Annotated in this window: 391 protein-coding genes, 2 pseudogenes and 2 riboswitches (2 of these 395 cut by a window edge); of the genes and pseudogenes, 233 read left to right on the top strand and 160 right to left on the bottom strand. The window is 64.4% G+C overall.

Features of this window, described 5'->3' with window-relative positions:
* From pheT to AC56LY_RS10155, 5 genes are all read left to right on the top strand, one after another.
* Window positions 1-2,337, top strand: the 3' portion of a protein-coding gene (gene pheT, locus AC56LY_RS10175) for a phenylalanine--tRNA ligase subunit beta (RefSeq protein WP_499578930.1). It extends 90 nt beyond the left edge of the window; only the last 2,337 of its 2,427 coding nucleotides appear in the window; its start codon lies beyond the left edge, outside the window; it ends in the stop codon at window positions 2,335-2,337.
* A 152-nt stretch (window positions 2,338-2,489) separates the two neighbouring features.
* Window positions 2,490-2,858, top strand: coding sequence for an integration host factor subunit alpha (locus AC56LY_RS10170; protein WP_499582010.1), 369 nt, complete (start codon window positions 2,490-2,492; stop codon window positions 2,856-2,858).
* 7 nt (window positions 2,859-2,865) lie between these two features.
* On the top strand, window positions 2,866-3,273 hold the full coding sequence (locus AC56LY_RS10165; protein ID WP_499582008.1) for a MerR family transcriptional regulator: 408 nt from the start codon (window positions 2,866-2,868) through the stop codon (window positions 3,271-3,273).
* A gap of 247 nt (window positions 3,274-3,520) precedes the next feature.
* Window positions 3,521-4,153 carry a response regulator gene (locus AC56LY_RS10160; RefSeq protein ID WP_091873377.1) on the top strand — a complete coding sequence of 211 codons (633 nt, stop codon included), beginning with the start codon at window positions 3,521-3,523 and terminating at the stop codon, window positions 4,151-4,153.
* Window positions 4,154-4,354: 201 nt separating this feature from the next.
* Window positions 4,355-5,845 (top strand): CHASE3 domain-containing protein, encoded by a 1,491-nt coding sequence (locus AC56LY_RS10155; RefSeq protein WP_499578928.1) that lies wholly within the window; start codon window positions 4,355-4,357, stop codon window positions 5,843-5,845.
* A gap of 16 nt (window positions 5,846-5,861) precedes the next feature.
* On the opposite strand, the gene AC56LY_RS10150 is transcribed toward AC56LY_RS10155, so the two are convergent.
* Window positions 5,862-6,665, bottom strand: coding sequence for a Crp/Fnr family transcriptional regulator (locus AC56LY_RS10150; protein WP_482899143.1), 804 nt, complete (start codon window positions 6,663-6,665; stop codon window positions 5,862-5,864).
* Between the two features lie 289 nt (window positions 6,666-6,954).
* On the opposite strand from AC56LY_RS10150, the gene AC56LY_RS10145 reads away from it, so the two are divergent.
* The 9 genes from AC56LY_RS10145 to AC56LY_RS10105 all read left to right on the top strand — a co-directional run bounded on the left by AC56LY_RS10145 (window position 6,955) and on the right by AC56LY_RS10105 (window position 18,974).
* Window positions 6,955-7,662: a response regulator transcription factor gene (locus AC56LY_RS10145; protein WP_499578924.1), complete on the top strand. Its 708-nt coding sequence runs from the start codon at window positions 6,955-6,957 to the stop codon at window positions 7,660-7,662.
* 13 nt (window positions 7,663-7,675) lie between these two features.
* Window positions 7,676-9,013 (top strand): sensor histidine kinase, encoded by a 1,338-nt coding sequence (locus AC56LY_RS10140; protein ID WP_499578920.1) that lies wholly within the window; start codon window positions 7,676-7,678, stop codon window positions 9,011-9,013.
* A gap of 126 nt (window positions 9,014-9,139) precedes the next feature.
* Window positions 9,140-9,556 (top strand): type IV pilin protein, encoded by a 417-nt coding sequence (locus tag AC56LY_RS10135; protein WP_499578916.1) that lies wholly within the window; start codon window positions 9,140-9,142, stop codon window positions 9,554-9,556.
* Window positions 9,553-10,176, top strand: a complete 624-nt coding sequence (locus tag AC56LY_RS10130; RefSeq protein ID WP_499578913.1) for a prepilin-type N-terminal cleavage/methylation domain-containing protein — start codon at window positions 9,553-9,555, stop codon at window positions 10,174-10,176. Before AC56LY_RS10135 ends, AC56LY_RS10130 begins: the two co-directional genes overlap by 4 nt.
* Window positions 10,173-10,637, top strand: coding sequence for a prepilin-type N-terminal cleavage/methylation domain-containing protein (locus AC56LY_RS10125; RefSeq protein WP_499578912.1), 465 nt, complete (start codon window positions 10,173-10,175; stop codon window positions 10,635-10,637). The genes AC56LY_RS10130 and AC56LY_RS10125 overlap by 4 nt, the downstream gene beginning before the upstream one ends.
* Window positions 10,634-11,806 carry a PilW family protein gene (locus tag AC56LY_RS10120; protein WP_499578909.1) on the top strand — a complete coding sequence of 391 codons (1,173 nt, stop codon included), beginning with the start codon at window positions 10,634-10,636 and terminating at the stop codon, window positions 11,804-11,806. Before AC56LY_RS10125 ends, AC56LY_RS10120 begins: the two co-directional genes overlap by 4 nt.
* On the top strand, window positions 11,803-12,405 hold the full coding sequence (locus tag AC56LY_RS10115; protein ID WP_499578905.1) for a pilus assembly PilX family protein: 603 nt from the start codon (window positions 11,803-11,805) through the stop codon (window positions 12,403-12,405). The genes AC56LY_RS10120 and AC56LY_RS10115 overlap by 4 nt, the downstream gene beginning before the upstream one ends.
* Before the next feature lie 35 nt (window positions 12,406-12,440).
* The gene (locus tag AC56LY_RS10110) at window positions 12,441-17,177 is read left to right on the top strand and encodes a pilus assembly protein (RefSeq protein WP_499578902.1); all 4,737 of its coding nucleotides are present in this window, start codon (window positions 12,441-12,443) and stop codon (window positions 17,175-17,177) included.
* A 120-nt stretch (window positions 17,178-17,297) separates the two neighbouring features.
* Window positions 17,298-18,974, top strand: a complete 1,677-nt coding sequence (locus AC56LY_RS10105; protein WP_499578898.1) for a peptide chain release factor 3 — start codon at window positions 17,298-17,300, stop codon at window positions 18,972-18,974.
* 72 nt (window positions 18,975-19,046) lie between these two features.
* Here the strand turns inward: AC56LY_RS10105 and AC56LY_RS10100 are convergent, their stop codons facing one another.
* Window positions 19,047-20,015 carry a DUF3108 domain-containing protein gene (locus AC56LY_RS10100; RefSeq protein ID WP_499578894.1) on the bottom strand — a complete coding sequence of 323 codons (969 nt, stop codon included), beginning with the start codon at window positions 20,013-20,015 and terminating at the stop codon, window positions 19,047-19,049.
* Window positions 20,016-20,272: 257 nt separating this feature from the next.
* Here AC56LY_RS10100 and AC56LY_RS10095 point away from each other — a divergent pair, with 257 nt between their 5' ends.
* Window positions 20,273-21,979 carry a methyl-accepting chemotaxis protein gene (locus AC56LY_RS10095; protein WP_499578891.1) on the top strand — a complete coding sequence of 569 codons (1,707 nt, stop codon included), beginning with the start codon at window positions 20,273-20,275 and terminating at the stop codon, window positions 21,977-21,979.
* Window positions 21,980-22,004: 25 nt separating this feature from the next.
* Here AC56LY_RS10095 and gcvP read toward each other — a convergent pair whose 3' ends face one another.
* The 3 genes from gcvP to gcvT all read right to left on the bottom strand — a co-directional run bounded on the left by gcvP (window position 22,005) and on the right by gcvT (window position 26,540).
* Window positions 22,005-24,887: an aminomethyl-transferring glycine dehydrogenase gene (gene gcvP, locus AC56LY_RS10090; RefSeq protein ID WP_499578887.1), complete on the bottom strand. Its 2,883-nt coding sequence runs from the start codon at window positions 24,885-24,887 to the stop codon at window positions 22,005-22,007.
* A gap of 95 nt (window positions 24,888-24,982) precedes the next feature.
* Window positions 24,983-25,363, bottom strand: a complete 381-nt coding sequence (gene gcvH, locus AC56LY_RS10085) for a glycine cleavage system protein GcvH (RefSeq protein WP_499578883.1) — start codon at window positions 25,361-25,363, stop codon at window positions 24,983-24,985.
* Between the two features lie 58 nt (window positions 25,364-25,421).
* Window positions 25,422-26,540 (bottom strand): glycine cleavage system aminomethyltransferase GcvT, encoded by a 1,119-nt coding sequence (gene gcvT / locus AC56LY_RS10080; RefSeq protein ID WP_499578880.1) that lies wholly within the window; start codon window positions 26,538-26,540, stop codon window positions 25,422-25,424.
* 46 nt (window positions 26,541-26,586) lie between these two features.
* A riboswitch (glycine riboswitch) is annotated at window positions 26,587-26,683 on the bottom strand.
* 17 nt (window positions 26,684-26,700) lie between these two features.
* Window positions 26,701-26,785, bottom strand: a riboswitch (glycine riboswitch).
* A 405-nt stretch (window positions 26,786-27,190) separates the two neighbouring features.
* Between gcvT and AC56LY_RS10075 the strand changes: the two genes are divergently transcribed.
* A complete protein-coding gene (locus tag AC56LY_RS10075; RefSeq protein ID WP_499578876.1) occupies window positions 27,191-27,751 on the top strand; it encodes an ATP-dependent Clp protease proteolytic subunit in 561 nt (186 codons plus the stop codon).
* Window positions 27,752-27,801: 50 nt separating this feature from the next.
* On the opposite strand, the gene AC56LY_RS10070 is transcribed toward AC56LY_RS10075, so the two are convergent.
* Window positions 27,802-28,104: a hypothetical protein gene (locus tag AC56LY_RS10070; RefSeq protein WP_499578873.1), complete on the bottom strand. Its 303-nt coding sequence runs from the start codon at window positions 28,102-28,104 to the stop codon at window positions 27,802-27,804.
* A gap of 259 nt (window positions 28,105-28,363) precedes the next feature.
* On the opposite strand from AC56LY_RS10070, the gene AC56LY_RS10065 reads away from it, so the two are divergent.
* From AC56LY_RS10065 to AC56LY_RS10035, 7 genes are all read left to right on the top strand, one after another.
* Window positions 28,364-30,775 carry a DUF1631 family protein gene (locus AC56LY_RS10065; RefSeq protein ID WP_499578871.1) on the top strand — a complete coding sequence of 804 codons (2,412 nt, stop codon included), beginning with the start codon at window positions 28,364-28,366 and terminating at the stop codon, window positions 30,773-30,775.
* A gap of 91 nt (window positions 30,776-30,866) precedes the next feature.
* Window positions 30,867-34,373: a chromosome segregation protein SMC gene (smc, locus tag AC56LY_RS10060; RefSeq protein WP_499578868.1), complete on the top strand. Its 3,507-nt coding sequence runs from the start codon at window positions 30,867-30,869 to the stop codon at window positions 34,371-34,373.
* A 176-nt stretch (window positions 34,374-34,549) separates the two neighbouring features.
* Complete coding sequence (locus AC56LY_RS10055; protein ID WP_499578866.1) at window positions 34,550-35,926, top strand: cell division protein ZipA C-terminal FtsZ-binding domain-containing protein; 1,377 nt, start codon at window positions 34,550-34,552, stop codon at window positions 35,924-35,926.
* Between the two features lie 10 nt (window positions 35,927-35,936).
* Complete coding sequence (gene ligA, locus AC56LY_RS10050) at window positions 35,937-38,294, top strand: NAD-dependent DNA ligase LigA (protein WP_499578863.1); 2,358 nt, start codon at window positions 35,937-35,939, stop codon at window positions 38,292-38,294.
* Window positions 38,295-38,303: 9 nt separating this feature from the next.
* The gene (galU, locus tag AC56LY_RS10045; RefSeq protein ID WP_499578860.1) at window positions 38,304-39,197 is read left to right on the top strand and encodes a UTP--glucose-1-phosphate uridylyltransferase GalU; all 894 of its coding nucleotides are present in this window, start codon (window positions 38,304-38,306) and stop codon (window positions 39,195-39,197) included.
* Complete coding sequence (gene def / locus AC56LY_RS10040) at window positions 39,194-39,730, top strand: peptide deformylase (RefSeq protein WP_499578856.1); 537 nt, start codon at window positions 39,194-39,196, stop codon at window positions 39,728-39,730. Before galU ends, def begins: the two co-directional genes overlap by 4 nt.
* On the top strand, window positions 39,730-40,215 hold the full coding sequence (locus AC56LY_RS10035; protein WP_499578853.1) for a hypothetical protein: 486 nt from the start codon (window positions 39,730-39,732) through the stop codon (window positions 40,213-40,215). The genes def and AC56LY_RS10035 overlap by 1 nt, the downstream gene beginning before the upstream one ends.
* A gap of 184 nt (window positions 40,216-40,399) precedes the next feature.
* On the opposite strand, the gene AC56LY_RS10030 is transcribed toward AC56LY_RS10035, so the two are convergent.
* Window positions 40,400-42,196 (bottom strand): DUF885 domain-containing protein, encoded by a 1,797-nt coding sequence (locus AC56LY_RS10030; protein WP_499578851.1) that lies wholly within the window; start codon window positions 42,194-42,196, stop codon window positions 40,400-40,402.
* A gap of 318 nt (window positions 42,197-42,514) precedes the next feature.
* Between AC56LY_RS10030 and AC56LY_RS10025 the strand changes: the two genes are divergently transcribed.
* From AC56LY_RS10025 to AC56LY_RS10005, 5 genes are all read left to right on the top strand, one after another.
* Window positions 42,515-42,898, top strand: a complete 384-nt coding sequence (locus AC56LY_RS10025; RefSeq protein ID WP_183553022.1) for a hypothetical protein — start codon at window positions 42,515-42,517, stop codon at window positions 42,896-42,898.
* On the top strand, window positions 42,898-44,364 hold the full coding sequence (locus AC56LY_RS10020; RefSeq protein WP_499578847.1) for an ATPase domain-containing protein: 1,467 nt from the start codon (window positions 42,898-42,900) through the stop codon (window positions 44,362-44,364). Before AC56LY_RS10025 ends, AC56LY_RS10020 begins: the two co-directional genes overlap by 1 nt.
* A gap of 9 nt (window positions 44,365-44,373) precedes the next feature.
* Window positions 44,374-45,669 (top strand): hybrid sensor histidine kinase/response regulator, encoded by a 1,296-nt coding sequence (locus AC56LY_RS10015; RefSeq protein WP_499578842.1) that lies wholly within the window; start codon window positions 44,374-44,376, stop codon window positions 45,667-45,669.
* A 106-nt stretch (window positions 45,670-45,775) separates the two neighbouring features.
* Window positions 45,776-46,309: a TetR/AcrR family transcriptional regulator gene (locus AC56LY_RS10010; RefSeq protein WP_499578839.1), complete on the top strand. Its 534-nt coding sequence runs from the start codon at window positions 45,776-45,778 to the stop codon at window positions 46,307-46,309.
* Window positions 46,299-47,459, top strand: coding sequence for an MFS transporter (locus tag AC56LY_RS10005; RefSeq protein ID WP_499578837.1), 1,161 nt, complete (start codon window positions 46,299-46,301; stop codon window positions 47,457-47,459). Before AC56LY_RS10010 ends, AC56LY_RS10005 begins: the two co-directional genes overlap by 11 nt.
* Here AC56LY_RS10005 and AC56LY_RS10000 read toward each other — a convergent pair.
* The 3 genes from AC56LY_RS10000 to AC56LY_RS09990 all read right to left on the bottom strand — a co-directional run bounded on the left by AC56LY_RS10000 (window position 47,456) and on the right by AC56LY_RS09990 (window position 50,898).
* Window positions 47,456-47,917: a VOC family protein gene (locus AC56LY_RS10000; protein WP_499578835.1), complete on the bottom strand. Its 462-nt coding sequence runs from the start codon at window positions 47,915-47,917 to the stop codon at window positions 47,456-47,458. The two genes, AC56LY_RS10005 and AC56LY_RS10000, sit on opposite strands and share 4 nt — an antisense overlap.
* A gap of 235 nt (window positions 47,918-48,152) precedes the next feature.
* Complete coding sequence (locus AC56LY_RS09995; protein WP_499578833.1) at window positions 48,153-49,349, bottom strand: pyridoxal phosphate-dependent aminotransferase; 1,197 nt, start codon at window positions 49,347-49,349, stop codon at window positions 48,153-48,155.
* Window positions 49,350-49,395: 46 nt separating this feature from the next.
* Window positions 49,396-50,898, bottom strand: coding sequence for a peptide MFS transporter (locus tag AC56LY_RS09990; protein ID WP_499578830.1), 1,503 nt, complete (start codon window positions 50,896-50,898; stop codon window positions 49,396-49,398).
* A 239-nt stretch (window positions 50,899-51,137) separates the two neighbouring features.
* On the opposite strand from AC56LY_RS09990, the gene AC56LY_RS09985 reads away from it, so the two are divergent.
* A complete protein-coding gene (locus AC56LY_RS09985; RefSeq protein ID WP_499578829.1) occupies window positions 51,138-53,558 on the top strand; it encodes a glycoside hydrolase family 31 protein in 2,421 nt (806 codons plus the stop codon).
* 85 nt (window positions 53,559-53,643) lie between these two features.
* Window positions 53,644-54,723, top strand: a complete 1,080-nt coding sequence (locus tag AC56LY_RS09980; protein ID WP_499556703.1) for a catalase family protein — start codon at window positions 53,644-53,646, stop codon at window positions 54,721-54,723.
* A gap of 11 nt (window positions 54,724-54,734) precedes the next feature.
* Here the strand turns inward: AC56LY_RS09980 and AC56LY_RS09975 are convergent, their stop codons facing one another.
* The 3 genes from AC56LY_RS09975 to xth form a co-directional block, all read right to left on the bottom strand.
* Complete coding sequence (locus AC56LY_RS09975) at window positions 54,735-55,361, bottom strand: LysE family translocator (RefSeq protein ID WP_499578826.1); 627 nt, start codon at window positions 55,359-55,361, stop codon at window positions 54,735-54,737.
* Between the two features lie 86 nt (window positions 55,362-55,447).
* A complete protein-coding gene (locus AC56LY_RS09970) occupies window positions 55,448-56,023 on the bottom strand; it encodes an MliC family protein (RefSeq protein WP_499578825.1) in 576 nt (191 codons plus the stop codon).
* Window positions 56,024-56,081: 58 nt separating this feature from the next.
* Window positions 56,082-56,888, bottom strand: coding sequence for an exodeoxyribonuclease III (gene xth, locus AC56LY_RS09965; RefSeq protein ID WP_499578822.1), 807 nt, complete (start codon window positions 56,886-56,888; stop codon window positions 56,082-56,084).
* Window positions 56,889-57,072: 184 nt separating this feature from the next.
* Between xth and AC56LY_RS09960 the strand changes: the two genes are divergently transcribed.
* The 6 genes from AC56LY_RS09960 (at window position 57,073) to AC56LY_RS09935 (ending at window position 62,941) form a co-directional block, all read left to right on the top strand.
* Complete coding sequence (locus tag AC56LY_RS09960) at window positions 57,073-57,903, top strand: transporter substrate-binding domain-containing protein (RefSeq protein WP_499578818.1); 831 nt, start codon at window positions 57,073-57,075, stop codon at window positions 57,901-57,903.
* Between the two features lie 2 nt (window positions 57,904-57,905).
* Window positions 57,906-58,604 (top strand): amino acid ABC transporter permease, encoded by a 699-nt coding sequence (locus tag AC56LY_RS09955; protein WP_499578814.1) that lies wholly within the window; start codon window positions 57,906-57,908, stop codon window positions 58,602-58,604.
* Window positions 58,605-58,620: 16 nt separating this feature from the next.
* On the top strand, window positions 58,621-59,313 hold the full coding sequence (locus AC56LY_RS09950; RefSeq protein ID WP_499578811.1) for an amino acid ABC transporter permease: 693 nt from the start codon (window positions 58,621-58,623) through the stop codon (window positions 59,311-59,313).
* A gap of 20 nt (window positions 59,314-59,333) precedes the next feature.
* A complete protein-coding gene (locus AC56LY_RS09945; RefSeq protein WP_499578809.1) occupies window positions 59,334-60,062 on the top strand; it encodes an amino acid ABC transporter ATP-binding protein in 729 nt (242 codons plus the stop codon).
* Between the two features lie 179 nt (window positions 60,063-60,241).
* Window positions 60,242-61,891 carry a hybrid sensor histidine kinase/response regulator gene (locus AC56LY_RS09940; RefSeq protein WP_499578806.1) on the top strand — a complete coding sequence of 550 codons (1,650 nt, stop codon included), beginning with the start codon at window positions 60,242-60,244 and terminating at the stop codon, window positions 61,889-61,891.
* 69 nt (window positions 61,892-61,960) lie between these two features.
* Window positions 61,961-62,941, top strand: coding sequence for an aldo/keto reductase (locus AC56LY_RS09935; protein ID WP_499578805.1), 981 nt, complete (start codon window positions 61,961-61,963; stop codon window positions 62,939-62,941).
* A 353-nt stretch (window positions 62,942-63,294) separates the two neighbouring features.
* Here AC56LY_RS09935 and AC56LY_RS09930 read toward each other — a convergent pair whose 3' ends face one another.
* From AC56LY_RS09930 to map, 3 genes and pseudogenes are all read right to left on the bottom strand, one after another.
* On the bottom strand, window positions 63,295-64,041 hold the full coding sequence (locus tag AC56LY_RS09930; protein WP_499578804.1) for a pseudouridine synthase: 747 nt from the start codon (window positions 64,039-64,041) through the stop codon (window positions 63,295-63,297).
* A gap of 28 nt (window positions 64,042-64,069) precedes the next feature.
* The gene (locus AC56LY_RS09925; protein ID WP_499578802.1) at window positions 64,070-66,652 is read right to left on the bottom strand and encodes a [protein-PII] uridylyltransferase; all 2,583 of its coding nucleotides are present in this window, start codon (window positions 66,650-66,652) and stop codon (window positions 64,070-64,072) included.
* 10 nt (window positions 66,653-66,662) lie between these two features.
* Window positions 66,663-67,553, bottom strand: a pseudogene (map, locus tag AC56LY_RS09920) (type I methionyl aminopeptidase); the annotation flags it as partial.
* 283 nt (window positions 67,554-67,836) lie between these two features.
* Here map and rpsB point away from each other — a divergent pair.
* The 17 genes from rpsB (at window position 67,837) to AC56LY_RS09835 (ending at window position 84,950) form a co-directional block, all read left to right on the top strand.
* Window positions 67,837-68,589, top strand: a complete 753-nt coding sequence (gene rpsB / locus AC56LY_RS09915; RefSeq protein WP_183552980.1) for a 30S ribosomal protein S2 — start codon at window positions 67,837-67,839, stop codon at window positions 68,587-68,589.
* Window positions 68,590-68,728: 139 nt separating this feature from the next.
* Window positions 68,729-69,637, top strand: coding sequence for a translation elongation factor Ts (gene tsf / locus AC56LY_RS09910; protein ID WP_499578800.1), 909 nt, complete (start codon window positions 68,729-68,731; stop codon window positions 69,635-69,637).
* Window positions 69,638-70,013: 376 nt separating this feature from the next.
* The gene (gene pyrH / locus AC56LY_RS09905; RefSeq protein WP_183552976.1) at window positions 70,014-70,730 is read left to right on the top strand and encodes a UMP kinase; all 717 of its coding nucleotides are present in this window, start codon (window positions 70,014-70,016) and stop codon (window positions 70,728-70,730) included.
* 25 nt (window positions 70,731-70,755) lie between these two features.
* Window positions 70,756-71,316 carry a ribosome recycling factor gene (gene frr / locus AC56LY_RS09900; RefSeq protein ID WP_183552974.1) on the top strand — a complete coding sequence of 187 codons (561 nt, stop codon included), beginning with the start codon at window positions 70,756-70,758 and terminating at the stop codon, window positions 71,314-71,316.
* A gap of 188 nt (window positions 71,317-71,504) precedes the next feature.
* Window positions 71,505-72,257 (top strand): polyprenyl diphosphate synthase, encoded by a 753-nt coding sequence (gene uppS, locus AC56LY_RS09895; protein WP_258835091.1) that lies wholly within the window; start codon window positions 71,505-71,507, stop codon window positions 72,255-72,257.
* A complete protein-coding gene (locus AC56LY_RS09890; protein WP_183552972.1) occupies window positions 72,258-73,088 on the top strand; it encodes a phosphatidate cytidylyltransferase in 831 nt (276 codons plus the stop codon).
* 12 nt (window positions 73,089-73,100) lie between these two features.
* The gene (gene ispC, locus AC56LY_RS09885) at window positions 73,101-74,273 is read left to right on the top strand and encodes a 1-deoxy-D-xylulose-5-phosphate reductoisomerase (protein WP_499578796.1); all 1,173 of its coding nucleotides are present in this window, start codon (window positions 73,101-73,103) and stop codon (window positions 74,271-74,273) included.
* 17 nt (window positions 74,274-74,290) lie between these two features.
* Entirely contained in the window at window positions 74,291-75,628 is a 1,338-nt protein-coding gene (gene rseP, locus AC56LY_RS09880) for an RIP metalloprotease RseP (RefSeq protein WP_499578792.1), read from the top strand.
* Between the two features lie 81 nt (window positions 75,629-75,709).
* On the top strand, window positions 75,710-78,058 hold the full coding sequence (gene bamA / locus AC56LY_RS09875; protein WP_499578791.1) for an outer membrane protein assembly factor BamA: 2,349 nt from the start codon (window positions 75,710-75,712) through the stop codon (window positions 78,056-78,058).
* A gap of 40 nt (window positions 78,059-78,098) precedes the next feature.
* Window positions 78,099-78,644, top strand: coding sequence for an OmpH/Skp family outer membrane protein (locus AC56LY_RS09870; RefSeq protein ID WP_258834504.1), 546 nt, complete (start codon window positions 78,099-78,101; stop codon window positions 78,642-78,644).
* A 57-nt stretch (window positions 78,645-78,701) separates the two neighbouring features.
* Window positions 78,702-79,754: a UDP-3-O-(3-hydroxymyristoyl)glucosamine N-acyltransferase gene (gene lpxD / locus AC56LY_RS09865; protein WP_499578787.1), complete on the top strand. Its 1,053-nt coding sequence runs from the start codon at window positions 78,702-78,704 to the stop codon at window positions 79,752-79,754.
* Entirely contained in the window at window positions 79,751-80,263 is a 513-nt protein-coding gene (gene fabZ, locus AC56LY_RS09860) for a 3-hydroxyacyl-ACP dehydratase FabZ (RefSeq protein ID WP_183552960.1), read from the top strand. Before lpxD ends, fabZ begins: the two co-directional genes overlap by 4 nt.
* 9 nt (window positions 80,264-80,272) lie before the next feature.
* Window positions 80,273-81,061 carry an acyl-ACP--UDP-N-acetylglucosamine O-acyltransferase gene (gene lpxA, locus AC56LY_RS09855; RefSeq protein ID WP_499578784.1) on the top strand — a complete coding sequence of 263 codons (789 nt, stop codon included), beginning with the start codon at window positions 80,273-80,275 and terminating at the stop codon, window positions 81,059-81,061.
* Window positions 81,045-82,247, top strand: coding sequence for a lipid-A-disaccharide synthase (gene lpxB / locus AC56LY_RS09850; RefSeq protein ID WP_499578781.1), 1,203 nt, complete (start codon window positions 81,045-81,047; stop codon window positions 82,245-82,247). Before lpxA ends, lpxB begins: the two co-directional genes overlap by 17 nt.
* Window positions 82,244-82,912, top strand: a complete 669-nt coding sequence (gene rnhB / locus AC56LY_RS09845; RefSeq protein WP_499578779.1) for a ribonuclease HII — start codon at window positions 82,244-82,246, stop codon at window positions 82,910-82,912. The genes lpxB and rnhB overlap by 4 nt, the downstream gene beginning before the upstream one ends.
* Window positions 82,909-83,703: a TrmH family RNA methyltransferase gene (locus AC56LY_RS09840; RefSeq protein ID WP_499578777.1), complete on the top strand. Its 795-nt coding sequence runs from the start codon at window positions 82,909-82,911 to the stop codon at window positions 83,701-83,703. Before rnhB ends, AC56LY_RS09840 begins: the two co-directional genes overlap by 4 nt.
* Before the next feature lie 50 nt (window positions 83,704-83,753).
* Window positions 83,754-84,950, top strand: a complete 1,197-nt coding sequence (locus AC56LY_RS09835) for an EAL domain-containing response regulator (RefSeq protein ID WP_499578774.1) — start codon at window positions 83,754-83,756, stop codon at window positions 84,948-84,950.
* A 547-nt stretch (window positions 84,951-85,497) separates the two neighbouring features.
* Here AC56LY_RS09835 and ppsR read toward each other — a convergent pair.
* On the bottom strand, window positions 85,498-86,355 hold the full coding sequence (gene ppsR / locus AC56LY_RS09830; protein WP_183552950.1) for a posphoenolpyruvate synthetase regulatory kinase/phosphorylase PpsR: 858 nt from the start codon (window positions 86,353-86,355) through the stop codon (window positions 85,498-85,500).
* 197 nt (window positions 86,356-86,552) lie between these two features.
* On the opposite strand from ppsR, the gene ppsA reads away from it, so the two are divergent.
* From ppsA to AC56LY_RS09815, 3 genes are all read left to right on the top strand, one after another.
* Window positions 86,553-88,985 (top strand): phosphoenolpyruvate synthase, encoded by a 2,433-nt coding sequence (gene ppsA / locus AC56LY_RS09825; protein ID WP_183552948.1) that lies wholly within the window; start codon window positions 86,553-86,555, stop codon window positions 88,983-88,985.
* Between the two features lie 90 nt (window positions 88,986-89,075).
* Entirely contained in the window at window positions 89,076-89,498 is a 423-nt protein-coding gene (locus AC56LY_RS09820) for an NfeD family protein (RefSeq protein WP_499578773.1), read from the top strand.
* A gap of 52 nt (window positions 89,499-89,550) precedes the next feature.
* Window positions 89,551-90,471, top strand: a complete 921-nt coding sequence (locus tag AC56LY_RS09815; RefSeq protein WP_499578771.1) for an SPFH domain-containing protein — start codon at window positions 89,551-89,553, stop codon at window positions 90,469-90,471.
* A 7-nt stretch (window positions 90,472-90,478) separates the two neighbouring features.
* On the opposite strand, the gene AC56LY_RS09810 is transcribed toward AC56LY_RS09815, so the two are convergent.
* Entirely contained in the window at window positions 90,479-92,662 is a 2,184-nt protein-coding gene (locus tag AC56LY_RS09810; RefSeq protein WP_499578768.1) for a TonB-dependent receptor, read from the bottom strand.
* Between the two features lie 120 nt (window positions 92,663-92,782).
* On the opposite strand from AC56LY_RS09810, the gene AC56LY_RS09805 reads away from it, so the two are divergent.
* The 3 genes from AC56LY_RS09805 to AC56LY_RS09795 all read left to right on the top strand — a co-directional run bounded on the left by AC56LY_RS09805 (window position 92,783) and on the right by AC56LY_RS09795 (window position 95,698).
* Window positions 92,783-93,961 (top strand): PepSY-associated TM helix domain-containing protein, encoded by a 1,179-nt coding sequence (locus AC56LY_RS09805; RefSeq protein WP_499578765.1) that lies wholly within the window; start codon window positions 92,783-92,785, stop codon window positions 93,959-93,961.
* A complete protein-coding gene (locus AC56LY_RS09800) occupies window positions 93,958-94,149 on the top strand; it encodes a hypothetical protein (protein WP_499578762.1) in 192 nt (63 codons plus the stop codon). Before AC56LY_RS09805 ends, AC56LY_RS09800 begins: the two co-directional genes overlap by 4 nt.
* 94 nt (window positions 94,150-94,243) lie before the next feature.
* The gene (locus AC56LY_RS09795) at window positions 94,244-95,698 is read left to right on the top strand and encodes a Ppx/GppA phosphatase family protein (protein ID WP_499578760.1); all 1,455 of its coding nucleotides are present in this window, start codon (window positions 94,244-94,246) and stop codon (window positions 95,696-95,698) included.
* Here AC56LY_RS09795 and AC56LY_RS09790 read toward each other — a convergent pair.
* Together AC56LY_RS09790 and ppk1 are read right to left on the bottom strand one after the other, a co-directional pair.
* A complete protein-coding gene (locus AC56LY_RS09790; protein ID WP_183552934.1) occupies window positions 95,695-96,162 on the bottom strand; it encodes a SixA phosphatase family protein in 468 nt (155 codons plus the stop codon). The two genes, AC56LY_RS09795 and AC56LY_RS09790, sit on opposite strands and share 4 nt — an antisense overlap.
* Entirely contained in the window at window positions 96,134-98,284 is a 2,151-nt protein-coding gene (gene ppk1 / locus AC56LY_RS09785; RefSeq protein WP_499578757.1) for a polyphosphate kinase 1, read from the bottom strand. Before ppk1 ends, AC56LY_RS09790 begins: the two co-directional genes overlap by 29 nt.
* A 156-nt stretch (window positions 98,285-98,440) precedes the next feature.
* On the opposite strand from ppk1, the gene lepB reads away from it, so the two are divergent.
* Together lepB and AC56LY_RS09775 are read left to right on the top strand one after the other, a co-directional pair.
* Window positions 98,441-99,112, top strand: a complete 672-nt coding sequence (gene lepB / locus AC56LY_RS09780; protein WP_499578755.1) for a signal peptidase I — start codon at window positions 98,441-98,443, stop codon at window positions 99,110-99,112.
* A gap of 123 nt (window positions 99,113-99,235) precedes the next feature.
* Window positions 99,236-100,429 carry a multidrug effflux MFS transporter gene (locus AC56LY_RS09775; protein WP_499578752.1) on the top strand — a complete coding sequence of 398 codons (1,194 nt, stop codon included), beginning with the start codon at window positions 99,236-99,238 and terminating at the stop codon, window positions 100,427-100,429.
* A gap of 234 nt (window positions 100,430-100,663) precedes the next feature.
* Here the strand turns inward: AC56LY_RS09775 and smpB are convergent, their stop codons facing one another.
* Complete coding sequence (gene smpB / locus AC56LY_RS09770; protein ID WP_343028481.1) at window positions 100,664-101,113, bottom strand: SsrA-binding protein SmpB; 450 nt, start codon at window positions 101,111-101,113, stop codon at window positions 100,664-100,666.
* A gap of 96 nt (window positions 101,114-101,209) precedes the next feature.
* Here smpB and AC56LY_RS09765 point away from each other — a divergent pair, with 96 nt between their 5' ends.
* Together AC56LY_RS09765 and AC56LY_RS09760 are read left to right on the top strand one after the other, a co-directional pair.
* Window positions 101,210-101,641, top strand: coding sequence for a type II toxin-antitoxin system RatA family toxin (locus AC56LY_RS09765; RefSeq protein ID WP_258834442.1), 432 nt, complete (start codon window positions 101,210-101,212; stop codon window positions 101,639-101,641).
* The gene (locus AC56LY_RS09760; RefSeq protein ID WP_499578750.1) at window positions 101,634-101,960 is read left to right on the top strand and encodes an RnfH family protein; all 327 of its coding nucleotides are present in this window, start codon (window positions 101,634-101,636) and stop codon (window positions 101,958-101,960) included. Before AC56LY_RS09765 ends, AC56LY_RS09760 begins: the two co-directional genes overlap by 8 nt.
* Here the strand turns inward: AC56LY_RS09760 and AC56LY_RS09755 are convergent.
* On the bottom strand, window positions 101,932-102,462 hold the full coding sequence (locus tag AC56LY_RS09755; protein WP_499578747.1) for a DUF4124 domain-containing protein: 531 nt from the start codon (window positions 102,460-102,462) through the stop codon (window positions 101,932-101,934). The genes AC56LY_RS09760 and AC56LY_RS09755 overlap by 29 nt on opposite strands.
* Before the next feature lie 149 nt (window positions 102,463-102,611).
* On the opposite strand from AC56LY_RS09755, the gene guaB reads away from it, so the two are divergent.
* From guaB to AC56LY_RS09730, 5 genes are all read left to right on the top strand, one after another.
* Window positions 102,612-104,072 carry an IMP dehydrogenase gene (gene guaB, locus AC56LY_RS09750; protein ID WP_499502666.1) on the top strand — a complete coding sequence of 487 codons (1,461 nt, stop codon included), beginning with the start codon at window positions 102,612-102,614 and terminating at the stop codon, window positions 104,070-104,072.
* A 100-nt stretch (window positions 104,073-104,172) separates the two neighbouring features.
* Entirely contained in the window at window positions 104,173-105,783 is a 1,611-nt protein-coding gene (guaA, locus tag AC56LY_RS09745; RefSeq protein ID WP_499578744.1) for a glutamine-hydrolyzing GMP synthase, read from the top strand.
* 1,064 nt (window positions 105,784-106,847) lie between these two features.
* Window positions 106,848-107,966, top strand: coding sequence for an NADH:flavin oxidoreductase (locus tag AC56LY_RS09740; protein ID WP_499578742.1), 1,119 nt, complete (start codon window positions 106,848-106,850; stop codon window positions 107,964-107,966).
* Between the two features lie 483 nt (window positions 107,967-108,449).
* Entirely contained in the window at window positions 108,450-108,857 is a 408-nt protein-coding gene (locus AC56LY_RS09735) for a VOC family protein (RefSeq protein ID WP_499578740.1), read from the top strand.
* A 34-nt stretch (window positions 108,858-108,891) separates the two neighbouring features.
* Window positions 108,892-109,326, top strand: a complete 435-nt coding sequence (locus AC56LY_RS09730) for a hypothetical protein (RefSeq protein WP_499578738.1) — start codon at window positions 108,892-108,894, stop codon at window positions 109,324-109,326.
* Window positions 109,327-109,396: 70 nt separating this feature from the next.
* Here the strand turns inward: AC56LY_RS09730 and AC56LY_RS09725 are convergent, their stop codons facing one another.
* Complete coding sequence (locus tag AC56LY_RS09725; protein ID WP_499578736.1) at window positions 109,397-110,125, bottom strand: SDR family NAD(P)-dependent oxidoreductase; 729 nt, start codon at window positions 110,123-110,125, stop codon at window positions 109,397-109,399.
* A gap of 100 nt (window positions 110,126-110,225) precedes the next feature.
* On the opposite strand from AC56LY_RS09725, the gene AC56LY_RS09720 reads away from it, so the two are divergent.
* The 3 genes from AC56LY_RS09720 (at window position 110,226) to AC56LY_RS09710 (ending at window position 111,320) form a co-directional block, all read left to right on the top strand.
* Window positions 110,226-110,618, top strand: a complete 393-nt coding sequence (locus AC56LY_RS09720; RefSeq protein WP_499578734.1) for a winged helix-turn-helix transcriptional regulator — start codon at window positions 110,226-110,228, stop codon at window positions 110,616-110,618.
* A gap of 145 nt (window positions 110,619-110,763) precedes the next feature.
* A complete protein-coding gene (locus AC56LY_RS09715; RefSeq protein ID WP_499578733.1) occupies window positions 110,764-111,123 on the top strand; it encodes a class I SAM-dependent methyltransferase in 360 nt (119 codons plus the stop codon).
* 80 nt (window positions 111,124-111,203) lie between these two features.
* The gene (locus tag AC56LY_RS09710) at window positions 111,204-111,320 is read left to right on the top strand and encodes a hypothetical protein (RefSeq protein WP_499578730.1); all 117 of its coding nucleotides are present in this window, start codon (window positions 111,204-111,206) and stop codon (window positions 111,318-111,320) included.
* 496 nt (window positions 111,321-111,816) lie between these two features.
* Here the strand turns inward: AC56LY_RS09710 and AC56LY_RS09705 are convergent, their stop codons facing one another.
* From AC56LY_RS09705 to AC56LY_RS09680, 6 genes are all read right to left on the bottom strand, one after another.
* Complete coding sequence (locus tag AC56LY_RS09705) at window positions 111,817-112,113, bottom strand: hypothetical protein (RefSeq protein WP_499578728.1); 297 nt, start codon at window positions 112,111-112,113, stop codon at window positions 111,817-111,819.
* Between the two features lie 220 nt (window positions 112,114-112,333).
* A complete protein-coding gene (proX, locus tag AC56LY_RS09700; RefSeq protein WP_499582006.1) occupies window positions 112,334-113,338 on the bottom strand; it encodes a glycine betaine/L-proline ABC transporter substrate-binding protein ProX in 1,005 nt (334 codons plus the stop codon).
* A gap of 57 nt (window positions 113,339-113,395) precedes the next feature.
* A complete protein-coding gene (gene proW, locus AC56LY_RS09695) occupies window positions 113,396-114,448 on the bottom strand; it encodes a glycine betaine/L-proline ABC transporter permease ProW (protein WP_499578726.1) in 1,053 nt (350 codons plus the stop codon).
* Window positions 114,445-115,680 (bottom strand): glycine betaine/L-proline ABC transporter ATP-binding protein ProV, encoded by a 1,236-nt coding sequence (gene proV / locus AC56LY_RS09690; RefSeq protein ID WP_499578724.1) that lies wholly within the window; start codon window positions 115,678-115,680, stop codon window positions 114,445-114,447. Before proV ends, proW begins: the two co-directional genes overlap by 4 nt.
* A gap of 447 nt (window positions 115,681-116,127) precedes the next feature.
* On the bottom strand, window positions 116,128-117,795 hold the full coding sequence (locus tag AC56LY_RS09685) for a sodium:solute symporter family transporter (protein ID WP_499578723.1): 1,668 nt from the start codon (window positions 117,793-117,795) through the stop codon (window positions 116,128-116,130).
* A gap of 21 nt (window positions 117,796-117,816) precedes the next feature.
* Window positions 117,817-119,709, bottom strand: coding sequence for an NPCBM/NEW2 domain-containing protein (locus AC56LY_RS09680; RefSeq protein ID WP_499578722.1), 1,893 nt, complete (start codon window positions 119,707-119,709; stop codon window positions 117,817-117,819).
* A 9-nt stretch (window positions 119,710-119,718) separates the two neighbouring features.
* Here AC56LY_RS09680 and AC56LY_RS09675 point away from each other — a divergent pair, with 9 nt between their 5' ends.
* The 6 genes from AC56LY_RS09675 (at window position 119,719) to agaR (ending at window position 125,368) form a co-directional block, all read left to right on the top strand.
* Window positions 119,719-120,024, top strand: a complete 306-nt coding sequence (locus tag AC56LY_RS09675) for a hypothetical protein (protein ID WP_499578720.1) — start codon at window positions 119,719-119,721, stop codon at window positions 120,022-120,024.
* An 82-nt stretch (window positions 120,025-120,106) separates the two neighbouring features.
* Entirely contained in the window at window positions 120,107-121,078 is a 972-nt protein-coding gene (locus AC56LY_RS09670) for an EamA family transporter (protein ID WP_499578718.1), read from the top strand.
* Window positions 121,079-121,081: 3 nt separating this feature from the next.
* On the top strand, window positions 121,082-122,392 hold the full coding sequence (locus AC56LY_RS09665) for a D-tagatose-bisphosphate aldolase, class II, non-catalytic subunit (protein WP_499578717.1): 1,311 nt from the start codon (window positions 121,082-121,084) through the stop codon (window positions 122,390-122,392).
* Window positions 122,386-123,570, top strand: coding sequence for an SIS domain-containing protein (locus AC56LY_RS09660; RefSeq protein ID WP_499578715.1), 1,185 nt, complete (start codon window positions 122,386-122,388; stop codon window positions 123,568-123,570). Before AC56LY_RS09665 ends, AC56LY_RS09660 begins: the two co-directional genes overlap by 7 nt.
* The gene (locus AC56LY_RS09655) at window positions 123,554-124,522 is read left to right on the top strand and encodes an N-acetylglucosamine kinase (RefSeq protein WP_499578712.1); all 969 of its coding nucleotides are present in this window, start codon (window positions 123,554-123,556) and stop codon (window positions 124,520-124,522) included. The genes AC56LY_RS09660 and AC56LY_RS09655 overlap by 17 nt, the downstream gene beginning before the upstream one ends.
* A gap of 78 nt (window positions 124,523-124,600) precedes the next feature.
* Window positions 124,601-125,368, top strand: coding sequence for a transcriptional repressor AgaR (gene agaR, locus AC56LY_RS09650; protein ID WP_499578711.1), 768 nt, complete (start codon window positions 124,601-124,603; stop codon window positions 125,366-125,368).
* Between the two features lie 31 nt (window positions 125,369-125,399).
* Here the strand turns inward: agaR and AC56LY_RS09645 are convergent, their stop codons facing one another.
* The 5 genes from AC56LY_RS09645 to AC56LY_RS09625 form a co-directional block, all read right to left on the bottom strand.
* Complete coding sequence (locus tag AC56LY_RS09645; protein ID WP_499578709.1) at window positions 125,400-126,809, bottom strand: DUF4832 domain-containing protein; 1,410 nt, start codon at window positions 126,807-126,809, stop codon at window positions 125,400-125,402.
* The gene (locus AC56LY_RS09640) at window positions 126,806-129,505 is read right to left on the bottom strand and encodes an alpha-galactosidase (protein ID WP_499578708.1); all 2,700 of its coding nucleotides are present in this window, start codon (window positions 129,503-129,505) and stop codon (window positions 126,806-126,808) included. Before AC56LY_RS09640 ends, AC56LY_RS09645 begins: the two co-directional genes overlap by 4 nt.
* On the bottom strand, window positions 129,502-130,599 hold the full coding sequence (locus tag AC56LY_RS09635) for an amidohydrolase family protein (RefSeq protein ID WP_499578707.1): 1,098 nt from the start codon (window positions 130,597-130,599) through the stop codon (window positions 129,502-129,504). Before AC56LY_RS09635 ends, AC56LY_RS09640 begins: the two co-directional genes overlap by 4 nt.
* Window positions 130,600-130,700: 101 nt before the next feature.
* Window positions 130,701-133,544 (bottom strand): TonB-dependent receptor, encoded by a 2,844-nt coding sequence (locus tag AC56LY_RS09630; RefSeq protein ID WP_499578705.1) that lies wholly within the window; start codon window positions 133,542-133,544, stop codon window positions 130,701-130,703.
* Between the two features lie 589 nt (window positions 133,545-134,133).
* Entirely contained in the window at window positions 134,134-134,682 is a 549-nt protein-coding gene (locus AC56LY_RS09625) for a cysteine hydrolase family protein (protein WP_499578703.1), read from the bottom strand.
* A gap of 138 nt (window positions 134,683-134,820) precedes the next feature.
* Here AC56LY_RS09625 and AC56LY_RS09620 point away from each other — a divergent pair, with 138 nt between their 5' ends.
* Window positions 134,821-135,819 (top strand): GlxA family transcriptional regulator, encoded by a 999-nt coding sequence (locus AC56LY_RS09620; RefSeq protein ID WP_499582004.1) that lies wholly within the window; start codon window positions 134,821-134,823, stop codon window positions 135,817-135,819.
* A gap of 372 nt (window positions 135,820-136,191) precedes the next feature.
* Complete coding sequence (locus tag AC56LY_RS09615) at window positions 136,192-138,390, top strand: OsmC domain/YcaO domain-containing protein (RefSeq protein ID WP_499578701.1); 2,199 nt, start codon at window positions 136,192-136,194, stop codon at window positions 138,388-138,390.
* Window positions 138,391-138,878: 488 nt separating this feature from the next.
* Here AC56LY_RS09615 and AC56LY_RS09610 read toward each other — a convergent pair whose 3' ends face one another.
* From AC56LY_RS09610 to AC56LY_RS09590, 5 genes are all read right to left on the bottom strand, one after another.
* Window positions 138,879-139,583, bottom strand: coding sequence for a phospholipase D family protein (locus AC56LY_RS09610; RefSeq protein ID WP_499578699.1), 705 nt, complete (start codon window positions 139,581-139,583; stop codon window positions 138,879-138,881).
* 24 nt (window positions 139,584-139,607) lie between these two features.
* Window positions 139,608-140,042 (bottom strand): Imm44 family immunity protein, encoded by a 435-nt coding sequence (locus AC56LY_RS09605; protein WP_499578697.1) that lies wholly within the window; start codon window positions 140,040-140,042, stop codon window positions 139,608-139,610.
* Between the two features lie 206 nt (window positions 140,043-140,248).
* Window positions 140,249-140,710 carry an RDD family protein gene (locus AC56LY_RS09600; RefSeq protein WP_499578695.1) on the bottom strand — a complete coding sequence of 154 codons (462 nt, stop codon included), beginning with the start codon at window positions 140,708-140,710 and terminating at the stop codon, window positions 140,249-140,251.
* Window positions 140,711-140,883: 173 nt separating this feature from the next.
* Window positions 140,884-141,699 carry an ethanolamine ammonia-lyase subunit EutC gene (gene eutC / locus AC56LY_RS09595; protein ID WP_499578693.1) on the bottom strand — a complete coding sequence of 272 codons (816 nt, stop codon included), beginning with the start codon at window positions 141,697-141,699 and terminating at the stop codon, window positions 140,884-140,886.
* A 10-nt stretch (window positions 141,700-141,709) separates the two neighbouring features.
* Window positions 141,710-143,101 carry an ethanolamine ammonia-lyase subunit EutB gene (locus AC56LY_RS09590; protein ID WP_499578691.1) on the bottom strand — a complete coding sequence of 464 codons (1,392 nt, stop codon included), beginning with the start codon at window positions 143,099-143,101 and terminating at the stop codon, window positions 141,710-141,712.
* A 196-nt stretch (window positions 143,102-143,297) separates the two neighbouring features.
* On the opposite strand from AC56LY_RS09590, the gene AC56LY_RS09585 reads away from it, so the two are divergent.
* Window positions 143,298-144,683, top strand: coding sequence for a TonB C-terminal domain-containing protein (locus AC56LY_RS09585; RefSeq protein ID WP_499578689.1), 1,386 nt, complete (start codon window positions 143,298-143,300; stop codon window positions 144,681-144,683).
* Window positions 144,684-144,773: 90 nt separating this feature from the next.
* Entirely contained in the window at window positions 144,774-145,097 is a 324-nt protein-coding gene (locus AC56LY_RS09580) for an H-NS histone family protein (protein WP_499578687.1), read from the top strand.
* Window positions 145,098-145,115: 18 nt separating this feature from the next.
* Here AC56LY_RS09580 and AC56LY_RS09575 read toward each other — a convergent pair whose 3' ends face one another.
* Window positions 145,116-145,778, bottom strand: coding sequence for a hypothetical protein (locus tag AC56LY_RS09575; RefSeq protein WP_499578685.1), 663 nt, complete (start codon window positions 145,776-145,778; stop codon window positions 145,116-145,118).
* A 254-nt stretch (window positions 145,779-146,032) separates the two neighbouring features.
* Here AC56LY_RS09575 and AC56LY_RS09570 point away from each other — a divergent pair, with 254 nt between their 5' ends.
* The 9 genes from AC56LY_RS09570 to AC56LY_RS09530 all read left to right on the top strand — a co-directional run bounded on the left by AC56LY_RS09570 (window position 146,033) and on the right by AC56LY_RS09530 (window position 156,442).
* Window positions 146,033-148,843 carry a TonB-dependent receptor gene (locus tag AC56LY_RS09570; protein ID WP_499578683.1) on the top strand — a complete coding sequence of 937 codons (2,811 nt, stop codon included), beginning with the start codon at window positions 146,033-146,035 and terminating at the stop codon, window positions 148,841-148,843.
* 84 nt (window positions 148,844-148,927) lie between these two features.
* A complete protein-coding gene (locus AC56LY_RS09565) occupies window positions 148,928-150,037 on the top strand; it encodes an esterase-like activity of phytase family protein (protein WP_499578680.1) in 1,110 nt (369 codons plus the stop codon).
* A gap of 110 nt (window positions 150,038-150,147) precedes the next feature.
* Window positions 150,148-150,768, top strand: coding sequence for a thermostable hemolysin (locus AC56LY_RS09560; protein WP_499578677.1), 621 nt, complete (start codon window positions 150,148-150,150; stop codon window positions 150,766-150,768).
* A complete protein-coding gene (locus AC56LY_RS09555) occupies window positions 150,749-152,215 on the top strand; it encodes an AMP-binding protein (protein WP_499578675.1) in 1,467 nt (488 codons plus the stop codon). The genes AC56LY_RS09560 and AC56LY_RS09555 overlap by 20 nt, the downstream gene beginning before the upstream one ends.
* Window positions 152,216-152,226: 11 nt before the next feature.
* Window positions 152,227-152,898, top strand: a complete 672-nt coding sequence (locus AC56LY_RS09550; RefSeq protein WP_499578674.1) for an iron-containing redox enzyme family protein — start codon at window positions 152,227-152,229, stop codon at window positions 152,896-152,898.
* Window positions 152,899-152,913: 15 nt separating this feature from the next.
* The gene (locus AC56LY_RS09545) at window positions 152,914-153,717 is read left to right on the top strand and encodes an SDR family oxidoreductase (RefSeq protein WP_499578672.1); all 804 of its coding nucleotides are present in this window, start codon (window positions 152,914-152,916) and stop codon (window positions 153,715-153,717) included.
* Window positions 153,714-154,364: a tetratricopeptide repeat protein gene (locus AC56LY_RS09540; RefSeq protein WP_499578671.1), complete on the top strand. Its 651-nt coding sequence runs from the start codon at window positions 153,714-153,716 to the stop codon at window positions 154,362-154,364. The genes AC56LY_RS09545 and AC56LY_RS09540 overlap by 4 nt, the downstream gene beginning before the upstream one ends.
* A 24-nt stretch (window positions 154,365-154,388) precedes the next feature.
* Window positions 154,389-155,054, top strand: coding sequence for a response regulator transcription factor (locus AC56LY_RS09535; protein ID WP_499578668.1), 666 nt, complete (start codon window positions 154,389-154,391; stop codon window positions 155,052-155,054).
* Window positions 155,055-155,062: 8 nt separating this feature from the next.
* Window positions 155,063-156,442: a sensor histidine kinase gene (locus AC56LY_RS09530; protein WP_499578667.1), complete on the top strand. Its 1,380-nt coding sequence runs from the start codon at window positions 155,063-155,065 to the stop codon at window positions 156,440-156,442.
* 5 nt (window positions 156,443-156,447) lie between these two features.
* Here the strand turns inward: AC56LY_RS09530 and AC56LY_RS09525 are convergent, their stop codons facing one another.
* Genes AC56LY_RS09525 through AC56LY_RS09500 form a run of 6 tightly spaced genes read right to left on the bottom strand, consistent with a single transcriptional unit; the run spans window position 156,448 to window position 163,777 of the window.
* Window positions 156,448-157,179 (bottom strand): transporter substrate-binding domain-containing protein, encoded by a 732-nt coding sequence (locus AC56LY_RS09525; protein WP_499578665.1) that lies wholly within the window; start codon window positions 157,177-157,179, stop codon window positions 156,448-156,450.
* A 9-nt stretch (window positions 157,180-157,188) separates the two neighbouring features.
* Window positions 157,189-158,103 (bottom strand): GntR family transcriptional regulator, encoded by a 915-nt coding sequence (locus tag AC56LY_RS09520; RefSeq protein WP_499578663.1) that lies wholly within the window; start codon window positions 158,101-158,103, stop codon window positions 157,189-157,191.
* Window positions 158,104-158,152: 49 nt separating this feature from the next.
* A complete protein-coding gene (gene acnA, locus AC56LY_RS09515) occupies window positions 158,153-160,792 on the bottom strand; it encodes an aconitate hydratase AcnA (RefSeq protein WP_499578660.1) in 2,640 nt (879 codons plus the stop codon).
* 4 nt (window positions 160,793-160,796) lie between these two features.
* Window positions 160,797-162,296: a tripartite tricarboxylate transporter permease gene (locus AC56LY_RS09510; protein ID WP_258834393.1), complete on the bottom strand. Its 1,500-nt coding sequence runs from the start codon at window positions 162,294-162,296 to the stop codon at window positions 160,797-160,799.
* A gap of 6 nt (window positions 162,297-162,302) precedes the next feature.
* On the bottom strand, window positions 162,303-162,800 hold the full coding sequence (locus tag AC56LY_RS09505; protein ID WP_499578656.1) for a tripartite tricarboxylate transporter TctB family protein: 498 nt from the start codon (window positions 162,798-162,800) through the stop codon (window positions 162,303-162,305).
* Window positions 162,797-163,777, bottom strand: a complete 981-nt coding sequence (locus tag AC56LY_RS09500) for a Bug family tripartite tricarboxylate transporter substrate binding protein (protein ID WP_499578654.1) — start codon at window positions 163,775-163,777, stop codon at window positions 162,797-162,799. The genes AC56LY_RS09505 and AC56LY_RS09500 overlap by 4 nt, the downstream gene beginning before the upstream one ends.
* Window positions 163,778-164,059: 282 nt before the next feature.
* Between AC56LY_RS09500 and AC56LY_RS09495 the strand changes: the two genes are divergently transcribed.
* Window positions 164,060-165,136 carry a porin gene (locus AC56LY_RS09495; protein WP_499578652.1) on the top strand — a complete coding sequence of 359 codons (1,077 nt, stop codon included), beginning with the start codon at window positions 164,060-164,062 and terminating at the stop codon, window positions 165,134-165,136.
* On the opposite strand, the gene AC56LY_RS09490 is transcribed toward AC56LY_RS09495, so the two are convergent.
* Window positions 165,108-169,643: a PDDEXK-like endonuclease domain-containing protein gene (locus AC56LY_RS09490; RefSeq protein ID WP_499578650.1), complete on the bottom strand. Its 4,536-nt coding sequence runs from the start codon at window positions 169,641-169,643 to the stop codon at window positions 165,108-165,110. The two genes, AC56LY_RS09495 and AC56LY_RS09490, sit on opposite strands and share 29 nt — an antisense overlap.
* 181 nt (window positions 169,644-169,824) lie before the next feature.
* Here AC56LY_RS09490 and AC56LY_RS09485 point away from each other — a divergent pair, with 181 nt between their 5' ends.
* Complete coding sequence (locus AC56LY_RS09485) at window positions 169,825-170,142, top strand: hypothetical protein (protein WP_499578649.1); 318 nt, start codon at window positions 169,825-169,827, stop codon at window positions 170,140-170,142.
* A gap of 96 nt (window positions 170,143-170,238) precedes the next feature.
* Window positions 170,239-171,810: a TerC family protein gene (locus AC56LY_RS09480; protein ID WP_499578647.1), complete on the top strand. Its 1,572-nt coding sequence runs from the start codon at window positions 170,239-170,241 to the stop codon at window positions 171,808-171,810.
* 3 nt (window positions 171,811-171,813) lie between these two features.
* Here AC56LY_RS09480 and AC56LY_RS09475 read toward each other — a convergent pair whose 3' ends face one another.
* The 4 genes from AC56LY_RS09475 to AC56LY_RS09460 all read right to left on the bottom strand — a co-directional run bounded on the left by AC56LY_RS09475 (window position 171,814) and on the right by AC56LY_RS09460 (window position 175,462).
* A complete protein-coding gene (locus AC56LY_RS09475) occupies window positions 171,814-172,398 on the bottom strand; it encodes a TadE/TadG family type IV pilus assembly protein (RefSeq protein WP_499578645.1) in 585 nt (194 codons plus the stop codon).
* Between the two features lie 14 nt (window positions 172,399-172,412).
* Window positions 172,413-173,897, bottom strand: coding sequence for a pilus assembly protein TadG-related protein (locus tag AC56LY_RS09470; RefSeq protein WP_499578643.1), 1,485 nt, complete (start codon window positions 173,895-173,897; stop codon window positions 172,413-172,415).
* Window positions 173,884-174,360, bottom strand: a complete 477-nt coding sequence (locus AC56LY_RS09465) for a TadE/TadG family type IV pilus assembly protein (protein WP_499578641.1) — start codon at window positions 174,358-174,360, stop codon at window positions 173,884-173,886. Before AC56LY_RS09465 ends, AC56LY_RS09470 begins: the two co-directional genes overlap by 14 nt.
* Window positions 174,361-174,460: 100 nt before the next feature.
* On the bottom strand, window positions 174,461-175,462 hold the full coding sequence (locus tag AC56LY_RS09460; protein ID WP_499578639.1) for an Lnb N-terminal periplasmic domain-containing protein: 1,002 nt from the start codon (window positions 175,460-175,462) through the stop codon (window positions 174,461-174,463).
* Between the two features lie 114 nt (window positions 175,463-175,576).
* Between AC56LY_RS09460 and AC56LY_RS09455 the strand changes: the two genes are divergently transcribed.
* A complete protein-coding gene (locus AC56LY_RS09455; RefSeq protein ID WP_499578637.1) occupies window positions 175,577-176,926 on the top strand; it encodes an MBL fold metallo-hydrolase in 1,350 nt (449 codons plus the stop codon).
* A 6-nt stretch (window positions 176,927-176,932) separates the two neighbouring features.
* On the opposite strand, the gene AC56LY_RS09450 is transcribed toward AC56LY_RS09455, so the two are convergent.
* The 5 genes from AC56LY_RS09450 to AC56LY_RS09430 form a co-directional block, all read right to left on the bottom strand.
* Window positions 176,933-177,694: a hypothetical protein gene (locus AC56LY_RS09450; protein ID WP_499578634.1), complete on the bottom strand. Its 762-nt coding sequence runs from the start codon at window positions 177,692-177,694 to the stop codon at window positions 176,933-176,935.
* 28 nt (window positions 177,695-177,722) lie between these two features.
* The gene (locus AC56LY_RS09445; protein ID WP_499578631.1) at window positions 177,723-178,409 is read right to left on the bottom strand and encodes a trimeric intracellular cation channel family protein; all 687 of its coding nucleotides are present in this window, start codon (window positions 178,407-178,409) and stop codon (window positions 177,723-177,725) included.
* A gap of 103 nt (window positions 178,410-178,512) precedes the next feature.
* Entirely contained in the window at window positions 178,513-179,871 is a 1,359-nt protein-coding gene (locus AC56LY_RS09440; protein ID WP_499578628.1) for a VWA domain-containing protein, read from the bottom strand.
* Between the two features lies 1 nt (window position 179,872).
* Window positions 179,873-180,496 (bottom strand): TadE/TadG family type IV pilus assembly protein, encoded by a 624-nt coding sequence (locus tag AC56LY_RS09435; RefSeq protein WP_499578625.1) that lies wholly within the window; start codon window positions 180,494-180,496, stop codon window positions 179,873-179,875.
* An 8-nt stretch (window positions 180,497-180,504) separates the two neighbouring features.
* On the bottom strand, window positions 180,505-180,969 hold the full coding sequence (locus AC56LY_RS09430) for a TadE/TadG family type IV pilus assembly protein (protein WP_499578623.1): 465 nt from the start codon (window positions 180,967-180,969) through the stop codon (window positions 180,505-180,507).
* A 123-nt stretch (window positions 180,970-181,092) separates the two neighbouring features.
* On the opposite strand from AC56LY_RS09430, the gene AC56LY_RS09425 reads away from it, so the two are divergent.
* The 14 genes from AC56LY_RS09425 (at window position 181,093) to AC56LY_RS09360 (ending at window position 195,472) form a co-directional block, all read left to right on the top strand.
* Window positions 181,093-182,802 carry a sensor histidine kinase gene (locus tag AC56LY_RS09425; protein WP_499578621.1) on the top strand — a complete coding sequence of 570 codons (1,710 nt, stop codon included), beginning with the start codon at window positions 181,093-181,095 and terminating at the stop codon, window positions 182,800-182,802.
* Between the two features lie 26 nt (window positions 182,803-182,828).
* The gene (locus AC56LY_RS09420; protein ID WP_499578619.1) at window positions 182,829-183,482 is read left to right on the top strand and encodes a response regulator; all 654 of its coding nucleotides are present in this window, start codon (window positions 182,829-182,831) and stop codon (window positions 183,480-183,482) included.
* A gap of 377 nt (window positions 183,483-183,859) precedes the next feature.
* On the top strand, window positions 183,860-184,033 hold the full coding sequence (locus AC56LY_RS09415; RefSeq protein WP_499578618.1) for a Flp family type IVb pilin: 174 nt from the start codon (window positions 183,860-183,862) through the stop codon (window positions 184,031-184,033).
* A gap of 81 nt (window positions 184,034-184,114) precedes the next feature.
* Window positions 184,115-184,690 carry an A24 family peptidase gene (locus tag AC56LY_RS09410; protein ID WP_499578617.1) on the top strand — a complete coding sequence of 192 codons (576 nt, stop codon included), beginning with the start codon at window positions 184,115-184,117 and terminating at the stop codon, window positions 184,688-184,690.
* Window positions 184,687-186,054 carry a DUF8689 domain-containing protein gene (locus tag AC56LY_RS09405; protein ID WP_499578616.1) on the top strand — a complete coding sequence of 456 codons (1,368 nt, stop codon included), beginning with the start codon at window positions 184,687-184,689 and terminating at the stop codon, window positions 186,052-186,054. The genes AC56LY_RS09410 and AC56LY_RS09405 overlap by 4 nt, the downstream gene beginning before the upstream one ends.
* Entirely contained in the window at window positions 186,047-186,889 is an 843-nt protein-coding gene (gene cpaB, locus AC56LY_RS09400) for a Flp pilus assembly protein CpaB (protein WP_499578615.1), read from the top strand. The genes AC56LY_RS09405 and cpaB overlap by 8 nt, the downstream gene beginning before the upstream one ends.
* A gap of 14 nt (window positions 186,890-186,903) precedes the next feature.
* On the top strand, window positions 186,904-188,382 hold the full coding sequence (locus AC56LY_RS09395; RefSeq protein WP_499578613.1) for a type II and III secretion system protein family protein: 1,479 nt from the start codon (window positions 186,904-186,906) through the stop codon (window positions 188,380-188,382).
* Between the two features lie 2 nt (window positions 188,383-188,384).
* Window positions 188,385-188,639: a hypothetical protein gene (locus AC56LY_RS09390; protein WP_499578611.1), complete on the top strand. Its 255-nt coding sequence runs from the start codon at window positions 188,385-188,387 to the stop codon at window positions 188,637-188,639.
* Window positions 188,640-188,647: 8 nt separating this feature from the next.
* Window positions 188,648-189,826: a CpaE/TadZ family protein gene (locus tag AC56LY_RS09385; RefSeq protein ID WP_499578609.1), complete on the top strand. Its 1,179-nt coding sequence runs from the start codon at window positions 188,648-188,650 to the stop codon at window positions 189,824-189,826.
* The gene (locus tag AC56LY_RS09380) at window positions 189,823-191,268 is read left to right on the top strand and encodes a TadA family conjugal transfer-associated ATPase (protein ID WP_499578607.1); all 1,446 of its coding nucleotides are present in this window, start codon (window positions 189,823-189,825) and stop codon (window positions 191,266-191,268) included. Before AC56LY_RS09385 ends, AC56LY_RS09380 begins: the two co-directional genes overlap by 4 nt.
* 10 nt (window positions 191,269-191,278) lie before the next feature.
* Window positions 191,279-192,253, top strand: a complete 975-nt coding sequence (locus tag AC56LY_RS09375; RefSeq protein WP_499578605.1) for a type II secretion system F family protein — start codon at window positions 191,279-191,281, stop codon at window positions 192,251-192,253.
* A 15-nt stretch (window positions 192,254-192,268) separates the two neighbouring features.
* Entirely contained in the window at window positions 192,269-193,201 is a 933-nt protein-coding gene (locus AC56LY_RS09370) for a type II secretion system F family protein (RefSeq protein WP_499578602.1), read from the top strand.
* Between the two features lie 243 nt (window positions 193,202-193,444).
* On the top strand, window positions 193,445-195,064 hold the full coding sequence (locus AC56LY_RS09365; protein ID WP_499578600.1) for a methyl-accepting chemotaxis protein: 1,620 nt from the start codon (window positions 193,445-193,447) through the stop codon (window positions 195,062-195,064).
* A 189-nt stretch (window positions 195,065-195,253) separates the two neighbouring features.
* Window positions 195,254-195,472, top strand: a complete 219-nt coding sequence (locus AC56LY_RS09360) for a hypothetical protein (RefSeq protein WP_499578598.1) — start codon at window positions 195,254-195,256, stop codon at window positions 195,470-195,472.
* 142 nt (window positions 195,473-195,614) lie between these two features.
* On the opposite strand, the pseudogene AC56LY_RS09355 reads toward AC56LY_RS09360, so the two are convergent.
* Window positions 195,615-196,294 (bottom strand): annotated as a pseudogene (locus AC56LY_RS09355) (IS1595 family transposase); the annotation flags it as partial.
* A gap of 350 nt (window positions 196,295-196,644) precedes the next feature.
* Between AC56LY_RS09355 and AC56LY_RS09350 the strand changes: the two are divergent.
* Window positions 196,645-197,790, top strand: a complete 1,146-nt coding sequence (locus AC56LY_RS09350) for a PAS domain-containing sensor histidine kinase (RefSeq protein ID WP_499578596.1) — start codon at window positions 196,645-196,647, stop codon at window positions 197,788-197,790.
* 44 nt (window positions 197,791-197,834) lie between these two features.
* Here the strand turns inward: AC56LY_RS09350 and AC56LY_RS09345 are convergent, their stop codons facing one another.
* Together AC56LY_RS09345 and AC56LY_RS09340 are read right to left on the bottom strand one after the other, a co-directional pair.
* A complete protein-coding gene (locus tag AC56LY_RS09345) occupies window positions 197,835-198,476 on the bottom strand; it encodes a VTT domain-containing protein (RefSeq protein WP_499578595.1) in 642 nt (213 codons plus the stop codon).
* An 84-nt stretch (window positions 198,477-198,560) separates the two neighbouring features.
* Window positions 198,561-199,619, bottom strand: coding sequence for an AI-2E family transporter (locus tag AC56LY_RS09340; RefSeq protein ID WP_499578593.1), 1,059 nt, complete (start codon window positions 199,617-199,619; stop codon window positions 198,561-198,563).
* 258 nt (window positions 199,620-199,877) lie between these two features.
* On the opposite strand from AC56LY_RS09340, the gene AC56LY_RS09335 reads away from it, so the two are divergent.
* The 4 genes from AC56LY_RS09335 (at window position 199,878) to AC56LY_RS09320 (ending at window position 204,397) form a co-directional block, all read left to right on the top strand.
* Window positions 199,878-200,735 carry a hypothetical protein gene (locus AC56LY_RS09335; protein WP_499578591.1) on the top strand — a complete coding sequence of 286 codons (858 nt, stop codon included), beginning with the start codon at window positions 199,878-199,880 and terminating at the stop codon, window positions 200,733-200,735.
* Between the two features lie 86 nt (window positions 200,736-200,821).
* A complete protein-coding gene (locus tag AC56LY_RS09330) occupies window positions 200,822-202,105 on the top strand; it encodes a paraquat-inducible protein A (RefSeq protein ID WP_499578588.1) in 1,284 nt (427 codons plus the stop codon).
* Window positions 202,098-203,768, top strand: coding sequence for a PqiB family protein (locus AC56LY_RS09325; RefSeq protein WP_499578586.1), 1,671 nt, complete (start codon window positions 202,098-202,100; stop codon window positions 203,766-203,768). Before AC56LY_RS09330 ends, AC56LY_RS09325 begins: the two co-directional genes overlap by 8 nt.
* Window positions 203,765-204,397, top strand: a complete 633-nt coding sequence (locus AC56LY_RS09320) for a PqiC family protein (protein ID WP_499578584.1) — start codon at window positions 203,765-203,767, stop codon at window positions 204,395-204,397. The genes AC56LY_RS09325 and AC56LY_RS09320 overlap by 4 nt, the downstream gene beginning before the upstream one ends.
* Before the next feature lie 39 nt (window positions 204,398-204,436).
* Here AC56LY_RS09320 and AC56LY_RS09315 read toward each other — a convergent pair whose 3' ends face one another.
* Window positions 204,437-205,570, bottom strand: coding sequence for a PQQ-dependent sugar dehydrogenase (locus tag AC56LY_RS09315; protein WP_499578583.1), 1,134 nt, complete (start codon window positions 205,568-205,570; stop codon window positions 204,437-204,439).
* Window positions 205,571-205,769: 199 nt separating this feature from the next.
* Window positions 205,770-208,094 (bottom strand): putative bifunctional diguanylate cyclase/phosphodiesterase, encoded by a 2,325-nt coding sequence (locus tag AC56LY_RS09310; protein ID WP_499578581.1) that lies wholly within the window; start codon window positions 208,092-208,094, stop codon window positions 205,770-205,772.
* Window positions 208,095-208,361: 267 nt separating this feature from the next.
* On the opposite strand from AC56LY_RS09310, the gene AC56LY_RS09305 reads away from it, so the two are divergent.
* On the top strand, window positions 208,362-209,966 hold the full coding sequence (locus AC56LY_RS09305) for a methyl-accepting chemotaxis protein (RefSeq protein ID WP_499578579.1): 1,605 nt from the start codon (window positions 208,362-208,364) through the stop codon (window positions 209,964-209,966).
* Window positions 209,967-210,018: 52 nt separating this feature from the next.
* Here AC56LY_RS09305 and AC56LY_RS09300 read toward each other — a convergent pair whose 3' ends face one another.
* Window positions 210,019-211,086, bottom strand: a complete 1,068-nt coding sequence (locus AC56LY_RS09300; RefSeq protein ID WP_499578578.1) for an SDR family oxidoreductase — start codon at window positions 211,084-211,086, stop codon at window positions 210,019-210,021.
* 120 nt (window positions 211,087-211,206) lie between these two features.
* Here AC56LY_RS09300 and AC56LY_RS09295 point away from each other — a divergent pair, with 120 nt between their 5' ends.
* Window positions 211,207-211,740: a hypothetical protein gene (locus tag AC56LY_RS09295; protein ID WP_499578576.1), complete on the top strand. Its 534-nt coding sequence runs from the start codon at window positions 211,207-211,209 to the stop codon at window positions 211,738-211,740.
* Window positions 211,741-211,793: 53 nt separating this feature from the next.
* Here the strand turns inward: AC56LY_RS09295 and AC56LY_RS09290 are convergent, their stop codons facing one another.
* The 3 genes from AC56LY_RS09290 to AC56LY_RS09280 form a co-directional block, all read right to left on the bottom strand.
* Window positions 211,794-213,995 (bottom strand): TonB-dependent siderophore receptor, encoded by a 2,202-nt coding sequence (locus tag AC56LY_RS09290; RefSeq protein ID WP_499578572.1) that lies wholly within the window; start codon window positions 213,993-213,995, stop codon window positions 211,794-211,796.
* 266 nt (window positions 213,996-214,261) lie between these two features.
* Window positions 214,262-215,437 (bottom strand): alpha/beta fold hydrolase, encoded by a 1,176-nt coding sequence (locus AC56LY_RS09285; protein ID WP_499578570.1) that lies wholly within the window; start codon window positions 215,435-215,437, stop codon window positions 214,262-214,264.
* Window positions 215,438-215,501: 64 nt separating this feature from the next.
* A complete protein-coding gene (locus tag AC56LY_RS09280) occupies window positions 215,502-216,659 on the bottom strand; it encodes an acetyltransferase domain-containing protein (protein WP_499578568.1) in 1,158 nt (385 codons plus the stop codon).
* A 102-nt stretch (window positions 216,660-216,761) separates the two neighbouring features.
* Here AC56LY_RS09280 and AC56LY_RS09275 point away from each other — a divergent pair, with 102 nt between their 5' ends.
* Window positions 216,762-217,712, top strand: coding sequence for a 2-hydroxyacid dehydrogenase (locus AC56LY_RS09275; protein ID WP_499578566.1), 951 nt, complete (start codon window positions 216,762-216,764; stop codon window positions 217,710-217,712).
* A gap of 70 nt (window positions 217,713-217,782) precedes the next feature.
* The gene (locus AC56LY_RS09270; protein WP_499578565.1) at window positions 217,783-218,418 is read left to right on the top strand and encodes a class I SAM-dependent rRNA methyltransferase; all 636 of its coding nucleotides are present in this window, start codon (window positions 217,783-217,785) and stop codon (window positions 218,416-218,418) included.
* A 12-nt stretch (window positions 218,419-218,430) separates the two neighbouring features.
* Here the strand turns inward: AC56LY_RS09270 and AC56LY_RS09265 are convergent, their stop codons facing one another.
* Window positions 218,431-219,159 carry a siderophore-interacting protein gene (locus AC56LY_RS09265; protein WP_499578563.1) on the bottom strand — a complete coding sequence of 243 codons (729 nt, stop codon included), beginning with the start codon at window positions 219,157-219,159 and terminating at the stop codon, window positions 218,431-218,433.
* 37 nt (window positions 219,160-219,196) lie between these two features.
* On the opposite strand from AC56LY_RS09265, the gene AC56LY_RS09260 reads away from it, so the two are divergent.
* Entirely contained in the window at window positions 219,197-219,673 is a 477-nt protein-coding gene (locus tag AC56LY_RS09260; RefSeq protein WP_499578562.1) for a MarR family winged helix-turn-helix transcriptional regulator, read from the top strand.
* Between the two features lie 28 nt (window positions 219,674-219,701).
* Here the strand turns inward: AC56LY_RS09260 and zwf are convergent, their stop codons facing one another.
* The 5 genes from zwf to AC56LY_RS09235 form a co-directional block, all read right to left on the bottom strand.
* Window positions 219,702-221,168: a glucose-6-phosphate dehydrogenase gene (zwf, locus tag AC56LY_RS09255; protein ID WP_258834341.1), complete on the bottom strand. Its 1,467-nt coding sequence runs from the start codon at window positions 221,166-221,168 to the stop codon at window positions 219,702-219,704.
* Window positions 221,169-221,331: 163 nt separating this feature from the next.
* Window positions 221,332-224,277, bottom strand: a complete 2,946-nt coding sequence (locus AC56LY_RS09250) for a TonB-dependent receptor (protein ID WP_499578560.1) — start codon at window positions 224,275-224,277, stop codon at window positions 221,332-221,334.
* Between the two features lie 157 nt (window positions 224,278-224,434).
* Window positions 224,435-226,276: a glycoside hydrolase family 28 protein gene (locus AC56LY_RS09245; RefSeq protein ID WP_499578559.1), complete on the bottom strand. Its 1,842-nt coding sequence runs from the start codon at window positions 226,274-226,276 to the stop codon at window positions 224,435-224,437.
* A gap of 2 nt (window positions 226,277-226,278) precedes the next feature.
* A complete protein-coding gene (locus AC56LY_RS09240) occupies window positions 226,279-227,499 on the bottom strand; it encodes a DUF4861 family protein (protein WP_499578557.1) in 1,221 nt (406 codons plus the stop codon).
* 15 nt (window positions 227,500-227,514) lie between these two features.
* Complete coding sequence (locus AC56LY_RS09235; RefSeq protein WP_499578554.1) at window positions 227,515-228,912, bottom strand: glycoside hydrolase family 88/105 protein; 1,398 nt, start codon at window positions 228,910-228,912, stop codon at window positions 227,515-227,517.
* Window positions 228,913-229,111: 199 nt separating this feature from the next.
* Between AC56LY_RS09235 and AC56LY_RS09230 the strand changes: the two genes are divergently transcribed.
* The 17 genes from AC56LY_RS09230 (at window position 229,112) to AC56LY_RS09150 (ending at window position 246,001) form a co-directional block, all read left to right on the top strand.
* Complete coding sequence (locus AC56LY_RS09230; protein WP_499578552.1) at window positions 229,112-229,936, top strand: NAD-dependent epimerase/dehydratase family protein; 825 nt, start codon at window positions 229,112-229,114, stop codon at window positions 229,934-229,936.
* 17 nt (window positions 229,937-229,953) lie between these two features.
* The gene (locus AC56LY_RS09225; protein WP_499578550.1) at window positions 229,954-230,829 is read left to right on the top strand and encodes an aldose 1-epimerase; all 876 of its coding nucleotides are present in this window, start codon (window positions 229,954-229,956) and stop codon (window positions 230,827-230,829) included.
* 177 nt (window positions 230,830-231,006) lie between these two features.
* Window positions 231,007-232,014, top strand: coding sequence for a hypothetical protein (locus AC56LY_RS09220; protein WP_499578549.1), 1,008 nt, complete (start codon window positions 231,007-231,009; stop codon window positions 232,012-232,014).
* A 56-nt stretch (window positions 232,015-232,070) separates the two neighbouring features.
* Window positions 232,071-232,922 carry a lysozyme inhibitor LprI family protein gene (locus tag AC56LY_RS09215; RefSeq protein ID WP_499578547.1) on the top strand — a complete coding sequence of 284 codons (852 nt, stop codon included), beginning with the start codon at window positions 232,071-232,073 and terminating at the stop codon, window positions 232,920-232,922.
* Between the two features lie 158 nt (window positions 232,923-233,080).
* A complete protein-coding gene (locus AC56LY_RS09210) occupies window positions 233,081-233,395 on the top strand; it encodes a hypothetical protein (protein WP_499578545.1) in 315 nt (104 codons plus the stop codon).
* A 153-nt stretch (window positions 233,396-233,548) separates the two neighbouring features.
* Complete coding sequence (locus tag AC56LY_RS09205; protein WP_499578543.1) at window positions 233,549-233,902, top strand: hypothetical protein; 354 nt, start codon at window positions 233,549-233,551, stop codon at window positions 233,900-233,902.
* A 195-nt stretch (window positions 233,903-234,097) separates the two neighbouring features.
* Window positions 234,098-234,394 carry a DUF7660 family protein gene (locus AC56LY_RS09200; RefSeq protein WP_499578541.1) on the top strand — a complete coding sequence of 99 codons (297 nt, stop codon included), beginning with the start codon at window positions 234,098-234,100 and terminating at the stop codon, window positions 234,392-234,394.
* A gap of 165 nt (window positions 234,395-234,559) precedes the next feature.
* On the top strand, window positions 234,560-234,925 hold the full coding sequence (locus tag AC56LY_RS09195) for an SMI1/KNR4 family protein (protein WP_499578538.1): 366 nt from the start codon (window positions 234,560-234,562) through the stop codon (window positions 234,923-234,925).
* A complete protein-coding gene (locus tag AC56LY_RS09190) occupies window positions 234,856-235,077 on the top strand; it encodes an SMI1/KNR4 family protein (protein ID WP_499582002.1) in 222 nt (73 codons plus the stop codon). The genes AC56LY_RS09195 and AC56LY_RS09190 overlap by 70 nt, the downstream gene beginning before the upstream one ends.
* A 208-nt stretch (window positions 235,078-235,285) precedes the next feature.
* Window positions 235,286-235,501 (top strand): hypothetical protein, encoded by a 216-nt coding sequence (locus AC56LY_RS09185; protein WP_499578535.1) that lies wholly within the window; start codon window positions 235,286-235,288, stop codon window positions 235,499-235,501.
* A gap of 158 nt (window positions 235,502-235,659) precedes the next feature.
* Window positions 235,660-235,989, top strand: coding sequence for a hypothetical protein (locus AC56LY_RS09180; protein ID WP_499578533.1), 330 nt, complete (start codon window positions 235,660-235,662; stop codon window positions 235,987-235,989).
* A gap of 81 nt (window positions 235,990-236,070) precedes the next feature.
* Window positions 236,071-238,059, top strand: coding sequence for a TonB-dependent receptor (locus AC56LY_RS09175; protein ID WP_499578531.1), 1,989 nt, complete (start codon window positions 236,071-236,073; stop codon window positions 238,057-238,059).
* A gap of 280 nt (window positions 238,060-238,339) precedes the next feature.
* Window positions 238,340-239,578 (top strand): porin, encoded by a 1,239-nt coding sequence (locus tag AC56LY_RS09170; RefSeq protein WP_499578529.1) that lies wholly within the window; start codon window positions 238,340-238,342, stop codon window positions 239,576-239,578.
* A 10-nt stretch (window positions 239,579-239,588) separates the two neighbouring features.
* Window positions 239,589-239,996, top strand: a complete 408-nt coding sequence (locus tag AC56LY_RS09165; protein ID WP_499578528.1) for a hypothetical protein — start codon at window positions 239,589-239,591, stop codon at window positions 239,994-239,996.
* A gap of 57 nt (window positions 239,997-240,053) precedes the next feature.
* Window positions 240,054-241,628: a methyl-accepting chemotaxis protein gene (locus AC56LY_RS09160; protein WP_499578526.1), complete on the top strand. Its 1,575-nt coding sequence runs from the start codon at window positions 240,054-240,056 to the stop codon at window positions 241,626-241,628.
* Window positions 241,629-241,987: 359 nt separating this feature from the next.
* Complete coding sequence (gene garD, locus AC56LY_RS09155) at window positions 241,988-243,529, top strand: galactarate dehydratase (RefSeq protein ID WP_499578524.1); 1,542 nt, start codon at window positions 241,988-241,990, stop codon at window positions 243,527-243,529.
* A gap of 3 nt (window positions 243,530-243,532) precedes the next feature.
* A complete protein-coding gene (locus AC56LY_RS09150; RefSeq protein WP_499578522.1) occupies window positions 243,533-246,001 on the top strand; it encodes an alpha/beta fold hydrolase in 2,469 nt (822 codons plus the stop codon).
* Window positions 246,002-246,388: 387 nt separating this feature from the next.
* Here the strand turns inward: AC56LY_RS09150 and AC56LY_RS09145 are convergent, their stop codons facing one another.
* From AC56LY_RS09145 to AC56LY_RS09125, 5 genes are all read right to left on the bottom strand, one after another.
* The gene (locus AC56LY_RS09145; RefSeq protein ID WP_499578520.1) at window positions 246,389-247,447 is read right to left on the bottom strand and encodes a hypothetical protein; all 1,059 of its coding nucleotides are present in this window, start codon (window positions 247,445-247,447) and stop codon (window positions 246,389-246,391) included.
* A gap of 343 nt (window positions 247,448-247,790) precedes the next feature.
* Complete coding sequence (locus AC56LY_RS09140) at window positions 247,791-250,601, bottom strand: TonB-dependent receptor plug domain-containing protein (protein ID WP_499578518.1); 2,811 nt, start codon at window positions 250,599-250,601, stop codon at window positions 247,791-247,793.
* A gap of 306 nt (window positions 250,602-250,907) precedes the next feature.
* Window positions 250,908-251,606, bottom strand: coding sequence for a FadR/GntR family transcriptional regulator (locus AC56LY_RS09135; RefSeq protein WP_183552730.1), 699 nt, complete (start codon window positions 251,604-251,606; stop codon window positions 250,908-250,910).
* A gap of 113 nt (window positions 251,607-251,719) precedes the next feature.
* Window positions 251,720-254,872: a pectinesterase family protein gene (locus AC56LY_RS09130; RefSeq protein ID WP_499578516.1), complete on the bottom strand. Its 3,153-nt coding sequence runs from the start codon at window positions 254,870-254,872 to the stop codon at window positions 251,720-251,722.
* Entirely contained in the window at window positions 254,869-255,612 is a 744-nt protein-coding gene (locus tag AC56LY_RS09125; protein ID WP_499578515.1) for a rhamnogalacturonan acetylesterase, read from the bottom strand. Before AC56LY_RS09125 ends, AC56LY_RS09130 begins: the two co-directional genes overlap by 4 nt.
* A gap of 164 nt (window positions 255,613-255,776) precedes the next feature.
* Between AC56LY_RS09125 and AC56LY_RS09120 the strand changes: the two genes are divergently transcribed.
* From AC56LY_RS09120 to AC56LY_RS09100, 5 genes are all read left to right on the top strand, one after another.
* Window positions 255,777-256,505, top strand: coding sequence for a FadR/GntR family transcriptional regulator (locus AC56LY_RS09120; RefSeq protein WP_499578513.1), 729 nt, complete (start codon window positions 255,777-255,779; stop codon window positions 256,503-256,505).
* A 107-nt stretch (window positions 256,506-256,612) separates the two neighbouring features.
* Window positions 256,613-257,524, top strand: a complete 912-nt coding sequence (gene kdgD, locus AC56LY_RS09115; protein WP_499578511.1) for a 5-dehydro-4-deoxyglucarate dehydratase — start codon at window positions 256,613-256,615, stop codon at window positions 257,522-257,524.
* Between the two features lie 2 nt (window positions 257,525-257,526).
* A complete protein-coding gene (locus AC56LY_RS09110; RefSeq protein ID WP_499578509.1) occupies window positions 257,527-259,113 on the top strand; it encodes an aldehyde dehydrogenase (NADP(+)) in 1,587 nt (528 codons plus the stop codon).
* Window positions 259,114-259,185: 72 nt separating this feature from the next.
* Complete coding sequence (locus tag AC56LY_RS09105; RefSeq protein ID WP_499578507.1) at window positions 259,186-260,574, top strand: MFS transporter; 1,389 nt, start codon at window positions 259,186-259,188, stop codon at window positions 260,572-260,574.
* A 3-nt stretch (window positions 260,575-260,577) separates the two neighbouring features.
* Entirely contained in the window at window positions 260,578-261,474 is an 897-nt protein-coding gene (locus AC56LY_RS09100) for an SMP-30/gluconolactonase/LRE family protein (protein WP_499578506.1), read from the top strand.
* A gap of 62 nt (window positions 261,475-261,536) precedes the next feature.
* Here AC56LY_RS09100 and AC56LY_RS09095 read toward each other — a convergent pair whose 3' ends face one another.
* The 8 genes from AC56LY_RS09095 to AC56LY_RS09060 form a co-directional block, all read right to left on the bottom strand.
* On the bottom strand, window positions 261,537-262,715 hold the full coding sequence (locus AC56LY_RS09095) for an acyl-CoA dehydrogenase (RefSeq protein WP_183552715.1): 1,179 nt from the start codon (window positions 262,713-262,715) through the stop codon (window positions 261,537-261,539).
* Window positions 262,716-262,740: 25 nt separating this feature from the next.
* Complete coding sequence (locus tag AC56LY_RS09090) at window positions 262,741-264,381, bottom strand: electron transfer flavoprotein-ubiquinone oxidoreductase (RefSeq protein ID WP_499582000.1); 1,641 nt, start codon at window positions 264,379-264,381, stop codon at window positions 262,741-262,743.
* A 32-nt stretch (window positions 264,382-264,413) separates the two neighbouring features.
* Window positions 264,414-265,133, bottom strand: coding sequence for an ABC transporter ATP-binding protein (locus AC56LY_RS09085; protein WP_258834312.1), 720 nt, complete (start codon window positions 265,131-265,133; stop codon window positions 264,414-264,416).
* The gene (locus AC56LY_RS09080) at window positions 265,126-265,845 is read right to left on the bottom strand and encodes an ABC transporter ATP-binding protein (RefSeq protein ID WP_258834311.1); all 720 of its coding nucleotides are present in this window, start codon (window positions 265,843-265,845) and stop codon (window positions 265,126-265,128) included. Before AC56LY_RS09080 ends, AC56LY_RS09085 begins: the two co-directional genes overlap by 8 nt.
* The gene (locus tag AC56LY_RS09075) at window positions 265,832-266,785 is read right to left on the bottom strand and encodes a branched-chain amino acid ABC transporter permease (RefSeq protein WP_499578505.1); all 954 of its coding nucleotides are present in this window, start codon (window positions 266,783-266,785) and stop codon (window positions 265,832-265,834) included. Before AC56LY_RS09075 ends, AC56LY_RS09080 begins: the two co-directional genes overlap by 14 nt.
* On the bottom strand, window positions 266,782-267,654 hold the full coding sequence (locus AC56LY_RS09070; RefSeq protein WP_183552711.1) for a branched-chain amino acid ABC transporter permease: 873 nt from the start codon (window positions 267,652-267,654) through the stop codon (window positions 266,782-266,784). Before AC56LY_RS09070 ends, AC56LY_RS09075 begins: the two co-directional genes overlap by 4 nt.
* 80 nt (window positions 267,655-267,734) lie before the next feature.
* On the bottom strand, window positions 267,735-268,913 hold the full coding sequence (locus tag AC56LY_RS09065; protein ID WP_499578503.1) for an ABC transporter substrate-binding protein: 1,179 nt from the start codon (window positions 268,911-268,913) through the stop codon (window positions 267,735-267,737).
* 108 nt (window positions 268,914-269,021) lie between these two features.
* Window positions 269,022-269,906 carry an IclR family transcriptional regulator gene (locus tag AC56LY_RS09060; RefSeq protein WP_499578501.1) on the bottom strand — a complete coding sequence of 295 codons (885 nt, stop codon included), beginning with the start codon at window positions 269,904-269,906 and terminating at the stop codon, window positions 269,022-269,024.
* 311 nt (window positions 269,907-270,217) lie between these two features.
* On the opposite strand from AC56LY_RS09060, the gene AC56LY_RS09055 reads away from it, so the two are divergent.
* From AC56LY_RS09055 to AC56LY_RS09025, 7 genes are all read left to right on the top strand, one after another.
* Window positions 270,218-272,347: a 3-hydroxyacyl-CoA dehydrogenase NAD-binding domain-containing protein gene (locus tag AC56LY_RS09055; protein ID WP_499578500.1), complete on the top strand. Its 2,130-nt coding sequence runs from the start codon at window positions 270,218-270,220 to the stop codon at window positions 272,345-272,347.
* Between the two features lie 34 nt (window positions 272,348-272,381).
* Window positions 272,382-273,563, top strand: coding sequence for an acetyl-CoA C-acyltransferase (locus AC56LY_RS09050; RefSeq protein ID WP_499578499.1), 1,182 nt, complete (start codon window positions 272,382-272,384; stop codon window positions 273,561-273,563).
* A gap of 9 nt (window positions 273,564-273,572) precedes the next feature.
* The gene (locus AC56LY_RS09045; protein ID WP_499578497.1) at window positions 273,573-274,781 is read left to right on the top strand and encodes an acyl-CoA dehydrogenase family protein; all 1,209 of its coding nucleotides are present in this window, start codon (window positions 273,573-273,575) and stop codon (window positions 274,779-274,781) included.
* A gap of 11 nt (window positions 274,782-274,792) precedes the next feature.
* Entirely contained in the window at window positions 274,793-275,947 is a 1,155-nt protein-coding gene (locus AC56LY_RS09040; protein ID WP_499578496.1) for an acyl-CoA dehydrogenase family protein, read from the top strand.
* Window positions 275,944-276,765, top strand: coding sequence for an oxepin-CoA hydrolase, alternative type (locus AC56LY_RS09035; protein ID WP_499578494.1), 822 nt, complete (start codon window positions 275,944-275,946; stop codon window positions 276,763-276,765). The genes AC56LY_RS09040 and AC56LY_RS09035 overlap by 4 nt, the downstream gene beginning before the upstream one ends.
* A 43-nt stretch (window positions 276,766-276,808) precedes the next feature.
* Entirely contained in the window at window positions 276,809-278,014 is a 1,206-nt protein-coding gene (locus tag AC56LY_RS09030; protein WP_499578492.1) for a CaiB/BaiF CoA transferase family protein, read from the top strand.
* A 68-nt stretch (window positions 278,015-278,082) separates the two neighbouring features.
* A complete protein-coding gene (locus AC56LY_RS09025; protein ID WP_499578490.1) occupies window positions 278,083-278,934 on the top strand; it encodes an IclR family transcriptional regulator in 852 nt (283 codons plus the stop codon).
* A gap of 11 nt (window positions 278,935-278,945) precedes the next feature.
* Here the strand turns inward: AC56LY_RS09025 and AC56LY_RS09020 are convergent, their stop codons facing one another.
* From AC56LY_RS09020 to AC56LY_RS09000, 5 genes are all read right to left on the bottom strand, one after another.
* Complete coding sequence (locus tag AC56LY_RS09020) at window positions 278,946-279,425, bottom strand: PaaI family thioesterase (protein ID WP_499578488.1); 480 nt, start codon at window positions 279,423-279,425, stop codon at window positions 278,946-278,948.
* On the bottom strand, window positions 279,425-280,519 hold the full coding sequence (locus AC56LY_RS09015; protein WP_499578486.1) for a porin: 1,095 nt from the start codon (window positions 280,517-280,519) through the stop codon (window positions 279,425-279,427). Before AC56LY_RS09015 ends, AC56LY_RS09020 begins: the two co-directional genes overlap by 1 nt.
* Before the next feature lie 360 nt (window positions 280,520-280,879).
* On the bottom strand, window positions 280,880-281,299 hold the full coding sequence (locus AC56LY_RS09010) for a hypothetical protein (protein ID WP_183552687.1): 420 nt from the start codon (window positions 281,297-281,299) through the stop codon (window positions 280,880-280,882).
* Between the two features lie 136 nt (window positions 281,300-281,435).
* The gene (locus tag AC56LY_RS09005; RefSeq protein WP_499578485.1) at window positions 281,436-282,140 is read right to left on the bottom strand and encodes an MOSC domain-containing protein; all 705 of its coding nucleotides are present in this window, start codon (window positions 282,138-282,140) and stop codon (window positions 281,436-281,438) included.
* 10 nt (window positions 282,141-282,150) lie between these two features.
* A complete protein-coding gene (locus AC56LY_RS09000; protein WP_499578483.1) occupies window positions 282,151-283,614 on the bottom strand; it encodes a M28 family peptidase in 1,464 nt (487 codons plus the stop codon).
* Window positions 283,615-283,864: 250 nt separating this feature from the next.
* Between AC56LY_RS09000 and AC56LY_RS08995 the strand changes: the two genes are divergently transcribed.
* Genes AC56LY_RS08995 through AC56LY_RS08970 form a run of 6 tightly spaced genes read left to right on the top strand, consistent with a single transcriptional unit; the run spans window position 283,865 to window position 291,191 of the window.
* Window positions 283,865-285,442: an AAA family ATPase gene (locus AC56LY_RS08995; RefSeq protein ID WP_499578481.1), complete on the top strand. Its 1,578-nt coding sequence runs from the start codon at window positions 283,865-283,867 to the stop codon at window positions 285,440-285,442.
* A 35-nt stretch (window positions 285,443-285,477) separates the two neighbouring features.
* The gene (locus tag AC56LY_RS08990; protein WP_499578479.1) at window positions 285,478-286,398 is read left to right on the top strand and encodes a hypothetical protein; all 921 of its coding nucleotides are present in this window, start codon (window positions 285,478-285,480) and stop codon (window positions 286,396-286,398) included.
* Entirely contained in the window at window positions 286,395-288,173 is a 1,779-nt protein-coding gene (locus tag AC56LY_RS08985) for a VWA domain-containing protein (RefSeq protein ID WP_499578478.1), read from the top strand. The genes AC56LY_RS08990 and AC56LY_RS08985 overlap by 4 nt, the downstream gene beginning before the upstream one ends.
* Entirely contained in the window at window positions 288,170-288,754 is a 585-nt protein-coding gene (locus AC56LY_RS08980) for a hypothetical protein (RefSeq protein WP_499578476.1), read from the top strand. The genes AC56LY_RS08985 and AC56LY_RS08980 overlap by 4 nt, the downstream gene beginning before the upstream one ends.
* Complete coding sequence (locus AC56LY_RS08975) at window positions 288,751-290,097, top strand: AMP-binding protein (RefSeq protein ID WP_499578475.1); 1,347 nt, start codon at window positions 288,751-288,753, stop codon at window positions 290,095-290,097. The genes AC56LY_RS08980 and AC56LY_RS08975 overlap by 4 nt, the downstream gene beginning before the upstream one ends.
* Entirely contained in the window at window positions 290,094-291,191 is a 1,098-nt protein-coding gene (locus AC56LY_RS08970) for an AAA family ATPase (RefSeq protein ID WP_499578473.1), read from the top strand. The genes AC56LY_RS08975 and AC56LY_RS08970 overlap by 4 nt, the downstream gene beginning before the upstream one ends.
* On the opposite strand, the gene AC56LY_RS08965 is transcribed toward AC56LY_RS08970, so the two are convergent.
* Complete coding sequence (locus tag AC56LY_RS08965) at window positions 291,164-292,297, bottom strand: alkene reductase (protein ID WP_499578471.1); 1,134 nt, start codon at window positions 292,295-292,297, stop codon at window positions 291,164-291,166. The two genes, AC56LY_RS08970 and AC56LY_RS08965, sit on opposite strands and share 28 nt — an antisense overlap.
* 218 nt (window positions 292,298-292,515) lie before the next feature.
* Between AC56LY_RS08965 and AC56LY_RS08960 the strand changes: the two genes are divergently transcribed.
* Window positions 292,516-293,625 (top strand): sensor histidine kinase, encoded by a 1,110-nt coding sequence (locus tag AC56LY_RS08960; protein ID WP_499578470.1) that lies wholly within the window; start codon window positions 292,516-292,518, stop codon window positions 293,623-293,625.
* Entirely contained in the window at window positions 293,622-294,407 is a 786-nt protein-coding gene (locus AC56LY_RS08955) for a LytR/AlgR family response regulator transcription factor (protein WP_499578469.1), read from the top strand. Before AC56LY_RS08960 ends, AC56LY_RS08955 begins: the two co-directional genes overlap by 4 nt.
* Window positions 294,408-294,426: 19 nt before the next feature.
* On the opposite strand, the gene AC56LY_RS08950 is transcribed toward AC56LY_RS08955, so the two are convergent.
* The gene (locus AC56LY_RS08950) at window positions 294,427-294,801 is read right to left on the bottom strand and encodes a hypothetical protein (protein ID WP_499578467.1); all 375 of its coding nucleotides are present in this window, start codon (window positions 294,799-294,801) and stop codon (window positions 294,427-294,429) included.
* A 124-nt stretch (window positions 294,802-294,925) separates the two neighbouring features.
* Between AC56LY_RS08950 and AC56LY_RS08945 the strand changes: the two genes are divergently transcribed.
* Window positions 294,926-295,714, top strand: a complete 789-nt coding sequence (locus tag AC56LY_RS08945; RefSeq protein WP_499578465.1) for a ferritin-like domain-containing protein — start codon at window positions 294,926-294,928, stop codon at window positions 295,712-295,714.
* 1 nt (window position 295,715) lies between these two features.
* Window positions 295,716-298,139: a DNA polymerase II gene (locus tag AC56LY_RS08940; RefSeq protein WP_499578464.1), complete on the top strand. Its 2,424-nt coding sequence runs from the start codon at window positions 295,716-295,718 to the stop codon at window positions 298,137-298,139.
* Here AC56LY_RS08940 and AC56LY_RS08935 read toward each other — a convergent pair.
* Entirely contained in the window at window positions 298,136-299,320 is a 1,185-nt protein-coding gene (locus tag AC56LY_RS08935; RefSeq protein WP_499578463.1) for an FAD-dependent oxidoreductase, read from the bottom strand. The two genes, AC56LY_RS08940 and AC56LY_RS08935, sit on opposite strands and share 4 nt — an antisense overlap.
* A 332-nt stretch (window positions 299,321-299,652) precedes the next feature.
* Between AC56LY_RS08935 and AC56LY_RS08930 the strand changes: the two genes are divergently transcribed.
* From AC56LY_RS08930 to AC56LY_RS08910, 5 genes are all read left to right on the top strand, one after another.
* A complete protein-coding gene (locus AC56LY_RS08930; protein ID WP_499578461.1) occupies window positions 299,653-300,612 on the top strand; it encodes a chemotaxis protein in 960 nt (319 codons plus the stop codon).
* Window positions 300,613-300,662: 50 nt separating this feature from the next.
* The gene (locus AC56LY_RS08925; protein ID WP_499578459.1) at window positions 300,663-301,592 is read left to right on the top strand and encodes a LysR family transcriptional regulator; all 930 of its coding nucleotides are present in this window, start codon (window positions 300,663-300,665) and stop codon (window positions 301,590-301,592) included.
* 118 nt (window positions 301,593-301,710) lie between these two features.
* Window positions 301,711-303,177, top strand: coding sequence for an efflux transporter outer membrane subunit (locus AC56LY_RS08920; RefSeq protein WP_499578457.1), 1,467 nt, complete (start codon window positions 301,711-301,713; stop codon window positions 303,175-303,177).
* An 18-nt stretch (window positions 303,178-303,195) separates the two neighbouring features.
* The gene (locus AC56LY_RS08915) at window positions 303,196-304,362 is read left to right on the top strand and encodes an HlyD family secretion protein (protein ID WP_499578455.1); all 1,167 of its coding nucleotides are present in this window, start codon (window positions 303,196-303,198) and stop codon (window positions 304,360-304,362) included.
* Complete coding sequence (locus AC56LY_RS08910; RefSeq protein WP_499578454.1) at window positions 304,359-305,825, top strand: MFS transporter; 1,467 nt, start codon at window positions 304,359-304,361, stop codon at window positions 305,823-305,825. The genes AC56LY_RS08915 and AC56LY_RS08910 overlap by 4 nt, the downstream gene beginning before the upstream one ends.
* 31 nt (window positions 305,826-305,856) lie before the next feature.
* Here the strand turns inward: AC56LY_RS08910 and AC56LY_RS08905 are convergent, their stop codons facing one another.
* The 3 genes from AC56LY_RS08905 to AC56LY_RS08895 all read right to left on the bottom strand — a co-directional run bounded on the left by AC56LY_RS08905 (window position 305,857) and on the right by AC56LY_RS08895 (window position 308,031).
* Complete coding sequence (locus tag AC56LY_RS08905; RefSeq protein ID WP_258834285.1) at window positions 305,857-306,321, bottom strand: hypothetical protein; 465 nt, start codon at window positions 306,319-306,321, stop codon at window positions 305,857-305,859.
* Between the two features lie 115 nt (window positions 306,322-306,436).
* On the bottom strand, window positions 306,437-306,967 hold the full coding sequence (locus tag AC56LY_RS08900; protein WP_499578452.1) for a cytochrome b: 531 nt from the start codon (window positions 306,965-306,967) through the stop codon (window positions 306,437-306,439).
* Entirely contained in the window at window positions 306,964-308,031 is a 1,068-nt protein-coding gene (locus tag AC56LY_RS08895) for a catalase family peroxidase (protein ID WP_499578450.1), read from the bottom strand. The genes AC56LY_RS08900 and AC56LY_RS08895 overlap by 4 nt, the downstream gene beginning before the upstream one ends.
* Window positions 308,032-308,310: 279 nt before the next feature.
* Between AC56LY_RS08895 and AC56LY_RS08890 the strand changes: the two genes are divergently transcribed.
* The 3 genes from AC56LY_RS08890 to AC56LY_RS08880 all read left to right on the top strand — a co-directional run bounded on the left by AC56LY_RS08890 (window position 308,311) and on the right by AC56LY_RS08880 (window position 313,786).
* The gene (locus tag AC56LY_RS08890) at window positions 308,311-310,812 is read left to right on the top strand and encodes a PAS domain-containing hybrid sensor histidine kinase/response regulator family protein (RefSeq protein WP_499578448.1); all 2,502 of its coding nucleotides are present in this window, start codon (window positions 308,311-308,313) and stop codon (window positions 310,810-310,812) included.
* A 31-nt stretch (window positions 310,813-310,843) separates the two neighbouring features.
* Entirely contained in the window at window positions 310,844-312,289 is a 1,446-nt protein-coding gene (locus AC56LY_RS08885; protein WP_499578446.1) for an NAD-dependent succinate-semialdehyde dehydrogenase, read from the top strand.
* Window positions 312,290-312,442: 153 nt separating this feature from the next.
* Window positions 312,443-313,786, top strand: a complete 1,344-nt coding sequence (locus tag AC56LY_RS08880) for an ATP-binding protein (RefSeq protein ID WP_499578445.1) — start codon at window positions 312,443-312,445, stop codon at window positions 313,784-313,786.
* Window positions 313,787-313,895: 109 nt separating this feature from the next.
* Here the strand turns inward: AC56LY_RS08880 and AC56LY_RS08875 are convergent, their stop codons facing one another.
* The 7 genes from AC56LY_RS08875 to purU form a co-directional block, all read right to left on the bottom strand.
* Window positions 313,896-315,398: a tripartite tricarboxylate transporter permease gene (locus AC56LY_RS08875; RefSeq protein WP_499578443.1), complete on the bottom strand. Its 1,503-nt coding sequence runs from the start codon at window positions 315,396-315,398 to the stop codon at window positions 313,896-313,898.
* Window positions 315,399-315,404: 6 nt separating this feature from the next.
* Window positions 315,405-315,869, bottom strand: coding sequence for a tripartite tricarboxylate transporter TctB family protein (locus tag AC56LY_RS08870; protein ID WP_499578441.1), 465 nt, complete (start codon window positions 315,867-315,869; stop codon window positions 315,405-315,407).
* A 181-nt stretch (window positions 315,870-316,050) separates the two neighbouring features.
* A complete protein-coding gene (locus AC56LY_RS08865) occupies window positions 316,051-317,025 on the bottom strand; it encodes a tripartite tricarboxylate transporter substrate binding protein BugD (RefSeq protein WP_499578440.1) in 975 nt (324 codons plus the stop codon).
* 250 nt (window positions 317,026-317,275) lie between these two features.
* Window positions 317,276-319,588, bottom strand: a complete 2,313-nt coding sequence (locus AC56LY_RS08860) for a xanthine dehydrogenase family protein molybdopterin-binding subunit (RefSeq protein ID WP_499578439.1) — start codon at window positions 319,586-319,588, stop codon at window positions 317,276-317,278.
* Entirely contained in the window at window positions 319,585-320,610 is a 1,026-nt protein-coding gene (locus tag AC56LY_RS08855; RefSeq protein ID WP_499578437.1) for an FAD binding domain-containing protein, read from the bottom strand. Before AC56LY_RS08855 ends, AC56LY_RS08860 begins: the two co-directional genes overlap by 4 nt.
* A complete protein-coding gene (locus AC56LY_RS08850; RefSeq protein ID WP_499578435.1) occupies window positions 320,607-321,131 on the bottom strand; it encodes a (2Fe-2S)-binding protein in 525 nt (174 codons plus the stop codon). The genes AC56LY_RS08855 and AC56LY_RS08850 overlap by 4 nt, the downstream gene beginning before the upstream one ends.
* Before the next feature lie 105 nt (window positions 321,132-321,236).
* The gene (purU, locus tag AC56LY_RS08845) at window positions 321,237-322,130 is read right to left on the bottom strand and encodes a formyltetrahydrofolate deformylase (RefSeq protein WP_499578433.1); all 894 of its coding nucleotides are present in this window, start codon (window positions 322,128-322,130) and stop codon (window positions 321,237-321,239) included.
* Window positions 322,131-322,263: 133 nt separating this feature from the next.
* Between purU and AC56LY_RS08840 the strand changes: the two genes are divergently transcribed.
* Window positions 322,264-322,734 carry a GNAT family N-acetyltransferase gene (locus tag AC56LY_RS08840; protein WP_499578431.1) on the top strand — a complete coding sequence of 157 codons (471 nt, stop codon included), beginning with the start codon at window positions 322,264-322,266 and terminating at the stop codon, window positions 322,732-322,734.
* A 3-nt stretch (window positions 322,735-322,737) separates the two neighbouring features.
* Here AC56LY_RS08840 and AC56LY_RS08835 read toward each other — a convergent pair whose 3' ends face one another.
* The gene (locus AC56LY_RS08835) at window positions 322,738-323,196 is read right to left on the bottom strand and encodes a hypothetical protein (RefSeq protein ID WP_499578429.1); all 459 of its coding nucleotides are present in this window, start codon (window positions 323,194-323,196) and stop codon (window positions 322,738-322,740) included.
* Window positions 323,197-323,448: 252 nt separating this feature from the next.
* On the opposite strand from AC56LY_RS08835, the gene AC56LY_RS08830 reads away from it, so the two are divergent.
* Complete coding sequence (locus AC56LY_RS08830; RefSeq protein ID WP_499578428.1) at window positions 323,449-324,087, top strand: PEP-CTERM sorting domain-containing protein; 639 nt, start codon at window positions 323,449-323,451, stop codon at window positions 324,085-324,087.
* A 16-nt stretch (window positions 324,088-324,103) separates the two neighbouring features.
* Here AC56LY_RS08830 and AC56LY_RS08825 read toward each other — a convergent pair whose 3' ends face one another.
* Together AC56LY_RS08825 and AC56LY_RS08820 are read right to left on the bottom strand one after the other, a co-directional pair.
* Entirely contained in the window at window positions 324,104-324,637 is a 534-nt protein-coding gene (locus tag AC56LY_RS08825; protein ID WP_499578426.1) for an ankyrin repeat domain-containing protein, read from the bottom strand.
* Between the two features lie 58 nt (window positions 324,638-324,695).
* The gene (locus AC56LY_RS08820) at window positions 324,696-325,904 is read right to left on the bottom strand and encodes an MFS transporter (protein ID WP_499578424.1); all 1,209 of its coding nucleotides are present in this window, start codon (window positions 325,902-325,904) and stop codon (window positions 324,696-324,698) included.
* Between the two features lie 107 nt (window positions 325,905-326,011).
* Between AC56LY_RS08820 and AC56LY_RS08815 the strand changes: the two genes are divergently transcribed.
* From AC56LY_RS08815 to AC56LY_RS08785, 7 genes are all read left to right on the top strand, one after another.
* On the top strand, window positions 326,012-326,941 hold the full coding sequence (locus AC56LY_RS08815) for a LysR family transcriptional regulator (RefSeq protein ID WP_499578423.1): 930 nt from the start codon (window positions 326,012-326,014) through the stop codon (window positions 326,939-326,941).
* Between the two features lie 140 nt (window positions 326,942-327,081).
* The gene (locus AC56LY_RS08810; RefSeq protein WP_499578421.1) at window positions 327,082-327,396 is read left to right on the top strand and encodes a c-type cytochrome; all 315 of its coding nucleotides are present in this window, start codon (window positions 327,082-327,084) and stop codon (window positions 327,394-327,396) included.
* A gap of 88 nt (window positions 327,397-327,484) precedes the next feature.
* Window positions 327,485-328,216: a hypothetical protein gene (locus AC56LY_RS08805; protein ID WP_499578420.1), complete on the top strand. Its 732-nt coding sequence runs from the start codon at window positions 327,485-327,487 to the stop codon at window positions 328,214-328,216.
* 355 nt (window positions 328,217-328,571) lie between these two features.
* The gene (locus AC56LY_RS08800; RefSeq protein WP_499578418.1) at window positions 328,572-330,158 is read left to right on the top strand and encodes a flavin monoamine oxidase family protein; all 1,587 of its coding nucleotides are present in this window, start codon (window positions 328,572-328,574) and stop codon (window positions 330,156-330,158) included.
* A complete protein-coding gene (locus AC56LY_RS08795) occupies window positions 330,155-330,571 on the top strand; it encodes a c-type cytochrome (protein WP_499578417.1) in 417 nt (138 codons plus the stop codon). The genes AC56LY_RS08800 and AC56LY_RS08795 overlap by 4 nt, the downstream gene beginning before the upstream one ends.
* 38 nt (window positions 330,572-330,609) lie before the next feature.
* A complete protein-coding gene (locus AC56LY_RS08790) occupies window positions 330,610-331,119 on the top strand; it encodes a RidA family protein (RefSeq protein WP_499578415.1) in 510 nt (169 codons plus the stop codon).
* A gap of 67 nt (window positions 331,120-331,186) precedes the next feature.
* Complete coding sequence (locus tag AC56LY_RS08785) at window positions 331,187-333,664, top strand: TonB-dependent receptor plug domain-containing protein (protein WP_499578413.1); 2,478 nt, start codon at window positions 331,187-331,189, stop codon at window positions 333,662-333,664.
* A gap of 9 nt (window positions 333,665-333,673) precedes the next feature.
* Here AC56LY_RS08785 and AC56LY_RS08780 read toward each other — a convergent pair whose 3' ends face one another.
* Entirely contained in the window at window positions 333,674-334,567 is an 894-nt protein-coding gene (locus tag AC56LY_RS08780) for a rhamnan synthesis F family protein (protein ID WP_499578411.1), read from the bottom strand.
* A 241-nt stretch (window positions 334,568-334,808) separates the two neighbouring features.
* On the opposite strand from AC56LY_RS08780, the gene AC56LY_RS08775 reads away from it, so the two are divergent.
* Window positions 334,809-335,510, top strand: coding sequence for a pirin family protein (locus AC56LY_RS08775; RefSeq protein ID WP_499581998.1), 702 nt, complete (start codon window positions 334,809-334,811; stop codon window positions 335,508-335,510).
* A 9-nt stretch (window positions 335,511-335,519) separates the two neighbouring features.
* Here the strand turns inward: AC56LY_RS08775 and AC56LY_RS08770 are convergent, their stop codons facing one another.
* Window positions 335,520-336,443 carry a LysR substrate-binding domain-containing protein gene (locus AC56LY_RS08770; protein ID WP_499578409.1) on the bottom strand — a complete coding sequence of 308 codons (924 nt, stop codon included), beginning with the start codon at window positions 336,441-336,443 and terminating at the stop codon, window positions 335,520-335,522.
* Between the two features lie 175 nt (window positions 336,444-336,618).
* Between AC56LY_RS08770 and AC56LY_RS08765 the strand changes: the two genes are divergently transcribed.
* On the top strand, window positions 336,619-337,224 hold the full coding sequence (locus tag AC56LY_RS08765) for a DedA family protein (RefSeq protein ID WP_499578408.1): 606 nt from the start codon (window positions 336,619-336,621) through the stop codon (window positions 337,222-337,224).
* A gap of 28 nt (window positions 337,225-337,252) precedes the next feature.
* Here AC56LY_RS08765 and AC56LY_RS08760 read toward each other — a convergent pair whose 3' ends face one another.
* From AC56LY_RS08760 to AC56LY_RS08735, 6 genes are all read right to left on the bottom strand, one after another.
* A complete protein-coding gene (locus AC56LY_RS08760; protein ID WP_499578407.1) occupies window positions 337,253-338,167 on the bottom strand; it encodes a diguanylate cyclase domain-containing protein in 915 nt (304 codons plus the stop codon).
* Window positions 338,164-341,676, bottom strand: a complete 3,513-nt coding sequence (locus tag AC56LY_RS08755; protein ID WP_499578406.1) for a hybrid sensor histidine kinase/response regulator — start codon at window positions 341,674-341,676, stop codon at window positions 338,164-338,166. Before AC56LY_RS08755 ends, AC56LY_RS08760 begins: the two co-directional genes overlap by 4 nt.
* Window positions 341,673-344,018, bottom strand: coding sequence for a carotenoid biosynthesis protein (locus AC56LY_RS08750; protein WP_499578404.1), 2,346 nt, complete (start codon window positions 344,016-344,018; stop codon window positions 341,673-341,675). The genes AC56LY_RS08755 and AC56LY_RS08750 overlap by 4 nt, the downstream gene beginning before the upstream one ends.
* Window positions 344,019-344,077: 59 nt before the next feature.
* Complete coding sequence (locus tag AC56LY_RS08745) at window positions 344,078-346,324, bottom strand: TonB-dependent receptor (RefSeq protein ID WP_499578403.1); 2,247 nt, start codon at window positions 346,322-346,324, stop codon at window positions 344,078-344,080.
* Window positions 346,325-346,528: 204 nt separating this feature from the next.
* Window positions 346,529-347,482: a DMT family transporter gene (locus tag AC56LY_RS08740; RefSeq protein ID WP_499578401.1), complete on the bottom strand. Its 954-nt coding sequence runs from the start codon at window positions 347,480-347,482 to the stop codon at window positions 346,529-346,531.
* 47 nt (window positions 347,483-347,529) lie between these two features.
* Window positions 347,530-349,128 (bottom strand): methyl-accepting chemotaxis protein, encoded by a 1,599-nt coding sequence (locus AC56LY_RS08735; RefSeq protein WP_499578399.1) that lies wholly within the window; start codon window positions 349,126-349,128, stop codon window positions 347,530-347,532.
* Between the two features lie 299 nt (window positions 349,129-349,427).
* On the opposite strand from AC56LY_RS08735, the gene AC56LY_RS08730 reads away from it, so the two are divergent.
* On the top strand, window positions 349,428-349,757 hold the full coding sequence (locus AC56LY_RS08730; RefSeq protein WP_499578397.1) for a hypothetical protein: 330 nt from the start codon (window positions 349,428-349,430) through the stop codon (window positions 349,755-349,757).
* A 392-nt stretch (window positions 349,758-350,149) separates the two neighbouring features.
* Window positions 350,150-350,785, top strand: coding sequence for a TetR/AcrR family transcriptional regulator (locus AC56LY_RS08725; RefSeq protein ID WP_499578395.1), 636 nt, complete (start codon window positions 350,150-350,152; stop codon window positions 350,783-350,785).
* 70 nt (window positions 350,786-350,855) lie between these two features.
* Here AC56LY_RS08725 and lpdA read toward each other — a convergent pair whose 3' ends face one another.
* The 4 genes from lpdA to AC56LY_RS08705 are packed head-to-tail and all read right to left on the bottom strand — an operon-like array spanning window position 350,856 to window position 355,893.
* The gene (gene lpdA / locus AC56LY_RS08720; protein WP_499578393.1) at window positions 350,856-352,259 is read right to left on the bottom strand and encodes a dihydrolipoyl dehydrogenase; all 1,404 of its coding nucleotides are present in this window, start codon (window positions 352,257-352,259) and stop codon (window positions 350,856-350,858) included.
* Between the two features lie 3 nt (window positions 352,260-352,262).
* Complete coding sequence (locus AC56LY_RS08715) at window positions 352,263-353,609, bottom strand: dihydrolipoamide acetyltransferase family protein (protein WP_499578391.1); 1,347 nt, start codon at window positions 353,607-353,609, stop codon at window positions 352,263-352,265.
* 2 nt (window positions 353,610-353,611) lie between these two features.
* Complete coding sequence (locus AC56LY_RS08710; protein WP_229424618.1) at window positions 353,612-354,658, bottom strand: alpha-ketoacid dehydrogenase subunit beta; 1,047 nt, start codon at window positions 354,656-354,658, stop codon at window positions 353,612-353,614.
* Between the two features lie 2 nt (window positions 354,659-354,660).
* Window positions 354,661-355,893 (bottom strand): 3-methyl-2-oxobutanoate dehydrogenase (2-methylpropanoyl-transferring) subunit alpha, encoded by a 1,233-nt coding sequence (locus AC56LY_RS08705; protein WP_332532000.1) that lies wholly within the window; start codon window positions 355,891-355,893, stop codon window positions 354,661-354,663.
* A 242-nt stretch (window positions 355,894-356,135) separates the two neighbouring features.
* Between AC56LY_RS08705 and AC56LY_RS08700 the strand changes: the two genes are divergently transcribed.
* Window positions 356,136-356,693 (top strand): DinB family protein, encoded by a 558-nt coding sequence (locus AC56LY_RS08700; RefSeq protein ID WP_499578389.1) that lies wholly within the window; start codon window positions 356,136-356,138, stop codon window positions 356,691-356,693.
* 144 nt (window positions 356,694-356,837) lie between these two features.
* Here AC56LY_RS08700 and AC56LY_RS08695 read toward each other — a convergent pair whose 3' ends face one another.
* The 5 genes from AC56LY_RS08695 to AC56LY_RS08675 form a co-directional block, all read right to left on the bottom strand.
* On the bottom strand, window positions 356,838-357,506 hold the full coding sequence (locus AC56LY_RS08695; protein ID WP_499578387.1) for an outer membrane beta-barrel protein: 669 nt from the start codon (window positions 357,504-357,506) through the stop codon (window positions 356,838-356,840).
* A gap of 164 nt (window positions 357,507-357,670) precedes the next feature.
* A complete protein-coding gene (locus AC56LY_RS08690) occupies window positions 357,671-359,029 on the bottom strand; it encodes an amino acid permease (RefSeq protein WP_499578385.1) in 1,359 nt (452 codons plus the stop codon).
* Between the two features lie 322 nt (window positions 359,030-359,351).
* A complete protein-coding gene (locus tag AC56LY_RS08685; protein WP_499578383.1) occupies window positions 359,352-360,053 on the bottom strand; it encodes an MBL fold metallo-hydrolase in 702 nt (233 codons plus the stop codon).
* Between the two features lie 43 nt (window positions 360,054-360,096).
* The gene (locus AC56LY_RS08680; RefSeq protein ID WP_499578381.1) at window positions 360,097-360,915 is read right to left on the bottom strand and encodes a prolipoprotein diacylglyceryl transferase family protein; all 819 of its coding nucleotides are present in this window, start codon (window positions 360,913-360,915) and stop codon (window positions 360,097-360,099) included.
* Window positions 360,916-360,932: 17 nt separating this feature from the next.
* A complete protein-coding gene (locus tag AC56LY_RS08675; protein WP_499578379.1) occupies window positions 360,933-362,258 on the bottom strand; it encodes a hemolysin family protein in 1,326 nt (441 codons plus the stop codon).
* A 344-nt stretch (window positions 362,259-362,602) separates the two neighbouring features.
* On the opposite strand from AC56LY_RS08675, the gene AC56LY_RS08670 reads away from it, so the two are divergent.
* Complete coding sequence (locus AC56LY_RS08670; protein ID WP_499578377.1) at window positions 362,603-362,839, top strand: hypothetical protein; 237 nt, start codon at window positions 362,603-362,605, stop codon at window positions 362,837-362,839.
* Window positions 362,840-362,856: 17 nt separating this feature from the next.
* Here AC56LY_RS08670 and hmgA read toward each other — a convergent pair whose 3' ends face one another.
* Window positions 362,857-364,152 carry a homogentisate 1,2-dioxygenase gene (gene hmgA, locus AC56LY_RS08665; protein WP_499578375.1) on the bottom strand — a complete coding sequence of 432 codons (1,296 nt, stop codon included), beginning with the start codon at window positions 364,150-364,152 and terminating at the stop codon, window positions 362,857-362,859.
* Window positions 364,153-364,326: 174 nt separating this feature from the next.
* On the opposite strand from hmgA, the gene AC56LY_RS08660 reads away from it, so the two are divergent.
* The 5 genes from AC56LY_RS08660 (at window position 364,327) to AC56LY_RS08640 (ending at window position 368,627) form a co-directional block, all read left to right on the top strand.
* Window positions 364,327-365,232, top strand: a complete 906-nt coding sequence (locus AC56LY_RS08660) for a LysR family transcriptional regulator (protein ID WP_499578373.1) — start codon at window positions 364,327-364,329, stop codon at window positions 365,230-365,232.
* Between the two features lie 33 nt (window positions 365,233-365,265).
* Window positions 365,266-366,375 carry a 4-hydroxyphenylpyruvate dioxygenase gene (gene hppD, locus AC56LY_RS08655; protein WP_499578371.1) on the top strand — a complete coding sequence of 370 codons (1,110 nt, stop codon included), beginning with the start codon at window positions 365,266-365,268 and terminating at the stop codon, window positions 366,373-366,375.
* A 66-nt stretch (window positions 366,376-366,441) separates the two neighbouring features.
* The gene (locus AC56LY_RS08650; protein WP_499578370.1) at window positions 366,442-366,798 is read left to right on the top strand and encodes a CidA/LrgA family protein; all 357 of its coding nucleotides are present in this window, start codon (window positions 366,442-366,444) and stop codon (window positions 366,796-366,798) included.
* Entirely contained in the window at window positions 366,791-367,528 is a 738-nt protein-coding gene (locus tag AC56LY_RS08645) for an LrgB family protein (protein WP_499578369.1), read from the top strand. The genes AC56LY_RS08650 and AC56LY_RS08645 overlap by 8 nt, the downstream gene beginning before the upstream one ends.
* 70 nt (window positions 367,529-367,598) lie before the next feature.
* On the top strand, window positions 367,599-368,627 hold the full coding sequence (locus tag AC56LY_RS08640) for a patatin-like phospholipase family protein (RefSeq protein ID WP_499578368.1): 1,029 nt from the start codon (window positions 367,599-367,601) through the stop codon (window positions 368,625-368,627).
* Between the two features lie 73 nt (window positions 368,628-368,700).
* Here the strand turns inward: AC56LY_RS08640 and AC56LY_RS08635 are convergent, their stop codons facing one another.
* Window positions 368,701-369,303 carry a hemerythrin domain-containing protein gene (locus AC56LY_RS08635; RefSeq protein ID WP_499578367.1) on the bottom strand — a complete coding sequence of 201 codons (603 nt, stop codon included), beginning with the start codon at window positions 369,301-369,303 and terminating at the stop codon, window positions 368,701-368,703.
* 327 nt (window positions 369,304-369,630) lie between these two features.
* Here AC56LY_RS08635 and AC56LY_RS08630 point away from each other — a divergent pair, with 327 nt between their 5' ends.
* Both AC56LY_RS08630 and AC56LY_RS08625 read left to right on the top strand, forming a co-directional pair.
* On the top strand, window positions 369,631-370,635 hold the full coding sequence (locus tag AC56LY_RS08630) for a manganese catalase family protein (RefSeq protein WP_499578366.1): 1,005 nt from the start codon (window positions 369,631-369,633) through the stop codon (window positions 370,633-370,635).
* 104 nt (window positions 370,636-370,739) lie between these two features.
* Window positions 370,740-371,648: a ZIP family metal transporter gene (locus tag AC56LY_RS08625; RefSeq protein ID WP_499578364.1), complete on the top strand. Its 909-nt coding sequence runs from the start codon at window positions 370,740-370,742 to the stop codon at window positions 371,646-371,648.
* A gap of 13 nt (window positions 371,649-371,661) precedes the next feature.
* Here the strand turns inward: AC56LY_RS08625 and AC56LY_RS08620 are convergent, their stop codons facing one another.
* The 3 genes from AC56LY_RS08620 to AC56LY_RS08610 form a co-directional block, all read right to left on the bottom strand.
* Window positions 371,662-374,556, bottom strand: coding sequence for a putative bifunctional diguanylate cyclase/phosphodiesterase (locus AC56LY_RS08620; RefSeq protein WP_499578362.1), 2,895 nt, complete (start codon window positions 374,554-374,556; stop codon window positions 371,662-371,664).
* A gap of 11 nt (window positions 374,557-374,567) precedes the next feature.
* Window positions 374,568-375,407, bottom strand: a complete 840-nt coding sequence (locus AC56LY_RS08615; RefSeq protein ID WP_499578360.1) for a phosphate/phosphite/phosphonate ABC transporter substrate-binding protein — start codon at window positions 375,405-375,407, stop codon at window positions 374,568-374,570.
* Between the two features lie 342 nt (window positions 375,408-375,749).
* On the bottom strand, window positions 375,750-377,090 hold the full coding sequence (locus AC56LY_RS08610; protein ID WP_499578358.1) for an MFS transporter: 1,341 nt from the start codon (window positions 377,088-377,090) through the stop codon (window positions 375,750-375,752).
* Between the two features lie 162 nt (window positions 377,091-377,252).
* On the opposite strand from AC56LY_RS08610, the gene cyoA reads away from it, so the two are divergent.
* The 8 genes from cyoA to AC56LY_RS08570 are packed head-to-tail and all read left to right on the top strand — an operon-like array spanning window position 377,253 to window position 384,459.
* A complete protein-coding gene (gene cyoA, locus AC56LY_RS08605; protein WP_183552478.1) occupies window positions 377,253-378,260 on the top strand; it encodes a ubiquinol oxidase subunit II in 1,008 nt (335 codons plus the stop codon).
* 2 nt (window positions 378,261-378,262) lie between these two features.
* Window positions 378,263-380,272 (top strand): cytochrome o ubiquinol oxidase subunit I, encoded by a 2,010-nt coding sequence (gene cyoB, locus AC56LY_RS08600; protein WP_499578356.1) that lies wholly within the window; start codon window positions 378,263-378,265, stop codon window positions 380,270-380,272.
* Window positions 380,265-380,903, top strand: coding sequence for a cytochrome o ubiquinol oxidase subunit III (gene cyoC / locus AC56LY_RS08595; protein ID WP_499578354.1), 639 nt, complete (start codon window positions 380,265-380,267; stop codon window positions 380,901-380,903). The genes cyoB and cyoC overlap by 8 nt, the downstream gene beginning before the upstream one ends.
* Window positions 380,900-381,286 carry a cytochrome o ubiquinol oxidase subunit IV gene (gene cyoD / locus AC56LY_RS08590; protein WP_499578352.1) on the top strand — a complete coding sequence of 129 codons (387 nt, stop codon included), beginning with the start codon at window positions 380,900-380,902 and terminating at the stop codon, window positions 381,284-381,286. The genes cyoC and cyoD overlap by 4 nt, the downstream gene beginning before the upstream one ends.
* Window positions 381,287-381,294: 8 nt before the next feature.
* Window positions 381,295-382,116, top strand: a complete 822-nt coding sequence (locus AC56LY_RS08585) for an SURF1 family protein (RefSeq protein ID WP_499578350.1) — start codon at window positions 381,295-381,297, stop codon at window positions 382,114-382,116.
* A 51-nt stretch (window positions 382,117-382,167) separates the two neighbouring features.
* A complete protein-coding gene (locus AC56LY_RS08580) occupies window positions 382,168-383,517 on the top strand; it encodes an ATP-binding protein (protein ID WP_499578348.1) in 1,350 nt (449 codons plus the stop codon).
* Entirely contained in the window at window positions 383,504-384,043 is a 540-nt protein-coding gene (locus tag AC56LY_RS08575) for a response regulator transcription factor (RefSeq protein WP_343026973.1), read from the top strand. Before AC56LY_RS08580 ends, AC56LY_RS08575 begins: the two co-directional genes overlap by 14 nt.
* Before the next feature lie 2 nt (window positions 384,044-384,045).
* Window positions 384,046-384,459, top strand: coding sequence for a c-type cytochrome (locus AC56LY_RS08570; RefSeq protein WP_499578346.1), 414 nt, complete (start codon window positions 384,046-384,048; stop codon window positions 384,457-384,459).
* A 36-nt stretch (window positions 384,460-384,495) separates the two neighbouring features.
* Here the strand turns inward: AC56LY_RS08570 and AC56LY_RS08565 are convergent, their stop codons facing one another.
* The 4 genes from AC56LY_RS08565 to AC56LY_RS08550 form a co-directional block, all read right to left on the bottom strand.
* On the bottom strand, window positions 384,496-385,017 hold the full coding sequence (locus AC56LY_RS08565; protein ID WP_499578345.1) for a PEP-CTERM sorting domain-containing protein: 522 nt from the start codon (window positions 385,015-385,017) through the stop codon (window positions 384,496-384,498).
* 149 nt (window positions 385,018-385,166) lie between these two features.
* Window positions 385,167-386,756, bottom strand: coding sequence for an ATP-binding response regulator (locus AC56LY_RS08560; RefSeq protein ID WP_499578343.1), 1,590 nt, complete (start codon window positions 386,754-386,756; stop codon window positions 385,167-385,169).
* 73 nt (window positions 386,757-386,829) lie between these two features.
* Window positions 386,830-387,591 (bottom strand): ZIP family metal transporter, encoded by a 762-nt coding sequence (locus AC56LY_RS08555; protein ID WP_499578340.1) that lies wholly within the window; start codon window positions 387,589-387,591, stop codon window positions 386,830-386,832.
* 213 nt (window positions 387,592-387,804) lie between these two features.
* A complete protein-coding gene (locus AC56LY_RS08550) occupies window positions 387,805-388,305 on the bottom strand; it encodes a MarR family winged helix-turn-helix transcriptional regulator (protein ID WP_499578338.1) in 501 nt (166 codons plus the stop codon).
* 116 nt (window positions 388,306-388,421) lie between these two features.
* Here AC56LY_RS08550 and AC56LY_RS08545 point away from each other — a divergent pair, with 116 nt between their 5' ends.
* Together AC56LY_RS08545 and AC56LY_RS08540 are read left to right on the top strand one after the other, a co-directional pair.
* Complete coding sequence (locus AC56LY_RS08545) at window positions 388,422-391,262, top strand: bifunctional diguanylate cyclase/phosphodiesterase (RefSeq protein WP_499578336.1); 2,841 nt, start codon at window positions 388,422-388,424, stop codon at window positions 391,260-391,262.
* A gap of 85 nt (window positions 391,263-391,347) precedes the next feature.
* Window positions 391,348-393,849 carry a penicillin-binding protein 1A gene (locus AC56LY_RS08540; protein WP_499578334.1) on the top strand — a complete coding sequence of 834 codons (2,502 nt, stop codon included), beginning with the start codon at window positions 391,348-391,350 and terminating at the stop codon, window positions 393,847-393,849.
* Here AC56LY_RS08540 and AC56LY_RS08535 read toward each other — a convergent pair.
* Window positions 393,779-394,387: a M23 family metallopeptidase gene (locus AC56LY_RS08535; protein WP_499581996.1), complete on the bottom strand. Its 609-nt coding sequence runs from the start codon at window positions 394,385-394,387 to the stop codon at window positions 393,779-393,781. The two genes, AC56LY_RS08540 and AC56LY_RS08535, sit on opposite strands and share 71 nt — an antisense overlap.
* A gap of 129 nt (window positions 394,388-394,516) precedes the next feature.
* Here AC56LY_RS08535 and AC56LY_RS08530 point away from each other — a divergent pair, with 129 nt between their 5' ends.
* Window positions 394,517-394,981: an META domain-containing protein gene (locus tag AC56LY_RS08530; RefSeq protein ID WP_499578332.1), complete on the top strand. Its 465-nt coding sequence runs from the start codon at window positions 394,517-394,519 to the stop codon at window positions 394,979-394,981.
* Here the strand turns inward: AC56LY_RS08530 and AC56LY_RS08525 are convergent.
* Both AC56LY_RS08525 and AC56LY_RS08520 read right to left on the bottom strand, forming a co-directional pair.
* Window positions 394,971-396,761, bottom strand: coding sequence for an ATP-binding protein (locus AC56LY_RS08525; RefSeq protein ID WP_499578330.1), 1,791 nt, complete (start codon window positions 396,759-396,761; stop codon window positions 394,971-394,973). The two genes, AC56LY_RS08530 and AC56LY_RS08525, sit on opposite strands and share 11 nt — an antisense overlap.
* 151 nt (window positions 396,762-396,912) lie before the next feature.
* On the bottom strand, window positions 396,913-397,752 hold the full coding sequence (locus AC56LY_RS08520; protein WP_499578328.1) for a glucose 1-dehydrogenase: 840 nt from the start codon (window positions 397,750-397,752) through the stop codon (window positions 396,913-396,915).
* Between the two features lie 193 nt (window positions 397,753-397,945).
* Here AC56LY_RS08520 and AC56LY_RS08515 point away from each other — a divergent pair, with 193 nt between their 5' ends.
* From AC56LY_RS08515 to AC56LY_RS08505, 3 genes are read left to right on the top strand one after another with little or no spacing between them, the layout of a single operon-like run.
* Entirely contained in the window at window positions 397,946-398,266 is a 321-nt protein-coding gene (locus AC56LY_RS08515) for a thioredoxin family protein (protein ID WP_499578325.1), read from the top strand.
* Window positions 398,263-399,543, top strand: a complete 1,281-nt coding sequence (locus AC56LY_RS08510) for an MFS transporter (protein WP_499578323.1) — start codon at window positions 398,263-398,265, stop codon at window positions 399,541-399,543. The genes AC56LY_RS08515 and AC56LY_RS08510 overlap by 4 nt, the downstream gene beginning before the upstream one ends.
* Window positions 399,540-400,022, top strand: coding sequence for a GNAT family N-acetyltransferase (locus AC56LY_RS08505; RefSeq protein WP_499578322.1), 483 nt, complete (start codon window positions 399,540-399,542; stop codon window positions 400,020-400,022). Before AC56LY_RS08510 ends, AC56LY_RS08505 begins: the two co-directional genes overlap by 4 nt.
* Window positions 400,023-400,086: 64 nt before the next feature.
* Here AC56LY_RS08505 and AC56LY_RS08500 read toward each other — a convergent pair whose 3' ends face one another.
* Entirely contained in the window at window positions 400,087-400,890 is an 804-nt protein-coding gene (locus tag AC56LY_RS08500) for a DUF481 domain-containing protein (protein WP_499578320.1), read from the bottom strand.
* A gap of 199 nt (window positions 400,891-401,089) precedes the next feature.
* Between AC56LY_RS08500 and AC56LY_RS08495 the strand changes: the two genes are divergently transcribed.
* On the top strand, window positions 401,090-402,058 hold the full coding sequence (locus tag AC56LY_RS08495; protein WP_499578319.1) for an IS1595 family transposase: 969 nt from the start codon (window positions 401,090-401,092) through the stop codon (window positions 402,056-402,058).
* 32 nt (window positions 402,059-402,090) lie between these two features.
* On the opposite strand, the gene AC56LY_RS08490 is transcribed toward AC56LY_RS08495, so the two are convergent.
* Entirely contained in the window at window positions 402,091-403,383 is a 1,293-nt protein-coding gene (locus tag AC56LY_RS08490) for an NCS2 family permease (protein WP_499578317.1), read from the bottom strand.
* Window positions 403,384-403,527: 144 nt separating this feature from the next.
* Here AC56LY_RS08490 and AC56LY_RS08485 point away from each other — a divergent pair, with 144 nt between their 5' ends.
* Together AC56LY_RS08485 and AC56LY_RS08480 are read left to right on the top strand one after the other, a co-directional pair.
* On the top strand, window positions 403,528-404,745 hold the full coding sequence (locus tag AC56LY_RS08485) for a hypothetical protein (RefSeq protein ID WP_499578315.1): 1,218 nt from the start codon (window positions 403,528-403,530) through the stop codon (window positions 404,743-404,745).
* A gap of 425 nt (window positions 404,746-405,170) precedes the next feature.
* Window positions 405,171-406,349: a glycosyltransferase gene (locus tag AC56LY_RS08480; protein ID WP_499578313.1), complete on the top strand. Its 1,179-nt coding sequence runs from the start codon at window positions 405,171-405,173 to the stop codon at window positions 406,347-406,349.
* A gap of 101 nt (window positions 406,350-406,450) precedes the next feature.
* Here the strand turns inward: AC56LY_RS08480 and AC56LY_RS08475 are convergent, their stop codons facing one another.
* Together AC56LY_RS08475 and AC56LY_RS08470 are read right to left on the bottom strand one after the other, a co-directional pair.
* Window positions 406,451-408,805 carry a PAS domain-containing hybrid sensor histidine kinase/response regulator gene (locus AC56LY_RS08475; RefSeq protein WP_499578311.1) on the bottom strand — a complete coding sequence of 785 codons (2,355 nt, stop codon included), beginning with the start codon at window positions 408,803-408,805 and terminating at the stop codon, window positions 406,451-406,453.
* Window positions 408,806-408,916: 111 nt separating this feature from the next.
* Window positions 408,917-409,162, bottom strand: coding sequence for a hypothetical protein (locus tag AC56LY_RS08470; protein WP_499578309.1), 246 nt, complete (start codon window positions 409,160-409,162; stop codon window positions 408,917-408,919).
* Window positions 409,163-409,337: 175 nt separating this feature from the next.
* Here AC56LY_RS08470 and AC56LY_RS08465 point away from each other — a divergent pair, with 175 nt between their 5' ends.
* The 3 genes from AC56LY_RS08465 to AC56LY_RS08455 all read left to right on the top strand — a co-directional run bounded on the left by AC56LY_RS08465 (window position 409,338) and on the right by AC56LY_RS08455 (window position 412,402).
* Window positions 409,338-410,126, top strand: a complete 789-nt coding sequence (locus AC56LY_RS08465; protein WP_499578307.1) for a DNA/RNA non-specific endonuclease — start codon at window positions 409,338-409,340, stop codon at window positions 410,124-410,126.
* A 12-nt stretch (window positions 410,127-410,138) separates the two neighbouring features.
* Window positions 410,139-410,402, top strand: a complete 264-nt coding sequence (locus AC56LY_RS08460) for a hypothetical protein (RefSeq protein ID WP_499578305.1) — start codon at window positions 410,139-410,141, stop codon at window positions 410,400-410,402.
* Between the two features lie 266 nt (window positions 410,403-410,668).
* On the top strand, window positions 410,669-412,402 hold the full coding sequence (locus AC56LY_RS08455; RefSeq protein ID WP_499578303.1) for a hypothetical protein: 1,734 nt from the start codon (window positions 410,669-410,671) through the stop codon (window positions 412,400-412,402).
* A gap of 135 nt (window positions 412,403-412,537) precedes the next feature.
* Here AC56LY_RS08455 and AC56LY_RS08450 read toward each other — a convergent pair whose 3' ends face one another.
* Window positions 412,538-413,530: a GGDEF domain-containing protein gene (locus tag AC56LY_RS08450; protein ID WP_499578301.1), complete on the bottom strand. Its 993-nt coding sequence runs from the start codon at window positions 413,528-413,530 to the stop codon at window positions 412,538-412,540.
* Between the two features lie 197 nt (window positions 413,531-413,727).
* Window positions 413,728-414,666 (bottom strand): sensor histidine kinase, encoded by a 939-nt coding sequence (locus AC56LY_RS08445; protein ID WP_499578299.1) that lies wholly within the window; start codon window positions 414,664-414,666, stop codon window positions 413,728-413,730.
* 172 nt (window positions 414,667-414,838) lie between these two features.
* Here AC56LY_RS08445 and queE point away from each other — a divergent pair, with 172 nt between their 5' ends.
* From queE to AC56LY_RS08405, 8 genes are all read left to right on the top strand, one after another.
* Window positions 414,839-415,474, top strand: a complete 636-nt coding sequence (queE, locus tag AC56LY_RS08440; protein WP_499578297.1) for a 7-carboxy-7-deazaguanine synthase — start codon at window positions 414,839-414,841, stop codon at window positions 415,472-415,474.
* 42 nt (window positions 415,475-415,516) lie between these two features.
* Entirely contained in the window at window positions 415,517-415,963 is a 447-nt protein-coding gene (gene queD, locus AC56LY_RS08435) for a 6-carboxytetrahydropterin synthase QueD (protein ID WP_183552419.1), read from the top strand.
* Window positions 415,956-416,474 (top strand): tRNA adenosine(34) deaminase TadA, encoded by a 519-nt coding sequence (tadA, locus tag AC56LY_RS08430; RefSeq protein ID WP_499578295.1) that lies wholly within the window; start codon window positions 415,956-415,958, stop codon window positions 416,472-416,474. Before queD ends, tadA begins: the two co-directional genes overlap by 8 nt.
* Before the next feature lie 103 nt (window positions 416,475-416,577).
* On the top strand, window positions 416,578-417,495 hold the full coding sequence (gene ldcA / locus AC56LY_RS08425; protein WP_499578293.1) for a muramoyltetrapeptide carboxypeptidase: 918 nt from the start codon (window positions 416,578-416,580) through the stop codon (window positions 417,493-417,495).
* A gap of 142 nt (window positions 417,496-417,637) precedes the next feature.
* Window positions 417,638-419,239, top strand: a complete 1,602-nt coding sequence (locus AC56LY_RS08420; RefSeq protein ID WP_183552413.1) for an ABC-F family ATPase — start codon at window positions 417,638-417,640, stop codon at window positions 419,237-419,239.
* 60 nt (window positions 419,240-419,299) lie between these two features.
* On the top strand, window positions 419,300-420,433 hold the full coding sequence (gene nadA, locus AC56LY_RS08415) for a quinolinate synthase NadA (RefSeq protein WP_499578292.1): 1,134 nt from the start codon (window positions 419,300-419,302) through the stop codon (window positions 420,431-420,433).
* Complete coding sequence (nadC, locus tag AC56LY_RS08410; RefSeq protein WP_499578290.1) at window positions 420,430-421,293, top strand: carboxylating nicotinate-nucleotide diphosphorylase; 864 nt, start codon at window positions 420,430-420,432, stop codon at window positions 421,291-421,293. The genes nadA and nadC overlap by 4 nt, the downstream gene beginning before the upstream one ends.
* 28 nt (window positions 421,294-421,321) lie before the next feature.
* Entirely contained in the window at window positions 421,322-421,642 is a 321-nt protein-coding gene (locus AC56LY_RS08405) for a hypothetical protein (RefSeq protein ID WP_183552409.1), read from the top strand.
* Here the strand turns inward: AC56LY_RS08405 and AC56LY_RS08400 are convergent.
* From AC56LY_RS08400 to nadB, 3 genes are read right to left on the bottom strand one after another with little or no spacing between them, the layout of a single operon-like run.
* Entirely contained in the window at window positions 421,639-422,499 is an 861-nt protein-coding gene (locus tag AC56LY_RS08400) for an NAD-dependent protein deacetylase (protein ID WP_499578288.1), read from the bottom strand. The two genes, AC56LY_RS08405 and AC56LY_RS08400, sit on opposite strands and share 4 nt — an antisense overlap.
* A gap of 27 nt (window positions 422,500-422,526) precedes the next feature.
* Window positions 422,527-423,426, bottom strand: a complete 900-nt coding sequence (locus AC56LY_RS08395; RefSeq protein ID WP_499578286.1) for a DMT family transporter — start codon at window positions 423,424-423,426, stop codon at window positions 422,527-422,529.
* Between the two features lies 1 nt (window position 423,427).
* Window positions 423,428-425,038: an L-aspartate oxidase gene (gene nadB, locus AC56LY_RS08390; protein WP_499578284.1), complete on the bottom strand. Its 1,611-nt coding sequence runs from the start codon at window positions 425,036-425,038 to the stop codon at window positions 423,428-423,430.
* Window positions 425,039-425,211: 173 nt separating this feature from the next.
* Here nadB and AC56LY_RS08385 point away from each other — a divergent pair, with 173 nt between their 5' ends.
* The gene (locus AC56LY_RS08385; RefSeq protein ID WP_499453850.1) at window positions 425,212-425,706 is read left to right on the top strand and encodes a pyridoxamine 5'-phosphate oxidase family protein; all 495 of its coding nucleotides are present in this window, start codon (window positions 425,212-425,214) and stop codon (window positions 425,704-425,706) included.
* A gap of 105 nt (window positions 425,707-425,811) precedes the next feature.
* Complete coding sequence (gene pnuC / locus AC56LY_RS08380; protein WP_499578282.1) at window positions 425,812-426,402, top strand: nicotinamide riboside transporter PnuC; 591 nt, start codon at window positions 425,812-425,814, stop codon at window positions 426,400-426,402.
* A gap of 101 nt (window positions 426,403-426,503) precedes the next feature.
* Here the strand turns inward: pnuC and AC56LY_RS08375 are convergent, their stop codons facing one another.
* Complete coding sequence (locus AC56LY_RS08375) at window positions 426,504-426,902, bottom strand: hypothetical protein (RefSeq protein ID WP_499578280.1); 399 nt, start codon at window positions 426,900-426,902, stop codon at window positions 426,504-426,506.
* A gap of 197 nt (window positions 426,903-427,099) precedes the next feature.
* Between AC56LY_RS08375 and AC56LY_RS08370 the strand changes: the two genes are divergently transcribed.
* Window positions 427,100-428,266: a tyrosine-type recombinase/integrase gene (locus AC56LY_RS08370; RefSeq protein WP_499578278.1), complete on the top strand. Its 1,167-nt coding sequence runs from the start codon at window positions 427,100-427,102 to the stop codon at window positions 428,264-428,266.
* Window positions 428,267-428,475: 209 nt separating this feature from the next.
* Here AC56LY_RS08370 and AC56LY_RS08365 read toward each other — a convergent pair whose 3' ends face one another.
* From AC56LY_RS08365 to AC56LY_RS08355, 3 genes are all read right to left on the bottom strand, one after another.
* Entirely contained in the window at window positions 428,476-428,754 is a 279-nt protein-coding gene (locus tag AC56LY_RS08365; RefSeq protein WP_499578276.1) for a hypothetical protein, read from the bottom strand.
* Between the two features lie 305 nt (window positions 428,755-429,059).
* Window positions 429,060-429,674 (bottom strand): 2-hydroxychromene-2-carboxylate isomerase, encoded by a 615-nt coding sequence (locus tag AC56LY_RS08360; RefSeq protein WP_499578274.1) that lies wholly within the window; start codon window positions 429,672-429,674, stop codon window positions 429,060-429,062.
* 67 nt (window positions 429,675-429,741) lie between these two features.
* On the bottom strand, window positions 429,742-430,209 hold the full coding sequence (locus AC56LY_RS08355) for a hypothetical protein (protein ID WP_499578273.1): 468 nt from the start codon (window positions 430,207-430,209) through the stop codon (window positions 429,742-429,744).
* A gap of 216 nt (window positions 430,210-430,425) precedes the next feature.
* Between AC56LY_RS08355 and AC56LY_RS08350 the strand changes: the two genes are divergently transcribed.
* The 3 genes from AC56LY_RS08350 to AC56LY_RS08340 all read left to right on the top strand — a co-directional run bounded on the left by AC56LY_RS08350 (window position 430,426) and on the right by AC56LY_RS08340 (window position 432,219).
* On the top strand, window positions 430,426-431,289 hold the full coding sequence (locus AC56LY_RS08350) for a hypothetical protein (protein WP_499578271.1): 864 nt from the start codon (window positions 430,426-430,428) through the stop codon (window positions 431,287-431,289).
* Between the two features lie 108 nt (window positions 431,290-431,397).
* The gene (locus tag AC56LY_RS08345; protein ID WP_499581994.1) at window positions 431,398-431,592 is read left to right on the top strand and encodes a hypothetical protein; all 195 of its coding nucleotides are present in this window, start codon (window positions 431,398-431,400) and stop codon (window positions 431,590-431,592) included.
* 15 nt (window positions 431,593-431,607) lie between these two features.
* Window positions 431,608-432,219 (top strand): 2-hydroxychromene-2-carboxylate isomerase, encoded by a 612-nt coding sequence (locus AC56LY_RS08340; protein WP_499578269.1) that lies wholly within the window; start codon window positions 431,608-431,610, stop codon window positions 432,217-432,219.
* A 66-nt stretch (window positions 432,220-432,285) separates the two neighbouring features.
* On the opposite strand, the gene AC56LY_RS08335 is transcribed toward AC56LY_RS08340, so the two are convergent.
* Both AC56LY_RS08335 and AC56LY_RS08330 read right to left on the bottom strand, forming a co-directional pair.
* The gene (locus AC56LY_RS08335) at window positions 432,286-432,681 is read right to left on the bottom strand and encodes an OsmC family protein (protein ID WP_499578268.1); all 396 of its coding nucleotides are present in this window, start codon (window positions 432,679-432,681) and stop codon (window positions 432,286-432,288) included.
* Between the two features lie 79 nt (window positions 432,682-432,760).
* Window positions 432,761-434,551 carry an amidohydrolase gene (locus tag AC56LY_RS08330; protein ID WP_499578266.1) on the bottom strand — a complete coding sequence of 597 codons (1,791 nt, stop codon included), beginning with the start codon at window positions 434,549-434,551 and terminating at the stop codon, window positions 432,761-432,763.
* A gap of 254 nt (window positions 434,552-434,805) precedes the next feature.
* Between AC56LY_RS08330 and AC56LY_RS08325 the strand changes: the two genes are divergently transcribed.
* From AC56LY_RS08325 to AC56LY_RS08315, 3 genes are all read left to right on the top strand, one after another.
* Complete coding sequence (locus AC56LY_RS08325) at window positions 434,806-436,497, top strand: ATP-binding protein (protein WP_499578264.1); 1,692 nt, start codon at window positions 434,806-434,808, stop codon at window positions 436,495-436,497.
* Window positions 436,498-436,551: 54 nt separating this feature from the next.
* Window positions 436,552-437,184, top strand: a complete 633-nt coding sequence (locus tag AC56LY_RS08320; RefSeq protein ID WP_499578262.1) for a response regulator transcription factor — start codon at window positions 436,552-436,554, stop codon at window positions 437,182-437,184.
* A gap of 133 nt (window positions 437,185-437,317) precedes the next feature.
* Window positions 437,318-438,427, top strand: a complete 1,110-nt coding sequence (locus tag AC56LY_RS08315; RefSeq protein ID WP_499578260.1) for a porin — start codon at window positions 437,318-437,320, stop codon at window positions 438,425-438,427.
* A 20-nt stretch (window positions 438,428-438,447) separates the two neighbouring features.
* Here the strand turns inward: AC56LY_RS08315 and AC56LY_RS08310 are convergent, their stop codons facing one another.
* The 6 genes from AC56LY_RS08310 to AC56LY_RS08285 all read right to left on the bottom strand — a co-directional run bounded on the left by AC56LY_RS08310 (window position 438,448) and on the right by AC56LY_RS08285 (window position 446,012).
* Window positions 438,448-439,071, bottom strand: a complete 624-nt coding sequence (locus AC56LY_RS08310) for a response regulator transcription factor (RefSeq protein WP_499578258.1) — start codon at window positions 439,069-439,071, stop codon at window positions 438,448-438,450.
* Window positions 439,068-443,720 carry an AAA family ATPase gene (locus AC56LY_RS08305; RefSeq protein WP_499578257.1) on the bottom strand — a complete coding sequence of 1,551 codons (4,653 nt, stop codon included), beginning with the start codon at window positions 443,718-443,720 and terminating at the stop codon, window positions 439,068-439,070. Before AC56LY_RS08305 ends, AC56LY_RS08310 begins: the two co-directional genes overlap by 4 nt.
* The gene (locus AC56LY_RS08300; RefSeq protein ID WP_499578255.1) at window positions 443,717-444,121 is read right to left on the bottom strand and encodes a response regulator transcription factor; all 405 of its coding nucleotides are present in this window, start codon (window positions 444,119-444,121) and stop codon (window positions 443,717-443,719) included. The genes AC56LY_RS08305 and AC56LY_RS08300 overlap by 4 nt, the downstream gene beginning before the upstream one ends.
* 18 nt (window positions 444,122-444,139) lie before the next feature.
* Window positions 444,140-444,436, bottom strand: coding sequence for a XapX domain-containing protein (locus tag AC56LY_RS08295; RefSeq protein WP_499578253.1), 297 nt, complete (start codon window positions 444,434-444,436; stop codon window positions 444,140-444,142).
* Window positions 444,437-444,512: 76 nt separating this feature from the next.
* Window positions 444,513-445,199, bottom strand: coding sequence for a hydrolase (locus tag AC56LY_RS08290; RefSeq protein WP_499502244.1), 687 nt, complete (start codon window positions 445,197-445,199; stop codon window positions 444,513-444,515).
* Window positions 445,200-445,307: 108 nt separating this feature from the next.
* Complete coding sequence (locus AC56LY_RS08285) at window positions 445,308-446,012, bottom strand: YoaK family protein (RefSeq protein WP_499578251.1); 705 nt, start codon at window positions 446,010-446,012, stop codon at window positions 445,308-445,310.
* A gap of 208 nt (window positions 446,013-446,220) precedes the next feature.
* Here AC56LY_RS08285 and AC56LY_RS08280 point away from each other — a divergent pair, with 208 nt between their 5' ends.
* The 5 genes from AC56LY_RS08280 (at window position 446,221) to AC56LY_RS08260 (ending at window position 453,931) form a co-directional block, all read left to right on the top strand.
* Window positions 446,221-446,847: a response regulator gene (locus AC56LY_RS08280; RefSeq protein WP_499578249.1), complete on the top strand. Its 627-nt coding sequence runs from the start codon at window positions 446,221-446,223 to the stop codon at window positions 446,845-446,847.
* 27 nt (window positions 446,848-446,874) lie between these two features.
* Entirely contained in the window at window positions 446,875-448,746 is a 1,872-nt protein-coding gene (locus AC56LY_RS08275; protein ID WP_499578247.1) for an amidohydrolase, read from the top strand.
* 60 nt (window positions 448,747-448,806) lie between these two features.
* Window positions 448,807-449,640, top strand: a complete 834-nt coding sequence (locus AC56LY_RS08270; RefSeq protein ID WP_499578245.1) for an alpha/beta fold hydrolase — start codon at window positions 448,807-448,809, stop codon at window positions 449,638-449,640.
* A gap of 223 nt (window positions 449,641-449,863) precedes the next feature.
* Window positions 449,864-452,821 (top strand): sensor histidine kinase, encoded by a 2,958-nt coding sequence (locus tag AC56LY_RS08265; protein WP_499578243.1) that lies wholly within the window; start codon window positions 449,864-449,866, stop codon window positions 452,819-452,821.
* 147 nt (window positions 452,822-452,968) lie between these two features.
* Entirely contained in the window at window positions 452,969-453,931 is a 963-nt protein-coding gene (locus AC56LY_RS08260; RefSeq protein ID WP_499578241.1) for an alpha/beta fold hydrolase, read from the top strand.
* 6 nt (window positions 453,932-453,937) lie between these two features.
* Here AC56LY_RS08260 and AC56LY_RS08255 read toward each other — a convergent pair whose 3' ends face one another.
* Window positions 453,938-454,618, bottom strand: coding sequence for a TMEM175 family protein (locus AC56LY_RS08255; protein ID WP_499578240.1), 681 nt, complete (start codon window positions 454,616-454,618; stop codon window positions 453,938-453,940).
* Between the two features lie 536 nt (window positions 454,619-455,154).
* Here AC56LY_RS08255 and AC56LY_RS08250 point away from each other — a divergent pair.
* Window positions 455,155-456,165, top strand: coding sequence for a tyrosine-type recombinase/integrase (locus AC56LY_RS08250; protein ID WP_499578238.1), 1,011 nt, complete (start codon window positions 455,155-455,157; stop codon window positions 456,163-456,165).
* Window positions 456,166-456,177: 12 nt separating this feature from the next.
* On the opposite strand, the gene AC56LY_RS08245 is transcribed toward AC56LY_RS08250, so the two are convergent.
* Window positions 456,178-457,428 (bottom strand): SGNH/GDSL hydrolase family protein, encoded by a 1,251-nt coding sequence (locus tag AC56LY_RS08245; protein ID WP_499578236.1) that lies wholly within the window; start codon window positions 457,426-457,428, stop codon window positions 456,178-456,180.
* A 97-nt stretch (window positions 457,429-457,525) separates the two neighbouring features.
* On the opposite strand from AC56LY_RS08245, the gene AC56LY_RS08240 reads away from it, so the two are divergent.
* Window positions 457,526-458,473, top strand: a complete 948-nt coding sequence (locus AC56LY_RS08240; protein ID WP_499578234.1) for a LysR family transcriptional regulator — start codon at window positions 457,526-457,528, stop codon at window positions 458,471-458,473.
* A 33-nt stretch (window positions 458,474-458,506) separates the two neighbouring features.
* Here the strand turns inward: AC56LY_RS08240 and AC56LY_RS08235 are convergent, their stop codons facing one another.
* The gene (locus tag AC56LY_RS08235; protein ID WP_499578232.1) at window positions 458,507-458,920 is read right to left on the bottom strand and encodes an Rrf2 family transcriptional regulator; all 414 of its coding nucleotides are present in this window, start codon (window positions 458,918-458,920) and stop codon (window positions 458,507-458,509) included.
* 181 nt (window positions 458,921-459,101) lie between these two features.
* Between AC56LY_RS08235 and AC56LY_RS08230 the strand changes: the two genes are divergently transcribed.
* Window positions 459,102-459,482, top strand: coding sequence for a translational machinery protein (locus tag AC56LY_RS08230; protein WP_499578230.1), 381 nt, complete (start codon window positions 459,102-459,104; stop codon window positions 459,480-459,482).
* Window positions 459,483-459,596: 114 nt separating this feature from the next.
* On the opposite strand, the gene AC56LY_RS08225 is transcribed toward AC56LY_RS08230, so the two are convergent.
* Window positions 459,597-460,184 (bottom strand): CGNR zinc finger domain-containing protein, encoded by a 588-nt coding sequence (locus AC56LY_RS08225; RefSeq protein ID WP_499578228.1) that lies wholly within the window; start codon window positions 460,182-460,184, stop codon window positions 459,597-459,599.
* 129 nt (window positions 460,185-460,313) lie between these two features.
* Here AC56LY_RS08225 and AC56LY_RS08220 point away from each other — a divergent pair, with 129 nt between their 5' ends.
* Window positions 460,314-461,225 (top strand): alpha/beta fold hydrolase, encoded by a 912-nt coding sequence (locus tag AC56LY_RS08220; protein WP_499578226.1) that lies wholly within the window; start codon window positions 460,314-460,316, stop codon window positions 461,223-461,225.
* Between the two features lie 3 nt (window positions 461,226-461,228).
* Here AC56LY_RS08220 and AC56LY_RS08215 read toward each other — a convergent pair whose 3' ends face one another.
* Window positions 461,229-461,373, bottom strand: the 3' end of a protein-coding gene (locus tag AC56LY_RS08215; protein WP_499578224.1) for a DUF2721 domain-containing protein. 314 nt of this gene lie beyond the right edge of the window; only the last 145 of its 459 coding nucleotides appear in the window; the start codon falls outside the window, past its right edge; its stop codon occupies window positions 461,229-461,231.

Here is a 461,373-nt window from a genome sequence, read left to right as displayed (position 1 = left end):
GAAGTGGAAGAGGTCGAAGCGGTCGCGCCGCCGTTCTCGAACGTCGTCGTGGCCGAGGTCAAGGAAGTGGTCAAGCACCCGAACGCTGACCGCCTGAACGTATGCCAGGTCGATGTCGGCACCGGCACCTTGCTCAATATCGTGTGCGGCGCGCCGAACGTGCGCGCGGGCATGAAAGCGATCTGCGCGAAAGCCGGCGCCGTGCTGCCGCCAGGCGCCGATGGCAAGCCGTTTGAAATCAAGGTTGGCCAGCTGCGCGGCGTCGAGTCGCAGGGCATGATGTGCTCAAGCAAAGAGCTGGGCATCTCCGAAGAAAGCAATGGCTTGATGGAACTGCCGGCCGATGCGCCGGTGGGCCAGAGCATTCGCGACTACCTGGGCCTGGACGACCTGAAGTTCACGATCAAGCTCACGCCGAACAAGGCTGATTGCCTGTCCGTGCTGGGGGTGGCGCGCGAAGTGGCAGCGCTGACCGGCGCACCTTTGACGCTCGAGCCGACCCGCACGGTGGCGGTCAACAGCGATGAAATTCTGCCTGTCAAAGTATCCGCGCCGGACCTGTGCGGCCGTTTCGCCGGCCGCGTGATCCGCGGCCTGAACGCGCGCGCCGCCACGCCTGAGTGGATGAAGCGCCGCCTGGAACGCAGCGGCCAGCGCTCGGTGTCGGCCTTGGTCGACATCTCCAACTACGTGATGCTCGAAGTCGGCCGTCCATCGCATGTGTTCGACCTGGCCAAGATCCACGGCAGCCTGGACGTGCGCTGGGGCAAGACTGGCGAGTCCCTCAAGCTCCTGAATGGCAACACCGTTGCCGTCGACGAGTGGGTCGGCGTGATCGCCGATGAACAGCAGCTTGAATCGCTGGCCGGCATCATGGGTGGCGACTCGACCGCCGTGTCGCTCGACACCACCGATATCTATCTGGAAGCAGCATTCTGGTGGCCGAACGCCATCCAGGGCCGTGCCCGTCGCTTCAATTTCTCGACCGATGCTGCGCACCGCTTCGAGCGTGGCGTCGACTACGCGACCGTGCCCGAGCACCTCGAGCGCATCACGGCGCTCCTGATCGACATCTGCGGCACGCCGGACAGCAAGGTCGGCCCGATTGACGACCAGATCGTCAACCTGCCGGTGCGTACGCCGGTCGTGCTGCGCACGGCGCGCGCCGCGCAAGTGATCGGCGTGCCGCTGACCGATGCCGTGATCGCGGACATCTTCACGCGCCTGCATTTGGGCTTCGTGCAGCAAGAGGGCGTGTTCCACGTGACGGCGCCAACCTACCGCTTCGACATCGAGATCGAGGAAGACCTGATCGAAGAAGTCGCGCGCGTCTATGGCTTCGAGAACATTCCGACCCGGCCGCCCACCGCGCCGAGCGCGATGCTGATCGAGCCGGAAAACACCCGCTCGCTGTTTGCGATCCGACACCAGTTGGCCGACCTGGGCTTTCAGGAAGTGGTCAACATGAGCTTCGTGGAGAGCACGTGGGAGCAGGATTTCGCCGGTAACCTTGAGCCGATCCGCCTGCAAAACCCGATCGCGAGCCAGCTCAGCGTGATGCGTTCGTCGCTGATCGGCAGCCTGGTCGCGAACGTGCGCTACAACATCAACCGCAAGGCCGGCCGCGTGCGCGCGTTCGAAGTCGGCGGTGTGTTCAAGCGCAATGCATCGGTCATGGATGGCCCGCTGACGGTCGCCGGTTACGACCAGCCAAAGCGCGTCGCCGCGATTGCCTACGGGCCTGCGCTCGACGAGCAATGGGACGTCGCCACACGCGCCGTCGATTTCTTCGACCTGAAAGCAGATCTGGAAGCGCTGTTTGCACCACGCCAGCTGCGTTTCGCGAAGGCGGAACATCCGGCGCTGCACCCGGGCCGCTCGGCCACCGTGATGCTGGACGATCAGCAGATCGGCGTGATTGGCGAGCTGCATCCGCGCTGGTTGCAAAAATATGATCTGCCACAAGCACCGGTCGTGTTTGAAGTTGACGCCGAGGCACTGCGCGGTCGCATCGTGCCGGTGTATAGCGAGATTTCGAAGTTCCCGGGCGCCACGCGTGACCTGGCGCTGGTAGTGAAACAGGACGTGCCAGCCCAGTCCGTGATAGACGCATTCACGGCTGAAATTGCAGTAAATCCTATGGGCAAGATCGTGCAAGCCGTTGTTTTGTTTGATGAATATCGCGGAAAGGGTCTGGAAGCGGATGAAAAAAGCCTTGCTTTCCGCTTTAGCTTGCAAGATACTCAATCGACACTGCAGGACGATGCGGTCGACGCCATCATGGCGGCGGTACTCGCCACTGCTTCAACCAAACTGAACGCGAAGCTGCGTGCATAATATGCATCTCCAGGCTGACAGCACACCGGTTACATACCGGGTTGCTGTCGCTGCGGCATCGTTAGACTTACGGGCAGGGCTTCAAAATTAACAATAACGACGTTGATTCGACCGTGTTCCAGGAAGCCCTCGTGGCCGACCTGGATCGTGCAATGCTGGTGGCGCGCGTGCGCAAAGAAGCGGAACAGTCATTGCCGACACTGACCAAGGCCGAGCTGGCCGAGCTGCTCTTCGAGCAGGTCGGACTCAACAAGCGCGAAGCCAAGGACATGGTCGAGACCTTCTTCGACGAGATCCGCAATGCACTCGAGCGCGGCGAAGCCGTGAAGCTCTCCGGCTTCGGCAATTTCCAGTTGCGCGACAAGCCGCAGCGGCCCGGCCGCAATCCGAAAACCGGGGAAGAAATCCCCATTACAGCGCGCCGCGTCGTGACGTTCCACGCCAGCCAGAAACTCAAGGCCATGGTGGAAGAAGCCGGGCCGGGTAATGCAGGCTCGGGTTCAATGGCACGCGCAGCCTGAATAGATGATGAACGACCGACCGATCAAGACCGAACCGACCGTGCTGCCGCCGATTCCCGCCAAGCGTTATTTCACGATTGGGGAAGTTAGTGAGCTGTGCGGCGTCAAACCGCACGTGTTGCGCTACTGGGAGCAGGAATTTACCCAGCTCAAGCCTGTCAAGCGTCGTGGCAACCGCCGTTATTACCAGCACCACGAAGTGCTGCTGATCCGCCGTATCCGCGAACTGCTGTATGAGCAAGGCTTCACCATCAGCGGTGCACGTAACCGTCTCGACCATCGCGCCGTCGTGGTAGCCGAGCTCGACGAAGAGCGCCTGCGCGATGCGCCACCGGCAATCGACGGCGACAAGTTGCGCGCCGGCTTGCTCGATATTCTCGACCTGCTCAAGCACGGATCGCCGCCAGCGCCGTAGTGCCGGCCATCACCTCATACCATCGGCAGGTTTGCCGCACAAGATTGCGCTGGTTCGCATGCGACCCCGCAGGCAGCGGGTCGTCGCCGGGTCAAGCGCCCACGTTTGATCACTCAGGCATTCGTACCGCTGTTGAAGGCAGGCCGGGGAGTGTTAAAATGTCACTCGCGCGATGCTGAATGACACGCATCAACCGGGCGGAGCAGATCCGGCACTTTCCTGCGCAAGGAAAATTTAAGGGAAGACAATGATACGCGTTGCCATTTGTGACGATCACCAGATAGTACGAGCAGGTTTCAAGCAGATTTTTTCGTCGTCGGGCGACTTTGAAGTCGTGGCCGAAGGCGCGACGGGCCGCGAGGCTCTCGATATCGCACGCCGCGAAATTTGCGATGTGCTGTTGCTCGATATCGCCATGCCCGACCAGAGTGGCATCGATATCCTGCGCACGATCCGTCAGGGCCAGCCCAATCTGCCCGTGCTGATCCTGTCGGGGTATCCGGCACAGCAATATGCGCTGAACCTGTTCAAGATGGGTGCGAACGGTTACCTGAACAAGGAATGCGAAGCGGATGAACTCAAGACAGCCGTGCGCACCGTATTCCAGGGCCGGCGTTATGTGTCGTCGACGGTGGGTGAGTTGCTGGCGCAAAGCTTCGATCGCGACCCGAACACGGCGCTGCACACCGAGCTGTCGGATCGCGAATTCCAGGTGTTCCTGCGTCTGGCAAAGGGTGCGACCGTGTCCGATATCGGCAATGCGTTGTCGCTGTCAATCAAGACGGTATCGACCTACCGTACCCGCATTATGGAAAAAATGGGCCTGCAGTCCAATTCGGACTTGACCTATTACGCAATGAAGAACAATCTGCTCGACTAAGAGCGCGACGGTTGTTCATATCGGATTTGTCCCACAACGCGCTTCGGCGCGTTTTGTCATTGGTGCATCACAACATGCCGATGCAGGGCGTGCATGAACGTCATATGCAACAAATAGTTACGTCAGGTCATTTTGCGGCGCAGCAACGCGTCCTTGCAGGTAAAATGCGAGGCCGCGTTGTCAGCGTGAAAGGATGTCTGGATGTACTTTTCAACCACCCTGGCCACACGCCCGGCCCGTAGTCTGCCGCTTCACAAGTCGTTGCTATGCCTGGTGTGCGTGGTGCTGCTTGTGGTCAACGGCGTATTCTTGCTGCGCAATCTCGACGATTTGCGCGCCGCCAATGCATTGCAAGCGCGGACCGCGCAAGTGTCGGACGAGCTGCAGCACCTCAATCTGATTGTCACCGATGCCGAAACGAGCCTGCGCGGCTATTTCCTGTCAAACGACGACGTCTATCTCGGTCCGCTGCGCGGTGCGCCAAAGCAAATCAACGCCCAGTTGCGCTCGCTGGGTGTGCTGCTCGCAGACAATCCATCTCAAGCAAAAAACCTGGCGCAACTTCAGGCTTTGATCCAGCGCAAGCTCGCCTTGTTGCACGAATCGCTCAACGTGTTCCGGCAGGGTGGGCTGGAAGACATCGTCGCCATCGCTGCCGCGCCGGATGACCGCGCCCAAATGGACGAGATCCGCCTGCAAGTGGTGATCATGACGCGCGAACAGAATGAACTGCTCAAGTCGCGCACGGCCGGCTTCTACCAGCAGTACCGTCACGCGGCGCTGTTTGGCGTCGGGATCAACGTCGCTGCGATCGTCGTCTTGCTGCTCTTTTACAAGTTGATTCAACGGTCGTTCGTCGCCCGTCTGGATGCCGAACATGCGCTGCAGCAAACCAACGATGGTCTGGAACACATTGTGGCCGAACGCACGGCGCAGTTGTCCGTGCTGTCGCGCCATCTGATCCGTGTGTCGGAAGAAGAAAAGTCTCGGCTGGCGCGTGAACTGCATGACGAAATGGGCGCGAACCTGACGGCAATCGGCATTGACCTGGCCACGGTCATCGAGCGCTTGCGCACGAGCGAGCCGGAACTGGCAGACAAACTCGGCCGCGCGCGCCGCACGCTGGTCGATACCGTCCAACTGAAACGGCGCATTATCGAGAATCTACGCCCGAGTCTGCTCGATAATATGGGCTTGTCGGCGGCGCTGCAGAGCTATTGCGCCGACTATGCGCGGGTGACGTCGCTCGACTGCGATGCGTTGATCGATGCCGAGGTCGATGCCGCTGGTCCTACTCAGGCCATCGCGCTGTTCCGCATCACGCAAGAAGCGCTGAACAACATCGCCAAGTATGCCAAGGCGCGCAATGTCATCGTCAATCTGACACGTGAACCGTCAGGGTGGGGGCTGGAGATTACCGATGATGGTATCGGCATTCCGCAGAGCAAGCTGGCCGGCACCAAGTCGCATGGCTTACTTGGCATGCGTGAGCGTGCTTTGCTGTTGGGCGGAACGCTGGTAGTGGAGCGGGGCGTGAATGGCGTCGGAACATGTGTTCGTGCCTTGATTCCGACGGCGGCGCCGGACGGTAATGCGATGGTGCCAGGTTCGTTCGCACCGCCGGCCCTGATGCAGACAACAGGAGCCGGTAAACAAGAATCGCTGCCACAGAGGGCAGCGAATCCGGGTTGACTACCAGTTCGACAGCTTAGCGTGCGACATCCGACAGCAGGCGGTCGTATTCCGACTTGGCGACCTTGTAGCATTCGCCGGCATAGTCTTCGAGGCCAGCACGATCGAGGACCGTGATGTTGCCGCGACGGTACTGGATCAGGCCTTCGTCCTGCAGCTTACCAGCGGCGGCAGTGATGCTCTCGCGGCGCACACCCAGCATGATCGAGATCAGTTCCTGGGTCACTTTCAGTTCGTTGCTTGCGGAACGGTCCAGACGGTCCAGCAACCAGCGGCACAGCTTCTGTTCGATCGAGCTGTGACGGCCACCGACGGCGTTCTGTGCCATCTGGGCGAACAGGGCGTTGGTGTAGCGCATCAGCAGTTGTGGCAGGGCGCCGCCGCGGTTGAAGGCGTCACGCAGGTACTGGGTACGCAGGCGGTAACCGTAACCGGCGCTTTGCACCACGGCCGAGCAGGTAGCGCGCTCACCCATGAACAGCGACACGCCAACTGCGCCTTCGTGACCGACAACAGCGATCTCAGTGGTAGCGCCGTCTTCCATCACATACAGCAGCGACACGATTGCGGTTGTCGGGAAATACACGTATTCCAGTTTGCTGCCATACTCGAACAGTTCTTTACCGAATGGCATGGCGACCAGTTCGAGATGGTCGAACATTTCTTCCAGATCCTGGCGTGGCAGTGCTGCCAGCAACTCATTCTGTTGCGTGCCGCTGTAGCTGACGATCGGTTTGACCTGGGACTTCAGTGCCTCACTCGTGGCAGGGTTCTGGCTTTTTGCTTTTTGTGTGATACCAGCAAGTTGAGTGTTGTTCATGTTATGTCCTCTTAGGTCAATCGTGCGTCAGGAGCGACTCAGGAGGCGTATGGTGCTTACCTCGTCGCGATGGGTGTACTTTACGTCTACCGTCTGTTGCCGCACATAAGACATGTAGTCGCCCCGGTGTAGGTTGCAAGCATCATCACGTGTCAGTCCAGTCCTACTGGGAGAAATGCCTGTTTTGCCCCAAAAAGGCGGTATATTTTGTTATGGAAACAAAAAATATCGCATAATTCGGGGTGCCGGCAGTGATGTTCACTGACCACAAAACAGGATATTCCTACAAATGGGGCTGCGTAACGGGCTACATATAGTGCTTGTCGAGGACGATGCGGTACTCGCCGACGGCCTTGTGCGCGCACTCAACGCGCAAGACATGACTGTGCACCTGGTGCGCGATGGCCTCGCCGCCGACGCCGCCCTGCAGCGATCCGACGCTGCCTCCGGTTCTCCTCCTCCTTTCGACGTCGCCGTACTCGATATCGGCCTGCCCGGTATCGACGGCTTCGAGGTCGTGCGTCGCCTGCGCGCACGCGGCGGCGCCATCCCCGTTCTTCTGCTGACGGCGCGCGACGCTGTGGAAGACCGCGTGCGCGGCCTGGAAACCGGCGCCGACGACTATCTGGTCAAACCTTTTGCCACTGCAGAGCTGGTTGCCCGCATCCGCGCGCTGGCGCGCCGCCATGCGCCACCATCGTCGGTCCTGACCCTCGGTCGCCTGAGCCTGGACAGCGCCACGCGGCGCGCGCGCATCGGCGAGGGTGCGATCGACCTGTCGGTGCGCGAATGGGGCGTACTTGACTATCTGCTGCAGCATGCCGGGCGCGTCGTCTCCAAGCAGCAGATCATCGACGCCATCCTGCCGTGGGGCGACGACGTGACGCCCAACGCCGTGGAAGTCTACGTATCGCGTCTGCGTCTGAAGCTCGACGGCGCCGGCGTGGCGATCCGCACCATCCGCGGCTTCGGCTACCTGCTCGAAGCGGCCGCATGACCCGGGCCGGCCGATGACCAGCATCCGCCTGCGCCTGCTGAAATGGCTGCTCGGGCCGATCCTGCTCGTCAATCTCGTGCTGGCCGCGCTGGTCGCGGGCCTGGCCTGGACGCCGGCCCAGGTTGCCTTCGACGCCGGCCTGATGGATACGGCGAGCGCCATCGCCGGGCGCGTGGCCGCCGGTGGCGCCGTCTCCCTGCCACCGGTTGCCGCCGCCGCGACGGCTGAGCGCGCCTGGTTCGTGGTACGCGACGTACAAGGCCGCTACCTCGCCGGGAGCCCGCACTTTCCCGTCCTGCGCCCCGGCGCGCCGGCCTACGATGCCGAGGTCGACGGCGAGCCGGTACGCGTCGTCGCGCTGGCCGTGGCCACGCCGACGGGCTTGCGTCACGTCGGCGTGGCGCGCACGCTGCGCCAGCGCCTCGACGTGCGTGCCGCCATCGTGCGCTCGCTCGTGGTGCTGGTCTCGCTGGGAACGATCACGCTGGTCGGTGTCGTCTGGCTATCGGTCGGTAATGGCTTGCGGCCACTGGCGCGCATCCGCGCCGAGCTGGCCAGGCGAGGGCCGGGCGACCTCGCGCCCATTCCCACCGACGGCGTGCCGTTCGAGATCGCGCCGGTCGTCAGTGGCTTCAACGACCTGCTCGATAAAGTCGAGACCGGCGCGCGGGCGCAGCGCGACTTTCTGGCCGATATGGCGCACCAGCTCCGCACGCCCCTGGCGGGCGTACAGCTCCAGCTCGAATGGCTGCACGCGCGCCATGCAGGCGACGCGGAGACGCTGCATTCCCTCGGCATGATGGGCGTGGCCAACGAGCGCATGATCCGCCAGGTCAACCAGTTGCTGGCACTGGCGCGCGCGAGGGAAGGGCGGCCCGGTGATCATGCCGGTCCGCTCGACCTGGCGCTGCTGGTGCAGGAATCGATCCAGTTCTTCGTCGACAAGGCGGCGCGCAAGGGGATCGACCTGGGCTTCGAACTGGCGCCGGCGCCGGTCACGGGCGACGCCTTCCAGCTGCGCGATCTGATCGACAACCTGGTCGACAATGCGCTGCGCTACACGCTTGACGGCGGGCAGGTGACGGTCGGCTGCGGGGTGGCTGATGGCGCGACGCAGTTTTCTGTGGTCGATTCCGGCCCTGGCATTCCCGCCGCGCGGCGCGCTGCCGTGTTTGAGCGCTTCGTGCGGCTCGATGACAAGTCCACGGGCAGCGGACTGGGCTTGGCAATCGTGCGCGATATCGCACTGGCGCACGGAGCCTCGGTGCAATTGGCCGATGCCGATGCCGAGGGCGGCGGCACGCGCGTCGTCGTCCGCTTCGGTGTCAAGCAAACGAACCCGCCCCGTTAAAAAAAGGGGCGAATCTGCGCACTTGTCAGGGTTTTGTCAGCCTTTCCTCAGGGAAATGACAGGAAGCCGGGTTATCATTCCTCCTGGAAACATCAGCGACGCACTGTCGCCCCCAGGAGAATTCCCATGCAGCAGCGTCCATCCGGCTTTACTCTCGTCGAACTCATGATCGTCGTGGCGATCATCGGCATCCTTGGTGCGATCGCCATGCCGTCCTACACCAGTTATGTGACGCGCGCACGCCTGGTCGAGGCGCACAGCGCGCTGGCGTCCACGCAGCCGAAGCTGGAGCAGTTCTGGTCCAATAACCGCACCTATGACAAGTTCGCTCAGGTGCCGGCCGCCACCGCCAATTTTACCTACAAGCTTGAGGACGCTGACGCCAGCGGCTACCTGCTGACGGCCACCGGCCGGGCTGCCGCTGCCAGCTTTGTCTATACGCTGGACGAATCCGGCAAGCGTGCCACCACCGGCGCGCCGGCCGGCTGGACAAAGAGCGACAACTGCTGGGTCGACCGGAAGGATGGCTCGTGCACCCAATGACCCGTTCAGGCGGCTGCGCGCGCCATGCCGGTTTCACACTGGTTGAAACCATGGTCGTGCTGGCCATCTTTGCCATCCTGATGGCGGTGGGCGTGCCGAACATGCGCAGCTGGCTCGGCGCCACGACCAGTACCGGCGCCGCCCAGTTCTATGCCGAGGGTTACACGCTGGCGCGCGGCCTGGCGCTGGCCAACAACGCACGCAGCCGACTGGTATTTACCGAGAATGCGCAAAGCGGCCAGCGCGACTGGCAGGCCGACGTCTGTTTTCCGACTGCGGGCGACGATTGCACGGCGGCCAGCACGCGCTGGTCGGACGTCGACAAGCCGGCGGCCGCGCCCGATGGCAGCGCCGTCAAGACCAGTTCGGTGTTTCGCAGCGCAGCGTCGCTGCCACGCGCCTCGGCGCTGACCGTGACACCCGACGGCGACGCCGACACGGCTTATTTCACCGCGCTGGGCTGGATCGATACGTCCAAGCCGTCGGTGACGCGGCTTGACCTGAAGCCGGCAGGTGGCGGCGACGCCTTTCCTGCCAGCGCCGTCGTCGTGACGCTGGCCGGGGCCGTCGTGACCTGCCGGCCCAACGCGAACGCGGGCGACTCGCGCAAGTGCCCATGATGCCGCGCCGTCCACCTTCCATCTGTCAAACGGCGCGCCGTCCCGGGCACGCCGGGCAACGCGGCGTCGCGCTGCTCGAAGCGCTGATCGCGATCCTGATCCTGGCCATCGGCCTGATTGGCACGCTGGGCCTGCAAGTCAATTCGCAGGCCGCGCTGGCCGAAGCGAGCATGCGCGCCGAAGCGACCATCGCAGCGAATGAACTGATCGGCGTGATGAATAACGACCTTGACCATCTGAGCGACTACGCGGTCGCCGCAAATGCCACCCCCGGCGCGCGCTTGCAGGACTGGCATGCAGCGCTGGCAAAGCACCTGCCCAATGCCAGCGTCATCGTGGCCGTCACGCCGGCCGCGGGCACGAAGCGCACCGCAGTGGCAGTGGAAATCCGCTGGCGCCGCAACGAGACGGCGCAGCAGAACCGGCACCGGATCGTCACCTACCTGTCGAGGTCGGCATGAGCATGCGCACACATCCCGCACTGCCACGGGCAGACGGATTCTCGCTGGTCGAACTGATGGTCAGTATCGTGATCGGCTTGCTGGCCGTGATGTTCGCGACCCGCATGATGACCGATTCCGAGAGCAACAAGGATGGTGCGCTGGGCGGCTCCGAATCGATGCAGAACGGGATGATGGCGATGTTCTCGATCAGCGCCGATGCCGAACAGGCCGGTTACGGACTGAATGACCCGATTCTGGCCGGGTGCGACACCATCTTCAATGACAGCAAGGCGTTCACGATGACGTCGGCCCTGCGCGGCGCCACGACCGTCTACCCGCTGGCGGCCGCCGTGATCGTTCATGGCAACGCCGGGCCGGACCAGCTCACGCTGTACTCTGGCAGCGCGACCAGCGGCACCGCCACCGTGCGCCTGACCACGAACTACAACGGCGGCAACCAGATTGCCCTGGACCGCACGCCCTACGGCTTTGCCGTCGGCGACGTGATCGTGGCGGCGCCCGAGGATAGCGTGGGCCAATGCGCGCTGGCGCAGATCTCGACACTGAATCAGGATACGCCATCGATCGGCTTTGCCAGCACGACCGATCGCTTCAACACGGGCGATCTGGGCCGCACCTTCCCCGGCAGCGCCACCCGCGTGTTCAATCTGGGGCGCGGGACCAACCTGCCGTTCCACACCTGGCTGGTGGAGGGCGGCGTGCTGCGCCTGCGCGCGACCAACCTCGGCAGCAGCGGCGCGACGGCCCAGGCCGTGGCCGACAATATCGTCTCCCTCAAAGCCCAGTACGGCTTCGACACGCGCGCCGTGGCCGCCTTCGATCCGGAGCTGGGCATGCAGGTACGGGAGTGGTCCAACACCATGATCGACGCCGACGGCGATGGCGTGAAAGGTGGCGCGGGCGACTACCAGCGCATTGCCGCGCTGCGCATTGCCGTGGTGGCGCGCAACAAGCGCCCCGAGCGTCCGGCCAGTGGCGGCGCCTGCACCACCACGACCGAAGCGCTTGAGGTGTTCAAGACGGACCAGCCAAGCGGCATCGATGCTGTTCCGGTCACGCTCGACCTGGGTGTCAAGGACGACCCGATCGACTGGAAATGCTATCGCTACCGCGCGTTCGAGTCCGTCGTGCCGCTGCGTAACGCGAGCTGGAGGCCTACCGCATGAAGTTCCGAATCGTTTCGCGCCGCCAGCGCGGCGTTGCCTTGCCGGTCATGCTGATCATGATGCTGGTCATGCTGGTGACCAGCATCTACCTGCTGCGTTCGAGCAATACCACGACGCTGGCCGCCTCCAACCTGGCCTATGACGCCACGCTCAGCCGTGCGGTCGACCTGGGCCTGCACACGGGGTTCCAGTGGCTGCGCGAGACCGCGATCGCCAAGCGTTCCGACCTGGACGCCGACAATGCCGGCAAGGGGTACGTCGCCAGCATGAGCGATACGGCCCTGAGTCCGCGCGACAGCGCATTCTGGAAGGGGAGCGTCGAGCTTGAGGATGCCGACGGCAACAAGATCAAGTACGTGATCCACCGCCTGTGCAAGGCGACCGGTCCGTTCAATAACCCCAAGCCGAAAAACAGCTGCGTCCAGACCGCCGCCAACACCGTCAAGCTCGGCACGACGGTCGCGATCGGCGAGAGCCTGGCGTCCGATGCGCCGGCATACGCCAGTTCGCCGCAGCTGCACTATGTCATTACTGCCCGCCTCGATGGTGCGCGCGGCGGTAACGTGATCAACCAGATGGTCGTGCTGATCGGCGCCTGACGGGCCCCAGGCATCGCCGTTCGAATGGATATCGCATGAAACACACTCTTACTACCATCCTGGCGCTGCTGGCCCTGTCCCTCGGTCTGGGCGCCACGCCGGCACTGGCGGGGCCGACCTCGCTGGCGTCCATGCCATTGATGAGCCTGACCGGCAGCGGGACGGTCAAGCCGAACCTGATGCTGCTGTACGACGATTCCGGCTCGATGGCGTACACGTACACGCCCGACTACGTCAACGACAACACGACCTGCCGCGCCAGCAGCACGCTGGCCCTTGGCCTGCGCGAATGCGCGGTCGGCGACGTGCCGTATCACACGCCGCAATTCAACCGCCAGTACTACAACCCGGACATGCGCTACAAGCCGCCGGTGAAGGCCGACCAGACCTCGTACCCGGAGCAGAACCGGGCCACGACGAGCGCCTGGACCAACGTGACCACCGACGGCTTCAGCCTCGAGTACCGGGACCTGGCCGGCGCATCCTCGCAAAAGACCAATCTGGTGACGGGCTTTCCCGATCTGGAATGGTGTGACAGTACCGGCGAATGCCGCCGCAACGTGATCGGCTACACGTATCCGAACCGCACCTACACCAGCCCGAACCCCGTGACCGGCAACGCCTATTACTACCGGCTGAACGTCAACGAATACTGCAGGGACAGCAAGCTCCAGAGCTGCGTATCGACCGCCGTGAACGCCGTCGCGCCCAACACGACCTACAGCAAGCCAGCGCCGGTGCGCTGGTGCGACAGCACGAGCCTGACCAACTGCCAGGCCAAGTACGTGGGCACCTACAAATACCCGCGCTTTGGCGACCCGAACCGCCCGGTCAACTGGTACAGCACGATCACCATCAACAATTCCGGGTCCGACAGCACGCTGACGCTGACCAAGGTCACGTCGGCGAGCGTGGCCGGTCTGCAGGAAATCACCAACGGCGCCATGACCGTGACGGGCGGCACCAACACGGCCGCCGAGCAGATTGCGCTGGCGGTCGCGCTGGCCAAGTCGATCAATGCAAAGATGGGACTGGCACGGCCGTTCGATGCCTGCTTGCTGGCTGCGTCAGGCACGGTGCGTGCCTGTTCCGACGTTGGCATCACGCTCCCGGCGGCAAACATGCTGGCCGTGTTTCCCATCGCCTGCCCGCGCACGTCCGACAAGAACGGCTGCCAGGTCATCAGGGAAGGAAGCCGCACGGCCGAAGAACTGATCGTCGAATCGGGTGCCCGCGTCACGGCGCTGCTGCAGTTCAGCGGCACCGCCGGCGACGGCACGCGCAGCGTGCTGACCAATCTGAGTTTTGCCAACCAGACCTGGTTCAGTCGCGGCATCCAGCTGACGCGCAGGGGCTCGGCCGCGCAGATCGTCACGCAGCTCGTCACCGAAATCGGCACTGGCGGCACCGTCAAGGCGTACGTCGGCGGCAACGGCATCACGCCGCAGTGCGCGGCGGCGCCGTCGACGGCACTGTGCCTGGTGGGTCCGCTGTCGGCCAAAGGAACGGCTGCCACCATTGGCGCGATCAACAACCGCGCTTCGCTTGCGTTCACCGCCACAGCGGCCGTGACCGACCAGGTGCCGACGTCGGTGTCCGGCGTCGATACCGGGGTGTTTACCCGCACCGACATCGTGGCCACGCGCGATGCCTATCCTCGCACCGAGGCACGGACCGATTGCCGGGCCGAGACCTCCTGCACCTACGACGAAGAAATGACCAACTTCGCCAACTGGTATGCCTACTACAAGTCGCGCAACCAGATGATGAAGACGGCCGTGGGCCATGCCTTCCAGCCACTGGACAAGGATTACAAGGTGGGCCTCGTGGGTCTGCAGCGCGCCGCCAACCAGACCGAATACATGGGTAACGACCAGATCCTGTATCCGAAGTCGTTCACCGGGGGCGATCGCACCGCCTGGTACAAGGCGCTGTATGAAATGAACAGTGCCGGCGGCACGCCGGTGAGGCTGGCGCTGAACGAAATGGGCAATATGTTCGCCAACAAGGGGATCTTCAAGCAGGCGCAGGGCGCCGAAGTGATCGAATTTCCCTGCCAGCAGAACTTCACGTTCGTCACGACCGACGGCTACTGGAACGGCGGCAGCGTCACCGACGTCGTCAACAACGACAACAAGGACGACCCGGCGCGCTTCTGTACCGAAGACACCGGCTGCGTCGACACCAGCGCGCAAGCCAAGCCGTCGCTGGCCGACGTCGCTCTGTACTGGTACAACGGCGGTCGCAACACGATCGCCCCGGCCCCCAAGGACAATTCGCTGCGCCCCGAACTGGAGGGCGACGTCGGGGTCGTGGCCGGCACCCGTAACAAGCGCCTGCACATGCGCACCTACGGTCTGGGGCTGGGCGTGGACGGCGTCATGACGTACGAACCGAAGTACGATACCGCGCGTGAACCGGGCGGCGACCTCGACAACATCATCGACAAGGTGCGCACCGGCTGCCCGTGGACGACTGACGGTGTGTATCGCTGGCCCGACCCGGTGGTCGACAAGGTGGCGCTGTCGGACACGTACCAGTCGCGGGTGGACGACCTGTGGCACGCGGCGATTAATGGCGGCGGCAAGTACTTTGCTGCGTCCGATCCGAAGCAGGTGGTCGAAGGGCTGAACGAAGCGCTCAACGACATTCGTCAGGCGACCGGCGCCGCTGCTTCGGCAGCCACCTCGACGCCAAACATCACGCAGGACGACGCCGACATCTTCTCGTCGACGTTCACCACGGTGAAGTGGACCGGCAACCTGGCCAAGCGGGTGCTCGACCCGGTCACCGGCGAAGTCGTGAAAAAAGTGATCTGGAGCTCGTCCTGGACCGTGGGCCAGCAAGTGGGCGCGGCCAGTGACACGCGCACGATCTGGTACCGCGATCCTGCCAGTGGAGCGCGCAAGGATCTGGTGTACGCGGACATGGGCGCCGACCGCGCCTGGTTCGCCAACAAGTGCTCGCTGATGTCGCAATGCGCCAACCTGAACAGCACAAACCAGGCGATCGTCAACAATGGCGAAACCATCGTCAACTGGCTGCGCGGCCACCAGCAATACGCGAACAACGTGATCCTGCGCGGCTATTCGGCCCCGAGTGAGACCGAGGTCGAACCGGACAAGCCGGCGCAACCGGTGGTGCTGGGCGACATTGCCTCGTCCAAGCCGGCCTATCTGCGCGGCGCGCGCAAGAGCTACGTAGCCGAAGGCTACGACGCCTACAAGACGGCCCAGGCCGGGCGCAAGCCGACCGTGTTCATCGCGGCCAATGACGGCATGCTGCATGCGTTCGATGCCGTCAAGGGCACCGAGATGTGGGCCTACATGCCGCGCATCACGATGAAGAAGCTGTACCGCCAGGCCAGCGTGGGTTATGCGACCGAGCACCAGTTCACGGTCGATGGCTCACCCGAGCTGGCGGACGTGCAGATCAACGGCACCTGGCGCACGATCCTGGTCGCGGGCCTGAATGCCGGCGGCCGGGGCTACTACGCACTGGACGTCACCGATCCCGATGCACCGGCGCCGCTGTGGGAAGTCTGCGCCGATGCCACCGTCTGCGCCGGCCCGCTGCACCAGCCCGAGATGGGCTTCACGTTCGGCAATCCGCAGTTCGGCACGATCAAGGACGGCAAGGATGCCAACGGCAACGACAAGCAGCGCTGGGTGACCTTCCTGACCTCGGGCTACAACAATATTCCCGATGCGGACGGCGTGGCCGGCGGCAGCGGCAAGGGGATCCTGTTCGTGGTCGATGTCGCCACCGGCCAGCAGGTGCTGAACCTGGGCGACCGGGACATCAGCCACGCCGAGACGGGCCTGTTGACGACCGGATCGGGCGGTATCGGCTCGGGCAGCGGTGTGGCCGATCCGTCCGGCCTGGCCAAGATCACGGCGATCACCGCCAATCCCAACACCGATCCGCTGGTGACGTATCTGTACGGGGGCGACAACTTCGGCCAGATGTGGCGCTTCGATTTCACCGGCGCCAAGGTGGCGCGGCTGCGCATGGGCAGTGCCGGCGCCGGCCAGCCGATCACGTCGCGGCCCGACGTGGCGCTGTGCCAGGTCAATACGACCGGGCAGGGGGCCGATGCGTCGCCAACGCGGCGCGTCGTGACCTTCGGCACCGGCCGCATGCTCGACTACATCGACATCAAGGATGTCAGCGAGCAGAGCGTGTACGTGCTGGCCGATACCGGCACGCCGGTGGCCGATGCCAAATGGCGCGCCACCGACACGTTCTCGGAACGCCAGTTCACCGAGACCGTGCCGTACAACGCGGCAACGCCATCGGTGGCGCGCTCGAACCGCTTCACCGTCGGCGGCGCGACGGTCAATCTGGGTGCGAAGTCGGGCTGGTTCATCGACTTCGACATCAACAAGGGCGAGCGGGTCAACCTCGATCCGAAGATCGTCGCGGGCACCTTGTCGGTGGTGACGAACCTGCCGCAGTCGTCGACGGCCTGCAACGTGGGCGGCTCGAGCTACGCCTACCATCTGGATGTCTGCACCGGCCGCGCGGTGTCCGGCAATGCTGCGGGTGCCGGCACCGGTAACGGTACTGGTACCGGCGCCGAGACCGGTGACATTGCCGGCTCGCTGCTGTCGGGCGATGCGGCGGCAGTGGGCTTCATCATCGTGCGCCTGCCGTCGGGCGCGCTGAAGATGGTCACCACCACCGCCAAGGGCGACACCATCACGTCCGAGGTGACGTCGGCCACCAGCCAGGATGCCCGCCGCACCGGCTGGCGCCGCGTGCGCGACTGACGCCGCACGTTGCGCCTGCCCGGGCGCGCGCCGTATTCTGTTCACACGGCGCGTGCCCGAGACGGTAAAATCGAGGGTTTTCCGACACGGGCCGTCACAGGTCCACAACTGGGCTCGATTATGGCCAACGACACCGATATTTCCAGCGCCGACGATCTGTCCGGCGCAGGCACCGACCTTGAAGTCGCCGCCACCCGCCAGGCCGGCACGATCGCGCGTGAAGTCGCGCGCCGCCGCACCTTCGGCATCATTTCCCACCCCGACGCCGGTAAAACGACGCTGACCGAAAAGCTGCTGCTGTTCTCGGGCGCGATCCAGCTGGCCGGTACCGTCAAGGGCCGCAAGAGTGGCCGCCATGCGACGTCCGACTGGATGGACATTGAAAAGCAGCGCGGCATTTCCGTGGCCTCGTCGGTGATGCAGTTCGATTACCGCGACCACGTCATCAACCTGCTCGACACCCCGGGCCACCAGGACTTCTCGGAAGACACCTACCGCGTGCTGACGGCGGTCGACTCGGCGCTGATGGTGATCGATGCGGCCAAGGGCGTCGAATCGCAGACCATCAAGCTGCTCGAGGTGTGCCGCATGCGCGCCACGCCGATCGTCACGTTCATGAACAAGATGGACCGCGAAACACGCGATCCGCTCGAACTGCTCGACGAAGTCGAATCGGTGCTCAAGATCGAATGCGCGCCCGTGACCTGGCCAATCGGCATGGGCAAGAACTTCCGCGGTGTGTACCACCTGCTGAAGGACGAGATCATGCTGTTCAAGGCGGGCGAAGAAAAAGCCGACGGCGCCTTCGAGATCGTCAAGGGCATCGACAATCCGCGCCTGGCCCAGATGTTCCCGCTCGAGATCGAGCAGCTCAAGATGGAAGTCGAGCTGGTGCACGGCGCCTCGCACGAGTTCGACCTCGAGCGCTTCCTGTCGGGCGTGCAGACGCCGGTGTTCTTCGGCTCGGCCATCAACAACTTCGGCGTGCGCGAGATCCTGTCGGCGCTGGTCGACTGGGCGCCGTCGCCACGCGAGCGCGATGCCACGGTGCGCGCCGTCAAGCCGGACGAGCAACCGTTCTCCGGCTTCGTCTTCAAGATCCAGGCCAATATGGACCCGGCGCACCGTGACCGCATCGCGTTCCTGCGCGTGTGCTCGGGGCGTTTCGAAAAGGGCATGAAGGTCAAGCATCTGCGTCTGGGCCGTGACGTCAAGCTGTCGTCGGTGGTGACCTTCATGGCGTCAAGCCGCGAACAGGTCGAAGAGGCGTTTGCCGGCGACATCATCGGCTTGCCGAACCACGGCAATATGCAGATCGGCGACAGCTTCACCGAAGGCGAGATGCTCAGCTTCACCGGCATTCCGTACTTCGCACCGGAGCTGTTCCGCTCCGTGCGCATCCGTAATCCGCTGAAGATGAAGCAGTTGCACAAGGGGCTGCAGCAGCTGGGCGAAGAGGGCGCGGTGCAGGTGTTCAAGCCGGTGCTGGGTGGCGAACTGATCCTGGGCGCGGTCGGCGTGCTGCAGTTCGAAGTCGTTGCCAGCCGCCTGCTCAACGAGTACGGCGTCGACGCCGTGTTTGAAAGCGCCAGCATCAGCAGCGCGCGCTGGGTGTCGAGCGAAGACAAGAAGAACCTGGCCGACTTCGAGGCCTCGCTCGGTCACAACGTCGCTTACGATGCAGCCGGCAATATGGCGTACCTGGCCACGTCCGGCGTGAATTTGCGCCTGACGCAGGAACGGTGGCCGAAGCTGACCTTCCACGCGACGCGCGAGCACGCGGTCAAGCTGGCTTGACGTCACGGCTCGGCGCGGTTGGTTGAACGCGTGGACGGCGCAGCCGTCCACGCTACGTTGTCCGGGCTGCGGTTAATTCGTCTGTGCGCAGACGGTTTGGGTGCGTACTGCGCCGTCCGGGCCGGTCAGGCGTAGCTGCACCGGTAGCCAGGCTTTGGCCGGCGCCAGCCACACTTCCAGCTGCGGCGCGCCGTCGTCGGTCAGCCGCACCAGACGCACCGTGTCGAGCGTGCCAATGGCCGTGTCCAGACGTTCCGGTCCGGCATTATCGAAATACACCATCCGCGCCCCATTCACGCCGCCGATCCAGAACGCCAGCCTGCTGCGCAGCTGATCGGGGTCGGCCTGGCCAATACCACTCAATTGCAGCAGCACCGATGCGTCATCCTGGCTGCCGGGCACCAGTTGCGCGCTGCGCTTGGTGACGCCATCGACGATCTGGCCCCGTGCGCGGTCGAAGATCGTGGTCGCCCGGCCTGTTCCCATGCGCTCGCTCGTTGTGCGCGGCGAGATGCCGGCGTCGTCCAGTCCACCTTCGCTGACGAAGTCGCCCAGTATCCCGACGAGCTCCAGGCGGTAGCTGCTACCGTCGGTTTCCCACGCCAGATGCGCGCTGCCGCCATCGATCCCGTTGACGCAGTAATCGATGCGTAGCGTGTCGTGCGACGCGGTGCGGTACTGGCTTGGCCGCTGGGGCGGGCCGATGTCTTGTTGCGGCGGTGTCGCGCTGGCGGCCGATGGTGCCGGGGCAGCGGCAGCCGCTGCGGTGGAAGCCTCTTCGCTTGCGGGGGGATCCGATGGCGCGGGGGCAGGGGTTGCGGGTATCGCCTCGGGCGCCTGCATGGGCGGCGCGGCGACGGGCAACGCTGCGGTCGCTGCGGTGGCCACGCCGGCGCGGGCGAGTGTCACGGTCAGCGGCCCTGTTGCAGCAATGCGCGGTGTCGGCCGCGGATCGAGCCATACGATCGCCAGCAGGTGCAGCAGCAGCGACAGCACGAACAGAACCGGCAACAGCAGGTGGCGCGGCTGGACAACGAACATTCTCATACCCGTAGTGTAGCGTGCCCCTGACCGCAAGGTGTATCTGCGCGGCAATTGCGCGGACATTGCCCACGGCAGAGGGTGTTGCAACGTGCCCCGTGGCCCGGTGGCATTTGCGCCATCACAAACGAAGTGCGCAGTACGCGACGTACATTCGTGAATGCACTGGGGAAATGGTGCTGAGAAAACTTGAGTGAGGATGCCATGATACGACTGCCACATTCCGTGCATTCAGCCGCACTGCCGTCGGGGGCGTCATGCTGAGCCGCTTGCGTATCGGGCCCAAACTGCTGCTGGCGCCTGGCACCGTCCTCGTGCTGCTGCTGGTGCTGGCGTGCGCGGCCTATGTCGCGCTGGCGCGCCAGAACGACTCGCTTGAATCGATCGTCGGCCAGCGCGCCGCCAGCATGCGCGCCGCCGCTGGCCTGGGCACACAATCGCACAAGGCGCATGCCGACATCTACCGCTACCTGAGCTGGATGGGCGGCAGCTTTCCCTTGGTGCGCACCGAACCGCTGCGGCGCGACATCCTGGCGCAGCACGCACGCATCGCCGCTGGCCTGGCGACGCTGTCGGCAGGCCAGCTGTCCGGCGCCGAGCGGCGCCACGTCGAGCAGGCCACGCAAGCGCAGCGCCGCTATGCGCGCGCAGTGCAGGATGTAATCGAGCTGGCGCCGCTGGACGGTTCGATCAGCGCCAACGCGATGCAGAAGGCCGAAGCCGCGTTCGCGCTGGTGGAGCAGCGCCTGGCCGACCTGGGCGCGCTCGAAAACGCCTTGTCGCGCCAGGCCGCCAGCAGCGCCAAGGCAGACTTTCGCTTGATCTCGATCCTGATGCCGGCCTTGCTGGTGCTGGCAATTGCGCTGTCGCTGGCGATCACGTTCGCCGTGCGCCGTATCCTGCTGGGCGAGATCCGCGGCATCGGCCTGGCCGCCAGCAGCCTGGCCAGCGGCAACTTCACGGTCCAGCAGCGCGATTATGGCAGCGACGAAATCGCCGACACCTCGCGCCTGCTCGATGCGAGCATCCGCAATCTGAACGGCATGCTGCGCACGGTCGTGGACGCAGCGCGCACGATCGGCGCGGCGTCGCGCGACATCAAGCTCGGTAGCCTGAGTCTGGGCAGCCGCGCGATCTATCGCGCCAGTGCGCTGGCCGAGACCGAACATGCGCTGCAGGTGCTGGTAGCCGACGTGCGCCACGGCGCCGATGATGCGCGCGCCGCCAATCTTCTGGCTGCGGGCGCCGGCGACGTCGCGCAGGACGGCGACGGTGTCGCCCTGCACCTGTTGACGATGCTCGAGTCGAACCGCTGCAGCGCCCAGCAGGTGGTGGCAATCGTCGATGATCTGGAACGGGCTGCGAGCGAGACGGGTACGCTGATCCTGAATGCGGCGCTGGACGCCTCGCGTGCGCCGATGGGCGCTGTTGAGCTGGGGGCAGTGGCGACCGAGGTGCGGGCGCTGGCGCGGCGGGTGGCCGGGGCCAGTCGCGAGATCCGCGCCGTGGTGGCGCAGTCGGTGGCGCAGATCGACGGGGGCACGCAGTGGGCGCTGCAGGCCGGTAGCAGCATGCAGCGCATCGCCAGTTCGGTGCGCGATGTGGAAGACATCGTCGGCCGTCTCGGGACCGCCGGTGATGGCCAGGTAAGGCAGCTGGACGGTGTCGGTCAGGCCATCGTGCAAATGGACCAGGTCACGCGCCAGAACTGCACGCTGGTCGAAGAAGCCGCCAGCGCCGCGCGCATGCTGCAAATGCAGGCCATTGCGCTGGCGCGCACCGTGGCTGGGTTCAGGCTCGAAGAGGGCGAGGGCAGCGCGGAGGCACCGGGGGCGGCGTTACCGGTTCCACCCAATGAAAAAAGCGGCGTTCCCGGCCAACCCACGCGCGAACGGCGCGGATTGAATCGGGAACGCCGCCGTCATCCGGCATCGCACTTGCGGCTCGCATCGAGCCGCAAGTGATACCTATGCCAAGGCAGGTCAGTGATTACTCGTAATCGCTGATCGGCGCGCAGCCGCAGAACAGGTTGCGGTCGCCGTAGACGTTGTCGGCACGGCCGACCGGTGGCCAGTACTTCTTCTTGCGCAGACTCGCGACCGGGAACGCCGCCACTTCACGCGTGTAGGCGTGGGCCCAGTCGTCGCTCGTGACCACTTCGGCCGTGTGTGGCGCACCCTTGAGTGGATTGTCCATGCGGTCGTACTCGCCGCGCTCGACCTTGACGATCTCGGCGTGGATCGTGATCATCGCCTCGATGAAGCGGTCGATCTCGGCTTTCGACTCCGATTCGGTCGGCTCGATCATCAGGGTGCCCGGGACCGGGAAGCTCATGGTCGGCGCATGGAAACCGAAGTCCATCAGGCGCTTGGCCACGTCTTCGTTCGAGATGCCGGTCTTGTCCTGCAGCGGACGCAGGTCGATGATGCACTCGTGCGCCACCAGGCCGTCGTGGCCCGCGTACAGCACCGGGTAGTGCGGCGCCAGACGGCGTGCGATGTAGTTGGCATTCAGGATCGCCACTTCGGTCGCTGCCGTCAGGCCATCCGCGCCCATCATCGCGATGTACATCCACGAAATCGGCAGGATCGAGGCCGAGCCGAAGGCTGCAGCGCTGACCGCGCCGATGCCCTGTTCGTCACGGACGTAGCCGGTCGAGAGCTGGTTTGGCAGGAACTTCGCCAGGTGCGCGCCGACGCCGATCGGGCCGACGCCCGGACCGCCACCGCCGTGCGGAATGCAGAAAGTCTTGTGCAGGTTCAGGTGGCTGACGTCGCCGCCGAACGCGCCCGGCGAGGCCAGGCCCACCAATGCATTCATGTTGGCGCCGTCGACGTACACCTGGCCGCCGTGCTGGTGCACGATCTCGCACAGTTCCTTGATGCCTTCTTCGAACACGCCGTGGGTCGACGGGTAGGTGACCATGACGCAGGCCAGATTCGCGCTGTGCTGCTCGGCCTTGGCCTTCAGGTCGGTCAGGTCGACGTTGCCGTTCTCGTCGCACGCAGTGACGACGACCTTCATGCCGACCATGCTGGCCGACGCCGGGTTGGTGCCGTGGGCCGACGACGGGATCAGGCAGATATTGCGGTGGCCTTCGCCACGTGCCTGGTGGTACTTCTGGATCACGAGCAAACCGGCGTACTCGCCCTGCGAGCCGGCGTTCGGCTGCAGCGAGATCGCGGCGTAACCGGTGGCGGCGCACAGCATCGCCTCGAGCTGCGTGATCATTTCGCGGTAGCCGACGGTCTGGTCGTTTGGCGCCAGCGGGTGGATGTTCGAGAACTCGGGCCAGGTGACCGGCACCATCTCGGACGTTGCATTGAGCTTCATCGTGCACGAACCGAGCGGGATCATCGTGCGGTCCAGCGCCAGGTCCTTGTCGGCCAGTGCGCGCAGGTAGCGCAGCATTTCGTGCTCGGCGTGGTAACGGTTGAAGGTCGGGTGAGTCAGGTATTCGCTGGTGCGGGCCAGGGCCGTTGGCAGCGCATCGCTGGCGTCGGCGTCCAGTGCATCCAGGTCAACCGGTTTGCCGTCGCCGAAGATGGCCATCAGCGTGGCCAGGTCGTCGCGGGTGACGGTTTCGTCCAGCGCGATGCCCACTTGCGTAGCGTCGATCTGGCGCAGGTTGATGCCGTGCTCAGTGGCTGCGGCGTGGATCGCGCCGGCGTCCTTGACGCGCACGGTCAGCGTGTCGAAGTAGGTCTGGTTGACCAGCTCGAAGCCCAGTTGCTGCAGGCCGGCTGCCAGGATCGCCGTCTGGCGGTGCACGCGGCGGGCAATTCGCTCCAGACCCTGCGGGCCGTGGTAGACCGTGTACATGCCCGCCATCACGGCCAGCAGCACTTGCGCGGTGCAGATGTTGGACGTCGCTTTTTCACGGCGGATGTGCTGTTCGCGCGTCTGCAGCGCCAGGCGGTAGGCCTGGTTGCCCTGCGCGTCAATCGTCACGCCGACCAGGCGGCCCGACATGCTGCGCTTGAATTCGTCGCGGGTGGCCAGGTAGCCGGCGTGCGGGCCGCCGAAACCGAGCGGCACGCCGAAGCGCTGGCTGTTACCGACGACGACGTCGGCGCCCCATTCGCCCGGCGGCGTCAGCAGGGTCAGGGCCAGCAGGTCGGCGGCCACGATCACCATGCTGCCGGCGGCGTGCAGTTTCTCGACGGCGGCGCGGTAGTCGCGCACTTCGCCATTCACGCCCGGGTATTGCAGCAGCACGCCGAAGCAGGTTTCCTCGAGCGATTCGATGTCGGCCGCTGCGATGGTGCGCACTTCAACGCCGATCGGCAGCGCGCGCGTTTCGATGATTTCGCGGGTCTGCGGCAGCACGTCGTCTGCGACGTAGAACACTTTCGATGCCGACTTGCCGACGCGCTGGATCAGCGTCATGGCTTCGGCGGCGGCGGTGCCTTCGTCGAGCATCGACGAGTTGGCGATGCCCATGCCAGTCAGGTCGGTCACGGCCTGCTGGAAGTTCAGGATCGCTTCCAGGCGGCCCTGCGAAATCTCTGGCTGGTAAGGCGTGTAGGCGGTGTACCAGGCCGGGTTTTCGAAGATGTTGCGCAGGATGACCTTCGGCGTGAAGGTGCCGTAGTAGCCCTGGCCGATCAGCGATTTGAGCACCTTGTTCTTCGAGGCCAGGCCCTTGAGGGTGGCCAGTGCTTCTTCTTCGGTGCGTGGCTCGGCGAACTGGCCCAGGTCGATCTTGTCCTTGCGGCGGATATTGGCTGGCACGACGGCGTCGATCAGCGCGGCGCGGGTCTCGTAGCCGAGGGCCGACAGCATCGCTGCCTGGTCGGCGTCGGACGGGCCGATGTGGCGCGGGATGAATGAATCACGTGCTTCGAGTTGGGTGAGGCTTGGTCGGGTCATGTTGGGGGACACAGTCTGCGGCGACGTTGAAGGAGAATGGCGGGTGGTGCAGGGCGGTGCGCCGCGGCGGGGCCGGCGGCGCACCTGGAGGCGGATCAGTGGTCGGTGGTCTTGCCGTAGGCGTCAGCGTCGAGCAGATTGTCGTACGAGCCGGCGTCGCTTGGCGCGAGCTTGAACAGCCAGCTGCCGTAGGCATCCTGGTTGATCGAGTCCGGCGCGTCGGCCACTGGCTGGTTCACGGCGGTGACGGTACCGTCGACTGGCGAATAGATGTCGCTGGCGGCTTTCACCGATTCCACGACGGCGGCGTCGCTGCCGGCGGTGAAGGCCTTGCCAACCTGCGGCAGTTCGACGAACACGATGTCGCCCAGCGCGTCCTGCGCGTACTCGGTAATGCCGACGGTCAGGGTGCCGTCTTCTTCGCGGCGAACCCACTCATGGGATTCGGTGTATTTCAGGTCGGTAGGGATGTTCATGAGGACTCCGGGTAGTTGGGTGGATAGCAGTATAGGTGTTCTGGGGTCTGGGCAGCGCTCAGGCGGCCAGCACTTTGCCGTTGCGCACGAACGGCAGCTTGACGACGCTGGCAGCCAGGCGCTTGTCGCGGATGATCACGTGGACGGTGTCGCCGATGGCCACGTCCATCGGCACGCGGGCCAGGGCGATCGCCTGCTGCATGCTCGGGCTGAAGGTGCCGCTGGTGATCTCGCCTTCCAGGCCGGAGGCCGCGACCACTTTCTGGTGCGCGCGCAGGATGCCGCCTTTTTCGCGCAGGATCAGGCCGACGAACTGCGCGCCCTGGCCCTTGGCCTGCAGGGCCGCCTTGCCGATGAAGTCGCGCTCCGAGACCAGGTCGATCGTCCAGGCCAGGCCGGCGTCGAGCGGGTTCACGGAATCGTCCATGTCCTGGCCGTACAGGTTCATGCCGGCTTCCAGGCGCAGCGTGTCGCGCGCACCGAGACCGGCCGGCTTGATGCCGACGGCGACAAAGGCATTCCACAGCGCTTCGGCTTGCGACGCCGGCACGCCGATCTCGAAGCCGTCTTCACCGGTGTAGCCGGTGCGGGCGATCATTGCTTCGCCAAACGCGGTATCGGGAACGATGACGGCGTTGAACGGCTTGAGGTTTTCGGATACTGCCTGGGTGGTCGGCAGCACCTGCCACACCTTGGCGCGGGCATTCGGGCCCTGCACGGCGATCAGCGCGATCGGATCGTTGCCGTCGCGGCGCGCGGTGATCGTCACGCCGCTGTTGGTGGCGGTGTTCTGCTGATTCATCCACGCGACGTCTTTTTCGGCGGTGCCGGCGTTGACGACGATGCGGAACCATTCTTCGGACAGGAAATAGACGATCAGGTCATCAATGACGCCGCCTTCGGGATTGAGCATGCACGAGTACAGGGCCTTGCCCGGTACCTGCAGCTTGTCGACGTTATTGGCCAGGAGGCCACGCAGGAACGTGCGCACGTTGGCGCCCTTGACGTCGACGACGCACATGTGGGACACGTCGAACATGCCGGCGTCGCTGCGCACCGCGTTGTGCTCTTCGATTTGCGAACCGTAGTTGACGGGCATGTCCCAGCCGCCGAAATCGACCATCTTGGCGTTGGCGGCGCGGTGAGCGGAATTGAGCGGGGTCGCTTTGAGCGTCATGGAATCCTCAGGCAGAAATAGGGGTACAGCACGGTCGTCGTGCGCTGTCGACCCCTCTGTCCTTGGTACCTGAGAGATAGCGGCTGTGCGCCGCTTGCCCCTTCGGTGGACCGCTACCGCGGCCGCTCTCCAGAGTTGAACCGCCGCGCGTCGCGCCGCCGTCCCTTGACCGGTCCTTTTGCCTGAGAGTTTATGGGTGAGTGCCCCTTCGGCGGCAGCATGCTGCGCTCTCCCGATCAAGACTGCGGAGGATATGTCACCCTTTGCCGACTGTCAACCGCCCACCCCCACCCACAATTAGGGTCAGAGTCGAATTGTTTGACAACTTTTGACAATTGCCCATTAAATCGACTCCGACCCTAATTATTTTTGACCTTCGCGGCAATAAAAACGATGCGTTTAGAAAATTAAGTGCGGACCGGAATTAAAGGCTGATTTTGATAGCGCTAAATTAGCAAATAATAATTAGGGTCAGAGTCGAATTGTTTGACAACATTGAGGAATTGCCCATTAAATCTACTCTGACCCTGATTGTGATTTGGCGTAGAAGTGCATTGAAGCATTGCTTCGCACTATTGGTGGTCGGTGATGGAGGGCGTGCGGAGGGATTTGCTACACTTGGCTCACTTATTTTGTAGGCGGAACAGACTATGAATCAAGAGAAAGCGCTGCAGGAGAAAGAGGGGTGGTTTACGCTATCAGGCGATGTCAACAGTGATATGGTCCATCGGATGTTCGAGGCGGTGGCGAACATGACGGAAGACGGCGTCGATACTGCCCACGTGCTGCTGCAATCCAATGGCGGCTATGTCAGCGATGGGCTGTGCCTGTATAACTTCATGGCCAATTCGCCCATTAAATTTGTCATGTACAACGCCGGTGCGGTGGCCTCGATCGCCGTTGTCGTCTATCTGGCAGGGGCGCGCCGCTACGCCAGCGAGACGGCGCGGTTCATGATCCACAAGTCGCATGCGACCGCGTCGCCAGGTTCGCGACCGGATGCGCTCAATATCATTGTCGAGGGCTTGCGTGCCGATGATGCGCGCACCGAGACGATCCTGCGCAAGGAGATCGAGCTCACGCCCGAGCAATGGAGCGTGCATCAGTATGGCGACCTGCACATGACGGCGCGCGATGCCAAGCTGGCCAGGATGATTCATGAAGTAACCGACTTTGCGCCCCCGAAAGGCGCTATCCTGCGCAATATCTGACCATCGTCCGACTTGCCTGGCCACAGCGTGACTGAGCGCCTAGCATTGTTCTAGTCGCTTTGGCGCCCTGCGGTCGCGTGTTGCCCAGGTATGCCGTCCTGGACTTCGGCAGCGGAGAGCGAGCCAGGCTCATGCGATTCATTCAGACGGGTATCCGGTTGCTGGACCGGTGTGGGCTGGCGCTCCGATTGCTCCGATGCATCGGGCGTCGAATCCGATGGCTGATTCGACAAGGAGTCCGATTGAGAAGCCTCATCTTCACCGTGCGTCGGGCGTCCCGCCTCGACGTGCTGCTCTTGTATGCTGCCCTGATTGCCTGAACCTGGACCAGCGTTGTTTTTCTCGATCATCATGGTTCCTTTCCAAAGTATCGGCAGATCGTACTCCCAGTCATCGAAATGACGTGGTTCGTTTGCGGGAAGCGCCATTAAACGATGCCTGCCGCCAGACGGACATCGGACAGCGGCCTCGGCACCTGTAGACATGCTCCTTCGTACAAGGCTACTATCGACCAGAGCGAGCGCCGCGCTGGCGCCACCCCGCTGTGTTTGCTCATTGCTGACAGGCAAGAGTGTGGCAAAATAGAGGCTCGCCTTACTTCGCCGAATCGTCATGGCCACCCCATCCGTCCAGACTCACGCCGCGCGCAATGCCGCCGCCCAGCAGGCTACGCTTGCCGAGCTGGTCGCCATCGCGTGCCGTCAGGCCGGGACGGACCTGGGCGATGTGGTCCGGCGCATCGTCTCGGTCCTGCTCGACCTCACGGCAGCCGGTCCCGATCCCCGCGCCGTCATGCGTCGGGTGAAATCCGGCAACCTCCTCAAGAGCAACGATTACGCCTTCGTCCACCTGGCCACAAGCGCACTCGAAACCGCACTGGAAGCCGAAATCGCACTGCTGGCGCCCGGCGCCCCGACTGCGCAGGTGGCCCCCGTGGCGCTGAGTCTCGTGCCACTCGAGCAGATCGATCAGCAAATGGCGCTGGACGCCGTCAGCCGCCCGTTCGACCTGCAATACTCGGAGCAGCTGGCCACCCTCGGCGTGCGTCTTGGATTGCTGCTGGGGCGCGACCTCGTGCGCGCGGCCCACAACCCATTTCGGCCTGCCGTATTTTTGGGCGCGCTGCACGCCGCCTGGTGCGAATTTGAGCCCGACGCGGAGGCGCATGGCCTGCTTGCGCCACTGCTGCGCCCCGGCCTGATGATCGATCTCGGCCCACTCTACGACGCGCTGATCGAGACGCTCAAGGCCGCGCGCAAGGGCAGGGACGATGACACGCGCTTTGCCAAGACCGATGACCGCGCCGCGCGCCGCGCCGAACGGGCACGGCGCGAAGCGTCGCTGTCGGATCAGTTGCGTCAACTCTTCGACCCGGCGCTGGCCGTGCCGGAGATTCCGAATCTGCCGCAGGGCAGCGGCGGCTGGCGGCCAAGCACCGCCTCGGGTTTCGCCATCACGGCGCCTGAACCGGCACCGGATGCGGCGCCGGCTACAAGCACGCCAGCCACCCCGGGATCGGTCGTTATGGGCGCTGCAGCCCAAGCCCAATCTGCCTTCCACCCAGTTACACCGGACCACGCCATGTCGATGCCCGCCCAGGGATTTGGTCACAGCGTCAACCACGGCGGCGCAGGCGCAGGCGCAGGCGCAGCAGCCATGCCCGGCGCGCTGCCGCTGATCGACCTGCTCGGCCGTCTCGGCGCCGGCGCTGCGATTCCCGGTCTGCCGGATATCCCGCGGTTTGCCGTCAACGCCGGTGCCCCTGGCCACAGTAATGACAACAGCGTCCCGCACGGCGCCTTCTACCTCCCGCGCCTGCGCGCCAGCCTGCCGCCGGGCGCACTGTCGCGCGCCGACGCCACCACGCTCGACTTGCTGTCACGCGTGTTCGAGGGCGTGCTGCAGGACGATGGCGTCGCGCCCGAGACGCGCGAGCTGCTCGCGTTCCTGCAGGTGCCGGTGCTCAAGGCGGCGCTACGCGACCGTAGCTTCTTTTTCGAGGAAGCGCATCCCGCGCGGCGCTTGCTCGACCTGCTCTCGCAGACGGGCTGGGAGCAGCCGGCCGACCAGGATGATCCCGTCTACCGCGCCATGCGCCGCAGCGTCGAACGGGTGCGCGATGCCGAGCAGCCCGAGTTCGAGGCCGCCGTGGCCGAACTCGAAGCCGGCCTGGCCGCGCGCGACAGTGCCGAACAGGCTGCCATCGCCGGTCCGATCGCCAATGCCACGCGCCAGGAGAAGCGGGTCGCCGCCGAGCGCTCGGCCCAGCGCGCCGTCGCCCTGCGCCTGGCCGGCGAGCAGCTCGTGCCGGCGGTGGCGGGCTTTCTCGAACAGCGCTGGAGCGCCGCGCTGGCGCTGGCCTACACGATCGAAGAGAGCCGCCCCGGCGCGATCGACAATGCCACGCGCACGATGGAAGACCTGATCTGGAGCGTCAAGCCCAAGGCGACGCAAGAGCAGCGCAAGGCCCTGATCGCGCGCCTGCCTGCGCTGCTGGCAAGCCTGAACAAATGGCTCGACGCCACCCGCTGGCAGGACGCCGAGCGGCTGCAGTTCTTTGCCGAACTGGCCGAATGCCACGCGTCGATCGTGCGCGCGCCGATCGAGCTGGCGCCCGAACGTCAGCTCGAACTGGCGGTCGAGGCGGCGCAGCAGGATGCGCTGCGCCGCGTGGCCCAAGAGCAGGCGCAGGCCGACGATGAAGCGCACGCCAGCCAGGGACCGGAAGCCGACACGCTGGCGGGCCTCGAGCGCGGCATGCGCCTCGAACTGGCCGAGGGCGATCGCGTCCGCAAGGTGCGCCTCGCCTGGGTCAGTCCGCTGCGCACGCTGTACATCTTTTCCGGCGCGGCGCGTCAGGAAGCGTTCTCGTTGCCTGCCGGGCGGCTGGCGGATCTGCTGCGCGCCGGCGCGATCCGGGTCGTGCTGGCCGAAGGGGTGGTCGGCCGCATTCTCGGCGCAGCCGTTGGCAGCGAGGCGGTCAACGATGCAGGCCCGCCGGCGGACCATCGCGCCGCCGAGTAAGCCCCTGTCCGTCGCCCTCCCGGCCATGGCCGTCGCCGTCCCGGCGATGGTATGATGCTCGCTTCTTCGCTATCTACCTGACCCACGCAACGTGCGCCTCTCTTCCATCAAATTGTCGGGATTCAAATCGTTCGTCGATCCCACCAATTTTCAGGTGCCCGGCCAGCTGGTCGGCGTAGTCGGCCCCAATGGCTGCGGCAAGTCGAACATCATCGACGCCGTGCGCTGGGTGCTGGGCGAATCGAAGGCGTCCGAGCTGCGCGGCGAGTCGATGCAGGACGTGATCTTCAACGGTTCCACGCATCGTAAGCCCGCCGGGCGCTCGTCGGTCGAACTGGTATTCGACAACAACGCCGGCAAGGCCGCCGGCCAGTGGGGCCAGTACGCTGAAATCGCGGTCAAGCGCACCCTCACGCGCGACGGCACCTCCACCTATTACATCAATGGCCAGCCGGTGCGCCGGCGCGACATCCAGGATATTTTCCTGGGTACGGGCCTGGGTCCGCGCGCCTACGCCATCATCGGCCAGGGCATGATTTCGCGGATCATCGAGTCGCGCCCCGAAGAGCTGCGCGTGTTCCTCGAAGAGGCAGCTGGCGTCTCCAAATACAAGGAACGCCGGCGCGAAACCGAAAACCGCCTGTCCGACACGCGCGAGAACCTGCTGCGGGTCGAAGACATCCTGCGCGAACTGAACGCCAACCTCGAAAAACTCGAAGCCCAGGCGGCCGTCGCGCTGCGCTTCCAGCAGATGCAGTCCGACCAGGAAGAAAAGCAGAAGCTCCTCTGGCTGCTGCGCAAGAACGACGCCAACGCCGAGCAGGTCAGGTTCTTCCGCGAAGTCGAAGAGGCGCAGACCGGGCTCGAAGCCCAGACGGCGCAACTGCGCGGCGTGGAGCTCGATCTCGAACGCCTGCGCCAGGCGCACTTCGCGGCGGGCGACCGCCTGCACACGGCGCAGGGTGCGCTCTACAGCGTGAACGCGGAGATCGGCAGCCTCGAAGCGCAGATCAAGTTTGTCGTCGAATCGCGCACGCGCCTGCAAAACCAGATCGCCACGCTGAGCGCCCAGCGCGACGACTGGTCGACCCAGGCCGAAGAGCACCGCGAAGGCCAGGAAGAAGCCGAGATGCAGCTCGAGGAACTGGCCGCGCGCGCGGAAGGCGCCCAGATCGCCGTCGAAGTGCATGGCGAGCGCCTGCCCGAACTCGAGGCGGACTGGCGCGCCGGGCAGGATGCGGCCAATGCGGCGCGCGCGCGCATCATGGCGGTGCAGCAGCGCATCGAGCTGGCAGCCGCCCACGGGCGCAACGCCGGCGGCATCCTGGCCAACCTGGTCGTGCGGCGCGAGCGCCTGCAGCAAGAGCGCAATGCGCTGAACCTGCCCGACAGCGCCACGCTCGACAACCTGCGCCTGCAGCTCGAAGAAAAGCAGCTGGCGCTCGAAGAACAGACGCTGGCGCTGGACGATGCCACGTCGCGCCAGGACACGGTCGAAGCCGAGCGCCGCCAGGCCAACGGCGACGTCCAGCGCGAGAGCGCCGCCAACACGCAGCTGGAAGCGCGCCTGGCGGCGCTGCGCCAGATGCAGGATCGCGTGCAGACGAAAGGCAAGGTCCAGCCCTGGCTGCAGAAGCACGCGCTGGCCGATTTGCCGCGTCTGTGGCAGCAGCTCGATGTGGAGTCGGGTTGGGAAACGGCGCTGGAAGCCGTGCTGCGCGAACGCGCCGGCGCGCTCGATGTGTCGGACCTTGACGCGGCCAAGGCCTTTTTCAACGACCCGCCACCGGCGCGCCTGGCGCTGTACGCGCCGCAGCCAGGCGCTGCGCGTGAAGCTGCACCGCCTGGTCTGACGCCGTTCGCGAGCCTGCTGCGCATCAACGACGCCGGCGTGCGCGGTGTGCTCGACGACTGGCTGCACGGTGTGTATATCGCACAGGACGCGTCGGAAGCGTTTGACGCGCGCGCCCGCCTGCCGCATGGCGCCAGCTTCGTCACGCGCCAGGGGCACGTGATCACGCGTTCGAGCGTGCGCTTTCATGCGCCCGACGCCGAGCAGGATGGCATGCTGGCGCGCCAGCACGAGATCGACAACACCGACAAGCAGGTGCGCGCGCAGGCGCTGCTGGCGGGTGAGGCGCGTGAGCGCGCTGCCCGCGCCGACGCCGCCGTTCTCGATCTGGCGCGGCGCGTGCAGGATGCGCGTGCCCGCGTCGCGACCCTGCAGCGCGAAGTGCACACGCTGCAGATCGAGGTGCTCAAGCAAAGCGAGATCGAAGCGCGCTTCAACCAGCGCAGTGGCCAGATTGCGGCCGACCTGACCGAGATCGCGGCGCAGGAATCCGAACAGCGCCAGGCGCAGCTTGAGGCCGAGCAAACCTTCGAAGAACTCGAGATGCAACTGGCCGAACTGCAGGAAGCGAGCGAAGACGACCAGGCCGCGTTTCAGGAGCAGGCGCTGGCCCGCGCGCGCGAACACTTGCGCGACCTGGAACGCGGCGCGCAGGAAGCGCAGTTCGCCGAGCGCGCCCAGCGCAGCCGCATCGATGAATTACGCCGCACGATCGCCACCGCCGCCACGCAGGCCGAGCAGGTTGGCGCAAGCCTGGCGCAGGCGCGCCTGGAACTGGAAGCGCTCGAAAGCGGCAGTGCCCACGAGGGCCTGCAAGTGCTGCTCGACCAGCGCACGACGCAGGAGGCGGCGTTATCAAGCGCCCGCCATGAACTCGATCAGGTCGCGCAGCAGCTGCGCACGGCCGAAGAATCGCGCATGCAGACCGAGCGCAGCCTGCAGCCGCAGCGTGACCGCATCACCGAGCTGCAACTGAAGGAGCAGGCCGCGCGCCTGAACCAGGAGCAGTTCGCCGAAGCGCTTGCCGCTACCGGCGCCGACGAAGCCGAGTTGCATGCCAAGCTCGCCCCCGATCTGAAGCCGCAATACCTGCAGGGCGAAGTCACACGCCTGACCAATGCCATCGCCGGTCTGGGCGCCGTCAACCTGGCAGCGGTGGACGAACTGGCGCAGGCGAGCGAGCGCAAGCACTTCCTCGATTCGCAGAACGCCGACCTCAGTGAAGCCATCGCCACGCTGGAAGACGCGATCGGGCGCATCGACCGCGAAACGCGCGACCTGCTGCAAGACACGTTCGACCGCGTGAACGGGCATTTCTCGGAGCTGTTCCCCATCCTGTTCGGCGGCGGCAATGCGCGCCTGGTCATGACGGGCGACGAGATCCTCGACGCCGGCGTGCAGGTGATGGCCCAGCCGCCGGGCAAGAAGAACGCGACGATCCACCTGCTGTCGGGCGGAGAGAAAGCCCTGACCGCCACCGCGCTCGTGTTTTCGATGTTCCGCCTGAACCCGGCCCCATTCTGCCTGCTCGACGAAGTCGACGCGCCGCTGGACGACGCCAACACCGAGCGGTTCTGCCGCATGGTCAAGCGCATGTCCGAGCACACGCAGTTCCTCTTCATCTCGCACAACAAGATCGCGATGGAGATGGCCAGCCAGTTGATCGGCGTGACGATGCAGGAGCAGGGCGTCTCGCGGATTGTCGCGGTGGACATGGAAGCGGCCGCTGACCTCGTCGCCGCATAATCGCACGACGCGTGTCAGAATGCTAATAAATGACATTCACGCGGGGGAGTTGGTATCATTGCATGCCTTCGCGTGGGGACTGCCCGCACACGTGGCATTTCGATTGAATCACCCAGTTCGCGGCAAGACCAGGACCGTGCGTCCGGCGCGACTTTCGCTATTGAGGCACAAGCAGCATGACTGATCTCCAAATGAGCCTGATCGCAGCCGGCGGCGTGTTCGTCGTCGGTGTCGTCACTTACAACAAATGGCAGGAATACAAGGCCAGGAAAAGCGTCGAGCGCGCGTTCGCATCGGACCACGACGACGTGCTGATGCGCACCGGCGAAGGCGCGCCGGCAGCTGAACGCAGCGAGCCGATGTTCGATCTCGGCATGCCACCAGCTGTACCGGAGCACGCACCTGTTGCGACTCCTGCTGCCACTCCTGCGCCTGCGAAGGAGGGCGAGTTTACCTACACGCGCGTGAACGAGCCGACGCTCGACGCAGCGGCATTCACCGTCACCGACACCAAGCCCGAGCCGCAGCTTGACGCGCCGGTACTGGCCGACACGCCGGCGCCGTCGGTCGATGAAACCCCTGTCCCTGCAATGACGCCGATGCCTGTGCCAGCCATGCCGGCTGCACCGGCTGTACCAGCTGCGCCCATCGCGCCGCCACCTTCCCGCGCTGCCGGCTCCACCGCCGCGCAGGACGCCGTCGCCGCATCGCTCCCGGGCACCCGTCCCGGCATGCCGCCGGCCGAACTGGCCGAATGCCTGGTCGACCCGCTGATCGATTGCATGATTCCGCTGGCGCTCGAAGCGCCGGTCCGTGGCGACAAGATCCTGCCGACGCTGCACGGCCTGCGCCGCGTGGGCAACAAGCCGATCCACTACATCGGCTTTGCCGTCAGCGGCGAATGGGAACCGATCGTCCATGGCGGCGTGTACACCAAGCTGCAGGCGGGCGTCCAGATGGCCACGCGCACCACCGCGCTGAACGAACTCGAATACTCCGAACTCGTCACGCGCCTGCGCGCCGTCGGCGACGACATCGGCGCCGAGCCCCACGTGCCGGACATGATCGAAGTGATGAGCGAGGCGCGCACGCTGCACCGCTTCGTTGCCGGCCACGACGCGCAACTGAGCGTCAACCTGGCAGCCAACGGCGCGCCTTGGGCGATGTCGACGCTGATCGGCGCACTCGAGAACGCGGGCTTCGACGTGCGGCCCGACGGGCGCTTTGCAATGCCGGACCGCGACGGTGCCACCAACAGCGTGCTGTTTACGCTCTCGACCAATGTCACGCTGGGCGCCGACACCACGTCGCGCCTGACGTTGCTGCTGGACGTGCCGTGCGTGGCGCCGGCCCGTGACGCCTTCGGCCGCATGGTCGATACCGCACGCGCACTGACGCAGCGCCTGGACGCGACCATCGTCGACGATGGCAACCAGCCGCTCGAAGCCGAAGTGCTCGACGAGATCAAGGGCCAGGTAGTCGAATTCTACGCCGAGATGGACGCGGCCGACATCGCCGCCGGCTCCACCCGGGCGCTGCGCCTGTTCTGCTGAGGACCGCACCGTGACCGAGCAACCCGATGCCCCGGCCCGGATGGCCTGGCTGGTCGCGGAATTGAACCGCGCCAGCTACAACTACCACGTGCTCGACGCTCCGACGATTCCGGACGCCGAGTACGACCGCCTGTACCACGAACTGGCCGCGCTCGAGACGCTGCACCCACAAGCGATCGCGCCCGATTCACCGACCCAGCGCGTGGGCGACGCCCCGATCCCCGAATTCAACCAGGTCACGCATGCAGTACCGATGCTGTCACTGAATAACGGATTCGCCGACGACGATATCGACAACTTCGATCGCCGCGTGCGCGAGGGACTCGAAGCGCGCGACGTCGCCTATAACGCCGAACTCAAATTCGACGGTCTGGCCATCAGCCTGCGCTACGAAAACGGCCGCTTCGTGCAGGCTGCAACCCGCGGCGACGGTTACACGGGCGAAGACGTCACCGCCAATATCCGCACCGTGCGTGTGATCCCGATGCGCCTGCATGGCGACGCCGTACCGGACGTGCTTGAAGTGCGCGGTGAAGTCCTGATGTTCAAGCGTGATTTCGAGAGCCTCAACGAGCGCCAGCGCGCCGCGGGCCAGAAGGAATTTGCCAACCCGCGCAACGCCGCTGCCGGCAGCCTGCGCCAGCTCGATGCGCGCATCACCAATGCGCGCCGGCTGCGCTTTTTTGCCTATGGCGTCGGCCAGCTCGAGGGCGCGCAGGATGCGTTGCCCGCATCGCATTCGGCGATGCTCGACTGGCTCGATGCGCTTGGCCTGCCTGTGGCCAAGGAACGCCAGGTGGTGACCGGCCGCGATGGTTTGCTGGCGTTTTATCGCGACATCGGCGAGCGCCGCGCAGCGCTGCCGTACGAGATCGACGGTGTCGTCTACAAGGTCGACCGGCTGGAGGATCAGCGCACGCTGGGCTTCGTCTCGCGCGCGCCGCGCTTCGCGCTGGCGCATAAATTCCCGGCCGAAGAAGCCTTGACCACGGTCCAGGCGATCGAGGTCCAGGTCGGCCGCACCGGCGCCATCACGCCGGTGGCGCGCCTGGTGCCGGTATCGGTTGGCGGCGTCACCGTCACCAACGCCACGCTGCACAACGAAGACGAAGTACGGCGCAAGGACGTGCGCGTTGGCGACACGGTCATCGTGCGCCGCGCCGGGGACGTGATCCCCGAAGTGCTGGGCGTGGTGCTCGAACGCCGCTTGACGCCGGAACCTCCGGTGTACACCTTGCCGGCAACCTGCCCGGTGTGCGGCTCGCACGTCGTGCGCGAAGAAGGCGAGATCGTCGCGCGCTGCTCCGGTGGCTTGAGCTGCGCGGCGCAGCGCAAAGAGGCGATCCGCCACTTCGCCGGCCGGCGCATGATGGACATCGAAGGCCTGGGCGACCGCTACATCGACAGTCTGGTCGAAGCGGACCTGGTCACCGGCGTGGCCGACCTGTACAAGCTGACCCAGGACGACCTGCTCAAGATGAAGCGCCTGGCCGACGAGGCCGACGATGGGGCGCCGGAAACCGTCCGGCAGGGCAAGGTGCCCACCAAGTGGGCCGACAATCTGCTCGCGGCGATTGCTGCCAGCAAGGCGCCGCCGCTCGAACGCCTGCTGTTCGCACTGGGTATCCGCCATGTGGGCGAGTCCACCGCCAAGACTCTGGCCGAGTATCTGGGCAGCCTGGCGCTGGTGCGCCGCGCTCCGGCCGCGCTGCTGCGCGTGCTGCCCGATATCGGCGGCACAGTGGCGCAGTCGATCGCCGACTTCTTTGCTGAAGAAAAGAACCAGACTGCACTGGACGCCTTGCTCGCAGCCGGCGTGGCGCCCAAGGGCGAGCATCCGCCCAAGGCGCAGCTGCGCGAGCTGCTTGACGAGATCAAGCTGCTGGCGGCTCTGGACATCCCGAAACTGACCGAGCCGCGTGCGCGCCAGATTATCGCTGGGGGCCAGACGCTCGACGCCATCGCCGCGCGCACCGACTTCGGCATCTTCGGCTTGCCGGCCACGGTGGCGAGCGCGCTCGAAGAATGGCTGTTTGAGGCGGCCAACCGCGACCTGCTGACGACGCTGGCGGCCATGCGGCGCGAACTGCTCGACCTGGTGCCGGAAGCAGCGCTGGCGCCGGAAGGCCCGTTGACCGGCAAGACGTTCGTGCTGACCGGGACGCTGCCGACGATGAGCCGTGATGCGGCCGGCGCGCTGATCGAAGCGGCCGGTGGCAAGATCGCCGGCTCGGTATCGAAGAAGACCTCGTACGTGGTGGCCGGTGCCGAGGCGGGCAGCAAGCTGGCCAAGGCCGAAGAACTGGGCGTCGCGATCCTGGACGAAGCGGCGCTGCTGGCACTGCTCGAACAATCATCCCCAACCTGACTGAATACGATGCCCCTGATCCGCAAAGCCGTATTTCCAGTGGCCGGCCTTGGCAGCCGCTTCCTCCCCGCGACCAAGGCGCAGCCGAAGGAAATGCTGCCGATCGTCGACAAGCCGCTGATCCAGTATGCGGTCGAAGAGGCGGTCGCCGCCGGCATCACGGAGCTGATCTTCATCACGGGCCGCAACAAGCGCGCGATCGAAGACCATTTCGACACCGCCTACGAGCTCGAAGCCGAACTGGAAGCGGCTGGCAAGACGGCGCTGCTCGAGACGGTGCGCAATGTCATTCCGAAGAACGTCAACTGCATCTACATCCGCCAGTCTTCGCCCCTGGGCCTGGGCCACGCGGTGCTGTGCGCTCGCCCGGTGGTAGGCAACGATCCATTTGCCGTCCTGCTGGCCGACGACTTCATGGACACGGCCGCCGGCCACAAGCCGGTGCTGGCGCAGATGACCGATCTCTACACGTATGAACGCAGCACCATCCTGGCGGTGCAGGACGTGCCGCGCGAGCAGACGCGCCAGTATGGGATCGTCAGCGCCACGCCATATCGTCCGGGCCTGGAGCTGGTGTCTGGCATCATCGAGAAACCGCAGCCGGCCGATGCGCCGTCGACGCTGGCCGTCGTTGGCCGCTACGTGCTGTCACCATCGATCTTCGGCTACCTCGAGACGATCGGCAAGGGCGCCGGCGGCGAAATCCAGCTCACCGACGGCATCGCCGCGCTGATGCAGGCCGAACGCGTGCTGGCCTACCGCTACGCTGGCCAGCGCTACGACTGCGGCTCCAAACTCGGCTACCTGCAGGCGATGACGGCCATGGGCCTGAAGCACCCCGAAACGGCCGAAGGCTTTCGCGCGTCGCTGGCCGGGCTGCTGGCCGGAGAGGGGGCACAATGACCGTCCGAACCATCCTGCGCATGGGCGATCCGCGCCTGCTGCGCGTGGCCCCGCTGGTCACTCAATTTGATACGCCCGAGCTGCACATGCTGGTGGCGGACATGTTCGAGACCATGCATGCGGCCAAAGGCGTTGGCCTGGCTGCGCCGCAGATCGGCGTCGACCTGCAACTGGTGGTCTTCGGCTTCGCCAGCAACCAGCGCTATCCGGACGCGCCGCCGGTGCCCGAGACCGTGTTGATCAATCCCGTGCTCACGCCGATTGGCGAGGCGATGGAAGAAGGCGTTGAAGGCTGCCTGTCGATACCCGGCCTGCGCGGCAGCGTGCCACGCTACACGCGCCTGCATTACGAGGGCTTCGACCAGTTCGGCAAGCGCATTGCTGTCGACGCCGAAGGATTCCATGCGCGCGTCGTGCAGCATGAAGTGGATCACCTGCTGGGGATCCTGTACCCATCGCGTATCCGCGACTTCAACCGCTTCGGTTTCACCGACGTGATGTTCCCTGACCTTGAGACGAAAGCGGACATTTGATGCGCACCCTGTATTTGCTGGCGCTCCTGGGCGCTGCCCCGCTGGCGCATGGCGCCGACTTCTTCACGAAGATCGACCCGGCCCCAACCAGCGAGTTGTGGATCGACACGGGCTTTTACACGGCCCACTTCGACGGCGACAAGGACCTGAACAACAACAACAAGGGCCTGGCGCTCGAGTACCGCTTCAGCGGCACGCTGGCCGCCACCGGCGGGCGCTTCTATAACAGCGACCGTGCCTGGTCGAACTACGCCGGCGTGATCTGGCAGCCGTACGCGGTGGGACCGGTGCGCGTGGGTCTGGCGCTGGCGGCGTTCGACGGCTACCCGAAGACGCGCGACGGCGGCTGGTTCCCGGGCGTAATCCCCACGCTGACCTACGAGTACGAGCGCGTGGGCGTGAATGTCGGGATCATCCCGAACTACAAGGACCGCCTGTACGGCGGGATCTCGTTCCAGCTCAAGTTCAAGCTGTTCCAGCGATAAATACAAAAAGCCGGGGTCAGGTCTGACATTCGGACACGATCTCGACAGTCAGGTAGCTGTCACTGGGCAGTATCAATACGAGGCAAGATACCAGTGGAATCGGCTGAAGCTGAGGCCGTGTCCGAATGTCAGACCTGACCCCGGCTGTGTGACCCCAGCTGTGCCGCTCACCCTGCAGTAGCAATCAGCCTTCCTTCGGATACGGACTCGGTCCGCCCTCCGCGATGAACGCGTCGATCCGTTGCTGCAGCACCGGCAGCGGCACCGATCCCATATGCAGCACGGTGTCGTGGAAGTTGCGGATATCGAACTTCGGCCCCAGTGCCTTTTCGGCCCGCGCGCGTGCTTCCTGGATCGCCATCTGGCCCAGGTAATACGACAGCGCCTGGCCCGGCCACGAGATGTAGCGATCCACTTCAGTCTCGACTTCGTGCTTCGACAGCGCCGTGTTCTCCATCAGGTAGGCCTGCGCCTGTTCGCGCGTCCAGCCCTTGGCATGCACGCCCGTGTCGACCACGAGGCGTGACGCGCGCCAGGCCTGGTAGCTGAGCATCCCGAAGACTTCATACGGCGTCTCGTAGATCCCCATTTCGGCGCCCAGGCGCTCGGTGTACAGCGCCCAGCCTTCGCCATAGGCCGAGATGTACGCACGCCGGAACGGCGGCACGCCTTTCTGTTCCTGCGCCAGCGGAATCTGGAAGGCGTGACCGGGCGCCGATTCGTGCAGCGTCAGTGCCGGCAGGCTGTACAGCGGGCGCGCAGGCAGGTTGTAGGTGTTCACCCAATACATGCCCGGCCCGCCGCGGCCCGCCGTCCAGAACGGCGCCTGGTCGTCCGGTACCGGCACAATCGCAAAGCGCCGGCGCGGCAGGTGGCCGAAATACTGGTCGGCCTTGGCGTCGAAGCGCTTGGCGGTCCACGCCGCACTCTTGAGCAGCTCGGCCGGCGTCTTGGCGTAGAACTGCGGATCGGTGCGCAGGAACTGCAGGAAGGCCTGCAGGTCGCCCTTGAACCCGACCTGCTGCATGATGGCGTGCATCTCGGCGCGGATCTTGGCCATCTCGGCCAGGCCGATTGCATGGATCTGGTCGGCCGTCAGGCTGGTCGTCGTGAATTCGACGATCTTCGACTGGTAGTAGTCCTTCCCGCCTGGCATGTCCTGGGCGGCCAGCGTGGTGCGCGCCTTCGGCACGTATTCGTCGCGGAAGAACGCGAGCGTCTTCGCGTGCGCCGGCTGCACCTTGTCGGCGATGATGGCGACGGCCTGGCGGCGCAGCGCTTCCTGCTCGGCCGCGGGCATGGTCGACGGCATCTCTTTGAACGGGCCGTAGAACACGGTGTCCTGCGGCGTTTTGGCCTCGGTCACCGACAGCAGCGTGCTTTCGCGGCCGGCCAGCGTGACCTTCGGCGGTGTGAAGCCGCGCGCCAGGCCGGCGCGCATATTGCCGATCTCTTCGTCGAAGTAGGCGGGGATGCCTTCAAGCTGATCGAGGTAGTTTCGATAGGCCTGCGTGGTCTTGAGCGGGCGGCGCGCGCCGTAGGTGACGCCGGTCCAGAACGCGCTGTCGGCATTGACCGGCTGCTCGAACTCGCGAAACACCTGGGCGTCGTGCAGCGAAGCGATCTGCGCGCGGTAGACGGCGAAGTTGATCCGCTCGGCGGGCGACAGGCTGGCAGGCTTGATTGCATCGAGCTGTTTCAGGATGCCGGCCCAGTAGACGCGGCGCGCTTCCTGCGCCGGTGCATCGACCCGGGCGAAGCCGCGGCTGGCGTCCGGCGCGTCGTCATCGCGTTCGAGCTTTTCGGCGACGCGCCACGTCCATTCCCGCGTGTAGATGTCCTTGAAGCGCGCATCGGCTGGCGTGACCTGCGCGGTTTTGCCCGCTGCAGGCGCTGCCGCCACCGACGCTGCTGGCGCCATGGCCAATCCCATTACCACGAAGGCCGTCGAGATGACGGCGCTGAGCTTCTTCTTTTCCATTGAATCCCAATCCATGAGTGTGCATGATGCTCGGGAGCAGGTTCGCCCGGCGCATGCCATCTTAGCGGGGATTGTCGCGCATGCCTACTCCAGAGAGGCACCTCGCACCTGCGTAAACACGCGATATTGACTGCCTGTTCGTGTCGCTTTCCACCCATTATTTACTTCACACTTTCAAGAGAAATTGTGAAAGGCCACGATATAATGTTGCCAACTATCGCCGGGCAAGCGCGCGATGCAAGCGTACGACGACTCCGCACCGCAGCGTGCATGGACCTTTCATGATGATAACGGCCGCAATTGCTTTTCGATCCAGACATGATGACGAGTAAGGGTGATCCCGGCCGCTCTGTCGAGCACCTGTTACTCATCCAGTCCTGGCGGCGCCTTGCCGACCAGTTGGGGCCGCTCATTGGCGACAACGGTTTCTGCGCGCTGTACGGCCGGGCCCTGCGTCTTGTCGGCCCCGATTACACATGGCTGGCCACGACTGCGCCGTGCAAGACCCGCGCCGCCCAAATCGACGCGCTGGACGACATGCTCGCCAGCGTCGCACCCGACCTCGCACAAGTGGCCCACGCGGCCCTGCTCCAGACGTTTACCGACTTGCTGGCGTCGCTGATCGGGCACGCACTTGCGCGGCGCCTGCTCGACGCCGCGACGGTTGACGGAGAAGAGAAGAAAGTACAGGAGCACAAGTAATGAGCGACAAAGTATCACTTGGGAAATTGAGCACTGGTGTGCAAGGGCTCGACGTCCTGCTCGGAGGCGGGCTGAGCGAGTTTTCGTTCAACCTGATCGCCGGGCCACCAGGTTCGGGCAAGACCACGCTCGCCCACCAGATCATGTTCTCGATCGCAACGCCCGAGCGGCGCGCGCTGTTCTTCACCGTGCTGGGCGAGCCGCCGCTGAAGATGCTGCGCTACCAGCAGCAGTACAGTTTCTTCGACATGCAGAAGGTCGGCACTGCGGTGCGCTACGTGAACCTGGCCGAAGACCTGCGCGCAGGCGACTTCAGCACCGTGCTGGCGCGCGTGATGAAAGAAGTCGAAGACTTCGCGCCGAGCCTCGTGTTCGTCGATTCGTTCCGCTCGGTCGCGCAGACGGCGCGCAGCGGCAACGAAGGCGTGGCCGACCTGCAGCACTTCATTCAGGATCTCGGCACGCGCATGACGAGCTGGCAAGCGACCACGTTCCTGATCGGCGAATATGCCAACAGCGATGTCGAAGCCAGCCCGATCATGACGGTCGCCGATGGCATGATCTCGCTGACACCCGTGCATGACGACAATTCGGTGGTGCGCAAGATGCGCGTGGTGAAGATGCGCGGCCAGGCCCACATGAACGGCTCGCACACCTTCCGTATCACCAGCGACGGCATCCGCGTCTATCCACGTATGCTGCCGCCACTGGCGCAGGACCACCACGACGGCGCGCCGACCGATCGCCATCACAGGCGCATTCCAACCGGTACGCGCGACCTCGACGTGCTGCTGCATGGCGGCCTGCCGCAGGGGCATTCGCTGATGGTCACCGGGCCAAGCGGCTGTGGCAAGACCGTCCTGGCCACGCGCTTCCTGCAAGAGGGCGTGCGCCATGGCGAGAAGGGCGTGGCCCTGTCGTTCGAGAAAGGCACATCGCGCCTGCGCAATGCCGAACTGGCTGCGATGGTGGATGCGGGCGACGTGGTGGTGCTCGAAAGCCGCATGATCGACCTGACGGTCGACGAGCTGCTCGAGGCGCTCAATGAAGCGATCGACCGTACCGGCGCGCGCCGGGTGGTGGTCGATTCGCTGTCCGAGCTGTCGCTGTACCTGGCGCCGGAAGGGCGCAACCAGTTACGCGCCACCGTGTTCCAGATGCTCACGTCGCTGGCCAAGCGCAACGTCACCGTGCTGGTCACGATGGGAATGGACGATGACTTCACCCACCTGCGCTTCAGCCAGGCCGAAGTGGCCTACCTGACCGATGCGATCGTCCTGATGCGCTTTGGCGAAAGCGCCGGCCAGCTGCGCCGGTTCATTTCGGTGGTCAAGGTGCGCGGCAGCAGCCACAGTCACGATCTGCGCGAATTCCATATCGACGATGCCGGCATCCACATCGATGCGATCAGTACCGCGCACGAGGGCGTCCTGCACGGGTTGCCGACCACGCGCGGCGCCACCTGAATGACGTCCATGCCGGTGCTTCCAGGTAACGAGCCAGCCACGCCCGACGGCCACCTTGCACAGCTCGAACGCGAAAATGCGCGGCTGCGGCGCGAGCTCGATGTCAGCACCACGCTGGCCTTGAGCCTGCGCGAAGCCAACGAACATCTGGTGCTGGCGGCGGTCGACGCGCAGACGTCGCGCGACGACGCCGAAGACACCAACCGGCGCCAGAACGAATTCCTGGCCATGCTGGCGCACGAACTGCGCAACCCGCTCGTGCCGATCAGCGTATCGGCGGGCTTGCTCGAGCGCGGCCCCGTCGCGTCGTTGCCGCTGGGGCGCCTTACGGCCGTCATCCAGCGCCAGGTCGATCACATGGCGCGTTTGCTGGACGACCTGCTCGACGCCGCGCGCCTGAGCAGCGGCAAGATCACGCTGGCGATCGAGCCGCTGCGCCTGGCCGAAGTGCTCGAACACGCCGCCGAGACGATCATGCCGCGCGTGCGCGAGCGCAGTCAAAGCCTGACGATCGCCCACGACGAGCGCGATCCCGTCGTCGACGGCGACCGCGTGCGCCTGACGCAGGTCTTCACCAACTTACTCAACAACGCCTCGAAGTACACGCAGGATGGTGGCCAGGTTACGGTCAGTGCGCGCTGCGACGACGGCATCGCGGTCACGATTGCCGACAACGGTGCCGGCATGTCGGATGAGACCATCGGGCGCGCGTTCGAGCTGTTCACGCAGGGACCGCGCACGCTGGCACGCTCCGAGGGCGGACTGGGCGTGGGCCTGAACGTCGTGCGCAATCTGGTGAGCATGCATGGCGGCAGCGTGACTGCCGGCAGCGACGGCCCGGGGCAGGGCAGCACGTTCATCGTGCGTCTGCCGCAATCGTCGGCCGATGCCCCGTGTGCACCGACCGCTGCGCCAGTGCATACGGCCAGCGCCACGCGCCGCATCCTGGTCATTGAAGACAATATTGACGCCGCCGACGTGCTGCGCATGCTGCTTGAGCTCGAGGGCCACCAGGTCGAGATCGCGGCCGAGGGGCATGCCGGCCTGGCACTCGCACTCGAAGGGCGTTTCGACGCTATCGTCTGCGACATCGGCCTGCCCGGCATCGATGGCCTGGAGCTAATGACGCGCCTGCGCGCCGCGCATCCGGTCCCGCGCCCGCTGACGGTGGCGCTGTCAGGCTATGGCCAACCGAGCGACCGCGCGCGGGCGCTGGCTGCCGGCTTCGATCGTTATCTGGTCAAGCCGGTGGCGTCGGCGGCGCTGGTCGAGGCGCTGGCTGGCCCGTCGGCCGCCTCAGCGTAAGCAGCCTCAACCCTCCTTGCATCACGGCACAAGTCACGTCGGGATCATGCACGCTTGACATGTACAACGATCGTTGTACACTCGGGTCATGGACAAGAAAACTGATATGGCAGCATCCGCAGCGCAGCTGTTCGCGCGCGAAGGCTTGCGCGGCATTGGTGTCGATCACATCGGCGCCAGCGTCGGCGCCTCCACCCGTACTCTGTACAAGCACTTCGGTTCGCGTGACGGGTTGGTCATCGCAGCGCTCGAATCGCGGCATGCGGCGTTCATGGCGCTCCTGCAGCACGACGATGCATCGATCGGCAGCATTGCATCGCTGTTCGATACGCTCGAACGATGGTCGAATGAGTTCGGTGCTTCGGGTTGTTTGCTGCTGCGGGCAGGCAATGAGTACCGGGGCACCAACGATGACATCGTGGCCTTGGTGCGTGGGCAAAAAGCCGCGTTTTTCAAGGAGATTACAAGGCGCGTCAAGCACGCGCTGGGACATGACGATCCGCAGCTGTCTTCGCAAATCTGGATTCTGTTCGAGGGCGCCACGGCCATCGCCAGTCTGGACAATGCGGCGGTAATCGGCGCCGCCAGGGCTGCCGCCGCATCCCTGATGGCGCATGCAGGCAAGCACAGTGAAGCATAACGTCAACCTGCTGGCGGCGGCTTTTGCGCTCACTGCTGTCTCGTATGGGCTCGCGCGCTTTGCCTTCGGGCTGCTGCTGCCGGAGATACGCACCGAGCTATCCCTCGATATCGGCATCACGGGCTGGATTGGCAGCAGCGCGTTCGTCGCGTATTGCATTGGCGTGTGCATCACCTTCGCATTGAACCGTGCGTGCTCGCCACGGGCGATTGCCTTTGCCGCGGGATTGGCGTCGACCATCGGCATGGTCATCATCACGTTGTCCACGACCGGGGTAGTCCTGGGACTGGGTGTTGCGCTGGCCGGTCTGAGTACCGGCCTGACCTCGCCACCACTGGCGACGGCGGTATCATTGCAATTTGACGATTCATACCGGCCGAAGGCCAATGCCATCATCAATGCGGGGACCGCAGCGGGCATCGTATTTTCAGGCCTGGCGAGCCTGATTGCATTCGGTGGCTGGCGTGAACTGTATATGCTGTTTTCTGTCATCAGCTGCGCAGTCGCGGTGTGGGTGTTGTATGCCGTGCCAACGGGGCACGAATGCACCTCGAGCGCGCCATTCTCGTTTGCCATCTTCAGGCGCCCCGGCATGCTCGCGCTCTGCATGGGCAGCTTCCTGATGGGCTTGTCGAGTACTGCGATCTGGACATTCGGCGGCAGCCTGCTGCGCGATGAATTCGACTTCACGCAAAGCGACATCGCCTGGATCTGGGTGGCACTTGGTCTGGCTGGCGTCGCCGGCGCGATGACGGGCATCTTCGTGCAGCGGTTCGGCCTTGTGCGGGTTCACTGCGTGGCTCTGGCCGGGATGGCGGCGGGAATGATTGGCCTGTCCTTCACGTCGATCTCGGTGGCATTCGCCTTTATCAGCGTGGCGCTGTTCGGCGCTTCGTATATCACGTCGTCCGGCGCGTTTCTGATCCAGGGCATCCGGCTGCTTCCGGATCGCCCCGATCTGGGACTTGGTATCCCGTTTTTGATTCTCGCATCTGGCCAGAGCGCGGGATCGCCACTGTTTGGCGCATTGTTGAGCGGGTGGGGCGCCGGTGTTGCGCTCGCCGCATTTGCGGGGGTGGCGTTGCTTTCAGGTTTTATCGTTCCTCAGCAGTCTGCGGCGAAGACGCCTCCTGCACATGTCGAGGCTTAGCTTCGGTGTTCGAAAAGAGGCTGCGTCAGTTCAATCAGATTGCCCCACGGATCGCTGAAAAACGCGAAACGCAGCGCGAGTCCGGGCGCATCCCGCGGTTCGCTGAGAATCCTCACATCACGACGTCTCAGTTCACTGGTAGCGGCATCGACATCCTCGACGCGCAGGCACAGATGGTGCCATCCGGCGATCGCATGGGTGTCGATCAGCTGGTCGTGCTCGGGACGCGGTGCGCAGCCGGGACCGGCAATTAACTCGATGCAAAAACTGTCATCAGAAGCAGGTGCAAGAAAAGCCAGCGTCTTTTCACCCAGTGCCATCGTGCGGAGCAGGCGAAAATCGAGCGTCCCGGTGTACCAGGCGGCAGCGGCTTCGACGTCCGGTACGCGCAGCCCGACATGGTCGCCTCGCCATGAGGTGAATGGGCTCGTTGGGGTGGTGCCGCTGGATGCTGACATGGGTATCTTTCAAAACGTTCGCAGAAAGATCGACGGGAAGCGCGTTTCGACTGATACGTTCTGTCCAGCGATCACTCAGTGCCGACGGACGCCGCGTGTTGAGCGGTCGTCAATGGCGGAACCCAGTGTAGTAAAGGCCAGCCAGTTTGATAATGCGGGAGTTTCAGAATGGACTGATCGCCATGAAGAACATTCGCTAGTCAGCTCCCGACGATCTGTCCGTCATGCCGGGCGCTCAGCGCTGTAGCTGATGCGCCAGCCGCGCAACCGCTTCCTCGATCCGCTCATACTTGGTCGCATACGAAAAGCGCACATGCTGCGCTGGCGCCGCTACGCCGAAGTCATCCCCCGGCACGATCGCCACGTGCGCGTCATTGAGCAGCGCCATGCTCAGCGCCGCGCTGTCGCCGCGCAGCGGATGATCCAGCCCGGTAATGTCGGCGTAGACGTAGAACGCGCCGTCGGGCATCACCGGCACCCCGAACCCAAGCGCGCGCAAGGCGGGCACCAGATAGTCGCGACGGCGCTGGAATTCCTGGCGCCGTGCTTCGAAGATCACCAGCGCTTCGGGCTGGAAGCAGGCCAGGGCCGCGTGCTGGGCGATCGTCGGTGCGCAGATGAACAGGTTCTGGGCGAGCTTTTCGAACACGGGCACCAGGCTGTCGGGCACCACCAGCCAGCCCAGGCGCCAGCCGGTCATGTTGAAGTATTTCGAGAAGCTGTTCACCGTGATCACATCCGGATCCAGTGCCAGAGCGCTGACCGGCACGTGGTCGTACGACAGGCCCTGGTAGATCTCGTCGACGATGGCAAAGCCGCCCCGTGCGCGAACGGCAGCCAGCATGTCGCGCAGCTGTGCCGGCGTCATCGACGTGCCGGTGGGATTGGAGGGCGAGGCCACCAGCACGCCGCGCGTGCGCGCCGTCCAGCGCTCGTGCACATGGTGCGCGCCGAGCTGGTAGCGGTCCTCGAACGAGGCCGGCACCAGGATCGGCGTGCCGCCAAAGCTGGTCACGAAATGGCGGTTGCACGGGTACGACGGATCGGGCATGAGGACCTCGTCGCCCTGGCCGACCAGCGCGGCGCAGGCCAGCAGCAGGCCGGCCGATGCGCCGGCGGTGATGACGATACGGCGCGGGTCGATGTCCAGGCCCTGCGCCGCGGCGTAGTGGCCCGAGATGGCGGCGCGCAGTTCCGGGAGGCCAAGCGACTCGGTGTATTGGGTGACGCCTGCACGGATGGCGGCGACGGCCGCATCGGCGACGATGTCGGGCGCCGTGAAATCGGGCTCGCCGACGCTCATGCTGATGATGTCGTGGCCCGCGCGCCGTAGCAGCGCAGCGGCCTTGACCATCTCCATGACGCGAAACGGTTCGATGGCGTGCACGCGCTGTGCGACCTGCAGGTTGGTGTCGAGGGAATTGGAAGACATGATGGCCGGATCGAAAAAAATGCAATCCGGCCATCTTACAAGAACCCTAGCGGTGCGTGTGGTGCTCGGCCGTCAGACGGCGCATCAGCGGCAGTGCGGCCAGCGCGATCAGCGTGCAGGCGATGGCGGCCAGGCCCAGCTTGTTGAACAGGCTCGTATAGATCGGCAGCGTTTGTAGCGGGTCGGTCATCCCTTGCGGCACGCTGGCCATCGTGGCCACCAGGCCGCCCAGGTATTGCGAAATGCCCACCGCCACGAAGTAGGCGCCCATCATGAAGCCGCCCATCCGCGCCGGCACGTAGCGCGCGATCATCGCCAGTCCGAGGCCGCTCACCAGGAGTTCGCCCAGCGAATACAGGCCGTAGCCCGCGATCATGATCCACGACGAGGTCAGGCCATTGACCGCAAAGGCGCCGGCGAAGCCATACGTGAAGAAGCCTGCCGCGACAACGGCAAAGCCCAACGCGAACTTGGCCGCGATCGACAGGTCGCGGCCTGCATTGCTGGCACGCGTGTAGACCCAGGCCAGCACGGGGCTGAGCAGCATGATCCAGATGGCGTTGAGCGCCTGGAACTGCGCCGGCGACCAGGTAAACAGGTGGCTGCCGAACAGGCTGAAGTCCAGGTCGACATTCCGTAGGGCGAACAGCGACAGCGACGTCGACATTTGCTGGTAGAAGATGAAGAAGAACACCGTCTGCAGCGTCAGCACGAGCGCGGCGACGAGGCCCGAGCGTTCGCTGGCCTGGCTGGTGCGGATCAGGTGGATGAAGATGCCCAGCACGACCAGCCCCGCCAGATACACGAACAGGCGCGCGAGCCAGCCGTATTCGAGGATGAACGCCGATGCGATCACGGCCAGCACGCCACCGCCCAGCACCAGCGCGAGTTTGCCCCAGTTGAGCGGCAGGTTATCCGGCGGTGAGCCGATATGCTTGACCGTGCGGCGCAGCAGCCCCACGGTGATGAGGCCGACCCACAGGCCGACGCTGCAGAATGCGAACGCCACGTGCCAGCCCAGTTCACCGGCGTAGTTGGCGTTGACATAATCCTTGATCGCCGGCGTGGCCAGCATCGAGACCGTCGAGCCGACGTTGACCGCCATGTAGTAGATGGTGAAGGCGCTGTCGATCTTCGAGTCGTTGCCTTCGTAGATCTTGCGCACCAGGTTGGCGGTATTGGGTTTGAACAGGCCGTTGCCGACGACGATCACGCCCAGCGCCGAAAACGTCAGCCAGGTGTTGGTCGTCGGGATGCCCATCAGCGCGTAGCCGAGCGACAGGATGATGGCGCCGATCACCATCGAGCGGCGCGTGCCGAGCACCTTGTCGCCGATCCAGCCACCGATCGCGGGCGCGACGTAGATCAGGGCGGCGGCTGCGCCCCACACCAGCGTGGCGCGGGTGTCGTCGAACCCCAGGCGCTGCACCATGAAGTAGACGATCAGCGCCTGCATGCCGTAGTAGCCGAAGCGCTCCCACAACTCGATCAGCGCGATCGTGGCGAATGAGCGGGTCTGGCTGACCGGGCGCCCGAGTGTCGTGTCCATACAAGTCCTCTGCGACTGCACCCCGGCCAGGCCGGGGCGCAAAATCCGAGGATTCTATGCCATCTGGATGAAGCTTGCAGATCGGGTGGCATGCGCGCTGCTGCCACGTGGCCGGCGCGAGGGACCCGCCAGGCAGCGACCGGTCTTCAGGTTTCATGTAGGGCAAGGCTGTTGGTAGCAGTAGAAATCTGTCATGCTTCGGCTGCAGCCGCTCAACCAGACATCACGACATCGAAGACATGACAACCGCCACGCTCGCCCGCCTTGCCCTGTGCATCACCGCACTCCCACTGGCCACCAGCACGTTCGCGTTCGCACAGAACGCCGAGCGCCAGTTCAAGGGCGTCACGCATAACGGCAACACGCTCGAGATCGCGACGGCCGACGGGCGCTACCTGATCAAGCCGTATTCGAGCGCGATCGTCGAAACCACCTTCATCCCGAACGGCGAACAGGTCAAGCCGGCGTCGCATGCGGTGATCCTGGCCCCGGTGCACGCGCCGGCCACCTTCAAGGACGACGGCGCGCGCATCACGTATGCCACTGACGGTATCGCCGTCACGGTCGAGCGCAAGCCGTTTCGCATCGCTTACACCTACAAGGGCAAACCGCTGGTGGCCGAAAAGCACGGCTTCGGCCGCGTCGACGGCATGGACACCATCGAATTCGGTCTCGACGACGGCGAAGCGCTGTACGGCGGCGGGGCGCGTGCGCTCGGCATGAACCGGCGCGGCAACCGCCTGCGCCTGTACAACAAGGCCGATTACGGCTACGCCGAACGCTCCGAGCTGCTCAACTTCACGATTCCCGTGGCGCTGTCGTCGAAAAAATACGCGATCCACTTCGACAATCCGCAGGTCGGCTGGCTCGATTTCGACAGCCGCAAGGACGGCACGCTGCGCTATGAAGTCATCGGCGGGCGCAAGACTTACCAGGTTGTCGCGGGCGACACCTGGGACGCCGTCATGGCTGGGTACACCGACCTGACGGGCCGCCAGCCACTGCCACCGCGCTGGGCTTTTGGTAACTTCGCCAGCCGCTTCGGCTACAAGACCGAGGCCGAGACACGCGCCATCGTCGACAAGTTCGCGCAAGAGAAGATTCCGCTCGACGCCGTCGTGCTCGACCTGTACTGGTTCGGCAAGACGGTGCAGGGCACGATGGGCAATATGGACTGGGACCGCGACACGTTCCCGCACGCCGAAAAAATGATGGCCGACTTCAAGGCCAGGGGCGTCAAGACCGTCGTCATCACCGAGCCGTTCGTCCTGACCACGTCCAAGCGCTGGCAGGAAGCGGTCGACAAGAACGTGCTGGCGCTGGACGGCGCCGGCAAGCCGGCCACGTATGACTTCTACTTCGGTAACACGGGCCTGATCGACCTGTACAAACAGGAAGGGCGCGACTGGTGGTGGAACATCTACCGCGACCTGAAAAAGGGCGGCGTCACGGGCTGGTGGGGCGATCTGGGCGAGCCGGAACTGCATCCGTCGAACCTGGTGCACGGCACGGGAACGGCCGACCAGGTCCACAATATCTATGGTCACGACTGGGCGCGCCTGATCGCGGAAGGCTACCGGCGTGAATTCCCGGCCGAGCGCCCGTTCATCCTGATGCGCGCCGGTTACTCGGGTTCGCAGCGCTTTGGCATGATCCCGTGGTCGGGTGACGTCAGCCGCAGCTGGGGCGGCCTGCAGTCGCAGATGGAAATCTCGCTGCAGATGGGCATGCAGGGCCTGGCCTACATGCACTCGGACCTGGGCGGCTTTGCCGGCGCCGTGCTCGACGACGAACTGTACGTGCGCTGGCTGCAGTACGGCGTGTTCCAGCCGATCTTCCGCCCGCATGCGCAAGAGGCGGTGGCGTCCGAACCCGTGCTGCGCTCGGAGCGCACCAAGGTGCTGGCGCGCGAAGCGGTGTGGCTGCGCTACGCGATGCTCCCGTATAACTACACGATCGCCTTCGACAACCAGCAGACCGGCATGCCGCTGATGCGCCCCCTGATGTTCGTCGAAACCGATCCGGCCCAGCCGATCGAGCGCTCGTCGACCTATCTGTGGGGCCCGGATTTCCTCGTTACGCCGATCGTCAAGCCAGGTGCCACGCGCGCCGAGGTGTACTTCCCGACGACGGGCAGCGTGTGGTTCGACTTCCATACGGGCCAGGCGCACAAGGGCGGCATTCTCGAAACCGTGCGGCCGGTCGACGCCAATATCCCCGTCTACGTGCGCGCCGGCGCATTCGTGCCGATGGCGAAGGTGGTGCAGACGACGCGCGATTACACGGGCCGTCAGATCGATCTACACTACTACCACGATGCGTCGGTCAAGGCCTCCAGCGGCAAGCTGTATGACGACGATGGCGAGACGGCGGGCGCTTTCGCTGCGGGCAAGTACGAAATCGTCCGCTTTGCCAGCCGCCTGGGCGAAGCAGATGGCAAGGCGCAGCTCGAGATCGGCTTTGCCACCGAAACCGGCAAGGCGATGACCGCCGTCCCACGGGGCTTTTCGCTGAAGGTGCACAACGTGGCGACCAAACCGCGGGCGGTGACGGTGGACGGCCGCGCCGTGCGCTTCGTCTTCAACGCCCAGCAGCACCTGCTGGAAGTGCCGGTCGCGGCCAAAGCTGGCCAGTCGGCGCAGGTAGTCGTCACGCTGTAACGGCGCATGGTCGGGACGGTGGTCTGGCGAACATCGCAGGTTGTCGAAGTTCGCTACATTGGAGGCTTCATTTCAGGAGCCCCCAATGACGACCACCGCACCAGCCAATCCCCTCGTGTTTCGCAGCGAGTTCGAACACGTCGGCCTCGACGAATCCGAGACCATCCACGCGCTGCAAACTGTGTTTGCCAACATGGCCAAGAAGGTGGCGGATGCCGAAGGCCACGCCAGCCGCGCCGTGCACGCCAAGGGCCACGCCCTGGTGCGCGGCAAGCTGACCGTGCTGGACAACCTGCCGCCGCAACTGGCCCAGGGCCTGTTCGGCAAGGCCGGTACCTATGACGTGCTGCTGCGATGGTCGTCGCCACCGGCCGAGCAGCTGCCGGACGGCGTTTCCACCCACCGCGCGGTGGCGATGAAGGTGCTGAACGTGCCGGGCGAGCGCTTCGACACGGCCAAGAGCGGCAACTCGCAGGACTTCCTGATGGTGAATGGCCCGGTGTTCTCGGCGCCCGATCCGCAGGGGTTCCTCAAAAGCGTGAAGATGCTGGCGGCAACCACCAACGCATCGGAAACCGGCAAGAAGATCATCTCGGCCGTGCTGCGCACCGCCGAAAATGCACTGGAAGCGGTCGGTGGCGAGAGCGGCATGCTCAAGGCGCTGGGCGGCGAGCCGCAGCACCATCCGCTGGGCGAAACCTACTTCAGCCAGACACCATACCTGTATGGCCAGTACATGGCCAAGCTGTCGCTGGCGCCGGTCGCGCCTGAACTGCTGGCGCTCGATGGCGCATCGATCAAAACGGAAGACGACGCGCAGCGCCACGCGATCGGCTCGCACTTCGCGTCGCAAGGCGGCGAGTGGGAACTGCGCGTGCAGTTGAACGTCGACGTCGAGAAGATGCCAATCGAGGATGCCTCGGTCGAGTGGCCGCAGGAACTGAGTCCGTTCATCGCCGTGGCGCGCGTGCGCCTGGCCCCGCAAACGAGCTGGGATGCGTCGCTGGAAAAGCTGGAAGACGAAATAGCCTACGACCAGTGGAACTGCCTCGTCGAACACCGTCCGCTCGGGTCAGTCAACCGCGCGCGGCGCCAGGTGATGGCCACCTCGCGCGAATTCCGTTCGGAGTTCAACCGCTGCCCGATCCACGAGCCGTCGGCATAACGATGCTGTGACTACCGGGCCACGATCAAGCGTAGCCCCAGTCCGATGAACACCGCCCCCGCGATCCGGTCAAGCCACATGCCGGCCGTGGGGGTGCGGTTCAGCCAACCGCCGATCGTGCCGGAAAAATAGCCGAGCAGGCCAAAGATCACGGCCGCCTGCAACGTGAAGACCAGTCCCAGCATGCCGATCTGCAGATTGGCGTCGCCACGCGCCGCGACGACGAATTGCGGCAGGAACGACAGAAAAAACAGCACCACTTTCGGATTGATCGCCGCGGCCACCAGGCCTTTGGCGAACAGGCGCCGCGGCGGTTCGTTCGATAATCCTTCGGCAGAGACGCGCGCACCGCCACGGCTGCGAATCGCGCCCCAGCCCATCCAGATCAGGTACAAACCACCCGCGACCTTGAGCGCCGTGAACGCCGTCGGCGACGCCGCGATCAGCGCACTCACGCCAATGACAGCCAGCAGCGTGTGACTCAGGCAGCCGAAGGCGCAGCCAAGCCCGAAGGCCACGCCGCGCACGCGCCCCTTGGCGATGCCGGTGCTGAGCACCATCAGATTGTCGGGCCCGGGAGAGAGCGTGATCAGGATGGCGGCGGCAAGAAAGCCGAAGAGCTGTTCGGGCGAAAGCATGGTGGCGGCAAGATGAAGAAAGGGCGAACAGCATAGCGCATGTTCGCCCTTCGTCAAGCATCCCGCAGTGCGGGGTCAAGCGCTCATCACGCCTTCTTGCAGCTCAGTTCCTTGGCGTTCTCGCCCCACTTGATGGTGATCTTGCCATTCTGTTCCTTGAACTGCTCGCCGCGGTTGCCGTAGGCGACGCCGTTGTCGCTTGGCTCGCCGCGCAGCAGCACGTGTTCCTTGTTGCGCGCTGCGACCATCGACGCTGGCGTGGTTTCGAGGAAGAACGCGGTGATCTTGCTCTTGTCGCTGCAGGTGTACTTTACCGGGCCCTTGGCCTTGGTGACCTTGTAGGCGGTCTGCAGTTGCATGGCGCGGGTGCCGTAGGCATTGTTGATGCAGGTGGTCATGTCCTTGGCATCGGCGCATTGCTTGACGCCGTCCCACCACTTGGTGTGCTGTTCCTGCAGCGTCTTGCCGGCGCCGGCGTCGATTTTTTCCAGCGCTGCGCGGTACATCGCGTAGATCAGGCCTTCCGATTCGGCCGAGCCGGGATGGCCGCAGACCTTGGCTTCGGCCGAGCCGATGCCCTTGGCGCAGAAGCCTGGCATCGAGACAGCTTGCGCGCCGATCGGCAGGGCGAGGGCGGCGGCGAGAATGAGAAGTTTTTTCATGAGGATTCCTTATGGTGATGGTCGCGGCGCATCTTTGAGTGCGCCGTCGTGAATTGGGTCAGGCGGGCTTGCCCGATAATTTGTCTGAAATTTTGCTCAGGTCGAGCTCAATCCAGGTAGGCGTGTGGTCGCTGGGTTTTTCGCGCCCGCGCATGAATTTGTCGACGCCGGCCGCCTTGAGTGCCGGCGCCAGCGCAGGGCTCAGCAGCAGGTGGTCGATGCGCAGACCGGCGTCGCGGCCGAACGCGTTGCGGAAGTAATCCCAGAACGTGTAGATCGTCTCGTCCGGATGCAGCGCGCGCAGCGAATCGAGCCAGCCCTGTTCCATCAGGCGCTCAAAGGCAGCACGGGTCTCGTCGCGAAACAGTGCGTCGTCGACCCAGCGTTCGGGCTTGTAGACATCGCGCTCCGTTGGGATCACGTTGAAGTCACCGGCCAGCACGGCCGGCACGCCGGCGGCCAGCAGCTCGAGGCCGCGCAGGCGCAGGCGCTCCATCCAGGCCAGCTTGTAGTCGTATTTGGGGCCGGGCGCCGGATTCCCGTTTGGCAGGTACAGGCAGGCGATCAGGATGCCCTGGTAGGCCACCTCGAGGTAGCGGCTTTGCTCGTCGGCGTCGTCGCCCGGCAAGCCGCGCTGCACTTCCTGCGCCGGCTCGCGCGTGACGATTGCGACGCCGTTCCAGCTTTTCTGGCCATGCCACAGCGCGTGGTAGCCGGCCGCCTCGATCGCCGCGATCGGGAATTTTTCCTGCGGCGCCTTGAGTTCTTGCAGGCACACGACGTCGGGCTGGCGCTCCTCGAGATAGTGCAAGAGGGCGTCGAGCCTGCTGTTGATACTGTTGACGTTGTAGGTGGCGAGCAGCATGGGGTGTTCCGCATTTGTGACGGGTCATTATGACAATATTGCGTGGGATCGGTCGCACGCCTCACCGGGCTTGGATTGGTTCATATATGCGAAACAGTATTATCTTATGGCGAATAATTCGTTTTTCCATATAACTGTTTGTTCTATACTTCGATCATCGAATATTGTTGCTGGAGATTTTTGCATGATCAACCGCCGTTCCCTCATCCTGTGCGCCGTTGCGCTGGGTAGTTCGCTCACCATGGGCCTGGCTAAAGCCGACCAGCTGGCCGACATCAAGAAAAAAGGCCAGATCGTGTTCGGGGTGCTTGGCACCGACGAGCCGAACAGCTTCATCGACCCGAAGACGCGCCAGCTGGTGGGCTACGAGATCGACATCGCCACTGCCGTGGCCAAGAAAATTGGCGTCAAGCCGGTGTTCAAGCAGTTGGCCGTGTCGGCCCGCATCCCCGAGCTGCAGCAGGGCCACGTGGACATCCTGGCCGCCACGCTGACGCACAACAAGGAACGCGAAGCGCAGGTCGACTTCGCGCTGACACACTTCGTCACCGGTTCGAAGGTCATGGTGCGCAAGAACAGCGGCATCACGGCGCTGCCACAACTGGCGGGCAAGAAGGTCGTCACCGTTCGTGGCGGCACCCAGGAAACCAATATGAAAAAGGCCGTGCCGACGGCCAGCATCGTCACCTTCGAAAATACCCAGCAAGCGTTCCAGGCACTGCGCCAGGGCAAGGGGGCGGCCTACGTCAATGACGAGTCGTCGCTGCTGGCCGACTACGGCAAACTGGGTCCGGCTGCAAAGGACTTCGTGATTCTGCCGCAATCCATCGGCGTCGAGCCGATTGCCCTTGGTCTGCGCAAGGGTGAGGCGGGCCTCAAGACGGTCGTCGACCAGGCACTGCGCGAGCTCGAAGCCAATGGCGCGGCCGAAGACCTGTTCGTCAAGTGGTATGGCCCCGGTACGCGCGCCAATATCGCCAAGCGGATCTTCAAGATCAGCACTGACAAGATCTGACCTTGGCGCTGTTCGATCCGACCATCCTGCAATCCGGCGAGTACCACGACTGGCTGGTGCAGGGCTTCATTCTGTCGATTCAGCTGACCGTGATCAGCTTTGCCTTCGCGCTGCCGTTCGGCGCGCTGGTGGCGGTGATGCGCACCTCGACGTCCAGGCTGCTGCGCGCGGTCGGCACCACGCTCGTCGAATCGATCCGCAATGTGCCGCTGCTGGCTCACCTGCTGTTCTGGTATTTTGCCTTCCCCGAGCTGCTGCCCGAGGGCCTGCGCGAGATCCTGTACGCGAACAATCCCGAGATGGTGTGCGCCGTCATCGCGCTCACGCTCTACAGCGGCGTGCACATGGCCGAGGACATCCGCAGCGGTATCCGTGCGGTGCCCGCGACCCAGCTGGAAGCGGCCCGTTCGCTGGGCCTGGGTCGCGCCGCGGCGGTGCGCCTCGTGCTGCTGCCGCAGGCGCTGCGCGCTTCCGTGCCGCCGCTCCTGTCGCAGACGGTCAATCTGTGGAAGGACACCAGCGTGGCCACCGTGATCGGCGCGGCCGAGATGATGTACCAGGCCGCGCGCGTCGAGACGGCGAGCTTTCGCAGCCTGGAAGCGTTCACCTTCGCCACGCTGGCTTACCTGACCGTCTCGCTGCTCATTTCGGCGGCGGCCTACCTGTTCCAGCGCCGCTATCCGGTGCGCACGGCGGGCTGACCATGAAAGTGTCCCGATGCTGGAACTGATCGATACCTACTGGCTGTACTTCCTGGTCGGCCAATACCCGGACGGCCCGCTGGGCGGCCTGGTGCTGACCATCCTGCTGTCCGGCGCCGCGCTGGTGCTGGCCATGCCGCTTGGCCTGATGCTCGGCATCGCGCGCGTAAGCCACCGCCGTGCCATCAGCCTGCCAGTGGGCGCGTTCGTGCAGCTCGTGCGCGCCGTGCCGCTGCTGCTGGTGCTGTTCTGGGTGTATTTCTTCTTGCCGGCCGTGACCGGCGTGAAGACGTCACAGGCGATGACGATGCTGATCGTGCTGGTGGTGTTCGACAGCGTGTATCTGGCCGAGATCGTGGCGGCGGGTATCCGCGCGCTGCCGAAAGGGCAGCTCGAAAGCGCCCGCTCGCTGGGCCTGGGCTACGGCCAGGCGCTGCGCCACGTCGTGCTGCCGCAGACCTTGCGTCACGGCCTGCCGTCGATCGTGAACCAGCTGGTCTCGACGATCAAGGCGACCTCGCTCGGTTACATCATCGGCCTGTCGGAAGTCTCGTTCATCGCCACCCAGATCAACACGCTCGTGTTCACCCGGTCGGTGGAGGTGTACCTGATCCTGGCGCTGACTTATTTTTTGCTGTGCTTTGGCCTGTCGCGCCTGGCCTTCCTGCTCGAACGGCGCCTGCAGCGGCGGCCCGTCAGCGCACACTGAACTCCTGAAAGAAGCGAACGATGATCGTTCTCGATAACGTCAACAAGTATTACGGTGACTATCACGCGCTGGTGGGGATCACCGAGCGCGTGGAAAAAAATGAAGTGCTGGTCGTGTGCGGGCCATCGGGCTCGGGCAAGTCGACGCTGATCCGCACCCTCAACCGGCTCGAAGACATCGACGGTGGCCGCATCGCCATCGACGGGCGCGACATCCACGCCAAAGGCTTTGACGTGAACGCGCTGCGCGCCGGCATCGGCTTCGTGTTCCAGCAATTCAACCTGTTCCCGCATCTGACGGCGCTCGAGAACTGCATGCTCGCGCCGGTCCAGCTGAAGCGTGCCAGCAAGGCCGAAGCGCGCGAGCAATCGATGCTGCTGCTCGACCAGGTGGGGCTGGCCCACAAGGCCGACGCCTATCCGGACGCGCTGTCGGGCGGCCAGCAGCAGCGCGTGGCGATTGCCCGCGCGCTGGCCATGCGGCCTTCGATCATGCTGTTCGACGAGCCAACCAGCGCGCTCGATCCCGAGATGGTGGGCGAGGTGCTGCAGGTGATGCGCACGCTGGCAAAACAGGGCATGACAATGGTCTGCGTGACCCACGAGATGGGATTTGCGCGCGACGTGGCCGACCGCATCTGGTTCATGGCCGAAGGTAAAATCATCGAGAAGGGTGCGCCCGGCGACTTCTTCGCCAACCCGCAGCATCCCCGCGCCATCCAGTTTCTCGCCGATCGCAACCGCAACTAGCGGCCTGTCACGCGGGCATGCACAGTTTCGTGGACGCCATGCACATGCAGGGGAGCGGTTTGGTATTTATAATGGGTAGCCAAAAGGCAGGTCTGGGCCTGCCGATCATGCTTTCCCCTTTGCCTTTCCCTTTGCCGATTGCGGCTACCTTTTACCGTGCCACTTGAAGCTTTCCCGCGATGACGTCCAATCCCGCCAATTTCGATGAAGATGCACGCCTCGCCGTCCTCGATTCCTTCGGCATCCTCGATACGCCGCCGGAACGCTCGTTCGATGACGTGGTGCGCCTGGTCAGCCAGCTGCTCGACGCGCCGATTGCCGCCGTCAACCTGATCGCGCGCGGACGCCAGTGGTTCAAGTCGGAGATCGGCCTGGGCACGCGCGAAATGCCGCTCGATAATTCGATTTGCCGTCACGCCCTGCTGGAGCAAGAGCAGATGATCGTGCCCGACACCCAGGATGATCCCCGCTTCAGCTGCAATCCGCTCGTCACGGCCGATGGCGGCCTGCGCTTCTATGCCGGCGCCGTGCTGCGCACGCGCGACGGTGTGCCGCTCGGCACCCTGTGCGTGCTCGACAAGAAACCACGGCCGGAAGGGTTGACGGAGCAGCAGCAGTTCATGCTCACGACGATGGCGCATCAGGTCATGAGCCAGATCGAACTGCGCCGGGCGCTGACGGACCAGGAAGCGCTGAACGAAGCGCTGCGCCGTGCCGACCAGCGCAAGGACGAATTCCTGGCGATGCTGGCGCACGAGCTGCGCAACCCGCTGGCGCCGATCGTCTCGGCGGCCACGATGCTGTCGAATTTTGAGCTCCAGCCAAGCATGGTGCAGCGCGCCGCCGACATCATCGCGCGCCAGGCGGGCCACATGACCTCCCTGATCGACGACCTGCTCGACGTGTCGCGCGTCACGCGCGGCAAGGTGGAGCTCGAATTCGTCGAACTCGACCTGAAGGATGTTCTGGCCGACGCGGTCGAACAGGTACGGCCGCTGATCGAGAAGCACGGCCACCGGCTGGTGCTCGAGGCGATGCCGGCGCCGGCGCTGGTCGTGGGCGACCGCAAGCGCCTGGTGCAGGTCATGACCAATTTGCTCAGCAACTCCGCCAAGTACACGCTCGAGGGCGGGCGCATCGAGGTGCGCCTGGCCACGCGCGGCGCGCTGCTCGACCTGACGATCCGCGACGACGGCATCGGCATGTCGCCCGAGCTGATTGCCAGCGCATTCGACCTGTTCTCGCAGGGCACGCGCGGGCTGGATCGCAGCCAGGGTGGCCTGGGCATCGGCCTGGCGCTCGTGCGCAGCCTGCTCAAGCTGCATGGCGGCGAAGTGACTGCCGCCAGCGACGGGCCGGGTTGCGGCAGCACGTTCCGGGTCACGCTGCCGCTGTCGTCGCGCGCGGCCGTCGCCGCGCCGGCTATCGGGACGGATGCACCGCTGGGCAATCCGGCCGCGCTGCGCATCGGCGTGGTCGACGACAATGAAGACGCCGCCGTGACGCTGGCGCTGCTGCTCGAGACGCTGGGGCACACGGTGTCGGTTGCCCATTCGGCGCGCGCCGCGCTGGAAGCGCTGCCGGCGTTCGAGCCGGACGTGTGCCTGCTCGATATCGGCCTGCCCGAGATGAATGGGTTCGAGCTGGCACGGGCGCTGCGCGCCAGGCCCGGGACCGACCATGCGATCCTGATCGCGGTCACCGGCTACGCGCAGGAGAAAGACCGCGCCGAAGCACGCGCCGCGGGCTTTCACGACCTGTTCGCCAAACCGGTCGACCTCGAGGTGCTGGGCGCGGCGCTGGTGCAGATCGAACGGCGCCGGCGCTAGCCTGCTGTGCGACGGGGTCCGCGTGCGTCAGGCAGAATTTGTTTCTGATTCACGCACAAGGGACACACCATGACGCAACGCTACCAACCGATCACCCGCCTTGGCCTGGGCGGCACGGGCTTTGGCGACATGTACCACGCCACCAGCGACGAAGCAGCCCAGGCGACTGCCGATGCCGCATGGGACGCCGGCATCCGCTACTTCGATACCGCACCGCATTACGGCGCCGGCCTGTCCGAACACCGCTTCGGGCATGCATTGCGCCGCCGCCCGCGCGCCGACTACACGCTCTCCACCAAGGTCGGCCGCCTGCTGGCCCCATCCAGCCCGGGCGAGATCGCCGCGCCGTTCGTCGGCGCCTTGCCATTCAAGCGCGTAATCAACTACACGGCCGACGGCGCGCGCCGTTCGGTGGAAGACAGCCTGCATCGCATGGCGCTGGCGTCCATCGACATCGTCTACGTGCACGACCTGTCGCCCGACATGTTCGGCGACCAGTTCGACCACTACTACCGGATCGCATCCGGTCCGGGCGGCGCCTTCGAGGGTTTGACGAAGCTGCGCGAGGAGGGCGTCATCAAGGCCTGGGGCCTGGGCGTCAACACGGTCGAACCATGCCTGCGCGCGCTGCGCGATGCCGATCCCGATATCTTCCTGCTGGCCGGGCGCTACACGCTGATGGAAACGACGCCGCTGGCAGAGTTGTTCCCGCTTTGCGCCGAGCGCGGCGCAAAGGTCGTCATCGGCGGACCGTTCAACTCGGGCTTCCTGGCCGGCGGGCCGAATTACGATTACGGCCCGGCCGATGCGGACAAGCTGGCACAACGTGAACGCTTGCGCAAAGTAGCGGTCGACCACGGCGTCGACCTGGCCGCGGCGGCGCTGCAGTTCGGCCTGGCGCATCCGGTAGTCGCCGCGACCATCCCGGGCGCAAGCAGCCCCGAGCACCTGCGGCGCAATGCAGTGTTGATGGAGATGGCGATTCCGAAGGCGTTCTGGGAAGCGTTGCGCACCGAGTGCCTGGTGGCCGAGGACGCGCCGTTGCCATAACCTGCCTGCCGCCCAAAAGCCGGGGTCAGGTCTGACATTTGGACACGATCTCAGCCGTCGTGCAGCAAAAAGCCGGGGTCAGGTCTGACATTCGGACACGGCCTCGACAGTCGGGTAGCCGGGTTAGTCGGAAGTAGCTGTCACATTGCAATGCTAATGCTGGTCATGACACTATGGGACGTGACTAAGGCTGAGTTCGTGTCCGAATGTCAGACCTGACCCCGGCTGCTAATGCTGGTCATGACACTATGGGACATGACTAAGGCTGAGTTCGTGTCCGAATGTCAGACCTGACCCCGGCTGTGCAGCTGTGATCCGGTCGCGCAATATCGGTCAGGATCACATCTGAAGGCTTAGAAACCTTCTTCCGGCGTCAGATAACGCCATTGGCCGACCGGCAGGTCGCCCAGCTTGACGCGGCCGATCCGTACGCGCTTCAGGCCCAGCACCTTCAGCCCTACCATATCGCACATGCGCCGGATCTGGCGTTTGCGGCCTTCCATCAGCGTAAAGCTCAGTTGATCCTCGTTCTGCCAGCGCACCTTGGCCGGCAGCAGCGGTTTGCCATCCATCCACAGGCCATGTTTCAGCTTCTTGAGTTCACTGTCCGGCAGCGTGCCCGGCTTGGTGTACTGCACGCGCACCAGGTATTCCTTTTCAATGGATGTGGTCTCGCCGATCAGCTGCTTGGCGATGCGGCCATCCTGCGACAGCACCAGCAGGCCCACGGAGTCGATGTCCAGGCGGCCGCATGGCACGAGGCTGCGCAGCTGGGTCGGGTGGAACTGCTCCGTCGATGGATCCTCGGCCCAGCGGTTCTCGGGCCGGATCAGCGCCACGGCCGGCGTGTAGCCGTCCTCGGCCTGGCCGCTGACGTAGCCGACCGGTTTGTGGATCAGCACCGTGACGCGCTTGGACTGCTCGGCGGCGGCCTGGCGCTCGACCGTGATGCGCTGCGTCGGCAGCACCTTGCTGCCCAGCTCCGACACCACCTGGCCATCCACCCGCACCCAGCCGCGCGCGATCCATTCATCGGCCTCGCGGCGCGAGCACAGGCCCAGTTCGGACATTCGTTTGGAGAGGCGGAGCGGTTCGGTCATTGTCAAAGTTTTTCGGTGAAGGAGTAAATCAGATCTTGAGCGCGTCCAGCAGGTCGGTTTCGAGCTGGACCTGGATGCGCGGGTTGTTCAGGGCAGGGCCGTCGACGAGGAACACGTCTTCGACGCGCTCGCCCAGCGTCATGATCTTGGCGGTGTGCAGGTTGATGCGGTAGCGCGTCAGTACGCTCGAGACCGCATACAGCAGGCCCATACGATCGTTTGCAGCGATCGACAGCACGTGGAACTGGCCCCGTTCGTCGGGCCGCACTTCGACCGTTGGCGTGATTGGGAATGTGCGCGACATGCGCGACAGGCGTCCGCGGCACGGCGGCGGCAGCGGTTCCTGCGACACCAGCAGCGCGCTCAGCTCATGCTCGATCAGGTTGATGATGTCGCGGTAGCTGCCGGCGAAGTGTTCGTCGGCCACCATGAAGCTGTCGAGTGCATAACCATGGCGCGTGGTGTGGATCTTGGCGTCGAGGATCGAGAAATCCTTGCGGTCGAAGTAGCTGCAGATGCGCGCGAACAGGTCGGGTTGATCCTTGATGTACACGGCCACCTGCAGGCCTTCGCCGATCGGCGCCAGGCGCACCCGCACGATCGGCTTGTCGCTGTCGACCTTGTCGTGCAGGGCGCGCGTCTGCCAGGCGATGTCGGACGCGTCGTGGCGCAAAAAGTACGCGACGTCCAGCTGCTTCCACAACGCCTCGTGCGCATCGACCGGCAGGCCAAACAGGCGCAGCGTGGCCAGCGCCTCTTTCTGGCGCGCGCGCAGTTCGCGGTCAGCGGAATGCGGTTCGCCCCCCAGTACGCGCAGCGTCGTCTTGTACAGGTCTTCGAGCAGCTTGGCCTTCCACGCATTCCAGACCTTGGGGCTGGTGCCGCGGATGTCGGCCACGGTGAGCAGATACAGCGCCGTCAGGTGACGCTCGTCCTTGACCACCGCGGCAAACGCCGCGATGACATCGGGATCGGACAAGTCCTGCTTCTGCGCGACCTGCGACATCGTCAGGTGCTGCTCGACGAGGAACACCACCAGTTCGGTATCGGCTTCGGTCATGCCATGGCTGCTGCAGAACTGGCGCGCGTCGTCCATGCCGAGTTTGGAGTGGTCGCCGCCACGGCCCTTGGCGATATCGTGGAACAGTGCGGCCACGTACAGCACCCAGCGGTCGCGGAAGTCGGCGATCAGCTGGCTGCAGAACGGGTATTCGTGCGCGTGTTCGGGCATCGTGAAGCGGCGCAGGTTACGCACCACCATCATGATGTGCTGGTCGACCGTGTAAGCGTGGAACAGGTCGTGCTGCATCTGGCCGACGATCTTGCGAAACGCCGGCAGGTAGCGGCCCAGGATGCCGAATTCGTTCATGCGGCGCAGCGCATGCACCATGCCGCGCGGTGCCTGCAGCACGCGCAGGAACAGCGCCTTGTTGACCGGATCGGCGCGGTACGCGTCGTCGATCCGGGTGCGGGCATGCCACAGTGCGCGGGTGGCGCGCGCCGTCATGCCCTTGATGTCGTGGCGCTCGGTCATCACGACGAACAGTTCGAGGATCGCGGTAGGCGTCTGCTCGAACGTGTCGTCCTGCGCGATATCGATCAGGTTCCCCATCTGCAGGAAGTGGGCGCTGATCGGGAAGGCGACGGCCGGCTGCGGGAACAGCTGGGCCTCGATATTCTGCAGCAGGATCGTGTTGAGCTGCGTGACGGTCTTGGCGGCCCAGTAGTAGCGCTGCATCAGCAGCTCGCTCGGACGGCGCACGTTCGGGCCGTCGTCCGTCTCGACCAGGCCAAGTGTGTTGGCGATCGCCGTCTGCACGTCGAATACCAGCCGGTCCTCGCGCCGTTTGGTCTGCAGGTGCAGGCGGATCCGGATGTCCTTGAAGGCGCTTTCCTTTTCCATCAGCTGGCGCGCTTCCATGCGCGTGATCAGCTCGCGCGTGGCGAGCTGGCCCCAGCTGTCGGCCAGGCCCGCGGCCTTGGCCACCCACATGATCACCTGCAGGTCGCGCAGCGCGCCCGGGCTTTCCTTGACATTCGGTTCGAGCGCGAACGCCGTGTATTCGTGCTTGGCGTGGCGCAGGCGCATCTCGGCCGTCTTGGCCCGGAAGAACGCCTGCGGGTCGAGTGCCTCACGGTAGCGCTGCTGAAGCGTGTCGAACAGCGGCTCGTTGCCGGTGACCAGGCGCGCCTCGAGCAGGCTTGTTTGCACCGTGATGTCGGCCGCCGATTCAATCAGGCACTCGTCGACCGTGCGGATGCTGTGGCCGATCTCCAGACCCAGGTCCCACAGCAGCTGGACCAGGCCTTCGAGGCGCGCCTGCGTGATCGCATCCGGCGGGGCGGCCAGCAGGATCAGGAGGTCGACGTCGGAATACGGAAACAGCTCGCCGCGCCCGTAGCCGCCCACGCCCACCAGCGCGGTGCCCGCGGGCAGGCCGGCCGCCTGCCAGGCGTCGATCAGCACCGCGTCGACGACCTGGCGCAGGTTGCGCAGTAGCTTTTCGGGCATGCCGTCTTCCTGGAACGCCTGGAACACGAGCTGGCGCTCATTCTTGAGGCGCTGGCGCAGCGTGGCGCGGACGGTGTCCAGGTGTTCGGCGTGACCCATGGCCGGCTCCTTATGCCGCTGCGGCGGCAGGGGCAGGCGCAGACCAGACAAAGTCCGGCCCGAGCAGCGGCAGGGCGATCGCCGGCGGTGGCGGGCTGCCGGCCGACAGCGTCAAGACTTCGACACCGGTCTCGGTGACCAGCACCGTGTGTTCCCACTGCGCCGACAGGCTGCGGTCCTTTGTCTTGATGGTCCAGCCGTCCGGCATTTCCTTGATGTCGCGCTTGCCGGCATTGATCATCGGCTCGATCGTGAAGATCATGCCGGGTTGCAGGACTTCGAGCGTGCCCGGGCGGCCGTAGTGCAGCACTTGCGGCTCTTCGTGGAACGAGCGGCCCACGCCGTGGCCGCAGAATTCGCGCACGACGCTGTAGCCGTTCTTTTCGGCGTGCTGCTGGATCGCGTAACCGATGTCGCCCAGGTGCTTGCCCGGCTTGACGGCGGCGATGCCCAGCCACATGCACTCGAAGGTGACTTCGGACAGGCGGCGCGCCATGATCGACGGTTCGCCGACCAGGTACATGCGGCTGTTGTCGCCGTGGAAGCCTTCCTTGGTGATGGGCGTGATGTCGATGTTCAGCGCGTCGCCGCTCTTGAGCACGCGGTCGCCCGGGATGCCGTGGCAGATCACGTCGTTGAGCGAGGCGCAGATCGAGCCCGGGAACGGCGGATAGCCGGGCGGGGCGTAGTTGAGCGTGGCCGGAATCGTGCCTTGCACGTTGACCATGTATTCGTACGCCAGGCGGTCGAGCTCGCCAGTAGTGATGCCGGGCTTGATGAACGGAGTGATATAGTCCAGCACTTCCGAGCCGAGGCGGCAAGCGACGCGCATGCCGTCGATTTCTTCGAGGGTCTTGATGATGGTGGCCATAGGAGAGTCGTATCCTGCGTGGTATCGGGTGAGCGCCCGACGACCGGGGTGGCAATGGTCGGGGCAGTATGGCCGCCATTATAAGGGATGTCGCGCCGCTGCTGTAAGGCGGCGGGAGGCGCCTGCCTGGCCGGGCTGCGATTGCACGCTTGAATAATGCTGACAATTCCGCTAGAATCTCGGGTTGCTCGGATTCACATCGTGCAACGTTGTAAAAATAAAGTTTTTTAATTGATAGAAATCGCGAATGTGGCCCTAAAAGGGTGCCTGCTTGGTGACTGGCCACATTCAAGACCCAACCCTGGAGAATTACATGTCCGTTACTATGCGCGAAATGCTGGAAGCCGGTATTCACTTCGGCCACCAGACCCGTTTCTGGAATCCAAAGATGGCACCGTTCATCTTTGGTCATCGCAACAAGATCCACATCATCAACCTGGAAAAAACCATGGCGATGTATCAGGATGCGATGAAAACCATCAAGCAGATCTCCGCCAACCGCGGCACGATCCTGATGGTCGGCACCAAGCGTCAGGCTCGCGACATCATCGCAGCTGAAGCGCAGCGCGCCGGCGTCCCATACGTCGACCAGCGCTGGCTCGGCGGCATGCTGACCAACTTCAAGACCATCAAGACGTCGATCAAGCGCCTGAAGGAAATGGAAGTCCTGGTCGAAGACGGCTCGGTCGAGAAGATGTCGAAAAAAGAAGCGCTGATGTTCTCGCGCGAAATGATCAAGCTGCAAAAGTCGATCGGCGGTATCAAGGATCTGGGCGGCGTGCCAGACGCGATCTTCGTTGTTGACGTCGGCTACCACAAGGGTACGATCACCGAAGCCGGCAAGCTGGGCATCCCGGTCATCGGCATCGTCGACACCAACCACTCGCCAGAAGGCGTCACCCACATCATCCCGGGTAACGACGACTCGTCGAAAGCCATCAGCCTGTACGCACGCGGCGTTGCCGATGCGATCATCGAAGGCCGCGCCAGCGCGACCAACGAAGTGGCTGACATGGTCAAGGCAGCCGGCGGCGACGACTTCGTCGAAGTTTCCGAGCAGGCATAAGTGATGGCAGGCCATGTGCCTGCTGCCACATAGAAGGGGGCGCCGGACTGTCGAGCCCCCCTTTTTTTAAGCTAAATACTTGCAGGACGCTCAACTTGAGCGGACTGCACCCCTGGATACACATTTAGGAGAACACACTATGGCAGCTATTACTGCAGCAATGGTTGGCGAACTGCGCGCCAAGACCGATGCACCAATGATGGAATGCAAAAAAGCACTGACCGAAGCTGACGGCGACATGGGTCGTGCTGAAGAAATCCTGCGCGTCAAGCTGGGCGGCAAGGCATCGAAGGCATCGGCACGCGTGACCGCTGAAGGCGTTGTTGCTACCTATATTTCGGGCAATGTTGGCGCGCTGGTCGAAGTCAACAGCGAAACCGACTTCGTCGCGAAGAACGACGATTTCCTGGCGCTGGTGAGCCTGGCAGCACGCCTGGTCGCCGAAAACAACCCGGCTGACGTCGCTGCACTGGCAGCCCTGCCGCACGAAGGCGGTACCTTCGACGACGTGCGCACTGGCCTGATCGGCAAGATCGGCGAGAACATGACCGTGCGTCGTTTCCAGCGTTTCGAAACCACCGGCAAGCTGGCGTCGTACCTGCACGGCACCCGTATCGGCGTCATCGTCGATTTCGAAGGTGCGGACGAGCAAGTCGGCAAGGACCTGGCCATGCACATCGCTGCCATGAAGCCAGTCGCGCTGTCGTCGGAGCAGGTGCCAGCAGAAATGATCGAAAAAGAGCGTTCGGTCGCTGAACTGAAAGCCAAGGAAGATGCCGACAAGGCCGTCGCCGAAGGCAAGCAGCCACAATCGGCTGACATCGTCGCCAAGCGCGTCGACGGTTCGGTGCAGAAGTACCTGAAAGAAGTCTCGCTGCTGAACCAGGCGTTCGTCAAGAACGACAAGCAGTCGATCGAACAGATGATCAAGGCGGCAAACACCACCGTCAAGGGCTTCACCATGTACGTGGTGGGCGAGGGCATCGAGAAGAAGGTCGACGACTTCGCAGCTGAAGTCGCAGCACAGATGGCTGCCAACAAGCAGTAATCAAACAAACGGGCCGTGAGGCCCGTTTTTGTAGGGTGGGAGGCTGCGCCTCCCACGCGGTGATAGTTGGCGGCGCGGTGATGAGGCGGCGAGCGGAGCCGGTATTTATCTGGTGTCTGAACGTAAATTTTGCGCGATGGATATTGTGGCTCCGCTATCATTCCGGATGACCTTATCGCCAACGATCAACGCGTGGACGGCGCAGCCGTCCACCCTACGATTCGGATGATTGCGCAGCCAAACGCCATGCGTTGCGCGCCCCACGCCGTACCCGCTTTACAATCCCATCCGTCCCGGCACGGATGAGACCCGCCCACGAGGCGTTGGTCAGCCCCGAATTCGATCCACAGCAATATCTCAAAGGAGCCGCTTCATCATGACAAAACCAGCTTACCAACGTGTCCTTCTGAAACTGTCTGGCGAAGCACTGATGGGCGACGATCAGTTCGGCATCAACCGCGCCACCATCGAACGCATGGTGGCCGACGTGGCCGAAGTCGCCAAGCTGGGTGTGCAGATCGCGGTCGTCATCGGCGGTGGCAACATCTTCCGCGGCGTCGCCCCCGGCGCCCAGGGCATGGACCGCGCGACCGCCGACTACATGGGCATGCTGGCCACCGTCATGAATGCGCTGGCACTGGCGGACGCGATGCGTCACGTCGGCATCACCGCCCGCGTCATGTCGGCGATCGCCATCGAGCAGGTCGTCGAGCCCTACGTGCGCCCGAAAGCGCTGCAATACCTGGAAGAAGGCAAGGTCGTCGTGTTTGCCGCCGGTACCGGCAATCCGTTCTTCACGACCGATACGGCTGCCGCCCTGCGCGGCGCCGAGATCTCGGCCGAGATCGTCCTGAAAGCCACCAAGGTCGATGGCGTCTACAGCGCCGATCCTAACAAGGATCCAACCGCGACCCGCTACGAGAGCATCACGTTCGACGAAGCGATTTCGAAACACCTGCAAGTGATGGACGCCACCGCGTTCGCACTGTGCCGCGACCAGAAACTGCCGATCAAGGTGTTTTCCATCGTCAAGCCCGGCGCGCTCACGCGCGTGATCATGGGTGAAGACGAAGGTACACTGGTCCACGTCTAAATTAACTGAACAACAGGAGAGCAGCATGTCCTTAGCTGACGTCAAGAAAAACGCACAAGACCGCATGGTCAAGTCCATCGAAACCCTGCGTGCCGATCTGGCCAAGGTCCGTACCGGCCGCGCCCACACCGGCATTCTGGATCACGTCACGGTCGACTACTACGGTTCGCCAACGGCGCTGCCGATGGTCGCCAACCTGACGCTGGTCGATGCCCGCACGATCGGCGTCCAGCCATTCGAAAAGAAGATGCTGGCAGCCATCGAAAAAGCCATCCGCGATGCTGACCTGGGCCTGAACCCGTCGTCGCAGGGCGAGATGATCCGCGTGCCGACCCCGCCGCTGACCGAAGAGCGCCGCAAGGAAATGGTCAAGCTGACCAAGTCCGAAGGTGAAGACGCGAAAATTGCCGTGCGCAATATCCGTCGTGACGCTAACGAAGCGCTGAAGAAAATGGTCAAGGACAAGACCGCCTCGGAAGATGACGAGCGCCGTTCGTCGGACGAAATCCAGAAGCTGACCGACAAGGCCGTGGCCGACATCGACAAGCTGCTGGGCGAGAAAGAAAAAGAAATCCTGACGGTGTAAGCAGGTATTTCATCGGCAAGCCCTCGGGCTTTCCTGCGGACCGGCCCCGGCAACTTGCCGCGGCCGGTCCGCGTGCCTTATGATTGGCCAATTGCGCAATGCCAGGTGCAATTCTGTAGCGCAGTTTTCTGGCGCAGTTCTCCGGCGAAGTTTTATGGCGCAGTTTTATGGCGCAGTTTTATGGAAATATGATGTTCAAAAGCTCGACCACCGCCGTTCCCGCCACGTCCGCCGTGCCACGTCATATCGCCATCATCATGGATGGTAATGGCCGCTGGGCAACCAAACGCTTGCTGCCGCGCGTGGCCGGCCACGTCAAGGGCGTCGAAGCCGTACGCGGTGTGGTCGAGGCCTGCGTCGAGCGTGGCGTCGAATACCTGACGCTGTTCGCGTTCTCGTCCGAGAACTGGCGCCGCCCGGCCGACGAAGTCTCGCTGCTGATGCGCCTGTTCGTGACGGCACTCGAGCGCGAAGTCGCCAAGATGCATGCCAATAATATCCGGCTGAAAGTGGTGGGTGACCTGAGCCGTTTCGACGCCAAGCTGCAGGACATGATCGCCAACGCCGAGCGCCGCACGGCCGGCAACACGCGCCTGACGGTCACCGTGTGCGCGAACTATGGCGGGCGCTGGGATATCATGCAGGCAACCGGCAAGATGGTGAAAGCCAACCCCGGCGTCACCGAGTTCAGTGAAGACATGCTGGCGCCGCACCTGGCGATGGCGTATGCGCCTGAGCCCGACCTGTTCATCCGCACCGGCGGCGAAGAACGCATTTCGAATTTCCTGTTGTGGCAGTTGGCATATGCCGAGCTGCACTTTACCGACACCTTCTGGCCTGACTTCACGCCAAAGGCGCTGGACGAGGCGATTGGCTCCTACCAGGAGCGCGAACGGCGCTTTGGCCAGACCGGCGCCCAAGTAGCGAAGAAGACCAACTAAATGCTCAAGACCCGGATTCTCACCGCACTCGTCCTGCTGGCAGTCCTGCTGCCGGTTTTATACTCCAACAATTACACGGCGTTTGCGGTGGTGGCCTGCGTCTTTTTCGGCGCTGCGATCTGGGAATGTTTTCGCCTGTTCAATCCCGGCGCCCGTAGCGCGATCCTGATCGCAGGCGCCTGGACGCTGGCCTTTGCCTACGCGTTCTTTGTGCGCGAGCAGGGTAATCCGACCTTCTGGTTCGGTATCGGCGTGCTACTGTGGGCGCTGCGTTTCGCACCGACGCTCAAGTTCGGCCTGCCGCCGCTGTCGAGTACGCCCAACACCTTGCTGAGCTTGCTGTACGCGATCTCGCTGGTGGCCTGCTTCGTGGCTATTGTCTACCTGTTTAATTATTCGGCCGTGCTGCTGCTGTCGGTGCTGGCCATCGTCTGGGCGGCCGACATCTTCGCCTATGTCTGCGGCAAGACCTTCGGCAAGCGCAAGCTGGCGCCCAGCATCTCCCCCGGCAAATCGTGGGAGGGCGCCATCGGCGGCGGACTTGTCACGCTGGTGCTGGCTGCATGCACGGTGCTCTTCGGTGGCGAAGCCTTCGCCGGCACGTTCGCCGTGCGCGTCCAGGCGGGCCTCGGCTGGCTCGGCCTGTTCGCCGTGATTGCTCTCATCGTGGTTGCCAGCGTCGTTGGCGACCTGTTCGAATCCCAGCTCAAACGCCGCGCCGGCGCCAAGGACAGCAGCAACCTGCTGCCGGGCCACGGCGGCGTGCTGGACCGGATCGACGCACTCGTGCCGGTCCTGCCACTGGCGGCGCTGATCGCCACCTGGCTCTAGAAGGAAGTTCACATGCAACGCATTACCATCCTGGGCGCCACCGGCTCGATCGGCGCCTCGACCCTCGACGTGCTGGCGCGCCACCCGGAGCAGTATCAGGTCTACGCGCTGAGCGCCCACACGCGCGTCGAAGAACTGGCCGCCGCCTGCCGCAGCTGCCGTCCCGCACGCGCCGTGGTCGGTAGCGCCGACGCGGCCGCACGCCTGGCAGCGTTGATTGCCGACCTGCCTACCAGCGTCGAATACGGCGAGCAGGCGCTGTGCGATATCGCGTCAAACGCCGACACCGACACCGTGATGGCCGCCATCGTCGGCGCCGCCGGCCTGGCCCCGACGCTGGCCGCAGCCCGCGCCGGCAAGAAGATCCTGCTGGCGAACAAGGAAGCGCTGGTCATGTCCGGCCAGCTGTTCATGGACACCGTGCGCGAGCACAACGCCACGCTGCTGCCGATCGACAGCGAACACAATGCCATCTTCCAGTCGCTGCCCGCCGCCTTCGGCCGTGTGCCGGCGGCAGCCGGCGTGGCCAAGATCCTGCTCACCGCATCGGGCGGCCCGTTCCTGAACCGCGCCGTCGAGACCCTTGGCGACGTGACTCCGGATGAAGCCTGCAAGCACCCGAACTGGGTCATGGGCCGCAAGATCTCGGTGGACTCGGCGACCATGATGAACAAGGGCCTCGAAGTGATCGAAGCCCACTGGCTGTTCGGCGCGCCCGCCGATCAGATCGAAGTCGTGATCCACCCGCAAAGCGTGATCCACTCGATGGTGTCGTACGTCGACGGCTCGGTGCTGGCGCAACTGGGCAACCCCGACATGCGTACGCCGATCGCGCACGCACTGGCGTACCCGGACCGGATCGCGTCGGGCGTCGCCCAGCTCGACCTGACGCAGATGGCGGCGCTGCAGTTCTTCCCGCCCGATTTCACGCGCTTCCCGTGTCTGGCACTGGCCTTCGACGCGCTGCGCGCCGGCGGCACCGCCCCGGCACTGCTCAACGCCGCCAATGAAGTGGCGGTGGACGCGTTCCTCGAGCGCCGCATTGGTTTTCGCGACATCGACCGCGTCATCCGCCATGCACTCGACACCGTCGAGCACGGCCCAGCACCATCGATCGAGGCCGTGCTGGCCCAGGATGCGCGTGCCCGTGAGGCCGCGGCGCATGCGGTCGCCAGCCTGCACTGATTGACGGATACAGCCCGATGACCCTGCTTTACACCGTGCTGGCGTTCGCGCTGGCGCTCGGCCCCCTGATCGTGATCCACGAGCTGGGTCACTACCTGGTGGCGCGTGCCTGCGGCGTCAAGGTGCTGCGTTTTTCGATCGGCATGGGCCGCGTCGTCTGGTCGCGCCGCTTCGGTCGCGATCAGACCGAGTGGGCGGTGTCGCTGCTGCCGCTGGGCGGCTACGTCAAGTTCCTCGATAGCCGCGATCCCGACGCCGGTCCGATCGATAAGAGCGAGCTGTCGCGCGAATTCACGCGCCAGAATGTCTGGAAGCGCATTGCCATCGTCGCTGCCGGGCCGCTGTCGAACTTTGTGCTGGCGATCGCCCTGATGGCGGCACTCTTCATGCACGGCGTGGACGAGCCGTCGGCGCGCCTGCGCGCCGTGGCCGAATCGACGGATGCCTACCGCGCTGGCGTGCGCGGCGGTGAGACCGTGGTTGCCGTCAATGGCAGCGCCGTGCGCTCGTGGTCCGAGCTGCGCTGGCAGATCATGCACGCGGCGGTCGACAAGACCGACGCGCGCCTGGACCTGCGCAGCACCGGTGGCGGAACCTACGCCGTGGTGCTGCCCGCGTCCGTCATCGGCAAGCTCGATGTCGACAGCGACGTGATGGCCACGCTGGGCCTGGACCTGTGGCGCCCGCAGCCGCGCATCGACAAGGTGATCGCCGACGGGGCAGGGAAGCGCGCCGGCCTGCAGGCCGGTGACCTCGTGCTGCGCCTGAACGGCGCGCCGGTCGTCGACGGCATCGCCTTTATCGATGCGGTGCGCGCCGCGCCTGGCCGCGCGCTGCAGGTCGAAGTCCAGCGTGGCGGTGCGCCCGTCATGCTGTCGCTGACGCCCGAGGCGGACGCCAACGGCCGCGGCGTGATCAAGGCCATGGTGGCGCAGGCGCCCGAGATGGTGACTGTCTCGTCAGGCCCGTTCGATGCCATCGCGCGCGGTGCCGAGCGTACCTGGGAAACGTCCACGATGACGCTGAAAATGATCGGGAAGATGATTGCCGGCGAAGCGTCATTGAAAAATGTGACCGGTCCGATCACGATCGCCGATTATGCCGGACAGACCGCCCGCATTGGCCTCGTCAGCTATTTACAGTTTATTGCCTTTATTAGTATCAGCTTAGGCGTCATGAATTTGTTACCAATTCCCGTTCTGGATGGTGGCCATTTACTGTATTATTCGCTGGAAGTTTTGACCGGGCGTCCTGTTTCTGTGCGCGTCGTCGAGTTCGCACAGCGCGCCGGAATCGGCCTGCTGTTCATGCTGATGGCGCTCGCCGTCTTCAACGACCTGGGCCGGCTGCTCTAGCCGCCCGCGGTTCGCTCCCCGAGAGCCCAGTCAAATCACCAAGCAATCGTTGTCCAAATGAGTGACCCTTTGATCCAGCCAATGAAATCACAACCAGATCGTTTCGCCTTGCCGTTCATTCGCCGCAGCCTGATCGGCTCCGCCGTCGTGGCGCTGTGCGCCACGCTGTACGCAAATAATGCCATGGCCGTCAACCCGTTCGTCGTCAAGGACATCCGGGTCGAGGGCATCCAGCGTACCGAGGCAGGCACCGTGTTCAGCTACCTGCCGGTGCGCGTGGGCGAGACCTTCGACGACGTCAAGGCCTCGAGCGCGATCAAGGCGCTGTACGCGACGGGCTTCTTCAAGGACATCCGCCTCGAAGAAGAAAACGGCGTGCTGGTCGTGCTGGTCGAAGAGCGTCCGGCGATTTCCTCGGTCGACTTCACGGGCACCAAGGAATTCGAAAAAGACATGCTGGTCAAGGCGCTGTCCGAAATCGGCGTGGCCCAGACCAAGATCTTCGACAAGGCGTCGGTCGACCGCGCCGAGCAGGAACTCAAGCGCCAGTACCTGTCGCACGGCCTGTACGGCGTCAAGATCACCACCACCGTGACCCCGATCGAACGCAACCGCGTCACGATCATGTTCAACGTGGACGAGGGCGATGTCGCCAAGATCAAGGGCATCAACATCATCGGCAACAAGGCGTTCAGCGACAAAGAGCTGCGCCAGTTGCTCGAACTGCGTCCGTCGGGCTGGTTCACGTGGTACTCCAAGGCCGACCAGTATTCCAAGCAGAAGCTCACCGGCGACCTCGAGAAGATCAAGTCGTGGTACCTGAATCACGGCTACCTCGAAGCCAACGTCGAATCGACGCAAGTGTCGATCACGCCGGACAAACGCGACATCTACCTGACGCTCAACATCACCGAGGGCGAGCAGTACACCGTCTCGAGCGTCAAGCTCGAAGGCGAGATGTTCGGTCGCGAAGAAGAGCTCAAGCAGCTGATCCTGCTCCAGCCGGGCAAGACCTACGTGGGCGACCTGCAAGAGGGTACCAACAAGCTGATCTCCGATCGCCTGGGCACCTTCGGCTACGCGTTCGCCAACGTCACGGCCAACCCGGAACTGAACCGCGAAAAGCGCGAAGTGGCTTTCACGTTCTTCGTCGATCCGGGCAAGCGCGCCTACGTGCGCCACATGAACATCTCCGGCAACACGGTGACCCGCGATGAAGTCATCCGCCGCGAATTCCGCCAGTTCGAGAGCTCGTGGTACGACGCCAACCGCGTCAAGCTCTCGCGTGACCGCGTCGACCGTCTGGGCTACTTCAAGGACGTGAAAGTTGAAACGCCCGAGTCGCCAGGCACGTCCGACCAGGTCGACGTGAACATCGCTGTCGAAGAAAAACCGACCGGTAACTTCATGATCGGTGGCGCCTTCTCGCAGTCCGAGAAGTTCACGTTCACCGCGTCGATCTCGCAGGCCAACTTCGCCGGCAGCGGCAACACGGTCGGCATCGAACTCAATACCAGCAAGTACAACCGGACGATCGCGTTCTCGCAGACCAATCCGTACTTCACCGACGATGGCGTCTCGCGCGCATTCTCGCTGTACCTGCGCACGTCGCGCCCACCAGCGCTGAACGTCGGTTCGTACACGGTGCGTCAGACCGGTGGCAACATGACCTTCGGCGTGCCGTTCTCCGAGTCCGATACCGTCTACTTCGGTGCGGGTCTGGAACGCACCGAACTGGAAACCGACGAATCGTCGCCGACCATCTACCAGACGTTCGTGCGCCAGAACGGCGGCCCGGCCAGCGGTGTCGGTTCGGCCACCACCAACGCGATTCCACTGACGGTGGCATGGGGCCGCGACACGCGCGACAGCGCCGTGACCCCGAGCCGCGGCCGCTTCCAGCGCGCCAACTTCGAAGTCGATGCGATCGGCGACGCCAAGTACTACCGCCTCGTGTACGAACACCAGTGGTGGAAGCCAGTCACGCGCTGGATGACGCTGGCCCTGCGCGGCGAGTTCGACTACGGCAAGGGCATCGGCGGCAGCGCCTACCCGGTCTTCAAGAACTTCTATGCCGGCGGCATCGGTTCGGTGCGCGGCTACGAGAGCTCGTCGCTGGGCGTGGTCGACCAGCGTTACTACGATGCGATCGGCGGCTCGAAACGCATCATCGTCAACGCCGAACTGCAGTTCCCGTTCCCGGGCAGCGGCACCGACCGCAGCCTGCGCTGGTTCACCTTCGCCGACGGCGGCCAGGTGTTCCAGGAAGATGCAAAGATCCGCGTTGGCGAGTTCCGCTACTCGGCCGGTATCGGCCTGTCCTGGATTTCCCCGGTGGGCCCGCTCAAGTTGAGTTATGCTAAACCGCTGAATTCGCTGCCGGGTGACCGCCTGGAGCGCTTCCAGTTCCAGATGGGTACCGGCTTCTGACCGGCCCACTGCGTCCTGAAGAACGATTGCGAGAGACTTTATGTTGAAAAATCTGATTGCCTCGCTGCCTGACGGCTTCAAGCCCACCGTGGCGCCAGCCTTGCTGCTGGCAGCGGTGTGCGCGTCGCCACTGGCACAGGCGCAGGCGCAGGTGGCGACGGGCCGCATCGGCTTCGTCTACACCGAACGCCTGATGACCGACTCCAAGATGGCCAAGGCGGCCGACGCCAAGCTGGCCGCTGAATTCTCCAAGCGTCAGAAGGCCATGGAAGAAATGGTCGGCAAGTTCAAGGGCGCGTCGGAAAAATTCGATGCCGAAGGGAGCAGCCTGGCCGAGCTGGAACGTACACGCCGTGCGCGCGAGCTGTTCAACATGCAGAAAGACGTCGAACGCATGCAGCGCGAGTTCCAGGAAGACCTGCAGCAGCGCAAGAACGAAGAACGCGCCGCAATCGCGCAGAAGGCCTACAAGCTCGTGGAGCAGTACGCCGAAGCCGAAAAGCTCGACGCGGTGCTGGTCGAAGCGGCGTGGGTGAATCCGCGCGTGGACATCACTGACAAAATCCTCAAGCTGCTCGACAAGTAAGACTTGTCGGCAGTGTTTTCCTGCTTTACCGATTTTGACTCACACTGAAAGACCGAGATGGGCATTCGACTAGGCGATTTGGTCGAGCGCTTCGGCGGACAGCTGGTGGGCGACCCGAACCTTGAGGTTACGGCGATTGCTCCCCTGGACACGGCCGGCGCTTCGCACATCAGCTTCCTTTCCAACAGCAAGCTGCGCGCACTGGCGGCGCAAAGCGGGGCCGCGGCCCTGATTCTGTCGCCGCTGGACGACCCGACGGTGGCCGCGACCTATGAAGGCGCGCGCATCGTCACCACCAACCCTTACGCATACTTCGCCCGCGCGGCGCAGTATTTCGCTTCGCTGACGGATCACGTGCCGCCCGCAGGCGTGCACCCGAGCGCCGTCGTTGCCGACAGCGCCATGATCGATCCGAGCGCCCATATCGGGCCGCACGTGACGATCGACGAAGGCGCCGTCATCCAGGCGCAGGCCGTCATCGACGCCGGCTGCTACGTCGGGCGCAACGCCGTCATCGGCGAAGGCACGCACCTGTTCGCGAACGTGACGTTCCACGCCGGCTGCGAGATCGGCAAGCGCGGCATCCTGCATTCGGGCGCCGTGATCGGCACCGACGGCTTCGGGTTTGCCAACGAAGGCGGCGTGTACATCAAGATTCCGCAGACCGGCCGCGTGCTGATCGGCGACGACGTCGACATCGGCGCCAACACGACGATCGACCGCGGCGCACTTGAAGACACGATCATCGAAGACGGCGTCAAGCTCGACAACCAGATCCAGATCGGCCACAACACCCGCATCGGCGCGCACACCGCGATGGCCGGCTGCGTCGGCGTGGCGGGCAGCGCCAGGATCGGCAGCCGCTGCACGTTCGGTGGCGCCGCCATGGTGCTGGGCCACCTCGAGATCGCCGATAACGTGCATATCTCATCGGGTAGCATGGTATCGCGCTCGGTGCTCGAACCGGGCCAGTACACGGGCTTTTACCCGCTGGCCAAGAACGCCGAATGGGAACGCAGCGCCGCGATCGTGCGCAACCTGGGCTCGATGCGCGAAAAACTGCGCGCGCTCGAGAAAACCATCAAAACTCTCACAGAACAACAACAATGACCACGCCAGAACTCACCACCCTCGACATCAACCAGATCAAGGAATACCTGCCGCACCGCTATCCGCTGCTGCTGGTCGACCGCGTGCTGGACGTCGAACTGGGCAAGCGCATCGTCGCAATCAAGAACGTCACCATCAACGAAGAATTCTTCAACGGCCACTTCCCGCACAAGCCAGTGATGCCGGGCGTGTTGATGATCGAAGCGATGGCGCAGACTGCCGCGATCCTGTCGTTCATGACGATGGGCGTCAAGCCCGACGAGAACTCGGTCGTGTACTTCGTCGGCATCGACAATGCGCGCTTCAAGCGGCCGGTGGAGCCGGGCGACCAGCTGCGCATGGAAGTGGAAATCGTGCGCGTCTCGCGCGGCATCTGGAAGTACAAGGCCGTGGCCACGGTCGATGGCAAGGTGGCTGTTGAAGGTGACTTGATGTGCACGATCCGGGGCGCGGCCGAAGCGCCGATGAAAGGCGCCGGGGCTGCACCGGCTGCGTCCACGCCCGAGTAAGGAGACGTGATGAGCAAGATCCATCCAACCGCGATCGTCGATCCGCAGGCGCAGCTCGACAGCTCGGTCGAGGTCGGGGCCTACTCGATCGTCGGCCCGAACGTGCGCATCGATGCCGGCACCGTCATCGGGCCGCACGTCGTCATCGACGGCCATACGACGATCGGCAAGGACAACAGGTTCTTCCAGTTCTGCTCCATTGGCGCGGCGCCACAGGACAAGAAGTGGCAGGGCGAGCCGACCCGGCTGGAAGTCGGCGACCGCAACACGGTGCGTGAATTCGTCAGCTTCAACCTGGGCACGGTGCAGGATGAAGGCGTCACGCGCCTGGGCAACGACAACTGGATTTCTGCGTATGTCCACCTGGCGCACGACTGCCAGGTGGGCAGCAATACGATCTTCTCGAACAACGCGCAACTGGCGGGCCACGTGCACGTGGGCGACTGGGCGATCCTGTCCGGCTTCGTCGGCGTGCACCAGTTCTGCAAGATCGGCGCCCATGCGTTCATCGGCATGTACACGAGCCTGACGCAGGACGTGCCGCCGTACGTGCTGGTATCGGGCAATCCGGCCGGTGCGCGCGGCGTCAACCTCGAAGGCCTCAAGCGCCGCGGCTTCACGCGCGAACAGCTCGACGGTATCCGCAGCGCCTACAAGCTGCTGTACCGGAACGGACTGACGCTCGAAGAAGCCAAAGCGGCGCTGCAGGCCGAAGAAGAACGCCTGCCGGCAGCGGCAAACGATATCCGCCTGCTGCGCGATTTCCTCGGTACCGCGAGCCGTGGCATCGTTCGCTGACGGCGTGCCGTCCGCTGCAGCCCGCGACGTTTCGCTGGCCTTGGTGGCGGGCGAGGCGTCCGGCGACATGCTCGCAGCGCGCCTGCTGGCCGGGCTGCGTCCGCATCTGCCACAAGCGCGCTTCCACGGCATCGGTGGGCCGCGCATGATCGAGCAGGGCATGGTCAGCGACGTCCCGATGGACCTTCTCACTGTTCGCGGCCTGTTCGAAGTCATTCCCCGCTACCGTGAACTCAAAGGCATCCAGAGCCGCCTGCGCGATCGCCTGATCGCCGAACGGCCGGCTGCCTTCATCGGCGCCGACTATCCGGGCTTCAATCTGGGCCTGGAAGAGCAGTTGCGCGCGGCGGGGATTCCGACAGTGCACTTCATCGGGCCGCAGATCTGGGCCTGGCGCGGTGGCCGCATCAAGAAAATCCAGCGCGCCGTGTCGCACATGCTCGTGATTTTCCCGTTCGAAGAAGCGATCTACCGCGCTGCGGGTGTGCCGGTGACGTATATCGGGCATCCGCTGGCCGAGACGATTCCGCTCGTGCCCGACGTGGCGGCTGCGCGCCGCGCACTGGGGTTACCAGATGATGCGCGCGTCGTCACCGTCATGCCGGGCAGCCGGATGGGCGAACTGAAATACCTGGCCGAGCCATTCGTGCGCGCCGTGCAGCTGCTGGCGGCGCGCGATCCCGGCCTGCGCTTTGTCGTGCCGATGGTCGGCGAGCGCCAGCGGGCGTACTTTGACCAGATCGTCACCGCAGCCGGTCTGCAGGGTGTGGAGCTGATCGTGACTGCCGAAGGTTCGCACACGGCGATTGCCGCCGCCGACGCGGTGCTGGTCGCCTCGGGCACGGCCACGCTCGAAGTGGCGCTATTCAAGAAGCCGATGGTCATCGCCTACAAGGTCATGCGCGCCTCGTGGGAGATCATGCGGCACATGGGTTACCAGCCGTGGATAGGATTGCCGAACATATTGGCGCGCGAATTCGTCGTGCCCGAGCTGTTGCAGCATGCGGCCACGCCCGAAGCGCTGGCCGACGCCGTCTGGCGCCAGCTGCAAGACACTGCGGGGCGCGAGCGCCTGGCGCAGCGCTTCCTCGACATGCATCACAGCTTGCTGCGCAACAGCGCCGAAGAGAGCGCGCAGGCGGTGCTGCAGATTATCGGGCGCACTGCGCCCGCACCACGTAGATGACAAAAACCAGAATCAATCTGTATCCCGGCCTGCCCACCAGGGGCCGGCCATTTACCGCACTGGACGTCGTGTGCGGCGTCGATGAAGCGGGCCGCGGCCCGCTGGCAGGGCCCGTGTTTGCAGCGGCCGTCATCCTCGATCCGCGCCGTCCGATCGATGGCCTGCGCGATTCAAAAAAGCTGACCGCCGCGCGGCGCGACGAACTCGCGCCGCTGATCCGCGCGCAGGCGCTGGCCTGGGCGGTGGCGGAATGCTCGTGCGAAGAAATCGACAGCATCAACATCCTGCAGGCCACCATGCTGGCGATGCGGCGCGCCGTGGAGGCGCTGCAGCATGCGCCGACGATCGCGCTCATCGACGGCAATCGCTGTCCCGAGCTGACGGTGCGCGCGCACGCGATCGTCAAGGGCGACGACAAGGTCAATGCGATTTCGGCGGCGTCGATCCTGGCCAAGACGGCGCGCGACGCGGCGCTGGTGCGGCTGCATGAACAGTATCCGCAATATGGCTTCGATCAGCACAAGGGCTACGGCACCGCGCTGCACCTGGAGCGCCTGGGCGCGCACGGGCCGTCGCCGGCGCACCGGCGCTCGTTCGCACCGGTGCGCGGGATGCTGCAGACCGACCTGTTTGGTGCCATGGTTGGCGATGTGGTGAACCCATGAAGACCATCACTTCGCGCGACAACGCGTTCTACAAAGAGATCAAGGCGCTGGCCACCAGCTCGCAGGCGCGCCGCAAGGCCGGCCACAGCCTGTTAGACGGCGTGCACCTGTGCCAGACCTGGCTCGACCTGCGCGGCGCACCGCGCCACTGCGTGGTGTCCGAGGGCGCGCTAAGCAACCCCGAAGTGCAGGCCATCGTCGCACGCTGCGGCGCCGTGAACGCGCCGGTGACGGCGCTGCCCGATGCGCTGTTCAACGCCGTCAGCCAGGTCGAGCATGGCGTGCATCTGCTGTTCGTGATCGACACGCCGCAACCGGCGACTGCGCCGGCGCTGGTGATGGCCAGCGTGCTGCTCGACGGCGTGCAGGACCCGGGCAACGTGGGCTCGATCCTGCGCAGCGCCGCTGCTGCCGGCATCAAGCAGGTATATTGCAGCCCCGGCACCGCCTTCTGCTGGTCGCCGAAGGTGCTGCGCGCGGCGATGGGCGCGCACTTCGTGCTCGAGATTTTCGAGCATGTCGAGCTGCCGGACCTGGTGCGCACGGCGCAGGTGCCGGTGCTGGCCACCAGCGGCTATGCGGCCGAAGGCCTGTACACGCTGGACCTGCGGCTACCTGTGGCGTGGGTGCTGGGGCACGAAGGGCAGGGCGTCTCGACCGAGGTGCTGGACTTGGCCACGCACCGCGTCGCGGTACCGCATCTGGGGCAGGTCGAGTCGCTCAACGTCGCCGCCTGCGCCGCCGTGTGCTTCTTTGAAGGCCTGCGCCAGCAGCAGGCAGCGCAGGCATAGACGGCGCCTGCGCCATCCAGTACGCTAGCGGCTTGTAACGTGGAGTAACGATGGACATCGCGCATTTGCATTTTCTGGTGGCGCAAGCCGACCCTTCCGAACGCCGGGCGCTGGTCGCCTTGCTGGGGCAACTCGGCGCCGGCCGGGTCACTGACGTCGCCGACGGTCCGGCGGCGCTGCAGGCACTGGAAGCTGGCGCAACGCCCCGTGTCAACGTCGCGCTGATCGACCTGGAACTGCCCGGCATGGATGGCTTGGCGCTGCTGCGGCGGCTGGGCGAGATGCAATGCGCGGCGCGTCTGATCATGACCGGTGCGCAGCCTGCAGGATTGCTGTTCTCCGTCGAGACGCTGGCCGAAGCGTTTGGCATTGAGCTGCTCGGCGCCATCGCCCGCCCGGTCACCGCCGTGACGCTCAAGCCGGTGCTGGAAAACTACACGCCGCTGCCGCGTTTAGCCCAGACCCCAGCCGAGCCGCAGTTCACGTTCCAGCAAGTGGGCATCGGGCTGCAAAAGCGTCAGTTCGAGCCGTACTTCCAGCCGAAGATCGAGCTGGCGACGGGGCAGGTCAAAGGCCTGGAGGTGTTCGCACGCTGGAACCACCCGGAGCATGGCGTGCTGGGGCCAGCCTCGTTCGTCGATGCGCTGGGCGAGAGCGGCCGCATCGACTTTCTCGACTGGAGCATGATCGAGTTGTCGGTCGAGCGCCAGCGCTGGCTGCAGGACCAGGACATCGCGATCCCGATCTCGCTGAACATCGCCTCCGAGACGCTGGCCCATCCCGCGTTTGTGCGCCAGATATCGGCATGTCTGGAGCGCCACGGGGTCGCCGCCACCGACGTGACCTTCGAAATCTCGGAATCGTCCGTCCTGAACACGGACCCCGACTTCATCGAGCGCCTGGTCCGGCTGCGGATGATGGGCTTTGGCCTCGCCATCGACGACTATGGCACCGGCCGTTCAAACCTGCAACTGTTGGCGCGCATCCCGTTCACCGAGCTGAAGATCGACCGCAGCTTCGTCGACGGCGCCTCACGCCGCCTGCCGCTGAGCACGCTCCTGCGCTCCTGCCTGAGCCTGGCCCACAGCCTGGACCGCAAATCGGTCGCCGTCGGCGTCGAAACCCGCCGCGACTGGGACTTCCTGCAAGCCCTCGGCTGCACCTACGCCCAGGGCTACCACATCGCCAACCCCATGCCCGCCACGGCCTTCCCCGCCTGGCTAAGCGACTGGCGCCAATACTTCTAACCCCCACGCAATAGCCCAACAATTAGGGTCAGAGTAGAATTGTTGGGCAATTTCCTTTTTACTGAGCTCTAACAATTAGGGTCAGAGTAGAATTATTGAGCAATTTATCTCCGAATAAGCAGCCCCATCTTATTGAGGGTGTTTAATTCGAGAAAGTTGTCAAACAATTCGACTCTGACCCTAATTGTTTAGTGCCATCCCGCTTCGCTTTAATTGTCGGCCGGACTATAGTTGCCATGCTTCGACGGCCGCTTGGCCAATTATCGTCGGGCGGCACCTCCGATTTATCGCGCAAGCCCTCCCAGCTTAATTCCTGGGTTCTAATCAATTTATTTGCAATTAGGGTCAGAGTAGAATTATTAGGCAATTTCCCATTAAAAAAGCGACCTCATCTGATTGAGGTCGCTCTGTTTTCGAAAGTTGTCAAACAATTCGACTCTGACCCTAATTGGGTTTCAAGGGTTTTTGGGCAAGTAGAGCTTATCCCGGCGTGGATTCGCTGGGATGAAAAGAAATTGCTCAATAATTCGACTCTGACCCTAATTGTTCAATATTCGCGGCGGTCGGGGGCGATTTCTTGGAGGATCGTTGTGGCGATTTCTTCGATGGATTTTGTTGTTGACGAGAGCCAGCGGATGCCTTCGCGGCGCATCAGCAGTTCGGCTTCGTTGACTTCGTAGCGGCAGTTTTCGATGGAGGCGTATTTGCTGCCGGCGCGGCGTTCGTTGCGGATTTGCGAGAGGCGTTCGGGCGTGATCGTCAGGCCGAACAGCTTGGCCTTGTACGGCGGCAGGTTGCTCGGCAGGCGGCCGCGTTCGAAGTCGTCCGGGATCAATGGGTAGTTTGCGGCTTTCAGGCCGTATTGCATCGCCAGGTACAGGCTTGTTGGCGTTTTCCCTGACCGTGACACCCCGACCAGAATGACATCGGCATCGGCCAGGTTCTTGTGCGACTGGCCGTCGTCGTGCGCCAGCGAGAAGTTGATGGCTTCGATGCGGTTCTTGTATTCTTCACTGTCGACCGCGTTGTGGATGCGGCCGATCGTGTGCGTCGACTTGACGTCCAGCTCTTGCTCAAGCGGGGCGACGAAGGTCTGGAACAGGTCCATGTGCATGCCCTTGGCCGAGCGGATCACGCTCGACAGGTCGTGCTTCACCAGGGTCGAGAACACGATCGGGCGCTGGCCATGCAGCGCGAAGCTGTCGTTGATGCGGCGCGCGGCGTCGTGCGCTTTTTCGATGGAGTCGATGAAGGGCAGGCGAATCTGCCGGAAGCGCATCTCGAACTGGCTCAGGACCGCGTGACCGAACGTCTCCGCGGTGATGCCGGTGCCGTCGGAGACGAAGAACACGGTGCGGGAAGGGGCCGGCGCCAGTGCGGGCAGGGACTGGGGATCGTCGATCATGGTCTGTTTGTTAAGCTTTGCTGACAGAGTTGCATGTAAAGTGCGCTGCACATCCCCGACTTGCGGGGTAGAATGCTCGGCAACGGATTTTGCATTGTGCTGCACACGGGCCAGAATAACAAGAATACGCGAATCGCGCCCCGGCCCTGCACCGATGCACCAACAGGTTTCCATCATCAAGTAAGGTGTTTTTTATCATGACCAATCCAGCTACTGCAGCGATCCAACCGGGGCAGGCCGACCGCGTCTACGTCGCGTCGTTCGAAGACTTGCGCATGACCGACGTCGAGTCGGTCGGCGGCAAGAACGCATCCCTCGGCGAAATGATCAGCCAACTGGCCGGCGCCGGCGTGCGCGTGCCAACCGGCTTTGCCACCACCGCCGATGCGTTCCGCGACTTCCTCGATCACAGCATCGACGGCGGCGCGTCGCTGGGCGAGCGCATTGCGCGCCGCCTCGACAACCTCGACATCGACGACGTGCGCTCGCTGGCCGTCGCCGGCGCCGAGATCCGCGAGTGGATCGTCGCCACGCCATTCCAGCCGCGCCTCGAACAAGAGATCCGCAACTTCTACGAGCGCCTGTTCGCCGACTCGGAAACCGAAGTCTCGTTCGCCGTGCGTTCGTCGGCCACCGCCGAAGATTTGCCGGATGCGTCGTTCGCCGGTCAGCAGGAGTCGTTCCTGAACGTCGTCGGCATCGACAACGTGTTAGAGGCCATGAAGCACGTCTTCGCGTCGCTGTACAACGACCGCGCAATCTCGTACCGCGTGCACAAGGGCTTTACCCACGCCGAAGTCGCGCTGTCGGCGGGCGTGCAGCGCATGGTGCGCTCGGACACCGGCGCGGCCGGCGTCATGTTCACCATCGACACCGAATCGGGCTTCAAGGACGTCGTCTTCATCACCTCGAGCTACGGCCTGGGCGAGACCGTCGTGCAGGGCGCCGTGAATCCGGACGAATTCTATGTCCACAAGCCGATGCTCGAAATGGGCAAGTCGGCCGTCATCCGCCGCAATATCGGCTCCAAGCTGATCAAGATGGAATTCACCGCCGAAGCCAAGGCTGGCCGCTCAGTCAAGACTGTCGACGTACCGATCGAAATGCGCAACCGCTACTCGCTGGTCGAAGAAGAGATCATCGAGCTGGCCAAGTACGCCGTCATCATCGAAAACCACTACGGCCGTCCGATGGACATCGAGTGGGGCAAGGATGGCCGCGACGGCAAGCTGTACATCCTGCAGGCGCGTCCCGAGACCGTCAAGTCGCAGCAGAAGTCGACCGATGCGCAGCAGCGCTTCCACCTGAAGGGCACCGGCACCGTGCTGACCCACGGCCGCGCGATCGGCCAGAAGATCGGCGCCGGCCGCGTGCGCGTGATTACCGACCCGTCCGAAATGGACCGCGTCCAGCCGGGCGACGTGCTGGTGGCCGACATGACCGATCCGAACTGGGAACCGGTCATGAAGCGCGCCGCAGCGATCGTCACCAACCGTGGCGGCCGTACCTGCCACGCGGCGATCATCGCGCGTGAACTGGGCGTGCCGGCCGTCGTCGGCTGCGGCGACGCGACCGACGTCCTCAAGGACGGCACCCTGGTCACCGTCTCGTGCGCCGAAGGTGACGAAGGCATGATCTACGACGGTCTGCTGGAAACCGAAGTGACCGAGGTCGCGCGTGGCGAACTGCCACCGATCAAGACCAAGATCATGCTCAACGTCGGCAACCCGCAGCTGGCCTTCGACTTCCAGTCGGTGCCGAACAGCGGCGTGGGCCTGGCGCGCGTCGAGTTCATCATTAACAACAACATCGGCGTGCACCCGAAGGCGATCCTCGAGTACCCGAACATCGACGCCGACCTGAAAAAGGCCGTCGAATCGGTCGCCCGTGGCCACGCATCGCCACGCGCGTTCTACGTCGACAAGCTGGTCGAAGGCGTCTCGACGATCGCTGCCGCGTTCTGGCCTAAGCCGGTCATCGTGCGCCTGTCCGACTTCAAGTCGAACGAGTACAAGAAGCTGATCGGCGGTTCGCGCTACGAGCCGGACGAAGAAAACCCGATGCTGGGCTTCCGCGGCGCGGCGCGCTACCTGGCCGACGATTTCGCCGAATCGTTCGCGATGGAGTGCACGGCCATGAAGCGCGTGCGTAACGAGATGGGCTTGACCAACGTCGAGCTGATGATCCCGTTCGTGCGTACGCTCGGCCAGGCCGAGGCAGTCGTGAACCTGCTGGCCAAGAATGGCCTGGTGCGCGGCGAGAACGGCCTGCGCCTGATCATGATGTGCGAAGTGCCATCCAACGCCATCCTGGCCGAGCAGTTCCTCGAGTTCTTCGACGGCTTCTCGATCGGTTCGAACGACCTGACCCAGCTGACGCTGGGCCTGGACCGCGACTCCGGCATGGAGCTGCTGGCCAAGGACTTCGACGAGCGCGATCCGGCCGTCAAGGCCCTGCTGTCGATGGCGATCAAGGCCTGCCGCGCCAAGGGCAAGTACATCGGCATCTGCGGCCAGGGTCCATCGGACAATCCTGATTTCGCACAGTGGCTGGTGGAAGAGGGCATCGAGTCGATGTCGCTCAATCCTGACTCGGTGATCGACACCTGGCAGAAGCTGGCAAAAATGTAAGCAAGGGCGGGCACCCGGTGCTCGCGAGGCCCCCGCTATCCATTTCGGGTAGCGGGGGTTTTTTTCATTAGAATAAAAAGGAGACACACCATGGCCGACTGGACCTACTGGCTGATCGGGGCCGGCATATTGATCGTCGCGGAACTGTTCATCGGCACGTTCTACCTGTTGATGATCGCGCTGGGCCTCGTGTTCGGCGCACTGGCTGCGTGGCTGGGCGCGAGCGGCGCGTTACAGACGTTGATTGCGGCGGCGATTGGGATTGCGGCCACGCTGGTCTTGCGCCGCACGCGCTTTGCCCGCAGCGGGCGGCGCCCGGCGGCGAATGACCCGAGCATCAACCTCGACATCGGCCAGCGCGTCAGCGTGCCGCAGTGGCATGGCGGACGTGCCCGCGTGATGTACCGCGGCGCGCTGTGGGACGTCGAACTGCAACCTGGCCAGGATGCGCAGCCGGGCGAGCACGAGATCGTCGAAGTGCAGGGCAATCGCCTCATCGTGGCGCGCCAGTAGATCAGAACCGTCCCATCCAATCCGGATGTAATCCAACTCCAAAGGGAACCCCATGGAATCGACCCTCAGCTTCGTCGCACTGATCATTTTCGTCATCGCGCTGGTCTTCGTCTTCAAGACCATCAACGTCGTGCCGCAGCAGAACGCCTGGGTGGTCGAGCGCCTCGGCAAATACCACGCCACGCTGGCGCCGGGCCTGAACATCGTCGTGCCGTTCGTCGACCGCGTCGCCTACAAGCACAGCCTCAAGGAAATCCCGCTCGACGTCCCGCCGCAGGTCTGCATCACGCGCGACAACACGCAGTTGCAGGTCGACGGCATCCTGTACTTTCAAGTGACCGATGCGATGCGCGCGTCGTACGGTTCATCGAACTATCTGCAGGCGATCACGCAACTGGCCCAGACCACGCTGCGCTCGGTGATCGGCAAGATGGAGCTCGATAAAACGTTCGAAGAGCGTGACCATATCAACACCCACATCGTCAATGCGATCGATGAATCGGCCGCCAACTGGGGCGTCAAGGTGCTGCGCTACGAGATCAAGGACCTGACCCCGCCCGCCGAGATCCTGCATGCGATGCAGGCCCAGATCACGGCCGAACGCGAAAAGCGCGCGCTGATCGCCGCGTCGGAAGGCCGGCGCCAGGAGCAGATCAATATCGCCAGCGGTGAGCGCGAGGCGTCGATTGCGCGCTCGGAAGGGGAGAAGCAGGCCGCCATCAACCGCGCGATGGGCGAGGCGACGGCGATTGTCGCGCTGGCCGAAGCCAGCGCATCGGCTCTGCGCCAGGTGGGTGATGCCATCCAGTCACCGGGCGGGATGGACGCCGTCAGCCTGCGCGTGGCCGAGCATTATGTAGACGCCTTTGCCAACCTGGCCAAGACCAACAACACGCTGATCGTGCCCGCGAATATGGGCGACATCAGCACCGCCATCGCCAGCGCCCTGCAGATCGTCAAGGCGCAGCGATGAACGTGCTTTAGAAGCCGACGGTTGCCGACACCGCCACGGTGCGCGGCGCCGCCAGCACCAGGTAGCCCGAACCCGGGTAGCCGCCAGCCGAGGCCCAGTAGTTCTTGTCGGCGACGTTGTCCACGCGGGCGCGCAGCGTCAGGTCACGGTCCATGAAGCTCGTGCGGTAGGTTGCGCCCAGGTCGACGCGGGTCCATGACGGCAGCTTCTGCGTGTTGGCGCCATCGGCGTACTGGGTCGCCGTGTAGACGGTGCGGGCATTCAGTGCCAGGCCCTGCACGCCCGGCACGTCCCAGTCGGCGCCGATGTTCAGCTGCGTTTCCGGCACGCCGATCGCATCCTTGCCCTGGTTGATGCCGCCCGCCGTGACGCGTTGTTCGGCGTCGATCAGCGTCAGGCCACCCAGCACGCGCAGGCCACGCACCGGATTGCCGAACACCGACAGCTCCAGGCCGCGGTTGCGCTGCTCGCCGAACACGCCGAACACGCGGTTCTGCACATAGGCGCTTGGCTGGCTGGTCGAGAAGACGGCAGCGCTCAAACCATAGCGGCCGCTGTCGAACTTGACGCCCGCTTCACGCTGGCGCGATACGTACGGCGCGAAAACCTGGCCCTGGTTGACGATCTGGTCGCCGGAGGCAACCGCGCCGCGCTGCAAGCCTTCGCTGTAGTTGGCGTACACCGACAGATCCTTGCGCAGCTTGTAGACGACAGCGGCGAACGGCGTGTTCTCGCTGGCCTCGTAGGCCGAGTTTTCCAGGCCGGTGCCATAGTCGTAGCCGTAGTCCTTGATACGCTGGTGGCGCAGGCCCAGGTTGATCAGCACCGTGTCGTCCAGCAGCGAGAGCGTGTCGGCAATGGCCAGGCTCGACAGGATTGCCTTGGACGTCACGAGCGGATTGCCCATGTCGCCGCCCGTGAAGAACGATGACGATGGCGCTGCCACGTCACGCGGCATGTAGACGTTCGACGCAAAGCCGGTGAAGTCACTGAGGGCATAGGCGTTGCGCGACTCGCTGTGGAAGCCCGAGGCCGAGGCGCTGAGCATGTGCTTGATGAAGCCGGTACGCAGCGCGCCGCGCACGCCCACTTCGCCGGTGCGCACCTGGTCCTTGCGGATGTTGTCGAAGCGGGTCATGGTGCCGTCGCCATTGGCGTTGTTGACCGTGATCGAGGACAGGATGTTGTATTCCTGGCCGCTGCGCGCGCCCAGTGCGGCCCAGGCGACGGCGCCGCCGGCCAGGTCGACTTCGGCGCGCACGGTGCCGAAGGTGTGACGCTCTTCAGAAATGGTCCATGGCTGCGCGAAGTTACGGTCGGCGCTTGGTGCCGCGATCATCGGGGTGGTGGCGCCCAGCGTCACGCTCGGGCGTGCATTGGTCAGTTCGTGGTCCTGCGCCCCGATGTCGGCCGACAGGCGGAAGCCCCGGCCACGGTAATCGACGCCCAGCGAATACACGCTCAGTTCACGGCCTTCACGATCGACTGCGGTGTCGCCCTTGCGGTGCGCAACGTTCACGCGCACGCCCGCACGGCCTTCCGGCCCGAAGCGGCGGCCCAGGTCGATGGCGCCGTAACCCTGGCCGCCCGTCTCGGCGCCGAGCGTGACTTCGCTCAGGTCCTGATTCGGCGCGCGCTTGGGCAGCAGGTTGATCGAGCCGCCGATGCTGCCGCCGGCAGGGGCCGCGCCGTTGATGAAGCTGTGGGCGCCGCGCAGGACTTCGACGCGTTCGACCAGTTCGGTCGCGACGAACTGGCGTGGCAGCAGGCCATACAGGCCGTTGTACGCGGTATCGTCCGAGCCGACCGCGAAGCCGCGGATCATGTACAGCTCCTGGTAGTTACCGAAGCCGCGCGCCACGCGCACCGACGGGTCGTTTTGCACCACGTCGGCCACGCTGCGCGCCTGCTGGTCCTGGATCAGCGCATGCGTGTAGTTGGTGCTGTTGAACGGCGTGTCCATGATGTCGACGTTGCCCAGCAGGCCCAGACGGCCGCCGCGCGCGACCTGACCGCCAGCGTAGGCGGCCGGCAGGCCCTGGGCCGATGCGTCGGCCGACGCGCTGATGACGACGGTCGGAACGGCGCTGTCGTCCGTGGCCGGCGCGCCGTCCTGGGCGAATGCGGTACCTGCAACGAGGAGGGCGGCGGCGAATGCGGCCGGGGTCAGGGCAAAACGGCGAGTGTTCATGTGATGCAGTCTGTATGGATAGGGGGTAGCGCGCATTCTATCTCCACGTCTTGCTAATGTAAATGAGAACGATTATTATTCTGGACTCATTGAATCTTGCCATAGGCACGCGCAACCATCATGTCACCCGTCTCCCTGCGCCGCTGGGGCTGGATCCACAAGTGGAGCAGCCTGATCTGCACCATCTTCATGCTGCTGCTGTGCCTGACCGGTCTGCCGCTGATCTACCACCACGAAATCGGCCACCTGCTGGGCACCGAGGTCGAGCCGCCCGTGCTGTCCAGCCCAATGCCGCAGGGGAACGTCGACGCCGTGATCGCGTCGGCCAAGGAGCTGTACCCGACCAAGAAGCCGATGTTCATCTCGCAGGAAGCCGACGTGCCCGAGATCTGGAACGTCACGCTGGCCGATCACATGCACGACCACGATTACAAGCCGATCGCGGTCGATGCCCGTACCACGAAGGTGATTACCGAGCCGGCCTTCGAGGGCGGCGTGTTCATGTCGACGATGCTGGCGCTGCACGTCGACCTGTTCATGGGCCTGCCCGGGATGCTGTTCCTGGGCTTCATGGCCTTGCTGCTGCTGGTGGCCATCGTCAGTGGCGTCGTGCTGTATGCGCCGTTCATGCGCAAGCTCGATTTCGGCACCGTGCGCAAGGAGCGCAGCGCGCGCCTGAAGTGGCTCGACATGCACAATATGCTGGGCATCGTCACGCTGGTCTGGCTGTTTGTTGTCGGTGGCACCGGGATGATCAATACCTGGGCCGACCTGATGTACAAGTACTACCAGAAGAACGAACTGGCGCAGATCCTCAAGCAGTACGAAGGCAAGAAGCCACTGCCGCACACGGCGTCGGTGCACGACGCGATCGAGACGGCCAAGGCAGCGCTGCCGGGCATGCGCGTGGCCTTCGTCGCGTTCCCGGGCACTGACTTCAGCAGCGAGCATCACTACGGCATCTACATGAACGGCAACGAGGCGTTCAGCTCGCGCATGTACCGGCCCGTGCTGATCGATGCGAACACGGGCCAGCTGACCGACGCCCCGGTACTGCCGTGGTATCTGAAAGCCCTGCTGGTCTCGCAGCCGCTGCACTTCGGCGACTACGGCGGGCAGGCGATGAAGCTGCTGTGGGCGCTGCTGGACATCGCCACCATCATCCTTCTGGGCACGGGCCTGTACCTGTGGCTCAAGCGCGGCAAGACGGGCAACGCCACCACCAAGGTCGCGGCGCACGCGCACCCGCACCCGCACCCGATCCCGTCAACGCACACTCTCACCGGAGAACGACCATGATCCGCACACCATTACAAGTCTGGGGCGCGCCGATCGTGCTCGGCATCCTCACCACGATCGGCCTGATCTCGGCGCTGCTGGGCGACGGCATCTGGGACGCCGTCTCGGCCGTCGCCCTCGGCATCCCGTGCCTGCTGGGCTTCTGGTTCGGCATGCGCCGTACGCCGGCGCAGCGCAGCGCGCTCTAGGCGCACACCGGCCCAGGCTGTATACTCGGTCGCATGAAGATACCTGGGCGGCGCCTTGCCCGCCCAGGCATCCGGTCATCATCGAAAGGGCCTCATGTTTGCAGCAGTCGACCTCGGGTCCAACAGCTTCCGCCTTCACATCGGCGAGCCCGCCGGTGGCCGCATCCACATCGTGCGCACCGCGCGCAATCCGATCCGCCTGGCGGCCGGTCTCGATGCCGACAATATGCTCAGCGAAGCGGCAATGCGCAGCGCGATCCACTGCCTGCAAGAGTTCCGCAAGATCCTCGACGAATACCAGCTCGACGCCATGCGCGTGGTCGCCACCAACACGATGCGCGTGGCGAAGAACGCCGACCTGCTGCTGCCGCTGGCCGAGAACGCGATCGGGCATCCGATCGACATCATCTCGGGCGAAGAAGAGGGGCGCCTGATCTACATGGGCGTGGCGCGCGCGATCGAGCGTCACGACGAGCGGCGCCTGGTGATCGACATCGGTGGCGGCTCGACCGAAGTCATCGCCGGCACCGGGGGCGACATTCAATTGGTCGAATCCTTCGGCATCGGCACCCAGCCGCAAACGCTGGCCTACTTCCCGGATGGCCGCATCACGGCGCACAATTTCGACGCCGCCGTCACCGCCGCGCGCGCCCGCTTCGAAGACGCCGCCTCGCTGTACCACGCCAAGGGCTGGGATACCGCCTACGGCTCGTCGGGCACGATGCGGGCGATTTCCGAAGTCATCTCGCGCAACGCCATCGGCGACGGCACGGTTTCGCAGCACAGCCTGCAGGCGCTGCGCGCGATCCTGCTCGACCTGGGTCACGTGGATGCCTTCGTGCTCCCGGGCGTCAAGCGCGAGCGCGTGCCCGTGATGGTCGGCGGCCTGACGGTGCTGATCGGCGCGATGCAAGAGCTGAAGGTCGAGCGGCTCACCGCCATCAATGCGGGCTTGCGCCTGGGCGTGCTGTCCGATCTCGAACTGCGCGCGAACCGGCGCGACCGGCGCGACGCCGCAATCCGTGCCTGCATGGGGCGCTTCCGCGTCGACAGCGGGCGCGCACTGCGCACCGTGGGCATCGCGACGCAGCTGTTCGAACGCCTGCAGCCGCAGGGCGAGACGCACCGGCCGTACCTGGCCTGGGCCGCGATGCTGCACGAAATCGGCCTGGCGATCTCGATGAGCGGCGCGCACAAGCATGGCGCCTACATCGTCGAACACGCCGATCTGGGTGGCTTCACGACGCGCGAGCAGCGCATGCTGTCCACGCTGGTGCTGGGCCAGAAAGGCAATCTGCGCAAGATCCGTGAAACGCTGGTGGAGGCCGACCTGGCCAAGGCCGTGCTGGCGCTGCGCCTGGCGATCGTGCTGATGCACGCACGCGCCGATGACGATATCGCCGGCCTGCGCCTGCGCATGCGCTCACGCATCGACCTGGATCTGCCGGCGGAGCTGATGCGCAAGCACCCGACGCTCGCGCCATGGCTCGAGAAAGAAGTGCAGGCCTGGGGCGAGGTCGGGGTGCCGTTCCAGGTACGCCAGGTTTAACGCAGCTTGCCAATCACGTCCGGCCCGGCGACGAGGCGGATGTACGGCATGCCGTCGCTGGCCTTGTGCTCGATCCAGAACACGCCGCCCTTGCGGATGCGCCAGTCCTGCTTTTGCCCGCACAATAACAGCGACGCCACGTCACCCAGCAGCGGCTGGTGACCCACGACCAGCACCGGCTGCCGGTGCGTTGGCCAGCCGCAGGCCTCGATGATCGCTTCCGCGCTCGACGCGGTGCTCAATGCTTCCACCACCTTGTAACGCCGCCCGAGCGCGTCGGCCGTCTGCACGCAGCGCGTGGCGGGGCTGACCAGGATGCGGCAGTCGGCCGGCAGTTTGCGCTCGAGCCACGCGCCCATGCGGGCGGCGTGGCGCTGGCCTTTCGGTGTCAGCGCGCGGTGTTCGTCGGCCAGTTCAAGCGAGCCTGGCTCGGCTTCAGCGTGGCGCCAGAGGATCAGTTCCATTGTCGATTTCCTTGTTCGGGACGCTCTCGGCGCCCAGCGTGTCCATCAATGCCTGCTGCGCGCTGTAACCAACCTGCTTGCCGCGCGGCCGGCGGCGGCGGTAGCGCCCATCGCTGCCCAGTTCCCACGCATTCACGTTGTCTTTCAGGTAGGGCAGCAAGCCTTCGCGCATGATGCGGCGCTTGAGCAGCGGCGCGCGGATCGGGAATGCCACTTCGACCCGGCGGAACAGGTTGCGGTTCATCCAGTCGGCGCTGCTCAGGTACGTATCGTGTTTCAGGTCGTTGCGGAAGTAATAGATCCGCGTGTGTTCCAGGAAGCGTCCGACGATCGAGCGCACCTTGATATTCTCGGATAGCCCTTCGACGCCCGGGCGCAGCGCGCAGGCGCCGCGGATGATCAGGTCGATCTTCACGCCCACGCACGAGGCGTCGTACAGCGCCTTGATCACCGATTCGTCGGTCAGGGAATTCATCTTGGCGATGATGCGCCCTGGTTTACCCTGTTTCGCCAGCTCGGTCTCGTTGCGGATCGCGCGCACGATTTCCTTGTGCAGCGAGAACGGCGCCAGCCAGATGCTGGCCAGCTGCTTGGGCCGCGTCATGCTGGTCAGGTGGATGAACACTTCATTCGCATCCGACGTCAGGTCGTCGTCGGAGGTGAGGATGCCGAAGTCGGTGTAGAACCTGGCGGTGGTGGGGTTGTAGTTGCCGGTGCCGAGGTGCGCGTAACGGCGCAGGCCACTCGGTTCGCGGCGCAGCACGAGTGCCATCTTGGCGTGCGTTTTCAATCCGACGACGCCATACACGACCTGGGCGCCTGCCTTCTCGAGCTTCTCCGCCCAGTTGATATTGGCCTCTTCGTCGAAGCGCGCCATCAGTTCGACGATGACGGTGACTTCCTTGCCTCGCTCCGCAGCCGTGATCAGCGCCTCGACCAGTTCGGAATTACTGCCCGCCCGGTAGATGGTCTGCTTGATCGCCACCACGTTGGGATCGGCCGCCGCGCACTGGATGAAGTTGATCACCGGCTGGAACGATTCGAACGGGTGGTGCAGCAGCACGTCTTGCTTCCTCAGTGCGGCGAACATGTCGGCGCCTGACAGCTTGCCCGGATAGCCCGACACATACGACGGGAATTTCAGGTCTGGCTGGTCGTGCTGGTTGACGATTTCGAGCAGGCGCCCCAGGTTCACCGGGCCATCGACGGTGAACAGGCGGCTGCGGTCGATGTGGAACTGGTTCAGCAAAAAATCGGCCAGGTGCGCCGGGCACGAACGGCCCACCTCGAGGCGCACGGCAAAGCCATACTGGCGACCGTGCAGCTCGCTCTGGAGCGCCTGGCGCAGGTTTTTCACTTCCTCTTCATCCACCCACAGGTCGCTGTTGCGCGTGACGCGGAACTGGGAGTACGACACCACTTCGCGGCCCGTGAACAGGTCGGCCATATGCGACTGGATCACCGACGACAGCAGGCAGTACGACGTGCCCGGCTTGTCGGACAGGTCGTCCGGCAGACGGATCACGCGCGGCAGCACGCGCGGCGCCTTCATGATGGCAATACCCGAGCCGCGCCCGAACGCATCCTTGCCACTGAGTTCAACGATGAAGTTCAGGCTCTTGTTGATCACGCGCGGGAACGGGTGGGCCGGATCGAGGCCAATGGGCGTGAGCAGCGGGCGCACTTCGCGGTCGAAATACTGCTTGACCCACGCGCGCTGGGCCGCATTGCGCTCGCTGCGGTGCAGGAGGTGGATACCTTGTTCGGACAACTGCGGCAGGATCTCCTGATTGAACAGCGCGTACTGGCGCGCGATCAGGTGGCGGCACTCGGCGCTCGCGCGCTCGAGGTCGGCGGCCAGGGTCTCGGGCAGTTCGCTGTCGTTGCGGTCGATCTGGTAGGTGGCGAGCAGGCTGGCCACGCGCACTTCGAAGAACTCGTCCAGGTTGCTCGCGACGATGCACAGAAAGCGCAGTCGCTCGAGCAGCGGTACGGTGGGGTCTTCCGCCTGTGCCAGCACGCGGCGGTTGAATTCAAGCAGCGACAGCTCGCGATTCAAGTAAGCGCTGCCGTCGGAAAATTGTTTCAAGTCAGCCTCGGTGGCCTTTTTTTTCATATCCATGGTCTGCGGTCGTAGTCGTCCCGCAATCAGTCTAGTTGTCGAATATGACAGCGTGGTGACACTGCTGTCAGGATTGCGTTGTTAACGAAAGGCTAAGCATTGACCGTTGATCGACATTTACCATCCATGGCTCCACCACCCAATCAGGAGCAGTCCGTGACCAAACTCATCCGCGCCAACAAGGGCTTTCTGCTGTTTCTGCTGCTGTTCGGCGTATTTCGCACCGCGGTCGCCGACTGGAGTCCGATTCCATCCGGGTCGATGCGGCCTAATCTGCTCGAGGGCGACGTCGTGTTCATCAACCGGCTGGCATACGACCTCAAGATACCACTGACTGAACGGCAGGTGGCGCACCTTGGCGATCCGGTCCGCGGCGACGTCGTCGTGTTTTATTCGCCGCGTGACGGTACGCGCCTGATCAAGCGTGTGCTTGCGCTGCCGGGCGACCTGGTCGAGATGCGCAATGACCGCTTGAGCATCAACGGGGCAGAGGGGGGCTACGCGTTGGTCGGGACCGCACGCGAGCTGGCCGGCGGGCGCGAGGTCGACGCCGTCCGGCTTAGTGAATCCGTCGGCGGCGCACACGAGCGCGTGCAACTGCTGCCGGGCGTGCCTGCGTTGCGTGATATCGCGCCGCTCCGCATACCGCCCGGCCAGTACCTGATGCTCGGCGATAACCGCAACAACAGCGCTGATTCGCGCGTGATCGGCCTGGTGCCGCGTGCGAAGCTGCTTGGCCGCGCTGAACGCATCTTGGTCTCCGCCGATTATCAACACGACTGGATGCCCCGTTTCGGGCGCTTCGGCATGGCGCTAAACACCCGCTAAAAACAGGGTGGCGGTGAATCGAGGCGGCCGAAATCGATTACAATCGCAGCCCTCCAATGCCCGTCATCCGGCCCATGCATCGTGCATCGTGCAGCGCCGGCAGGTTTTCCGAAAGCGCCGTCCATGCAAAAACTCCTCACCGTCATCCTCGCCTGCCTCGGCATGGTCGGGGCCCTGGCCATCGATACCTATCTGCCGTCGATGCCGGCCATCGGCGCCGAATATGCAGTCGGCCCGGTCGCGGTGCAGCAGACGCTGAGCGTGTTCCTGTTCACGTTTGCCTTCATGATGCTGTTCTACGGGACGCTGTCCGATTCGTTCGGCCGCCGTCCGGTGATCCTGACCGCGCTGACGGTCTACACGCTGGCCTCGATTGGCGCGGCGTGGGCACCGAGCTTCGGCTGGCTGCTCGTGTTTCGCGCGTTGCAGGGGCTGTCGGCCGGCGCGGGCTCGGTGATCGGTCAGGCCATCGTGCAGGACCGCTTCTCGGGCGCGCAGGCGCAGCGCATGATGTCGCACATCATGATGGTGTTTGGCCTGGCGCCGGCGATCGCCCCGGTCCTGGGCGGCTGGCTGCACGTGACCTTCGGCTGGCGCTCGTCGTTCGTGTTCCTGGCGGTGTTCGGCGCGCTGCTGATCCTGGTGTGCCTGAAGTTTCTACCCGAGAGCCTGCCGCGTGAAAAGCGCCAGGTGTTCCACCCCGGGACCATCGGCCGCAACTACGTCAAGGTGCTGCGCCATCCGCAGTTCGTGCTGCTCTCGCTTGCGCTGGGCCTGGCGTTTTCCGGTCTGTCGCTGTACATCGGCTCGGCCTCGAACTTCGTGATGGTGATCCTGGGCCTGCCCGAGACGGCGTTTGCCTGGATGTTCATCCCGCTCGTCGGCGGCATGGTGGTTGGCTCGGCCTGGGGTGGCAAGCAGGCGCACAAAAGCACGCCGACCCGCATGATGTGGCTGGGCTTTGGCGTGATGGCGCTGGGTGCGGCATTCAATGTCGGCTACAACGCGTTGTTCACCGCCGCCGTGCCGTGGGCCGTGCTGCCGTTGTTCGTCTACACGTTTGGTCTGTCGGTCGCGATGCCGGCGATCCAGATCACCGCGCTGGGGCTGTTCCCGGACAACCGCGGCCTGGCCTCGTCGATGATCGGCTTCATCCAGATGATGTCGTTCGCGCTGGTCTCGGGCCTGGTGGCGCCGCTCTTGTTCCACAGCGCGCTGCACCTGGCGCTGGGCGTGGCGGCCGGGCTGGCGCTGAGTTTTGGCGCCTGGCGCCTGTCGGTGCTCATGGCGGTCAAACCCGCCGTCGTCGCAGCCTGATTGATGGTCGTGCGGCCCACGCTGTTGATCGCGCCGGTTCTGCACTTCCGGCATATCCGGCGATTGCCATGGCGGCTCGATGCGGGAAGCGCGGGTCGTGCCGATGGATGAGCCGAGCAGGTCAGGACGCAGGCGCACGAACGCCCGGTGCTGTTCCCGACCCATGACGCCGAACTGATCGCGCTGACCGGCGCCTCTGTGCTGGCACTGCCGGCACGGGACGCATAGAACGGCTTAGCGCCGGTTGGTCTTCATCGCCGCATCGACCTCGCGCTTGGCGTCGCGGTCTTTCTCGGTCGAGCGCTTGTCGTGCTGCTTCTTGCCCTTGGCCAGGCCGATCTCGCACTTCACATTGCCCTTCTTGAAGTGCAGGTTCAGCGGCACCAGCGTGTAGCCGGAACGCTCTACCTTGCCGATCAGCTTATCGATTTCGGCGCGGTGCAGCAGCAGCTTGCGCGAGCGCAGCGCCTCGGGGTGGCTGAAGCTCGACGTGGTCGTCAATGCACTGACGTGCGCACCGAACAGGTACAGCTCGTTGTCACGGACGAGCACGTAGGCTTCCTTGATCTGCACCCGCCCTTCGCGGATGGCTTTGACTTCCCAACCCTCCAGCACGAGACCTGCCTCGTAGCGGTCTTCGATGAAGTAGTCAAAAAATGCTTTTTTATTGTCAGCGATGCTCATGAAAAGGCGAAAATTCGCGTGTCGGTTAAACTACTGCTATTGCGCCAACGGTGGCGCCACTTGCAAACGACCCCCATCATAACAAACGGTTGACCAATGGCAGTAGTGCACAAATCAGTTTTCCTTGGCTATAGCGCAGAACAGATGTTCGACCTCGTTGCCAAAGTCGAAGATTATCCCAAGTTTCTTCCCTGGTGCAGTGGCGTGAACATCGTCGAACGCACGGATGACAAGCTCGTCGCGGCCCTGCAAATTAATTTTCATGGCGTCAAGCAAAGCTTCACGACATCGAACCACAACCAGCGCCCGACCCAGATGAAGATGCACCTGGTCGACGGCCCGTTCAAGCTGCTCGAGGCCACCTGGAGCTTCAAGTCGCTGCGCGCCGATGCCTGCAAGATCGAGTTCGACATGCAGTACGAATTCTCCAGCATGATCCTGGCGCAGATCGTTGGCCCCGTGTTCGGCATGATTGCCAACAGCATGGTCGATTCGTTCTGTAAGCGTGCCGAGGTCGTGTATGGCTGATGTCTTGCCTGCACTGCTCGGCATCTCGGTCTGCTATGCCAGCGACAAGGTCGAGTGGCTACGCGATCTGCAGGTAGAGCCCGGTACGACAATCGGCATCGCCATCGAGCGCAGCGGCGTGCTGGAAGCGTTCCCGGACATTAACCTGACGACGCAGCCGGTGGGCATCTACGCAAAGAAGAAGACGCTCGACACGGTGCTGCGCGAGCGCGACCGCATCGAAATCTACCGGCCGCTCGTGGCTGACCCGAAAGAGTCGCGCCGCAAGCGCGCGGCCAAGCGCGAAGGCGCTAGCGGCAGTCCTGCAGCACCTGATTGACCTGCGCGGTGCGCGCGGCCCTGTCGGCGTCCGACATATAACTCTTCTGGCCATCCTGGCCGTAGCGCGCGATGCGCGTGCCGGATGCGAGCTGCGCCTGCGTTTCGCGCGCGGCGTTGCAGCGCTCGGCCAGTTGGCGCGCGCGCTGCGCTTCTTCCTGCGCTTTCAGATTGGCCTCGTCGCGTGCTTTGGTGCGCGCGCGGTAGGCGGCTTCCTGCTCGGCAAGCGTGGGCGGGCCTTTTGGTGGCAGCGGCTTGGTGGCTGGATCGGTGGCGACTGGTTCGACTGGCGTGATGGGGGACAGCGCGGGCGCCGGCGCCAGTTCGGGGGCGGCGCGGCCCGGCGCCTTGACGATCTTGCTGGCCGGCGTGCCGGGCGGTGGCGGGCGATCGGAATACTGGCGCGTACCGCCAGGGCCGATCCAGACATACTGGGCCTGCGCGGCCGTGGCAGCAAGGAAGAGCAGGGTGGCGCCGAGGGCGCGGTACGGCATACGCGACATAGAAATTGCTCCTGAGAATTAACAGATTTCGCCATGCTTCGGCCCGGCTGTCAATCGCAAACCGTACCGCACCAACTAAATTTGGGTCAGGCCGGCGACGGAAATCACGGGTTTCTGTATAATTCGCTTTTGCGCCTATAGGAAATACTATGCGTCTCCTCCAAAAAGCACTCACCTTCGATGACGTGCTGCTCGTCCCGGCCTACTCCAACGTTCTCCCGGCCCAAACTTCCCTGCGCACCAAACTTACCCGCAATATCACGCTGAACATTCCGCTGCTGTCCGCCGCGATGGACACCGTGACCGAAGCGAACCTGGCGATCGCCATGGCGCAAGAGGGCGGCATCGGTATCATCCACAAGAATCTCCGTCCAGCCGACCAGGCGCGCGAAGTCGCGCGGGTCAAGCGCTTCGAAGCGGGCGTGCTGCGCGATCCGATCACGATCCCTCCGACCATGAAGATCCGCGAAGTGCTGGCGCTGTCGCAACAGCACGGCATCAGCGGCTTCCCGGTGGTCGAGGGCAACCAGGTGGTTGGCATCATCACCAACCGCGACCTGCGTTTCGAGGAAGACCTGGACGCCGAAGCGCGCGCCAAGATGACGCCGCGCGACAAGCTCGTCACGGTTAAGGAAGACGCGGACACCGCCGAAGCCAAGCGCCTGATGAACAAGCACCGCCTCGAGCGCGTGGTCGTCATCAACGACAACTTCGAGCTGCGCGGCCTGATCACCGTCAAGGATATCCAGAAGTCGCACGAACACCCGCTGGCCTCGAAAGATTCGCAGGGCAAGCTGCTCGTGGGCGCCGCTGTCGGCGTCGGCGAGCGCGATGAAGAGCGTATCGAACTGCTGGTCGCTGCTGGTGTGGACGTGCTGGTGGTCGACACCGCCCATGGTCACTCGCAAGGCATCCTCGACCGCGTTCGCTGGATCAAGGACCGTTACCCGCACGTGGATGTCATCGGCGGCAATATCGCCACCGCATCGGCCGCGTTGGCGCTGGTCGAAGCGGGCGCTGATGCGGTCAAGGTCGGCATCGGCCCTGGCTCGATCTGCACTACCCGCATCGTCGCCGGCGTGGGCGTGCCGCAGATCACCGCGATCTCCAATGTTTCCGAAGCACTCGAAGGCACGGGCGTGCCATGCATCGCCGACGGCGGCATTCGCTTCTCGGGCGACATCTCGAAAGCACTGGCGGCAGGCGCGCACACGGTCATGATGGGCAGCATGTTTGCCGGTACCGAAGAAGCACCGGGTGAAGTGATCCTGTACCAGGGCCGTAGCTACAAATCGTACCGCGGCATGGGCAGCCTTGGCGCGATGGCCGACGGTTCAGCCGACCGCTACTTCCAGGAAGCGTCGAGCAAGGCTGACAAGTTCGTGCCTGAAGGTATCGAAGGCCGCGTGGCCTACAAGGGCAGCGTGCTGGCGATCATCTTCCAGCTGATCGGCGGCGTGCGCCAGTCGATGGGTTACTGCGGTTGCAGCACCATCGAAGAACTGCGCTCGAAAGCTGAATTCGTCGAGATCACGTCGGCCGGCATGCGCGAATCGCACGTGCACGATGTGCAGATCACGAAAGAAGCGCCGAACTACCGTTCGGAGTAATCGACCTTCGACGCGGCCATTGATGGCCGCGTTTTCTATGGTGGGTGGCAATGCCAGCCACCATACGTTTCGCTCACCACCGACCACATTAAGCTTCCCTATGCATTCGAAAATCCTCATCCTCGATTTCGGTTCCCAGGTCACCCAGCTGATCGCCCGCCGCGTGCGCGATGCAGGCGTCTTCTCCGAAGTCTTTCCCTACGACGTCAGCGACGAGTTCGTCCGCAACTACGGCGCCTCGGGCATCATCCTGTCGGGCAGCCACAATTCGACGCTTGAAGGCGACTCGCCGCGTGCACCGCAAGCGGTGTTCGAAGCCGGCGTGCCGGTGCTCGGCATCTGTTACGGCATGCAGACCATGGCGGCCCAGCTGGGTGGCAAGGTTGAAAACGGCCTGAAGCGTGAATTCGGCTACGCCGAAGTACGCGCGCGCAGCCACACGGCGCTGCTCAATGGCATCAACGACTTCGTCACCGACGAAGGCCACGGCATGCTCAAGGTCTGGATGAGCCACGGCGACAAGGTCCTCGAAATGCCGGAAGGCTTCAAGCTGATGGGTTCCACCGACAGCTGCCCGATCGCCGCGATGGCCGACGAAGAGCGCCGTTTCTACGCGCTGCAATTCCACCCGGAAGTGACGCACACGACGCAGGGCGAAGCGATCATTGGCCGCTTCGTGCACGAGATCTGTGGTTGCAAGTCGGACTGGAACATGCCGGACTATATCGGCGAAGCCGTTGAAAAGATCCGCGCACAGGTCGGCACCGACGACGTGATCCTGGGCCTGTCGGGCGGCGTCGACTCGAGCGTGGCCGCCGCGCTGATCCACCGCGCGATCGGTGACCAGCTGACCTGCGTGTTCGTTGACCACGGCTTGCTCCGCAAGGACGAAGGCAAGATGGTCATGAGCATGTTTGAGAAAAACCTGGGCGTGAAAGTGATCCGCATCGATGCTGAAGACCAGTTCATGGGCCACCTGGCCGGCGTGAACGATCCCGAGCAGAAGCGCAAGATCATCGGCCGCGAGTTCGTCGAAGTGTTCCAGGTCGAAGCGGGCAAGCTGACCAATGCGAGATGGCTGGCGCAAGGCACGATCTACCCGGACGTGATCGAGTCGGCCGGTAAAGGTAAAAAGGGCCAGACGATCAAGAGCCACCACAATGTGGGCGGCCTGCCAGAGACGCTGAACCTGAAACTGCTGGAGCCGCTGCGCGAGTTGTTCAAGGATGAAGTCCGTAAGCTGGGCGTCGCGCTGGGCCTGCCGCATGACATGGTCTACCGTCATCCGTTCCCGGGCCCGGGCCTGGGCGTGCGCATCCTCGGCGAAGTCAAGAAAGAGTTCGCTGACCTGCTGCGTGAAGCCGATGCGATCTTCATCGAAGAGCTGCGCAACACGCCATTCGAAGTGCCGCACGTGCCGGGCATCGATGCCGGCAAGGCGCCGCTGAACTGGTATGAAGCGACCAGCCAGGCGTTTGCGGTGTTCCTGCCGGTGAAATCGGTGGGTGTGATGGGCGATGGCCGCACGTATGAATATGTGGTTGCGCTGCGCGCGGTGCAGACGCTGGACTTCATGACGGCGCAATGGGCGCATCTGCCGCATGCGTTGATGGGCAAGGTGTCGAACCGCATCATCAATGAGGTGCGGGGGATTAATCGCGTTGTCTATGATATTTCGGGGAAGCCGCCGGCGACAATCGAGTGGGAGTGAAGTTTCCGCAGGAAAATTCTTTATTGGTAGTGTGAAAAGGCTCGCTTCGGCGAGCTTTTTTGTTAACTCAATCGACTCGAGGACGGTGGCTTTGAGTGTGTTCAAAGTTGGCGCTCGAATGAACCAACGTCAGGCGGTCACTGCCAGTGCACGCATGCTAGTGCAGATTTGGGCTGAAATGCAGTCTTGGCGGAAAGCAGAGCGAAGAAGTCCAATTCTCATTCACCGCCCTCCGCACCGGCCGGGTCGATCTAGGGCTGGTAATTGCCAACGGGTGCAGCTCGAATAGTCTAGGTGCAATCCTTGCAGCGGACGTAGAGCATGGCGGCCAATTTGCCGGGATCACGCTCGCCATCGACGATAGCGCGGATGATCCGCCGGCTGGTAACGCTAGCGAATCGTAGCAATCACGTGACGCAGCTGGATGTTCATACACGTAAGCGCCTTGTGCATGTGCTGAATACAGGCGGCGGTGGAATCGGTATGCCGCTCGCGTGCACGCAGGGTACTCCGTCGGTCCTGCGATATCTCGACCAGGGCGGAAACTGGACGTAGCAGCCCGCACGCATGTAGTTGCTGCAGCCGTTGTGCGTCGTCGACATCGCTCTACTTTGCAGGGATGGCGCGTGCTCCCGGGGCAGTGGCCAGCATCACATCGAGGCCGCGCGACTCCGGCGCATAAAGGTGGCGACCCAGCAGATGTCTGTTGATTCCAGCACCACCGTCTAGGTGCCGGTTCCAACGAGGCAATCGACCATCCTTTCCAGATCACTGTAAAAGCTTGGAGCGTCTGCACTGCGTCCTCGTACAGATCTGGACTAACAGCGGCGCCATGGAGCCGCGAACCGATATTGTTGTCGGTAGCAAGTACGAAGTCGCTGCTGGCGAGCCTGACAGACGTTCGCCGCGTTGTTCTCGCTTGCCATGAATCACCATCAGCTTCCATCTCCCTACTGAGATACGTTCTAGGGCATGCAGTTTCCTTGCATATATCTAGCAACCGAAAAGTGCGTTATTGCAAACTTAGTTGCTTCTATTTACCATCAAGTCTTTCAACGGAGTCAATGATGACCAATACCGATGTCTTGTTTCGTCCATGCCGTATCGCCGGCTTGGAGCTGGCGAATCGTATCGTCATGGCACCCATGACCCGCAGCTTTGCCGTGGATGGAATCCCCGGCGCTGCGCATGCCGCTTACTATCGCCGTCGGGCGCAGGGTGGGGTAGGCCTTATCCTTTCTGAGGGTACCGTCATTGACCGGCCAGCTTCGCGGAACGACCCGGGCGTCCCGTTCTTCCATGGCGACGCAGCGCTTCAGGGTTGGAAGGGCGTGATCGATGCGGTTCATGATGGCGGTGGCATGATGGGCCCGCAGCTTTGGCACACCGGAGCGCTCAAGAGCTTTCTGACGGAGTGGGTGCCGGACTCGCCAGTCGAAAGCCCGTCTGGATTGGAGGCACCGGGCGTCGAGCGCGGCGTCGCCATGAGCGATGGCGCCATTGCCGACACGATCGCCGCCTTTGCTCGCGCAGCCAGCGACGCGAAGCGTCTCGGCTTCGACACCATTGAGCTGCACGGGGCGCACGGTTACTTGTTCGATCAGTTCTTCTGGGCCGCCACCAACCGGCGCGCTGACCGCTACGGCGGTGCCACGCTCGGCGAACGCTCCCGCTTTGCCGCAGAGGTCGTCGCGGCAGTCCGGGCGAGCGTCGGCCCCGACTTCCCGATCATCATGCGTCTGAGTCAGTGGAAAGTACAGGATTTTTCCGTGCGGCTCGCGGAGACCCCCGATCTCATGGCCGACTGGCTGATGCCTTTGGTAGAGGCCGGTGTTGACGTACTGCACTGCTCGCAGCGTCGATTCTGGGAGCCCGAGTTCCCCTACATTGATGGCGAGCACGGCTTGAATTTCGCCGGCTGGGCCAAGAAGCTCACTGGCGCGGCAACGATCAGCGTAGGATCTGTTGGCCTTGCGGACGACTTCATGGGCGCATTCAGCGGCGAAGGCTCGACTACTGCCAAACTGGACAATCTCGTGGAGCGGATGGAACGTGACGAGTTCGACCTGATCGCCGTTGGCCGCGCATTGATCGCCGATCCGGCATGGACAGAGAACGTGAGGACCGGCAACATTAGCGCCTTAAAGGGCTTTGACGCAACCGCGCTAACAGAGCTAGTGTAGGAATTTGGAGCGCTGTTCGCAATGACAAGCAAGGCATACTGAAACTCGGAACAATCAAGCTTCAGCCCCAAAGATCGGAGGCCTGGATGGCGACGCAGTTCATGATCAGGCTGCTCCGCGCGAGGCATCGTGCGTTCACCCGTGCCCCCATTTAGCGTCGATCCGACCAGACGGTGCTGGTGATGCCACTCATCTGTTGTCGAGGAGGCCGATAAGCCACCTTTCGGACCTGTCGAACGAGGCTTCCCTTGGCGGGTTGCGCCGAGCAATGGTCGGCCCGGCGCCTTGACTAGTCGGGTCGTTTGGTCCCAGTCGGCGCGAGCTGCTTGGCCTCGACCTGCTAGTAGTACTCGCAAGCGGCGTGCGGGCCCTCGCTGGCCCCCATCCGGCGGATGGGCAATCTCTTTTTTTACGAAATCGCTCAGTGTTTCAACGACAAGCCAGCAGTCTTCTCACCCTTCACCAACAACAAAAAGCACCTTTATGATCCTCAAAACTTACACGCGCATCTTCACCACGGATCTCGAGTCCACCGTGGCAACGCTAAAGGCAGTTCACGGCACGGAGCCGCATCTCCAGCTTAACTACAATCCCTTGACTCTCGTCGGTATTGGCGACGTGCTCGTGATCGCCGGAACGGACGAAGCGCTCGATCCGATCCGCGGCAGCTTGGGTCCCTGGATCGTAGATGACATTGATGACGCAAAGCGCAAGCTACTCGAGAACGGCTCATCCGTGATACGCGACATCAAAGACACCCCGACCGGACGAATGATGTACATGATGCATGCGGACGGCAGCGTGGTCGAGTACGTGCAGTGGTTGCCCGAGTTGGTCGAGCAGCACATTTTCGGACCGCTGCGCGCCCGGATGCTGTCCTCGCAGATCTGACCGGAAATAAAAACGCTATCCGCAGGTGCGTGGCATGACTGCGTTGTCGATGCATCTTGTTCACAGCCGTTCATCTGGTCAGTACGGCACGAACGAAATGCCGTATGCCAAACAACTGATCGACGCAGTACCCGCTCTGCGCTCAAAAGCCATCGGCGGCGTGTGCCAGGAAATTTCGGGAACCTTGATCGCCTATAACTCGATGCGGCTGGAAATCGCCAAAGCCGCCTTGGTCGTCAAAATCCGTACCGATCGAAGTGAGCGTCATCCGCACCTTCCATTGATGCAGTTTTCACTTCACTGGGCGGCCGCTAGCTGGTCGTACAGCAAATTGCCCGCCTCGATTGAACATCTGCGTGAAAGGCGAGTTAGCCTCCTGAATGACGAACGACCCGATCGAAAATTCGAGTGGGCCGTCAAGGTAAAACCTCAGCGCTGTGCCAGGCGCATTCTACGAAAACCTGCTTAAGTGAACGTCATCACGCATACTGGTGGCCTGTGCGCATACTGCAAGGCAGCCAAACATCAAGCCTGAAGCCTCAAGCAGTCATACCGCCATCAATCACCAGCTCGGCCCCGCCGACATAGCGGCTGTCGTCACTGGCCAAAAACAGCGCCGCGTCCGCGATTTCGTCGGGACGGCCCAGGCGTTTAAAGGGAATCTGATTTCCCATCGACGTTTTTACTTCATCGCTCGCCTTGTCGAGCATGGGCGTATCGGTTGGTCCCGGACTCAAGGTGTTTACCCGGATTCCGCGTGGCGCCAGTTCGCGCGTCCACGTGCGAGCGTAGGAGCGTACCGCCGCCTTGGTGGCGGAATACGTCCCGTAGCCGGGATTGCCGATCGATCCGGCAATCGAGCCCACGAGCACGATGGTGCTTCCCGTGCTCATCCGGCGCAGGGCGTGCTGCACGGTAAAGACCATGGCGCTGACGTTCAGGGCGAAGGCGGCATTCACGTGTTCCTGCGTCGTTTCTTCCAGGGTGGCGTACTCGGCAATGCCGGAAGAGGTGACGAGGATGTCGAGCTTTCGACCGGTCTTATCGATCGTCGCGAATAGCCGTTCCAGGTCAGCGGCGCGGGTAACGTCGCCCTGTATGGCCGTCACCCGCGCGCCGATGGCGACAGTAGCCTCGTCAAGTTGACTCTGGCGGCGACCGGTGATGAAGACCTGGGCTCCCTCCTGTACAAAGCGACGTGCGATCGCCAGTCCAATGCCGCTGCTGCCACCTGTGACCAAGGCCGTTTTTCCCTCGAGTTTTAACATGGATTTCTTTCAATATGATTGGAGATTTGGATGGTACACTTCGTATATTTAGTGTCAATTACGCACTAGATATAGCTTAGATATACGAAAGGAAACCGCCATGGCGCAAACAGTTGTGCAAACAGTCGGGCAGACACTCGACACCGTACTGGCGCAAATCAACGGCACGAAGCCGGTGCTGGAGCAAATCGCCAACAAATGGTCGGTGCTGATCTTGGCTGTGCTGTGCACGCAACCAACGCGCTTCAATGCCATCAAACGGAGCCTCGATCCCATCACGCACAAGGCGCTGACGGAGGCGCTGCGCCGATTGGAAAGGAACGGACTGGTCCACCGGGAGGTCATTGCGAGTTCGCCGGTAGCGGTTCAATATTCGATCACGCCGCTTGGGCGCAGCTTGCAGGAACCATTTACTGCGCTGATCGCGTGGGCGAAAGAACACGGGCAAACGCTGGAGGCGGCCCGTTCCGCTGCCGATGCTCGCACTCAGTAGGGCTAAGCCAAAGCTGCCCCTGCCGGGCCTTTCAGATGTCGTTAGGTATAAGGGCTCGCTTTTCCAATCCGGCCGGGCTCGCATTCCACGCCGGTTTCACCTTAGACACAGTTAATCCGATCTGCTGGGCTGCCTGGCGGGTCTGATGCTGCTTTCATCCGCGGCTGTCGATGTCGCGGCACAGGCGGCCGCCGATACCCGCTATGAACGCGTCATATCCAGCCCGGATGGCATTGGCAAGCGCTACATGGGCCGCGAGATCTCCGGCGTGATGGGGTGGGAGGGCGCGCAATGGCTCGAGCGCGAAAGCCTCGCACGCGAGGAGCGGCCGGATTTGCTTTTGCGGGAATTGGCGCTTGCGCGCGGCATGACGGTAGCTGACATCGGCGCCGGAACCGGCTACCAAACCTGGCAGTTGGCCAGACAGATCGGGCCAGGCGGACGTGTGTATGCAGTTGACGTGCAGCCGAAAATGATCGACATGCTCGACACACAGATGGCATAGCGCTGCGTGCGCAACGTGGTCCCGGCGCTGCCAGCGAAACCACCGTCAAACTGCTGCCGGCCAGTGTCGATCTGGCGATCGTGGTCGATGTCTATCACGAGCTCGCCTATCCCTCGGGAGTGCTCGACAGCATCGTCGGCGCCTTGAAGCCGGGCGGGCGCGTCGTCTTCGTCGAATATCGCGTCGACATAAGATAAGCGAGCTGCAGACACGGCATAAAGCCACGGCGCATGGCCTGAAAAGGGAACGCAGCGATCGTATCGCTGCTGATCCAGCATGCGATCGTGTTTCGGAAGCCATGAGTGCAGATTTCTTGCCGTCGCTATCGATGATAGCGGTCTGAGGACAAACGTGGCATAGGGGTATAAAGGCATAGGGGCATCGGCCATGTCTGACGCGTACTGCTCAACTGGGGGCAGGAGCAGCAATTGCGCGCGGTACATGATAGATCGTCAATCTAAAAACGATTTATACTGTTTACACTATGATGAAGGGCCACGTGAGCTTGCAATCGTCGGTTTCACTGCAGGTACTAGCCATAGAAAAGTAACTAACCAACATTACGAACGTGGAATTCAGAAAACTTTGGCGCCAACAATTGTAGTACGCATCAGCCAATCAAACAGGCGTGCAGCGACGGGGAGCACCGCCGATAACCAACTTCGCAGGACGCTGGCACTGTTCAGCGCGCTGTCAGAAATAGATGCGTTGCCGGAGATCAACCTGCGCTGGCAGCACGAACGTGCGCGATGCATCAGATACCTGGCAGCCGGTGTTCGTATAGCCTCCAGTCGGCTGTCGGTCTCGGCCCGCGAAGGTATCGAAACGGGCCGACAGTGTGACCACGCGATCCGTGCAGCGTATCGCTTCGTTGTCACCGATGCCGGACCGGGTCCGGGCCGGAACCTCACTGCCATTGGCGACATCGGCAAACTGGGCAGTCGTGCAGGTCGCATGGGCATTGAGGCTGAGGTTTGCGATGTTTGGCAAGTCCCGTTTGTCGCGCGGGCCCGCTGCAGGTGTCGCAGCCGCGGCACGTCGGCGACCAAGGTGGTCAGGCGCTGAGTTGCAGTGAACCTGGCTCGAGATTGCTCGCAGTCCGGTCTCGATCACGGGCCTTTACCGAATGTTCAGGCACGGCCAGACTGCCGCCGTTAGGGCAATCGCGGACACCGCGTCCTGGCGGAACTGCGCCGTAACCGCGGAATCGTCACGGCGCCGCTGCCGCCCGCGCCTGCGCAATCCAGCCATCAAATTCCTTCTGATGAAACTTGATCCACCCCGACACATGGCGCGCAATATCGGCCTGGGAATTCTCACCGCTACGCATCCGCGCATTCTGCGCATCGATATCGGCGATCGGCAGGCGCATCACCTGGAACAGCTTCACGGCTGCCGGGTTCTTCCCGGCCCAGGCACGGTTCACGACAAAGCGCGTCGTGTTGATGGCAAAGCCGTAGTCGCTGCCATCGGGCAGGCGTGTATCGGGCTTGCCCGGATACGCCGTCTTCGGCGCCTGCAGCCACACGACATCCTTGCCCGGAATCATGACGCCGTTGACCCAGTAAGGCGTCCAGGCGTAATACAGGATCGGCGAGCCGCGCTTGAAGCGGCCGATGGTATCGGCGATCAGTGCGGAGTAATTGCCCTGCACATGCGTGACGGTGCTGCGCAGCTTGAAGCCGTCCATATGCTGCTCGATCATCGCTTCGCAGCCCCAGCCCGGATTGCACCCGGCCATGTCCGCCTTGCCATCGCCGTCGTTGTCAAACAGCTTGGCCAGGCGCGGTTCGCGCAGTTGGCCGATATTGGTGATGCCGTATTTGTCGGCGGTGGCCTTGTCGATCAGGTAGCCCTGGGCGGCTGGCCCGGCGTACTCGCCCATGCGCAGCAGCTTGGCGTCGCCACCGGCGTTGTCATAGAAATCCTTGTGCAAGGGATCCCAGTGCACCGCCAGGAACGTGGCGTCGCCATTGGCAATGGCGATGTGGGCGGTGGGGTATTCCACTTCCTTGATCGGTTGCGGTGCGTAGCCCAGCGCTGCCAGCGCGCGGTCGACCAGCATGGTCTGGAACGTCTCTTCGGCAACCGGGCTTTGCAGCGCTTGCACCTTGATCCCCTTGCCGGGAAGGGTGTCTGCCGGCGTTTGCGCCATGGCCAGGTGGGTAGTCAGCGCCAGGGCGCCAAGCGCGATGGTGGCGATCCAGCGAAACATGCGTCGTGACTGGTGTTTGATCGTAAATTTTTTCATGCGATGCATTCGTGTTCCTTTTTATGATGGTTGCTTGCCGCGCGTCAGGCGCAGGATGAGGCCGGCCGGGCCAGTCTGGTACCAGTGGCGTACGCCACGGCGCGGCTGTCCCATCGATTGCGTCAAGCGGTCCAGCGTAATTGCCAGCAGCACGATGCCCAGGCCGCCCACGGTTGCCAGACCCATGTCCAGGCGGCCGATGCCGCGCAGGACCATCTGGCCCAGGCCGCCGACGGCAATCATCGAAGCGATCACGACCATCGACAGCGACAGCATCAGCGACTGGTTGATGCCGGCCATGATCGACGGCATCGCCAGCGGAAACTGGACGCGACTCAGCAACTGCCACGGCGAGGCGCCGTAGGCGCGCGCCGCCTCGATCAGGTCGGGCCGCACCTGGCGAATGCCGAGATTGGTCAGGCGTACCAGCGGCGGCAGGGCAAAGATGATGGTCACGATCACGCCCGGCGCGTTACCGATACCAAACAGCATCACCACCGGCACCAGATAGACAAAGGCCGGCGTGGTCTGCATGGCATCGAGCAGTGGCCGCAGGAGGTTCTGGGCGCGGTCGCTGCTGGCCAGGAAAATCCCCAGCGGCAAGCCGATCACCATGCAGAACGCGAGCGACGTCAGCACCAGCGACAGCGTGATCATGGCGTCGGACCAGATGCCCAGCATTGACACGATCAATAGCGCCACCACGGTGCCGATAGCCAGCGTCCGGGTGGTGAATTGCCAGGCCAGCACGCCGACGACGGCGATCACCGCGAGCGCTGGCGCAGCCAGCAGCAGCGCGCTGACAGTGTCGAGCGTGGCGTCGATCGGGGCGCGCACGATCTGGAAGAATGGGCGGAAATGTTCGACCACCCAGCCCAGTGCGTCGTTGATCCCGGACTGGAGCGACAGCGAGCCGTTCAGCAGCTCGGACAGCCCGACGCTCGCCTGCTCGGGCGAGGCGGCCGGCGCGGCGTCGAGCCAGGAGGTATCGCGCGGCGGCGTCGGCAGCCATGGATTGATCTGCTCAGCTTGTGGGGCGACCGGTTGGGTCGCGGTAGCGGTGCCGGGATTCATGCTTGTCCTTTCGGGTTGTCTGGTGCGGCGATGGGCGGCGTATCGCGGTCGAGGAACTTCAGCAGGGTGGTCTTGCTGATGGCCCCGCGGTACTTGCCGTCGCTCGTCACCACCGGCACGCCATACGGCATCTGCGCGACCTGGCCGAACAGGCCGGCGACTGGTTCATCGGCGTCGATGGTCGTGACATCGGGCAGGTAGGCGTGCGCCAGGCCCAGTGGGCCGACGTGACCGTCGAGCGCGCTGCGCAGCGAGTCGGCCGAGACCACGCCCAGGAATTTCTGCTGCGGGTCGACCACGTAGGCGTAGGCCCGATCCTGTTCTTCCAGCATCGACAGCGCAGCGCGCGAACCGCGCGCAGGCGACTCCGACACCACGATCTGGCTTTTACGGGCGATATCGCCGGCCTTGAACACGGCCGCGGCATCGACGCCGCGCACGAAGTTGCGCACGTACTCGTTGGCAGGCTGGCGCAGGATGTCTTCGGGCGTGCCCACTTGCACGACATGCCCGTCCTTCATGATGGCGACCCGGTCGCCGATGCGCATGGCTTCGTCGAGATCGTGCGAGATGAACACGATGGTGCGGCGCTTGATCTGCTGCAGTCGCAGCAGCTCCGATTGCATCTCGGTGCGCATGATCGGATCGAGCGCCGAAAACGCCTCGTCCATCAGCAGGATGGCGGGATCGCACGCCAGCGCGCGGGCCAGGCCCACGCGTTGCTGCATGCCGCCCGATAATTCGTCCGGATAGCTGGCGCCGTACCCGGCCAGGCCCACCTGGTCCAGCGCCTGCAAGGCCAGCGCATGGCGCTCGGCCTTCGGCGTGCCGGCCAGCTCCATGCCGAACGCCGTGTTGTCGAGCACGGTGAGTTGCGGCAGCAGCGCGAACGACTGGAACACCATGCTGATGTCCTTGCGGCGCAGCGCGCGCAACTGGGCATCGGGCAGGGTGTTGATGTCATTGCCGTCGATCAGGATGCGCCCGGCGGTTGGCTCGATCAGGCGATTGAGCATCCGCACCATGGTCGATTTGCCCGACCCGGACAAGCCCATGATGACGAAAATTTCGCCGGCTTCGATCGTGAAGCTGGCGTCGAACACGCCGATGGTGCAGGCAGTCTGGGCCAGGATATCCTGCTTGCTGGCGCCTTGGCGAACCAGGTCCAAGGCAGCTTCTGGCTTGTCGCCGAAGACTTTGAAGACCTGGTCGATGATGATTTGTTTTGCCACGGTGTGGTTCTCCCTCGATCTGTCGAATGAAATGGAATCGCCGCAGGCAACGAGGCCCGCGGCGGAGATCGCGACATGGTCGTGATGCAGACAGCGCGTGCCTGGCCTGTCGACGCGGCGACAATGCCAAAGGCGAGCCGGCGCTTGCGATGTGCGCAGTGCGTGCCGGGTGCTGTGTGCGTGTTAATGACGCTGAGTGTCGTTCAACCGCCATGCGGCGAACGTTGCTTGATGTGGGCGTATGGCCCAGAGTTCGATTCCCATGCACGGCATGGAAAACGATCGATAGCAGATGTGCTACCGGAGGTTTTGTTGTAAAAGGGCCGCAATTATAGCAGCAATAATGTCAAAGGACAATTGCTTTTTGCAGTAAAACATGGTTGCTAAACCAGTTGCAAGGGTTGGTGGACCGTCGTGCCCGGACTGGCGCGACGACGGCCCTTCAAACTACCAGCCCCCGTAAATCGCCACCAGCACGATAAAAATCACCACCGAACCAACCGCAAAGCCGCGATCCACGCGGAACATCGACCGGTCGATCACCATCTGCTTGTGGCTGCCATCGCGCTGCGCCGTCGTGCTCAACAAAACCATACCTATGACCACCATGACAAACACGATCAGCATCCGGTCAAGGAACGGGATCTCATATACACCAGCGCCGTTATTGATCGCAAAACCGATCGGCGCCAGAAATCCCAGATCCATCAATAGCGGCAAGAACTTGAGAAACACTGAAAACACCAGACCGCCAATCGTGGCAAACATGGCCGCCGCAGCGGTGGTCTTGCGCCAGTAAAAGCCCAGCAAAAACATCGCCAGGATGCCGGGCGAAACGAAGCCGGTGTATTCCTGGATGTACTGGAAGCCGCCTTTTTTGTCGATCCCCAGCAAGGGTGCGAGCAGCACGGCGATGGCCATTGCCGCCACCACCGAGATCCGGCCGATCCAGACCATGCGCTGCTCGCTGGCCCCGCGGTTGACGTGCTTGTTGTAGACGTCGAGCGTGAAGATCGTCGCCACGCTATTGGCCTTGCCGGCCAGCGACGCGACGACCGCCGCAACGAGGGCAGCGAACGCCAGGCCCTTGAGCCCGGCCGGCAGCAGGGCCAGCAGGGTAGGATAAGCCCGGTCCGGATTGAGTTCGCCACCGGGCCGCATCGCGTCGCCAAGTGTGCCGGACTTGTCGAGCGCGTAGGCCGCAATGCCGGGCAAGACCACGATCACCGGCATCAGCAGCTTGAGGAAGGCCGCGAACAGCAGGCCCTTGCGCGCCGTGTGCAGGTTGGCGCCCAGGGCGCGCTGGACGATGTACTGGTTGCAGCCCCAGTAGTTGAGGTTCACGATCAGCATGCCACCGATGATGGTCGACATGCCAGGCAGGTCCATGTAGTTGGGATCGTCGCGCGTGAGCACCATATTGAAATGCTCGCCGGCGCGCAGGTACAGCTCGCTCAGACCCCGCACCGCACCCTGACCACCGGCCAGCGCCGCCACCAGGTCGAGTGCAATCCAGGTCGTAACGAGCCCGCCGATTACCAGGCACAGCACCTGGATCACGTCGGTGTAGCCGATCACTTTCATGCCGCCCAGCGTGATCACGGTGGCAAACACGGCCAGGAACAGCATGCAGGCCAGCACGTTCAGCCCGGCGATGCTGCTGATCGCCAGCGCGCCCAGGTACAGGATGGCAGTAAGGTTGACCACCACATACAGGCCAAGCCAGAACACCGCCATCGTTGCCGCCACCGCCGGGCCGTAGCGCTGCTCGAGAAATTGCGGCATCGTATAGATGCGGTTCTTCAGGTAGATCGGCATGAAGAACACGGCAACGATGACCAGGGTTGCTGCGGACATCAGCTCATACACCGCGATCGCCATCCCGATACGAAAGCCCGCCCCGCTCATGCCGATGAACTGCTCGGCCGAGATGTTCGATGCGATCAGCGAGGCGCCGATGGCCCACCACGTGAGCGACCCTTCGGCCAGAAAGAAGTCATGGGTGGCCTTGCCGGACGAGCGTTTCTTGCTCCAGTAGATCCAGATGCCGTAGGCGGAAATGACCACGAAGTAGATGAGGAAGACGAGGGTATCGAGGCTGGTGAATGAGGTCATGATGGTGTCGTGTCCCGGCACTCAGATGCGGTCGCTGCCCGACGTTCGCGAGCCCGGCACAGCGGCACCAGCCTGCGTCAGCTGCACATCCCCCCAGGTCGCCACGACAGGCACCGCGTTGCCGGTCCTGGCGTCCCGCACCACCAGTTCAATGACTTTCACGCCGCGCACATCGGCGGTCAGTGCCTGGACTTTCGATCCGAACCGTGCCGGCGCACTTTCCGCCAGCAGTTTTCCATCGCCATACACGTAAAAGCGCACCAGCTCCTTGGTGTTTTCAGTCGAATCATCCACGCCAACCGATGCAGTCAAGCGCGCGTAGCCGGCATCGTTCTTCACTTGAAGGCGCGAATTGGACAGCACGCCAAGCCCAGACGTAAACACTTGTCCGGCCACCTGCAGGCTCTGCCCAAACGGCGTTGCATCCGGCTGCGCGCCGCCCCAGCCCGCATACTGGGGCCGCGAGCCACCGGAGCGGGTACTCGACCACGGGTCGATCATGCGATGGACGGTCGGATCGAGTTGCGGCTGGCGCGTCCCGTCGACGGCGACATTGATCGACCCGGGGATCTCCGACAGATACACACCGTGTTCCAGCTGGCGCTTGCCGTGTGCTTCGAACACGAGCGTCTCGTGCGGCGCGAGCGTGAAGGCCTTCTCGCCGGTGAAGGTCAAGGTTTCCTTCGTCCACAGATTGCGCAGCGTGACCGGGGCGCCATCCGCCAGTTTCAAGTGCATCGCCAGCAGCGTCACCGGTGCGGGCGCCGCGCCGCGGTTGAATAGTGCCACTGCCTTGCGCTGCCCGTCACCCAGCGTCTTGACGATGATCTGCGCATCGTCCGAATCGTAGGCGACGATGCCCTGGTGGCCGGCCTTGTCCTGGTTCAGACGAATCACGTCCGCATTGCCAAGCACGGCGAGTAGCGACGCCGGACCATGCTGCAAGTCATAGCTGATCAGCAAGGGCGCATTGATCATCGCCCACAGCGAAAAATGCGAGCGCACTTCGACCGGGTTGCTGGCATCGAATTCGCCATGGCCGATGTGCAGAATATCTGGATCGTTCCAGTGGCCGGGGCCTGCGTACAGCGCACGTTTGGCCGCGCTGTCGAAGTTGTGCAGCATGCTGGTCCAGCTCGGCGTGATGTCGGCGCTGGTGCGCCACAGGTTGCCGACATCCTTGCCCCAGCTGCGCACGTTCGCCATGCCCCAGGCGCAGATCGACATCACGTAATCACCTAGCGGGCGCGCCGCCTTGATTGCCGCAGCAACGGTTTCGTAGCGGGCACGCACGGCGCCGATATCCGTGCGGTTGATCGACCCGCGTTCGATCAGCGGGGCCATGCCGCGATAGCTCTGCTTCTTGACCAGGTCCGAGCCCGGTATGAAGTCGGCCAGTCCACAGGCGTCGATCTTCAGGTAGTCGAAGCCCCACTCCTTGAAGTACAGGTTGATGTCCTGCGTGACGTGGCCGTCCAGGCCCACTTCGCGTTCGGCCGTCGTGCCCTGGGGCAGATTGGGCGAATGCAGGTCGTAGGCCTGTGAGCAGGCATTGCGCCCGACATCGGTGTAGATGCCCGCCTTGAAGCCCATTGCGTGCAACTTGTCGGTAAACGGCTTGAAGCTGGTGCCGTCCGGCCCACCGGTAGCGGCAGAAGGAAAGATGCCGGTGCGGATCTGCAGGCGGCCATCGCTGGTGCGGCGTTTCATCCACCAGCCATCGTCGAGAATGACATGGTTGTACCCGAGCTTTGCAAGACCGCTGTCGGCAAGCACCTGCGCCGCGCCCATCACCTTGCCTTCGTCGACTTCCGTGCGAAACGCATTCCAGCTGTTCCAGCCCATCGGCGGCGTGCTGGCGCTGCCACTCGTATTGCCTTCCCAGCGGCCTGCCGGGGCCAGGGGATCGTCCAAAGACTTTGCATGAACCTGCGTCACCGACAAGGCCAGGGCAGCAGCCAGGCTGCCGCACACAACGGTCCAGGGTTTGGGTTCACGTGGTTCAGTCCAGCGATGGTTCATGCAAATCTCCTGACGATGAATTTGTCTGCGGGCGGAAAAAGGTCGGGCGGCACATGCATCCGTTGTCCTGATGGTAATCGAAAGTATTCGAAAATAAAAGGCGCGATTTTGCACATCAAAACACGCGAAAGCGAAAATATTTGGAAAGACTTTGCTTTTCGTTTGGCACTTCTTTACTATCGCATGGGTGGCAACGAAAACGTTTGAAACTAACGCACCTGGCGAAGAGGATTCGGATGAAAAGCACATCGAGCGATGGCGTTGAGTACGGCATGGCCGGGCTGGCAGCATGGGTGGTACTGTGAATTCGGCAGACACCCTGGAAAAGAGGACGCTGTCTGCACAGGGCACCGCTGGTGCTGGCAGGCCGCGCTGGCTCGGCTACGCGCTGGCAACGGCGCTGCTGTGGGGCGTGTGGGGCGCTTTCGCCGGCCTGCCCACCCAGAATGGCTTCCCTGAAACGCTGGTGTATGTGGTGTGGGCGCTGACGATGGTGCCGCCGGCGCTGTTCGTGCTGGCGCGCTCCGGCTGGCGCGTGCGCCGCGACCGCACTGCCGTGGGCTACGGGCTGGCCATTGGCCTGTTGGGCGCGGGTGGCCAGATGGTGCTGTTCTATGCAGTCAAGGCAGGCCCGGCTTACCTGATTTTCCCGCTGATTTCGCTCTCGCCCGTCATCACGATCGTGCTCTCGCTGCTGTTCCTGCATGAGCGAACGGGCCGCATGGGCGTCGTCGGCATCGTGCTGGCCGTGTGCGCACTGCCGCTGTTCGACTTCAACCCGGGTGGCGCGCCGCAGCAGTACGGGCTGTGGTTCGTGCTGGCGATCGGCGTGCTGGTCGCATGGGGCCTGCAGGCGTACTTCATCAAGCTGGCCAATACGCGCATGGATGCCGAAAGCATCTTCTTCTATATGACCGCGAGCGCATTGCTGTGCATTCCGGTCGCGCTGGCGATGACCGATTTCTCGCAACCGATCAATTACGGGCCATCCGGGCCGCTGCTGGCCGCTGCCACCCAGTTGCTCAATGCCATCGGCGCACTGACGCTGGTGTACGCGTTCAGGCACGGCAAGGCGCTGACAGTGTCGCCGCTGGTCAATGCCGGCGCGCCGCTGTTGACCACCGTGATCGCGATGGCGCTGGCCGGCGCGGTGCCGGGCGGCTACCGGCTGGCCGGCATCGGCCTGGCGCTGGCGGCCGCGCTGTTTCTCGCGCTGCAGGCGGACGACGTCGCGCCTGCCGAATTAACCGAAGGAGCCTGACAAATGGACTACATGTTGAATCTGGTGCGCCGGCACAAGGCCGGCGAAGCCGTTGGGATCCACGCGGTGTGCTCGGCGCATCCGATCGTGCTCGAGGCGGCGATGGAAGTGACGCTGGCGGCGGGACCGGCGCAGCCGGTGCTGATCGAAGCCACGTCGAATCAGGTGAACCAGGATGGCGGCTACACCGGCATGACCCCGAGCGTGTTCCGTGATTTCGTCTACGCCATCGCCGACCGCGTCGGCCTGGCGCGCGAACGGGTGCTGCTGGGTGGCGACCACCTGGGTCCCAATGCCTGGCAAGGCGAACACGCGGATGCGGCCATGGCAAAGGCCGAGGTGCTGATCGAACAGTATGTGACGGCGGGCTTTCGCAAGATCCACCTGGATTGCTCGATGTCGTGCGTTGGCGACCCGGTGCCGCTGCAGGATGACGTGGTGGCCGCGCGGGCTGCGCGGCTGTGCGCCGTGGCCGAGCGGGCCTGGCAGGCCGCTGGCGGCGAAGCGCCCGTGTATGTGGTGGGCACCGAAGTGCCGGTGCCCGGCGGTGCGCACGAAGACCTGGCCGAACTGAGCGTCACGACGCCCGCTGCGGCGACGCAGACGATCGCGGCGCACCGCGCTGCGTTCGCTGCTGTCGGACTGGATGCGGCGTGGCCACGCGTGGTCGGCCTGGTGGTGCAGCCGGGTGTCGAATTCGACCACCACAAGGTGATCGACTTCCGGCCCGAGCGCGCCATGGATCTAGGCCGGATGATCGAAGACGTGCCCACGCTGGTCTACGAGGCCCATTCGACCGACTACCAGACGGCGGCCAACCTGGCGGCGCTCGTTGCCGGCCATTTTGCCATTCTCAAGGTGGGCCCTGGCGCGACGTTCGCGCTGCGTGAAACGCTGTGGGCGCTGGCCGATATCGAGGCCGCGATGGCGGGCGATGGCAAGGGCTCCGGGTTCAAGGACACGGTGCTGGAGGTGATGCGTGCCGAGCCGGCGCAGTGGCAAAAGTACTACGACAACGAGCCGCGCCGCGCCCGCTTCGACCAGCAATACAGCCTGAGTGACAGGATTCGCTACTACTGGCCGCATCCGGCCATCCAGGCCGCGCAGGCGCGCCTGCTGGCCAGCCTGGAGCGCACGCCGCCGCCGCTCACGCTGCTGAGCCAGTACCTGCCGTTCCAGTATGACGCCGTGCGTGAAGGGCGGTTGAACAACCAGCCGGTCGATCTGCTCAAAGAGGGCGTGGCCAGAGTGCTGCGCCAATACATGGCGGCCTGCATGGCAGGCGCCGCAACGAAGGAGTTGGAAGCATGTTAGTCGCTGACAGGAATATTCTGGGCATTGGTACGGAGCGGCTCGATGCCGCCGGCGCCGGCTCGACCGCGCGAGAAATCGCGCAGCAACCGGCCATCTGGCCCGAGATCGAGGCACTGGTCACCGATCAGCGCAGCGCGCTCGACGCATTTCTCGGGCCCTTGCTCGCGCGGCCCGACCTGCGCATCGTGCTGACGGGCGCCGGCACCTCGGCCTTCATCGGCGAATGCCTGGCGCCGGCGTTGCTGGGTGGCGGCTGGCGCGCAGACGCCGTGCCCACCACCGACCTGGTCTCGGGCCCGCGCCAGTTCCTGCAGCCGAAGGTGCCGACGCTGCTGGTGTCGTTCGGTCGCTCGGGCAACAGTCCCGAAAGCGTGGCTGCCGTCGATCTGGCCGACGGGGTGGTGGACGAGATCTACCACCTGGTCATCACCTGCAATGCCGATGGTGCCTTGTGCCGGATGGCGCAGGGCCGCAACAATGCGTATGCAGTCCTGTTGCCGGACGCCACGCACGATCGTGGTTTCGCCATGACCACCAGTTTCACCTCGATGCTGCTGGCTGCGGCGGGCGCGTTCGGCGTGCTGGTGCCGGGCGCCACCGCCGGCCCGTCGTCTGCTGCTGCGCAGGTCCTGGCGTCGATGCTGCCGCTGCTGGACGGGTTGGTAGCCCAGAATTTTAGCCGCGTGGTCTACCTCGGCAGCAATGCGCTGCGCGGGCTGGCCCGTGAAGCGTCGCTCAAGCTGCTCGAACTGACCGACGGCCAGGTCGTCGCGCTGTTCGACTCGCCGCTGGGTTTTCGCCATGGACCGAAGACGGTCGTCAATGCCGACACGCTGGTCGTCGTGCTGTTGTCGAATGATCCCCGTGCCCGCCGCTATGACCTCGACCTGCTGCGCGAGCTGCGGAGTGATGGCCGGGCCGGCCGCGTGCTCGCGCTGAGCGGCCGCGACGAACCGGCACTGGGTGACGCCTGCATCACGCTGGACGGGGTCGGGCAAGCCCCGGACCTGGCGCTGGCACTGCCGTACATCGTGTTCTGCCAGGCCTTCGCGCTGCTGCAGTCGCTGGCGCTGGGCTTGCGTCCGGATACGCCGAGCGTGTCGGGCACCGTCAATCGCGTGGTGCAGGGCGTCACCATCTATCCACTGGCGGAGGACAGCGATGTTTCTCGGGGTTGACGGCGGCGGCACCAAGACGGCGTTCGCGCTGATCGACCGGCAGGGCCAGGTCCTGGCGCGCAATGAGCAGAGCAGCGCGTACTACCTCGAAGTCGGCATGGAGGGTGCGGCTGACGTGCTGGCGCGCGGTTGCGCCGGGTTGTTCGCGACCGCCGGCGTGACCGCGAGCGACGTCGCATTCGCGTTCTTCGGCTTGCCCGCGTACGGCGAAGACCGCGTCGTGCAACCGCAACTGGATGCGCTGCCGCGCGCCGTGCTGGGCCATGGGCGCTACCTGTGCGACAACGACATGGTGTGCAGCTGGGCCGGCTCGCTGGCCTGCGCCGACGGCATCAGCGTCATCGCCGGCACCGGCTCGATGGCCTATGGTCGCATCGGCGGGCAGGGTGCGCGTGCCGGCGGGTGGGGCGAGTTGTTCAGTGACGAAGGCTCGGCCTACTGGATCGCTCGGGCCGGACTCGCGCTGTTCTCGCGCATGAGCGACGGCCGCGCGCAGCGCGGGCCGCTGCATGGGTTGCTGCGCACCCGCCTGGCGCTGCAGGATGACCTCGACCTGTGCCAGGTCGTCTATGGTGAGCTCAAAGGAGAGCGCAGCAAGGTGGCCGCGCTGTCGCGTCTCGTCTCCGAAGCGGCGGCGCTGGGCGATGCGCAGGCAGCAGCGATCATCGAGTCGGCTGCGCTGGAGGTGGCCGCACTGGTCGACGCGGTGCGGGGCCAGCTCGGGGTCGATCCCGGCACCGAGGTCACGGTCTCGTATTCGGGCGGCCTCTTCGGTGTGGAAGGCCCGCTGCGCGCGCCGTTTGCGCGCGTGCTCGCGGCCAGCAGCGCTGGCGCCTACCGCTTGATGGCGCCGCGCCTGCCGCCCGTGCTCGGCGCCGCCGTGTATGCGGCGCACCAGGTGGGCATACCGCTGAACCCGGCAGCGCTCGACCGCCTGGCAGGCACGCAATGATGCGCCGTCAAGCAGATGGCGTGCCGGCGGTGCGCCAATCTGGTAAGCTGTTTTTTTATTAAATCTGCGTATCCAATCATGGGTCAAACCGGTCAGCGCCGCGACACCATTCTTAAAGCTCTTACCGAACAAGCCTCGGTCCAGGTCAGCGAACTCGTCAAGCAACTCAACGTGTCGGCGGTCACGATCCGCAGCGATCTGAGCGCGCTCGAGGCGCAGGGCCTGGCCATCCGCAGCCACGGCGGCGCCACGCTGGCACGCATGCCGCCGACCGAACACACGGTGTCGCAGAAAGACGCACTGAATCACGAGCAGAAAGAGCGCATCGGCGCGCTGGCTGCGCGCCTGGTCAAGCCGGGCGAGAACATCATCATCGATTCGGGCACCACAACGCTGTCGCTGGCACGCCACCTGCGCGACGTGCAGAACGTGACGGTGCTGACCAATGGCCTGAATATCGCCTGGGAGCTGGTCAACGCCGCGGGCGTCGACCTGATCCTGACTGGCGGCCTGCTGCGCAAGCAGGCGCTGTCGATCCAGGGCCTGCAGGCCGAAGCCTGCCTGCAGGCCTACAGTTTCGACAAGCTGTTCCTGGGCGTCGATGGCCTCGACCTGCAGTTCGGCGTGACGACCCACCACGAGGCGGAAGCAAGCCTGAACCACAAGATGGTCGAGCGCGCTCGAAAAGTCATCGTGCTCGCCGATTCCTCGAAGTTCGGCTTCATCAGCCTGCACCGTATCGTGCAGCTCGATCGTGTTCACACCGTCATCACCGACGGCGACATCAGCCCGCAATACCGGGATGGCCTGCGCGAGGCCGGCATCGAGCTGCTGATTGCCGATTAGGCCGGCCACGCGCCAATAGCGTGGCAGCACGTCAGAGAATGTTCAGCCTCGTCCCGGTACGAAACGCGCCCAGCGATGCATCCCATCCCTGCGCTTTTGCGGCATCATCGGCATTGGCAGGCCGCACGCTGTAGCGCACATCGCCGGCCAGGGACGCTGCGCCATCCGGCAAGGCCAGCAGCATGTCGTAGTTGCCGGTGGGCGTACCGACCGGGATCGCAATCCGTGCGGTTGCGGTGCTGGTCTGTCCTGGCAACCAGGCGCGCGGGTCGATCGACGCCAGGGCCAGCCGCACGACCCGGCCAGTGGCGCGGTGCCGGATCAGCATCTGCACACTACGTGGGTTGAAGGCCCGCGCCCAGCCGCTGTTGCGCATGGCCAGCGTTAGCTCGCCCGACTGGCCAGCCACGATCTGCGAGCTGTGCCGCAACGTCGACAACTCGAACCGGTAGCCCATGCTGCGCTTGACCTGCGCCATGCAACCCTGCGCCTGCCAGCGCTGGTGAAACAGGTCGCGGTAATAGCTGTCGTTCAGGTACGTCAGACCGAAGCGCCGCCCTTCGCGCAGGATGTCCTCGCAGCTCGTGCGTGGCGTCGGGTTGATTGCATCGGCAGGGTTGCAGGTCTCGGCGCCGAATGGCGCGGTAATCGACAGCGCCGCCACGTAGGCGCGCTCGCGCTGCCGGATCGCCGCATTCTCACTGTAGGTACCGACATCCGTGTTCGAGGCCAGGAAGCAGTCGTTGTGCACGCCGATGCGTGCCGCGGCCGAACCGTCGCGCCAGCGCGGCGCCTGCGGCGCCCACGCCATCAAGTAAGGCGGATAGCGCACTTGCAGGAAGCGGTCGGGCGGCAGGGCGGCCAGCAGCGCGTCGCGGATCTGCATGCGCCGCGCCGGCAGGGTCAGGTCGTGTGACGAGGTATGCCATTCGCCCCAGGCCCCGACAAAGCCAGCCTGCAGATACGCGATGACATCCGCATTGGCCGCCAGGACCGGCTTGAGCTGCCCGATATGTTCCAGCACGCGTTCGAGCGGTGCATCCTGCGCCGCCCGGTAAGCCGTTTCGCCTGCCGGGAAGTTGTACATGAAACGCGGGATGACTTTCAGGCCCGCGCGGCGTGCGACCGCAAAACCTTCGGTCAATTCACGCAGCAGCGTCGCGGGCAGTGCGTGGCCGGCATGCGCGTCCAGCCGCACCGGCGCGTAGACGATCCGGTAGCCGGCCGCAAACTGCGCATCGGCTTGCGCCGGCGTCCACGCCGCCAGGTTGTCGGCCGCCCAGACATACATGCCGCGCTCGGGGTTGGCGATCTCGTCGGCCGACGCCTGGAACGTTGTCTCGACGAGGCTGCCTGATGGACGGTCGGTCGACTGCCCGGCGTGGGCGTGCGCCGACAATATGACCAGTAGCACCAAAGGACGCAGGCGCTGCAGCATCATGCGTCGATCAGCAGCCGGCCGAACGCGCCTGGCACGTGGAAGTCGGGCGCCGTGGTGCGGGTCGGACTCCACGCCGAATGCACGCGGTTGTCACCGGCAGCTTCAGGGCCTTCGATGCGAAACAGGTTCAGGCGCCAGCCGTCTCCACCCTGCAGCGGTATGGCCAGCTCGGCTGTCCAGACCTTGTTGCCCGTATCGACGTGCGCCCTGGCACGGCTGCCGCCGTCGACACGCCGCTTGCCCGACACCTCGATCGCGATTTCCTGCAGTAGTCCGTTGGGCGCGACCTGCACCTCGCGATAGCTTTTCAGTCCGGCGCGCTCGGGCGCCTGCAGGAACACTTCGACGACGTCGCGCTCCCACAGCGGCCAGATGGCGCTCGCCGGGCCGGCCTGGTCGAAGGTGGTGAGCGTCTCGTACTTGCAGATGAAGCGCAGGTACAGGTGGCCCGCGCCCTGCAATAGCTGGACACGAGTCGATTGGGGGCCGGAAAGCGGCTTGCCTTGCCAGTCGTGGCGGAAGAACGTCGTGGGTGCATCGGCCCATTGCGATGCGTGGGGGAAGCCGTCCGCGCCCACGGCCTTGACGTTGCTGGCAAACGCAACGGGCAGCTGGTCGGGAAGGTCGGGCCGTGCTTCGATCAGCAGGCTGTGCGTGAAGCGCACGGGCAGCGTTGGCTTGTCGGCCGTCACCTTGCCCAATACGCTGCCGCTGAGCGAGTCCCGCACCGTCCAGGTGCCCGGGCCAAGGCCACGCAAGGCGACGACGCCATCCCAGCGATCGGCGTAGAACGCGTAGTGCAACGCGCCGGCCTGCTCCACGACGTGGGTTTCCGGCTTGTCGAACCCCAGGTCGTACAGCTCGCCCCGGTAACGGCCTTCGGCCAGGCGCCCCTTGTTGTAGAGGTTCACCCACTGTCGCCAGTGCGCCTCGCGCTCGGGTGTCAGCAGGAACGAGTCCTTGGGTTTCGGGTCCACCGGCCACGTGAACTTGGTGGCAACGACCGCGCCGATCCCGACACTGGAAGCGAAGTCCTGTCCGCCCGTGCTCAGTTCCACGTGGTCGCCCGCGTAGGCGGACCACGGGCCCATCAGCGCCTTGAGCGTCTTGCCCTTGTGGCGCACCTGCCAGCTCGACAGCGGGTCGGACGATGGCGCCTGGTCCATGTACGGCATGTTGTGGAACGCGTAGCTGGTCCCGCACGGGCAGACCTCGAGTACCGCTTCCGGATTGGCCGCATGCACCACGTCGTGCATGACCTTGTAGAAGTCCGCGACCGCCTCGACCGATTCCTCGGGGCGCTTGTGCTGATGCTTGGGGTTGAAGCACGGCGCCACACCGTTGAGGTGCTGGCCATCGACCTTGAGGCCGTCGAAGCCCCAGTCCGCAATGATCATGCGCAGCGTCGCGGCCAGGCGCGTCTGCGTCTTTTCGTAGGCGGGGCACAGGTAGAAGCAGTTCCACCAGGTCACGTCCTGGGCCGCGCCGGTCTCGTCGAGCAGCAGCAGGTCGGTATGCTCGTGCAGCTCGTCGCTGCCGGGGGCCACGGCAAGCGGCGCGATCCAGAGCCGCGCCTTCATGCCGCGTGCGTGGATGTCGGCCACCAGCGCCTTCATGTCCTCGCCGCCGCGCGGGAACTTGGCAAGGTCAGGTGTCCAGTCGCCGGTCTTGACCTGCCAGCCGTCGTCGAGCACGGCCCACTTGAAGCCCAGTTCCTGCACCTTCGGCAGCGTGGCGCGCACATAGTCGAGCGAAAAATCGCGTTCGTAGCCCCACGCGCACCACTGCGCATCGTAGGCGCTTTGCGGCGGCTCGGGGGCGGCGAGGCCCTGCGCGGCCATCAGGCGGCGGTAGCGGTCCAGTGGCACGTAGAAGTCGCCACGGTGCACGGCCATGAACGTGGGGGGCGTGGCCAGCGTGGCGCCTGGCGCCAGCGTCTGCGGGACATCGCCGCGCAGCGAGATGTCGACCGCATTGCCGACCGCCTTGACGGGGACTGACACCAGCAGCGGCTGCAGCGCCAGGTGGCCAACGGCCAGGCCGGCGTCGCGGCGCCAGACATCGGCAACCGGCGTGCCGCCGCCGTAGTCCGACGCGTTCATGCCCAAAAAGTTGCCTTGCTCGAAACCACGCTTGACGGGCTGCACCCAGTCGCGCCGGTCGGCGTGGCTGGCGCCGGAATAGGTCCAGTAGCCGCCCGCGTGGCGCGGCGCGGCGGCCAGGCGGTGCGCGCCATTCACCCAGGCGTCGATCGTCAACGGCCTGGCGCCGTTATTCACGTAGCGCACGTCCAGCAAGGCCACGCCCGGATGCTCGTCGAGCAGCGTCACGGTGACGTGCTTCTCGATGCCTTCCGCAGAGCGGCCGACGAGGTGCAGCGCCTGCCCGGCCCCAAACGGCGTCGTGGCCGGGGCCGGCTCGGCCTTCTGCAGCGTGAAGCGGCCGAGCGGCTTGCCGCCGACGACCAGGTGCTCGCTGGTGTCAAAACCCGTCAGCGCGACGGGCTGCTTGCCCAGCAGGCTGACGACACGGCAACGCAGCTGCTCGTCGAACTGCAGCGAGACGGCGGCGTCCTGCACGCGCACGTGGCCCTTGCCGGTGACGGAGGCGGAGGCGGGCGCCGCCTGGGCCAGAGGGATCTGCGTGGCCAGCGGCGCCGCGCCGAGCCACCCGAGGAATGCACGGCGCGCGGTCATGGCCGGCCTTTCCAGGCGCCGGGGAAGGCGCGCTCGGCATTCGTACGGTAAATTTTGTCCACGACGTCGCGTGGCAGTGCGAGACCCTGGACGGGCTTGTCGAGATCGGCGACCTTGAACGACTCTGCCGTATTGAAGTAACGCCAGTGCATGCGCCACACGCCTTCGGCCTCGCGGCCCAGCGCGGCGCCATCCTGGCCAGGCTCTTGCGCCATGTCGCTGCCGTAAAGGATGCGGTCCTGGTACTTGATGAAGAAGTTGCGCACCTTTTCGCGATCGCGCTGGCTCTGGTACTGCAACTGGCCGATGCGCGCCGACGCGTCCACGACGGCGTTCGGGAACCGGTCGAGGAACGCCGCCAGTTCGTCCACATTGCGCTCCAGCGACGCGAGGTGCACGCCGACGAAATGCAGTGTCGGGTGCGCCGCCACCATGCGGTCGCGCGCGGCCATCTGCGCTTCCCAGCTTGGCATCTCGGGGTGCAGGTACATATGGTATTGCGGGTGGTTCTTGAAGTAGGTGCGGTCGTTGTTGACGGTCATGCGTTTTAACGGCAGCCAGCAGTTGTGCGGCTCGCCCTGGTGGCCCAGCAGCGGGATGCCCTGGCGGGCCAGGTCGTCGAACAGCGGCGCGAAACGCGCATCGTCGATCATCACCAGCTGTTGATCGGCGCCGCGCAGGCTCATGCCGATGTTCTTCCAGACCTTCACGCCCACGGCGCCGGCCTGCATCGATGCGGCGATGCGGTGGCGCGTGGCCGCGAGCCAGGCGGGTTGGGCAGAGCCGTCGACGGAGAAGCTCGCTGCCCATGCTACGTCCTGCGGGAATTGTTTTTTCAGTGCGATGGCGACGCGCTGCTGGTCATCGAGCGGCGGGAAATCGGGGTAGTCGACGTTGATCGACAGGATCTTGAAGTTCTGGCGCCGGGCCGCTTCCATGAACGCCGGCGCCGCATTATGCAGGTGCAGGTGCGCGTCGATCTTGGCAACGCTGGCGTAGTCCGCCATCGTGTAGCTGGATTCGTCCGCGGCGTACGCGGAGAAAGGGATGGCCCCGGCAAGCAGGACGGCAAGGGAAAAGACAGAAGTTTGCATCAGGATTCCAGTTCTCGGTGTTGCGGGCCGGTGAACTGCCAGACCGGCCCGCGCTGGCGATGGGCTTTGTGGCGCCACGTGTCATGGCGCCACGTCCTTCATCAGAATCGCAGGCTTGCGCCCAGGGTCACGGAGCGCCCGTACCGGTAATAACCGTTGGGCAGGCTGACGGTGCCATTGGTCAGCCGGGGCGCCTGCTCGGCATCGGTCAGGTTGTTGCCTTCAATGCTGATGCGCAGCGACTTGTTCACATCATAGGCGAGCTGGGCCGTGAGCCATGTCACCGAGTTGGTCACTTCGTTGAAGCCGGAACCGATCACGTTGGTGGCGGTAACGAACGAATCGGTGAAGTCGGCCGTCGTGCTCATGCTCCACGGACCCCGTTCGTACAGAATGCCGAGCGATGCGGTTGCTGGCGCGATGCCCTCGAGCGGGCGTTCGACGCCGGCGACCCAGCTGCTCGACAGATTGCGCGTGTATTGCGCGCGCACGCCGAAGCCGTTGTCGAACAGGTGCTGCAGGCCGATCTCCATGCCGCGCGCCTTGGCGCTGTCGCCGTTGATCGGCCGCTGCACATTGAACAGGCGCCCGCCGGGTGCACCGATGTCCTGACCGGCCAGGTAGAGATTGGTGATCTGGTTCTTGATGTTTTTCTGGTAGACAGCAAACGTCAGCGCCGAGCTCTTGGCGTAGTACCACTCCAGCGAGATGTCGGCCTGGTGCGCCGTGTACGGCTTGAGATCGGCATTGCCGCCGTAGATCTGCGTGAAGTCACCCCACGAAATGCTGGCGGTGGTGCTGGACGGCGCCAGCTTGTCGACGGACGGGCGCGCCATCGTCTTGGCGGCACCGACCCGCAACTGCAGCTTGTCGGTCAGCGAATAGGTGAAGTTACCCGACGGCAGGGCAAAGCTGTAGGTGGCATCCTGGCGGACGACCGACGGATCGGCGTAGATCGGCGTGAAGTTGAAGGCGCCGTTCTGCACGATGTCTTCGATCTTGGCGTCCCACGCCTGGGCACCCGTCTTGGTACGCACGAAGCGCACACCAACGTCAGCGAACCAGCGGTCACCGGCCAGGTCGGCCTGCACGAATGCGGTCGAGGTTTTTTCTTCGACGCGGTAGCTTTCCAGCGGGTTGAACGCTGGCGCTGACAGGGTCGAGCTGTAGACGCCGCCGCCTGGCCGTGGCTTGCCGTCCAGGCCCGCCAGCGCCTGCGCATAGCGGTCGACGTCAAAGCCCAGGAAGCTGCGCGGGAAGTTGCCGCTCACGCCCGACAGAAAGCCTTTCGGGCTCAGGGTCTGGTTGATCACGTTGCCGCCCAGCGTGCCCACGTTGATCGCGTTTTCGCCGGCGTAGTGATCCTGGCCCGAGTTGAACGCATTGTTGATCATGTCGCGTGATTTCTTGCGGTTGGTCTGGCTCAGGCCGAACTTCAGGCTGTCGATGCTGTAGCGGTCCACCTTCCAGTCGGCATTGACGGTCGCGCCGCCGATGCGGTCGTCGATATTGTCGCCCGCCCGGCTATAAAAGTGGGTGTTGCAATCGTTGCCGCTGAACAGGCCCTGGGCCAGGCCGCTTTGCAGGTCGCGGCCATCGGCCAGCGTGGTCGTCACATCGGGCACGGCGGCGCCGGTGAGCCGGATGCGCGTGGTATTCGGTTGGTTCATGCGCAGCACGACGTAGCTGTCCTTGCCGCCGGAATCGCGCTTCGAGGTGGACAGATAGACGTCGCCGGCCACGTTCAGGTTCGGGGAAATCCGCCATTCGGCCCGGGTGCCGTACATCGCGGTATCGACGACCCGGTATTCGGTCCGGTTCAGCACTTCGGGATTCAGGCGCAGCTCGGGATCGCTGCTGTTCAAGGTCAGGTCCGTCACGACATTGTTGCTGACCTTGACGTCAGACCAGCGGCCCGGCGCGTACAGCGGATAGTACGACAGCTGGTAGCCTACCTGCGGCGAATCGAGCCGCGTCTTGAAGCCGTCGAAGATGACCTTGACGTCGCTGCTCGGCCGCCACTCCACCTTGCCCGAGAGTGCAATGCGCTCTTTTTTCTCCATGATGGAGCCGAAGCGGAACTGGCCCGGCCCAATCAGGCCTTCTTCGTTGGGGTCAAGTACGCCGTTGCCGTTCGGGTCGATGGCGCCGCCCCAGGTATTGCCGAATTCCCAGAACTGGCTCGGATCGCTCGGGATCGGGTTGCGTGACCAGCCGCCGTCATTGCCGGCGGTGTCGGTGCGCACGTCGCGTTTGGCATAGACGAGGCCAAGCAGCACGCCGAGTTTGTTGTCGAAGGTGTTGCTGTAGGTGGCTGACAGTTTTTTGCCGTTCAGGCTGCTCATATCGTTGCGGTCAGCCTCGGCGCGCACCAGGCCACGCTGGCCTTTCTGGTCGAACGGGCTGGCCGAGCGCAGATTCACCAGGCCGCCAATGGCGCCTTCGACCAACTGTGCCTGGGTGGACTTGACGACGTCGGCGCCGCTGATCACGTCGGCCGGCAGCACGTCGAACGCGAAATAGCGGCCCGCGCTGTCGGTGCCCAGCAGGCGGCCGTTGAAGGTGGTGAGCGTGTAGTCCGGGCCCAGGCCGCGAATGCTGACCCGCTGGCCCTCACCGCCGGCCGTGCGGGAAATCGAGACGCCGGTGATATGGCTGAGCGAATCGGCCACGTTGTTGTCGGGGAAGCGCCCAAGTTCCGTCGCGCTGATACTGTCCTGTACGACCGCGGCGTTGCGTTTGAGTTCCAGCGACTGCTGCAGACTGGCACGGGTGCCCGTCACAACAACTTGCTCCAGCTTGCCGGTATCTGCCGCAATGGCATCCTGGGCGCGGGCCGATGTCGCGAGCGTGGCAAGCGCGAGCAGGGTGGCAGACGTCAGCGGATTGAGCACAAAGCGTCCATGACGATTGGCGCCCGAGCGGCACTGTGAAGGAGAATTCATTAAACGCTTCCTTGTATAAGTTGTTGGAGCAGCGTGGCGAATGCTGGCAAACGGAAAGGCTGTCTAGTTGCGATCACTGCCTCCACTAGCCGGGATACGGACCAGCTGGATGACCTGCTTCTTTCTTTCGTTTTATTTCGTATTGCTAAATTTCTCAACTTACAGGTTTCGGTTGGTCGATATCGAAAGCGTTCGACACTGCTCGAACTATCACTGTGACGCCAAGTCTATAGCGAAATTCGGTTGAATACAAAGCATCTTTCGTTTTTTCGAATTTCCGTTGTGTTCACGTATTTCTCGGAAATTCTTTCATTCGAAAGTAGGCTGTATCGAGGATTTTTGTTTGGTGAAGGTGCTGCGGCGCTGCGAGCGTCAATGGTCTTGACGTGTGGTGGTCGCGGCCATTGAGGGGGAGGGGCGTGAGCTGGTGACCGGGGCGTGTCGATTATCGCCGACGCTGCTGCGACGACGAGATGGGGGCAGGGGTGAAGCAAATGGGAATGAACCGTGGCAGAACGGGGCACCGGATAAGGGATGGGCACGCCAGCAGCCCATCCCTTGCCTGCGCCCGTCAGGGACCAGCGGCTTGTCAGCCCGCCAGGTAGTCGTCGGTAGACAGTAGCGACGCATACGCATAGGCCAGTGCCGACATGAACGCGGCGTGCACCTGCGCGGCTGGCACGGTCGTGCCACCGAACTCCAGGTCGTGCGTGGCGCATGCATCGTGCACGACCGTCGTCTTGTACCCGAAATCAGACGCCGCACGGGTCGTCGCATCGATGCACATATGGCTCATGGCGCCGATGACCGTCACTGCCTCGACGCCGTCGTCGTCGAGCAGTTCTTTGAGATTGGTCTTCAGGAAGGCATTCGGAAAATTCTTGACGACGACCTGTTCGCCATTCTTTGGCACCACGGTGTCGTGAATCTGGACGGCGGCCGTTCCCGGTGTGAAGACCGGCGCGTCCGGGTCGGCGGACTCGTGCCGGATATGGATGATCAGGTCGCCCCTGGTCCGGGCATCTGCGATCACGCGGGCCGCATTGGCCAATGCAGCATGGATGCCGGTCAGGGCCAGCTTTCCGGTAGGCAGATACTCATTCTGGAGGTCGACGACGACGACAGCACGTTTGTTCATGGTGGTGTTCCTTTCATGGAGGTCAGGCGCCCGACGAAGATGTCATTTGACCTGTCGGGCAAGCCGGTGCACCGAGTATCCTTGAGATGGCGACGATCGAACATTGGCCCGAAGGCTAACTTTCGATACAATCGGGCCATGTGTCCAATTAGCCCCGTCGCCAGCCGCCGTAATGTCGCCGTGATTGCCTTCGAGGGGATCACGCCCTTTCATCTGTCGGTGCCTTGCCTCGTGTTCGGCAGCCACGTGGCCGGCTTTGATACGATGGCGTTCGACATCACGGTCTGCGCGCCGCGGGCTGGCCCGATGGCGACGTCGGCCGGATTCTCGATCGAGACCACCGCCGATCTGACGGCAGTCGACGAGGCCGACATCATCGTCATGCCTTCCTGGCACGCAGACGGCCGCAGTGCGCCGGACAATCTGCTCGACAGCCTGCGCCGCGGACATGCGCGTGGGGCCATCATTGTCGGCTTGTGCCTGGGCGCTTTCCCACTGGCCCAGGCCGGCCTGCTGGATGGGCGAACCGTGGCGACGCACTGGGCATCGGCCGAGCTGCTAGCAAAGCGCTATCCACGAGTGAACGTGGACCAGCACGTGCTGTACGTGGACGACGGCGACATACTGAGCTCGGCCGGTGTTGCTGCCGGCCTCGATTGCTGCCTGCATCTGTTGCGGCGGCTCTGTGGCGCCGAGGTCGCCAATCGGGTCGCCAAGCATATCCTGATCGCGCCGCACCGCGACGGCGGGCAGGCACAGTTCATCGAGCGGCCGGTGCCCGACGACGCAGCGGCCGGTCGCTTCGCCCAGTTGCTTGACTGGGTAGGGGCACACCTGCACGAGGAGCACAGCATCGACATGCTGGCCGAACGTGCTGCGATGAGCCGGCGCAATTTCACACGCCATTTCCGCCTTGCGACCGGCACCTCCGTCAAGCAGTGGTTACAGAACCAGAGGTTGATCCATGCCCAGCGACTTCTCGAAACAGGGGAGGCGTCGATCGAGCAGGTCGCGCACGCGTCAGGGTTCGGCACGGCGCTGTCGCTCCGGCAGCACTTCAAGGCAGTCTTGCGCACATCACCGTCCGATTACCGCAAGCGCTTTCGGGTCGGTGCTGTTGATCGCGCTGAGATCTGATACCTGACCATGGCAACGGCCAGTAAAGATGGTCTGCATATGAAGAAGAAAGGGGCAACCTGCCGGTGCTAAATGTAACTAACCAACGTGTAATTCTGCGAAATTCCAACCCCGGCGTTAGCGATGACGGTCATTTTGCCTGCAGACGAAACTACCGCCAGATCACGTCATTTCCTACAACGTGATCGGAGAGAGTGATGGCGCCGACCATCGACTATCTGGCGCCGCAATAATGCTAAAATGGCGCGCTGCGTGCGTGCGTGGCGCCGGCGATTGGCAGTTCACGTGCGAGTGTCTGAATAATAATAAAGCCCTGTTTTTACAGGGCTTTATGTTTTTGAACGATTTTGAGCGTTACTGAGGAAATCTGCGATGGAAATTAAGGTCAACTTTCTCGACAAACTTCGCCTCGAGGCGAAGTTCGATGACTTCACGGTCATTGCCGACCAACCCATTCGCTACAAGGGCGACGGATCGGCCCCGGGTCCGTTCGATTACTTCCTGGCCTCGTCGGCCCTGTGCGCGGCGTACTTCGTCAAGCTGTACTGCGATACGCGCAACATCCCGACCGAAAACATCCGCCTGTCGCAGAATAATATCGTCGACCCGGAAAACCGCTATCAGCAGATTTTCAAGATCCAGGTCGAGCTGCCTGCCGATATTTCGGACAAGGACCGCCAGGGCATCCTGCGCTCGATCGACCGTTGCACGGTCAAGAAGGTAGTGCAGGCGGGCCCTGAGTTCGTCATCGAAGAAGTCGAGAATCTCGACGCCGATGCGCAGGCGCTTCTGACGCTGCAGCCATCGACCGACTCGCGCACTTACATCACCGGCAAGGACCTGCCGCTCGAGCAGACCATCGCCAATATGTCCGGCATGCTGGCTGACTGGGGCATCAAGATCGAGATCGCGTCGTGGCGCAATATCGTGCCGAACGTGTGGTCGCTGCATATCCGCGATGCACATTCGCCGATGTGCTTCACCAACGGCAAGGGCGCGACCAAGGAAAGCGCACTGGCCTCGGCACTGGGCGAATATATCGAGCGCCTCAATTGCAATCACTTCTACGCCGGCGCGTTCTGGGGCGAAGACATCGCCAATGCGCCGTTTGTCCATTATCCGAACGAGCGCTGGTTCAAGCCAGGTCCGAACGACGCGTTGCCAGCGGAGATACTCGATGCCTACAGCCTCGAGATCTATAACCCGGACGACGAATTACGTGGCTCGCATCTGATCGACACCAATTCCGGCAATGCAGCGCGCGGCATCTGCGCGCTGCCGTACGTGCGCCAGTCGGACAATGAGGTCGTCTACTTCCCGACCAATCTGATCGAGAATCTGTACGTCAGCAATGGCATGAGCGCCGGTAACACGCTGGCCGAAGCGCAGGTGCAGTGCCTGTCCGAGATTTTCGAACGCGCCGTCAAGCGCGAGATCCTGGAAGGCGAATTGTCGCTGCCGGACGTGCCGCAAGAAGTGCTGGCGAAATACCCGGGTATCCTGGCCGGCATCGCAGCGCTGGAAGAGCAGGGTTTCCCGGTGCTGGTGAAAGACGCGTCGATGGGCGGCACGTACCCCGTCATGTGCGTGACGCTGATGAACCGCAAGACGGGCGGCGTGTTTGCCTCGTTTGGCGCGCACCCGAGTTTCGAGGTGGCGCTGGAGCGCAGCCTGACCGAACTCCTGCAAGGCCGCAGTTTCGAAGGTTTGAACGATTTGCCGCAGCCGACCTTTGCCAGCAATGCCGTCACCGAGCCGAACAACTTCGTCGAACACTTCATCGATTCGAGCGGCATCGTGTCGTGGCGCTTCTTCAGCGACAAGGCCGATTTCGATTTCGTGGAATGGGATTTTTCGAGCCAGGGCGAGCACGCCAATGCCGAAGAAGCAGCGACGCTACTGGCGATCCTGGCCGATATGGGCAAGGAAGTCTATACGGCCGTGTACGACCAGCTTGGCGCGACCGCGTGCCGCATTCTGGTGCCGGGTTACTCCGAAATCTATCCGGTCGAAGACCTGATCTGGGATAACACGAACAAGTCGCTGCTGTTTCGCAGCGATATCCTGAACCTCCATCGCCTGGACGACGACAGCCTCGAAGCGCTGATCGATCGGCTTGAAAACAGTGAGCTCGACGAGTACTCGGATATCGCCACGCTGATCGGCATCGAGTTTGACGAGAATACCGAGTGGGGCCAGCTGACCGTGCTCGAACTCAAGCTGCTGATTCACCTGGCGCTTGGCCAGCTCGAGGATGCGCATGAACTGGTCGGTGCGTTCTTGCAGTACAACGACAACACCGTCGAACGTCGCCTGTTCTATCAAGCGATGAATGTGGTGCTGGAAGTTTCGCTCGATGACGATCTGGAACTGGACGATTATGTCGTCAATTTCCGCCGCATGTATGGCGACGAGCGCATGGACGCGGTGCTTGGCTCGGTCGATGGCAGCGTGCGCTTCCATGGGTTGACGCCGACCAGCATGGCGTTGGAGGGACTCGATCGCCATCATCGCTTAATTGACAGCTACAAGAAACTGCATGCAGCGCGGGCGAGGGCAGCAGCACGCTGATCTGGTGACAGGTTGGCTCTAGTCGCAGTCTGCAACAAGTGTGATTTGCGGAAAATAGACGCCACCCGAGGTAATGCGGTTCCGGCCCACGCTTAGCTGATTTTGCGAATAGCGGCAACTAGCCCACGGGAATATCGACATAGCTGCAACCGACATCGCCTCTGGCATGGCAACTGAAGTTATGCCGCCGGCAGAGCGAGGGATTGGGATCGCGACCGGCTGCATCCGACCCTAATTATCCGGGTCGTAGCCCAAGTGCCAATTCTTTACGCACTTGGGCTAGTGACTCTGGATGTCCCATTTCTGCTTCGAACATGCCTACACAGCTCCAGTAACCTCCGCCGCAATCAGTTGACAGCGGATTTTCTGGGTTGTCGAGTTCACGTTCACAGATCTGGCAGTGCGTTAATTTCACGCGGTTCATCACGACTAAATTTGTTAGAGATCCGCTTTTAGCCGATCTCGGATGTTCGCGCACACTGATTTTTCTAGCTTAGTTGAACGTCGATCGGCCAGAGGAAGTAAGGACCAAACCGGGACTTTGCGACGTACTCGATGCCGGCCTGTTCACCCTTAGTCGTAAGATTGTACTTGTTGTCGTCCATTGCTTCGATGTATCCGGCAATGGCCGCGCGCTCGAGCACCTGCGCTGTCTTCAGGCCAAGTTTCTGTCCAAGCTTGGACGTTGTGAGCTTGCCAGCCTCCACCCCATCTTCGTCCGAGGCTGCAACTTCCGGCGCGTTCGATACCCTTTCCAACGAGATGCGCACCTCATCGCTGATACGGATGATGCGCTGCGCTTCTTCGTAGGCATCCTTATAAAGCTGGGTGTCCTCCGAACGTCGTACGAGAATCCCCATTTCATTATTGTTGACCTGGCTGAACTCATACAGGTTCAGGCTGGTGATGATGCACAGCTCTTCACTCAAGTAACATTTGGCATGGAGGTTTTTGCAGAAGCTCGTTCGCACATAAGCCAGGCTGCGCAGCCACTCGATCTCCGCGGGCTGCAACTCGCTTTTGCCGTACACAATCCGCACATCGATCTTGAGGCGGTCCTTGTCGACTAATAGCTCCTTGATTCGGTCGTTGAGCTTCAGGAATGGGCTAATCAAAATAACGCGATCTTTCGCGTCCTTGATAAGCTCCTCAAGAAAATAATTGGTCCCGCTCGTATTCAAGAATTTTGCCATGTGAATCCTTTCTAACGTCCTCGCCTAGAAGCCAGTGGCGCGTTCCAGGCAAAGCGAATCGAATCGCGAGGAACGTTCCCCAGTAAGCTGCTCTGTTAAAAGATTATCGAGGTCCTGGAGGAAGTGTTGGGACTCAAAGTCCTTTATCCTCCGCTTTTCCAGCACTGTTCGAACCTGATTCATAATTTGTTCATAGAGTGTATTTCGGCGTTCATTGTGCTTCGCTTTTATGAAGAAAGAGAGTTCCAGCATTACATCGATGTAAAGTGTTCTTGTTGAGGTCAAAAATCTCACGCGGTGTTTATATTCATGGACTGGGTCGCGGCAAATGGCCACAAGCACTAGTCGGGATAAGCCGGGCCCGTAATTGGCATCGATTAGCTCGTTAAAGTCTACAACCCGCATCACATGGTCGAGCTTTGATTCCCAGTTCATGTCGGCAATCAAATTTACGTTCATCGTAGAGTTCTGGGCAATGAAGGGATTGTGGCTTTTTTGCCGAACTCGGCCGTTTGGGTCACCTTAGCAGGTTGTCGTGCTGAAAAAGTCACAGACTGTTTCGACAGGCAGTTGTCGACCCGCAGCGAAAGTCAAGGATTCTGAAAAGCGGCCATTCAAATTGCAGCAAAGCTGCGCTACCAGGCGGCATCGGCTTGAGCGAAATATCAGGTTGCGCTGCGCGAACGCACTACCTGCGTCCGGCTGAACGAGTCGTGCCACCAGCTTTCACCTAGTGAAAAGGACATCGGCTCAAAAGGAAGGAAGCGACACAACGTGCGTACGAATGCCGTGGGTATGGAAAGCGCTAGTCCTTTATCGGTCACAACGCGCGTGCCGGTTAGAAATTTTCCAAGTGTCCTGCCAGAAATCACCTCAAAGGACACGTAGTAAATAACGTAAAAAGCGATACAAATACCCCACCACTTGATGCCATCCAGCGCTTCAAGAGCAGATATCCCGTAGGCCATGCCGTAGACGATCTGCACAGCAAGCAACCCTATCCATATAGCGATTTGATCGGCCACGAAGGTCCAAAAGCGGCGGGTGGCAGAAGCTATCTCTCCCGAGACCCGCTCCCGCTGCACAGGCGCAGTACCGGCCGGATTTGGGTTTTGTTCGACGGACAATTAAACTCTCCTAAGCAAGCGAATATTGAATTTCATTGAGTAAAGCAATGTGCCCTGTTGGCCGAGAGCGGAAATTCATCCCGGCTAGTTTAACTCAGCAGGAAACGGTCGTCTGCGCCATTCTGGATCAGCAGTCCCAGTAGTTTCCGGAACGTCGCATCCATGTCGGAAAGTCACAGCAGGAATGCCGGCCCGCCGCCGCTCAGCAGCGCGCCATCCTGCGTCGTCTCGTCCTTGAGTGCCACGCCGCTCAACTGCCGTAGTCGCGCCTGTTCGAGCAGATAATGCAGCCTGGCGGCGGCCTGGGCATAACCCAGCCCCGCCGGTCTGACGTTCGAGATGCAGTTACGGCGCTCGTCCGTCAGGCCGACGCGTGGTGCCCAAGTCATGTAGATGCCCATGCTGTCCGGTGCGCTCAGGCCCGGGCGTTCACCAATCAGCACAATGACGATCTTCGCCCCCAGCAATTCACCGACTTCATCACCCACGGCGACGCGGCCTTGCTGGACGATCGCCAGCGGCGCCAGCGTCCACGCTTCGGCGGCCAGCTGCAGATGCAGCGCTGCGAGGAAGGGCGCGGCATTCTGCGCGATCGAGTGCGAGGACAAACCATCCGCCACGACGATGGCCAGGTCGCAGCGGCGGTTGCCATCGTCACTATTGTTCAGAAGTGCGCGTGATGGCGCATCGAGCCGCCGCCCCAGATCCGGCCGCTGCAGATAGACGTTGCGATTCGCAGCCGCGCTGTGCAGCAGGAGGGCCGGGGCGGCGTGAGGCCACGCTGCCTGCAGTGCAGGCATGAGCGCGTCAGTGTCGAGAGGGAGATGCACGGCGTCGCGCGCTCGTGCATGCGCGAGCTGAAAGTCGAGCTGCGCGCCTGTCGGCTGGCTGATGCCGGCGGCGCCCAGCGCGATGCGGGCATCCGTGAATTTGCGCAAGGCCTGCCACGGTGCGGCGCCGGCAATGGAGTCGTCGGTCGAATCGGACATAAACGCAACCTCAGGATGACTGCAGCAGTGCGTGCTGGAATGCCTGCGGGACGGTCCGCCCCAATTCGGCCTGACCGGCGCCCTTGAAAATACCCAGCGCGCGCAACCACGCGTCGAACTCGGGCGCCGGCTGCAGGCCGAGCACGCGGCGCGCATACAGGGCGTCATGGAACGACGTCGTCTGATAATTGAGCATGATGTCGTCCCCGCCCGGAATGCCCATCACGAAGGTGCAGCCGGCCGTGCCCAGCATCGTCAGCAGCACGTCCATGTCGTCCTGGTCGGCTTCGGCGTGGTTGGTATAGCAGACGTCGCAGCCCATCGGCAGGCCGAGCAGCTTGGCGCAGAAGTGGTCTTCCAGGCCGGCGCGGATGATCTGCTTGCCGTCGTACAGGTATTCCGGCCCCATGAAGCCCACCACGGTGTTGACCAGCAGCGGCTCGAACGCGCGCGCCACGGCGTACGCGCGGGCTTCGCAGGTTTGCTGATCGACGCCGTGGTTGGCATTGGCCGACAGCGCGCTGCCCTGACCGGTCTCGAAATACATGACGTTGTTGCCGACCGTGCCGCGGCCCAGCGACAGGGCAGCGGCGCGGGCTTCGGCGAGCAGCGCCAGATCGATGCCGAAGCTGGCGTTGGCCGCCTGCGTGCCGGCGACCGACTGGAACACCAGATCGACCGGCGCGCCGCGCCCGATTGCCTCGATCGTATTGGTCACGTGCGTCAGCACGCAAGATTGGGTAGGAATCTCGTAGCGGCCGATGATCTCGTCCAGCATCGTGACAAGCCTGACGACCTGCGCGACATTGTCGGTGGCCGGATTGATGCCGATGACCGCATCGCCGCTGCCGTACATCAGGCCATCGAACAGGCTGGCCGCGATGCCGGACAGGTCGTCGAGCGGATGGTTCGGCTGCAGGCGCGTCGACAGCGTGCCGGCCAGGCCGATCGTGTTGCGAAAGCGCGTGATCACGCGGCACTTGCGCGCTACCAGCACCAGATCCTGGATGCGCATGATCTTCGATACCGCCGCCGCCATCTCGGGCGTGATGCCAGGGGCGACGCGCGCCAGCATGGCCCCGTCGACAGCGTCGCCCAGCAGCCACTCCCGGAAACTGCCCACGGTCAGGTGGCGGATCGGCGCGAATGCTGCGGCGTCATGGCTGTCAATGATCAGGCGCGTGACTTCATCGGTTTCGTACGGCACGACGGCGTCATTCAGAAAGGTGCTCAAGGGCAGGTCGGCCAGCGCCATCTGCGCGGCAACGCGCTCTTCGGCGCTGCCGGCGGCGATACCGGCCAGATGGTCGCCCGAGCGCGCGGGCGTGGCCTTGGCCAGCAGGTCGCGCAGATCGGCGAACAGGTAAGTCCTGGCGCCGACGAGGTGGGAAATCTGTGGCATGGACGGCGGTCCTTTGCTGTTGGTGGTCGATGCCGGGCGACTGCTCTGCACGACGGTGGCGTTACCGACGATAGTGCCACAGGTCGCCCGTGTTCAGCACGCATGGCGACGGCGTCAGCGGTGTGATAGCATCGCCGCTGATCTTGCACCATTGGCAACTTGCCACCATCACGCCGACCCCGACCGACCTGACAATGTGAGAACCCCTTCCGACACGCGTACCTTTTCCTGGCGAATGCGCCTGGCACTGCTGCTATCCCTGGCGATCCACGCTCTGCTGCTGAGCATTCCACTCGAGGGCGACGTGTTCGGGCTTCCAGGATTGCGCATGCCGTGGGAAGAACGGCGCCTGGCAGCGACGGAACTGAATGTCAGGCTGGCGCGGGCGCCAGCACCAGCGCCGGTACCGACAACACCGCCACCCGTACCCGACATGGCAGTACCAGCACCAGCACCAGCGCCGGTCGTCATGCGCCAGCCGACGCCGCCCGTTGCACCGGCACCGAGTGCGCCTGCGCCCGCAGTGCAGCCAGCACCGGTTGCCAAGACCCAGCCAGCGCCGACGCCGCACAACGACGACGCAGCCGGTGCACGCATCATCGCGCTCGATGACGACAAACGGGACACGGCAATCGCACAAGAGCGTGTGCGCCAGCAGGTTGTCCAGCGCGAGACTGCCCGTGCCGCTGCGGCAGCCGCGGCGGAACAGCAGCGGCTAGCCGAGCTGACGGCACAGGCACAGGCACAGGCGAAAGTAAACGAGCAAGCCGCCCGCGAAGCGCTGGCCAGTGCCGAAGCAGCGCAACGCGACGCCGAACGTGCCGATGCACAGCGCCTGGAAGAAGCGAACCGCAATGCGGCGGCCCAGCGTGAGCTTGCCCGCGCGGAAACCGCCCGGCAGGAACAGGCCAAACGTGACGCAGCGCGCCAGGAGCAGGCACGGCTTGAGGCCACGCGCGCCGAAGCGGCCCGGCAGGAGCAAGCGAGACTGGCGCAACAGGAAGCAGCCCGCCAGGACGTGCTCAGGCAGGAAGCATCCCGCCAGGAAGCAGCCCGCCAGGAAGCAGCCCGCCAGGACGCGCTCAGGCAGGAAGCCGCTCGCCTGGCCCAGTTGCCGCAAGCGCCAGCGGCGCCCGTGCAAACGGCGCAGGAAGCACAGCGTGAAGAACGCCTGCGCGCGATCGGCCGGCAACTGACCCAGGAAGCCGCGCAGCGTGATGCCGCCGGTGGACAGCGCCGCGGCTGGCTGATGGGCCGCGCCGATGCCAACGCCGATCTTGTGGCGTACGCCGAAGCCATGGGCCGCAAGATCGAGCTGAACATGAGCCTGGAGGCGGTGCGCGATGTCGTCAGGCAGCCGCACCGGCAGCCGCTCGTGACCGTTGCCGTGCGCAGCGACGGTTCAGTGGAGCGGGTGACGTTCGTGACGTCGAGTGGCGTGCCTGCGGTCGACGAGGCGATCCGCCAGATCATTGCCAGTCACGCGCCGTATGGACCGTTCCCGCCCGCGCTGGCGCGTCAGTACGATGTGGTCGAGATTCGCCGGACGTGGCTGTTCGATGTGGCGGTTCGTCTCCAGTAGTAACGAAGAAACACCATCCGATCGGGTCGCCAACAGGCTGCCCGGCGTGTTAGGGTGCTGTTTTCACTCACCTCAAAGCACCAGGCAACCATGCAAGACCTTTCCAAATACTCGTTGGCCAAACTTCGCGCACTTGAAGCCGAGGTCAACGATGCACTCAAAACCCATCATTACCTCAGCATCAGCAAGGCACGCGAACAGATCCTCCACATCGCCCGCAATGCTGGCTTGACCGAGAAACAGGTGCTGGCGATCAAAGCGCCAGCAGCAGCAAAACCAGGCACCCCCACCGCCGGCTACACGAACCCCGACGATCCTGCCCAGCAGTGGAGCGGTCGTGGCCGTCAACCGGCCTGGGTCAAGGCATGGCTCGCCGCCGGCAAGTCGCTCGAGGACGCCAAGACGTCGGCTTGATCCGCGCTACGGTCATCGTCAATCGCGCGCACTACGCCATTCCTGGGGATTGGCAGGCTGCTCGTGTTCATGCCCGCAGTTCGTGATTCTCTGCTTGCCGAATTTTTCGATCATGTCGATGCTCGTTGCCGGAGAGCGCTCGGTGATGCAATAGATGCCGCCAGCTGTGACAACGCGCGTGCGTCGCGCGCCGTCGCCGCCGTCATTGACGAGTTCAACGATCTTGGGCGCTTCGTACCAGCGGCCCGGTGCGACTGCCGCCGCCTCGGCAAACCCGCGGGCCATGCGGATCTGCGGGCTGTCCGGTGGCGCGACGATATACGCCTTGCTGCTCTTGCGCAGCGTGCGCTCGATGGCGCCCGCTTCGCGCAGGGCTTGCTCGACGCTGAGTCGCGCGCCCCCTTCAACAGGCGTCACGCCAGGACCAACGGCTGGCACAGCGACGTCCGGCTCGGCGGTTGGCTGTTCGATGCCCGACGCTACCGCTTGGTTAGTCCGGGTGGCTGGTGCAGCGACCGTTGCGCGCCTGCGTTCCGCGGGAACGCGGACATCGCGTGTGGCAGGCTGCGGCCTGCTGTCAGGCACCTGGACCCACTGGGTAAAGACCGCCTGTCGCTCGTCGCCGGGCGCTGGCTGGCGGCTTGCCTGCCATGCGGCCAGCAAGGCAGCGTGCAGCAGCATGGCCACGCCGATGCCCAGGACGCGATTCTCGGAAGATGACAACGATAGCGGACGTAAGTACATATTCGCCAAGTATAGTCAGCACCGTGCGTTACTTATTCGCACATTCTCACATTTCACGGACGAGTCAATCCGAGGGAAAATTTTTCTGGTGTACTTATGTCAACTGGATGGCATCATGCTGCGTTATGAAGACACATTTCAGGCGCCGCCGGTCGTGGTGCGGCTGAACCATGCAGACTCCAGGAGAACGAATGAGCCGTTTGAACCTCACGCCGGTATGTGCCGCCATCATGCTGCTGTCCTCGTATGGCGCCCCAGCCTTCGCGCAGGCCGTCACCGACTCGCCGGCCCCGGCACCCCAGGCGTCGGCCCCCCAGGCACCCGAAGCAGCTGCTGATGCAGCCCAGGCGGCGCCGGCAGCCCCGGCCGCCCCAACCGTCATCAAGGTCACGGGCCTGCGCCAGAGCCTGCGCACGGCCGAAGACATCAAGCGCGATGCAGCGCAGGTGGTCGATGCGATCAACGCCGACGACATCGGCAAGTTCCCCGACCGCCATGCGGGCGACGCGCTGCAGCGCGTGGCGGGCGTGCAGGTCGGGCGCGATCGCGGCGAGACCAGCAACGTCACCATCCGCGGCTTGCCCGACGTCGCCACGACCCTGGACGGCAACGAGATATTCACTGCCGCCGGGCGCCGCCTGGCGTACCAGGATTTGCCGGTGCAGTCGATCGGCGGCATGGAAGTCTACAAATCGGCCACCGCCAACCAGTTCGAAGGCGGCATTGCCGGCGCCGTGAATATCCGCCTGCGCGCGCCGTTCGACGCCAAGGGCTTCGTGGCCACCGGCTACGTCGAAGACCGCGTCAACCAGATCAACGGTAGCGGCAACACGGCTGACAAGCACAGCCCGGGCGGTGGCTTTTTGGTCAGCAACCGCTGGGACACCGACTTCGGCGAGATGGGCGCGCTGTTCGACGTTGCGGTCAATCGCGACAACTGGGCTTATCCGGTGCAGTACAACGACCGGCCATCGAACGTATTCTCGGTGCGCCCCGACGGCAGCGCCACGCGTCTGGGCGAATCGGCGCCATTTGCACCGCTCGCCCCTGGCGAGGTGCTGGGCCAGTTGCCGCATATCGGCGGCACCTATAACCAGGGCGCGCGCGAACGCCAGAGCGTGCACGGGGCCTTCCAGTGGAAGATCAATCCGCGCACGACGGCCACCGCGCAATACCTGGGCATGGGCTACCAGGGTCGCAACGCTGTCAACTATGCGTTCTCGAATGTCGGTTCGGCCCCGCGCCTGAGCGGCGTGACGTTGGGTCAGCAGTCCAATGGCTGCGCTACGTCGCTGGGCGTCATCTGCCCGATCCTGTCAGCGACTGCGCCAGCCGCGCAATTCGGCGGCGCCAACGACTGGGAGCCATACACCGCCACCAGCACCTGGGGCCAGAACGAACGCACCGCCACGCACTACCTGAACCTGGGCCTGAAGTACCTCGAGGGCCCGCTGTCGGTCGAGTCGCAGGTGGGCTATACGCGCTCGAAATTCGTCAACGACACGCTGATCGTCGACCAGCAGGCGCCTGGCGTCAGTGCCAATGTGTACGCGTTTGGCGCCGACGGCCATGGTGGCTTCAATGCGATCACGAAGGGCGGCAACGCCAGCGTGCTGCAAGACCCGAATGCCTATGTGCTGCGCGGGATGGTGCAGAACTGGAACGAACAGGCCGGCACCCAGCTGCAGTGGCGCTCCGACGCCGTCTACCGGATGCCGGGCGACGGCGCCTTCAAGGCGCTGCTGGGCGGCGTGCGGCTGTCGTCGCGCAAGGCGAGCTACCACGGCGCCGAAGGCCACGCCGATTTTACGGGTGCGCGGCCAACGCCGATCGGCGCCTTCGGCCCGGCGTTCCAGCAACTGGTGCCGGGGCTGGATCGCCTGGGCGGCGCCTGGAGCGCCGCGTCGGCTGACTTCCTGATTGACCGGGCCGATGCCGTGCGCAATGGCTATGGGCTGGCGAGTGGGCGCATTGCCGAAGACCCGGCGCGCGCATTCGACCAGCAGGAAAAAAACGTCACGCTGTATGCGGCGGGGCGTTGGGACCACGAGATCGCCGGCGTGGGCATCAAGAGCGAAGCCGGCGTGCGGGTCGTGCGCGTGAACCGCGACCTGCGCGGCCAGAGCCGCATTGGCGACGTGATCACCGACATCGACCAGTCGACGTCGGAAACCAATGTGCTGCCAAGCGCCACGGCCACGATCGGCTGGCGCGAGAACCTGCAGTCGCACCTGTCGGTCGGCAAGACGATCACCCGGCCCGAATTCGGTGCGCTCAATCCGTCGCTGTCCTTGATTGCGCCGACGGTCAACGTGGCGGGCAGCGGCGGCGCGGGCAACCCGCTGCTGGAGCCGACCAAGTCGACCAATCTCGACGCCACGCTCGAGTACTACTTCAAGAAAAACGGCTACGCGCAGCTCGCGTTGTTCCACCGCGATATCGACGGCTATCAGCAAAGCTTTACGCAGGATGAAACGATCGACGGCCAGCTCTATCGCGTGACGCGCCCGCAAAATTCGGGCAAGGGCCGCCTGCGCGGCGCCGAATTCGGCATCCAGAAGTTCGCCGACTTCTTGTCGGGCGCCTGGAGCGGCCTGGGTGCGCAGTTCAATGCCACCTACATCGATGGCGACAACCAGTCACGCACGGCGTTCGACAGCGACCAGTTCACGACAACGGCGCTCACCGGCGTCTCGCGCCAGAGCTACAACTTTGCGCTGCTGTACGAAGGCAGCGGCTTCACCGGCCGCCTGGCCGCCACGCGCCGGGGCGATTATGTCGAGCAGATCGCAGAAGCGCCGTTCGGTCAGGACCGCGTGGTCAAGGCCGCGACCTTCGTCGACCTGAGCATCGGTTACGAGATCAACGACAACGTGTCGCTGCAGTTTGACGCCATCAACCTGACGCGCACGAAGTATGAAAGCTCGCTGGGCCAGTACCAGCCGCGCGATATCCGCTACAACCCGACGACGTATGGCGTGAGCCTGCGCTTCAGGATGTAAGGCAGGGCAGGCTGGCGGCAGGGCCGGCGCTTGAGGGATAATGGCCGTTTGCCGGCGGGTGCGCCGGAATTTTCGCAGACCGCCATGACCTTCATTCGCCGGCTTTTCGCCATTTCTGCTGCGCTGCTGCTCACTGCCTGCTGCACGCCTTCCGCCAACCTGCGCCTGATCGGCACCGCGCAACTGGCGAGTGACATGCGCATCGGCGAAACGCGCGTCGGCGGCTTGTCCGGCATCGATTACGACAGCGTGGCCAGGCAATGGCTCATCATCAGCGACGATCGGGGCGTGCATGGCCCGACGCGTTTCTATCGCGCCCGCATCGATTACGACGCGCAACGTGTCGCCGGGGTGCAGATCACCGGCATGCAGCCGCTGGTGCAGGCCGGCGGCGCGCCGTATGCGCGGCGCGGCGAGCCCGGGCAGGTTGCCGACCTGGAGACGCTGCGCATCGATCCGCTTGAGCGCAGTCTCTGGTTTGCCGGCGAAGGCGATCGCAACGCGCGCTCGCCGATGCTGCTGGCCCGCACCGGCATGGATGGCGCGCCTCTGGGCGCGCCGCCATTTCCCCCAACGCTGCAGATCCAGCCCGATGCGCAAGCCGGTGGGCGCAGCAATGCGGGCCCGGAAGGCTTGAGCTTCAGTGCCGATGGCCAGCACCTGTGGCTGGCGATGGAAGGCGCGCTGATCCAGGACGGCCAGGCGTCGGCGCCGGGCGAGGGCGCGTTCACGCGCTTGAGTCTGCTGGACCGGCAGGGCCGCATCCTGGCGCAGTACGCGTACCGGCTCGAGCCGGTGTTGCCGCCGGGCAGCCCGGGCGGTTACAGCGAAAACGGCATTGCGGAGATCCTGGCCGTCGGGCCGCGCCGCCTGCTGGTGATCGAGCGCGCCGGCCGCCAGACGGCGCAGGATTTCACGTTCGATGTGCGCGTGTACGACGTCGACCTGCAGGGCGCCACCGCGCTCAATCCCGACGTGCCGATTGCCGCTGGCGTGCGGCCGGCCGTCAAGCGCCAGTTGCTGGGCAATGCGCAGCTGCCGGCCGGGTGGTCCGACAATTACGAGGCGTTGGCGTGGGGGCCCAGGCTGGCCAATGGCCATCGTTCGCTGGTGATCGCCTCGGATAATAATTTCAGGGACGGGCCGTCGCGCTTTCTCGTCTTCGACGCTGGTGCCGATAGCGCCTGGCGTTAAGCACCGGCCACGGGCTGTCCCGCTGACCCTCCGCACTGCCGGCGTCGATTAATCTGGCCTTAATGTTACCCCCATAAGTTTCGCCATGGGAACAACAAAAGGAGTGACCAGTGTCGACCACCATGCCATGCGCGATCCGCGCCAGCGCCACGCCACCCGCCGCAGCCGGGGCCGGGCGCACTCTTGAACTCGTGGCGCCGGACCATCCGGAACGCGCATCGCTCGAAGCCTTCATCGCCGCCGAGTTTGCCCGCGTCTACGGCGCCACCCTGCAGCATTTCTGCCATACGCTCGCCGGCCGTCGCGACAGCGCCGGGCGCTGGGTGGCGGCGCTCGGTTATTCGCTGGCGGGCGAAGGCCGGCTGTTTCTCGAACATTATCTAAACGGCCCCGTCGAGACCGATATCGGCGAGCGCACCGGCCGGCCGGTCGCACGCGGCAGCATCGTCGAAGTGGGCAACCTGGCCAGTACCGATGCGGGCGCCGCGCGCGCGCTGATTGTGGCCATGACGCACCAGCTGCATTGCCAGGGCCTGGTCTGGGTCACGTTCACCGCCACGCGCGCGCTGCTCAATTCGTTCGCGCGGCTGCGGCTGGCGCCGTCGGTACTGGCAGACGCCGATCCGGCGCGTCTGGGACAGGCGCAGGGGGCATGGGGCAGCTATTACGCGACCCATCCGCAAGTCATGTTCGGCAATATTGGATTCGGTCATGATCAACTGGCGCGCTAATCTCCCTGCAAGCGGCGCCGTGCTGGAAGGCGCGCACGGCAGCTGGAGCGCCAGCGTGCTCATCGAGCGTGTCGATGTGCTGGCGCGGATGTTGCGCGCCACGTTCCGCCCCGGCGCTGCGCTGGCGATCCTGGCCGACAACGGTCCCGAATGGATTGCCATCGACCTTGCCGTGCACGAAGCCGGCATGACGCTGGTGCCGCTGCCGTCGTTCTTCACGCCGCCCCAGTGGCAACACGCGCTGACGCTGGCAGCGGTCGATGGCCTGTTCTGCGTCGATGCGGCGCTGGCCGGCGCGCTGGGCTACCCCACGGCGGTTGCCACGCCCGGCGCCTTGTCGCTGTATGCCGGCGCCAGGCTGCCGGCCAGCGTGCCGCCCGGCGTGCAGAAAGTGACGTTCACGTCCGGCACGACCGCGCAGCCAAAGGGCGTGTGCCTGGGTTCCAGCCAGCAGTGGGAACTGGCCCAGGTGCTGGCAGACGCGCTGGCCGGCCTGAACATCCGGCGCCATCTGAATCTGCTGCCGCTGTCGGTCCTGCTTGAAAATATCGCCGGCACCTACACGGCCTTGCTGTCGGGCGCGCTCAATATCAGCTTGCCGCTGGCCATGACCGGCCTGCGTGGCGCGGCGTCGTTCGACCCGGGCGTCTGTCTTGCCGCCATCGCCGCCACGCGCGCCGAAAGCGTGATCCTGTTGCCGCAGATGCTGCAGGCGCTGGTCGGCGCCGTACGGCCGAACGATCCGCGCCTGTCCAGCCTGAAGTTCATCGCGGTCGGCGGGGCCAGAACGCCCAAGGCGCTGCTCGAGGCGGCGCAGGCCATGGGATTTCCCGTCTACGAAGGCTATGGCCTGTCGGAGTGCGGCTCGGTCGTGTCGCTGAACCTGCCGGGGCAGGCGCGGATTGGCAGCGCCGGCAAGCCGCTGCCCAACCGCAGCGTGCGCATCGCGCCGGACGGCGAGATCGAAGTCGGCGGTGGCGTCATGGCCGGCTACCTGGGCCAGGCGCCGGCGGATCGGGCGCCAGGCCAGGAAACCTGGCTGGGCACCGGCGACATCGGCCATCTCGACGCCGACGGCTACCTGCACATCGACGGGCGCAAGAACAATGTGCTGGTCACCGCTTACGGGCGCAACGTCTCGCCCGAATGGCCCGAGTCGCTGCTGCTCGGCACCGGCGTACTGGCCCAGGCGATGGTGGTGGGCGATGCCCGCGCCTACCTTGCTGCAGCGGTCGTGCCGCTGCAGGCGGACGCGCCGGACGCCGTGATCGACGCTGCCGTGGCCCGGGCCAATGAGCAATTGCCCGACTACGCACGCATCGGCGCCTGGTTCCGCACCACACCGTTTTCCGAGGCCGACGGCACCGTCACCGCCAACGGCCGCTTGCGGCGCGATACGGCGCGCACGCGCTGCGCGGCGCACATCGAACAAATTTATCAGTCCTGAAGGAGCAATGTATGCAGTTTTACGACATCCTGTGCCAGCAAACCGAACCCCAGCGCCAGCAACTGCTGGGCATACCGCTGATCCGGCAGGCGCTGACGGGCGATATCGACCTCGACCAGTACGTGGCGTTCCTGACGCAGGCCTACCATCACGTCAGGCACACGGTCCCGCTCATGATGGCGTGCGGCAGCCGTCTGAATAACGAGCAAGCCTGGTTGCGCCAGGCGATCGCCGAATACGTCGAAGAAGAGATCGGCCACGAGGAGTGGATCCTGTCCGATATCGCTGCCTGTGGCGGCGATCCGGACCTGGCGCGCCGCTCGCAACCGTCGCCGGCGACAGAATTGATGGTGGCGTATGCCTACCACGGAATCGACCGCGGCAATCCGGTGGGCTTTTTCGGCATGGTGCACGTGCTGGAAGGAACCAGCACCGCGCTGGCGACCCAGGCCGCGCAAACCATCCAGCTGCGCCTCGACCTGCCGGATGCCGCGTTCAGCTACCTGACCTCGCACGGCAGTCTCGACCTGGAGCATGTGGCGTTTTTCGTGAACCTGATGAACCAGCTCAAGAACGACGCCGACCGCGCGGCCGTGATCCATGGCGCGCGCATGATGTACCGCCTGTACGGCGACATTTTCCGCAACCTGCCGCAGCGCGCCACCAGCCTGGCCGGGGTCTAGCATGGCGCACACGACATGGCGGCTGGTACTGACCGGCGCGAGTGGCGGCATTGGCCAGGCGCTGGCCATCGCCCTGCGCCGTACTGCGCGTCGATGGTGCTGGTCGGGCGCAATGGCGCGGTGCTCGAGGCGCTGCGCGAGCGGCTCGGCCCGCACCTGGTGCGGGTCGTCGTCGGTGACGCGACGCAGGACGCCACGCTCGACGCCATCGCGGCAGCGGCGGCCGAGCTCGGAGGCGTCGATCTGCTGATCAACAATGCTGGCATCAACGCGTTCCATGCGTTTCAGAGCCAGGAGCCGGCGGCGCTGCGCAGCCTGCTCGAGGTCAACCTGCTGGCGCCGATGCTGCTCACGCAGCGCCTGCTGCCGCAGCTGCGCAAGGCGCCAAGCGCGCAGGTCATCAATGTCGGCTCACTGTTCGGCTATCTGGGCTATCCCGGTTTTGCCGGCTATTGCGCCAGCAAGTCGGGCCTGCGCGGCTTTACCCAGGCACTGCGGCGCGAGCTGGCCGATACCGGCATCGCGGTACGGCACTTCATCCCGCGCGCCACCCGCACGCCGATCAACGCCGGCGCGGTCGAGACGATGAACGCCGAGATGGGCGTGGCGCTCGACGAGCCGGCCGATGTGGCGCGCCAGTTGTGCACCTTCATCGAGGGGTCGGCATGGGAGTACAAGCCGGGGCTGAAAGAAGCGCTGCTGGCGCTCGTCAATCACCTGCTGCCGGCCTTGCCCGACCGGGCCATACGGGGTCAGTTGCCCGTCATCCGCAAACACATGCCGGCGCCTGTCCGGCACGCACAATCGAGGTCATCATGAAAATGTCGTACCGCACCATCACCACCGCCGCGTTCTGCATGGCGGCCTTCAACGTCGCCCTGGCCGCACCGGCCGACGACGCCGTCAGTACACTTCAGCAACGCTGGGAACAAGTGAAATACGGCGCACCCGCCGGTGGGCAGGAGCGCGCATTCGAGGCACTGAGCGCCGAGGCAGATACCGTGCTGGCGCGCTATCCCGACAACGCCGGTGTGCTGATCTGGCATGGCATCGTCGTGGCCAGCCATGCCGGCGCCAAGGGTGGCCTGGGCGCGCTTGGCCTGGCCAAGACGGCGAAAAAAGACTTCGAAGCCGCGCTGCAGAGCGACCCGAAGGCGTTGGCCGGTTCGGCTTACACGAGCCTCGGGAGCCTGTATTATCAGGTGCCGGGCTGGCCGATCGGCTTAGGTGACAAGGACAAGGCGCGCGAGAACTTGCAGCAGGGCCTGGCGCTGAACCCGGACGGTATCGATGCCAACTTCTTCCTCGGCGACTTTTTGTATCGTCAGGGTGACCTGGCTGGTGCCGAACGCTGCCTGCGCAAGGCGCTGCAGGCGCCGGCGCGCCCCGGGCGCAAGCTGGCCGACTCGGGACGGCGGGCCGAAGTCGAAGCGCTGCTCGCGCAAGTCGCGGCCAAGCGCAAGTGATGCAATCAGCTGGAGACGTGCAGGATGCGAATATTACTTGTCGAAGATGACGAATCGCTGGCATCGGGCCTGAAGCTGGCGCTCGGGCGGGCCTGTTACACGGTCGAACACGTGAGCGACGGCCTGGCCGCGGTCGCGGCGCTGGAACACAACGCGTTCGACCTGGCCATCCTCGACCTCGGCCTGCCACGCCTGGACGGCATCGACGTGCTGGCGCGGGTGCGACGCGCCGGCAATGCGGTGCCGGTGCTGGTGCTGTCGGCGCGCGATGCGGTGCGCGACCGGATCGTCGCGCTCGACCTGGGCGCCGACGATTACCTGATCAAGCCCTTCGATGTCGATGAATTGCTGGCGCGGGTGCGGGTACTGGAGCGGCGCCGCGCCGGCCTGTCGGTCAACCAGCTGCGCTTTGGCGACCTGGCGCTGGATCTCGCGGGCATGGCGGTCAGCTGGAAAAACGAGCCGATCGATCTCCAGCACCGCGAATTCATGCTGCTCCGGCGGCTCGTCGAACAGCCTAACAAGGTGTTTACCCGCAGCGAACTCGAAGCGTCGCTATACGGCTGGGGCGAGGGCGTGGCCAGCAATGCCATCGACGTCTACGTGCACCATGTCCGGCGCAAGACCGATCCTGACCTGATCAAGACGGTGCGCGGGCTTGGCTATCGCATCGGGAATCTTGCCGCATGAGTGGGCACATGAGCGTGCGCCGCTACTCGATCCGCCGGCGCCTGATCACGCGCACGATGGCGTGCATGCTCCTGATCCTGGGGGGCATCTCGCTGGCCGCCCACTGGTTCGCCGGTCACGAGTCCGAGGAATTCTTCAGCGCCCGCCTGGCCAGTTCGGCGCGCGTGCTCGAAACGCTGGCCGCCCACCAGCTCGAGACGGCCACCATCGGGGCCCCGATCGTGATTCCGATTCCACAGGGGCTCGGGTATTCGGGCGGTGCGACACCGTTTGGTCACCCGTACGAACACAAGATCGCGTTCCAGGTCTTCAATGCCGAAGGGCGCCTGCTGGCCCGCTCGGCGTCGGCGCCGGAAGCGCCGCTCGGCCCCCTGGCGGCAGGCTACACCAGCAAGTTGCTGGGCGAGACACTATGGCAGGTGTTCGCGCTGCAATCGGGCCATGTGTGGGTCGTCGTGGCCGAGAAGGACGAGGTGCGCGAAGAGATGGTCGAGCAGCTCGGTACGTCGGTGCTGGCGCCGGTCATCATCGGCGGCATCCTGCTGGTGCTGGCGGTCAACCTGGTGCTGGCGACGAACCTGGCGCCGCTGCGTACGCTGGCTGACGCGATCGCGCGGCGCGAGCCGGAGTCGCTCGCGCCCGTCGAACTGCCCGATCTGCCGCGCGAGCTGGCGCCGGTGGTCGATGAACTCAACAGCCTGTTGCAGCGCGTGTCAGCTGCGTTCGAGCGCGAGCAGGAGTTCATCGATGCGGCCGCGCACGAGATCCGCACGCCCATCGCAGCGGTGCAGTTGCACGTGCAGAATGCGCTGCGCGCCGCCAATCCCGCCGAGTGCGAGGCGTCGCTTGGCGAGGCGGTGGGCGCGCTCGAGCGCACGACGCAACTGGCAGAACAGCTGCTGACCTTCAGCCGCCTCGCGTCCGGCACCGACATGCAGCTGCAGCGCCAGGTGTCGCTGGCCGAAGTCTGCAGCGATGTGATGGCGCTGCAGGAACCCTTGCTCGACCGTCGCGGCCAGTCGCTCGGATTGTCGGCGCAGCACGATTGCAGCGTGCAGGGCGACCCGTACCGGCTGCAGCAGCTGCTGCGCAACCTGATCGAGAACGCATCGCGGCATGGCCTGGCGCGCGGCGACATCGACGTGGCCATCGACTGCGCCGATGGGCACTGCCGGCTGCGCGTGTCGAACGATGGCGAGCCGGTGCCGGACGAGGAAACGGAGAACGTGTTCCGTCCCTATTACCGGCTGCGGCCCGGTGGAAAGTCGGGCGCCGGCCTGGGCCTGAGCATCGTGCGCCAGATCGCCGACCAGCACGGGGCGGCGGTCACGATTGGTCGGAAAGCTGATGGTCAGGGCTGTGTGGTAACGGTGGCGTTTCCACAGTAAGCGTCTCATGGCGCCGCTGCGACCGACGCACCTTCGATGCCATGGCGCGCCAGTGCCTCGGCCACGAAACCGCTGGCTTTCATGGTCTCGATGAAGTGCGCCAGAAATGCTGCGGCATCCTCGCCCCGGCTCTTTGATGTGCCCATTGCCTGCTGGATGACCATGAAGCGTTCGCCGAGCAAACGCAGGCCGCCCAGGCGCCGCGCATCGGCTTCGAGTTGCTGGCGTACGCCGGCCGCCACGTCGGCGCCTTGCTCGATGAACGTGTCGACCACGGTTGGCGACGTTGGCGAGCGCACGATCCGCGCGCGCTCCAGCGTGCGTGTCAGGTACAGATCATACGCGCTGCCCTTGCCGACGACGACGCGGTGGCCGGCGGCGTCAACCTCGTCGTTGGCGCCCAACGGTGAATCGTTGCGCACCAGGTAGCAGCCTTCGATCAGCACGTAAGGGGCGGTGAAGGCGATATGCTCGCCACGCAGCGGATCGATGGCGAAGAAGCCAATGTCGGCCTGTTCCGCCAGCACCACGTCCACCGATTTGCCGGCAGCATCGACCACGACCAGTTCCAGTTCCACACCAAGCAGCGCCGCAAAGCGTGTGGCGAGATCGACCGAGACGCCGCGCACGGCGCCCTCGGCGTCGCGGCAGGCGAGAATCGGATTGCCCAGATTGATCGAGGCACGCAGCGTGCCGGTGGGGGTGAAGGCCGAACGGATGGAAGCGGTCAGGTTCATGGTCGGGGCTCAGGGTGATGGAAGATTGCCGGTCTGGAGGATATTCTCGATCTTTGCCATCGAGTCGAGCGTGTGCACAAGATGCTCGCGCAAAAAATTCGATGCATCCTCGTTTTTCTCCTGCGCCAGCAGGTCGAGGATGTACAGGTGCTGCCGGCAGTGTTCCGGATAACGGTCACGCTGTTTCATCGAGCGGTACGACATCAGGCGGCGCACGCGGTTGACGCGTTTGATCGTGTCGATGAAAAACGGGTTGCCCGATGCTTCGACCAGGCTTTCGTGAAAACGCACGCCCCGGATGTGCAATTCGTCCGTCGTGGCGGTATCGATGCCGCCGGCGAGCAGGTGACGTTCGGTCGCGCGGCACTGTTCGAGCACCTTGCGTTCGAGTCTGAAGCCCGGTTCCAGCAGCGCGGCCGGTTCGAGCGCCAGTCGCAGGCGGTACGACTGCTGCAGGCTGTCGGGCGTGGTCAGCATCGACGAGAACGTCCAGCCATAGCCGAATTTGCGTTCGCCCCAGCCTTCACTGACGATGCGAGCCAGCACGGCGTTGGCCTGCGCCGCCGTCAGACCATAGCGCGAGCGGATCAGCTGTTCGGGGCAGGCGAGCGGCAATTCGTGCTTGAGCAGGTCGTCGGCGATCTGGAAGTAGACGCTCGTGACGATGTCCGATTCGGCCAGGCCCAGCCCAGCCACGATATCGTCGAGTGGCGCGAGGAGTTCCTGCGCCACGAAGTAACCGCGGTTACGCTCGCGCATCAAGACGCCTTTTTCGTGCAGCAGCGCCAGAGCGCTGTTGACGGGCTGGCGCGACACGCGCAGGCGGTCGGCCAGCATCTGCGCCGGCAAATGGCTGCCGACGGGCCATGCTTCGCTCTTGATCAGGGCGATGATCTGCCTGGGAATGGAAGTGTCCACGTTCATATTCACCATCGGTTGGGGCTTGTGGCCCATGCCGGCGACATGGCCGCTGTCAGGATCGATCCTTCTGCGTGATCGTTTGCTCGAGAATGTAGGGAATGACCCCGCCCTGGCGCAGCAGCTCGGTCTCGAGCCGCGTTTCCACGGCCGCCATGGCGGTGAACGAGTCGACGCTGCCGGTGGCGCGGTGAATGCGCACGGCGATGGCAACGCGCGGCTGCAGCGTATCGGACGCGGCGTCGACCTCGATCCGGTCGCCCGGTGCGATCTGCAGCAGCGCCGGTGACCGGTCAGCCGGCAGGCGCAGCGGCAGGATGCCCATGCCGATCAGGTTCGAGCGGTGGATGCGCTCAAAGCTCGATGCCAGTACCGCACGCACGCCCAGCAGGCGCTGGCCTTTGGCGGCCCAGTCGCGCGACGAACCGGTGCCGTAGCGTTCACCGGCCACCAGCACCACCGGGTCACCCGCTTGGCGATAACGATCGGCCACCTCGAAGATCGGCGCCACGTCGCCGCTCGGAACGTGGAGCGTCTGGCCCACCGGCGCCGATGGCAACAGCAGATTGCGTAGCGACTTGCTGTAGAACGCGGCGCGCACCATCACTTCCCAGTTGCCGCGGCGCGAAGCGAACACGTTCAGGTCATCGCGGTCGTCGCCTTGCGCCACCAGAAAGTCGGCGACGAAGCTGTCTTTGGGGATCGCGCTGGCCGGTGAAATATGGTCGGTCGTGATGTCGTCGCCCAGCACCATCAGCGGATACGCCGTGTAGTGACCGAGCAGGCTGCGCTCGGTGAACGACGCGAATGGCGGACGGCGCAGGGCGGTGGACGCCGGGTCCCACGGATACAGGGCGGTTGCCGGAACCTTGAGCGCATGCCAGACCGGGTTCAGGCTGGCGCGGGCGAAGGCGCGCGGGAAGTCGTCAGCCTGCAAACCCTCGCGCACCAACGCATCGACTTCAGCGCGGCTGGGCCACAGGTCTTTCAGATAGACCGGCTGGCCAGCCTGCGTGATCTGTACCGGCTCGCGCCCGAGGTCGATCTCGGCATTGCCGGCCAGCGCGAAGGCGATCACCAGGGGCGGTGACATCAAAAAGCCCAGGTCCAGGTCGGGGTGCACGCGGCCCGGGAAATTGCGGTTGCCCGACAAGACGGCGACCGGCTTGATCTCGCCGCGCGCCTGCGCCTGCTGCACCACCTGTGGCAGTGCGCCGGAATTGCCGATGCAGGTCGTGCAGCCGTAGCCAACGATATCGAAGCCGACGAACGACAGGTCGTCGAGCAGTCCGGCCCGTTCAAGATAGGTGGCAGCGGCAGGGGAGCCGGGGCCGAGCGAGGTCTTGACCCAGGCGGGCACCTTCAGGCCCAGCGCCCGCGCGCGGCGCGCCACCAGGCCGGCAGCGACCAGCAGACTTGGATCGGATGTGTTGGTGCAGCTGGTGATGGCAGCGATGACCACCGGATGGCGCGGCATGCCAGCGCCTGCGGCCGTGACCGGGGTTGCTGGCGTGAAGCCGAGCGCCGCCAGCGCGGCTGCGGTCTCCGTATACGCCAGCAGGTCTTGCGGCCGTTTGGGGCCCGCGACGTGGATCGCGACCTGGTCCAGGTCGATCTCGATCGTCCGGGTGTAGACCGGCTGCGCGTCGGGATCGAACCACAGGCCATTGCGGCGGCAGTAGGCGTCGACCAATGCACATTGCTCTGGCGAGCGATTCGTTTGCGCGAGATAGGTCAGCGTCTGCGAATCGACCGGGAAGAAGCCCGTCGTGGCGCCGTACTCGGGCGCCATATTGGCGAGCACGGCGCGTTCGCCTGCGCTCAGTGTCGAAACACCGGGCCCGAAGAACTCGACGAACTCGCCCGACACGCCGATCTGGCGCAGGCGCTGCGTGACGGTCAGCGCCAGGTCGGTGGCCATGGCGCCGGCACCGAGTCGTCCGCTCAGGCGCACGCCGATCACATCCGGCACCCGCAACATGGTCGGCATGCCGAACATGACCGTCTGCGCTTCCAGGCCGCCGACGCCCCAGCCCAGCACCCCGATCCCGTTGATCATCGGCGTGTGGCTGTCGGTGCCGATCATCACGTCCGGCACCACCCAGCGTTCGCCGCCACGTTCTTCGGTCGTGACGACGGTGGCCAGCTGCTCGAGATTGATGGTGTGCATGATGCCGGTGCCGGGCGGGTGGATGCGCACGCCCTGCATGACGTTCGAGGCCCAGCGCAGGAAGGTATAGCGCTCGCGGTTGCGGCGCATTTCGAGTTGCAGATTGCGCTCGACTGCGTCGCGCTGGCCGAAGAATTCCACGGCCAGCGAGTGGTCCACCGAAATGTCGACGGGGAGCCCGGGATTGAGCAGCGCCGGATGCCAGCCCGCTTCATCGAGCGCGTTGCGCATGGCGGCGATGTCCACCAGCGCCGGGGTGCTGGTAGTGTCGTGCATCAGGACGCGCCCGGGCTGGAACGCGATCTCGGCCTGGCTCGTGCCGTGTTCGAGCCAGCCGAAAATGGCGTCGATACCGGCCTGGCGTTCGTCCCCGGCGCTGTTGCGCAGGATATTTTCCAGCAGCAGCCGTAGTACGACAGGCAGCTGATGCAGGCGCTCACCGAACCCGCCGGGCAGGTCGACCATGCGCAGCCGCTCGCCGGCGTGATCGAGATACGCCGGGGAAGTGGCAGCGGGTGTCGTCATGGTCTCAATCCTCGCTGGCCCGGAATTTGCGCAGGCTCTTGAACAGCAGCGGCGCCAGCAGGGCAATCACGGCGATGGCCAGCAGCGTGGCCGAACCGGGATGCTTGAAGAAGACCCAGTAGTCGCCCATGCTCACCTGCAGCGCGCGGCGGAACTGGTTCTCTGCCATCGGGCCCAGGATCAGGCCCACCACCATCGGTGCGACGGGATAATCCAGGCAGCGCATCAGGTAGCCGGTCAGGCCGAACACGACCAGCATCGTCAGCTCTGTCGTCGACGGATTGGCGGCCAGCGTGCCCATCGCGGCAAACACGAGGATGCCGCCGTACAGCCACGCTTGCGGAATCGTCAGGAGCTTGACCCACAGGCCCACCAGCGGCAGATTGAGCACCAGCAGCATCAGGTTACCGATCAGGAAACTGGCGATCAGGCCCCAGACCATTTCGGGGTTGGTGGTAAACAGCAGCGGGCCCGGCGTCAGGCCGTATTGCTGGAAGCCCGCCAGCATCATCGCGGCCGTGGCCGACGTGGGCAGGCCGAGGGCCAGCAGCGGCACCAGCGTGCCGGTGGCCGACGCGTTGTTGGCCGCTTCCGGGCCTGCCACACCTTCGATCGCGCCTTTGCCGAATTGTTCCGGGTTTTTCGAGAATTTGCGTTCCAGTGTGTACGACAGGAGCGTCGGCACTTCGGCGCCGCCGGCCGGCAGCGCGCCGATCGGGAAGCCCAGCAGCGTGCCACGCAGCCATGGCTTCCAAGACGCTTTCCAGTCGGCGCGCGACATCCACAGCGAGCCGCGCAGCGCCTGGATTTTCTCCGCCGCGCCCGTGTAGCGCGATGCGACGAACAGTGCCTCGCCCATCGCGAACAGGCCGACGGCCAGTGTGGTGACCGAGACGCCGTCCATCAGCGTTGGCGTATCGAACGTGAGGCGGGCCTGGCCGGTGAGCTTGTCGATGCCGACCAGTCCGAGGAACAGGCCAAGGCCAAGGCTCGTCAGGCCGCGCAGCACCGAGCTGCCGAAGGTGGCCGAGACCGTCACGAATGCGACGACCATCAGGCCGAAATAATCCCATGGCCCGAACTGCACGGCCAGGTCGACGATGCCTGGCGCCAGCAGCGCCAGGCAGATGGTGGCGATGGTGCCGGCAACGAACGAGCCGATGGCGGCCGTGGCCAGTGCCGGACCGGCGCGGCCGGCCAGGGCCATCTTGTGGCCTTCGATCGCGGTGGCAATCGATGCTGCTTCGCCCGGCGTGTTGATCAGGATGGCGGTGGTCGAACTGCCATACATGCCGCCGAAGTAGATGCCGGCGAACATGATGATCGAGCCGGTCGGGTCAAGCTTGAACGTGACGGGCAACAGCAGTGCAACGGTGAGCGCCGGTCCGATGCCAGGCAGGATGCCCACCAGCGTCCCGAGCAGTACGCCGACGGCGGCGAACAGCAGGTTGCCGGGCTGCATTGCCACCCAGATGCCATCGGCAAGAAGTGAAAGTGTGTCCATGAATTTTTATCCCAGCAGTTGCTCTAATGGACCCATCGGTAGCGACAGCGACAGCGCTTTCGTGAAGAACAGGTAGACGATGCTGCTCATGAGCAGGCCATACACCGGTCCCCACGACTTGAGCGAACGGCCAAAGCCGCAGGCGGTCGCGGTAAACAGGATGGCCGACGACAGGATGAACCCGCCGCCGATTGCAAGCGTGACGATTTGCAGCACCAGGCCCCCAAGTACCCAGGCCAGCGAACGCAGATTGGCCGTACCTTCGGTTTCACGCACGGCAGCCGTGCGCTTGGCGCGCATCGCCTGGACCAGATGCGCCACGCCCAGGGCGCCCAGCATCAGGGCGATCAGCTGCATCGCGGCGGATGGGCCGACGCCCGGGCCGACGCCGGACGCCACGCGCATCGCGTCGAACATGGTCAGGCTGGCGAGGCCCAGCAAGCCGACGCCCACCAGCAGCGGCGCGCGCCAGGCGGCGACTTTGCGAGGAACGCCCGGGTTCATTTGGCCAGGCCGATCGAGACCAGGATGCCCTTGACGTGCGCCTGTTCGGTTTTCATGAATGCCGCAAACTGGTCAGGTGGCAGGTAGGCCGCTTCCCAGCCACGCATCTTGAGGATCTTGCTCCACTCGGGCGACTTGATGGCCTTTTCGACCGCTGCCGAGAGCACCTGGCGCTGCTGCGGCGTGATGCCGGGGCCGGCAACGATGCCGCGCCAGTTGACGAGTTCAGCGTTGATGCCCTGTTCCTTGAGCGTCGGCACGTTCATGCCAGGGACGCGCTGGCCGGAAGCGACAGCCAGTACGCGCAGCTTGCCCGCCTTGATCATGCTCTCGAACTCGTTGTAACCCGAAACGCCAGCGGTAACGCGGCCGCCCAGCATCTCGGCCAGCGCTTCGCCGCCGCCCGAGAATGGCACGTAGTTCAGCTTGCGCACATCGCCGCCCACGGTGCGTGCGACCAGCCCGGCCAGGATGTGGTCGGCGCCGCCGGCAGAACCGCCGGCCCAGACGACACGCGACGTGTCGGCCTTGATGGCCGCGGCCAGGTCTTTCATGGTCTTGTGCGGCGAGTTGGCTGGCACCACGATGACGAGCGGATCGGCGGTGATGCGTGCGATCGGCGTCACGGTGTCGAGGCCGACTGGGGAGCGATTGGTCAGCACGGCGCCGAGCATCGTGATGCCCATCGTCATGACCTGCTTGCCGTCGCCCTTGGCGCCGTTGACGAACTGCGCCAGGCCGACGGTACCGCCTGCGCCTGGCACATTGATCACCTGAACGTTCTTGGCCGCGCCGGACGACAGCATGACTTGCTGCAGCGAGCGCGACGCCGTGTCCCAACCGCCGCCTGGACCGGCCGGGGCGATGATCTTGAGTTCCAGTGGGGCTTGCGCCATGGCTGGCGCGGTGCAGGCGAGCAGGGCGCCGATGGCGAGCGCGCGGGCGCCCGTCAGCAAAGGTTGCTTGAAGGTGTGCATGTCTTGTGTCTCCGGTGTTGGGCCCGCCACGAAGGGCGCGCGTTTTTGTCGATTGCATCTCTATATTGCATTTGGATGCGTCTTAATGCAATCAGATTCGTGCAGATTTTTCTATTTCAATGTTTTTTAGGAATCTTGTGCAGGTCTGATGCATTGTCGCCACTGCAAGTAAATTGGAGCGATAAATTCGGCACGACGTGTTGACGTTGGAACCTTCTAACTGCATTATTGGGCGCCGATATGCAAAATATCGGACGCATACCAAAAATAGTGGAGACGAGAATGAACAAGACAGTGCTCGCAGCGGCCATCGCCGCAGCGGTGAGTGGCAGCGCCATGGCCCAGACCAGTGTGCAGGTCTATGGCCTGCTCGATACCGGCATCGAATACGTGACGAATGCAAAGGAATCGGGCGGCAACTCGCTGCGCGTCTCCTCGGGCGGCTCGAACAATTCGCGCTTCGGTTTTCGCGGCAGTGAAGATCTGGGCGGGGGGCTGAAAGCCGTGTTCCAGTTCGAGTCACCGGTGCTCTCGGATACCGGGGAAATCGACGGCCCGCTGTTTCGCCGCCAGGCCAACGTCGGTCTTGAAGGCAAGTTCGGCCGCGTGATCATCGGCCGCTCGTTCACCACCGTGTACGACTTCATCAGCCCGTTCGACCCGATGGGCTACGCGCCGCGCTACTCGTGGGCGTCGACGGGTGGCGGCACGCTGGGCAGCAAGTACGGCATGACGACCGCGTTCGACAATATGGTGAAATACCAGGGCGAGTTCGGTGGCGTGAAGATCGGCGCATCGTTCGGCGCCGGCGAATCGCAGGAAAGCAATGCCGATGGCCGCAAACTCGCCGTCGCGGCCGCGCACCAGGTTGGCGGCCTGCGCTACGTGCTCACGGCAGAACGCGTGAACGGCGTGACTGGCACGGCAATCGCCCGCTCCGTCTCCAGGGTGTATCACGCAGGCCTGGCTTACGAACTGACGAAAAGCGCCGACCTCAAACTGGGCCTGCGCAATTACAGGCTCGAGCGGCCGGTTGGCAGCCAGGTACGCGCCGACACGTGGTGGGCCGGCGCGAACGTCGACCTCACGCCAATGGTCGACGTGACCGGCGTGGTCTACTACATCAACGTCAAGAACGGCGTCAACGCGAGCGACACTGAGGCCGATCCGTTGATGTTCGTGGTCCGTACCCGGTACACGCTGACCAAGCGCACCAACCTGTATGCCACCGTGTCATATGCAAAGGCAGATGGCGGCGTGCCGATCGGGGTGACGCGCGACTCCACCGAAGATGGCGGCGTGACCGGCGTGTCGGACAACCAGACCGGCATCATGCTGGGGATGCAGCATCGGTTCTGACGTCCGGATCGATACTGGTCACCGCATCACGCCCCCATTCGCGGTACTCGACCAGCAGCGGCGTGCGCGCCAGCGCCCCGAGCGGCTCGATCCCCATCGCTGCCAGGCGTGCCAGCAACTCGGCCAGGATCGTCTCGCGCTGCAGCGACCAGGTGGAGGCGAAGCAGCGCCAGAAGGTCCAGCCAGCGCGTTCGAGCACGCGCTGGCGGCCCATGTCGGCCTGCCACCGGTCCGGCCCATGGAAGTCGTCGCCATCGAGCTCGATCGCCAGGCGCCGGTCGTGCGCGCCTTCCACTACCATGTCGATGCGGTAGCCAGCGGCCGGCACCTGCGGGATGACGCGGTAGCCGCGCTCGAACAACTCGGTATACACGTCGCGCTCGAAGCCCGATTCGCACAGCTCGATCAGGCTCGTGGCTTCTTCGTTCGCTTCAAGCGGTTTGGCAAAGTGCTCGACCAGCGTGCGGCGCAAATCGAGCGTTGACAGTTCTTCGAGCTGCACCGAGCGCACGAGGTACATGCGGTCGCGCGCACGCGAGGCGGCCACGTTGAAACGCTGGTCGAACTGCACGCCTGAGAGCGCGTGGTGCTGCTTGCTGTCGGCGACCATCGACAGGAACATGATGTCGCGCTCGCTGCCCTGGAACAGGCGCGCGTCACCGCAGGCGAAGTTGCGCTTGACCAGTTCGGCCATGTCGCAGCGCGAGCGCACCATCTTGTCGATGAGCTGCGCCTGTTCGGGACCCAGCAGCGACACCACACCCAGCGTGCGGCCGGCATAGGCCGGATCGCGCAGGATGGCGTCGATCTCGGCGACGATGAATTCGGCTTCGGGGCGATTCAGCCCCTTGTTCTCGCGGTAACCGTTGGCCACGAACACGTCGATCAACGGCGGATCGAGCCGTTCGGACGCGGTCGGAATGCGCAGCGGCTGGATGAACCCCTTGTAGAACACGCGGTTGCTGTAGGCGATGATGGGCGCGACACTGCGGAAGTGCTCGCGCAGCATGACCTTCGAAGCGGCAAACACGGTCGAGGCGATATCGTACAGCGACATGTCCGCGGTGAGCACCGCTTCGAATGGCTGGCCCGCCAGAAAGCGCCGGCGCAGGTCGGTGATCTTGGCCGCCGAGACAAAGCCGGCTTCTGGCGAGACCTGGCGGTCGTCGCCGACCACGAGGAGCTGCTTGCCGCGCAGAACCGCCGGCAGCGCCCACAGGTCGGACTGGCTGGCCTCGTCGACGATGACGAGGTCGAACGCACCAAGATTGGCCGGCAGCGTTTCGGACACGCGTGCATGACTCATGATCCAGCACGGCACGGCGGCCTGCGCATTGACCATCGCTTCCTGCGCATCGCGACGGTAGCGGCCTGCGTTCACGCCCGTGCCCTTGCCCAGTTTGCGCATCGACGTGCGGTAGGTTTCCAGTGCGCTCAGGACGTTCTGGCCGGCCAGGCGGCGCGTGGCCAGCCAGGACGACTTCGACACCAGTTGTTCGTACAGGCGCGCCAGGCCCCGTTCGAGTTCGCGGCGGCGCGCGGCCAGGCGCAGCATCTCGTCGCGCGCATCGATATTGTCGAGGTAGGTTTTCAGGCGCGCCCAGGTCCAGGCATCGCGCCAGCGCACCGGGAACACGGGGTCGTCGCCGTGTGCGTCGACCGGGACGGTCGTCAAGCGGGTGGCCAGCCGCGCCGCGCCATGATGAGCGACTTGCTCGGCAAACTCGCGCACGCTGGCCAGGTCCGGTGCCAGCGCGGCGATGCGGCGCAGTTCCGCTAGCAGCGCCGCATAGTCGGCGCTGACCGTGTCGGCCGTCAGGGCCGGCGTGCCCAGTGTCTGCCCGGCGAAGTCGCGCAGACGCACGCCGACAGGGCCATCGGCGCCCGCCAGCAAGCCATGCAGTGCGGCCATGGCGCTGCGGGCCTGTTCGAGACCGGCCCGCGCCAGGTGCCGCGCCAGGTAGTCGCGCACGCGCAGCAGGTCGGCCTCGCGGCCCAGCAGGTCGTTCGTCGGCGGTTGGCTGAACACGGCGTGGGCCAGGCTCGGCAACTGCACGTCGTGCGTGGTTGCCTGGGCATGCGCGGCGCGGGCTGTGGTCAGGACCTGTTCGATGGCGCGCAGTTGCGCCACGTCGGCCACCAGGACCGGCAGCGACAGATCGGGCGCAAACGCATTCCAGCGTACGGCAAACGAGTGCAGGCGATTCTGCAGCGCGGCGTATCGCTGCACGTGCGCCCAGTCGTCGCTGGAGGCTGGTGCCAGGCCGGCCACGCGGATCGCGGCAATCTGCCCCTTGACGTCGCCGGCGCCGAACGACAGCAGGCCGAACGGCTTGCCCGTCTCGACGGCGCGGTTGATCGCTTCGATGGCTTTCGGATGGCCCAGCGCTTCGGTGGGCGCCGTGACGGGACGCTGCATGAATTCGGCGCGCGCGCGCAACAGCGCATCCATTTCGGGCAACAGCGCCTCGAACGCGCCGCGCTCGGTGACGAACTGCGACTGGCGGGATTTCAGGCGCACGGCGTGCGCCCAGTCAAAGCCCGACGCCTCGACCTCGGCTGCCGTGGCGATCGCGGCGGCCAGTGCCGTCTGCAGCGTCTGTGCGGCGGCAAACACGTCGGGCGTCGTGGCGCGTAGCGCTGGCAGCGCGCCACTGGCTTCGTCGCGCTCGATGTCGCGCATCGCCAGCAGCGTGTCATGCAGGCGGCCGATGGCCGGTGGCGAGGGCAGCGCGTCGGCTGCAGGCAGCCGCGCATTGCAATAGACCAGGTCAGCACCCAGCCGGCGCCGCGCCTCGCGCAGTTGCATGGCCTGTTCGTCGCCGAACGGCGGCACATGGTGCGGCGCCAGCGACAACGCGTCGTCGAACCAGCCGAAACGGTCGTTGCCGTCGATGACCAGTTCGGCCATCTTTTGCGCGCGCATCTCGACGCCGTCGACGCTCACCGCAGCCAGCTGCGCATGTGCGATCTCGTCGATACGGGTGTCGATGGCGGCAGTTTCGGCGTGCGCGCGGTCGAGCGCGACGCGGCACGCGGCGATCGCCTCGGTCTCGACCTGCGGATTCAGATGCGACAGCGTGTGGATGATCGCTTCGATCGACGCCTGGAACTGGCGCATGCCTTCCTTGTCGCCCGAGAGCAGGGCGACGGTAAGGGGCCGGATCGATTCGGGAATCTTCTCCTGCAGGACCTTCAGCGCCGGCTCGCCCTTGGACGTCACCAGGATGCGTTTGCCCGAGGCCAGGTAGTGACTGATGATGTTGGCGATCGTGTGCGTCTTGCCGGTGCCGGGCGGACCCTGGACCGTGACCCCGGGCGAACGTTCCAGTTGCTGGACGATGGTTTCCTGCTCGCGGTTGTACGGCAGCGGGAAATACAGTTCGCGCGGCTCGCCGGCATTGACCGCGCCGCCGGACAGGCCGCGAAACGCGATCGGTTCGTGTTCGAGCACCGCGCTGCCGGGCGGCGTGACAAGGCTCAGCGGCCCGTCCGGCAGTGCCCCGGCAACGTCCACGCGGTCTTTCAGGCGCGCGATGTCGTCGATCAGGAAGTGCGTCGCGCGCGGCCGGGCGAAGATCACCCAGCCATGCGTGACGACCAGGCGCTCGCCAGGGGGTGGTGCCTGCGTGGCGGCCATGTCGTAGCGGGCGTCGGCGCTGACCTGGCCGGCGATCAGCTTGAGGATCGGCTCGATCGTGTCCGGTGCGAAGGGCGAGATCGCGCTGTCGCCGCGCGCCGAAAGCAGGCTGCGGGCGGCGCGTCCCACGTCGCCAATCCCGGGCACGCCACAGGCCGCGAACGCATCCAGTTCCAGGTGCGCGTCGAGCTGACGGGGGCGCAGGCCGATCGCGTGCGAGGCCGGGTCGATATCGATTTCCAGTGCCTGCGTGATGAGCGGGTAATGGAAGTCGACGGGCGCCGGGGTGCGGATCTGCCACGATGACAGGCCCATGCCCCAGACCAGCTCCAGCGGGCGCGCCGCTTCTTCGGATTCGAGTCGGGCTTTCAGTGCGAACAGGTCGGCGTACAGCGTGATCACCTGGCGCCGCGGGCGCTCGCGCGCCGCCCACTCCTGCCACGGTGGCAGATAGGCAGCCAGCGCCTGCGCGGCGCGGGCGCGGCGCTGCCCATCGCGTTCTTCGACACACTGCATCGCATCAATGCCGGTGGCTTGCGCGGCATCTTCATGGCGCGCATCGGCCAGCGTGGCGTCATTGAGCGCTGGCGGATTGCCAGACGGGTCGGTACCGATCGTCAGGTATGGTGCCAGCGCCGGATCGGCCAGCAACGGCGGCGACGTGGACTCGAGCCGGTGCACGCGCAGCCACAGATCATCCTGCTCGGTCTCGACGTTGAACTCGATCCACGGCAGCGTTGACAGGTCGGCAAAGGTTTTCTTGAATTCGGTGACTTTCGCGAGCGTGAACGCGGAAGGATCTATGTCTTTGGCCTGCTCGACCAGATAGTCGAGCAGAGCGCTCATGCGCTGGGCAGATGTGTGCATCGGGGTGCTTCCCGGCGGGGCCGGTGGGTAAGGTGGCGGCCATTGTACAAGAGGGCTGTCATGCGTGCGGCGCGCACGAATGACGTGTGCGGGACATGCTAGAATGACCGCGTCGCCGACTTCTTTGTTGTCTATGAGACGAGTATTCGTCATCTGCCTTATCCTGCTGCTCCCCCTGAACATGTTTGCCCTTGCCATGGCCGCATCCGCGATGCTGCCGCCCGCGCCAGCACACCAGGTCATTGCATCCGAACCGCTTGTCCAGTTGGCATCCGCACCCGTGTTCGCCGACGCCTACCTGCCGGATAATTACGACTGCCAGGCCAGCTGCGACATCGATCCCGATGAACCGCCGGCCGGCGCCGACGTGCACGACGCCGTCAACGAAGAGCTGTCGCTGCGCCTGGCCGATGTGCGCGGCGGCGTGCTCGCACCACCCTCCCTGTCCCGTCCCAGCCAGTCCTGGCACCCCTTGTTCAAGCCACCGCGCGCGGTGTGACGCCTGCCTGTGCCGCTTTTGCGGCACGCCCCTGCTGCGCGCTCTTACGGCGTGATGCAGCTGCACGTTCACACTGATTCAAACAAGAGGTAACACATGGAATGGCTTTTCGACCCCACCATCTGGGCGGGTCTGCTCACCCTCGTTGTCCTGGAAATCGTCCTGGGCATCGACAACCTGATTTTCATCGCCATCCTGGCGGACAAACTGCCGCCGCACCAGCGCGACAAGGCGCGCCTGATCGGCCTGTCCCTGGCGATGCTGATGCGCCTTGGCCTGCTCACCATCGTGTCGTGGCTCGTCACGCTGACGACGCCGTTGTTCGCGCTCGGATCGATGGCGTTTTCCGGCCGCGACCTGATCCTGCTGCTGGGCGGCGTGTTCCTGCTGTTCAAGGCCACCGTCGAACTGCATGAACGCATGGAAGGCGTCACGCACGTGCAGACCCAGTCGCGGGTGTATGCGAGCTTTGGCGCCGTGGTCGCGCAGATCGTCGTGCTCGACGCCGTGTTCTCGCTCGACGCGGTCATCACGGCCGTGGGCATGGTCGACAACCTGTACGTGATGATGGCCGCGGTGATCATCTCGATCGGCGTCATGATCCTGGCGTCCAAGCCGCTGACGCGCTTTGTCAATGCGCATCCGACCGTTGTCGTGCTGTGCCTGAGCTTCCTTTTGATGATCGGCCTGTCGCTGGTTGCCGAAGGTCTGGGCTTTCATATCCCGAAAGGCTATCTGTACGCTGCGATCGGTTTCTCGATCCTGATCGAGGCGCTGAACCAGTTTGCACGCCGTAATTTCCTGAAGCACGAAGCGCGCGTGCCGCTGCGCGACCGTACCGCCGATTCGGTGCTGCGCCTGATGGGGGGCAAGAAGCGGGCGCACATGGATGCGGACGTCGAGACGGCGGACGAACCGGTCGCCGAACCCGAAGCATTCGGCGTGGAAGAACGCAATATGGTCAGCGGCGTGCTGGCGCTGGCCGACCGGTCGATCCGCTCGATCATGACGCCGCGCTCGGAACTCACGTGGGTCAACCTGGACGACGCGGCCGACACCATCCTGCGCCAGCTGCAGGCGTCGCCGCACAGCGGCATGCCGGTCGGTCGCGGCCAGCTGGACCAGCTGGTGGGTATTGCGCGTACCAAGGATCTGGTCAGTGCACTGATGCTGCACGGGCGCATCGACGCATCGCCCGACGGCGGCGTCGTGCGCGCGCCGATCCTGCTGCCCGATACTGCCGGCGTGCTGGGCGCGATGGAGACGCTCAAGCGCGCACATGGCCAGCTGGTGCTGGTCACCGACGAATTCGGGATCGTCCAGGGTCTGCTTACCCCCGTGGACATCCTGGAGGCGATCGCCGGCGAATTCCCGGACGAAGACGAGCAACTGGCGATCCGGCCACAAGGGCCGGATGTATGGGAAGCCGATGGCGCGGCCGATCTGCATCAGCTGCAACAGGTACTCGAGACCGATGCGCTGGTGGGCGACGAGGACTACACGTCGCTGGCTGGCTTCCTGCTGGCGCGTTTCGCGTCGATGCCTGCGCCTGGCCAGGGCATCGAACTCGATGGCTGGCGCTATGAAGTCATCGCCGTCGAGGATCGCCGCATCGCGACGGTGGCGATTTTCCGTGCCGCTGGCGCCACCTCGCCCGAGGCGCTGTAAGCGCTACATGCCACCCATTGGACGTGGCACGCCGGGTGGCATGCCCAGGGTTTCTGCCCGGGCGATCGTGGTGGCGGTGGGCAGGCTGAATGAAAACGGGACGAACGACGCCAGGGGCTGGTACGGCACCGGATCACAGACATCGCCTGTGCCTCCCGGCAAACAGATGCGGACCCTGACCAGCTGGATGCAGTTTGCCGCGTTGGGATTGGACGTGCAGTTGATCCGGTTTTGTCGCGGACTCGCGGGCAACGATGTCCCGATCGGGGCCGGATTGGCTGTTGCCGGGATGTACAGGTAATCGATCTTGACGTAATCGTCGGAGATGGGATCGGCAAACAGAAGGGGACCGCGCCCGGTGCGAAACACCGCATGGGTGCGTACGTTCAGCATCGCGCTCGCATCGTTGAAGTCACTGTTGACGGCCAGCGCCGTCGCGCGCCGGGTGACCTCCTGCAGGATATTGCAGATATAGAGCGCCCGGATGATGTCGAGAATGCCGAAGAAGAGCATGAAAAAAATCACGGCAACCACGGCAAATTCGACTGCCGCGACACCATGTTGCCGCGCTGGCGTTGTACGGGTCATGGCACGTCCATCCGTCAAGGATACAAAACGATGCGGGCGCCCAGGGACTGCTCGGTCGCCAGGCCTGCGAACTCGCCGTACAGAGAATTTTTCGTGGCAGGAACGGTCATGAAGAACTTGCCGATGCCAACCACGGTGGCATTGCTGCCAGCGACCGGACAGGAGAGCAAGGGCAGGTGCAGGACGCGGCGGTGGGCCAGGCTCTTGTTACTCGCCGACGGTGCTTTGTAAAAGGTGCCGGACGTGTAGGAGTAGGGCGTGGGCGTGTCCGCGCTGTCGGGATAGGGTGTGGACGTTGATGTGGTCGGCTTTCCCGGCGCGTACAGGGTGCTCCATTCGGTGACGCCATAGGTTGCATAGCCGGTTGCAGGTTCCGGCGAGCCCGTGCTGGCATACGATGCGTGGGTGACCGCCTTGGCGTACGACCAGAGCGGGCCGAATTCCACGGCCAGGGTGCCAGCGGGCGCCGTGTCGGGGCCGGCAACCGTCCACCTGCGTTCGGGCGTCGCCAGCAGCGCTGCCGACTGCTGCGCGGGCTTCGCGCCCATCCATAGGGCACCGCCGTTGAAGGTGAATTCCTTGATATTGATGTCGGCCGGCGCCGTGCGCGCATCGCATGCGGTGGCGCCCGTCCCGTAGCTGCCGAAGCGCGAATTGAGCTGCTGAAAGAGAGAATCGATCGGGAACGTTGCTGAGACCTTGACCGTGCCGCCGGACAGCCGTGACATGGCCATCGTCCCGGTGCAGACGAACGGTGCCAGCGTCGCTGCGTCAGTGATGGGCGTGGACTGCACAACCGGATTGACGATGAAGGTCTGGCCAGCGTCGTCGCCGGGCAGGTTCAGGTCCAGCAGGTTGTAGCCCACGCCGCGGCGAAAGCCGAATTCCTCCAGTTCACCCGCGTGGTTGCGGTGGGCCTGGTCACGCATGGCGCAGATGCCCAGCGGGGTGACCTTGATGGCAGAGCGGCCGGCGATGGCGTGCGCACTGGTGAAGGCGTCAAGGATGTCTGTGAACGTCGAGAGGAACAGGGTGGCGACGGTACCGTACCCGGTGTCCAGCTTTGCAGTATCGACTTGCAGGTACAGCAGATCTTTAGGGTGTTTGAAGGCCTCGCCGACCGCGAGCCACGGGCCGGACGGGCTGGCAGCAAATTCCATGGCCGTATTCGACCAGGTCATTGTCGCCTTGCCGTAGTGGTAAGTGAATCTGCCGTCGCTTTCCAGGAAGCGCTTCGCGGCGGTTTCCAGTGCGCCGTTAAGGCCGGCCGCGGACCCGTCAAGTTCGTGCGCTGCCGCCAACGCAGCGGTGTCGGCGACATTCTGGAGTTCCATCTTGCGGTGCGTGAGCATGGACAGATCGAGGGCCAGTGCGAGAAAGCCAAAGGTGATCATCAGGGCGGCAATGAACATCACGCTGATCGAGCCGGCTTCTTTTACGTGGTGTGGCGCGACGTGCAGACGCTGGCACGCCGGGCAAGTGTCCTTAACGATCGACATAGCGCATCGTGACTTCGCTGGACATCTTCATACCGGTAGAGCCGAGGTATTGCTCGGTCAGGTCGCCGAGAAGATCATCGTGCAACGTGATTTGTACACCGGTACGTACCCTGGTGGGCGTCGCCGCACCGCAAACGTCGCCATCGCATAGAATCGTGATGAGAATACCATCGGTGAACGGAACGATTTCGCCCAGCTCCTGTTGGACGATCCAGCGGGCGATTGCGGCAACGCGTGCTTCGTTGAAGCCACCGCCAGGGGTGCGCAGCTCGGCCTGCGTCGCGGTCGCGATATAGCGCGCCGCATCGTGCGCGGCTTTCTGCCCCACGCTGTAAAACCAGGCGGCGCGGGCGAGATACAGCGGCCCGGCGAGCAGGATCAGGAACAGGGGAAGGATCAGCGCCATCTCGACAGCGACGCTGCCTTTCGCTGATCTGCGCAATCGCTTGCAGTGCACAACCATAGTTGCCTCCCTCGTCGCATTCGACCATGGTCGATACTAGTGGAAGCCCCCGGTCCTGATTTGACTTGCGGCAACTATTGCAAGAGCCGGCGCAATGGTCTCAGCGAATGCCGGGTACGCCGACGCGGATCGCTTGCGAAAAATCGCTGCCGTCGACATCGGCCTGGCGCGCCCGCGCATTGATGTGGCCGCGCTGCTGCAGCACGGCGTACGGCACGCCCGGCGTGAGCGCATTCTGGTCGTAGGCGTATTCGGCGAAGTGGCCGGATGCCAGCAGCCGGTAGTCGAGCGGCAGGTCCGGTGCGATGCGGTGTGCCAGTTCGTACAGGATCGTCGTACAGTTGCTGGTGAGCGTGTTGTAGAACTCGGGCTGGCGGCGCAAGGCTTCTGCGCGTTCCAGGTACGCCAGCAGCACGGCGCGCAGTTGCCCGGGCGTTGCGCGCAGGCGGTACAGGTAAACCTGTTCGCCGCGCGCATTGCTGCGCGTGCGGATCAGGTCACGCTCGTCCGAGGCGATGATCACCTGTTCGAACTTGCGAAAGAAGCCGCCGATGGCGGAGAAGGTCTCGGTGCGCTCCTTGCGGATTTCGAGCGAGAACACCAGCTGCTTGCCGTCCTTGAAGCCGAACGTCACCAGCGTGTGGGCGATGTGTGGCCCCATCCAGTACGACAGGATCAGGTCGGCCGAGACGATGCCAGAGAGGTCATAGTCGCGCGTCTCCCAGCGCGGCGTGTAGTCGGTCTCGGTGCGCCAGTCGAAATTGCGCACGTTCTGCAGCACGAGGCGATCGCCGTCGACACGCGAGACGAGCATGCGCGACACGTCGTCGGCCCACATGCGTTCGTGCGATGGCGTCAGCGACCACCACCACCCCAGCAGCACGGCCAGCGCCACGGCGCCGGTGACCAGCGCTTTGGTACCGGGCCACTTGCCGGGGCCGCGCGCGATGGCGACGACGGCGGCCAGGCCGGCGAGCGACCAGAGCGTGATCGCGGCGTAGCCGCCGGGCCGCGAAAGCTGAAACCACAGCGCCAGCGCGCCCCATGCGGTGACCAGCAGCGCGCACACGGCAAGGAGGGCGCGGGGAACGGGGCGGCTCATGATCATCGGCTACTTTCGGGAACGCTGGGGTGGTGCAGTGTAGCCGTTCGGTTTGGCGACAACAAGCGCCGTCCCGGCGCGTGCCCTGTAAAATGCCGCCTCCAGGGAGAACCAATGACGACGCCAGGCTTGACCATTTCGCGCATCCTGCATGCGGGTTACGTATTCGCGTGCGAGGGCGCGACGATCGCGTTCGACACGATCTTCGAGAACCCGTTCAGCCGCAATTGCCATGCGTTTCCGGACGTCCGCTTCGATCTCGCGGCGATCCGCCGCCAGCACTTCGACGCCGTCTTCATCTCGCACTTCCATGATGACCATTGCTCGCTCGACAGCCTCGATCTGCTGGATCGCGCGACGCCCCTGTACATCTACTGCATCTTCGACGAACTGTTCGATATGGTGCGCCAGCTGGGTTTCACGCACGTGCACCTGCTCCGCCTGAATGCGCCGGTCACGGTCGGCCCGTTCACCGTCACCCCGCGCGAGGCGATGGACGTCGATGTCGACTCGATGTTCCAGGTACAGGCGGCCGGGAAGAATGTGCTCAATGTGGTCGACTCGTGGATCGATGACGACACGCTTGCCCAGCTGGTCGAACTGGGGCCGTGGGACATGGTGCTGTGGCCGTTCCAGACGATGCGCGAAATCGAGGTGCTCACGCCATCGCGCACCGTGCCCGCGCCGCCCACGCTGCCGGCCGAGTGGATCGCGCAGTTGCAGGCGCTGCAACCGCGCTACGTGGTGCCCAGTTCATGCCAGTTCGTGCAGGAGCCGTGGTCGTGGTACAACCGTGCGTTCTTCCCGATCACCTATGCGCAGTTCACGCGCGAAGTGGGCGCGGCGTTGCCGGCGGCATCGATCGTGCGGCTCGATCCAGGTACGTCCGTACGGTTGGACAGCGCGGCGCTGCAGCCGGCGTCGCCGCTGGCGCGGCTGGTGCCCATGGGCCCGCAGGATGTCGATTACGCGTATGAAGGCAATGCGGCCCCGCCATCGACAGCATCGATCGCCCTGCATTTTGCAGCCCTGAGCGACGCGCAGATGGCGCGCGTGACGGACTACTGCCGTGCGGTTCTGCCCGCCAAATACGCCGAGGTGGAAGCGGCGTCAAGCTACTTCGACGGGCCACGCTACTGGCGGTTGTCGGTGTATGACCACCTGGGTCAGGCGCAGGTGTTTGATTATCTGCTCGAAGGCGAGGTGGCCACGCCGGTGGATCAAGCGGGCCCGCTTGGCTGGGCAACGGAAGTTCCGGCGGCCAGGCTCTACGGCGCGCTGGAACAGGGTGAGTCGCTGACCACGATGTACATGCGCATCAACGATGCCCGCTTCGACGCCGATGCCGAGCGTGAGCTGCTGGACGTCGACGTCGTCGACGATCCACTGATCCGCTGCCTGTTCAGCGATACCTTCGGCGCGTATCAGGCGGCGCAGCTGCGGCGCCTGCTGGCGCGCGCGTGACCTGATTTATTTGCCGAGCAGGCGCAGCGACTGTTCCCAGTCGTCTTCCCAGTCCAGCAGAAAATCGTGGGTCTTGAAAGCGCGCCGTAACGGGCCAAGTGGCACGCGGTGGAGGTCATGCAGGCCAAGCGCCAGCGTCACCGGGTTCCACACGGCATTGCGTTTCGACTTGCGCACACTGGCCTTCACGCGCGCGCCATCGTCCCCAAATATGCCGATGGCGTTGTCGAGCGCCGCGCCAAGATCGATGCGCGCATTGGCGGCAAACGCTTCCAGCACCTGGGCCTTGTTGATGCCGAAGGCCGATTCGGTCGGCGCCTTCGGTTCCGGCGGTGGCGCGGCCGCTGCAGCGATGGCCGCCTTGGCTTCGCGCTCCAGCGTGGCCACCAGCTGCGTCAGGTCCTTCTTCTGGAACCGCAGCGCATCGAGCGGGCGCCTGAAGCCTGGCGCAGGCAGGTGCGCGACGATCTTGTAGGCGTCCTTGGTCATCGTCATCAACACGTCGTCGCTGCCGGCGATCAGGCGTGCGATGTCGTCCTGGAAGAAGATCGGCGCTGCGTAACCACCATTCGCGTCGCCAAACAACTCGGCGTGGGCCGGGTCGTAATCGAGCCAGACATACGGCGTGATGCCCAGTTCGAGCAGACGGGCCAGGGTCCAGGGCGATGCGGTCTGTTGTTCGAGCCAGGTGCAGGCTTCGAGCAGGGTGGCACGGTAGGGCAGGTCGGTGGCGCTCATGTCGGTATAGGGGGCGTGGCTGGCCCCCATTGTAGTGCATGCACTTGCCGTTCCGGGATCAGCGGCCGTCGCGGTTGTGGTCACTGGCGTCCGGCGGTTCGATCCCGCGCGCGGTCGGCAGGTGCCAGCCATAGCGGATCGCGGCCAGTCGCAGGCCGAAGCACAGTGCCGCGCCGACGCAGGCGGTCGGCGTCGTGGGCCACTGCAAGGCGTCGCCAATCACCACCACCGACGCGCCGGCCAGCGCCGCGACCGCGTAGATATCCGAACGGAACACGGCCGGTACGTTCGACAGCAGCACGTCGCGCGCGACGCCACCGCCGATACCGGTCAGCATGCCGAGTAGCGCAGCCATCACGGGTTCCAGCCCGAACACGAGCGCCTTCTGCGCGCCCGCCACACAGAACAGCGCCAGGCCCGCACCGTCGAACAGCAGCACCGGATTGCGGGCGCGGTGGATGAACGGATGCCAGAAAAAGATCGTCACGCCCGCCAGCAGCGACACGCCAAGATAGCGCCAGTCCGAAAACGCAGCAGGCGGCGTGGCGCCGATCAAGAGGTCGCGCACGATGCCGCCCGACGTGGCGGCCACGAACGACAGCACCAGCACGCCGAACAGGTCGAGATGACGACGCACGCCGGCGGTGGCGCCGGACAGCGCAAACACAAAGGTGCCCACCAGGTCGAGCGTGAGCACCAGCGTTTTCATGGCGGCCCCCATGTCGAGGGCAAGAACGGCAAACACGTGAATCCACCTTGCAAGTGCTGGTGCGCGCGGCACCGAAGGGGGCGATTCTAGCGCATGGACGCGGCTGTTCCCGGATGAACGCCGGAAAATCGGCGTTGACTTATTTGGTGATGCGCAAGATTGCCGAGGCCAGCCGTGAGAAGCAGGGCGTCAAGTCGTTTTCGGTTGCAGCGTAGCAGTACATGCCGAGCGGCTGGTCAGGCTTCCTGCAGCGTGGCAGCGCGTCGGCCGTATTGGCCATGCACTTCATAATCATTTCGCCGTTGGTACTCGTATCGGATGCAAATGCTTCTTTCAGGCCCGGGCCAAATCCGAGGGTGAAGACATAAATGCCTTCCGATCTGGTTTTTTCAGCGACGCTTTCTGCCAGGTTGCGCGATGCTCGCAGGACGTTGCGCTCCAGAAGTTCCGGGGTGCTGATGTCCGCCGTGACTGGGCGCGGTGTGCCTGTCACAACCGGAAACTCGCGATTGGACGATGCAGGGCGTGCGTTGTACCATTCAGGCAGGCTGCGCACTGCTGACTGAAGATTTCGGCTGTTAATGCTGCCTCGCCAAGTCTTGCAGCCCTCGCTCACATAATCGAGCTTACTGCTGTTGAGGTCACCCAGCCCCCCCCATTCCAAAATACGGTCCACTGACCCAGGCCGGTTGCAATCGACCTGATTCTTGAAAGTGAGATAGGAGCCAAACGACGTAGGCGCACCGTCGGAGAAAAAGACGACGACGCGCATCGTTGAGCGACTCGCCAACGGTATGGTATTGAGCTGTTCACGAGCCCTGTACATGCCTTCGAATGATGACGTTCCTCCCGTGAAGTTGTATCCCGTAATCTTGCTGTTCATCGACGTACGATTGAAGCCACGCGCCAGCGGGTTGATGGGAATGTCCGTTTCGACACCAGAGGCGAAGTGAATCAGTGCTATCCGGTCTTGCGTCACATTAAACTTGTTGAGGAAGATCTTGGCGGATGCTCTCACGGTGGCTGCGGAATCTTCCAGCGAGCCCGACGTATCGACGACCAGCGCCATATCCAGGTCATTCCGGATCGTCTGCGCCGCCGCGACCGGCGTCAGCGTCGTGAAATTCATGATCTGCATGATCGACACCGGCATCGGCGCTTCGGCGACGACATCGATCGTCGCCTGACCGCCGCTGAAGGTCACGTTGGTGCTGGTGATCCGTGGCGACGACAGCAGGTAATTATTCGGGATATTGGCAGCGAAGAAGTCGGCCGCAGCAGCGCGCGCGCTGGCGATCTGCTCCGTCTGGTTATTGCCGGTCGTGACCGCGCGCGCGCCGGCCAGCGCGGCCGAATCCACCGCCGCATTCAGACGCGCCTTGACCAGATATGCCAGACCGGCATCGATGCACAGGCCCACGACGGCAAGCAGCACGAACATCGACACGGCCACCATGATGGCGACCGCGCCGCGCTGACGGGGCAGATTCGGATTCATCTCAGAACACACTCATGGAATACAGGTCGGGCCCGAATGTGGGCAGGGTGTTGTTGTTGGTGGTGAAACCGCTGACCAGCATGTCGAAGCGATAGAACGTCTCGACCACGAAGACGACTTCACCAGGATCGAGCTTGCCGGTCATGACTGACGTCGCCGGACGCGAGGCGCTGTTGATGCTCGAACATTTGCCGGTACTGCTCCAGGCGCTGCAGCCATACACCTTGCTCTGGGGCGCGTAGCCGCTGCGGCGAAATCCTTGCAGGCGCTCGGCATCGTCCCAGCGATACTGGTCCAGCACGACACTGCGCGAGACGCCATTGGTGACTTCGCCCATCACGCGGGTGATGTACATCATGCCTAACTGATTGACGTTCAGCGGCGGGGCACTGGCCATCAGCGCATTGATCGTGTCCTGGCTGCTGTCGTCCAGATCCGCCCCGCTGCGCGACAGGATATTCGCGCCTTCGCGCGCGATGTTGGTGATGATGATATTGGCTTGCAACGCACGTGCGCCATCGATGGCGCACAGCAGCAGAACGACGAGCATCGGCATCAGCAGGGCCAGTTCGACCGCGGCAACGCCACGCTGGCGGCGCGCAGGATGAATGAGGGCAGATGGCATGGTCAGCATCAGAAATACTCGTTTCGCATGGTGGCGCCGACGGCGAAGTTGTTCTGACCGCCGGTAAAGAATGCCGAGAGCAGCGGCGTCGTTACGGGCCAGGCGCAGTCGAGCTGCAGCACCACCATCTCGCCCGCGCCGCCAAACATGGCGTTGCTGTAGCTGGTGCTCGCATAGCTCTTGCCATTGACCGACACGACGCAATTCATGCGCTCGTACATGCCCAGCGAGTTGTCGCGGATCTTCTCGATCACGGTGGCGTAACGCTGCTGGGTGCTCGTGCCGCCTTCGTTCGCGCGGCCGGTAATGGCAAAACGCGCACCTTCACGCACCGCATACTGCATGGTCAGCGTGGCGAAGAACATCATGCTCATTTCGATAATCCCCACCAGGACCAGCATGAGCACGGGCGCGATGATGGCCATCTCGACGAGTGTGGCGCCAGATTGACGGTGGAGTCTCTTAAACAACATATTCGGGCAACTGTGAGCGTGTGCGTGGTTGTATGCGATAAACTGCAGGGATTCTACAGGGCAATAATCACGCCCTGTAACCGTTTTAGCGAGGAGTTCACGCGTTTGTCGGCGCGCAACAACATGAGTTGGTACCCTGATATTCGTCGTTTGATCGCCGCTGCACGGCGCACGTCCGGCGCCGCCGCGCCATCGGCCGCTGCGCCTGAAGCAGAAGCCTGGATGGTGTTCGGGATGCGCGTGCTGCTGTCGGTATCTGCGCTGCTGACCCTGTACATCGGCCCTGGTGGCGTCGTTGCATCCAGTGCCTGGACCTGGCCGGTACTCGGCGCTTACGTGCTGCACAGCCTGACACTGCTCGTGATCGCGAGCTATCGGGCGGGTTTCTGGCATGGCCCCAATATCTACTGGATCGACATCATCTGGTACGGGCTGATCGTTCTTGCCACCGGCGGGGGCGCCAGTCCGTTCTTTTCGTTCTTTCTGTTCGCGATCCTGGCCACGTCGTTCCGCCACGGGTTCGATGCCGGCGCCAAGCTGACGCTGGGTGCGGTAGGCATCGTGACCCTGTCGGTGGTGCTGGTGCAGGGCTTCCAGTCATTTCACATCCTGCTGCTGCGCGCGACCTTCCTGCTGGCGCTGGGCTACATGATCGCGTTCTGGGGCGGCCTGTCCGTCGACCAGCGGCGCCGGCTGGCGCTGCTGCGCGACGTCAGCCGGCTATCCAACCCGCGCTTCGGCGTGCAGCACACGCTCGATTCGCTGATGGACAAGATCCTGCGCTATTACGGCGCCAGTACCTGCACCCTCTTGATGCAGGACAGCCACCAGCGCTGGATACTCAATACCGCCCACCATCCCAGGGCCGGTCGCCCGATCAGCCGCAGCCGGCCCGATGCGGCCGACGTGCAGCCGTTGCTGGCGCTGGCGTCGGGCGCGATCCTGTACCGCGGCCCCGGCGCCGGACTGCTGCGCCTGCTGCCGGGCGGCGTGTGCGCGGTGCGCCTGGCCACTGGCGAAAAAGAGTGGTGCAAGACCGACATGGATGCCTGCGGCCACGTGGCCGACCTGCTCGACACCGACGGCTTCGTCAGCGCGTCGCTGCCGCTGCGCAAGGGCAGCGGGCGCATTTTCGTGACCGGCAGCCGCCTGCGCCGTAGCGACGCGACGTTTTTGAAGCACATCGTGCAGCAGGCGTTTCCCGTCATCGAAACCATCGATCTGCTCGACCGGCTGGCGTCCGAAGCGGCCTTCCGTGAACGCCAGACCATCGCGCGCGACCTGCACGACAGCACGATTCAGCCGTATATCGGGCTGCGCCACGCGGTGGCGGCGATCCGCAACGGCGCCGGCGAAGACAGCGCGGTCGCACCTGAACTCGACCGCCTGCTGGCCATGTGCTCGGACGTGATCGGCGACATGCGCGACTTCGCCCAGCGTTTTCGCAGCGGGCGCCAGGAAGAGCCGGAACTGCTGGTGGCGCTGCGCCGCCAGTTGCGCCAGGTGCAGAATTTTTATGGCGTCGACGTGATGCTCGAGGTGCAGGGTGAGGGCCTGGCCAATGACCGCATGGCGGCCGAGGTGTTCCAGATCGTTACCGAAGGCATCAGCAATATCTGCAAGCACACGCGGGCGCGCACGGCCGGCGTCGTGATCGAGGACGACGATGGCCAATTGGCGATCGATATCTTCAACCCGGTGTCCGATGGCGCCCCGGCGCCCAGACCCTTCATGCCACGCTCGATCGCCGAGCGGGTGGCGGCGGTCGGCGGCACGCTGGGCGTCGAAGCCGATGCACGCCAGACGCTGCTGCGCATCCGCATCCCGGTCTAGCACCGACACAACGTAACGGAGAAACCATGACCATCCGCATCCTGCTCGTGGATGACCACAAGACCATGCTGTGGGGCCTTGAACGGCTGATCCAGGCCGAAGGCCCGTCATTCACGCTGGTCGGCAGCGCCAGCGATGGTGCCGAGGCCACAGCCCTGTGCGCCGCGCTGCGCCCGGACATCGTGCTGCTCGACCTCGACCTGAAAGGCAGCAGTTCCATCGACTTTTTACCGGCGCTGGTGGCCAATGGCAGCACGCGCGTCGTGATCCTGAGCGCGAACCGCGACCAGGGCACGCTGGCGGCTGCCGTGAAAGCCGGTGCGCGCGGCGTGGTCAGCAAGGAAGCGCCGACCGACGACGTGCTGCTGGCCGTGCGCAAGGTGCATGGCGGCGAGCTGTGGCTCGACCAGTCGCTGATGCAGGCGCTGCTGGGCCAGCTGGTCGCGCCGGCGCCAAAAGCCGATCCGGAAGCCGAACGCATTGGCACACTGACGGCGCGCGAGCGCGATGTGATCGGCATGATCGTGCAGGGCAAGGGCGCCCTGAACAAGGAACTGGCCGAACGCGCGTTCATCTCCGAGCGCACGCTGCGCAATCACCTCACCACCATCTACCAGAAGCTGGACGTCGCCAACCGCCTCGAGTTGTACGTCTACGCCATCAAGCACGGCCTCTCCTGAGGCATCGCCTTTTCTCGCTCCGTCTGAATGCTCCACAGGGCGACCTGGTACAAATGTACCGGGTTGCCGTGGCACAACGTACCTTTTAAAAAGGTAGTTTTGACGGATGGCAACAAAGTTGCCTCTCCGTATGATTCAACTCATGCGCTGCGTATCGTGACATGCGGTACGACGGCAAGCAAACAGGAGCGAACGGTGCACGACAGAGAAGACAACCCGGAACAGCAGTATGAAAGCAGCAGCAATCCGGCCATGTCGTATGTCGTTCTCTCGGTTCTGCTCGCAGTCGTCTGCTTCATCGCGGCAATGGCTGCATGGACGAGCGCATAAAAGCCAACCTGCTAACCCTTGATTACCGACCCTTGAAAGGATCCACCATGAACTTCATCAAAAACCTGATCAAAGAAGAAGACGGCGTCACCGCCATCGAATACGCACTGATCGCATCGCTGATCGCCGGCGTCATCATCACCGCCGTGACCCTGCTGGGTGGCAACATCAGCACCATGTTCACGAACCTGGCAGGCAAGATCAACCAGACGCCGAAGTAATTGACGTCCCGTCCGCCACAAGGTGGACCCGATCCGGCACGGGCTGTCCCGCGGCCGGATTTTTTTTACCCGGAGAATTCATTGTCAACTCTGCCACTCCTGCTGCTGTTCGCTCTGCTGGGCGCCGCCGTCTTCACCGACGTGCGCGCGCGCCGCATTCCGAATGCCGTCGTGTTTCCGGGCATGCTGGCCGCGTTCGCGCTGCATGCGCTGCTGCCGGCAGGGGCAGGGTTGTTCAGCACACCGGTCGGCGGGCTCGGACTGCTGTCGGCGCTCGGCGGCTTCGCGCTCGGCCTGGCGCTGCTGCTGCCGATGTACGCGCTGCGCCTGATGGGCGCCGGTGACGTCAAGCTGCTGGCGATGGTGGGCGCCTTTGTCGGCGCCGGCCAGATCCTCGTCGTCGGCCTGGTCACGCTGGTGGCCGGCGGCGTGCTGGCGCTGGTGTTTGCGGCCTGGCAGCGCAATCTGCGCCGCCTGGTCGCCAACGCGTATCACATGGCGCTGCACACGACCTACTCGGCGCTGGCCGGCACGGTTGCCGCGCCGACGGTGCCACCCGAAGCAGCCAGCGGCCGCCTGCCGTACGCGGTTGCGATTGCCGTTGCCACCGCAGGCTGCGTGCTGTGGCTGCGTGTGCACGGGGAGCTGCCGCTGTGAGCCAGGCCCTGCTTGCCCCCGCAAACGCGCCGGCCGACGCCAGAGCGCCGCGCACGGTCGACGAGACCGGCCTGCCATTCCTGTTCCTGGCCGAATTGCTGGGCAAGATCCTGTTCCAGCGCGGCCAGCTGCGCCTGGCCGAACTGGCCGCGCACACCAAACTCAATGTCAGCGTCATCGATCCGTTGATCGCGTTCCTGCGCAGCGAAAAACTGTGCGAAGTCGCGCGCATCGGCAACAGCGGCACCGATGCCGACCTGTGCTACATCCTCACCGAGGCTGGCCGCGCGCGTGCCCAGGCCGCGCTGGGCCGCAATGCCTATGCCGGCCCGGCGCCCGTCACGCTGGCCACCTATGTCGCCCAGGTCAAGGCGCACAGCGTGGCCAACATGCAGGTGACGCGTGGTGCGATGGCCGCCGTGTTCGATGGCGTGGTCGTCAATCCGGTCGTGCTCGACCAGATCGGCGCCGGCATGAATTCCGGCCGCGCGCTGTTCCTGCACGGCGTGGCCGGCAGTGGCAAGACGTATCTGGCCGAACGCCTGCGCGACCTGCTGGTCGGCACGATCGCCGTGCCGCACGCGCTGATGGTCGATGGCGAAGTGATTCCGTTCTTCGACAACGTGCAGCACTGCGTGACCGAAGCGGCGGTGACGGAAGCGCCTAGCCTGGACCGCGGCAGCGCGCCGGACCTGCGCTGGATCCGCGGCGTGCGCCGCCCGGCTGCGCTGGCCGGTGGCGAACTGACGCTCGACATGCTCGACCTGCGGTTCGACCCGCACACCCGCCTGTACCAGGCGCCGCCGCATCTCAAGTCGAACAATGGCATCTTCATCATCGATGACCTGGGACGCCAGCGCTGCACGCCGGAAGCATTGATGAACCGCTGGATCGTGCCGATGGACCGCAACGTCGACTACCTGACGCTGCATACGGGCCACACGTTCGAGGTGCCGTTCGACGTGATCGTCGTGTTCTCGTCGAACTTCGTGCCGCAGCGCCTGTCCGATGGCGCCTTCCTGCGCCGTCTCGGCTACAAGATCGAGGTGCCCGAAGCATCAACCGACGAGTACACGCGCCTGTTCCTCCAGGCGTGCGAGTCCGTTGGCGTGGCGTTCGACGCCGCGGCGTTCGACTACCTGCTGGCCTGTCACCGCGAGCGCGGCGTTCCGCTGCTGGCCTGCTACCCGCGCGACCTGATGCGCCAGTTGCGCGATCTGGCGCGCTATGAAGACTGCGCGCCCGAACTGTCGCGCCGCACCCTGGACTGGGCCTGGGATAACTATTTTGCCGCGGGCGCCCCGGGCCGGCCCGCCTCACAAGAACGCCGCGAACGCGGCACGACGGAGTATGAACATGCGTAATTCGAGAGCGATCCTGATCATCGGCGTGGCGCTGGTGCTGGCGCTGGGCGCCGTGGTCCTGGCGGCCAAGTGGATGGGCGAGCAGGGCCCGGCGGGCACCCGCGTGGTGGTCGCTGCCACCGAGATCGGACAGGGCGCGCGCATCCTGCCGGCCAGCCTGCAACTGACCGACTGGCCCGCCGGCTCGATGCCGCCTGGCGCCATCACCGACATGAAACTGCTCGAAGGGCGCATCGCCCGTGGCGACATCGCGCGCGGCGAACCGGTGCTCGAATCGAAACTGGCGCCGGCCGGTACGCTGGGCGGCTTGTCGGCAGTGGTGGCCAGCGGCAAGCGCGCGATGACCGTGCGCGTCAACGACGTCGTCGGCGTGGCCGGTTTTGCACTGCCTGGCAATTACGTCGACATCCTCGTGAACCTGGCGCCGACCAACAGCGATCTGGCGCAGAACGCCGGCTCGATCTCGAAGATCGTGCTCGAACGCATTCTGGTGCTGGCCGTGGCGCAGGAATCGGCCGTGGACGACACCAAGCCGCGCGTCGTCAATGCCGTGACCCTCGAACTCACACCAAATGAAGTCGAAAAGCTCGACCTGGCCCGTTCGATCGGTTCGCTGTCGCTGGTGCTGCGCAACCAGATCGAAGCGCAGCCGGCCAACACGACCGGCGCAACGCGCGAATCGGTGCTCGGCCTGCCGGCACTGTCGGCGCAGGCGCCAGCGCCGGTACGTGACCCGGCGCCACGCACTGTGCCTGTTACCCCACGTCAGCCCAGCGCGCCGCGCGACGGTGTCCTGGTGATCCGCGGCCTGGACGCCGCTTCGCAAAGCTTTTGATTGAAGAATCCGTCATGACCACATTGACTCATAAAACCCTGCTGGCCTGCGCCGTTGCATTGACGCTGGATGCCCATGCTGCCCCCGCCGCCAAGGTGGACGCCCCCGTCCCAGGCGCAGCAGCGGCTGACTGCATCGACCTGCGCGGCGGCGCCAATGGGCGGCTCCAGCTGATGCGCGGCAAATCCGTCCTCAAGCGTTTCTGCACGCCGGCCGGGGCCGTCATGGTGGGCGACCCGAAAGTGGCCAACGTCGTGGTGCCGGGTGTGAGCGAAGTCGTGATCGTTGCGCGCAGCGTCGGCAGCACCAACCTGATCGTCTCTGGCCGCGACAAGCGCTCGACCGTGATCGACCTGGACGTTGCCATCGACACATCGTCGCTGCGCGCGCAGTTCGACGCGCTGTTCCCGCGCGAGCGCGGCATCCGCATCGGCGCCAGCGGCAATGCCGTGGTGCTGTCGGGGATGGTCAGCGATGTCGGCGTGGCCAGCCAGCTGGTGGACCTGGCCACGGCGTTCCAGGAAAGCGCCGCGCCTGCCGCCGGTGGCCAGCAGGCCGACAGCGGCGCGGGCAGCCCGTCGCCGCTGTCCGTCGGCGCCCCGGCAGCAGCGTCGGCCGCAGGCTCGGTAACCGCCGCGAAAGTGCTCAACATGTTGTCGATCGCCGCGCCACAGCAGGTCATGCTGGAAGTGAAGATCGCCGAGATTTCGAAGTCGCTCGTCGACCAGCTGGGCGCCAAGGCGGGTTTTTCCAAGACCAACGGCAGCTGGACCTACGCCGCCGTATCGAGCCTGCTCAGTGGCGGCGCCGGCGCCGTTACTGCCGTGGGTAACGGCGTGAAGCAACTGACCATCGACGGCGAAAAGCGCGATGGCCTGGTCAAGATTCTGGCCGAGCCGAACGTCATGGCGATCAGCGGACAGGAGGCAAGTTTTCTTGCCGGCGGCAAGATCTTCATCCCCGTCGCGCAGAATGCGGTCGGCGGCGCGGGCCTGATCACGCTCGAAGAAAAAGAGTACGGCGTGGCGGTGAAATTCACGCCGACCGTGCTGGCGGGCGGGCGCATCAACCTGCGCGTGGCGCCGGAAGTGTCCGAGCTCAATCGCGAAGGCATCGGCATCAGCACGGGTGGTTCCAGCAACAGCGCGACCGCGATCCTGCCATCGTTTACCACGCGGCGCGCGGCGACCACGGTGCAGCTGCAGGATGGCCAGAGTTTCGCCATCGGTGGCCTGATCCGCAATAACGTGACCAGCACCATCAAGCGCTTCCCGTTCCTGGGCGACGTCCCGGTGCTCGGTACCTTATTCCGAAGCAGCGACTTCCAGAATGACCGCACCGAACTGGTGTTCATCGTGACGCCGCGCCTGGCCAAACCGATGCAGTCGCAGCCCGCGTTGCCGACTGACGAGTACGTGCAGCCGACCCGCGCCGAATTCCTGCTCGGCGGCCAGCTCGAAGGCCGCGCCGCCCCTGTCGCACAAGAGAACTGATCATGAAGACGACCATCACCGCCATCCTCGCCGCATCCTGCACGCTCCTGCTGGGCGGCTGCGCGACCGACACACCCGCTGGCACCGGCGACACCGTGCGCAACATCATGGCCAGCCAGATCATCGCGCCCCAGGGCAAGCGGTCCATGCCGGGCAGCGACGCCAGCACCGCGATCCTCGCCTACAAGAATTACCAGGGCTCGTTTGCCGCGCCCGCGCCGCAGGTCGAGATCACGGTGTTCGGCGGGAAGAAGTAGAGGCCATCATGAAAATTGCAGTCCTTTCGCGCGACGAGCGCCACCTGATCGAGCTGTCGCGCCAATTGCGGGCTCGCCCGGGCAGCGACGAAGTCGACATGATCGCCGGCACCCCGGCGCGCCTGTCGACGATGAGCGACGACGCCATTCCCGACCTGCTGGTGGTCGACCAGCCGCGCGCCGACGAGGGTGACCTCGACCAGCTCGAGCGGCTCGGCCACCTGTTCCCGCGCATGGCGTTCATCGTGCTGTCGGGCGACCTGTCGCAAGACTTTTTGCTGCGCGCCATGCGCGCCGGCGTACGCGAAGTGCTGCCGGCGGTGCCCGCCGCAGCCGACCTGGCCAAGGCCGTCGACCACATCGCCGAAAAGTTCGGTAGCCAGGGCGCGGCGCAGGGCAGGGTGCTGGCTTTCATTTCCTGCAAGGGCGGCAGCGGCGCGACCTTCCTGGCCACGAACCTTGCGTATGCGCTGTCGGCCGGCGGCACGAAACGCGTGGCGATGATCGACATGAACCTGCAGTTCGGCGACGCGTCGCTGTTCGTCTCGGACAGCAAGCCACTGGCCACGCTGTCGGATGTGGCGACCCAGATCCACCGGCTCGACCCGTCGTTTTTGTCGTCGAGCATGGTCGCCGTGACGCCCAACTTCAGCGTCCTGGCCGCGCCGTCCGATCCGGCCCATGCCAGTGACGTCAAGCCCGAGCACATCGACGCGATCATCAAGCTGGCGCGCCGCCAGTACGATTTCATCGTGCTCGACGTCGCGCGCAGCCTGGATCCGGTAACGATCCGCGCGCTGGACCATGCCGACACGATCTACCCGGTGCTGCAAACGACGCTGCCATACATCCGCGACGGCAAGCGCCTGCTCGACGTGTTCCGCAACCTGGAGTACGGCAACGACAAGGTCGAAATCGTCGTGAACCGTCACGACAATAACAGCGACATCAAGCTCAAGGACCTCGAGCAGGCGTTCGACACGACGCACCTGCGCACGATGCCGAACCACTACGACGCAGCGGCCAAGTCGGTCAACCAGGGCGTGCCGATCACGCGCCTGGCGCCCGAGAGCCCGCTGAGCGCAGCCTTGATGACGATGGCGCGCAGCCAGACGGGCGAAGCCGCGCCACAGGCGGCGGCCGGCGTGATGGCGCGTCTGTTCAAGCGCCGCAAGACTGACGTATGACCCGTGAACTGGTGAAGGATTCCAACGACATGAACATGATCCCATCCGCTTCGCTGCGCGAACGCCTCGGCGGCGCAGCCCTCAGCAGTAGCACCGGCACGACGCCAAGCGCGCCGACGCGCGTGACCACCGGCGGCCCGGCGCCGCGCGCCGCCGCCGTGCGCGGCGGGCCGATCGACAACCGCGCCTACCACCAGCTCAAGGCCCGCATCCACGAGGCGCTGCTCGACCGCATTGACCTGGAAAGCATGCAGCGCCTGAACGGTGACCAGATCCGGCAAGAGCTGCGTCTCTTGGTCGAGCGTCTGCTCGAAGAAGAGATGGTTGTCATCAACGACGCCGAGCGCAAGATGCTCACGCGCGACATCCAGAACGAGATGCTGGGCTTCGGCCCGCTCGAGCCGCTGCTGGAAGACCCGACCGTCTCGGACATCCTGGTCAACACGCACAAGCAGGTCTACGTCGAACGGCGCGGCAAGCTCGAACTGACCGACGTGACCTTCACCGATGAAGCCCACCTGATGAAGATCATCGACAAGATCGTCTCGCGCGTGGGTCGCCGCATCGACGAGTCGAGCCCGATGGTCGATGCGCGCCTGCCGGACGGCTCGCGCGTGAATGCGATCATCCCGCCGCTGGCGATCGATGGCGCGGTGATGTCGATCCGGCGCTTCTCGGCCGACCCGCTGCGCCTGGCCGACCTGGTCGCCTACGGCAGCATGACGGCCGACATGGCCGAAGTGCTGCAGGGCCTGGGCAAGGCCAAGGTCAATATCGTGATTTCGGGCGGCACGGGGTCGGGCAAGACGACGATGCTCAATGTGATTTCGGGCTTCATCAACCACAACGAGCGCATCGTGACGGTCGAAGACGCGGCCGAACTGCAGCTGCAGCAGCCGCACGTGGTGCGCCTGGAAACGCGGCCTGCGAACATCGAAGGCAAGGGCGAAGTGACCCAGCGCGCGCTGGTCAAGAATGCACTGCGTATGCGCCCCGACCGCATCATCCTGGGTGAGGTGCGCGGCGAAGAAGCGATGGACATGCTGGGCGCAATGAACACCGGTCACGAAGGCTCGATGGCGACCCTGCACGCCAACACGCCGCGCGAAGCGCTCACGCGCCTGGAAAACATGATCAGCATGGCCGCGCCGAACCTGCCACCCAAGGCCATGCGCCAGCAGATCGCGTCGGCCGTGGGTGTCGTCGTCCAGGTCTCGCGCCTGACCGACGGCAAGCGCAAGGTGCTGTCGATCACGGAAGTGACGGGCATGGAGGGCGACGTCATCACGATGCAGGAGATCTTCACGTTCCGCCAGACCGGCGTGGCCGATGACGGCACGGTGATGGGGCAGGCCACTGCCACCGGCGTGCGGCCGCACTTCGCCGAGCGCCTGCGCACGTTCGGGGTGAACCTGGCCCCGCACATCTTCGAGCCGCGCTAGGACCTCCGGCATGGATACCACCTTCCTCCTGTTCATCCTGCTGGTGTTTGCCGCTGTCATGCTGCTGGTATGGGGCGTGTACGCGGCCTGGCAGGCGAACAACAACCCGGAAGCCGAGCGCATCGCGCGCCGGCTGCGCAGCGTGATCGGGCGCGAGATGCGCGAACTCGATGTCACCATCGTCAAGGAACGGCGCCTGTCCGACAACCCGGACCTTGAACTGCTGCTGCAGCGCCTGCCCGGCGTGTACCGGCTGGACCGCATGCTGCTGCAAGCGGGCAGTGCGCAGAAGGTGGCGTCGTTGCTGACCGTGTGCGCAGCGTGTGCGTTCGGCGGGCTCGTGGCGGCGTTGCTGCTGCGCTTGCCGTTGCTGGGCATGTTGGCCTGCATGCTCGTTGCCGGCTGGCTGCCGCTGCTGCGCCTGACGCGTGCGCGCGATGCGCGCATGGTGCGTTTCGAGCGCCAGCTGCCCGAGGCGCTCGACATGATGAGCCGGGCGATGCGCGCCGGCCACGCGTTTCCGACGGCTCTGAAGCTTGTGGCCGATGAAGTGGCGGCGCCGCTGGGGGAAGAATTCAAGACCGCGTTCGACGAAGTCAATTTTGGCGTCTCGATGGCCGATGCACTGAACAATCTGGCGCAGCGCGTGCCGAGCATGGATTTGCAGTACTTCGTCGTGGCCGTGCTGATCCAGCGCGAAAGCGGCGGCAACCTGACCGAATTGCTGACGTCGATTTCGAGCATCATCCGCGATCGCCACAAGCTGGCCGGCCAGGTGCGGGTGCTGTCTGCCGAGGGCCGCATCTCGGCCTGGGTGCTGGGCCTGCTGCCGTTTGGCGCCGGCGGCATGATGGCGCTGGCCAATCCCGAGACGATGGGCGTGCTCATACACGACCCGATCGGGCGCCAGCTGAGCGGCGCCGCGCTGGGCATGATGGGCTTTGGCGTGCTGGCGATCCGCAAGATCGTGCGCATCCGGATGTAACGAAAGAACGACACGATGACCATGGCAAAAATAGTGATGCTGGCTGCAATGTTCGTGCTGGTGTTCGGCGTCGCGGTGGCGGCCCTGCTGCTGCTGACGCGTGATCCCGTCAAGGCGCGCCTGGTGGCGCTTGACGAACGCGATGTGCCGAAAACCCGGCGCGGGGACGGCTGGCGCGAGCGCCTGGCCGATTTCGCCGAGCCGCTGGCCAAGCTGTCGGTGCCCACCGAAGGGTGGGAATCGTCGCCATTGCGGCTGCGCTTCATCAACGCCGGCTGGCGCGCGCCGTCGGCCCCCGGGCTGTACCACGCCGCCAAGACGGCACTGACGATCGGCTTGCCGCTGGTGGTCTGGATCGCGCTGCCGCATCACAGCACGCGGCCGCTGGCGCTGACCTTCCTGTTTCTGGTGAGCGCGGCCAGTATTGGTTACTACCTGCCGGACTTCCTTCTCAAACGCCGCGTCGCCAACCGGCAGCGCGATATCTTCGAGGGCTTTCCCGATGCGCTCGACCTGATGACGGTGTGCGTCGAAGCGGGCCTGGCCATGGATGCGGCGCTGGCGCGCGTGGGCAACGAGATCGGCCTGAAAAGTCCGGTGCTGGCCGACGAATTGCAACTGGTGACGCTTGAACTGCGCGCCGGCAGCGCCAAGGAAAAGGCGCTGCGCAACCTGGCGCTGCGCACCGGCGTGGAAGATGTCGATGCGCTGGTCAAGATGCTGATCCAGGCCGAACGCTTCGGTACCAGTGTCGGCACGGCGCTGCGGGTGCAGTCGGAGCAGCTGCGGACACGGCGGCGGCAGCTGGTTGAAGAAAAGGCGGCGCAAATTGCAACGAAGCTGCTGTTTCCACTGATCTTCTGCATTTTCCCGGCCCTGCTGGTGGTACTGCTAGGGCCGGCAGTCATCCAGATTTTCCGTGCCATGACGCCAGTAGCAGGCAGCTGACGGAGTCCTCAACGCAGGGTAGTGACACATCGTCATATGCATGCCGAATCGACCATGTTTGAGGTTAAAAGTATATGCGCGCACTACGCGCTAATTCGTGACCATTGACCGAAGATGTTGGCCGTGTGCAACACATTGAACGTGTACATGTGCGATGATATTTCTTTTGGGCATCCTTACCGCTGGTCGTTCCAGCCACTCGCAGGGCGCCCACCTCTTCTATACCTCTCCGGATAATCGTTGATGAAAAACTTAAAAATAGGCACGCGCCTGGCGTTCAGCTACGCCGCCGTCTTGCTCTTGATGGCGATCGTGATCGTCATTACCCTCGGTCGCATGGGCGACATGAACGATGCGACCGATCGTGTGGTCAATACCAGCATGAAAAACCAGCGTAACGTGGCCGAGTGGTCCAAGATCATTGAAGTCAACACCACGCTGATGGAAATGGCCTACCGTACCGTCGAGCCAGACCAGGTCAAGATCATCACCGACCGCATCGCAGCGGGATCCGTTCGCTCTTCCGCATTGCAGGACGAAATCAAGGCTGGCTTGCGCAACCCGAAGTCGCAGGCACAGTTCCAGGAGGTCGTGACCGCCCGGGCGCCGTATCTGGACGCACGCAAGGCGCTGCTCGATGCCAAGGCCGCCGGCGACGCCGACGGTGCACGCCGCATCTTCGAAACCCGGATGAAGCCGACCAGCCTTGCCTATCTCGAATCGATCGAAAAGCTTGCAGCTGCACAGCGCAAATCGGCAGAAAAATTCGTGGCCGATGCGGCCGATGCCTATGCGACGGCGCGTATGACGCTGATCGGCCTGGGGAGCCTGGCTATTGTGCTCGGCATCATCTTCGGCATCTTCATCACCCGTTCGATCGTGCGGCCGATCCAGGATGCAGTGGACGTTGCCGACCGCGTGTCGTCGGGCGACCTGGGCAGCCAATTCACCGTCACAACGCGTGACGAGACCGGTCAGTTGATGGCAGCACTGCAAAAAATGAACGATAACCTGCTCGGGATCGTGAGCCAGGTACGCACCGGCACCGAAACGATCGCGACCGCATCGGCAGAAATCGCCGCGGGCAACCTGGACTTGTCGCGCCGTACCGAGCAGCAGGCTGGTTCGCTGGAAGAAACCGCCTCGTCGATGGAAGAACTGACGTCGACCGTGCGCCAGAACGCCGATAACGCGCGCCGCGCCAACACGATGGCGTCCGAAGCGGCCAGCATTGCCGGGCAGGGCGGCGCCGTGATTGCACAAGTGGTCGGCACGATGAGCGAAATCAATGCATCGTCGCGCAAGATCGTCGACATCATCAGCGTCATCGACAGCATCGCCTTCCAGACCAATATCCTGGCGCTCAATGCAGCCGTGGAAGCAGCGCGTGCCGGTGAACAGGGCCGTGGCTTTGCCGTCGTCGCCAGCGAAGTGCGCAACCTGGCGCATCGCTCGGCGGCTGCTGCCAAGGAAATCAAGGGCCTCATCGACGACTCGGTGCAGAAAGTCGAAGCCGGTACCGGCCTGGTCGACAATGCAGGTACGACGATGACCAATATCGTGCACAGTATTTCGCTCGTGACCGGCATCATGAGCGAGATCTCGCATGCCAGCGACGAGCAGAGCGCAGGTATTGAGCAAGTCAATGCTGCCATCACCGAGATGGACCAGGCGACGCAGCAAAATGCCGCCCTGGTGGAGCAAGCTGCCGCTGCGGCCGGCTCGATGCAGGAGCAGGCGGCGCATCTGGCCGATGTGGTCAGCGTGTTCAAGACGGACATTCGCCCAGGCGCAGCCCATCAACCCGCGCCAGCGCGCAGTCAGGAGGCGCCAACCGGACGCCTCGCGCTTGCCGGGGCCTGATACCGCCTGCGTCAGCTGAAGGGCGGTGCCGGCATTGCGCTGGCACCGCCTGATTTTCTGTTATTGATCAAATATCGCATGCAGAGATAGTTGATTTGTGAATGACGACTATCATGGATCGCAATTTGATTTCTATCTGATAGAGCGCATACTAGCTTCATACCAGATCAAACACACAGGAAGAAAATCATGACCACCTTGTCCCTCCGCCCGTCGTTCGCTGCCCAACTGTCCGCCCTGGTCAGCACCGCCTTCGATTTCGTGCGTGAAGTCAAGGCTGCTCCAACCGCTGCAGCCCGCACCACTGGCAGTGCCGATGTCTGGGCGCTGTATCGCATGACCCGCGGCGCCGATGCCGTCTCGCCAGCCGTCGCGCGCCGCCTGGCAGCGCACGCCAAGTCGAACTGATCGCGTCACACTGATTGCACGGCCGGGACGACTCCCGGCACCGATTTAACGCCCTGCCTGATGCAGGGCGTTTTTCGTCGCGGAGACAGCGTTATCTGTTGATGGCCCTGATGAATACCTGGTATTCAAGGCGCAGTCAGCGTCATCTGTTGATGACCCTGATTGCAATCCGAAGCAAGTGCTCTGGCGACCTGACCCTCGCACCATCCAGCGCCCAGCGCCAGCCCAGGTAATTCGGCAAATAGCGCGACGCCACGCCGCGAAAGCCCTGTAGCCAGGCCTTGAAACGTTGGTGATAAGCGTTGACGTTCTGCACGTGGATGGCGCGGTTGCCCAGACGCCTGACCCGCACGCCTGCGCGCAGATTGACCGCTGCATGCGCGATGTTGTGCTTGCGTGCAAACGCCCGGTAGGCGCGATGGATGTCGCTCACCAGCAGCGCTCGGGGATCGAGCCTGGGCAACAAGTCGCGCCCGAGTTGCGCTGCCGTCAGCGCACCACGACCGGTGACGGCATCGACCGTGCGTCCTTCGCGATCACGCGCGACCAGGATACAGTCAAGTTCGCGGGAGATACCGCGCCTGGTCGCATGGCCGCCATGGCGGCGCGCTGGCCGATCCAGTGTGCGCGATCCTTTTTGTGATTCGAGCAGAAATGTCTCGTCGGCCTCGACGATGCATTCAATAATGCGGGCCGGTCGAGTTTGCTCCAGTGCAGGAAGCGGTGACGCCAGCGGAAAGCGGTAGTGCGATGCACGCCAACGCGATCTGCCCCTTTGCGTACTGGCAGCGAATCCAGCAGCACTTGCGAATACGCGAGCCAGGCGCCACCGCAATTGATACAGCCTGGGAGGCTGCGTCTTGCGTCTTGCGTATCCGTGTCGCATGTCCGTGTCAAATACCGCGGCGACCGAAAAATAGTACGTTGAAACTACGGTAATTAAAGTTGCTTTATTGAAATAAAGTCTGATTGTTCATATAAAACAACGCCCGCTTCCGGTTGCATGTGGTGAGAATCCGTGCCCGTTCTCCCACACGATCGTTTGCATGCAGGTATCCCGGCACGTCAACCTCCGACAAAAATGGTAGTGCGTCTCCTACGTAGTGCAAATGTTGCAACCTCGATAATGTCGATTGAGACTTTGATAGCGGTGCTCTTTCCGCATTTGCACCATGAACAATGAAAACACGCCCCTCGAGGGCGAATTTAACGAGTTGGACAATGGCTGGCCCGAAGCGTACGCATGGGCGATCGAGCAAATGCCGTGTCCGGCATATTGTTGCTCTTCGACGGGCGCACTGGTCCACGTCAACGCTGCGGCCAGGCGGATCTGGGGCGACGCCTGTCCACTGGTGAAAGATATGCAGTGGGATGGGTTCGAGACGCTGCGTTCCCTGGATGGCCAGTTGCTCGACAAGAAATCCAGTCCGGCCGCGCTTGCCGCTGGTGGCGCCTCACCGTGCCCTACCGAACTGATCGCCGTGTGCCGGGATGGCCAGGCTCGCCGCATCGTGATTCACGCCAAGCCCGTGTTTCATGCCGGTGGCGAAGTCGTTGGCGCCTTGTGCTGCCTGACTGACATCAGCGAGCAGCGCCGCTTGCAAGAGCGGGAGCGGGATGCTGCCCATTCGCGCGAGGAATTTCTGGCCATGCTGGCGCACGAACTGCGTAATCCGTTGGCGCCAATCATGAGTATCGCCGGCCTTCTGCAGCGTGCCAACAATGACCCGGTCGTGTCAAAAATGGCCGGCGTCGTTCAGCGGCAGACGAGGCAGCTCGCACGTTTCATCGCCGACCTGCTGGACGCGTCACGCGTCGATTGCGTCCACGCGCTGCCGGTCGAGCCGCGCATCTGCACGAAACGCGAGATCGTGAACCTCTCGCTCGACGCGGTCGAAACGCTGGTCCGTTCGCGCAAGCAGCGCCTGATCGTGGAAGTCGACAACGCCGACGCCGAGCTGATGTGCGATCCGGAACGGGTGGCGCAAGCGCTTGGCAACGTCTTGTGCAATGCAAGTGCCTTCACGCCGGACGGCGAAGAGATTTGCTTGCGTGTATTTATCGAAGGCAATGTGCTGCGTGCCGAGGTGATCGACTGCGGAGCAGGCATCGCCGCCGAGGACTTGCAACATATTTTCGAGCCATTCGAGCGCCGCGCGCTGGCACCGGGGCGGGCACCCGTCGGTGCGGGGCTAGGACTGACGATCGCAAAGGGCGTGTGCGAAGCCCATGGCGGTTCGATCTACGTGCGCAGTGCGGGGCCAGGGATGGGCACTACCGTCTCGCTCGCATTGCCGGTTGCGGTCTGCGCCGCCTGAGTCCTTGCAGTCAGGCCCTGTAGCAGGTCGCAGGCGCCGCCAGATCAGGCGCGGCGGCCGCGCTGTCGTTCCAGCAGCCAGGCCACGATGCCCGGCACCAGCGACAGCACGATGATGCCCATGATGACGGCAGTCAGATTGTTGTTGACCCATTCGATATTGCCAAAGATATAGCCGGCAATCGTCAGCGATACCACCCACAAGGTTCCGCCAGCAACGTTGTACGCAAGGAAGGTGGCGTAACGCATGCTGCCCAGCGCCGCGACGAACGGCGCCAGTGTCCGGACGATCGGCACATAACGCGCCAGCACGATGGTCTTGGGGCCATGACGCTCGAAGAAGCGTTCGGTGTGCGCGATATGCTCGTCCTTGATGAGACGGAACCGGTAGCCGCGCTTGACCCGTTCACGAAACGCACTGCCAATGGCAAAGTTGACGATGTCGCCAGTGACGGCTGCAACGATCAGCAGCGGGATAAGGATTTCCAGCGACAGCATGCCTTTGGCCGCCAGCGCGCCGGTGACGAACAGCAGCGAGTCGCCGGGCAGGAAGGGCATCACCACCACGCCCGTTTCAACGAAGATCACGGCAAACAGCAGCACGTAGACGAGCAGCTGATATTCGGCAGCCAGTACGGCGAGGTGGCGGTCCAGGTGGAGGAACCAGTCGAGCAGGGTAGTAAGCATTGAGTGTCTCGTTGAATCGGGTTGCGACAACACCCCGGCCAACGTGACGCTGGCCGGGGCAAAGCGCGTATCTTACCCTTACTGTTACTCTTCCTGGAACTCGTCCGAGCGGCAGAACAGATCCCACGCTGCAATGAACAGGGCGGCAATCACCGGCCCGATCACGAAGCCGTTCAGGCCGAACAGCGCCATACCGCCCAGCGTGGAGAGCAGGATCACGTAGTCAGGCAGCTTGGTATCCTTGCCGACCAGAATCGGACGCAGGATATTGTCGACCAGACCGATGACCAGCACGCCATACGCGGCCAGCACCACGCCCTGCCAGATATCGCCCGTCACCAGGAAATAGATCGCTACCGGTCCCCACACCAGTGCCGCCCCGATGGCCGGCAGCAGCGACAGGAACGCCATCACCACGCCCCACAGCAGCGGGCCGGACACGTCGAGCATCCAGAAGATCAGGCCGCCCAATGCGCCTTGCGCGACTGCCACCAGCACATTGCCTTTGACCGTCGCGCGGATCACCGTCGTGAAGTTCTGGAACAGGCGGCTTTTGTATTCGACACTCAGTGGCACGGCGCGCTGGATGCGCGCCGCCAGGATGCGGCCGTCGCGCAGCAGGAAGAACAACAGGTACAGCATGATCGTCATGCTGACGACGAAGTCGAGCGTGTTGCGTCCGATATTGAGCGCATACGTGGCGGCTGCCTGGCTGATCTGCGCTGCAAATTCGGTGATCTTGGTCTGTAGCGACGCCAGGTTGGTCAGTTCGAACCGTTCGAGGATCGAAATGGCCCAGTTCGGCAAGGCGCGCATCAAGATCTGGAAGTAGCCGGCGAAATCGATCTGGCCGCTGCTGACCATCGTGTAGATGCCGGCGACCTGATCGACCAGTGACGCCGTGATCATTGCCAGCGGCAGCAGCACCATCAGGACGATGACCAGCAGCGAGAGCAGGGCGGCGACGGTTGGCTTGCCCTTGGTCGCACGCAGCAGCCTTGACTGCAACGGCGCGAAGATGATGGCGAACACCACGCCCCAGAACACGGCGCCGGAGTACGGCAACAGGATCCAGAGGAACGCGATTGTGACGATCGTGAGCAGGAGCAGAAAGGAATTCTGCGGAAGGGTAAATTGCTTCATTGGCTGCGTTTGTGAAAAGGTTAATGTTTCTGGATGATAAACCATGCCTTGCATAGCATCGGGTGCGTTCGTGTAATGACGCGGGGCGGATGTCACATGTATGCAACCTGCATGCCATGAAATCGCCGTGTGGCTTAATGACCACAAAGTCATTTCAATCGTGCGGGTTGGCAAACTAACATCTTGCGATAATTAATTGTTGCCGCGTCGAGACTCAGTCTGGCGGGCACTTCTATCAATTGATTATCCGGAGAATCCATGTCCCGCCCTGCACCACGCACTGCTGCCCCGTCCATCCACACCACCCTCGTTCGCGCACTCAAGGGCGCCATTCTGCTGGGCGCCGCCGCAGCAGGCATGGCGCAGGCGCAGCAGTCGCCAGCGCTCGACCGCGTCAGCATCTCGGCCGGCGCGTTCTACGCCGAGCCTGAAATTCACCTGGGCGGCGATACCCGCTACGGTCGCGTCGATACCCCGGACCAGGAGATCAGCGACGTCACGCTGCCACGCGTCAAGGGCGAAGTCCTGATCGGCGACAGCCATGGCATCTCGTTCGATTACTTCCGCTTCGACGAAGGTTATGGCGCCGACCTGAAGGGCGACACCGTGTACGAGGGTCGTCCGGTCAGTGGCGCGCTGCGCGCCGACGCCAACCTGCGCATCGAGCTGGCGCGCCTGTCGTACAAAATGTGGTTCGGCAAGGAAAAGAACGTCTTCGGCGTCGGCTTGGGCGCGGCTCACCTGCGCGCGAAGATTTCCGGTTCGGCAACGGCCAATGTCAGCTCGACCGCGCCAGTGGAAAACTACACGTGGAGCGGCTCGGCATCGGCCAGCGAAAGCGTCTGGGCCCCGACCGTCGAACTGGCATGGCGCCATGCGCTGAACGATCAGGTGCGCTTCTATGCAGAAGCCTCGGGCGTGAAGAAAAACGGCGGCAACGTCGAAGGTCATATCTACAACGGTGCGCTTGGCGTGGAATACTTCCCGCACAAGAACATCGGCCTGGTCCTGGACTACGGCATCCAGAAAATCGACCTGCACCGCAATGGCGACCGTACCGCCGATATCGACCTCAAGCTGACCGGCCCATCGGCCTACGTCAAGGTCCGCTTCTGATCGGTACTGCGCTCACGTTTGAACTGCACGTTCAGTTGCTCTCGGTCATAATACCTAGTGTGAAAGCACTGGTGTAAGGGGAGTGGGTGAAAACGGATCAACTGGTCGCGTGTCATGACTGTGGCAGCCTGTATCACTGGCGGCCGCTGGCCGCCTGCGAGCGTGCCAGCTGCAGCCGCTGCCAGCACGAGTTGTACCGCTGGCACAAGGATAGCCCGGCGCGCCAGGCCGAGGTGCTGGCTGCGCTGACGCTGGGCGCCGTGTTCGTGTTCCTGCTGGCGCAGTGGTTCCCCATCGTCACGCTCGAAATGGGCGGCATGCTCTCGGGCGCCACGCTGTACCAGGCGGTGGCCGTGCTGTGGGGCGCGGGAGACCAGGTCATTGCGGCCATGGTCTTTTTTTGCGCCATCATCTTTCCAGGCATCGAACTCGGTTCCCTGTTCTATGTGGCGCTGGGCCTGACCCGGGGCGTGCGCGTGCCCGGTTTCAATCTCGTGCTGCGCACGGTGCGGGGCGCGCGCCACTGGGCGATGACCGAAGTGCTCATGATCGGCATCCTGATCACCGTGATCAAGATGACCAGCCTGGCGCGCGTGGAGCCGCATCCGGCGCTGTTCGCCTTTGGCATACTCACGATCCTGTGCGCGCTGGTCATGCGCTACGAACCCAAAGCGCTGTGGGCCCTGGCCGATCGCCTGGCGCCGCTGCGCAAATCCGACCCGGCGCGCCAGACCACGACGATTCCCGAAGCCGATTCGGTGCTGGTCTCGTGCAGCGCCTGTGGCCTGGTGAACCACACCTGCCCGTCGCGCGACGGTACCGATCGCTGCGCCCGCTGCAGCGCGGCGCTGCATCGCCGGATTCCCAATAGCGTCGGCTGGACCTGGGCCATGCTGCTGGCTGCTACGCTGCTCTATATTCCCGCCAATATGCTGCCCGTGATGTATACCCGCTCGATCGGGGGGACGGAAGGCGACACGATCATGAGCGGTGTCGTGCTGTTCTGGAATACCGGTTCGAAGGGCCTGGCGATCATCATCTTCATTGCGAGTATCGTGGTGCCGGTGTCCAAGCTCGCCGCGCTGGCCTGGCTCAACGCCACCGCCCAGGCGCGCTCGCGCACGGCGCCGATGGCGCGCACGCGCGCGTACCGCGCCATTGAATTCGTCGGCCGCTGGTCGATGCTGGATATTTTCGTGGTTGCCCTGACCGTCGCGCTGGTGCGCTTCGATGCGCTGGTGGTGATCACGGCCGGACCGGGCGCGATCGCGTTTGGCTGCGTGGTGATCGTGACGATGGTCGCGTCCCACCAGTTCGACCCGCGCCTGATCTGGGACCCTATTGAATCGAACGGAGAACCACATGTCTGAGCAGGACAGCGCAACACCATCGGCCAACCCGCCGCCGACCCCGCCGACTCCACCGGACCCGCCCGTGGGCCCATCGGCGCCGCTGGCGGCCTCGCCCGCCATCGACCGCCCGAGCCGCTGGCTGCCATCGCTGATCTGGATGATTCCCGTGCTCGCGGCGCTGATTGGCGCCTGGCAGGTGGTCAGCTGGGTCACCAACAAGGGTTCGACCGTCTACGTGTATTTCTCCAGCGGTGAAGGGCTCGAGGCGGGCCAGACCAAGGTCAAGTACAAGGACGTCGACATCGGCCGCGTTGTCTCGGTGACGCTGGGCGAAGACGGCAACCGTGTCGTGGCCAAGATCGAGATGGCCAAGGAGGCCGACCGCTTTACCGCCATCGACTCGCGCTTCTGGGTCGTGAAGCCGCAGATCGGCGCCAGCGGCGTTTCGGGCCTGGGCACGCTGCTGTCCGGTCCGTATATTGGCGCGGCGCCCGGCGTGAAAGAAGACACGACCAACAGTTTTACGGGCCTGGAAACGGCGCCGCCGATCCCGATTGGCCTGAAAGGCCGCGAATACAAGCTGCATGGCGAGACGCTCGGTTCGGTGGCGCCCGGTTCACCCGTCTACTTCAAGCGCGTGCGCGTGGGGCAGGTGGCATCGGTGGCGCTGGACAAGGCCGGGCGTGGTATCGACATGTCGGTCTTCGTCGAGCAACCCTATATCGGCCTCGTGGGGCCGGATTCGCGCTGGTGGCATGCCAGCGGCGTCGATTTGCGCCTCGATGCGAGCGGCCTGAAACTCAATACCCAATCGCTGGCGGCGCTGGCCACCGGCGGCATCGCCTTCGAATCGGCCGACGACCGCAAGCCGGTGACGCCGGCGCCGGCCGGCACCCGCTTCCTGCTGTCCGAAGACCGCAGCGCCGCGCTGCGCCCGCCCGATGGGCCGGCCGTCACGGCCGTGGTGTACTTCGACCAGTCGCTGCGCGGACTGTCGCCGGGCGCTGTCGTCGACTTCCGTGGCGTCGCGCTGGGCGAAGTACGCGCCGTCGGCATCGAATTCGATCGCGAACGCCAGAAATTCACCATGCCGATCACGGTCGACCTGTATCCCGGCCGTCTTGGCAAAGGCTTCATGGCGGCGATGGAGCGTGAAGACGGCGGCCTGCGCGCGTTGACCGCGATGGTGGGCCGCGGCCTGCGCGCGCAGCTGCGCAACGGTAACCTGTTGACGGGCCAGCTGTATATTGCGCTGGACTTCTTCCCGAACGCGCGCAAGGCAACGATCGCTGCGCAGGGCGACCTGCTGGTGTTGCCGACAGTGCCAGGCCAGCTCGATGAGCTGCAAAGCCAGATTTCGCGCATCGCAGGCAAACTCGACAAGATCCCGTTCGACGAGATTGGCGTGAACCTGAACCTGACGCTGAAGCAGGCGAATGCGACACTGGCACGGATCGATGGCAAGGTGCTGCCTGAAATGCAGCAGACGCTCAATGCCGCCAAGGCCACGTTCGCCAGCGCCGAGAGCGTGCTGGCACAGGATGCGCCGCTGCAGTCCGACCTGCGCAAGGCGCTGCAGTCGGTGACCGACACGATGGCCAAGATCGATGCGCTGGCCGATTACCTCGAACGCAACCCGCAGTCGCTCATCCGCGGCAAACCTCAGGAGAAGAAGGAATGACGCTGTTTATCCAAGCGCGCCGCGCACTGGCTGGTGCGGCGCTGGCAGCCCCGTTGCTGCTGGCAGGCTGCTCGAGTACGCCGACCGACAAGTTCTACACGCTCAGCGGCGGCGCCGCCACGGTCGTGCCGTCGACGGCGGCCAGCGCGCCGCTGTTCTTCGAGATGCGCCCGGTGACGATTCCGGCGCAGGTGCGCCGGCCCCAGCTGATGGTGGCGGGCGAGGCTGGCAAGATCGAGCTGATGGAGCACCACCGCTGGGCCGGTCCGCTGGCCGATGAAATCACTACCGGGTTGTCACTGGGGATCGCGGCCGATCTGGGCGGTGTGGATGTGTACCGCAATCCGGCGCCTACTGGCAGCACGCTGTACCGCATCGGCGCGAACGTCCAGCGCTTCGAGTCGAAGGAGGGCAGTTACGCGCTGATCGACGCGGTGTGGAACGTGCGCAAGGTCGATGGCGGCTCGGTGCAGACGTGCCGCAGCGTGTTCCAGGAAAACGTGGGACCGGGTTACGAGGCACTGGTAGCCGGGCACCGCGCCGCGCTGGCCAAGCTGGCTGCGGCGATCTCGGCCGGCGTGCGCAGCCAGGTTGCCGGTGGCACGCTGGCCTGCGTGAACAACCCATAGGGCCAAGCGGGCAGGCCTGCTCACGCAGTGCCCGCTGGCTTACTTTTTCGGTGTCAGCATCAGGAGCTTGCCGCGCGGACCGTCTTCCAGGAGCCATACTGCGCCGTCCGGACCGGTGCGAACGGCGCGAATGCGTTCGCCCAAGTCCCAATGGTCCACCTTCTTCGCGTTCTCGCCGTCGAGAGCGATGCGGTCCAGCGACTTGCCCGAAAGGCCGGTGATGAAGAGGGAATTTTTCCACTTCGGGAACAGGTCCGCATCGTAGTAGGCAAGGCCGCCTGGTGAGATGGCCGGATCCCAGAACACTTTCGGGGCTTCGAAGCCGTCGCCAGGCCTGTGGTCGGGGATGTCCCGGCCGTCATAGTGACTGCCATTCGATGCGATCGGCCAGCCATAGTTCAGGCCTGGCTTGATCAGGTTAATCTCGTCGCCATGGCGCGGACCCATTTCCATTTCCCACAAACGTCCCTGCCTGTCGAATGCCACGCCCAGCAGATTGCGGTGGCCATACGACCAGACGGCTGGGTTGAACCCCTTCGTCGCGAGCGGGTTGCCAGATGCTGGCGTGCCGTCGAGGTTCAGGCGCAGCACCTTGCCGAGCGTTGATTTCGGGTCCTGCGCCGGGTCGAACAGCTGGCGGTCGCCACTGGTAAAGAACAGGTACTTGCCATCCGGCGAAAAGCCGATCCGGCCCGAATAGTGCCCGCCGGTCGACGCATCCTGGCCGCGGAAAATGACCTTTGTATCCTTGAGTGCGCCGCCTGCCTGATCCAGTGTCCCTCTAGCGAGCATGACCCGGGTGTCGGCACCGTTGCCCGCTTCCGAGTAGCTGAAGTAGAGCATCTTGCTGGCCGCGAAGTCGGGAGCGGGCACGATGTCCATGAGTGCACCCTGGCCCTTGCTGCTGACGGTCGGTGTGCCGGACACGGTCTTCTTGCTACCGGTTGCAGGATCGAACAGGACCAGCGTCCCTTCCTTTTGCGTCACCAGCACTTTGCCGTCAGGCAGGAATGCCATCGCCCATGGGTTGTTGAATGTGCCGACCGGCTTGACGTCGAAAGGCAGACCGGTCGCGGTTGCGCTGGCCTGGGCGTTTGCGGCCGTCGGGACGGCGGCGAACGCGAGCAGGGTGAGCGAGAAAGTGGTGGCGAGGCCGAGCGTTCTTGAATTCATGTTTTCCAGATCTCCATTCGCGAATTGATGCCAGGTTGTTGAGACGGTGCGCACCTGTCGCCTGCGCGTGCGAAGCAGGCGCCGGCGCGGTTGGTCCAGAGGGGCGATAGGCAGTGTAGAGCAAAACGCCCATTGCAGACGCTGCGCTGGCCGCGGCCGCGCGGGTCGACGGCTGACGGTCGGGCCCGTCAATGACTTTTTATGGGATGGCGACGACTTCCAGCCCGGCGACGGCCTGCCGGGAAGTCATCATGCGTTCGATCAGATCGGCCAGCGCCATTGGCCGGCAGAACAGGTAGCCTTGCATGCAAGGGCCGCCATGCTCGGTCAGGAAGTGCGCCTGTTCAGCCGTTTCGATACCTTCGGCAACGACGCGCAGCTTGAGATGGCCCGCCATGGCCAGGATTGACTGGACAATCGCGGTGCCGTTGATGTCATGCGGCATGTCGCGCATGAAACTCTTGTCGATTTTAAGTTCATACAGCGGCATGCGCCGCAGGTACGCCAGGTTCGAATAACCGGTCCCGAAATCGTCGATTGAGAAGCGGATGCCGAACTGCGCCAGCTCGTTCATGCGTGCAATCGTCAGGTCCAGATCGTCGACCAGCAGGCCTTCGGTCACTTCGAAGATCAACTGCTGTGGCGGTACATCGGAGGCGCCGATGATCGCCTTTACTTGTGACACGAAATCCGGCTCCCGGAACTGGCGCGGGCTGATGTTGATCGACAGCGGCAGTGCGTGGCCCACCCGGTCAAGCTCGCACCAGGTCAGACAGGCCTGGCGTAACACCCAGGCGCCGAGCGCCACGATCTGGCCGGATGCTTCGGCCACCGGGATGAACACGTCCGGCGGCACCAGCGCACCGTCCGCCCGACGCCAGCGCAGCAGGGCCTCGGCCCCGATGGGCGTCCCATCGTGGTCTACCTGTAGTTGCAGATGCAATGCCAGTTCATCGTTGACGATCGCATGGGCGAGGTCGCGCTCCAGGATCAGTTTGTTCTCGGCGTCGGCCAGCATGCCAGGCTCGAACAGTGCCACGCCATCACGCCCGTTGTCCTTGGCGTGATACATCGCCGTATCCGCTTCGCGCAGCAGATCCGGCACTGTATGGCCTGGCCTCGTTGGCAGGGCGATACCGATACTGCCAGTGAGCTGATACAACTGGCCGTCGATGAGGACGCCTTCGGTCATGGCCGCGCGTACCCTGCCGGCAAGCGCCAGGGCGGCATTGGTGGCACTGCCGCTCATGCAGTCCAGATGTTCGGCCAGCACGACAAATTCGTCGCCACCGAGGCGCGCCACCGTATCCTTGGGGTGTACGGCACGTGACAGGCATGCGGCGATATGGCGCAGAACGGCGTCACCGGTCGCATGGCCGCGGGCGTCGTTGACGTGCTTGAAATTGTCCAGGTCAATGTAGAGCACCGCGCCCATGCCGTCGCCCGCATGCATGCGCGCTACCATCAGATCCAGCCGTTCCATCAGCAGGCGCCGGTTCGGCAAGCCAGTCAGTACGTCGAAAAATGCCAGCTGGTGGATGGCATCGGCCGAGCGACGCCGCTCGGTAATGTCGCGACCCACGGCGACCCAGTGGGTGACCTCCCGGCTCTGATTGGCGAATGGCACCATCTCCACTTCGATCCAGCACGGCTCGCCGAACTTGGTGTAGTGGAGGAGTTCGCCCGCGACCGGCTCCTGGCGGGCCATCGCTTCAGCGATTTTGTTGGCGACCGCCATGTCCGTATCGCGCCCGTGCAGTACGCGCAGGCTGCGCCCGATGATCTCATCTGAACGGTAACCACTGCGGCGCTCGAACGCTGCATTGGCAAAAATGACCGGGTGCTTCGGGCTTCCCTCGGGGGCAACTTTGGCGATCAAGACCATATCGTTCAGTCCGGCCAATGCTGCGGAGGTCAGGCGCAAATCGTCGTTCGAGGCACTCAAGGCCGCCTGCCGCTCGGCCAGGGCCTCGGCCACGAAGCGCTGGCCGTCCAGCGATGCAGACAATCCTTTTAATAGCTTGCCGCATGTGAGCGTGATGAATGCACCCACGCAGGCATAGTTCAATGTAAAGATCGCAACGGTGCCAAACGAATTGGCATCGGCGTTGTCTATCGGGAAATGGCTGTAGCCGGTGAGTCCGAGCACCATCATGGATGCCGCACCGAGGGCCACCATGACCAGCCCCGCGCGCACGCCCAATAAAATGACCGACATGACCGGCGCCGCCAGAAGGTACAACAACCCCAGGGGCCCGACGGTCATCATCGTGCATACCGCGGCGCTGAACAGCATGACCAGGTAATTAAGGGCACGCCACTTGTAGTCGAGCTTTTTGACGCGGCATATGACGAGTATCCAGGCCAGTGCGACTGCATCCATCAGTGCAACGGCGAGCGCGCCCCGATACACAGCCAGCGCCGCGCTGGGCACCACGCCGATGATTGCCAACACCCGCAAGGTCGACATGAGGGAGGCAAAAATACGGAAGCGCCATTGGGCGATATCGGCGAGATCGGTCATGAAAGAGTAAGCATCAAAGACATTGTTCTTTGATTATCTTTATTGTGCAAGGGAAATATTTTATCACTTTAAGCAAATTCGAGCCTGATTCAGCGGCACTCGATCGAATCGAATAAATGTGTTGTTTTGCGGCAACTGTAAATTCTTTTATGTGCTTTGCATCGCTTTGTAATGTGGATTTTTGCTTACACTGACGCCAGTCCTGACCCGTATCGCGGTGACCAGCAGGTATTCTTACAAGGCAAAAAAATGTACGCGTTCAAGAACATGAAAATCGGCACTCAGCTCACACTGGGGTTTGGTCTGGTCACCGCGCTGATGCTATTACTCGGTGCATTTTCCATATTTGGCTTGACGGCCATTCACGGCGCAACGAAGGACTTGCATCGCGTCAACGAAGAACATCTCAAGCCGTTGTATATCGCGCGCGAAGCGTTGGCCCAGACCGGGCTGGCAGCGCGCAATGCCTATATATTCACCAGCGACGAGCAGGCCAGGAACGAGCTCAACCTGGTCGATCAGCAAAAGAAGGCCTATCTGGCCGCACTTGAGGGCATGGCGCCGGCATTTGCCGGCGATCCCCAGTTCGACAAGGTGCGCGCAGGATTGCTGGCAATGGCCACTGCACTGGAAAAGCCGCGCAAGTTCCGTGAAGCAGGCCAGATGGAAGCGTTCGGAAAATTCCTGGTCGAAGAGTGCAGCCCACTGCGCCATCAGATCGTGAAAGACATTGCGGTGCTCGTCGCCAACGCCGAACGTGAGCTGGCTGACGCGGACGCCTCGGCCGAACACGCTGAAGCTGCCGCCCGTAACTGGGTGATCGGGCTGACCATCGCCGCGTTCGTGCTCAGTGTCGTTATATCGACCGCCATCAAGCGCCTGTTGCTTAAACAGCTGGGTGGCGAGCCTGCGTATACTGCGCAGATTGCCAATCTGATCGCCTCGGGCGACCTTGCCACGAACGTGGATGTGCGTGCGGGCGACAGCACGAGCCTGCTGTTTTCGGTGAAAACCATGCGCGACAGCCTCGCGTCGATCGTCGGCAAGGTGCGCCATGGGACCGATGCGATTGCGAGCGCTTCGTCCGAAATCGCCGAAGGCAGCAGCGATCTGGCCGCACGCACCGAGATACAGGCGTCGTCACTGGAACGCATTGCATCTGCCATGGAAGAGCTGACCACGACCGTCGAGCAAAACGCGAACAATGCACGGCAGGCCAACACGTTCGCGCAGTCGGCGTCCTCGGTCTCGCAGGAAGGCGGCGCGGTCATGCTGCAGGTGACGGATACGATGGCGTCGATCAATGCGTCGTCCAAGCGCATCGTCGACATCATTTCGGTCATCGACGGCATCGCGTTCCAGACCAACATCCTGGCGCTCAACGCTGCGGTGGAAGCGGCGCGGGCAGGGGAACAAGGGCGCGGGTTTGCCGTCGTGGCCAGTGAAGTGCGTAATCTGGCGCAGCGCTCGGCGAGCGCCGCCAGGGAAATCAAGGTCCTGATCGAAGACTCGGTCGGCAAAGTGGACACGGGTTCTGAACTGGTCCAGCGCGCAGGCAGCACCATGCAGACGCTCATGGACAGCGTCCAGCGCGTGACCGAAATCATGGGAGACATCTCAATTGCCAGCGCCGAGCAAAGCGTCGGCCTGGGCGAAGTGAGCAACGCGATCGGCGAAATGGATGGCATGACCCAGCAGAATACGGCGCTCGTTGAAGAAGCCTCCGCCGCATCGCAGGAACTGCAGGCGCAGGCATCCGGTCTGGCCAGCCTGGTAGGCCAGTTCCGGCTTGCCAACGGCAGTGGCGAGACAGGCCGGCAAGGGCGCATCGCGCCTGGCGCCGCGCCGCTGCGTCTTGCCGCGGTTGCTTGAACATAACGTTACGGTGCGACCGCAATACGAGCGGTCGCACCTGCCGTGTTGATTACGGGATCAGACGTTCTGCGCGCAGGCGTTCAAACAGGTCGAAGAACGATGCATCGGTGGCCTGGTAGGCCGTGAAGCCAAGGCGGCGGCTGTTGCTCATGTCGGTCATGACTTCAAGCGGCCGGCCCAGATCGAGGTCGGTATGCCAGGCCGAGGCCAGGCGATCCAGATCGGCTTCCACCAGGCCATGGCGCGCCGCGATGTCGCGCCACAGCGGCGCATCGTTTGCCATCGCCGCTTCGAGTGGCTGCACGGTGCCATTGAAACCGGCCGCCTCGACGCCGAAGAACGCGGCCAGCTTCGGCCACAACCAGCTCCAGCGGAACACGTCGCCATTGACGATGTTAAAAGCTTCGTTGCGCGACGCGTCGGTATCGGCGGCCCAGACCAGCTGTTTGGCCAGCATGCGGGCATCGGTCACATCGGACATGCCATTCCACTGCGCGGCTGAACCGGGGAACTGGAACGGGCGGCCCGTCTCCTTGCAGATCGTTGCATACACGGCCAGCGTGGTGCCCAGGTTCATCGCATTGCCGACCGCCAGGCCGATGACGGTGTGCGGACGGTGAATGGTCCAGGTGAAGCGGTCGCGCTCGGCGGCTGCATAGACCTCGTCTTCCTGCGCGTAATAGAAATTCTCGAGCGCCAGGCGCGGCTGCGATTCGCGCAGCGGCGTGTCGGGCAGCGTCCCCGAACTGGCGTACGCTTCAAACGGTCCCAGATAATGCTTCAGGCCCGTGACCAGCGCGACGTGGCGCACGCTCTTGTGCGACGACAGCGCGTCCAGCAGGTTGCGTACCAGTGCGGCGTTGACGCGGATGTTCTCGGCTTCGGTGTCCTGGCGCATCCAGGTCGTGATGAAGACGTGGGTCGGGGCGACGTCCTTCAGTGCGGCGCCCAGTGCGGCAGGGTCGAGCAGGTCGGCGGCGATGTGGCGCACCTGCGGCAGGTCGCGCGGTGCGCGGCGCGACAGGCCAATCACATCCCAGCCTTGCGCCAGCAGTTCACGGGCGGCGTGGTTGCCGCCAATGCCGGTGACGCCGACGACGAGTGCGGTTCGTTTCATGGTATGGCTCCTGAATTGACAATTGTCATTCATTTTACAGCGCACGATTGACGCGCGTGCTGGCGCGCTCCGCTGCGCTGGCTACAGTTGACTTCCTTTCCTCTCAGAAATAGTCTAGCCATGACCTCGAATCTCAGGCGCTTACCCCGCAAACTCGCCGCCATTGCCACGTTCGTCGTGCTGGCCGGTTGCGCGTCGTCGACCGCGACCCGGATCGGGTCGGCAGCGAGCGTGCCACTTGCCGATCTGAATCTCGCGCAAGCCGACATCCCCGCCGTACTGCTGAGCGCTCGGGAGAACCCGTACCAGGTGCCGGCCAGCCAGAACTGCGTGGCGATTTCATTGGAAATCCACGATCTCGATGAGGTGCTCGGCGCCGACCTCGACGCGCCGGTGTCGCCTGCCGATCCTTCCCTGGCGCGCCGTGCGTCGTCGCTGGTTCAGGACCAGGCGGTGGGCGCGCTGCAGCGCACGGCAGAGGGGCTGATCCCGTTTCGCGGCTGGGTGCGCAAGTTGAGCGGGGCCGAACGCCATTCGAAGCACGTCTCGGCCTGCATCGCGGCAGGCTCGGTGCGGCGCGCTTTCCTGAAAGGGTTCGCTGCATCCGAGAATTGCGCCTGGCTCCATGCGGTCGAGGCCATGGCGACGCGCTGACGGCGTCGGGACCATGGCCACGCCCGTGACAAGCGCGCTACTGCATCACGCCATCAGAAGCGGTAGCGCAGCGTCAGCGACGTGTTGCGCGGGGCGCCGTACGTGAACTGGTTGTAGGCGGAGAACATCGCGAACATTTTCTTGTCGGTTGCGTTGTTGACGTTCAGCTGGGCCGACAACTGCTTGTTGAACTCGTAGCGCGCCATCAGGTTGACCAGCGCGTACGATGCCTGTTCCATCCGGCCGTCGATCCCCGGGGCAACCGTGCCGTCGGTCGTGTAGGTGCTGCCTTCCCAGTTCACGCCGCCGCCGACGGTCAGCTTGTCCCATTCGCCCGGCAGGCGGTAGCTCGCAAATGCGCGCAGTGTCTTGCGCGGGTAGATCGAATTGAAATCGACGCCGCTTGCATCCTTGGCGCGGAAGATTGCGTAGCCGATGCTGGCGTTCAGGCCCGAGACGATCTCGCCAGAGACATCCAGCTCGATCCCCTTGCTGGTGGCGCCCCTGGCGGCGCGATAATAATTCTCTTCCAGCAGCGGACCGGATGCGCCGTCGCGATCGATGCGACCGGCTACCTGGCCCAGGTTATCCTGCTTCAGGTGGAACACGGCCAGCGACGCATTCACGCGGCGGTCGAAGAACTCGCCCTTGATACCGGCTTCGTTGGCCTTGCCCTCGATCGGGTCGAGCATATTGCCCGCGAAGTCTTTCAGGTTCTGCGGCTCGAAGATGCTGGTGTGGCTGGCGTACAGCGAGTAGGTGTCGTTCAGGTCGAACACCAGGCCGGCGTAGGGCGTGATCTCGTTGTCGTAATTGAGCGAGTAGGCCTGTGTGTACAGACCACCGCCTTGTTTTTCATACTTGGTCACGCGTGCGCCAACGACGGCCTTCAGGCGGTCGGTCAACGTGAAGCGCGCCATGCCGTACAGACCTTGCTGGGTGGTTTCGCTACCCTCGTAGAACGCCTGCGAACCGAACGTGGGCGTCGGGTACGAGGCCGGGTTCCAGTTGTTGATGTTGGCCACGGTCTGGTCTGCGGTCCCGTAGTTCGCCAGCCGGTTGTTCGAACTGAAGTCGGTCTTCGCATGCAGGTAGCCGAAGGCAGCTTCATGCTGACGCTCGCCCAGTGTGAACTTGCCGCTCGTGTGGACGCCGAAATCTTTCTGCTTGGTCTGGATCACGTACGAACCCGTGAAGGCATTCAGGCCCGAGCCCGTCACGCGATCCGGCACGCCCGACAGGTACAGCAGGTGCGAGTCCCCGTCGCGCGTTGCGTCAGTGTAGGTCAGGCGCAGCTTCCAGCCGTTGGCGAAGCGGTGCTCGTAGTCGGCGAAGAAGTTGTCGTACTGGTTTTCGTAGCCGGCCCACGGGGCGGCGGTGGTTTTTGAGCGGTCCCAGTCGATGACCGAGCCATCGCTGTAGCGGTATGGCAGGCCGCCCCACATCGAGCCGCGCGGGCTCATTTTCTGGCGCGAGAAGCCGGTCGAGAAGGTGCCGTCGCGGCCGATGTCGGCTTCGACGGTGGCGTAGATGGTGCGATCCTTGTTTTCCAGATACTGCACCCAGCTGTCGCCAGCGCTGTATTCCGCTACGGCGCGGCCACGGATGCTGCCCGATTCGTTCAGCGGCGTCGAGACGTCGGCCATGATGCGGCGCTTGTCCCAGCGGCCAACGGTGGCCTCGATCGTGCCATCGAGCTTTTTGCTGAAGGCGCGCTTGCGCACCAGATTCAGCGCGGCCGATGGCGTGCCGGCGCCGGTCATCAGGCCGGTGGCGCCGCGCACGACTTCGACACGGTCATACAGGGCAAGGCTGCCCAGCACTTCGCCGGCGCTCCAGGCAGCATCCCAGGTGGTCGGGATATTGTCGATCTGCAGATTGGTCACTTCGAAGCCACGCGCGGTAAAGCTGGCGCGGTGGGTTTCGTACTGGTTGACCGAGACACCGGTAACGTTATTGGCGACGTCGGTGATGGTGAGCAGGCCCTGGTCTTCAATGCGCTGCTGGGTGATGACGGACACCGATTGCGGCGTGTCGCGCAGCGACATGTCCAGTGGCGTGGCGGTGCGGGTGCGACCGATGGTGTACGAGCCGACGGCGTCGCCCAGCTTCTGGGCCTGCACTTGCACTTGCGGCATCGACGTGGTGCCGGCGTCGGTGGACTGTGCCTGGGCCAGTAGCGGCAGGGCGAGGCCCACGCAGACCGTCAGTGTCGTCAAGTGAAGATGCCCGGCAGGGCGAACCAGCTTTTCCATCGTTGTTTCCTGTTGTTCGTGATTGGTACGGAAGGCGACTACCCGGTATCCGGATGATCTGCGCCAGCCATGGCCACATGACTGATTACCCGTAATGATAACTATTCTCATCTAAGGGTGTCAACTTGTTATTGAACAATGGAAATGCAGACCAGGTGGGAGGTAGCTCGAGGGATGACCGATGGCGTCACTGGAACAGGTGCCAGTGATAGTCGTGGCGGTGGACAGGAAGCAGCAGCGGCGCAGGGCGCGCCGCTGCTCGCGGATCAAGCGCCCGAGGTTGCCGGCGCGCCGAGCCAGTCGAAGATGGTGGGCCACAGCGTGGCATGCGCGCTGCGACCGGCCAGCACGCCGACATGCTGCAGGTTCACGCCGATGTCGCCATGGTACTGCAGCACCTGCTTGCGCTCGCTCGAGGTCGCCTCGTGGAAAGGCACCACGGCGGCTGGTGGAATGACCTTGCTGCGAAAGTCGACGACACTGATCAATGGCGAGCGCAGGTCGGCAGGGCCGATGGTGCGGCCGTTGATGGCGAGCCGGCCAGCCATGAAATCGTCGTTGCGATACAGCGACTCGACGATGTCGACGAACAGCTTGCCGGGCAACGCGAATTCGTCATGGCTCCAGCGCTCGACCTGCATGTGCGTGGCCAGCGCCTTCGGATCGAACAGTGACAGCCAGCGGTCGGTGGCGCGCTCCCAGCCGAACGCTTGCGGCTCGGCCATTGCGCTCATCATGTTGAGGAACGCGCCCGGCACGTGGTGGAACGTGTCGGCGATGTGGCGCGCGTCGGGCGTGGCCTTGACCAGCGGCGCAAAGCACGAGGCGCCGTGCGCGAAACGCAGCGGCGACTCGAGCAGCACGGTGGCCGTCACGCGCTCGGGATGCATGGCACTGTAGATGGCCGCCAGGATGCCGCCCAGCGAATGGCCAACGACCGTCAAGCTGGCCTCGCCGCAGTCGGCCTGGATCGCACGCTGACAGCTCGCCAGCATGCGATCGCCGTAATCGGCCAGGCCGACGGCCGGATCGCCATCGGGCATCGGCAGCCATTCGGCCAGGTAGACGCGGTAGCCGCGCTCCTGCCAGCGCTGCACGACGCTGATGGCGGGCGCCAGATCCCAGATGTAGGCGCGCTTGATCGGCGCCGGCACCAGCAGTACCGCCGGCCCGCCCGCGGCGGCCGGTTCGTAGCGGCGCAGTTGCAGGCCCGTTTCGGCCAGGATGACCGTGTACGGTGTTTCCTGCGGACCGTGACCGGCCTGCTCGAGTTGCCGGCCGCGTTCCTGGCGGCTGCGGTCCATATTTCTGAGGGCTTGTACCTGCTGCGGCCCCAGGGTAGTCCAGTTGCTGGCGTACATGGCGATCCCATCGAAGTGGCGACCATGGCACTTTACCTGCTCTGGCGATCCGCGCCAATCGGGGCAAGCAGGAATCGCCATGGGGTTTGTGCTCGCTGCCACCCGGGGCGCGACAGCAATGGCCCTGCCGACATTGCAGCGGTGGCTACAGGTACTTGACCCAGGCCTTGCCGCTCTCGCGCTTGTAGCGGCCGAAACGCTTCGTTGGCCAGTACAGCAGCGCCGCCAGCAAGACCGAGCCGAGCCAGACCTGCCAGACGTGCCCGACATCGACGCGCGGAAGGTCCAGCACGAACGCGGCAACCTGCTGCGCCACCAGCAGCAGATACAGGTGCGCGATATAGAAGAACAACGGCGCGCCGCCGAACACGGCCGCGACCCGTACCCAGCCGGCGTCGATACGCTCGATCCAGGCCAGCACCAGCACGCCCCCGCCGAGCGTGAGCAGCAGGAAGTCCAGCGATGGCGGGTACTTCGTGAAATTCAGCCACGACATCGCGCTGCGCAGAAGGGTATCGTGCGGCGCCCACGGCAGCGGCTCGCCATACACGTTCCAGGTGCGCAGCACCGCCAGCAGCAGCAGGCACGCCACGCCGGCGTTGACCAGCCAGCGCTGGCGCTGGGCGGCGGGCATGCCGCGCGCATACAGCGGGCCGCAGGCGTAACCGAGCAGGATCACGCCGATCCACGCCAGCAGCGGATAGCTGATGCGCACCCGCACCGGGTCGTCCATCAGGTTGCCGCGCTGCTCGAGGATCGTCCAGGCACTGGCGGCCCACGTATCCGGCGCGAACGCCACGCCGGCCAGCGCATTGTGGCCGGCTACGATCGCCGCGCCAATGGCCGCCAGCAGCAGCAGCGGCAGGCGGTGCAGCAGGGCCAGCGCCAGCATCGACAGGCCGATTGCCCACATCACCTGCAGATACACGGTGTGCGGCGTGAAGGTGCCGGTCCAGGCGAAGTTGATGACGACGATTTCGAGCAGGATCAGGAAGGCGCCGCGTTTGGCCAGAAAGCCCGTCGCACTGCGCGGACCGCTCGCCGGATTGGCATACAACCAGGCCGACAGGCCGGTCAGGAACACGAATATCGGCGCGCAGAAGTGCGCCGCCAGGCGCGAAAAGAACAGGGCCGGGTCGGTGCTCGCGACATCCATCGGGTCGCTGACCTGGTGCTGCAGGTAGAAGGTTTCGCGGACGTGGTCGAGCGTCATGATCAGCATGACGAGGCCGCGCACGATGTCGATCGAGGCGATACGCGGGCTAGGTGGGGTGACTGGGAGGCTGTGCACGGCGGCGTTCATGCAGTGGCAAAGCCCGGCATTCTACCCTGCGCCGCGCCCGGCAAGCCGCGCCTCTGGCATACTCGGGCCATCTTCCACGACGAAACGGCAGGGTGTTGAACGATGAAACCGAGCATTCTCGTATTGGGCAGCGTCTGGTCGGACGACGTGCGCGAGCAGGTGGCGCAAGCTTTCGACTGTCACTTCATGAAGGCAATTCCGCAGGCGGGTGACCCCGCGTTCGACGCGATCGCAGGCAGCATCCGCGGCGTGCTCACCACCGGCACGGTCGGCGTCACGCCAGCGCTGGTGGCAAGTCTGCCGCAGCTTGAGATCGTGACGGTGCATGGCGTGGGTGTCGACGCGGTGCCGCTGTCGCTGCTGGCTGAGAAGGGCATCCACGTGACCAACACGCCCGACGTGCTGACCGATGACGTGGCCGATTTCGCCGTGTTGCTGCTGCTGTCGGCCGTGCGCCGCCTGCCGGTGCTCGATCGTTACGTGCGCGCCGGCGACTGGCCGGCCAGGGCGCCGCTGGGGCATCTGCAGGCGCACGCCCTGAAAGGCAAGGTCGCGGGTATCGTCGGGTTCGGGCGTATCGGGCAAGCGGTCGCTGCGCGCCTGCAGGGCTTCGGGCTGCAGGTCCGTTACTACCAGCGCAGCCCCGGTCCGGCGCCGGCGCAGCGCAGCGCATCGCTCCTCGCACTGGCGCACGAGAGTGACATGCTCGTTCTGTGCATGCCGGGCGGCGCCGACACCCAGGGCATGATCGACCGCGCCATCATCGAGGCACTGGGGCCGGAAGGCACCCTGATCAACATCGCGCGCGGCACGGTGGTCGACGAAGCGGAGCTGGTCGCGGCACTGCAGGATGGCCGGCTGGGCGCGGCGGGCCTGGACGTGTTCAAGAATGAACCGCAGGTGCCGCAAGGGCTGCTGGCGCTGGATAATGTCGTGCTCACGCCGCACGTGGGCAGTTTTACGGTCGAAGCGCGGCGCGCAATGGGCGCACTGGCGGTGGCCAATCTGGTCGCACACTTCGACGGTGAGCCGCTGCCGACGCCGGTGGACTGAGGCCGCTATTCAAGGGCGGTGATGGGGCGCGATTGCTGTATCATCCCCGTCCTGCAAACGAAAGTCACACATGCTCATCATCACCATCAAGCAGGGCAAGGAAAAAGCCCTGCTCGCGGGCGACCCGTGGATCTACCTGTCGGCCGTCGAAAAAGTCGACGGCAAAGGCCACGAACGCAACAAGCCGGGCATTACCGCCATCGTGCAAACATCGACGCGCCAGTTCATCGGCCGCGCCGCCTACAACGCCAAGTCGCAGATCGTCGGGCGCATGTGGTCGTTGCGCGAGGACGAGCCGGTCGATCATGCCATGATCAAGCGCCGCGTGCAGGCGGCCGTCGACAAGCGCGCCGCCACGCTGCGCACTGCCGATCCGCAGGCGCTGATTGGCTTGATCGATGGCGAGAAGGATGGCTTGCCAGGCCTGCAGGTGCACCAGTATGGCGGCGCCGAGGGCTATCTGATCTGCCAGTTCAACGCTGCCGGTGTCGACATGTGGAAGGTGCCGGTCGTGCAGGCGCTGTTGAAGGCCACCGGTTGCCGCAACGTCTACGAACGCAGCGACCCGCTGGTGCGCCAGGGCGAAGGCCTGCTGAACACACCGGGCGCGCTGGCCGGCGATGAGCCGCCCGACCGCCTGATGGTGCGCGATGGCAAACGCCTGGTGCCGATGGATATCGCCACCGGGTTCACGTATCCGCGCTGAGCGGCTGCCCTGTCAGTCCAGGCGTTCGTGATGGTCGGCCACGCCGCGTTTCCAGTAGGCCGATACTTTGGCGGCCTGGCGTGGCATGCCCGTCTCGACCAGCACCTGGCGCACACGCGCCATCAGCGCCGCTTCACCACCGCCCCAGGCCAGCCCGGCGCCCGGCTGCAACGGCAAATCCTTCAGCACCTGCAACAGCGCATCGTCGCTATCGACCCAGTGGATGCGGGCATCGGCGCGGGTCACGAACGTGCGGCGGTTTGCTGCATCCACCAGCAGCACTGCGTCGACGCGGGCGCCTGCCGGCAATTCTTCGAGCCGGCGCGTCACGGCCGGCAGCGCGCTGTCGTCGCCGACCAAGAGGTGCCAGTCCATCGCCAGCGGCAGGATCATCGAGCCGCGCGGCCCGCCAATGATCGCGCGCTGGCCGACGGTCGCATTGCGCGCCCACTCGGCCGCGCCGCCATGGCCGTGCAGTGCGAATTCAATGTCGACTTCGCGGGCGTCGGTGTCGACCCGGCGCGGTGTGTAGTCGCGCCGTACCTGTTCGCCACTGGCATCGTTGAACATGAACTTGACGTGGTCGTCGAACGACAGCGACGTGAAGTCGCCCAGCGCCTCGCCCTGGAACGTGATGCTGGCAAAGCCGGGGCTGACGCGCTTGATGCGTGCCACGGTGACCTCGCGCAGTTTCAGGTCGTGGCGCACGCGTTCGATCGTGGGGATGTCGGTTTCACTCATGCTACACTCCATCAATTAGTTGATAACGTCCACCATTATGCAAAAAGAAGTTGATAGAGTCAACCAAAAAAGCGGCGAAGATGCGCTTGAGGTGATGCACGCGATCGTGCACCTGTATCGTTCGCAGCAAATGCGCGGCCTGCGCGCCGATGTGCAGTCAGGTTCGCACGAGCTGGCGCACATGGAAATCAAGGTGCTGCGGTTTTTCGGCCGTCATCCCGGCGCGACGCAGAGCGATCTGGTCGCGCATTCGGGCCGCGACAAGGCGCAGGTTGCGCGCCTGATCAAGGGCTTGCGCGACGTGGGCATGCTCGATGCGACAGCCGATGAGGCGGATCGGCGCAGTACCCGGCTGACACTGAGCAGTGCAGGGCAGGCGGTGTGTGAGGAACTGCACCGGCAAAGCGGCGCATTGGGAAAGATTGCCCTGGCAGGGCTGGACACGGCCGAGCAGGCCCGCTTGATGGCGTTGCTGGCGCGCGTGCGCGCCAACCTGGAAGCCGGCGCGGCTTGAAGCCGCGCCGGCGGGTGGGTCGAATCGCTTACTCGACCCAGCCAAACCCGTCGCGCGCCAGCAGCGCGAACGATTCCGGCGGCCCCCACGAACCGGCCGCATACGCATGGGGCTTTTCGCCCAGCGTCTCCCAGCCGTTGATGATCGGTTCGACCCATTCCCACGCCGCCTCGAGTTCATCGCGGCGCATGAAGTGCGTCAGGCGACCGCGCACGACGTCGATCAGCAGGCGTTCGTAGGCTTCGGCGCGGCGCTGCGCGAATGCCGATTGCAGATCGAGGTTCAGTGCGACCTGCTGCATCAGCATGCCGCTACCCGGCTGCTTGGCGAAGATCTGCAGCTTGATCGCTTCTTCGGGCTGCAGCTCGATGACGAGGCGATTGGCCACGCCGCCCGGGGTTTCCGGGAACAGCGGGAACGGCGGATTGGCGAACTCGATGACGATCTTCGACGAGCGGCGCGCCATGCGCTTGCCGGTACGCAGATAGAACGGCACCTTCGACCAGCGCCAGGTATCGATGTGGGCGCGCAGGGCGACGAAGGTCTCGGTGTGGCTGTCGGCCGGCACATTGCTTTCTTCGTGATAGCCCTTGGCTTCCTGGTTGCCGCTCACGCCACGCGAATACTGGCCACGCACGGTATCGCGCGCGATATCTGCCAGGCCCATGCGGCGCAGCGAGCGCAGCACCTTGAGCTTTTCATCGCGCACGGCGTCGGGCGAGAGCGAGGTTGGCGGCTCCATCGCCACGATGCACAGCAGCTGCATCAGGTGGTTCTGCACCATGTCGCGCATCGCGCCGGCGCTGTCGTAGAAGCCCGCGCGGCTGCCCACGCCGACTTCTTCGGCCACCGTGATCTGCACGCTGGCGATGTTCGGCGCGCGCCACAGCGGTTCCAGGATCGAGTTCCCGAAGCGCAGCACCATCAGGTTTTGCACGGTCTCTTTGCCCAGGTAGTGGTCGATGCGGTAGATCTGCGACTCGGCAAAGTGCTTGCCGACCGCCTCGTTGATCTCGACGGCCGAGGCCAGGTCGCGGCCCAATGGTTTCTCGAGAACGACGCGTGCGTTGGCGTCGACCAGGCCGGTGGCGGCCAGCTTGTCGCAGATCATCGTGAACAGCGATGGCGCGGTGGCGAGATAGAACACGCGCTGGGCGCCATCGCGCGAGACATCGCGCAGCGTGTCGAAGACCGGCGCCTCAGCGACATCGACCTTCACGTAGACCAGCAGATCCAGGAAACCGGCCCAGCTCTTCTCGTTGAAATTGTCGCCGCTGATGAACGAGCGCGAATGCTCTTCGATGAAGGCGAGATAGGCCGCGCGGTCATAGTCCTGGCGGCCGGTCGACAGGATGCGGGTCGATGCCGGCAGGTTGCCGTGCAGGTAGGCCATGTACAGGGCGGGCAGCAGCTTGCGCATGGCAAGGTCGCCCATCCCGCCGAAGATGGTCATGTCGAGGGGGAGGCCGTTGTCAATCTCGGTCGAGGTGCTCATGGGTCTTTCGCTGGCAGGTTGGAGAAAATCGCGTGCGTCGCGGGCCGTAGATTGTAGCGTACCTGAGGCCAGGCGGATGCCCCGCGTGCCGCCGGGGCATGCCGGACGCGGACGAAAAAAAGCCCGCGCAAGCGCGGGCCCAAGGACGCGAGGACGCGTTCGATCAGAACTTGTAACGCAGCCCGAACAGATATTCGCGGCCCGTGACGTTGTTGACGACGACGCTGTTGCGCGCCCGGCTGATGAACTGGTCGCTTTCTTCGTTGGTCAGGTTGACGCCTTCGAGCGTGAACTCGAGCTTGTCATTGACCTTGTACGAGAACGACAGGTCGACGTTGAGGGTTTCGTTCTTGCCTTCGACGTCGTTGTTGTTCTGGCCCGGCACGCGGGTCACGAAGCCCGAGCGCTGGGCGGCCGAGACACGCGCGCTGAACTTGCCGTCGTCATAGAACAGCGTGGCGTTCCATGCTTTCGGCGACAGGTTCAGCAGGTCGTCCGTGATGCGCGCGTCGCTGGTCGGCGAGACCAGGTATTCGATCTTCGACGAGACCCGGGTGTAGTTCAGCAGCGTGCCGAAGTTCTTGCCCCAGCCGGGCAGGAAGGTGAACGGCTGCTGGTAGTTGATCTCGAAGCCTTTCAGCTTGCCGCCGTCGGTATTGACCGGTGTGGTCAGCGCAAACACTTCTTCACCCGTGAAGTTCGCCGGCAGCAGCGACAGCGGCAGGCCCGAATCGCGGAACGCCACGTTGGTGCGCAGGCTCTGGATGTAGGTGTCGATGTTCTTTTGGAACAGGCCCACGCCGACGAACGCCTTGTTCTTGAAGTAGTACTCGAAGCTGGTGTCGAAGGTCTTGGCACGGAACGGCTTGAGGAACGGGTTACCCGTGTTGATCGACAGGTTGCCGGTGGTCGCGATGCTGCCGCCCGGCGACAGGAAGCCCAGCTGCGGGCGCGTCATGACCTTGGCGGCGCCGACGCGCACGATGAATTCGTCGGTGATGTTCGCGGCCAGGTTGAACGATGGCAGCGTGTCCTTGTAGTCGTGATCGACCGTGACGGCGGTCCCACCGCCGGCAGCCTGGTAGCCGGTCGTCGACAGGTCGGTCTTCACGTGGCGCACGCCGACGTTGCCGCGCACCGGGATATTCCACAGGTCATAGCGGAACTCGCCCATCAGGTACAGGCCATCGCTTTTTTCGGTGACCGAGCGGTTGTTGCCGCGCGCATTGCCGTTTTCGATCGACGACAGCCGGAAGTCGCCCGGACCGCCGGCAGGGCCGCTCTTGATGCAGTTGCAGTAGATGTCGTAGGCAGCGGCGATCGCCTGCAGATTCGGCACCACCCAGCCGGTTGCATTCCCGGCTGGCAGGCCGAGATTGCTGCCAAAGCCGGTCAGGTTATTCGTCAGCCCGCTGGCGCCTGATGGCGGCGCGAAGATCGTGTCGTTCTGGTTCACGCGCCGGAATTCGTAGGTGTCCGAGCTGTACTTCTTGCTGTTGACGCCGCCCTTGATCGTGAAGATGTCACTGGCTTCCCACGCCAGGTCGAACTGGCCGACGTTGTTGACGTTGTCGGTGCCTTGCGGACGGGTGCGGATTTCGCTGGTGGTCGTGTTGGCGACCGTCGACGGCTGGGTGCCGCTGGCCACCTGCGGTACGCCGACCAGGCCCAGGCGGTTGCCCATCGGGTCGAATGGATACCCGATGACCGGGCGGCGGTCGTCGTTGCGGAAGTCGAGCGTGTAGCCGTCGACATTGAGCGCGTCGAGCGTCACGGTGGTCTGCACCGGGTTGCGGAACTTCGAGTTGGCGCGGCCGTAGCGGGCGCTCATGCTCAGCGTGTCGGTAAGCTTGTGTTCGAGCGTCAGCGTCGGCTGCGTGAAGGTGGTTTTCAGTTCATCGAAGCGCTGCTCGGAGCGGATGTCGACGCCATTGTATTTGCCGTACAGCAGAGAGCCGTTCGGCGCGTACTCGGCCTGCACCACGCTCATTTGCGGCTTGCCGCCCTGACTGGCGCTGCGGCTGAACGAGGTCGCTTCCAGGAAGTCTTCCTGACGCGTGGCGTCGAGCTTCGAGTACAGCATGTCAAAGGTGAGCAGGGTGCCGCGCTGCGGCCGCCATTGCACCGACGCGGTCAGGCCCAGGCGATCCTGGTCGTGGGTCAGGCGGCCGTAGCGTGGCAGGCGCGGATGGAAGTTGTCCGGGCTGCTGGCGGCGTTGTAGGCGGCCAGGTTTTCCGGGGTGTTGGGCAGGCGCGCGACGCCCTGTGCGGCCGGGCCGCAGGTCGTCGCGGTCGAATTGGTCGGATTCGCAGCGGCGCCGCGCGGCGCGCACCAGCCGCCCGACGACGGGCCGTTGTCCCAGCGCACGGTGCTGAAACCGTCTTCCAGCACGCGCCGTTTCGAGAACGCGCCCGAGACCAGCACGCCAACCTTGCGGTCGAAGAACGTGTCCGAAATCATGAAGGCTGCGCGCGGATCGGTCTTCTCCGAGCCGTCGTTGTACTTGCCCTTGAGGGCCACCGTGGCGTTAAAGCCTTTCAGGTCGAACGGGCGCAGTGTCTGCAGGTCGACGGTGGCACCAAGCGAGCCTTCGTCGACGTCGGCCGATGAACTCTTGCGCACTGTCAGGGCGCTGAACAGTTCAGACGCAAACACGTTGAAGTCGAAGCCGCGGCCACGGTTGGTGCCGCCCGAGCTGTCGGTGCCGCCCGTGGTGGCGAGGCCCTCGATACCGTTGATGCGTACACGCGTAAAGTCCTGACCCAGACCGCGCACCGTGATCGAGCGGCCTTCACCCGCATCGCGGTCGATGACGACGCCAGGCACCCGCTGCAGCGATTCGGCCAGGTTCGTATCGGGGAACTTGCCCATGTCTTCCGACTTGATGACGTCGACAATGCCGTTTTCCTGGCGCTTGGCGTTCAGGGCGCTTTCGAGCGAGGCGCGCAGGCCCGTGACGACCACCGTTTGCGCTGCGCCGGTGCCGGTCGGTGACGCGGCCACTTCCTGCGCGAACGCGGGGCCGAGCGACATGGCGGATACCGAGGCCGTGCCGAGCAGGCACAGGGTGAGTTTGCGCAGCGATGCGCGGTGCGGGTGTTGGTTCATGCTGTCTCCATGCGTTTTTATCGGGGTGGACGCTGACGGGTCCACCGGCGCTGCATTTGTTTATCTGGTCAGGCCAGTTTTTAGATTCTATGACACAACTTCCAATTTTGGTCAGGCCAATTAAAAAATATTTTAATTTGGCCTGACCTGTTGCTAGTCAGGTCTTTTTATGCAGGACCTGCTTGTAGCGCTTGCCGCCGATGGTGACGTTGTCCAGCGTGATGTCCACGGCGTTGTGCATGAACCACGGTTGCGCGGTGTTGACGGGTGTGCCGAAGTCCGAGTCGCTGATGCGCACGCGCGCGATCGGCGGGATCGTCGTGCCTGGCTTGCCGTTGAAGCTTGACGCCACGGGGCCGAGCAGCACGAACGCCTGGTAGCAGGAGAACTGGCCCTTGCCCGTATCGACATTCTTCGTGCGGACGTTGCGAATGTCGATGTCCGATACCTGCGGCGGGCGATTACGCATCGTGTCGTCGCCCGGCACGTAATCGCAATCGATCGTGACGATGGCACCGGCGCCAGACGCGACCGGTTGCTTGATGTCGCGCGCGCCGGCCAGCGGCTTGTACAGGCCAGGTTCAAGCGCCACGCCATTGGGCAGCGTCACGTCGCGCACGTACAGATGGCGCAGAAAACCGCCGCGGTTCATGTTCGTCTTGAGCCGGATCGCCGTGTTCAGCGGATCGTCCTTCCAGTGCGTGTTGCGAAAATCGAGCTGTTGCGCGTAGACGTGCTCGATCCCGCCGGCCATCTCGCTGCCAAGCGTGACGCCGCCATGGCCGCTGTTCATCACGCAGTTCTGGATGACGATATTGCGCGTCGGACCATGCTGTGTGTCGCTGTTTTTGCCGGCCTTGATCGCGATGCAGTCGTCGCCATTGTTGAACTGGCACTCGTCGACCAGCACGCCGTCGCAGGCTTCCGGATCGAACCCGTCGCTGTTCGGACCCAGGCTTTCCATGTTCACGCGGCGGATCAGCAGGTCCTTGCAATCGACCGGGTGGTGCAGCCAGAACGGCGCCGCATTGACCTGGTAACCCTGCAGCAGCACCTTGCTGCAACCAATCAGCTCGATCATGCACGGGCGCAGAAAGTGGCCGTGGCCGAACACGCGCCGTTCGACCGGCACGCCGGCCTCGGACAGCGCTGGCAGATAGCGAGAGTCGGTCTGCCAGCGGTTTCCCTCGCCCTGGATGCTTGCCTGCAGGCCCGCGTCGATGCCGGGAACGATGCGGTCGAGTGGCGCATTGGCCGGATTGGCGGCAACCTCGGTGCGGCTGCGCTTGGGCTGGCCGGGCTGGGCGCGGCCCTTCCAGTCCCACCAGCATTCGGCTTGCTGCGCAAAGCCCGGCTCGAACGGCACGCCGCCCTGGCCATTGAGGATGCTGGTCCAGTCCTCGCCCGTCAGCGCGATATTCTGCTGGTCGATCGCATACACCATCGGCGAATAATTCAGGCAGTCGTTGCCCTGCCAGCGCGACAGCACCAGCTTGCCATTGGCGCCGCAATCATGCGCGCCGTGGCGCGCGTAGTGATCGGGGTTGGCCGAAAAATGCACGCGCGCGCCTGCGGCCAGGTGCACGTGGACGTTCGAGCTCAGCACGATCGGGCCGGCGCAATACCAGTCACCTTTCGGGATTACGACACGACCGCCGCCCTTGGCGTGGCAGGCGGCGATGGCGGCCGCGATGGCCGGATAGCTGTCCGGCGAGCCGGGCGCCGGCGTGTCGAGCACGCCATCGACGAGCGAGGCGATCTGGCCCCGCACCTGTACCATCGATGCCGGCTTGGCGCCATAGGCCGTGACGTCGAAGTCTTCCTTGCGAAATACCAGCGGCGTGGCAAAGCGGGCAATGATGTCGTTGGCGCGCTGCCACGGGTCAGGTGGCGTTACCGCTTTGCGGGCGGCGGGGGCAGCCGCGGTGACGCCGGAGAGCAGCAGCGATGCTGCCGGCACGGTGCGCAGCAGCGCGCGGCGTTTCGGGTGAAATGGCATGGTCAGTTTCCTTTGGTCGGTGCGATGGTCACGCGCACCGGGCTGGCGTCGCGCGCTGCGACGGTTGCCGCCTCGCGTTGCCACAGTTCGCGGCTGGTGATCTCGCCCGCGCGGCGCCAGGCACCGCCGGCGTAGTAGCGCAGCGGCGTGCCCGGCGTGGCTTTGGCCACGATCAGGTCATTAAGCGCATCCTGGGCAAAGCCTTCGGCCGCTGGCAGCACGACCGCGGTGCCGAAGGCATCGTTGGTTGACTGCTCGACCCACTGCAGCAGGACCTTGCCGTCGCGGGTAGTGGCGATTTTCGGGGACTGGCCCTTGTCGGCCGGCGTCTTGTTCAGGCCCACGGCCACCGTCAGCTGGCCGTCGCCGCTGGCGGTGAAGGTGCTGTCGATACGGTCAAACCATTGGCCAGCGTCGACCGTGAAGCGTTTGACTTCGCTGACCTCGCGCCCGCCGGCATCCCACGGCGCGTAATGCAGTTCGAACACCGTGCGGATCGGGCCATTGGCCAGGATCCTGAAGGTTGCGTAGTTCACGCCCGGGTACAAGGTCTCGCCGCTCCAGACACCGATGCCGCCGGCGCCGCGCGACTTGCCGACGTTGTACATGTCCATGCCTTCGCCCTGATCCTTGTGATAATGGTCGTGGCCCTTGTTGTACCAGCGGTCGACGATCGGATAATCGACACGCTTGAACCAGATATCCAGGCCGCTCGTCACCAGGACTTCCTTGACGACGCCGGGCGGCGCGGGCGCTGCCAGCGCCGGCCCGTAGGTGCGGTGGGCGATCTTGTCGTTTTCCCACGCGAAGTCGTCCAGCCGCTCGGGCACCTGACGCGCGAAGGTCTTGACCGGGAACGGCGGGGCGACGCCGTCGATGCGTTCGATGGTGAAGTTCGCGCTCTTCTCGCCAGCAGCGAAGCTGTGCTGGAACAGGAGTTCACCGTAGGCGACGCCTTCGTGCTTCGGGTCCTTCGCCTGCGGTGCGATATTCGTGACCTGATGCGGCAGCACGCGGCCACGCGCATCCTTCACCGCAATCTTCTGCACCATCGCGCCGGGCAGGGCGGCGTTCACGTCCTTCCACGGGATCGAGATGGTTTCGGAGGGGCGGGCGATTGCCAGGTCCTGCTGGACGGTCACGCGGATGCCGTCCGCATGGGCGTGCGCCAGCGGCGCGGCCACTGCGGGAATGAGCAGCGCGGCGAGTACGAGTCGGTTCATTATGTCACTCCAGGGTCAGTGGTGTTCGCGGTAGTCGGTCTGCCCACCCTTGGGCATGTAGTGGTAGGTGCGCACCTTGTGCTGCACTTCGAACGCGGGGTTCGTCACCAGGCGAATGATTTCGGCGCCGGCCAGCAGCATCGGGCCGTAGCCGTGCAGCGCATCCACGCTGGTCGGGCGGTGGTAGTAGTAGGCCATGTCGCCCGCCAGCGTCGTACCGACGCACGTGCCTTCGACCTGGCCCAGCGCCGTGATGCGGGTCGACAGCGCGTTCCAGCCGGTTTGCGCGATCGAGCCGTAGGTCGTCGGGCTGACCCAGCCCTCGTTGACGGCATGCGCGATCACATACGTGAAGATCGCGCTGGCGGACGTCTCGAGATACGAGTCGTTGCGGTCGATCATCTGGTGCCACAGGCCGCTGCCGCTTTGCAGTTCGGCGATACCCTTGAGCGATGCGCGCAGCTGCGCCAGCACTTTCGGGTAGCCAGGATGATCCTTCGGCAGCACGTCGAGCAGGTCGGACATCGCCAGCACCGCCCAGCCATTGGCGCGCGCCCAGTAGAAGCGCGGCGCATCCGGGTGGTTTGCATGCCAGCCGTGCGTGTACAGGCCAAGCTGCGGATTGAACATGCGGCTCGACATGCCCATCACGTTGTTGACCGCATCGTCGAAATAGGCGCGCTCGCCCGTCAGGCGGCCCATCTCGGCGAGCGCCGGGATGCTCATGTACATGTCGTCGGCCCACAGCGAGACTTCCTGCGGGCGCTTGCGGGCCATCGTACCGTCGTCCAGCCGGAACTGGCGCTTGGCGACCCAGTCGCTGCAGGTATCGATCATGGGTTTCAGATCCGGCCCGACCTTGGCGGCGCGCGCGCGCATCAGGGCCGCGCACATCGAGCCGGCGTCGTCGAGCGAGCGCGGGTCGAGAAAGCGCGAGAAGCTGTTGGCGCGTTCGAGCTTGAACTGCTGTTCCTGCGCGCGGAAATACGGTAGCGTTTCGGCAAAGAAGGCGAAGTGGCGCTTGGTCATCGCGGTAAAGCCGGGGTCCTTGGTGACCTGGGCCGCCTTGAGCAGGCCGGAATGGACCACACCCATCTCGTACACCTGGATCCCATAGTCACCGGCGCTCTTTTCGAAGACGGCGTCCGCACTCGGCTTGTTCAGGTCGGTGACCGGCTGCCCGGTGCGCTTGCTGACGATGCGGGTTGGCGTCGCGCGGTCCATGAAAGCGCGGATTGCCTGCAACTGGGCGGTGACCTCGGCCACCACCGGCTTTTTATACGGGATCGGGTAGGTGCCTTCGCCGGCGTCGCCCAGGTTCGTGTTGTCGGTATTGCGGTATTGACCCTGGGCCAGCGCGGGCGAGGATACCAATGCGCAGCCCAGCAGGGCGGCAACGAAGTGCAGTTTCATTTGTCTCCAATCGGCATCGTGATATTCACTGTTGTATTACCTGTGTTGCTCAAGTGCAGGTAACGCTCTTTTGGTCGGCTCATTCTAATTTGGTCTGACCAAAATCGCAAGCTGGACTAGCCACTTTTCGATGTTGTATGGCATACTTTCCCGGAACAAGGTCGCGGCAGAATTTAATAGAACACATGAGGAGACGGGCATGACCCAAGCAGTACAGAAAGTCGGCAAACCATTCAAACGCATCCTGCTGACCGGCGCGGCCGGTGGCCTGGGCAAGGTGCTGCGCGATCGCATCAAGCCGTGGGCCGACGTGGTGCGGCTGTCGGATGTCGTCGACATGGGCGACGCCCGTGAGGGTGAAGAGATCGTCCAGTGCGATCTGGCCGACAAGGACGAAGTCATCAAGCTGCTCGAGGGCGTGGACGCGGTGCTGCACTTCGGGGGCGTGTCCACCGAAAAGCCGTTCGAGCCGATCATGCAGGCCAATATCCTCGGTGTGGCCAACCTGTACGAGGCGCTGCATAAGGCCGGCACCAAGCGCGTGATCTTCGCCAGCTCGAACCACGCGATCGGCTACCACCGCACGACCGAGATGCTCGACGCGGATTCGCCGACGCGCCCGGACAGCTACTACGGCCTGTCGAAGGTATTCGGCGAGCAGATGTCGCGCTATTACTATGACCGCTTCGGCATCGAGACGGTCTGCGTGCGGATCGGTTCGAGCTTCCCGGAGCCGGCCAACAAGCGCATGATGAGCACCTATCTGTCGTATGACGACCTGACCGAGCTGTTGCGCTGCGCGCTGTTTGCGCCGCGCGTGGGCCACACGATCGTCTACGGCATGTCGGACAACGACAGCGTCTGGTGGGACAACCGCCTGGTCGCTCATCTGGGCTTCAAGCCGAAGGACAGCTCGCGCACCTTCGCGCATCTGTTCCCGGATACGGCCGAATTCCCGGCGCCGGACGATGTGACGACGATCTACCAGGGCGGCAAGTTCCTGCTCGACGGCCCGCAATACTGATGCCGGCGGCGCGCCCCATGCTGCAACGCCTCGTGCTGCAAAACCGCAGTCTGGCGGCCGTCATCGTGCCGCAGATCGGCGGCGGCCTCGCGCGCCTGGACTGGCTGCGTGGCGCGCAACCGGTGCCGCTGCTGCGTGGCCTGCCGCCCGATTTTACGGACGTGCCGCAACCGGGCCAGCTGGCCTGCTTCCCGCTGGTGCCGTGGTCGAACCGGATCGCACCAACGGGCTTCGAGTACGGCGGTCAGCGGTATGTGCCGACGCCGAACCGCCCGGGCGAGAAGGTCGCCATTCATGGCGATGGCTGGCAGCAGGCGTGGGATGTGCAGTCGCTGACCTTCGATTCCATCCTGCTGCGCCTGACGCGTCACGCGTTTGCGCCGCTCGCGTATGACGCCACGCTGCGCTACACGCTCGATGGCGACGCGCTGATCGTGGAACTCACGGTGCGCAATGCAGGCGCGGTGGCGCTGCCATTCGGCCTTGGCCTGCATCCGTGGTTGCCCGACCCGGGCGGCGCGCAGCTGCAGGCGCGGGCCGATGCGGTCTGGTTGTCGGGCCCTGACAAGCTGCCGTCGAGCCGGCGCGCTGTGCCGCCTGTGTGGGACTACCGCACATTCGAGCCGCTGCCGAAGGAGGCTGTCGACAATGCCTTCGCCGGCTGGGACGGCGTAGCGCGTGTGCGCTGGCCGGGGCGGGGCCTGGGTCTCTCGATCGAGGCGGCGATGGATTACTTCATCCTGTATGCGCCACCGGGCCGCGACTTCTTTTGCTTCGAGCCGGTCGACCATCCGATCAATGCCCACAATATGCCGGGCTATCCCGGCCTGACGGTGCTGGCGCCCGGCGCCAGTGTGAGCCGCTCGGTGGTCTTCCGGGGCGAGTCGCTTTGATGCGCTACGGTAGAAATCCGAGCTCGATCCCGGCGTGTTCTGACAAGGCCTTCATTGCACCCTGCACGACGCATTCAAGCACAGTGCATAGCGGCGCACGGATGCGGTCTCGCCCCCCCGGCAGTGGACGTACAATGATTAATTACTGATAACATTTTTCATTTGCGTGGTGGCTCGATGGACGATCTGAAGGAACACCCGGCTGCTGTGCCGGTTGCAGGGGAGGTTAGCGCCGCAGCGGTCCCGAGCGGGCGTCCACGCCGCCGCTGGCTGCGCGCGCTGCTGTATCTGTTGGCTGTGGTTGGTTTGCTGGCGCTGTTGACGCTCGCTTACGCCATCTACCGTCACAACACCACGCCGCCAGCGCCGGAGCGCGTTGTCATCGATGAAGCAACCGTCATCGATGATGTGATGGGCAAAGTCTACGGCAAATACTCGGCCGCGAAAAAAGGCTGGGTGTATGTCGACGACGAGGACGTCACCTACGTCATGCGGGTAGTGCAACAAGTCAAAATTCCCGATAACCTTGCTGGCGACGAGATGTATTTCGTCGCCAGCGGCGTCGCCGTCGACGGCACCGACCGTGCGCGCTACGGCGCATTCCACGTGCATCCCACCGAGCCGCGCGATGGCGATCTGACCGCGGCGAATCTGCAGGTGCAGTACAGTGCACGCGTTGCTGTGCAGCCCGAACAGGTCTATTTCGAGGCATTGAGCGAGAATCTGTGGGGCTGGGTGATCAAGACCCAGACCGGGAGCGATCCGAACCATTCGCCGGTCACGGTCACCAATAACGTGCTGGCACCGCACAAGGGCGGCGTTGCGATCCTGGCTGAATTCCCGGGATCGAGCGACTACATCCCCGCCCAGCCATGCGCCGAGGCCAAAGCTGCCTACGATGTGTACAACAGCACGACGCCGCCTGACCTGGGCAGCCACGGCGTCGATGAAGCCGAGATGGATATCGAGGAGCCCGAAGAGCCGCTGCGCTGCGACAAGCGGCGCTGGCGGTACCGGGTCGGCGTCGTCAACGGCACGATTCCGGCGCCAATCACGGTGACGCTGTCGGGCAGCCGGGACGGGCAGGCGGTCGAGGCGCGCAAGTGGAAGGTGATGTTCGATCCGAAGAGTTTCACCTACGTCGTCCCGAACGACCTTGCGCTGTCGACGCCGCCACCGGAGTGATCGCGTATCGCCCGTAACAGCTGCGCTTCACACCCTGTGCCGAACTTCGGAGATGTATGAACATCGGTTTCCATCAATTTCGTTGCCGCTGGCACGACTTGCTGTTATTCGCCCTTGCCAGCTGCTTGTTCTGGTGGGGCGATCATGCGCTGGCCTCCGACAACAAGAACGCTTGGGTACTCTCTTACAAAGGCAAATCGACCAACGCGTTCATTTGGGATAAACGCGCACATGGGCTGATCCGGGCGAGCGTTCCGACGCAACTTGCGAAAGACGTTATGGATGGGCTGAGCGGTCCGCCAGATCCGGTGCACGTCGTTGAGAACCGCTACGTGAGCGTCTCGGCTTGCGTCGCGCACGCATGCATGATGAAGGGCTTCTTCTGGATCGATGTACAAAGCGGGGCTGCGCTGGGGGCGGCTGTGGTTGACAACGCATTGCTGGTCGGATCGAAGGAGCTCTCCAGCACCGCTCTGCCAGCAACGGCACGTCAGGCGCTTTCGGCATGGCTGAGCGACAACGACATTGAACCAGGCAAGGTAGAATTCGTGAATGCGAATGGAGCGATCCACCCGCTTGCCCGTTCCGAATTCGGTCAGGCTGGCCGCTTCCGCCCGCGCCCACAAGGGCCGTCCTTCGATTGCACGCGGGCGAAAACCAGGATCGAGCTGGCAATCTGCAACGATCCAGGCCTGTCAAAACAGGATCTCGAGTTGGCCGCGCAAGTCAGACAGTTGCGGCAGGGGTTCGACACCGTTAGCGACCAGGACGCTGTGAGGGCATTCCAGCGAGACTGGCTGAAACGCCGGGACGCCACCTGCGCCGGGGCGGCGCAGGTAGCCGATTGCGTCGCACAGCAATACGGTCAGCAGCAGCAGCGTCTGATGAAATGGCTTCCGCCCCGTTAATGGAGAAGTGTTTCAGGGCAGTTCCGGTTCTCGTTCCGGTTGCTGGACTCCAAAAAGTTAGCTGAGCGGCAAATTATCCAGGCAAGCAGAGCACTGACGAACTGCGGGTTTCGGCCAGAAGCCGACTTCCACATGGTTTCAACCTCATTTACCTTTCCATGAATCTTTGCGATCTTGAAGAATCCGAAGTCCTGTCGATCTCTCCTGATCAGCAAGATCTCTGCTTCGAGATGGTGGTCCGTGCTGAGGGCGGAGCCCGGTATAAGCTGTCGGCGTGGAACACGGCCGGCGCTTGCCTACACGTCACGTTCGGCGCGCTCGATTTGCTGGCGTCACGCACGGACTCAAGCAACCGTCCTACCCTTGGCGAGCTCGAAGGCGTGTCTATGGTGGACAATATCTTGACGCTTGAAGGTGACTTTGGGGACGTTGTTATTCACAACGCCGCAGTATCGATCGAACAATTGACATAGCCGGTCGAAGTATGTCCGCAACTGGTCAATACCCGCCTGTCGCGGGAATCGCTAAACTGTCAACACGGCGACCTGCCATGCTAGGACCGAGCGGTTGAATTCAGGGCCAAGAGCGGACACTGGCGACGCGCTACCGACACACTAAGGAATCAAATGCACGGCTTCTCGGAAGATATAAAACTGGAAGGTGTCGTCGGATCAGAAATACAGCAGATTGGTCTCGGGCGGTACGACGTCCAATTTCTGTTCGGATCAGGAACCAAGATCTGCGTTCAAAGTCTGGTTGAGGTGTTTGAGGGCGATGAGCTAGTCGCTACCTGGGACGAAGAGCGAAATTGGACTACGACGGCGTTTCAAAAGCTCTTGAACGAGATGATCGAGAGTTACGCCGTGCTGTGCGAAGAGACCATGGAGATCAGGTTTCAGAATGGACTGCGGCTGCGCCTCCACGACAATTCTACCCAGTACGAGAGCCTTCAAATCTACCCCGCGTTTATCGTTATTTGAAGAATGAACGACCGCGTCTGGGCAGCAGTGGCCTGTTGCGACGCTCGACAACTTTACCCTGGTCGAAATAGACCGTCCGACAACAACACAACGTATGCTGGTCACGCCCGAGGGAGCTTGGTTTCAGGGAGTGCCGCCGGGCCAAGGCGCGGGTCCCAATCCATTCTGCATGCTACCTGATAGACTACCCATCTGATGAGTTCACAGCTTCGAGCAATTCTTGATTCAGTAAATGACGAGCAGTCCTTTCTCCGATTCTTGCAAGCGCTTGCAGAAGACTGGGAACACGGGCAGCAAAAGGAATTGGCAAACCCGAGTCCTCCCTATTGCCCTAGGGCTAATGGATGGGAGAACAATACGATCGGCGCCTATCTGGATGCAGCATTTCAATGGGGGGACTCGTCGTCCGATGGCATTGGATTCTACGAAAAGCCGAGCAACCCGTGGAAGCGCGCGGCGGAAATCCTTTATATGGGAAAACTATACGAATAGCCCAATCCGGCCACCTGCCTGGCCTCTCGACGTCCAATACGGGAGTCAACTGCTAGCGTTCACGGTCGTCGCCAGATTTTCAACTCAGCAACCTGTTGTGCGTGGGCGACTGGCTGGAACTGGCCTGGAGCGGACCCTCCGTAACATTCATCATCTGACAGAACCATGAGAAATTTGCCGCCGGATGTTTGGGAGCAGTCCGAATATTCGAGAAAAGAGTATGAAGCAGAACCCGTGACCGATAACCTTGTTTCAGCCGTCGAAGCGACGCTTGGATATCGGCTGCCATTGTCCTATGTTGCGTTGATGCAGACCCAGAACGGCGGGTTACCGACGCGAACGTGCCACGGTACGACGCAGCGGACATCGTGGGCGAACGATCATGTAGGCATCACTGGCATCTACGGAATTAGCGAGAGCAAGCCAAACGCGCTGTGTGGAGCACTTGGTAGCCAGTTTGGATTGATGAGTGGGGCTATCCGCCAATCGGCGTTTACTTTGCCGACTGCCCCTCTGATGGGCATGACATGATCTGTCTGGATTATTCGGTTGGCGGCCCTTCCGAAGAGCCGCGGGTCATTCATGTGGATCAAGAACTTGACTACCGAGTGACGGTGCTCGCCGATACGTTTGAAGAGTTCTTGCTTGGCCTTCAGCCAGCTGGGAATTTTTCGAGCGACTAAAACGATCGTTTGTAACTTTGGTGCCGCTGTGGACCGGCTCCTGCCTGTCGGGACAGTCGGTGATTTCTCCGGCTCGTCAACCAGCCAAGCTGCCCCAGCTGCCGGTTCCGGCCAAAGCAGACGTCCGCAATACCCATCAGCAGGCGGCTAAACCCAGGGAGCGCCATTGATAAGCAAAAAAAATGCGCCAGTCGAGTGGGCTGGGCTCATGTATGAGCTTGAAGATGCGCAGGAGCAGTTGACGGCGCTGATTTCTGAAATGAACGCGACCGACGACTATCACGAAGTCGATCTACGCATACAACTGGGCCACGTCTTCTCTCATTTGAACCGCGCTTGGCATCGCCGGAATAAACCCCTTGGCCTTGATCAAAAGGAGTGGCAGGAAGCTAGCCGGTTTCCATCCGACTTGGACCCGGTATAGGATGGGGCTACGACCGTTCGCTTCGGGGTGACGCCGGCGGACATTTTTGGCCGGCGCGGCGACGGCATGTCAACGCAACTGAACAGCAACCATGATGGTTGCTGTCGCAATCGACTCCCATCACGTAGAATGCGCGGGTCAACCGTCATTCGCCGCGCATGCCACGTTCCATTCTTCATTGCCTGCTATCGCTGTTATTGCTCGTCTCGCAGCAGATGGCGCTGGCGCATGGGCTGTCGCACTGGCATGGCACGCAGCAACGCCAGGGTGTGCAGCAGGCAGGTGGCCAGCCGGATGCACCTGCGCTGCAGGAGTTCTGCGCCGAATGCGCAGCCGGCGCCCAGCTCGATGTCGCGCTGCCGCTGCCGCAGTACATTGGTCATCTACCGCAACTGGCCGCATCCGGCCCACTGGCACTTGGCGCCGGGTGCGCGCACGTGCAGCCTGTACGCGCATGCCTTCCACGCGGTCCCCCTCGGGCGAACTGATTCGATCTGCAGTAATCGATGTACTGCCGTGGCGCCGCCATGGCAGTGCCGTTCGCACCCATTTTGCTCGAGGTTGTCACCATGAATATTCAACGCACGCTGCTTGCCAGCGCCATCCTGCTCGCCTGGAACATGCCGGCACAGGCCCAGTCGGTACGCAACGCCGATACCCAGCAGGTGATTGTCACTGCGTCACCGTTTCGCAACGGTGAAAACGACCAGATCCTGACCCCGGCGAAAGTACTGGCCGGCGATGAATTGCGCGACAAGGCCGGCAGCTCGCTCGGCGAGACGCTGTCGCAGGAACTCGGGGTGTCCGCCTCGGCCTTCGGCGCCGGTGCCTCGCGCCCCATCATTCGCGGCCTCGAAGGTTCGCGCGTGAAAATGCTTGAAAACGGCATGTCCGTGTCCGACGTGTCGGGCTTGTCGAACGATCACGCGGTATCGGCCGAGGGCGCGGTCGCGCGCCAGATCGAAATCCTGCGCGGCCCGGCCGCCTTGCTGTACGGCTCGGGCGCGATCGGTGGCCTGGTCAATGTTGTCAACGAGCGCATTCCGACGCACCTCGAAGCCACGCCGACCGGCCAGGTCGAGACCCGCTACAGCACCGGTGACAACGGCAAGAATGTGTCCGGCACCGCGGACGCCGCCAGCGGCAAGATCGCGCTGCACGTCGATGGCAACTGGCGCGATACAGACGACTATCGCATTCCCGACCGCCGGGTCCTGCAGGACGCCGACTCGGCGATGCGCCGCCTGCCGCATTCGGACACGCGCGAAAAGAACCTTGGCGCCGGCGCCTCGTGGGTCGACGATTGGGGTTATGCGGGTGTGTCGGCATCGCACCTGAGCAATCTGTACGGCATTCCGAGCGCCGAAGGTTCGCGCATCGACCAGAAACAGGACCGCTATGACTTTGACAGCATGCTCAAGCAACCGTTCAAAGGGATCGAATCACTGCGCTTCAAGGCTGGCTATACCGACTACGAGCACGCTGAACTGGGCGAGGACGGCCCCGAGGTGATCTTCAATAACCGCTCGCTGGAAACGCGGCTGGAGCTCACACATGAGGTCATTGCCGGCCTGCGCGGCACGATCGGTGCGCAGACCGAAAACACGCACTTCTCGGCGCTCAATGCCGAAGGCGGGCCGGACACGGTGCCGCTGACCCACTCCAAAACGACGGCCTTGTTCATGGTGGAAGAGGGGGAGGCCGGTCCGCTGCGCATGAGCGCTGGCGCGCGCTACGAAAACGTCAAGCGCGAGCCGGTGGGCGGCAGGCAGCGCACCTTCGATCTTGGCTCCGGCTCGCTGGGCGCCGCCTGGCCGTTCATGCCGGGCTACAGCGTCGGTGCAACGCTGTCGTACGCGCAGCGCGCGCCCGCGATCGAAGAACTGTACTCGGCCGGGCCGCACGATGCGACCGCCACCTTCGATATTGGCAATGCCGACTTCGACAAGGAAACCTCGCGCAACGTCGAACTCACGCTGCAGAAGAACACGGGCCTGGTGCGCTGGAAAACCAACCTGTTCCGCAACAATATCGACAACTACATTTTCGGCCGGATTGGCCGCGACCTCGTCGATGAGGACGGCAACCCGGGTGATGAACTGCGCACCCGCACGTTCGAGCAGCGCCGTGCCCGCATTCATGGCGCCGAAGCCGAGCTGACCTACAACCAGACCGGCGCTGGCTGGTCGGGGCGGCTGTTCGGCGATACCTCGCGCGGCGAGCTTGGCGATGGCGGTGGCAACCTGCCGCTGCAACCCGCGGACCGGATCGGCGCCAGCGTCGGCTACCGTGAGGGGGCTTGGCGCGGTGGCCTATCGCTGGTCCATGCGCGCGGGCAGGATCGCCTGGCCGCCAACGAAAACCAGGACACGCCGGCTTACAACCAGCTCGACGCCAACCTGTCGTACACGCAGCGCGTGCAGGGCCTGGATCTGACCTGGTTCGCACTGGCCAAGAATATCCTGAACGACGATATTCGCCTGTCGACGTCGGTGCTCAAGGACGTCGCACCGTTGCCAGGCAGGCGTGTGGTGTTGGGTGTCAGAACGGCATTCTGACCGACCGGTAGTGCATGGCAATACCAGGCTGCGGTAACCGGTCGCAGCCTGGTGTCATCTCTCGTGTTGGGGATCGATTGAAGTAATTGAATTGCAATAATGCGTTAGAAGTTCACAACAGAATCACACTTATCGAACAGATAAAGTGACTTTTTGTGAATTTTCGTTGCGGCAACAGTTTCTGCATGGATACAATTGCCTCAGCAAATGCGATGCGGCGCAGGTCATGTCGCCGTCTTTGCATTCAATAAACTATTTCAATTGTATTCCCCAGGAAATTATGAAAACACGTTTCATCGTGGTGGCACTCGCTTTGCCATTCGCCGTCGCATCCGCCTTTGCTCAAGATAGTAATGCTGTTCGTATCAGCGGTTTTGGTACCGGCGCCCTCACGTTTGCCGATACCGACCAGGCTGAATTTGCCCGTTCGAACCAGTCGTCGGGTGTCAAGAAGGATCCACGCACCGGCGTCGATTCGAACCTCGGCCTGCAGGCCGACTACACCGTCAACTCCTGGTTGTCGGTTACCGGCCAGGGCCTTGTACGCAAGGATGGCGAAGACAGCTTCGGCGCCGAACTGTCGTGGGCCTTCGTCAAGGCCAAGCTGTCGGACAACCTGAGCGTGCGCGTTGGTCGCATGGCCATGCCAGCGTTCATGATCTCGGAATACCGCAATGTCGGCTACGCCAACACCTTCCTGCGTCCGCCGCAGGAACTGTATTCGCAGATGCCAATCAATAACATCGACGGCGCCGACGTCACCTGGCAACAGCAGTACGGCGATACGACCGTCACGGCGCTGGCTGCCTATGGTCGCAGCGATTTCAAGACTGCGGGTGGTCCTACCGCCGAATCCCGCGACCAGTACGCGCTGAACCTGACGGCCGAACATGGCCCGTTCATCGTGCGCGTGGGTCGCAGCGGCACCAAACTGTCGTCAGAAAGCGCGCAGCTGGACGCCGCCGTGGTCACGTTCAACAACACGGCTGCCGCGTTCAATGTCCCGCAAGTGGCGGACATGGGCGTGCTTCTCAACACCAAGGACCGCAAGTACACGTTCACGTCGGCTGGTCTTTCCATGGACTGGAACAATATCGTCGTCCTGACCGAATACGCCAAGCGCAAGATGCCGGATTCGTTCCTGGGTTCGTCCAAGTCGTGGTACGTGATGGGTGGTTACCGCTTCGGCAAGTTCCTGCCGTACTACACCCGCGCCAAGATCATTTCGAAGGGCGTGACCAACACCATTCCTGCCAACTGCCCAGCTGGTGCCTCGTTCGCATGCGCACCAACGCTGGCGGCACTGTCGGGCCTGATGAACACGCTGACCACGGCCATCGATGGCACGAGCCAGACCACTGACAGCATCGGTGTGCGCTGGGACTTCATGACGTCGGCCGCGCTCAAGGTCCAGATCGATCGCATCAAGCCGCAAACCAACGGCCAGTTCATCAACGTCCAGCCTGGCTTCAAGGGCCCGGTGACCGTCGGCGCCGTCGCGCTTGACTTCGTGTTCTAAGGATTTACCAATGAATCAAATGTTCAAAGCCAGCGTGACCCTGAGCGTCCTGCTGCTCGCGCTGCCAGCCGCTGCCGAAGTCGTCGTCGTCGTCAATGCGAAAGCCGCCGAATCGTCGCTGACCAAGGACCAGGTGTCGCAGTTCTTCCTGGGTAAATCGACCGCCATGACCCCGGTTGACCAGGCCGAAAGCGCCCCGGCGCGCGCTGAGTTCTACAAGAAAGTGACGGACAAGGATCCTTCGCAGATCAAGGCCCTGTGGTCGAAGCTGGTCTTCACCGGCAAGGCCACGATGCCGAAGGAAGTCGGCGACAACGCCGGCGTCAAGAAAGCCGTTGCAGCCGACCCGAAAGCGATTGGCTATATCGACAAGAGCGCGGTCGACGCGTCGGTCAAAGTGGTCTATTCCGGTTCCTGATCATTTATCGGTACCCCGCCGCGCGTGCGGCGGGTTTTGACTTCAGGAGCAGGCAGCATGAGTATCAAACGCAGGATCTGGGCACTGCCGATCATCTCGGCCATCATTTTTACCCTCGGAGTTGCCGTCAGTGCCGGCATCGCCAACAAAGCACTCACGTCGATCCACACGACTGAAAGCGTGGACTACCCGGCGCTCGACATCAGCAAGGAACTGGCGGGCGACATCGAGTCGGTCACCAATGGCTTGCGCGACGCCGTCAGCGAAGGCGACAAGGCGCGCCTGACGCAGGTTGGCGAACAGGCCGACAAAGTACGGGCCAAGCTGGCCAAATTCGGCAAGATCGACGGGATGCAGGCAACCGGCGCCCGGCTGAGCCAGGAATTCGAACAATATTACGACCCGGCCGTCTCTGCGGCCAAGATCATGCTCGAGATCGAGCAGGGCGATCCGCAGGCCGTCGTGACGCGCATGCAGTCGACGCTCGCAACCTTGACCACCGACGTCGCCAAGGTCAATGAACTAGCGCAGCAGCAATTCAAGGCCGGCATCACGCGCAGCGAAACCAGCGTGACGAACGTCGTGACGGTCACCATCGTTACCGGCCTGATCGTGATCGCCGTGCTGATCGCCGTCTCATGGTTCATGGTGCGCACGATCTGGCAGCAACTGGGTGGTGAACCCGAGTATGCGCGCGACATTGCTCGCATGGTCGCCGACGGCAACCTGTCGATGGCAATCCGCATCGAACCGGGCGACAACGGCAGCTTGCTGGCCGCGCTGTCCGACATGCGCGATCGCCTGGCCAATATGGTGGCCGGCATCAAGACCTCGGCCGATACGATCGCGTCGGCCAGTGGGGATATCGCCAGTGGCAATGCCGATCTGGCCAGCCGCACCGAGCTGCAGGCCGGTCGCCTCGAGAACACGACGCGTGCGATGGAAGCCTTGACCGACACCGTGCGTACCAATGCCGCCAACGCCAACCAGGCCAAAGACCTGGTGGTGACGGCCAGCGACATCGCCACGCGCGGTGGCGAAGTGGTGGGCAATGTGGTGTTGACGATGAGCGCCATTAATACGTCGGCCACCAAGATCGTCGAGATCATTTCGGTGATCGATGGCATCGCGTTCCAGACCAATATCCTGGCGCTGAACGCCGCAGTCGAGGCGGCGCGGGCAGGTGAGCAGGGCCGTGGCTTCGCGGTCGTGGCGTCCGAAGTGCGCAACCTGGCGCAGCGCAGCGCCACCGCCGCCAAGGAAATCAAGGAACTGATTGGCGACTCGGTCTCCAAGGTCGACGCCGGGAGCGCGCTGGTCGATCAGGCCGGTAGCACGATGGAGCAGATCGTGGCTGCAGTGCGCCGCGTGCAGACGATCATGGGCGACATCAGCGACGCCGGTCAGCGCCAGAGCGAAGGCATCGTGCAGATCGGTCTGGCGATCAGCGACATGGACCAGATGACGCAGCAAAATTCGGCCCTGGTCGAGGAAGCATCGGCGGCGGCCACCTCGCTGACGGACCAGACCGCGCAATTGTCGGAAGCGTTGGCCGTGTTCAAGCTGGACACGTCGACACCAATGTCGATCAGCGGTGGCCGCCCGGCACCGTTGAAGCTGGCGCATCACTGATGCTGTCGGCGCTGGGGATGCTGCTGCTTGCAGCGTTCCCAGCACCTGATTCCTCGCCGGACGAATGATGTTCCGGCCGTTGTAGCAGACCATACCGCCTTCATTATCCTGCCTGATTCCCGGTTTGCGCAGGCCGCACCCGTCGCTGTCACCCCCACGATTCCCCTGATTGTTCAACTGCTGATCCGATAGCGTGCCGCGTCCACGACGCGGGCACAGCGTTGCGTATTTGTGTCGCTTTGGTCAGGCCATTCTCATTTGGTCCGGCCAAAATAGGGATGTGGACTAGCCGCATTGGAGCGTTTTATGGCATACTAAAAACGATCCTCCCAACTTCAGCCGACAGGCAGACACGACACATGAACCACGACGTTCCGCGCACGATCCGCATGCAGCCAGGCGACAATGTTGCCATCGTCGTTAACGATGGCGGCCTGCCCGCCGGCACCGTGCTGCCCGGCGGGCTGGTGCTGCTCGAAGGCGTTCCCCAGGGCCACAAGGTCGCGTTGAGCGACCTGGCCGACGGCGAACCGGTGATCCGCTATGGCGTGACGATCGGCTATGCGAGCGGTCCGATTGCACGCGGCAGCTGGGTCTCCGAGCGCGTGCTGCGCATGCCGGCGGCGCGCTCGCTCGACGACCTGCCGGTAGGTACCCACGCCGTCGCGGCCGGCCCGCTGCTGGACGGGTACACATTCGAGGGCTACCGCAACAAGGATGGTTCTGTTGGCACGCGCAACCTGCTGGCCATCACCAGCACCGTGCAGTGCGTGTCGGGCGTGATCGAGTACGCCGTGCGGCGCATCCGTGACGAACTGCTGCCGCGCTACCCGAACGTCGAAGACGTGGTCTCGCTCGAGCACGTGTATGGCTGCGGCGTGGCGATCGACGCACCCGGCGCCGACATTCCGATCCGGACCATCCGCAACCTGTCGAAGAATCCGAACTTCGGGGACAACGTGATGGTCGTGAGCCTGGGCTGCGAAAAGCTCCCACCGGCGCGCCTGTTCCCGGCCGGCTCGATCCCGATCGGCAATGGTGCGCCGTCGGTGGTCACGCTGCAGGACCAGCAGCATGTGGGCTTCATGTCGATGATCGACGCGCTGATGGTCACCGCCGAACGGCACTTGCAGGAACTGAACGCACGCCGCCGCGAAACCTGTCCCGCGTCCGACCTGGTGGTGGGCGTGCAGTGCGGCGGCAGCGATGCGTTTTCGGGCGTGACGGCCAATCCGGCCGTGGGATACGCGACCGACCTCCTGGTGCGCGCTGGCGGCACCGTGATGTTTTCCGAAGTGACCGAGGTACGTGACGGCATCGACCAGCTGACCGCGCGCGCCGCGACGCCGGAAGTGGCCGCAGCCATGGTGCGCGAGATGCAGTGGTACGACGATTACCTGGTGCGCGGCAGTGTCGACCGCAGCGCCAACACGACGCCCGGCAACAAGAAGGGTGGACTGTCGAACATCGTTGAAAAGGCGATGGGCTCGATCGTCAAGTCGGGCAGCACGGCCATCACCGGTGTGCTCTCGCCGGGCGACAAGCTGACGCAGAAGGGCCTGATCTATGCAGCGACGCCAGCTAGCGACTTCATCTGCGGCACGCTGCAGATGGCCGCCGGGATGAACGTCCACATTTTCACCACCGGACGCGGCACCCCGTACGGCCTGGCCGCGGTCCCGGTCATCAAGGTTGCCACCCGCACCGAGCTGGCACGCCGCTGGCATGACCTGATGGACCTGGACGCCGGGACGATTGCGAGCGGCGAAGCGAGCATCGAGGACGTCGGCTGGCAACTGTTCCGGCTGATCCTGGATGTGGCGAGCGGCCGCAAGACCTGGGCCGAGCACTGGAAGCTGCATAACTCGCTGGCGCTGTTCAATCCCGCACCTGTGACCTGACCCATGGCCGCGGCTGCAAAGGGTGCAGCGTGCAAACGCATCGTGCTGGCCTGCCTTGCGCTGGGCACGCTCTCGGTCATGGCGCCGGCAGCGGCGCAGGCACGCTACGACGCCGACACCACCTATAAGAAGCTGGTACGCGACTACCCGTTCATCCGGATTGCCAGCGCCGATGCGCCGGCGCCGGTGCAGGTGCGCAAGGACATCGTGTACGCGAAACGGGGCGCACTGACCCTGGCACTGGATCTGTACCTGCCGCCAGCGGGCGACGCTCCGGCGCCGCTGGTGGTGCTGGTGCATGGCGGTGGCTGGGCCAGCGGCGAGCGCTCGAACATGGCGCCGCTGGCAGCGCGCCTGGCTGCGCGCGGTTATGCGGCGGCCACCGTCAGTTACCGCCTGTCGGGCCAGGCGCGCTATCCGGCGGCAATCGATGACGTGAAGGATGCGCTGGACTGGCTGCGCGCGCAGGCACCCGGCCTGGGCCTGGACCCGGCGCGCGTCGCCATCGCGGGCGGGTCGGCCGGCGGGCAGATCGCGGCGCTGGTGGGCATGACCCGGCCCGACGCGGTGCGCGCCGTGGTCAATATCGACGGCCTGTCGGATTTCACGTCCGAACTGGCGCTACGCTTTGAAGACGATCCGGCCAAGCGCCCATCGGCGGCGGGCGCCTGGTTCGGCGGGCGCTATGCCGAGCAGCCGGCACTATGGCGCGACGCGTCGCCGCTGACCCATGCCGGCAAGTACAGTCCGCCGGTGCAATTCATCGTTGGCGCCGCGCCGCGCTTTTCGAGCGGACGCGAAGCGCTGGCGGCTACGTTGGCCAGCCACGGCATCCCGACCGATACCGTGGCGCTGGACGGGGCGCCGCATTCCTTCTGGCTGTTCGACCCCTGGCTGGCGCCAACTGTCGATGCGATGGACCGCTTCCTGGGCAAGACGCTCGGGCCAGTGCCCGCACGCGCGCCGTGGTCGCCGGACCTCGGCAACGGCCGCTATCGCAACCCGATCCTGCACGCCGATTATTCCGACCCCGATGCGATCCGCGTCGGCGAGCGCTACTACATGGTGTCATCGAGCTTTGCCAACGCGCCGGGCCTGCCGCTTCTCGCTTCCAGCGACATGGTGAACTGGGAGCTGGTGGGCCACGTGCTGCCACAACTCACGCCACCGGCCGCATTCGCTGCACCCCAGCCCGGCAAGGGCGTGTGGGCGCCCAGCCTGCGCCATCACGACGGACGCTTCTGGATTTTTTATCCCGACCCGGACCACGGCATTTACGTCACCACGGCAACCGAGTTCGCCGGCCCGTGGAGTGCGCCGCACCTGCTGTTGCCCGGTAAAGGCCTCATCGATCCGGCCCCGCTGTGGGATGACGATGGCCAGGCCTGGCTGATTCATGCATGGGCCAAGAGCCGCGCCGGATTCAACAACATGCTTACCCTGCGCCGCATGGCGCCCGACGGACGCAGTTTGCTGGACGAGGGCCGGGTGATCATCGATGGCAACCGCCTGCCGGGCTACCGGACCCTGGAAGGGCCCAAGCTGTACAAGCGCAATGGCTGGTATTACGTGTTCGCGCCGGCCGGTGGCGTCGAGCATGGCTGGCAATCGGTGTTTCGCTCGCGCCGGATCGAGGGCCCCTACGAAGACCGGATCGTCATGGCGCAGGGCGCGACCGATATCAACGGTCCGCACCAGGGCGCCTGGGTCACGACGCCGCAGGGCGGGGACTGGTTCTTTCATTTCCAGGACCGGCGCGCTTATGGCCGGGTGGTGCATTTGCAGCCGCTGCGCTGGATTGATGACTGGCCGCTGATCGGTGAATCGTCCGCCACGCCGGGCGCGGGCCAGCCGGTCATCGAGCATGCCAAGCCGGTGCCCGGCCGGTTTGCCCGCCGCGAGCCGGCCACGAGCGACGAATTCGACAGCGCTGTGCTCGGGCACCAGTGGCAATGGACGGCCAACCCGCAACCAGGCTGGTATGCGCTCGACGCACGCCCCGGCATGCTGCGCCTGTTCGCGCAGCCGGCGGCGCCGCTGCATACGATGGCGTCAGTGCTGACGCAGAAATTCCCGGCGCCGGCCTTTGGCGTGACGGCCAGTGTCGAACTGCGCGCGGTGCGCGACGGTGACCAGATTGGGTTGGGCGTTCTGGGACTGACCAGCCAGTGGTTCGGGCTGCGCCGCGTCGACGGCAAGCCACGCATGGTGGCAGCGCGCTGCGAGGCGGCGGGCGAGTGTATCGAAACGTCAGGGCCAGCGCTGGCTGGCTACAAGGTACTGCTGCGCGCGCAGGTGACGCATGGCGCGCGCGTGGCGTTCTCGTATAGCCAGGATGGGACTGTGTTCACGCTGCTGGGCGAGCCATTCGATGCGGCGATGGGGCGCTGGGTCGGCGCCCAGGTCGGCCTGTTTGCGACCGGCGCGCCGGGCGCATGGGCTGACGTCGACTACGTGCGCGTTACGCCTTGAGGGGCGGGTAGAGAGCGCTGTGTCGGACTTCCTGTCGTTGATGCGCACGTTGTTCGGGCGCATGTCACGCACTTTGTAGAGACACCACTGCTGAGCCGCTTTGGCTGGTGCCCAAAGCGCAGTTGTCTGGACGAACGATAGCGTTCGCCGCGCGCTATCCTGTGGGCAGGTATGTCACGCGATGCTGTGGTTGCCAATACTGTCGATTACCACGGCGACCCGAAGCAGACTTCCACGCTACACCTATCACCCGAAGCGCCCTTCGATGGCGGGAATGATGGTACCGGGCACGACGTTCTCGTTAGACAGAAACCCGGCCAACGGGGCTGCGTGACTGGGGCTGACGTCGTTGTCTCAACAGCACTTGGACCGTGCTAGCGGCGCTTTTCAAGCTTGTGCCAGTTCGCGCTGCACCCGGTCATGCACAAAACCCAGATGAATGCTTTCGCGCTTTCCGTCTGCAATCCATGCCCAGGGTATCGGCATGATTTTGCGCTCCAACGCCGCGACGAGTGCCCTGGCCTCCTTGCTTGCCCCGCACAGGTAGCACGCTACGGCAAAGTGGTTCAAGCCCACAGCGCGGAACCCGTCGCCAGGCTGATTGAGTTTCTCTTCGAGCGTGGCAGGCGTAGCGTTGAGCCAGGCATATAGCGCGGTACTAACGCGGTCGGCATGCGAGGCGTTGCGCAGTTGCCTGACCGTATTTGCTTCCAACGTCAGAGCATGTTCGCAATATGCCAAGGCCACCAGAAAATGGATCGCACTGCCGCGCTGCGCCCGCTCCGCGCTGTCCTGAGCAAAGCGGAACATTCTCTCGTGGCTGCCGCCCCATTTCTCAGTGGTGACCATGAAATACCGGTAATACGTCGGCCAGTGCATGGGAACGCGTGCGGTGGCCTGGGCAAAGTATTGGTCGATCAGGTCACGATCGCCGCTTCTTCGCACTTCCGCCAGGATCAGCCATGCGAACGGGTCGGCCGTCCCCGCGTCCAGGCTCGCCGCCTTGAGCAGCGACTGAGGGGCGCTGTTGATCAGGTCAAAGAACGGCTCTACGGCCGCTGGGTCGACGTTCTTGCCATAGGCGCTGCCGCGAATCTTCCATGCCTTGCCGATCATGCTGGCGCCCAGCACCGTGTGCGCAATGGACGAGTCGCTGCTGCTACGCACCCATTGCTGCGCCAGGTCGACCGCATCGTCGCGCTGGGAGAATGTGTGGAGCAGGCGCTCGCGCTCCTCGTCGCTCGCGGAGAGCAGCTGCCGTTCGGCTTCCTGGTAGCTACCGGCGATAACATGCTTGAGCAACTGGCTCGCGGATGGCGTCAATACGTCTTCGATGACGGCTGCCTTGGGAGTCAGCCCGAGGATAGAAAGGATGGACATCCGACGATTTTCTCCTGACAAATATTTTACGATCGAAAGCGGCAGGCTGACCTTTTTGAGCTTCATGAACCTTGCAAACCTCAAGCAAGGAGTTGAAAGCCTCATTGGGATCAATATCAAACTCCCGAAAAACGATAGCACTCTATTGTTGAGAAAAAATCCACAGATTGTCACAATGTCAAAATTTGGGGATCTTCCGCATGCTGCCTGGCACAATGGCTGACGGACGCATGCGCTCGCTTTTGGGGCCGGCGAGGGCTAATCTCGGTCAATGAATGCTGGCATCACCCGCAGAGGCCGAAAAAAAGGATGTCGAGTCAATGACTGCTTCTCGCCGATAGCCCCTTCCGGCCAGCGCGCGTGCGCCCGCCGCTCCCGCACAGGCGGAAACAGCGGACGTCACCAACCATCAGAACGTGTAATCAGCCCGCACCGTGAACGCCCGGCCAATCGGCTTGGCGATGTTCTGGGCAAAGACCACACGCGAGGACAGGCGCTGGTTCGACAGCGGTGGATCGGTGTCGAACAGGTTGTTCACGCCGGCGCCGATCTTGAGCTGCTTCGAGACCTTGTACGTCGTCGACAGGTTGTAGACGCGGTACGGCTCGATCACGTTGTAGAACGGCTGACCCGGCTGCTGGGTCGGCAGCGCGTTGGTGTCTTCGTAGCTCGAGCTGTACTGCTGCGTGAGCTGGGCGAAGAACGCCCCGTACTGCCAGTTCACGCGCGCCTGGTGCTTCCACTTGAAGATGTACGTGTTGGCCGAGGTCGAACCGGTCGAGAGCGCACCGATGCGTCCGACGCTGTCGACCCATGGGCTGCCCGCATCGTTCTGGCCTTCGTAGCGGTCGGTGTAGGTGCCGTCCATCGAGAACCCGAAGCGTCCCCAGTGCGCGGTCGGGAGCATGTAGTTCAGGCTCAGGTCGATGCCCTGGGTCTTGAGCCCGCCCATGTTCAGCCGCGTCTTGGTGATGTACTGCAGCGTGCCGTCCGGGTTGCGCACGAACAGGTCCTGATACCGGTCCAGATTATCGAAGATCGAATCCTCGTTGATCTGGGCGATCGTGCGCTTCATGTCGATCTTCCAGAAGTCGATCGTGGCGACGAAGTTCTTGACCGGTTCGATCACGAAGCCGACCGTGTAGGTCTTCGATTTCTCCGGCTCCAGATCGGGGTTGGCGCCGACGAGCGTGGTCAGGCGCGTGTTGCAGACGCGCTCGGCGTCCAGGCCCAGGCCGGCAAAGCGCGGGTCGGTGGTCAGGGTGCCGGAGCCGGCCACGTTCGGGGTCGGGCCAGGGCACAGCAGCGGATCGTCCCAGCTCGACGTCGATGGGGTCAACGTACGCGGTACGCCGTACAGCTCCGGCAGGGTCGGCGCGCGGAAGCCCGTGCTGACCGTGCCGCGCACCATCAGTGCCTTGATCGGCTGGTAGCGGAAGCTGGCCTTCGGGTTGAAGGTCGAGCCGAAGTCGCTGAAGTGGTCGCCACGCACAGCAAAGTTCAGGTTCAGGTCCTTCGTGACTGGGGCGTCGAGCTCGGCGTACAGACCGGCCACGCGGCGCTGGCCGCTCGGGTTGTTGCCGGGAGAGCCGCTAACGCGCCAGACCACCTCGTTGCCGATCATCGGCACGTTTTCGGCATACGTTTCACGGTGCCAGTCGCCGCCGATGGCAATCCCGAGGTCGCCGCCGGGCAGGGCCATCAGCGTGCGGCTCAGGTTGAAGTCGGCGCCGTAGTAGCGCACGTCGGCCTGGCGAAACAGCTGGCCGTCGGCCGAGATGTCCTCGAGGTAGGCGCGGCCCGCTTCATCCTGCGCGCCGAACGGGTTGAGGATGCCGTTGGCCACGCCGGCATATACGGCCGGGGTGCGCACGAAGTTTTCCTTGAAGCCGGAGTCGCGGTGGCTGTAGCCGTACGAGCCGCCGACGCGGTAGTCCCAGCCCTTGAACTCGCCTTCGTCGGCAATCACCAGGCGGTGGTTGGTCTGCACGTCATGCAGCTTGGCCGCGCCCAGTTCATCCAGGCTCCAGGTCAGGGCCAGGTCTTCGCCGTTCAGGCCGGCCACGGCCGGCACGCCGCCGCGACCGCCCGGATAATACGGGCTCGCCCTGGTAATCATCAGGGGCCGGCGCGACGCGGTGAGGCGGTCGTAGTCGGTGTTGTTGCCGAACGGCTGGGGCGGGCTGATCGCGTCGATGTATGAACGCGACAGATTCAGTTCCACGGTCAGCATCTTGCCGTCACCGTGCGCCAGGCTGCCCTTGGTAAACAAGGTCACCTGCTGGTTTTCCGGCAGCAGTTCCGGGTAGATGCCCGGGTCGGTGATGCAGGTCCGGGCGCCGTTGGCAGCGGTGCGGGTGGACGGCACCGTGGTCTGCGCCAGGCCCGGGGCCACGCAACCGGCCGCGAAGTAAGGGTTGCCGGTGATGTTGGCCGGGCGCCCGTTGCGGTAGATGGTGAAGTTGGCAGGCGAAGCCGAGCCGCCCGAGGTGTTGGCCGTGAAGGGCGTGCCGCCCAGCGAGGCGAGCTTGTCGGCGTCCCAGATCTGTGGCCGGTCGCGCTGCAGCAGCGAGCTGCGGCGCTGGGCGCTGAACGCCGTGTAGACGTTCCAGCCGTCGGTGGCGATATCGCCCTTGCCGGCAAGGATCGTCACGCGCTTCTGTTCGCCGCCGCCGGACTGCTGCGGCTGCACCGTGCTGGCGTGGATCGTGACTTCCTGCACCGTGCGCTTGGTGATGAAGTTGACGACGCCCGCGATCGCGTCGGTGCCGTACAGGGCCGAGGCGCCGTCACGCAGGACTTCGACGCGCTCGATGGCGGCCATCGGGATGACATCGACGTTGACCGAGCTCGCGCCCAGCGCTTCGTTGGCCAGGCGGCGGCCGTTGAGCAGCACCAGCGTGCGGTTGGTGTTCAGGCCGCGCATATTGATCATGGTGCCACCGCCACCGCCGCCAACCGGTTCGTTGGTGGCGGCCACGGTCAGGGCCACGGCCACTTCCGACATCGTGGTCAAGCCCTGGTTGACCAGTTCCTCGGCCTTGTAGGTGGTCAGGGGCAGGGCGTTCTCGGTCGCCAGGCGCTTAATGGATGAGCCCGTCACTTCGACGCGCTGCGGCTGCGCTTGCTGCGCTGCTGCGCCGTTGGCGAGGGTCATGGCGGCCAGTGCGACGGCCGAGAGCAGAAAGCCCTGGAATGGGGTTGTACGGTTGATCTTCACTGAGTGTCTCCTGCCTGTCATCGTGAGAGTGCGTCCGGATGTGTCTCGGGATCGCGTGCATGTCGGGCGGTTGGTGATTTCTGTGAATCGTGCGCAACCGGCGACTGGTATGTTCAATTTTACTTTGGTAAGACCACTTAGGCAATCTGGACGTGCCGAAATATGTTCTGGTCTATACAGAAGTTGTCTTATTTATGTCGGATGACGGAGAAGGCGGCAGGGCGCAGGGGCGGGGAAGGGCAGGCGTCGGGCAGCGCTGGCCTGTGAAGCGGGCGCTGGCGCGGCCCGCTGTTGTGATGAGGCTGGTCAGCCGCGCGAGAAAGTGCGCGTGACGCGGTCGAGGTGGGCGCGCATCGCCTGGCGTGCGCCGGCGACATCGTGCGATGCGATGGCGGCGAAGATATTGCGGTGGTCGATCAGGGTTTGCTGGCGCAGTTCTTCGGTCTGGAAGTGCTCCTTGAGCTTGTGCCACAGTGAGCCGCGCTGGCTCCACAGGTATTCAATCACGCCGACCATGGCACTGTTGCCGGTCGCGCGCGCGATGGCCAGGTGAAAATTGCGGTCGGCCATTTCATTGGCGCTGCGGTCTTCATGGTGCTGTTCCATCTCCTCGACCGCGAGCAGGATGGCGTCGATCGCCGAATCATTGGCGTGCTTGGCGGCCAGCGCGGCGACTTCGACTTCGATCATGCGGCGCGCAGCCAGCACTTCGAACGGGCCCGGTCCGGCCGTCGGCACCACTGCCTGTGGCGCTGCCTGTTCGCTGACATACACACCGGAGCCGCCACGCACTTCGACCTTGCCGCCCAGTTCGAGCGCGATCAGGCCTTCGCGCAGCGACGTGCGGCTGACCCCGAGCTTGGCCGCCAGCTCGCGCTCTGCCGGCAAGCGCTCGCCACCGCGGATGTTCTCGGCACGGATCAGTTCTTCGATCCTGGCCGCCACGACGCGGTACAGCCGCGGCTCGGTGGTGCCTGGTTCATTCGGCGCTGGAGTAATCTTCATCGGTCGGTTTGTCCTGGATAATTGGCAGCTCTGCCAAAACTAGCGAATCTTAGTTTGGCCGGCCTGATGTGGCAAGGGCGCGCGGCAAATAGTTATCGTGGCAGCTAACCCGCTCATGGCTGCGGATCCCAGCCGCTCCCGGCAAAGACAGCGGCGCGGGTGCGGTAGCGCGCCGCCTCCGCGGCGTCCAGCACTGTGCCGCCATAGCTGCGCGGCTGGCCGTCCGGCGCGCGGTTGCCGTATTCGCGCCAGCCTCCCTGCAGCGGATTGGGTGCTGGACGGCGCAGCCAGCCGTCGGCCGCGATGTGCGGGCCGATGGTGCACTCGATGAAGGCGACGTGGTCCCAGGTGTTTGCCGTTCCCGGCGAGCGCGCCAGGTAGGCGCTGCCATCCGGGGGCAGGTTGCCCGCCGGTCCGGGGCCGCGGGTCAGGCGCGAGCGCAGGAAGACGAACCCCGTCTCGGTCGGGCCGACAGTGCGCGCCTGGACGATGTAGCCGCCGCTGTCGGGATTCGCACTGTCGCCGACCGTGCGGATTTCGCTGTCTTCGAACAGTGTCGTCCGGTTGTTCCCCCAGACGAAGTCGACATTGCCCTCGACCAGCGATTTGTAGATCCACGCGTAGCCTTTGAGTTGCAGCGTGTCCTGTTCGCTCGAAAAATGCGCATTGCGCACCGCCAGGTGCCCGTCCGGGCTGTTGAAGAACAGCGTCTCAGCCTGCGGCGAATGGCCATCGCTGCGCAGCGTGCTGTTGTGCAGGGCGATGTCGCGTATTTCGAGCAGGTCGCTGTCCTGTGCCAGGAACAGCGCGCGCCCGCCCAGCAGCCCTGGCTCTTGTGGCGCCTGGCCGCTGCCGGAGCCCGGATTGAGGGTGTCGCTGTTGGTGGCGCGGATGATCGTCGCTTCGCGGCTGGCGCCGCGCAGGGTCAGCCGGTCCTTGTCGCGCAGGTACAGCAGTTCGGGATAGACGCCATCGCTCACATTGACCGTCAGCGGCAGGGCGCGCGGCAGCCCCATCGCGTAGTCGAGCGCGCCCTGTACGGTGCGGAAGTGAGCGCGGCCCGTGGCGGCCACCGTCACGCTGTCGCCCACCGGGCGGTGCGGCGTCGTGCGAAACGCCCAGCGCGCGCCGGCGAAGTCCACTCCGCGCACCAGGCGTGCTTCGGCCGCCGCGACATACTCGGTATCGTAGTCGAGACCCTGCGGCAACTGGGCGCGCAACTGGCCGTCGACCAGCCGCAGCCGATGCTCGCGCACCAGGCGCTGGCGCGGCGCCGGCCCGACCCTGCTCACGGTCTCGCCGGGCCGAATCACGCCGACCAGAGCGCCATCGCGCTTGCGCCAGATCCGGATGCTGCCTTCGCCGGTCAGTTGCGCGCCGGGTGCCAGCGCCACGCGGAGCAGCGTGTCCGGCGGTACGCCGCGTGCGCCGCGCGCCGGATCGAGGCCGGCGCCAGCCGGCGCGCCTGTCGGTTCGGCAAAGCGCGGGCCAACGATCACGGCCAGATTCGCCTGCGCCCACGGGTCGCTCGCGCTGGTCAGTGCAACCGTGGTCTGACCGGGCGCCAGCGGCGTGATCCGCAGCGCGCCATCGACCACGGCAGCCGTCGCGATGCGCGCATCGGCCACTACGGCAACCAGGTCGGCCGCGCCGCCGATGCCGACCGTCTCGGCCGGATCGCCAGCCTGCAGCGCGATCCGGTTGTCGGCGACCTGCGGGGTGACGCGCGCCAGCACCGTACCTTCCGGCCCGGTTCGTACGTCGAGCACCGTGTGCGCGCCTGCTTCCCAGTCAAGCGGCAGGGTTGCCGGCAGCGGCGTCTCCAGCGCACTCGTGACGCGCTCCCCATCGATCAGCGCAAACAGGACGCCGCCCTCGTATGTCAGGCCCACGGTCAGCGGCGTGCGGGATGCCACGAAAGCTGGCGCAAGACGGCGCCGCACCTGCTTGAGGCGTTCCACCTTGCCGCTGCGCGACGCCAGCAGTTCGACCTGCAGGGTTTTTCCTTCATCGGCCAGTTGCACGCTCACGCCCTGCCAGTCGCCATTCGCCTGACGCCGCGCGCGCAGCACGAACGGGACACCTGGCGCCAACGACAGGCGCGCTTCGGCGATGCCGTCTGCGCCCTGGACCGGCCGCGGGCCGGCGTTGGTGCGCACGTGCTCGGGCACCAGCTGGGCCGGCAGCGCCGTATGGGTGTAGGGAAGGGGCGACAGCGCAGGACCGCCAAACGGACAGGCGCCGAGCGGCTGGCCATTGAGCAGCGAGCCGCTGTCGGCAAACACACCGTGGCTCGACCCCGGGTCGCGCACCAGGTCCGCGCAGCCCCGGGCCCCGGTCACATCGAAGGCATTGGCGTCCGAGCGCACCAGTGCCTGGTGCCCCACGCCGATGCTGTAGCTGTGACGGTAGACGGCTCGCTTGCGCTCGCCCGCATAATAGTTATTGAAAAGGTGCACCTGGCCGTAGCGTACGCGCGGCGCGCGCTCGGCGACGTGTTCGAACAGATTGCCCTTGAGCGTGATGCGCAGCCGGTCCGTGTCGCCCATGGCGCGGTCGCTGGCGCCGATCAGCATGTTCTTTTCGTGCTCGGCAAAATGGTTGTAGGTGACGCTGACCAGGTCCGCTCCCTGCGAGATATCCAGTGCCCCGTCGTGGCATTGCTTGATCTTGCCATTCTCGACCGGCGCCCGGTCGTCCGTGTCGGGCGCATCGGTGAAGCTGTTATGGTCGATCCAGACGTGCCGCGCGGCCCGCACCGTGATGCCGTCGTAATCCGAATTCCAGTTGCCTTGGGGGCCGTCGTGCGGGTCCCATTCCGGCTGGATGTCGCACGGATTGCGGATCGCCAGGTGACGCACGATCACCTGTTCGACCCCGTCGATCGTCAAGCTGGCGTTGATGAACCCCGCCCCGGACGCCACGCCCAGCAGCGTGGTATTGGAAGGAATGGTCACCGCGCCGCGCCGCGCCTGATCGGCGCTGTCGGTAAACGGCCGGCCTTCGGTCATGTCGATGGTTGCCGCCACCCGCACGATACGCGAAGGCGCAGATGCTGTAAGCGCCGCGACCAGCTCCGCGCGGTTGCGCACCGTGTACACATGGGCAGGCAGCGCCAGTGCGCCGCCGCGCGTGCCGCCTTCTTGCGCGGCCCAGCCGTCGGACGGTGCGTGCTGGCGCTCGGCGCTTGCCGGCGTCACGGTCTGTGCGTGGACGGGTTGCACCGCCGCCAGTGCCAGTACGATCGCCGCCAGCGTGGCGTTCATTGCATACCTCCGGCGCCGTCGGCAGTCATCAGGTCGTCAGCCAGTTGCGGCACCTTGCGCACGATCTCGCGCGCGACGATGTCCGAGAAGCGCCGGGCGCCCAATGGTCCCACGTGCGTGCGGTCGAAGTTCTCGCCGACGCGCGCCAGTTTGTCGGCCTCGTCCGGTCCCATGGCCTGCACGGCCGCCAGCGACAGCGCGTTCAGTTCGATCAGCGGGGTGGCCGTAGCGGCGGCAATGTTGCGCACGGTGGCCGCCCATGGCGCCAGGTCATCCTGCACATAGCCTCCCTTGAAGCTGCGCCGCGTGAGCGGCGTGACCAGCACCGGTATCGCTTTCAATGCGCGCGCCTCAATGACGTAGCGCTGCATATTGGCGGGGAATTCGGTGACGTAGTCGGTCGAGCGGCCCGGTTTGCCCGGCTGGTCGTTGTGGCCGAACTGAATCAGCACGAAGGTGCGCCGGTAGCCGCCGGCGCGCAGCAGGCCGGTTACCTCGTCCCAGCGGCCCTCGGCCCGGAAGCTGCCCGAACTGCGCCCGCCGCGCGCCAGGTTCAGGCAGGCCGTCTCGGGCGTGAATCGTTCGCACAGCGCGTCGCCGTAGCCGGTGGTGCTGGCCATCGTGGAGTCTCCCACCAGGATCACGCGGTCGTGGACGGGTGGCATGGCCGTAGCGGCGCCGCCCATGAACCATAACGGCAGGCATAGCAGGGTCAGGGCAGAAGGGCGGATGTTTGCCACGGTGTCTCCATATTTTTATGATCATCCGATTCTAGGTTGGTCCGACCAATTTTGCAACGTGGCTATACCGCAGATAGCGATGCAACGCCAGGCAGTTATAGGATGTCGTACAACCTGATCGTCGCGTATAATCGAGGCCATCCCATTCATCGCGATTTCCCATCATGACGCTCCCGCAACGCAAGCACCGCAGTCTGTCCCAGGGAATGGTTGAGCAGATCAGCGATACGATCCGGCAGGGCGTGCTCAAGCCGGGCGACAAATTGCCCACGGAGTCGTCGTTGATGGCCCAGCACGGGGTGAGTCGCACCGTGGTGCGTGAAGCGATCACACATCTTCAGGCAGCCGGGCTGGTCCAGACCCGCCACGGCATTGGCACCTTCGTGATCGAACGCGTGCAGGCGGGGCTGGGCCTGGAGTCCGAGAATATCGTGACACTGCGCGATGTGCTGGCCGTGCTGGAGTTGCGCATCGGCGTCGAGACCGAGACCGCAGGCCTGGCGGCCAGCCGTCGCAGCCAGGAGCAGGCCGACGAGCTGGCCGCCGCGCTGCGCGAGATGCAGCAGGCGATGGCCGAGGGCAGGCCGGCGGTCGAGGCGGATAAACGTTTCCACCTGCTGATTGCGCAATCCACCGGCAACCGGTATTTCGTCGACATCCTGACCCGCCTGGGCAATGCCTTCATCCCGCGCGCGCGGCTCAACACGCCCGTGCTCGACGAGGACAAGCCCGCCGGTTTCCTCGAGCGCGTCAGCCGCGAACACGACGATATCTACCGCGCCATCGAACGACGCGATCCGGAAGCCGCGCGCGCGGCGATGCGTACCCATCTGTCCAACAGCCGCGAACGGCTTGTGGAAGCGCAGCGCCGCCTGGAAAGCACGATGAACTGAATTCCCGCATTTTCTGCTTGCGGATGACCGTAGTCAGTTGTACGATGACTTACAACCTGCTCGATGGCAGGTATTTCGTCCAACAACCAGATAGCGGAGACAGCACGATGCAACCAAACGAACTCAAGCAAGTCCTTTCCCACGGCTTGCTGTCGTTCCCGATCACCGATTTCGATGCGCAGGGTGATTTCGATCCGAAAGGCTATGCCGCGCGCCTGGAATGGCTCGCCCCGTTCGGCGCCACCGCGCTGTTTGCCGCCGGCGGCACCGGCGAGTACTTCTCGCTGCACGGCGAAGAATACGGCCAGATCATCAAGACGGCCGTTGACACCTGCGCCGGCGTCGTGCCGATCCTGGCCGGTTGCGGCGGCCCGACCCGCACCGCCATCGCGCATGCCCAGGAAGCCGAACGCCAGGGCGCCAAGGGCCTGCTGCTGCTGCCGCACTACCTGACCGAAGCCAGCCAGGACGGCCTGATCGCCCACGTCGAAGCGGTGTGCCGCTCGGTGCAGATCGGTGTCGTGGTCTACAACCGCGCGAACTGCCGCCTGACCCCGGATTCGCTGGAAAAGCTGGCCGATCGCTGCCCGAACCTGATCGGCTTCAAGGACGGCAACGGCGACATCGAACTGATGGTCTCGATCTGGCGCCGCATGGGCGACCGTTTCAGCTACCTGGGCGGCCTGCCGACCGCCGAAGTCTACGCCGGCGCCTACAAGGCGCTGGGCACCCCGGTGTATTCGTCGGCCGTGTTCAACTTCGTGCCGCAACTGGCGATGGACTTCTATCACGCGACTGTCGCTGACGATTTCGCCACCACCAACCGCCTGATCGACGATTTCTTCCTGCCGTACCTGGAGATCCGCAACCGCAAGGCCGGCTACGCCGTCAGCATCGTCAAGGCCGGCGCACGCCTGGTCGGCCATGGCGCGGGCCCGGTGCGTCCACCGCTGACCGACCTGACGGCTGAAGAAGACGCGATGCTGCTGGCGCTGCTCAAGAAGAACGGGGTGGTCTGATCATGGCGATTCTCGGTGAAATGATCATTGGCGCGCACAGCGTGCGCGGCGCCGGCGCGGAAGTCTTCGGCTTCAACCCGGCCACGCGGGAAGACCTGCAGCCTGGTTTCGGCCAGGCCACGGGTGACGACGTCGAGCGCGCCTGTGAGCTGGCCAGCGAAGCGTTCGACCCGTACCGCGCGCTGCCGCTTGAGCAGCGCGCCGCGTTCCTCGAGATGGTGGCCGAAGAAATTCTGGCGATCGGCCCCGAGCTGATCGAGCGCGCCCAGCTCGAGACCGGCCTGCCGCAGGCGCGCCTGGAAGGTGAGCGCATGCGCACCGTGACCCAGCTGCGCCTGTTTGCCAAGGTCGTACGCGACGGGTACTTCATGGATGCGACCATCGACAGCGCCTTGCCTGAGCGCGCGCCGCCGCGGCCCGATCTGCGTCTGCGCAAGATCGGCCTCGGTCCGGTCGTCGTGTTCGGCGCCAGTAACTTCCCGCTCGCGTTCTCGGTCGCGGGCGGCGACACGGCATCGGCCCTGGCCGCCGGTTGCCCGGTCGTGGTCAAGGCGCACAGCGCCCATCCCGGCACGTCGGAACTGGTCGGACGCGCCGTGCAGCGCGCCGTAAAAGCATGCGGCTTGCCGGAAGGCGTGTTCTCGATGCTGTTCGGGGATGGCCGCACGATCGGCCAGCAACTGGTATCGCATCCGGCGGTCAAGGCCGTGGGCTTCACCGGTTCGCGCCAGGGCGGCCTGGCGCTGCTGCGCACGGCTGCTGCGCGCACTGAACCGATTCCCGTGTACGCCGAAATGAGCAGCGTCAATCCCATGTTCCTGCTGCCAGCGGCAGTGCAGGCCGGTGGCGCGACGCTGGCGCAGGGCTTCGTCGATTCGCTGACGCTGGGCGTCGGTCAGTTCTGCACAAACCCGGGCCTGGTGTTTGCCCTGGCCGGGGCCGAGCTCGACGCCTTCGTCGCCGCGAGCGCGCAGGCACTGGGCGCCAAGGGCGCCGGCACGATGCTCACCGCCGGCATCCACGACGCCTACACGAAAGGCGTGACCGCATTCGACGCTGTCGACGGCCTGCAACTGGTTGCGCAAGGCACGACCGAAGGCAACGGATGCGCTGCGCAGGCTGCGCTGTACGTGTGCGACGCCGCCACCTACATGGGCAACCCGGCACTGGAAGATGAAGTGTTTGGCCCGTGCGCGGTGCTGGTGCGCTTTACCGACGCCGCCCAGCTGTTGCAGGCAGCCGAGCACCTGCACGGTCAACTGACCGTCACGGTCCACGCGCGCGAAGGTGACCTCGACCTGGCCGCCAGGCTGCTGCCGATCGTCGAGCGCAAGGCGGGCCGGGTGCTGTTCAACGGCTTCCCGACCGGCGTCGAAGTGGCGCATGCGATGGTGCACGGCGGCCCGTTCCCGGCCACCAGCGACAGCCGCACGACATCGGTTGGCGCCAGCGCGATCGACCGCTTCCTGCGGCCGGTGTGCTACCAGAACGTGCCGGGCAGCCTGCTGCCGGAGGCGCTGCGTGACGACAATCCACTGGGCCTGGCGCGCCTGCAGGATGGCACGTTGCAAGTGGGCGGGGAGAAGTAACACACGACGCCTGACGCAGTACCAGCCGGAGGAGACGCCGGCTGTCACCCAACTTGAAAAGAACTGATCACCATGAATCAGCAAGTCATCGACGTAAGACCGGCGCAGTCGGTGGTGGGCAGGTATCGCTGGACGATCTGCGCGCTGCTGTTTTTTGCCACCACCATCAATTACCTGGACCGCCAGGTCCTGAGCCTGCTCGCACCAGTGCTCACCGAGCAGTTCAACTGGACCAACACCGATTACGCCAACATCACGGCGACCTTCCAGTTCGTCTACGCGATCTCGATGCTGTTTGCCGGGCGCGTGATCGACCGCATGGGCACCAAGCGCGCCTACGTGCTGGCCATCGTCATCTGGTCGCTGGGCGCGATCGGCCACGCGTACGCGATCGGCATCGGCGAAGCGGTCAACACGGTCTTCACCAGCATCGGCCTGGCCGTCGTGCCGGTATCCGTGGCTGGCTTCATGATCGGCCGTGCGGTACTGGCGGTCGGTGAAGCCGGTAACTTCCCGGCCGCGATCAAGGCGACCGCCGAATACTTCCCGAAACGCGAGCGTTCGTTCGCCACCGGCATCTTCAATTCGGGCGCCAACGTCGGCGCGATCCTGGCGCCACTGACCGTGCCGCTGATCGCTGCGCACTGGGGCTGGCAGTCGGCCTTCATCGTCATCGGCGGCATCGGCTTCTTGTGGATGGGCCTGTGGATCTGGTTGTACGATGCGCCGGAACAGCAACCGCGTTTGAAGGCGGCCGAACTGGCCTACATCAACAGCGACGCCGGTGTCACGGTAGCGCCCACCGGCACGCCAGTCAAAGGCTCGTGGTTCAAGCTGCTGGGCTACCGCCAGACCTGGGCCTTCGCCTTCGGCAAATTCATGACCGACGGCGTCTGGTGGTTTTTCCTGTTCTGGCTCCCCAAATACATGTCGGCCCAATACGGCATGTCGGCCACTGACATGATCATCCCGCTTGCTGTCCTGTACAGCATGACGATGGTGGGCAGTATCGGCGGCGGCTGGCTCCCGACCTGGTTCCTGAACCGGGGCGCCGACATCTATCATGGCCGCATGAAGGCCATGCTCGTCATCGCCCTGTGCCCGCTGGTCGTGCTGCTGGCGCAACCGCTCGGCTACCTGGGCTTCTGGGTCCCGGTGATCCTGATCGGCATCGGCGCCTCTGCGCACCAGGCCTGGTCGGCGAACCTGTTCACCACTGTCTCGGACATGTTCCCGAAACACAGCGTGGGTTCGGTGGTTGGCATCGGCGGCATGGCCGGTGGCCTGGGTGGCGTGCTGCTCACCAAGCTCGGTGGCTGGCTGTTTGACCATTACGGCGCGATGGGCCAGTTGCAGACCGGGTATATGATCATGTTCTCGATCTGCGCCGTGGCTTACCTGGTGGCGTGGACGGTCATGAAAATGCTGGTGCCGCAGCACCGTGAAATCAAGGGGTTGTAACTGATGTTTGCTGACGTTGAACGTATCGCGGGCGTGCATTGCGCCACTGGTGAAAGCCCGCTGTGGCACGCGGGGCAGGCTGCCTGGTACTGGGTCGACATCCCTGCGCGCCGCATCTGGCGCAGGGACCATGCCAGCGGCGCGCTGCTGCACTGGACGGCGCCCGAGATGGTGGCCTGCATTGCGGCGAGCAGCGACGGCAGCCTGATTGCCGGGATGGAGACGGGTGTGTTTCGTCTGGCGCTGGGGGCCGATGGCGCGCTCGACGCCTCCCGGCTGGCCGCGCCGGCGGCGGCCGAACTGGGCGAGGGCATGCGTTTCAACGACGGGCGCTGCGATCGGCAGGGCCGGTTCTGGAGCGGCACCATGTTCATGGATATGGGTGCCGCGCGCGCGGTGGGCGGGCTGTATCGCTACAGCGCTGCTGGGGGGCTGCATGGGCCGGTGGTGCGCAATCTGCTGACGCAGAACGGCCTGGCCTGGTCGCCCGATGGCCGCACGATGTATCTGTCGGATTCGCATCCGCAGCGGCGCCTCGTGTGGGCGTACGATTACGACATCGATGCCGGCCTGCCGCACAACGAACGTGTGTTTCTGGACCTGACAGGGCAACTCGGAAGGCCGGACGGTGCGGCAGTCGACGCCGATGGCTGCTACTGGAGCTGCGCCAACGATGGCGGCGTGGTGCAGCGCTTTACGCCGCAAGGCAGGCTCGATCGGGAAATCGCACTGCCGATGGCCAAGCCATCGATGTGCGCGTTTGGCGGGCCTGATCTTGATCTGCTGCTCGTGACGTCGATCGATCCGGCGGGGGCGGGCAATGCTGGCGGTGACGCGGGGTCAGTCGTCATCCTGCAGCCGGGTGTAAAAGGGATCGCTGAGACGCTATTCGCCATTTGAACGAACACTATAGGGTGGACAGCTGTGCCGTCCACCCTATGTTGACGCAATGATCGTGACGGTCAGAACGCCGCAATGCCAGTCTGCGCGCGGCCCAGGATCAGCGCATGAATGTCATGCGTACCCTCATAGGTATTGACCACTTCCAGATTGACCATGTGGCGGATGATGCCAAACTCATCCGAAATGCCATTCCCACCCAGCATATCGCGCGCCACGCGGGCGATGTCGAGCGACTTGCCGCACGAATTGCGCTTCATGATCGACGTGATTTCGGGCGCCGCCGTGCCTTCGTCCTTCATGCGGCCCAGGCGCAGGCAGCCTTGCAGGCCGAGCGTGATTTCGGTCTGCATGTCGGCCAGCTTCTTTTGCACCAGCTGGTTCGCAGCCAGCGGCTTGCCGAACTGCTGGCGGTCCATCGTGTACTGGCGCGCCGTGTGCCAGCAATCTTCGGCCGCGCCCAGCGCGCCCCAGGCGATGCCGTAGCGGGCCGAGTTCAGGCAGGTGAACGGACCCTTCAGGCCGCGCACGTCCGGGAACGCGTTTTCTTCCGGGCAGAACACATTGTCCATGACGATTTCGCCGGTGACCGATGCGCGCAGGCCGAACTTGCCGTGGATTGCCGGGGCCGACAATCCCTTCCAGCCTTTTTCCAGCACGAAGCCGCGGATCGCGCCTTCGTCGTCCTTCGCCCACACGACGAACACGTCGGCCACAGGCGAATTGGTAATCCACATTTTCGCGCCAGAGAGGCTATAACCGCCCTCGACCTTGCGGGCGCGCGAAATCATCGAGCCAGGATCCGAGCCATGGTTCGGCTCGGTCAAGCCGAAGCAGCCGATCCATTCGCCAGTGGCCAGCTTCGGCAGGTATTTCTGTTTGGTCGCTTCGTTACCGAATTCAAAAATCGGCACCATGACGAGCGACGACTGCACGCTCATCATCGAACGGTAGCCCGAATCGACGCGCTCGACTTCACGCGCGATCAGGCCGTAGGCGACGTAGTTCAGCGCCGGGCCACCATATTGTTCGGGAATGGTCGGGCCGAGCAGGCCCAGTTCGCCCATCTCGCGGAAGATGGAAACATCCATCGACTCGTTACGGAACGCTTCGAGTACGCGCGGGCGCAGCTTGTCCTGGCAATAGGCAGCGCTGGCGTCGCGCACCATGCGCTCTTCGTCCGTCAGCTGGCCGTTGATCAGCAGCGGGTCATCCCAGTGGAAAGCAGCTTTGGTTGTCATGTTGGTCTCTTTTATAAAATGGTCGTTACATATTCGGATAGTTCGGGCCGCCGCCACCTTCGGGCGTCACCCAGACGATGTTCTGGGTCGGATCCTTGATGTCGCAGGTCTTGCAGTGCACGCAGTTCTGGGCATTGATCTGCAGGCGGTCGCCACCGTCTTCGCGCTTGACGTACTCGTAGACTCCCGCCGGACAGTAACGCTGTTCGGGCCCGGCGTACTTGGCCAGGTTGACGTCGACCGGCACGTTCGAATTTTTGAGCGTCAGGTGGATCGGCTCGTCTTCGCGGTGATTGGTGTTCGAGATGAACACCGACGACAGCTTGTCGAAGGTCAGCTTGCCATCCGGCTTCGGATAGACGATCGGCTTGAAGTGCGCCGCCGGCTTCAGGCATTCGTGGTCGGCATGCTTGTGGTGCAGCGTCCAGGGCGCCTTGCCACGGAACACAATCTGGTCGATGCCCGTCATGATGGTGCCGAGTACCAGGCCCTTGCTCATCCAAGGCTTGAAGTTACGCGCCACGTGCAGCTCTTCGTGCAGCCAGGAGCTCTCAAACGCAGCCGGGAAGCTGGTCAGCTCGTCGCTCGTGCGGCCTTCACCCAGCGCGGCAAACGCCGCCTCGGCCGCCAGCATGCCGGTCTTGATCGCGCCGTGGCTGCCCTTGATGCGGCTGGTGTTCAAAAAGCCCGCATCGCAGCCGATCAGCGCGCCGCCTGGGAACACGGTCTTGGGCAAGGATTGCAGGCCGCCAGCAGTGATCGAACGCGCGCCGTACGAAATGCGCTTGCCGCCTTCGAAGAAGCCGCGAATCGCCGGGTGCGTTTTGTAGCGCTGGAACTCTTCGTACGGCGACAGGTATGGATTCTGGTAAGACAGGCCGACGACATAGCCGACCGCGACCTGGTTGTTTTCCAGGTGGTACAGGAACGAGCCGCCGTAGGTATCGTTCGGCAGTGGCCAGCCGGCCGTGTGGATCACCAGGCCCGGCTGGTGCTTGGCCGGATCGATTTCCCACAACTCCTTGATGCCGATGCCGTAGGTCTGCGGATCCTTGCCTTTGTTCAGTTCGTACTTGGCCATCAGCTGCCGGCCCAGATTGCCGCGCGAGCCTTCGGCGAAGAACGTGTATTTGGAATGCAGCTCCATGCCGAGCTGGAATTCCGGGCCCGGCTCGCTGTCACCATCGGTAGTACGGCGCATGCCCATATTGCCGGTGGCGACGCCCTTGACCGAGCCGTCTTCGTTGTACAGGATTTCAGCAGCCGGAAAGCCCGGGAAGATTTCCACGCCCAGCGCTTCGGCTTGCTGGCCCAGCCAGCGCACCACGTTGGCCAGCGAAATCACGTAGTTGCCGTGATTGGCCAGTGCAGGCGGGATGGCGAATGCCGGCGTGGCATACGACTTGGTCTCGCTCAGGAACAGGACGCGGTCTTCGGTCACGGCGGTATTGAGTGGCGCGCCTTTTTCTTTCCAGTCGGGGATCAGCTCATTAATAGCGCGCGGATCCATCACGGCACCGGACAGGATGTGCGCACCCAGCTCGCCGCCTTTTTCCAGCACGCAGACCGTGACTTCTTGGCCTTTATCAAGCGCCAGCTGTTTCAGGCGGATCGCCGCCGACAGGCCGGCAGGCCCGCCGCCGACGATCACAACGTCGTATTCCATCGCCTCACGCGGGCCGTATTGTTCGATCAGATTCATGCCGTGGCCCCGGTCTCGCGTGCAAAATACAACCCGTGCAGATGCTCGAGACTCACTTCGCTCGCTGCCTGCGACAGTACGACTTTACCGCTCTGCATCAGGTAGACGTGGTCAGCCACGCCCACTGCGCGGTGCGTGTTCTGCTCGACCAGGATCATGGTGCGGCCATCGTCCTTGAGGCGTTTGAGGATCGCGAACAGCTCGTTGACCATCACCGGCGCGAGCCCCAGCGACGGCTCATCGATGATCAGGACCTTCGGATCGCTCATCAGGCCACGCGCCATGGCCAGCATCTGCGCCTCGCCACCCGAGAGCGAACCGGCCATCTGCCGGCGCCGCTCGCGCAGGCGCGGGAACATCTCGAACGAGCGCTCCAGATTGCGCGCGGCATGCGCGCGGTGCTGCGGTGCAAAGGCGCCCATCATCAGGTTTTCCTCGACGGTCATGTCGCGAAACACCATGCGGCCTTCGGGAATCATCGCCATCGAGACCTTGTGCATGTCCCAGGTCGGGGTGCCGTTGAGCGGCTTGCCGTCGAGCGTGATCGTGCCTTGCGACACGGGGATCAAGCCCATCATGGCGCGCAGCAGTGTGGTCTTGCCGGCGCCGTTCTGGCCGATGATCGTGGTCAGTTTGCCCGGTGCGATGCTGAGCGATAAATCCCACAGCACATTGATCGCGCCATAACCGGCGCGCACGTTCTGAATCTCAAGCATGGTCGACCTCGCCTCCGGTATAGCTCTTGATGACGGCCGGGTTGTTGAAGACCTCGGCCGGCGTGCCTTCGGCAATCATGCCGCCGAAGTTCAGCACCGCCACCCGCTGGCACAGATTGCTGATGGTGTCGATGTCGTGCTCGATGATCAGGATGCCGACCGAGAACTTGGCATGCAGGTCCTTGAGCATGTTCATGAAGTTGCGCTTGCCGCTCGTTTCCAGACCGGCCAGCACTTCGTCGAGCAGCAGCAGTTTCGGATTGGTCGAGAGCGCCTTGGCCACTTCGAGCGCCTTCAGCTCGGTCAGCGCCAGGCCGCTCGATGCATCACGCCCGGCCTTGGCGGCCAGATTGGTGAAGTCCAGGATCTCGTCGATGCGGCGCTTGTCGACCGAGCCGGTGCCAAAGCGCTGCGCCACTTCCAGGTTCTGGCGCACGGTCAGCTCGTGCATCGGCTGCGGGATCTGGAAGGTACGCCCGATGCCCATGCGCGCACGCTGGTACATCGGCGCCTTGAGCACATCCGCGCCATTGAACAGGATGCGGCCCGTGGTCGGGCGCACCAGCCCCGAAATCGCATTGAACAGCGTGGTCTTGCCAGCGCCGTTGGCACCGACCAGGCCCACCAGGTCCCCCGTGCCGACCGCCAGCGTGACATCGTTGACCGCCGTGAGGCCGCCGAAGCGGACGGTGACGTTTTCAAGTTGCAGCATGTTTTTTCCTTAGCGCCCTGCGGATCATGCCCAGCAGGCCATCCGGGCTGGCAATGATCATCACGACCAGCACTACGCCGAGAACCAACTGGTGTCCGGTGGGCATGAAGTTCTTGATGAATAACTGGTCGACCAGATACACGACGACGGCGCCGATCAGGGGACCCGTAATGGTGCGGTAGCCGCCGAAGATCGCCGCGACGATCGGGATCGTCACCCACACCGCACTGAAGGCGTAATCCGGTTCGAGGAAGTTGATGTAGTGGGCATTGAAGGCGCCCACGGCGCCGCACATAAAGGCCGACACCAGCAGCATCAGGCCCTTGAGCAGCGTGTTGTTCACGCCCACCACGCGCGTTGCATCCTCGCTGTCGTGCATGGCGCGCAGCGCCAGGCCGTGCGGGCTGCGGCGGATGACGTCATAGGCCCAGGCAAACAGCAATACCATCGTCAGGATCACGAGGTAATTGCCGGTGTGGGTGCCGAAATTGTAGTCGAACACGGTCGGCAGGGCCGGGATCCTGGCAATGCCGCCAGCGCCGTTCGTGACCGAGGTCCATTCAGTGGCCACGATGCGGAAGATGTGCGCATATGCCAGGATTGCCAGCGCAAAGTAGGGACCGCGCAGGCGCAGCACGGGCAGCATCAGGACCGCCGACAGCACCGCACCGACGCCGCCAAGCACGAGGCCAATGAAGACCGGCACGTTGTACTGCATCGTCAGCACGGCCGACGTGTAGGCGCCCACGCCAAAGAACGCCGCATGGCCGAAGCTGACCATGCCGCCAAGGTTGCCCAGCAGCGCCCACGACAGCGCGACGCCGCCGATGATCAGCGAGGCGATGACCAGACTCATCACATAGCTGTTGCCGCCCAGCGCGAATGGCACCACGAGGTACGTCGCCACCAGCGTGGCGATCAGGAGTTTATTGAGTTTCATCCGCGCCTCCGTGCCACACCAAACAGACCATTGGGCATCACGAACAGCACCACCAGGAACAGGCCCATGCCGGCCAGCTCCTGCAGCGCCGAACTGGCCAGCGTGATCGTCAGCGATTCGGCCACGCCCAGCAGGATTGCGCCGATCAGCACGCCGGGAATCGAGCCGAGGCCCGCCAGCACGGTGATGATGAAGGCTTTCACGGTCAGTACGCTGCCATAGCCCGGGGTCACGACGCCGTAACTGAATAGGGCAACACCGGCGAAGGCGGCCAGGATGCCGGCCACGATGAACGACACCAGCTCCGTGCGGCCAGGGTTGATCCCCATCAGCTTGGCAGCGTCGCGGTTGCTCGATACGGCGCGCACGGCGCGGCCATACCAGCTGCGCGACAACCACCACCACAGCGCCACGATCAGGACGAGGCTCACGCCGAAGAACAGCACTTCGCTGCGCATGCTGTAGAGCTCGCCGACGATGAAGGCTTCCTGCATCCAGGTCGAGCTCGTGGTGCGCACGTCGGCGCTCCAGATCATCAGGACCAGGTTGGTGAGGATCACGCCGACGCCGAAGGTCAGCGTCAGCGAATTGATTTCGCGGTGCACCGTCACCCGGCTGACCAGGAAATACAGCAGGCTCGAGGTGATGGTCACGATGATCACGGCGGCTGGAATCGCGGCCAGCGGATTCCAGCCGAGTTGCGATTCGACCGTGTAGGCGATGTACGCCGCCAGCAATACCAGTTCACCGTGCGCCAGGTTGATCACGTTCATGGCGCCGAACACGAGCGCCAGTCCCAGTGCAATCAGGGCGTAGGAGCCGCCCTGCAACAACCCGGAATACACGGCTTGTAGAATCAAGTCCGTCATTTCTGCATCCAATCGAATATTCACGCGGGCAGGGGGATCCTGCCCGTCTCGCTCATGCGCTCACTCATGCGCTCACAGCGTTACCAGGGCAGGCCCGGGTACACCGGCTTGGCGGTGGCCGATTCTTTCGGCCATACCAGTTCGACCTTCTTGCCCTGGTGCTGGCCCATGCGCTGCGTGAAGTTCGGGTTGTCGCCCCTGGCATCGAACTGCACCCGGCCGATCAGGGTCTGGCGATCGGTCTTGCGCATTTCCTCGATCACGCCGCCTTTTTTCAGCGTGCCTTTGTCGGCCGAGCGTGCGATCGCTTCGAACAGCAGCATCGACTGGACGTAGCCGAACTGGCCCAGGTAATCCGGGTCCTTGTTCAGCAGCGCCTTGTAGCCATCGGCAAAGCGCTTGCCTTCTTCGGTCGAGAACTGCACCGGGAATGGCAGCACGGCGGTGCCGTACACGTTCGGCATCAGGTCCGGGAAATCGGCGGCCATCTTCGGCGTTGCCAGCGACCACACGCCGGCCACGCCCTTGATGCTCGGCTTGAGGACCCGCGCGGCGCGCAGGATGCCGACGTAGTCGTTTTCGTAACCGACCATGACGATGAATTCGGAGCGGTCGCGCAGTTTCACCTTGTTGATGATCGGCTTGAAGTCGGTGATCAACGGGTCGAACGCGTGCGTGACGACCTTCACACCCTTGGCTTTCAGGGTTTTCTCGACGTCCGCGGCCAGGCCGTGGGTCGCATCCTTGGTCGAATAGATGATCGACACCGACTTGACGCTCAGGTCGGTGAGCAGGCCGACCAGGGCCTTCTGGTAACCCTGCGTGTTATTGATGCGGAAGAAGTTCTTGCGACCGGCATTGACCAGGCCATCGTCAACGCCGCCCGACGTCACATAGGCCAGGCCCAGTTTGCCGGCGGCATCCGAGGCAGGGGAGATATTGTTGGAGGCGTAGCCGCCCGTGATGGCGACCACGTTCTGGCTGGCCAGCTTTTCTACTGCCGCCACTGCTTTGGCCGGCGCCGATTCGTCGTCGACGGTGATCAGTTTGATCGTGTGCTTGCCGTTGGTCTTGTTGAAGACCTCGGCCGCGACGCGGATGCCTTCCTGGGTGCCCAGGCCGACGCGCGCCAGCGGTCCGGTCAGCGGAATCTGCACGCCGACCAGAAATTCTTCGGCACTTGCCAGGTTGATGCTGCCGACGGTGCCGACGGTGCCCAGTGCCAGGATGGCGAGGACGATCTTGTTTGCCTTCATCATGTCTCCGTTATTTTTTAGTGAATACAGGAATAGTAAAAAACGACGGCAAGCCGGGGGCCTCACCGCATGGGGCGGCGTCGCTCCTTGATTGCCGGTACCACGGCACCGCTAGCCGATATGCCGGCCCATGCTGATTTCGACGTTGCGCACCAGTTGCACCAGGCGCGGACCGAGGTCCTCGACCAGTTTTTCGTAGGGCAGCAAAAAGGCCGGGCCGCCGCAGTTGAATGCCATCGTTCGGGCGATGTCCTGGTCGAGCAGCGGCACGCCCACTGCGCTGATGTTGGCGTCCCACAGGCCGGACGACAGGACAAAACCGCGGTCCTGGTAATCCTTGAAGCCCTGTTCGATGTCGGTCTTGATCTTGGGCCAGTTGGTGTCGGCCGTCAGGCGGATATGGTCCATCAAAAAATCGCGGTCGGTTTGCGGCAGGCCGCACAGATACGCCTTGCCCATGGCGGTGGTGGCCAGCGGAATGCGCGAACCGGCGTCGCGCCGCAGCGTGACCGCAGCGCTGCCGCGGCAGGCCTCGACATACACCATGTGCAGGCGGTCGCGGATGCCGATGGCCACGCTGCACTGGGCGTATTCGGCCAGTTCCTGCATGGCCGGCCGGGCCAGTTTGCGCACGTCGAGGTTGGCGAGCAGGGTGTAGCCGAGCGCCAGCACCGGGGCGCCGAGCTGGTAACGGCCCTGGTCGGATGAATACGTGAGGTAGCCGAGTTTGGTCAGCGTGTAGGTCAGGCGTGAAATCGTCGGCTTGGGCATGCCGGTGCGCTTGGCCATCTCGCTATTGGTGAGATATGCCTCGCCGGGGCGGAAGCAGCGCAGGATTTCCAGGCCGCGTGCCAGCGCCGTGACGAACTGGCGGTCCTTGCCGTTGTCGTCATCGGGCGTGTCGTCCTGGGGCGCTTGCGGCAATTCTTGCGGCAGCTCTTGCGAGATGGCCGTTGCCGCCAGCAAAGGGTCTTCCAGTGACTGGATCGAGTCCATTCTTGTCTCCTATGCCCGGCATCTCCGGCTGGGCTTGAGTCGGATATTCACATACCGAAAACGAGGGTGTCAACAGTTTTTGTGAAATGGTCGTTCGCAGAGCGAAACACCCTATCGCGGTAATTACGCGTTTCGCGCCCATTTCGCATAGCGAATCACCGGATCTTCCGGTTTTTCCCGCAAAAGCGGCACCGTGAAGTCGTTTACATTTTCGCGAAAAATCGGTTATCGTTGATCGCAACAAGAAATGCAAAACACGGTTTCGCACAGCGAACCGATGTAGCATCCGACATAAATCAAGGAGACAGCTCATGCACACCGGCGCAACTGGCCCGGTCGCTCGTGCCATGCACGGCGACATTCTCGTCGTCACCATCGACAATCCTCCCGTCAATGCACTTGGCGTCGACGTCCGACGCGGCCTGACCACGGCGATCGATGCAGCCGGGGCCGACGCTGCGGTCAAGGCCGTGCTGATCGTCGGCAGCGGCAAGACCTTCATCGGCGGCGCGGATATCCGCGAATTTGGCAAGCCACCCATGGCGCCGTTCCTGCCCGACGTCTGCAACGATATCGAAGCCTGCAGCAAACTGGTCATCGCCGTCATCCACGGCGCGGCGCTCGGCGGCGGACTCGAGATCGCGCTGGCGGCGCACTATCGCCTGGCGCTGCCGGCAGCGAAACTGGGTTTGCCCGAAGTGGCGCTTGGCCTGCTGCCGGGCGCCGGCGGCACCCAGCGCACGCCGCGCCTGATCGGCGCCGCCGCAGCGCTCGACCTGATGCTGAGCGGCCGCCACGCTGGTGCCGCCGAAGCAGCAAAACTGGGCCTGGTTGACCGGCTGGTAGATGGCACCGACCCGCTCGCAGCAGGCCTGGCGTATGCACAAGAGCTGGTGCAGGGCGGGGCGCCGGTCCGGCGCACCCGTGACGCCGCGCAGCTTGCCGATACAGCAGCCCAGCGCGCCGCGATCGACAGCGCACGCGCCGAGACGGCCAAAAAATCGCGCGGCCTGTTCTCACCCCTGAAAATCGTCGATGCGGTGCAGGGCGCGCTCGAGCTGCCATTCGACGAAGGCCAGGCGCTCGAGCGCAAGCTGTTCCTCGAATGCCTCGACAGCCCGCAGCGCGCCGGGCTGGTGCATGCCTTCTTCGCCGAGCGCGAAACGGCCCGGGCGCCGGAGACGCGCAATGCCAAACCACGCCCGATCAGTAGCATCGGTGTCGTCGGCGGCGGCACGATGGGTGCCGGCATCGCTGTTGCCGTCCTCGATGCCGGCTTGCCGGTCACAATGATCGAGCGCGACGACGAGGCGCTGGCGCGCGGTCGCAAGCATGTCGAGAAGGTATATGACGGCCTGATCTCCAAGGGCCGCATCACGCCGGACGCGAAAGACGCCACCATGGCGCGCTTCAATGGCAGTACGTCGTACGACGCGCTGGCCCAGGCCGATCTGGTGATCGAAGCCGTGTTCGAAGACATGGCCGTGAAACACGCCGTGTTTGCCGAACTCGATCGCGTCTGCAAACCCGGCGCGGTGCTGGCCACCAATACGTCCTACCTCGACATTGACGAAATTGCAGCCGCTATTTCGCGACCGCAGGACGTCGTCGGCCTGCACTTCTTCTCGCCGGCGAACATCATGAAGCTGCTCGAGATCGTCGTGCCGGCCAAGGTGGCCGACGACGTGGTCGCCACCGCCTTCGACCTGGCGAAAAAGCTGCGCAAGGTGCCGGTGCGCGCCGGCGTGTGCGACGGTTTCATCGGCAACCGCATCCTCGCTGTGTATGGCCAGGCCGCGCACGCAATGATGGAAGACGGCGCGTCGCCTTACCAGATCGACAAGGCGCTGCGCGACTTCGGTTACCCGATGGGCCCGTTCCAGGTGTCCGACCTGGCCGGTGGCGACATCGGCTGGGCCACCCGCAAGCGGCGCGCCGCCACGCGTGACCCGCGGGCGCGCTACGTGCAGATTGCCGACCGCCTGTGCGAACGGGGCTGGTTCGGCCAGAAAACGGGGCGTGGCTACTACCTGTATCCGGACGGCGCCCGCGTCGGCACGCCGGACCCGGAAGTCGAGGCCATCATCGATGCCGAACGGGCCCGCGCGGGTGCGCTGTCAGGTAAAGCGCCGCGCAGCTTCAGCGACGCCGAGATCGTACGCCGTTACCTGGCCGCGATGATCAACGAGGGCGCCAACGTCGTGCACCAGAAGATCGCCCTGCGGCCACTCGATGTGGACGTGACGTTCGTGCACGGCTACGGCTTCCCGCGCTACCGCGGCGGCCCGATGCACTATGCCGACACGGTCGGCCTGCCGACGATCCTGGCCGACATCCGCGAGTTTGCCAAGGAAGATCCGCTGTTCTGGCAACCGTCGCCGCTGCTGGTCGAACTGGTCGACAAGGGCGCCAGTTTCGCCAGCCTGAATCAATCCGCGTAGACCCTATCGTTCTCAATTTGTCAGGAGACTCGCCATGCGCGAAGCTGTCATCGTTTCAACCGCCCGCACCCCGCTGACCAAGGCGCACCGCGGCGAATTCAATATCACCCCCGGCGCCCAGCTGGCGGCGTTTGCCGTGCGCGCCGCCGTTGAGCGCGCCGGCATCGATCCGGCCATGATCGAGGATGCGATTCTCGGCTGCGGCTACCCGGAAGGCGCCACCGGCCGCAACGTCGCGCGCCAGAGCGTGATCCGCGCCGGCCTGCCGATCACGATCGCTGGCACGACTGTGAACCGCTTCTGCGCCTCGGGCCTGCAGGCGATCGCCATCGGCGCCGGTCGCATCATCGTCGATGGCGCACCGGCCATCATCGCCGGCGGCGTGGAGAGCATCTCGCACATCCGCAGCCGCGACAGCGGCGACTCGGGCATCGACCCGTGGATACTGGAACACAAGCCGGACCTGTATCTGCCGATGATCGACACCGCCGACATCGTCGCCGCGCGCTACAACATCAGCCGCGAAGCGCAGGACCGCTTCTCGTTCGAGTCCCAGCGCAAGACAGAGGCGGCGCAGCTGGCTGGCCGCTACAACGAGGAAATCGTGGCCTGCACCACGACCATGGCCGTCACCGACAAGGAGACGAAGGAAGTCAGCCACCGTGAAGTCACGATCGCCGAAGACACCTGCAACCGGCGCGGCACGACCTATGAAGGCCTGGCCAAGCTGGCGCCGGTCATGGGCGACGGCAAATTCGTCACTGCCGGAAATGCGTCGCAGCTGTCCGATGGTGCGTCGGCCTGCGTGATGATGGAAGCAAAAGAAGCCGAGCGCCTTGGCTTGACCCCGCTGGGCGCGTTCCGTGGGATGGCGGTGGCCGGCTGCGAGCCGGATGAAATGGGCATCGGCCCCGTGTTCGCGGTGCCGAAACTGCTCAAGCGCTTCGGCCTGACAGTGGACGACATCGACCTGTGGGAACTGAATGAAGCGTTTGCCTCGCAGGCGATCTACTGCCAGCAGCAACTCGGCATCCCCGACGAGCGCCTGAACGTCGACGGTGGCGCGATTTCGATCGGCCACCCGTTCGGCATGACGGGTGCGCGCCTGGCCGGCCACATTCTGATTGAAGGCCGGCGCCGCGGCGCGAAGTATGCCGTGGTCACGATGTGTATCGCCGGCGGCATGGGTGCTGCGGGCCTGTTCGAGATTTTCTAAAGGATCATCATGGATTTACATTTCACCCCTGAGCAAGAGCGCTTTCGCGACGAGGTACGGGCATTTTTGGCCGAGAAGCTGCCGCAGGACCTCTCAAGCAAAGTCGCCAATGGCAAGCACCTGTCGAAGGCCGACATGGAGCGCTGGCACGCGATCCTGAATGAGCGCGGCTGGCTGGCCAATCACTGGCCGGAAGCATACGGCGGCCCGGGCTGGGACGCCATTGAAAAATTCATCTTCGAGACCGAGTGCGCGCTGGCCAATACGCCGCGCATCGTGCCGTTCGGCGTGAACATGCTGGGTCCGGTCCTGATCAAGTACGGCAACCAGGCGCAGAAGGACTACTGGCTGCCGCGCATCCTGGATGGCTCGGACTGGTGGTGCCAGGGGTATTCGGAGCCGGGCGCGGGCTCGGACCTTGCGGCGGTCAAGTGCAGCGCCGTGCGCGGTGTGGACGCCGAGGGCGAGCATTACATCGTCAATGGCCAGAAGACCTGGACCACACTTGGCCAGCACGCCAACATGATTTTCTGCCTGGTGCGCACCGATTCCGGGGCCAAGAAGCAGGAGGGCATCAGCTTCCTGCTGATCGACATGCATTCACCGGGCGTGGACGTGCGCCCGATCACGCTGCTCGATGGCGAGCGCGAAGTGAACGAAGTGTTCTTCACCGACGTGCGGGTGCCGGTGCAGAACCTGGTTGGCGAAGAACATCGCGGCTGGACCTGCGCCAAATATCTGCTGACGTATGAGCGCACGAACATCGCCGGTGTCGGCTTCTCGATGGCGGCGCTGGCGCGCCTGAAGCGCATCGCGCAGGAGCAGACGCGCGGCGGCAAGCCGCTGGCGGACGATCCGGGCTTTGCGCGCCGCCTGGCGCTTGTCGAGATCGACCTGGAAAACATGAAGACCACCAATCTGCGCGTGATCGCGGCGGTGGCCGGTGGCGGCGTGCCGGGCGCGGAGAGCTCGATGCTCAAGATCCGCGGCACCGAGATCCGCCAGGAGATCAATGCGCTGACGCGGCGCGCGATGGGCGTGTATGCGCGCCCGTTCACGCAGGACATGCTCGATGCGGCCAATGATGGCCCGGGCTTCGGGCCAGACTTTGCGGCCGCCGCGTCGGCGCAATACTTCAACAACCGCAAGCTGTCGATCTTCGGCGGCTCCAACGAGATCCAGAAAAACATCATCTCCAAGATGATCCTCGGACTGTAAGGGCAAGCGACATGAACTTCGAACATACAGAAGAACGGCGCATGCTGGCCGATAGCCTGAACCGCTTCATCGCCCAGCAATATCACATCGAAGCGCGGCACAAGATCGCCGCCTCGCCAGAAGGCTTTTCCAGCGCCATGTGGCAGCAGTTCGCCGAACTGGGTGTGGTGGGCATGCTGCTGCGTGAAGAAGACGGCGGCTTTGGTGGGGCCGGTTTTGACATCGCGGTCGTGTTCGAGGCGCTGGGCCGTGGCCTGGTGCTCGAGCCGCTGCTGGGCAGTGCCGTACTGGCGGCCGAAGCCATTGCGGCAGCCGGTAGCGACGCGCAGAAAGAGGTGTTGGCCAGTATCGCCGATGCATCCGTGATCGCTGCGTTTGCCCATGACGAACCGGACGCACATTATGAACTGGCGCGGGTTGGGACGAGCGCGCGCCGCGACGACGATGGCTGGGTGATCGACGGCGCCAAGGCCGTGGTGGCCAATGCCGAACACGCGCAGTGGATCGTCGTGTCGGCGCGCACGTCGGGCGCGGTCGATGACGAAGCGGGTATCTCGCTGTTCATGGTTCCTGCCGATGCGGCCGGCGTGTCAATGGTGGGCTCGCCGACGATGGACGGCGGCCGCGTGGCCGAGCTGACCTTCAGCGGCGTGCGGGTCGGTGCCTACGCACTGCTCGGTGAGCCGGGTCACGGTTTTGCAGCGATCGAACGCGCTGTCGGGCGCGGCGTGCTGGCCCTGTGCGCGGAAGCGCTGGGCGCCATGGAAGCGGCCAAGGAAGCAACGCTGGACTACCTGCGCACGCGCAAGCAGTTTGGCGTCGTGATCGGCAGCTTCCAGGCGCTGCAGCATCGCATGGCCGACCTGCTGCTCGAGATCGAGCAGGCGCGCTCGGCGGTGATCAATGCCGCCTCCGCCCTGGACGCCGACCGCATCACGCGTGAGCGCAGCCTGTCCGCCGCCAAGGCCAGCATCGGCCGGATCGGCACGCTGGTGGCGGAAGAATGCATCCAGCTACACGGCGGCATCGGCATGACCTGGGAGCTGCCGCTGGCGCACTACGCGAAGCGACTGGTGATGATCGACCATGAGCTGGGTGACGAAGACCACCATTTGGCGCGCTATATCGCCCTGGGGCGCGAGACCAGTGAGGCCACCCCGGCATGAACGTCCCGGGCCTCATGATGCGCACCGACGGTGCGGTCCGCATTCTCGTCAACAGCAATCCGGCGGCGAAGAATGCGATCACCCCGGCGCTGTACGACGCGCTGCCGGCCGCGCTCGAACAGGCGGCGCAGGATCCGGCCATCGGTGCCATCGTGCTGGTCGGCGATGGCGACTTTTTCTGCGCCGGTGGCGACCTGCGCCAGCTGGCCACGCGCCGCGCACTGGCGCCGGACGAGCGACGCAAAAAGGTCGAACGCCTGCACGACCTGGTGCGCGCGCTGCGCACCTGCCCCAAGCCGGTGATTGCCGCGGTCGAGGGCGGGGCGGCCGGCGCCGGCCTGTCGCTGGCGCTGGCGTGCGATATGGTGGTCGCGGCCGACGATGCCTTCTTTTCGATGGCATATGTCAAGGTCGGCCTGAGTCCGGATGGCGGCGCGACAGCGTTTCTGGCGCGCTGCATGTCGCGCCAGATGCTGACCGAGCTATGCCTGCTGGGCGAGCGCGTGCCGGCCGCGCGCCTGCATGCGCTGGGCGCGGTCAACCGCCTGGCCGCGCCGGGGCAGGCGCTGGCAGAGGCGCTGGCGCTGGCTGAGCGCGTGGCCGCCGGGCCATTCAATGCCAACCGGCGCATCAAGGTGCTGTGCGAGAATGCCGGGGCCGCAAGCCTGGACGAGCAGCTCGACCTGGAAGCCGCGCTGATGGTGCAGTCGCAGGGCGACGACGAAGCGCAGGAAGGCATTGCGGCCTTCTTTGAGAAACGCGCGCCCGCTTTCGCGGAACTGCGGGGCGCTGCAGCCGCGGGTCGGCGAGAAGAATGATGTTTGCCGGCTCCCTGTAAAGAAGCCGGGTATCTGGAGTGTTATGACTGACAAATCTGCTTTGCCTCTTTCCGGCGTGCGCGTGCTGGACTTCTCGCGTGTGCTGGCCGGGCCGTGGTGCGCGATGGTGCTGGGCGACCTGGGCGCCGAAGTGATCAAGGTGGAGCATCCCGAGCGCGGCGACGACACGCGCGACTGGGGCATGCGCATCGGCGCCACCGAAACCGCGTACTTCAATAGCGTCAATCGCAACAAGCGTTCGGTGTGTCTCGACCTGAAAACACCCGATGGCCAAAAGATCGCGCGGGATCTGATCCGCAAGAGCGACATCGTGATCCAGAACTTCAAGTTCGGCGACATCGAGCGGCTCGGCCTGGGTTACGACGCGCTGAAGGATGAGCAGCCGGGCCTGATCTACTGCTCGATCACCGGTTACGACCGCACCGGCCCGGAAGCCGCGCGGCCCGGCTACGACCTGGTGATCCAGGGCGAATCGGGCCTGATGGCGCTCAACGGCGAACCGACCCAGCCGCCGCTGAAATTTGGCGTGGCCGCGGTCGACATGATGACCGGGATGTATGCGGCGCAGGGCGTGCTGGCGGCGCTGTACGAGCGCGAGAAGACGGGCAAGGGCCGCCATATCGGCATGGCGTTGTTCGACTGCGGGCTGATGATCACCGCCTATTACGGCCTGGAAGCGCTGCTGCGCGGGAACGATCCGCCACGTTACGGCAATGCGCATCCATCAATCATGCCCTATGGCGTGTATGAGGCAAAGGATGGTCCACTGGTCGTTGCAGTGGGCAATAACAGCCAGTTCATACGCTTTTGCAATGAGGTGATCGAGCGGCCCGACATTGCGCTGGATGAGCGTTTCAAGACCAACCTGGCGCGCACGCAGCACCGTGACGAGCTGATGCCCGAGATCAAACGCGAGCTGGCGCTGCGCACGCGCAGCGATCTGCTCGCGTGCATGAGCCGGGTCGGTATCCCGTGTGGCGAGGTTGCCGGTCTGCATGAGGCATTGACGTCGACCCGTGCGCAGCAGGGCGGTCTGGTGAAGGAGATGCCGCATCCCGTTGTGGGCAGTGTTCCGGTGTTGGCCTCACCCTATCGCTTCGATGGCGAACGCCTGCCGGTTCGCAGTAGCCCGCCGTGCCTGGGCGAGGGGACGGACGACGTGCTGCAGGAGTTACTTGGCTTGTCGGCAGACACGCTGGCCGGCTTGCGCGAGCGCGGTGTCGTTTAACAACGTCAATACGTATCGTTAATGCTTGCCGGTTTTGCGTGGCGAAATGAACTGGATTAGAATGGAATTTGACCACCACTCTTATCCAGGGCCTTCCCATGCCAGTGAGCGACACCCTTCCTGATGATGTCCAGGCGCCTGATGCGAGCGATACGGCCGACGCGCCGCGCGGCGCCGAAGAACGCTACTTCATCACGGCGCTGGCGCGCGGCCTCGAGGTCCTCGCATGCTTTCGCTCAGCCGACAAAGGACTGAGCAACCAGCAGATCGCTGAGCGCTGCGGCTTGCCCAAGTCGACCGTCACCCGCATCACCTACACACTGACCACGCTCGGCTACCTGGCGCAGGAGCCGGGCGGGCGTTACACGCTCAGCAGCGCCACGCTGGGCCTGGGCAGTGCCATGCTGGCCCGGCTCGACATCCGGCAACTGGCGCGCCCGATGATGCAGGAGCTGGCCGAATTCTCCGGCACCACCGTGTCGATCGCGATGCGTGACCGGATGTCAATGATCTATGTAGAGGTGTGCCGTAGCAGCGCGGCGCTGGCGCTGGCGCTGCAGGTTGGCTCGCGCATGCCGCTGGCGACGTCGGCGATCGGCCGCGCCTACCTGGCCCGGGCCGCCGAGAACGAACGAAGGGATATCCTGAGCCGGTCGCTGGAGCTGGACGAAACGGCGTTCGAGGCCATGCGCACGGGTCTGGCCAAGGGCTTGAGCGACTACGAGACGTATGGCTGCACGACCTCGTTCGGGGACTGGCAGAAGGACGTCAACGGGATCGCAGTCGGCTTCATGCCGATCGGTGGCAACCAGATCATGTCGATCAATTGCGGCGGCCCCTCGTCGAGCGTGTCGACCGCCTTCCTGCTTGATGAAGTGCGCCCGCGCCTGATCGAGGTCGCCCGGCGCCTTGAGTCGTAATCAGGCGGCGCTCAATACCCGGCCGTCAGCTGGTCGGGCTTCAACGCGTTCATCACCGCAAACACACCGCTGGCGCGCAGGATGCGGCGCGCGCCGACCTGCAGGAAGCAGTTGGCAAACGCCATCCGCTTGCCCAATTTCTGCACCTCGACATGCGCTTCGACCCAGTCGCCGGGCCGGGCCGCGTCGATGAAATCGGTGCTCAGGTTGACGGTCACGAATGACTGGCGTCCTTCGCAATACATCGTCAAGCCCAAACCGAGCGAGGAATCGGCCAGACTGGCCAGCATCCCGCCATGGGCGATGCCGCGCATATTCGTGTGCTTGTCCTCGATGCGCATCGCGAACACGATCTCGCCTTCGCGCTCGGCCTCAACCTTGCGGCAATACAGCTCGCCCAGATTGGCCATATACGGCCCGCCGCGGTTGAGGCGTTCAAAGCCGGGTGGGGCGGAAGGTGGTACGGAATGCGCGTCGTCGTGTGTCGTCATCAGAACATGTGCATGATGCCCATCGTGAACCGGTTGGCCGAGTCGCTGCCGACCGCCACGAAGTTCTGGGCCAGGTTGATCTGGTCAGTCTGGACGATGCTGTCGGTCGCCGCGTGGCCCACCGAGACATAGCCCGTCGTGCGCTTGCTCATCAGGTAGCGGCCGATCAGGATGAATTGCTGCGCATCGTCCTTCAGGTCGCCCGAGCGCTTGACCTGGTAAGCCGCGGCCGTGACCAGGAACGCCGGCGCCACCGGCACATCCGCACCAACGCCGAGCACGGCGATCTTGCGGCCAGTGCTGCGCAATTCGTTCCACGAGTAGGTCGACTTGAGCGTCACCGCCGGGAACGCGTACTTGACGCCATACGCGTGCGACGTGAGCAGATCGGTATCGGTGATGTTCTTCATGCGCGCATAGGCGCCGGCCACGGCCAGCTTGCCGGTGTTGTACAGCAGCGCGCCGCCCTGGTACGAACTCTTCTGCGCATTGCCCGCCTGCTCGCCGAATGCGCGCATCAAGGCGAAACTCAAGCCTTTGAAGACCGGCGACGTGTACTTGACCGAGTTGTTCTGGCGCAGGGCCGTGCCGCCATTGTTGGCGCCATACGGCGCATACACGGCGGCGTTGTTCATCGCCGAGAACAGCACGTTCGGGCTGCTGGAGGCAAAGCCCAGGCCCAGCGGATCGGCCATGCCGACCGACATGATGCCGACGATATTCTGGCGGCCGATGTCGATGGCGCCGTAGTTGGTGACGATGCCGACCGTGGCTTCGCGGTCGAACAGGCTGGTGCTGGAAGGGGTGCCAAACGGGACGCCGGCGCCGCCGGTATCATTGAGCAGCGTGCCTTCCAGCCCGAAGCGTGCCTTCATGCCGCCGCCCAGGTCTTCCTGGCCCTTGATGCCCCAGCGCGATACCTGCATCTGGCCGGTATCGACCTTGGTCTGGTCGCCTTGCGGGCCGTCGTTGGTCAGGCGGGTCAGGCCGGCATCGATGATGCCGTACAGGGTAATGGCCGATTGCGCCGAGGCGCTCGGTGCAGCTGACACGCAGGCGCATAGCGCCGCCATTGCGATGATGTGTTTCTTCACTCGGTCTGTCTCCATTATTGTGATGGTGCCGGGTCGTCGCCGGCCACAACGATGGCCGATGTCCGATCCATGAAGCGGGTTTCTCTTTGCGGAACCAGATCTTCAATAATGAAACTGTAGGTTTTTCAGTTTGACAGTGTCAACAGGTATTCGCGCTTGGGCCAAGAGTTCACTCACTCAGGCGAGAATCGTGTCGAAACCGGTACACGAGATTTTGAGAGGCGAACCAACCAGTTTGCCTGGCGAAATGCGATGCGCTCGTTGCGCTGCAGGATGCTCAATGTGAACAAGCCGCGACACCGGTTGCCCGGGTCGCGGCTTGCGCATTACAGAACTGCCGGTCGAACTAATTCGTGCGAATTACTTCGAAGCGTCCTGCATTTTTTCGCCAGCGCGCTCGACGCTACGGCCAGCCGCAGCGGTGGCGTTGCTGGTGGCTTCTTTAGCGGCAGCAGCAGCTTCGCGGCTTTCCTGACGCACTTCTGCGCCAGCAGCGTCGATACGTGCACCGGCACGGTCGGTCGCCGCGTCGATACGCTGACCAGCAGCGTCCATATTGGCTTCAGCCTTGTCAGCAGCAACTTCCATCTTATCGCCAGCGCGTTCAGCAGCAGCATCGACCGAAGCGGCGGCTTCTTTCGATTCTTCGGCAACCTTCGCACCTGCGTTGTCGACGGCAGCGCCGGCTTCTTGTGCAGGGCCCATATTGTCGTTCTTGTTGCAACCGGCCAGCATCGCGACGCTCAGCATCAGGGCGGAAATGGTAATCGTGGTTTTCATGGGGTGCTCCTTAAAATTAAATGTTGTCATTCAGCTTACACCAGCTGCCAATTTTTTGACTCACGCCCCGACCGCAATCGTGCGCGACAGAAGCATTAAAACATTTCCAAAACACATCGGCTGTGCGCTGGATAACTTAACAACAATTGAGTTCTGTGTCCGGCCCAGATGCCTGACCCCGGCGCGTGTCGAACAGGCCGCCGCCATCCCATCGCGCCAGCGGCGACGCGGTGCGGGCCGCGAGCGCTTTGCCGGCATAGGCCGGCCCAAGTGACGCCAAAAAGCGCGGGAATGCGCGGCAATAGGTCGACTGGATCCCGGCCAGGCGCGCCAGCAATGCGTACTCGATCACGGTGTCAGGCGGCATCGCGTCGATCACCTGCGCGACGCGTTCGTGCCAGTCGTCCGACCACGCCGGCAGCAATGGCCCCAGGTCGCGCACGGTGTCACCGGTACGGATGGCGCCGCCTCGCACGACGCGCGCCAGCACGCCGCGTCGGGCGCCGATACGGGCGGCGACGTGCGCGCCATGCAGGTCGAGCCGGCCGCACGCTTCGCACGCGAACATCAGGCGCACTTGGACTTCGTCGCCGACCTGCAGCACGGTGCCGGAGGGCAGGGCATCGATGGGGGTGTCGAACAGCAGGTTTTCGCGCAGCGTGTGGGGAGCGAGATCGAGTTCGGCATAGGTTGCGTCGCTCGCCAGCAGCAGCTGGCGGGGCGATGCCGGATCGCGGTGGCGGTCGCCATCGATCCCCGCATCGGCCACGAGCATGAGCCGCTCGACCGCCTGCGGTGCAGCGCTGCCGGGCGGACGGAGCGCCAGGCTGGCCAGGATCATCGGGCTACCATTACTTCGACGATTGCAGTGCGGCTGCCGCGGCGCGGTACTTGGCGGCGTTGGGCACGTCCGTCCACGCCGGCTTGACCGGATTGTTGGCGATGTCCTGCAGCGCCACGGCGATCATGCGGTTCACGCTGGCCAGGTTGTCGTAGTCGACCTTGTCCCAGGTGTCGTCCTTGCCGTGGTAATCCGGGAAGCCGAACGCCACGCACAGCGTGTGGGCCGGCACGCCGGCATCGGCCAGCGCCTGGTTGTCGCTGCGCGCAAAATAACGGTCGCTGTTGGTCGGGTGCTTCCAGAAGCGGATGCCGGTCTGCTCGCCGGCGCGTTGCAGCGTCGTGCCGACGGTCGAATAGTCAAAGCCGGTCATGGTGGCCGAACGCAGTTGCGGGCCTTCGCTGTCGTCGGTGCGGCCAAGCTGCTCGAGGTTCAGGTTCATCACGGTGTCCTTCAGCGGGAACACGGGATGCTTCGCGTAGTAGCGCGAGCCGAGCAGACCCAGTTCTTCGCCGAACAGTGCGACGAACACGATGCTGCGGCGCGGCCGCTCCTTTTGCGCTGCCATGCTCGCGGCGATCTCGATCACCGACACGGTGCCGCTGCCATCGTCGTTGGCGCCGTTGAAGATCTCGCCGTCGCGGATACCCAGGTGGTCATAGTGCGCGCTGAGCATCACATAGGTGCTTTTCAGGGCCGGGTCCGAGCCGCGCAGCACGCCGATCACGTTACGCAGTTTGGTCGGCGCGATCCCGGGTGCGACGATCTTCGCGGCGACGGTGGCGCCGCCCTGTTCGAGCGCGGTCGCGGCATCGGCTGCATGCACCAGCACGACCGGTGCGCCACCTTTCGCCACTGCCACGCTCGGGTCGATCAGCCAGCCGCCCTGCGTGCGCGCCTGGCGCCGTTCGCGGTCGATCAGCACGATCAGCGCCGGCTTGCTTTTCAGTTTGGCTTGCAGCGCGGCGCCTGCGCCTGGGATCGCAGCGGCTGGGATGACCAGCACCTTGCCGTTGGCCTTGTCCGGATCGTCCAGCGCCGCCTGCCAGGTCATGAAGACGGCAGGCGTGCGCGCCAGCGTGACCGGATCGACGAAGTTGGCCGACGCACCCGTGCCGTCGAGGGTCATGGTCTTGCCGCCAGCCGTCACCGTCAACGCGATGTCCTGCGGGCTGCGCTTGGCGTATTGCCAGTTCGCGGTCTGGAAGTAGCCGTCGTCGCCCGCCGCCTCGAGCCCCGCGCGGCGGAACTGCGCCGCGATGTATTCGGCTGCCAGGTCAACACCGCGTGACGGCGTGCCGCGCCCTTCGAGCAGGTCGGACGACAGGAACGACAGGTGGCCGCGCAGCGAGTCGGCCGAAATGCTGGAGGTCAGCGCATCGCGCCCTGAAGTCAGCGGCCCCTGGGCCGAGGTGGCGCACCCGGTCAGGGCGAGGGCGATGGAAATGGACAGCGCGGAGGCAAGGTGACGCATGCGAGGACTTCCGTGGATTGATGAGGATGGCAATATGACATGGTGGGGCGAAGCGGGTCAACCGGGATATGCACGCCGAATCAACTTGCGCGCACCCGCAATTGGGAGCAATGCGGGCGCAATGCGGGCGCGATGGCGCATTGATCCCGGCGCGGCAAGAAGGTAGCATGGCGACGGTACACGCAGCACGGTGCACGCAGCACCGAGCACACTGCGCCGCCTGTCATCGTGACCTACCGGAGAATGTGCTTTGGCTTTCGACTTCTTTCAGAAAATATCGCGCGCGCCGACCAATCCGCATGCCAAGCCCACCACGCGCGAGTTCGACGTGGCCGACCTGTACCGCGGCCCGGTCGATGCGGGCGAGGCCTCGCCAGGCGCGGCGCCCGGTCTGGATGAAAAGCTGCGCCAGGCGTACTTCTGGATCGTCAACAAGGCGATCATCAGCCCGCACTACGACATCGAATACAACGACGGGCCGGCGCAGACGTTCACGGTCGGCGACAGCAAGCGCGTATTGACGCTGCCGTCGGGGCAAAGCTATTCCAGTTACGTGCTGCTGCCGCTGCTGACCTTTGCCACGCGCCGCAAGTGCCTGTTCGTGGGCGGCCCGGGGCGCGGCAAGACGGCCAGCGCAATCCTGATGGGCGTGCTGGCCGGGGTGCCGGTGCGTGATGTGCGGCGCGCGATGCAGCATGGCCACCCGCAGATGACGATTGCCGACCTGCTCGGCAACCCGCTGCCATCCGATATGGTCAACGCGCAGAGCATGGAGGCGATCCGCATTTCATGGCGCGCCTGGCTGTCGATGCGGGTCAAGATCATCGACGAATACAACCGCATTCCGACCCGCACCCAGAGCGCGCTGCTGACCGTCATGGGCGACAACTACGCCGAGGTGCTCGACCAGGTATTCGAGTGCCCGGAGTCGAGCTGGTTCCTGACTGCCAACGACGACCAGGGTGGCGGCACCTACCAGGTGATCGAGGCGCTGCGCGACCGCATCGACGTGATCGTCCAGGCCCTCGCGTTCAATCCCCGCTTCCTGGACGACCTTCTGGTGCGCATCGAAGAAGACGTGCGCCCCGAAGAACTGATGCCACCCGAACTGATTTTTTCCGAGCTTGACGTCGACACGATGGGCCGGGAAGTGCGCGCGATCGCGGTGCCCGAGGATGTGCGGTGGCGCCTCGAATTCTTTGCCAGCCAGTTCGAGCTGCTCGATGCGGCCGGTGGCCAGTTCGAGTACATGACCAAGGACACGGCGCGCCTGTCGGGCGTCGACTGGCGCGACATCACGGCAGCCGACACGGGGCGCGACCGCATGAAGGATCTGGGCTGCCAGACCCGCAACGGCGTCTCGGTGCGCAATCTCATGACGCTGCTGGTGTATGCCAAGGCGCTGGCGTATTTCCGGGGCAATCCGGCGGTCGAGCTGGAAGACCTGCGTCAGGTCTTGCCGTTCGTCCTGCGCGACAAGCTGCATCCCGACCTGGATGCGCCGTTCTTTGCGGTGCCAGAACATGCGCCTTATCGCACCGATCGTGTCAGCTGGCTGCGGCATCTGTTCGACCTCTCCAACGCCGAGTTCCTGCGCCTGAATCTGGAACACGACGATCCGGTCGGCGAGATGGCGGCGCTGTTCGCCCAGGGCCTCGATGGCGTGTCCGAGCGCGAGACCCGTGCGCGCCTGGTCAGGATCGAAAAGCTGATCGCCAGTCTGACCAAGGGCAAGAAGCTGTATGGTCACCTGTACGACGACCTGCTCAAGCTGAAGTACCTGCACCAGCGCTACACCAATTATCTGGCGTGGCTGCGCGCGCAGTAAGATGTTCAAGCCCGCCTGATGTTAAAACTTACCTGATGCTCAAGCCCGCCTACGCCGGCGTCCTCGCAGCAGGGCGCGACCAGTACAACGCACGCATGCGCGAGGCGCAGCGCCGCTATCCAATGCTGTCGCATGACGTGTTTCGCGCGTTTCTCGACAACGCTGGCGCGATCGTCGACGCGGTGGCGCCCGAACGTGTGCAGCCGGTCGTCGACAGCATCTACGATCTCGGGCTGGCATTGACCGGCCGCACACTGATCGGGCCAGCGGCGCGCTCACCAGTGCTGCAGCACGCGTGGCGCACGCTGTTTCCCCGCTTTGCCACGCTGATCGCGCGCGAACCGGCGCAGGTCCTCGGGATGCTGAGCAACGCCGTGGTGCACCTGGAGGCGATTCCAGGAACGCGGCTGACGCAGTGGATGGATGAGATGCGCGGCCTTGCGATGCAGGTCGGCTCGGTCGATGCCTTGCGGGCCGTGGGACAGATTGCGGCCTGGCGCGCCGGCGCCGCGCATTTTCGCGCCGGTGCGCTCGCCGCGGCGGCAGGGCTGCCCGCACCGCTGGCGCTGGCCGCCCTGCACGCGCCCGATGGCATGCAGGTCGACGCACTGTTACGGCAACTGGCCGGCGACCCGTGGTGGCAGGGGTTTGACCCGCACGCGTGCCGGACGCGTACCTTCGGTGCGTTCACCGGCTTTGGCGGGCCATTTGACGCACCGCCCACGGTGAAGCCGGATGGCAACGGCTTTCTGGTGCACGCGGGCGGGCGCGTATTCTTTTTGCTGGCCGATGCCTATGGTGCGTCGCTGCAAGCGGCAACGCTGGTCGAGTTCGAGCGCGCCGACCCTGGCCGTGTGCCGACCACGCTCGCCCATGCGCAGGCATGTGCGAACGCCACGACAATCGCGATCACGTCGCCCTTTACCCATGCGATCCGACTGGAGGCGCGGTCATGAGCCGGCCACGCACCCCGCCGGTCGACGACGCGCTGATCGCGCGCTGGCGCGCCGCCTGGCCCGAGGCACTGGCGGTCTGGAGCCGCTACACACGCCTGCACGATCCGCGTCTGTGCAGCACGACGGTCAGCGCCGCCGGGGAAGGGTTGAGCGGCAGCTTCGCGATGATCCGCCTGCTCGACCAGAGCGTCGTAATCGACCTGCAGGCGGTGCGCCAGTACGCGCTGGAAGACTTCGGCGTCGAAATCCTGGCCCACGAAATCGGGCACCACGTGCTGGCCCCGGCCACAGCGCTCGACCATTTTCGCCTGATCGCCCGAATGCGGCGCGCCTTGCCGACACTCGAACAACATGCGGCGATGGTCGCCAACCTGTACACGGACCTGTGCATCAACGACCGCTTGCAGCGCCAGGCGGGCCTGCGCATGGAGGCGATTTACCGCAAGCTCGCGCAGGCGCCGGCAGGACCGGCCAGCCGCTTGTGGACGCTGTACATGCGCATCTACGAACACCTGTGGCAACTGGCGCCCGGTCAGCTGGCCGGCAGTGGCTTTGCTGACGCTGACGCACTCGATACCGACGCCTGGCTGGGTGCGCGCGTGATTCGCGTGTACGGCGCTGACTGGATGCGTGGCGCCGGGCGCTTCGCCACGCTGGTGCTGCCGTATCTGCTGAACGACCAGGCAGCACACGACAAGCTGCAGGCCTGGCATGACACCGGCGCCGCCGCCGAGGGCTGCCTGCCGGACGGGATGCATGCATTCGATCCCGACGAAGACGACGACATCGCGCACCCGCTCGACGATCCCGCGGTCAGTGGTGACGACGCGGGTACGCCCGAGCCGCAACCGGCGGCCACGCGCTCTACCGGCCAGGCACGCGAGCCATTCGAATACGGCGAGATACTGCGCGCGGGCGGCGTGGTACTGAGCCCGCATGCCATTGCAATGCGCTACTACCGCAAACGCGCACTGCCGCATCTGGTCGACTTCCCGCGCCGCCCCAGCCCGCGCGCACCTGAACCCGAGATGGAAGGGCTCGAACCCTGGGAACTGGGGGAGTCGATCGAGCGCGTCGACTGGCTGCACAGCCTGGCGCTGTCGCCGACCCCGATCCCCGGCTTTACCATCATGCAGCGCCGCATGACCGAAGAGCCGGCGTTCGAGAAGCGGCCGGTTCCGGTCGACCTGGACCTGTATGTAGACAGTTCCGGCTCGATGCCGAACCCGCAGGTGAGCACGTCGTTTCCGGCGCTGGCCGGCGCCATCGTTGCCCTGTCGGCGCTGCGCGCCGGCGCGTCGGTGCAGGTCACGCTATGGAGCGGCAAGCGCGATGTGATGGGCACGACCGGTTTCGTGCGCGACGCCGACCAGATCCTGCACGTGCTGACCGGCTTTTTCGGCGGGAGTACCTGCTTTCCGATCCATCGCCTGCGCGACACCTATCCGGCGCAGGGCCAGCGCCAGCGTATGACCCACATCCTGATGATCTCGGACAGCGGCATCACGACGATGTTCGACCGGGACGAGCGTGGCAACAGCGGCTGGGACGTGGCGGCGGCTGCGCTGCGCGCGGCCGGCGGTGGCGGCACGATGGCGCTCGATATGCCGGCCTGTTGGGAGGATTGGGCCGGGGCCTCGGGCGACAATCCATGGGGCCAGCTGCAGCGCGCCCGCGACCGCGAAGGCTGGGCCATCCACGCCGTAACCGACATGGGCCAGCTGGTCGATTTCGCCCGCGCGTTCAGCGCCCGTCACTACGGCGCGCAGCGATGAACACCGACTATGCCGACCTGGCTGCGCTGACCCGCCGGCTGGCGGACATCCCCGCGGAGTTTCTGGGTGAACCATCGGTGGCCGGGCACGGCGAGATGGCCGTCGCGGCCATCGTCGGCGATGTGCTGCGCATGCATGGGCTGCATGCATCGGGTGAAAAGCTGGCCGGCTTTCAGGGCCGCAGCGTGCACGCCGACCGCAACCGGCTGGCGCTGGCAGCAATTGCCAGCTGGCTGCTCGCCGATGAGGCTTTGATCGGCACGAACCTGCCGCACCCCGCGCTTGAAGACGTCGTGGGCGCGCTGGTGGCGGAGATGGCGGCGATCACACCGGCGCACGCGTTCGTGCATGACGCCGAGCGGCGCGAAGAACTGGTGCGCGCACTGCTTGCCCGGCTTGGCTTGCGGCCGCTGGGCGAGACACCGGCCCAGGCGCAGGACCGGCTGTCCGCCGTCAGCGCGATCCAGCGGCGCGCCTTGCTGGCGGCAAGCCGACAGGCCGAAAAACGCGCGCGCGAAGTGCGCGAGGCGCTGGCGCGCAAGCTGGCCGAGGAATCGGCCGACAAGTGGACGCGTGAATGATGAATGACCTTGCCGATCGCGAGCGCTTCCCGACCTTGACCACCGAGGGCCAGCGCATGCTGGACTTCCTGCGCGGGCATCCGAACGCACCCGTGTTTCGCAACGCCAGCGGCAACCGCCTGCAGGCGCATGAGGTCGAGGGCCAGCAGGCATTCGAGCGCGAGGTCGTCGATGCGCCGATTGACGCGACGCCGGGCATACCGCCGCCCTGGTTGTACCCGCTGATCGCCAGGATGCATGCGACCGTGCCGCATTACCGAAAGCGTGGCTCACCCCCGCGGGCATTCGACCAGGTGGCACCGGTGTCGCGCGCCGATTTGTCGGCTGACATCGCGCAGTTTGTGCCCGACGACGTCCCGCTCGAACGCATGATCCAGTTTCGCACGACCGGCACGACCGGCCATCCGCTGCTGATCCCGTCGCATCCGGTGGTCGCCGCGCGCTATGCTGCCTTTCACAAGCGCGCGCTGCGCCGGATCGGCATCGAAGCGCAGTATGGCGCCGGCCAGGTGGGGGTGGTGCTGCTTGGCTTTCAGGAACGGTGTTTCACTTATGTCTCGGTCACGCCGACGATGGGCGAGTCGGGCCTGGCGAAGCTGAACCTGCACCCGAACGACTGGCGCGATCCGCTGGACCGCGCGCGCTATCTCGACGCGCTGGCGCCCGAGATCGTGGCCGGCGATCCGATTTCGTTCACCGAGTATCTGACGTTACCGTTGACGCATGCACCGCGCGCACTGATCTCGGTTTCGATGCAACTGATGCCGGCCTTGCGCACGCAGCTCGAACAGCGGTTTGGCTGTCCGGTACTGGACATCTATTCGCTCGGCGAAGTCGGGCCGGTGGGCGTATTCGACGCCGCGCTCGACGGCCACCTGCTGCTGCAGCCGCAGCTCTACGTCGAAATTCTGGACCGCGACGGCCGGCCCGTCAGTCCCGGCACCGCGGGCGAAATCACGGTGACGGGTGGCTTCAACGACTGCCTGCCCCTGCTGCGCTACCGCACCGGTGATTACGCGTCGCTGCGTTCGAGCGCGCACGGCCCGGTGCTGGTGGGGCTGTGCGGCCGGCAGCCCGTGCGCTATCGCGCGCTGGCCGGTTGGATCAACAATATCGACGTTACCCATGCGCTCGAGCCGTTTCCGCTGTCGCATTTTCACCTGCACCAGGGCGCGGACGGCAATGTGTCGCTGCAAGTGGCGCCCAATGCAATGCACTACGCCGTGCCGGCACGGGCTGCCCTCGAACGCCTGTTCGGTGCAGGGACAGTGGTGGTCGAGGTGCTGCACGCGGCGGACAAGACGCTGCAGTACACCTCCAGTCTGGAAGGATCGCACACATGACGATCCCCGCGACCCGCTTCCGGCAAGGCCTGGTGGTCGGCAAATTCTGCCCGCTGCATCGGGGCCACATGTTCCTGATCCAGACCGCGCTGGCCCGGTGCGACGCGCTGCTGGTGATCAGTTATACCAATCCCGAGTTCGACCGCTGCGGGCCGGCCGCGCGCCAGGCCTGGCTGGACGAGCTGTTCCCGCAGGTGCGCAGCCTGGTGCTCGACGACGCGATCCTGGCGCGGCTGTGCCGTGAACGCGGCCTGCCGCAGCGCCGCCTGCCGCACAATGACGCCGATCCCGCCGTCCAGCGCGACTTCACCGCTTGGGTCAGCTGGGCATTGTGCGATACCAGGGCTGACGCCGTCTTCACCAGCGAAGCGTATGGCGACGGTTTTGCGGCCGACCTGGGCGCCTGGTATGGCGCGCGACTGGGTGCGCCGGCGCCCGTACAGCATGTCTGCGTTGACCGGCAGCGCCTGGCGGTGCCGGTGTCGGGAACGGCAGTGCGCGCGCAGCCGCATCTGGCGTACGCGTACCTGCATCCTGCGGTGCGCGCCCATTTCATCGAGCGCGTGTGCCTGCTGGGCGGGGAATCGAGCGGCAAGACGACGCTCGCTGCCAGCCTGGCCGCGCGCCTCGGCACGTGCTGGGCGCCGGAGGTCGGCCGTGAACGCTGGGATGCGCAGGGCGGCAAGCTCGGTTACAAGGATATGCTCAGTATCGGCCAGGGCCAGGTGGCGCGCGAAGACCTGCTGGCACGCGAGGCGAAGCGCTGGTTGATCTGCGATGGCAGTGCGCTGACGTCGCTGTTTTACAGTCTCGATGGATTCGGGCGCGCCGACGCCGCGCTCGAGGCGCTGGCGCGCCGTCCGTATGCTGTGACCCTCGTGTGCGCGCCCGACATCCCGTTCATTCAGGACGGCACGCGGCGCGACGCAGCGTTTCGCGCGCACCAGCACCGCTGGTATCTTGCGGCGCTTGAACGGCTGGGCGTGCCATATGTGCTGCTCGAAGGGCCACTGGAACAGCGGCTCGCGAAAGCGCAAGCAGTGTTGACGACCGGAGCTTTGGACGATCAGGCCTGCGCAGCGTACGGCGGATAATCGATATAGCCCCTGGCATCACCCCCGTAGTAGGTGCTGCGGTCCGGCTCGGCCAATGGCCAGCCGTTGCGCAGGCGCGCAACCAGGTCGGGGTTCGAGATGAACGGCTGGCCAAACGCCGCCAGGTCGATCACGCCATCGTCGATCATCTTGTCGGCGCGCTCGCGCGTCATGCCGCCAGCCAGGATCAGCGCAGTCTCGGGCAGCGTGAGGCGGAAGGTGCGCAGCAAGTCCTGGATCCTGTCGGACACGGTGGGGCCGGACGCCTTGTCGCCCATGCCGTAGCCGGATTGGTCCATGATATGAACATACGCGATGCGGCGTTCGCCGAGCGCGGCGACCAGCGCGGTGTAGGTTGCGTCGATGTCGTCGTACAGCGGCATGTCGAACAGGCGGCCGTAGGGCGACAGGCGGATGCCCACGCGTTCGCGGCCGATGCGGGCGACGACGGCATCGACGACTTCGAGTGCGAAGCGCAGGCGGTTGTCCATCGTGGCCGCGCCATACTCGTCATCGCGGTCATTGACCAGCGGATTGAGGAACTGCTCCAGCAGATAGCCATTGGCGCCGTGGATCTCGACCCCGTCGAAACCGGCCTCGATGGCATTGGCGGCGGCGTTGGCAAAATCCTGCACCACGCGCGCTACCTCGTCGGTCGCAAGCTGGCGCGGTTGGGTCGTTGCCACCATGCCCGGTGTGCCGTCATCCTTGACACCGTAGGCCATGGCGCCTTGCGCGGTTTTCGAGCTGGCGCCCACCGGATCGATGCCATCGGTCTGGATGCTCGGGTGAGACACGCGGCCCACGTGCCAGAGCTGCGCGAACATTTTTGCGCCGACGGCGTGCACGGATTGGGTGGTCAGGCGCCAGCCGGCGATCTGCGCGGGCGTGTAGATGCCAGGATTGAACAGGTAACCCTGGCCTTCGCGCGAAATGGGCGTGCCTTCGCTGACGATCAGGCCAGCGGTGGCGCGCTGGGTGTAATACAGCGCGACGGTTTCAGTGGCGACGTCGTCCGGCGCACGCGCCCGGGTCAGGGGCGCCATCACGACGCGGTTGACGAGCGGAAGAGAAGCGAGCTTGAATGGCGAGAATAACTGGTGCATGGCGTCCTTGTAGCGTTGTGGATGGATGCGGCCAGCATAAATGAATTTGCAGAATTGAATGATGGGCACGCTAGCGAATCGGGCCATCGCGCGCTGCGGGGCCGGGTTCACTCCCGCCTTACGCCAGTTCGTCGCACCACCTCTTGCCGGTGGCACGCCGGCTCGGCACAATGGATCGTCCCTGTGCTAATTACCGTTATTTTTTGAAGCGAGTCCGCATGGCCAGCCTCTCCCCGCCGATCCACCAGCAACGACGTGCGCGCCTGCGACGCCTGCTGACCGATTTGCCGCTGTCGATCGGCATCAGCGTGCTGCTGGCGTGTTTCATCAGCCTGGTGACGGGGCGCTTCCTCGAAAACATGCTGGTGTCGGTCCTGATCGGCATCGTGGCCTTCACGATCGTGTATGGCGGGCGCCTGCTGTTCATCAAGCGGCCGGTCTGGCGCCTGCGCGAATGGGCGATGTTCGGCTTGCTGGCGGTGCTGGCAGCGCCGGTTGCCCATTTCACCGGCCTGTACACGGCCGGGCTGTTGCTCGGAATACGTACGCCAACGCTGGCGGAATATCCGAGCGTGGACCGCATCAGCATGATCGTTTTCACCTTCCTGGGCACGACACTGATGGTCGTGCTGATCAGGAACCGCGAACGCATGCGGCGCGCCCAGGAAGAGCAGGCCGAGGCGCACCTGCGCGCGCAGATCATCGAGCGGCAGGCGTTGCAGGCGCAGCTGCGCCTGCTACAGGCGCAGATCGAGCCGCACATGCTGTTCAATACGCTGGCCAATCTGCAGGGGCTGATTGCGCTCGACCCGGTGCGCGCCAGCGACATGCTCGACCAGCTGATCCAGTATCTGCGCGCCACGCTGAGCGTATCGCGCAGCGAGACCACGACGCTCGAGCAGGAATTTGCTGCCATGGGGGCGTACCTGGGCCTGATGGGCGTGCGCATGGGTGAACGGCTGCGCTACCGGCTCGAGCTGCCGCCGGCGCTGCGTGCCGCGCGCCTGCCAACAATGCTGTTGCAACCCCTGGTCGAGAATGCGATCGTGCACGGCGTGGAGCCGAAGATCGATGGCGGCGAGATCACCATCAGCGCGGCGATCGAGGGCGACAGCCTGGTGCTCGACGTCCGGGATACCGGCCTGGGTCTGGGTCCGGGGCTGGGCCAGGCGCCTGCGCGGCGTGGCGGTGGCGTCGGCGTCGGCGTGGCCACGTCGCGGGAACGGCTCGAGGCCCTGTATGGTGAGCGCGCATCGATGACCTTGAATCCGGCGCCGCCGCAAGGTACGCTGGCCCGATTGACCCTTCCTCTGGAGTTCGACGAATGACCCGCGCGCTGATTGCCGAAGACGAACCGATCCTGGCTGCCACGCTGGCCAGGACACTGCAAGGCCTGTGGCCCGGCCTCGACATCGTCGCGACCGCGCCCAACGGCGTGGTCGCCGTGGAGCAGGCCCTGGCGCTGCGACCGGACGTGCTGTTCCTGGACATCCGCATGCCGGGCCAGAGCGGGCTGGAAGTGGCCGAAGAACTGGCCGAGCGCTGGGAGGGCCCGGCGCCGTTTCCGCACATCGTGTTCGTCACCGCGTTTGATGACTACGCGGTGCAGGCATTCGAGCACGCGGCGTTCGACTACGTGCTCAAGCCGGTCAGCAGCGCGCGGCTATGCAAGACCGTCGAGCGCCTGCGTGGCGCGTTGGCGGCGCGCACGGCGCTGGCGCCGGATGCACTGGTTCAGCTGCTCGGGCAATTGCAGGCGCTGGCGCCACGCGCCGCTCCAAGCGAGCGATTGACAACGATCCGGGCGGCGGTCGGCAACGCGGTGCGCATGATCCGGGTGTCAGACGTCGTGTACTTCCAGGCGATCGACAAGTATGTCAATGTGGTCACCGTGGACGCCGAAGCGCTGATCCGGGTGCCGCTGAAGGAGCTGCTGCCGCAGCTCGACAGCGCGCAGTTTCGCCAGGTAAGCCGCAGCACCGTGGTCAATATGGGATGCGTGACCAGCGCGGTGCGCGATGATCTGGGCAAGGTGATGCTGACGCTGCGTGGCCGGCCCGAAAAGCCGCGTGTCAGTCCCGTATATGCGCATTTGTTCAGGCAGATGTAGCAGAATTGGCGCTGCAACATCACTCGACGGCGGGCACGAAGAATATGCGCTCTACCTTGCCGTTTTCCTTATCGGTTTCAAACACCAGCAAATAGCCTTTTGTATAGACGCTCTCGACGGTTGTTGGCCCGACGACGTACGCAGGATTGGTGTCATAGTCATAGTAGCCAGTAGGGCGGCCGAGCAGTGCCACGATGTCACTGCCGTTCGACCGCTTCAAATCATGTTTCTTTAGCAGCGATGCCGTCATCTCTCCTCGCTGCAAGTCTGACGCCGTGGCCCAAACATCCGTTGTAAACTCACGGTCACCGAGCTTGTTTGCCTGGTCTTCGACAGAATCGCGGCAGCCGGCGAGCAAGGCTGCGATCAGGACAATGTAGAGACAGAAGCGCATATGTTGTAGATGTCCCGGCAGTTTCTCGATGTCGAGTATCCCAAGCCCCCATTGCGGATGAATTGGGAACCATCAACGACGGTAGATTGAGTAAAATGCGGATCTCGATTTGCTAGGCCACACAATGGAACTCCGCGCCGCCGCGCTGCACGCACTGCTCGACGCCGACCCCGCCGCCAAAGCCAGGGCGGTCGCCGCGCTGTCTGCTGCGTGCAAGGCCGGTCAGGTCGCCATCGACACCCAGGCCGTCATGACGGCGCCGGCCGGCATCCCTGGCCGTCCGGCGCGCCCAGAACTGGTGCCGCCGCTGCAGGTCGGGCGCCGCTCGATGGGCACGCCGGAAGGGCGCGCGATGCTGGTCCACGCGCTGGCCCACATCGAGTTCAATGCCGTCAATCTGGCGCTCGACGCCCTGTGGCGTTTCGACGGGATGCCCGAGCAGTACTATCTGGACTGGTTGCTGGTTGCCGATGAAGAGGCGCTGCACTTCACGATGCTGAGCGATCATCTGGGCACGCTCGGTTACGCCTATGGCGACTTCCCGGGCCACGACAGCCTGTGGGAGATGGTCGCCAAAACCAGTGACGACGTGCTGGCGCGCATGGCGCTGGTGCCGCGCACGCTCGAAGCGCGCGGCCTGGACGCGATCCCGCCGCTGCGCAAGAAAATCGCGCAGGCGGGCGACCTGGCTGCGGCGCTGATCCTCGACCGCCTGCTGGTCGACGAAGTGGGGCATGTCGAAATTGGCAACCGCTGGTATCTCGAGCTGTGCCTGGCGCGCGGTCTCGAGCCGATCGCCACCTACGATGAACTCACCGTGCGCTACAAGGCGCCCGTGCTCAAGGGGCCATTCAATATCGAAGGGCGCCGTGCGGCTGGTTTTTCCGAGGCCGAGCTGGAACGCTATCGCTGACATGGACGATGCGGCGTCGGACAGCACCGGCTTTCTGCTGACGCGCCACTGGCGCGACACCCCCGCCGGCTGCGAAGTCGAGTTCTGGCTCGCCACCGACGCCGGCCCGCGCTGCGTGCGCATCCCGGTGCAGACCCCGGTCGCCTTCATTCCCGAAGCGCAGCGCGGCACCGTCGAACAGCTGCTGCAGGATGAACGGGGCTGGGAATTGCGCCCGCTCGACCTGCTCGATTTTCAACACCGGCCCGTCGCGGGGCTGTACTGCCGCAAATACCGTCAGCTGATGCAGATCGAACGGCGCCTGCGCCAGCATGGCCTGGACGTGTTCGAGGCCGATGTGCGCCCGCCCGAGCGCTACCTGATGGAGCGTTTCATCACCGCGCCCGTCGTGTTTGCGGGACAGCCGGTCGAGGGCAATCCGCACCTGCTGGTCGAAGGCGTGATGAAGCCCGCGCCCGGCTACCGGCCGATCATCCGCACCGTGTCGCTCGATATCGAGACCACGTTCCAGGGCGAGCTGCGCTCGATTGCGCTCGAAGGGTGCGGGCAGCGCCAGGTGTACATGCTGGGACCACCGAATGGCGTCGATGGCCCGCGCGATTACGATCTCGCCTACTGCGCCACGCGGCGCGAGCTGCTCGACCGCATGGAAGCGTGGTTCGTGCAGCATGATCCGGACGCGATCATTGGCTGGAACGTGATCCAGTTCGACATGCGCGTGCTGCAGCGGCACGCCGAGGGCATGAAGCGCCCGCTGCGGCTGGGGCGCGACGGCAGCGCGATCGAGTGGCGCGAGGCTGGTGGCAAAGGCGGTGGCAATGGCAGCGGGAGAGGCAGCGGTCAGGAACACTACTTCATCTGCATCGCCGGGCGCCTCGTCATCGATGGCATCGATGCGCTGCACTCGGCCACCTGGACCTTCCCGTCGTTCAGCCTTGAAAACGTCTCGCGCACGCTGCTGGGCGTTGGCAAAGCGATCGACAATCCCCATGACCGCATGGCCGAAATCGACCGCATGTTCAACGAGGACAAGCCGGCGCTGGCCTATTACAACGTCATGGATTGCGAGCTGGTCACCCGCATCTTCGACAAGACCCGGTTGCTGGACTTCCTGCTCGAGCGGGCCAGCGTGACGGGGCTGGCGGCCGATCGCAGCGGCGGGTCGGTGGCCGCGTTCGAGCACCTGTACATGCCGCTGCTGCACCGCCAGGGCAGGGTGGCGCCGAACATCGGCGACGTCGAAGGCGCCGACAGCCCGGGCGGGTTCGTGATGGATTCGCGCTCGGGGCTGTACGACTCGGTGCTGGTGCTGGACTACAAAAGCCTGTATCCGTCGATCATCCGCACCTTCCTGATCGACCCGCTGGGCCTGATCGAGGGCCTGCGGGAGCCCGAGGAGACCACGGTGCCCGGCTACCGGGGCGGCCGTTTTTCGCGCACCCGACACTGCCTGCCGAACATCGTCACGCAGGTGTGGGCGGGCAGGGAAGCAGCCAAGAAGGCGCAGAATGCGCCGCTGTCGCAGGCGCTCAAGATCATCATGAATGCCTTCTACGGCGTGCTGGGTACGACGGGCTGCCGCTTTTTCGACCCGCGCCTGGCCTCGTCGATCACGATGCGCGGCCACGACATCATGCATCGCACGCGCGCGCTGATCGAAGAGCAGGGCTACCAGGTCATCTACGGCGACACCGATTCGACCTTCGTCTGGCTTGGGGCCCCGCATACCGAAGACGATGCGCGCCGCATCGGGAACACACTGGTCAATCATGTGAACGGCTGGTGGAAGACGCATCTGGCAGATGAACTGGGCATCGAGAGCGCGCTCGAACTGGAATACGACGTGCACTTCCGGCGCTTCCTGATGCCCACCGTGCGCGGTTCGGACGAAGGCAGCAAGAAGCGCTACGCCGGACTGGCCACCACGCCCGACGGCGTTGATGAGATGGTCTACAAGGGGCTGGAGACGGTGCGCAGCGACTGGACGCCGCTGGCCCAGCAGTTCCAGCAGGGCCTGTACGAACGGATCTTCAAGGGCGAGCCCTACGAAGACTTCGTGCGCGAGCTGGTGGCGCGGATGCTGCGTGGCGAGTGTGACGACGATCTGGTGTACCGCAAGCGCCTGCGCCGGCCGCTGGACGACTACGAACGCAACGTCCCGCCGCACGTGCGCGCCGCGCGCATGGCCGATGAACACCACCTGCGCAACGGCCGCCACGCGCTGTATCGCAAGGGTGGCTGGATCCGCTACGTGATGACGCACGATGGGCCCGAGCCGCTGGAGCTGCGCCGTTCGCCGATCGATTACGAGCATTACCTGACGCGCCAGCTCGAACCGATCGCCGACGCGATCCTGCCATTTTTGGGCGACAGTTTTGCCAATCTTACCCGCCACATCACCAGTGGGCAGGGCGCGTTGTTCTAGCCTGCAGCCCAGGCCTGGCGCAGGCAGCGGCGCGGCGCGGCAATGCTGCGGTACATGAGGTAGCGGCTGCCCGGGACCTTCAGCGCGCCGGCAAACAGCAGGTCGCGCCACAATCCCTTGCCGTCAAGCTGGAAGCATGGCGTGAGCGTCCGGCTCAGGGCCTGGTAGGCGCGCACGGTGCGCAGGCGGCTGGCCGAGTAGCGCAGTGCCCCGGCGGCCGCGCCGTGCACATCGACGCAACGGGCCAGCACCAGTGCATCCTGCACCGCCAGCGTCGTGCCCAGGCCCAGTTGTGGACTCATGGCGTGGCCGGCGTCGCCGACGATGCAGATCGGGCCGGATGCCAGCCGTGACGGCCGCGCGTGGTGGTAGCGGGCAAACGCCAGCTGGCTGTGCGAATGGAGACGGTCAACAACCGGCTTCGATTCGGGCCAGAGCGCGAGCAGTTCCCGTTTCCAGTCATCCAGCGGTGCGGCGCGCCAGGCGTCATAGCGGTCGCTGCGCAGACTCCAGAACAGCGATACGCGCAGCGCGCCGTCCACACGCTCGGTCGGCATGATGCCGTACATGCGCTCGGTGCCGCCGTAGCGCTGCGCCAGCAGATGCGCATCGGGCCAGTCGTCCAGATCGATCAGGGCCCACAGCGCGCCCCACGTGTACTGGTGCGAGGCCACCGCCAGCCCGGTTGCCGCAGGCAGCATCGACGAGGCGCCGTTGGCGATCACGACCAGGTCGAAGCGGTGCGACACGCCACCTGCATCGACTGTGCCAGCGCCGTTCTCGACGCCGATGGCTCCCACGGCGCAGCCGAAGTGCAGGCGCACGCCCAGCGCGTGGGATTCCCGTTCCAGCACGCCGCCAAGCGCCGATCGGCTGACGGCGCGCGCCTGCAAGCCGGTATAGGGAATGTCGACCAGGGTCCAGCCACGCTCGCTTTGGCCGACGAGGCGATCGATCGGCAGGCTGATGGCGTTGAACGCTGCGCCCACGCCCAGTTCGTCGAGCGCCGCCACGCCCTGCGGCTGAATCAGCACACCGGCGCCAAGCGTTGCCAGCGCCGGGTGTTTTTCAAACACGTCGACCGTGTGTCCGGCCCGGGCGAAGGCAATTGCCGTGGCCAGGCCGGCGGTGCCGGCGCCGATGACGCCGATGTGCAGGCGCGTGGCGGGTGATGCACTCATGGGTATCCTTGTGGAAACTTATTGGTGAAGTATAACGTGCCTGCGGATTCTTTCAGGACGCCGAGCACTAAGTAGAGGCGGCGGTGTCGAACTACCTGCGGCATCGCTCTCATCACCCTTAACCGGAGTGAAAAGCGTTATGCTTTGATGACGCGATCCGCCCGCGCTTGCGGGTATGCGCTGGTGGCGTCGTTTCATGAAAGTGTGACAATCCGTGGTTTTTTTGCACCGACCGACGCTAAATCTGCGATGCTTTCGGGCTGTAATGACCCAAGGAGCTGCAGCCCGTCTACAATGATTTCCGGACAGCATTACTTTTGACAGGATCAGCCATGAAATCGGTACAACAAGAAGTCGATGAGCGCAGCAATCTGACGGGAACGAACAAGTTCGAATTGCTGCTGTTCCGCCTCGGTGGCGACGCGCAGGGCAACCACAACGAGCTGTTCGGGATCAACGTCTTCAAGATACGCGAGATCGTGGCGATGCCCGAAATCACGGCCGTCGCCGGCGCACCGCAGCATGTGCTGGGCGTCGTTAACCTGCGTGGCCACATCATCCAGGTGCTCGACCTGCCGGGCATCACCGGTGTCACGCCCAAGACGGGCCTGAACATCATGCTGGTCACCGAATTCGCCCGCACCACGCAGGCGTTTGCCGTCGAGAGCGTCGAAGAAATCGTGCGCCTCGACTGGAGCCAGGTCATGACGGCCGAGAACACCGCCGGCACTGGCATGGTCACCAGCATTGCCCGCCTGCCGGAAGCCGAGGGCCAGCCGGCCCGTCTGGCCCAGGTGCTCGACGTGGAAACCATCCTGCGCCGTCTGAACCCGGAGCAGGACCGCCAGGATCTGACGCAGGCCGTGGGCAACAAGATCTCGATCAAGCCGGGTAGCGTCATTCTGGCGGCCGACGATTCGGTCGTTGCCCGCGCACTGATCGAGCAGGGTCTGGACGCGATGGGCCTGCCATTCATCATGACCAAGAGCGGCAAGGAAGCCTGGGATCAGCTGGGGGCGATCGCAACCGCTGCCGAAGCCGAAGGCGGTACGGTCTACGACCGCGTCGCGATGGTGCTGACCGACCTCGAGATGCCGGAGATGGACGGCTTCACGCTGACCCGCAACATCAAGTCGAGCCAGCGCTTCGGCAACCTGCCGGTGGTGATCCATTCGTCGCTTTCGGGCACCACCAACGAGGAACACGTCAAGAACGTGCGCGCCGACGCCTACGTCGCCAAGTTTTCGGCCGAAGACCTGTCGCGCACACTGCGCAAGGTGCTGGGCGCGTAAGCCAGCGCAGGGGGGATCACGCCGCGCAGGCCCGGTGCTATGATGCGGCCGTGATTCCCGACCTGTCCCAGTTACTAATCCTCGACAGCCTGCTGCGCGAGGGCAGCCTTACCCGCACTGCCGAACTGCTCGGCATGAGCCAGCCCACGGTCAGCCGCGCGCTGGCCCGCTTGCGTACCCACTTCGACGACCCGCTGTTCGTGCGTACCGGCCAGCGCATGGTCGCGACCACGCGCGCACTTGCGCTGGCGGCTCCAATCGCGGCCGTGCTCGACGCAGCGCGTGAACTCGACAGCGGTCCCGCCGTCTTCGATCCGCTCACCGTGCAGCGCTCGTTCGGCCTGTACATGGTCGACGGCGCCGTCGTGAACATCCTGCCGCAGTTGCTGGCCGGGCTGGCGCGCCTGGACGATGGCGCCAGCGGTCTGCAATTGCGCAGCGTTCACATCGACCCCGGCGCGATCGAGGCCCAGCTCGAGCGCGGTCACATCGACCTGGCCATCGGCCGCTTCCCGCAACTGGTCAACAATATCCGTCGGCGCAAGCTCTGGACCGACGAGTATGCCTGCGTGATGCGGGCCGGGCATCCGTGCGCCGGCCAGCTCGATCGCGATGCCTACCTGACGCACCGGCACGTGCTGATCGAGATGGAGCAAACAAGCCAGCATAACGGCGCCGTCACGCGCAAGCTGGAGACGCTGCTCGCGCCGTCGCGCATTCTGTGTCACGTGCCCAGTTACACGTCTGCCGCCCATATCGCACTGCATACCGACGCCATCGCCACCATTCCACTGCGCCTGGCCCGGCCGCTGGCGCGCGACCTGGGCCTCGTTCTCGCGCGCCTGCCGATCGACCTGCCGCCCGTGCATCTGGCGCTGTACTGGCACGAGCGCAGTCATCGCGATCCGGCTAATATGTGGCTGCGCGCGTTCGTGCGTTCCACGCTGACAGCGTCCGACCCGGCATCCGCAGACGCCTGAGGCATCAGGTGCATGCAGGTCATGCAGAATCTGCATGACCTGCATGCATCTGGCGGCATGGCCGGCACGGGCGGCGCCGCGTAAGCTTCGGCCTTCCCGAAAAAAGCCGAGGCACACCATGCTTCAACCCACACGCACGCCGGGCCGGGGCGCATGCCGCCTGGCCCTGGGCGCTGCGATCCTGTTACTGACTGGCTGCGTGTCGATGGGACCGCAGCCCACGCCCGCGCGCCTGAATGTCGATGCGGCGGCACATTCCGCGCGCACGCTATCTGCGCAGGCGCTGCCGGCATCCGCGCCTGCATCTGCACCCTGGCCCGTCCAGGACTGGTGGCGCGTCTACGGCGACCCGCAGCTCGACCAACTGGTCGACGGGGCGCGCGACGCCAGCCCCACGATTGCTGCCGCACTGGCGCGCGTGCGCCAGGCGGCCGCCCTTGAAGGCTTGGCGGCGGCCGCACTGGCGCCGCAGGCCAGCGCCACGGCGCATCCGGTGCGCCAGCGCTACAGCGACAACGGCAGCGTACCGAAACCGCTCGCAGGCAGCTGGCAGTGGGCAAACGATCTCGGGGTCAACCTCGGCTACGAACTGGATTTCTGGGGCAAGAACGCAGCTGGCGTGGCCGCTGCCGCCGGGCGTGTGAATGCACGCCAGGCCGAAGCGCAGGCAGCGCGCCTGGCCGTTGCCGGCGCCGTCGTGCAAGCCTATCTGCAGCTGGACCACCTGTACACGCGGCGCGACCTGGCCGAACAGGAACTACGCCAGCGTACCCGCATCGCCGACCTGGTGCGCCAGCGCGTAGCGGCGCAACTGGATAGCAAGGCGGAACTGCGGCAGGCCGAGATTGGCGTGCCGTCAGCGCGCGGCGAGATCGCGGCGCTCGACGAAGCGCTGGCGCTGACGCGCGGCCAGCTCGCGGCCCTGAGCGGGCAGGGGCAGGATGCTGCCGAGACGATCGCGCGGCCGCACCTGGCGCCGGCCCGGCCACCGGGCGTGCCGGCGGATATACCCGCCGCGCTGCTCGGGCGCAGGCCGGAGCTGGTGGCGCTGCGCTGGCAGGTCGAAGCGGCCAGCGGCGACATCGACGTCGCCAAAGCGCAGTTTTATCCAACCGTGAACCTGAGTGTCTCGGGTGGCCTGGCCAGCCTGGGCTTCGACCGGCTGGTCCAGGGCGGCAGCCGCACGTTTGCCGCCGGCCCGCTCGTGACCTTGCCGCTGCTCGACGGCGGGCGCCTGCGCAACAATCTGGCGGCGCGCAACGCCGACTACGATCTCGCCGTCGCGCAGTACAACGGCGCCGTGCTCGAAGCGCTGCGTGACGTGAGTGCGCAACTGACGTCGCTGCGCTGGCTGGGCGAGCGCCGGCGCGAGCAGGACGCGGCGCTTGGCGCGGCCGAAGAAGCCTACGCGCTGGCCGAGCAGCGCTACCGCGCTGGCCTCGGCAACTTCGTGCAGGTCCTGATTGCCGAAACCCAGGTTGTCGCGCAGCGCCGTGGCCAGGCCGACCTCGCGGCCCGTGCCTACACGCTGGACGTGCATCTCGTGCGCGCCCTGGGCGGGGGCTTTCAGGCCGCCATCCATTAAGAACGCTGGAATCATCACATGACTGAACAAACCAATCAGCCGCAAAGCCGGCGCAAGCTGGCGCTTGGCCTCAGTGCCGCCGTGCTGGCGGCTGCCGCCGGCATTGCCTGGTCTTCGCCCGGGGTGCTGGGCATCGGCTGGAACAGCCAGCAGACGGAAGACGCTTACGTGGAGGGCAACCTGGTGCACGTCACGCCGCAGGTCGCGGGCACCGTCACGCGCATCGCGGCAGACAACACGGATTTCGTGCGGCCGGGCGAGGTGCTGGTCCAGCTCAACGACGTCGACGCCCGGCTGGCGCTGGACCGCGCCGAAGCGGCGCTGGCCAGGTCGGCGCGCCAGGTGCGCTCGCAACTGGCCGGCGTCGGGCAATTGCGCTCAACTGTCGTGCAGCGTGAGTCCGACCTGGCCAGGGCAGAGAGTGACCTGGCGCGCCGCCGTCAGCTGGCCGATACGGGCGCCGTGTCGGGCGAAGACATCCGTCACGCCGACGATGCCGTGGGCGCCGCCCGCGCTGCCTTGAACGCTGCGCGCCAGCAGGTGGATGCGGCGCGGGCGCTGGTCGACGGCACGACGATCGAGCAGCACCCGGACGTGCTGTCGTCGATTGCCGGCCTGCGCGACGCGTCACTGGGCCTGGCCCGCACGACGCTGGCCGCGCCGGTGGGCGGCATTGTCGCCCGGCGCAATGTACAGATCGGCCAGCGCGTCGCGCAAGGCGCGCCGCTGATGGCGATCGTCCCGCTCGACCAGATGTGGGTCACGGCCAACCTGAAAGAGACGCAGCTCAAGGACGTGCGCATCGGCCAGCCGGTGGCCGTGACGTCGGACGTGTACGGCGCCGACATCGTGTTTCACGGCCGCGTGGCCGGTCAGGAAGCCGGTACCGGCAGCGCGTTTGCCGCCGTGCCGGCGCAGAACGCGACCGGCAACTGGATCAAGGTCGTGCAGCGCGTTCCGGTGCGCATCGCGCTCGATGCACAGGAGCTGGCGCGCCACCCCCTGCGCCTGGGCCTGTCGATGAAGGTCGCGATCGATACCAGCCGCGCCGATGGTCCGAGCCTGATGCAGGCCGGCGCGGTGCGCCATTCGTATGAGACGGTCGTGTTCGAGACGGAATCGCACGGCGCCGACGCAGCGATCCGCCGCGCGCTTGGCGCACCAGCGGCCGTGGTGGCGCGTTGAACGCAGCCGCCATCGGCACGACGCCGCGCCCGGCGCTGCTGGGCGCCATCTTCGTGTTCAACCTGATCGAATTCCTGTCGACGGGGATGACGGTGCTGGCGGCACCCGCGATCATGGGCCATATCGGCGCCTCGCCCGAAGAGTACGCGACCATCTCGGCGCTGTACGCCGCCGTGGCGGTGCTGGCGATTTCGCAGATGACCGTGCTGCTGCAGCGCCTCGGCTGGCGCAACTACCTGCTGGGCGCCGTGCTGTTCTACCTGCTCGGCGCATGGGTGTGCGCCACTGGCGCCAGCGTGGCCGGCTTTGCCGGCGGCCGCCTGCTGATGGCGCTGGGCGGCGGCGTGTTCATGACGGTCTCGCGCATGATGGTCAACCTGATCCCGCCATCGCCACAGCGCCTGCAGGGCATCGCCGCGTATGGCGCCGCCTTGTCGGGCGGGCTGGCGCTCGGGCCCTGGGTGGCCGCGAAGATGCTGGGCCACGAGGCATGGGGCGGAATGTTCCTGGTGCTGGCCGCGCTGGCGACGCTTGGCGCGCTGATCGCCGCACGCTGGATGCCGCAGGACGCCATCACGCTCGATCGCGCCTCCGGCGGGTCGCCATCGCGCATGCACGCCATCGACGCGATGCTGCTGGCGGCCGGCGCGGCAATCACGCTGTACGCGTTGCAGCACCTGACGTATGACTGGCATGGCGAGCGCGGCTCGCTGCTGGCACATCTGGTGCTGGGACTCGCGCTGCTTGCCGCGTTCGGGTTGCTGCATGCGCGTCGCAGCGCGCCGTTCCTGTACCTGGGCGTGCTGCGCAGCCCGCGCTATCGCCTGGGCCTCGTCATCTTCAGCGTCTGTTACGCGATGCTCGGGATGGTCAACACGCTGCTGCCGCAGGTAGTGCAGAAGGGCCTTGGCGTCGGACTGGAGCAGGCCGGCGAACTGCAGGGAACGGGGTTGCTGGCCACGGTCATCGCGTTCTTCGTGATGCTCGAACTGGTCAAGCGGCGCCCGCATCCGACCAAGTTTTTCGTCACCGGCTTTCTGATGCTGGCCTTGCTCGGCTGGCGTTTCGCGACGCTCGACCCGCGCGCCTATGCGTGGGATGCGGTGATCTTCTGGCTTGGCCTGTTCGGCGGCTTTCTGACGTTGGGGATGGCGACGACGGCAATTCATGCCTTCAAGGAGCTGCAGGCGGACAATGTGGTGTTTTCGAATGCCCAGCAACTGAAAAACATGCTGGGGCAGGCAGGCCTTGCGCTGGGCGTGGGCATGACCAATATCGGACTGCAGGAACGCACGGCGCTGCATGCATCGCGCCTGGCGGAGAAATCGTCGCTGCTGTTTGATGGCGGCGCCGAACTGGCACGGCAAGCCGGCCTGCTGGCAGGACAGGACCTGTTCTGGATCGTGATGTGGGTGGGGCTGGGTGGCGCGGCGCTGCTGGTGTTGCAGCGCCGCTTCGACTGAGGACGCAGGACGTGCGCTGCGTCCAGCCGGATTAACGGCGACGCGAAGGACCGGTGAAACGGTCGGCCAGGACGGCGGTGACGACGGCTTGCAGCACGTGGATCGCCCAGCGTTCACCGGCCTTGCGCGGGCCGGCCGCTACTTCGCCTTCGGTGATGCCCAGGACCGGCGCGATGGCGCCAATATTCACGGCGTACAGCGCCGTGCCGTACAGCGTGCCGATGGCGGCCGGCGACAGGCTTGGGGCCAGTTCACGCAGCTTGGGGACGGCGGCGGCGAATGCGGCCGAGGCGCCCAGGTGATTGACGAATTCCACGGCGCTGGTGCCGGCGTCGCCGATGACGGCGCGCGAGCCCGTCACGTCGTCGATCCAGTCGACCGCATCCCGGTCGAGCGTTTTGGTGAGCACACCCGACTTGCGGCCTGCGACCATGACGGCCGTCGTGACCACGCCTGCGATCAAGCCACCCACGATGGCTGCTGTGTATTTTTGCATGAACGTCTCGCTTGAAAAGTGAATCCGCGGCCGGGCGCCCGTGCGCCCGCAGCAGATGGAGTCAATACGATACGTGGCGAGCTTCCCAAGCTCGGTGCGGTGCTGCACCGATAACTCAGTCGCCCTTGGCCATTTGCCCGAACACCTCGTCACGCCGGACCCACGCGTGGTACAGCGCCGCGCCCAGGTGCGCCAGGATCGTGAAGAACAGCACATACGCCAGCACGCCATGCAGCGGGCGCAGGAAGCCGTACATCGCAGGGCTGTGCGGCAGGATCGCCGGCAGGTTCACGCCATCGAACAGCACGACCGGATAGCCGCCGGCCGACAGCATGGCCCAGCCGATCAGCGGCATGGCCAGCATCAGCGCATACAACGCCCAGTGCGACGCCGTGGCAGCCCACACCTGGATGCGTGGCAGATCGGCCGGCAATGGCGGTGGGGTATTGCGCAGGCGGTTCACGAGACGCACGATTGCCAGCAGCAGAATGGCCAGGCCGAGCGGGCGGTGCAGATCGAGCAGGAAATCGCGGTGGCGCAGGGACACGACCATGGCGGCGCCGACGAACAGCATCGCCAGGATCGCGACGGCCATTGACCAGTGCAGCACGCGCGCGAGCAGGTTGAAGTGGCGTGGACGGTTCATCGTACGCTCCCGGTGTGGAGGTTGCCCGTACTGATTTCACGCTCGCGGCGGTTGAACGAGACCGAATAGATCGACGAACGCGCGTGCAGCACGGGATCGTCGGTGCCGGCAATGCCCTTCGGCAGGATCAGCGGGTCGAAGTTCAGATCGAGGCATGGGCCGGCAACCTGCGGCTCGGCGCGCACCAGCGTCAGCGTGCCGGCGATGGTCTCGGGCCGCGTATCGGGCCAGGCTTTGGATGGGTCTTCGATCGGGTCGCCCGGTTCGGCGAACTGCATGACCATGTCCCATTTCAGCGGACCGGCCGCCAGGCGGCGATCAAGATCGGCCGCCAGGAAATCGCGGTCGGCGGTTTTCAGCTGCTCGGGGTCGGCCGCCACGAACGGTGTGTGCGGGCGCATAGACCAGCGCACGGCGCGCGTGGCGCCGGCAGCATTGGTCAGGCGAAACGCATTGACGCCATTGAAGCGCGTATTGGCCAGGCTGTCGGGCGTCGGCGCGCTCTTGGACCATGTCATGAACTTCTTGATTTCCGGATGGGCGGCCAGCACGGCGTCCATCTTTGCCGGATCCGGTTTGCCGGTGGCCGGGTCGGGCAGGCGGGCAGCGTTCAGCGCCTGGAAGGCTTCCGGGGTGGATGCGGCAAAGAACGGGAAGCTGTTCATCGCCATGCGCCATTCCTGGCCGTCGTCCGTTTTCAGCTGGAGCGCCATGCCGCGCACGGCCGCCTTGTTGTCGGGCGAATGTGGGTCGTTGCCAGGGCTGGAAAAGCGGCCGAGGACGGGCGTCGACGGCTGCGAAAACACGCGCGCCGTGGACAGTTGCGCAGCAGCGGGCGTTGGTGCAAAGGTGCCGACGATGCAGATGCCCTTGGCATGCGCACGGCGCACGCCCGGTTGCTGCGTGCCGGAGGCTTCGGCGGTATTGACCATCGTTTGGGGCGTAACATTCTTGTTGCCGAACCAGCCGCCAATCCAGGCGAAGAGGACTGCCAGCGCGATGATGATCAGCGCGATCGGGAGCAATAACAGCGGGGAGCCGTGGCGGGGCTTGGGCGGTGACATGGAAGGAACTCTCTTGAAATGGTCTTGGTACATACAGCCGGAAATTCGGTGGCGAATTGTCGCATGATTAACAAATTAATGCGTGCCGTCCCGTGGGGCGCCGTTGCGCGGGCGGTACTGCTGAGCGTAACGGTCCAACGCGAACCGCCAAATTGTGCAAAAATTCCGTGGTCATTGATGTCGCTTCCCACTACATATTTACATGCGCCAACGTAATCACATGCTCGTCAACCGTCACCCGGCGCCCATCACCCTGTCACGTGTCACTGAGGAAGGGGCGTGAGCGCGGCGCACGCCGACATCGCGGCATTCGACTGGAGCGGGACCCCACTGGGTGCACGCGCAGCCTGGCCTGCGGCACTCGAAGCCGTCTTCGGCATGATGCTGGCAACGCCGGTGGCGATGTGCGCCACCTGGGGACCAGAGCAGACGTTGCTGTACAACGCGGCGTACGTGCCGTTTCTCGGCAAACGCCATCCGGACGCGCTGGGGCGACCATTGCCCGACGTCTGGTGGGATGTATGGGCCGATATCGGTCCGCTGGTGGTGCGCGTGATGGCTGGCGAGGCGGTGAGTTTCACCGATCTGCCGCTGGTCATGACGCGCAGTGGCTATGAAGAAGAGACGTGGTGGTCGTTTGCGTACAGCCCGCTGCGTGACAACGGCCACATTGCTGGCTTGCTCAATATCGCCACCGAAACGACGGCCGGCGTTGTCGCCGCCAGAGAGCGCGATGCGGCGCAGACGCAGCTCATCAAGCGCAATATCGCGCTGGAGCAGGAAATTGTCGCGCGCAGGGAAGCGGCCAGCCGGCTCGCTACCGTCATCGAGCACCTGCCGGTCGGTATCTGCCTGTTCGACATGGATGGGCAAGCCATCCTGAACAATCCGGTGTTTCGGACCTTTGTCCCCGATTTCTCGCCCGCGCATGGCCTGCAGCGCGCCTGGGAACACTGGCGCGGGTTCGATGCGCAGGGCCGCTTGCTGGCGCCCGACGACTATCCGAGTGCGCGCGCATTGCGGGGCGAACTCGTCACGCCGGGCGACGAATTTCTGCGGCGCGCGGCGGACGGCACGGAAACCTGGGTCGCCGTCAGCGCCGTGCCGCTGATCGACAGTGCCGGCGCGCAGGCCGGCATCATCCTGGTATTCGACGACATCGACCAGCGCAAGCGGATACTGCTCGATCTCGAGCGCCAGGTGGCGGAGCGGGCGCAGGATCGCAATGCGCTGTGGACGCTGTCGTCGGACATCATGCTGCGCTGTACATTCGACGGGGCGATCACGGCCACCAATCCGGCCTGGTCGGCCGTGCTGGGCTGGCGCGAGCACGAGTTGGTCGGATCGAATCTGTTCGACCTGATTCATCCGGACGATATCGCGCATACGGTTGCCGGTGCGCGCGAGTTGGCGGAAGGGATCGGCCATCAACGGTTCGACAACCGCTACCGCCATCGCGATGGCAGTTACCGCTGGATCTCGTGGTCGACCCGCGCGCACGATGCGATGATCAATGCGGTGGGCCGCGACATCACGCGCGACCAGGAGCAGATGGCCGAACTGGAGGCGATGCAGAACGCCCTGCGCCAGAGCCAGAAGATGGAAGCGGTGGGCCAGCTGACCGGCGGCCTGGCGCACGATTTCAACAATCTGCTGGCCGGTATTTCCGGCGCGCTGCAGCTGATGCAGATGCGTATGCAGCAAGGGCGCTTCAATGAGTTCGACCGCTACATTGCGACGGCGCTGGGCGCGTCCAAGCGGGCCGCAGCCCTGACCCATCGCCTGCTGGCGTTCTCGCGCCAGCAAACCTTGATGCCCAAGCCGACGAACGTGAACCGGCTCGTCACCGACATGCAGGAGCTGGTCCAGCGCACGGTCGGACCGGCCGTGCGGATCGAGGTGGTGTGCGTCGCCGATGCCTGGCCGGCGCTGGTCGACGCGTCGCAGCTTGAAAATGCGCTGCTGAACCTGTGCATCAATGCGCGCGACGCCATGCCCGATGGCGGCGCCATCACGGTCGAAACAGCCAACAAGTGGATCGACGAGCGCGTCGCGCGCCAGCAGAATATGGCAGAGGGCCAGTACCTGGCTTTGTCCGTCAGCGACACGGGCGTGGGCATGGCGCCGGACGTCGTGGCGCGCGCGTTCGAGCCGTTCTTCACGACCAAGCCGATCGGCCAGGGGACGGGCCTCGGGCTGTCGATGATTTATGGGTTCGCGCAGCAGTCGGGCGGCCAGGTGCGGATCTATTCCGAAGTGGGGCAGGGCACGACCGTGAGTATCTATTTGCCGCGGCATTACGGCGCTGGCGCTGCTGAGCTGGAGCCTGACGTCGCGGCGCCCACGGCGCTGACGCAGTCGGGGCAGGTGGCGACGGTGCTGGTCGTCGACGACGAACCAACCGTGCGCATGCTGGTCATCGACATCCTGCAGGATCTCGGCTTCGGCTGGATCGAGGCGGCCGACAGCGCGACGGGTCTCAAGATGCTGCAATCGGACGCGCGGATCGACCTGCTGGTAACGGACGTGGGGCTACCTGGCGGCATGAATGGACGCCAGATGGCCGATGCCGGGCGCGCGGTCCGGCCCGGGCTGCAGGTCTTGTTCATCACCGGCTACGCTGAGAATGCCGTGCTGAATAACGGCTACCTCGACCCGGGGATGGCGGTGCTGACGAAGCCCTTCTCAATGGACGCGATGGCCGCGCGCATCCGGTCGATGGCCGAGGCGGGCGCTGTCGAAGCGGTGAGGTCCTCTGCAGGGAGTCGCCATCCACGGTAAGATTGTCGTCCTTACCACAGGACCACTTACCATGACGACTTCCAGCTACCCCGATACCCGTCTCCTCATCGCCAACGAATGGCACGACGCCAGCGGCGGCAAGACCATCCCGGTAATTAATCCGGCCACCGGCCAGCCGATCGGCAAGGTCGCCCACGCCAGCATCGCCGACCTCGATCGCGCGCTGGCCGCCGCCCAGAAGGGCTTCGAGACCTGGCGCGCCGTGCCTGCTGCCGAACGCGCCGCGATCATGCGCCGCGCCGCGACGCTGCTGCGCGAGCGCGCCGGCGACATCGCGCGCCTGCTGACGCAGGAGCAGGGTAAACCGCTGGCCGAAGCCAAGGGCGAGGCCATGGCCGGCGCCGAGATCATCGACTGGTTCGCCGCCGAGGGCATGCGCGTGTATGGCCGCATCGTCCCGTCGCGCAATCCCGCCGCCCAGCAACTCGTGCTGAAGGAGCCGGTGGGCCCGGTCGCCGCGTTCACGCCATGGAACTTCCCGATCAACCAGATCGTGCGCAAGCTTGCTGCGGCGCTCACCACCGGCTGCTCGTTCCTGTGCAAGGCGCCGGAAGAAACCCCGGCTTCGCCAGCAGCGCTGCTGCAGTGCTTCGTCGATGCCGGCCTGCCGCCGGGCGTCGTCGGCCTGGTGTTTGGCGATCCGGCTGAAATTTCTGGTTATCTGATTCCGAGCCCGATCATCCGCAAGGTGACGTTCACCGGCTCGACACCGGTGGGCAAGCAGCTGGCCGCGCTGGCCGGCGCGCACATGAAGCGCGCGACGATGGAACTGGGCGGCCATGCGCCGGTCATCATCGCCGAAGATGCCGACGTGGCGCTGGCCGTCAAGGCGGCCGGTGCGGCCAAGTTCCGCAATGCCGGCCAGGTGTGCATTTCGCCGACCCGCTTCCTCGTGCATAACGCCGTCAAGGCCGAGTTCACGCGCGCACTCGTGCAGCACGCCGAAAGCCTCAAGCTGGGCGACGGCATGGCCGATGGCACGACGCTCGGCCCATTGGCCAACGCGCGCCGCCTGGACGCGATGGCCAAGGTGGTCGACGATGCGCGCGCACGCGGCGCCACGGTGGCAACCGGCGGTGAGCGCGTCGGCAACAGCGGCAACTTCTTCGCACCGACGATCCTGGCCGACGTGCCACTGGACGCGAGCATGTTCAACGACGAGCCGTTCGGCCCGATCGCCGGCATCCGCGGCTTTGACAGCCTGGAAGACATGATCGCGGAAGCCAACCGCCTGCCGTACGGCCTGGCCGGTTATGCGTTCACGCGCTCGATCAAGAACGCGCAGTTGCTGATGAACCGCGTCGAAGTCGGCATGTTGTGGATCAATCAGCCGGCCACGCCAAGCGCCGAGCTGCCGTTTGGCGGCATCAAGGATTCGGGCTACGGTTCGGAAGGCGGGCCGGAGGCGCTGGAATCGTATCTGAATACGAAGGCCGTCTCGATGGTGGGCGTGTAAGCGACGGTGTCGTGGTGCGGCTGCATCGGGTGTCACAATTTGTAGGATAATGCGCCGTTGTGGCGGGGTATAATTCGGCCCGCCACCGGCTTCTGCACTCTTCAGATGCCACTTATCTCTGTAGAGTGACACCATGAATTTCCACCAGCGCGCATGACGCAGGCCATCCTGACGCTCAATGTCGATACCGAATTCGATGTGATCGCGGCGCGCCAGCGTGCGCGCCAGATCGCGGGCGCGTGCGGCTTCGGTTCGGTCGACCAGGCCCGCATTGGCACGGTCGTCTCTGAACTGGCGCGCAACATTTTCAATTATGCCGGCGCGGGTGTGGTGTCTTTCTCGGCCGAAGGCGCGGCCGCGCCGCAGCATCTGTCCATCACGTTTTCTGACCGCGGGCCGGGGATCGCCGATGTCGGGCATGTCCTCTCGGGCAGTTACCGGTCGACGTCGGGCATGGGCGTGGGTATCCTGTCGGCGCGCCGGCTGATGGACCAGTTCGAGATCGCCAGCGATGCCTCGGGCACCCGCGTTACGGTGGGCAAGCGCTTTCCTGCACAGACGGGTTTCCTCAGTGCTGATGGGTTCGCCCCGCTGGTGGCGCAATTTGAAACGTTGCCCAATCACGCGGCGCTGTCCGAAGCGCGGCACCAGAACCGCGAGCTCGCCGACGCCCTCGGTGCGCTGCAGGCACGGCAGGAAGAGTTGCAACTCGTCTCGACCCGCCTGGAAGAGCGCAACCGCAATATCGAAGCACTGAACGACTTGCTGGACGACAAGGCCGAGGCACTGCAGAAAGCCGATCGCAGCAAGGACGAGTTCCTGGCTACGCTCAGCCACGAGCTGCGCGGACCGCTGTCGGCGGCCGCCATGGCTGCGAGCATGCTGCTGCCCGCCGGCGTCACGTCGCAGCGCGCGAACCAGATGGGCGAATTGATCCGGCGCCAGGTCACGCACATGAGCCGGCTGGTCGAAGATCTGCTGGACGTGTCGCGCGTGAGCCGCGGCCTTGTCCAGCTGGAAAAAGCGCCGGTGCAACTCGCTGACGTGATCGCCGCGGCGCTCGAACAGGTGCAGTCAGCGGCAAGCCAGAAGCAACATCGCATCGAACTGGCGGCGGGCGCGCCCAGCCTGCTGGTGCTGGGCGACCGCACCCGCCTGATCCAGGTTGTGAGCAATCTGCTGACCAACGCGATCCGCTACACGGATAGTGGGGGCATGATTCACGTCACCCTCGAAAAACGGGGCCGGATGGCAGCGCTACGCGTCACCGACAACGGCATGGGCATTGCGCCCGACCTGATGCCGCGCCTGTTCGACCTCTATGTCCAGGCCGAACGCTCGACCGACCGCACCGGCGGCGGCCTGGGCCTCGGGCTCGCCCTCGTCAAGAACCTGGTCGAAGCCCACGACGGCACCGTGACCGCCTCCAGCCTGGGTCACAACCAGGGCAGCACCTTCACCATCCTCCTGCCGCTGCATACCGACCGCCGCGTGTAACCACCGGAAGCATGCGGGTGTTGCGGGTGTAAACGGAAGCCGCCCGGGCCGGCCTTGGGGGCCGGCGCCGGGCGGCGCGGGTGGTGCTTGTTAATGCTGGATTAGTACATCAATCTTCCTGGAAGGCTTCTTCGCGTTTCTTGCGCAGCGAAGGCAGCAGCACGACGATCATGGCAGCAGCGGCCAGGCCGAGCATGACGCCCGAGATCGGACGCTCGATGAATACCATTGGATCGGCGCGCGAGAGCAGCAGGGCGCGGCGCAGGTATTCTTCCATCATCGGGCCGATGATGAAACCGAGCAGCATCGGCGCGGGTTCCAGTTCGAGCTTGGCGCACAGGTAGCCCAGCAGGCCGAACAGCGCCATCAGGTAGACGTCGAAGGTGCTGTTGTTCAAGCTGAACACACCGATCGCGCAGAACATCAGGATGGCCGGATACAGCATCTGGTACGGCACCATGATCATGCGCACCCAGATGCCGATCATCGGCAGGTTCAGCACGACGAGGAACAGGTTACCGACCCACATCGAGACGATCAGACCCCAGAACAGGCCAGGCTGCTCGGTCATGACGGCTGGACCAGGCTGGATGCCCTGGATGATCATTGCGCCGATCATCAGCGCCATCACGGGATTCGACGGAATGCCCAGCGTCAGCATCGGGATGAACGAGGTCTGTGCGCCCGCATTGTTCGCCGCTTCCGGCGCCGCAACGCCTTCGATGGCGCCCTTGCCGAAGTTGGCTGCGTTCTTCGACACTTTCTTTTCGAGCGAGTACGACGCGAACGAGGCCAGCATCGCGCCGCCGCCCGGCAGGATGCCCAGCAGCGAGCCCAGGCCCGTGCCGCGGATGACCGGCCACATGATGCGCTTGAAGTCTTCCTTGTCGAGCATCAGCCCGGTGACTTTCTTCATCACCAGGTTACGGTCTTCGTTGTGCTCGAGGTTGCGGATGATTTCGCCGATACCGAACATGCCCATGGCGACGATGACGAAGTTGATGCCGTCAGCCAGTTCCGGCATGTCGAAGGTGTAGCGCGCCGAACCCGAGTTGACGTCGGTGCCGACCACGCCCAGCAGCAGGCCAAGCAGCACCATGCCGATGGCCTTGAGCAGCGAGCCACTGGCCAGAACGACCGAGGCCACCAGGCCCAGCACCATCAGCGAGAAGTATTCGGCCGGGCCGAATTCGAGGGCCAGGTCGGCCAGCGGCGGCGCGGCCACGGCCAGCAGGATCGTGGCGACGGTACCGGCGAAGAACGACGAGATCGCCGCAGTGGCCAGCGCCTTGCCGGCCTGGCCGTTGCGGGCCATCTGGTAGCCATCCAGCGCTGTCACCACCGACGAGGATTCGCCGGGCAGGTTGACCAGAATGGCCGTGGTCGAACCACCGTATTGTGCGCCGTAGTAGATACCGGCCAGCATGATCAGCGCCGACTCTGGCGGCAGGCCGAACGTGGCCGGCAGCAGCATGGCGATGGTGGCAATCGGGCCCAGGCCCGGCAGGACGCCCACTGCGGTGCCGACGAACACGCCGACGAGGCAGTAGAACAGGTTTTGCATGGACAGGGCCGTCTCGAGGCCCAGTGCGAGGTTACTGAAAAGTTCCATAATTATTTAATTCCCACCGAGCCAAGGGCCAATGATCGGCATCGGCAAGCCAAGCAGCTTGACGAACAGACCGACTGCAAACAACGTCATGCCCACGGCCAGCGCGAGTGACTTCTTCAGATCGAATTTATCGCTGGCGTACGCGCTGATCAGGATCAGCAGGAAGCCTGCAGGCACCAGGCCGGCATTGCGCACCAGGAAACCGAACAGCAGCACGGCGGCCAGCACGATCGTCAGTTCGCGATAGTAGATACGGCCGATCGCTTCGCCGGGACGGAAGAACGAGCGCACGAACGAGGCAACGCCGATCAGCGAAAGCAGGGCGCCCAAAACGATCGGGAAGTAGGCCGGACCCATGCGGCCGGCACTGCCCATTTCGTACTCCTGGCCGATGATCACGGCGCTCAGACCGAAGAATAGAAAGACAATGCCACTCCAGAAGTCTTTCGGATGGCGGATAAATGCTGGCACGGTGGTGGTCCCCTTTATTGTGGTGCAGATGCGGTGATGCAGTTGCAGATGCAGCGGTTCGAAAAGCGTGAATGCAGATCACTGATGCAGCCCCGCACGCGCACGACGGCCAGGCTGCAGATGCGACGACGCTGCACCGCAGCCGGACAGGCCGGCGCGGCGCGAGCGCGTCAATGCGGCATCAGTCGGCGAAGGCGCCGGCTTTCTTGATGATCGGACCCCACAGGTCGATCTGCTGTTTCAGGTGCGTGCGCAGGGCTTCCGGCGTGGCCTGATTGGCCGGGACCGGCTCGGTGCCCAGATCGGCGAAGCGCTTGACCACGTTCGGATCGCGCAGCGCAGCGCGCAGGGCGTTCGACAGCGCGTCGACCGTTGGCTTCGGCGTGCCTTTCGGCGCGTACAGGCCGTGCCAGACGCCGACTTCGAAGCCGGGCAGGCCAGCCTTGTCCAGTGTCGGCAGGTTCGGCAGCGAGGCGACCGGGGTCTTGGTCGTCACGCCGTAGGCCTTGATCTTGCCGCCCTTGATCTGGCTGGTGGTGTTAGTGGTCTGGTCGCACATGAAGTCAACCTGGCCGCCCAGCAGGTCGTTCATCGCCGGACCGGTGCCCTTGTAGGGCACGGTGGTCAGTTCGACGCCCATCGCGGTCTGCAGCAGCATGCCGCACAGGTGCGATGCCGAACCCAGGCCCGCGTGCGCGTAGGTGACCTTGTCCTTGTTGGCTTTCACGTACGTGATCAGCTCTTTCATGTCCTTGGCCGGGAAGTTCGCCTTGGCGACGACGGTCATCGGCACGTCGGTGATCAGGCCGATCGGCTCGAAGCTCGTGATCGCGTCGTACGGCAGCTTGCGGTACAGCGCCGGCGCAGTCGATTGACCGATGTGGTGCAGGAACAGCGTGTAGCCGTCGGGTGCGGACTTGGCGGCGCGCGCGGCGCCGATGGTGCCCCCGGCACCGCCGACGTTCTCGACGATGATCTGCTGCTTGAGCGTGGTGCCCATCGATTGCGCAACGAGGCGTGCCACGGTGTCGGTCGGCCCGCCGGCTGCAAACGGCACGATCATGGTGATGGGTTTGGTCGGGTAGGCCTGGGCATGGGCCAGTCCAGTGCCGAAAGCAGTCAGGCAGGCAGCTGCGCACAGCATCTTGAGCTTCATGGTGTCGTCCTCGTATCTCGTTCTTGGTTTGGGTTTGCAGCCAGCACTATTTCTGTGCCGTGCTGCCGTGCGGCGTTGTCTTACGCACCAGATGTTTTACCAGCAAACATATTGTTGTGCAACTACGTGGAAACACGTATGTGGTGTGCATGACGCTTTTTCCGGTAAAAATGAAACCGCAAAAAACGCCGTTCCATACGCAAAAACGCCATCCGAAGATGGCGTTCATGGTCACTGCAGCGCCGTATTGTCAGACCGGCGGCTGGACCGGGAGTTCCTCGTCACCCATCAGCAGCTTTGCCGGCGTCATCGGCGTTGTGCGCAGGCGCGTGCCGGTGGCATGGAAGATCGCGTTCGAGATCGCGGCCGCCACGCCCACGATACCGATCTCGCCCACGCCCTTGGCCCCCAACTGCTTGCTCACGATGCGGTCGTCTTCTTCCACGAAGATCACGTCGATGTCGTGGATGTCGGCATTGACCGCCACGTGGTACTCGGCGAAGTTGTGGTTCATGAAGCGCCCGTACTTGTGATCGGTATGGGTTTCTTCATGCAGGGCCTGGCTGATGCCCCAGACGACCGCGCCGCTGATCTGGCTGGCCGCCGTCTTGGCACTGATGATGCGGCCCGCGGCAATGGCGCTGACGACACGCGTGACGCGCACCATGCCGAGCTTTTCGTTCACGCGCACTTCGCAGAAGACGGCCGAGTGCACGGCGCGCGCGTACTTGCGCTGCTTGAGCATCTGCGGCGTCATGAAGTACTTCTCTTCGACCTGATCCACACCGGCATTGGCCAGCACCTGCGTCAGTTCCACGCGGCGCGACGGATCGGTTTTCAGGAACACCGCGCCATCGCCGAACTCCACGTCGCGCATGCGCGCCTTGGCAAGTGGCGAATTGTCCATCTTCAGTGCCAGCTTCAGCAGCGCCTTCTTGAGCTTTTCGCAGGCACCATGCACGCCCGAGCCCACGGTCGTCACGTGCGACGAACCACCCTCGATCGGCGCCATCGGCAGCGTCGAGTCGCCCAGCTGGAACGTCACCAGTTCCATCGGCAAGCCCATGGCTTCGGCGGCAATCATCGACATCACGGTATAGGTACCGGTGCCGATATCGGTGGCGGCGCTGCTCACGACCAGGCGGCCATTGCTGTGCATCACGGCACTGACACGCGCGACCATCACCATTGCATCCCAGATCCCGGTCGCCATGCCCCAGCCCACCAGTTCATCGCCGTCAGGCATCGAGCGCGGCTCGATCGGGCGCTTTTCCCAGCCAAAGCGCTCGGCGCCCTGGCGGTAGCATTCGCGCAGTTCCTTGCTCGAAAATGGCTTGTCTTCGATCGGCGAGATCTCGGTGTAGTTCTTCAGGCGCAGTGCCAGCGGATCCATTTTCAATTCATAGGCCAGCTCGTCCATCGCCACTTCCATGGCGTGCACGCCGTGGGCGGCGCCCGGGGCGCGCATGTCCAGCGGCGTGAAGCGGTCGTTGGCGACCACCTGATAACCGAGCTTGATGTCGGTGCAGGCATACAGCTGGCCCGACCAGTTGACGATCACTTCGACGTAGTCTTCGAGACGCGAGGTTTCCTGGATTGCTTCGTGCCAGATTGCCTTGAGCGTACCGTCCGGCGCCGCGCCCAGACGGATGCGGTGACAGGTTTCCGGCCGGTGGCCGAAGCTGAACATCTGCTGGCGCGTCAGCACGACGCGCACCGAGCGCTCCAGTTGCAGCGCGCCCATCACGGCCAGCGGCAGCTGGTATTGCGGCCGCAGGCCGGAGCCGAAAGCGCCGCCCACGTACGGGTTACGCACCGTGACTTCGTCGCTCGACAGGCCGAAGCCGTGCGAGACATACCAACGGCTGTTCTGCGAACTTTGCGTCTTGTCGTAGACGGTCAGGTGGCCGTTTTCAGCGCGAATCACGGTCGAGGCGAACATCTCCATCGGATTGTGGTGCTCGACGCCGTTGTAGTACTGCGAGTCGACCCGCACCTCGGCCGCATCAAAGGCCTTTTCGCCATCGCCGATCGAGCTTGGCGGCACGAAGCCGGCCTTCATCTTGCGTGGCTCGTAGGCCTGGTCGAGGCTTTTCAGCAGGTTCGTTTCGTGTGCGTCGACATCGTAATGGACGCGTACCAGCGAGGCGGCATAGCGGCCGGCTTCGAAGGTCTCGGCCAGCACCAGTGCCACCGGCTGGCCGCTGTAGAAAATCTCGTCCGAGAACAGGGGACGGAACGGCGAGCCGGCTGGCGCCGTCATGTCTTTCCAGGCCAGGTCGAACGAGCGCATCTTGGGACGGTTCTCGTGCGTCATGACCGAAATCACGCCCGGTACGGCCAGTGCTTCGGTTGCGTCGATGCTGGTGATGCGGCCCTTGGCCACGGTGCCGCTGACGACCACGCCATAGGCCAGGTCGGGGGCAAAGTATTCGGCGGCGTACTGCGCCTCGCCGGTGACCTTGGCGCGGCCATCGATGCGCGAGACCGGCATGCCGCTTTTCACGCGGCCGGTGCCGGCCGGCGCGCTCGGGGCGCGCAGTTCTGGAATCAGGTCGGTCATGCTTGTTCTCCTTGTGCATCGAGTCCGCGGGCGTGGTCGGTGCCACGCGCGGCGGTGGTCAAGGCTTGCACGATGGCGTTGCGCGCCAGCGGCAGCTTGAAATCGTTTTGGCCAAAGCCCTGGGCGCCTTGCAGGATCGTCTCGGCCGCCTGCAGGAAGGCCGCTTCACCGACCGCCTTGCCGACGAGCGCTTCTTCGGCCGCTTCGACGCGCCATGGCTTGTGGGCCACGCCGCCGAGCGCAATACGCGCGGCGCGGATCGTGCCATCGGCATCCAGGTCCAGCGCAGCAGCCACCGACACCAGCGCAAATGCGTACGACAGACGGTCGCGCACCTTGATGTAGGCGCTGTGATCGATGAAGCGGTCGGCTTCGGGCACGGTGATGTGGGTGATCATTTCGCCGGGCTGCAGCGTGTTGTCGAGCTCGGGCTTATCGCCCGGCAGGCGATGGAAGTCGGCAAACGGGATCGCGCGTTCACCGCTCATCGAGCGCACATGCACGGTGGCGTCGAGCGCGCGCAGGGCGACACACATGTCCGACGGGTGGGTGGCGATACAGCTTTCGCTGGTGCCCAGGATCGCAAGCTGGCGGTTCAGGCCGTCGCGCGCCGGGCAGCCGGTGCCGGGTTCGCGCTTGTTGCAGGCCGTGCCGACGTCGTAGAAGTAGACGCAGCGGGTGCGCTGCATCAGGTTGCCGCCGTTGGACGCCATATTGCGCAATTGCGGCGAGGCGCCGGCCAGGATGGCCGTCGACAGCAGCGGATAGCGTTCGCGCACCAGCGGGTTGTAGGCGGTATCCGCGTTGCGGGCCAGCGCGCCGAGCATCAGGCCGCCGTCCTGTTCTTCGACCTGGTCCAGGCCCAGGTTGTTGATGTCGACCACGCGTGACGGCTTCATCACGCTTTCCTTCATCAGGTCGAGCAGGTTGGTGCCGCCCGCGATCGGGCGGGTGTCGGGGTCGAGCAGGGCGGCCAGCGCAGCGTCGATGTCCGTGGCTTGGGTAAAGGCGAACGGGTTCATGACAGCACCGCCCCGGTCGTGAAGCCTTCGGTGGTCTTTTTGGTGTCGCGCAGGTCCAGCATCTTGACGACGGCGTCGGCGATCTGCGGGTAAGCCCCGCAGCGGCACAGGTTGCCGCTCATGAGTTCACGCACATCGTCGCGCGTGGTGGCCTGGCCTTCGTTCAGCAGGCCCACAGCCGAACACAGCTGCCCCGGCGTACAGTAGCCGCACTGGAACGCGTCGCAATCGATGAAGGCCTGCTGCAGCGGATGCAGATCGTCGCCGGTGGCCAGGCCCTCGACGGTGGTGATCTCGCGGCCGTCCTGCATGACGGCCAGCGTCAGGCACGAGTTGATGCGCTTGCCGTCCACCAGTACGGTACAAGCGCCGCACTGGCCCTGGTCGCAACCCTTCTTGGTGCCGGTCATGCCGGCGCGCTCGCGCAGCAGGTCGAGCAGCGTTACCCAAGATTCGACGTTGAATTCGCGGTCCTGGCCGTTGATGCGCAGGCGCACCGGATGCTGCTGTTGATGTTCCATGTTCTTCCCCTCTGTGAGAAGGTATGAACATAACGTCCTGTTACATTTGCGACGGTTAGATAACGCACCTACATTAGGTATAGGTCAACATTGTTATCAGTGTCATTACGGCCCGCGGAACACGACGGTCTTGTTGCCGTCCACAAACACGCGGCGCTCGATGTGAAACTTGACTGCCGTGGCCAGTGCCAGGCATTCGTTGTCACGCCCCACGCGGGTGAGCTGGTCGACCCGGTAGTTGTGGTCCACGCGTGTGAGCACCTGTTCGATGATCGGGCCTTCGTCGAGATCCGGCGTGGCGTAGTGGGCCGTCGCGCCAATGAGCTTGACGCCCCGGTCGAACGCCTGCTGGTATGGCTTGGCACCCTTGAAGCCGGGCAGGAACGAGTGGTGGATATTGATGCACTTGCCGGCCAGACGGCGCGCCAGGCCATCGGACAGGATCTGCATGTAGCGCGCCAGGATCACGAGTTCGGAGTCGGTTTCATCGACGATTTCCAGCAGGCGCGCCTCTTGCTGCGCCTTGTTGTCCTTGGTCACCGGTAAAAAGATGAAGCGGATCCCTTCGCGCTCGACCATCGGGCGCAGGTCGAGGTGGTTCGACACCACGGCCGTGATCGACAGATTGAGTTCGCCCGTGCGGCGCCGGTACAGCAGGTCATCGAGGCAGTGATCGGTCTTCGAGACCATGATCACGGTGCGCACCGGATCGAGCGGATCGAAGATTTTCCAGCCCATATCCAGGCGCGTGGCGACCGTGCTGTCGAATTCGGCGCGGATGGCGTCGATGGAAGGCGAATTGTCTTGCTGGCGGAACACGGCGCGCATGAAGAAGCGTGCGGTCGAATCGTCGTCGAACTGTTCCAGCGCGCAGATGTAGCAATCGCGTTCGGCCAGGAACGTCGCGACGGCTGCGACGATACCGATGCCGGCCGGGCAGCTGGCGTGGAGGATGTATTCGGGGCGATTGGACGGCGTGATGTCGCTGGTGCTGCGCATGCTGGTTCCTGTCGGTGGTGAGGCGATGTTGTCAAGACAGCTAGAATGCGCGATGCAACGGCGGGCGTCAAGCGCATGCTACGATGCGCGTTTTTTCTGCCCGTTCATCGCGATGTCCACATCGTTGCGCCCAATGCTCCCTGCCGATCTCGACGCCGTGCTGCGCATCCAGGCCGCCTGCTATCCGGCCGCGATGCAGGAGCCGGCAGCGGTTGTCGCAGCCCGCATGGCGGTGGCGTGCGATACCTGCCTGGTGGCCAGTCACGAGGGCAGTGTGCACGGCTACCTGTTTGCCTATCCGTCTCGCCTGGGGCGGGTGACGGACCTGAACGCACCGTTCACGGTAGCGCGCCAGCCGGACACGCTGTACTTGCACGACCTGGCAATCGAACCGTGTGCACTGGGGCGCGGCCTGGCGCGTGCGCTGGTGGGCGACGCACTGCGTCTGGCGCGCTCGCTGGGCCTGGCGCATGCGGCCCTGGTATCGGTACAGGACAGCGCGGGCTTCTGGCAGGCACTGGGCTGGCGCGCTGCATCGACCGACAATGCCGGCCTGGACACCTATCCGCCTGGCGCGCTGTACATGGTGCGCACGCCCGCCTAGGCTTTACTGCACCCGGCGCACCTTGGCCGAGCTGTTGCCGCCATCGATTTTCAGGAACAGCGTGCCGAACACGTTGCGTTCGATCGTCACCGGTGCATCCTTCATGCGCGGCAGGACGGCGTCGCTGCCGTCGATGATGCGCCAGACCTGGCCATTGGCCAGGCGGATCTGCGAGCCCGGTCCCCAGCCATCGAAGTCGCCCACGACCGTGCTGCGGATCGATGCCGGTTGCGCTTCGCGCTCCTTGACCGCTTCCATGCCGAAGTTCTGTTCCGGGGTGCGCGCCGGGACGGCGGCCGCAGCCGTCCGAGCGACGCCGACGGGAATCGCGTCGTAGCAGGCCACGCGCGTGGCGATATCAGGCAAGGCGCGGCACTTGAGCAGCGCGGCATCGTCGGCAACAGCAGTGCCGCTGGCAACCAGCAGGGCAACCATGAGGACGGGCAGGGGCAGGGCTTTCATCGGGGTCCTTCGGGTAAGTGGAATCGTGCCCCGGCCTCGGGGCGCCCACGATTATAGGGGATGCGCCGGGCGGCCGTGACCATGGCACTGGCCGTTGTAACTGTGACATGCTTTGTCGGAGAATCTGACACCGCGATTACCCCGGCTACGCATCCATCATAAATGTTGTTTGGAATCAATGGGATGCTGACATGGGATTTACAGGCGCGATTCTTGCAGAGGTACGGTAGGAACTTTCCGAGGAGATCACTGATGACGCGCATTGCCCCCATCGTCGCACTTCTTGCCGCCACCCTGGCACTACCGGCGCAGGCCGCGGTCACGTACAGCTGGCAGCAAGTGAGCGCATCCAGCTCGATGCCAACTGGCCTGAACCTGGAGCTGGCGTTCTCCGAGGAAGCCGTCGCCGCCGGCTCGCTATCCCTGAATATCCGCAATGAATGCGACCTTGGCCCGCCATGCGTGGATACGCAAACGAGCCTGCTGTCGTTGCGCTACTGGTTCGACCATCCTGCCATTAGCGGCCAGCACAATCTGATCGACTATCGCTACCTGACCCCGCCGCGCAATTATTACGACCGGATCGTCATGGACCTGACGTTCCTGCCGGGTGGCCTGCTTGGCGGCAGCATCTTTGCCTCGGATGGCAATTCGGATTTCCGGATGGCGAGCCAGGGCGCCCTGTTCAGCGTGACCGCCGCCAACAGCGATGAACCGTTCGGCTGCGGTCTGCAGTACCCGGATTGCAGTGGCGCCAGTGGCATGCTCGTAGCGGCGGCGCTGGACGTGACCGAGGTGCCGGAGCCGGCCACGGGCGCCATCGTCGGGATCGGGCTGGTCGCAGCCTGGTGCGCACGCCGCCGCTGGCGTCAGTCGCGCAGCAACGCCTGACGAACCGGCCTCCAGTTCAGTTGGCCGGCGCCAGCAAGGCGGCAGTGTCCGCGGCGCCCATCTTCAGCGCCGCATCGTAGGCGGTCACGCCGGACGCGTCGCGCGCGGCCGGGTCGGCGCCGCGCGCCATCAGCAGTTCGGCGATGGCGACCCGGTTGAACATCGCGGCGAACATCAGCGCGGTCCGGCCCGACGGACCGGTCACGTCCGGCATTGCGCCGTTATCGAGGAGCAGCATCGTGATAGGCAAGTCGCCCTTGAATGCAGCGCCGTGCAACGGCATTTGGCCCGCATCGTTGATCGTGTGCGGATCGGCGCCGTGCTCGAGCAAGACGCGCGTCGCGTCCAGGTGGCCGTGGTAGCTGGCCAGCATCAGCAGGGTGTCGCCTTTTTCGTTGCGCAGGTTCGGCGGCAGGCCGCGCGACAGGAAGGCGGCGAGATGATCGGCGTCGCCGGTCCGCGCGTACTGGAACATATTGCGCGCCATGTTCAGCGCAGCCTCGTCCAGCTCTGCTTTTGTCGGCGTTGCCTCGTGGTCGTTCGTGTGCATTGCGTGCTCCGGATCGAAATAAAGGTTGATTAAAACATATCTCAATCCGGCGCGTGGCCTACACGCTCTGGCGTGCGGCCCCATGCTTGGTGGCTTCATGGAGCCAGACCGGCAGCGCCAGCGCCGGCAGCAACATGCCAACCAGCAGCGCCGCATGCCAGCCGTGGGCGGCGTACACCCAGCCGCCCAGCGCGGAACCCAATGCGCCGCCGGCGAAGAACAGCGCGAAGTACAGGCCATTGAGGCGACTGCGCATGTCGGCGCCCAGTGCGAACAGCGCGCGCTGGCCCAGCACCAGATTGGCGGCCACCGCAGCGTCCAGGGCGATGGCGGCCACCGCCAGCAGACCGAGCGCGACCGGCTTGGAAGATGGGGCAAACAGGGGCAGGAGGAAACTCAGCGCACCAACCACGAGTGCGACGGCGGTGGCTTTCAGCGTGTGGCCGGCATCGGCCAGGCGGCCGGCGACCGGTGAGGCCACGGCGCCGGCCATCCCGACCAGGGCAAACAGCGCGATGCCATTTTGCGTGAGGCCAAACGCGGGACTGGCCAGCGCCTGCGGCGCGACGGTCCAGAACAGGCTGAATGCGCCAAACAGGCCGGCGTGATACAGCGCGCGCTGGCGCAGCACCACGGTCGTGGTCAACAGCGGCCATAACGAGCCGATCAGGCGGCGGTACGGTTGCGTCGCCGTCGGCTGGCGCAGCGGCAACTTAATATGCAGCAGCACGGCCAGCAGGGCGACCAGCGCAGCGGCGATGCCGAACACGGTTTGCCAGCCACCCAGTCCGGCGAGCACGCTCGCGACCGGGCGCGCCACCATGATCCCGAGCAGCAGGCCGCTGACGACCTTGCCGACGACCTGGCCGCGTGTGGCCTCCGGCGCCAGGTGGGCGGCAAATGGCACCAGCACCTGGGCCACGACGGCGCCCAGGCCGATGGCCAGCGCGGCCAGCAGAAACGCCCACGCCGTAGTGGCGGTGGCCGCGACCACCAGTGCGCCGCTGGTCACGAGCAGCCCGGTGACGATCAGGCGCCGGTTTTCCAGCAGGTCGCCGAGCGGGACGATGAACAAGAGTCCCAGCGTGTAGCCGATCTGGGTCAGGGTGACAATCAGACCCGCCGCAGCGGGCGGCAAGCCCAGTGCCGCGCCAATCGGGCCGACCAGAGGCTGCGCATAATACAGGTTGGCGACGATGATGCCGGCGGCGGCCGCCAGCAGCATGACCATGCCGGACGAGATGGAGGGTGATCTGGGGGTGTTCATGGCGAACTCCATGGGATTGGTGAGGGAATGCCGCCATGGTAGGCAATGTGCGCGCAAAGATAATCAGGGCATAATGCCCTTATACCATTCACTTTATATGAACAATCATGGACAAGGTGAAAGCGATGCACACGTTCGTGCGCATCGTCGAGGCAAACAGTTTCACGCGCGCGGCCGAGTCGCTCGACCTGCCGCGCGCGTCGCTGACAGCCACGCTGCAGAATCTCGAACGCTACCTGGGAGCGCAACTTCTGCAGCGCACGACGCGCCGGCTGTCGCTGACGCCCGAGGGCGAGCGCTACTACGCCCACTGCAGTGCCATTCTGGCCGCCATCGACGACGCCGAGTCTGACTTCCTGGGCGAGCAAGCCGGCCGGATGCAGGGCCGGTTGCGCATCGATCTGCCGGGCGCGCTGGGCCGCGCGATCGTGCTGCCGCGCATTAGTGAATTTCGCCAGGCGTATCCGGCGCTCGATCTGACCATCAGCCTGGGCGACCGCCTGGTCGACCTGACCGCCGAAGGCATCGACTGCGCGTTGCGTGTGGGCGACCTGCCTGACTCGAGCCTGGTGGCACGCCGGATCGGCCTGATGCGCTTCGTGATTGCCGCCACGCCCGGCTATCTGGCGCGGCGGGGCGTGCCTGCGACGGTCGATGAACTGGCCCAGCACGATGCGATCGTGCATTTTTCGGGCCGCACCGGCCGCGCGTTCGAGTGGACGCTTGCAGGGGAAGAAACAGCGGAGGACGTAGTCCGTGTGGCCATTCATGGCGGCCTCGCCGTCAACGATGCCGAGGCCAACCTGCTGTGCGCGCTGCAGGGACTGGGACTGGCGCAACTGGCGCGCTACCAGGTGCGTACGCACGTGGCGCAGGGCGCGCTGGCCGTGGTGCTGCCCGCCCTGTGCCCGACGCCGATGCCGGTGTCCCTGTTGTACCCGCGGGGCCGCATCGCCAATCCGCGCCTGCAGGCGTTTGCCACCTGGCTGGCGGGGGTGTTCGAGGCCGACCCCGACCTGCGCCTGGCGCAGGATTAGCGCGTGGTCACGCCGAAGGGCGTGTCGGATGCTGGTCTGCAGCGTCGCGCTGCCCATCATAGCGGGGTTTCCCGCTATGATGTCAGGCGGTGCCCGCCCAGGGTGCCGGCCCCTGCGATCAACCCAGCCACTGGAGCATCATGAAGACGTACCTGACCCTGACCCTGGCGGCGACCTTCGCCGTCGCCGCGATCCCTGCCGCCCACGCGAATCCCGACCTGGCCAAGGCCAAGGCCTGCATGGCGTGCCATGCCATCGGCGCCAAGCTGGTCGGCCCGGCCTACAAGGATGTCGCGGCCAAGTACGCCAAGGATGCCGGCGCCGAAGCGCGTCTGGTCCAGAAGATCCAGAAAGGCAGCAGTGGCACCTGGGGCCCGATCCCGATGCCGGCCAATCCACAGGTCACCGAAGCCGACGCCAAGGTCCTGGCGAAATGGATCCTGGCGCAGAAATGAGCCACCGGCGGCCCTGACCGGGGCCGCCCTGACCGTGCCTGGCGCGTTCTTTGCATACAAGCAAGGAATTTAACGCCAGGAGCGGCCGATGTTCTTGCATAACGACGTCATCGAATACCTCGATCCCCCCGGCCATGTGGTGCGGATTCTCTGGATCGACGATGCGCAGTCCATTGCCTACACCTTTGCTCTTCGCTGCGCGAGCGCCACGCCGCGCAGCACGCCCCTGCAGGTGCTGGTGGCCGACGTGTCGACGCGGCGCGCGCGCTTGCTGCTGACCGATCCGTGCCGTGCGCCGCGCACCGACGCCCCATCGGGCAAGCATCGCCTGCTGCAAATGAAGGCGTGGGATGTCGTAACGGCGCTGCACCGCGACGTGCCCCAGGTGTACCTGCCGCGACCGCGCGCGGCCATGCTTGCCGCCTACAGCCGCACCCATGCGATGTCCGTTGCCACGCTCATGCGCTACCTGCGCCGCTACTGGGAGCGGGGCCAGACGATCGACGCGCTCGTGCCCGATTACGCCAATTCCGGTGCACGCGGCAAGACGCGCACGGCCAGCGCCGGCGTCAAGCGCGGCCGCCCGCGCAATGCCGCAACAAGCGGCGCCAGTGCCGGGACCAATACCGATGCCGCGCTGCGGGCGTTGTTTGTGGCCGCTGCCGCGCAGTTTGCCGCCACCCATTCACGCTTCTCGCGGCCGGCGGCGTATCGCCAGATGCTGCGCGATCACTTCGCCGATAGTGCGCCCGGCGTCATTCCCAGCTATGGCCAGTTCAACTACTGGCTCGCGCGCGACGGCGTTGATCACACCCATTGAAGTGCGTATTTACGCCACAACAGTGCAGTGTCGATTTGGCATGCTCCGGGCGTGTGCGCGGCCTCGCCGTGCCGCCTGAGCGCGAATCTTGTCGGCGCCCGACGAATAAAGTCTGCGCACAAAATGCTCTGCGCATCGGCGCCAGCGTGTCACGTTTGTCAATACGAATGAAGCGCAGGCCATTCAGAATTCTGTTCGAGTTGTAGGGCTTACGTCGAACTTACATTCGGAAAAATTGCAGAAACACTTTATTTTAATAATATCGTATTGACGGTGTCGTAATCCGCTTGGCACAGGTATTGCTGATAAGCCACTAGTTGCAAGGTCTTTCCAGTGATACCAAGTGGAGGTAGAAATGACACGTTCGACACCGTCGTTGACCCGACGTGAGTTTTTGTACCGCGCTGCCGCCGTTGGCGGTTCGGCGCTGGTGATGGGTTCGATGAACGCCTGGGGCATGGGGATCGCTTCCCGCACCACGACTCCGCCGCTGCTCACGGGCAGCGGCAAGGGCAAGAAAGTCGTCGTGCTGGGCGCCGGTCTGGCCGGCCTGACAGCCGCCTATGAACTGGGGAAGCTGGGCTACGAAGTCCAGGTGCTCGAGGCGCGGCCCTACGCGGGCGGGCGCTGCCAGACAGCGCGCAAGGGCTTCTCGCTGCACGAACTGGGCGGCGAGGCCCAGCAGTGCCGCTTCGACGCCGGCCAATACATCAACCACGGCCCGTGGCGCATCCCGCTGGATCACCAGTCCACGCTGTACTACGCGCGTCAGTTCAAGGTGCCGCTCGAAGTGATGGTCAACGAGAATGACCACGCCTGGGTGTACCTCGAGGATGGCGGGCCGCTATCGCAGCAGCGCCTGCGCGGTGCCCAGATCAAGGCCGACATGCGCGGGCACGTCGCCGAGCTGCTGGCCAAGTCGGTCACGGGCCACCAGCTCGACACGCAACTGACAGGCGACGACCAGCGCCTGCTGCTCGATTACCTCAAGCACGAAGGGGCGCTCGACGCCGGCGACCTGGCCTACAAGGGCCGCAGCGGCCGTGGCTTTGCCACCAACCCCGGCGCGGGCCTGGTGCCGGGCGCCGGCACACCGTCCGATCCGCTGGCGTTTCACGATCTGCTGGCCGCCCGGGTCGGCAAGGTCTACAGCGCGGTGCAGGAATTCCCGATGCACGCCACGATGTTCCAGCCGGTCGGCGGGATGGACGCGATCCCGCGCGCATTTGCGCGGCGGCTGGGCGGCGCGATCCGCTATCACGCCGAAGTCCAGCGCATCCGCCAAGTCGACGACAAGGTCACGATCGACGTGCGCGACACGGCCAGCGGCGCGCTCTCGCGCGTCACGGCCGACTATTGCCTGTGCACGGTGCCGCTGTCGGTGCTGCGCATGATCGACACCGATTTCTCCGACGGGTTCAAGGCTGCGATCAAGGCTGTCCCCTACGCGCCGGTCGGCAAGATCGGCCTGCAGATGGGACGCCGCTTCTGGGAAGAAGACGACCACATCTACGGCGGCCACGTGCTGACCGACCTGAAAGGGATCAACACCATATCGCTGCCGTCCGGCGGCTGGCAGCAGAAAAAGGGCGTCGTACTGGGTTATTACCACTACGCGCTGGACGCCATTGAAGTGAGCGGGAAGACGCCCGCCGAGCGGACCGAGTTCGCGCTTGCCGCGGGTGAAAAAATCTTCCCATCCTACCGGGCGAACTATGAAAGCAGCTTCTCGGTTGCCTGGCACCGCGTGCAGTACAGCCTGGGCGGCTGGGCCGAATGGACCGATGCCGCACGCAAGAGCGCGTATCCGGTCTTGCTGGAGGGCGAGCGCCGGGTGCTGCTGGCCGGCGAACACCTGAGCTACCTGACGGGTTGGCAAGCCGGCGCCATCGAATCGGCGTGGCAGCAGGTGGAGACGCTGCACCGGAGGGCCAGCGCATGAAGGTCGCGACTTTTGCACTCCTGCTTGCCTGGTCATTGGCTGACGCTGCCCAGGCCCAGGCCCAAGCCCAACCCGCCGCGCCGGCAGACGGCAAGACGCTGTTCGCGAGGAATTGCGCGGCCTGCCACCAGGCCAGTGGGCGCGGCATTCCCGGCGCGTTTCCGGCGCTCGTCGCCAGCGCGGTCGTTACCGGCGCACCCGACGAGGTGGCGGACGTGCTGCTCAAGGGCCGCGGTGGCATGCCCGATTTCAGCGCCAGCCTGGACGACGCCGATATCGCCGCCGTGCTGACCTACGCGCGCAGCAGCTGGGGCAACCATGCGCCACCGATCGCGGGCGCCGACATCGCAACGCGCCGCACGGCGCTGCAGGTCGCGCCGGCGGGCGACAACCGCTTCGGCAACAAGCACTGATGCTGTTTTCTTTTTCCACGCCCATGAAAGACGATCCGATGACACTCGCTGCTTTCCGTTCTACCTCCTGTCTGGCCGCCGCGCTGCTGCTGGCCCCTGCCATCGCCAGCGCTGCAGCCACGGATATCGTGCGCCACAAGATCCCGAACTCGGATTTTCCCATCGCGCTGGCGGTGTCGGTGCCGCCCGGCGCCACGATTCACTTCATCAGCGGCCAGGTGCCGCCGGTCGTCGACAAGGCGGCCGGCCCCGACACCATCGCAGCCTTTGGCGACACCAAAACTCAGACGGTCGGCGTGCTCCAGAAGATCAGGGAGATCCTCGCCGGCATGGGGCTTGGTATGGGCGACGTCGTCAAGATGCAGGTGTTCCTGGTCGGCGATCCGGCGAACGGGGGGCGCGCCGACGTCACCGGCTTCATGGCCGGCTACACCCAGTTCTTTGGCGGCGCGCAGCCCAACCTGCCGGCCCGCGCGGTGATGCAGGTCGCGGGCCTGAGCAACCCCGGCTGGCTCGTCGAAATCGAAGTCGTGGCAGCAAAGAAGTAAGTGGCGCGGCGCTTGCCCGGCCACGCCAACCATACCAATAACGCAGTACGCCAACCAGGGATCCATCATGTACAAGACCATCATTCATACCAGTGTCGCGGCTGCTCTGCTGTCGTGGGGCGTGGCTGCCCACGCCGCCGACAAGGCGCCTGAGCCGGCTGTCGACACGCCGGCTGCCGCCATCGCACCCGATGCGCCCGTCGTCGCCAGTACCGGCGTCGTGATCGTCACGGGCACGCGCGCCGCTGGCCTGACGGTCGCCGACAGCGCCTCGCCGATCCAGGTGCTCGACGCGTCGTCGCTGGCCCGCACCGGCCAGCCCGACCTGATCCAGGCGCTGGCCCAGAACCTGCCGTCGCTCAATGCCCAGGCCTTCGGCAGCGACATGGCGGCCATGACACTGTCGGCGCGACTGCGCGGGCTGTCCCCGAACAACACGCTGGTGCTGGTCAACGGCAAGCGCCGCCACGGCACCGCCAACCTGGCCGTGCTGGCAGGTGCGTTCCAGGGCGGCGCCGCAGCCGACCTGAACTTCATTCCGGTGGCCGCCATCGAGCGCGTCGAAGTGCTGCAGGATGGCGCGGCCGCGCAGTATGGCACCGACGCCATTGCCGGCGTCATCAACATCATCCTCAAGTCCAATTATCGTGGCGGCAGCGCGAACGTGAATGGCGGCGCCTACATGGACGGCGGCGGGCACACGGGCGACGGCATGGCCAATCTCGGCCTGACCCCGTTCACCGATGCCTATCTGTCGCTGACGGCAGAGACGAAGTACCACGGCTTCTCGCAGCGCGGAGGGATCGATCCGCGCGTCGTCGATCCGGCCACAATGGCCGCGATGCCATCGCTCGTGAATGCGCCGGGCTACCCGTACCTGAACAAGATCCAGGGCGACGCCCAGTACCGCCAGCACATCTTTGCCGCCAATTTCGGCGTCGACCTGGGCGGCGATACCGAGCTCTACAGCTTTGCGACTTACGGCAAGAAGGAAGCGCGCGCCTTCGAGAACTACCGCATGCCCAACCGACTGCCCACCATCTATCCGCTGGGTTTCAGCCCGCAGGAGACGTTCGACGAAGAAGACTATGCGTTCACGGTCGGCATCAAGGGCAAGGTGTTTGGCAACTGGAACTGGGATCTGTCGAGCACCTACGGCAAGGACGTGGCCAAGCTGGGTGTGGCCAATTCGGCAAATATCTCGTTGTTTACCGACACGGGCGCGACGCCGCTTTCGTTTAAGGCCGGTGAATTCCAGGCCAGCCAGTGGACCAACAACCTCGACCTGCGCCGCGAATTCGATGCCGGCATGGCCACGCCGCTGACGCTGGCGCTGGGCCTCGAGCACCGCCGCGATACCTACGCGATCGTCGCGGGCGACGCCGCATCGCGCTACAAGGAAGGTGCGCAGTCGTTCCCGGGTTTCTCGCTGACCGACGCCGGAAAACACAGCCGCAACAACAAGGCGGTTTATGCGAATATCGCCGTGCAGCCCGTGGCCGGCTGGACGGTCGACATCGCCGGCCGTTTCGAGGATTTCAGCGACTTCGGCAACGCCAAGGTCGGCAAGCTCACGAGCCGCTACGACTTCACGCCGGACGTGGCCGTGCGGGCCACGTACAGCAATGGCTTTCGCGCGCCGACGCTGGCCGAATCGTTCTACTCGGCCACGAACGTGTCGCCGCGCAGCGCCTTCGTGCAACTGGCCCCGAATTCGCCGGGCGCGCGCCTGGTGGGCATCGATGGCCTGAAGCCGGAAGCGTCGACCAATATCAGCGCGGGTCTGGTGCTTAATCCTGCCAGCGGCGTGGCCGTCACGCTCGACGCCTACCAGATCACGATCCGCGACCGCATCGTCGGCAGCGGGTCGCTGTACGGTTCGGGCGGCGCCATCAACTCGCCGGCCGTCACGGCCGCGATCCTGGCCAACGGCAATGTGCTCGACCCGACCGTCGTACAAACCGGCATCAATATCTTCACCAATGCGGTCAATACGCGTAGCCGCGGCGCCGAAGTGGTGGCCACCCTGAGCAGCAACTACGGCGCGTACGGACGCGTGGACTGGTCGGCGGCGGCCAACTACAACAAGGTCGAGGTCATCAAGATCAACCAGGCGCCGACGCAACTGGGCGCGCAGACGCTGCTCGACGCGACCGCGATCTCGCATCTGGAGACCGCGTCGCCCAAGGTGCGCGTGAATCTGGGTGGCTTGTGGCGTTCTGGCGACTGGACCGTGAACCTGCGCGAGAACTACTTCGGCAAGTCGTCCGAACAGTTCTCGACCGACGGCGCGGTGTATCGCGAAAACCGGATCAAGGCGAGCCTGTTGACCGACCTGGAAGTGAGCTACCAGATCAGCAAGGCATGGAGCGTGTCGCTGGGCGCGGACAACCTGTTCAACGAGTACCCGGACAAGGTCAATCCACTGACCCTGGCCGAGCAGCGCGGCAATCTGGACAACGGTGCAGTGACCATCTACCCGGGCTTTTCGCCGTACGGGATCAATGGTGGTTACTACTATGCGCGCGCAGCCGTGAAGTTCTGATCGCGGATCTCAGACGTCGAGCGGGTGGCCGTGGCGCGCCAGCCGCTCGAGCACGACGTCACGTTCGATATAGTTGCTGCTCTTGGTCAGCAATGCCCGCTTGAGAAACGGAAAGCCGGCATCGAGCAGTTCCATCGGCTTGACCAGGGTGGGATTGTGGACGCTGGTCGCATCGCTGTACCAGAGCGCGCCGACTGTCATCGAACGGGCAGCCACGCGTGCCAGGCGTGTTTCCTGCAGCGCGATCACGTCCTGCGGCGCGCTCAGGGCGCCGAACGGAAAGAACACGGTGGCCAGGCGCGCCATGCGTGCCGGGGTGACCCCGCGCAGGCAAAAGGCATATGACTGCACATGGTTGGTCAGTTCGCCCGAGGCCGTGAAGCCGGTCAGGTCCCAGCGGCTGTTCTCCAGCACCGGGCGTAGCGCTGTGAACGGCCCGAACACCGAATCGTTCATGACGATGACGTCGGCACCCGGCGAGCGGCGGCTGAGATGGCGCAGCGCCAGCGTGTACGCCGAAAAATCGTAGCCCGGCATCGCTTTCCACAACAGCGCATCGCACAGCTCTGGCAGGTCGGCTGGCATGCGGCGCTGATCGGCGCAACTGCATACCACGAGGATGGGCAAGCCTTCTTCACGCAGGCGTGCCAGCGTGAAGCGGTGCGCCGGATGCAGGACGCCGTCCGGCGCAAACAGGAAATACACGATCCACGCCGGCTGCGCGCTGGCCGGTATCACGACGCCCGAGGCCGGGCGCCGGTGCACGGCGCGCATGAAGCGCTCGGCCATCTGGCGCCGCTCCCAGCGCATGACGGGCGAGGGCGTGAAGTCCCAGTCTCTGGTGACGCCATCGTTGATGAGCTCGCTCTGCGCGTGCGACGCTGCGGAATGGGTGCTGTGCATATTGTAAATATGCTACCTGAGCACGGCGCGGCAGGCGCACACGATTCAATCGTGCTGGCTGTATCGGGACAATTTAATCATCGAAAATATCGACGATAGACGCGCAGATAACTCGTTTTTCAACTGAACTGGCGGCAGGCATAATGTCCATCGTATCGAGAACAAGGCGACAGTCGACAGATGCCGGTGACGGCAGACAGATTCGAGCACCTCGATCATCCCATCACGAAAGGAGCACATGATGTTGAACGTCCGTAAAAGCAATGAACGCGGTGGCGCCAGTTTTGGCTGGCTGAACTCGCAGCACTCGTTCTCGTTCGGTCATTATCACGACCCGAAGCACATGGGGTTTGGCCCGCTGCGCGTCATCAACGATGACCATGTGGAGGCGGGCCGCGGCTTCGATTCGCATGGTCACCGCAATATGGAAATCATTTCGTACGTGCTGGAAGGCGCCCTGGCACACAAGGACAGCATGGGCAACGGTTCGGTGCTGCGCTATGGCGACGTGCAGGTCATGAGCGCCGGTACGGGCGTCGTGCACAGTGAATTCAACGGTTCGACCACCGAAGGCGTGCACTTTTTGCAGATCTGGATCGAGCCGAACGAGATCGGCGCCGAACCGCGCTACGAAGAAAAGCACTTCGACGCGGCCTCGAAGACCGGCAAGCTGCGCGTGGTGGCTTCGAACGATGGCCGCGATGGCTCGGTGTCGATCCGTCAGGATGCGTCGATCCATGCCGGCATCTTCAACGGCGCCGATAGCGCGACGCACACGCTGGCGGCCGGCCGCCAGGCGTATGTCCACGTGATTCACGGCCAGATTACCGTCAACGGCGTGGCGCTGAGTGGCGGTGACGCGCTGAAGGTGACCGGCGAACCGGCAGTGACGCTGGGCCAGGGTGACGCGGCTGAAGTGCTGGTGTTCGATCTGCCGCAGTAACCCTGTCATTCATACGACCGGACAGGGATCGACGGCCATGCGCGCAAACGGTGAAGTCGTGCGCATCCGGTCGATCCACCAGGTCAGGGCCGCGCCATCCTCGGTGCTGCGCCAGGCCAGGTAAAAGGTTTCGTCGGGCTTGGGTTCGACCACCTGTTTCTCGATGAGCTGACCGCGCGCGATGGCCGGCCGGGCCCAGGCCTCGGGCAAAAAGCCGAAGCCCAGCCCCTGCACCTGGAATTCGTACTTGGTGCGCATGTCGGGTACGGCCAGCGTGGCTTGCCCGAACAGGATGCCCACGGTGCGCGCACCCAGCACGCGCGCCGAGTCCGACACCGTGATCGCGCGGTACGGGAGCAGATCGGTCTTGTCGAGCGGATGGGCGATGGCGGCCAGCGGATGGTGCGGCGCGACAGCGAACACGAAGCTGCTCGTGCCGATCGGTTCGGCCGTGTAGCCGCCGCCCGACGGGCCATCGCCGGCGGCGCCCACGAGCAGGTCGACGCGCCGGTCGAGCAGGGCGTCCCAGGTGCCACCCAGCGACTCGCGCACGATGCGCAGGCGGGTGTGGTCGGCCACCTTGTAAAAGTCTTCAATGTCCGGCTGCAGGCCACCCGCGCCCAGCACCGAATCCATGCCGATGGCGAAGTCGGTTTCCCAGCCCGAGGCCACGCGCCGCACGCGCGATTCGAGGTCACCCGCGGCGCGCAGCAGGTAGCGACCTTCCTTGAGCAGCGCCTGGCCGGCCGGCGTGAGCGTGACCTTCGGCCCGAAGCGGTCGAACAGGCGCACGCCCAGGTCGTCTTCCAGCTTGGCGACGGTGTACGAGATGGTGGACGGCACGCGAAACAGTTCCTTGGCCGCGCCGGCGAACGAACCGCGACGGGCAATGGTGTCGATGATCTGGAGGGCGTCGAGGCTGAGTTTGAGCAAGTGGGCATCCTGGAATCGGTATTCAGCCATGGTAGCGACAAGCGCCGGTATCACCAACCCCCGAACGCGAAACACCGCATGCCACCGTGGGCGACAGCCTGCGTGCGCAGCAGAACAGATGTGTTTTTTGAAAGTTGTTATCGTGGAGGCTGCCAAATCATATGGAGTGCGTCCCGTGTTCGAGTTCATCACCGAGTTCATGCAGAAAAGCGGCTATCTGGGCGTCTTCGCCCTGATGGCACTGGAAAATATCTTTCCCCCGATTCCGTCAGAATTGATCATGCCATTTGCCGGTTTCGTTGCCGCGCGCGGTGACCTGAACGTGATTGGGGTGCTGGTGGCCGGCACGGCCGGGTCGGTGGCCGGTGCGCTGCCGTGGTATTACGCGGGCCGGGTGTACGGCAAGGAACGGCTGGAAGCGTTCGCCGACAAGCACGCGCGCTGGATGACCGTGACGCATGGCGATATCGAACATGCGATGGCTGCGTTCGAAAAGCATGGCAAGAAAGTGGTGCTTCTGGGGCGTCTGATTCCGGCGATCCGCACCCTGATTTCGGTGCCGGCCGGCCTGGCCAAAATGTCGATGGGGCAGTTTTTGCTGTTCTCGACGATCGGTTCGCTGATCTGGACCGGCATCCTGACCGGTGCCGGTTACGCGCTGGAGAGCCAGTACGAGCGCGTCGCGCAGTATGTCGACCCGGTCTCCAAGGCAGTCCTGATCGGACTGCTCGGCTGGTACCTGTACCGCGTCGTGACCTTCAAATCGGGTGACAAGGCCTGAGGCGAGTGCCTCTGCGATTTTCCGGTCGTCAGGTCCCGACGCGCCACCAGACCTGGTCGCGACCGGCCTGCTTGGCGCGATACAGCTGGGCGTCAGCCGCTTCGAACAGCTCGAACTGTTGTTCGGTGCCCGCCGGATCGAACGTGGCGCCGCCGACGCTGACGGTCAGAACCGGCGCGACATTCGACGCTTCGTGCGCAATTGCCAGTCCGGCAATCGCGGCGCGCAGCGCTTCGGCCATCGCGTGGCCCGATTGTGCATCGGTGTCGGGCATCAAGAGCAGCAATTCTTCGCCGCCATAACGGGCTGCCAGTTCACCGGGCCGGTGCATCGCCGCGCCGGCGGCGCGCGCCACCGCCCGCAGAGCGCGGTCGCCTGCCGGATGTCCGTAGCGGTCGTTGAACTGCTTGAAGGCGTCGATATCGAGCAGCGCCAGTGACAGCGGTTGCCTGCTCTGGCGGGCGCGCTGCCATTCCTGGTCATACACTTCATCGAAGCGGCGGCGGTTGGCCAGCTCGGTCAGGCCGTCGATATTCGCGAGGCGTTCGAGCATCCGGCGCTGGCGTACGACCTGCAGGTGCAGCGCCACGCGCGCCATCACGACCGTCTGGTTGAATGGCTTGACGATGTAGTCCGATGCGCCCATTTTCAGGCCATTGGCCTCGTCTTCGGGCCGGTCCAGGCCCGAGATGAAGATGATCGCGATATGCGCTGTCTGCGGTTCGCTGCGCAGGCGGCGCAGCACTTCGTAGCCATCCATGTCCGGCATCATCACGTCGAGCAGGATCAGGTCGGGCAGGTGGCGCGCGGCGCGCTCCAGCGTCTGGACGCCGTTGCGGGCCAGCAGGACCGTGTAATCGGGCTTGAGCAGTTCACCCAGCACCTCGCGGTTGATGGCGTCGTCATCGGCCACCAGCACTTTCTGCGACTGATCGATATTCATGGACTACCTTCCAGACTGAGATCGAGTTGCGCGCTCAGGGCTGCCAGCGGCCCCAGCGCGGCAGCGTACTCGATCTCGGCGACCGCGCGCTGCACGGCGTCCAGTGATTCGGCGAGCGGATCGCTGTATCTGCCTGCACCCAGCAGCGACTCGAGCTGGGCCAGGGCGTCCTCGGCGCGCGCATCGTCGCTGCGCAGGTAGCCGTCCAGGCGCGCGATGACCATCGACAGCGCTTCCGGATCGCCCGCTTTCGGCAACGCCAGCGCCGCCATCTGCGCCAGGCCGGACAGCACCGTGTCGGCTGCGCTCACGAGGGCGGGCACCTGGACGCCGACGCGCTCGAACTGGCCGGCGCGCAGATCCTGCTCCAGGCGTGCTGCGGCGCTGCTGAGCTCAAAGGCGCCCACATAGGCTGCGCTCGACTTCAGGTTGTGCGCCAGCGACTGCAGGCGCGCATGGTCGCCTAGCTGCAGCGCTTCGCGCAGGATCTGCGGGGCGCTGGCATATTCGCGGATGAAACTGCCGGCGCGCTTTTCCAGGCGGCTGCGCTGGCCGTCGACATTCTCCAGTGCCATGCGCCAGTCGATGCCCGGCACTGCCGGCAGCGGGCCGCCAGCCGGACGCATGCCCGCGGCCACCGCAGGCCGCACGGCCTGCGGCAACGGTCGCCCGGCCAGGCGTACCGGGTCGATCCATTTCAGCAGCGTGCAGAACAGCAGGTCGGGGTCGATCGGCTTGGTGACGTGGTCGTTCATGCCGGCCAGGCGGCTCAGGGCGCGGTCGCTGGCCAGCGCGTGCGCCGTCATGGCCACGACCGGCAGCTCGCGCAGGCGCGGGTCGAGCCGGATCGTGCGCGTCGCCGCCAGGCCGTCCATCTCGGGCATCTGGATGTCCATCAAAATCAGGTCGTAGTCGCCGGCCTGCGCCATGCGCACCGCTTCGACGCCATTGAAGGCGACGTCGACCTGCATGCGCGCCGCGGCCATGAAGTCGAGCGCGACTTCGCGGTTGTTGTCGTTGTCTTCGGCCAGCAGGATGCGCGCGCCATCCAGGCGCGGCAGGTCGGCCAGCGCCGGCAGGTAGCTGTCGACCGTGTCGACGGCGCCCAGTTGTGGGTGCAGCACCTGCAGCAGGCTATGGTACAGCAGCGCCGGGCCGACCGGCTTGTGCAGGAAGGCGTCGATCGGCAGGTCGCCCCGGCCTTGCTCGTGCATGACGGTTTCGCGCGTGCAGGCCGAGATCATCAAAATCGCCGGCGGCGGCGTCGTTTCGCCCTGTTCGTCGGCATGCTGGCGGATCCGGTGGATGGTCTGCATGCCATCCAGGCCCGGCATCAGGTAATCCAGCAGCACGATCTGGTACGGCGTGGCATTGCGCGCGGCGCGTTCCAGCAACGCCAGGCATTCTTCGCCCGAGGCGGCCGTGTCGGCCTGTACGCCCAGGCCGCCCAGCATTTCGGCCAGCGCGCCGCGCGCGGTGGCGCTGTCATCGACCACCAGCGCGCGCACGTCCAGCAGCAGCGCCTTGCGCACCGCGCTGGCGGCGGCATAGCCTTCGCCGATCCCCAGTTGCACAGTGAAGGTGAAGCTGCTGCCGACGTTCGGCGTGCTGCGTGCCACGATGTCGCCCCCCATCAGTTCGACGAGCTGGCGCGAGATCGACAGCCCCAGGCCCGTGCCGCCGTACTTGCGGGTGGTCGAGCTGTCGGCCTGGCTGAACGAGACGAACAGGCGCGCCAGCTGCTCGGGCGTCATGCCGATGCCGGTGTCGCTGACCGTGAACGCCAGCACGACCTTGCTGTCGTCGACGTGCCGGGCTTCGACGGCCACGACGATTTCACCCCGCTCGGTGAATTTGACGGCGTTGCCGGTGAGGTTGATCAGGACCTGACCGAGGCGCAGCGGATCGCCCACGAGGCGTTGCGGCACGCCGGGGCCGACCCGGAAGATCAGTTCGATGCCCTTGGCGTCGGTCTTCACGCCGGTCAGGCTCGACAGGTGTTCCAGCATGTCATCGAGGTCGAACGGCACCGCTTCCAGCTGCAGCTTGCCCGCTTCGATGCGCGAAAAGTCGAGGATGTCGTTGATGATCCCCATCAGGTGTTCGCTGGCGCCGAGGATCTTGCCCAGGTAATTGCGCAGCATCGGCGCCGGCTCGCTCATCATGGCCAGTCGGCTCATGCCGATGATGGCGTTCATCGGCGTGCGGATCTCATGGCTCATATTCGCCAGAAACTCGGACTTCATCCGCGTGCTGGCTTCGGCGCGCAGCATCGCCTGTTGCATGGCCTCGGTGCGCAGCCCAAGAATGCGCATGAACACGAGCATGTCGAACGTGCTGCCGAAGACCAGCGCGTGCATGGTCCAGAAGTTCGCCGGGAGCTTGCCGTTGATGAGCTGCGCGGTGATGAACGCGGCCGTGAATGCCACGGCCCAGCCGACCAGGAAATAGATCCCCACTGCGTCGCCGGCGCGGGCGCGCCGGTAGGCACCGGGCAGGCCGAGCAGCATCGGCATGATGCCGAGCGTGCCGACGATCAGGACCAGGTATCGGTGGCTGATGATGCCGGTGGCGAACCCGATCGCAGTGACCAGGCACAGCGCGGCCAGCGTCTTCATCATGCGGCTGAAGATGCGGTCCTGGCCGGGCCGCGCGAGCGACTGCTCGACGAACAGGTAGGCGCCGCACGAGGCCATGACCGATGCCAGGCCGGTGCCGTGTTCGAGCAGCCAGGCGTTGCCGGGCCACAGATACTGGCCGGCTGTGCCGAACCAGGCGGCCGAGTACAGCGTGACGCCGGTGGCCTGCAGCGCGTACTTGCCGAACAGCGGTTCGCGCAGTGCATACCACTGGCCCAGCGCGTACAGGATCAGCGTACAACGCAGGCCCAGCAGTAGGCCCTGCATCAGTTGTTCGCCGAGTTCCGCCGGCAGCACGGCATCGGGCTGCATGAAGCTGATCGGCAGGATTTTCGGTCCGACCGTCTTCACGCGCAGCAGCACGGTGTAGCTGGTGCCCGGGGTCAGGCGCAGCACCACGCCGGGCACGCGGCCCTTGAGCGCGTCGCCCGATTGCGGCTGCATGCGCCCGATGCTGCCGATGTTGCGCAAGCCATCCGGGAACCGCACCCACACGTCGATTTCGTCGAGCAGCGCAAAATCGATCTGCATCACCCAGCCATTGGTGGCATCGGGCGCGACCGCGATCGGGATCCTGACCCAGGTCGTCCCGGCCAGCATGCCCAGGCTCGCGTCGGCGCTCGCCGGCCGCGCAAAGCGTGCACCGGCGGCCAGTGCGTCAGGGGCATCGAGCGCGCTCGCCGGATCGGCCAGGGTCGTCACGGCCGGCCAGGCATCGACGATCTCGGCGTCGCGCGTGAGCTGCAAGGTCTGCGCCATGGCCGGCGCCGCGCCCAGCATGCCCAGTATGAGTAGCGCCATCAGGCACGCAAACGTCGCCATGCGTGCACGCAGGCCGCCTTTGGTCTCGCTCGTTGTATCGGTACTCATGCGGCGACCCTCGTCGCAAGTTGCCAGCGATACAGCCCGCAGGCGGCGCAGAACAGCGGCGTGCCCATCACGAACAGGGCAATGGTGCGGGTTTCGACCGGCACGCCCTGGGTGACTTCGAACAGCATCAGGGCGCCGTACAGGCCCAGCGGGACCAGCACGTCGCGCATGCGCGCAGGGGGCACTGACGACGGCGCGGACCGGCGCACGATCAGGCGAAACACCAGAACGATGGTGAACGCCACCAGCATCCAGCCAACAAAGCCCTGCAAGGTTTCGCCGAACCACCCGCCGTTGCGCTCCACCATGATCCAGGCCTTGAGCTTGTAGACCATGTACGGGTCCACGCCCAGGTCGTACGCCGTCACGATCAGCGCGGCGAGAAACGCCATGACGATGCTGCGGGGCACCGACGTGGCGCCGTCAGCGGGGACCTGCCAGACGATCAGGTTGGCCATCACGTAGCCGGTCCAGGACAGGGCAAACCACATCAGCGGAATGACCACCGGCACGCTGCCCAGTTGCGGGCCGAGGACCGGCGTGTAGTCGTAGCTGCCGAAGAACCAGCCATAGCTCGCTCCCATTTCTTCGGCAAACCAGCCCACCGGCAGCGCGATCAGCACCAGTTGCATTGCAGAGCGTAAGCCGAGCACGCGCGCCGCGCTGGCAAGGCAGGCCATGAACATCAGCACTGAACTGATCACCAGCAAGTGTGTCTCGGCGTTCCAGCCGCGCAGCAACAGCGCCAGCAGGGCTGCGGCGCCCAGACCTGCAGCGAGGCGGGACAGGGCGATTGGCGAAGGCATCATGGTCGAATTCATTGGGAGAAGCGCAAACTTTTTGATGAGAACGGCGGGCTGCGCCCATGAATTCGGCAGGCAGAAGTTGTAGTATTGACAGTCTAACAGGTCATTTCTACAAGCAACAGTTTTGTGATTCTTCGATGTAACTAATTTGCACTGTCGACGTACTGCGGACATTGCCGCCCAGACAAATCGCGGCGCCGGGGCGCGTCCGGCCAGGCGCGCTTCCACCCGGCGCAACCAGCGCGGCGCGGTCGGATCGGTGCGCCAGGTGGCAGTGGCGTCGTTCACCTCGTTGAGCAGCGCATCGGGCAGGCGTAGCGGGCGCGTCTGGTCGAGCAGGAAGTGCGTCACCAGGCGCTGCCCCAGCGCGCGCGTGAGCATGCGGCTGATCGAAAAGCCCGGCAGGAATACGCGAGCCACGGCGTCGACGCAGCGCACGGCCACGAGGCCAAGCGCGAATACCGCCCGCGCCAGCAGCGGCACGCGCGCATCCAGGCCGAGGTCGCGCGTGGCGTCACCCTTGCACAACAGGCGCGTGAGCAGCGTCGGTATGGGTTTCAGGAGCCGGATCGGAATCTCGTTTTCCATCGCCTTCATCAGGTCGGCCGCCAGCAGCGGACGCGGATCGGGCACGCGCACGAGCAGACGCCCGCGCGCCTGCATGGCGTCGAAGTCCTGCTGCGCCTGCGCCATCGTCTCCGCCATCAGGCTTCGCTCGATGCCCAGCACGTGACCCAGCACGTTCCAGGTGTGCAGGTACGCTTCTTCATCCTGCGGCGCCAGGCCCAGGCGCAGCGTGCGCAGGCCGCGCACGAACACGTAGCTGAACGTGAGGAGCGTATAGGCCAGTTCTTCCTGGTTGCACGGCAGGCCGTTGACGGAGGTGTCCCAGCCGTGCGCATACAGCGTGTGATACATGCCGCCGCCGGCAGGCGCCAGTGGCGGCACGGGCGCACCGCCCATCGCATTGCGCGGCGCGCCGCGCAGGATCAGGTAACGGATGGTGGCGTGGATCAGGCGCACCTTGAGCGCCTGTGCCACGCCGCCGCCTTCGGGCGTCGTCAGGCCGCCGGCCAGCATGACCGGAAAGATCATCGCCGCCGTTGAGCGTACCCGGTAATCGGTATGCGCCTCGAGCTGGCCGGCTGCATGCAGCACTGCCGACAGGTCGGGCAGCACATAGCATTCGGGCAGGCTGGCGCAGAACAGCAGCGTGCACGAGAGCATGCTCATGTCCATGAACAGGGTTTCTGCGCGCGCAATGGCGGCCGGGTCGGCCCACGCCGGCAGGTGCTGGCACGCTGCCAGGTAATCAAGCAGCGCGTCGGCGGCGCGGGGATCGAGATCGGGCCCGGGCTGCCAGCACGCTAGGCCGCCATTGGTCTGCCAGCGCGCCAGCTCACGGTTGATTGCCGCGATGCGCTCTGACAGTTCGGCCGGACCGTCGGCGCCGGCCAGCATCCGCGCGACGGTGTCGTCGGCGGCCGGGTCGGCGCGCAGCGAGGGAGAAAGCAGGTCGTGCGCAATGCGGTCCATGTGTGTCCTTGTGGCGTAAGTAGATCGGGGGGCGGGCCGGGGCCCGACCCTGTCACTGATCAAAAGCGCAGATCGAGGCGCAGGTCGGCCGTGCGCGGCGCCGTCGGCGTGGCCATGCCGAAGCTGTCGATGAGTGACGGGCGCACCGCGTTTTCGAGATTGCGCACGCGCGCCAGCAGGCTCCAGGCGCTGCCGACCGGGGCGTAGCGCAGCGTGGCGTCGGTCGTCGTGTGGGCCGGAATCCGGTATTCGAGCAGCTGGCTCGGGATCGTGATCACATAGTCGGCGCTGCGGCGCGAGAACACACCCGCATGCAACTGGCCGCCGAACATGCCGAAGCGGTGTTCGTAGCCGAGCGTGACAACATGGCTCGGTGCGCGATCGAGCTTGCGGCCCGCCCACGAGACGGTGGGGGTCGGGTTGTACGATACGTAGTGGGCATCGAGCGCGGTGGCGCTGTAGCTCAGGCGTCCGTTGCTGCCGACGCGGATATCGCCGTCGAGTTCCAGGCCTCGTGAGCGGGCGACGCCGGCATTGCCGGTCAGGATGCGCGGGGCGCCCGAAACGATGGCAGTGCCGCTCAGTTGCAGGTTCGTGTAGTCGTACACGAAGGCGGCGGCGTTGACGGTGACACGCCCGCCCCACAGACGCGACTTGACGCCGGCCTCATAGGCGCGCAATTCTTCCGGCTGGTAGTACAGGGCGCTTTCCGGCACCGCGACCGCCGCCGGGCACGCGATGCCCAGTGCGGTGGTGCCGGCAATGCAACCATCGTTGAAGCCGCCCGCCTTGTAGCCGGTGGACAGGCTGCCGTACAGCAGCGTCGTGGGCAGCAGGTCGTAGTCAAGGCCCAAGCGCCAGGTCGTGCGCGCGGTGTCCAGCTCTGCTGCGTTGAGCAGACGCCGGTCGGTGGCGGCGTTGAATACGGGGCCTTGCCGGAAATCGGTCGAGCCGACGCGGTCCTTGTCGTCGTCGGTGCGGCGCGCGCCGGCGGTCAGGCGCAGGGCGTCGGCCACGCGCCAGGTCAGCTGGCCGAACACGGCGCGGCTGCGCGCTTCGGTCACCAGCGGAAACGCATAGTAGGGCGGCAGGCCGACCGGCTGCAGGCCCTGGAACGCATACGACGTGTCGGACGTTTCGCTGAAGTAGTACAGGCCACCCTGGGCACTGAGCGGACCGGCGCCGTTGGTGGCGAGGCGCAGTTCGTGCGAATCCTGCGTGTTGTGGCCGTCGTAGTCGTTGATCACGCCAAGCGCGATGCGCGGGGTCACGCGGTAATAGTAGTTCTGGCGCAGTTCCTGGTCGAGCGTGCGGTGCCCGCCAAGGTAGTACAGCATGGCGGGGCCGAGGTTCCAGCGCAGGTCGGCGGACCAGCCCTGGGCCACGCGGTCTTGCCAGCCCTGCACCGGGGTCATGTTCGGTGGGCGGAAGCTGTTGGTCAGGCGTGCGTCGGTGGTGCTGTCGCGGTACACCGGCGTGCCGCTGCTCACGCCGGTGAAAAAGTTCGTGTCCGGCACGAAGCGGTCGTTATTGCCTTCGGCCTTGCCATGGTTGTAGCGCAGCACCAGCGTGGCGTCCTGCCCCAGTTGCAGCTTCGCGCTCAGGCGTGCATCCACGTCGTCCTGATCCATTCCGGGCCGACGCAGCGTGCCCTGGCCATTGTTCAGGTAAGGATCATGCTGCAATTTGCTCACGGCAGCGCGCAATGACAGCAGGGGGTTCACCGGCAGGTTGATGACGCCGTCGACCTTGCGCCGGTGGTAGGTACCGGTTTCGAATCCCAGTGCGCCTTCAAAGCGGTCGCTTGGTGCATTCGAGATCACGTTGACCAGACCGGCTGTCGTGTTGCGGCCGTACAGCGTGCCCTGCGGACCGCGCAAGACTTCGATGCGGTCGATGTCGAGGAAGTTGCCGCTCTGGCCAGCAGGCCGGGCAATGTAGACACCGTCGAGCATGAAGGCGGCCGACGGGTCGCCCTTGTCGGTGGTGTCGCTGTTGCTGATGCCGCGGATCGTCAGTCGCAGGCCCGAAAACGCCTGGTCCATGTAGACATTGGGCAGGCGTGGGCCCAGGCTGCCAGCGCTGTCGGCGCCCAGGTCGCGCAGCTGTTCGCCGGACAGGACGCTCACGGCAAGGGGCGTGCGCGACGCCAGGGCTTCGGTGCGCTGGGCGGTGACGATCACTTCCGGTACGGCGCCGCCGCTGTCCTGGACGGGGGCGGTTTGCGCAGCGGCGATGCTGCAGACGACGCCCGATACGGCCGCGGCCAGCAGCGTTCGCGCCAGGCGGACTGGTGTTGCTTTCATGTAGACGGCTCCCGGTAGGACCGATGCGTACCCGTTCTGGGCAGAGCAGGTCCAATGTTGTTCTTGGTGGAAAACTTTATTGCGCTGCGCAATTCCACGCCCGAGAGTCTAGCAGTACATTACTACGGGAAAAAGTCCCGCCAACTTAATTGAACAAAAATGGTACTTACACGCAACGATACGCTGGGGTACGTGGCCAACTTGTCAATGGTGCTCACGCGGTGGCGTAAGCATTTCGCCATCTTCCACGCCGCCATGTAATCGCACGGACCAGGCCACGCCTGCGATCAGCAACGCGATCGCCGCCAGCTCGAGCGGTCGGGGCGCAGCGCCCCGGTAGACGCAGCCATACAGTAGTGCGAAGAGCGTCTCGAACAGGATCAGCTGACCACCGAGCGTCACCGGCACGCGCCGGCTGGCCACGTTCCAGAAATGGTTGCCGATGACGGACGCGCCCAGCGCCAGCAGGGCGTTGCAGATCCAGAAGACGGTCCAGTCGCGCTCGCCCGTAGCCACACCGCCCGCATCCCGGAATGCGAACGGTGCGAGCAGCAGGGACAGCACGCCCGTGGCCAGGCCATACAGCGCCGACCACTCGGCGCTGCTGAAATGCGGGTTGGTCTTCAGGTAGCGCGCATTGTCGAGCGCGTACCAGCTCCAGCACAGCAAGGCGCCCGCAGCGCACAGCACCCCGCCGGCGATGGCGATGGCGGACGCGTCGACCGGAGCATGCGCAAAGGTGTCGAGGTTGATGCAGGCAATGCCGGCCGCCACCAGCAGCAGCGGGGCCAGCATGCGGCGCAGTGGCACGGCGCCGTGGTCATGGCGGCCGAGCAGCGTGACCACCAGCGGCACCATGCCGACGATCAGCGAGGTGGGCGCAATCCCGGCATACTGCACGCCGTATGCCAGCAGCACGTAATACACCAGGTTGCCAGCCAGCGCATGGCGCACCAGCGCCCACAGGTCGGCCCGGCTCAGGCGGGCAAGCAGCGCGCGCAGGCGCGGGCCGACAAGCACCAGGGCGAGGGCGCCGTAGGCCAGGTAGCGGCCGGCAGTCAGCTGCAAGGGCGTAAACGCGGCCAGATAGGCCGGCGCGAGGAACACGATGCCCCACATGGCCCCGGCCAGCAGGCCGCACAGCACACCGATACCCATAACCGTTCTTTCCCGTGATCGTGTCAGCCGGGCATTCTAGCAGCGGCTCAGGCGGCCAAGGCGATGCGGGATGCCGGCGGCGCCAGGCGCGGGCCATGTGCGGCGGCCGCATCGAGGCGGAATGTGGCGACCACGGATTCGAGCTGCCCGGCCTGTTCGCGCATCGCGTCGGCGGCCGCAGCCGCTTGTTCGACCAGTGCAGCGTTCTGCTGCGTGACGCGGTCCATCTCGACGATGGCGGTGTTGACCTGCTCGATGCCGGCCGTCTGCTCTTCGCTGGCGGCGGTGATCTCGTTCATGATCACCGTGACCTGTTCGATACGATGGACGATCTGCTCCATGGTCGTGCCGGCCAGATCGACCTGGCGTGTGCCTTCGCGAACCTGGCCCACGGAATGATCGATCAGGTCCTTGATTTCCTTGGCTGCTGCTGCCGAGCGGTGTGCCAGCGTGCGCACCTCGCCGGCAACGACGGCAAAGCCACGCCCCTGCTCGCCGGCACGGGCCGCCTCAACCGCGGCATTGAGCGCCAGGATATTGGTCTGGAAGGCGATGCCATCGATCACGCCGATGATGTCGACGATGCGCTGCGACGACGCGTCGATGCGCCCCATGGTGCCAACCACGTCGGCGACCATTCGGCCGCCTTCGCCAGCCACGCCGGCCGCCGCCGCCGCCAGGCTGTTGGCGCGGTGCGCGTGCCCGGTGTTTTGCCGCACGGTCGAGGTCAATTCTTCCATCGAGGCAGCCGTTTCTTCGAGCGAACCCGCTTGCTGCTCGGTGCGGGCCGACAAGTCCTGGTTGCCACTGGCGATCTCGCCCGAGACCTGCGCGATGGCCGCGGTGCCGTCGCGCACCTGGCCGACAATGCCCGCGAGGTTCGTGTTCATGCGGCCCAGCGCATCCATCAGCTGGCCGACTTCGTCGCGCCCGCCGGTCTCGATGCGGCTGGTCAGGTCGCCGCCAGCGACGCGCTCGGCCACGGCGAGCGCGCTGCGCAGCGGCTGCGTGATCGAACGGGTGATGAGCCAGGCGCAGGCGGCACCCAGCAGCAGCGCAGCACCGGACAGCGTGAACAGGACGATCCGCGTGTTGGCGTATGACTCGAGAATCGTGGTGGCGATAATGCTGGTGGCTGCGCTCTGCATGTTGGCGAACTTGCCGACCACTGCCAGGTACGAGCGCGTTTGCGGCACCATGCGGTTGCGGTAGATCTGGTCAACCTGGGCCCGGTCGCCGGTGCGCTTGGCCGCGAACAGCGCGTCGCGCGCTGCCATATAGGCCACCCGCTCCTGCTGGACGATCTTGGATTGTTCGCGCACGCCGGGGTTGGCAAGTGCAGCGCCGATTTCTTGCTGCAGCACGTTCGAGCGTGCGGTGATGGCAGCACGCCTTGGGGCGACCTCGTCCAGGATGCTTGCGTCGGCCGCGTGGTACACGGTCTCGTTAATGGCCGTGTTGACCTCGATGTTGCGGCGCCATTCGGCGATGTTGCGCTGGTTCTTCATGCTGGTGTTGACGAGGCGGTGGGTCTTGCTGCCTGCCTGGTCCATGCGCGTGAGCGCGGTCACGCTCAATGCGGCGAGCAGCACGAGCACGATGGCAAAGCCCAGCGCTAGGCGGGCGCCGATGGTGAGATTTTTCATGGGGAGGGTCCTGACGGTGAGAGCGCAGCGCCGGACGACGGCACTGCCGATAGCACAATGCTGAAACCGCACAGACACAGGCGTCGCCGGGCGTGCAGTTCGCTGTCAGTATAGCGTCGGAAACGGATTAAATGTTGCACTGAGGCAAAACCGCAACTCGGTAGTGGTGCTGATTGCCATGGCACGCGGATGATGCATGCCATGCGCTCCCAGTCCTACACGGGACGGGCGCACGCGCCTATTGCGGCGCGCAGTGACAGGACTAAGATGGTGATACTTAATCTCATCAGGAGCGCAACATGCCAATCGATAATGACAACAAGGATCAGGACGTCAAGGGCCGCAACTGGGACCAGCTCACCACTGGCACGACCAGTGTGGCGACGATGGGCGCAGGTTCCACGGGCGATGTCGCCGGCAGCGGCAGCAAGGAATCGGCAACCGGCCCGGAGGCCGGCAAGGCAGGTATCGAGTCGATGCCGGTCAACGAGCAGCTTGGCCGTACCGACGATCTGCTGGCCGGCGGTTCGAGCGAAGAGCAGGGCGACGAGGGCTTCCAGGGCAAGACCGACGAGAATGGCACCCAAGGCAGTCAGTCGGCGGCAGGCACAGGTAACGGCACCAAATAAGTGGTCACGCGGGCAATGCGCCGCCTGGTGCATTGCCGTACGTGCTCTCCTATCGACAACTCCCGCCACAGGCCAGTGCAAGCACGCGCTGACGAACACTCGGTGACTGGAGTCTCTATGCAGCGATTGCTTCCCTGATAACGCAATCTGCTCAAGAAGCATGGCACATTGCCAAAATAATGCCCTGAACACGTCACTTCATCTTTCGCGTGCCTTTAGCGGGGGTAGCCAGTCTTCCAATCTCCATTACACTATTTCACGGCAGTTGCAACGCCTGCCAATCCTCTAAGGATGAGCTGGCTAGGGTACGATTCAGTTCAAGCCTGAGTTTGTCACCGTACTGACATGGCTGACTGTCATCATTTTTAGTGATAATGTGTCAGAATGTTGCAATGACTCAAGAGCTATCCAACTCCCGCTCCTATCGCGGACAGACGCCGGAACAACGTCGCGCCGATCGACGCAGCCGGCTGATTGCCGGCGCGATCAGCGTATATGGCGAGCGCGGCTATCACAATGCGACCGTCAAGGCTGTTTGCGACGCTGCTGGTCTCACGGAGCGGTACTTCTACGAATCGTTCGCGAACAGCGAAGCGCTCTTGATCGATTGCTACAGTTTCGTGACGAATTCGGTGCTGAAACAAATTCTGCACGTTGGCGATTCGACGCGCGGCGGCAAGGTTGCGCTGGCTCGAGCCATGCTCTACGCTTATTTCTCTCTTCTACAGAGCGAGCCACGTTCAGCCCGCGTCTTCCTCGTGGAAATACGTGGCGTCAGCGTTGCCGTGGACCGTACGTTCGACGATTCACTGCGCGATATCGGCAAGGCAGTAGCACGTCTGCTGGCACCGGAAGCGCTGGACGACGAATTGCTGCAGGCGGGGGTGATTGGTGGTGTGATCCATATAGCAATGCGCTGGATTGCGTGTGGCTACACGCCGCCGATTGATCAGGCGGTGGCCACAGCACTGCGCCTGGGCACCGTGCTGGTGAACCGGCGACCTGCGGCGGCGCCTGTCGTGGACTGAGTCCGGATCGAGCGGCCAGCACGTATGGCCTGGCCTCCCGGCGCTGCCCCGGTACGGGACGGCGACTGCTTCAGATGTGCAGTGCGTGGCCCAGCGCGCGCAGCGCTGCTTCCTGCACCGCTTCACCGAGAGTAGGATGGGCGTGGATCGTGCGCGCCACGTCTTCCAGTTGCGCGCCCAGCTCGATCGACTGCGTGAAGCCCGCGGCCAGTTCGGCCACGCCGACGCCAACTGCCTGCCAGCCCAGGATCAGGTGATTGTCCTTGCGCGCAACGACGCGGACAAAACCGTCGGTGCTCTCGATCGTCATCGCCCGCCCGTTGGCGCTGAACGGGAAGCTCGCGCTGATGGCGTCGATCCCCGCCGCTGCCGCTTCGCCAGGGGACATGCCGGCCACCACGATCTCGGGATCCGTGTAGCAGACGGCCGGGATGGCCGCCGGATGGAACCAGCGTCGCTTGCCAGCGATGATCTCCGCGACCATCTCGCCCTGCGCCATGGCGCGGTGGGCCAGCATCGGTTCACCCGTCAGGTCGCCGATCGCCCAGACATTGCGCATCGACGTGCGGCATTGCTCGTCGACCTTGACCGCACGCCCGTTCATGTCGAGCATCAGGTGTTCGAGACCCCAGCCGGTGGTTGCCGGCTTGCGCCCCACGGCCACCAGCACGCGATCGGCTTCGAGATACGCTTCGACGCCCGACGCGTCGCGTACCTTGACCCGCTCGCCCTCCATGCCGAGCACCGACGTGGCCAGGCGCACGTCAACGCCAAGGCGTTCGAGTGAACTAGCCACGGGTTTGACGAGGTCCGCATCGTAGGCCGGCAGGATGCGCTCGGCCGCCTCGACCACGGTGACCTGGCTGCCCAGCTTGCGAAACGCGGTACCCAGCTCCAACCCGATATAACCGGCGCCGACCACCACCATGCGGCGCGGCACTTCGCACAGTGACAGCGCCTCGGTCGACGAAATCACCGGTCCGCCGAACGGCATGAACGGCAGTTCGACGGCGTGCGAGCCGCTCGCCAGCAGCAGGTGTTCGCAGCGGATGCGTACCGGCTCTTGCCCGCTGCCCTCGTGCGGCTGTACCTCGACCGTCTTGCCGTCGAGGACGCGCGCCCAGCCGCGTACCACGCGCACGCCCTGTTTCTTGAGCAGCGCGCCCACGCCGCCGGTCAGGCGCTTGACGATGCCGTCTTTCCAGGCCACCGTTTTTTCGAGGTCGATGCTGGGCGCGTCGACCCTGATCCCCAGGGGCGACGTTTGCGCCGCGTAGTGCACGGTCTTGGCGTACTCGTCAGCCGCATGGATCAGCGCCTTGGACGGAATGCAGCCGATGTTCAGGCAGGTGCCGCCCGGCTGCGCGCCTTCGACGAGAACGGTGGGGATGCCCAGCTGGCCGGCGCGGATGCCCGCAACGTAGCCGGCCGGGCCGCCACCAATGATCAGGAGTGTCGTATTGATCGTCTCCATCGCTTACTCCACGAACAGGGTGGCAGGAAATTCGAGGTAACCCCGGATCGACTGCACGAACTGGGCGGCCACCATGCCGTCGATGACGCGGTGGTCGAACGACGACGACAGGTTCATCATCTTGCGCGCCACCATCGCGCCGTCACGAATGACGGGGCGGTCGACGATGCGGTTGACACCGACGATGGCGACCTCGGGCCGGTTGATGACGGGCGTCGTGACGATGCCGCCCAGCGCGCCCAGGCTCGTGATCGTGATCGTTGAGCCGGTCAGCTCGTCGCGCGTGGCCTTGCCGCTGCGGGCGGCTTCGGCCAGGCGGGCGATTTCGGCGGCGCTCGACCATGGGTCGCGCGATTCGGCGTGACGCACGACCGGCACCATCAGGCCCGATTCGGTCTGCGCCGCGATGCCGATGTGGGCCGCGTCGTAGGTCGTCAACGTGTTGGCCTCGTCGTCATAGCGCGAGCTCATCATCGGATAGCTGCGCAGCGCCAGCACGACGGCGCGCATCAGCAGCGGCAGCAGCGTGAGCTTGCCGCGTTCCTGGCCATAGCGGGCATTGAGTTGCAGGCGCAGCGCTTCGAGTTCGGTCACGTCGACTTCTTCGACGTAGGTGAAGTGCGGGATGTTGCGCTTGGCTTCCTGCATCTTCTCGGCGATCTTGCGGCGCAGGCCAATGATCTGCGTTGCGTGTTCGCCGTGCTGTTCGGCGTAGCGCTCGTCCATCGCGCCATTGGCCGCGCCACCGCGGCGCCCGGCCACGTGGGCATCCAGATCGGCGTGCGTGATGCGGCCTGCTGGCCCGCTGCCGGGCACGAACTGCAGCTCGACGCCCAGATCCCAGGCACGCTGGCGCACGGCTGGTGGGGCCAGCGGTTTTTCGCCGTCGGCGCGTAGTGGCGCGCCGGACGTGGCCCGCGCGGGTGCGGATTTCGCTGGCGCTGGCTTCGCCGGTGCTGCGGCGGGCGCTGGCGCTGACACTGGCGCGGCTGATGCATGCGCTGCCACGGCCTCGAGCTGCGGTTCGGCGACTTCCTCGGCCGGAGCGGTGGCCGCCCCGGATTGCACCGGTTCCTTGCGCGCCTTGTCGGCGCTGATGTTGCCGGCGCCGGCGACCTCAAGGCGGATCAGTTCGGCGCCCACGGCCAGCGACTGGCCGATTGCGCCGCCCAGGCTCGTGATCGTCCCGGCGACGGGCGACGGAATTTCCACCGTCGCCTTGTCGGTCATGACGTCGGCCAGCACCTGGTCTTCGCGCACCGTGTCGCCCGGCTGCACGTGCCAGGCGACCACTTCCACTTCAGCGATGCCTTCGCCCAGGTCCGGCATCTTGATGACATGAATCCCCATGATCAACCCTCCATCACGCGTTTCAGGGCCGCGCCGACACGGTCGGGCCCTGGAAAGTAAGCCCATTCCTGCGCATGCGGATACGGGGTGTCCCAGCCGGCCACGCGCCCGATCGGCGCTTCCAGCTGGTAGAAACAATGTTCCTGAATCAGCGCGGCCAGTTCGGCGCCGAAGCCGCTCGTCTGCGTGGCTTCATGCACGATGACGCAGCGGCCCGTCTTTTGCACCGACTTGACGAGCGTGTCCAGGTCGAGCGGCCAGATGCTGCGCAGGTCGATCACTTCGGCATCGACGCCCGATTCACGGGCGGCAGCTTCAGCCACCCAGACCATGGTGCCGTAGGCGATGACGGTGACGTCGTTGCCGGGGCGGACGATGGCTGCCTTGTCCAGCTCGACCGTGTAGTAGCCGGTCGGGACATCACCCTTCGGGTGGCCCGACCATGGCACGACAGGGCGATCATGATGGCCGTCGAACGGGCCGTTGTACAGGCGCTTGGGTTCCAGGAAGATCACCGGATCGTCGTTCTCGATCGACGCGATCAGCAGGCCCTTGGCGTCGTACGGATTTGACGGCATTACCGTGCGCAGGCCGCACACGTGGGTGAAGAACGCCTCCGGACTCTGGCTGTGGGTCTGGCCGCCATAGATGCCGCCGCCGCAAGGCATGCGGATCACCATCGAGGCCGTGAATTCGCCGGCCGAGCGGTAGCGCAGGCGCGCTGCTTCGGACACGATCTGGTCGGTCGCCGGATAAAAATAATCGGCAAACTGGATCTCGACCACCGGGCGCAGGCCGTACGCGGCCATGCCGACCGCGGTGCCGACGATGCCGCCTTCGGAAATCGGCGCGTCGAATGCGCGCGATTTGCCGTACTTCGCCTGCAAGCCGTCAGTCACACGGAACACGCCGCCGAAATAGCCGACGTCCTGGCCATACACCACGACGTTGTCATCGCGTTCCATCATCACGTCCATGGCCGAGCGCAGCGCCTGGATCATGGTCATCGGCACGGTGGCCGCATCTTTTGGTAAATCGTCGCGTGCCATGCTCATACCCCCAGCTGTTGACGCTGACGGCGCAGGTGCTCCGGCATGTCTTTATAAACGTCCTCGAACATCGTCGCGGCGCTCGGTGCGCGCTCGTCGCCCAGGATGCCGAAACTCTCGGCTTCTTTTTGCGCGGCCAGGATCTCGGCTTCGAGCGCCGTGTGCGTCGCGTCGTGCTCTTCGTCCGACCACCAGCCCAGGTTGGTCAGGTACTGGCGCAGGCGGGCGATCGGGTCGCCCAGCGGGAAGCGGGCGTAATCGTCAGCCGGGCGGTAGCGCGCCGGATCGTCCGACGTCGAGTGCGGGCCGGCGCGGTAGGTGACCCATTCGATCAGCGTCGGGCCCAGGTTGCTGCGCGCGCGTTCGGCGGCCCAGCGCGAGGCTGCCAGTACGGCCAGAAAATCGTTGCCATCGACGCGCAGCGACGCGATGCCACTGCCGACGCCACGGGTGGCGAAGGTCACGCTCTCGCCGCCGGCAATCGCCTGGAAGCTCGAGATGGCCCACTGGTTGTTGACCACGTTGAGGATGACCGGCGCGCGGTACACGTGCGCAAAGGTGAGGGCGGTCGAGAAATCCGATTCGGCGGTGGCCCCGTCGCCGATCCAGGCCGACGCAATCTTGGTGTCGCCCTTGATGGCCGAGGCCATGGCCCAGCCGACCGCTTGCGGGTACTGGGTGGCGAGGTTGCCCGAGATCGTGAAGAACCCGGCGCTGCGCACCGAGTACATCACCGGCAACTGGCGCCCCTTGAGGGGATCGCGCTCGTTCGACAGCAACTGGCAGATCATGTCGACCAGCGGCACTTCACGTGCCATCAACAGGCTTTGCTGGCGGTAGGTCGGGAAATTCATGTCGCCGTCCTGCAGCGCGAGCGCGTGGGCGGTGCCGATCGCTTCTTCGCCGAGGCTGATCATGTAGAACGACATTTTTTTCTGGCGCTGGGCGATGACCATGCGCGCATCGAAAATTCGGGTTTTCATCATCGTGCGCAGGCCGAAGCGCAGCAGGTCGCGGTCGGGCGCTTCGGCCCAAGGGCCGACGGCGTTGCCGTGCTCGTCGAGCACGCGGATGAGTTGCTGGGCCATGTCGCTCGTCTCGAGCGGGGCCACGTCGATGGGCGGGCGCCGTACAGCGCCGGCAGGGGTCAACTGGAGGTACGTAAAATCGGTCTTGCAGCCCGGACGGCCGGTAGGCTCCGGTACGTGCAGCGACAGAGGATTGCTCTGGCTCATATGTGCTTTCCCTTGTGAGGTGGTGTGCAGCATGAAGATCATAGCGTGCTGATTGACGTTTACGTCAACTGCGGCGAAATATTTTCATATTGCTATGCACCATACGGGAGCGGCGCTCGAAGACGAAACGGCGGGATCGTGCAGCGTCATGCTGTGTTTGTGGCCAGGCAGTGCGGGCAACGCGATGCAGCAATCTAATTTTCGAAGGAAAGACGCGCGGGTGAGAGAATCGAGCTTCTCCCATGACCGGAGGCATCATGCCGACCTGCGACGACATCCTTCTGCTGGCACGTTACAACGCGACGATGAACCGCCAGCTGTACGACGCGGCCTCGACCTTGCCGCATGAGCTGGTTACCGCCGAGCGGGGTGCCTTCTTTGGATCATTGCTGGGAACGCTGAACCATCTGGTTGCAGGCGACAGCATCTGGCTGTCACGCTTTGCTGGCCATGCGAGCGACTTTCGCGCGCTCGAGACGCTACGTGGCGCGGCGACCCCCAGCGACTTGCGTCAGTCGTACGGGGACAGCCTGGCGCTGCTGCGCGTGCAGCGCGAGCGGATCGACGGGATCATCATGGCGCTGGCGGCCGAGGTAACGGCGGCCGATCTGGCCCACGTGCTGGCTTACCGCAACACGCGTGGCGCCTCGTTCTGCAAGCCGTTCGGCAGCCTGCTGCTGCACTTCTTCAATCACCAGACCCATCACCGCGGCCAGGCCAGCACCTTGCTGACGCAGGCCGGCGCCGACATCGGCGTGACCGACCTGCTGGTGCTGATCGGGGACCAGCCGCCTGCGTGACGCTGGCGCGCCGCTCGCGCAGCCAGAACCCCAGGCCCGGCAGCGCCAACCTGCTGAAGCGGGAAGGTGGTGCTCAAATGCTATGCAGCACATTCATCGAGCGAAGCAGGCCGCTGAAAGGCGGTTGGACTTGCCTCGGGCCGCTCAGAACAGATAGGTGATGCCGAAATTGAGCGAGGCAGGTCGATATTTCGGCTTGCCGATCAATACATTGCCAGCATCAGAGGCCTTGAACGTGCCACTGTCGACGCCAGTCCAGCGCGCATCGCCGCTCAGGCGCCAGCGGGGTGCGAGGATGTACTCGGCGCCCACGATGGCTTGTACCGCCACGCCGCCTTTGCGCGAATACTCCTGCTCGGACCCGTTGCGGTCAACGTCGATATCCAGTCCGATCACGTAGCCTAGACCCGCGCCGATGAACGGACGTAACGCGCCGCGGGCCGGAAAGCGGTAGTACGCGTTCAAGAGGACCAATTCCGAAAAGATGTTGCCATCGACTTCGACACCACCGACGCGCCTGAGGTAATTGCCGCGCTCGTCCAACGCCAGCTCGACGGCCCACCCGTTGCCAAAGCGACGACCCACGGCGGCGCCGAAACCAAGACCGCCACCAAATTTGGCCGTGCCTCCCACACCGGGACCGGTAGGACGGAACTCCGAAAAGCTTGTCGATGGCGCTGCGGGGACGCCCCCGTAAGCGCTGGCGTAGAAGGCTGCTTCGTCCTGGGCGAGTGCCGCCAACGGCGCCAGCAACAGGACTGCGGTGAGATAGGTGACGTAGGTGACGTAGCGCGACTTGAAAGGCTGGTTCATGGCAGTCCTTTGGCAATGGAACTACAGAGCAGAACAGCCAATCACTTTACAGCTTTTTCGCGTGCTGTAAATACCAGTTTCGCCACACACCCGGTCAACGGGCGGGCGTCCTGTGCGCGCACAACAGCCGTTGCTGCGCCGTCGATAGCACAGCGAACCCCAGCTTATTCCGTCAGAGCGGCGCGCCGCTCGCGCAGCCAGAACCCCAGGCCCAGCAGCGCCAGCCAGATCGGGATCAGGATGACCGAGATGCGCAGCCCCGGCGTGATCGCCATGATCACGAGCAGGATGGCGACGAACGCCAGGCAGATATAGTTCGACAGCGGGAACCACGGACTGCGGAACAGCGTCGCCGCGCCTGCTTTGTCCTTGCTGCGCCGGAAGCGCAGGTGGCTCCACGAAATCATCGCCCAGTTGATGACGAGCGCGGCGACGGCCAGGCTCATCACCATGCCGAGCGCTTCTTCCGGCAGGAAGTAATTGATCAGAATGGCCGAACCGGTGGCAATGGCCGACACGGCCAGCGCATTGAGCGGCACGCCCCGTGCATTGGTCCGCATCAGCGCGCGCGGCGCATTGCCTTGCGCGGCCAGGCCGAACAGCATGCGGCTGTTGGCATACACGCAGCCGTTGTAGACCGACAGCGCGGCCGTCAGCACGACCAGGTTCAGGACGTTGGCGACCCAGCCATTGTCGAGCGCGGCGAAGATCAGCACGAACGGGCTGCCGCCGGTGACGACTTTCTGCCACGGGAACAGCATCAGCAGCACGGCCAGCGCGCCGATGTAGAAAATCAGGATGCGGTACAGCGCGTTATTGGTCGCGCGCGGAATCGTGCGCGACGGATCGTCCGCTTCGGCGGCGGTGATGCCGATCAGTTCCAGCCCGCCGAACGAAAACATGATCACCGCCATGGCCATGGCCAGACCGCCCACGCCATTGGGGAAGAAGCCACCATGGCGCCACAGGTTGGACACGCCCGCTTCGGGGCCGGCGCCGCCGCCGATCAACAGGTACAGGCCAAACACGATCATGCCGACCACGGCCGCTACCTTGATGACGGCAAACCAGAATTCCAGCTCGCCGAACGCTTTCACGTTCAACAGGCTGAGCAGGTTGACGAGCACAAAGAAACCGAGCGCCGAGACCCACGTCGGCAGTTCCGGGAACCAGTACTGCATATAGATACCGAGCGCCGTCAGTTCGGCGAGGCTGACGAGGATGTACATGACCCAGTAATTCCAGCCCGACACGAAGCCGGCCCGGCGCCCGCAATACTTGTCGGCGAAGTGGCTGAACGAGCCGGCCACCGGTTCGGCCACGATCATCTCGCCCAGCTGGCGCATGATCAGGAACGCGACCGCGCCGGCAATGGCATACCCGAGCAGCACCGAGGGACCGGCCATCTGGATGGTCGAAGCGATGCCGAGGAACAGGCCGGTGCCGATCGCGCCGCCCAGGGCGATCAGCTGGATGTGGCGGTTCTTGAGTCCGCGCTTGAGTTGGTGGTGCCCGTCGTCCATCGTCGGTTTCTTGATCTTGCTATAAAGACAGGGATTCTACTGCATTGGCGGGGCGCGGCAAACTCGCGCCACGGTTTCGATTGTCACGCTATGCTGATGATGATGGCAATTCGCCGACACTCACTGGAGACAAGCATGCGCAAGATGATCATGATGGCCCTGGCGGGCCTGCTGTGGAAGCAATTTCAGACCAAGGTCATGAAGCGCCCGGTCGCGCAAAAGAAGACCTGGCGTTATTAAGTACCAAAGCACGAACCGTCACTGATTGGGTGACGGTTCGACAGGCGCGGCTTCGGCCGCGCTTTTTTTTCGCTTGTGGCAATCACACGCCGTGCGCCAGTCCCAGGTTGCGATTGGCTGGTACAGCAACATCCATCAGGCCGGGCCGTGGGAGGTCGAGCGCCGACATCAGCGCGATGAAGTCAGGGCGCGCGCGGCCGGCCAGACGGGCATTGTGCGCGCGTTCCCAGCCAATGGTCGAGACCGACTGGCCCTTGTAATCATGGCCGGGCCAGACCCGCGTGGTCCCGTCGAGCGTGAACAGTTTGCCGGTGACACTGTCATACAGGTCGCCCGCGCTGCCGCCCTGAAAGTCGGTACGGCCGCAGCCGCCGATCAGCAGCGTGTCGCCACTGAACAGGTTGCCACGCCACAGGTAGCACATGCTGCCGGCCGTGTGGCCCGGCGTATGGATCACGGCAATCTCTTCACCATCGGCAAAGCCGATCCGGTCGCCGTCCTGCAGCTGGATTTCGGCCGGCGCGATGCCGCAGCCGCCCGGCGCGCACGCCTTCGCGCCCGTGTGGGCACGCAGCCGTCCGGCGGACGTGACGTGATCGGCATGCGCGTGCGTTTCGAACACGTGTGTCAGGCGCAGGCCAAGCCGTTCGAGGTGCGCCAGGTCGCGCTCGAAGTGGCGGTCGACCGGGTCGATGATGGCCGCATCGACGGCGCCGGGCGCGGCCAGGATATACGTGAAGGTCGACGACTCGGCGTCGAACAGCTGGATCGGGTTCAGTTGCATGATGGGTTCCTCGGTAGCGCCCATGTTGTACCACAAACGTGGCTCAGGGCCGGATCGTGGCCAGCTTGTCGGCCAGTGTCGCCGGCGAGAGTTCGCCCACATGGCGCGTGCGCACGCGGCCTGCCGCATCGTAGAACAGCGTCGTCGGCATGCCGGCCGCGCCAAGCCGCGCAGCGACCTGGCTGCCCGGGTCCAGCACGATCGTGCTCGACTGCACTGACACCGGCAGGCGCTCGCGCTCGATGTACGCGGTTACGGTGGCGGCCGACTCGCCCTGGTTGGCCAGCACGAACGCGATCTCCGGGTGAGCGGCCTGCGCCGCCATCAGGGCCGGCATTTCGCGCCGGCAGGGCGGACACCAGGTGGCCCACAGGTTAAGCACGACCGGCCGGTCGGCGACGCTGCGCAGCGCGACTTCGCGGCCGTCGAGCTGGCGCACCATGACGTCCGGCAGCGGCGTGTGGGCGGGCGTGAGTGCCTGATTCAGCAGCGTGCCACCGAACCAGACCGTGCAGCCCGCCAGCACGCATGCCAGCACGGGCCGCCGTAGCGCCGCATGACGGCGCGTGAGCTCGGCCCCGACCGCGCAGGCGGCGATCAGACCGGCCACCGATGCAAAGCCGCCGTCGCGAATATCGAACACGCTCAAGGGTGCGGCCAGATAGATCGCATGGTGCTTGAGGACGAATGCGAGACGGGCCGAAATAAAGCCGGCCGCGATCATGCGCCACAGCGTCGTGCCCGGATCGATGCCGCGCCGGCGCTGGAACCATTCGGCAACCAGCGTGCCCGCCAGGACCGCCGCCAGTGACAGGGCGACGGCGATCGGGATGTACAGTGGCCCCAGCCGGATAGCATCCATCTACGCTAGCGCGCCGCTCACTCTTCGTCCGGTGCCGCTTCGGGCTGGGCGAGCTGTTCGATCAAGAGCTTGTCGATCCGGTTGCCGTCCATGTCGACCACTTCGATGCGATAGCCATTCCAGTCGAACGACTCGGACGCTTTCGGGATATACCCGAACTGGTACAGCACGAAGCCGGCCAGCGTGTGGTACGCGCCCAGTTCTTCGTCCGGGAAGCGTTCGGTGGTATTGAAGACATCGCGGAAACGGTCCAGATCCACGCCGCCATCGAGCAGCCAGCTGCCATCCTGGCGCTGGACGGCGTCGGGATCGGTTTCTTCGCCGTTGACGGTGACGTCGCCCACCAGCGCGCTCATCACATCCGACAGCGTGACCATGCCCTGGATGTCGCCATACTCGTCGACGATCAGCGCCAGTTCGGCCCGGTTTTTCTTGAACAGCTCGAGCAGCACCATCGCGCCGACGGTTTCGGGCACGAACAGCACGTCCTGCACGGCGTGCTCGATATTGACCGCCTCGAGCGAGCCATGGCGCACTGACTGCGCCAGCAGGTCGCGTACCTTCACGAAGCCCAGGATCTGGGCGCGGTCGCCACGGTAGACCGGGAAGCGGCTGTAAGTGTGGCAGGCGATCAGTTCGAGCGTGTCGCGGCGTTCGGCATCCAGGTCGATCATGATCAGGTCGACGCGCGGCGTCATCAACGCTTTCAGGTGCCGGTCGTCCAGGCGCAGCGCGCGCGAGACGATGTCGTATTCGGTCTTTTCGAACAGGCCGGCGTCGGTGCCTTCCTTGAACATGCCGGCGATGTCTTCTTCGGTCGGCGCTTCCTCTTTGGCATCGTGGATGCCAAACAGGCGCACGATCGCCTCGGTCGTCAGCGACAGCACCTTGACGAACGGCGACATGATCAGTGACAGGGCCGACAGTGGCGGGGCAATCAACGTTGCCATCGTCTCGGGATGGCGCATCGCGATACGTTTCGGGACCAGTTCACCCAGCACGATCGACACGAATGTGATGGCCAGCACGACGATGAACAGCGCGATTTCGTAGGCGTAGGGGGCAAGAAAGCCCACCATTTCGATCTGCGGCTGCAGGCGCGTGACGAGCGAGGCTTCACCGAAGGCACCGGTAAAGATGCCGATCAGCGTGATGCCGACCTGGACGGTGGAAAGAAAATGACTCGGGTTGTCGGCCAGTGCGATGGCGCTGCGCGCGCCACGGCTGCCTTCTTGTGCGCGCCGTTCGAGCCGCATGCGTTTTGCAGAGACGAGCGCCAGTTCGCTCATCGCGAACACCCCGTTCAACAGGATCAGAACGAGGATGATCAATATATCTGACATGACAAGCAGAAGGCCTATGGCCGGGCATTCCGGGCCGTGGCCGGGTCCGCCACCATGGCGTACGGACGAATCATGGCATAAATGACAAAAATGTGGGGGCGCGTTGACGTACGGTAGGGCGGACGGCTATGCCGTCCACGCGTTCGAATTCATGCGGCTCCGTATTGCGGTGGTCGACCCGCGAACGCGTGGACGGGGAACCCGTCCACCCTACGATCGTCCCTGAGTGGGACATTTTGTCCGGGTATGGGCGGGGCGGTTAAGGAGTATCCTCAGAGATTGCCCTGGCGCGCATTGGCCGCCACGGGCTCAGTCTCAACAACAGCCAGGAAATACGCAAAACAATGGAATGGTTCCCGATCGTCTTCTTTACGTTCAAAGCGCTCGTGCTCGGCACAGGCATGTTCTTCGCCATCAAATGGCACTACGACCAGGGCAAGAAAGAAAAAGGCATGGACCGGCGCACGCTCGTGATCGGCGTGGCCAAGGTCGTCCTTATCTTCGTGGTCCTGCTCGCGGTGCTGGGCTACCTGACGCTGTTACTGGTCCGCAAGCTCGGGCTGGACTGGACCATTCCCTGATGGCGGGCGGGCTCGTCTCAAGGCGTTGTACGGAAGCGCTTGGTGATGCCGGCCCAACACTGCTGATAATCCCCCTGCAACTGCGGTGACGCCAGCGCCTGCTCGGTGGGCACCAGCACATTGCGCGTCTCGAACATGAACGCCATCGTGTCGCCCACCTTGTGCGGCTGGCGTGTATCCGCGCTGCTGGCCTTGTCGAACGTTGCCGCATCCGGGCCATGCCCGCTCATGCAGTTGTGCACGCTTGAACCGCCCGGCACGAAGCCGTCCGCCTTGGCATCATAGGCACCATGGATCAAGCCCATGAACTCGCTGGCCACGTTGCGGTGGAACCAGGGCGGCCGGAACGTGTCCTCGGCCACCAGCCAGCGCGGCGGGAAGATCACGAAGTCGAGCGTATCGACGCCCGGCGTGTCCGACGGCGCCTGCAGGACGAGGAAGATCGACGGGTCCGGGTGGTCGTAGCTGATCGAACCGATGGCGTTGAAATGGCGCAGATCATATTTATAGGGCGCGTAATTGCCGTGCCACGCCACCACGTCCAGCGGCGAGTGGTCGATCGGTGCGCGCCAGAGCCGCCCGCCAAACTTGGTGACCAGCTCGAAATCGCCTTCGATATCTTCATACTGCGCAATCGGCGTCAGAAAGTCACGCGGGTTGGCCAGGCCATTCGAGCCGATCGGGCCCATGTCGGGCAATTGCAGCAGCGCGCCGAAGTTCTCGCACAGGTAGCCGCGCGCCTCGCCATCGGGCAGCGTCACCTGGAAGCGCACCCCGCGTGGGATCACGGCGATTTCCTGCGGCTCGACGTCGAGCACACCCAGTTCGGTGGCGATGCGCAGGTGCCCCAGTTGCGGCACGATCAGCAGTTCGGCGTCGGCATTGTAGAAGTAGCGGCCGTCCATCGATCGGTTGGCCGCGTACAGGTGCACGGCGCAGCCCGTCATCGCCTCGGCCGAGCCATTGCCCGCCATGGTCACCCAGCCGTCGACGAAATCGGTCGGGGTTGTCGGCATCGGTAGCGGACTCCAGCGCAACTGATTCGGCGGCGCGGCATTGTCGAAACGGCTGACCAGGCGCGGCGCATCCAGCGGCACGAAGCTGCCATGCACGGCGGCCGGGCGGATCCGGTACAGCCACGAGCGCCGGTTATGGCTGCGCGGGGCGGTGAACGCGGTGCCGGAAATTTGCTCGGCATACAGTCCGTAGGCCACTTGCTGCGGCGAATTGCGGTGCTGCGGCAGGGCGCCGGGCAGCGCTTCGGTGGCGAATTCGTTGCCGAAGCCGGACAGGTAACCGGACGGGTGGGTCATGCTGTGTCTCCTGGAACAGGTGTAGGCGTGCAATTGCTGGTCGATGGCGCCACTCTAGAATAATCCGCCCAGTTTTACGAGATGAATAGAAAAATGTAGACTATTGATTCCATGAATACTGCTGGCCTCCACCACCACCGCGCATGGACAATGCGCCGGCAACCTTGAAAACCCATGATCGAACCGCGCACCATCGACTTGAACCTGCTGTCCGTGTTCCAGGAAGTCTATCGGGAGCGCCAGATTTCCAGTGCCGCCCGCCGCCTCGGCCTGAGCCAGTCGGCGGTGAGCAATGCGCTGGCGCGGCTGCGGCGCGCTTTCGGTGACGAGCTGTTCGTGCGCACGGCCAGCGGCATGCAGCCCACGCCGCTGGCGACGCAGATGGCCGAACCGATCGGGGCGGCGATGGCGCAGGTGGCACTGGCGCTGAACCAGCGCAGCCGGTTCGAACCGGGCACGAGCAGCCGCCGCTTCGTACTGGCGATGACCGATGTCGGCGAGGTGTACTTCATGCCGACGCTGATCGAGCGCTGCCGGCAGCTGGCGCCGCACGTGGAACTTAGTTCGGTGCGTGTGGGCGCGGCGACGCTGAAAGAAGAAATGGAAGGCGGGCGGGTCGACCTGGCGGTGGGCCCGTTCGAGGATGTGTCCGATGCGCTGTACCAGCGGCACCTGTTTCGCCAGCCGTTTGTCACGATGTTCCGCAAGGGCCATCCACTGGGCAAGGGCGAACTGACGCTGGCGCGCTTCGCCGCGGCCGAGCATTTGCTGGTGGATGCGGCCGACAGCCCGTATGACCGGGTCAACGCGGTGCTGGCTAGGTCCGGGATTGCGCCGGCCACGCGCTTTCGGGTGCCGCATTTCACGGCGGTGCCGTACATCGTCAGTTCGAGCGACCTGGTGGTGACGGTGCCGCAAAAACTGGCCGAACGGGCCGGCCTGCCGTTCGCGCTCGAATGGGCAACGCCGCCACTGGACTTGCCGCCGCTGCAAACGAATATTTTTTGGCACCGCCGCTTCAACCAGGATCCGGGCAATGTGTGGTTGCGTGGTTTGCTGGCCGACGTGTTCGCGGAATGACCGTCAACGTAGGACGAATAAAAGGAAGAGACAATGGCAGACCTGTTTGACAATCCCATGGGCCTGATGGGCTTCGAGTTCGTCGAGTTCGCTTCGCCAACCCCGGGCGTGCTCGAACCCGTGTTCGAGGCGCTCGGCTTTACCAAGGTGGCCGTGCACCGCTCGAAGGATGTCGCGCTGTATCGCCAGGGTGGCATCAACTTCATCATCAACAACGAGCCGAAAAGCTACGCCGCCTACTTCGCGGCCGAGCACGGCCCGTCGGCCTGCGGCATGGCGTTTCGTGTGCGCGATGCGCACAAGGCCTATGCCAGAGCGCTGGAACTGGGCGCCCAGGCGGTCGAGATTCCGACCGGCCCGATGGAGCTGCGCCTGCCGGCGATCCGCGGCATCGGCGGCGCGCCGCTGTACCTGATCGACCGCTTCGACGAGGGCGACACGATCGGCAAATCGATCTATGACATCGACTTCCGCTTCATCGAAGGTGTGCCGCGCAATCCTGAAGGCCACGGCCTGAAGATCATCGACCACCTGACGCATAATGTGTACCGCGGCCGCATGTCGTACTGGGCCGGCTTCTACGAGAAATTGTTCAACTTCCGCGAAATCCGCTACTTCGACATCAAGGGTGAGTACACCGGCCTGACCTCGAAGGCGATGACGGCGCCGGACGGCATGATCCGCATTCCGCTGAATGAAGAAGGCAAGGCGGGCGGCGGCCAGATCGAAGAATTCCTGATGCAGTTCAACGGCGAAGGCATTCAGCACATCGCGCTGCTGAGCGACGACCTGATCGCCACGGTCGACAGCCTGCGCGCAGCCGGCGTGCCTTTGATGACGGCGCCGCCCGAGACGTATTACGAAATGCTCGACGAGCGCATCCCGGGCCATGGCGAAGATGCCGAACAGCTCAAGATGCGCGGCCTGCTGCTCGACGGCACGGTCACGGACGGCAAGGCGCGCCTGCTGGTGCAGATCTTCGGCGTGGCGCAACTGGGCCCGGTGTTCTTCGAATTCATCCAGCGCAAGGGTGACGACGGCTTCGGCGAAGGCAACTTCAAGGCGCTGTTCGAGTCGATCGAGCGTGACCAGGTCAAGCGTGGTGCCATCGGCGCCGCCAGCGAGGCAACCACCGCCGCTTGATCCGTAATTTGCTATCCTGCGTGTTTGCGGCGGCCTCTGGCCGCCGTCTTGCGTAAAGGAGAAAGCATGCTGGCGGCGTTTGCGGTGTTGTTGTTATTTCAGTGCCTGGGGGAGGGCGTCGTGTTCGTGCTGCGCCTGCCGTTGCCCGGCCCCGTCGCCGGCATGCTGCTGCTCGTGGCTGCCCTGATCGTCTTCCCCAAATTGCACGTGCTGGTCGAACAGGCCGCGAACGCGCTGCTGGCGCATCTGTCGCTGCTGTTCGTGCCGGCCGGCGTGGGCATCGTGGTAGCTGCCGCCAGCGGCAGTGGCCACTGGCTGGCGATCGTTGCCTCCGTTGTCGTCAGCACGCTGCTGGCGCTGGCCGTCACGGGTCTGCTGCTACGCGGCATGAAAGGTGAACCAGCGAAAGATCGCGATGCCTGATTTCGCTGAGCTGCACCAATTCTGGGTCTACCTGGCGGCCTCGCCCTTGCTGGGCCTGACCATGACGCTGTGCGCCTATCTGGCCGCGCAGCGGATCGGCGCCTGGTGCAAAGGCGCGCCGATCGCCAACCCCGTCGCCATCGCGATTGCCATCGTGGTGGGCATCCTGAGCCTGTCCGGCATGTCGTACGAGCGTTATTTTGCCGGCGCGCAGTTCGTCCACTTCCTGCTAGGCCCGGCGACGGTGGCGCTGGCCGTGCCGCTGGTGCGCCAGCTGCCGCGCCTGCGCCAGCACTGGCTGCCGCTCACGGCGGCGCTGCTCGCTGGCTGCATAACGGCCATCATCTCGGTGGTCGTCGTTGCGCAATGGCTGGGCGCCACGCCCGCGCTGATCGCGACGCTCGCACCAAAGTCGGTCACGTCGCCAATTGCGATGGCAGTGGCCCAGCGGCTGGGCGGCCTGCCTTCTTTGACCGCTGCGCTGGTGATTGGCACGGGCATCTTTGGCGCCATATTCTCGACCTGGCTGTTTCACCTGCTGCGCGTACGCTCGGACGCGGCGCGCGGGTTTGCCATGGGGCTGGCCGCGCACGGGATCGGCACGGCGCGTGCGTTCCAGCTCAGCCCCGAGATGGGTGCATTTGCCGGGCTGGCGATGGGGCTGAATGGCGCGTTGACGGCGCTGCTTGCTCCCTGGCTGGTACCGCTCGTGACGCGCTGGTTGGGGTAGGAGCCTGCGCTGCGCCGCACAATCGGCGCACCGATTACGCTGACGCTTTGATGATTTTTCGGAGCAGATCGTGACCGACCACAAAACAATCAGTCTGGCCATCCAGGGCGGTGGCAGCTACGGCGCCTATGGGTGGGGTGTGCTCGACCGCCTGCTGCAGGAGCCGGGCTTGCAGATCGATGCGCTGAGCGGCTCGAGCGCCGGCGCGATCAATGCCGTCGTCGTTGCAGACGGCTATGCCCGCGGCGGTGGCCGTGAAGGTGCGCGCAAGGCACTCGACAAGTTCTGGCGCGCGATCGGCACGGCCGCAGCGATGAGCCCATTGCAGCGCACGCCGCTCGATCGCATGGCGCCGCACTTCACGATGGCGTTTTCGCCGGTGTACCACTTGCTGGAAATGGCCGGGGCCATGGCCGGCCCGACGCTCGAAGGCCCGCTGACGCTCAATCCGCTGCGCCATTTTCTCGCTGCGACGATCGACTTCGAACGGGTGCGCGCCTGCGAGGAGCTGCAGTTGTTCATTGCTGCGACCAATGTGCGCACCGGCACGGGCAAGCTGTTCCGGCGTGACGAGATGGATGTCCAGCGCCTGCTGGCATCGGCCTGCCTGCCGACCGTATTCGCCGCGGTCGAGGTCGACGGCGAGATGTACTGGGATGGCAGTTATGTCGCCAATCCACCGCTGGCACCGCTGATGGCGCATGGCGACGGAACGGATGTGGTGATCATCCAGAACAATCCCATCGCGCGCCCTGATATGCCACGCACGATGGCCGACATCGCGAACCGCGCGAACGAGATCGCGTTCAATATCAGTTTCGTTCGTGAAGTCAGTGCGTTGCAATTCCTGGGAAGCGCCACGGATGAAATGCGCGGCGCCGGTGCGACACCTGCCGCCAAGTTCCTGCATCTGATCAGCGGCAACGAGCATCTGGCCGCGCATGGCATTTCCGCCAAATTCAGTGCCGAGATGCCGTTCCTGCAGCACTTGCACGATCTTGGCGTGGCCTCGGCCGATACCTGGCTGAAGGAAAATGGCGTGCATCTCGGTGCGAAATCGACCCTTGATCCGATGCCCGTGTTTTATCCCGACCTGTAAGACGCAAAAAAAACACCGTCGCCGTTGCCGGGGACGGTGCTCGAGAGCGCTGTTGCGCTACATGGGCGACGCGTTATGCGTCTGCCGATGTGTCTTTCCAGGTCTTTTTCGGCGTCAGCGCAAAGGCGGCAATCAGGGCGCCAACCACACCGACGGCCAACGCCGCGCTGCTGCCCGAGAAGCCGACCAGGTGTTCCTTGGCCAGCTTGCCGGCCTTTGGCCCGACGAGCTGCAGACGCCGACGCGTCATCGCGGCGCCCAGTTCCGACAGGCGCGCCTTGCCCAGGATGTTCTCGGCATCGGGCAGCAGACGGGTTTCTTCATCGGCCACGTGATGGATCACGTCGCGCATCAGTTCCATCACCAGATCGTCGTGGCGCGGATCGGCGCCGCTGGTGCGACGCAGCTGGGCGATCAGGCGGCGCATATCGTCATGTTCCGGTTCAGCTTCGTGGATGAACGGCTGCTTCCCATCTTCGCGCCGCATCACGGGATAGAAAATCTCTTCTTCCAGCGTTGCATGGATTTCCAGTGCATCGCAAATGGTGTCGGCCAAGGCCTTCTTGACTGTCGAGCTCTTGTCGCTGGAGTATTGATGGAAGGTCACCATGACGTGCGAGTGATCGAAGCGGATCATGTCGGTGATGGTTGGGCTCAGTTGTTTCAGGTTAAACATGGTGGTACCCCCGTTCGTGGTTGTTTGATCAACATCGTGAGGGAGTCCTTGTCAAATGGCTGTAGTCCTGTACGCCGAGGTCGTGTCAGTGCCGTTCCAGATCAGCCAATACGACGCGACAATTTTTCCAGCCTTCTATTCATGTTGAATTGAAATAACTACTTGTCACATTAGTCCTACACGAACTCGGGATTACCCCTGACGAGCCACCAACAGTTGTCATGCCATCATGTGTTCACTGGCCTGCCGTTCTGGCACTGGCCCGTCCTGGATGGTCACGCACCACGCGTGCCGAAAGGATGAACAACCTTATCGAGGACACTATCCATGTTTGCTCACAATAAGCGTTTGCAGTACACCGTCCGCGTCAGCGGCCCCAATCCCGGCCTGGCGAACCTGATGCTCGAACAGTTTGGCGGCCCGCAGGGCGAGCTCGCCGCCGCGATGCGCTACTTCACCCAGGCGGTTGCCGAGGACGATCCAGGCCGCAAGGACCTGCTGTTCGATATTGCCACCGAAGAACTCAGCCACCTCGAAGTCATCGGCAACATCGTTGCGATGCTCAACAAGGGCGCCAAAGGCCGTCTGGCAGAGGGCGTCGATATGGAAGCCGATGCCTATCGCCGCATCACCGGCGCCGGCAATGACAGCCACATCACGCAAGTGCTGTATGGCGCGGGCGTGCCGCTGACCAATTCGGCTGGTGTGCCGTGGACGGCAGCCTATATCGACTCGATCTCCGAACCGACTGCCGATTTGCGCTCGAACATCGCCGCCGAAGCGCGCGCCAAGATCGTCTACGAGCGCCTGATTGCGCTGACCGATGACCCGGGCGTGAAAGAAGCCCTGGGCTTTTTGATGACGCGCGAAGTGGCGCACATGAAGTCATTCGAGAAAGCCCTGTATTCGATGGAGCCGAACTTCCCACCCGGCAAAATGCCAGTGGTGCCAGCGTTTGCCAGCGTCTACTACAATATGTCGCAGGGCGAGGGTGAGGTGCGCGGTGCATGGAACCAGGGTGCCGACTGGGACTTTATCAGCGACCGTGACAAGCAGATGGCCGTCGATGGCGGTGCAGGCGATGCCGAAGTGGCACTGCCAACCGAGGATATTGACGTGCTGGAAATGATGGCGGCGCGTACGCTGTCGGACCCGATGGCCACGCCCCGCACCGGTTCCGAACTGGGCATGATGCAATCTGCATCCGGTGGTACGATAGGTGGCAGTAGCGGAAATGCAATGGGCGAACCCACCGTGGCGTCGCGTGGCGGACCGCTCGACGACACAGGTGTTGCCAAGAAAAAGAAGGCCAGCGTCAAAAAGACGACGTAAGCGAAACGACGTGATCAACACGACGTAAGCAAAACGCACTGCATCTGCCCACGCCGCCTGCCACATGATCTGTGGCAGGCGGCATTCAGTTATCAGGAAGCCGCATGGATAGTCAAGTCGAGAAAGCCCCACCACACCGCGGCATGCCGAGCTGGCTCACCACACGTCGCGTCATCATTGCTGGTATCTGCACCGTTGTCCTGTTTGTCCTGATCGGCAGCATGATCGAGCAGTTCATGAATGCCAACCCGAAGATGCTGGCCGCCTTGCTGGGCGGCAGTGCGGCGGCAGCAGCCACCGCGCTTGGCACGTTGCCCGTCTTGTTTGCACAGAATTTTTCTCGTCGTACCTACGACTCATTTCTCGGTTTCGGCGCCGGTGTCATGCTGGGCGCCACCGCATTTTCGCTCGTCATTCCGGCATTAAATGCAGCCTCATCGGCCGGGGCGGGCAGCTGGGAATCCAGCCTGATGGTGGGCGCAGGCATCCTGGCCGGCGCCGGCGCGATTCTCCTGATGAGCCGCGCAGTCCATACCGATGGCATCCTTTCTACCGATCCCGACCAGATATCGCTGCGGCGCGCGTGGCTGTTCGTGTGGGCCGTTGCGCTGCATAACCTGCCGGAAGGCCTGGCCATTGGCGTCGCTTTTGCCGGCATCGACCTGGAAAAAGCCACGTCGCTGGCCACCGGGGTGTCGATCCAGGATGTACCGGAAGGCCTGGTCGTTGCGCTGGCACTGCACTCTGTCGGTTACAGCCGCCTGGCGGCGGTCGGCATGGGGATCGTGTCGGGCCTGATCGAGCCGATTGCTGCCGTGTTTGGCGTTGCGCTCATCGGCATCGCGGCTGGCCTGCTGCCGTATGCCTTGGCCGCCGCTGCCGGCGCCATGCTGCTCGTCATCGTCAACGATGTGATTCCCGAATCGCGCCAGTCCGGCAACGGTACGCAGGCCAGCATCGCGCTGGTCATCGGGTTCATCGTGATGACGGTGCTCGATACGGCGCTGGCCTGACCGGCCCGACTGGTTACATCACCAGCATCGCGTCGCGTTGCGCGCCCGCGGACGCTCCGCCGGGCGCGCGGGTGAAGCAATTGGCTGGTACCAGCGGCCGGTCCACGTAGTAGCCCTGGATTTCATCGCAGCCGAAGCGCTTCAGTTCACAGAGCTGCTCGAGATTTTCCACACCTTCGGCCACCACCTTCAGGTTCAGGCTGTGCGCCAGGTTGATGACGGCGCGGGTAATCGCCGCGTCGTCGCTGTCGTGCGGCAGGTCACGCACGAAGGTGCGGTCGATCTTGAGCGCATCGAGCGGGAAACGCTTCAGGTATGCCAGGCTCGAATAGCCGGTGCCGAAATCATCGATCGACAAGCGAATGCCCAGTGCCTTGATGCGTCCCAGAATCGCCACCGCAGCGTCCGGGTTCATCATCAGCATCGACTCGGTCAGCTCGAACTCCAGCAGCGCAGGTGCGATGCCTGCGGCGTTCACGATGCGCTCGATCGTTGCGGCCAGGTCATCCTGCTCGAGCTGGCGCGCGGACAGGTTGATCGCCACCGGCACGATCGGGAATCCATCGGCACGCCAGGCGCCGAGCTGGCGACAGACTTCCGCCACCACCCATTCGCCGACTGCGATGATGAGACCCGTGTCTTCGAGGATGCCGATGAACTCGAGCGGTGGCACGAGGCCGCGCTGCGGGTGATTCCAGCGCAGCAGCGCCTCGAAACCGCTGGTCTTGCCCGTGTCCAGGTCGAGCTTGGGCTGATAGTGCAGCAGGAATTCGCGCCGTTCCAGCGCCTGGTGCAGCTCGGCTTCAAGCTTGATGCGCTGGGTAGTAGCGTCGTGCATGGCGGCGCTGAAGAACTGGAAATTGCCACGGCCATTGTGCTTGGCAGCATACATGGCGGTGTCGGCGCTTTTCAGCAGGGCCTCCGCATTCACGCCATCTTCCGGATAACGGGCAACGCCGATGCTGGCCGAGACAAACAATTGTTGGCCCTGTAGCAGGAAGGGCGCTGCCAGCGCGTCGATGATCGTGGTGCACAGCATGCCGATGTCGCCATCTTCCACGACGTCGGGGAGGATCAGGGCGAATTCATCGCCGCCTAGCCGCGCGACCAGATCGCCGGGGCGCGCGCAGGCCTGCAGGCGCTTGGTGGCAAGCACCAGAAGCTGGTCGCCAACGCCATGCCCCAGCATGTCGTTGACCTTCTTGAAATGGTCGAGATCGATGAACATGACGCCGGCGCGGCGTGTCTGGGTCGCTGCCGCCGCAATGGCCAGGTCGAGCGACTCGGACAGGTAGCGCCGGTTGGGCAGGTCGGTCAATGCATCGTACTGGGCCAGATAGGTCAGGCGCTGCTGCGCTGTGTGGCGCTCGATCGTGGTCGCCAGGATGTGCGCGATGCTGCGCAGGAAGTTGCGATCGTCCGGGCCGAACTGGCGGGCCTCGTCGGAGAATACGCCCAGCACACCAAACGGGCTTTCCGTGCAAATCACGCAGGCATCGACGCTGCTGCGCACCTGGTAGGCTGCGCCGACGGTCGCGAACAGGGGGCGCAGCAGGTCGGCTGGCTCTTGCTGCGGCATTGGCCCCAGCGGGCAGTCGAGCGCGAAACCGGTGGCCGAGGCCAGAGCGCCGGTGCCCGCCTGGATCACCAGTGAACGGCCGATCGGCGCCGGTTCCAGCGAAAATAGCGCCGCGGTCGGTGCATCGAGCCCGCCCGCCGCGGCCTGGACCTCTTCCTGGAACACGTGACGCAGGTCGGTGGCGGTCAGGGCCACGCGACCCAGCTCCGCGATCAGGTTTTCGCGCCGGGCCGTGGCCAGGATCGTGCGCTCGAAGGCCTTGCGCTCGGTGATGTCGATATCGATGCAGATATAGCGTTCGACGCCGCCGGCATCGAACATCGGCACGATCGTGCGGTGCCATTGCAGCGTGCGGTCGCGCCCGGCAATCGTGACATCGCCCTGCCAGACTGCCGGCGCAGGCGCCCATGCCGGCGCCGCGTCCGGGATTGTCAGGTTCGCCAGCGGCTGGCCCACGACCTCGTCACGCGACAGGCCGCTGTTGGCGATGAACTGGTCGTTGACGACGGCGATGCGGCCGTCGACGTCGATCTCGGACACGATCGCGGCCTGGTCCATCGCGCTCTTGTGCTGGACGAGTGAATTCATCAGGAGCTCGATGCGCTCGCCGTACTGCACGCGCAGGCTGGCGGTGCCCCGGTTCACGGCCAGGATCGCTTCCTGGATCTCGAGCGGCGCATCGTCGTGCAGCGGCGCCTCGGCCGTGACCAGGCCCGACGCGACGTCATGTTCGAAGGCGCGCAGGCCACCGAGTCGTTCCAGCCAGCGGCGCAGCAGCACGCGCATCAGGAGCAGGCTGGCCGACGCCAGCACCAGGGCCACCGCCGCCGTTTCGATGATGAGCTGCCAGAGCTGCGCTGCCAGTTTGGTCACGTCGAATGACAGGCGCATGACGCCGTAATCCTTGCCGCCGACCGTGATGACCCGGTTGACATCGTAGAACCGCTCGACGATCAGCGCCGTGAACCAGTCTGGTGGCGCTGCGTGCTGGCTGTCCTGGGCTTCCAGGCTGATCGCCCCGCCGCCCACTTCGAGGAACTGGGCGCGCTTGAACGGCGACTTGACGAGCATCTTGCCCAGCGTGCGCTTGACCGTGTCGTAATCGCCGATGACAACGCTCTCTTCGATCGGCTGGATCACCGCCTCGACCAGCATCAGCGCATTGTCCTGCGTCTCTTCGATATGCTGCAGGTACTGATAGCGGTAGAACATGCCCAGGCCAGCCATCAAGAGGAGCAGCACCGTGGCTGCGAACACGCCGAATACGCGGCCCATCAGGGAGCGCGGCAGGAAGACGCGCTTGAGCAGGCGCAGCGGGGCAAATGTCATGGCGAAGCGTGTCACCGCAGGCTGGCCGGCGCATCGGCGTAGAACGCGCGGTAGCTGGCGTAGTCGGCCTGGCTGGCGGCGACGAAGGACAGCGGCACCGGGGCGTGGATCAGTGCTGCCGATTCCGCCAGTACACGCTTGCCTTCCGGGTCATTGTGCATCGTGAGGAAGGCATTGGCGACGGCGCGCACCTGGTCCGCCGGCACCCGTGGCGACGCCATCAGGGCGAGATCGTTGAACGGCGCCGAGCTCCACAGCACGCGAAACGCGCTGCCTTCGCGGCCGCTCCAGTTGGCAACCAGTTGGGAATTGGCACCAACTGCCTTGACCATTCCGGCAAACAGCTGCGTGAATGCGGCGTCGTGATTGCCAGCGAACACGACGTTCACAGGAATGTCCGCGCGCAGCAGTTGCGCATAATTGACCTTGTACGCAACCAGCGCTTCGGGGCCGGCAAAGCTCACGGCAGCGCCGGCAAGTTCGCGGATATCCCTGATTGGCGAGTCGGCCGGGACGACAATCTGCCCGTGCACGGGCGGGGAGTTGCGCCGCCCGAACACGGTCCACCCCATCTTGTCGCGCTCTGGACTGAAGAGGTGATTGCTAAAAGCAAAATCCACCTCACGGGCCAGGACGAAACTGGTCGTGTCTGCTGAGGTACGGCCCAGCTTGAGCTTCATGCAGACTTTGCTGCGGGCCGACACGTAGCTGATGATCGGATTCCAGAAGCTGGCCGACACCTGGACATTGAACTGGTTGACCGGTGAAAAGTTATAGCAAGCCGGCGATGCGGCGCTGGCCGATTGCGCGATGAGAAGGGCGCCAGCCAGCAGTGACAGATGCAGATTCATGGTTGTGCAATCGTGAGAACAGGATGAAATACGGTCACGTCCCGTGTACGGGCCGGGCTCCGTACATGTCGCGCCAGGCGGCGGACAACCGGGCGGCGCGATCGTGGTTGGGACAAGCAATGGCGTCGCCATCCGTCAATGGATGCGCGAACGCGTCACTGTAGCGCGGGCCGCAAGAGCGCACGCGTGTCGACTGTAAAGATCATATCATCAGCAAAGATTGCTAGATGGAATGCAATGTTGTATTTAGTAACTTAATCGGTTCATGGCCTATGCACGACGCCGAAAACAACAACGGCCCCGAAGGGCCGTCGTCGCTACTGCCAAAAAGAGCAGGACAGATCAGTCACGAATTTCCAGCTTGCGGTTCAGGCTCAGCGCGGCCAGCGTGGCCACGGCTGCCGACAACAGGTACAGGCTGACGTAACCCAGGCCGAAGTTCGCCGAAAGACCCAGCGCGACCAGCGGTGCGAACGCAGCACCGACCAGCCATGCCAGATCCGACGTCAGCGCCGCACCGGTGTAGCGGAAGTGCTTCTGGAAGTTCGACGTCGTGGCGCCGGCTGCCTGGCCATACGACAGACCCAGCAGGGTGAAGCCAACCAGGATGAAGGTGTTCTGACCAGCGGTACCGCCATCGATCAGCGATGGCACGAAGATCGAGAACAGCGCGATCAGAGCGGCCAGCGTGCCCAGCGTGGTGCGACGACCGACCTTGTCGGCAATGTAGCCCGATGCCAGGATGCCCAGCGCAGCCAGCACGGCGCCGCCCATCTGGACCAGCAGGAACGACTCGACTGGACGGGTATCGTACAGCTGGATCCACGACAGCGGGAACACGGTTACCAGGTGGAACAGCGCGTAGCTGGCCAGTGCGGTCATGGCGCCGATGACGATGTTGGTGCCCTGATTACGCATCAGTTCGCCGACCGGGGCAGGCGTCATATGGTTGGTGTCCAGCAGGCGTGCATATTCAGTGGTCGACACCAGACGCAGGCGGGCGAACAGACCGACGACGTTGATGGCGAAGGCAACGAAGAACGGGAAGCGCCAGCCCCAGGTCAGGAAGTCTTCCTGCGACAGGTTGCCGATCAGGTAGGCGAACACGCCGGCGGCGATGACGAAGCCGAGCGGTGCGCTGAGCTGACCCAGCATCGCGTACCAGCCGCGCTTGCCTTCAGGTGCCGACAGGGCCAGCAGCGACGGCAGACCATCCCACGAACCGCCCTGGGCCAGGCCCTGGCCGATGCGCAGCAATGCCAGCATCACGATGGCGGCGCCGCCGATTTCGCTGTAGCTCGGGAGCAGGGCAATGACGACGGTGCAGGTGCCCATCATGAACAGGGCGATCAGGAGTTTCATGTCGAGGCTCCAGCGCTTCTGGATCCACATGAAGAGCAGCGTGCCGAACGGACGCGCGATGAACGCGAACGCAAAAATCACAAAGGCGTAGAGTGTGCCTTCAAGGCGATCGGCAAACGGGAAGAAGATCGACGGGAACACCAGCACCGAAGCGATGGCGTAGACGAAGAATTCGAAGTACTCCGCCGAACGACCGACAATGACGCCGACGGCGATGTCGCCGGGGGAAATGTGTTCGTCGCGGGCGTTGATGTTACGTGCGCCGCTGTTCGGGCTCGTGATTGGAGCGGCGTCGTCGCTGCCGTGGGTAGTGCTGTGCATGGTTAATTCTCCAAAAGTCGTGTCGCGGTCGCCACTATTGTGGGTAACACTATTGTTAAAATTGCATTATGGCAAAGGGTGGGACAAACTGTCCAATGTTCTTTGACGACCGTTGGCAGTACAGTAGCATGCTCTCCCTCCATGTAACGTTAGATACCTAGCATGATTCCACAAATTGTCCGCCGCGGACTGCCATTACTTCTTCTTGCAGCGCTTGCTGGCTGCAATACCGTCGTAATGAATCCCACCGGCGATATAGCAAAGCAGCAGGCCGATCTGATTGTCATATCGGTTCTATTAATGTTGATCATCATCATTCCGGTGATGTTGCTGGTCGTCTGGTTCGCCTGGCGCTACCGCAAGGGCGCCAACGCGGCCTACGAACCTGACTGGGACCATTCGACCAAGCTCGAGCTGATTATCTGGGGCGCACCGCTCCTGATCATCATCGTGCTGGGTCTGATTACCTGGGTCAGTACCCACAAGCTCGACCCGTATCGTCCGCTCGACCGCATCGATGCCAACCGGCCGCTCGCCGCGTCGGTCAAGCCACTTGAAGTACAAGTGGTGGCGCTGGACTGGAAATGGCTGTTCATTTATCCAGAGCAGGGCATTGCATCGGTCAATCACCTGGTGACCCCGATCGACGTGCCGGTGCGCTTCAAGATCACCTCGTCGACCGTGATGAACACGTTCTACATCCCGACCCTGGCTGGCATGATCTACGCGATGCCGGGCATGGAGACGGAACTGAACGCGGTGCTGAACAAGACCGGCGATTATCGCGGCCTGTCGGCCAACTTCAGCGGCGACGGTTTCTCGCACATGAAGTTTGCCTACAAGGGCGTGACGCAGGCCGATTTCGACACCTGGGTCAAGGAAATGAAGACCGGTACCGAAGTGCTCGACCGCGCTGACTACATGGTGCTCGAAAAACCGACCGCCAAGGAGCCGGTGCGTCACTACGCACAGGTCGAGCCTGCGCTGTTCAACCGCATCCTGAACCGCTGCGTTGCTGAAGGCACCATGTGCATGAACCAGCAAATGCACGAGGATCACAAGCGCAACGAAATGGCCGCGGCCATCCGCCAGCTGCCGAAGGATGGCAAGTCCATGCTGGCCGAGGCGCTGGAAATGTGCGTCGCCCCTTTTAACACTGTGAAGAAGTAACCATGCAAGACACTTTCGACTTGACGAAGTTTATCTTCGGTCGGCTTGGCTGGGATGCGATTCCCTTCCATGAGCCGATCCTGCTTGCTACCTTCGCAGGTGTGATCGTAGGCGGTATTGCCCTCGTGGGCATCCTGACCTACTTCCGCCTGTGGGGCTCGTTGTGGAAAGACTGGATCACCAGTATCGACCACAAGAAAATCGGCATCATGTACATGATCCTCGGTCTGGTCATGCTGCTGCGCGGCTTTGCCGACGCCCTGATGATGCGTACCCAGCAGGCGCTCGCCTTTGGCGACAACGCCGGCTTCCTGCCGCCGCACCACTACGACCAGGTCTTCACCGCCCACGGCGTGATCATGATCTTCTTCGTGGCGATGCCGTTCGTGACGGGCCTGATGAACTACGTGGTGCCACTGCAGATCGGTGCTCGCGACGTGGCCTTCCCGTTCCTGAACAACTTCTCGTTCTGGATGACCACGATGGGCGCCGTGCTGATCATGGCATCGCTGTTCGTCGGTGAATTCGCACGTACCGGCTGGCTCGCGTATCCGCCGCTGTCGGGCATCCTGGCCAGTCCGGGGGTGGGCGTCGACTACTACATCTGGTCATTGCAGATCGCGGGTGTGGGTACCTTGCTGTCGGGTGTGAACCTGATCGTCACCATCATCAAGATGCGCGCACCGGGCATGGGCCTGATGAAGATGCCAGTCTTCGTCTGGACTTCGCTCGCCACCAACATCCTGATCGTCGTGACCTTCCCGATCCTGACCGCCGTGCTGGCGATGCTGGGCATGGACCGCCTGTTCGACACCGCGTTCTTCACGAACGACCGTGGCGGCAACGCGATGATGTACGTGAACCTGATCTGGATCTGGGGTCACCCTGAGGTCTACATCCTGATCCTGCCAGCGTTCGGTATCTTCTCCGAAGTGGTTTCGACGTTCTGCGGCAAGCGCCTGTTCGGCTACACCTCGATGGTCTACGCGACCTGCGTCATCATGGTGCTGTCGTACCTGGTCTGGCTCCACCACTTCTTTACGATGGGTTCGGGCGCCAGCGTCAATGCATTCTTCGGCATTACGACGATGATCATCTCGATCCCGACCGGCGCGAAGCTGTTCAACTGGCTGTTTACGATGTACCGCGGCCAGATCCGCTTCGAACTGCCAATGATGTGGACGATCTCGTTCATGCTGACCTTCACCATCGGCGGCATGACCGGCGTGATGCTGGCGATTCCTGCGGCCGACTTCGTGCTGCACAACTCGCTGTTCCTGATCGCGCACTTCCACAACGTGATTATCGGTGGCGTCGTGTTCGGTATCTTCGCAGGCCTGAACTACTGGTTCCCGAAAGCATTCGGCTACAAGCTCGACAAGTTCTGGGGCACCGTCTCGTTCTGGCTCTGGTCGATCGGCTTCTGGGTCGCATTCACGCCACCGTACATCCTGGGCTTTATGGGCTATACCCGCCGCGTGAGTCACTTCGATGATACGTCGGTGCAGTGGCTGTTCCAGATTTCGTTCCTGGGCACCCTGATGATCGCTGGTGGTATCGGCGCGCTGCTGATGCAACTGTATGTCAGCTTCCGTGACCGCAACACCGCACGTCTGCGCGATTTCACGGGCGATCCGTGGGATGGCCGTACGCTGGAATGGTCGACCTCGTCGCCACCGCCTGACTACAACTTCGCGTTCACGCCGGTGGTGCACGACAACGACACCTTCGCCGACATGAAGAAGAACGGTTACCAGCGTCCGCTCGCCGATTTCGTCGCGATCCACATGCCCAAGAATACCTGGGCCGGTTTCGTGATCTCGGCACTGGCGTGCGCGGTCGGCTTTGCCATCATCTGGCATATGTGGGCCCTGGTCATTGCGGCGTTCATCGTCCTGCTGGGCACGATCATTACCCATACCTTCAACTACAAACGCGATTTCTACATTCCGGCTGAAGAAGTCGCGAAGACCGAAGCCGCACGTACTCGTATGCTGGAAAGCCATGTCTGACATTAAAGCAACCATGACGGGCGGGATGACACCCGCCGAAGTGACCGCGCGCTACATGGCGCGGGAGCACCACCCGGAGCAGGGCACGTTGCTCGGCTTCTGGCTCTACCTGATGAGCGACTGCCTGCTGTTCGCATCGCTCTTCGCTGCCTACGCCGTGCTGGGCCGCAACTATGCGGGCGGCCCGACCGGCGCCGAGCTGTTCGAACTGCCGCTGATCGCGCTCAACACCGGCTTCCTGCTGGTGTCGTCGATCACCTTCGGCATGGCCATGATCTCGGCGCAAGCCAAGAACGTGGGCAAGACCAAGCTGTGGCTGATCGTCACGGGCCTGCTGGGCGTGGCGTTCCTGTCGCTGGAAATCTATGAATTCCAGCACCTGATCCACCTGGGCGCCGGTCCGCAGCGTTCGGGCTTCCTGACAGCGTTCTTCTCGCTGGTCGGTACCCACGGCCTGCACGTGCTGTTCGGCGTTGTGTGGCTGGTCACCCTGTTCGTGCAACTGTCCAAGCACGGCCTGACGCCGGAAAACTTCCGTCGCCTGGCTTGCCTGTCACTGTTCTGGCACTTCCTGGATCTGGTCTGGATCTTTGTGTTTACCTTTGTCTACCTGATGGGAGTGCTGCCATGAGCGATCATCATAACGAGCACGACCATGGTCATCATGGTCATGACAGCTATCAGATCCACTACAGCGGCAAGGACTATGCGATCGGCTTCGTTCTGTCGCTGATCCTCACCGCCATTCCGTTCTGGCTGGTGATGGGCAACGTGCTGGCGCCGGAAACGACCCGCTGGGTCATCCTCGGCTTCGCCGCGGTTCAGCTGATCGTCCAGATGATCTACTTCCTTCACCTGAATTCGAAGGCGGAAGGCGGCTGGAACATGATGGCGCTGGTTCTGACCCTGGTGCTGTTGATCATCGTGATGTCGGGCTCGATCTGGGTCATGCACCACATGAACACCAACATGATGCCGGGCATGGGTGCTGAAAACACCTCCGACATGACCTGACAGTGGTGATGCACGCGCAGCAGCCGCCGACCCCCTCGGCGCAGGATCAGCCCCCGCCACGGCGCTCGCCTTTCGTGCGACGCCTGGTGGCGGTGCTGGCCTTGCTGCTGCTCGTGCTGTTTGCAGCGCTGGGGACCTGGCAGGTGTTTCGCCTGCAATGGAAACTGGACCTGATCGAACGCGTCGATGCACGCGTTCATGCGGCGCCTGCTGCGCTTCCTCCGGTGGCGCAGTGGCCGCAGATTTCCAAAGAATCCGACGAATACCGGGCCGTTGCCCTGTCGGGTCACTATCTTTACCCATTTAAAGCACCCGTCCAGGCCTTGTCCGAGCTGGGCGCGGGCTTCTGGCTGCTCACGCCGTTCTGCACGGACGAGGGCCACATCGTGTTTGTCAATCGCGGTTTCATCCCGTCATCGGGCGATATCGCCACGCGCTTCCCGGCGCGCACGGCCGGGCCTGACGCCTGCGCCGCCCCGGGCGAGCCTGTCAAGCTGACCGGTCTGCTGCGCATCAGCGAACCCAAAGGCGGCTTCCTGCGCGACAACGACCCGGCCGGCAACCGCTGGTATTCGCGCGACGTCCTCGCCTTGAGCGCCGCGCGCGGCTTCGACGCGGCCCGCACGGCGCCGTTTTTCGTCGACGCCGGCAAGAACCAGGATCCGGCAGGCGCCCCCGAGCGCGCCGTCGGCGGCCTGACCGTCATCTCGTTCCCAAATAATCACCTCGTCTACGCGCTGACTTGGTATGCTCTCGCCCTCATGGTGGCCGCAGCCTGGTGGTGGGTGGCCCGCTACGAGGCGAAGCGCTCGCGCGACGCCAACGATTAAAGACGCCCCGACCGCATTGCCGCGAATGGGGCATTGAACGAACGGGTTTCGATGCAATCTCCGCTGGATTTCTTCGCCCGGGCGGCGCGCACGTCGCCGTCGGCGGCGGCCGCGAACGTGGAATTTGCCGCCGGCCACAAGAACATGCTGCAGCTGATCGAGCTGCGCTGGATCGCCGTCATCGGCCAGGTCACGACCATCGCGGCGGCAATCGTGCTGTTCGGGATCGCGCTGCCGCTGGTGCACATGCTGCAGGTCCTCTCGTGCCTGATCGCTTTCAATATCGCCAGCCACCTGCGCTGGCACGAACGGCGGCCGGTCTCGAACGGCGAGATGTTCCTGGCCATTCTGGTCGATGTCTCGAGCCTGACCGTGCTGCTGTATCTGTCCGGCGGCACCACCAATCCCTTTGCCTTTCTCTATCTGCTGCAGGTGATCGTCTCAGCCGTGCTGCTCGACGTACTGTGGACCTGGAGCATCGTCGCCATCACGATCACCTGCATGGCGGGCCTGGCGGCGTTTGCCGAACCGCTTGCGCTGCCGTTCGATCACGAGCGCGGCATCGGCAGCCTGTACGTCCAGGGTCTGCTGGTCTGCTTTGCGCTCAATGCCGCGCTGCTGGTGCTGTTCGTCTCGCGCATCTCGAACAATGTGCGCGACAAGGCGACCCAGCTGGCAGCGCTGCGTCAGAGCGCGACCGAAGAAGAACACATCGTGCGCATGGGCCTGCTGGCCAGCGGCGCCGCACATGAACTGGGCACGCCGCTGTCGACCGTGTCGGTGATCCTGGGTGACTGGAAGCGCATGCCGGCGTTTCGTGACGACCCCGAACTGCTGGGCGAACTGACCGAGATGCAGACCCAGCTCAAGCGCTGCAAGTCGATCGTCAGCGGCATCCTGCTCTCGGCCGGCGAAGCGCGTGGCGAATCGGCCGAACGCACGACGGTGCGGGGCTTTCTCGATGGACTGGTCGAACGCTGGCAGGCCAGCCGCCCGGTGCGCGCTTTCACGTACAATAATCGTATTGCCGACGACTGGCCGGTGGCGAGCGACTCGGCGCTGCGCCAGACGGTCGACAACCTGCTCGACAATGCGCTGGAAGCGTCGCCCGACTGGGTCTGTTTCGATGCGCACATCGACGAGCGCACGCTGGTGCTGTCCGTGCTCGACCGCGGTCCCGGCTTTGCGCCCAGCATGCTGGCGCAATTTGGCAAACCGTACCAGTCCACCAAGGGCAAACCCGGTGGTGGCCTGGGGTTGTTCCTGGCCGTGAACGTCGTGCGTAAACTCGGCGGCACGGTGACGGCGACCAACCGGCCGGAGGGCGGCGCCGTGGTGATGCTGCGGCTGCCGATGTCGGCCATTGAACTGGAAGAGGAACTGAACGATGCCGAACCCTGAGCCGCTGCTGCTCATCATCGAAGACGACGAAGCCTTCGCCCGCACCCTGAGCCGTTCGTTCGAACGGCGCGGCTACCGCGTGCTGGGCGCCACCGGCCACGATGAAGCCGCTGCCATCCTGGCGCAGCACAATCCCGGCTACGCCGTGGTCGACCTGAAGCTCAAGGGGCAGACCTCGGGCCTGGCCTGCGTGCAACTGCTGCACGAGCACGACCCGGACATGCTCATCGTCGTGCTGACGGGCTTTGCCAGCATCGCGACCGCGGTCGAAGCGATCAAGCTGGGCGCCGTCCAGTACCTGGCCAAACCGTCGGACGCCGACGATATCGAAGCGGCGTTCGGGCACATTGCCGGCAGCGCCGAGATCGAGGTGACCAACCGGTCGACGTCGATCAAGACGCTCGAGTGGGAACGCATCCATGCGGTGCTGGCCGAGACCGATTTCAATATCTCCGAGGCGGCGCGCCGGCTGGGCATGCATCGCCGCACGCTCGCGCGCAAGCTCGAGAAGCAGCGGGTCAAGTGATCATGCGCGCGCTCATCATTGGTTTTACGCTGTTGCTGGGTCCGGGCGCTGAGGCGCTGGCCGCATCTACCCAGGCTCAGGTCGATGCCGGCCGTCGCCTGTTCGCGCGTTGTACCAACTGTCACGAAGTGGGTGCGGGCGCGCGCAATGGCTTTGGCCCGCAATTGAACGGGATCGTCGGCCGCAAGGCCGGCAGCGCGCCGGCATATGCCTACTCGCCGGCGCTCAGGAGCGCGGGATTCGCCTGGGACGAGCAGAAACTGGTTGCGTTCATTCGCGACAGCGAAAAGGTCGTACCAGGGAACAAGATGCGTTTTCTCAGCTTCATGAGCGAGAAGCAGGCGGGCGAGATCGTGGCCTACCTGCGCACGCAGGGCATGGCGGCCATGCCGCCAGCGCCAGCGCCGAAACGATAGCAAGGCTGGTTCAGCGCAGCCTTGCCGACAGGCAGATTATTTGGCCTGGCGCTGCTTGCGCGATGCAAGCAGGACGCCCAAGCCGCCGAGCAGCAGCGCCGCCGTTGCCGGTTCAGGCACTTCACCTGGCCCTGGAAGGGCATCCAGGTCAGTCACGGTCAGCATGTAGCTGCCGACACCCTCGAATTCGCTGAGCGCGAACGCGCCCAGGAGAAAAGTCGGACTTCCTTCAGGACCGGTGTATAACTGTCGACCGTCAGTCACGAGCAGCACCTGCTCGCCGAGGAAATCGATGATCTCGAATCCACCGCCCGCATCGGCATTGTAGAACGTCAGGTCTGCGAGGTTAGCAAGCGATCCGGGAAAGTTTCCTTCGACATCGTAGACCGAGAACAGGAACCCATCAAAGCTGAAATCCGGGTCGACTGTGGAGTCCATTTGCCAGCTTGCCGTGTAATCTCCGGTCAGCTGAAACTGGTACAGCGCTGCATTGGCCACGCCAGCGGAAAACAGCATGGTGGCAAGGGCGACATTTCTCAAGCTTTTGATCAGTTTCACAGAGCACTCCGTTGTATTCAGGGATGGATGAACATGCATGTGACATCGAATTGCGAGCATTGCTGTTGCAATATGCGATAAGCACGGACCGTGCCTGTTCAAAATCCTCAATACCAACAAGTACTTAAATTAATCGACCTTGATTTGTGTCATACAACTGTAAGATTAGTCGACAGCGTTCGCGTATCGAAAAGGCTCAACAACGCTTCCATCTGTACCGGCTTGTTGAGATGATGGTCGATGCGCGCATCGACCGAGCGCTGGCGTGACTCGGCGTCGCTCCAGCCGGTCAGTGCGACGATGAAGGTCGTGTCGTCGAGCAGACCCTGCGCGCGGGCAGCGATGGCGACCTCATAGCCGGTCATGTCGGGCAAGCCGATGTCGAGCAGCAGGACCTGATAGCGCTGCTGTGCCAGTGCGGCCAGGGCGGCGGCGCCGGTATGGGCGATCTGCACAGCGAAGCCGTGCAATCCGAGCAGCGCCTGCAACAGTTCGGCCGCATCCACATTGTCGTCCACCACCAGCACCGATGGCGCCTTCTGCGACGCGTCGACGGCCGTCGGCGACGGCGCGGCGATCGCTGTCGCCTGGACGTCGGTGTTCAGGGGCAGCGCGATCTCGAACACTGCGCCGCGGCCCGGCCCGTCGCTATGGGCGCTGAGCGTGCCGCCGTGACGTTCGACCAGGTCGCGCGTGAGCGCCAGGCCGATGCCCAGGCCGCTATTGCCGTCGTTGCCGCTGCGGCCTTCCTGCGTGAACATGTCAAACAGGCGGGGCAGCATGTCGGGCGAAATGCCGCGGCCGTTGTCGGTGACCCGGATGCGGGCCATGCCGTCAAGCCCGGTGCTGACGTCCAACCCGATGTTGCCGTGGCTGGCCGTGAACTTGAAGGCATTGTGCAGCAGGTTCGACACGCATTGGGCAATGCGCGTGCTGTCGACCTGCACCGGAATCGGCTGCGGCGGCAGCGTCAGCTGAAAGTTGGCTGTCGATTGTTCGATCATCGGCCCGCTGGTTTCCAGCGCGCTGCCGATCACATCGCGCAGGTCGGCCGGCGCGACCTGCAGTGTCAGTTTGGCCGAGTGGATGCGGGACGCATCGAGCAGGTCGTCGACCAGCCGCGTCAGTTGCAGGCCCTGGCGCAGAATGATGCCGGCGGCGCGGGCCAGCGGTTCATCGGCGCCTGCGCGCATCGCGATCAGCTGGGCCGCCGACAGGATCGGCGCCAGCGGATTGCGCAGCTCGTGCGCCAGCATCGCGATGAACACGTCTTTTTGCCGGTTCGCTTCGCTCAGTTCGGCCTGGCGCGCCACCAGGGCATCTTCGCTTTCGCGCAGCCGTGTACCGGTGGCGCGCAACTTGCGCATGGCCAGGTTCATGCGTTCGATGACCAGGCAGTCGACCACCAGGATCGACGCAAAAAAGACCAGCGCGATCAGGTCGCTGTGCGCCATGGCAGCCGGCGCCAGGCGCGGGCCCATGAAGAATGCCCAGGCCGCCCAGGTGCTCAGGAACGCCGTCAGCAGGCCTGGCCCGAGACCGGCCAGATAGGCTGCCAGCAGCACCGCAGGGAAGAACGACAGGAACGGGAAACCACGCGCTGGCAACAGGTCGACCAGCATGAAGCGGGCGGCCAGCGCCACGAGGAACAGGAACAGTGCGAACAGATAGCGCAGTACGGACGGCGCCGCGCCGTCGCGCCAGGTGCCGCCAGAAAACTGGGTGTGCATGATCAGCATGAGATGAGGGTTGGGACGCCGGGGAGGTGACGTCGCCTTGAACGCTGATTATAAAGGGTTATGGCCGGCAAATTCAGGTAGAAAACTTGCTCAGTGTAAACGCGGCGAGAAACCCTGCTGTGACGATCAGCCCGGCAAAATCGTGGGTTTCTTCAAATGCCTCGGGAATCATGGTGTCGACCACCATGGCCAGCACACCGCCCGCTGCGACCGCCGTGATGGCAGCCAGAATTTCAGGTGGAAATTCGTGGAGCAGTGTGAAGCCCGCCGTTGCCGCCAGGCCGGATGCGACGGCAATCGCTGCCCAGATGCCCATGATGTACCCGGTCGATTGGCCTGCGCGCTTCATGCCTGCGGCGCTCGACAGCCCTTCCGGCAAGTTCGACAGGAACACCGCCGCCACCATCGCCATGCTCACGCCTTCGCCGCCCACCAGCGACAGCCCGATCACGATCGACTCGGGAATGCCATCGATCAGTGCACCGATCGCGATGGCCGTGCCGCTGCCCTTGGCCTTCGGATCGGTGCCTTCCGGTGGCGTCGAACGCTTGCGGTGCTTGGCACCCTTGCGCGCGAGCAGCCAGTTGGCGCCGGTATAGATGCCTGCGCCAATCACAAAGCCGGCTGCCGTCGATGCGAGCCCGCCGGTCTCGACCGCCTCGTCCATCAATTCGAATGACAGCGCTGAAATCAGCACGCCACTGCCGAACGCCATGATCGCGGCGACGAGGCGCTGCGGCACCTGATAACGCACGCCGGCAGCCGCGCCCAGCAGCAGGGCGCCGCCTGCCAACAATCCCCAACCACCTGCCTGCAACCAACCTGGTATGTCCATGCGTAATCCTGTCTGCTGCGCTACGGCGTCCCCGTGTGTCCATTGGCACAAATAAGGTTGCCTTGATTATACTTTTCGGGCAAGATAAGGACGTGGTAACCGGGTCACCCGACCTGCTTGCCCCGATCAGCAAAGAGGCGGTCAGCGCCGCTTCTTTTCGTCCCCCGCGTTCGTCGGGGGGCTTTTTTTTTCAGCGTCTGCCGATGGTGCCTGCTACTGCTGGCCGAGCGGAATCTTGCCGGCCGCTTCATCGGCGTCGAGCTGCGCAATCAATCTGCCCAGATCCTGTTCGAGCCGCAGCAGCGTCGATTCATCGAGCGTGGCCAGCGCGTTGGGCAGGACGCCGGCAAGGGGCGCCGGCGCGCGGCGCAGCACTTCCTGGCCCGCCGGCAGCACGCGCAGGGCGACGCTGCGCCGGTCCGCGCCTTCGCGCGCCGCGCTGACATAGCCGCGCTCCACCAGTGAGCGCACCAGGTTGCTGGCGGTGGACTGGTGGATATCGAGTGCGCGGCTCAGGCTCGTCGCACCGATGCCGGGCTGGCTGTCGATCACTGACAGCGCCCAGACCTGGGCGCCGCCCAGGCCGGATTCATGTTCGAGCTGGCGAAAGTGGGTCTTGACCGCATTGAAGACGATACGGAATTGCCGCAGCACGCGTTGGGGCGGGGCATCGGTTGGCAACGGCGGGGAAGTGGCTTGGGGTTCGGACGACATGCGCGAGATGATAAAGCAAGCGTTGTCAAAACGCATCAGCGCATCGCAGATTCTTGCATATCGGCGCAGTGCGAGCGATGCGCCCACACCGCCCATTCTGCGCTAGCATCGCGTGTATGCACAGCGCATACGTTCGCCGCTCGGCCGTGCCGGGACGCGGCCTGTCAAGGGCCGCGGTGGCTACCTGCGTGCTCGGGTTGACGCTGACCGGGGCGCTGTGCGGCGGCGTGCGGATGCTGGAATCCCGGCGCGCCGACGCCGAATTCGCGCAGCGCGCCGGCGTGCGCGTGGCAGCGGTCACGCGCGCTTTTGCCGAAGCCGTCGATGCGGCGCGCGCCGCCAGCCTGCTGTTTCGCGCATCGCACCGGATCACGCGCGACGAATTCGATGCCTTTGCGTTGCCGCTGGTGGCGAACCACGGTTACCTGAAGGCGATCGTGTTCCAGCGTTTCGTCAGCGCCGCCGAGCGTCCGGCATTCGAGGCCGAACGCCGGGCGTTCTGGCCGGACTTCCAGATCCGGGAGCGCGCGCCGGGCGACGGTGTTTCGCTCATCCGCGCCGGCGAGCGTCCCTTGTATCTGGTCAACGATTACGTCGCGCCGATCCTCGGTAACGCCATCGTGTTCGGCAACGATACGTGGGCGTACCCGCCGCTGCGACGGGTCAGCCAGAACGCGATCGATGCGGACGAGCCGGTCGCCAGCCCGCTCGTCACGCTGCTGCAGGGCGGCGGCGGGCGCCGCGGCATCCTGATCACCGTGCCCGTCTACCGGGGCAGCGAGCGCCTCCCGGACGTCCTGGCGCGCCGCGCGGCGGTGGTCGGGCACGTCGAGGTCGTGATTGATGTCGCGCTGCTGGTGGGCGGCAGCCTGCATGCGGTACGGCTACTGGACGACGATGCCGTTGCCTTGTCGCTGCACGGACCGGACACGGCGGGGCAGATGGTGACGGCATACCGGCATGGAAGCGTTCCCGGTCCTGGCGGGTGGGCATCCCGCCTGCGCGGCGACAAACCACTGCGCCACAGTGAATCCTTCGAAATCGCCGGCAGCAACTGGCAGGTCGTGGTCGACGAACAGCCGCGCGCATTCGGGCGTCATACGGCCGAGCTGGTGGCGCTCGCGCTGGGCCTGATCCTGAGTGCCACTGCCGCCACGCTCGTCCAGCAGCGCGTGGCGCGCACGCGCCGCATCGAAGCCCTGGTCAGGCAGCGCACGGCCGCGCTGGAGCGGGCGACGGATTCGCTGCGCGTGTATGAACGGGCGATGGCGTCCAGTGCCAATCCCATTCTTCTGGTCGATGCAGACGCGCCGGGTTACCCGATCGGCTACGCCAATCCGGCGTGCGAGCGCACCTTCGGCTACCCGCCGCACGAGCTGGGCGGCCAGCCGCTCGCACTGCTGGTCGGAGCGGACAGGGATCAGCCGGCGGTGCATGCATTGTGCGCATCGCTGCGCCAGCAGCGCGAGGAGCACGCGCTGGTAACGATGCACGCGCGCGACGGTGCCGAGTTGATCAGCGACGTCTATATCGCGCCCGTGCGTCGCGCCGACGGCAAGGTCAGCCATTTTGTCGTGACCGTCTACGATGTCACCACCGCCAAACGCTACGAGGCCGAACTCGCACGCCACGCCCACTACGACACGCTCACGGGCCTGGCCAACCGCGCGCTGCTGACCGATCGCATCGAGCGCGCGATTGCCGCTGCGCTTGCCGCCTCGATGACCACTGGGGACAGCGCGCCCGTATGGGTCGTGCTGCTCGATGTCGATCACTTCAAGCTGATCAACGATACGCTGGGCCGGCGCGCCGGCGACGACGCGCTGCGCCTGCTGGCCACGCGTATCCGGCGCACGCTGCGCCCGCTCGATACGGCGGCGCGTGTGGGCGGCGACGACTTCGTGCTCGTACTGTGCGACTGCGCCGACGAGCGCCAGGCGGCAACGCGCATCCGGCAGGTGCGCGATGTCGTGGCTGAACCACTCCAGCTCGGCGAGCAGCAGGTCGTGTTCGGCTGCAGTGCCGGCGTGGCGGCCTGGCCGGCCGACGGCGCCGACGCCGATACGCTGGTCAAGCATGCCGAAATCGCGATGTACCGCGCCAAGTCGGACGGGAGGAATGCGGTGCAGTTCTATGCCCCGCACATGAATGCCCAGGCATTCGACCGGCTGGCACTGGAAAGCGCGCTGCGCCACGCGCTGCACGAGCAGCAATTCACGCTGCATTTCCAGCCGCAGGTCGACCTGGCCACCTGTCGCGTCGTGGGCACCGAGGCGCTGATCCGCTGGCGCCACCCGCAGCTGGGCACGATCGAACCGGAGCGCTTCATTGGCCTGGCCGAAGAGACCGGTCTGATCGTGCCCATTGGCGCCTGGGTGCTGCAGACGGCGTGCCGCCAGAACCGGCACTGGCAGCGTTACGGCCTGGGGCCGCTGCGGATCGCCGTGAATCTGTCGGCGCGCCAGTTTGCCGAGCCCGACCTGGTGGCGGGCGTCGAGCGCGTGCTGCGCGAGACCGGCCTGCCGCCCAGTTCGCTCGAGATCGAACTGACCGAAAGCATGATGATGGGTGACATCGAGTCGGCCATCCATACAATGCAATGCTTCAAGCGCATGGGCGTGACCCTGTCGATCGACGACTTCGGCACGGGTTACTCCAGCCTGCAATACCTGAAGCGGCTGCCGGTCGACGTGCTCAAGATCGACCGCTCGTTCGTGCAGGACATGCTGTCCAGCGCCGATGGTGCGGCGCTGGTCGACGCGATCATCTCGCTGGCCCATGGCCTGCGCATGCATGTCATTGCCGAGGGCGTCGAGACGATCGCACAGCTCGACTTTCTGCGCGGCGCCGGCTGCGACCAGGTGCAGGGCCATGTTTACAGCCGTCCGCAGACGGGGGAACGGATCGAGGCGCTGCTGCGCGCCGGCCACATCGAACCCAGCGCCAGCGCCGTGTGACGCAACGGTGCAACGGCGCGCCGGACGCAGGCCATCGGTCGGCTATACTTGCCGAATTGACAGATTGAGCAGGCAGGAACAGCGCGTGGACCAACACCAGAACGATGACAACCCGGACAGCACGCCTGCGCCGACCTTCCAGCAACGCATGCAACGACTCGCCCGGCGGCTGTTTACCGGGGCCCGCACCGGCGCCGGCGCGCTCCGGTCCGGCGCGCAGCAGCGCCTGCACGGGCGACCGATGCCGGTCAAGCTGGCGCTGATCGCCCTGTGGTCGATGGCGGCCGGTCTGATGGCGATCCTGGCCTGGCTGTTGATCCTGATTCCGCTCACGCCCGGCATCGACGACCTGGAACAGGCCAGCCAGTCGCGCCCGACCGTGATTCTTGATGCCGGGGGCAAGTCGCTCGGCACCTTCGAGCAGGGCTTGCAGGAGCGCGTCAAGCTGTCGCAGATCTCGCCGCATGTGGTCAAGGCGCTGATCTCGACCGAAGACCATCGCTTCTACGATCACCACGGCATCGACTTCCGGCGCGTGGGCGGCGCCCTGTGGTCGAGCGTGAAGGGCAACCCGCAGGGCGGCTCGACGATCACGCAGCAACTGGCGCGCAATATGTTCCCGCAAGAGATCGGGCGGGCGCGCAGCATCAACCGCAAGATGAAGGAACTGATCACCGCGATCAAGATCGAGAATACCTACAGCAAGACCCAGATTCTCGAGGCGTACCTCAACACGGTGCCGTTCCTGTACAACGCCTATGGCATCGAAATGGCCTCGCGTACCTATTTCAACAAACCCGCTCTCAAGCTTGATGTGCTTGAGTCGGCCACGCTGGTGGGTATGCTCAAGGGCACGCACTATTACAACCCGGTGGCCAATCCCGTGCGTTCGCTGGCGCGCCGCAATGTCGTGCTGGGCCAGATGCGCAAGCATGGCGCGTTCGACGACCGGCGCTACGCCACGCTGGTCAAACGCCCGCTGCGCCTGCGCTTTGCGCGCCTGCCGGACCGCAGCGGCAAGGACAACCACTTCAGCGCCTATGTGCGCAAGTGGCTGCTCGACTGGGCCGACGAGAACGATGTCAACCTGCAGCTCGATGGCCTCGTGGTGCGCACGACGCTGGACTCTGCCTTGCAGGCAGACGCCGAGCGCGCCGTCAAGCGCCAGGCCGACATGCTGCAGGCCATCGCCGACGTCGAATGGGCCAATCCCAATGTGCCGCGCTCGACCTCCGGCAGCATGTATACGTCGATGCGGCGCAATGTCGACCCGTTCTCGTACTACTGGATCACGCACGGGCGCGAGCTCGATGCGTTCGTGCGCGAGACCGGCGCCTACCGCAACGCCGTCGAGGGCGGCGAAGCGCCGGCAAATGCACTCAAGCGCATCAAGGCCGACCGCAGCTTCATGGCCGACCTGAAAAGCGCCAAGTCGCGCCTGGAAGCGGGCTTTGTCGCGATCGACCCTGCCACTGGCGAAGTCCGGGCCTGGGTCGGCAGCCGCGATTTCGAGCGCGACCAGTTCGATCACGTGGCCCAGGCCGCGCGCCAGCCGGGCTCGACGTTCAAGCCGATCGTCTACGGCGCCGCGCTCGAACGGGGCATCCCGCAAGACCAACTGTACCGCGACGTGGTGCAGTCATTCCGCGGCGCCAACGGCAGCGTCTGGAAGCCGACCGACATGAGTGGCAACACGGGCCGCTCGATGTCGATGCGCGATGGCCTGATCTATTCCAAGAACACGATCACCGCGCAGGTGAGCCAGGACGTGGGCTTGCAGCCGATCATCGATCTGGCGCAGCGACTGGGCATCCGCCAGAGCAAGCTCGAAGCCGTGCCGGCGCTGGCGCTGGGCACCAGTCCGGTGACGCTGCTGGAAATGGTCAGCAGCTACGCGACCATCGCGGCGCAGGGTGAATACCGCAAGCCGATCTTTGTACGCCGCATCGAGGACCGCGACGGCAACGTCATTGCCGACTTCGGCGGCAGCGCGCCCGAACGCGCGATGTCGCAGCAATCGGCCCTGACCCTGATCGACATGCTGCGCGGCGTCGTCACGCGCGGCACGGGCGCCGGGGTGCGCAGCCGCTTCGGTATCTACGGCGACGTGGCCGGCAAGACCGGCACCACGCAAAACAACGCGGACGGCTGGTTCATCATGATGCATCCGAACCTGGTGGCCGGCGCCTGGGTAGGCTTCAATGACAATCGCGTGGCCATCCGCAGCACGTACTGGGGGCAGGGCGGGCACAATGCAGCGCTGCTGGTGGGTGATTTCTTTAAAGGCGCGCTCGAATCGAAACGCCTGGATGCGGCGGCCCTGCTGCCGGGTGGCAAGCGCCCGGAGCCGCGTCGCTATGAAGAAGCACCCGAAGAAGAGATCTTCGAGGAAGCCCCGATCGAGCTGGCACCGGGATCGCGCGCCGATCAGCTGGATGCGCTCCAGCAGCCGGTCCCGATCCAGCAGGAAGAGGCGGTCGAGGTGACCGAGCCGCCGGTCGAGGGGCCGCCGCCGTCTAGCGGCCAGTTGCCGCCGACGCCGACGCCGCCGGGCGATCTGGTGCCTGTTTCTTCTCCAGCGCTGTAGTCGCCGGCGTCTCCAGGGCCGGCTCGGCGCGCAGCAGCGGATACGGGTTGATGGCGCCGCCCGTCTCGTAGATGCCGTAGTGCAGATGCGGCGGCGTGCCTTTCGCATTGCCCGTGTTGCCAACATAGCCGAGCACGCGGCCGGCCTCGATGCGCATGCCGGCCTCGACATCGGCATAGCGGTCCAGGTGCGCATAATAATGGCGCTGGCCGCCCGGACCCGTGACCCAGACCACCAGGCCGCCAAGACGGTTGGTGCCGACCTGCGTCACGATGCCTTCCGTGCTCGACAGGACCGGCGTGCCGCGTTTGGCGAAGATATCGATGCCTTCGTGCTTGCGGCCCTCGCTGCGCGCGCCGCCCCAGGTGTCGCGCAGCGCGCGCACGCGCACGCCGTCGACCGGTACCGGCAGCGCCGTGGGCTTGGGCATCGAGGCCAGCCGCATCGTGTACAGCGCCCGTTCGATGGTGGGTTGCAGCAGGCTATAGCCCAGCAGCAAGATGACGGCCACCACGAGGGCGCGCAGGAAGATTCGCATCATGTTCTCGTATTGACAAGGTGATATCAATCAGGTGGGGACGCTTTGCCGGATTCCCAGCCTGCAGGGCGGGTGATCCGGTGCAGATGCGATATTCTGAGCGGCTACACTTTCTGGAGAGAATCGACCATGCGTTCAACCCTTTGTATCCTGTCCGTCAGCCTCGCACTGGCCGCGTGCTCGAGCACGCCCGCCAGCTCACCTGCTGCTACTGAATCCTCAGCCCCATCGCTGGAAGGCACCAGCTGGCGCCTGGCATCATTCGCGTCGAACGACGATGGCAGCAAGGCGCTGCGCCCCGGTACCCCGGACGGCTTCACGCTGTCGTTCGGCAAGGACGGTCGCCTGACGGTCAAGCTCGACTGCAATCGCGGCAACGGTCCTTGGCAGGCAGTGGCCACCAATGCAACGGGCGGCACGCTGAGCCTGGGACCGGTCGCGACGACCCGCGCCATGTGTCCGCCGGATGCGGTCGGCACGCGCCTGGCGCAGGATCTGCCGGCGCTGCGCACCTGGCGCCTGCAGGACAATCGCCTCTACACCAGCCTGCCGGCCGACGCCGGTGCCTATGTATGGGAACGCATCACGCCGTAGCCGGCACGCGCACGACGAAGCAACTGCCCTTGCCGGGCCCGTCGCTGTGAACGGCGACGGTGCCGCCGTGCAGCGCGGTCAGTTGCTTGACCAGTGCCAGGCCCAGGCCGAGGCCGCCCTGGCCACGGTCGATGCTCGTCGGTCCCTGCACCAGCACGTCGAAGATCACGGGGTGCAACTCGGGCGCGATGCCCACGCCGCTGTCGCTGACGCTGAGCGCCACATGGTCGCCGTCACGCCAGACGCGCACGTCGACGCGACCGCCTTTCGGGGTGTACTTGACGGCGTTGTGCAGCAGGTTGTCGACGACCTGTTCCAGGCGCGTGTGGTCGCCGTCGACCCAGGCGTCCGAAATCGCCTCGATGGACCAGGCATGTGCGCCGGCGTCGACCAGCGCCTTGGCTTCGGCGCTGCTGCGCACGATCGCCGCCATATCGATGCGGGCGCGGTGCAGCACGATCTTGCCCGACAGGATGCGCTGCACGTCAAGCAGATCATCCACGATGCAGGTCAGGTGCCGCATCTGGCGCCGGCTGATGTCGCGCGCATTGGCCGCGATGTGCGGCTTGAGGTTGGGCATGTCCAGCACCGACATCGCGCCTGAGATCGCTGCCAGCGGGTTGCGCAGTTCATGGCCCAGCATGGCGAGGAAATCATCCTTGGCGCGGCTCTGGGCTTCGGCCAGACGGCGCGCCTGCTGTTCGCTGACCAGAAGCAGTTCGCGTTCTTCCTGTAACGACTTGCGGACCTGGCTCTCGCGTGCCAGCGCTTCGCTGGTCGTGGCCAGGCCTTCGACGAGCGCATCGACTTCTTCGACCCGGGTGCGGGCGGGCAGGGCGATGGCGCCGGTGGCCAGCAGCGAGACCGCCGCTGCTGCCTGGCTCAGTGCACGCTCGAGCGTGCGGCCAAGGTACAGGGCAACCACCACCGCCAGGCCGAGCAGCAGCACCAGCACGAGCGCGGCATACCAGGTCGCGGTGCGCGCCGCCGCTTCGATCTGCGCCACCGGCACGCCGATGACAATGGTCCAGTCGCTGCTTTTGGAGCGGGTAAATACCCCGTAGACATCGCGGCCATCCTGCGTCACGTGGCGAAACACGCCGTGGCTCGCCGCGCGGGTGGCTGCCAGGAAGTCGGCGCCCATGGGCTGGCCCAACGTGTCGGAGCCGCGGTTGCGCATGATGGCGACCCCGTCACGGTCGAAGATCCCCACTTTCCAGTCGTCGCCGATCGCATCGTGGCGCAGGATGCGCTCGAAGAAGCGCACGTCGAAGATCTGGCTGACGATGTTGTACTGACCGTCCGCGAGCGGCGCCGGTACGCTGACCGAGACAGAAGGACGGCCTGAATATTCGTCGACGAAATAGCCTGATACAAGGGTACCGCGCGCCAGTGACACCTGATTGGCCCAGTCACGGGTCTGCGACATCAGCTTGGTGCCCATTGGTGTCTGCGTGCTGAACAATTCGCGGCCGCTGCTGTCGTACAGCACGGTCCAGGACTGTTCGTTGTCGCCGTTCGTGCTCGAGGTCCAGCCGTGCAGGCGCGCATAGTCGTGCTGGCGCATCCATTCCGAATAGGCGACGCTGCGCAGCGACGCTTCGGCGGCAGCGATTTCGCGGTCGATCTGGAACGCGGTAGCGCGCGCCATTTCGCGGACGCTGCGCAGGCGCGAGTCGCGCTCCCAATCGAGCAGCATGGACAGACCGATCCATGAGGCAATCGCTACGGGAAGCAAGATCGCGCCTGCCATCAGGAACAGGTATGTGCGTGTTTTCATCGATGGGCGACGGGCGCGACAAGAAAGCGGCATCCAGTAGGTGCTGGATGCCGGGTCGGGCAAGCGCGTATTGTACTTAAGTTAAGGGTTGGATACGGCGTACTGGAATGCGTGCAGGCCTGGCATGCCCGCCTGCGCGCGTCCCTGACGATCAGAGGATCGGCGTGCCGCCGGTGACGGCAATGCGCGCGCCGGAGATATAGCTTGCCTCATCCGAGGCCAGCATCACGAACACGGGCGCCACTTCCTTCGGCTGGCCGGGACGCTTCATCGGCGTTTCGTCGCCGAAGCTTTCCACTTCGTCCGGCGGCATCGTCGACGGGATCAAAGGGGTCCAGATCGGGCCCGGGGCGACCGAGTTGACACGGATTCCCTTGTCGGCCAACAGCTGCGACAGGCCGCCCGTGAAGTTGGCGATCGCACCCTTGGTCGTGGCGTAGGCCAGCAGCGTTGGCTTCGGCTTGTCGGAGTTGATCGACGTGGTATTGATGATCGACGAACCGCGAGGCATGTGCTTCACGGCCGCTTTGCACAAGTGGAACATGGCAGTGATGTTCACCTGGAAGGTGTAGTCCCATTCGGCGTCCGGGATGTCCTCGATCGCTTCGTGACTCATCTGGAAGGCGGCATTGTTCACCAGCACGTCGATGCGCCCGAATTCGGCCACTGCCTTCTCGATGATCGCGCGGCAATGCGCCGGATCGGCCAGGTCGCCCGGCACGAGGATCGCGCGCCGGCCCGCTTCTTCGACCAGACGCGCCGTTTCCCTGGCATCGTCGTGCTCGCTCAGGTACGAGATCAGCACGTCGGCGCCTTCGCGCGCATATGCCAGCGCCACGGCGCGGCCGATGCCGCTGTCGCCGCCCGTGATCACGGTGGCCTTGTCCTGCAGGCGGCCGGAGCCGCGGTAGGTCGTTTCGCCGTGGTCGGCTTTTGGATGCAGGGCGGCTTCGCTGCCCGGTGGTGTTTGCTGCTGTGATGGCATGTTCATCGATATGGCCTTTCGAATTGGATAGCTGACTGCATGTAGGGCCAGCCTGACGGCATTTGCGCGGCCGGTCGGTTCGGTGACACACCCAGGGCCCGGTCTGCGTCAGTAGCAACCCCGATAGGCTGGCGCCGCGTTTTCGGGTAGGCTTATGCTATTGACAAGGCCAACACATGGCCGATACCAGGAGACCCGCATGTCCATACCCTATGCTACCCACCAGCCCGAGCGCGCCGAGATCGATGCCGCGCCAGGCCTAGTCGTCCTCGATTTCGGCACCGACTGGTGCGGCTATTGCCGCGCGGCGGCGCCCGTCATTGCCCAGGCTGTGGCTGCGTATCCGGAGGCCCGCCACGTCAAGGTCGAGGACGGTCCCGGCCGGCCACTGGGGCGCTCGTTCCGCGTCAAGCTGTGGCCCACGGTGGTGGTGCTCAAGGATGGCCAGGAGGTCGCGCGCGTGGTGCGCCCGGCCGATGCCGGCGCCGTGAGCAAAGCACTGGCCATGGCGGTCGCATGAGCGTCGTCACGGCCAACAAGCCCCGCACCGTCCTGTTCGCCAGCTTGATCGGCACCACGATCGAATTCTACGATTTCTATATCTATGCCACGGCGGCGGTGCTGGTGTTTCCGCGCCTGTTCTTCCCGACCGCCGATCCCGGCGCCGCGATGCTGCAGTCCCTCGCCACGTTCGCGATCGCCTTCTTCGCACGACCGGTGGGTTCGGCCGTGTTCGGGCATTTCGGTGACCGCGTGGGCCGCAAGGCGACGCTGGTTGCGGCGCTGCTCACAATGGGCCTGTCCACGATCCTGATCGGCCTGTTGCCGACCTACGCGCAGATCGGCGTGGCCGCGCCGCTGCTGCTGGCGCTGTGTCGTTTTGGCCAGGGCCTGGGGCTCGGCGGCGAATGGGGCGGGGCCGTCCTGCTCGCGACCGAGAATGCGCCGCCCGGCAAGCGAGCCTGGTACGGCATGTTTCCCCAGCTGGGCGCGCCGATCGGCTTCTTCCTGTCCGGGGGCGTGTTTCTGCTGCTGGGCGAAGTCATGACCGATGAAGACTTCTTCGCCTGGGGCTGGCGCATTCCGTTCCTGGCCAGCGCGGTGCTGGTCGGCGTGGGTCTGTATATTCGTCTTAAAATCACCGAAACGCCTGACTTTCAGAAGGTCCTGGACAGCAAGGCGCGGGTCAAGGTGCCGGTCGTGACCGTCATGCGTGACCATCGCCGCGCGCTGGTGCTGGGCACGTTCATTGCGCTGTCGACCTTTGTCATTTTCTACCTGATGACGGTGTTCGCGCTGAGCTGGGGTACGGCAAAACTTGGTTATACGCGCCAGCAATTCTTGCTGCTGCAGTTGTTTTCGGTGTTGTTCTTTGCACTGACCATTCCGCTGTCAGCGCTGCTGGCCGACCGGCGCGGGCGGCGTACGGCGATGATGCTGGTGAGCGGGGCCATTGCCGTCTTCGGCTTGCTGTACGGGCCGCTGTTCGGGGCGGGTGGCGCGTGGTCGGTGGGCGCCTTCATGGTTCTGGGTATGTGCCTGGTGGGTTTCACCTACGGACCGCTGGGCACGCTGCTGGCCGAATTGTTCCCGGCCGAGGTGCGCTATACCGGCGCGTCGCTGACCTTCAACTTTGCCAGCATCCTGGGCGCCTCGGCGGCGCCGTATATCGCGCTGTGGCTGGGCACGAACTACGGGCTGGAATATGTCGGCTACTACCTGAGCGGCGCGGCGCTCATCAGCCTGGCGGCGCTGATCATGGCCAAAAGCCTGATGCCGCGCACCGGGGCGGCGTGACCGAACGTCGTTTCGGCGCCCTGACGGGGCGCGCGCCGCAGGCGCTTGACGCGACGTTTCTGGCCTCGCTCTACCTGGCAACGCGGCCCGACCTGGGCGCGTTGCCGGTGCCGCGCAGCGTGATCGAGGGCATCGCGCGGCACCAGCAGCAGCTTCAGGTTGACGACTATGCGCGGCGCTATCCCGCGGCCGAGACCTGGCTGCTGACCGATGGCGAGCACGCGGTGGGGCGGGCGGTGCTGGACTGGACGGACGACACGCTGCGCGTGGTCGATCTGGCGGTGGCGCCGGGCATGCGCCGCCAGGGCATCGCACGCACCGTGCTGGCGGCGCTGCAGACGGCATGTCAGGGGCGGCGCGCGATGGCGCTGCGGGTGCGCGCGGACAATGCCGCCGCTCGCGCGCTGTATGCGGCGTGTGGCTTTGCCGTCGTGCGGGACGACGGCGCTACGCTGGAGCTGCGCTGGAATTGGGCCTGAACCCGGCTTAAACCCGGCTCAAGCCCGGCTCAAACCCGGCTGAAAATGCGCTGGCGCCAAGCGCCTAGAACGAATAGACCATCGTCAGAGAGGTCTGGGTGTCCGTGTTCTTCTTGTCTTCGGGCACGCTGCTGTCATTGCGCACGCTGAACCCCGCCTTCATCTGCATGCTGCCGTTGATTTTGGTTGACAGCGAAGTCTCGGCCACCGAGTGCGTGTTCGACGTGCCTTTCTCGACAGCGAGCGTCTGCGCGAAGAATGCCGACGGGCTCACCTGCCAGCGGAACTGCGCCGCGCCACGCACGGTCAGGCCGTCTTCTTCTTCATCCGTTTCGCGCTTGCCGTTGAAGTAGCCCGGGCCGATCTCGACGTCGAGCGTCTTGTCCGGCGCCGTGTACCAGCGCGAACCGTAACCGACCGACAGCGACGAGTAGCGCACATAGGCGCCAAACTTGTCGTTGACGTGCGAGCCGAGGATGAAGGCGCGGCGCCCGTCGCCCAGCAGCTTGAAGGAGGCCTTGGCCGACGTGGCCCAGCGCTCGGCCGAGCGCGTGCGCTGCAGCTCGCCTTCCTCGTTCTCGTACTCGTCTTCCTTGAAGTAACCGCTGGCAATGAATTCATGGCTCCACTGCGACGTTTCGTGACGCGCGTCGATCTTGCCCGTCACCGATGTGCCGCTGGTATTGCCGGAGGTATTGATTGCACCGAGCTCGGCCGAGGTGAACCAGCCACCATCGGGAATCGCCGGCATCATGACTTTCAAGGGCGCGTGGACGTCGCCAACCTGGGGCAGATCGGGGGCCGCGTTGGCCGCGCCGTGGACGCTGACAAAGAGCAGCGCCAGGATCGGGGATAGTTTCATCAGCATCCGTAGAGAAGCGTGGGCCGCACCGCCGGACTTGTGCAGGGCAACCGGCCCATCGTTCGTGAATCGTGCGCGGCAGTTACGTTGCCGCGAGTTGACCGATATTGTAACGCATGGCGCAGTCAACGTTAAATAGAGGAGAGCTTTGAACTGATGAGCGGCGCTGTGGTCCAACCCCAGTCCCCACCGCCAGGAGTCGATCATGAAAGCGCCGCGTTTCAAACGCTGGTTCGCCAGCTTGCCGTCGCTGAACGTGCCGCAGCGCCAACAAGTGCTCGATGCCCTGCATCCCGCAGCTGGCCTGGACCACGTCGTTGCACTCATCGCTCAGGCCCGGGGGGCGGGGCGCTGCTGTCCCCGGTGTGGGGATGCGCGCTGCCACCGGCACGGGTTTGCCAACGACCTGCAACGCTTTCGCTGCTGTGTCTGCGGCCGTACGTTCAACGACCTGACTGGCACGCCACTGGCGCGACTCAGACTCAAGGCCAAATGGCTCGCGTATTCGCAGGTACTGCTCCATTCCCTGTCCGTGCGCAAGGGTGCCGACCGCGTCGGCGTGCATCGCAATACCGCCTTTCGGTGGCGCCACCGCTTTCTCGATTGGGCCAAGCTCGACCGGCCTGCATCGCTCAACGGCATCGTCGAGGCCGATGAGACGTTCCTTCTCGAATCGCAAAAAGGCTCGCGCTCGCTGGACCGCCCGCCACGCCGGCGGGGCGGCTACGCCCCCAAAAGTGGTATTTCGCGGCATCTGGATTGCATTCTGGTGGCGCGCGACCGGGATGGTCGCACCATTGATGCCGTCACTGGCCGGGGCGCATTGACGGCTGCGCAACTCGAACGCGATTTACTGCCCAGGCTTGACCCGCAGGCGCTCCTGGTCAGCAACAGTCAGGCCGCGTACCGGGCATTTGCACGCAAGCACAGGATCGCTTACCAGGCGGTCAACCTGCGTGCCGGCGTGCGCGTCAGGCACGTGGGCAGCCGTGCCATCCACGTACAGAACGTGAACGCGTATCACGGGCGCTTCAAGGATTGGCTGCGGGGCTTTCGCGGGGTGGCATCGCGCTATCTGCCCAACTACCTGGGCTGGCGCTGGGCCCTGGATGGCGGGCGAGTCCGTTCTGCAGAACAATTGCTCTGTATCGCAATCAGCGTCATCAACAGATAACGTTGACTGCGCCTAACGCATTGCCTTCACAATCATGCCCCGACGTAGGCGATCTTGAATGCAAACAACCCGGCGATGACCCAGACCACAGGCTTCACGTCACGGGCGCGGCCGGTGAGCAGCTTGAGCACGGCGTAGCTGATGAAGCCGAAAGCAATGCCCTCGGCGATCGAGTAGGTAAACGGCATGCCCAGCGCAGTGACGGCCGCCGGAATGCTCTCGGTGGTATCGCTCCATTCGACGTCGCCCAGATCGGCCAGCATCAGGCAGGCGACAAACAGCAGCGCCGGCGCGGTGGCGTAGGCCGGCACCACCGCAGCCAGTGGCGCGATGAAGAGGCAGGCGAGGAACAGCACTGCCACGGTCAGCGCGGTCAGGCCCGTACGGCCGCCCACCTGCACGCCGGCCGCGCTCTCGATGTACGCCGTCGTGCTTGACGTGCCGAGCATGCTGCCGGCGACGATGGCGCCGCTGTCAACCAGCAGTGCCTTGTTCAGGCGCTCCATCTTGCCTTCGACCAAGAGGCCGGCGCGGCGCGCTACGCCCATCAGGGTGCCGGTCGCATCGAACAGTTCGACCAGAAAGAACACCAGCACTACGTTCAGGATGCCAGCCGCCAGCGCGCCCGGGATGTCCAGCGCGAACAGCGTCGGCGAGATGGACGGGGGCAGCGAGAACAGGCCCTGGTAGGTATTGCCGCCGAAGAAAAAGCTGAGCACGGTCACCAGCACGATGCCGATCAGGATCGCGCCGCGCACCCGCAGCCGGTCCAGCGCGACGATGACGAAAAAGCCCAGCACCGCCATCAGTGCGGCCGGCTGGTGCAGGTCGCCCGCCTTGACGAGCGTGGTCTCGCTGGCGACGACGATGCCAGCGTTCTTGAGGGCGATGAGCGCCAGGAACATGCCCAGCCCGACCGTGATGCCGACCCGCATCGAGCGCGGAATGCCGTCGACGATCATCGCGCGCAGGCCGACCATCGTGACGAGGATGAACAGGCACCCGGAGATGAACACGGCGCCCAGTGCAGCCTGCCACGGAATGCCCATGCCAAGCACGACGGCGTAAGCGAAGTAGGCATTCAGGCCCATGCCGGGCGCCATGGCGATCGGGTAGTTGGCGTACAGGCCCATCAGGGCGGTGCCGGCGGCAGCGACGAGGCAGGTGGCGACGAATACCGACTCCTTCGGCATGCCGGCGTCACCCAGGATCGATGGATTGACGAAAATGATGTACACCATCGTCAGGAACGTGGTCAAGCCGGCCGTGAGTTCGGTGCGGATGGTCGTGTTGTTGGTGCTGAGTTGGAAGAAGCGGTCGAGCATGGTGATCCTGCAAATTACGGTAGGGCGAAGCATATCACTGCAGATCGCGCTGCGCCTCGGGTCGCCGGCGGCTGTCCGGGGGCCATCCCGCGGTGTTACCATGCCAGCTCGATTCTTCGTTCACCTTCATTCTCCAATTCAGACATGCCAAAAAACAAGCGTCCGGTGCCCCGCACCTCGAACAACACACGCGAACCGGACACCAATGCCCAGGCCCAGGAAATGGCCGATCTGGCACTCGAGATCGCCGAGCGCGAAGACCTGGTATCTGGCGAACCCGACGACGCCCGGCGCGAACAGCTGGCCATCGCCGTGCGCAAGGCCGTGCGCAAGAAGCGCGACGAGGTCCTGTACGAGGCGATCGAACTGGCCCGCTACACCGATCCGCTGGCCTGCCGCATCCTGCGCGGGTGCATCGACGAAGAAGCGGCAACGCTGCGCGTGGGCCGCGAAGGCAGCCTGGAACATGATATCGACGCCTTCATGGTGCCGCTGTTCGTGCGCAGCCAGGGCGGGCTGGTGGCGCAGCAGACGTTCCAGGACGAAGCTGCCTTCGAGGCGCTCGTGGCCAGCTTCCAGGATGGCGGCCTGGATAGCCCCGATGCGCGCGTGATCCTGCTCCAGCACGCGTTCGACCTGAGCGAAATCGATCACATCGCCTACGGCACCCTGCACGAGATGCTGCGCGAAGCCGCCGCGTCGCTGATGGAAAAGAAGCTGCAGCCGGCCCCGACCATCGCAGCAAGCATGCGTGGCTGGACCGGCGAGCCGGTCGCGCCGGACGAAACCGCGCTCGAACTGCGTTTTTTGCTCGGCTTCTCATTCAAGCGCAGCGACGATGCCTTTTACCGGATTCCAAAGGACGAGGCGGGCAGCGACGCGTATTTTGCGGCGCGCATGGACCGCTACCGTGACTGGACCGTCACCGTCGCACCGCTGGTGGCGCGCTGCCTGGCGGCCGACCCGGTGCGGCTCGAAGTCAATTTCCTGTACCAGGATTTGTTTTACGGCGCCAAGGAACAGGGCGTGGCCGAGCTCGCGACGCTGGGTGTGCTGGCCGAGATCAAGGGCCTGCTGCAGGCCAAGGACCTGGCGCCGGATGCCGTGCACGCCGCCGTCGCCCCCATCGATATGGGTGAGCACATCCTGTTGCGCGCGAACCTGTATGCGCTGGACGGTGGCCGGCCATGGGGCAGCGTCGAGAAGCCGGTTGACCTGGCCGCCGATCTGGTGCTCGAGGTCGATGAGCTGTGCGATGCGCTGCTCTCGCTTGGCCTGGAAGGCGTATCGATCGCTGCCGGATTCAGCGACGATGGGCACGCGGAAGGCGCCGCGCCTTACCAGCCGGGCTCAGTCGTGTAATTTCCCCGGGGTGCACTGGCCGGTGCACCTGTCCACCTCACGGTACTGGAATTGCTGCTTCGTGGTGCGATGCAAACAGCGTTGCACGACGGTTTTTGCGAGTGACTTCCGGTGTTTCAGGTCAGGATATTCACCTCTCTTCGTAGTGGAACTCCCTGTCGCGTTGTAGGACGGCACTGACAGAAAATGGTGTGAAACTGTGTGTTTCCCTATGAAGCCTGACAGAAACAACCCACGGTCGCGTTACATTCCTTGAAATATTGCCCTGCACAAATCAAAAAATTAAGAAAATTGCATGTTACGATCCTGTCGTCCGGCCAGGTTCCCGCGCGCTAGCAGCGGTGGTCCCAGTACAGAGAGAAGAACCGTCCGGCTGCACAATCACCAACAACTATAGCGCCACCAAGGCGAAAAGGAAAACTCACATGCCGACCCTCATCGTGTTCTGTCATCTCCGCTGGGATTTCGTGTTTCAACGTCCTCAGCACCTGATGACACGTCTGGCTCAACACTACAAGATTCTCTTCGTCGAAGAGCCGATGCACACGGATGGTGAAGCGCGCCTGGAAAAAATGGAAGTCGCTGACAACATCACCGTGTGCCGTCCGCATACGCCGATTCACCAGTGGGGCTTCCACGACGACCAGTTGCCGACCATGCAGACCCTGCTGGCCGACCTGGTGCCTGCCGGCGAACAGCCAATCGTGTGGTTCTACACGCCGATGGCGCTGCCGCTGCTGCAAGGTCTGAAGCCGTCGAAGGTGATCTACGACTGCATGGACGAGCTGGCGATGTTCAAGAACGCGCCGAAGCAGCTGCTGCAGCGTGAAAGTGCGCTGCTCAATATCGCCGACGTCGTGTTCACCGGCGGTCCGAGCCTGTACCAGTCCAAGCGTGACCGCCACGCCAACGCCCACTGTTTCTCGAGCAGCGTCGATGCCGGTCATTTCCGCCAGGCGCAGGACACCGCGATCTCGCATCCGGACCAGGCCCATATCGCGCATCCACGCCTCGGTTTCTACGGCGTGATCGACGAGCGCTTCGACGTCGATCTGGTCTCGAGCATGGCCGATGCGCATCCGGAATGGCAGATCGTTCTGGTTGGCCCGGTTGTCAAGATCGACCCGGCGACGCTGCCAAAGCAGGCCAATGTGCACTACATGGGCCAGCGTACGTATAACGAGCTGCCACAGTTCCTGGCTGGCTGGGACGTCTGCCTGCTGCCGTTCGCGATCAACGATTCGACCAAGTTCATCAGCCCGACCAAGGTGCTGGAGTACATGGCAGCCGAACTGCCGTCGGTCTCGACGCCGATTACCGACGTCAAGGTGCCATACGGTGACGTGGTCGAGATCGCCGAATCGCACGCCGACTTCATCGCGGCCTGCGAACGCCAGCTGGCGCTGACCCCCGAGGCGCGCGCCACCATGGCAGCGCGCATGCGTGAAGTCGTGGCCGGCACGTCGTGGGATCTGACCGCCACTAGCATGCACGCGCTGATCGAAGGCGCCGAGCGCAGCAACAAGGTCGAGCGCTTCTTCGCCAGCAACCAGGAAGCCGTGCCAAGCACGCCAGACCTGGTCGCGGTTGCCAACGCGGGTTAAGCGCTGCAGCAAGCACGGAATGAAAAGGCCGGTGTCGCGAGACACCGGCCTTTTTTACGTGGTGCTGTCCAGGTCGGCGCGCCCGCCAGCGTGCGTGGTCGCTAGGACACCTGTCTGAGCACAAGTTCGATGGCTTCCACGGTCGTCGGTTTGGTCAGGTGCGCGTCGAACCCGGCCTGCGTCGTGCGTTCGCGGTCGGTCTCGCCACCCCAGCCGGTCAGCGCCACCAGACGCACGGCCGCATAACGGGCGTCGGCGCGGATGGCGCTGGCTACCTGGTACCCGGACATGCCCGGCATGCCCAGATCGAGGAAAATGACGTCCGGCATCAGGCTTGGCAGCATGCGCAGCGCCTGGTGGCCATCGTTGGCGACTGGTGCGCTGTGGCCCAGCATGGACAGCAGCGCGGCCAGGGTCTCGGCCGCATCCCGGTTGTCGTCGACGACCAGCACGCTGCGCGCCGGCAGCAACTCGGCTGGCGCTGCAGTCTCGACGCGCGGCATGCCAGGGGCGGGATCGACGGCGAGCGGCAGGCGCACCGTGAACACGCTGCCGGCATTGGTGCCCGCGCTGTCGGCGCGCACACTGCCGCCATGCAGTTCCACCAGGCTTCGCACCAGCGACAGGCCGATCCCCAGCCCGCCGGAGCCTGGCTGCTGTGCCTGGCCGACCTGCGTGAACATCTTGAATACCGTTTCCAGTGCGTCGGGCGCGATGCCGATGCCGTTATCCGTCACCGTGATCAGTGCCTCATCGCCCTCAACCCTGGCAGCCAGTACGATGCGCCCGCCCTTCGGTGTGTAGCGTGCGGCATTGTTGAGCAGGTTGCTGATCACCTGGGTCAGGCGCGTCGGATCGGCCAACAGCGGCAATGGCATGGCCGGCAGTTGCAGCTCGAAACCGTGGCGCGCCGCCTGGATCAGCGGCATGCTCGTTTCGACCGCGGCCCCGATCACCGTGGCCAGATCGACCGGCTCGCAGCGCAGTTCGACCTGGCCACGCTGGATGCGGGCGACGTCCAGCAGATCGTCGACCAGCAGCACCAGGTGGTCGAGCTGGCGCTCCATGATCTCGTGCACGCGGTTGACGGCAGCGGCGTCGCCCGGTGCGCGGCGGATGAATTGCAGGCCGCTGCGGATCGGTGCCAGCGGGTTGCGCAGTTCGTGGGCCAGCGTGGCCAGGAACTCGGTCTTGAGCCGGTTTGCCTCGGACAGGTCGGTTGCCATCTGGCGCAGCGCGGCGTCCGACCTGCGCCGTTCGGTCACGTCGGTAAACAGCACGGCGAGGCGGTGCGGGTACGGGCCGCCCAGACGCGTGGCGTACACGTCATACCAGCGCGCCAGGCCCTCCGCCTCGTTCTCGAAACGCACCGGTTCGCCCGTGGTGGCAACCTTGCCGTAGATGTCGAACCAGTGTTGCTCGTGGTGTGGCACGAAGTCACGCATCGTCTTGCCGACCGCAGCGACGAGGCCGGTATGCTTGATGAACGCGGGATTGGTTTCAATGAAGCGGTAGTCGCAGGGGCTGCCGTCGTCGTCGAACAGCACGTCGATCACGCACAGGCCTTCGTCGATCGAGTCGAAGACCGTGCGGTAGCGCTCTTCGCTGGCGCGCAGTTGCTGCTCCGCCTCGAGCTGGCGGGTCGTGTCGATGATCACGCCGCGCACCACGCGCGCCTTGCCCTGAAGGTCAGTCTCGACGTGGCCGCGCGCCATGACCCAGCGCCAGCCCCCATCTGGCAGCCGGAGCCGGTAAGTCGCGCCGTAGGTGCTGCATGTGGCAATCGCAGCGCTGATCCCGGCGGCCGTCGATTCCACGTCGTCAGGATGAATCGCCGCGAGATAGCGTGCCAGTGGCGCACTGCGCCGCTCGTGGCGTGGTACGCCGAACAGATCGGCCACGCGCTCGTCGGCCTCGACGCGATCGGCGCTGATGTCCCATGACCAGATGCCCAGCTCCGCAGCTTCGATGATGCGCGCCAAACGCCGGCTGGTCTCGTCCAGCGCCGCCTCAGCCCGGCGACGCTCGATCTGCGTGTCGAAGGCGGCCGTGTAGAAACGTGCCTTGGCGTGCAGGATCGTCGGCGACAGGGGTTCGGTCAGTACCGCAATGACGCCGGCATCGTACAGCGCCTCGTGCCGCATCGGCAGTGGCACCGGCAAGCCGATCGCAACGATGGGTGTCAGGCTCGAGCGCGCATTGGTGCGGACGGCGTCGATGACCGCCAGCATGGAGTCAGCGTCGCCCGAGTAGCCGACCAGAACCAGGGCGAAGTCCTGCCGCCGCACGCATGCCAGGCCCTGTTCGAGGGACCTGGCATGCAGGACAGTTCGGCCCAGGGCGCATGCAACCTGTGTCACGACCGGGTCGACATCGGGATTCTTGCAGATGAACAGGATGCAGCTAAGGATGGGACGATCAGGACTGTCGGGACGGTCGTTCGAATCGGTCAACATGCGCCTGGCTTGCGTGTGTGTTTATTCTGACAATCTAATGTGTGGCAGGAAATGTGTCAACGTTCAATTCGGCGGATACATGGCCCCAGGCGTTCCCAGGGCCCGCAACTGTCAGGATTTCTCCGGCACCGCTTGCGACGGCACCGGCGTCTTCAGCGATTCGGGAAGTGCATCGGCGATGCCGTTGCCAGGCGCCTGGCCGATGCGTCGTGCCTCGTCCGAGTGCTGGTCGAGACTGACTTCTTCGGCGACGTCGAAGCGGCCGTCTTCAAACCCTTCTTCACCCGGCAGCAGGTTTTCGGAGCGTTGCTGTTCGCCGCCGGCAGGTTTGCGCTCTGGTTGTTCGTGATCGGTCATATGGGTCTCCATGGAGGGTTGGTGTGTGCCGATTATGGCGCAGCGCATGCGGGCAGGGCGCACGCCAACATCCTGGAGTGCTCGCCTGTATTTAACGTTGACTGCGCGTAAATTTATGCTCAGGGAATTGTCGCTCGGCTAGAATGCCCGCTGTTTCCTTTACTGTGTCGTCACCATGTTCCGATTGTCTTTTGCCAGTACCGTCGCCCGGATCGCATTTGCTGGCGCGCTGCTCGCGTCTGCCGCCGTCCAGGCTGCCAGTTGCCCCGTCCACTACCTCGATGGCCGCCTGCCGGAAATCCAGAACCAGAAGCTGGCGGTATCTACCCGCGAGCTGTGCTACGGCGTGTTCGGTGTCATGCATTCGGGTGTGACCCGTACGCCATTGTGGTCGGCAGAATATGTACGCGCAGATAATCTCAAGCGTGCCCAAGGGCTCGACCGCGACGATAAATTTCACGCCGAGGCGCGCCTGCCGCGTGGTCAGCGCGCTGAGCTGTCCGATTATGCCCGCAGCGGTTTCGATCGCGGCCATCTGGCGCCGAATGCAGACATGCCCGATCGCCGCACCCAGCGTGAAAGTTTTTCGCTGGCCAATATGGTCCCGCAAGACCGCGACCATAACCGCAAGATCTGGGCGCCGATCGAGGGCGCCGTGCGCACGATGGCAAAGACCGAAGGCGAACTGTACGTGATTACCGGTCCGGCGTTCCTGGGCACGAGCCTGAAAAAAGTCGGCAACGTCATCGTGCCGACCCATTTGTACAAGGTGGTTTACAGCCCGCGGCAGCGCCTGGGCGCCGCCTGGCTGACGGAAAACCGGGCCGACGCGCCGATCAATGTCGTGCCGGTCGCTGAACTCGAGCGTATCGTCGGCATCGAATTGCTGCCATCGCTGAGCACGCAGCAAAAGGAGCGCATGCTGCGCCTGCCGAAGGTCAAGCAACCCAAGAAACGTTCATAACACGGAGGATCCATGAGCAAGAAAAAACCGGTCACTTTTGTCCCGTTCGCCAACGAGGCCGACGTCATCGGCATCGGCGAACTGACGCTGGAAAACCGGCTCGACCGCATCACGATTTCGGGCGACGTCGACCTGACTGCCGACGTGCCGGGTCTGGAACATGCACGCCGCCTGCACGCCGTGCTGGGCGAGATCGTGGCCGCGCTGGAAGCGCGTGAACTGCCGGCGCAGTTGCCACCGCCGGACGTCAAGACCATCGACAATCCCTTCGCCTGAGCCCTCACGGCTGCCAGCGCACGCTGTGTGCACACCGCCTGATCCTTACCGGGCGGTTTCTTCCTTTTTCTCCTCTGCTGTCATGGCGCTGTCATTCTGCATGCGTGCGCTATGAGTGCGCCATGCATGCGCTGCGCGACGCTAAATTTCCGCTCGTCAATGGTGCGCGAGTTTCAACGAGAATAGAGTAATGTTGACAACATAGCGCGAACGAAACGGCGGCGTCGTCGCCCGCGCAAGATCCACTATTTTTCGGAGGAACGACCATGCAACATACTCTCGTCGCGGTGTTCGATAACCGCACGGATGCACAGAACGCACTGAACGAATTGCTGTCGTCGGGCTTTACCCGCACCGATGTGCGGTTGTCGTCGACCGAAGCGGACACGATCGGCCAGAGCGACAGCTTGAGCACATCGTCGGACCTCGATACCGCCCGTAGCGCCGACGGCGACACCGGCATCACCGCCAGCATCAAGAATTTCTTCGGCGACCTGTTCGGTTCCGATAACGCTGAACACGTCAATCGCTACGAAGGCGCCGTCAACAGCGGTCGCCATGTGCTGACGCTGGTCGCCAGTTCGCTGCCTGAAGTCGAGCGTGGCGCCGACATCGTCGAACGCTACGGCCCGACCGACATCGACGAAACGTCGAGCGGCACGCCAGATCTGGCCTCGACCGGCTTCAGCAGCGGCGCCATGCACGCTGGCAGCACGATCGGCATGCAGCAGGCATCGTCGATGTCGGCGCAGTCGACCCCGACCGGCGCCGGCTCGGCGCAGGCCGCCTCGATCCCGTCGCTGGACAATCCAGGCGACCGTCAACTGTTCCAGCACCAGGAGTCGCTCGGCACGGCCGATCTGACCAACTCGACCCACCAGGAACCGTTGGGCCAGAGCGGCCTGACCGCCACCGGCGGCACGTCGCTGCAAGGCTCGACCCTGCGTGACACGGCGATCCAGGGTTCGGCTCTGGAGGGCTCGATCCGCCAGGGTTCGACCGCAGTCGACAGGGGCGATTCGCTGCAGCGCGATACCAGCGTCGGCAATACTGGCACCGGCACCGGCACCGGCGGCACCCACTTCACCGACAAGCAGCGCAACGGCGTGCGTATTTTCTCGCGCGGCCAGTCGGATGCAGCAATGGGCAATGCCACCGGATTTGAATCGGGTTCGGGCAGCAGCGCCATGGGTGGCTACAGCAACGACGACACCTACTACCGCAATCACTTCGACACCACCTACGCCACCACCGGCGCGTCATACGACGAGTACGCACCAGCCTACAGCTACGGTAGCGAAGCTGCACGCAGCGGCCGTTACACCAACGGCGCCTGGGACGATATCGAAGCCGACCTGCGCAACGACTGGGACAGCCGTTACGCTACCGGTGGCGAGCCATCGACCTGGGAAAAGATGAAGGCCGCTGTGCGTCACGGCTGGGAACGCATGACGGGTGACGACGACGACATGTACCGCGGTCACTACGACAGCACCTACGCAGCATCGGGCGAAAAGTATGACGACCTGAAGCCTGCGTACTCGTACGGCACCGAAATGCGCCGCAACGAACTGTACCGCAACCGTCCATGGGACGACGTCGAGACCGACCTGCGCACGGGCTGGGACAACCGCATTGACGGCACCCGCGAATTTTCCACCACCGGCAGCGACAGCAGCGAGCCGTCGGCCTGGGATCGCGTCAAGAACGCCGTGCGTCATGGTTGGGACAAGATGACCGATGACAATGACGACGACGTCTACTACCGCAATCACTGGAATTCGGTCTACGGCAGCACCGGTGGCGCCTACGACGAATACCGTCCAGCGTACAACTACGGTACCGCCATGGCGCGCGAAGAGAAGTATCGCAATCGCCCATGGGCCGATGTCGAGACCGATCTGCGCAGCGATTGGGACAACCGTTATCCGGGCGAGCAGTCGACCTGGGACAAGATGAAGTCGGCGGTTCGTCACGGCTGGGAACGCATGATGCGTTAAGCGTATCAGGCTGGATTGAAGTAAACATGAAAACGGCGCCAGTTGGCGCCGTTTTTTTTTGGTCTGCTGCTTGGGCGTAGGGTGGACGGCATGGCCGTCCACCCTACGGGCTGACCCGAAACCCGATGAGCGGGCTCAGGCCGCCTCGGTCATCGGCAGGCTGATACGATTGCGTCCCAGATGCTTGGCCCGGTACAGGGCCGCATCGGCAATGGCGACAAGCTGGTTCGCATGGTTGTCAGGGCCGGCGATGGCCGTGGCCGCACCGATCGACACCGTAACGTGGCCAGCGGCAAAGCAGCATGGCAGTTGCAGTTGCTCGACCCGGGAGCGGATGCGCTCGGCGACGATGGCCGCGCCCTTGAGCGACTGGTTCGGCAGCACCACGGCGAACTCCTCGCCCCCGTAACGCGCCACCAGGTCATTGGCGCGCATTTCGCTGGCCACCGCACGCGCGACGCGCTTCAGGCATTCGTCCCCGCCCAGGTGGCCATAGGCATCGTTGTAAGCCTTGAAATTATCGACGTCGACCATCAGCAGGGACAGTGGCTGCATCTGGCGTAGTGCACGCGCCCATTCCGCCTCCAGCGTGTCGTCAAAGCAGCGCCGGTTGGCCAGCCCGGTCAGGCCGTCGCGGGTGGCCAGTTGTTCCAGCGCCGCCTGGGCCATCTTTTCATCCGTCAGGTCGCGCAGCGTTTCTACCACCGCCGACAGTTGGCCATTGGCGCCGAAGATCGGGCTGGCATCGGCCGCCAGGTAGCGGCGGCGGCCGGCGCGGGGCATGTCGCACCAGCTCTCGATGGACAAGCCTGGCTGGGTGCGTCCGTTGTCGGTCGTGATGTCGGTGGGCTCGCCCGTCCGGGCCGGCTCGCCGCGGGTGCGCAGGACGAGATCGGCGAGGGTAGGGCGCTGGACGTCGTAGAAGCTGCGCCAATGGTCGGTCGTGCCAAGCACCTCGGTCGCCGCCACGCCCGTCAGGTGCTCGCAGGCACGGTTCCAGATCGTCACGCGCGCATGGGTGTCGAGCACGAAGACTGGCACCGACAGGCTTTCCATCAACTGACCGACGAACGCGACGTCCTGGAGCAGGACGGTCGGATAGGCGGCGCTGCTGCTTGTGTTGATCATGAGCAGTCCTCTGCGATTGGTAGCGCTTCGGTTTGCGGCAACCGGGTGGCTGTCGTCAGGAACCGATTCTGCTACCGGCATCACGACACGCTATTGATCTATAGCAAGGAGGTTCGAGCGTTGTGTTTAACGTACACGGTTGTGCGGTCGCACGTGGAACAAGCGACCGGATCAGGCACCAGTGTCAGGCAACCGCCTCAGTCAACCGTTACCAGTTCGGCCGCGCGATTCTGGACGGGCAGCGACAATGACCAGCGCCCGGCGTGCCCGGCGGTCGCGATCACGCGCAGCACGCCGCCCATCGCTCGGATCTGGTCGATGAGCTCCGCCGACAGCGAGGCCACTTCGCCCGGGGCGCTGGCGCAGCCGTCGATTTCCAGCCCCAGTGAGCCTGCGTTTTCCAGCAACCGCACGTGCAATTCACCGTGCTGCACGCGCGCGGCAGTAGCAAGCACATCTTGCAGCACACGAAAGACCGCCAGCCGCGCGCCGCGATCCTGGCCTGCGCGTGAAGTAGGATCGATGCCGGCTTCGAAGCGATAGCGCATGCCGTACAGGTGTGCGTGCTCGGCCAGGCAGCGCTCGAGCGCATGGCGCAGGCCGTCGCCAGGGCCGAAACCGCGCAGGCCACTGGCTACCGCGCGCACGGCGCCAAGGGCGCCATCGATGTGCGTCATGGCGCTGTCCAGCCGGCTGGCCAGCGCTGGCGCCTGGGCGATAGTGGCGCTGTCGTGCAGGCTCGACAGTTCGGTGCGCAGTGTCAGCAGACGGCGCCCGAGTTCGGTCTGCAGTTCGCGCGCGATGCGGGTGCGTTCGGTGTCGCGCACGTCTTCATTCTGGCGCACCAGGCGGTACACGACGTCATGGTTGTCGGCCAGTGCCTGTTCGGACTGCGCGCGGGCTTCGCGTTCGGCCACCAGCTGGCCATGCAGCGTGCGGGCGCGTTCTTCGAGACCCAGACTGCGCCGCAGGCTCAGGCATGCCAGCAACAAGCCTGCCATCGTCAACATGATGCAGGCCAGCAGTTCCGGTGGTGCGCTGCGCAGGGGCAGTGGCACCATGAAATGGGCTTCGCTGGCGCTGGCGCCGCAGGCGACGAAGGGCATGGTCGCCAGCAAAAACGTGTGTTTGTTCATGGTTGCCCTCGGGTCGGATTCGGAAGTTTCCGTAAGAACTTACCGCTCGACTCCCGTAGGAATATTGTGCAGTCTCAAACCTGACGTTTCCGACACGACCTCGGCGATCGATGACATCCGCTGCGCCAGCGAATGCGCCGCGTTATAATGGAAGGTTGACGAGAGGCTTAACGTGACTTACAGCATTAAAGAGATCTTCTACACCTTGCAGGGCGAGGGCGCCCACGCTGGCCGGCCGGCCGTATTTTGCCGGTTTTCCGGCTGCAATCTGTGGACCGGCCGCGAGCAGGATCGCGCCACATCGATCTGCCAGTTCTGCGATACCGATTTCGTCGGCACCGATGGCGAACGCGGCGGCAAGTTCAAGGAAGCCGCGTTGCTCGCTGCCGAGATCGACGGTTTGTGGCCGACCACCTATCCGGCCAGCAAATATGTCGTGTTCACGGGCGGCGAACCGCTGCTGCAACTCGATACTGCCCTGATCGATGCCATGCACGCACGGGGCTTTACTATCGCCATCGAAACGAACGGCACGCTGCCGGTGCCTGACGGCGTCGACTGGATCTGCGTCAGCCCCAAGATGGGCTCGACGCTGGTGGTGGAAAAAGGCAGCGAAATCAAGGTGGTCATCCCGCAAATCGGGCAAGACCTGGCGGCCTACGAGCGCCTCGACTTCGAGCACTTCTTTGTGCAGGCGATGGATGGGCCACTGGCGTCGCAGAATATCCGCCTGGCCATCGAGACATGCCGCGCCAATCCGAAATGGAAGCTGAGCCTGCAGACCCACAAGCTGCTCCAGATTCCCTGATTTATTCACTCCATTATCACTCCATTACCTAATAAAGCAGCAATGTTGACCATTACCCGCAAGCTCGAATTCGATGCCGGACACCGGATTCCCGACCACAAGAGCCAGTGCCGCAATCTGCACGGGCATCGCTATACCCTTGAAATTACACTGACCGGCGAAGTCATCGACGCTGACGGCAATTCCGACAACGGCATGATCATGGATTTCTCCGACGTCAAGGCCCTGGCCAAGCAGCATCTGGTCGATGTGTGGGACCATGCCTTCATCGTGTACGAAAAGGATGACAAGGTGCTGGACTTCCTGTCGTCGCTGCCGGATCACAAGACCGTGGTGATTGACCGCATCCCGACCGTGGAAAACCTCGCGCAGGTGGCGTTCACGATCCTCAAGACCGTGTTCATCGACCGCTTCGGCACCGGCCTGCGCCTGCACAAGCTGGTGCTGCACGAAACCCCGAACTGCTGGGCCGAGATCACCGATGCCTGATGTGCCGTCCGCAGTCGTGCATGACAATGCTGCGGATGCGGCGCACGAGCATTTCATGGCGCTCGCCCTGGACCAGGCGCAACTGGCGTGGGACCGTGGCGAGGTGCCGGTCGGCGCTGTCGTGGTCAAGGACGGCGAAGTCATCGCGACGGGTTTCAACCAGCCGATCAGCGGCCACGACCCGACCGCGCATGCCGAAATCGTGGCGCTGCGCGCCGCCGCCGACAAGCTGGGCAATTACCGGCTGCCCGGTTGCGAGCTGTATGTGACGCTCGAACCGTGCATCATGTGCTCGGGCGCGATGATGCACGCACGCCTGGCGCGCGTCATCTACGCAGCAACAGACCCGAAAACCGGCGCCTGCGGCTCGGTCGTGAACCTGTTCGACGAGCCTTCGCTGAATCATCATACCGGGGTGGTCGGCGGCGTGCTGGCCGATCGGGCAAGCAGCCTGCTGCGCGCGTTCTTCGCCGAGCGGCGCGCATTGGCGAAGAAAGCCAGCGCGGTCTGATACCGGTTGCTCTTGCAAGCTGGCGCTGCGGGCCGACCTTGATCGGTACCGGTGGGCGCGGTAAGATGTTTCCAGATTCCACCTACCGCCTCATCGCCCACCCGTGATCACTTCCCGTCTCGGCATCGCCATCGCGGCGCCTGCTGGCTGTACCAACGATCCGCTCGCCGTCGAGCGCGCCATCGCACGCTTTGAAGCGCAGGGCTGCCTGGTCCGCAATTACTACGATCACAGTTGCCTGCATCAGCGCTTCGGCGGCACCGACGACGCCCGCCTCGCGCAATTGCACGCGGCTGTGGCTGACCCCGACATCCACGTGATCATCGCGCTGCGCGGTGGTTACGGCATCAGCCGCCTGTTGCCGGCCATCGATTTCGATGCCATTGCCGCCAGCGGGAAGATCATCGTCGGCTTTTCCGATGTCACGGCGCTGCACATGGGACTGATGGCCAAGACCGGCGCACTCAGTTATGCCGGCCCGATGGTCGCTGGCGACTTTGGCGCACAAGAGCCGGTGCCGTTTACGCTCGACGATTTCTGGGCCTGCCTTGCCGGCCCCACCCACACGATCCGCGAGAGCGTCAGCGGCAATCCGCAGCTCGACGTGCGCGGCACGGTCTGGGGCGGAAATCTCGCCATGATCGGCTCGCTTGTCGGCACGCCGTACTTCCCGCGGCTCGACGGCGGTATCCTGTGGCTCGAAGACATCAGCGAACACCCGTACCGCGTCGAGCGCCTCCTATTGCAATTGATGCAGGCGGGCGTGCTGGAACGCCAGCAAGCGGTGGTGCTGGGCGATTTTTCCGGCTACCGCCTGGGGCCGCTCGACAACGGCTACGACTTCGATGCCATGCTCGAGTATGTGCGCCGCACGTTGCCGGTCCCCGTGCTGACGGGCCTGAGCTTCGGGCACATTCCACGGCGCGTCACGATCCCGTTCGGCGCGCAAGGGCAGCTGCAATCGGACGCTGATGGTTTCAGCCTGATGCTGTCGGACTACCCGACCGTGCGCCGGGCCTGATCGCGCACCAGCCAACGGCGCCCGGTAACGGCGCCCGGTAACGGCGTCCGGTAACGGCGCCCGCCAATCCAGCCCATTCGCCCTGCAGGGCATGCGATGGTAAAATAGCCGGTTAATCAAATACGCTTTTTGGGGTCATACAGTGCTATCCACAGCCAACATCACGATGCAATTCGGCGCCAAGCCGCTCTTCGAGAACATTTCCGTGCGCTTCGGCGACGGCAACCGCTACGGCCTGATCGGCGCCAACGGCTGCGGCAAGTCGACGTTCATGAAAATTCTGGGCGGCGACCTCGAGCCGTCCGCCGGTAACGTCAGCCTGGATCCGGGCGAGCGCCTGGGTAAGTTGCGCCAGGACCAGTTCGCCTACGAAGACACGCGCGTGCTCGACGTCGTCATGATGGGCCACACCGAGCTGTGGAACGCGATCGCCGAACGCGATGCGATCTACGCCAACCTCGAAGCCACCGACGACGACTACATGAAAGCCGCCGAGCTCGAAGGCAAGGTCGCCGAGTACGACGGCTACTCGGCCGAAGCGCGCGCCGGCGAGCTGCTGCTGGGCCTGGGCATCGGCACCGAGCTGCACCAGGGCCCGATGAGCGCCGTGGCGCCGGGTTGGAAGCTGCGCGTGCTGCTGGCGCAGGCGCTGTTCTCGAATCCGGACATCCTGCTGCTCGACGAGCCGACCAACAACCTGGACATCAATACGATCCGCTGGCTGGAAGACATGCTCAATGAGCGTAATTCTACGATGATCATCATTTCGCACGATCGCCACTTCCTGAACCAGGTCTGCACACACGTGGCCGACATGGATTACGGCACGCTGAAGGTGTATCCGGGTAACTACGACGAATACATGCTGGCCTCGACGCAGGCGCGCAACCAGCAACTGTCGAACAATGCCAAGGCCAAGGAGAAGGTCGCGGAACTGCAGGATTTTGTCCGCCGCTTCTCGGCCAACAAGTCCAAGGCACGCCAGGCCACGTCGCGCGCCAAGCAGATTGACAAGATCAAGATCGAAGAGTTCAAGCCATCCTCGCGCGCCTATCCGTTCGTGCGCTTCGAAGGCGAGAAAAAGCTGCACCGCCTGGCAGTGGAAGCCGAGAACATCTCGAAAGCCTACGATCGTCAGCTGTTCAAGAATTTCTCGATCATGGTCGAGGCCGGCGAGCGCATCGCGATCATCGGCGCCAACGGTGCCGGCAAGACCACGCTGCTGCGCACGATTGGCGGCGAGCTGTGCGGTCTACAGCCGGATGGTGGCCGCGTCAAGTGGGCCGAGAACGCGAATCCCGGCTACATGCCGCAGGATCCGACCGAAGAATTCGCTGTGGGCGACAACCTGACCGACTGGATGGGCCAGTGGACGCAAGAAGGTGACGACGACCAGGCCGTGCGTTCGATCCTGGGTCGCCTGCTGTTTGGCGGCGACGAAGTCAAGAAGTCGGTCAACGTGCTGTCCGGTGGTGAGAAGGGCCGCATGATGTACGGCAAGCTGATGCTGGGCCGTCACAATGTGCTGCTGCTCGATGAGCCGACCAACCACATGGACATGGAGTCGATCGAGTCGCTGAACATCGCGCTGGACAAATATGCCGGCACCCTGATCTTCGTCTCGCACGACCGCGAGTTCGTCTCGTCGCTGGCCACGCGCGTGCTGGAAATCCGTGAAAACGAGATCGTCGATTTCCGTGGCAACTACGAGGAATACCTGGCGAGCCAGGGCATCGACGCGTAATGTAGTAGTGGCAGGGGTGGCGGGTTTGCCACGCCCCCTGCCAAGGAGACCGAGAAGAGTATGGACACCGTACCGATCAAAACGTATGAATACGACCGGCCCCAGGCCGGTCTGGCCTGCACCGCCGAGGCCTGGGCGCGCATTCCCAGCGCGCCCGAACTGGCCGAGCGCGACGCGCTCAAGGACAAGATCCGGCGCCTGCTGAAAGAAAAGGGCGCAGTGCTCGTCGCCCACTATTACGTGGACGCCGACCTGCAAGACCTGGCCGAAGAAACCGGCGGCTGCGTATCGGACTCGCTCGAGATGGCGCGCTTCGGCCGTGATCACGCCGCCCAGACGCTCGTTGTCGCCGGCGTGCGCTTCATGGGCGAGACGGCCAAGATCCTCAGCCCTGAAAAAACCATCCTGATGCCCGACCTCGATGCGACCTGTTCGCTCGATCTCGGCTGCCCGGCCGACGAGTTCGCAGCATTCTGCGACCAGCATCCCGACCGCACCGTCGTTGTCTACGCCAACACCAGCGCCGCAGTCAAAGCGCGGGCTGACTGGATGGTGACGTCGTCCATCGGCCTGGACATCGTGGCCGAGCTGCACGCGCAGGGCAAGAAGATCCTGTGGGCGCCCGACCGCCACCTGGGCTCGTACATCCAGACCAAGACTGGCGCCGACATGCTGCTGTGGCAGGGCTCGTGCCTGGTGCACGACGAGTTCAAGGGCATCGAACTCGACCTGCTCAAGGCCGAGTACCCGCTGGCCAAGGTGCTCGTGCACCCCGAGTCGCCGGCGAACGTCGTGGCGCAGGCCGACGTGGTCGGCTCGACCACGCAGCTGATCAACGCTGCGCAGACGCTGGACGCTACCCACTTCATCGTCGCCACCGACAACGGCATTCTGCACAAGATGAAGATGGCCGCGCCTGGCAAGACCTTCATCGAAGCGCCGACCGCCGGTAACAGCGCGACCTGCAAGAGCTGCGCGCATTGCCCGTGGATGGCGATGAATGGCCTGCGCAATCTGGCCGACGTGCTCGAATCGGGCGCCAATCAAGTGCATGTCGACCCTGCCGTCGGCCTGCAAGCCAAACGGGCCATCGACCGCATGCTCGACTTTGCTGCGGCCAAGCGCGCCAAGGCGTTGCCAACCGGCACGCTCGAACAGAATGCCCCCATGTTTTCCGGAGTCGGCCCCGCATGACCAGTCTGCACAATCCCCACGCCCAGTTTGACGACAAACTGCAGGCGGCGTTCGAACAGAATATCCTTGCTGCACTGCTGGAAGACATCGGCAGCGGCGACCTGACCGGCAAGCTGGTGCCAAACGACACCCGCGTTACGGCGCGCGTGATCGTGCGCGAGGCAGCCGTGCTGTGCGGCGCGCCGTGGTTCGAAGGCGTCATGCTCGCGGTCGACCAGGACACCGACATCGCGTGGCAGTTTGCCGAAGGCGACCTGATGCCGGCCAACAGCACCGTCTGCACCATCACGGCGAACCCGCGCGCGCTGCTCACAGCCGAGCGCGCCGCGCTGAATTTCCTGCAGCTGCTGTCCGGCGTGGCCACTGCCACCCGGCGCTACGTCGACGTCATCGCGGGCACCAGCGCGGCGATCCTCGATACGCGCAAGACGTTGCCGGGCCTGCGCCAGGCGCAGAAGTACGCGGTGCGGGTTGGTGGGGGCAAGAACCAGCGCATGGCGCTGTATGACGGCATCCTGATCAAGGAAAACCATATTGCCGCTGCCGGGGGCGTCACGCCCGCGCTGGCGGCGGCCGCCAGCCTGAGCGCTGGCGCGCCGGTACAGATCGAAGTCGAAACCATCGCCCAGCTCGAAGAAGCGCTGGCGGCCGGCGTCAAGTCGGTATTGCTCGACAACTTCGATCTGATCATGATGCGCGACGCGGTGCAGGTCAATGCCGGCCGCGCGCTGCTGGAAGCATCGGGTGGCATCAACCTGGACACCGTGCGGGCGATCGCCGAAACGGGTGTGGACCGCATTTCCATCGGCAGCCTGACCAAGGACGTGCACGCCACCGATTACTCGCTGCGTATCGTCTGATCGCACCGCTCAACTCGCAGACCACACCATGTCAATCACCACCAAACTGAAACGTTCGCTTGTATTCCGCCTGTTCTGGCTCGGCTTCGGCCTGCTGCTGGGTGTGCCCCAGTTGATGGACGGGATTCTCTACAATATGAAGGGCGAACTGTTCTTCGGCATCGGCATGCTGCTGGTCGGTATTCGCGGCTTCCTGCGCCCGGTCGTGCTGAGCCGGGCGATGGCGATGCAAAGGGATGCTGCGGCGTCCGATGCGTCGATCGGCTCGCCAGTGTTGCACGGCGTGCTGTCGATCGCGATGGCCGCGGCTTTGATCACCGGTTTGGTGATCAAGTTCAGCAATAATTAAGCCTTGCCGAGCAAGCTGGCCACGAGCGGCAAGACCCGCTCGGCGGACGCTTCAATCTTCAGCGTGAGCATGTCGTCGGCACGCGTACGGCCCAGGTTCAACGCCGCAATCGGCTTGCCCGCCGCCTCGGCCAGCCGACAGAAGCGAAACCCCGAATACACCATCAGCGACGAGCCGACCACGAGCAGTGCATCGGCCGCTTCCATCCGCGCCAGCGCGGCTGCCGTGCGCGCCGCCGGCACATTGTCGCCAAAGAACACGACGTCGGGCATCAGCATGCCGCCACAGTGCACGCACGCGGGCGCCGTGAACCCCGTCACGGCATCCGGATCGATCTCGGCGTCGCCATCGGGCAGCGGCTGTGCGAGCACCTGGCCCAGGCCTGGATTGTCTGCCTCGAGCTGCACCTGCAGCGCAGCGCGCGTGAACGTCGCTTCGCAACCGAGGCACGTCACGTGGTGGATATTGCCATGCAATTCCAGCACATCGCGACTGCCCGCCTGCGTATGCAGGCCATCGACATTTTGCGTGAGAATGGAGCCGAACCGGTTGTCCGCACCAAGCGCGGCGAGCGCGCGATGGCCGGCATTCGGCGCGGCGCCGGACATCATCCGCCAGCCCACCATGCTGCGCGCCCAATAGCGGCGCTGGATTGCCGGATCGCGCCGGAATTCCGGCCCCTGGATCGGCAAGCGGCCACGCCGCACACCATCCCGGTCGCGGTAATCGGGAATGCCGGACGCGGTCGACAGGCCGGCGCCGGTCAGCACCAACGCACGGGGGTACTGTTCGAGAAACGCCGCCAGCTGCGTGGCCGCGTGGTTTTCGCCAAGTAAGTTGCCAAGTTCGTCGTTCATGGATGGAATCGTACCACCGCTCTGCATTTATCGCGCCGACACGACAATCCCGCCGACGATCAGGCCGAACGCGGCCACGTGGTACAGCTGCGGCAGTTCGCCCAGGAAAGCGGCCGACAGTAGCGCCGTAAACAGCGGCGTCAGATTGATGAAGAACGCACTGATCCCGGGCCCTGCGCGCTGCACGCCCGCGCCCCAGCAGCGCATGGCGATGATCGCCGGCCCGATCGCCAGGTATAGCAGAGCGCCGGCGAGGGGCCAGCTCCAGACGATCTGGGGCGTGCTCAGCGCCCACTCGCCGCCGGCCAGCGCGGCCGACCACAGCACGCCATACGCAACCTGGGCCAGCAGGAACGCGGCCCAGTCCGCACGCAGCGCCGGCACATCGTTCTTCTGCAGCAGTGACCAGCTGTAGAACGACCAGACGATGGTCGCCACGATCATGATCAGGTCGCCCGCCACCAGGCGCAGCGCGGCCAGTTCGGCCAGGCTGCCCCGGCACATGACGACCAGTACGCCGGCAATCGACAGCACGGCGCCGCCGATCTGGCGGCCCTTGACCGGCACGTTGTAGAACAGCCGGCCAACCAGCAGCATCCAGACCGGGACGCCGGACGCAACGAGCGTCACGTTCAGCGGCGACGAGGTTGTAAGTGCCAGGTATTGCATCGAGTTGTACAGGCCGATGCCCAGGAGGCCGAGCAGGGCGTAGCGGCGCCAGTTGCGCAGTACGCCGCTGCCAGGGCGCAGCGCGGCACGGCCGAGGAAGAGCAGGATCACGAGGGCGATCGACCAGCGCAGCAGGTTGAGCGTCATCGGCGGCATGGCGTCGCGCACGAGGCGGCCGATGATGGCATTGCCCGCCCACAGTACGGGCGGGATGCTCAGCAGCAAGACGGTGGTAAGTGAGAGCCGCTGCCGTTCCATGCTAACGCCGGCGCGGCGTGAGCACGCTCGGGAGTGCTTTTGGTAAGGTGTCCGGGAAGTCGCGCGAGTAGTGCAGGCCGCGGCTTTCATGGCGCGACATGGCGCTTTTGACGATCAGGTGCGCCACTTCGACCAGGTTGCGCAGCTCGAGCAGATCGGGCGTGATGCGGAAGTTGCGGTAGTACTCGTCGATCTCTTCCTTGAGCAGCTTGATCCGGTGCAGCGCGCGTTCAAGCCGCTTGGTCGTGCGCACGATACCGACGTAATTCCACATGAAGCGGCGCAGCTCGTCCCAGTTGTGGGCGATCACCACTTCTTCGTCAGCGTTCGTCACGCGGCTCGCGTCCCAGTCCGGCAGCGCAGGGTTGGCAATCGCCGGACTCGCAGCGATCTGCTGCGCACAGGCGCGCCCGACGACGACGCATTCGAGAAGCGAATTACTCGCCAGCCGGTTGGCCCCATGCAGGCCGGTGCATGCGACTTCGCCCACCGCATACAGGCCGGGAATATCGGTGCGTCCGGCCAGGTCGGTGACCACGCCACCGCAGGTAAAGTGCACGGCCGGCACGACGGGGATCGGCTCCCGCGTGATGTCGATGCCCAGTTCGAGGCAGCGCGCATAGATGGTCGGGAAGTGCTCCATCAAAAATTCGGGCGGCTGGTGGCTGATGTCGAGGTTGACGTAATCCAGGCCCCGCTTCTTCATCTCGAAGTCGATCGCGCGTGCGACGACGTCGCGTGGCGCCAGTTCGCCACGCTCGTCATGCGCCGGCATGAAGCGCTCGCCGGCCTGTGCGCCCGCTTCCGGCGGCAGCTTGAGCAGGCCGCCTTCGCCGCGGATCGCCTCGGTGATCAGGAACGACTTCGCATATGGGTGGTACAGGCAGGTCGGGTGGAACTGGATGAACTCCATGTTCGATACCCGGCAACCGGCGCGCCAGGCCATCGCGATGCCGTCGCCGGTGGCGGTGTCCGGATTCGTCGTATACAGATAGACCTTGCCGGCGCCGCCCGTGGCCAGCACCGTGTGTTCCGCCTCGAAGGTCAGCACATCGCCGCTGTTCACATCCTGCACGTGCAGGCCATAGCAGCGGGGCTGACTGCCATGCGCCACCTTGGGCCGCAGCTTGTCTGACGTGATGACGTCGATCGCGACATGGTGCTCGAACAGCGAGATATTCGGGTGCGCGCGTACCTTCTGTTCCAGCGTGACCTGCACGGCGTACCCGGTGGCGTCAGCCGCATGGATGATCCGGCGCTGGCCATGACCGCCTTCGCGGGTCAGGTGAAAGCCCATTTCGGCGGTCGCGTCGCGCGTGAACGGCACGCCCTGGTCGATCAGCCATTCGATCGCTTCGCGCCCGTGTTCAACGATGTAGCGGGTGGCGGTTTCGTCGCACAGGCCTGCGCCGGCAACCAGTGTGTCGGCCACGTGCTGGTCGTGGCTGTCGCCTGAATCGAGCACGGCGGCAATACCACCCTGGGCCCAGGCGCTGGCGCCGTCGAGCAGGGTGCGCTTGGAGATGATGGCAACCTTGCGGGTCTGGGCCAGGTGCAGGGCTACCGACAGGCCGGCCAGGCCGCTGCCGACGATCGCGACGTCGAATTTCATGGGATGGTTGAAATGTTTACAGAGGCAATACTATAAGCGATTTGCCACCGGCTGCGGGACAGCCTGACCAGGCCAAAGTCATCCGTAACGGGTTGCAAATGTACGCCCGCGCACCGAACGGCGGCGTCCGGCACGCTACGATGGCTTATTACTCACCCAATCAAGGATTCACCATGACCGCAGATCGCACCCACGTAGCAGCCCTCGAAGATCGTATCGGTTCCCTGCGCTTTGCCATGTTCACGTTCCGTGACGAGCACGACCACCTGGCCAGCCAGCCAATGACCAAGCAGGACGTCGATGCCGAAGGCGGCATCTGGTTCTTCGTGCATTCGGCCACCGCCCTGTGGGACAGCATCGCGCATCAGCCTGAAGTGAACATCAGTTTCTCGGATATCGATGACAGCACGTATGTTTCGGTCAGCGGCACGGCCGAGCGCATCGTCGACCGCGACAAGATTCGCAGCATGTGGAACCCGATGGTACAAGCGTGGTTCCCGGCCGGCCCGGAAGACCAGCACGCCGTGCTCGTGCGCGTTGTGCCGCACGCAGCTGAATACTGGGACTCGAACGACAGCAAGATGGTGCGCCTGTTCGCGGTCGCCAAGGCAGCCGTGACCGGCAAGCAGCCGGATCTGGATTCGGAGCACGGCACCATCAAGCTGTAAGCATTCTTCTGCACTAACTTGCGGCGGGGCATGAGAGTGGCGTAGAGTAGCCGCTCTCATTCAGAGGACACTCTTCATGTTCCCAGCCTGGCCCCGCTGCATCCGATGATATCTCCCCTCGAACTGGCCGCGAACCTCTTCACGGCTGTCGCCATCTTTTTAGCAGGCCGCAACAACGTCCACACCTGGTGGACAGGGATTGTTGGCTGCACCCTGTTCGGCGTGCTCTTCATGCAGACGCAGCTGTATGCCGACGTCGTGCTGCAAGCCTTCTTTGTCTTGACGGGTGTGCTGGGGTGGTGGCGCTGGTTGCGTGGCAAGGACGGTGCACCGCTGCCGATTACCCATGCGGGCTGGCGCACGATGGCATGGATGGTGCCGGTCGGGCTCATCGCCACTGGCGCGTATGGCGCTGCACTTCACTTCTATACTAACGCTTACGCGCCGTTCATCGATTCGGCTGTGCTCGTGTTTTCCGTCATCGCGCAGTTACTGATGATGGGGCGGCGCATCGAGAGCTGGCCGGTGTGGCTGTTGGTGAACACCGTTGCGGTGCCGCTGTATTTCAGCCGTGGCCTGTACCTGACGGCGTTCCTGTACATGTGCTTCTGGGTGAATGCGATCGTGTCGTGGATCTGGTGGCGCAAATTGGCGCAGCAAGAGCAAGTCGCGGCGCAAGCCTCAAGGGGTGCGTAAGCTGCTGCAGGAAGCCCGCCGTGAAGCTTTTGTGCTCGCGTGACCTGCGTTAATCACTGGACAGGCGAACCTCGAAACTCCAGAGGCGGGCAACCCACGCATCAGCGCGTGAATGGCGGCAGATCACCTGCGTTTTGATTGCCACCCGTTTCCGGGGCGCCCATGCCCGTTACTTTCGGGCCAGCCTGGCCTGGCCGTGTATCCTGCGCACCTGGATTGGCATGCGTTGCTGCCGTATCGAGCGGCACCGTGCTTGGCGCTTCCGGCTGCGGCGCGGCGCTGCCGTCGGTGATGGAAGGCTCATTGCCTTCGGTGCCGTCGGGCGCATTCACATACGGCCCGGATTGATTGCGGGTCAGCCCCGGGCCGCCATTGCCGCCGGTTTCCGTCTGCGACTCGTGCGATGGCGTCGCGCCCTGCTGGCCGCTCGTCTGGCCGCCGATACCAACGGTGGCGTCGTCCTGGGTTGCAGTCGTCGATGCGGGTGCGTTGCTGTTCATGGTAGTCCCCTTCGTGAAATGGATAAACCATTGTCCGGCAGGGCAGGGCGGACACGTATCGGCGCGCAGGGCATGGCGCTGTAGGACGAGAGCGCCCTTCACAGGTAATTCAGCGAAAATTTGGCGCATCAGCCCTTACGGAGCCTGGTGGCACGATGCTATACTGTATATCCATACAGTTATCTTCCTTCGCGCTCATGCCTGTGTTTGTACCGATCAATCTCGACCCATTGCCACCAGCCGACCCTGATCGGGCGGCCGCCAGCCGGCTCGGTGCGGGCAGCTTTTCCAGCATGTACGATGAGCCGGTCACCTCCGCCACGAGCGACGCCGAACTGGCGCGCGAATACATCTCCCATGGCGAGCTCAGTCCCAAGTCGATTGCCAATCTGCAGAAGGAGCTGTATCGGTTCCTGACCTGGTGCCGCGAAGAAGCGGGCAAGACATTCCAGCAGCTGAACGTCGGCGACCTGAATCTTTACAAGGAATTCATCCGGCAGCCGCCGCCCGCTTGGATCAGCACCACCAAATGGCCACGCAACGATCCGCGTTATCGTCCGTTCACCGGGCCCCTGTCCGATACCAGCCGCCGCCAGGCGATGATTGCCATCAAGGGCGTTCTGACGTTTGCCGAGCAAACCGGTTACCTGCGTCGTAATCCTGCGCGGCTCGTGCGCAATGTCCGCGCTGCACATTCCAGCCGCATCACCCGCTACCTGAGTCCAGCGGCGATTGCCTATGCACTGGCCGCAGCCGAAGCACGATCTGGCGACACCGAAGCGACGGCGCGCCAGCGCGCGCGTGATCGCTTCCTGCTGATCGCGTTCGCCCAGACCGGCGCACGCCTGAACGAAATCGTCGGTGCGACGATGGGCGCCGTCTACAGCGAGGGCGACGGGCGCTGGTGGCTCGACGTGCTGGGCAAGGGCAACAAGCCGCGCCGGCTGCCGGCGCCGCCAGCCACCATCGGTGCCTATCGCGACTACCGGCGTGCGTTCGGTCTGCTGGAGCAGACGAGCAGGGGCGATCGCATGCCTCTGGTGCTGTCGAGCCGTACGAAGGAGTACGTAGCAATCACAGATGAGGCCGCATCCGAAGCACTCAAGGCGATTTTCCAGCTTGCAGCGGATGATGCGGCGGCGAAAGGGGATGGGGATAGTGCATCGATGCTGAGGCTGGCGTCACCGCACTGGTTGCGCCACAGCATGCTGACCAACCATGCCAATAGCGGGGTGCAGCTTAAGACGCTGCAAGATACGGCGGGTCACGCGAATATCGCGACAACGGCAGCCTATTTGCACAAGACCGACCACGAGCGGCATGACGAGATTCTTCGTTCGAACGGTGACCGAGGTATCAACTAAAACGATCGAGAAGACGATGTCTTCCCGTTTAAAATGTAACTAACCAACATATAGAATAAAACTAAACAGAAATTCTAAAGCTAACTACTTCGGATACAACACCAAACCTCAAACAAGTCTACAGAAAAGGGGGTGGCTCTGATTCAACGGTGGTCACCAGAGATCGGCAGGGGAGGCGTTGCCACTTCTCCTGCGCGATGACCGATTCCTTATACCGGGATGGACGACGTACCGCCTTCCGCACTGCCGTAATTCTGTAACTCGTCGAGTGTCAGACGACGTTCGTTCAGCGCCGTGACGATGGCGTCGAGCTGTTCATCGTCGGGTTGGATATAGACGATTCGCTGTTCAAGCAGGTTATCCCAATACGGCGTGTAGGGAACGGCGGTCTCGGTCATGACCTCGGCAGCGAAGGTGCCATCGTGCATTTCGCCGACGAGCGTGATGCGGGTTGTTGCAGGGACAGTATTCTGGACGGTGATGTTCATGGTGTGCCTTTGAGTGATCAGTAAGTGTTATCGCATTGTCACGCAGTCATCGGTTACGTGCAAATCATCGGATGCGTGCCGTGCGCAGCTGTGAGGGATTGCTGCAGCCTGAAACGGATGGGACGTGTGGATGCAGGCGGGCACACGGAAATCAGCGAGAGCAGGGGAGCATATCGTCGTTGGATTTTCTTGCGTGTTCAGCGCCCGCTGCAAGTAACCGGTTCCTGAGCGGCGTTGTATCTATCGGATCTTCAACCCAACACAACTCGGAACATGGATTGTCTACTCGACGGCACGGCACGCAATCATGCTGCTCCTGCCGCCGTTACCATCGTCGTAGCGTAAGCGATGGCATCCTCGAGACGGTCATTCCCCCAGAACATCTCGTCGCCAACGAAAAACATGGGCGCGCCAAAGATACCGCGGGCCTGGGCATCGGCTGTGCGCGCACGCAGCGCGGCCTTGCACGCATCCGTTTTGGCTGCCGCGATAATCTCTGCACTGTCAGCGCCAAGTCCGTCGAGAATCCCGGCCAGCACCGCCTCGTCGCCGATTTCGCGGTCGTCCGCGAAATTGGCCAGCATGACCTGTTCACAGAAACCTTCAAGCCAGGGCGTGCCTTCGCCCTGTAGTGCGATACGCGTGGCAAACAGCGCATTACGGGGAAATAGGGAAGGGCGTTGCCAGCGCAAGCCGTATTTGACGCACTGGCGGCGCATGTCACGCCATACGTAATCGCCTTTCAGCGTCTGCAGCACGAATGGCGACGTCTCCCACCCGAGCGACTTGAAGATCGGGCCGAGCATGAACGGCTTCAGCTCCACACGCAGGTTGGCAGCGGCCGCTGCGCGCCGTATCCGCATCATGCTCAGGTAACTGTAATTGCTGCCGAAATCGAACCAGAATTCGATGATGTTCATTGAGCGTGGATCCTGTCATTCGACGATGAGGAGGCAACGGATCTCGATACCCTCAAGGGGAGGAGCTTCAGGTGATCGTTCCGAGCGGTGTGCGCGCCAGCGGCTGCGGTTGGCGAACGGGTGTCAGGCAGGCGACCAGGAAGCCGGCGCCGGCCAGGGCCCAGATGACGGCACTGATGAGTTCAAAAGTAGTGCGCAGCTGCGGGTGATTGATCGCCAGCGGCACGATCACTGCAGCACGCAACAGGCAGACGCCGGCCATGCCGGCCAGCATGAGTCGGGGTAGCGGTAGGCGCGGCAAGCGTCCCAACGCGGAGAAGGCGTAGGCCGCGCACACCGCCATGAGTAGTCCGATAATGCTGGTGCTCAATGGTGCCAGCCAGGTTCCGGCGCGCGATGATGCCACGACCTGCTGCGGTGCATTGAAGAATATAAACCAGCCGGTTCCGCCAGCAATTGCAGCGAAGTGGATGAGGGCGCCGATAGCGCTTGTGATGCCAGCAAAATAGACAAGTGGGATGGCCAGTTTTTTCATCTGCGACTTTCAGCGAGGTGAGAGAAGATGATGGTGGTGGCAAGGTGCAGCCACGACGTGTAAGACATCGAGAGGCGTGAGAATGACTCAGCCTGCACTAATCTCAATCGACATTAGGGAATATATTGTCGAGTTAGGTTTCGAAGCAGGTGTATCTCCTTGTCCCCTGTGTTTGATAAGGGTAGAGTCCCAGCATGATCAAATATACGTTGCTTAATGAAAATTGAACATGTTTCTGCTGGTGCCAACCCCAATTCGCAACATAACGATGACCACATCGCAGTGTTCACATGCGCCGGCGTGAACGACATTGTCGTTATTGACGGTGGCTCATCCGTGGCGGAACGGGACTACATCGACGAAGTACGCGGCGATGTAGCATGGTTCGTCCATGTATTTACCGATTCACTTCAAAAAATGCTGATACCAGGGCGCGATCAGGCTGATTGCGTCAGAATGGCGATCGCCGATGTCCGAGCGCAGTTTATGCATCTGACAGCCGGTCACGACGTTCCAGTGCATGCGTGGCCAATTGCAGCAATGACCTGGTTGAGGATTTCGCATCACGACGAGGCTGCACACGGGACGCTGTACTGCCTTGGCGACTGCAAGACGCTGCTGTACACGACCAGCGGGCCTTGTATCGACCTGGATCCATTCGTGAATCCACAGGAAGCTGTTCTGCAGGATGTGATTGCCAGATTGACGGCCGACGGTATCGGGGATCCGGCAAGTCGACGCGAACAGATGCTGCCGATGCTACGAGCCCGCCGCGAATCACAAAACCTGGCGCCAGCGCCCGGTGTCCTGTGTCTTGATCCGAATGGGCCGTTCCAGGCGCGTCGACACAGCGTCGACCTCGCGCACGACGCCAGCGTTCTGGTGATGACCGATGGCTTCTATCGACTGGTCGATCTCTACGACTTGTACACTGACGCGGCGCTAGTGGAAGCGTGCATCACCCACGGGCTCAAGGCGCAACTCGACAAGTTGCGGAACTACGAAGCAACGGGTGCACAAACTGCGGCACGCGCAGTGAAGGCCGCAGATGATGCCTCTGCAGCGATCTGGACTACGTAGTAGATCGCATCGAGAGGGAGGCATGCCTGCTGTTCGGCTTCCAATCTGCTATCCACACAAATAGCGCATTTAACATAATATAGATTATGCGCTGTTTAGTATTGACGGCTGCTCGACTCGTCAGCAGCCTGGACCTATTTCCATCGGATGCAGTTCGATGAGGTGCTGCTTTTCAAGCAATACGACTCGGCCACCGATATGCCATGCCATACGCCCCACGCGGCATTCATCCATCCGGTCACGCCGACCGATACGCCTCCCCATGAGAGTATCGAGATCCGTTGCCTCCTCATCTTCCACTGACAGGATCCACGCTAAATGAACATCATCGAATTCCGGTTCGATTTCGGCAGCAACTACAGTTATCTGAGCATGATGCGGATACGGCGCGCAGCGGCCGCTGCCAACCTGCGTGTTGAGCTCAAGCCGTTCATGCTCGGCCCGATCTTCAAGTCGCTCGGGTGGGAGACGTCGCCATTCGTGCTGCAGACCCTGAAAGGCGATTACGTATGGCGTGACATGCGCCGCCAGTGTGTCAAATACGGCTTGCGCTGGCAACGCCCTTCCGCATTTCCCCGTAATGCGCTGCTTGCCGCGCGTATCGCACTACAGGGCGAAGGCACGTCCTGGCTTGAAGGTTTCTGTGAACAGGTCATGCTGGCCAATTTCGCGGACGACCGCGAAATCGGCGACGAGGCGGTGCTGGCCGGGATTCTCGACGGACTTGGCGCTGACAGTGCAGAGATCATCGCGGCAGCTAAAACGGATGCATGCAAGGCCGCGCTGCGTGCGCGCACAGCCGATGCCCAGGCCCGCGGCATCTTTGGCGCGCCCATGTTTTTCGTTGGCGACGAGATGTTCTGGGGAGATGACCATCTGGAGGATGCGATTGCTTACGCTACGACAACGGTAACGCCGGCGGCTGAATGATTGAGTGCCGTTGCGTCAAGAAGAGAATATATGTTTCAAGGCAACTCTCTTCGCTTGAGCAATCCCTTAAACAGAAGCCGTGCTCTCGTTCGTCACGATTTGTATCGTTCCCGTGAGCGTCTTATGCACCGGACATTTGTTGGCAATGTCGTTAAGGCGCGCCCTTTCATCGCTGCTCAGTTCGCCGACATAATGGATATTCCGGGTAAATGAATAGAAACCGTCCTGCTGACCGTGGCTGATGTGCACGTTCACATCGTCAAGCTTGTATCCCTTGCGCCGCGCATACATCGTTACTGTCAGCGCGGTACATGCCCCTAATGCTGCCGCCAGCAGGTCGTGAGGCTCGGGGCCGGTTGCATCGCCTCCCGCCTCAACCGACGCGTCCGCCGTCAGGCGATGCGATCCAACCTCGATAATCTGTTGCAGCTTGCCTTCGCCGTGATGAGTGACGATCTCCATTTGATATCTCCTTGTTTGTTGTGACGTTTCATTCGCGAGCGCAGGACGCCATGCGTGCAAGAACTGCGGCTGCCATCCTTCAGCGGTTCTGATAGCCGCCGTAAACAGCCACCGGACTCCAGGCGGGCGAGACCGGAGGCAGTTGCGGATTCATTGGCGAATAGGGGCCGGCGCCGTAGACCACCCTGCCGTTCACCACAGTCAACAGGCTCTCCAGGCGCTTGATGCCTTCCGCCTCCATCGTGAAGTAGTCCTGGGGCAGGACCACGAAGTCGGCGTACTGGCCGCGCCGGATCGTTCCCTTGAGCTTCTCTTCGCCGCTCATCCAGGCCGAACCCGTGGTCATCAACCTCAGGGCCTGATAGCGGCTTGGTACATCCCTCGCCTGCCAGGTCGACATGCCGCCAGCGGTCTTGCCAGTGGCGGCCCAGTACAGCGACGGCCAGGGGTTATAGCTCGACACCCGGGTGCCGTCGGTGCCCAGGCCGACCGGGATCTTCATGTCCAGCATCTTGCGAATCGGCGGCATCTGGCGCGCCTGCGCACCATAGCGCTTCCAGTAGGTTTCGCCCTGAAAGTGCATGCGGTCCTGGACCGCGATGCCCCCGCCCAGCTTCTTGATCCGCGCCAGCTGGGCGTCGGTGACGGTCTCCGCGTGGTCGACAATGAAGCGTAGCCCGTTCAGCGGTGTTCTTGCGTTCACCTTTTCGATCATCGCCAGGTCGCGGTCGATGCTTTCACCGTACGTGGCGTGCAGCCGGAACGGCCAGCGCTTCTGCACCAGCAGGCCGACCACCTGCTCCAATTCGTCCTCCATGTGGGTCGGCAGGTCGGGACGTGGTTCAAGGAAGTTTTCGAAGTCGGCCGCGCTGGCAACCAGGTTCTCGCCCGCACCTTCCGCCGAAAAGCCATTCGGATAAAACATGTGGTCGTTCTTCTTTGGATGGGTCATGCCAATCCAGCGCTGGAAGTCTTCCAGCTCCTTGCCAGGACGCTGGGCGAACAGGTAGTAGGCGGTGCGCACGGTGAGCTTGCCCTCGCGCGCCAGCCCGATCGTCACGCCGTAGTCGTCCGGGTAGTTCTGGAAGCCCCCGCCGGCGTCGATAACGCTGGTCACGCCCAGCCTGTTGAGTTCGCGGTAGTAGTGCAGCGTGGAATTGCCCTGGTCATCGCGGCTGAGCTTGTTGGTCTTGGCCAGCGTCGAGTACAGGATCAGCGCATTCGGCTTGGCGATCAGGCGCCCGGTCGGCTTGCCGTTGGCGTCCAGCTCCACCACGCCATCCTTGTACTTCGTCTCGCTGGTATAGCCAAGCGTCTCGATGCCTTTCTTGTTCAGGAAGCCCAAGCCGTACAGGTAGAGAACGAAGACCGGCCGATCGGGCACGGCCGCATTGATCTCCTCCAGCGTCGGCAAACGCTTTTCCTCGAACTGGTACTCATTCCACCCACCCACCACCTTCACCCATTCGCCTTCCGGCGTGCGTGCAGCTTGCTCCCTGAGCAGCTCGAGCGCGCGCTTGAGCGAGGAGACGCCGTCCCAGCGCAGCTCCATGTTGTAGTTCAGGCCTTCGCGGATCACATGGGTGTGCGAATCGTTCAGGCCGGGAATCACGGTGCGCCCGCCGGTGTCGATGACCCGGGTGGTGGCGGTCTTGTGCTTCAGCACAGCGGCATTGCTGCCGGTGGCCAGCACCTTGCCGTCCTTGACCGCGACGGCCTGAACGAACTCGCCATCGCGGACCATGGTGGCAATCTTGCCGTTGGTGAGGATCAGGTCGGCCTGGGCCTGGGCCGCCGACGCGGCCAACAGGCCGGACGCCAGCAACGCCGCATGGACGCCGGTACGAAGGGATGCAATGGTGTGGTTCATGGCGCTTCTTTCGTTGGTATCAAGCGAGATGCATGCTTTCCTCACGATAGCAGCGGATCGCCTGGCCGGCCCCTGCCATTTTGCCGGGGCGGACGGCAACCCAGTCGTCCCTTTGGGCGCCTGCGTCCTATAAAAACACACGGTCATAGAACTATCGTATGAATGATATGTCAACGCAAGCGGCCATAATCAATCGGCAGCGACCTTCCGCGCCCCGCTCAGGCCGCACACACGATGAAAGCACGTCCCATCCCATGAACCAGGTCCCACACACTGCCCTGTCAGTCCGGCCCCTGCGTGATCCACACCCACATGCGGCGTCACCTCGCGCAAGCGCGGCCAGCCGCAAGCCCGATGCAGCCTGGCAGCTGGCGGCCATGGTCACGCCGGTCACGGCCAGCCTGGAACAGGCGGCCTGCGAACTTGCCTGCATCTGCGAAGATGACGCAGCGCCGGCCAGCGCTGCGCTCTGCCTTGCCAGTACCGGGTTTGCGGCAGGCATGCACTTGCCGGAACTGGCGCGCCGCGTGGCCCAGGCCCGGTGCCGGCCCGCTGGCGCGGAGGACCGCGCGGAGCTGGCCGGACGCGCCGCGCTGCTGGATATCCTGCTGGCCGGCGACGAAGCGGTGGCATCTTCCGCGCCCGATGGCGCAGTGCTCGAACATCGCTTCGGACACTGGCTCACCGTCCTGCAAAAAGCCTGGTATGCGGGTGCGCAAGCCCAAGCCATGAACGCCATCGACCGAGCCCGCGCGTTTGCCGGTGCACTGCAGTCTCCCGCAGAGCGCATGAGTTTCCACCTGTTCGCTGCGCTGGCCATGTCGCGCAGCATGGACGCTGGCGCCGACTGCAAGCCGGACATCCATTGTGCAGAGCTGCGCCGCATGGCCCGGCTGCACCCGGCCAACGCCGCCAGCTTTTCCCTGCTGGCCGATGCAGCGCACGCCCGGCACAACGGCGACTTCCTGGCAGCGTTGCGTGGTTATGAGGCAGCGGCCGACGCTGCGACCGGCCAGGGGCGGCATTGGATGGCTGCCCTGGCCTGGGAAGAAGCGGCTCACCTGGCCCAGGCTTGCGGCCTGGGCTCGGTCACCGGCCACTTCCGGCAGGCCGCGCTTATCAGCTACGGCCACTGGGGAGCCCACGGCCGGCGTGCCTGCCTGCGGTCACGGTGGGGCCTGGTGGAGTCCGGACACGCGGGCGAATCGCCCAGCTTGCCGGCGGAGGCGCATGCGCTGCAAGCGGCTGGCCTCGGTGAACTCGGCTTGTCGATCGCGCACGAGGTCAACCAGCCGCTGGCGGCAATTTCGCTGCACGCTGCAGCGGCCAGGAAATGGCTGCGCAAGGCTGAGCCGGACATTGAACGCGCCCTCTCGTCGATCGCCCTGATCAGCGACGCCGGACGGCACGCCGGCGAGATCGTGCGCAGCATGCAACGGCTCGCGGCGCACCGAAATAACGACATGGGCCAGGTGAAGGTCGACCAGACCGCGCGCGATGTCCTCCAGCGCCTGCAGCGCCGCCTGCGCAAGGAAGGAATCGACGTGAAGGCAGCGCTGGGCCTGAGCGAGACGACGATCCACGCCAATGCCACCCAGCTTCAGCAGGTCATGACCAACCTGCTCGTGAACGCCATCGAGGCGTTGACCGGTTCCGGCGCACCGGCCGGACCGAAATGCATCAGCATCGCCACACGCCCGCATGGCGGCCACGAGGTGGAAGTGCGCATCAGCGACAACGGCCCGGGCGTCCCCCTGCACCACCGCGAGCGCGTCTTCGGCAGTCTGTTCAGCACCAAGCCCGGCAGTACCGGCCTGGGACTGGCGATCTGCCTGGCCATCGTGCGCGCGCACGGGGGGCGGATCGCCTATGAGCCGGGGCAGCCCCGGGGTGCCTGTTTCCGCTTTATTGTTCCCGTGCACCCAGGCCGGCTTGACCTGGTCTGAAAGCCGCGCCAGACTGTTATTCGTTTTACAGCCTGCCGACATCGACATGGACACATGAACCATCCCGACCAGCCGATCCGCGTGATGATCGCCGACGACCATCCCATGATGCGAGATGGGATTGCCGCAACCCTGCGCGCCCAGGGCGGCATGGACATCGTCGGCTTGGCCAGCAATGGGGCCGAAGCCATCGCCCAGTTTGCTCGCCACCGGCCGGACGTGACGCTGATGGACCTCCAGATGCCGGTCAAGGATGGGCTCGAGGCGATTGTGGCGATCCGCGCCATGCATCCCGATGCCCGCATCATCGTGCTGACGACCTTCAGTGGTGATGCACGCGTGATTGCCGCACTGAAGGCGGGTGCCACCGGTTATCTGTTAAAGGACGTGACCGCGGCCGAACTCGCTCATACCGTGCGCCACGTCTACCAGGGCGCGAGCGTGATCGCCAAGGTGGCCCAGGACGAGGTCGATGGCCACTTCCCTGCCGACAAGCTCTCTGCGCGCGAACTCGAGGTGCTGCGTCTTGCTGCCAACGGCAATTCGAACCGCATGATCGGCGCCATCCTCACCATCAGCGAACCCACCGTCAAGAGCCACATGAGCACCGTGCTCGTCAAGCTGGGCGCGAGCGACCGCACCCACGCGGTGACCCTCGCCATCAAGCGCGGCTACATCACCCTGTAGCGCCGATCCGCCTAGCGCGCAGTGCGACCCCGTCATTCGGCAGGGTCGCGCTGCGCGGCGCCGCCGTAGGATAGACGTGACGGACCATGCCGCCATGGTCCGCCGCTCTTCATCACCACGGCATCGATCGACCATGAAAACACGACTTCTCCATGCAGGCATACTCGCCATGCTTCCCTTTTGCCTCGGCTCGGCCGCCCGGGCCCAGTCCGACACGGCCCAGATGTACGGGCGTCTCAATCTGGGCCTGGAATCTGCGCAAGCCAGCGGACAAGCCGGCCGTTCGGCCCCTGCCGCATCGCGCCTGACGCGGCTGGCGAACTACCGCTCGGTGATCGGGCTGCGCGGCGACGCCCCGCTCGGCGACGCCCTGCATCTGATCTGGCAGGTCGAGGGTGCGGTTGCGCCCGACAGCGGCGCTGGCGCCCTCGCCTCGCGCAACACCCGGGTCGGCCTCGCAGGCCGCTGGGGTACCCTGTTTGCCGGCAACTGGACCACGCCCTACAATGCCTCGACGGCCGATCTCGATCCCTTCTACGTGACGACGGCGGGCTACATGAGCATCATGGGCAACGGCGCTGCGCCCAGCAGCGACAACCTTTCCGATATCAGCTCCTTCGATCGGCGCCAGCAGAACAGCCTGCATTACTGGACGCCGGCCTGGCGGGGCCTGTCGCTACGCCTGGCCCACGGCTTCAGTGAGGAGCGCCCCGTCGGCGGCGCCCGCCCGGCGCTGGACTCGGCAGCCCTGCTGCTGGAGCGCGGACGGCTGTACGTGGCACTGGCGCATGAACGCCATCGCGACTACCACGGGCCGGGCCGCGACGACCGTGGCACCAGGCTGGCGCTGGCCTATCGCGTAGGCCCGACGCGCCTGGCGCTGGTCGGCGAGCGCCTGGATTACCGCACCGGCAGCGGTGCGCTGCGACGCGACGCCTGGTACGTGTCCGCGACCCGGCAGATTGGCCAGCATGCCCTGAGCCTGGGCGTGGCAAAAGCGCAGGACGGCCAGGGAACCGCGAGGCAGCGGATCGGCTTCATCAGCGCAGGACCTGACACCGGCGCGGTCCACGCCACCCTCGGCTATGAGCTGGCCCTGTCGCGTCGGACCACCTTGTTCGCATTCCACACGCGTCTGCACAACGACGATCGCGGGGCCGTCGACTTCGCCATCAACGGACTGGATCCGGTCGCCGGCGCCCACCTGCGCGGCACCGCGCTCGGCATCAGGCACGCGTTCTAAGAACGCCTGGCGCGGCCGTTCTAGCGGCTGCGCGCCCTAGCGATCTGAAGCCGCTCGGCGTAGCGCACCAGGTCGGGCAAGGAGCGCGCGCCCATCTTGTCCATCACCTTGCGCTTGTGGGTCTTGGCCATGATTTCGCTCACGCCCAGGGCGTCGGCCACCTGCTTGTTCAGCAGGCCTCCGATGACCAGCTCCATGGTTTCGCGCTCGCGCGGGGTCAGGCTCGACAGGCGCTGGCGCAGTTGCGCCGTTTCCCGGCGCGCCGCCAGATTCGCCTCGTCGGTGCGCAGACCGTCACGCACCGCGCGCAGGAGTTCGTCCGGCGCGACCGGCTTGGTGAGAAATTCGATGGCACCGGCCTTCATTGCCTGCACCGTCATTGGAATCGAGCCGAACCCGGTCATGAAGATGATGGGCATGTCGCTGCCCTGGCGCGCCATTGCAGCGGCGACCTCCAGGCCGCCCAGCTCGGGCATCTTCATGTCGCAGACCAGGCAGGCCGCCGTATCCGGGCGAGCTGCCCCGATGAACGCCGCACCGGCCGCAAACCCCCGCGCCTCGAAACCCTCGGCCGCGAGCAGGTTCAGGATCGATGCGCGCACCGCATCGTCGTCATCCACCACGAATACCATTGACGCCGTCATGGCGAATCTCCTTTGATGTCGGCCGTCAACGGCAGGATGAAGACCAGGTGACAGCCATGCGGTGCGCGCGGCTGCGCCCGAATGCTGCCACTATGGGCTTCGATGATTGAACGGCATACCGCCAGGCCCATGCCGATCGCCCCGGGCTTGGTGCTGACAAACGGCTCGAACATCGCTTCCAGCCCGGCCTCGCAGCCGCCAACGCCGTTGTCGGACACCTGGACCTCGACGCCGTCCCGGACGCAGACGGTCGCCACCTGCAGGATCCGTTCACGGCCCGCAGTGGCGGCCATCGCCTCGATCGCATTGCCCAGCAGGTTGGCCAGTACCTGCTGCAACTGTACCGCGTCGACCTCGATGCGGTCCGGATCGGCAGCCAGGTCGAGCATCACCCTGATCTCGTGGCGTTCCAGCTCGCCGCGCGCGAGCGCGAGGGCATCCCGTATCATCGCATGCAGGTGGGCCGGGTGGAACACGGGGCTTTGATGTCCCAGCGCCTGCAGGGTCTGGATGATCCCGCCAGCGCGCTGGCTCTGGCCGAGGATGTCGTGCAGCAGGCCGCCCAGCTTCTCGAGCGCCGGCGTATCGCGCTGCAGCCAGCGCAGGCCGGCGCCTGCGTTGCTCGAGATCGACATCAGCGGCTGGTTCACCTCGTGCGCGATCGCCGCAGTCAGCTGGCCGACCGTGGTCAGCCTGGCGCCGCGCACCAGTTCCTCCTGGGCCCGCCGCAGCGAAGCCTCCTCCGTCTTGCGGCGCGTGACGTCGCTGACCGTCCCTACGTAGATGTCGGTTTCGTTGTCGGTCATCGGCTGCCCGATGACGGACAGGTGGCGGATCTCCCCCTTGGCCCCCGTGATCCGGTGCTCGAAACGAAACGCCGTGCGGGCGGCGGAGGCCTCGCCCAGCAGCTGCGCGGCGCCGGCGCGGTCGCCCGGATGAATGCGCGCCATCAGGGCGTCAAAGGCGATCCACGTCACCTCGGGATCGAGGCCGAAGATGCGGCGGAACTCGGGGGAACAGTTGACCACGCCGTCCTCGATTTCCCAGGTCCAGCTCCCGCTCTGGTTGATCAGTTCCCCCAGCAGCAGGGTCGCGCGGCTTTCCCGCAACGCGCGCTCGACCTGGCGCCGCTCGCGGTTTTCCTGCAGAAGCTCGGCGTACAGGTTCGCATTCTCGAGCGACACGGCCGCCTGCGCCGCCAGCAGCGACAGCAACTGGGTATGCTCGCCGGTGAAGCCGCTGGACGACAGGCGGTTCTCGAGATACAGCATGCCGACCAGTTGCGATCGCTTAATCATGGGAATCGCGATCGCAGCGCAGCGCGGATGAGTGCGCAGGTAGGGATCGAGCGCATGGCCGGGAGGTCGCTGGCTGTCGCTGACGCTGACCGCCGTGCGCGAGCGCAAGGCGGTATGGATGACCGTGAGTGGAAGATCCAGTTCGCCCGGCGTCGCCTGAGTCATGTCGATGTCGATGTCGACGCCGTCGGCGCCGAGGCGCGCGCTGGCCTGGACCAGCAGCCGGTCGCCGTCGCGCCGCAGGAGCACGCCGCGCTGGGCGCTCGCATATTCCAGTGCAATGCTCATCAAGGCCTTGACCAGCGGCGCCGGGTGGATTTCTTCCGACAGGGCGCGGGTCGCACGAATGACGCCGTCGATGTCGCGGATCGCCCCGGTTGCGCCGGGTGGGCCCAAAAGGGCCGCGCCACCCGAACCCGGATAGGCATCCTCGAGCCGGGCCACCTTGCCAAGTGCGCCCCAGCGGCGGTAGGCCGCGTACGCGGCGCTGGCGTGCGCGCTCGCCGCGGTGGCCAGGCCACCGTGCCTGGCCAGCCGCGCCGCGCATTCGTGCGCGATCCCTTCGATGTGCGCGCTGCCGCCCTCCTTCGCCAGCGCCGCCGCGCGCTCGTAGGCCGCGAGCGCGGCGATGGCCTCGCCGCCGCGGTCGAGGACAGCGGCGTGGGCCAGCGCCAGCTTGTCGGCGAAGCCGCGCGGGTAGCCCGCGGCCCAGGATGCAAGCTGCGCGACGTGCGCGTCAACACGCGCACGCACGCCAGCGTCGCCCGCAGCCAGGCCAGGCGCGCGGCACAAGGCAAGGATGCTGAACAGGTGGTAGTCGGCCTGGTGCAGGTGCGCTGGCGCCGACCAGGCGAGCAACCCGGCCTGCTCCAGGCAGAACAGGGCCTGTGCGTCATCGCCATCCAGGTAATCGAGCATGCCGATGTAGAGCCAGTGCCAGAAGCGCAGCGTCGACATGGAGTCGGCAAAGCCGTTGCCGGGCTGCTCGTGCCGGCACAGCAGCGCCGTTCGCGCGCTGCCGCCCGGCTGAACCGTCCTCAGGCAGTCTACGACATCGCGCTGCACGCACAGGATCGCTTCCACATCCGCAAAGCCGACCTGGGTGACGAAAGCCAGCGCGCGTTCGATTTCCTCGCGCACCGCCTCGAGCCGGTCGCCTCGCGCAAGCAGGATACAGGTCCGATGGCAGGCTTCGAAGCAGGCGATCGTGAAGTCTCCCTGCGCGCGCGCGGCCTCGAAACCGGCCTGGGCGCAATCGAGCGAAAAGTCCAGCGGCCGGGTCCAGACGCTGGCCTGATCGAGCGCCAACAGGACTTGCGCCTCGTGCGAAGCGTAGCCATGCCGCCCGACCAGTTCGCGCGCCTCCTGCGCATAAGCGAAGCCGTCGTCGAACGCGCGGTAGCGCTCGCATACCACGACGCCGAGCCAGGCGAGCGACACGGTCGATGCCGGCGTCATGCCATGCCGCAGGGTCAGTTCCAGCATGTGGCACAGCTGCATGAACAGCAGGTTCAACGACGTGAAGGCGGCGGGAACCAGCAGGCTGGCCAGCAGCGAGACCACGATACGGGCGTTGGGATCCGTCAGCGGCGCCAGCGTGCCCAGCCCGTCCAGCCGCTCGCGCAGCGCGGCGTAGGCGCTGTCGCAGGCTTGCTCCGACGGTTCCCGGGGAATGGCGATCCCGAATCCGCGCAGGGCGTCGAGTGCGATGTTGCTCGCCTCGCGGTAGCGGCCACGCCGCACCTCCAGCTCGACCGCGAGGCACTGCACCTGGGCGAGGACGAACCGGTCCGGCACCGTCGCGAGCAGCTTGCGCACCAGCGCAGCGCAGTCGTCCAGCTGGCCGGTCAGGAAGCGGCCATGGGCCAGTTCGAGCTCAATTTCCAGGGTGAGCGCGGCGCCCGGTACGGTCGCCGGTGCCCGTGTCAGCAGCTGCAGGGCCTGCAGCTGGTAGCGGCAGGCAGCAGCGTAGGCGCAGGCGCGGCGCGCGAGCCGGCCCGCACGCAACGCCAGCGTTGCCAGTTCGACCGCCCGCGCGGCCGACACCAGGGCGCCGGCGTGCGCCAGATGGTCGACCCCATGAAACAAGGTACGGTCCTGCCCGTCCAGCCGCGCGCGCGCCAGCAGCGCGGTGGCTGCGGCGTAGTGCAGACGGGTGCGCCGGTAAGGCTCGAGCATGGCGCAGGCCGCCTCTTGCAGGCGGTCGTGCGTGAACACGTAGGCCCCGCCGCGCCGTGCCAGCACATCGGCGCGCAAGGCTGGCGCGAGCCTGTGGTCGAGCGCCTCCGGCTCGGCGCCCGAGACTTCGCACAGCAGGGCCAGGTCGGCCGCCCGTCCCAGCACGGCAATCGTGCCGAGCAGTTCATGCAGTTCCTGTGGCAGCTGGATCAGGCCCTGCAGGGCCAGGCCCAGCATATTGTCCGTAAAGGGGCGCCGCCATATCCCGTCGAAGTCGAACTGCCAGCCCGTCTCCCCGAAGTGCGCCAGGCCGCCGTCGGTCAGCCCCTGCAGGAACTGCCACACGAAATACGGGTGGCCACCCGTTTTGTGGTGCACCAGGCCGCCAAGCTGTTCCAGCTGCGGCTGCGCGCCCTCGAAGGTATCGGCCAGCATTTGCTCCAGGTCTGCTACTGACAGGGTCTCGACCGCCAGCTCGCGGTAGTAGGCGGCGCGCAAGGCCAGGCGCCGGCCCAGGCTGGCTTCCTCTCCGAGGGGGCCGCCGGCACGCGAGCAGGTCCCGATCAGGAGCATCACCGGCAGCCCGGCGGCCAGCCCGACCACCTGCTCGAGCAGCATGGCCGCGGCGGGGTCGAGCCAATGGGCGTTATCCACCACGATGACCAGCGGACGCTCGGCGCTGGAGAAGGCACGCAACAGCTGCAGGACCGCCGCCGCCAACCGGCCGACTCCATCCAGGGATGCCTGGGGCGGTTGCAGCGTCGCGGTTTCCAGCAGCAGAGCCAGTTCCGGCACCAGTGCAAGTGTCAGCTCGGGATCCACCATGGCGGCGCCGATGCGGCCGCGCCAGTGCGCCACCGACGCTTCGCCCTGCCTGAGGATGTCCGCCACCAGCACGCGCACCCCGTCCACCAGCGCAGCATAGGGCGCGTCTCCCCCATATTGATCGGCCCGGGCGCTAATCACCGTCGCATCGCACATAGAGGGGTCGGCCAGGAAACCCGCCAGCAGCGCCGACTTGCCGATGCCTGAGGGTCCGTGCACGACCGACACCCCGAAGGTGCGCTCGCTGCGCACCCGGCTGAAGTCCGCTGCGAGCTGCGCCAGTTGCCACTCCCGGCCATACAATCTGGACAGGTCATGCACGGCAAGCGGATCGAGCGACGCCGTCATTTCGGCCGCTTGCGGGTGCTGAGGGCACATTCGATGTGCTCGAACAGCAGGTCGGGATCGACCGGTTTGCGCAGCAGCGCGATGGCGCCAGCCCGGGCCGCGCGCAGTTCCATGTCACCGTCGCTGTGACCGCTCAGGAACAGCAAGGGAATGGCCAGGCCCAGGGCGGCGAAGCGCTCCTGGGTCGTGAAGCCGTTGATACCGCGCAGCTTGACATCGAGCAGGACAAGGTCGATGTCGGGCAAGTGTGGCGATGCGAGGAAGCTCTCGCCGGAATCGAACAGCAACGTCGCGTAGCCGTCCGCCTGCAGCAGGTTGGCCATGGCCTGGCGTACCGCGGCATCGTCGTCGACGACGCAGATGCGCGCCGGTGCTGCATCGTCACTCGCTTGCTGGTTCATGCCGTTGCCCGTCCCGCCTCATGCATGTGGCTCGCCTGCCGTCGGCGCATCAACGCGACCCGTGGGCGTTCCCGCGTCGGTGGGGCTGGCGGGAATGCCGGTGATCTGGGCCACGCAATGCGTGCGCAGCCAGCTCGCCGTGATCGGCTCCCTGGCGAGCATGCGCTTGACCAGCGGGACCGACTGCTCGCCGATCAGCATGCCGAGCAGGCCGACCAGGGCAACAACCGGCGGCGCCGGTGAGCGCACCTGCAGCAGCGCATAGATCAGGCCGACCAGCAGGCCGGCCGCCAACGCCACGACATAGATTTTCATGGGTTCCTCCATAAAAAGAACGGCAAGGCTGCACGGCGCCGCCGTGCCGGCCCTGCCGGATTCCCGCGCTGACGGATTATTTTGCGGGCACGGGTGCCAGCGTTTCGTGGCTGCCGGTGATGCGCTGCGGCGCCTTGTGCACCATCGTGTAGGCGTAGTCCACGCCCATGCCGTAGGCGCCGGAATGCTCACGCACGATCGCCATCACGTCATTGTAGGTGTCGCGGTGCGCCCAGTCGCGCTGCCACTCGAGCAGCACCTGTTGCCAGGTGACTGGCACGGCGCCGGCCTGCACCATGCGCAGCATCGCGAAGTCGTGGGCGTCTTTCGAGGTGCCACCCGAGGCGTCGGCCACCATGTAGATCTCGTACTCGCCTTCCAGCATGGCGCACAGGGCGAAGGTGGTGTTGCAGACTTCGGTCCACAAGCCGGCGACAATCACCTTTTTCCGGCCGTTGCTGGCCAGGGCGTCGCGCACCTTCTGGTCGTCCCACGAGTTCATCGATGAGCGTTCAAGAATCTCCTTGCCAGGGAATACGTCAAGCAGCTCCGGGTAGGTATGGCCGGAGAAGCTCTCGGTCTCCACCGTGGTGATGATGGTCGGGATATTGAAGGCCCTGGCGGCCTTGGCCAGCCCGACCACGTTGTTTTTCAAAACCTGGCGGTCGATCGACTGCACGCCGAAGGCCATCTGCGGCTGGTGATCGATGAAGATCAGCTGGGAGTTTTGCGGGGTCAGGACTTCGAGTTTCGGGTTGGGCATGATGTTCTCCATGTCGTTGCTGGGGCGGCTCAGCGTGGTGTGGGCCGCAATGGTGGTAATCGTAAGACGCGGTTTGCTATGGAACCAGTATCCAAAGGTATACCTGCCTTACGGTGGGGTCGCCCGCTCCTGCACCGGCATCGACGGCGTTTCGGCCGCCATCAGGCCGAGCAGGATCAGGACGGGGAGTACCAGCGCGGCAAAGCCGAACCGGTGGAACGCGAAGGCCGCGACGACGCAGCCGATGGCGAACGCCGCCAGGGGCCAGATAAACTTGGCGCACCTGCTTGTCAAGCCCGGATCGTTGGCCCCGCGGGCGGCGTCTGTCAGGTCGATCACGATCTGGGTGACGTTCCCGGTCATCATGGAAGTCGGTGCCAGATGGGTCAGCAGCAGACGGCTGGTGGCGCTGTGCGCCCCCATCCCTGCGGTGCCCAGCAGGCCCGCCGCCATCGCCAGCCACCCGGCGTGTTCGCCGATCGGGGTGGCCGCGATACCGCAGGCCATGAAGCCCGACAGCAGCACGACCTGCAGCAGCAAGGCCGGCCGCAGCGCAGCACCGCCGCGCCGCTCGACCGCGACAATCAGCAGGCGCGCCATGACGACGCCGACGATGAAGGCCGGGAAAGCCAAAAACTTCAACAGCACCATTTCGCGGCCGGGGTCGGCCAGCGCGGCGCCGATCATGATGAAGTTGCCGGTCACGTGGGCGGTGAACAGGCCAAACAGGGCGAGAAAGCCCAGCGTGTCGACATAGCCGGCCAGAAAGCCGAGCGCCAAACCCTGCGTGCGGTGATGTGTTGGTTCGCTCATGCGAATCTCCAGGTTGGGTGGTGGATGGACGGTCATCGATCCTTCACCGGCCACCGCTGCCCGACATCGTAGGCAGCCGGGGGAAGTCGCGCCCATCCCATTTGGCCAGTTTTACGACCAGCCCATCCTATCCATTGGTATAGCTAGACCGCCATGGCGGCCACGCCGACAATGCGGCCATCAGACTACGGACAGCGGAGCATCCAGCATGGACAAGTCCCCAATTTCACTGGTCATCGCCGACGACCACCCCCTCATCCTGGCCGGTCTTGCCAGCCTGATCGAATCCGAGCCGGACCTGGCGCTGCTCGGCCAGGGCACCAGCGCCGCCGAGGCGGTTGCGCTGTATGACCGCCTGCGCCCGGACGTGATGCTGGTCGACCTGAACATGCCGGGCGGCGGCCTCGAAGCCATCATCGCGACCCGCAGGATGCATCCGGACGCGAGGATCGTGATGCTCACCAGTTACGAAGGCGATGAGAACGTGCACCGCGCCCTGCAGGCGGGTGCGGCGGGCTACCTGCTCAAGCAGGCCGGCTTCGAAGAAATCGTGCGCTGCGTGCGCCAGGTCGTGGAGCAGCGCCGCTACCTGCCGGCTCTGCTGGCGGACAAGCTGGCGCTGCGCATCCACACCAGCCCGCTGTCGCGGCGCGAGCTGGACATCCTGGCCCACCTGAGCGCGGGCAAGAGCAACAAACTGATCGCACGCGACGCGGGCATTGGCGTGGGCACCGTGAAATACCACGTCAACAACATCCTGTCGAAGCTGAACGTCTCGTGCCGCACCGAGGCTGCATCCGTGGCGCAGCAACGCGGCCTGCTGCAAGCCTTTTAGACCATCCAGGAACAGGGACTACCCATCATGAGCCAATCCACCAGCACCGCCACCCACAGCGCCCCACTGATCCTGTTCAACGGCTGCTTCCACACGGTCGACCGCCAGAACCCCCAGGCCAGCGCAGTGGCGATTCAGGACGGCAGATTCCTGGCCGTCGGCGATACCGACGAGGTGATGCGTCATCGCCAGCCGGACAGCCAGGTGATCGACCTCAATGGCCGCACCGTGATTCCCGGCCTGAACGACTCGCACATCCACCTGATCCGCGGTGGACTGAACTACAACCTGGAGCTGCGCTGGGAAGGCGTGCCCTCGCTTGCCGATGCGCTGCGCATGCTCAAGGCGCAGGCCGAGCGTACCCCGCACCCCCAGTGGGTACGCGTGGTGGGCGGCTGGAACGAGTTCCAGTTTTCCGAGAAGCGCATGCCGACCATCGAAGAGATCAACCGCGCCGCCCCGGACACGCCGGTGTTCGTGCTGCACCTGTACGACCGCGCCCTGCTCAACCGCGCCGCCCTGCGCGCGGTAGGCTACGACAAGGACACGCCGAATCCACCGGGCGGGGAAATCGTGCGCGACGCCGCCGGCAACCCGACCGGCATGCTGATCGCGCGCCCGAACGCAATGATTCTGTACGCCACCCTGGCCAAGGGCCCCACGCTGCCGCTCGAGCAGCAGGTCAATTCGACACGCCAGTTCATGCGCGAACTGAACCGCCTGGGTGTGACCAGCGTGATCGATGCCGGCGGCGGCTTCCAGAACTACCCCGAAGATTATGCGGTCGTCGATGCGCTGGCCAAAGATGAGCAGCTGACGGTGCGCATCGCCTACAACCTGTTCACCCAGAACAAGGGCCAGGAGCTGGGCGACTTCGAACGCTGGACCGCGCTGGTCAAGCTGGGCGACGGCAGCGATTTCTACCGCCACAACGGCGCCGGCGAGATGCTGGTGTTCTCGGCCGCGGACTTCGAAGATTTTCTGCAGCCGCGCCCGGACCTGGCCGACGGCATGGAGGCCGAACTCGAGACGGTGGTGCGCCACCTGGTGCAGCAGCGCTGGCCGTTCCGCCTGCACGCCACCTACGACGAATCGATTTCGCGCATGCTGGACGTGTTCGAGAAAGTCGACCGCGACATCCCCTTCGCCGGCTTGTCCTGGTTCTTCGACCACGCCGAGACCATCACCCCGCGCAACATCGACCGCGTCAAGGCCCTGGGCGGCGGCATCGCCATCCAGCACCGCATGGCCTTCCAGGGTGAATTCTTCGTCGAGCGCTACGGTGCTGACGCGGCCAAGGCCACGCCGCCCATCACCCGCATGCTGGAGACCGGCGTGCCGGTCGGCGCCGGTACCGACGCGACCCGTGTGGCCAGCTACAACCCCTGGACCGCGCTGTACTGGCTGGTATCAGGCCGCACTGTCGGCGGACTGCGCCTCTACGACGCGGCGCAGCGTCTGCCGCGCGAGACCGCACTCGAACTGTGGACCAGCGGCAGCGCATGGTTTTCGAGCGAGACAGGCAAGAAAGGTCGCATCCGCGAAGGCATGCTGGCCGACCTGGCGGTGCTTTCCAGCGACTTTTTCCGCGCGGAGGAAGAATCGATCAAGGACATCGAGTCGGTGCTGACCGTGGTCGGCGGCAGGATCGTCTACGGCCAGGCTGAATTCAGTTCAATTGCGCCGCCGCCGATTCCCGTGCTGCCCGACTGGTCGCCCGTGAACACCGTGCCGGGCCACCACCGGAAAGCGACGCCGGTTACAGCCCTGCCCCATCAGTGCCGCGGTGCCTGCGGCGTGCATGCTCACGCCCACGACCGGGCGCGCAGATCAAACATGCCGGTGTCTGACTTCGCCGGATTCTGGGGCGCCTTCGGGTGCAGCTGCTTCGCCTTCTGAGCGTTTTTACCGCCAACCCGGCGCCGCCGGCATCGCGCCATCCTCCTGAAAGGAAACACCATGAGCCATACCATCAATACCGTGACCACCCACGACGGCACCATCATCTACTTCACCGACTGGGGCCACGGCACCCCGGTGGTGTTCAGCCACGGCTGGCCGCTGAACGGCGACGCCTGGGAAAACCAGATGATGTTCCTGGCCGAGCACGGCTACCGGGTGATCGCGCATGACCGCCGCGGCCATGGCCGCTCGAGCAAGGCATGGCACGGCAACGACATGAACACGTATGCCGACGACCTGGCGGCACTTCTCGACACGCTGGACATTTCCGGCGCCACCCTGGTCGGCCACTCCACCGGCGGCGGCGAAGTGGCGCGCTACATCGGACGCCATGGCACCAGCCGTGTCGCCAAGGCGGTGCTGGTGGGCGCGGTCACGCCCCAGATGATCGTCTCGGCTGCGAATCCGGACGGCGTGCCGATGTCGGTGTTCGACGGCATCCGGGACGGCGTCATGACCGACCGTGCCCAGTACTTCCTTGATCTGGCGGTGCCGTTCTTCGGCTTCAACCGCCCGGGCGCCAAAACCTCCGACGGCCAGCTGCAGACCTTCCTGATCCAGGGACTGCAGTGCAGCCTGAAGAGCGCCTACGCCTGCATCAAGCAGTTCTCCGAGACCGATTTCACGGAAGACCTGAAGAAAATGACAATGCCGACCCTGGTGGTGCACGGCGACGACGACCAGATCGTCCCTCTGGCCAGCACCGCACGCCGCGCCGTCGAGCTGCTGCCGCAGGGCCGCCTGTCGGTGTACCAGGGCGCAGGTCATGCGCTGCCGGTGACCCACAAGGACCAGCTGAACGCCGAACTACTGGCGTTCCTGCGCAGCTGATGTGCCTGGCACTCCTGCCTGAGGTGGGAGTGCTGAGCGTCCAACACATCGGGTGTCGGCCGCTGGCGTCTCGCCATCCTTACTTGCCACTGGCACTATCGTCTGTCTTGATTTAGTATCGCACTCACTTCAGGTCAGACAATTTCAACGCAAATTGGTTACAAGCGCACTCATTTCACCCGGCGCATGGCTGCGCGCCGTACCCTCCTTATTGGCCGTCGCCATGCTTGCGCCGTCCGTTGCGGCGGCGGTCGAGACGCTGTCGCCAGCACCGAACCTGCGCAACTACCACCACACGCGCTGGACCGCCGGGGAAGGCGCGCCGCAGGCGATCCGCGCAATGGCGCAGACCTCCGACGGCTGGCTCTGGCTCGGCACCATGGACGGTTTGTACCGGTTCGACGGTGTGCAGTTCTCGCGCTATCCACTTCCGCCCGGCCTGGGCCTGAACCGCAACATGATCCGCTACCTGCACGCCGGCAGCCGCGGCGAGTTGTATATGGGCCGGGCCGCCGAAGGCATGTCCGTGCTACATCCCGATGGCCGTCTGCAGGACTTGCCACCAGCGCCGGACCCGGGCGCCATGATCGACGTCCTGTCGGCCGATGCCGATGGCAGCGTCTGGATGGTCAGCAAGGGCGTCTATCGTCTCGAAGGAGATCGCTGGCTGACCATTCAGTCTGGCGAGGATTGGGACGCACTCGACGTGCGTGGGTTCCTCCTGGACGGGCAAGGCCAGCTCTGGATCAGCCGGGATAACAGTATCTGGCGGCTCGACCGGCAGACCCGCCGCTTCGCGCGCATTCTGGACAAGGGGGGCGACCTGCTGCGCGCGCCCGACGGCAGGCTGTGGCTGATCTCCGGTGAAGGCGAGATGCGCTTGCTCTCGGCCGGCGCCTCGCCCGGCCGTCGCACTGTCCCGCGCGCCCCGGAGGCGCTTGGGACAGGTCAATTCTCCGACGACGGCGCCCTGTGGGTGCTCGACTGTCCCGGGCAGCCGTGCGTGGTCCCAGGCGCCACTCGCCATGCCGCTCCCGGATACAAGGTGGGGCGGCCGGGCGACGCGCCCGCCGACGCGACGATCCAGATGTCAGGAAAGACCCTGACCTCGATCCTGGTGGATCGCGAAGGCGCGACCTGGGTCACTTCTGAAGGCGGCATCGACCGGTTTCGCCCTAAGCGGGTGCTTCCGACCGAGCTGGACGGAGAAGGCGTTGTCTACAGTACGGTGGCCGATGGCGCTGGACGGATGTGGGCCGCGAATGCAGTGACGGGCAAGATGTGGCAGCTGCTGCCCGAGCGCGCAGTGCCGGTGGCGCCCCGGCATCCGGTCACGGTACTGGGCCGGGACCCCGCCGGCGCCCTGCTGCTGGGCGGAAAACGCAGCATCTGGCGTCATCATGCGGAAGGTGCGGCAGAGATACCACTGCCCCCAGGGGCCGACGGGAAGCCGATGGACCGGCGGTTGTTCGGTATCCTGGACGACGGCACGGTCTTGTGGACAGCAGCCGCCGATATCGGATTGATCGGCTGGCGAGATGGGAAATGGCAGCCGGGCAGGAACTTCAGCCTGCCGGCCAAGATTTATCAGTCGGCCCTGGCCGGGCCTGGGCAGATGTGGCTGGCTACCGGAAACGGCGAACTGTTCCATTACGACCTCGCGACCGATGCCACCCGCCCGCCCATCGATATCCGTGCCCTTGGCATGACTGCAGCGATCTTTCCAGAGACGGACCTTGTGCTCAGTGGCGACAACGGCACCGGTGTCGTACAGGGCGGCGCCCTGCGCATGCTGCAGGCTGCTGACGCGAGCGTCCTGCGAAATGTTTCAGGCTTTGTCGTCACGGCCGACGGTGACCGCTGGCTGAACGGCGCCGCTGGACTGGTCCATGTGACAGCGGCTAACTGGAAGCGCAGCATCGACGATCCCGATCTGCCGCTGAATTATGAACTCTTCGATGCCCTGGACGGCTATCCCGGCCGCGCCGTCATCGAAAGTCGCTGGCGCAGCGCATGGACCGTGGACAGTCGCACGCTCTGGCTGGTAGCGACTGGGGGCGTGATGCGCGTTGACAGCGCAAACCTGAAGCGTAACCACGTTGCACCGACACCATTGATCCTTTCCCTGTCGAGCGACAAGGCCGTGTTCACCCCCGGGTCGCCCGGATGGAACGCGGCAATCCTGCCAGCGGGTACCGAACGTTTGCGGGTCGATTTCACCGCGCCTTCGCTGCGCATGCCGGAGCGTGTGCGATTCGCGTATTTGCTGGAAGGGATCGACTCGGAGTGGCAAGACGCCGGCACGCGCCGTACGACGTCGTACACCAATGTGAAGCCGGGGAATTATGTGTTCCGCCTGCACGCCATCAACGAAGACGGCGTGCGCAGCGCGACACAGGCGGTGCTGCGCTTCACGGTCGAACCGACCCTGTGGCAGACAACGTGGTTCAAACTGTTCGGGCTGGCGCTGATCGTTGCCCTGCTGTTCCTGGCCTATCGCTACCGCGTGCGCTATCTGACTGGGCGCGTGGCCGAGCGCATGCACGTGAAGATGGCCGAGCGCGAACGCATTGCACGCACCTTGCACGATACCTTCCTGCAGACGGTCCAGAGTCTGATGTTCCGTGTGGATGCGATCGCCGCGGGTTTGCCCAAGGACGCGGGGGCGCGCGGCGAGATCGAACAAGTGCTTGGCCATGCCCGCCGGGCGCTCGGCGAGGGGCGCGAACAGCTGCAAGAACTGCGTTCAGTCGGCAGCGAACAACCCGAGGACCTGCTGGAAGACAGCATCGCCGAGTTGCGGGAGGCGCATCCGGGCATTGCAATCGGCCTGCGCACCAGCGGCCTCCGGCGCCGCCTTGCTCCCGGGACCGGCGCAGAGGTGGCCGCCATTGCCCGGGAAGCGCTGCACAACGCCTGTGTCCATGCCGCCGCTTCCCATGTTGAAGCACGCCTGGAATACCAGCCCGAGCGTCTGGTAATGACCGTTAGCGACGATGGCCGGGGCATCGACGCAGCGGTGTTGCACAAGGGCGCCGCCGACGGCCGCTGGGGCCTGGTCGGCATGCGCGAGCGTGCCGATCGCATCGGCGGCATGCTGGAACTCGAATCGGGCAGCGACGCAGGCGCAGGCGCTGTCGTCAGGCTGACCGTTCCCGCCGTGCGGGCCTATGCCGGTTAGCGACCGGCTATCGGGATTGCCCGTATCGTTCGGCCAGTCCCGAGGGCCTGGCCTTCTGGCCGGGTTCAGGCAAGGCACGATTCTTTAGACTGGAGACAGCCCTGGGCTTGCGAGCACAGGCTTCTGTCCAACCTGAAAGGATCCACCATGTCGAACCAAGCTACCCTGTCGCGCCGCAGCCTGCTGGCGGGCGCTGCGTCCGGCGCCATCGGCGCCGGCCTCGCGGTGGCCGGCAACGCTGCCGCCGCGACCAAGCCACAACGTCCGTCCACACCGGGCGGGCGCGCCGGCAACTACCTGACCGTCGAAGACGGCACTGTCATCCACTACAAGGACTGGGGCAGCGGCCAGCCAGTGGTGTTCAGCCATGGGTGGCCGCTGCAGGGCGATGCCTGGGAAGACCAGATGTTTTTCCTGGCCGCGCGGGGCTACCGCGTGATCGCGCATGACCGCCGCGGCCACGGCCTGTCGAGCCAGCCGTGGAACGGCAACGACATGGACCACTACGCGGACGACCTGGCGGCACTGATCCGGCACCTCGACCTCAAGCACGCGGTGCTGGTCGGCCATTCGACCGGCGGCGGCGAAGTCGCACACTACATCGGTCGCCATGGTAATCAACGCGTGGCCAAAGCGGTGCTGGTGGGCGCGGTGCCGCCGCAGATGGTCCGGTCGGCCACGAACCCGGGCGGCCTGCCGATGGACGTATTCGACGGCATCCGCAAGTCGGTGGTGGAAGACCGGTCGCAATTCTTCATGGACCTGACGCTGCCCTTCTACGGCTACAACCGCCCGGGCGCCAACGTCTCGCAGGGCGTGCGCGACACCTTCCGGGCGCAGGGCATGCAGTGCGGCCTGAAGAACGCCTACGACTGCATCAAGCAGTTCTCTGAGACCGACTTCACCGCCGACCTGAAGAAGATCAACGTGCCAACCCTGATCGTGCATGGTTCGGACGACCAGATCGTCCCGATCGACGCCTCCGGCAAGGCGGCGGCGAAACTGGTGAGGAACGCGACCCTGCTGGTCTACGAAGGCGCGCCGCACGGCCTGCCGACCACCCATAAGCACCGCCTCAACGAAGACCTGCTGGCGTTCATCAAAGCCTGACGCGCCTCAGGCCCGCTGCGCCGGCTTCCCGCACGGGGGCTGGTGTGGCTTGCCATGTTGCTTAGAGACCTGGGTTGCCACGTGGTCGAGCAAGGCGCTCTCCTTATCTGTTTCGGGTCTCTGCCCTGTCTGCCACCTCCGTGGCCGGCGAACGTCGGGCTTTAGCCAAATGAGTGCGAGCAGCATGTGCACCAGCGCACCTGCCAGCGTGGACCACAGCGACAACAGGACGGCCAGTGCATACATCAGCACCGAGAAGCGGTTCTTGCGGCTGTCCCAGGCGGTGCCTGCGGCGCCGCTACCGCGCTGCAGGCACCACGACAACAGCGTGAAGGCCAGCGCGCAGTTCATCAAGATCACGCCGTACAGTGCCACCGGAACCGGATCCATCGGGTGCTCGCCGGCCCACGCCGTCACGTAGGGAATCAGCGACATCCAGAACAGCAGGTGCAGGTTGGCCCACAAGGCCGGCGCATCGATGCGCCGCACCCGGTCCAGCAGCGCATGGTGGTTGACCCAGTAGATACCGACGTAGACAAAGCTGAGCAGGTAGCGCGCCAGGGCCGGCCCGGCATCGGCCATGGCGGCCAGGCTGCTGGATGCGGGGGCATGCAGCTCGAGTACCATGATCGTGATGATGATGGCGATGACGCCATCGCTGAATGCCTCGGTGCGGTTCTTGTCCATCCCGCCACCTTAGCGCGGCAAACAAGACGCTCCCCCTATCAAGGGATAGTGGTGCGGCCGCCGGGCCGCGTCCTATTCGCAGTTTCTTCCCATCGGCCTGCCGGTTGTCTGTTGTCGAATCCTCCGACAACCAGCACGGCGTGGTGCTCCGGGCATGATGAAGAGCGGCATAGTAAACGTTTTCCGTAATTGCTGGAGTTTCGGTTAGTTTGCTGTCGTTTGATCACGGTCAAGGCAATGATCGCGTTCTCCTCCATGAGCAGCTCGACGTCATGGCCCACCGGCTAACCTCCCAGAAAACCACGCGTAGCCAGAGATGTCACGGAGCGTACCCTCCTCCTGCATCAGCTTGCCCGGCTTGACCTGGCTATTGAGAAGTGGACTGCGTCAACCCGCCCCTTTTCCTGGTCGCCTATTGTTGAGTTGCTGTCTGTGATTTTGTCGAAACTGTTGATACGGAAGTTGGTTGTAATTTATATGTTGGTTAGTTACCTTTTTATGATAGTCTGACACATCCTCATCTGACCCAACCGTCCATGTCCACACCAACTTCATGGGACCGTGATCCCATCAACGCCTTCAAGGCCTTTGTCGCCACGACCGCCTTCGCCGAAACCGGTCGTCGCCTTCCCGCCGACGGCACACTGCGCATCCCGTCAGCCGAATCAGCCAAGATCTACAACTTCATGTTCGCCAACGTGGCCGGCTGGATGCTGGAACAAGGCCTTACCTTCTCCACAGTCACCCACGCCGACCTGGCCCGCTTCATCGGGCGCACGACCAAAGGCAAGCTCATCCTGAACAGCAAGATCGCCTACCGCTACCTGCGCCTGCTGGAGCGCTGCTACGAGCATCTGGACGTCAACCCCAACCCTGCGCAGCTGGCGATTCTCCACATCGATCGCGCCCACATGACGCGCGATGACGCCGGCCGCACATTGTCCGACGAGCAGTTGGTGCGGTTCTTTGCAGCCCTGCCGGCGGAGGCGCCAAAGCGCCGTACCAGCACCCCGTTCGAAGGCTGGAAACGCCGACGTGACCGTGCCATGCAGGTCGTCATCGCCCTGGCCGGTTTGCGCGTCTCGGAAGCGATCGGCTTGCTGATGTCCGAGATCGGCCGCCAGCAGGCGCTCGATGGCTCGATCGTTCTGACCATCACGCCAGATGAAAAGCATGACACCAGCCACGAACACACGATCACCCTCCCCCGCGACGGCGCCGATGAGCTGCTGCCGTGGCTTGCCGAGCGCGAGACGCTGGCCATTCCTGGGCAGTTCGTCTTCCCGGCCAATGCGGCCGGCGCCAGGATGACAAGAAAAACGGTCTATGTGCAGATGCGCGCGACATTCGAGCGCGCCGGGATGGATCTGGCGCGCTCTGGCGGGCGCACGTTGCGCAACACATTCGCCAAGCAGCAACTCGACGCCGGCGCGAGTCCTGATGAGCTCAAGGATGTGCTTGGCCTGGCGCTCGAGCGCTCCGCGGCCGACTACAAGCTCACGCGGGTCAAGCCGGATCCGGGCGAGAGCAATGACGACAAGGGATAATCGGAGACCGGCTCATTGAATCCGGGCCGAGGCACCGTCAGAAATGGCGTCAGCACGGCGCGCAACAATCAGGCCAATATCCACGGCATCGGCCATCCTTCGATACCCTGCGTCGCCCGGGTGCAGATGGTCGCCCGAATCCAACGCGGCCGTCATGCGCTGCGGTCGCTCCGGATCGCGCAGCACCGCGTCGAAGTCGACCACCGCATCAAAGATGCCAGCATGCCGGATCCAGTCGTTCAACCCTTTGCGCAATGCTTCTTTCGGCGGGCTGTAATGCCCGGCGAACGGCGTTCCTTCCAGCGCCCCTTCGAATGGCGGCAGCGTGCCCACTGTGATGCGGATTTGCCTGGCATGCGCAGCGCCCGCAAGCTGGCGAAAGCCTGCAATCAGTTGGTCCAGCGTCACCATGGTTTCATTCGGCGCGAAAGGACTGCCAGGCCAGCCGATATCATTGATACCCAACAGGACAATCACGTCCGACGCCCCGGGCTGACCCAGCACATCGTGTTCGAATCGCGCCAGCGCGCGCTCGCCCATGCCATCTTTAAGGAGCCGCGCGCCAGAAATGCCGGCATTGGCCACGGCGATGCCGTGCGGCGCCAGCCGGCGCGCCAGGAAATCGGGCCAGCGCCGATCGGCGTCGGGTGTCGATCCATTGCCATCGGTGATGGAGTCGCCCAGCGCCACCACCGTGCGGCCACCCGGTAATGCGTCGACCAGCACAGCACTGAGAAACAGGCGCCCTTCCACTTGCATCGCGTTCGAGAAATCGCGCGCCTGCCTGGCATTGCCGGCAGCGACGCTGACACGTTGCGACGCACCCCAGTGAAACCCGGTGACGGCGGTTCGTTTTGGCAGATACGTCGTGACCTCCAGCTGTGACAACGGCGCGACGGGTAACGCAATCGGATCGCTCGTGACCGTCGCGCCAGGCGCGATGGCGACATGCGGCGCGCCGGCAAACGTCACCAACCGCGTCATCACGCTGGCCGCGCCGATCTCGAGCGGCACCTTGCCGTAGCGATTCGAAAACACCAGCTTGATGCGATTCCCGCCGGCGCTGATGCGGACAGACTCCCGCACGGTCTGATCATCCAGGCAGGCAGGCACATTCATCGGCAAGATGAACTTGCTGTCCCAGCCGGGCTGGGGGGCAGCGTACCAGGACGTTACCCAATGGGTTCGTGCTTCCCCTGCCAGCGCGTTGCCTGCAAGGGTCATTGCGATCCAGATCGCAGCGGTGTGAAAGTAGTGGCTCATGGGATCCTTCGTTGATGGAGGAACCACAGTAGGTCATTCGAATTGCAGCCGGAAGATGGTAAAGTCGAACATCATTCATTCCATTCAAGAATAATAGATGGACACCCTCCGGGCCATGCGCACCTTTGTACGAACACTCGAACTGGGCAGCCTGTCCTCTGCAGCGCGCGAACTCGGCACCACGCAGCCGACGGTCAGCAAACTGCTGGCCCAGCTCGAGCAGCATCTGGCCGTGCGGCTATTTCAACGCAGCACCAGAGGCTTGTCGCCAACCGAACAGGGCCGGCAGTTTTACCTGGACGCCAAACTGGTGCTCGACGGGTTCGACGCTGCCGTCGGCACTGTCCAGGGCATGGATGGCCAGCTGTCGGGTCTGCTACGCATCAATGCGCCGGTGGGCCTGGGTCAACACCGGATCAATGCGATCGTTGGGCGCTTTCTGGCAGCGCATCCGGCCGTGGAGATCGAGCTGGTACTGGACGATCGCTACATCGACATGGTCGCAGAAGGCGTGGATATCGCGTTCCGGCTTGGCGGACCGCTGCCGCCGGATGTCACCGGCCGCCACCTGGCCACGATCCCGCGCTCTTTGGCGGCCTCGCCCGCGTATCTGCATCAACGTGGTGTGCCACAGCAGCCGGCCGATCTGGCCGGCCATGACGTCGTGCGCTTTGCCTGGACGCCTGGTACGACGCTCGATCTGCATCGCGGCAATGAAGCGATCCGGGTCCCGGTGCGCAGCCGGTACCGCGTCAACAATGCGCTGGCGATCCGGGAAGCGCTCGTGCTTGGAAGCGGCATCGCCGTCTGTCCCGATTGGCTGATCCACGATTTGTTGACGGGTGGCGAACTGGTTCAGGTGTTGCCAGGCTGGGCCGCTCGCCACCAGGACTTGTACGTGCTGACACCGTCGCGCCGCTACCAGCCGCTGCGCGTAAAGACGTTCATCGATTTCACGGTGGAACAATTCAGGCAGCTGGGCGGGTTTCATGTGGCGATGCCGGCGCCGGCAAGCGATCGACTGTCTGCGTCAATGGCTGGCTAACGGCGGATCGATCTCCAGCGCCATGCGCGCTTTCTACGTCGCCGCAGGCGTAATGAAGGCAGACAGGCGCACCTGCCCGAATTCACGCAGCAGCGTCCCGGCCGCCTGGGCCATGGCCACTTCAAGTGCGCCGTTGATGGCCTGTTCCTGTGGGCAGCCCGGATGATCGACATTTGCGCCGATCGCGAAGATCACGGGTTCTTCCAGCGCCTGGTAGACGTCGAGCACCGTGATGTCGTCGGGATTGACGGCCAATACCCAGCCACCATTACGCCCCGAGGTCGATGTCACATACCCGGCCGCGCGCAGCCCACCCATCATCCGGCGCACAAGCACGGGATTGGTATTGAGCATGACAGCAAGTTCCTCGGAACTCGTGGTGTTCGTGCGACCGTGAATATGGCTCAGGACGTGCAGCATGCGCGCCAGTCTGAAGTCTGCTCTCATTTGTTGAAACCCTCCTGACGCCATGATACCGAAACTTCAGGAGTATCGATATCCTCCGAGAGTGAATGCAATTCGTCGAGTTTCAGTTTGGAGGGCTGTGATCGGACGTGCGTGTGGTAGCGCACCCACCCATGACGACACATGCGCTATGCTAAAAGCACATTACATTACGAAAGCAATCATGTCCCTGAATAACGCCGTCGTCTGGCTCGACCACACCAAAGCCCAAGTCATCCACTTCGACAAGAATGCGTCGGAATCGGAATCGATGAAAACGCACTCGACCCACCCGCATCCTCACCAGAAGCATGGTGACAATCACGTCAACGGCGACGATAACACGCTGTTCTACAAGGACATCGCTGCTGCACTGACTGACAGCGAGCAGATCCTGGTGGTCGGCCCGGCCGAAGAAAAGAAAGCGTTTGTCAGCTACCTGACGAGCAAGATGCCGGCGATCGCCGACAAGATCAAGGCAGTGGAGACCGTGGATCATCCATCGGAAGCCCAGCTGCTTGCCTACGCACGCGAACATTTCATCAGCAGCGGCGGCATGCAGTAAATCGCTGCCAGTCGTTCAGCGCCAGCGCGCGACTAACCCGCTTGCCATGACGGCACAGCGGGTTTTTTAACGCCTGCGCATTAACCGCAACTTCAGCAGTATCAATTCAGGTACCTAAGCTGGTGGCCGGTTTCGCGCCCGAAACTGCGCTGCCTTGTGACGATTGCCGCACAGCGCCATGCTGCACCAGCGCCTCCGGTGCGACTTCGTGCGGTCGTAGAACCATAGAACGCAGTCCGGATGCTCGCACTGCCTGACGAGCGCGAAATCACCATCGGCCAGCAATGTCGCCACGGCCTCGGCCAGGGTCCCCAACGCTCGGGCCGGTGATGGCGCTGCACCCTGTCGCACAAGCCTCGGCTGCGCCTCGTCCCACGCCAGAACGGGCGTCGACGCCATCGCCTTCAGATACTGGTTGAGCGGCGCAGGATCGCCGCGCTTTCCCTGCGTGCGGCGCGTGATCAAATCCCGGGCGGCAGCGCGCAGTACCGTCGCTTCGCCCAGGAAGTCGGCCGCGAGAGATCCGGGCTGCAAGCCCGGATCGATACCGCAACGTTCCAGCCAGACCAGCAAGGCATCGATGTCGCGCCAAAAATCCTGTTGCGCAGCGCCCGTACCAGCTTCGGTATTGAGCATGTCAAGTGCCAGGTGGTCGGCGATCAGCGGCGCCACCTCGAGTTCAATGTGCGTTGTGTCTGCCATCCTGCTCCCCATTTAGATAACCTTCAATATTATACTTGAAGGGTTACTCAAAACGTGCAAGAATGCGCCAATAACCTGTAAAAACAGTTTTTGTGGTTATTCAAAATCATGCGTCCAAGGAGAAATCTAATGTCTCACCCGTCTTCCCCATCCCCCACCGTGGCCACACCGGTCGTACGCTACAACACGATCGACATCGATGGCACCCACGTGTTCTACCGCGAAGCCGGCCCCGCTGACGCGCCCGCCGTCCTGCTGCTGCATGGTTTCGGGGCGTCATCGCACATGTTCCGCGACCTGATCCCGGCGCTGGCCGCCAACTATCGCGTGATTGCGCCCGACCTGCCAGGCTTCGGCATGACGCGCACCGACCCCAATTTCGCCTTCACGTTCGCGCATCTTGCGGACGTCATCGACGCCTTCACAGTTGCCGTGGGTCTGGATAGCTATGCGATCTATGTCTTCGACTACGGCGCCCCGGTTGGCTGGCGTCTGGCGGTGCGCCATCCGGAACGCATCACCGCGCTCGTCTCCCAGAACGGCAATGGCTACGAAGAAGGCCTGAGCCCGGGCTGGGCGCCGATGCGCGCCGCGTGGGCCGATCCGAGTCCCGCGAACCGCGAAGCGCTCCGAACATTCAATTCGTTCGAGATGACGAAGTGGCAGTACACGGAAGGCGTCCAGGATGTCTCCCGTGTTGCGCCCGACGGCTACGCGCTGGCATTCGGCGCCACCGAGCGTATCGGGGTCGATGCACAACTCGATTTGATGGTCGTCTACGGACAGAACATCGCGCAGTACGCCCAGCTGCACGCGTACTTCCGCCAATACCAACCGCCGCTACTGGCGATCTGGGGCAAAAACGATCCATTCTTCGTGCCGGCGGGCGCGCACGCGTTCGTGCGCGATCTGCCGCATGCGGAGGTGCGTTTTCTCGACACGGGTCACTTTGCGCTGGAAACCCACGGCCCCGAAATCGCCGATGCCATGCGCGGTTTTCTCGACCAGCACGTCAGGAAAAATCGCGAGAATATGCAATAACGGTCAGACCGTGCGTTCCGCGCACATCGCCATTGCCACCATCTGCTGCTCGCGCATCAGGCGATACGAAATCGACATCTCGCGCATCAGGCACATGAAACTGGTCGCCAATGCCAGTATCGCGCCAATGAAACTGGCAGCGATCAGA

The sequence above is a fragment of the Telluria sp. ZT3P25 genome, from assembly GCF_059685895.1.
The sequence above is the reverse complement of the archived record's forward strand: the minus strand, read 5'-3'. Positions and strand labels throughout refer to the sequence as shown.

Excerpts from the sequence above, each read along its gene's own strand:
- AC56LY_RS09275 (WP_499578566.1), top strand. The coding sequence starts at position 216,762 with ATGAAACCGAGCATTCTCGTATTGGGCAGCGTCTGGTCGGACGACGTG.
- AC56LY_RS09530 (WP_499578667.1), top strand. The coding sequence starts at position 155,063 with ATGAGCGTGCGCCGCTACTCGATCCGCCGGCGCCTGATCACGCGCACG.
- cyoB (WP_499578356.1), top strand. The coding sequence starts at position 378,263 with ATGCAAGACACTTTCGACTTGACGAAGTTTATCTTCGGTCGGCTTGGC.
- hmgA (WP_499578375.1), bottom strand. The coding sequence starts at position 364,152 with ATGACCCACCCGTCCGGTTACCTGTCCGGCTTCGGCAACGAATTCGCC.
- gcvH (WP_499578883.1), bottom strand. The coding sequence starts at position 25,363 with ATGAACATCCCTACCGACCTGAAATACACCGAATCCCATGAGTGGGTT.
- AC56LY_RS09380 (WP_499578607.1), top strand. The coding sequence starts at position 189,823 with ATGACCCGTGAACTGGTGAAGGATTCCAACGACATGAACATGATCCCA.
- AC56LY_RS09290 (WP_499578572.1), bottom strand. The coding sequence starts at position 213,995 with ATGGAAAAGCTGGTTCGCCCTGCCGGGCATCTTCACTTGACGACACTG.
- AC56LY_RS09800 (WP_499578762.1), top strand. The coding sequence starts at position 93,958 with ATGATCCGCACACCATTACAAGTCTGGGGCGCGCCGATCGTGCTCGGC.
- lpxD (WP_499578787.1), top strand. The coding sequence starts at position 78,702 with ATGGGCATTCGACTAGGCGATTTGGTCGAGCGCTTCGGCGGACAGCTG.
- AC56LY_RS09375 (WP_499578605.1), top strand. The coding sequence starts at position 191,279 with ATGGATACCACCTTCCTCCTGTTCATCCTGCTGGTGTTTGCCGCTGTC.
- AC56LY_RS09725 (WP_499578736.1), bottom strand. The coding sequence starts at position 110,125 with ATGTTAAAACTCGAGGGAAAAACGGCCTTGGTCACAGGTGGCAGCAGC.
- AC56LY_RS09235 (WP_499578554.1), bottom strand. The coding sequence starts at position 228,912 with ATGAAACTGCACTTCGTTGCCGCCCTGCTGGGCTGCGCATTGGTATCC.
- AC56LY_RS09285 (WP_499578570.1), bottom strand. The coding sequence starts at position 215,437 with ATGGCGATTCCTGCTTGCCCCGATTGGCGCGGATCGCCAGAGCAGGTA.
- AC56LY_RS08580 (WP_499578348.1), top strand. The coding sequence starts at position 382,168 with ATGCAATCTCCGCTGGATTTCTTCGCCCGGGCGGCGCGCACGTCGCCG.
- AC56LY_RS08530 (WP_499578332.1), top strand. The coding sequence starts at position 394,517 with ATGCGTTCAACCCTTTGTATCCTGTCCGTCAGCCTCGCACTGGCCGCG.
- AC56LY_RS08300 (WP_499578255.1), bottom strand. The coding sequence starts at position 444,121 with ATGAACCAGCAAGCGAGTGACGATGCAGCACCGGCGCGCATCTGCGTC.
- AC56LY_RS08855 (WP_499578437.1), bottom strand. The coding sequence starts at position 320,610 with ATGAACCCGTTCGCCTTTACCCAAGCCACGGACATCGACGCTGCGCTG.
- AC56LY_RS08700 (WP_499578389.1), top strand. The coding sequence starts at position 356,136 with ATGACCGGAGGCATCATGCCGACCTGCGACGACATCCTTCTGCTGGCA.
- AC56LY_RS09000 (WP_499578483.1), bottom strand. The coding sequence starts at position 283,614 with ATGCGTCACCTTGCCTCCGCGCTGTCCATTTCCATCGCCCTCGCCCTG.
- AC56LY_RS09450 (WP_499578634.1), bottom strand. The coding sequence starts at position 177,694 with ATGGGGGCCAGCCACGCCCCCTATACCGACATGAGCGCCACCGACCTG.
- AC56LY_RS08705 (WP_332532000.1), bottom strand. The coding sequence starts at position 355,893 with ATGAGCCAGAGCAATCCTCTGTCGCTGCACGTACCGGAGCCTACCGGC.
- AC56LY_RS09805 (WP_499578765.1), top strand. The coding sequence starts at position 92,783 with ATGTCACCCGTCTCCCTGCGCCGCTGGGGCTGGATCCACAAGTGGAGC.
- AC56LY_RS08330 (WP_499578266.1), bottom strand. The coding sequence starts at position 434,551 with ATGAACCACACCATTGCATCCCTTCGTACCGGCGTCCATGCGGCGTTG.
- AC56LY_RS09810 (WP_499578768.1), bottom strand. The coding sequence starts at position 92,662 with ATGAACACTCGCCGTTTTGCCCTGACCCCGGCCGCATTCGCCGCCGCC.
- AC56LY_RS08625 (WP_499578364.1), top strand. The coding sequence starts at position 370,740 with ATGGATAGTCAAGTCGAGAAAGCCCCACCACACCGCGGCATGCCGAGC.
- AC56LY_RS08985 (WP_499578478.1), top strand. The coding sequence starts at position 286,395 with ATGAGCCGGCCACGCACCCCGCCGGTCGACGACGCGCTGATCGCGCGC.
- AC56LY_RS08310 (WP_499578258.1), bottom strand. The coding sequence starts at position 439,071 with ATGACGGCGTCAATGGTATTCGTGGTGGATGACGACGATGCGGTGCGC.
- AC56LY_RS09395 (WP_499578613.1), top strand. The coding sequence starts at position 186,904 with ATGACCACATTGACTCATAAAACCCTGCTGGCCTGCGCCGTTGCATTG.
- AC56LY_RS08790 (WP_499578415.1), top strand. The coding sequence starts at position 330,610 with ATGACACTCGCTGCTTTCCGTTCTACCTCCTGTCTGGCCGCCGCGCTG.
- AC56LY_RS09055 (WP_499578500.1), top strand. The coding sequence starts at position 270,218 with ATGCACACCGGCGCAACTGGCCCGGTCGCTCGTGCCATGCACGGCGAC.
- AC56LY_RS10140 (WP_499578920.1), top strand. The coding sequence starts at position 7,676 with ATGACCAGCATCCGCCTGCGCCTGCTGAAATGGCTGCTCGGGCCGATC.
- lpxA (WP_499578784.1), top strand. The coding sequence starts at position 80,273 with ATGAGCAAGATCCATCCAACCGCGATCGTCGATCCGCAGGCGCAGCTC.
- AC56LY_RS08340 (WP_499578269.1), top strand. The coding sequence starts at position 431,608 with ATGAACATCATCGAATTCCGGTTCGATTTCGGCAGCAACTACAGTTAT.
- AC56LY_RS08670 (WP_499578377.1), top strand. The coding sequence starts at position 362,603 with ATGGAATGGTTCCCGATCGTCTTCTTTACGTTCAAAGCGCTCGTGCTC.
- AC56LY_RS09260 (WP_499578562.1), top strand. The coding sequence starts at position 219,197 with ATGCAAAAAGAAGTTGATAGAGTCAACCAAAAAAGCGGCGAAGATGCG.
- proW (WP_499578726.1), bottom strand. The coding sequence starts at position 114,448 with ATGAATCCCGGCACCGCTACCGCGACCCAACCGGTCGCCCCACAAGCT.
- AC56LY_RS08445 (WP_499578299.1), bottom strand. The coding sequence starts at position 414,666 with ATGAACAAACACACGTTTTTGCTGGCGACCATGCCCTTCGTCGCCTGC.
- AC56LY_RS09170 (WP_499578529.1), top strand. The coding sequence starts at position 238,340 with ATGAAAACACGTTTCATCGTGGTGGCACTCGCTTTGCCATTCGCCGTC.
- AC56LY_RS08495 (WP_499578319.1), top strand. The coding sequence starts at position 401,090 with ATGAAAGCGCCGCGTTTCAAACGCTGGTTCGCCAGCTTGCCGTCGCTG.
- AC56LY_RS08455 (WP_499578303.1), top strand. The coding sequence starts at position 410,669 with ATGCAACATACTCTCGTCGCGGTGTTCGATAACCGCACGGATGCACAG.
- AC56LY_RS09975 (WP_499578826.1), bottom strand. The coding sequence starts at position 55,361 with ATGCTTTCGCCCGAACAGCTCTTCGGCTTTCTTGCCGCCGCCATCCTG.
- AC56LY_RS09005 (WP_499578485.1), bottom strand. The coding sequence starts at position 282,140 with ATGATCCTGGCCAGCCTGGCGCTCCGTCCGCCCGGCAGCGCTGCACCG.
- AC56LY_RS09180 (WP_499578533.1), top strand. The coding sequence starts at position 235,660 with ATGCCACGTTCCATTCTTCATTGCCTGCTATCGCTGTTATTGCTCGTC.
- AC56LY_RS08645 (WP_499578369.1), top strand. The coding sequence starts at position 366,791 with ATGCCTGATTTCGCTGAGCTGCACCAATTCTGGGTCTACCTGGCGGCC.
- AC56LY_RS08250 (WP_499578238.1), top strand. The coding sequence starts at position 455,155 with ATGTCCACACCAACTTCATGGGACCGTGATCCCATCAACGCCTTCAAG.
- AC56LY_RS09470 (WP_499578643.1), bottom strand. The coding sequence starts at position 173,897 with ATGTCGATCGTTAAGGACACTTGCCCGGCGTGCCAGCGTCTGCACGTC.
- AC56LY_RS09440 (WP_499578628.1), bottom strand. The coding sequence starts at position 179,871 with ATGAATCCGAATCTGCCCCGTCAGCGCGGCGCGGTCGCCATCATGGTG.
- AC56LY_RS09050 (WP_499578499.1), top strand. The coding sequence starts at position 272,382 with ATGCGCGAAGCTGTCATCGTTTCAACCGCCCGCACCCCGCTGACCAAG.
- AC56LY_RS09205 (WP_499578543.1), top strand. The coding sequence starts at position 233,549 with ATGCACGGCTTCTCGGAAGATATAAAACTGGAAGGTGTCGTCGGATCA.
- AC56LY_RS08635 (WP_499578367.1), bottom strand. The coding sequence starts at position 369,303 with ATGTTTAACCTGAAACAACTGAGCCCAACCATCACCGACATGATCCGC.
- garD (WP_499578524.1), top strand. The coding sequence starts at position 241,988 with ATGAACCACGACGTTCCGCGCACGATCCGCATGCAGCCAGGCGACAAT.
- AC56LY_RS08485 (WP_499578315.1), top strand. The coding sequence starts at position 403,528 with ATGCCAAAAAACAAGCGTCCGGTGCCCCGCACCTCGAACAACACACGC.
- AC56LY_RS10105 (WP_499578898.1), top strand. The coding sequence starts at position 17,298 with ATGGCCAACGACACCGATATTTCCAGCGCCGACGATCTGTCCGGCGCA.
- AC56LY_RS08850 (WP_499578435.1), bottom strand. The coding sequence starts at position 321,131 with ATGGAACATCAACAGCAGCATCCGGTGCGCCTGCGCATCAACGGCCAG.
- AC56LY_RS08685 (WP_499578383.1), bottom strand. The coding sequence starts at position 360,053 with ATGCAACTGAACCCGATCCAGCTGTTCGACGCCGAGTCGTCGACCTTC.
- AC56LY_RS09935 (WP_499578805.1), top strand. The coding sequence starts at position 61,961 with ATGACGCAACGCTACCAACCGATCACCCGCCTTGGCCTGGGCGGCACG.
- AC56LY_RS09870 (WP_258834504.1), top strand. The coding sequence starts at position 78,099 with ATGTTGAAAAATCTGATTGCCTCGCTGCCTGACGGCTTCAAGCCCACC.
- pnuC (WP_499578282.1), top strand. The coding sequence starts at position 425,812 with ATGATATCTCCCCTCGAACTGGCCGCGAACCTCTTCACGGCTGTCGCC.
- AC56LY_RS08710 (WP_229424618.1), bottom strand. The coding sequence starts at position 354,658 with ATGGCACGCGACGATTTACCAAAAGATGCGGCCACCGTGCCGATGACC.
- AC56LY_RS09370 (WP_499578602.1), top strand. The coding sequence starts at position 192,269 with ATGACCATGGCAAAAATAGTGATGCTGGCTGCAATGTTCGTGCTGGTG.
- AC56LY_RS10155 (WP_499578928.1), top strand. The coding sequence starts at position 4,355 with ATGTACTTTTCAACCACCCTGGCCACACGCCCGGCCCGTAGTCTGCCG.
- AC56LY_RS10070 (WP_499578873.1), bottom strand. The coding sequence starts at position 28,104 with ATGATGATCGAGAAAAACAACGCTGGTCCAGGTTCAGGCAATCAGGGC.
- AC56LY_RS09070 (WP_183552711.1), bottom strand. The coding sequence starts at position 267,654 with ATGACGGACTTGATTCTACAAGCCGTGTATTCCGGGTTGTTGCAGGGC.
- tsf (WP_499578800.1), top strand. The coding sequence starts at position 68,729 with ATGGCAGCTATTACTGCAGCAATGGTTGGCGAACTGCGCGCCAAGACC.
- AC56LY_RS09280 (WP_499578568.1), bottom strand. The coding sequence starts at position 216,659 with ATGAACGCCGCCGTGCACAGCCTCCCAGTCACCCCACCTAGCCCGCGT.
- AC56LY_RS09660 (WP_499578715.1), top strand. The coding sequence starts at position 122,386 with ATGTTAGTCGCTGACAGGAATATTCTGGGCATTGGTACGGAGCGGCTC.
- AC56LY_RS09020 (WP_499578488.1), bottom strand. The coding sequence starts at position 279,425 with ATGACGACACACGACGACGCGCATTCCGTACCACCTTCCGCCCCACCC.
- AC56LY_RS09980 (WP_499556703.1), top strand. The coding sequence starts at position 53,644 with ATGACGACCACCGCACCAGCCAATCCCCTCGTGTTTCGCAGCGAGTTC.
- AC56LY_RS10130 (WP_499578913.1), top strand. The coding sequence starts at position 9,553 with ATGACCCGTTCAGGCGGCTGCGCGCGCCATGCCGGTTTCACACTGGTT.
- AC56LY_RS08385 (WP_499453850.1), top strand. The coding sequence starts at position 425,212 with ATGACCGCAGATCGCACCCACGTAGCAGCCCTCGAAGATCGTATCGGT.
- hppD (WP_499578371.1), top strand. The coding sequence starts at position 365,266 with ATGGCAGACCTGTTTGACAATCCCATGGGCCTGATGGGCTTCGAGTTC.
- AC56LY_RS08525 (WP_499578330.1), bottom strand. The coding sequence starts at position 396,761 with ATGAAAACACGCACATACCTGTTCCTGATGGCAGGCGCGATCTTGCTT.
- AC56LY_RS09930 (WP_499578804.1), bottom strand. The coding sequence starts at position 64,041 with ATGACCGAACCGCTCCGCCTCTCCAAACGAATGTCCGAACTGGGCCTG.
- frr (WP_183552974.1), top strand. The coding sequence starts at position 70,756 with ATGTCCTTAGCTGACGTCAAGAAAAACGCACAAGACCGCATGGTCAAG.
- nadC (WP_499578290.1), top strand. The coding sequence starts at position 420,430 with ATGACCAGTCTGCACAATCCCCACGCCCAGTTTGACGACAAACTGCAG.
- AC56LY_RS08470 (WP_499578309.1), bottom strand. The coding sequence starts at position 409,162 with ATGACCGATCACGAACAACCAGAGCGCAAACCTGCCGGCGGCGAACAG.
- AC56LY_RS09335 (WP_499578591.1), top strand. The coding sequence starts at position 199,878 with ATGTCCCGCCCTGCACCACGCACTGCTGCCCCGTCCATCCACACCACC.
- AC56LY_RS09080 (WP_258834311.1), bottom strand. The coding sequence starts at position 265,845 with ATGCTGCAACTTGAAAACGTCACCGTCCGCTTCGGCGGCCTCACGGCG.
- AC56LY_RS08860 (WP_499578439.1), bottom strand. The coding sequence starts at position 319,588 with ATGACCGACCTGATTCCAGAACTGCGCGCCCCGAGCGCGCCGGCCGGC.
- AC56LY_RS09340 (WP_499578593.1), bottom strand. The coding sequence starts at position 199,619 with ATGAAGCAATTTACCCTTCCGCAGAATTCCTTTCTGCTCCTGCTCACG.
- AC56LY_RS09315 (WP_499578583.1), bottom strand. The coding sequence starts at position 205,570 with ATGAATTCAAGAACGCTCGGCCTCGCCACCACTTTCTCGCTCACCCTG.
- rnhB (WP_499578779.1), top strand. The coding sequence starts at position 82,244 with ATGACAAAAACCAGAATCAATCTGTATCCCGGCCTGCCCACCAGGGGC.
- AC56LY_RS08830 (WP_499578428.1), top strand. The coding sequence starts at position 323,449 with ATGACGCGCATTGCCCCCATCGTCGCACTTCTTGCCGCCACCCTGGCA.
- AC56LY_RS08575 (WP_343026973.1), top strand. The coding sequence starts at position 383,504 with ATGCCGAACCCTGAGCCGCTGCTGCTCATCATCGAAGACGACGAAGCC.
- AC56LY_RS08400 (WP_499578288.1), bottom strand. The coding sequence starts at position 422,499 with ATGAACGACGAACTTGGCAACTTACTTGGCGAAAACCACGCGGCCACG.
- AC56LY_RS08465 (WP_499578307.1), top strand. The coding sequence starts at position 409,338 with ATGTTCCGATTGTCTTTTGCCAGTACCGTCGCCCGGATCGCATTTGCT.
- AC56LY_RS09645 (WP_499578709.1), bottom strand. The coding sequence starts at position 126,809 with ATGATGCTGCAGCGCCTGCGTCCTTTGGTGCTACTGGTCATATTGTCG.
- agaR (WP_499578711.1), top strand. The coding sequence starts at position 124,601 with ATGGGTCAAACCGGTCAGCGCCGCGACACCATTCTTAAAGCTCTTACC.
- AC56LY_RS10145 (WP_499578924.1), top strand. The coding sequence starts at position 6,955 with ATGGGGCTGCGTAACGGGCTACATATAGTGCTTGTCGAGGACGATGCG.
- AC56LY_RS09245 (WP_499578559.1), bottom strand. The coding sequence starts at position 226,276 with ATGCCATTTCACCCGAAACGCCGCGCGCTGCTGCGCACCGTGCCGGCA.
- AC56LY_RS08880 (WP_499578445.1), top strand. The coding sequence starts at position 312,443 with ATGACGCAGGCCATCCTGACGCTCAATGTCGATACCGAATTCGATGTG.
- AC56LY_RS09925 (WP_499578802.1), bottom strand. The coding sequence starts at position 66,652 with ATGGGTCACGCCGAACACCTGGACACCGTCCGCGCCACGCTGCGCCAG.
- eutC (WP_499578693.1), bottom strand. The coding sequence starts at position 141,699 with ATGTCCGATTCGACCGACGACTCCATTGCCGGCGCCGCACCGTGGCAG.
- AC56LY_RS09455 (WP_499578637.1), top strand. The coding sequence starts at position 175,577 with ATGACGACGCCAGGCTTGACCATTTCGCGCATCCTGCATGCGGGTTAC.
- AC56LY_RS09185 (WP_499578535.1), top strand. The coding sequence starts at position 235,286 with ATGTATGAGCTTGAAGATGCGCAGGAGCAGTTGACGGCGCTGATTTCT.
- AC56LY_RS10095 (WP_499578891.1), top strand. The coding sequence starts at position 20,273 with ATGCTGAGCCGCTTGCGTATCGGGCCCAAACTGCTGCTGGCGCCTGGC.
- proX (WP_499582006.1), bottom strand. The coding sequence starts at position 113,338 with ATGTTTCGCTGGATCGCCACCATCGCGCTTGGCGCCCTGGCGCTGACT.
- AC56LY_RS08460 (WP_499578305.1), top strand. The coding sequence starts at position 410,139 with ATGAGCAAGAAAAAACCGGTCACTTTTGTCCCGTTCGCCAACGAGGCC.
- guaB (WP_499502666.1), top strand. The coding sequence starts at position 102,612 with ATGCGTCTCCTCCAAAAAGCACTCACCTTCGATGACGTGCTGCTCGTC.
- AC56LY_RS08630 (WP_499578366.1), top strand. The coding sequence starts at position 369,631 with ATGTTTGCTCACAATAAGCGTTTGCAGTACACCGTCCGCGTCAGCGGC.
- AC56LY_RS08905 (WP_258834285.1), bottom strand. The coding sequence starts at position 306,321 with ATGCAAAAATACACAGCAGCCATCGTGGGTGGCTTGATCGCAGGCGTG.
- AC56LY_RS09100 (WP_499578506.1), top strand. The coding sequence starts at position 260,578 with ATGTTTGCTGACGTTGAACGTATCGCGGGCGTGCATTGCGCCACTGGT.
- AC56LY_RS08480 (WP_499578313.1), top strand. The coding sequence starts at position 405,171 with ATGCCGACCCTCATCGTGTTCTGTCATCTCCGCTGGGATTTCGTGTTT.
- AC56LY_RS09415 (WP_499578618.1), top strand. The coding sequence starts at position 183,860 with ATGAACTTCATCAAAAACCTGATCAAAGAAGAAGACGGCGTCACCGCC.
- AC56LY_RS10015 (WP_499578842.1), top strand. The coding sequence starts at position 44,374 with ATGCCGGTGCTTCCAGGTAACGAGCCAGCCACGCCCGACGGCCACCTT.
- AC56LY_RS08675 (WP_499578379.1), bottom strand. The coding sequence starts at position 362,258 with ATGTCAGATATATTGATCATCCTCGTTCTGATCCTGTTGAACGGGGTG.
- AC56LY_RS09540 (WP_499578671.1), top strand. The coding sequence starts at position 153,714 with ATGAAAATGTCGTACCGCACCATCACCACCGCCGCGTTCTGCATGGCG.
- AC56LY_RS09495 (WP_499578652.1), top strand. The coding sequence starts at position 164,060 with ATGAACAAGACAGTGCTCGCAGCGGCCATCGCCGCAGCGGTGAGTGGC.
- ppsA (WP_183552948.1), top strand. The coding sequence starts at position 86,553 with ATGACCAATCCAGCTACTGCAGCGATCCAACCGGGGCAGGCCGACCGC.
- AC56LY_RS08225 (WP_499578228.1), bottom strand. The coding sequence starts at position 460,184 with ATGGCAGACACAACGCACATTGAACTCGAGGTGGCGCCGCTGATCGCC.
- bamA (WP_499578791.1), top strand. The coding sequence starts at position 75,710 with ATGAAATCACAACCAGATCGTTTCGCCTTGCCGTTCATTCGCCGCAGC.
- AC56LY_RS09960 (WP_499578818.1), top strand. The coding sequence starts at position 57,073 with ATGATCAACCGCCGTTCCCTCATCCTGTGCGCCGTTGCGCTGGGTAGT.
- cyoC (WP_499578354.1), top strand. The coding sequence starts at position 380,265 with ATGTCTGACATTAAAGCAACCATGACGGGCGGGATGACACCCGCCGAA.
- AC56LY_RS09950 (WP_499578811.1), top strand. The coding sequence starts at position 58,621 with ATGCTGGAACTGATCGATACCTACTGGCTGTACTTCCTGGTCGGCCAA.
- AC56LY_RS09325 (WP_499578586.1), top strand. The coding sequence starts at position 202,098 with ATGTCTGAGCAGGACAGCGCAACACCATCGGCCAACCCGCCGCCGACC.
- AC56LY_RS10010 (WP_499578839.1), top strand. The coding sequence starts at position 45,776 with ATGGCAGCATCCGCAGCGCAGCTGTTCGCGCGCGAAGGCTTGCGCGGC.
- uppS (WP_258835091.1), top strand. The coding sequence starts at position 71,505 with ATGATGTTCAAAAGCTCGACCACCGCCGTTCCCGCCACGTCCGCCGTG.
- AC56LY_RS09760 (WP_499578750.1), top strand. The coding sequence starts at position 101,634 with ATGGCTGATGTCTTGCCTGCACTGCTCGGCATCTCGGTCTGCTATGCC.
- pyrH (WP_183552976.1), top strand. The coding sequence starts at position 70,014 with ATGACAAAACCAGCTTACCAACGTGTCCTTCTGAAACTGTCTGGCGAA.
- AC56LY_RS10030 (WP_499578851.1), bottom strand. The coding sequence starts at position 42,196 with ATGGAAAAGAAGAAGCTCAGCGCCGTCATCTCGACGGCCTTCGTGGTA.
- AC56LY_RS08545 (WP_499578336.1), top strand. The coding sequence starts at position 388,422 with ATGCACAGCGCATACGTTCGCCGCTCGGCCGTGCCGGGACGCGGCCTG.
- AC56LY_RS09040 (WP_499578496.1), top strand. The coding sequence starts at position 274,793 with ATGAACTTCGAACATACAGAAGAACGGCGCATGCTGGCCGATAGCCTG.
- AC56LY_RS09270 (WP_499578565.1), top strand. The coding sequence starts at position 217,783 with ATGCTCATCATCACCATCAAGCAGGGCAAGGAAAAAGCCCTGCTCGCG.
- AC56LY_RS09625 (WP_499578703.1), bottom strand. The coding sequence starts at position 134,682 with ATGAACAAACGTGCTGTCGTCGTCGTCGACCTCCAGAATGAGTATCTG.
- cyoA (WP_183552478.1), top strand. The coding sequence starts at position 377,253 with ATGATTCCACAAATTGTCCGCCGCGGACTGCCATTACTTCTTCTTGCA.
- AC56LY_RS10075 (WP_499578876.1), top strand. The coding sequence starts at position 27,191 with ATGAATCAAGAGAAAGCGCTGCAGGAGAAAGAGGGGTGGTTTACGCTA.
- AC56LY_RS09945 (WP_499578809.1), top strand. The coding sequence starts at position 59,334 with ATGATCGTTCTCGATAACGTCAACAAGTATTACGGTGACTATCACGCG.
- AC56LY_RS09365 (WP_499578600.1), top strand. The coding sequence starts at position 193,445 with ATGAAAAACTTAAAAATAGGCACGCGCCTGGCGTTCAGCTACGCCGCC.
- AC56LY_RS08785 (WP_499578413.1), top strand. The coding sequence starts at position 331,187 with ATGTACAAGACCATCATTCATACCAGTGTCGCGGCTGCTCTGCTGTCG.
- galU (WP_499578860.1), top strand. The coding sequence starts at position 38,304 with ATGCCCCTGATCCGCAAAGCCGTATTTCCAGTGGCCGGCCTTGGCAGC.
- AC56LY_RS08875 (WP_499578443.1), bottom strand. The coding sequence starts at position 315,398 with ATGGAACTTTTCAGTAACCTCGCACTGGGCCTCGAGACGGCCCTGTCC.
- AC56LY_RS09310 (WP_499578581.1), bottom strand. The coding sequence starts at position 208,094 with ATGACCGATCTCGCCGATATCGCCCAATGGCGCTTCCGTATTTTTGCC.
- kdgD (WP_499578511.1), top strand. The coding sequence starts at position 256,613 with ATGCAACCAAACGAACTCAAGCAAGTCCTTTCCCACGGCTTGCTGTCG.
- AC56LY_RS08615 (WP_499578360.1), bottom strand. The coding sequence starts at position 375,407 with ATGAATCTGCATCTGTCACTGCTGGCTGGCGCCCTTCTCATCGCGCAA.
- AC56LY_RS08325 (WP_499578264.1), top strand. The coding sequence starts at position 434,806 with ATGAACCAGGTCCCACACACTGCCCTGTCAGTCCGGCCCCTGCGTGAT.
- AC56LY_RS10110 (WP_499578902.1), top strand. The coding sequence starts at position 12,441 with ATGAAACACACTCTTACTACCATCCTGGCGCTGCTGGCCCTGTCCCTC.
- def (WP_499578856.1), top strand. The coding sequence starts at position 39,194 with ATGACCGTCCGAACCATCCTGCGCATGGGCGATCCGCGCCTGCTGCGC.
- AC56LY_RS09740 (WP_499578742.1), top strand. The coding sequence starts at position 106,848 with ATGATGACCAATACCGATGTCTTGTTTCGTCCATGCCGTATCGCCGGC.
- AC56LY_RS08980 (WP_499578476.1), top strand. The coding sequence starts at position 288,170 with ATGAACACCGACTATGCCGACCTGGCTGCGCTGACCCGCCGGCTGGCG.
- AC56LY_RS08490 (WP_499578317.1), bottom strand. The coding sequence starts at position 403,383 with ATGCTCGACCGCTTCTTCCAACTCAGCACCAACAACACGACCATCCGC.
- AC56LY_RS09145 (WP_499578520.1), bottom strand. The coding sequence starts at position 247,447 with ATGAAGCTCAAAAAGGTCAGCCTGCCGCTTTCGATCGTAAAATATTTG.
- AC56LY_RS10055 (WP_499578866.1), top strand. The coding sequence starts at position 34,550 with ATGACTGATCTCCAAATGAGCCTGATCGCAGCCGGCGGCGTGTTCGTC.
- AC56LY_RS09835 (WP_499578774.1), top strand. The coding sequence starts at position 83,754 with ATGGACATCGCGCATTTGCATTTTCTGGTGGCGCAAGCCGACCCTTCC.
- AC56LY_RS10025 (WP_183553022.1), top strand. The coding sequence starts at position 42,515 with ATGATGACGAGTAAGGGTGATCCCGGCCGCTCTGTCGAGCACCTGTTA.
- AC56LY_RS08745 (WP_499578403.1), bottom strand. The coding sequence starts at position 346,324 with ATGAAAGCAACACCAGTCCGCCTGGCGCGAACGCTGCTGGCCGCGGCC.
- AC56LY_RS10125 (WP_499578912.1), top strand. The coding sequence starts at position 10,173 with ATGATGCCGCGCCGTCCACCTTCCATCTGTCAAACGGCGCGCCGTCCC.
- AC56LY_RS09890 (WP_183552972.1), top strand. The coding sequence starts at position 72,258 with ATGCTCAAGACCCGGATTCTCACCGCACTCGTCCTGCTGGCAGTCCTG.
- AC56LY_RS10160 (WP_091873377.1), top strand. The coding sequence starts at position 3,521 with ATGATACGCGTTGCCATTTGTGACGATCACCAGATAGTACGAGCAGGT.
- AC56LY_RS09030 (WP_499578492.1), top strand. The coding sequence starts at position 276,809 with ATGACTGACAAATCTGCTTTGCCTCTTTCCGGCGTGCGCGTGCTGGAC.
- AC56LY_RS10065 (WP_499578871.1), top strand. The coding sequence starts at position 28,364 with ATGGCCACCCCATCCGTCCAGACTCACGCCGCGCGCAATGCCGCCGCC.
- AC56LY_RS09735 (WP_499578740.1), top strand. The coding sequence starts at position 108,450 with ATGATCCTCAAAACTTACACGCGCATCTTCACCACGGATCTCGAGTCC.
- AC56LY_RS09075 (WP_499578505.1), bottom strand. The coding sequence starts at position 266,785 with ATGAAACTCAATAAACTCCTGATCGCCACGCTGGTGGCGACGTACCTC.
- AC56LY_RS09715 (WP_499578733.1), top strand. The coding sequence starts at position 110,764 with ATGCTGCTTTCATCCGCGGCTGTCGATGTCGCGGCACAGGCGGCCGCC.
- AC56LY_RS09350 (WP_499578596.1), top strand. The coding sequence starts at position 196,645 with ATGAACAATGAAAACACGCCCCTCGAGGGCGAATTTAACGAGTTGGAC.
- AC56LY_RS08775 (WP_499581998.1), top strand. The coding sequence starts at position 334,809 with ATGTTGAACGTCCGTAAAAGCAATGAACGCGGTGGCGCCAGTTTTGGC.
- cyoD (WP_499578352.1), top strand. The coding sequence starts at position 380,900 with ATGAGCGATCATCATAACGAGCACGACCATGGTCATCATGGTCATGAC.
- nadA (WP_499578292.1), top strand. The coding sequence starts at position 419,300 with ATGGACACCGTACCGATCAAAACGTATGAATACGACCGGCCCCAGGCC.
- AC56LY_RS09510 (WP_258834393.1), bottom strand. The coding sequence starts at position 162,296 with ATGGACACACTTTCACTTCTTGCCGATGGCATCTGGGTGGCAATGCAG.
- AC56LY_RS09590 (WP_499578691.1), bottom strand. The coding sequence starts at position 143,101 with ATGCCACAGATTTCCCACCTCGTCGGCGCCAGGACTTACCTGTTCGCC.
- AC56LY_RS08305 (WP_499578257.1), bottom strand. The coding sequence starts at position 443,720 with ATGACGGCGTCGCTCGATCCGCTTGCCGTGCATGACCTGTCCAGATTG.
- AC56LY_RS09345 (WP_499578595.1), bottom strand. The coding sequence starts at position 198,476 with ATGCTTACTACCCTGCTCGACTGGTTCCTCCACCTGGACCGCCACCTC.
- AC56LY_RS08950 (WP_499578467.1), bottom strand. The coding sequence starts at position 294,801 with ATGCGCTTCTGTCTCTACATTGTCCTGATCGCAGCCTTGCTCGCCGGC.
- AC56LY_RS08895 (WP_499578450.1), bottom strand. The coding sequence starts at position 308,031 with ATGTCACCGCCCAAGCCCCGCCACGGCTCCCCGCTGTTATTGCTCCCG.
- AC56LY_RS08945 (WP_499578465.1), top strand. The coding sequence starts at position 294,926 with ATGGAACTCCGCGCCGCCGCGCTGCACGCACTGCTCGACGCCGACCCC.
- AC56LY_RS08500 (WP_499578320.1), bottom strand. The coding sequence starts at position 400,890 with ATGCTGATGAAACTATCCCCGATCCTGGCGCTGCTCTTTGTCAGCGTC.
- AC56LY_RS09605 (WP_499578697.1), bottom strand. The coding sequence starts at position 140,042 with ATGAACGTAAATTTGATTGCCGACATGAACTGGGAATCAAAGCTCGAC.
- AC56LY_RS09655 (WP_499578712.1), top strand. The coding sequence starts at position 123,554 with ATGTTTCTCGGGGTTGACGGCGGCGGCACCAAGACGGCGTTCGCGCTG.
- AC56LY_RS09320 (WP_499578584.1), top strand. The coding sequence starts at position 203,765 with ATGACGCTGTTTATCCAAGCGCGCCGCGCACTGGCTGGTGCGGCGCTG.
- AC56LY_RS09360 (WP_499578598.1), top strand. The coding sequence starts at position 195,254 with ATGACCACCTTGTCCCTCCGCCCGTCGTTCGCTGCCCAACTGTCCGCC.
- lpdA (WP_499578393.1), bottom strand. The coding sequence starts at position 352,259 with ATGGAGACGATCAATACGACACTCCTGATCATTGGTGGCGGCCCGGCC.
- AC56LY_RS09610 (WP_499578699.1), bottom strand. The coding sequence starts at position 139,583 with ATGGCAAAATTCTTGAATACGAGCGGGACCAATTATTTTCTTGAGGAG.
- AC56LY_RS08810 (WP_499578421.1), top strand. The coding sequence starts at position 327,082 with ATGAAGACGTACCTGACCCTGACCCTGGCGGCGACCTTCGCCGTCGCC.
- AC56LY_RS09795 (WP_499578760.1), top strand. The coding sequence starts at position 94,244 with ATGTTTGCAGCAGTCGACCTCGGGTCCAACAGCTTCCGCCTTCACATC.
- AC56LY_RS08930 (WP_499578461.1), top strand. The coding sequence starts at position 299,653 with ATGAAATCGGTACAACAAGAAGTCGATGAGCGCAGCAATCTGACGGGA.
- AC56LY_RS10150 (WP_482899143.1), bottom strand. The coding sequence starts at position 6,665 with ATGAACAACACTCAACTTGCTGGTATCACACAAAAAGCAAAAAGCCAG.
- AC56LY_RS08370 (WP_499578278.1), top strand. The coding sequence starts at position 427,100 with ATGCCTGTGTTTGTACCGATCAATCTCGACCCATTGCCACCAGCCGAC.
- AC56LY_RS09995 (WP_499578833.1), bottom strand. The coding sequence starts at position 49,349 with ATGTCTTCCAATTCCCTCGACACCAACCTGCAGGTCGCACAGCGCGTG.
- ppsR (WP_183552950.1), bottom strand. The coding sequence starts at position 86,355 with ATGATCGACGATCCCCAGTCCCTGCCCGCACTGGCGCCGGCCCCTTCC.
- AC56LY_RS08275 (WP_499578247.1), top strand. The coding sequence starts at position 446,875 with ATGAGCCAATCCACCAGCACCGCCACCCACAGCGCCCCACTGATCCTG.
- AC56LY_RS09500 (WP_499578654.1), bottom strand. The coding sequence starts at position 163,777 with ATGCACACCTTCAAGCAACCTTTGCTGACGGGCGCCCGCGCGCTCGCC.
- AC56LY_RS08650 (WP_499578370.1), top strand. The coding sequence starts at position 366,442 with ATGCTGGCGGCGTTTGCGGTGTTGTTGTTATTTCAGTGCCTGGGGGAG.
- AC56LY_RS09300 (WP_499578578.1), bottom strand. The coding sequence starts at position 211,086 with ATGAAACGAACCGCACTCGTCGTCGGCGTCACCGGCATTGGCGGCAAC.
- AC56LY_RS09110 (WP_499578509.1), top strand. The coding sequence starts at position 257,527 with ATGGCGATTCTCGGTGAAATGATCATTGGCGCGCACAGCGTGCGCGGC.
- AC56LY_RS09505 (WP_499578656.1), bottom strand. The coding sequence starts at position 162,800 with ATGAACCCGGGCGTTCCTCGCAAAGTCGCCGCCTGGCGCGCGCCGCTG.
- AC56LY_RS09620 (WP_499582004.1), top strand. The coding sequence starts at position 134,821 with ATGTGTCCAATTAGCCCCGTCGCCAGCCGCCGTAATGTCGCCGTGATT.
- AC56LY_RS08350 (WP_499578271.1), top strand. The coding sequence starts at position 430,426 with ATGAAAATTGAACATGTTTCTGCTGGTGCCAACCCCAATTCGCAACAT.
- AC56LY_RS09640 (WP_499578708.1), bottom strand. The coding sequence starts at position 129,505 with ATGACCGCGCGCCGTGCATTCCTCGGGTGGCTCGGCGCGGCGCCGCTG.
- AC56LY_RS08475 (WP_499578311.1), bottom strand. The coding sequence starts at position 408,805 with ATGTTGACCGATTCGAACGACCGTCCCGACAGTCCTGATCGTCCCATC.
- AC56LY_RS09095 (WP_183552715.1), bottom strand. The coding sequence starts at position 262,715 with ATGACAACCAAAGCTGCTTTCCACTGGGATGACCCGCTGCTGATCAAC.
- AC56LY_RS08815 (WP_499578423.1), top strand. The coding sequence starts at position 326,012 with ATGGACAAGGTGAAAGCGATGCACACGTTCGTGCGCATCGTCGAGGCA.
- AC56LY_RS08680 (WP_499578381.1), bottom strand. The coding sequence starts at position 360,915 with ATGGATGCTATCCGGCTGGGGCCACTGTACATCCCGATCGCCGTCGCC.
- AC56LY_RS09250 (WP_499578560.1), bottom strand. The coding sequence starts at position 224,277 with ATGAACCAACACCCGCACCGCGCATCGCTGCGCAAACTCACCCTGTGC.
- AC56LY_RS08715 (WP_499578391.1), bottom strand. The coding sequence starts at position 353,609 with ATGGGGATTCATGTCATCAAGATGCCGGACCTGGGCGAAGGCATCGCT.
- AC56LY_RS09085 (WP_258834312.1), bottom strand. The coding sequence starts at position 265,133 with ATGCTTGAGATTCAGAACGTGCGCGCCGGTTATGGCGCGATCAATGTG.
- AC56LY_RS08735 (WP_499578399.1), bottom strand. The coding sequence starts at position 349,128 with ATGAAAAATCTCACCATCGGCGCCCGCCTAGCGCTGGGCTTTGCCATC.
- AC56LY_RS10035 (WP_499578853.1), top strand. The coding sequence starts at position 39,730 with ATGCGCACCCTGTATTTGCTGGCGCTCCTGGGCGCTGCCCCGCTGGCG.
- AC56LY_RS09465 (WP_499578641.1), bottom strand. The coding sequence starts at position 174,360 with ATGGTTGTGCACTGCAAGCGATTGCGCAGATCAGCGAAAGGCAGCGTC.
- AC56LY_RS09580 (WP_499578687.1), top strand. The coding sequence starts at position 144,774 with ATGCAAGACCTTTCCAAATACTCGTTGGCCAAACTTCGCGCACTTGAA.
- AC56LY_RS09535 (WP_499578668.1), top strand. The coding sequence starts at position 154,389 with ATGCGAATATTACTTGTCGAAGATGACGAATCGCTGGCATCGGGCCTG.
- AC56LY_RS09135 (WP_183552730.1), bottom strand. The coding sequence starts at position 251,606 with ATGAAGATTACTCCAGCGCCGAATGAACCAGGCACCACCGAGCCGCGG.
- gcvP (WP_499578887.1), bottom strand. The coding sequence starts at position 24,887 with ATGACCCGACCAAGCCTCACCCAACTCGAAGCACGTGATTCATTCATC.
- AC56LY_RS08235 (WP_499578232.1), bottom strand. The coding sequence starts at position 458,920 with ATGAGAGCAGACTTCAGACTGGCGCGCATGCTGCACGTCCTGAGCCAT.
- AC56LY_RS09685 (WP_499578723.1), bottom strand. The coding sequence starts at position 117,795 with ATGACCTCATTCACCAGCCTCGATACCCTCGTCTTCCTCATCTACTTC.
- AC56LY_RS08800 (WP_499578418.1), top strand. The coding sequence starts at position 328,572 with ATGACACGTTCGACACCGTCGTTGACCCGACGTGAGTTTTTGTACCGC.
- AC56LY_RS09295 (WP_499578576.1), top strand. The coding sequence starts at position 211,207 with ATGACCTCGAATCTCAGGCGCTTACCCCGCAAACTCGCCGCCATTGCC.
- AC56LY_RS09220 (WP_499578549.1), top strand. The coding sequence starts at position 231,007 with ATGGACGATCTGAAGGAACACCCGGCTGCTGTGCCGGTTGCAGGGGAG.
- AC56LY_RS09215 (WP_499578547.1), top strand. The coding sequence starts at position 232,071 with ATGAACATCGGTTTCCATCAATTTCGTTGCCGCTGGCACGACTTGCTG.
- AC56LY_RS08570 (WP_499578346.1), top strand. The coding sequence starts at position 384,046 with ATGCGCGCGCTCATCATTGGTTTTACGCTGTTGCTGGGTCCGGGCGCT.
- AC56LY_RS09120 (WP_499578513.1), top strand. The coding sequence starts at position 255,777 with ATGACGCTCCCGCAACGCAAGCACCGCAGTCTGTCCCAGGGAATGGTT.
- AC56LY_RS08315 (WP_499578260.1), top strand. The coding sequence starts at position 437,318 with ATGAAAACACGACTTCTCCATGCAGGCATACTCGCCATGCTTCCCTTT.
- AC56LY_RS09970 (WP_499578825.1), bottom strand. The coding sequence starts at position 56,023 with ATGAAAAAACTTCTCATTCTCGCCGCCGCCCTCGCCCTGCCGATCGGC.
- AC56LY_RS08730 (WP_499578397.1), top strand. The coding sequence starts at position 349,428 with ATGCCAATCGATAATGACAACAAGGATCAGGACGTCAAGGGCCGCAAC.
- AC56LY_RS09090 (WP_499582000.1), bottom strand. The coding sequence starts at position 264,381 with ATGGAATACGACGTTGTGATCGTCGGCGGCGGGCCTGCCGGCCTGTCG.
- AC56LY_RS08295 (WP_499578253.1), bottom strand. The coding sequence starts at position 444,436 with ATGAAAATCTATGTCGTGGCGTTGGCGGCCGGCCTGCTGGTCGGCCTG.
- AC56LY_RS08725 (WP_499578395.1), top strand. The coding sequence starts at position 350,150 with ATGACTCAAGAGCTATCCAACTCCCGCTCCTATCGCGGACAGACGCCG.
- AC56LY_RS08825 (WP_499578426.1), bottom strand. The coding sequence starts at position 324,637 with ATGCACACGAACGACCACGAGGCAACGCCGACAAAAGCAGAGCTGGAC.
- guaA (WP_499578744.1), top strand. The coding sequence starts at position 104,173 with ATGCATTCGAAAATCCTCATCCTCGATTTCGGTTCCCAGGTCACCCAG.
- AC56LY_RS09475 (WP_499578645.1), bottom strand. The coding sequence starts at position 172,398 with ATGACCCGTACAACGCCAGCGCGGCAACATGGTGTCGCGGCAGTCGAA.
- ispC (WP_499578796.1), top strand. The coding sequence starts at position 73,101 with ATGCAACGCATTACCATCCTGGGCGCCACCGGCTCGATCGGCGCCTCG.
- AC56LY_RS08780 (WP_499578411.1), bottom strand. The coding sequence starts at position 334,567 with ATGCACAGCACCCATTCCGCAGCGTCGCACGCGCAGAGCGAGCTCATC.
- AC56LY_RS08355 (WP_499578273.1), bottom strand. The coding sequence starts at position 430,209 with ATGAAAAAACTGGCCATCCCACTTGTCTATTTTGCTGGCATCACAAGC.
- AC56LY_RS09240 (WP_499578557.1), bottom strand. The coding sequence starts at position 227,499 with ATGAACCGACTCGTACTCGCCGCGCTGCTCATTCCCGCAGTGGCCGCG.
- AC56LY_RS08290 (WP_499502244.1), bottom strand. The coding sequence starts at position 445,199 with ATGCCCAACCCGAAACTCGAAGTCCTGACCCCGCAAAACTCCCAGCTG.
- AC56LY_RS08620 (WP_499578362.1), bottom strand. The coding sequence starts at position 374,556 with ATGACATTTGCCCCGCTGCGCCTGCTCAAGCGCGTCTTCCTGCCGCGC.
- AC56LY_RS08740 (WP_499578401.1), bottom strand. The coding sequence starts at position 347,482 with ATGGGTATCGGTGTGCTGTGCGGCCTGCTGGCCGGGGCCATGTGGGGC.
- AC56LY_RS10135 (WP_499578916.1), top strand. The coding sequence starts at position 9,140 with ATGCAGCAGCGTCCATCCGGCTTTACTCTCGTCGAACTCATGATCGTC.
- AC56LY_RS09265 (WP_499578563.1), bottom strand. The coding sequence starts at position 219,159 with ATGAGTGAAACCGACATCCCCACGATCGAACGCGTGCGCCACGACCTG.
- AC56LY_RS08320 (WP_499578262.1), top strand. The coding sequence starts at position 436,552 with ATGAACCATCCCGACCAGCCGATCCGCGTGATGATCGCCGACGACCAT.
- AC56LY_RS09210 (WP_499578545.1), top strand. The coding sequence starts at position 233,081 with ATGAATCTTTGCGATCTTGAAGAATCCGAAGTCCTGTCGATCTCTCCT.
- AC56LY_RS08265 (WP_499578243.1), top strand. The coding sequence starts at position 449,864 with ATGCTTGCGCCGTCCGTTGCGGCGGCGGTCGAGACGCTGTCGCCAGCA.
- AC56LY_RS10165 (WP_499582008.1), top strand. The coding sequence starts at position 2,866 with ATGAACGACCGACCGATCAAGACCGAACCGACCGTGCTGCCGCCGATT.
- AC56LY_RS09570 (WP_499578683.1), top strand. The coding sequence starts at position 146,033 with ATGAGCCGTTTGAACCTCACGCCGGTATGTGCCGCCATCATGCTGCTG.
- AC56LY_RS08245 (WP_499578236.1), bottom strand. The coding sequence starts at position 457,428 with ATGAGCCACTACTTTCACACCGCTGCGATCTGGATCGCAATGACCCTT.
- smpB (WP_343028481.1), bottom strand. The coding sequence starts at position 101,113 with ATGAGCATCGCTGACAATAAAAAAGCATTTTTTGACTACTTCATCGAA.
- AC56LY_RS09150 (WP_499578522.1), top strand. The coding sequence starts at position 243,533 with ATGGCCGCGGCTGCAAAGGGTGCAGCGTGCAAACGCATCGTGCTGGCC.
- AC56LY_RS08975 (WP_499578475.1), top strand. The coding sequence starts at position 288,751 with ATGATGAATGACCTTGCCGATCGCGAGCGCTTCCCGACCTTGACCACC.
- AC56LY_RS09520 (WP_499578663.1), bottom strand. The coding sequence starts at position 158,103 with ATGAACGTGGACACTTCCATTCCCAGGCAGATCATCGCCCTGATCAAG.
- AC56LY_RS08935 (WP_499578463.1), bottom strand. The coding sequence starts at position 299,320 with ATGAGTGCATCACCCGCCACGCGCCTGCACATCGGCGTCATCGGCGCC.
- AC56LY_RS08220 (WP_499578226.1), top strand. The coding sequence starts at position 460,314 with ATGTCTCACCCGTCTTCCCCATCCCCCACCGTGGCCACACCGGTCGTA.
- AC56LY_RS09200 (WP_499578541.1), top strand. The coding sequence starts at position 234,098 with ATGAGTTCACAGCTTCGAGCAATTCTTGATTCAGTAAATGACGAGCAG.
- AC56LY_RS10000 (WP_499578835.1), bottom strand. The coding sequence starts at position 47,917 with ATGTCAGCATCCAGCGGCACCACCCCAACGAGCCCATTCACCTCATGG.
- AC56LY_RS09390 (WP_499578611.1), top strand. The coding sequence starts at position 188,385 with ATGAAGACGACCATCACCGCCATCCTCGCCGCATCCTGCACGCTCCTG.
- AC56LY_RS09485 (WP_499578649.1), top strand. The coding sequence starts at position 169,825 with ATGTTTGCCCTTGCCATGGCCGCATCCGCGATGCTGCCGCCCGCGCCA.
- AC56LY_RS09615 (WP_499578701.1), top strand. The coding sequence starts at position 136,192 with ATGGAAATTAAGGTCAACTTTCTCGACAAACTTCGCCTCGAGGCGAAG.
- AC56LY_RS08550 (WP_499578338.1), bottom strand. The coding sequence starts at position 388,305 with ATGTCGTCCGAACCCCAAGCCACTTCCCCGCCGTTGCCAACCGATGCC.
- AC56LY_RS09555 (WP_499578675.1), top strand. The coding sequence starts at position 150,749 with ATGATCAACTGGCGCGCTAATCTCCCTGCAAGCGGCGCCGTGCTGGAA.
- AC56LY_RS08900 (WP_499578452.1), bottom strand. The coding sequence starts at position 306,967 with ATGAACCGTCCACGCCACTTCAACCTGCTCGCGCGCGTGCTGCACTGG.
- AC56LY_RS10120 (WP_499578909.1), top strand. The coding sequence starts at position 10,634 with ATGAGCATGCGCACACATCCCGCACTGCCACGGGCAGACGGATTCTCG.
- AC56LY_RS08610 (WP_499578358.1), bottom strand. The coding sequence starts at position 377,090 with ATGCACAGCACTACCCACGGCAGCGACGACGCCGCTCCAATCACGAGC.
- cpaB (WP_499578615.1), top strand. The coding sequence starts at position 186,047 with ATGCGTAATTCGAGAGCGATCCTGATCATCGGCGTGGCGCTGGTGCTG.
- AC56LY_RS08915 (WP_499578455.1), top strand. The coding sequence starts at position 303,196 with ATGACTGAACAAACCAATCAGCCGCAAAGCCGGCGCAAGCTGGCGCTT.
- AC56LY_RS08585 (WP_499578350.1), top strand. The coding sequence starts at position 381,295 with ATGCACGCGCAGCAGCCGCCGACCCCCTCGGCGCAGGATCAGCCCCCG.
- AC56LY_RS09430 (WP_499578623.1), bottom strand. The coding sequence starts at position 180,969 with ATGTTGTTTAAGAGACTCCACCGTCAATCTGGCGCCACACTCGTCGAG.
- AC56LY_RS08285 (WP_499578251.1), bottom strand. The coding sequence starts at position 446,012 with ATGAGCGAACCAACACATCACCGCACGCAGGGTTTGGCGCTCGGCTTT.
- AC56LY_RS08375 (WP_499578280.1), bottom strand. The coding sequence starts at position 426,902 with ATGAACAGCAACGCACCCGCATCGACGACTGCAACCCAGGACGACGCC.
- AC56LY_RS08365 (WP_499578276.1), bottom strand. The coding sequence starts at position 428,754 with ATGAACATCACCGTCCAGAATACTGTCCCTGCAACAACCCGCATCACG.
- AC56LY_RS09225 (WP_499578550.1), top strand. The coding sequence starts at position 229,954 with ATGCTGCAACGCCTCGTGCTGCAAAACCGCAGTCTGGCGGCCGTCATC.
- AC56LY_RS08805 (WP_499578420.1), top strand. The coding sequence starts at position 327,485 with ATGTTCTTGCATAACGACGTCATCGAATACCTCGATCCCCCCGGCCAT.
- AC56LY_RS09630 (WP_499578705.1), bottom strand. The coding sequence starts at position 133,544 with ATGAATTCTCCTTCACAGTGCCGCTCGGGCGCCAATCGTCATGGACGC.
- AC56LY_RS08970 (WP_499578473.1), top strand. The coding sequence starts at position 290,094 with ATGACGATCCCCGCGACCCGCTTCCGGCAAGGCCTGGTGGTCGGCAAA.
- acnA (WP_499578660.1), bottom strand. The coding sequence starts at position 160,792 with ATGACGACACCCGCTGCCACTTCCCCGGCGTATCTCGATCACGCCGGC.
- AC56LY_RS08260 (WP_499578241.1), top strand. The coding sequence starts at position 452,969 with ATGTCGAACCAAGCTACCCTGTCGCGCCGCAGCCTGCTGGCGGGCGCT.
- AC56LY_RS09160 (WP_499578526.1), top strand. The coding sequence starts at position 240,054 with ATGAGTATCAAACGCAGGATCTGGGCACTGCCGATCATCTCGGCCATC.
- queD (WP_183552419.1), top strand. The coding sequence starts at position 415,517 with ATGTTGACCATTACCCGCAAGCTCGAATTCGATGCCGGACACCGGATT.
- AC56LY_RS08520 (WP_499578328.1), bottom strand. The coding sequence starts at position 397,752 with ATGAACATGCCATCACAGCAGCAAACACCACCGGGCAGCGAAGCCGCC.
- AC56LY_RS09675 (WP_499578720.1), top strand. The coding sequence starts at position 119,719 with ATGAACCTGCGTCACCGACAAGGCCAGGGCAGCAGCCAGGCTGCCGCA.
- AC56LY_RS09565 (WP_499578680.1), top strand. The coding sequence starts at position 148,928 with ATGACCTTCATTCGCCGGCTTTTCGCCATTTCTGCTGCGCTGCTGCTC.
- AC56LY_RS08255 (WP_499578240.1), bottom strand. The coding sequence starts at position 454,618 with ATGGACAAGAACCGCACCGAGGCATTCAGCGATGGCGTCATCGCCATC.
- AC56LY_RS08450 (WP_499578301.1), bottom strand. The coding sequence starts at position 413,530 with ATGATCAACACAAGCAGCAGCGCCGCCTATCCGACCGTCCTGCTCCAG.
- AC56LY_RS09435 (WP_499578625.1), bottom strand. The coding sequence starts at position 180,496 with ATGCCATCTGCCCTCATTCATCCTGCGCGCCGCCAGCGTGGCGTTGCC.
- purU (WP_499578433.1), bottom strand. The coding sequence starts at position 322,130 with ATGCGCAGCACCAGCGACATCACGCCGTCCAATCGCCCCGAATACATC.
- AC56LY_RS10115 (WP_499578905.1), top strand. The coding sequence starts at position 11,803 with ATGAAGTTCCGAATCGTTTCGCGCCGCCAGCGCGGCGTTGCCTTGCCG.
- AC56LY_RS08690 (WP_499578385.1), bottom strand. The coding sequence starts at position 359,029 with ATGGACGACGGGCACCACCAACTCAAGCGCGGACTCAAGAACCGCCAC.
- AC56LY_RS08555 (WP_499578340.1), bottom strand. The coding sequence starts at position 387,591 with ATGGACATACCAGGTTGGTTGCAGGCAGGTGGTTGGGGATTGTTGGCA.
- AC56LY_RS08960 (WP_499578470.1), top strand. The coding sequence starts at position 292,516 with ATGGCCAGCCTCTCCCCGCCGATCCACCAGCAACGACGTGCGCGCCTG.
- AC56LY_RS08560 (WP_499578343.1), bottom strand. The coding sequence starts at position 386,756 with ATGCTGATCATGCACACCCAGTTTTCTGGCGGCACCTGGCGCGACGGC.
- ppk1 (WP_499578757.1), bottom strand. The coding sequence starts at position 98,284 with ATGGATATGAAAAAAAAGGCCACCGAGGCTGACTTGAAACAATTTTCC.
- AC56LY_RS08240 (WP_499578234.1), top strand. The coding sequence starts at position 457,526 with ATGGACACCCTCCGGGCCATGCGCACCTTTGTACGAACACTCGAACTG.
- rseP (WP_499578792.1), top strand. The coding sequence starts at position 74,291 with ATGACCCTGCTTTACACCGTGCTGGCGTTCGCGCTGGCGCTCGGCCCC.
- AC56LY_RS08940 (WP_499578464.1), top strand. The coding sequence starts at position 295,716 with ATGGACGATGCGGCGTCGGACAGCACCGGCTTTCTGCTGACGCGCCAC.
- AC56LY_RS09990 (WP_499578830.1), bottom strand. The coding sequence starts at position 50,898 with ATGGACACGACACTCGGGCGCCCGGTCAGCCAGACCCGCTCATTCGCC.
- AC56LY_RS09775 (WP_499578752.1), top strand. The coding sequence starts at position 99,236 with ATGCAAAAACTCCTCACCGTCATCCTCGCCTGCCTCGGCATGGTCGGG.
- AC56LY_RS09665 (WP_499578717.1), top strand. The coding sequence starts at position 121,082 with ATGGACTACATGTTGAATCTGGTGCGCCGGCACAAGGCCGGCGAAGCC.
- AC56LY_RS09195 (WP_499578538.1), top strand. The coding sequence starts at position 234,560 with ATGAGAAATTTGCCGCCGGATGTTTGGGAGCAGTCCGAATATTCGAGA.
- AC56LY_RS08510 (WP_499578323.1), top strand. The coding sequence starts at position 398,263 with ATGAGCGTCGTCACGGCCAACAAGCCCCGCACCGTCCTGTTCGCCAGC.
- AC56LY_RS09385 (WP_499578609.1), top strand. The coding sequence starts at position 188,648 with ATGAAAATTGCAGTCCTTTCGCGCGACGAGCGCCACCTGATCGAGCTG.
- AC56LY_RS08660 (WP_499578373.1), top strand. The coding sequence starts at position 364,327 with ATGATCGAACCGCGCACCATCGACTTGAACCTGCTGTCCGTGTTCCAG.
- AC56LY_RS09105 (WP_499578507.1), top strand. The coding sequence starts at position 259,186 with ATGAATCAGCAAGTCATCGACGTAAGACCGGCGCAGTCGGTGGTGGGC.
- AC56LY_RS08270 (WP_499578245.1), top strand. The coding sequence starts at position 448,807 with ATGAGCCATACCATCAATACCGTGACCACCCACGACGGCACCATCATC.
- AC56LY_RS08395 (WP_499578286.1), bottom strand. The coding sequence starts at position 423,426 with ATGGAACGGCAGCGGCTCTCACTTACCACCGTCTTGCTGCTGAGCATC.
- AC56LY_RS09060 (WP_499578501.1), bottom strand. The coding sequence starts at position 269,906 with ATGGACTCGATCCAGTCACTGGAAGACCCTTTGCTGGCGGCAACGGCC.
- AC56LY_RS08965 (WP_499578471.1), bottom strand. The coding sequence starts at position 292,297 with ATGCACCAGTTATTCTCGCCATTCAAGCTCGCTTCTCTTCCGCTCGTC.
- AC56LY_RS08760 (WP_499578407.1), bottom strand. The coding sequence starts at position 338,167 with ATGAATATCGATCAGTCGCAGAAAGTGCTGGTGGCCGATGACGACGCC.
- AC56LY_RS09575 (WP_499578685.1), bottom strand. The coding sequence starts at position 145,778 with ATGCTGCTGCACGCTGCCTTGCTGGCCGCATGGCAGGCAAGCCGCCAG.
- xth (WP_499578822.1), bottom strand. The coding sequence starts at position 56,888 with ATGCTGCTCGCCACCTACAACGTCAACAGTATCAACAGCAGGCTCGAC.
- AC56LY_RS08515 (WP_499578325.1), top strand. The coding sequence starts at position 397,946 with ATGTCCATACCCTATGCTACCCACCAGCCCGAGCGCGCCGAGATCGAT.
- AC56LY_RS08990 (WP_499578479.1), top strand. The coding sequence starts at position 285,478 with ATGCTCAAGCCCGCCTACGCCGGCGTCCTCGCAGCAGGGCGCGACCAG.
- AC56LY_RS09480 (WP_499578647.1), top strand. The coding sequence starts at position 170,239 with ATGGAATGGCTTTTCGACCCCACCATCTGGGCGGGTCTGCTCACCCTC.
- AC56LY_RS08695 (WP_499578387.1), bottom strand. The coding sequence starts at position 357,506 with ATGAACCAGCCTTTCAAGTCGCGCTACGTCACCTACGTCACCTATCTC.
- AC56LY_RS09045 (WP_499578497.1), top strand. The coding sequence starts at position 273,573 with ATGGATTTACATTTCACCCCTGAGCAAGAGCGCTTTCGCGACGAGGTA.
- AC56LY_RS09545 (WP_499578672.1), top strand. The coding sequence starts at position 152,914 with ATGGCGGCTGGTACTGACCGGCGCGAGTGGCGGCATTGGCCAGGCGCT.
- AC56LY_RS09635 (WP_499578707.1), bottom strand. The coding sequence starts at position 130,599 with ATGCAAACTTCTGTCTTTTCCCTTGCCGTCCTGCTTGCCGGGGCCATC.
- AC56LY_RS10170 (WP_499582010.1), top strand. The coding sequence starts at position 2,490 with ATGCTGGTGGCGCGCGTGCGCAAAGAAGCGGAACAGTCATTGCCGACA.
- AC56LY_RS09940 (WP_499578806.1), top strand. The coding sequence starts at position 60,242 with ATGACGTCCAATCCCGCCAATTTCGATGAAGATGCACGCCTCGCCGTC.
- AC56LY_RS09165 (WP_499578528.1), top strand. The coding sequence starts at position 239,589 with ATGAATCAAATGTTCAAAGCCAGCGTGACCCTGAGCGTCCTGCTGCTC.
- AC56LY_RS09730 (WP_499578738.1), top strand. The coding sequence starts at position 108,892 with ATGACTGCGTTGTCGATGCATCTTGTTCACAGCCGTTCATCTGGTCAG.
- AC56LY_RS08755 (WP_499578406.1), bottom strand. The coding sequence starts at position 341,676 with ATGAGTACCGATACAACGAGCGAGACCAAAGGCGGCCTGCGTGCACGC.
- AC56LY_RS09420 (WP_499578619.1), top strand. The coding sequence starts at position 182,829 with ATGACCATCCGCATCCTGCTCGTGGATGACCACAAGACCATGCTGTGG.
- AC56LY_RS08335 (WP_499578268.1), bottom strand. The coding sequence starts at position 432,681 with ATGGAGATCGTCACTCATCACGGCGAAGGCAAGCTGCAACAGATTATC.
- AC56LY_RS09305 (WP_499578579.1), top strand. The coding sequence starts at position 208,362 with ATGAAAATCGGCACTCAGCTCACACTGGGGTTTGGTCTGGTCACCGCG.
- AC56LY_RS08795 (WP_499578417.1), top strand. The coding sequence starts at position 330,155 with ATGAAGGTCGCGACTTTTGCACTCCTGCTTGCCTGGTCATTGGCTGAC.
- AC56LY_RS09490 (WP_499578650.1), bottom strand. The coding sequence starts at position 169,643 with ATGCACACATCTGCCCAGCGCATGAGCGCTCTGCTCGACTATCTGGTC.
- AC56LY_RS08835 (WP_499578429.1), bottom strand. The coding sequence starts at position 323,196 with ATGAAAGCCCTGCCCCTGCCCGTCCTCATGGTTGCCCTGCTGGTTGCC.
- AC56LY_RS09230 (WP_499578552.1), top strand. The coding sequence starts at position 229,112 with ATGACCCAAGCAGTACAGAAAGTCGGCAAACCATTCAAACGCATCCTG.
- AC56LY_RS09755 (WP_499578747.1), bottom strand. The coding sequence starts at position 102,462 with ATGTCGCGTATGCCGTACCGCGCCCTCGGCGCCACCCTGCTCTTCCTT.
- AC56LY_RS10100 (WP_499578894.1), bottom strand. The coding sequence starts at position 20,015 with ATGTTCGTTGTCCAGCCGCGCCACCTGCTGTTGCCGGTTCTGTTCGTG.
- AC56LY_RS09010 (WP_183552687.1), bottom strand. The coding sequence starts at position 281,299 with ATGAAAACCACGATTACCATTTCCGCCCTGATGCTGAGCGTCGCGATG.
- AC56LY_RS09765 (WP_258834442.1), top strand. The coding sequence starts at position 101,210 with ATGGCAGTAGTGCACAAATCAGTTTTCCTTGGCTATAGCGCAGAACAG.
- AC56LY_RS09460 (WP_499578639.1), bottom strand. The coding sequence starts at position 175,462 with ATGAGCCGCCCCGTTCCCCGCGCCCTCCTTGCCGTGTGCGCGCTGCTG.
- AC56LY_RS09130 (WP_499578516.1), bottom strand. The coding sequence starts at position 254,872 with ATGAACGCCACGCTGGCGGCGATCGTACTGGCACTGGCGGCGGTGCAA.
- AC56LY_RS08840 (WP_499578431.1), top strand. The coding sequence starts at position 322,264 with ATGCTCCCTGCCGATCTCGACGCCGTGCTGCGCATCCAGGCCGCCTGC.
- AC56LY_RS08280 (WP_499578249.1), top strand. The coding sequence starts at position 446,221 with ATGGACAAGTCCCCAATTTCACTGGTCATCGCCGACGACCACCCCCTC.
- AC56LY_RS08885 (WP_499578446.1), top strand. The coding sequence starts at position 310,844 with ATGACGACTTCCAGCTACCCCGATACCCGTCTCCTCATCGCCAACGAA.
- AC56LY_RS09840 (WP_499578777.1), top strand. The coding sequence starts at position 82,909 with ATGAAGACCATCACTTCGCGCGACAACGCGTTCTACAAAGAGATCAAG.
- tadA (WP_499578295.1), top strand. The coding sequence starts at position 415,956 with ATGCCTGATGTGCCGTCCGCAGTCGTGCATGACAATGCTGCGGATGCG.
- AC56LY_RS09175 (WP_499578531.1), top strand. The coding sequence starts at position 236,071 with ATGAATATTCAACGCACGCTGCTTGCCAGCGCCATCCTGCTCGCCTGG.
- AC56LY_RS08230 (WP_499578230.1), top strand. The coding sequence starts at position 459,102 with ATGTCCCTGAATAACGCCGTCGTCTGGCTCGACCACACCAAAGCCCAA.
- AC56LY_RS08920 (WP_499578457.1), top strand. The coding sequence starts at position 301,711 with ATGCTTCAACCCACACGCACGCCGGGCCGGGGCGCATGCCGCCTGGCC.
- rpsB (WP_183552980.1), top strand. The coding sequence starts at position 67,837 with ATGTCCGTTACTATGCGCGAAATGCTGGAAGCCGGTATTCACTTCGGC.
- AC56LY_RS10020 (WP_499578847.1), top strand. The coding sequence starts at position 42,898 with ATGAGCGACAAAGTATCACTTGGGAAATTGAGCACTGGTGTGCAAGGG.
- AC56LY_RS08820 (WP_499578424.1), bottom strand. The coding sequence starts at position 325,904 with ATGAACACCCCCAGATCACCCTCCATCTCGTCCGGCATGGTCATGCTG.
- AC56LY_RS08955 (WP_499578469.1), top strand. The coding sequence starts at position 293,622 with ATGACCCGCGCGCTGATTGCCGAAGACGAACCGATCCTGGCTGCCACG.
- AC56LY_RS09035 (WP_499578494.1), top strand. The coding sequence starts at position 275,944 with ATGAACGTCCCGGGCCTCATGATGCGCACCGACGGTGCGGTCCGCATT.
- gcvT (WP_499578880.1), bottom strand. The coding sequence starts at position 26,540 with ATGACGCTCAAAGCGACCCCGCTCAATTCCGCTCACCGCGCCGCCAAC.
- AC56LY_RS08360 (WP_499578274.1), bottom strand. The coding sequence starts at position 429,674 with ATGAACATCATCGAATTCTGGTTCGATTTCGGCAGCAATTACAGTTAC.
- AC56LY_RS09550 (WP_499578674.1), top strand. The coding sequence starts at position 152,227 with ATGCAGTTTTACGACATCCTGTGCCAGCAAACCGAACCCCAGCGCCAG.
- AC56LY_RS09815 (WP_499578771.1), top strand. The coding sequence starts at position 89,551 with ATGGAATCGACCCTCAGCTTCGTCGCACTGATCATTTTCGTCATCGCG.
- AC56LY_RS09820 (WP_499578773.1), top strand. The coding sequence starts at position 89,076 with ATGGCCGACTGGACCTACTGGCTGATCGGGGCCGGCATATTGATCGTC.
- AC56LY_RS09525 (WP_499578665.1), bottom strand. The coding sequence starts at position 157,179 with ATGAACCTGACCGCTTCCATCCGTTCGGCCTTCACCCCCACCGGCACG.
- AC56LY_RS08750 (WP_499578404.1), bottom strand. The coding sequence starts at position 344,018 with ATGGACCGCATTGCGCACGACCTGCTTTCTCCCTCGCTGCGCGCCGAC.
- fabZ (WP_183552960.1), top strand. The coding sequence starts at position 79,751 with ATGACCACGCCAGAACTCACCACCCTCGACATCAACCAGATCAAGGAA.
- AC56LY_RS09065 (WP_499578503.1), bottom strand. The coding sequence starts at position 268,913 with ATGATGAAGGCAAACAAGATCGTCCTCGCCATCCTGGCACTGGGCACC.
- AC56LY_RS09790 (WP_183552934.1), bottom strand. The coding sequence starts at position 96,162 with ATGGAACTGATCCTCTGGCGCCACGCTGAAGCCGAGCCAGGCTCGCTT.
- AC56LY_RS08535 (WP_499581996.1), bottom strand. The coding sequence starts at position 394,387 with ATGCGAATCTTCCTGCGCGCCCTCGTGGTGGCCGTCATCTTGCTGCTG.
- AC56LY_RS08865 (WP_499578440.1), bottom strand. The coding sequence starts at position 317,025 with ATGAAGCTCAAGATGCTGTGCGCAGCTGCCTGCCTGACTGCTTTCGGC.
- AC56LY_RS09985 (WP_499578829.1), top strand. The coding sequence starts at position 51,138 with ATGACAACCGCCACGCTCGCCCGCCTTGCCCTGTGCATCACCGCACTC.
- nadB (WP_499578284.1), bottom strand. The coding sequence starts at position 425,038 with ATGAAATTCGACGTCGCGATCGTCGGCAGCGGCCTGGCCGGCCTGTCG.
- AC56LY_RS08405 (WP_183552409.1), top strand. The coding sequence starts at position 421,322 with ATGTCAATCACCACCAAACTGAAACGTTCGCTTGTATTCCGCCTGTTC.
- AC56LY_RS09720 (WP_499578734.1), top strand. The coding sequence starts at position 110,226 with ATGGCGCAAACAGTTGTGCAAACAGTCGGGCAGACACTCGACACCGTA.
- AC56LY_RS09425 (WP_499578621.1), top strand. The coding sequence starts at position 181,093 with ATGAGTTGGTACCCTGATATTCGTCGTTTGATCGCCGCTGCACGGCGC.
- AC56LY_RS09670 (WP_499578718.1), top strand. The coding sequence starts at position 120,107 with ATGGGTGGTACTGTGAATTCGGCAGACACCCTGGAAAAGAGGACGCTG.
- zwf (WP_258834341.1), bottom strand. The coding sequence starts at position 221,168 with ATGAGCACCTCGACCGAGATTGACAACGGCCTCCCCCTCGACATGACC.